The following is a 447,168-nucleotide window of genomic DNA, read 5'->3' as shown; positions in this document are numbered from 1 at the left end:
GGGAGGGGGGGGGGGGGGGGGTGACGCCCCCCCCCCCCCCCCCCGCCGCCGAACCCACCGGGAGCCGCCCCATGATCGAACTCGTCATCCAGCAGCGCCGCCGCGACCTCGGCGCGTTCGAGGTGGGCCGCGTGCTGCCCTACGCGAAGCGGCGCATGGTCGGCCCCTACATCTTCTTCGACCGCATGGGTCCCAAGGACCTTGCGCCGGGACTGCCGCGGGAAGCCGACGTGCGCCCGCATCCGCACATCGGCCTGTCGACGATCACCTATCTGTTCGACGGCGAGATCATGCACCGCGACAGCGTGGGTTCCGAGCAGGGCATCCGGCCGGGCGAGGTCAACTGGATGACCGCCGGCCGTGGCATCACGCACTCGGAACGCTTCGAACGGCTGCGCCGCGAGGGCGGTCCGATCGACGGCATCCAGGCCTGGGTGGCGCTGCCCGACGAGCGCGAGGAAATGGCGCCGGGGTTCTGGCATTACGGCAGCGAAGCGCTGCCGGTGTTCGATGGCGACGGCATCGTGGGACGCCTGATCGCGGGCCGGCTTGCGGGCGTGCAGTCACCGGTGAAGACGGACTCGCCGCAGTTCTACGTGCACTGGGAATTACGCGCCGGTGCGCGCGCGTCGCTGCCGGCCGAATACCCGGAGCGCGCGGTGTACGTCGCACGCGGCGAAGTCGAGGTGGACGGGCAGCGGGTCGAGTCCGGGGCGATGGCGGTGCTGGCGCCCGGCAAGGCGGCGACCGTCACGGCGATCAGCGATGCGGTGGTGATGGCGCTTGGCGGCGAGCCGGTGGGTCCGCGCTTCATCGACTGGAACTTCGTGTCGTCGTCGAAGGAACGCATCGAGCAGGCGCGCGAGGACTGGAAGGCGGGGCGCATGAAGTTGCCGGACCTGGATGACGGCGAGTTCATTCCGTTGCCGCCGAAGATCGGGGAGGCGCGGGAGCCTGAGCCGATGTCCTGATGTGTTTGATTGAGCGCGCTGCGGCGATGGCTGCGGCGATGGCTGCGGCGGCGGAGGGTGCGTGGGGTACTCCGCCGGCTGCCCACGTGGTGGGCTTTATGCCGGCTGCGTACCCCACGCACCCTCCGCTTTCAGCGTTGGGGCAAGCAGGGAGTAGTTGGAAGCGCGCGCCCTTTGTAGGGGAGAGGTAGGAGCCTGCGCGCTTGTGCGGCTCAGGGGGCGGGCTGGAAGGTCACCTTGGTCGACACTGCGACATCGTTGGGGATGATCGAAAGATCGCCCCAGTCGCCGGCGCCGACGCCGAAGTCCAGGCGCTTCACGGTGCCATTGCCGGCCAGGACGGGAAGGTCGCCGGGGGTCCAGGTGAAGGTGAGGGTGACCGGCTTCTTCACTCCGCGCAGTTCCAGGGTGCCGTCTGCGGCATAGCGGTTGTCGCCGAGGCTACGGAAGCCGTTGGCCGTGTAGCGCGCCTGTGCGAACTTCGCGATGTCGAAGAATTCGGCGGTCTTGAGGGTGCTGTCGCGGTCGCCGTTCTTCGTGCTTGCGCTGGCCAGCGGGATGGTGACGTCAAGCTTCGCGTCCTGCGGTGCGGCGGGGTCGAAGCTCAGCGTGCTGCTGAAGTCCGGAAACAGGCCGACGAAGGTCTGGCCCTGGTATTCGCTGGCGAAGCTCAGCGCGCCCGAGGACTGCACGTAATCGGCGGCGGTGGCGGGTGCGGCGGCGGCGAGGGCGGCCACGAGGGCGGCGACGAGTGCCGTGGAACGCGTGCGGTTGCGGAAGGTCATGTCAGTGTTCCTGTGTCTGGTCGGCAGGGGCGCGACGCAGCGCGGGCAGCATGCGCCGCAGGGTGTCGTCGCCCTGGAAGAGGTGGTGGTAGAAGGCGGCGCCGGCGTGCATCACGACCAGCAGCAGGAGCAGCCAGAAGCCGTACTCGTGGACCTGGATGGCGGTGGCGGCCAGGTCTTCGCTGCGCCCGGCGATCGCCGGCAGGTTGAACCGCTTGAACCACTGCAGCGGATAGCCCGAGGCCGAGTTGAACACCCAGCCGCTGAGCGGGATCGCGAACAGGAGTGCGTACAGCGCCCAGTGGGTGACCGAGGCGATGCGTTCCTGCCAGGTGGGCGTGCCGGGCACGGGCTTGGGCGTGCCGGCGAACAGGCGCCAGGCCAGGCGCAGCACGACCAGCGCCAGCAGGGTCAGGCCCACCGACTTGTGCAGCGCGTAGGCGTTGATCTTGGCCGGCGTCGGCGGCATGTCGACCATGGTCAGGCCGCGCCAGGCCATCCAGGCGATCAGCGCCACGATGGCCCAGTGCAGCAGCTGGCTGATCGGACCCCAGCGGTCGGCGGAATTGCGCAGTTGCATGTGTAGCTCCGTCTTATTGAAGGCGTGGCAGGTCGAACACGAGGATCTCGGCGCCATCGCCGCGCGCGATGTCCACGCGTGGCTCGTCGGCATACAGCAGAGCGTCGCCGGCCGACAGGCTCATGCCGTTGACCACCGCGGTGCCGCGCGCCACGTGCACATAGGCCAGACGGCCGGCGGCGATGTCCAGCGCCGCGTCCTCGTCGCCGTCGAACAGTCCGGCATACATGCGCACATCCTGCTGCATGCGCACGGAACCGTTGCTGCCGTCGGGGCTGGCGACCAGGCGCAGGCGGCCGCGTTTTTCGGCGTCGGGGTAGGTCTTCTGCTCGTAGCCGGGCGCGATGCCCATGGTGTCGGGGATGATCCAGATCTGCAGGAAGTGCGTGGTCCGGTCGGCTTCGTGGTTGTACTCGGAATGGGTGACGCCGGTGCCGGCGCTCATGCGCTGGACCTCGCCGGGCACGATGCTGGCGGCGTTACCCATCGAATCCTTGTGCGCCAGGCTGCCATCGAGCACGTAGCTGATGATCTCCATGTCGCTGTGGCTGTGGGTGCCGAAGCCCTGGCCGGCCGCCACCCGGTCTTCGTTGATCACGCGCAGGGGGCCCCAGTGCACGTGGCGCGGGTCGCGGTAATCTGCGAACGAGAAGCTGTGCCAGGAATCAAGCCAGCCGTGCTGGGCGTGGCCACGTTCGTTTGCGGGTCGCAGGGTGATCATCGGTGATGCTCCATCATTTTTCAGGCGGCAGCGCCGCGTTGGAGCCCAGTCTGATTGGCTTCGATTTCAGAATAAACATGATAATATAGCCATCATTGTTCTGTAATCAGAACAGTCGCGATTGATTCAGTAGCAAGGCCGGCATGCAGGAATCAAGCCGATCATTCCATAAACGTTATCATTCGTTCTGAATTCTGCTGTTTCAAATCGAAATCAGAACGATATTCTGTGCGTCCCCGGTCGACGGATCACCGTGCCGGCCTGTTCGACCCATTCCATCCATGCAGCCATCGGAGCATCCCATGATCAACCTTCTTTCCCGCGGCGCCCTTGCCGTCAGCCTGCTCGCCGCGTCGACCTACGCGTTCTGCGCCCCGGTCACCTATACCATCGACCCGACGCATACCGATGTCGTCGCGCAGTGGAACCACCTCGGTTTCTCCAACCCGATCGCGCACTTCGGCCAGGTCGAAGGCACCATCACCTATGACGCCGACAATGTCGCCGCGTCCAGCGTCGAAGTCATTCTGCCGCTGGCCGGCCTGTCATCGCACGTGCCGGCCTTCGACGACCACCTGCGCAGCGACGACTTCTTCGACGCCGCGAAGTTCCCGCAGGCGACCTTCAAGAGCACGGCCGTGGAGGCCGTGGGCGAGGGCAAGCTGAAGATCACCGGCGACCTCACCATCAAGGACATCACCAAGGCGGTGGTGCTCGACGCCACGATCAACAAGATCGACAGCCACCCGATGACCAGCCAGCCTGCCGCCGGCTTCGATGCCGTGGCCACGCTCAAGCGCACCGACTTCGGCCTGGGCATGAATGCGCCCTACGTCAGCGACGAAGTGCAGCTGCGCATCACCACCGAAGCTTCGGTGCCGAAGCAGGGCGAGTAAAGCTGCACGCACGGCCGGGGCCGCCGCAGCGCAAGGTGCGGCGGCCCTGTGCTGTCCGCGATCCGGAGGGATCAGGAAGCGGGCGGGTCGAGGTACGACGGATCGCGGGCCATCGCGTGCAGGGCAAGATCGACCGCGGGCAGTCCGTCTCGCTCGAGATCGACCTCCTCCGGGGCAAGCAGGTGCATGCGCAACGCGCCGCTGATGATGAAATGCAGGCTCCGCGCGCAGTGTTCGGCCGTCAGGTCCTCGCGCAGCTGGCCCAGCGCTTCGGCACGCTGGAACGCGGCGGTGATCCGGGCATGGGTATTGCGCATGCCTGCCTTGCGCAGCACGTTGATCGCGTCGTCTTCCGCCGGGACCTCGCAGCGCAGCTCGATCACCTCCAGGGCATTGCGCACCCGCGGGTTGTGCACGAGGTCGGCGAAGGACTGGCGCAGCATCTCGCGCAGGTCAAGCAGCGGCGTGGTGCCGTCAGGCCGCGACACGCGTTCCAGGCCGTGGAAGAAGGGCACGCTGACGCGGCTGATCACCGCGTCCAGCACCTCGGCCTTGTTCTTGAAGTGCCAGTAGACGGCGCCGCGGGTCACCCCGGCGCGGACCGCGATGGCCTCCAGGCTGGTGCGGTACAGGCCGCTCTCGCGGAAGCAGTCCTCGGCCGCGTCGAGGATGCCTTCCCGGGTCGCCTGTGCGTCCTCTTTGGTCCTGCGCGCCATTAATGCCTCCCGTACGGGGTGTCCCCCATCTACTTTGACCAACATACATCCGTGTATGTATACTACGCCGGTTCGCTTCCGATGCCCAGCGCCGACCCCGTTCATTCGAACCCCGGCGGCTGGGCTTTCCATTTTCTGGATACCACCAAGGCTGCCTTTCATGACCACGACCCTCCGCCGTGCCCGACCCTTGCTTGCCGTCCTCGCCCTCGCGCTCGCCGCCTGTGGCGGTGGGCAGGAGGGGGGCGAGCCGCCGAAGCCGGCGGTCACCGTTGCCACCCTGCAGGCCAGCCCCGTGACCATCACCCGCGAGCTGCCCGGGCGCACCAGCGCCTGGCTGGTGGCCGAAGTCCGGCCGCAGGTCAGCGGCATCGTGGCCAAGCGGCTGTTCACCGAGGGCAGCCCGGTGGAAGCCGGCCAGCCGCTGTACCAGATCGATGACGCGACCTACCGCGCCGCCGCGAACAGTGCGCGCGCGCAGCTCAAGCGCGCCGAGGCGACCGTGGTGGCGGCGCGGCTCACCGCCAGGCGCAGCGCCGAGCTGGTGGAAATCGACGCCGTCAGCCGCCAGGACAATGACAACGCGGTCGCCGCGCTCGCGCAGGCCGAGGCCGACGTTGGCGCCGCGCGCGCCGCGCTCGATGCCGCCAACGTGACGCTTGGCTTCGCACGCATCACGTCGCCGATCAGCGGCCGCATCGGCAGGTCCAGCGTCACCCAGGGCGCCCTGGTCACCGCGAACCAGCCTGCGGCGCTGGCGACGGTGCAGCAGCTCGACCCGATCTACGTCGACCTCACCCAGTCCAGTACCGAACTGCTCGACCTGCGACGCGCACTCGCCGAGGGCAGCCTGCAGAGCACCGAAGGCATGCCGGTGAACATCCAGCTCGAGGGTGGCGGCGAATACGCGCACCCGGGCAGCCTCAAGTTCTCCGAAGTGGCCGTCGACCCGAGCACGGGCAGCTACGCGCTGCGCGTTGAAGTACCCAATCCCGACTATGTGCTGATGCCCGGCATGTATGTGCGCGCGATGCTCGGCGCCGGCGTGCGCCAGGATGCGCTGCTGGTGCCGCAGCAGGGCGTGGCGCGTGACGCCAAGGGCAACACGTCGGCCATGGTGGTCAACGCCGAGGGCGTGGTCGAACTGCGCCCGGTGGTGGTCAGCCAGACCATCGGAAACCAGTGGCTGGTTGAATCCGGCCTGGCCGCAGGCGACCGCGTGGTGGTCGAGGGGCTGCAGAAGATCGCTCCGGGAGTCGAGGTGGAGGTCACTGCGGAAGCGAACACCCCGCGCCAGCCTGACGCGGCCGCGGCCGGATCCGGTGCCGCCGATGCCGCCGATCCGGCAGACGCTGCCGACGCCCCGGCAGCCCAGGAGTAAGCCCCGATGGCACGTTTCTTCATCGATCGACCCATCTTCGCGTGGGTCATCGCGATCATCATCATGCTCGCCGGCCTGCTGTCGATCTTCAGCCTGCCGGTGTCGATGTACCCCACCGTGGCCCCGCCCGCGGTCGAGATCCGCGCCACCTATCCCGGCGCGTCGGCCAAGGTGGTCGAGGACTCGGTGACTCAGATCATCGAGCAGAACATGAAGGGCCTCGACGGCCTGATGTACTTCTCCTCGCAGTCGTCGTCCAACGGCATGGCCACGATCACGGTCACGTTCGAAAGCGGGACCGATCCCGATATCGCCCAGGTGCAGGTGCAGAACAAGCTGCAGCTGGCGATGCCGCTGCTGCCGCAGGAGGTCCAGCGCCAGGGCGTGAACGTCAGCAAGACGACGTCGAGCTTCCTGCAGGTGGTCGGCTTCGTGTCCGAGGACGGCAGCATGGACAAGGTCGACATCTCCGACTACGTCAGCGCCAACATCGTCGACCCGCTCAGCCGCGTGCCCGGCGTCGGCACCATCCAGGTGTTCGGTGGCAAATACGCCATGCGCATCTGGCTGGACCCGAACAAGCTGCACACCTACGAACTCGCCATTCCCGAAGTGACCGCGGCCATCCGTTCGCAGAACGCGCAGGTCGCCATCGGCTCGCTCGGCGGTGCGCCGGCGATCGACGGCCAGCAGCTCAACGCCACCATCAACGCCCAGGACCGGCTGCAGACGCCCGAGCAGTTCAGGGACATCATCGTGCGCTCCAACCCCGATGGCTCGGCCTTGCGCCTGGGCGACATCGCGCGGGTGGAAATGGGCACCGAGATCTACGAGTTCGACTCCCGCTACAACGGCAACCAGGCCACCGGCGTCGCGATCTCGCTGTCCACGGGCGCGAACGCGCTCGACACCGCCGCGGGCGTCGAGGCGGCCATGGCCGACCTCGAAACCTATTTCCCGCCGGGCCTGAGGGCGGTCGTGCCCTTCGACACCACGCCCTTCGTGCAGGTGTCGATCAAGGGCGTGATCGTGACCCTGGTCGAGGCCATCGCGCTGGTGGTCCTGGTGATGTACCTGTTCCTGCAGAACTTCCGCGCCACCCTGATCGTGACGATCACGGTGCCGGTTGTGCTGCTGGGCACCTTCGCCGTGCTGGCCGCGCTCGGCTTCTCGGTGAACATGCTGACCATGTTCGCGATGGTGCTGGCGATCGGCCTGCTGGTCGACGACGCCATCGTGGTGGTCGAGAACGTCGAACGCATCATGAGCGAGGAAGGACTGTCGCCGGTCGAGGCCACGCGCAAGTCCATGGACCAGATCACCGGCGCCCTGGTGGGCATCGGCGTGGTGCTGTCGGCGGTGTTCGTGCCGATGGCCTTCATGTCCGGTTCGTCAGGCGTGATCTACCAGCAGTTCTCGGTCACGATCGTGTCGGCGATGGCGCTGTCGGTGTTCATCGCCATCGTGCTCACCCCGGCGCTTTGCGCGACCATGCTCAAGCCGGTCGAGCAGGGCGCGCAGCACGACGAAGGCAAGGGGCTCTTCGCCCGGTTCTTCCGCTGGTTCAACCGCAGCTTCGAGAAGACCAGCGGCAAGTACCAGAACGGCGTGCGCGGCATCCTCGGTCGCCCGTGGAAGTTCATGGCCGTGTTCGCGGTGCTGACGGTGCTGATGGGCCTGATGTTCGTGCGCCTGCCCACCGCCTTCCTGCCCGACGAGGACCAGGGCGTGCTGATGGCGATGATCCAGACGCCGGTCGGTGCCACCCAGGAGCGCACGCTGGAGTCGATCGCGAAGCTCGAGCAGCACTTCCTCGAGAACGAGACCGATGCGGTCGAGTCGGTGTTCGCGGTGCAGGGCTTCAGCTTCGCGGGCATGGGCCAGAACACCGGCATCGCCTTCATCAAGCTCAAGGACTGGAGCGAGCGCGCCAACGCCGAGCTCAGCGCCTCCGCGGTCGCCGGGCGCGGCATGGCGGCGATGAGCCAGGTCAAGGATGCCGCGATCTTCGTGTTCGCGCCCCCGGCCATGCCCGAGCTGGGCATCGCCACCGGCTACTCGTTCTATCTCCAGGACAACGGAGCCCAGGGCCACGACGCGCTGATCGCCGCCCGCAACCAGTTGCTCGGCCTCGCCGGGCAGAGCGGGATGCTGGCCAACGTGCGCCCCAATGGCCAGGAGGACACGCCCCAGCTGCGGATCGACGTGGACGTGGCCAAGGCGGGCGCACTGGGCCTGTCGCAGGACGCGATCAACGCCACCCTGGCGCCGGCCTGGGGCGGCCAGTACATCGATGACTTCATCGATCGTGGCCGCGTCAAGCGCGTCTACATCCAGGCCGATGCGCCGTTCCGCATGACGCCGGCAGACTTCAACGCGTGGTCGGTGAAGAATGCCTCCGGCGAGATGGTGCCGTTCTCGGCCTTTGGCAGCTCGGACTGGGAGTACGGTTCGCCGCGGCTGGAGCGCTACGACGGCGTGCCGTCGGTCGAGATCCAGGGCGAGGCCGCGCCGGGCGTGTCCTCGGGCGAGGCCATGGACGAGATCGAACGCCTGGCGCAGCAGTTGCCACCGGGCTTCGGCGTCGAGTGGACGGCGGTGTCCTTCCAGGAGCGCGAATCCGGCTCCCAGACCCCGCTGCTGTACGCGATGTCGCTGCTGATCATCTTCCTGTGCCTGGCCGCGCTGTACGAAAGCTGGACGGTGCCCACGGCGGTGCTGCTGGTGGCCCCGCTCGGCATCCTTGGCGCGGTGCTGGCCAACACGATCATGGGCATGCAGCGTGACGTCTACTTCCAGGTGGCGATGCTCACCACTGTCGGGTTGACCAGCAAGAACGCCATCCTGATCGTCGAGTTCGCAAAGGCCAACGTAGAGAGCGGGATGGAGGTGGTCGCCGCGACCATGCAGGCCGTCCGTGACCGCCTGCGCCCGATCATCATGACCTCGCTGGCCTTCGGCCTGGGCGTGCTGCCGCTGGCCCTGGCCACCGGCGCGGGCTCCGGCGCGCAGCGCGCGATCGGTACGGGCGTTGTCGGCGGCATGGCGGTCGGCACCCTGCTGGGCGTGTTCTTCATCCCGCTGTTCTTCGTGGTGATCCAGAAGATGTTCGGCGGCAAGGCCAAGGCCGGCGAACAGTCCGCGGCCGCAGGAGTGATCGAACATGAGTAAGCACGCGAGCCTCGCGCTGGCCCTGGCGGCGGTCCTCGTCGCCAGCGGTTGCGCCACCCTGGTGCCCGCGACGCCCGAGGCGCAGGCCGGTATCCCGGCCGCCTGGCCGATGCCCGAAGTGACGCAGGCAGGCGTGGATGCCGCCGGTGCCGAAGCCAGCGGTGCCGAAGCCGCGTTGCCGATGGCCGACATCGGCTGGCGCGACTTCTTCGCCGATCCGCGACTGGAGCAGGTCGTGGCGCTGGCGCTGGACAACAACCGCGACCTGCGCGTGGCGATCCTCAACGTCGAGCGCGCGCGGGCGCAGTACCGCATCCAGCGCGCCGACCGCCTGCCGTCGTTCGGCGCCGAGGCGATGATGGAGCGCGTTGGCGGTGACATCCCGGTCAGCGAGACCTACACCGCGGGCGTTGGCCTGGCGGCGTTCGAACTCGACCTGTTCGGCCGTGTTCGCAACCTGAGCGAGGCGGCCCTGCAGCAGTACCTGGCGACCGGGGAAGCGCAGCGTGCCGCGCAACTGTCGCTGGTGGCGGAAGTCGCGGGCGCCTGGCTGGGGCTGGCCGCGGACCAGGAGCAGCTGCAGCTGTCGGAGCAGGCGCTCGGCACCTACCTGCAGACGCTGGACCTGAGCATGAAGCGCCACGAACTGGGCGCCACCTCCGCGCTCCAGGTCGAGCAGGTGCGGACCCAGGTCGCGACCGCACGCACCGACGTCGAACGGCTGAAGGGCCAGGTCGCGCGCGACCGCAACGTCCTCAACCTGCTGGCGGGCGCGCAGCTGGACGCATCGCTGCTGCCGACCGCCGACGCCCGCGTTGTCCCGGTCACCGGCATCGCCGCTGTTCCAGCGGGCCTGGATGCGCAGGTGCTGCTGCGCCGCCCGGACGTGATCGCCGCCGAGCACCGCCTGCTTGCCGCCAACGCCAATATCGGCGCGGCGCGCGCGGCGTTCTTTCCGTCCATCAGCCTGACCGGCAGCATCGGTTCGGCCAGCGATGAACTCTCGGGCCTGTTCGACAGCGGCACGAGGGTGTGGAGCTTCATCCCGCGCATCAACCTGCCGATTTTCCAGGGCGGCCGCCTGAAAGCCGGCCTGGGCATGGCCACCGCCGACCGCGACATCGCTTTGGCCGAGTACGAGCGTGCGATCCAGTCCGGCTTCCGCGACGTGGCCGACGCGCTGGTGCAGGCCGAATCGCTGGCGAAGCAGGTCCGCGCGCAGCAAGACCTGGTCGACGCCGCCACGCGCGCGGAAGCGCTCGCGACCGCCCGCTACAAGGCGGGCGTCGACAGCCACCTGGTCCAGCTTGATGCACAGCGCACGCTCTATGCGGCGCAGCAGGCACTCGTCGCCACGCGCCTTGCGGAGCAGGCGAACCGGGTCACGCTGTATCGCGTGCTTGGCGGCGGCTGGCGTGCGGACAGCGCGTCGCTTGCCGTGGGTCCAGGCGAAGGCTGAGCTTCACTCGCTGTCTTCGGGCGGCGTAGGCGGCAGGCCGAGGTCGCTGGAAGCGGTCGTAGTCCCGGCCGCCGCGGCGTGTGCTTCGTACGCGCGCCGCAGGTCGTGCTGCAGCGCATCCGGATGCTTGACCATGGCCTTGAAGCGGGGCTCCAGCGCCTGCACCCGCGCCTGTGCCGCGGCGATGTCCCGGAACACCGACTGCCGCATCGTCGGCAACGCGTCCTCGCGCAGCGAAAGATAGTCGGCCACGCGCAGGCGCAGGGTCGACACCGCCACCTTCGCCTTGCCCTTCGGGCTCCACAGCGATGCCAGCACGGTGATCACCAGCACCGAAACGATGACCACCAGCGAGTCCCAGGTCCCGACCTCGATCACGGGCACCGGCGCGCCATCGTTGATGAAGGGCAGGTTGTTCTCGTGCAGTGCGTGCAGCACCAGCTTCACGCCGATGAAGGCGAGGATCGCCGCCAGGCCCAACGACAGGTAGACCAGGCGCTCGAGCAGTCCGCCCACCAGGAAGTACAGCTGGCGCAGGCCGAGCAGCGAGAACGCAGTGGCGCTGAACACGATGAAGACGTTCTGCGTCAGGCCGAAGATCGCCGGGATCGAGTCGAAGGCGAACAGGATGTCGGTGCCGCCGATGGCCAGCATCACCAGCAGCATCGGCGTGAGCGCGCGCCGTCCCTGGTAGGTGGTGAACAGCTTGTCGCCGTCGTAATGGGGACTGGAGTGGAACATCCGCCGCACCATGCGTACCACGATGTTAGGCCGGTCCTCGTCGTGGTCGTCGGGCGCAAGCAGGTTGCCGGCGGTCGCCAGGAGCACCAGGCCGAACAGGTAGAACACCCATGAGAAGCGCTCGATCAGCGCCGCGCCCAGCAGGATGAACACCGTGCGCGCGATCAGGGCGAAGGTGATGCCGAACAGCAGCACCTTCTGCTGGTCCTCGCGCGGGACCTTGAAGCTCGACATGATCACCAGGAACACGAAGACATTGTCGATCGACAGCGCCTTCTCGGTGATGTAGCCGGAGAAGTACTCCGCGCCCATGTCGGCGCCGCCCCAGCTCCACACCGCGACGCCGAACAGCAGCGCGATGCCGACGTACAGGGCGGACCAGATCGTGGCTTCGCGCAGGGTGGGGGCGTGCGCCTTGCGCACGTGGAAAAAGTAGTCGAACGCCAGCAGACCGATGATCAGCGCGATCGTCGCCTCCCAGACGAAAGGAGTGGTATTTGGCATCGGCATCCTTGGGCACGCAGCGGTCGGAGCATTGCACGCTCGGTGTGGCGCCTGCGTCACTCGAGGCGGCCAGTTCGTTATCCGCACGTGAAAGTCGCGCCCCGGTGCGCGCTATATTCCGCCGCCATCCCCTTGTTCCCCGGCGAACGCCTTGCATCGAAGAGAACTCCTGCTGGCGGGCCTGGCGCTGCCGGTGGCTGCGGCGCTGCCCGGCCGATCCATCGCTACCGCCACGCAGCGCGACGTGCCCTTCGACGACGACACGGTGCCGGCGCTGGCTGCGACGCTTGCCGCAAGCGCGTACCGGGCGCCGACACGCGAACTGCCCCCCGCCCTCGCCGACATCGGCTATGACCGCTACCGGGACTACCGCTACCGGCCCGAGCGGGCGCTGTGGCACGGGCAGGGCAGGGGCTTCGAGGCGCAGTTCTTCCACCGCGGTTACATGTTCCGCGAGCGCGTGGACGTGCACGTGGTCGAGGACGGGCGCAGCAAGCCGTTCGCGTACTCGCCGTCCCTGTTCCGCTTCGACCACGGCGCACCGGCACCGCCGGACGACAGCGACCTCGGCTTTGCCGGCTTCCGCCTGCATGGATGGTTGCAGGGTGGCGCCGAGGCACGGGCAGCTACGCCGCCGGACGAGATCGCCGCCTTCCTCGGCGCCAGCTACTTCCGCGCGGTCGCGCGCGGCTTGGGTTACGGGCTGTCGGCCCGTGGCCTGGCGCTGGGCAGCGGCGACCCGGGTCCCGAGGAATTCCCGGTATTCCGCGCCTTCTGGCTGGAGACGCCCGCGCCAGGCGCGACGCAGCTGGTCGTGCATGCGCTGCTGGATTCGCCCAGCGTCGCCGGTGCCTACCGTTTCGTCATCTTGCCCGGCGACGAGACCGTGTTCGAGGTCGACGCGCGCCTGTATCCGCGCGTCGAACTCGCGGTGGCCGGCATCGCGCCGTTGACCAGCATGTACGAGTTCGACGCCCACGACCGCGCGCGCATCGATGATCCGCGGCCGGCGGTGCACGATTCCGACGGCCTCGCGCTGCTGGCCGGCAGCGGCGAGCAGGCCTGGCGCCCGCTGCGCAATCCGCGCGTCGTCGAGCACAGCGGCTTCCAGGACCGCGACCCGCGCGGCTTCGGGCTGATGCAGCGCAAGCGCGGTTTCGATGACTACCAGGATCTCGAGGCGGGCTACGAGCGGCGCCCCGGCTGCTGGGTCGAGCCGATGGATGCCTGGGGCGAAGGCGAGGTCCACCTGGTCGAAATCCCGACCGACAGCGAGTACGCGGACAACATCGTCGCCTTCTGGCGCCCGCGCGCGCCGCTGGCCGCGGGGCGCGAGCACCGCTGGCGCTACCGCCTGCACTGGGCGGCGGGCCACGGCTGGAACCCGTCGCTGGCACGCGTGGTGGCCACGCGCAGTGGCGCGCTGGACCGGACTGAAGGCCGCCAGTACCTGGTCGACTTCGCGGGCGGCGCCCTGCCCGAAGGAGAAGGCAGCGTGCGCGTGCACGCATCGGACAACGTCGGTGCGCTGCGCAATGCGGTCGTCTATCGCAATCCGCAGAGCGGCGGCTGGCGCGTGGGCTTCGAGCTCGAGCCCGGCGACGCGCCTGCGGTCGAAATGCGCCTCTGGCTCGAGGGCGACCAGGGGCGCGTGTCCGAAACCTGGCTGTCGAGATGGACGCCTTGAGCGCGCATCACAGCTCCCGCGCGGGCGGCGACGTCCCGCAGATGCCGCCGCTGCCACCCGATTCACCGCTGGACATGCGCGTGCAGGCGCTCGGCCACGGCCAGGTGGCCAACCCGACACGCCCGACCACGCCGCCGAACATGGCCTGGCGCCGCTTCGCGGTGATCGGTGGCGCGGCGCTGCTGACCCTCGTCGCCACCTACCAGATGTGGTGGCTGCTGCGCGGCGATGGGATCGACCCGCTCGAAGGCACGTTGCTGGTGCTGTTCGTGGCCCTGTTCGCCTGGATCGTGCAGGCCTTCGTCGGCGCGATCGCGGGCTTCGTGCTGCTGCTGCAGCGGCGCCCCTTGCGCATGGGCATGAGTGCGCAGGGCCCGCTGCCCGTGCTGTCCACGCGCACCGCGCTGCTGATGCCGATCTACAACGAGGATCCGGAGCGCCTGATGGCAGGCCTGCAGGCGATGCACGAGTCGCTGGCGGTTGCCGGGCAGCTCGGACGTTTCGACTTCTTCGTGCTCAGCGATACCCGGAAGCCGGACATCCAGGCCGCCGAGGCCGCCGCGTTCATGGCGCTGCGCGAGCGCCTGGACCCGGATGCGCGCGTGCACTACCGCCTGCGCGAGGACAACAGCGAACGCAAGGCCGGCAACATCGCCGACTGGGTGCGGCGCTGGGGCGGCGCCTGGCCGCAGTTCCTGATCCTCGACGCCGACAGCGTGATGGACGGCGGCACGATCGTGCGCCTGGCCGCGGCGATGGAGCGCCACGACGATGTTGCGCTGATCCAGACGCTGCCGGTGATCGTCAACGGCAACACCCTGTTCGCGCGCATGCAGCAGTTCGCCGGCCGCGTGTACGGCCCCGTGATCGCCTATGGCGTGGCCTGGTGGCACGGCGCGGAGAGCAACTACTGGGGCCACAACGCGATGATCCGCACCCGCGCGTTTGCCGAGTGCGCCGGGCTGCCGCAGCTCAGCGGCGTGAAGCCCTTCGCCGGCACGGTGCTCAGCCATGATTTCGTCGAAGCCGCACTGATGCGCCGCGGCGGCTGGGCGCTGCACATGATCCCCGGTCTTGGCGGCAGCTACGAGGAAGGGCCGCCCTCGCTGACCGACATGCTGGTGCGCGACCGCCGCTGGTGCCAGGGCAACTTGCAGCACGGCGCGGTGTTGCCGGCACGCGGCCTGCACTGGGTCAGCCGATGGCACCTGCTGATTGGCATCGGCCACTACTTCACCGCGCCCATGTGGGCGATGTTGATGCTGGTAGGCGTAGCGATCCCGCTGTTGCATGCCGGGTTCTCGTGGGGCCATTTCTCGCTCGCGGGCTTCACGCCCACGGCCTACTGGCGCGAGCAGGACAGCGCACGCTTCATCGGCGTCTTCATCGTCACCATGACGATGCTGCTGGCGCCGAAGCTGATGGGCTACCTCGCCACGGTCGTCGATCCGGCGATGCGCCGCGGCTGCGGCGGCCCGCTGCGCATCGCGGCCGGCGTGCTGCTGGAAACGGTGCTCGCCGCGCTGATGGCGCCGGTGACGATGTGGGTGCAGTCGCGCGGCGTGGCGGAAGTGCTCGCGGGCAAGGACTCGGGCTGGGAGTCGCAGCGGCGCGACGATGGCACGCTTCCATTGCGCGAACTGCTGCGCCTGTATGGCGGTTTGACGCTTGCCGGCATCGTGGCCGGCGTGGCCGCCTGGATGGTGTCGCCGGCGCTTGCCGCGTGGATGTCGCCGGTGGTGCTCGGCCTGGTGCTGGCGATCCCGGTCGTCGCCCTGGGCGCGTCGCGCGCCGCGGGGCAGTGGCTGCGCCAGCGCCGCATCTTCGCCACCCCCGAAGAGCTGGCGCCGCCGCCGGTACTGGTGCGTGCTGTCGAGCTGCGCGCAGCGCGCCTGCAGACGAAGGATTGACCCGCCACCGAAGCAGGATCGTCATCGAAGCCTCCTATCGTGTGCCCCACAGCCACAGGGGGCTAAGGAATGAGGCTTCATCTCGTGGGCGCGGCGCTCGTCGCGGCCCTTGTCACCAGCGCGTGCGGACAGCAGGCGCCCTCGGTCGAGGATGCGGAAACCGGGGAGTCGTTCGTGGTGCCGAGCGAGCCCGCCGAAGCCGTGGACCTGTCGCGCCGCTCGAACGCGGAGCTGATCGAGGCCGCTGACCACGCGCTGCGCGAGGGCCGTCTGTACGCGCCGGCCGGGGACAGTGCGATCGAGTACTGGCTCGAGGCCCGGAATCGGGATCCGGATGATGCGGCGGTGGTCGCCACCGTGGTCGAGCTCCAGCCCTATCTCCTGATCGCATGCGAACAGGCGATCGCACGCAACGACCTCGTCGAAGCGCAGCGGCTGCACGGATTGATCGCGACCAGTGACCCCGAAGCGCCCGCGCTTCAACGCCTGGCCACGGGGATCACTGCGGCCCAGGCGCAGGCAGAGCGCGCGGTCGCTGCCGCGCAGGCGATCGCGGGACAGGCTGCCGCCACGCAGCGGGCCGAGGTGCCGGGTGCATCGCCTGCCACATCGACACTACCTGCTCCGCCCGTCCTCGCCACGACCGGGCAACCGCAGCCGCCATCGGCGTCCCCATCGCCGCCTGCGTCAACGCGCGAGCCGCCCAAGGCCCCGCCGCAGGCCCGGTCGACGCCCGCGCAGGAGCGCACCAGTACCGCGCCGCCGGCCGCACTTCCGCGGGCGCTGCATCAGCCACCACCGCGCTATCCGTCACTGGCGCTGAATCGCCGGATCGAGGGTGCAGTGCAGGTGGCCTTCACCATCCGTCCCGACGGCAGCGTGGAGGACGCGCGCGTGCTCAGCGCCGATCCCCCCGGCGTGTTCGACCGCTCGGCATTGGCGGCCGTGGGTGGCTACCGGTTCGAGCCGATCGGTCGGCGCATGGCGTCCACGGTCACCCTGCGCTTCAGCCTCGCCCCATAGGCCACGCGGCCGGCCCGGCGTTCGCGCCTGTGCATAATGGCGCGCCAGGCCATAGAGGGTTGCCATGTTGCTGGAGTGCATCGAACGCGAGACCGGGCCGGACCCGGCATGGAGCATCATCTGGCTGCACGGCCTCGGCGCCGACGGCAACGACTTCGTGCCGATCGTGCCCGATCTGCTGCGCCGCGACTGGCCGGCCTTGCGCTTCGTGTTCCCGCACGCACCGGTGCGCCCGGTGACGATCAACAACCGCGTGCCGATGCGCGCCTGGTACGACATCGTCGACATCGCCCTGGACACCCGCGCCGACGAGGCCGGCGTGGCGGAGTCGACGGCGCAGGTCGAGGCGCTCATCGCTCGTGAAGCCGAACGTGGCGTGCCGCGCTCGCGCGTGGTGCTGGCGGGTTTCTCGCAGGGCGGCGCGGTCACGCTGGCTGCAGGCCTGCGCAGCGCCGAGCCGCTGGCCGGGCTGGTCGCGCTGTCGACGTACATGCCTTCCGCGAACAAGGCGCGCGATGCCTTGGTCGCCGGCGCCGAAAAGCAGCCGGTGTTCATGGGCCACGGCAGCCAGGATCCGGTGGTGCCGTTCCAGGCCGGGCAGCAGAGCGCGGCCCTGCTGCGCGATCTGGGCTTCCAGGTGGACTGGCATGCCTACCCGATGCCGCACTCGGTTTGCGCCGAGGAAATCCGCGACCTCGGCGACTGGCTCTCGCAGCGGTTCGCGGCGGGCTGAGGACAATGGGCGAGCAGCGCGCCGACGAGCCGTGGCTGCCCGACCTGTGCCGGCTGCCGCGGCTTGCGGCGATGCTTGGCATCGCGCAGCTGGTGGTCGTGGTGGTGGTGCTCGTGCCCGACGCCGGCAGGTACTGGGATGTCACCCGCGTGTTGTCCACCAGCGGCTTCGCGCTGTGGCTGGCGCTGTCGGTATCCGTCCTGCTGTGCGTGTCCCGCCGCGCGCTGTCGCGGCTGCCGCGGCGGACCGGGGCCCTGGTGGCGGTCGCGCTCGCGGCCGCGGTCGCGGCGGCCGTCGCGGCCGTGGTGCACGCCCTGTTCGCCAGCGTGGGAGAGACCGGCAGCTGGCCCACGGCGATGCGTTTCGTCACCGGTTCGGCGGGCGTGGTCACGCTGATCACCGCGCTGGCGCTGCGCTACTTCTACGTCATCGACCGCTGGCAGGCGCAGCTTGCCGCGCACGCGCGCGCCGAGGCCGACGCATTGCAGGCGCGCATCCGCCCGCACTTCCTGTTCAACAGCATGAACATGATCGCCACCCTGCTCAAACGCGACCCCGACGTCGCGGAGCGCGCGGTGCTCGATCTTTCCGACCTGTTCCGCGCAGCGCTGGGCGCGGGCGAGGATGACTCCACGCTTGCCGAGGAGGTCGGCCTGGCCGAGCGCTACCTCGGCATCGAGCAGCTGCGCCTGGGCGACCGCCTGCGGCTGAAGGTGCGCAATCCGTCGCTGCCATCCGATGCGCCCGGCGTGCACGGTGCCGGACATGCGCAGCGCAGCATCGCCCATCGCCTGGGTTACGCCTTCGGTCCCCGGGCGCGCATGGCCTGCGGCTGGGACGCGGGCTACTATGCCTGCGAGCTGGAGCTGCCACTGGCGACGGGGAGGAGAACGCCATGAAGGTGGTCATCGCCGACGACGAACCGTTGGCACGCGAGCGCCTGCGCACGCTGCTGGGCGCGCACGCCGATATCGACGTGGTTGCCGAGGCCGGCGACGGCCGCACGGCGCTGCAGGCCTGCGCCGAGCACGAGCCCGACCTGGTGCTGCTGGATATCGCGATGCCCGGCATCGACGGCCTCGAGGCCGCGCGCCACCTGGCTGCCTTCGAACCACGCCCGGCCGTGGTGTTCTGCACCGCCTACGACGCCCACGCGCTGTCGGCCTTCGACGCGGCCGCGGTCGACTACCTGGTCAAGCCCGTGCGTCCCGAACGCCTCGAAGCGGCGCTCGAGCGCGTGCGCACGTTTACCGCCGGCCTCGAACGCGGGCGCGGCGAGGGCGGCCCCGGCAAGCGCCGCACCCACCTCTGCGCGCGCCTGCGTGGCAGCCTGCGCCTGATCCCGATCGAGGACGTGCACTACCTGCAGGCCGAGGAGAAGTACGTCGTGGTGCACCACGCCCGTGGCGAGGACTTGATCGAGGAGTCGCTGAAGTCGCTGGAGGAAGAGTTCGGGGACCGCTTCCTGCGCATCCACCGCAACTGCCTGGTCGCCCGGCACGAACTGGTCGAGCTGCGCCGCGACCCCGAGGGCCACGTGCATGCCATCCTCCGCCACGGCGCCCAGCCGCTGGAGGTCAGCCGCCGCTGCGTGGCGCCGTTGCGCGAGATGCTGCGCGAGCGCTGAGCGACGCAGGTCCGGCGGCGCGGGCATGGCCCGTGCGCAATCGGGGTCAGGAGCGCTCGACCACCTGCCGCGTCGCCCGCTTCAGCCCCGTCAGCAGCCGGTACGGGCTGTTCCCGCTGCGCGCCGCGACTTCTGCGACCGGGAGGCGCGCGCCCCACAGTTCGATATCGCTGCCGATGCCGGCGCCGGGGTGGTCGGTCAGGTCCACGGTCAGCATGTCCATCGAGACGCGCCCGATCAGCTCGCCCGGCTGGCCGTCGATGATCACCGGGGTGCCCGAGGTTGCGTACTGCGGATAGCCGTCGGCATAGCCGACAGCGACCACGCCCACGCGCGTCGGGCGCGAGGTGGTGAAGGCGCCCGCGTAGCCGATCGGTTCGCCCGCGGCGAGCTCGCGTACCGCGATGACCTTTGACGCCAGCGCCATCACCGCGCGCAGCGGCTCGGCCTCCGCGCACGGCGCATCGAGCATGTGCGAGCCATAGAGCATCAGGCCGGGGCGCACCCAGCCGCCGCGTGCCGCTGGCCAGGCCATCAGCGCGGCGGAGTTGGCAAGACTGGTGGTGGTGCAGGGTGGAAGCGCCGCCAGCACCGCGTCGAAGGTGGCCAGCTGCGCGGGCGTACTGGGCTGGCCAAGTTCATCGGCGCGCGAGAAGTGGCTCATCGCGACCATGTCGCCCACCCACGGCAGTGCGCGCAGGCGCCGCCATGCATCGGGATAGTCCTCGGGGGCGAGGCCCAGGCGGTGCATGCCCGAGTCGAGCTTCAGCCAGACCGGCAGCGGCTGTTGCAGCGGAAGGCGCTCGAGCACGTCCACCTGCCAGGGCGAGGCCACCACCGTCCACAGCGCATGCCGTTCGATCAGCGGCAGCTCGTCGGCGTGGAAGAAGCCTTCCAGCAGCAGGATGGGCGCGCGGATGCCGGCCTCGCGCAGCTCGATCGCCTCCTCGATGCAGGCCACGCCGAAGCCGTCGGCTTCGCCGTCGAGCGCGCGTGCGCAGGCCACGGCGCCGTGCCCGTAGGCGTCGGCCTTGACCACGGCCAGCGCCTTGCCGCCGCCGAGCGTGCGCGCGTGGCGGTAGTTGTGGCGCAGGGCGTCGAGGTCGATGGTGGCGCGCGCAGGCCGCATCAGCGCAGCCCCGTGGGCGCCGCGGGCCAGGCGCGCCCGTAGCGGGAGATGTCGAGGCCTTCGCCGTCGATCGCGGGGGTGCGGCCGTCGACCAGGTCGGCCAGGTAGCGCCCGGAGCCGCAGGCCATCGTCCAGCCCAGGGTGCCGTGGCCGGTGTTGAGCAGCAGGTTGCGGTACGTCGTGGTGCCGACCACGGGCGGGCCATCGGGCGTGGACGGGCGCAGGCCGCTCCAGAAGCTGGCGTTGGCGAGGTCGCCGCCGTCGGGATACAGGCTGCGCACCACCATCTCCAGGGTGTCGCGGCGGCGCTGCGGCAGCGACAGGTCATAGCCGCTGACTTCGGCCATGCCGCCGACACGGATGCGGTCGTCGAAGCGGGTGATCGCGACCTTGTAGCTTTCGTCGAGCACGGTCGAGTGCGGCGCCAGCTCGGGGCAAGTGATCGGGATCGTCAGCGAATAGCCCTTGAGCGGATACACCGGCAGGCGGATGCCGAGCGGCGCCAGCAGGCGCGGCGACCACGCGCCCAGGGCGAGCACATAGCGGTCGGCGGTCTCGGTCCGGCCCTGGATGCGCACGCCGGCAATGCGATCACCGTCGCCCAGCAGGGCTTCGACGTCCTGCCCGTAGCGGAACTCGACGCCTGCGGCCTCGGCCATCGCCGCGAGCCTGGTGGTGAACAGGTGGCCGTCGCCGGTTTCATCGCCCGGCAGGCGCAGCGCGCCGGTCAGTGTGTCGGCGACCCTGGCCAGCGCCGGCTCCACGCGGGCAATGCCCGTGCGGTCGAGGAGTTCGTAGGGCACGCCGTACTGGCGCAGGATCGCGATGTCCTTGGCGGCACCGTCGAGCTGCGCCTGTGTGCGGAACAGCTGCGTGGTGCCGAGCGTGCGCTCCTCGTACGCAATGCCGGTGTCGCGGCGAAGTTCCTCCAGGCAGGCACGGCTGTACTCGGCAAGCCGCACCATCCGCGCCTTGCTGATGGCATAGCGGTGGTGGGTGCAGTTGCGCAGCATCTGCCACATCCAGCGGTACTGCGCGGGGTCGGCGGTCGGCCGGATCGCCAGCGGCGCGTGCCGTGACAGCAGCCAGCCCACCGCTTTCAGCGGGATGCCCGGCGCGGGCCAGGGCGAGGCGTAGCCGGGCGAGACCTGGCCGGCATTGGCAAAGCTGGTTTCCATCGCGGGCCCGGACGCGCGGTCGATGACGACGACGTCGTGCCCCTGTTGCCGCAGATACCACGCGCTGGTCACTCCGATCACACCGGAGCCCAGGATCAGGATACGCATTGGATTGACTCGGTCGGGCGGGTCGGCCAGGGGGCGGCGTGGCCGGCGGGTTCATGGAATCCGCCAGTATATGGATCGGAATCCACGGTGGCTCGTGCGGAAGGCGATAATGGCGGCGTGAACACACTCCGCATCGCCACCCGAAAGAGCCCGCTCGCCCTCTGGCAGAGCGAACACGTCGCTGACCTGCTGCGTGAAGCCCACCCGGGGCTGCAGGTGGAGCTCGTGCCCATGTCCACCCGCGGCGACGAGGTGCTGGACCGTTCGCTGGCCGCGATCGGCGGCAAGGGACTGTTCCTGAAGGAGCTGGAGCTGGCGATGCTGCGGGGCGAGGCCGATTGCGCGGTGCATTCGCTGAAGGACGTGCCGATGGAGGTCGATGCGCCGTTCGCGCTGCCGGCCTTCCTCGCGCGCGCCGACCACGCCGATGCCTTCATCAGCAATCAGTTCGCGACCTTCGACGCGCTGCCTCCGGGCGCTTGCGTCGGCACGTCGTCGCTGCGGCGGCAGGCGCAGCTGCGCGCGCTGCGCCCGGACTTCGAGATCCGCGACCTGCGCGGCAACGTCAACACCCGGCTGGCCAAGCTCGACGCCGGCGAATACGACGCGATCATCCTGGCCTGCGCCGGACTCGAGCGGCTCGGGCTGGGCGGACGCATCCGCGCGCGCCTGGATGCGCCGGAGTGGCTGCCGGCACCGGCGCAGGGCGTCATCGCGATCGAGTGCCGTGGCGACGACGAAGGGGTGATGGCGCTGTGCCGCGTGCTCGACCACGGGCCGACGCGCATCTGCGCCGGGGCGGAGCGGGCGCTGAATCTCGCGCTGCATGGCAGCTGCCACGTGCCGGTGGCGGCGTTCGCACGGCTGGATGGCGATGCCCTGTCGCTGCAGGCGCTGGTCGGGTCGGCGAGTGACGGGCGCGCGGTGCGCGCGGAGGCCGGAGGTTCGGCGTCGGCGTCGGACGCGCTGGGGCGCGAGGTGGCCGCGAAGCTGATGGATGCTGGCGCGGGCGAGTTCCTGCCGGAGCGCTAGAAGCGGTACTTCACGTGCACCGAGCCTTCGGTGTCGGTCGCGCCGCTGCCGCCGTTGCCGGCGCTGTCATGCCGCAGCTCGAAGTTCGAATGCAGCGTCCACTGGTCCTGCAGGCGCAGGTCCAGCCCGATCACCTGGCGGGTGGTGGTGTTGAACCGGCCGGTTTCGACCAGCAGGTTCTGGGTCAGCAGGGCGCGGTTGGCGATGCTCTGGCGCAGCTCCAGCCGGCTGCGGACGATCATGCCTTCGCCGGCGGTGCCATGGTCGGCATAGGGCTGCAGGCGATAGCCCGTGCCGAACTCCAGCTTGATGTTGGTGTCGGGCGTGCGCACGGCCTCATAGCCGAAGCCCGCGGTGAAGCGCGAGTGGCTGCCGTGATTCACCCGCCAGTCGCGGCGCGAGGCCGGCGAGTACAGCGGGTAGCGTCGCGCGGCGATCGCCGGCAGGCGCATCGGCACCAGCGGGTCGACGGTACCCGGTATCGGCGGCTGCTCGATGCGCGTGAAGCGCGACGGTGCCTTCCAGCCCGCGTCCGCGCAGACCAGGCGATAACAGGGCAGGCGCAGGTCGGCGCGGCCCGAAGCCAGCGCGATCACCGCCGGCTCGCTCGGGGATTCCGGCAAGGGTTGGAGGATCACGGGCGGGGCGGCAAGGACCAGCCAGAGGGCCGCGAGCATGCGCTGTGGCTCCGAAGTAAACGGTTACATCGCCATTATCGCGGCCAATCGCCGCCGTTCCAAGACACTCGCCGCCCTGCGGTTCAGTAATAGGCGCTGACGACGTGCCGGGCCTGGGCAAAGAACAGCCAGCGCTCGGCGAACGCGCCCGCCAGCAGCCCGAGCGCGGCCAGTACGGTCGCGGCCAGGGCTGGGAGCCAGCCCAGCACCATCAGCACGCTGGCCAGCAGCGGTGCCACCACCAGCCCTGCCACCGACGCCAGCCGCAGCCGGAATGCGTGGCGGCGCGCGAGTTCGAACACCATCTCGCGGGTGACGTAGTTGGCCTCCGTATGCGGGCGCTCGAACACGCGCACCTGGCGATTGGGCAGGCCGACCGCGGCGCCGCGCGTGGCCGGCGCGGGCGCGGCGTCGATCGCGCGCCAGTACAGCCACTTCAGCACCGCCAGCACCAGGCCGAACAGCACCAGCGTCGGCAGCATTCCGGCCGGACCCTGCCCGCGCAGCATCGCCGCCATCGCCACCAGCTGCAGCGCCAGGCCGGTGAGCAGGGCGAACAGCAGGTACACCGGCACCACCAGCGGATGGCGCCAGGCCGGGATCGGCTTGAGCGAGGCGTAGATCATCGCGGTGCAGGCCACCGTCACCAGCGCCAGCACGGCCAGCAGCAGGCCCAGGCAGGCCAGCCACGCGGCGCGCGTGGCGCCGGGCTCCATCCACAGCAGCAGCACGATCGCCGCCAGTACAGGCAGCGGCGTGGCCACGGCCAGCACGCCTTCGCGCGACAGCCACGAGGTGCGCCACTGGCTGAAGGCGCGCCAGGCGCGGCCGGGCTTGCCCAGGTGCGCGAACGAACACAGCAGGCCGATGGTCGAGAGCAGCAGGCCAAGCCCCAGCCCGGCGAGCTGCACGCCCTCCAGCGCCGGCGACAGGCCGCCGCGCAGTGCCAGCAGCGCGATGGTCAGCCCCGACCAGGCGAGCAGGCCATAGCCGGCGCCGGACAGGGTGGTGAAAAAGATGACCGACAGGGCGGGATGCATGCAGTTCAGCGCCTCAGGATGCGGTTGAGCCAGTGCAGCGGCGAGGACGCGCGCGTGGGCGCGCTTTCCGTGGCCTCGCCGCCGCCGTCGCGCCGCGGCCGCGGCGGCAGGTAGCGGTTCACCGGCTGGTAGCCGAGCTCGGGCATCAGCGCGACGCCGCCGCGTTCGGCCACCAGCTTGGAGACGTCCGACTCCGGATCGCCCAGGTCGCCGAAGTGGCGCGCGCGCGTGGGGCAGGCCTGCACGCAGGCGGGCACGCGCTCGGATTCGTCGAGGTTTTCGTTGTAGATGCGGTCCACGCAGAGGGTGCATTTCTTCATCACCCCCTCGGCCGGACTGTATTCGCGTGCGCCATAGGGGCAGGCCCAGCTGCAGAGCTTGCAGCCGATGCACTTGTCCTCGTCCACCAGCACGATGCCGTCCTCGGCGCGCTTGTAGCTGGCGCCGGTGGGGCAGACGGTGACGCAGGCGGGGGTGTCGCAGTGCAGGCAGCTGCGCGGGAAGTGCAGGGTCATGGCCGGCTGCGTGGGCTCCTCGGCGACTTCGTAGCTGTGCACCCGGTTGAACCAGACCCCTTCCGGGTCCTTCCCGTACGGTCGTTCGTCGGTCAGGGGCCCGGTGATGCCGCCGGCGTTCCACTCCTTGCAGCTGGTCGCACAGGCATGGCAGCCCACGCAGGTGTCGAGGTCGATCACCAGGCCGAGCTTCTTCGTCGACGGCGGTGGCAGTGAGGTCATGGCAGTTCCCGGTGGCGCAGCTTGCCGCTGCCGAACAGCAGCAGCGCGATCGACAACACCAGGCCGAACGCGGCGCGCCAGCGTGGCGAGGGCGCGTCGAAGGCACCCAGTGATGTGGGCGACATGATCGAGGGATCGATCAGGGCCCAGGTGCTGGCCAGCGCGCCGGCGAAGCCGCCGACGAGCATCAACACGCCGATGATCCGATGCAGTGTCTTCATGGGATGAAGGGGAAGTAGCGCGGGATCAGCACCACCGCCATCGCGATGAAGATGACGTTGAGCGGCAGGCCGACCTTCACGAAGTCGCGGAAGCGGTAGCCGCCGGCGGCGTAGACCATGGTGTTGGTCTGGTAGCTGATCGGCGTGGCGAAGCTGGTGGAGGCGGCAAAGGCCACCGCGACCAGGAAGGGCTTGCTGTCCAGGCCAAGGGATTCAGCGGTGGCGATCGCGATCGGCACCACCAGCGCGGCCGAGGCGTTGTTGCTCATGATCTCGGTCAGCGCCGAGGTCATGATGTAGATCACCGCCAGCGTCGCGACCGGGCCGAAGCCGCCGACCAGGCCGATCGAGAAATCGGCGATCAGCGCCGCGGCGCCGCTGTTCTGCAGTGCGATGCCCAGCGGCAGCACGCCGGCCAGCAGCAGCACCACGCGCCAGTCGATGGCGGCGTAGGCCTCTTCGGGCTTGAGCACGCGCAGCACCAGCAGCGCACAGCAGCCGATGATCGCCGAGGCGACGATGCTCATCAGTCCGGCGGCCGCCACCGCCACCACCGCGCTCAGGATGCCCAGCGCCAGCAGCGAGCGACGGATCGAGGTGCGCGTCTGCTCGCGTTCGCCCATTACCACCAGGCCGGGGTCGGCGCGCATCAGGTCGAGCGCGCTTTCGGGCGCGTCGAGCAGCAGCACGTCGCCGACCGCCAGCGGCACGTGGTCGAGCGGCTGCCGGATCGCCAGGCGGTGCCGGTGCAGGCCCTGCACGCGGGCGTGGTAGACGTGGGCGAAGCGGACGTCGGCCAGCGAGTGGCCGACCAGGTGCGAACCCGGCGCCACCATGGCTTCCGCGTGCACGCGCTCGTCGTCCTCGTCGCCCTCGAGGTCGGTGGCGACGTGGTCGAAGGCGAGCTTGAGCTTGCGTCGCGCCTGTTCGATGTCGGGCCAGCTGCCGCGTACGAGCAGGCGGTCGCCGGCCTCGATCCCGGTGCCACGCGGCGATGGCAGGGCGGTGCGGCCGCGGAAGACCTCCAGCACCACGACGTCGCCGCTGTCGTTGGGCAGGAGTTCGGCGCCGCGCTTGCCGATCGCGCCGGACTTCTCCGGCACCAGCAGTTCGGCCACGTAGCGCCCCGCGTGGCCGCTGTCGGCCTGTTGCGGCACGCCGAGGTCGGGCAGCAGGAAGACCCGCGCCACCATCATGTAGATGGTCCCCACCACCACGAAGATGATGCCCAACTGGCTGAACTCGAAGATTGTGAAGCCGGCGTGCCCCGCCTGCCGCGCCATCGAGTCGACCAGCAGGTTGGTGGACGTGCCGATCAGCGTGCACACGCCGCCGAACTGGGCCGCGTACGACAGCGGGATCAGGAACTTCGATGGCGGCAGGTTGTTGGCCACCGCCGCGGCGATGATCAGCGGAAGGAACACCGCCACCGCGGCGGTGTTGTTGATGAAGGCCGACACCGACGCGGTCAGCAACATCATCACCAGCGCCAGCAGCCAGCCCCAGCGGATCCGCGCGATGGCTTCGCCCAGGCGGTTGAGCGACCCGCTGTGCTGCAGGCCGGCGCTGAGCACGAACATGGCGGCCACGGTCACCGTCGCCGGGCTGCTGAAGCCCGACAGGGCTTCGTCGGTGGTGACCAGGCGCAGGGTGAGCAGTGCGGCCAGGGTCAGCATCGCCACCACTTCCGGCGGCATCTTCTCGCTGACGAAGAGCGCCACAGCGCCGGCGAGCACCAGGAAGGTGAGCAGCATGTCTGGCGTCATCGCTTGCGAGCCCCGTAGCGCAGGGGGCCGCCGGGCGCGTCGCCCAGGGCAAGCGGTTCGAACTGCGGCTGCGTCAGCCTGGTTCCGTTGTCCCGGTCGCCGGCCTCGGTGCTGTCGCCGCTGTCGCCCGTCTCGCCGGTTGCACCGCCCGGCGCGCGTCGCAGGTTCACGCGCAGGTCGAACCAAGCGGCCTGGCCGGTGACCGGATCGGCATTGGCATAGTCGCCGCGCGGGGTGATGTCGGAGATCAGATGGTTGAGCAGGAAGCCCTTGCGGCCCTCCGGCGCATCGGTGTCCAGGCGCCAGGCGCCACGGCGCTTGCCGATCGCGTTCCAGGTCCACAGGGTGTCGGGCTGCACGTTGCCGGCGAACTTCGCCTGCACCGTGATCTCGCCAAGATGCGATGCCACCACCACCCAGTCTTCGTCGGCCACGCCGTGGCGGGCGCCGGTGTCGGGGTGCATGTACAGCCAGTTGCGCGCCGCGATCTGGCGCAGCCAGGCGTTCTGTGAACCCCAGGCGTGGTACATGAACATCGGTCGCTGGGTGATGGCGTGCAGCGGGAAGTCGGCTTCGTCGACCTGCGCCTGCTCGAAGGGCGTGTACCACATCGGCAGCGGGTCGAAGTACGTATCCACACGCTCGCGGTGTTCTTCGGGAGGCTGGTGCGCGCCGTGGCCCTGCGCCGCGAGCCTGAACTTCTGCAGTTGTTCCGCATACAGATGCAGCGTGATCGGCGCCGACGAGCCGATGAAGCCCAGGCCGTGCGACCACTCGAGATAGCCGCGGTTGGCCATCTTGAAATAGCGCGCATGCTCCGGCACTTCCTCGCGCCAGAAGCCGCCGTTGTCGATGTAGCGCTGCAGCTGCTCCGGGTTGGGCGCGCCCTTGCCGTGCGTGCCGCCGTCCTCGCCGCGCCAGCCGGCCAGCAGGCCGACGCCGGGCGTGCGTTCGTGGCGGACGATGTAGTCGGCGTAGTCGCGGTACTTCGGTGAGCCGTCGGCATGCACCATGCCCGGCAGCCCAAGACGCGCACCGAGATCCAGCAGCACCGACTGGAAACCTCGCACGTCGCGCGCGCGGCCGTCCTTGTCGGGCTGCGTGGCGGCATCGAACAGCGGCTGGCGGATCGCGTCGGCGGCGCCATCGGCGTCGGAGATCGGCCGATCGAGCATGCTGATCGCGTCAAAGCGCTCGAGGTAGGTGGTGTCGGGCAGCACCAGGTCGGCATAGGCGACCATTTCCGATGCATAGGCATCGGAATAGATGATGCGCGGGATCCGGTATTCGCCGTCGTCCCCCTTGTCGGTCAGCCAGGCGATGGTCTCGCGCGTGTTCATCGACGAGTTCCAGGCCATGTTGGCCATGAACATCATCAGCGTGTCGATGCGGTAGGGGTCGCCGGCGTGGGCGTTGCGCAGCAGGGTGTGCATCATCCCGTGCGCGGACAGCGGGTAGGCCCAGGAATAGGCGTGGTCGATGCGCCGCGGCTGGCCATCGGCGTCCACCAGCAGGTCTTCCGGGCCGTGCACGAAGCCCAGCGGGCCGGCATCGAGCGTGCCGTCTTCGCGGCGCGTGCGGCCGGGGCGGTTGGGCGGCGGGATCGGCTTCGGATACGGCGGCTGGTAGCGGAACGACCCCGGTGCATCCACCGCGCCGAGCAGCAGTTGCAGCACATGCAGCGCGCGGCAGGTATGGAAGCCGTTCGAATGCGCGCTGATCCCGCGCATGGCGTGCAGCGCGACGGGGCGTCCGACCATCTCGGAATGTTCGCGACCCCAGCTGTCCGTCCACGCGATGGGCAGGCTGAGGTTCGATTCGAACGCAGCCTCGGCCAGCTCGAGCGCGATGCGGCGGATGGTGTCGGCGGGAATGCCGCAGCGCTCCGCCACGGCATCGGGCGCGTACTCGGGATCGAGATAGCGTTCGGCAACGAGGTGGAAGGCCGGTACCGCGATGCGGCCGTCGGGCAGGATGTATTCGCCGACCACGGCGGGCGAAATGTCGGGAGCATCGGCGGGATGGAGCGCGCCGCCTGCCGTGGCCAGCGCATCCGCCACCCAGCATTGCGGGCGCCCTTCGCCGTCGCGCACGAACATCCCGTCTTCCGCCCCGCCCGGATCCTTCACCACCAGCCAGTGCGCATCCGCATAGCGCACCAGGTAGTCGAGGTCGATGCGGTCCATGCGCAGCAGCTCATGGATCAGCGCGAACGCGAACAGCCCGTCGGTGCCGGGCCGGATCCCGATCCATTCATCGGCGATCGCGCCGTAGCCGGTGCGCACCGGGTTCACGGCCACGACCTTGGCGCCGCGGGCCTTGAGCTTGCCCAGCCCTAGCTTGATCGGGTTGGAGTCGTGGTCTTCGGCCACGCCCCAGAGCATCAGGTAGCGGGTGTGGTCCCAGTCCGGCTCGCCGAACTCCCAGAACGAACCGCCCAGCGTGTACAGGCCGCCGGCAGCCATGTTCACCGAGCAGAAGCCGCCGTGCGCGGCGTAGTTGATGGTGCCGAACTGCTGCGCCCACCAGCCGGTGAGTGCCTGCGACTGGTCGCGGCCGGTGAAGAAGGCGAACTCGTCGGGGTTGCGCTCGCGGATCGGCGCCAGCCACCCGGTCGCGATCCCCATCGCCTCGTCCCACTCGATCTCGCGGAACTCGCCGCTGCCGCGCTCGCCCACGCGCAGCAGTGGCTTCGTCAGCCGCGCCGGGGAGTGGTGCTGCATGATCCCGCTGGCACCCTTCGCGCACAGCACGCCCTGGTTCACCGGGTGCGACGGGTTGCCCTGGATGTAACGAATGGCACCGTCGCGCAGCCAGACCTTGATGCCGCAGCGGCAGGCGCACATGTAGCAGGTGGTCGCCTTCACCTCGTCCCCGGGTGACGGCGAAAGATCCAGGACCGGCTCGTTCGGGATGTGCGCGCGCATGCCGGCCATTGTGCCCGTGTGCCGGATGCGCGGCGAGCGGGCGTCCGGACCGGCGCGCCCCGGTCAGTTTGGCGGCGCGATCACCAGGGAGGGGTCGTTGAAGCGGGAGTAGCGCATGGTCACCGTGCCGTCGCTCCCGTCCACCTGCATCTGCAGCGGCCAGCCTTCGCTGCCCACCCACAGCATCACCTCGTCGGGTCCGTCGGCGTGCACGATGCGGTACTTCGTGGCCGGCTTGCCGTCCAGCACGACCTTGCCCAGCGACTCGATGCGTGCGTTGTCCTGCGTCTCGCGGATGCGGGCCTGGTCCTGCATCGTGTCCAGGGTGCCGGCCGGCAGCGGCACGCGCATCGTGCGCCCGGCGATCTGCATGTACGCCTGGTTGCCGATGATGGTCTGCGTGGGGCCGCCCGGGATCACCATGCGGTAGCGGTCGGGCGCCACGTGCTGCAGTTCGATCCGGCCGCCGGCGCCTGCCTGCGGGGCATCGACGTGGACCACGTAGCTGCTGGCGCTGGCCAGCTTGCCGGTGGCCTTGACCACGTCGTCGCGCGGGGCGGCCGTGGCGGGGCCGATCGCGGCAGCACACAGCAGCGTGGCCAGGGTTGCGGAAATAAACGGGTGTTGCATGGTTCCGGGCTCCATCCGATGGATTGCCCCTCAATACGACAACCGGTACCGGTTCGGGACAGCGCGGCCCGGCCCGCGCCCGCAGCCGGGTGTCGGGCGGCGTCTCCTGCGGTGGCAATATGCCCATAATCCGCCCATGGACCGATACGAACGCATCCTCACGCTGCACCGCATCCTTGGCACCGCGCGCTACCCGGTCACGGTGGCCCGGCTGCAGGACGAACTCGGCTGCTCGCGCGCCACCGTCTACCGCGACGTCGCTTTCCTGCGTGACGCGCTGATGGCGCCGATCATCGGCGACGGTGAGGCCGGCATCCGCTACGACCCGGATGAAAGTGGACGTTTCGAACTGCCCGGGCTGTGGCTGAGTTCGGAGGAGCTGCACGCGCTGCTTGCCGCGCAGCAGCTGTTGTCGCGCAGCGGCGGCGGGGTGCTGTCCTCGGCGCTGGCGCCGCTGCAGTCGCGCATCGAGAAGCTGCTCAGCGAGCACGCCAGCGGCAAGCAGTGGCCGATGGAGCGCGTGCGCGTGATCCCGCACCGCACCCGGCGCCTGGACGAACATTCATTCCGCACGGTGTGCTCGGCGGTGCTTGAACGCCGCCGCCTGGTGTTCGAATACCGCGCGCGCTCGACCGACGAGAAGACCCGGCGCACGGTGTCGCCGCAGCGCATCACCCACTACCGCGACAACTGGTACCTCGATGCCTGGGACCACGAACGCGAGGGCCTGCGCAGTTTCTCGGTGGACCGTGTCGCGCAGGCGCGCTGCCTGGAAGACGCCGCGATTGACGTCGACGAGGGCGACCTCGACCGCCATCTCGGCGGCAGCTACGGCATCTTTTCCGGCGCGCCCAAGGGCGTGGCCACCATCGTCTTCAGCGCCAAGGCCGCGCGCTGGGTGGCCGACGAGCACTGGCATTCGCAACAGCAGGGGCGGCACCTGGCCGATGGGCGCTACGAGCTCAAGGTCCCGTACAGCGCTGCGCGCGAGCTGCTGATGGACGTGCTGCACTACGGCAGCGACGCCGAGATCCTCGAGCCGCAGTCGCTGCGTGAACAGGCACGGTCACTGCTGCAGCTGGCGCTGTCGAACTACGAGCGCTGACCCGCCCCGGCTCAGCGCCCGGGCGTCGGGCTGGCGGCCTGCTCGAAGCCCAGGCGGCCTTCCTGCTCCGGAAGCTGCGGCACCCGGCGCAGCTTGTCGGTGTTGACGCCATGGCTGCGGATGCGGCGCTCGAGTTCCAGGTAGGCCTCGTCCTCGACCTGTCGCGCGCGGGTCAGGATCCAGGCATGGTCACGCCCGGGTGAATCGAGCAGCATCCAGCTGCCGTCCTCCGCCACTTCCAGCATTCGAAGCCGCGTGGGCAGGACGCCATAGGTGCGCATCTTCCAGATGCGGTCACTGTGGCCATCGCGCCGGGCGATCGAGGTGTCGGACTCCACGGGTTCGGCGAAGCCCTCGCGCCAGCTGCTGGTGATATCCAGCCGGTTGCCATCGTCCATGGCCAAGCGGATCCGCGACGCCACGCGCCCGCGTTCGCCAATCCAGGGCACTCGGCCCACCACGTGCCAGTCCCCCATCAAGGCGTCCAGGGGCGGCATGGATACGTCGCGGGCGCTGTCGTCGCCTTCGCCACGCCCTCCGGCACAGGCCGCGAGCATGAGGCACAGCGCGAACGCGCAGAACGCCAGGATCGGGGGAGGGCGGGTGGCGAGTCGTCGGGAGTCCGGGGTCATCACAGGGTCCAGGGCGCCGCGGCAGACTGGCAGTGGTCCGGCGAAGGCGGCGTCATGAAGGTCGCAGTCCGTGAGATGGGGTGGTTGCAGGCTTGGGGTCGACAGTCTGGAGAACCATCATGACAGCCAACCCTACGACAGCACATGGCCCCAGGGCACGCCGCTCCACAGCAAACCGGACCACGGCACGCCGCCCGGCGACGGGCCGTTTCATGGCGCGGCCCACCAGCCTCCATCCGTCAGTCGCGAGGGCGGCAGCTCCCGACTGGCCTGCACGCGTGGTCGTCGCACTCGTATTCCTGGCCGCCATGGCCATGCTGTCGCTGCCGCCTGCCCGCGCCGCCAGCGCCACCTTCGGCTGGCTTCCCCTGTGGTTGCCGGGGCTGCCGGCGACCGCCTGGCTCGCGCTGGCCGTCGCCCGCCGCCGCGCCGGGGAGAGCTGAGCCCGACTTTCGGCCCGGGTCCGCGGCGCAGGCGCTGTGCTAGGTTTGCCGGTCAATTCGACCTGCCGGAGCCTGTTGCATGCCCAAGCTGCCCCATGCCTGCCTGTTTGCCGCGCTTGCCGTGGCCTCCTTCGGCGCGACTGCACAGGAGGACGCCAAAGTGACCGACCCGCACCAGTGGCTCGAGGACGTCGAGGGCGAAAAGCAGCTCGCCTGGGTCCGGGAGCAAAACGCGAAGGCCGAGGCCGAACTGGCCGACACGCCGGGCTTCAAGGCGCTCGAGGCCGACCTCCTCGCCATCTACGATTCCGACGACAAGATCCCCGGCGTCTACAAGCAGGGCGAGTGGTACTACAACTTCTGGAAGGACCGGAACCACGAGCGCGGCGTCTGGCGCCGGACCACGCTTGACGAGTACCGCAAGCCGCAGCCGCAGTGGGAGACCGTGATCGACCTCGACGCGCTGAACAAGGCGGAAGGCGAGAACTGGGTCTGGCATGGCGCAAATTGCCTGCGTCCCGAGTACGAGCGCTGCCTGGTCGCGCTGTCGCGCGGTGGCGCCGACGCCGACGTCACCCGTGAATTCGACCTGTCCACGAAGCAGTGGGTCGATGGCGGTTTCCTCCGCCCGGAGGCCAAGGGAGGCCTGGCGTGGATCAATCGCGACACCGTGTACGTCTACACCGATTTCGGCGACGGCACGATGACCAGCTCGGGCTACCCGCGCATCGTCAAGGAATGGACGCGGGGCACGCCGATGGACGCCGCCAGGGTGGTCTATGAGGGCCAGGCCGGCGACATGTACATCTCGGCCGGCCATGACCACACGCCAGGTTACGAGCGCGACTTCGTCAGCCGCACACTCGCCTTCTACAACGACGAGCTCTACCTGCGTAACGCGGACGGCTCGTTGACCAAGGTCGACGTGCCGAACTCGGCGCAGAAGTCGGTGCAGCGCGAATGGCTCGGCCTCGAGTTGCGCGAGTCGTGGGACGTCGGCGGCAAGACCTACAAGGCCGGTTCGCTGCTGGCGGCGAAGTTCGACGACTACATGGCCGGCAAGCGCGAGTTCCAGGTGCTGTTCGAGCCCACCGACACCAGCTCGCTGGCCGGCGCCTCGTTCACGAAGAACCACCTCGTGCTGAACGTGCTGGACGACGTCAAGAACAAGCTGACCGTGCTCACCCCCGGCGCCGACGGCTGGACCCGCAGCGAGCTCGCGGGCGTGCCGGAGTTCGGGACCGTCTCCGCAAGCGCGGTCGACAGCGACGAGTCCGACGCGCTCTGGCTGACCGTCACCGACTACCTCACCCCCACCACGCTGATGCTCGCCAGCGCCGCCCCCGGTGCGCCCGCGCCCGAGGTGCTGAAGACCCAGCCGGCGTTCTTCGACGCCTCCAAGCACGTCGTCGAGCAGCACTTCGCCACCTCGAAGGACGGCACCCGCGTGCCGTACTTCCTCGTGCATCCGAAGGGCGTCGAGCTCGACGGCAGCAATCCGACGCTGCTCTACGGTTACGGCGGCTTCGAGATCTCGCTGACCCCGGGCTACTCCGGCGGCGTCGGCAAGGGCTGGCTGGAGAAGGGTGGCACGTACGCTGTCGCCAACATCCGCGGCGGCGGCGAGTACGGTCCGCGCTGGCACCAGGCTGCGCTCAAGGCCAACCGCCACAAGGCCTACGAGGACTTCGCCGCGGTCGCGCAGGACATGATCGACCGCAAGATCACCTCGCCCGAGCACCTGGGTATCCGTGGCGGCAGCAACGGCGGCCTGCTTACGGGCAACATGCTCACGCAGTATCCGGAGCTCTTCGGTGCGGTGGTGATCCAGGTGCCGCTGCTGGACATGCAGCGCTATCACAAGCTGCTGGCCGGCGCGTCGTGGATGGCCGAGTACGGTGATCCGGACAAGCCGGAAGAGTGGGCCTTCATCAAGACCTTCTCGCCCTACCACCTGTTCGACGCGGCGAAGGACTATCCGCCGACGCTGATCCTGACCTCGACCCGCGACGACCGCGTCCACCCGGGTCACGCCCGGAAAATGCACGCGCTGATGTCGGACGCCGGCAAGGACGTGCGCTACTACGAAAACATCGAGGGCGGCCACGGCGGCGCGGCCAACAACCGCCAGGCGGCGCACATGGATGCGCTGTACCTGACCTTCCTCTGGCAACAGATCGGCCGCGACACCGACTGATCCGACCCCGGGGGCGCCGCAAGGCGCCCCCGTTGCATCCAGCCTCCCCGGACCCCATTCCATGAAGCCCATCGCACTTGCAGGCCTGTTGCTCATGACCGCCACCAGCCACGCCGCCACGCCGACGCCGCCCGACGTCGAAAAGCGCGCCCACGAAGTGCGCGCGCCGCACGGCGCCGTGCGCCAGGACGAGTACTACTGGCTGCGCGACGACACCCGCGAAGACAAGGCCATGCTGGCCTACCTCGAGGCCGAGAACGCGTACGTCGGCCAGGTGATGGCGCCGCTGAAGCCGCTCGAGGACGCGCTGTACGAAGAGTTCGTCGCCCGCATCAAGCAGGACGATGCCAGCGTGCCTTTCCGCGACAACGGCTGGTGGTACTACTCGCGCTACGAGACCGGCAAGGACTATCCCGTGCATGCGCGCCGGAAGGACGCCGATGACCTGGGCGCGGCGGAGATCATGCGCCTCAACGAGGCCGGTGTTTTCGCCGCCGAGCAGGTGCTGCTCGATGTCAACGCGATGGCCGCGGACAAGGAGTACTTCTCGGTCGGCGTGTACGAGACCAGTCCCGACAACCGCATCCTGGCCTGGGCGGACGACAGCGTCGGCCGCCGCCAGTACACCATTCGCTTCCGCAATCTCGAGACGGGCGAACTCTATCCGGAGTCGATCCCCGGCCTGTCCGCGGACATGGTCTGGGCCGACGACAACAAGACCCTCTTCTACGTCGAGAACGATCCCGAAACGCTGCTGACCGTGCGCGTGAAGAAGCACGTGCTCGGCACTCCCGTGTCCGACGACGTGCTGGTGTACGAAGAGCACGACGACAGTTTCTACATGGGCCTGTCGCGCACCCGCGACGACCGCTTCATCTGCATCGGCGTCGAGAGCACGGTATCCAGCGAGTTGCGCTGCACCCCGGCCGCGGACCCGGGTGAATTCACCGTGCTGGCCGCGCGCGAGCGCGACGTCGAATACGACGCCGATCACTTTGACGGCCGCTGGGTGATCCTTACCAACGCACCTGACGCCGAGGGCAACAAGGCGCCGAACTACCGCATCGCCACCGCGCCCACGGACGCGACTTCGCGCGCGGAGTGGAAGGAGTGGATCGCGCACCGCGACGACGTGCTGCTGGAAGGCTATGAATTGTTCGACGGCTTCACCGCCATCGCCGAGCGCTCCAACGCGCTCGAGCGCATCCGCCTGCTCAAGCCGGAGGGTGGAGAGGAGTACGTCGCCGCCGACGAACCCGCCTATTCGATGGGCCTGTCGATCAACGCCGAACCCGATACCGACTGGCTGCGCTACGGCTACACCTCGCTGACCACGCCCGGCACCACCTACGAGCTCGACGTGCGCACCGGCGAGCGCCGCCTGCTCAAGCAGCAGCCGGTGATCGGCTATGACCCGTCGAAGTACGCCACCGAGCGCACCTGGGCGACCGCCCGCGACGGCACCCGCATCCCGGTGTCGCTGGTCTACCGCAAGGGGTTCAAGAAGGACGGCACCGCGCCGCTGCTGCAGTACGCCTACGGCAGCTACGGCATGTCGATGGACCCGGGCTACAGCCTGACCACCACCAGCCTGCTCGACCGCGGCATGGTCTATGCCATCGCCCACATCCGCGGCGGCCAGGAAATGGGCCGCAAGTGGTACGACGACGGCAAGCTCCGCAACAAGGTCAACACCTTCACCGACTTCATCGACGTCACCGACCACCTGGTGGCCGAGGGCTGGGCGGCGAAGGATCGCGTGGCGGCGTATGGCGGCAGCGCCGGCGGCCTGCTGGTGGGCGCGATCGCGAACATGGCGCCGGAGAAGTACCGCCTGGTCCTGTCGCAGGTGCCGTTCGTGGACGTGGTCACGACCATGCTCGACCGCAGCATCCCGCTGACCACCAACGAGTACGACGAGTGGGGCAACCCGGAGCGCAAGGGTGACTACGACTACATGGTCACCTACTCGCCCTACGACAACCTGGAGGCGAAGGCTTATCCGGCGATGTTCATCGGCACCGGGCTGTGGGATTCGCAGGTGCAGTACTGGGAACCGGCGAAGTACGTCGCCCGGCTGCGTGACCTGAACACCTCCGACGCCACCCTCCTGTTCCGCACGAACATGGATGCCGGCCACGGCGGCAAGTCCGGCCGCTTCCGCCGCTACCGCGAACTGGCGGAGATGTACGCCTTCATGCTCGACCAACTGGGCGTGGTGGCCCCGGACGAAGTCACGGCGCGCTGACAGCTGCCGCCCATCGCGGCATCATGCCGCGATGGATGACGCTCCTCGCCACCGCTCGCGCTTCCGCTGGGCCTGGTGGCTGCTGGCCTACGTCGCGCTGGGGCTTGGCCTGCTCGGCGTGGTGCTGCCGGGCCTGCCCACCGTGCCCTTCATCCTGCTTTCGGCCTGGGCCGCGGCCCAGGGCTCCGAGCGACTCCACGCCTGGCTGCTGGCGCATCGGCACTTCGGGCCGATGATCCGCGACTGGCACGAGCACGGCGCGGTCACCCGGCGCTCCAAGCGCCTGGCCAGCGCCGCCATGGCCGCGTCGGCCGTGATCGTGCTGGCACTGGCCTGGCTGACCGGCTACCAGCGCTGGTGGGCGGTGGCCCTGCCGATCGGCTGCATGGTCGCCGTGGGTGCCTGGCTGTGGATGCGGCCGGAACCGCCGCCGCGCTAGACTGCCGGCCATGAACATCCGCGCCCTGATTCCCCTTGCCCTGCTGTCGTCCGTGCTGGTGCTGTCCGCCTGCGGCAACAAGGGTCCGCTGCTGCCGCCTCCCGCGCCGGAAGACGACGACTGGCCGGCGGAGCAGGTGGACGATGCCGATGTGCCGGATCCGGCCATGGATGCGGACGATCCGGCGCTCGAGGATGACGTCGATGCCGAGGAGATCGAGGACGGCGTGGATGGCGAAGGCGAGGACCCGGCCGTGGAGGGTTCTGGCGACGACCCCGGCGATGACGGTGATGGCGACGCCTGATCCCGTGGCGGCCTCGGCGTCTCCCGCCGGCCTGCGTTTCAGCAAGATGCACGGCGCCGGCAACGACTTCGTGGTGCTCGACCTGCGCGATGGCGCGGCGGCGCCCGATGCCGCGCTGTGCCGCCTGCTGGCCGATCGCCACCGCGGCGTCGGCTGCGACCAGATCCTGACCATCGCCGCGCCGCGCAGCGACGGTGCGATTGCGTCCTATGGCATCTGGAACGCCGACGGCTCCGCCTCGCAGCAGTGCGGCAACGGCGCACGCTGCGTCGCCGCCTGGCTGGTGCGCGATGGCACCGCCACGGGCGACGATTTCGTGCTCGACAGCCCGCTGGCCAGCCACCGCGTGCGCGCGCTGGGCGGGGCCGGCTTCGAAGTCGCCATGGGTGCCCCGGTGTTCGCGCCGGCGCGGATCCCCCTGGCCGGCTTCGACGCGCAGGCCGATGCCTACATGATCGAAGTCGGCGGACGCACGCTGCGCGTGGGCGCGGTGTCGATGGGCAATCCGCACGCGGTGCTCGAGGTCGAGGACGTCGACCACGCGCCGGTCGGCGAGCTTGGCCCCGCGCTGCAGCGGCACGCCGCGTTCCCGCAGTCGTGCAACGTCGGCTTTGCCCAGGTGCTCGACGGCGGCCACATCCGACTGCGGGTGTACGAACGCGGCGTCGGCGAAACCCTGGCCTGCGGCAGCGGCGCCTGTGCCGCGGTGGCCGTGCTGGCCCGTCGCGGGCGCGTGGATGCGACCGCCGGCGTGGACGTGGCGCTGCCCGGCGGCACGCTGCGCATTTACCATGGTGTCGACGGCGACCTGCGCATGGCGGGGCCGGCGACATTCGTCTACGAAGGGACATTCAACGCATGAACGACACCACCGAGAAGCTTGGTGCCCACGAGGTCGCGGCTTGGCTGCGCCGGCACCCGAAGTTCCTGCAGCAGTTCCCGGACCTGGCGATCAGCCTCGTGGTGCCGCGCGAAGACGGCCCTGCGGCGTCGCTGGCCAGCTACCAGCTCGAAGTGCTGCGCGACAAAAACCGCGAGCTGTCGCGACGCCTGCAGGACCTGTATGCGGTTTCGCAGGAGAACGAGCGCCTGGCCGTGCGCACGCACCAGCTGACCTTGGCGCTGATGCGTCCGGAAAGCGCCGCCGGCGTGGTCCGCGCGATGGTCGCCACGCTGGCCGAGGACTTCAGCGGTGATCTCGTGAGCGTGGTGCTGTTCAAGCCGCTGCCCGGGCTGGGCGAGGAGCAGTGGCTGCAGGTCGTCGCGCGCGACGACCGCCGCCTGCAACCCTTCGCCGACTGCATCGGCGATGGCGAACCTCTTTGCGGCCGCCTGCATCCCGACAAGCAGGCGCTGCTGTATGCGGCGCGCGTCGACGATGTCGCCTCCACCGCGCTGCTGCCGGTCGAGGGCGTGGGCCTGGTCGCGGTGGGAAGCAGTGATCCCAACCGCTTCTACCCCGGCATGGGCACGCTGTTCCTGCGCATGATGGGCGAGGCCTTCGCGGCGGCGCTGCGGCGCCACCACGACTGAGCGACGCCGGAAGCACGGACCGATCGCGATGGACGCAGGCACGCATCCCGACGTCACCGACTTCCTCGGACATCTCGAGGTCGAGCGCCGCATGTCGGCGCACACGCTCGATGCCTACCGCCGCGACCTGGCCGCATTGGACGCGTGGGCGGTGGCATCCGGGCATGGGGACCTCCTGGCGCTCGACAGCGCGGCGATGCGCGCCTTCGTCGCCGCCGAGCATCGCCGGGGGCTGGCGCCCAAGAGCCTGCAGCGCCGCCTGTCCGGCTGCCGCAGCTTCTATCACTGGCTGCTGAAGCACGGCCGCATCGTCGCCAACCCCGCCGCCGGCGTGCGCGCGCCGCGCGCGCCGCGCAAGCTGCCGCAGGTGCTGGACGTGGACGAGGCCGTGGCGCTGGTGGCGGTGCCCACCGACGTACCGCTGGGCCTGCGTGACCGCGCGCTGCTGGAACTCTTCTATTCCTCGGGCCTGCGCCTGTCCGAACTGCGCATGCTGCGCTGGGCCGACATCGACCTCGACCAGGGCCTGGTGACGGTGCTTGGCAAGGGCAATCGCCAGCGCACCGTGCCGGTGGGTTCGCACGCTTGCAAGGCGTTGGCCGAGTGGCGCGCGGACACCGGTGCCGGCCGCGAAGCGCCCGTGTTCCCGGGCCGCGGCGGCGCGCCGATCAGCGCACGGGCGGTCCAGCTGCGGCTGCGCGAGCTGGCGCGGCGGCAAGGCCTGTTCAAGCGCGTGCATCCGCACCTGCTGCGGCATTCATTTGCCAGCCATGTGCTGGAGTCGTCCGGCGACCTGCGCGGCGTGCAGGAGCTGCTGGGGCATGCCGACATCGCGACCACGCAGATCTATACGCACCTGGACTTCCAGCACCTGGCCAAGGTGTACGACGAAACGCATCCGCGCGCGAAGCGTCGCAAGGGCTGACCCGTCCCATCGGCGGACTTGCATCGGCCGCGGGCGATCCCCATCCAGTGGATTCAGCCCCCGGAGGCCGCATGGACCCCAGCCAGAACCCCCACGTTTTCCACGCCACCACCATCGTGTCGGTGCGCCGCGAGGGCCGCGTCGCCATCGCCGGCGACGGCCAGGTCACGCTCGGCCACACGGTGATGAAGGCCAACGCGCGCAAGGTGCGCCGCCTCGGCAAGGACGGCCAGATCCTGGCCGGTTTCGCCGGCGCCGCCGCCGACGCCTTCACGCTGTTCGAACTGTTTGAATCCAAGCTCGAGAAGCACGGCCAGCTCACCCGCGCCGCCGTGGAGCTTGCGAAGGACTGGCGCACCGAGCGCCGCTTCGGAAAGCTCGAGGCGCTGCTCGCGGTGGCCGACAAGGACACCTCGCTGATCATCAGCGGCACGGGGGATGTGATCGAACCCGAGGACGGGCTGGTCGCGATCGGCTCGGGCGGCCCCTACGCGCTGTCGGCCGCGCGCGCGCTGCTGGCGCATACGCAGATGGACGCGCGTTCGGTCGCCGTCGAGGCGCTCAACATCGCCGGCGACATCTGCATCTACACCAACCGCAACGTCGTGGTGGAGGAACTCTGAGCATGGCCATGAAGATCGACACCTCCCACGCCACCATGACCCCGCGCGAGATCGTGCAGGAGCTCGACCGCCACATCATCGGCCAGCAGGACGCCAAGCGCGCGGTCGCGATCGCGCTGCGCAACCGCTGGCGCCGCGCCCAGCTCGGCGACGAGCTGCGCAACGAAGTGATGCCCAAGAACATCCTGATGATCGGCCCCACCGGCGTCGGCAAGACCGAGATCGCGCGTCGCCTGGCGACGCTGGCCAACGCGCCCTTCGTGAAGGTGGAAGCCACGCGCTTCACCGAGGTCGGCTACGTCGGCAAGGACGTCGAGCAGATCATCCGCGACCTGGCCGATACCGCGGTCAAGCTCTACCGCGAGCAGGCCAAGCAGAAGATGCGCACCCAGGCCGAGGAGCGCGCGGAAGACCGCATCCTCGATGCGCTGCTGCCCAAGCGCCAGGGCCAGGCGCCGGCGTTCGGCTTCGGCCCCTCGGCGCAGTCCACCACCGTCGACATCGGCGCCGAGCCCTCGTCGCAGGAATCCGAGACCCGGCAGAAGCTGCGCCGCCAGCTGCGCAGCGGCGACCTCGACAAGCGCGAGATCGAACTCGACCTGTCCGCCGGTGGCGGCGTCGACATCATGACCCCGCCGGGCATGGAGGAGATGGGCCAGCAGCTGCGGCAGATGTTCGCCAACCTCGGCAGCGGCAAGACCCAGAAGCGCACCATGGCGATCCACGCGGCGCGCCCGCTGCTGGTCGAGGAAGAGGCCGGCAAGCTGGTGAACGAGGACGAGGTGCGCGCGGCCGCCATCGAGGCCTGCGAGCAGCACGGCATCGTCTTCATCGACGAGATCGACAAGGTCGCCAAGCGCAGCGAAGGCATGGGTGCCGACGTCAGCCGTGAAGGCGTGCAGCGCGACCTGCTGCCGCTGGTGGAAGGCTCGACGGTCAGCACCAAGTACGGCCCGGTGAAGACCGACCACATCCTTTTCATTGCCTCGGGCGCGTTCCACCTGGCCAAGCCGAGCGACCTGATCCCGGAGATGCAGGGCCGCTTCCCGATCCGCGTGGAGCTGTCGGCGCTGACGAAGCATGACTTCGTGCGCATCCTGACCGAACCCAAGGCTGCGCTGACCCGGCAGTACGTCGAGCTGATGAAGACCGAAGGGCTGGAGCTCGCGTTTTCCGACGACGCCATCGACCGGCTCGCCGAGATCGCCGCCGACGTCAACGAGCGCCAGGAGAACATCGGTGCGCGCCGCCTGCACACGGTGCTCGAGCGGCTGCTCGACAGCCTGAGCTTCGAGGCGCCCGACCGCGGCGGCAAGGTCGCCATCGATCGTGCCTACGTGGATGCGCAGCTCGGCGAGCTGGTGCAGGACCAGGACCTGAGCCGCTACATCCTCTGACCGGAGGAAGCCTCCATCCACACGCCCCCGCCCGCGGGGGCGGTGCGTGCGTTCAGCAAGCGGAGCGTGTCCGGCGGCGATGGGCTGGCAGACTGGCCGCCCCCCCGCCCGCTCCGTGAGGCCCGACATGCTTCGACCCCTGCTGATCACTGGCGCCGCACTGTCGATGCTGCTGGCTGCGCCCGCGGCGGCGCGCGACGTCTCCTGCCGCCTCGACTTCGACATGGCTGGCTGGTCGGCCTTCTACAAGACGGCATCGGGCACCGGCCGCGTGAGCTGCGACAACGGCCAGTCCATGGCCGTGCGCATCGACGCCAAGGGCGGTGGCCTGACCGTCGGCAAGTCCGAGATCCGCGGCGGACGCGGTGAGTTCTCCGGGGTCCGCGGCATCAACGAGGTGCTGGGCACCTATGTCACCGCCGAAGCGCACGCCGGCGCGGTGAAGTCGAGCAAGGCGCAGGTGATGACCAAGGGCGAGGTGTCGCTGGCCCTGGCCGGCACCGGCGAGGGCTTCGACCTGGGGGTCGCGTTCGGCGCGTTCACGATCGAGGCGCGCTGACGGGCTGACGGACTGCCGGGGGCGGGCGCCCTGTGCGGTGGCCGCAGCGGTTCGCGGACAGCGTTGCGTTCTGGCAAGGCCGCCATGCGCGGCAACACCAAGGTCGCCGCCATGCACCGTGAAGTGCCCGTCGTCTTCCTCGCGGCCATTGTCGCCGCTGTCGCATGCGTGCCCGCGGCTTCCGCATCCCCGGTGCTGGCGGTGGCCGCGAATGCGCGTGCCGTCCATGGGGAGCGCTGCAGCGACGAGCAGCGGCGGATCAATCCACGGATGGCGGCGACGGCCATCTCCGGCACCTGCGATTACCTGTGGGCGAAGGTCGAGCCGCTGGGCTGCTACCACTTCGGCCCCAGCGAAGTGAACGTGGTCTACATCGTCACGGCGCCCGGGCGTCCGCCGTTCGCGCTCACCACCTACACCCGCGGCCCGCCCTTCGCGCAGTCCACCGCGCAGCAGAACATGGGCGTCGCGCTCGACGGCGCGTTGCCGACGCGCGCCAGCCTGCGCGCGGAGCATCGTGATCCGCGGTGGATGGATCCCTGCCCGGTGTAGCGTCTTCCCGTCGCGCCGGTGCCGGTCAGCCTAAGGCGTCCTCGATCTGCTGCCACAGGCGGTCACGCACCATCAAGAAGCGGCATTTGCCTCCGCTCAGTTCCGCCCACAGCCCACCGATGCGCCGATCGTCCTCGGCGTCAGTCCAGCCTTGGGCGCCCTTGTACTCGACGACCAGGATCTTTCCGTCAGGGAGTTCGCACACGAAGTCCGGCCAGAAGCGGCCGGTGGCCTTTTGCAGGAAGAATGCACAGCCGGGCTTGTTGACCAGATTGCGCACCCAATGCCTGAGGCGCCCCTGCTGGGCAAGCTTGTCGAGCTGCACCGCGCACTCGAACTCTTCCTTGCTGTCGAAGTCGCCGATCCGTCCGTAGAAATGCTTGCGGAAGTCCCACGTACCATATGACTTCCCGTCGTAGTCGCGGTTGGGCGAGTACGCCTGCTGGTGGAACTCGAAAGCGCACGCCTCGGTAGTCGTGATGCGATCCTCGTGCCCTTCGCCGAATAGCGCCTGCTGGTAGGCCATTGATACGGCCTGCCTGCGCAGGCGCAGGATCGTGTCTTGCAGCAGGCTGCGCAGGGTGAACTTGAGCTGGTTGGCGCGCGCCAGGTTGAAGTCTTCGTACTTGAGCAGCGCCCCGAGCCACGTCGCAACGAACGCCTGCTTGCTGGCGTGGGTGACAGAGGGCTCAGGCAGGTTGCGGCACAGCCACGCGGCCAGCCGGGTTTCGTCCCAGTGCTCGGGCTCGTAGACCAAGCCAAGATCGCGCTGCAGGCCCGGCAGGAAGTTGACCTTGACCTGGCCATCGTCGCCGATGTCGATCTTGCCGCCTTCGGCGATGCGTGACGCTGCGCCCAAGGCCGTCAGGTCGCTCTTTGTCGGTGCGGCGGCGTAACCCGAAAGCTCCCACGGGTAGTCCAGTGCTTCCGGGTCGTCGAAGAGCTGCAGTTCGCCCTGCTGGCGCAAGGCCAACTGTGGCACTCGCAGGCGTTCACCGGACTCTGCGGGCGTGCGGAAGAACGCGATGGCTGTCGTGCGGCTTGCCTCGGCAGCCTGCGCGATCACCGAACGCGACGCTTCGTCCGGCGCGGCCTGCAGAACCTCCTCGGCTTCGCTTTCGGTCAGCGGCGCGGTGATGGTCAGGGTCTTTTCGGCACCGTTCCATTCGACCTTCCCCTTCACTTCCTTCGACAGGCTGGCCAGTCCCGGCCTCCGGGTCAGCACCGCCGCGACGGGAGTGAAGACCAGCCTGCTGTGTCTGCCGAAGTCAAGAGCGTCCTGCTCCCCCTTCTGGGCCGCGACAAACTGCGTGACGTCCTTGCGGTCGAAGCCCGCGCCCTGAACCAGGCCGTCGCGGAGCTCGTTGGCAACGCGCGCGAAGTCGCCGGAGCGCACGAACGCGTAAGACCGGTTCAAGGGCGTCGAATCGCGCGCTTTCGCATCCGGCTGGCGCAGCACGCGGCCAAGCAGCTGCTCCACCGCCGTTCCCGACTGTTGCGCGCTCAACCCCACAAGCACGTAGGCGAATGGACAATCCCAGCCTTCGGCCAGCGCCTTCTGGGTGAGGACGAACTTGACCGGGCAAGCCGGATCAGCGATGCCCAGCGGGTACCCCCTGTCTATCGCCTCGAGGCCGCGCTCCTCGCCGGTGGCCACGACAATCTCGCCTTCCGGGATCCGGTGATTGTCGATCAGCTCCTGCCGGACGCGAGCGACATCGAGGGTTTCCACGCCCTGGCGGCGCGGCTCGGCTTGGACGAGCACCAGCGGGCGGAGGTACGGCGCGCCACTGCGATGCTCGTCATCGGCGAGCTTTTGCAGTGCGTCGCGGCGGGCAATGGCGTCCCCCACGCACACCTGCCAGTCGGGCTCGGCCTGCAGCATCACCGGCAGCTTGATCATCTCCTCCAGCTTCAGCTCCGCGGCGCTGACGCTGTGCAGCACGTTGCTCGGCACGTCCTCCAGGTCGGGCGTGGCCGTCAGTTCCATGACGCCGCTGGGATTGAAGCGCTCGAAGGTGCCGAAGCGGATCGCGGTGCGCGCGTTGTGGGCCTCGTCTACCACGAGGAACGGGCGGCGCAGCCGGAGCACGTTTGCCAGCGAAAGCGGCGCCACGCCACGTTCATCCTTTAGGAGCGCGTCGCGCTGCGCAGGCGCCAAGTGCTCGAAATGCTGCATCAGCGCCCCGCTGGACTCATACACCTTCAGCCCCTGCATGCTCTCGCGGCTGAACGCCTGCACCGTCGATACAATCACGACCGTCGAGGCGTCCATCGTGGCGCGCGTGACGGACCTGGCCTCTTCGAGATCCATCACCGTGACCTGTCCGGCTTCGCGCAACGCAAGGTGGTACGGATGATCGAGCCTGCGCAGCGCCCTCAGCGTCTGCTCGCGGATTGCATCGCTGGGCACCAGCCATAAGATCACGCTGTGCTCGGTCTGCAACAGGTGCCTGTTGGCAAGGGCGACGCTCTTGGCCGCGAGGAAGGTCTTTCCACCGCCCGTGGGCACGCGCAGGCAGAAGTAGGGCATGTCCGTGGCGAAGCCAGGCAGCGGATTGAAGGTCTGGCCGCGCCCCCAGAGTTCCCTGGTTGCCTGGTAATACGCGGAGTCGGCGTCCCCGGTCTGGTGGCAGAGAGTGAAGTACTTCTCCACTGAATCCAGTACGCGCTGCTGGAATTCCTTGCTGGCGAAGGCCCTCACGGCGCTACGTCCAGGGAATACGGTGTCTGCTTGAACACGATGCCTTCGCGCTTCAGGCGCGGCGTGCCAAGGCGACAGGCTGCGGCATAGATGACCCGTGGCCCGTCGTGCGGGTCCAGAATGTCGAGCACCTGCGAGGTGAGCACGTTGCCGCCGTCCACGGACTGGTCCCCAAGGATGCCGTTGTAGAGCAGGTAGATGGCGCGGCCCTGGTGCACGCCGAGCAGCGGCGACTTCGACCGGGACTTGAGGCCGGTGCCGGTTTCCGAGAACCAGACGAACTCGGCCAGCTGCGCAAATCGCACGTCGTCGCGGACCTGGCCGTCGGGGGTGAACAGCGGTTCCCTGCTTAACCTGAAGAACTGGAAGTCGCCGCCCAGGCCGTCGATTTTCAGATTCTTCTTGCCACGGCGAACTTCATATCCTTCGATCACTTTCCGGAGTCTCGGTGCGATCACCTGCGTCGCATTCGTCTCATCCATTTCCACGATGATGAAGCGGAGCCCTTCGACGCCGGAAGCCAGGACGGCGTGTCCGGTGGTTCCGGATCCACCGAACACGTCCATCACCAGGTCGCCCGATGTGACGTATAGGCTGACAAGGTAGGCGATCAGCTTTCTCGGCTTGGGATAGTCGAACTTGAGCCCCATGCGCTCAAGTTCGTTCTTGTCCTTCTCGGTTGATCCGAGATTCCTGAGCAGCGTGGAAACAAAGTGAGCCTGCCGCCCCTCCCGGCGATATGTGGGAACGCCGTTCTTCGAAAGGAAGAATCGGAGTCGTGCACCGTCGTCATCGATTGGATCGCAGCCCGTACTGATGAACCTCCGGAGCTTGTTGGCGGACGACCAGCCAGAGTAGACGCGGCAGGGTTGTACCAGGGCGTGGTTGCGGACAAGCATCCGATCGAGCCGTATCGGGTAGCTTGCCTGGAACCTGCTTTTGAAGGTTCGTGCGATCCAGCCATTGTTCTCATTCGTGGCATGGATGAATTCTTCAGCACTCGTGGACGCTGGAATATCCAGCGTGTCGACTTCGCACGGAAAGCCGATCGGAAGCTCGATAGCGGAAGCTGGATTTGCGCTGCCGTTCTTGATAATCGAGTTTTCGGCGAAGTCGCGCAGGAGCTTCGAGCCTTCGTCTACCGATGGATCGACCGTTGGATTGATCCGCGGCGCGTCGGGCCTGCGTGCATACGCAAGCACATAGTCATGGACGGCCGTCACGTCTTCGGCGTTCTCGGTATTGCCTTCCGTAACGAAGATGAAGGTCTCGATATGGCACTTCGTTCCGAATATCTCGTCCAGCAGGACGCGGAGATGGCCCACTTCGTCCTCGCCGATGCTGCAGAACAGAACGCCATCGTCGCGAAGGAACTGCTTGAGCAGTGCCAGCCTGGGATACATCATGCAAAGCCATTTGTCGTGGCGGGACAGATCTTCTGCTTCAGGCCCCACCGTCTTGCCGAGCCATGCGGCAATCTCCGGACTGTTGACGTTGTCGTTGTAAGTCCAGCCCTCGTTCCCGGTGTTGTACGGCGGATCGATGTAGATGCACTTCACCTGCCCGGCGTAACGTGGCAGAAGCGCCTTGAGGGCGTGCAGGTTGTCGCCCTGGACAACGAGGTTGCCGCTGTCCGCATCCCCACAGGACAGCCCTGGCACCACCTCAAGCAGGCGGTACGGCACGTCCTTGTGGTGCTTCACCACCGCGGCCTTGCCGATCCAGTCCAGGACCGGCATCTATGTGACCCTCCAAGGGCACACCGCCCGCTGTATTCCCCTGGCCACGCGCTTCCACTGCCCAGCTGTCGTGGGGCAGGCAGTGGCGCTGGGCGCAAACGGGGTTTCGAGCGGGTGCCCGGGCATGGTCGAACGACGGCATCAAGTAATAATTGATCATGGCATAAATCAACAATTGATTGATGGACCCGTTCGCCCGCCTACCGTCGCCGGGTATGAGCAGCGAGCAGGAAAAATTCGGTCTCCGGCTCCGGGAGGCGCTGCGAGCGGCAAAGCTGCCCGAGAGTGCGGCGGAGTTGGCGCGGCTCGTGCCCCAGCACGGCGGCACGCCGGTGACCGGCGCGGCCGCGCATCGCTGGCTCATGGGGCAGTCGATTCCCCGGGCGGAAAACATGCGGGCACTGGCCGTCCTGCTGCGCGTCCGGCTCGACTGGCTCTATGGGGAGGAAGAAGGCGGCCGCAAGGTCCACGATCGCCGGGGGACATGGGAAGCCGGCGCGATGGATCAGCACGCCATCGACGCGTTCCTGGCGTTGGATGAGCGGCACCGCAAGCTGGTGAGGGAGCTAGTCGCCGCCTTGTCCGACGTGCCGAAGGGCTGAGGTCGAAATACGCCGCCGGCCCATCACTCCTCGCCGATATCCTCGTTCCACAGCCCTGGATTGGCGTCGATCCACTCGCCCATCATCGTGATGCAGCGCGGGTCGTCCAGCACCACCACTTCGGTGCCGGCCTCCCGCAGCCACTCCACGCCGCCGGCGAAGTTCACCGCTTCCCCCACCACCACCGTGCCGATGTTGAACTGCCGCACCAGGCCGCTGCAGTACCAGCAAGGCGCCAGCGTGGTGACCATGATGGTGTCGCGGTAGGAGCGCTGGCGGCCGGCCTTGCGGAAGGCGTCGGTTTCGCCGTGGATCGAAGGGTCGCCTTCCTGCACGCGGCGGTTGTGGCCGCAACCGAGCATCCGGCCGTCCTGGTGGTACAGCGCGGCGCCGATCGGGATGCCGCCCTCGGCCATGCCCTTGCGGGCCTCCGCGATGGCGGTTTCGAGCATCGCGCGTGGATCGAAGGTCTGGATCATCGTGGTTCGCCGGGCCGTGGGGTGCATCACGATACCGGCGATGCACCGCGCCCGCGATCCGTGACGGCGGTCGTGCGGCTTGTCCCCGTTGCCGGGCTGTCACAGAATCGGGCGTCACGCTCACATCGTCACGGAAGGGGGAGCCGGGATGCGACGGATCAGGACAGGGATGGCAGCGCTCGCGCTGCTGTCATGCGCGTTCACCGCGCAGGCTGAAGTACTGCAGGGTGGATTGGAGCTGCGCTGGGGCGATCCGTTCGCGCCCGGTGGCGACGAGGGTCTCGCGCCGCGATTCCAGGCGACCCTGGTACTCGACAGCGGCGAGCGCATCACGCTCGATCCGGAGCAGGCACGGCGTGGCGCCGGTGACCTGTATGCGCTCGCGAACCGCCGCGTGGCGATCGAGTTCTCACGTCCGGCCGCGGCGCACGGGCGACGCGTGATCGAGGCGATCGTGCCCGCGGACGGCATCGGCGCGCCGCGCGCCGAGCACCCCATCGCCGGCCGGTCCGATACGGTGGCGCAGGCGGTGCTGGGCTCGACGCGGTGGATCACCATCGCCTGCAAGTTCAGCGACATCACGGCGGAGCAGAAGACGGTGGACTTCTTCCGCGCCCAGTACGGCGACGCGGTCGGCCAGCTGGGGCACTACTGGCGCGAGGTGTCGTACAACAAGATCAACCTGGCCGGCAGCGGCGCGCGCGGCTGGTACACGCTGCCCAATCCGCGGTCGCACTACGTGACGTTCAACGCGGAAGAGGACAAGGACAAGGCCGACCTCGACGCGCTGTTCAACGACTGCACCGCCGCGGCCGATGCCGACGTCGACTTCCGCCAGGTGCTCGGCATCAACCTGATGTTCAACGGCGACCTCGACGGCTACGCCTGGGGCGGCGGCCGCTGCGTGACGCTGGACGGCGTGTACAACTGCTGGTCGACCACCTGGAACCCGCCGTGGTCGTTCAACAACGTCGCACCGCTCGCGCACGAGATGGGCCATGGCTACGGCCTCCCGCACTCCGACAACTCCGACGGCGACGACGATCCCTACGACAACCCCTGGGACGTCATGAGCAGCGCCTGGCACAACGCGGTGCAGGATGCGACCTACGGCACCCGGCCCAAGCACATCAACATCTACCAGCGCGACCGTCTGGGCTGGGTGGATGCCGCGCGCAAGCACACCATCGCCGCCGGCGCGCTCCCGGCGCAGGTGCGGGTCGACTACGCGAGCCTGCACGCCTCGGGCAATGCGCAGATGCTGGTCCTGCAGACGCCGGCGTCGCCGGATCCCTATCGCGGCACCATCTACACGGTGGAGGCGCGGCGTCCGCTGGGTGCCTACGAAGGCCAGCTGGCGGGCGACGCCATCATCATCCACAGCGTGGGCAGCGACTACCGGGCGATGGCGAAGAGCCAGGACGCGGACGTCCCGCCGGCGAACGTCTCCAACAACGAGGGCTCCATGTTCAAGGTCGGCGAAACCTGGCTGTCGCCGGACGGCCTGTTCTCGGTCCACGTGGAGTCGAAGACGGCCAGCGGTTTCGTGGTGGTCGCGGGCACGCCGGTGCGCACCGGCGGCAACCAGCGGCCCGCCGCGGTGCCATAATTGCCGGATGGACGACCGCGACCCCCGCCCCGACACCACCCATTTCGGCTTTCGCGACGTGCCGGTGGGCGAGAAGCAGAAGCTGGTAGGCGAGGTGTTCTCGTCGGTCGCCGGCAGCTACGACCTGATGAACGACCTGATGTCGTTCGGCATCCACCGGCTCTGGAAGCGCTATTTCACCGCCACCGCCCAGGTCGGCCGCGGCGACCGCGTGCTCGACCTCGCCGGCGGCACCGGCGACGTGGCGGCGCTGCTGCGCCAGCGCGTGGGCGACACCGGCGCGGCTTCTGACGGGTGTGTCGTGCTGGGCGACATCAATGGCGAGATGCTGCGCGTGGGCCGCGACCGCATGGTCGACCGCGGCAACGTCCGCGGCTTCAGCTACGTGCAGTGCAACGCGCAGTCGCTGCCGTTCCCGGATGCCAGCTTCGACCTGGTCACGATCGCCTTCGGCCTGCGCAACGTCACCGACAAGGACGCCGCGCTGTCGGAGATGCTGCGCGTGCTCAAGGTCGGCGGGCAGGCGCGGGTGCTGGAATTCTCGGAGGTCCCGGACTGGTTCAAGCCGGTCTACGACTTCCATTCCTTCAAGGTGCTGCCGCGGCTGGGGCAGCTGTTCGCCAGCGACGCCGGCAGCTACCAGTACCTGGCCGAGTCGATCCGCAAGCATCCGCCCCAGGCCGAACTGAAGGCGATGATGGAGGCCGCGGGCTTCGCGCGCTGCCGCTTCCGCAACCTGTCGGGCGGGATCGTCGCCATCCACGACGGTTACAAGGCCTGAGCGCAACCCGGGGGGCCGCCGGCGCGCTGGCGCCGGCCAGCGGCTAGAATCGGGGGCTGTTTCCAACCACCGGACCCCCGTCCATGACCTTGAGCCGTACCCTCCGCCTGGCCGCGTTCGCGGCCCTGCTCCTGTTCGCCGTCGCCGCGTGCAAGCGCGAGCCGACGCCCGCCGAGACGCCGGTGGCGCCCAAGCCGCAGGCCGCCGCCAGCGGCGACGACTACGACGAGCACTCCTACGCCGAGCCCGACAAGGTCGCCATCGACGACCTGGCGCTTGACCTGGCGCTCGACTTCGACGCCCGCACCATCAGCGGCACCGCCACCTACACCCTGGACTGGCGCGACGGCACGGCCACCGAGCTGGTCCTCGACACCCGCGACCTGACCATCGAGCGCGTGGAAGGCGAGGGCGAGGGCGGCACCTGGCAGCCGCTGGAGCACGCCCTGGCCGGTCGCGACGAGCTGCTCGGCAGCAAGCTCACGATCCAGGCCCCGGCGCGCAACGAACACATCCGCGTCGCCTACCGCACATCGCCGGAGGCTTCCGGGTTGCAGTGGCTCGATGCCGCGATGACCGGCGGCAAGGCCGCGCCGCTCATGTTCAGCCAGTCGCAGGCGATCCACGCGCGCTCGTGGGTGCCGCTGCAGGACACGCCGCGCGTGCGCTACACCTACAGCGCGCAGGTCACGTCGCCCGCCGACGTGATGGTGCTGATGAGCGCCGACAACGACCCGGCCGCCGTGCGCGACGGCGACTACAGCTTCAGCATGCCGCAGCGCATCCCCTCGTACCTGATGGCGATCGCGGCCGGCGACCTGGTGTTCAAGCCGATTTCCGCGCGCTCCGGCGTCTGGGCCGAGCCCGGCATGGTCGACCGCGCCGTGGCCGAGTTCGAAGACACCGAGAAGATGATCGCGACCGCGGAGTCGCTCTACGGCCCCTACCGCTGGGAGCGCTACGACCTGCTGATCCTGCCGGCGTCGTTCCCGTATGGCGGCATGGAGAACCCGCGCCTGTCCTTCATCACGCCGACCGTGATCGTGGGTGACAAGTCGCTGGTGGCCCTGGTCGCGCATGAGCTCGCGCACAGCTGGTCGGGCAACCTGGTCACCAACTCCAGCGCCAAGGACGGCTGGCTCAACGAAGGCTTCACCAGCTACGTCGAGAACCGCATCGTCGAGGCGCTGTACGGCAAGGAGCGCGCCGACATGGAGTACGTGATCTCGCGCAACGGGCTGAAGGCCGAGCTCGCCAACATGAGTCCCGAGGAGCAGGCGCTGGCCGTGCGCCCGGGCGTGGTCAAGGACCCGGATGATTCGCTGAGCGCGGTGTCCTACGACAAGGGTGCGTGGTTCCTGCAGTTCCTGGAGGAGCGCTACGGCCGCGCCGAGTTCGACGCCTTCCTGCGCGGCTATTTCGACCACTTCGCCTTCCAGTCGATCCCCACCACGCGCTTCGTGGAGTACGCGCAGGAACACCTGCTCGACAAGTATCCGGGCAAGGTCAGCCGCGAGGAGTTCGACACCTGGCTGTACGAGCCGGGCATCCCGGGCACCGCGCCGCAGGTGCTGTCGCGCAACTTCGGCGTGGTCGACAGCGCGCGCCTGGGCTGGCTGGGCAGCAACACCCTGCCGCCGCAGGTGATCACCGACGAGTGGAGCACGCAGGAGTGGGTGCATTTCCTGGAAGGGCTCCCGGAAACGCTGTCGATGGAGCGGCTCTCGCAGCTCGACACCGCCTATGGATTCACCGGCACGCCCAACGGCGAGCTTGCCCAGCGCTGGTACCCGCTCGCAGTGCGCAGTGGCTACGTGCAGGCCTATCCGGCGATCGCGGACTTCGTGCGCACGATCGGCCGTCGCAAGCTGATCATGCCGACCTACCAGGCGCTGGTGGCCACGGAAGCAGGACTCGAGTTCGCCAAGCAGCAGCTGGACGCCGCGCGCCCCGGTTACCACCCGATCACCACCGGCTCGGTGGAGCGGGTGATCGCCGAAGCGAAGCCGGTGCCGGGCAGCGGGACTCCGATCGTGCCCGCGGTGGAAGCGGCCGAGGCCGCGTCGCCTCAGGTTGACGACTCGCCGGCGATGCCGGCTGCCGACGGCGATCCGACGCGTCCGGCGCCAACCGGCCGCTGAGGTCGGACAGGCGCCGTCACCTGACGGCGCCACCACCGGACAGGGCGGCTGGAACCGCCCGGCGCCGCACCTTCATCCACCAGGAGGCCATATGAGCAAGTACCGCCCCGCGCACGCCCGACGCGGCGCACTGCTCGCGACGTCGCTTTTCGTGGCCTTGGCCGCGCTGGCCGCCTGCCAGGACCCGGCCGCACAGGCCGAAGCCCAGGCCGCGGCCCAAGCCGAAGCCAATGAAGCGGCAGCCACGCAGGCCGCTGCCGATTTCGATACAGCGTTTGCGGCGGAGAACTGGGTGCTGGCCGGCGCCCAGGGCGACGTGCTGCTTGCGCGCTGGCCGGACACGGCGGCCGCGGAGCGCATCCGCCCGCTGCACGAAGAGGTACGCGCCAAGGCGAACGCGGCCCGCGAGGCCGCGCGCCTGGAAGCACTGTGGGCCTACAACACGGAGGCCGTGAAGGGCGGCAGCCAGCTTTCGGCCGCGATCTTTTCCCGCGAGGGCGTGGACAGCGATGGCAGCGGCAAGAAGCCCGTGCGCCTGATCTTCCGCGACCATCCGTCGTGGGGTCGCAGCAGCTACCTGGTGATGCAAGCCGGCGACTTCGACTGCTACGGCGCCTGCCGCGTGTCGGTCACCGTGGATGACGCCGCGCCGGTGCGCATGGCCGCCAACCGGCCCGACACCGACGAGGCGATCGCGATGTTCATCGACGACGAGCGCGCGCTGTGGCGGATGATCGACGGCGCCACGCTGCTGACGGTCGACTACCCGGTCAAGGCGGGTGGGACCCGCAAGGTCGTGTTCGAAGTCGGCGGCCTGGACCGCTCCAGCCTCCCGGGCTGGAACTGAGCTTCAGTCGAACCAGAGCAGGGGCAGGTCGGCGTTGAGGGAGATGTTGCGGAAGTCGCCTTCCGCATGGCCGATCGCTTCGACCACGTGGCAGCCCGGGGCGAGCGCCTCGGCCCCGGCGGCGAGCCAGCTGGCGCCGATGGTCCGCGTGCTGACCGCATGCGGCTTCGGCCCGAGCGCCTGCGAATTGCGCGCCACTTCGCGGCCGTCCACGCGCAGCGACAGGCTGACGGTGCCGCCGTCGTCGTTGTCGTCGCCCTGGATGCGCGTCCTGCTGGCGAACAGCACCTCGCCGTCATGCCCCGGCGGGATGCAGGCGCTGCCGCGCGCCAGCACCACCTCGGTGCCCATGGGCGGACACTTCTCGGGGCGAAAGCCATTCGTGCCGATGCAGACATAGGCGTAGCGGCGGTAGCGGCCGCGGGTGACGTAGTCGTGCGCCGGCGCATAGCCGCGGCCGACCACCTGCATCCCGCCGGCCAGGGTCACCAGGCCGGTGCTGGCGCCGACCCGGTAGCGCACGTTGTTGGTGCTGGCCATGCGCGGCCGGTAGTAGGGCGATTCGCTTGCCACCAGCTGCACGCTGCTGCCGTGCGGCGGCGAGGGGAACAGGGCCTGGGCGAACATCGGCGCCTGCACCTCGGCGCCCACGAACAGGTCGTTGATCGACCAGGTGGCCGAGTGCAGCGGCGGTTCGCGGCCGTTGAGGAAGATGCCCCACATCGCGTCGCCGGGCTGGTCGGACGCATGGGCGCGCCCCGATGCCATCGCCACCACGGGCCCGCCGGCATTCCCCGCATCCACCGACAGCACCGGCCACCAGCCGCGTCCCGCCGGCAGCGGCTGTCCTTCGGGGGCGAAGCGCGTGTCGAACTCCAGCCAGGGCGAGTGCGATTCGAGGAACGCACTGCCGGCATGTTCCGCGGCATCGGTGAGCACCGACAGGCTGCTGCCCGCCGTGACCGTGGCCGGGGCGCCGTGCATGCGCGCGCGTAGCGCCACCCGGGCGTGGCCGGCGGGCAGGTATACGGCGGCGATCGCATTGAACGCGTGGCGATTGGGTGCCCGCGAGCCGCGCCAGTCCACCACGCTTTCGTTGGAGACGCGGCGGCCGTCCACCGTGATGTACGCGTTGGCGATGGCCTCGCCCAGCGGCGCGAGGCCGCCGTCCGCGTGCAGGTAGGCCCAGCCCGCCCGCGGGACGTCGATCGTGGCCGAAAGCAGCTCGGCGGAGCCAGGTTCGACCACCCGGTCCGTCGCGAGCACCAGGTGCCGCGACCCGGTGTCCGACGCGGAGGTCGCCGCCGCGAACGCCAGCAGCAGGACGGCCACGAGCCGACGCGGCCATGCCGTCGCGCCGGCGGTCGATCGCCGGCCGCGCACGGCTACAGCGCGTATCCGAACTGTTGCCGGAACTGCGCGGCGAACTCGGCGTAGTCGAAGCGCTGGTTCTGCGTGCCCGGATGCTCGACCTTGAGCGCGCCCATCAGGTTGCCGATGCGGCCGATGGTTTCCCAGTCGTAGCCCTTCTCGATGCCGAAGATCAGGCCGGCACGGAAGGCGTCGCCGCAGCCGGTGGGGTCGGTGATCCGACGCTCGTGCGCCGGCGCCACGTTGTAGACCTTGCCGTCGGCATGGATGCACGCGCCCTGCGGGCCGCGGGTGGCGATATAGGCCTTCACCTTGCCGGCGATCGTCTTCTCGTCCCAGCCGGTGCGCTCCTGCAGCAGGTTCGACTCGTAATCGTTCACGGTCACGTAGTCGGCCTGCTCGATGAACGCGCGCAGCTCTTCGCCGTTGAACAGCGGCATCGCCTGGCCCGGATCGAAGATGAAGGGGATCCCGGCCTCGGCGAATTCCTTCGCGTTCTGCAGCATGCCCTCGTAGCCGTCGGGGCTGACGATGCCGATGCTGACGCCCGGCACGTCGCGCACGTGGTTCTCGTAGCTGCGCATCATCGCGCCCGGGTGGAAGGCGGTGATCTGGTTGTTGTCGTGGTCGGTGGTGATGAACGCCTGCGGGGTGAACAGTTCGTCGATCACCTTGACCCGCTCGAGCGTGATCTCGTTTTCCTCGAACCACTGCCGGTAGGGGCCGAAGTCCTGGCCCACGGTGGCCATCGGGATCGGATCGCCGCCCAGCAGCTTGAGGTTGTAGGCGATGTTGCCGGCACAGCCGCCGAACTCGCGGCGCATCCGCGGCACCAGGAACGACACGTTCAGGATGTGCACCTTGTCCGGCAGGATGTGGTTCTTGAACTGGTCGGGGAACACCATGATGGTGTCGTAGGCCAGGGAACCGCAGATCAGGGCAGGCATCGGGAAGGCGCTCCGGGGCTGGTGCCGGCCCGGAAAAAGGGCGGCGTTTTCGGTTTGGTGGGGGTGCCGGAGGGCCGGCGGCGGTCCGTCCGGGCCCTCGGGGCGCGGCGGCCGCATAGGTTAGCCTCTGCACAGGGGCGGGCCAAGCACGACGCGGCTCCGGCCCCGGTTTTCCTTGCCGGCGCAGGGGGTGGTTGTTACGCTTGACGATCCGGTTTTTCCCGGGGAATTCCCCCGTTCCCCCGTTCCTTGCCCCTCCTGACGGACGCCCGCCCCCGATGTTCAAGAAGTTCCGCGGCATGTTCTCCAACGACCTGTCCATAGACCTGGGCACGGCCAATACCCTCATCTTTGTCCGCGGTCAGGGAATCGTGCTCAACGAGCCTTCGGTCGTGGCGGTGCGCCAGGACCGCAACGGCGGCATGAAGGCGGTTGCCGCCGTGGGTGCCGAGGCCAAGCAGATGCTGGGCCGCACCCCCGGCAACATCACCACCCACCGGCCGATGAAGGACGGCGTGATCGCCGACTTCACCTACACCGAGGAAATGCTCAAGTACTTCATCCGCAAGGTGCACAAGGGCCGCTTCCTGCGTCCGAGCCCGCGGGTGCTGATCTGCGTGCCGGCCGGCTCCACCCAGGTCGAGAAGCGCGCCATCAAGGATTCCGCGCTGGAAGCCGGCGCCCGCGACGTGTCGCTGATCGAAGAGCCCATGGCCGCCGCGATCGGCGCCGGCATGCCGGTCACCGAGGCCCGTGGCTCGATGGTGGTCGACATCGGCGGCGGCACCACCGAGGTCGCGGTGATCGCGCTCAACGGCATCGTGTACTCGCAGTCGGTGCGCATCGGCGGCGACCGTTTCGACGAATCGATCATCAACTTCGTGCGCCGCAACCACGGCATGCTGATCGGCGAGTCCACCGCCGAGCGCATCAAGCTCGAGGCCGGCTGCGCCTACCCGCAGGAACGCGACGTGGAGATCGAAGTCTCCGGGCGCCATCTCGCCGAGGGCGTGCCGAAGATGATCAAGATCAGCTCGCGCGAGGTGCTCGAGGCCCTGCGCGAGCCGCTGGCCGGCATCGTCAGTGCGATCCGCCAGGCGCTGGAGCTGACCCCGCCGGAGCTGTGCGCCGACGTCGCCGAGCGCGGCATCGTGCTGACCGGTGGCGGTGCGCTGCTACGCGACCTCGACCGCCTGATCAGCGAGGAGACGGGCCTGCACGTGCAGGTCGCCGAGGATCCGCTGACCTGCGTCGCGCGTGGCGGGGGGCGTGCGCTCGAGCTGCTCGACATGCACGGAAACGAATTCTTCGCCTCGGAGTGAGCTGACAACCCCCGGCCCCCACAGTGTCCAACTACGCCGGTTCCGCCACCCCCCGATCCAGTGACGTTGCCGGCACGCTTCGGCTGCTCGCCTATCTCGCGCTGTCGGTCACGCTGATCGTGCTCGACCACCGCGGTGACTGGCTGGCCCAGGCGCGCGGCCACGGCAGCGTCGCCATGCAGCCGGTGTGGTGGCTGGCGGGGCTGCCCTCGCGCCTGGGCGAGGGCCTGCGCGACGATGCCGCCACCCGTGCGCGCTTGTCGGAAGAGAACAGGCGCCTGCGCAACGAACTAATGCTCGGCGCTGCGCGCCAGGCGCGGCTGCAGGTCGAGGCCGAAGAGAACGCGCGCCTGCGCGGCCTGCTCGGCGCCGCCGAGCGCGGCGGCCAGGCCGTGCAGCTGGCGCCGATCCTCGACGTCGACCTCGACCCCACCCGCCAGCGCCTGATGCTCAATGCCGGCACCCGCAGCGGCGTGCGCCGGGGGCAGGCGGTGATCGATGCCAGCGGCCTGGTGGGGCAGGTGATCGAGGCCACGCCGACCACTGCGGTGGTGCTGCTGCTGACCGACCCCGACCACGCGGTGCCGGTGGCGGTCGCGCGCACCGGCGTGCGCCTGATCGTCTACGGCACCGGCCGGAGCGACATGCTGGAGCTGCGCAACGTGCCGCTGTCGAGCGACGTGCGCGCCGGCGACGTGCTGATCACCTCCGGCCTGGGCGGGCGCTTCCCGCCGGGCTTCCCGGTGGGCACGATCGCCTCGCTGCGTCCCAACGACAGCCGCGCCTTCCTGGTCGGCGACGTGAATGCCGCAGCCCAGCTCGACCGCGGCCGCGACGTGCTGCTGTTGCGCGACGAGCCGCAGGATCCGGTGCCAACGGATGCGGGCACGCCGGCGGATTCGCCGGGCGGAGCGGGCGGATGAGTTCACGAGGCCGTTTCTGGGTGCTCCCGGTCAGCGTGCTGCTGGCCCTGCTGCTGGGGCTGCTGCCGATGCCGGCGCTGTTGCAGCCCGTGCGCCCCTACTGGCTGGCGCTGGTGCTGGCGTACTGGGTGATCGAGGACAGCGAACGCGTGGGTCTGGGCTTCGCGTTCGCGGCGGGCCTGGTGGCGGACCTCGCCTTCGGCGGGCTGCTCGGCGAACAGGCGCTGCGCCTGGTGGTGATGACCTTCATCCTGCAGCGCTTCCGCACCCAGCTGCGCTTCTTCCCGATGCCGCAGCAGGCGCTGGCGATTGGCGGCCTGCTGCTCAACGACCGCGTGATCAGCACCATCATCCACCTGGGCCTGGGTGAACCGGTGCTGCCGCTGGCCTACTGGTGGGCGCCGCTGCCGGGCATGCTGCTGTGGCCACCCCTGTTCGTGCTGCTGGACGCGCTGCGCATGGGCCGCGGCGCACGCCGGTGATGGTCGGCGCGCGCGGCCGCCGGTTGCGCAACCCCGAGGCGGAGGCGCGGATGTTCCGCGGCCGCGCGCTGTTCGGCTTCGCGGTCGTGCTGCTGTCGCTGGCCGGGCTTGCGGGCTGGTACTTCAAGCTGCAGGTGCTCGACCACGACGACTACGCCAAGCGCTCGCAGGCCAACCGCATCAAGCCGCGGCCGGTGGTCCCCGGGCGCGGCCTGATCCTCGACCGCGAAGGCCGCATCCTGGCCGACAACATCCCGGCCTACCGCCTGGACGTGACGCCGGAGGAGGCCGGCGACATCCCGGCGCTGGTCGAGGCGCTGTCGGCCGTGGTCGAGCTCTCGCCGGAAGACATCGAACGCTTCGAGGCCACGCGCAAGTCCACGCGCTCCTTCCGGGCGATCCCGCTCAAGCTGCGCATCGACGACGAGGAAGCCGCGCGCTTCGCGGTCGAGCGCTGGCGTTTCCCCGGCGTCGAGCTCGTGCCCTACCTCAACCGCCGCTATCCCTACGGCGACCTGCTGGCGCACGTGGTCGGTTACGTCGGACGCACCGACGAGGACGACATCGCGCGCTTCGGCGAAGGCCATGCGGTGTTCACCCACACCGGACGCGCCGGCCTCGAGCGCTATTACGACGAGGCCCTGCGCGGCGTGGTCGGCTACGAGCAGGTCGAGACCAACGTCGAGGGGCGCGCCCTGGGGCGGCTCGGGCTGGTGCCGGCCACGGCGGGGGGCGACCTGAAGCTGTCGATCGACGCCGAACTGCAGCGCGCGATGGTGCTCGCATTCGGCGAGATGCACGGCTCGGCGGTGGCGGTGGATCCGGCCACCGGCCAGGTACTGGCCATGGTCAGCCTGCCCAGCTACGACCCCAACCTGTTCGTCAACGGGATCTCCACCACCGACTACCGCGCACTGATGGACGACCCGGCGCGGCCGCTGTTCAACCGCAACGTGCTCGGCGGCGGGCCGCCGGGCTCGATCGTGAAGCCCTTCGTGGCCCTGGCCGGGCTCGACAGCGGCCTGCGCACGCCGGAAAGCCAGGTGTTCTCGACGGGCGAGTTCTTCATCCCCGGGCAGAGCCGCGGCTACCGCGATGCCGGCCGCGCCGCCGGCTGGGTCGCCCTGCGCGACTCCATCTCGCGCTCGATCAACTACTACTACTACAAGCTTGCCTATGACCTGGGCATCGACCGCTTCGCGGAGTACATGCACCGCTACGGCTTCGGCGAGCCCACCGGCATCGACCTCACCGGGGAAACCTCCGGCATCGTGCCTTCCAGGGAGTGGAAGCTGCGCAACAGCCGGGAGCCCTGGTACCCGGGCGAGACCGTGATCGCCGGCATCGGCCAGGGCTACTGGGTGACCACCGCGCTGCAGATGGCGCGTGGCACCGCGGCGATCGCCAACGGCGGCGACCTGCACCCGCTGCGCCTGGTGGCGGAGCGGCGCAGCGGCTATGACGCACCCTGGCTGCCGCTCGCAGTGCCCCCCGCGCCGCGCATCACCGACAACCCGGCGCACCTGCACGCGGTGCAGGAAGGCATGGAAGCCACCATCCACGGCCGCGGCACGGCGACGGCGATGGCGCGCGGGGCGCCCTACCGCATGGCCGGCAAGACCGGCACCGCGCAGCGGATCAGCCGTCGCGGCAGCGTCAGCCTGGATCCGCGCACGCTGCCCTACCACCTGCGCCACCAGGCCCTGTTCGCCGGCTACGCGCCCGCGGAGCAGCCGACGATCGCACTGGTGGTCGTGGTGGAGCACGGCGGCTACGGCGGTGCCACGGCGGCGCCGATCGCGCGGCGCATCTTCGATGCCTGGCTGCTCGGCGAGATGCCCGAAGCGGCCTCGGCGGTCGATGGCGAGGACGGGCCGGTGGCCGATCCATTTGAAAACGTGGCATCGGCGGTCATCGGCGGTCCCGGGGCACGGGTGCTGGACGACGGCGTGGAGCTGCAGCCTTGAACATCATCCTGGGCTTCCTGCTCGAGCTGCTGCAGCGCTTCGTGCGCACCCTGGACTGGGTGCTGCTGGGCGCGCTGGTGGCGCTGATGGGCATCGGCCTGGCGGTGCTGTACAGCGCGGGTGGGCAGAATCCCGCCCTGGTCACCTCGCAGGGCGCGCGCTACGGCGTGGGCCTGGGCGTGCTGTGGCTGCTGTCGCGGGTGCCCCTGCTGCGGCTGCGCGACGCGGCGCCGGCGGTGTACCTGGTGTCGCTGCTGCCGCTGGTGGCGGTGCTGTTCGTGGGCACCGGGCGCAGCGGCGCGCACTGGCTCGACCTGGGCGTGTTCTATTTCCAGCCCGCGGAGCTGCTCAAGCTCAGCCTGCCGCTGGCGGTCGCCTGGTATCTCAACGAGCGCCCGCAGCCGCCGGGCTTCGTGACCACCGTGTTGGGCATGCTGGTGGTGGCGTTGCCCACCGGGCTCATCCTGCTGCAGCCGGACTTCGGCACGGCGATGCTGGTCGCCACCAGCGGCGTGTTCGTGCTGTTCCTCGCCGGCATGTCGTGGTGGTGGTTCGTGGCCGCGGGAGCCGCGGCGGCGGCGGTCGCGCCGGCGGCATGGGTCTGGCTGCTGCGGCCGTACCAGAAGGACCGGATCCTCACGTTCCTCGACCCGGAATCGGACCCCCTGGGCGCGGGCTGGAACATCATCCAGTCGAAGATCGCGATCGGCTCCGGCGGCCTGGGCGGGCAGGGCTGGGGGCAGGGCTCGCAGTCACACCTCAACTACGTGCCCGAGCACACCACCGACTTCATCTTCGCGGTGCTGTCGGAGGAGTTCGGCTGGTTCGGCGTGGTCACGGTGCTGGCCCTGTACCTGGTGGTGGTGGGGCGTTGCCTGTGGATCGCGGCGGCGTCGCGCGACGGCTTCGGGCGGTTGCTGGCCGGCGCCCTGGGACTTGCGCTCTTCGTCTATGTGCTGGTCAACGGCGGCATGGTCTCGGGGCTGCTGCCGGTCGTGGGCGTGCCGATGCCGCTGCTGAGCTTCGGCGGTACCGCAGCGGTGTCGCTGCTCGCGGGCATGGGCGTGGTGATGGCGGTCCACGCCGGGCGACCGGTGCGCGGGCGCTGAGCGCGGCCGCCGGCCTCAGTGGCGGCGGCCGCGCGTGCACGGTCAGCCCGCGGGCGCGGCGGGGCGCAGCGTCTCCGGCGTCACCTGGCCCGTGACGTCTCCCTTTTCGTCCAGGAAGTCGATCGAGGCGGCACCCTCCGGCGTGACTTTCAGCTGCATGCGCGGGAGGCCCTGGGCGTCACTCAGCATCAAGGTCGCGTCGCCACCGCCGTTGCGGCCCACGAACAAGCGGCCGGCGCCGTAGTGGTTTTCCTTGTTGCGGGCGGCCATGAGTGCCTTGCGCTCGTCCGCCGGCATGGCATCGAGCGTGGCCTTCTCCTGGAAATCCAGGGCGATCGAGCGATCCGGGCGATCCGAGACCTGCATCCCGGCCAGCACGCGATTGCCACCCTGGTCCAGGCCCATGATCTGCACGACCTGGTCCTGCTCGTAGCGGTCGAAGGTCAGGCTGCCGCCGGAGCGGACCTTGCCGTCGGGCCCCTTGCTGCCGGCAAAGATCAGGCCCCCGACTTCCGAGCCTTCGTCGTTGTAGAACAGCATGCCGGCCTGTGGACGGGGATGCTCGTACTCCTGGTCCTTGATGATGGCGCCCGGGAACCGCGCCGAGCTGGACAGTACGTAGCGCAGGGTGCCGTCGGGTTCGCGCAGGTTGAGCCGCTGCACGTCGAGCTCCTCGAACGTGGCGCTGTTGCCCGAGGTGGCGCCGGTCAGCAGCGCCGTGGCGACGGCGACCGTGAGCACGCCGGCATAGAGGGTGAGATAGCGTTCCGCGCGGGTCATGTCCATTCCTTCCGTTGGTTTTGGAGCCCGCAGCGTCTCCCGCTCGCATACCGCATGTATGTGCGTATCGTCATGGGGAGGAATGGCCGCACGCCGTGACCGCAAGTGGCTCCGGCGCACGCGCCGCAACCGGCGTTCAGGTGGCGCCAAGCCAAGCCCGCGGGGCTGCGTGATACGCTCCCGAAGATGCTTAAACATCCGCTGGCAATCCTCACCGCCGCCCTTGTTTCGTCCGCGCTGTTCGCCTGTGCAACCCCTGCGGCAACCCCGCCGGAAGCGGCGGACGCGACAGGACCGCAAGCCCCGATCGTGCCTGTCCCGCAGGATGCGGCGCCCGCGCTGCTGCCTGCCGTGCCACAGCCCCCGGAGCGCCCGGTCGCACCGCCGTCGGTGACCGATCCGACGATCGGCCGCGAGCAGCGCATCGCCGCCTTCGTCGACTACACCGCGACCACCTACGGCGTCGATCGCGCGCATATCCGCAGCGTGCTCGCGGGCGCGGAGCACAGGCAGTCGATCATCGACGCCATGTCGCGCCCCGCCGAGGCCGTGCGTCCCTGGCGCGACTACCGCCCGATCTTCATCAACGATGCCCGCATCAGCGGCGGCAAGGCCTTCTACGCCGAGAACCGCGAGGCGCTCGACCGCGTGGCCGCGGAGACCGGCGTGCCGGCCGAGTACATCGTCGCCATCATCGGCGTCGAGACCAGCTACGGCCGCATCACCGGCAACCATCGCGTGCTCGATGCGCTGTACACGCTGGCCTTCGGCTTCCCGAAGCGCGCGCCCTTCTTTGCCGGCGAGCTGGCGCAGCTGTTCGCGCTGGCCAAGGAAGAGCCCCAGCTCGACATCGTCGCGCTCAAGGGCAGCTATGCCGGCGCCATGGGCATGGGCCAGTTCATGCCGTCCAGCTACCGGCTGTGGGCGAAGGACGGCGACGGCGACGGCCGCCGCGACCTGCTCACCCACAAGCCCGACGTGTTCGCCTCGATCGCCAACTACTTCGTGATCCATGGCTGGGAACGCGGGGCCCCGGTGGTCGCGCGTGCCAGTCGCGACGCGGATGCCGCGGACTTCAAGCCCGATGGCCTCGATCCGGTGCATCCACTGCCGGCCCTTGCCGAGCGTGGCTACCGGCCACTGCCCGGCCAGCCGCTCGCCGAGGGCGCGACCCTGCTGTCCTTCGATGGCGCGAACGGCCCCGAGTACTGGCTCGGCTACCGCAATTTCTACGTCATCAGCCGCTACAACCGCTCGCCGATGTATTCGCTGGCCGTGCACCAGCTGGCGCAGGCGATCGCGGGGCGCGAACCGCAATGAGTCCGTGGCGCGCGAAGCCCGCGTGCTGGGCGATCGCCGCCGCGGTGCTGCTGTTGGCCGGCTGCGCAGGTGCGCCCAAGCGCGCCCCGGCGCCCACCGGCGAAGCACCTGCGACGCCCGGGCCCGCGGATGGGCCGAGGGTCTCGCCCTACGCGCCGGCGCGGGAAGATCCATCCACCCGCGGCGATTACGTGGCTGGCGGCCTGTACAAGCCCGGCGTCGCGGACACGACCCCCGACTACGTCCCCGACGTGGACGCGATCCCCGAGCCGGAGGTGGTGGCGCTGGAGCGATCGCGCCATGGCAACCGCCCGACGTACAAGGTGCTGGGCAAGTCCTACCACGTGCTTGACGACGCCGAGGGCTTCGTCGAGACCGGGCAGGCGTCCTATTACGGGCAGAAATTCCATGGCCGCCTGACCTCCAACCAGGAGGTCTACGACATGTACGCGTTCACTGCGGCACACAAGTCGCTGCCGCTGCCGAGCTTCGCGCGCGTGACCAACCTCGACAACGGCAAGTCGGTGGTCGTGCGGGTGAATGACCGCGGCCCCTTCCACGAGGGGCGGGTGGTCGATCTCAGCTATGCCGCGGCGGTGAAGATCGGCGTGCATCCGCGCGGCACCGCGCGCGTGGAGGTGCGTGCACTGAGCCCCGGCGAAAACGCGCGCCACCAGCCCGATACCCGCGTCGCCGCGATCGATCCGGCGACCGGCCTGCCGCCCGGTGTACGCGTGGCCACCGGCCGGCCGCAGCCGATGCCGCCGAGCGCGATGGATGGCCTCGTGGCGGGCTTGCCTGCCGCGCAGCCGGACGCAGCGCAGGACTGGCGCTTCGACATGCACCAGGACGGCCGCGCGATGACCGCTGACGAATTCGACGCCTGGATGAAGTCCCGCCGCGCGCGTGTTGCCACGGGTCGCGCGGGCAAGCCCGACCCCTATGGCTCGGCCGCGCCGGGTGCCGTGGCGAGCGCGGCCGCGAACGCGAACGCGAATACGCCGGCTGCGCCTTCACCAACACCCTCGGCGAGCTCCGCCCTTGCGTCCTCTTCCACCCCGGTCGCTGCAGCCCCTCCGGGCCGGACGTCAGACTCCGGTGCCGGCGTGCTCCTGCAGGTCGCGGCCTTCGGGTCCAGGGCCAATGCCGAGCGCGCGCTGGCCCTGCTCGGCAGGGCCGGCATCGCCGGCGCGCGGCTGTACGACGGCAGTGCCGCCGGCAAGCCCGTCTGGCGCCTGCGCGTCGGACCGGTGGCGCCAACCGTGGTCGCGGAACTCAGCGCCCGCGTCGCGGGTCTGGGGTTCGGTGCGCCGCACCCCGTGCGCGAGTGACTCGCGCGGTTAAAATAGCCTCTTGTCCATGCCGTCCGTACGCGGGCGGCCCGAAGTTTCCGGAGTTCCCTGCCTGATGAAAGCCCACGCCGTCCGCGTCGCGCTGTTCGCCGCTGTTTCCGTCGCCACGCTCGGCCTTGCCTTTGCCCAGGATCCCGCGCCCGCCCAGCCTGCTCCCGCGCCGGCGCCTGCACTGAGCGAAGAGCTGCCCGTGCCCAGCGCGCCCGATGTCACCGCCACCGCCTGGGTGTTGATGGATCACGCCACCGGCCAGGTGCTGGCGGGGGAGAACATCGACGAGCGCGTCGAGCCCGCGAGCATCACCAAGGTGATGACCAGCTACGTGATCGCCGCCGAGATGGCGGCTGGCAAGCTCGGCAACGACGACGATGTGATGATGAGCGTCAACGCCTGGCGCAGCGGTGGCGCCGGCACCGACGGCAGCTACAGCGGCTTCGAGGTCAACAAGACCGCCAAGCTGATCGAGATGGAAAAGGGCATGACCGTGCAGTCGGGCAACGACGCCGCGATCGCCCTGGCCGAGCACGTTGCCGGCTCCGAGGAGGCCTTCGCGGCGCTGATGAACGCCTACGCTGCGCGTATCGGCATGGAGAACACGCACTTCGTGAACTCGCATGGCCTGTCGCACCCGGAGCACTTCTCCACCGCGCGCGACCTGGCCCTGCTCGGCCGCGCGCTGGCCCGCGACTTTCCCGACCACTACGCCTACAACAAGATCAAGGAGTTCCAGGTCGGGCGCATGGACCCGCAGATGAACCGGAACGTGCTGCTGTGGCGCGACCCGAGCGTGGACGGCATCAAGACCGGCCACCACTCCGGCGCCGGCTACTGCCTGATGGCTTCGGCCAAGCGCGGCGACCAGCGCCTGATCTCGGTGGTGATGGGCTCGACCAGCGAATCCAAGCGCGCGACCGACTCCCAGGCCCTGCTCAACTGGGGCTTCCGCTTCTTCGAGACCCACGAGCTCTACGCCGCCGGCGAACCGGTGGCCACCCAGAAGATCTGGAAGGGCAAGGTCAACGAGATCGGCCTTGGCGTGGCGCAGCCGCTGCTGGTGAGCATGCAGCGCGGCCAGTACGCGAAGCTGCAGCCGAGCATGGACGTGCCGCGCACCCTGGTGGCGCCGCTCGAGCGCGGCCAGGCCGTGGGCACGGTGCGGGTGATGCTCGACGGCAAGCAGGTGGCCGAGGCGCCGCTGGTGGCGCTGGAAGAAGTGCCCGAAGCCGGCTTCTTCAAGCGCTTGTGGCACGAACTGCTGATGTGGTGGCAGTCGGTGTAGGAGGGGCTCGGCTACAGCCGCGATTGGAGAGGGGATCCGGCGGGGTCAGCGCGCGTTCGAGAGCTGGGCGGAATTGATCCAGCCGCGGTTGCCGACCTCGTCCTCCACCTCCCACATCGTTCCTTCCTTGACGCCGGTGGGATAGAGCAGCATCCCCGGATCGAGGTCGCGCACGGCGCCGCCGCTGCCGTCAGCTGACTTCAGCAGCCGGCCCGGGCGGGTCAGGGTGACCGCCTGGCTGGCATTGCCAGCCGACATCGGTCTTGCTGGCATGGCCTTCGGTCATGGCGACCTGCTCCGAGGAGCGCGCATCGGTGACGGTCAGCACCACGTCGGCCGTGCTGCGCTTGAGGTTGACCCCGCCGACCACCGCCGCCGCGTGCCGGTTGCCGAGCAGGCCGCCGACCAGGCCGCCGATGTTGGTGCCGCCGCGAAGCTCGCCCGAGGACGCCAGCGCGCGCTCGGCCTGCATCGCCTGCATGCCGGCGCCGCCAGGCGCTGGCCGGTCCACCAGTTCTGGCCGGTCGGCTCGATCACCGCGATGGTGCCCAGGGCGCGACACGGGCGGCTCCGCTGAGACGGGGGTATCCCCTGTCCATCGTCGAACGCGCTCCACCACCGCCAGGGGACGCCGATCGTTGCAATGCCCGGGCCGCGCTGTTGCGGCCACGGCGTTGGGAACCCGGCGGCGCGGCCCCATAATCGGTCGATGGAGATCAAATCCGACAATCCCGACCACGGCTTCCAGTTCCCCGGCGATTTCGAGATCACCGCCATGGGTCCGGCTTCGGCCCGGCTCGAGGTGGAGGTGCCGAACCTGCTGCGCGCAGCGGGACTGACCGTGGTCCACGAGACGCTGACCATCCGGCCTTCGAGCGGCGGCCGCTACGTGTCGGTGCGCCTGAGCTTCCGTGCCAATTCGCGCGAAGAGTACGAGAGCGCGCACGCCGCGCTGCGCGAACACCCCGAGGTGAAGTGGACGCTGTAGCCGCTCCGGGCGCACGTCCGCTGCTGGTGCGCGACCTCGGCCGGCGTGCCTACGAACCGGTGTGGCGCGCGATGCAGGCCTTCACCGACGCCCGCGATGCGGACACGCCGGACGAACTGTGGCTGGTCGAGCACGACCCGGTGTTCACGCTCGGCCAGGCCGGCAAGCCCGAACACGTGCTGGCGCCGGGCGACATCCCGGTGCTGAAGGTCGATCGCGGCGGCCAGGTGACTTACCACGGCCCCGGCCAGCTCGTGGCCTATCCACTGTTCGAACTGAAGCGGATGAAGGTCGGCGTGCGCGACTACGTCTGCAGGATCGAGCAGGCGATCATCGACACGCTGGCCGGCTGGGACATCGCCGCGCAGCGCCGGGACGGCGCGCCGGGCGTGTACGTCGACAACGGCGCCAAGATCGCCGCGCTCGGCATCCGCGTGCGCCGCGGCTGCACCTTCCACGGCCTGGCCTTCAACATCGCCATGGACCTGGAGCCGTTCCACCGCATCAACCCCTGCGGCTACGCCGGGCTGGAAGTGACCTCGGTGGTAGAATGCGGCGGTCCCGCAAGCCTCGCAGCCGCCCGCCCCGCGCTGGTCGCGGCCCTTGCCGCGCAGTTCGGTTTGTCGGCGGTGGAGGCTGCGGAAGAGAGCGCTTTTGCCACGGATTTACGCGGATGACGCGGATCAGGGGCAAAAGCCTTAGCGGCAGAGCTTCTCCGCTTTATCCGCGTTCATCCGCGTAAATCCGTGGCCAAAAAATCATGACCAACATCCCCGCCGCCAAGTCCATCCCGCTCGAAGTCGTCGCCGATGCGCCGCCGTCCCTGGTGCCGGGCGTGAAGCAAGTGGCGGGGGACAAGATCGCGCGGTCGCCGGTGCAGTTCGTGGATGCGCCGGTACTGCGCAAGCCGTCGTGGATCCGGGTCCGGATCCCGTCCAACGGCGCGGTGGCTGCGCTGAAGTCGAAGCTGCGCGAGAACCGCCTGGTCACGGTGTGCGAAGACGCCAGCTGCCCGAACATCCACGAGTGCTTCGGCCATGGCACCGCCACGTTCATGATCCTGGGCGAGGTCTGCACCCGCCGCTGCAGCTTCTGCGACGTCGCCCACGGCCGGCCGAAGCCGCCGGATGCGGACGAGCCGCGTCGCCTGGCCGAGACCGTCGCCGACATGGGCCTGAAGTACGTGGTGGTGACCTCGGTCGACCGCGACGACCTGCGCGATGGCGGTGCCCAGCACTTCGTCGACTGCATCGCGGCCATCCGCACGGCCACGCCGTCCACGAAGATCGAAATCCTGACGCCGGACTTCCGCGGCAAGGGCCGCATGGACCGCGCGCTGGAGATCCTGGCCGCCAATCCGCCGGACGTCTTCAACCACAACGTCGAAACCGTCCCGGACCTGTACCGCAACGTGCGCCCGGGCGCCGACTACCAGTGGTCGCTGACCCTGCTCAAGCGCTTCAAGGCCCAGCACCCGGACATCGCCACCAAGTCCGGGATCATGCTCGGCCTGGGCGAGACCCTGGAGCAGGTGCAGGCCACCCTGCGCGACCTGCGTGCGCACGATGTCGACATGATCACCATCGGCCAGTACCTGCAGCCAAGCGCCCACCACCACCCGGTGCTGCGCTACTGGACGCCCGAGGAGTTCAAGGCCTTCGAGGACTACGGGATGGCGCTCGGCTTCACCCACGTCGCCTCCGGGCCGCTGGTGCGCTCGTCCTACCATGCCGACCGCCAGGCCGCAGGTGCCGGCGTCGCCGGCTGAGCGCCAGCGCGCCGCTTGGCGAATTGTTCACACCCCGCCCCGTGGCCGCGGTTAGAGTGGCTTCGGGCACCATGATGCGACTTCCAGCACTGTCCGGCCCCTATCCGGAAACGGCATGGTGCGAGGACGCTGCGCCCCCCACGTGAGCACCGAGCCGAACGCATGAAAGCACGCCAAGCCCTGTCCGCCACCGCCATTGCGCTGGCCCTCGCGATGCCGCTGGCGCTCATGGCGCGCGCGGACGGAGACGCAATCCCGGCGGCACCGACCGCGGACCACGCGACCACGTCGAAGCTGGTCTACGGCCTGCTGTCCGACAGCCGTTACGCCTATCGGCCGCGTGGGCTGGACGCGACCCTGTCGCAGGACATCTTCCGTCGCTACCTGGAAGCGCTGGACGGCAACAAGCTGTTCCTGGACGCGGCCGACGTCGCACGCTTCCAGCCCTTCGAGTCGCGCATGGGTGAAGCCGTGCGCAATGGCGACACCGGGCCGGCGATGGAGATGTACGCGGTCTACAAGCAGCGCGTGGACCAGCGCGTGGAGTACGCACGCAGCCTGCTGAAGCAGGACATCTTCGATTTCGAGGGCGAGGAGCGCTGGTACTACGACCGCGAGGACGCGGCCTGGGCCGCGGACGGCGCGGAGCTCGACGAGCTGTGGAAGAAGTCTGTGCGCAACGACTGGCTGCGCCTGAAGCTTGCGGGCAAGGAGCCGTCCGAGATCCGCGCGACGCTCGACAAGCGCTACGCCAACATCTCCACCAGCGTCGCCCAGCTCAACAACGAAGACGCGTTCCAGACCTTCCTCAACGCCTACACCTCTTCAATCGACCCGCACACGGATTACTTCAACCCGCGCACCGCCGGCCTGTTCAACCAGAGCATGTCGCTGTCGCTGGAAGGCATCGGCGCGCAGCTGCAGAAGCAGGATGACGTCGTGGTGATCCGTGAGCTGATCGCCGGCGGCCCCGCCGCGAGCAGCAACAAGTTCACCCCCGGCGATCGCATCGTCGGCGTCGGCCAGGACCGGAGCGGGCCGATGGAAGACGTGATCGGCTGGCGCATCGACGACGTGGTCGAAAAGATCAAGGGCAAGGCCGGCAGCCAGGTGCGGCTGGACGTGGTGCCGGTGGAGGCGCTGCTCGACAGCGAACCCGTGCGCATCACCCTCACCCGCGCCAAGGTGCGGCTGGAAGAGCAGGCGGCCAAGTCCAAGGTGATCGACATTCCCGCAAGCCCGGTCGGCGATGCCAAGCGCATCGGCGTGATCGAGCTGCCGGCGTTCTACCAGGACTTCGAGGGCCGGCGCAGCCGCAACGGCGACTACGCCTCGGCCACTCGCGACGTCGCGCGGATCCTCGGCGAGTTCCGCGAGCAGGGCATGGACGGCATCGTGCTGGACCTGCGCAACAACGGCGGCGGCTCGCTCAACGAAGCGGTGGAGCTGACCGGCCTCTTCATCGACACCGGCCCGGTGGTGCAGGTGCGAGAGTCGGGTGGCCGGGTGAACGTCGAGGCCGACCGCAAGGCCGGGGTGTCCTGGGAGGGTCCGCTGGCGGTGCTGGTCAACCGCGGTTCGGCGTCCGCTTCCGAGATCGTCGCCGGCGCCATCCAGGACTATGGCCGCGGGCTGGTCATCGGCGAGACCACCTTCGGCAAGGGCACGGTGCAGAACCTGTTCGACCTCGACCGCTGGCCGGCCAACGAGGGCACGCGCCACGGCCAGGTCAAGATGACCATCGCCCAGTTCTTCCTGCCCGGTGGCAGCAGCACCCAGAACAAGGGCGTGGTGCCCGACATCCGTTTCCCGGCCACGGTCAACGGCAGCGAGTTCGGCGAAAGCACATACGACAACGCGCTGCCCTGGACGCGCATCTCGGCGGTGCCGCACACGCAGTACGGCAACTTCGCGCCGCTGCTCCCGCGCCTGGACGAGCTTCATGCCGGCCGCGTGGCCGCCGACCGCGAGTTCCAGTGGTGGAAGGAAGACGTGGCCGAGTTCCGCGCCGAGGCCGACAAGGACTACATCTCGCTCAACGAGGCCGAACGCCGCGCCGAGCGCGATCGCCAGGCGGCGAAGCGCACCGATCGCCAGGAAGAACGCAAGCGCCTGGGCCTGGACCTGGATCCGCTGGCCGAGCTTGCCGCGGACGACGGCCTGACCGCCAACGAGCGCGACATCGCTGCCGACACGGCGCGCGAGGAAGCCGCCGAACAGCGCCCCGACCCGCTGCTGCGCGAAACCGCCGCGATCCTTGCCGATGCGGTACGCCTGCTCAACGCCGACCGCCAGCTGTCGGCGGCGGTACTGCCGGAGTCCACGGGCCCCGGCCGCTGGGCGCGCTGAGAGCTGAAGCAAGCTGTTTGTGGGAGCAGCTTTAGCTGCGCGATAGGTCGTTGTCGGCCTGCTGCTTGAATGCCGGACGTTGATCGCAGCTGTAGCTGCTCCCACAGGGGCGAGGGTGCGGCCAAGGCCGGGCGGCGGAGTAGAATCACCGCCTCGGCCGGCGGACTCCCGTCGACCGATCTCCCTCCCACTCCAACGCCCCGGACGCCACCATGGGTGCCGCTTCGCCGTCCCTTGCTTCCACCCGCCCGCCGCCGGCCGCGATCGCGGTCGCGCTTGCGCTGTCCGCGCTCTACCTGGTCTGGGGTTCGACCTACCTCGGCATCCGCTTCGCGCTTGAAGGCGGCTATCCGCCGCTGCTGATGGCGGGCATCCGCTTCCTGGCCGCGGGCGGGCTGCTGTATGCGGTGCTGCGCGCGCGCAAGGTGCCAGCCCCGACCCGGGCGCAATGGCGCGACCTCGCGATCATGGGCACGCTGCTGCTTGGCCTCGGCAACGGCATGGTCTGCATCGCGCAGCAGACGGTGTCGTCGGGATTGGCCGCGGTGGCCGTGGCCTCGTGCCCGCTGTGGATGGGCCTGTTCGCGGCGCTGCGCGGCGAGCGCCCCTCGCGCATCGAACTTGCGGGGCTGGTGATCGGCTTCGCCGGCGTCATCTGGCTCAACGCCGGCAGCGCGCTCACGGCCTCGCCGCAGGGGCTGATCGCGCTCCTGATCGCGCCGCTGGCCTGGGCCTTCGGGTCGATCTGGAGCCGCGGCCGTGCCCTGCCGCAGCCCTTCATGACCGCGGCCTCGCAGATGCTGTGCGGCGGCGTGCTGATGCTGGTCGCGGGCTGGCTGCTCGGTGAACGCATCACCGCCATGCCGACGCTGCGCGGCACGCTGTCGCTGGGCTACCTGGCGGTGTTCGGTTCGATCCTGGCGTTCTCGGCCTATGCCTGGCTGCTGCAGAACGTGCGCGCGACGCTTGCCGGCAGCTATGCCTACGTCAACCCGCTGATCGCGGTGCTGCTGGGCGCGTGGCTGGCGGGCGAGCGCTTCGGCATCAACGACCTCGGCGCGATGGCCGTGATCCTGGTTGGCGTGGTCGCGATCACGGTCAGCGCCGGCAGGCGCAGGCGCAGCGCGCGGCAGATCGCCGCCGCGACGCCCGTGGTGGCCGCGGGGCTGGCAGTGGCCGCGGAATCCGACGGCTCCGCCACGCAGGCCACATCGACCCCGGCGCCCGCGCCCGACGCGGTCGTGCGTCGATGAGCACCAGCACCCATACCCGCGGCCTGTGGATGGCGGTGGGGGCCTTCATCATCTGGGGCCTGATGCCGCTGTACTGGCACCTGCTCAAGCACGTGCCCTCGCTACAGGTGGTGGCGCACCGGGCGCTGTGGTCGGCGGTGCTGGTGGCGGCCTACCTGACGCTCACCCGCGGCCACGGCTGGCTGCGCGCGGTGCTCTCGCAGCCGCGGCTGGCGTTGATGCTGTTCGCATCGGGCATGCTGATCGGCTTCAACTGGAGCCTGTACGTGTGGGCGGTCAACGCCGGGCACGTGGTCGAAAGCAGCCTGGGCTACTTCATCAATCCATTGCTCAACGTGGTGATCGGCGTGGTCTTCCTGCGCGAGCGGCTGGCGCCGGCGCAGTGGGTGGCCGTGGCACTCGCCGCCTGCGGCGTGCTTTGGCTGACCTTCAACTACGGCAGCTTTCCGTGGATCGCGATGGCGCTCGCGGGTTCGTTCGCGCTCTATGGCCTGATCCGCCGCCAGGCGCAGGTTGACGCGGTGGCGGGGCTGGGCGTCGAGAACCTGTACTTGCTGATTCCGGCCGCGGGCCTGCTGGCCTGGCTTGAGCTGGGCGGCGGCGGTGGTTTCACCGACCTGCGCTGGGGCCTGGGCAGCAACCTGCTGCTGGTGCTCGGCGGCGCGCTCACCGCGCTGCCGCTGATCGGCTTCGCCTACGCGGTGCGCCAGGTGTCGCTGACCACCGTCGGGCTGCTGCAGTACCTGGCGCCGACGCTGCAGCTGCTGTGCGGCGTGCTGGTGTTCGGTGAGTCCTTCGGCCGCGACCGCGCGATCGGCTTCGCGGTGATCTGGATCGGCCTGGCGGTGTTCGCCGTCGACGGCTTCATCCGTGCGCGGCGGCGGGTCGTGGCCCAGCAGGCCTGAACCGACCGCGGCTGCGAACCGCATCCGCCGTGCCTGCAGGTGCCGCTGTCGCGCGGCCCCGTGCAGGCGCGGGCGCCGCGGCCTTCAGGCCGCGCGCAGGGCGTCGGTCACCGGCATGGTGGCCGCGCGCAGGGCCGGGAACAGACCGCCAACGAAGCCAATGGCGAGCGCCCACTTCAGGCCTTCCCACAGCAGCCCTGGCGAGACCTTGAACTCGAAGGTGAGCTGGGACATGCCGCCAGCCAGGGTCGACGCGGTGTAGCCGTTGAACACCAGCCAGGCCAGCAGGCCGCCGAGCGCGCCGCCGATCGCCGCGAGCAGCATCGTTTCCAGCATCACCGCCACCACCACCGGGATGCCGCGGAAGCCGATCGCGCGCAGCGTCGCGATTTCGCGCGCACGCGAGGCGACGCTGGCAAACATGGTGTTGAGCGCGCCGAACACCGCGCCGATGGCCATGATCGAACCGACCACGATGCCGATGATGCGCAGCACCTTGGAGATGCCTTCGGACTGCGCCTGGAAGTATTCCAGCGTGGTCTGGGCCTCGACCTGCAGCCGCGGGTCGGCGGCCAGCGTGGCCTTGAAGGCGTTGAACGCCGAGGCATCGGTCAGCCGCGCGAACACCGAGGCGCGGCTGCTGCCGCGGCGATAGGTGGTGGCGACCACCTCCGCATCGGCCCACATCTCGGACGCCATCGAGTCGCCCGACTCGAACACGCCGACCACCGTCCATGACTGGTTGCCCAGGCGCACTTCGCTGCCGGGGTCCAGGCCGAGGAACTGGCGGCGCGCACCCGTGCCGACCACCAGTTCGCGCATGCCGGTCTCGAAGCGCCGGCCCTCGACCAGCTGCACGTTCGGCCGCACCGCCCAGGCCATGTCGCCGACGCCTCGCAGCTGCACGCTGCCGTCCACGCCGGCGTCGCCGCCGCGGATCGGCAGGTTGGCCGCGACCACCAGTTCGGGCGAGGCCAATGGCCGGCCCTCTGCGTCGCGGGCGATCTCCGGCGCGCGCTCGATGGTGGTGATGGCGTCGCGCGAGATCACCGACATCAGCTCGGCCGCGGAGCCGCCGCGCAGCACGATCGCCGTGGTCTCGTCGCCGCTGCTGCTGACCGTGTGCCGGTAGCCCTCGGCCATGGCCAGCAGCGCCACCAGCACGCCGACGACGCCGGCGATGCCGATGATCACCACCGACGACGAACCCAGGCGCTGCGAGAGCGTGCTGACCCCGACCCGGGTGACGGATGCTGCCTGGCGGCCGCTGCGGGTGAGCAGCATCCACAGCGCGAAGGCCACCGCGACCGCGAGCAGCGCCTGCCACGGCAGCAGGATCCAGGCCGCGAGGAACGCGACCAGCAGCAGCACCAGGCCGGTACCGCGCAGGAAGGACTTGAGCTTCTTCATGGCGTGCTCCTAGCGGCCCGCGAGGGCGTCGACGATGTTCAGGCGCATGGCGCGTATCGCCGGCAGCGCGCCCACCAGCAGGCCGATGGCCAGCATCAGCCCCAGTCCGAGCATCCAGCTTTCGACACCCACCGGCGGCAGGTTGACCATGCCGCCGCTGCCGGCGGTGGCCGCCTTGCCGATCACCGATGCAAGGCCCAGGCCGAGCGTGCCGCCGATGACCACCATCAGCATCGACTCGGCCAGCACCATCGCCAGCACGCTGGTGCTGGAAAAGCCGATCGTCTTCAGCACCGCAAGCTCCGAAGTCCGTTCGCGCACCGCCTGCGCCATCGTGTTGCCGGTCAGCAGCAGCAGGGTGAAGAACACCGCGCCCATGATCGAGCCCACGATCAGGCCGATGTCGGCCATCTGCTTGAGCTGCGAGGCCATCGCCGCCTGCTCGTTCATGGTCTTGGTCTCGTGCGGCGAGTTGGCCGAGAGTGCGTCGATCGCCTTGGCCGCCGCGTCGCTGCGGCGCACGTCGGACACGCGGCTGATGTACCAGCCGACGTCGCCGTCGACGTAGGGCGTGGACTCCTCGAAGTAGTCGTAGTGCATCAGCATCATCGCGCCGGTGAAGCCGCCGCCCTCGCCGTCCTTCGTGCGCAGCACGCCGACGATGTCGAAGGCCCAGTCCAGCGTGCCGTCGCTGTTGGGATAGATGGCCGACTGCAGCGGGACGCGCTGCCCGACCTTCCAGTCGAAGCGTTCCATCATGGTTTCACCGACCAGCATGCCGGTGCGGTTGCGCTTCCAGGCCTCGAGCTGCGCGGGTTCGACTTCGACCTCCGGATAGAGCTCGAGGTAGTTCGATGCCACGGCGAGCGTGAACAGCTGGTTGCGCGGCCCCTGGTAGGTGCCGCCGAACCAGTTGGCGTGGGTCACGGCCTCGATGTTGTCGATGGCCACGATCCGCGACTGCAGCGACAGCGGCAGGGTCTCGATGAAGGACAGCTTCGACGCGGTCTGCAAGCGCTGCGCGCCGTCGGCGTTCTGCCCGAGCTGGGCGAAGCTGGTGCGGATGCCGTCGAGCAGGCCGAACAGCAGGAACGCGGCCATGATCGAGGCCAGCGTCAGGAAGGTGCGGGTCTTGCGCCGGAACAGCGCCGCCCAGACCAGGTGGAAGTACTTCATGTCGACCTCCTCCGGTTGCCGGCGCGGCTCATGCCGCGTGCGACTGCTGTTCGACCAGCACGCCCTTGTCGAGGTGCAGGGTGTGGCTGGCGTGTTCGGCTGCCTTCGGGTCGTGCGTCACCATGACGATGGTCTTGCCGTGCTCGCGGTTGAGCTCCTGCAGCAGGCCCAGGATCTCCTCGGCCGACTGCCGGTCGAGGTCGCCGGTGGGCTCGTCGCAGATCAGCAGCGTCGGGTCGGAAACGATGGCGCGCGCGATCGCCACGCGCTGCTGCTGGCCGCCGGACAGCTCGGACGGCTTGTGCGAGGTGCGGTCGGACAGGCCCACCAGCTCCAGCGCGATCTGCGCGTTGCGCTTGCGCTGCGCGCCACCCAGCTTCGTGAGCAGCAGCGGCAGCTCCACGTTCTTCTGCGCGCTGAGCGCCGGCATCAGGTTGTAGAACTGGAACACGTAGCCGACGTTGCGGCTGCGCCAGGTCGCCAGCTGCCCGGCGCCCATGCTGTCGATGCGCTGGCCGTCGATCTCGATCTCGCCGCCGCTGGGCGCATCGAGACCGCCGATGAGGTTGAGCAGTGTGGTCTTGCCCGAACCCGACGGGCCCATCAGCGCGACGAAATCGCCGGATGCGATGTCCAGGTCCAGGCCGTGCAGCACTTCGACCTTCTCGGGGCCGCGCTGGTAGGACTTGCTGAGGTTGCGGATCGATACCAGGGTGGTCATGGGCATGCCTCGTGTTGATTGCGGGCCGCGCGGGCTGCGCGCAGTACGGGGTTATTGGGCGGTGACGCGGATCCTGTCGCCGTCTGCGAGTCCGGCGGGCGGGTCGAGCACCACGGTTTCGCCCGGGGCGATTCCGGAAAGCACGGTGCGCTGGGCGCCGCCGGTGCCGTCGGTGCTGACGCTGCGCCGCTCGGCCACGGCATCGTCGTCGCTGCCGGCCACGACGAAGACGACATCGCCGCCGTCACGCGCGGCCACGGCCGCCGCCGGCACGCGCACGCCGCGCGGCCCGTCGTCGTCGGCCGGCTCCGGCGCGCGCTCGAGGAAGCTCACGGTCACGCCCATGTCGGGTACGATCCGCGGATCCTTTTCCTTCAGCGCCACGCGCACCTTGACGGTGGCCTTGCCGCGGTCGGCGGTGGGGATGATCGCGATCACTTCCGCCGGGATCTTCCAGTCCTGGTAGGCATTGAGCGTGGCTTCGACCGGCATCTTCGGCTGCACCCTGCCGATGTAGGCCTCGCCGACGTCGACCTCGACCTCGAGCGAGTCCATGTCGACGATGGTGCCGATGCCGGTGCGGGTGAACCCGCCGCCGGCCGACAGCGGCGAGATGATCTCGCCCGGCTGCGCGGCCTTGGCGATGACCACGCCGGAGAACGGTGCGCGCACCACGGTGTTGTCGACGCCGATGTCGCTGATGCGCAGCTGCTCGCCGGCAACCTGCGCATTGCGCTGCGCGGTGGTGAGCTGGGCGCGCAGCGAATCGCGCTGCGCCACCGCCTGGTCGAACTGCGCGCGCGACACCAGCTGCTGCCCGACAAGCGATTCAAGCCGCCTGGCCTGTGCCTCCGCCTCGACCAGCTGGGCACGCACCGAGTCCGCCTGGCTGCGCGCGGCGCCGAGCTGGGCCTGGGCGAGGTCGTTTTGCGCATCGGCATCGACCGGGTCGAGCGTGGCCATGACCTGGCCTTCCTCCACTGCCATGCCTTCCTCGATCAGCACTTCGCGCACGCGGCCGGTGATTTTTGCCGAGACCGTGGCCATGCGCCGCGCGACCACGTAGCCGCTGGCGTCGAGCACCGACGTGGCGCCGCCGCCGCCGCCGGTGGCGACCGCGGTGGCGGTGCGCACCTCGACGCCGCGCTCGCCGCCCAGCAGCGCCCAGGCCAGCCCGGCAAGCAGCAGGACGGCGACGGCCACGCCGAGCGTGATCCACAGGCCGCGCCGCGAGGGCGGTGGCGTGGGCTGGCGGTCGATGCGGAGTTCGCGCAGCAGGTCTGCTTTCGTGTTCATGGAATCCCCGACGGTGGCAGGGGGCCGAGTGTGACGGCATCGGGCCCGCAGCGTCACCTGACGACTGTCATGCGCGATGCGTGATCGGCTGGACTGCACCCGGTACCCGGAGGCGTCCAGCCTGTGTGCACACCGGACGAACAGGAGTCTTTCCATGAAACGCTGGCCCCAGGTCCTTGCCGCAAGCGTCATCGCCGTCGCCGTGGCGGGCGCGGTCGTCGCCCAGGCCCAGACGCGCCCCGCAGCAGACAACGCGCACGCCGCGACGCTGCCCTCGGGCGGGCAGGGCGCCGCCTTCGCCATCGCCGACGTGCGCGTCTTCGACGGCGAACGCGTGCTGCCCGCCGCCAATGTCATCGTCCGCGACGGCCGCATCGAGGCCGTGGGCGCCGATGTCGCGATCCCCGCGGACATCGAGGTTGTCGACGGCGGCGGCAGGACCCTGCTGCCGGGCTTCATCGATGCGCATACCCATAGCTGGGGCCACGCGCAGCGCGATGCCCTGCGCTTTGGCGTCACTGCCGAGCTGGACATGTTCGGCGACTGGAACCGCATCCCGCAGCTGCGCGCGCAGCGCGAATCGCTGGACGCCGTCGACGGGGCCGACCTGTGGACCGCCGGCGCCACCGTCACCACCGAGGGCGGCCATGGCACGCAGTTCGGCATCCCGGTGCCCACGCTCGCCGCCGGTGCCGACCCCGCGCCCTTCGTTGCCGCGCGCGTGGCCGAGGGATCGGACTACATCAAGCTGATCGTCGAGGACTTCAGCACCCACTCCGAGGGACGCCGGCTGCCGACGATCACGCCGGCGCAGGTGACCGGGGCGATCGCTGCCGCGCAGGCGCACGGGCGCCTCGCCGTGGTCCACGCCGCCACGCAGGCCGATGCGCTGCACGCGGTGGCGTCGGGCGCCGACGGACTGGTGCACGTCTTCCACGACGTGGCCGCATCGCCGGAGTTCGTCGCCGCTGCGAAGGCCGCGGGCAGCTTCGTCGTGCCGACGCTGTCGGTGATCGCGGGCTTCGCCCAGGACGGCAGCGGCGCCGCGCTCGCCGATGACGCGCGCCTGTCGCCGTGGACGGACGCGGAGCAGCGCGCCACGCTCGCGGCCGCCTTCCCCGGTCCGCCGCGCCCTCAGAAGCTCGACGCGGCGCTGCGCAGCGTGGCTGCGCTGCACGCCGCCGGTGTCGACATCCTCGCCGGCACCGACGCCGGCAACCCCGGCACCGCGCACGGCATCAGCTTGCACGGCGAACTGGCGTTGCTGGTGCGCGCCGGGCTGTCGCCGGCCGACGCGCTGGCCGCCGCGACCTCCCTGCCCGCGCGCCGCTTCGCACTCGACGACCGCGGCCGCATCGCGCCCGGCCTGCGCGCCGACCTGCTGCTGGTCGAGGGCGATCCGACCGCCGACATCGAAGCCACGCGCGCCATCGTCGGCATCTGGAAGAACGGCCACGCCGTCGCCCGTCAGCGCATCGACCAGGCGTCGGCGGCGCCCGTGATCGCCGAGGGCGCCCTGGTCGCCGACTTCGAGGATGGCGGTACCGGCGTGCGCTTCGGCCACGGCTGGCAGATCACCACCGACGCCATGGCCGGCGGCACGTCGGTCGCGGAGCAGGCTTGGTCCGAGGGCGGCGCGGCCGGTTCACGCGGCGCGCTGCGGGTCACGGGCAAGATCCGCCCCGGCTTCGCCTTCCCCTGGGCCGGCACCATGTTCCATCCCGGCGCGCAGCCGATGCAGCCGGTCGACGCCTCGGCGCGCAGCGAACTGGTGTTCCAGGCGCGCGGCGACGGCCGCAGCTACCAGGCGATGCTGTTCTCCGGCCCGTCGATGCAGGCGATGCCGAGCATGCAGTCCTTCGTCGCCGGGCCGGACTGGCAGGAGGTGCGGATGCCGCTGTCGTCGTTTGCCGGCGCCGACGCGGCCACGCTGCGCGCGATCGCGATCACCGCCGGCCAGCCGGAGGGTGTGTTCGAGCTGTACATCGACCAGGTCGAGCTGCGCTGACATGGGGCATCATCGCCCCATGCGGCAAGCGGTCACTCCACCTCCGGCGTCCAAGGGCTGGCGCGCCTGGCTGTCCCCGGCGCCGGATTCGCTCATCGCGGTGACGATGCGCCAGGGCCGGCCGCCGTGGATCGAGTGGGTGCACCTGATGTGGACGGTGTGGGTGTTCATTACCCCGCTGTTCGTGCCCGGCGGCTACGACCTGCGCTGGGCGGCGTTGACCCTGCTGTCGTATCCGCTGTTCGTGCTGTTGTACGCCGGGGTGCTGCTCCGACCCGGGCGGGAGGCGCTGTACTACGCGCTGGGGATGGTCGCGCTCAGCCTGGTGCTGCTGCCCTGGTATCCCTCGGGCATGAGCTACTTCGTGTTCGGCTGCGTGATGCTTCGCGGCTGGCGCGCCGGTTCGCTGTACCGCTACCTGCTGCTGCTCGCGGTGCTCAATGCCGCGTTCGTCGGCCTCGCGCTGGCGGTCGGCTATCCCTGGCAGGCGCTCGTCTGGCTGCCACTGGTCACGGTGATCGTCGGCCTGCTGATCCACGCCGAGCAGGTCGGCCACAGCAAGGACGCCGCGCTCAGGCTCTCGCACGACGAGATCCGCCGCCTGGCCGCGCTCGCCGAGCGCGAACGCATCGGCCGCGACCTGCACGACCTGCTCGGACACACGCTGTCGCTGGTGGCGCTGAAGTCCGACCTCGCCGCACGCCTGGTGGAGCGCGATCCGGCGGCGGCGCGCAGCGAGATCGATGCCGTGAGCCGGGTCGCGCGCGACGCGCTGGCGCAGGTGCGCTCGGCGGTCAGCGGCATCCGCGCGGCCGGCATCGCCGCCGAGCTGGCATCGGCCAAGCTGCTGCTGGAATGCGATGGCGTATCGCTGCGTCACGACTGGGACGAGAGCGGATTGGCCGGTGCCCACCTGACGCAACCGGCAGAGACCACGCTGGCGCTCGTGTTGCGCGAAGCAGTGACCAACATCCAGCGCCATGCCCGTGCGCGCAGTGCCGGGATCACGCTGCGGGCGGACGCGGACGGCGTGCTGCTGCGCATCCACGACGACGGCCGCGGCGGTGCGATTGCGCCAGGCAACGGCCTGGGCGGCATGCGCGAGCGGCTCGAGGCGCTCGGAGGAAGCCTGCACGTCGTGTCAGCGCGTGGAAGCGGCACCGTGCTTGAAGCGCGGCTGCCGCTGGCCGCCGTGACGGCGATCGAACCCGTCGCGGGCGCCGACGCAGCCGCAGACGCAGACGCAGCGGCGGTGGAGGGCGTCGGATGATCCGTATCGTGCTTGCCGAGGACCAGGCCATGCTGCGCGGCGCGCTGGCTGCCCTGCTGGCGATGGAGGCCGATATCGAGGTCGTGGCCACCGCGGCAGACGGCGAGGCGGCCTGGCGCGAGCTGCAGCGGACCACGCCTGACCTGCTGGTCACCGATATCGAGATGCCCGGACTCACCGGCCTGGAACTGGCGCAGCGCATCCAGCGCCACGGGCTGGTGACGAAGGTCGTGATCGTCACCACGTTCGCGCGCGCAGGCTACCTGCGCCGCGCGCTCGACGCCGGCGTGCGGGGCTACCTGCTCAAGGACGCCCCGGCCGAAGAGCTGGCCGCGGCGCTGCGCAAGGTGCACGACGGCGGTCGTGCGATCGATCCGCAGCTCGCGCTCGAGGCCTGGTCGGAAGTCGATCCGCTCAACGAGCGCGAGCGCCAGGTGTTGCGGCTGGCCGGCGAGGGACAGTCGGCGGGCGAGATCGCCGCCGTGCTGGGCCTCTCGCAGGGCACGGTGCGCAACTATCTGTCAGAGGCGATCGGCAAGCTTGGCGTCGGCAACCGCATCGAGGCCGCACGCTTGGCCCGCCAGAAGGGCTGGCTGTAGCCGCTCCCACAAGGGCTGCTCCCACAAAGGGGGCTGCCAAGGGGGGCGGGGATCGATGCTTCGCGCCTAGGCTGCGCGGGCTTTCAACATTTCGTAGGCGGCGCGGAGGCCCAGCGCCTCGCCGCCGGCGGGGCGGCCGGGGCGATCGCTGTCGTTCCAGGCATAGGTGTCCAGGTGTGCCCAGGGCATGTCCTTGGGCACGAAACGCTCCAGGTACAGCGCGGCGGTTACGCTGCCGGCCATCTTCGAGCCGGCGTTGGCCATGTCGGCGACCTTGCTGGTCAGGTAGCGCAGGTACGGCCGCCACAGCGGCATGCGCCAGAGCGGGTCGCGCACCTGCATGCCCGCGTCCAGCCACGCCTGCGCCAGCGCATCGTCGTTGCTGAAGAGCGCAGGCAGGTCGGGGCCGAGCGCGATGCGCGCGGCGCCGGTCAGGGTGGCGAAGTCGAGGATCAGGTCCGGCGCCTGTTCGCCGGCATAGGCCAGCGCGTCGCCGAGGATCACCCGGCCTTCGGCGTCGGTGTTGTCGATTTCCACGCTCACGCCGGTGCGCGTGGCGATGACCTCGCCGGGGCGGAAGGCGTCGGGACCGATCGCGTTTTCCACCGCCGGCACCAGCAGGGTGATGCGCAGCGGCAGGCGACGGGCCATGACCAGTTCGGCCAACCCGATCGCGTGCGCGGCGCCGCCCATGTCCTTCTTCATGTTGCGCATGCCGTCGGCGGGCTTGATGTCCAGGCCGCCGGTGTCGAAGCACACGCCCTTGCCGACGATGGCGACGTGCGGATGCGAAGCGTCGCCCCACTGCAGTTCCAACAGGCGCGGCGCACGGTGTGACGCGCGGCCAACGGCGTGGATGGCGGGGAAGTTCTGCTCGAGCAGCGCATCGCCGGTGATCGCGGTGAAGGTGGCGCCGTGGGCGCCGGCGATGCCGCGCGCCACGTCTTCGAGCTCATCGGGCCCCATGTCCTGCGTGGGGGTGTTCACCAGGTCGCGTACGCGCGCGCAGGCTGCGAGGACGTCCAGCGCTTCGGCATCGGCATCGACCAGCACCAGGTGCGCAGCCAGGGGCTTCGGCGTCCGGTAGCGGTCGAAGGCATAGCTGCCCAGGCCCCAGCCGAGCTGCAGGGCGCGCAGCGCGTCGGCGGCCAGTCCGTCCGCCGGTGCCCAGGCGCCGGCAGGCAGCGTGCGCGGTGCGTGGGCGTAGCTGCAGGGATCGAGCATGTCGCCCACGCCGATGACGGCGCCGGCCGGGGTGCCGTCGCTTCCCGGCAGCGCCAGGCAGCTGCAGGGCGAGGCGTCGAAGGCGTGCGCGTCCAGCCACGCCATGACGGCTGCAGGCTGCGTCGCGCGCCAGGCATCCAGTCCGCTGCGGTCGACGATGTGCAGCGGCCGCGCGCCGGTGGAACCGGCGGCGGGAACGTAGCAATGGGGAAGGCTCATGCGGGGGTGCTCCGGATGCGTTCGCCCGAAGCGGACCGCGCCGCCTCGAGCCAGTCGGCCAGTGCGGCCAGGGAATCGAAATGAAGGTCGGGTTCGACCTCGGCGTGTTGCCACTGCACCCGGTGGCCGGCGTCATCGGCGCGATTGATCCAGCAGCTGCGCAGGCCCGCGCGCGCGGCCCCGGCCACGTCGGCCTCGGGGTGGTCGCCCACGTGCAGCACCTCGGCCGGCGGCACGCCCAGCAGCTCGCAGGCGGCGAGGAAGATCGCGGGATCGGGCTTGGCGGAACCGAAGCTGCAGGCGCTGAGCTGGGCGGTGAACAGGTGGTCCAGGCCGATGCGGGCGAGATCGGCGTTGCCATTGCTGAGCGCGGCGATGGGAAGCACGGCGCTGATGCGTTCCAGCGCGTGGATCGCGTCGGGATAGCACTCCACCTTGTTGCGCTCGGCGAAGAAGGCATCGTAGGCCGCGTCCGCCAGCGCCACGTCGCCGCCACTTTCGCGCAGGGCCGCCTCCAGGGTCAGGCGGCGCAGCGCGGACATGTCGTGGTACAGCGCCGGATGCTCGGTGGCCACGCGCTCGCGCAGCGCGCGCATTCCCTCGACCGGGAACATCTCCGCGGTCGCCGGACTGTGCCGCCGCATCCATTCGTCGAGCACGCGCTCGATGCGCACGCCGATCGGCGCAAAGGGCCAGACGGTGTCGTCGAGGTCGAGGGTGATGGCGCGGACGGCGAAGGCCATGTCGCCATTGTACGGCGCGGCTAACCGAGCAGCCGCGCCCAGCCCTGCAGGCCGTCGATGCGCGCCAGCACGCGTTTCACGCACACCAGCAGCGGCACCGCCAGCAGCAGGCCGACGATGCCCCACAGCCAGCCGAACACCAGCAGCGCCAGGATCAGGACCAGCGGCGACAGCTGCATCCGCTGCCCCAGCACCAGCGGCGTCACCAGCTGGCCTTCCAGCGTGTGCAGTCCCAGGTAGATCCCCGCCGGCATCAGCGACGGCCCGACCTCGTCCCAGCTCACGAAGCCCATCGCCAACATCAGCACCACGCCGATCGCGGGCCCCACGTAGGGCGCGAAGTTGAGCAGCATGGCGATCGTGCCCCACAGCAGCGCCTCCGGGACTTCGACCCCCAGGCCCCAGTGCAGGATCGCCGCCAGCACCAGGCCCACGGCAGCGTTGATCAGGGTGATGGTGAACACGTAGCGCGACACGTCGCGCTCGATCGACTGCATGATCTCGACCGTGATCTTCTGCCGCTGCCGGGTGGGCAGGAGCGCGATCGCGCGGCGCTGCAGGTCCTCGCCGAAGACCATGAAGAAGAAGGTGAGCAGCACCACCGCGAGCACGCCGCCCACTGCGCGCGGCGCCCGGGTGACCAGGCCGTAGGGATCATCCTGTTGCGTACGCACGACCTCGACCTTGCCGCCGCCGTCGCCGCTGGCCTGGCGCGCGATGTCCTCGGCCACGCGGCCGGCCTCGTGCACCGGCTCGACCAGCGCGCTCAGCTCCTTGCCGATCTGGCGCATCTGCCGCGGCGCTTCCTGCATCCAGTCCATGGCCGGTGCCAGCAGCTGCTGGCCGAGCAGGCCGGTGGCCGCGATGCCGCCGACCAGCACCAGCAACGCGGCGAGGAATCGCGGCACGTAGAGCCGGTGCAGCGCGCGGATCACCGGGTTGCCGATAAGGGCGAAGAACATCGCCAGGAGCACCGGCAGCACCAGGCCCTGGGCCGCCCATAGCGTGTAGCCGACGGCGAGCGTGGCCAGGACCAGCATCGCTGCGGAGGCGCGGGGGCGGGGTTCGGGCGAGGGCGGTGCCGCTGCGGCGGCGGCCTCGCCCGGTGCGTCGGGTGCGGTGTCGGCCATGGTCGGCGCCGGCGCCCTCAGCGCCGTTCGGACAGTTCCGTGGCGGCTTCCGCAGGGCGTGGCGGCGCGTCCCATGACGGGTCGGGAACGCGCCTGCGATCGGCAGCCGCAGGGATCCGGCCAGGCGGGGCGGCCTCCTCCGCGCGCGCGCGGTCTTCCGCAGGCTGCCCCACAGCAGGCTGTGCTGCCGACGCCGGCCCGCCGGTTGCCACGTCCGCGGCATCGGCCGCCACGGCCCCGGCGTCCGCGGCGGCGTCTTTCGCTTCGGATGCCGCGAACGCGGCCTGGACGCTGCCGACCAGGCCAGCCAGGCTGCCCGCCAGCTGCAGCCAGCGCGTGGGTTCGATGCCGGCCACCGCGCGCGCCGGCCGTGCCCACCCGGCGAGGAAGCCCGCGGCGAGGCCGGCCACGATCACCCGTGGCGGCGTCCATGCTTCGCGCCACGAGCCGCCCAGCACGCGCAGGTTGGCGGCCACGCGCCGCTCCTGTGCCTCGAGCATGTCTTCGGCCCGGGCCACCTTGGCCAGCAGTTCCTCGAAGCTCATGGCGGTGTCGCTCCGGCGGCGCGGGCGCTGTCGCGCAGGGTGGCCTCCGCGGCGCGCGCCGACTCCGCCGAGCCGGCCGAAGGCATCAGTTCGGACAGTTCGCCGATACCCAGGCGCGCCAGCTGGCGCCGCGTCGCCTTGAGGCGCGTGTGTTCGAAATAGTCCGTGGCCTTCTGCAGTGCGAGCCAGGCACATAGCGCACTGAGCAGCCCACAGCCGCCAAGCGACAGCCACCACGGCAATCCCACCTGGTTGCTCAGGACCACGATCAGCGCGGTCATCAGCAGCAGCCAGGCCGAGGCGCCGAACATCACCGCCGCGCCGGCGAAGACGGCGCTGCGCCCGGCGGCGCTGCGGGCCAGCGAGACATCCGCGGCCAGCAGCTCGCGCAGCGCCTTGGCGGCGTCGCCGGTTGCGCTGATCCCGGCCAGGCCGCTCTCGCGCAGTTCGCGCAGCGACTCGGCGAGGTCCGGCGGTGGCGGCTGCGACTCCACGCCGCTTACTTGTCGCCGCTGCGCGCGAGCTTGGCGATGATCCAGCCGGCCGCGAAGGCCGCGCCGAAGGATGCGATCGGGCGTTCGCGGATCAGGTCGGCGGCGCTGTCGATCAGGTCACGGCCCTTCTCCATGAGCTGGTCGACCTGCTCGCTGCCGGCACCGGCGGCCTGTTCCAGCGCGGACAGGCCGGCGATCGCGCCGTCGGCAAGGTCGGCCTTCAAGTGGGCCTTGCCCAAGCGCATTTCCTCGCCCGCGGCCGCGGCTGCACCGCGCACGGCGTCGGCGGTGTCGACGGCGGCCTGCTTCAGGTGTCCGCCGGCCTCGGACAGGTTGGACTTCATGTTGTCGGTGTGGGTGGGGCTCATTGCGGTCTCCTTGCTTGGGGGCGGGTCATTTCATCAACAGGGTGCCTTGTCCGCGGCCCCGTTGGATGTGAAGGGCCAGTTGCTCAGGTGCCTCTGACAGCGCAGCGCGCAGTGCGGACAGGTCGCCGGCGCGCGCGTTGCCGGCGCCGAGCACGATGTCGCCGGCGCGCAATCCGCTGCGCGCCGCGCGGCTGTCGCGTGCGACGTCCTCCACCAGCACGCCCGACACGCCGCTGCGCCGCAAGGCCTCGGGCAGCTCGGCGAAGCTGGCGCCCGACAGGCGTGGATCGAGCTGTTGGCCGGCCAGTACCCGCGGCTGCTCGCGCAGGGTGGCCTGCACCTGCACCGGCTTGCCGTCGCGGCGCACGTCGAGGGTGACGCGCGCGTTCGCCGGCTGCAGGCCCTGGAAGTTGCGCAGGGACTCGCCGTCGGCGATGCGCTCGCCGTTGGCGGCCACGATCACGTCGCCGGGGCGCAGGCCGGCATTGGCGCCCGCGGAATCCGCGTGGACGCGGGTCACCACCGCGCCGTGGCTCCCGGCCGCGAGCCCGAGGCTGGCGGCCAGGCGGTCGTCGAGGTCCTGGGTGTCGATCCCGAGCGTGCCGCGGCGCACTTCGCCGGTGGCAGCAAGCTGCTGCATCACGCCGCGCGCAAGGTTCGCGGGGATGGCGAAGCCCAGGCCGATGTTGCCGGCCATGCTGCCGCGCGGGTTGAAGCTGGCGGTATTGATGCCGACCAGCTCGCCGCGGAGGTTCACCAGCGCGCCGCCGGAGTTGCCCGGGTTGATGCTGGCGTCGGTCTGGATGAAGTTCTGGTAGCCCACGCCGGGCACGTTGCTGCGGCCGACCGCGGACACGATGCCCGAGGTCACCGTCTGGCCGACGCCGAACGGGTTGCCGACCGCGACCACGAAGTCCCCCACCTGCAGCGCGCTGCTGTCGGCCAGCGCGATCGCCTGCAGCGGGGCGCCGTCGGCCGGCACCGGGATCTTCATCAGCGCGAGGTCGGTGTCGCCGTCGGAACCGACGAACTCGGCGGCCAGGGTGCGGCCGTCGGACAGGGTCACCGACACCTCGTCGGCGCCCTCGATGACGTGGTGGTTGGTGAGCACGTAGCCGCGCGCGGCGTCGACGATCACGCCCGAGCCCAGCGACTCGTTGATGCGCTCCTCGGGGATGCCGGGGAACATGCGGCGGAAGAAGGGATCGTTGGCGAACGGATTGTTGATGCGCACGCGCTGCTTGGTGTGCACGCTGACCACGGCCGGCGTGACCCGGCGCAGCATCGGCGCCAGGGAAGGCAGGGCCTGGCCATCGATGGTGGCCGGCAGCGCCGCCACCATGGGCACGGCTGCGGCCGGCGCGGGCTCGGCGCGGGCCGGTACCTGCAGGCCGTCGCGGATCAAGGTTGCGGCGAATCCGCCGAAGGCGGCGGCAAGCGTCAGTGCGAGGAGGGTCCGGGTCGATTGCTTCATCGGCATGGTGCGGAAGGGAAACCCTTGCCAGTTTCGATGGAGGTCATGGAATCGCGCCTGAAACGCAGCGGTCGCGACGCGGTGCGCGCTGCGCCCGCCGGGTCCGGGGTTGCCTAACTTACCGTATCCGCATGGTGGTGATGCCGACGCTGCCGGCTTGCCGATGCCAAACGCGCGCATCTGCGGCGTGCCACGGGATCGGTTGACTTGGCTGCCGCCCGCGAGTAGCGTCAACTTTCCACTTGCCACTACATCTTGGGGTGGGCATAGTGTCATCGGCCCAAGTGGTGGGGTTTGGCCCATTCATTCCATCCGCGGCGGCGGGAGGTACTGGCGCATGCAGGATGTGACAGGGGACACGCAAAAAACGACATGAGCCACGGTGCGCGAATGCGCGCGGCGTGGCTTCGCCATCGGCGCGATCAGCCCCTCGGGGTGCGCCGGGCATGACAGGACAACGACACCCGGTTCGCACGCGGACGGGCAGGATCAAGGAGATGGAAGCAGCATGAGTACGGTTCGCCTGGAAGCTGTGAGGAACACGATGGCTGGCACCGACCAGGACATCCCGATGCAGCCGGCCTCGGTCGACATCTGGGACAAGAAATATCGCCTGAAGACCAAGCAGGGCGACGCGCTGGATGCCGACATCGACGGCACCTGCCAGCGTGTCGCGCGCGCGCTGTCCGAGGCCGAGACCACGGCCGAGAAGCGCAAGTACTGGAACGAGCGCTTCCTCTGGGCGCTGCGCCGCGGGGCGATCCCCGCCGGCCGCATCACGTCCAACGCCGGCGCGCTGGAACACAAGCCCGCCACCAGCACCATCAACTGCACCGTCAGCGGCACCATCCTCGACTCCATGGACGGCATCCTGGAGAAGGTCCACGAGGCCGGCCTGACGCTGAAGGCCGGCTGCGGCATCGGCTACGAGTTCTCGACGCTGCGCCCGCGCGGTGCCTTCGTCGCCGGCGCCGGCGCCTACACCTCGGGGCCGATGTCGTTCATGGATATCTACGACAAGATGTGCTTCACCGTGTCGTCGGCCGGCGGCCGTCGCGGCGCGCAGATGGGCACCTTCGATGTCAGCCACCCCGACGTGCGCGACTTCATCCGCGCCAAGCGCGAGGACGGGCGCCTGCGCCAGTTCAACCTGTCGCTGCTGGTCACCGACGGCTTCATCGATGCGGTGAAGTCCGACGGCGACTGGCCGCTGGTGTTCCCGATCAACGAGAAGGAGCAGGGCGACATCGATCTCGCCGATCCGGGCGCGGTGGAGTGGCGCGACTGGCCGCAGCACCAGGGCTACATCGTGCGCGACGACGGCCTGGTGGCCTGCAAGGTGTACGGCAAGGTCCGCGCGCGGCACCTGTGGGACATGATCATGGTGTCCACCTACGACTATGCCGAGCCGGGCTTCATCCTGATCGACCGCGTCAACGAGATGAACAACAACTGGTGGTGCGAGACCATCCGCGCCACCAACCCCTGCGGCGAGCAGCCGCTGCCGCCCTACGGCGCCTGCCTGCTGGGCTCGGTCAACCTGACCAAGTTCGTGCGCGACCCCTTCACCGACCAGGCCGAGTTCGACTGGGAGGAATACAAGGAAGTGGTGCGCGTGTTCACCCGCATGCTCGACAACGTGGTCGAGGTCAACGGCCTGCCGCTGCAGCAGCAACGCGATGAGATCATGCGCAAGCGCCGGCACGGCATGGGCTTCCTGGGCCTGGGTTCGACCGTGACCATGCTGAAGATGAAGTACGGCTCGAAGGAGAGCTGCGACTTCACCGACCGCGTCGCCCGCGAGATGGCCGTCGCTGGCTGGGAAACCGGGCTGACGCTGGCGCAGGAGAAGGGCCCGGCGCCGATCATGGAAGAGCGCTTCGAAGTCACCGCCGAGATGCTGCGCAAGCGCCCGGAGATGGTCGCCGACGGCTGGAAGCTCGGCCAGGAGATCCCCGGCAAGGTCCTGCACGCGCGGTATTCGCGCTACATGCAGCGCATCGCCGGCGTCGCCCCGGAACTGGTCGAACAGCTGGCGGAGACCGGCGCGCGCTTCACCCACCACAGCTCGATCGCGCCCACCGGCACCATCAGCCTGTCGCTGGCCAACAACGCCTCCAACGGCATCGAGCCGTCGTTCGCGCACCACTACAGCCGCAACGTGATCCGCGAGGGCAAGAAGTCGAAGGAAAAGGTGGACGTGTTCTCCTTCGAGCTGCTGGCCTACCGCCACCTGGTCAATGCCGGCGCGATGCCGTTCAGCGACGACCCCGCCACCCGGCTGCCGGACTACTTCATCTCCGCCGACGACATCAACCCGAAGGAGCACGTCGACGTGCAGGCCGCGGCGCAGAAATGGGTCGACTCGTCGATCTCCAAGACCGCGAACGTCCCGACCGACTACCCCTACGAGGACTTCAAGGACATCTACCTGTATGCCCACGCGCAGGGCCTGAAGGGTTGCACCACCTTCCGCTTCAACCCGGCCGCCTTCCAGGGCGTGCTGGTGAAGGAATCCGACCTTGCCGGCACCACCTACCGCTTCGAGCTCGAGGACGGGACCACGGTGGAGGCCAGGGGCAACGAGGAGATCGAGTACGACGGCGAGACCCACACCGCCGCCAACCTGTTCGACGCCCTGAAAGAGGGTTACTACGGAAAGTTCTGAGCGCGTTACATTCCGCCTGCGGGCGCCCCGCCCGCGACATGACGACGAGGCAAACACAATGAGCAACGGCAATGGGGTCGCGGCGACCCTCGGCACGGCCGCCGAGGTCGTCGCCGACAAGGCGAAGGCTGTCGGCGGTGCGGTGTCCAAGCGTGCGTCGACCGTGGTGAAGCAGGCGAAGACGGCGGCCGGCAAGGCCGAGGACGCGGTGGTGAAGTCGGCTGCGAAGGCGAAGACGGCGGTCGCCAAGCGTACCGGCACGGCCAGGAAGGCCGTGGCCAAGCGCGTTGCCGGGGCGAAGCAGTCACTGGCCGCCACCAGCGCAGGCGCCAAGGCCGAGGCGGCCGCGCTCACGCGCAAGCGCGCGGCAAAGAAGGTCGCGAAGAAGGCCGCCAGCAAGGCGGCCGCGAAGAAGGCCGTGGCGAAGAAGACCGTCGCCAGCAAGTCGGTCGCCCGCAAGGTCGCGGCAAAGAAGCCCGTCGTGAAGAAGGCGGCGGTGAAGAAGGTGACTGCCCGCAAGGCGGCCGCGAAGAAGGCGCCCGCGAAGGCGGCAGTGAAGAAGGCGCCCGCCCGCAAGGCGGCGCCGCGGAAGGCGGCATCGAAGGCCGCAGGCAAGTAATCCGCCCGGCCTCCCCCGTGCCCCGGGGGAGGCCGGGCATCCACGAACAGCAGGAAAACGCGTCATGGCCGTCAAGATCCAGAAGAAAATCACCGGTTACTCCGTCGCCACCGCCGAGAGCGGGGACAAGGCAGCGCCTGCCAAGGCCGCAGCCAGCGATGCGCAGGGCACGCCCGCGGTCCGCCCGACGGCCGAAGTCATCCACATGCACGAGCGCATCGAGCGCCCGGAAGTGCTGATCGGCAGCACGTTCAAGATCAAGTCGCCGCTGGTGGAACACGCCATGTACGTGACCATCAACGACATCGTGCTCAATGCCGGCACCGAGCACGAGCTGCGGCGCCCGTTCGAGATCTTCATCAACTCGAAGTCGATGGACCATTTCCAGTGGATCGTCGCGCTGACCCGCATCATGTCGGCGGTGTTCCGCAAGGGCGGCGACGTCACCTTCCTGATCGAGGAAATGAAGTCGGTGTTCGACCCGCGCGGCGGCTACTTCAAGGCCGGCGGCGTGTACATGCCCTCGCTGGTGGCGGAGCTCGGCGCGATCGTCGAGGAGCACCTGAAGTCGATCGGCATGCTCCACGATCCGGACATGAGCCCGGAGCGGCGCGCGCTGATCGAGGAAAAGCGCCGCGAGTACGAGGCACGCTCAAAAAAAAACGCTGATACCGACGTAGCCGCCGCCGATGCCGGTCCGGTAGGCAGCCTGTTCGCGGACCAGGGTCGCGATGGCAGCGGCGAGGACGTGGCGGTCACCGGCGATGGCACCAGTTTCCCGCCCTCGGCCACCATGTGCCACAAGTGCAGCACCAAGGCCGTGGTGGTCATGGACGGCTGCGCGACCTGCCTGAACTGCGGCTACTCCAAGTGCGGGTGAGGCGGGTGTTTCAGGCACGGACCGCCTGTGCGCCGGGAGCCAGCGCCGCGGACACCAGCCGCTCCAGGTAGTCGAAGTAGCCGCGGATGTAGCCGCCGTCGGCGCAGCCGGCGTCGAGCAGGAAGGGATTCATCAGCGTGTGGCGCAGGACCACGATGCGATCGTGGTCTTCGCTGCCTTCGTCCAGGTCGCCGGACTCGAATCCCAGCGCCTGCAGCACGCGCGCGGTGTCGACAGCGCCCATGGCCTCGGGCCGCAGCGTGGTCATCGAGCCAAAGTATTCCCCGCGCTGCGTCGCTTGCCCGGGATCGGCGCGCAGTGCCCGGTGCAGCCCGCGCATGAAGCGGTTCATGCGCGCGACGTCGTGGTTGCCGCGGGGGTTCATCGCCAGGCAGACCAGGTTGCAGTCGGGTTCGAAGGGCAGCACGGCGGTGGCCAGCGCTGCGATGCGTTCGATGAAACCCCGTGCCTCGGCCATGAACGCCTCGGCCGCGAGGATGCCCTGCGCCGGCAGGCGGCCGAAGTGTTCATGGTCCAGCGGCAGCACGCGGTGGGTGACGTAGACCGCGGCGGCGTTGGCGCCGGGCTTGGAACCCTCGGGGATGTAGCGACCGAGCTGGCGGTGGCGCTGGAAATAGCCGGTGTCCGGCGCGTCGTCGAAGACGTAGTCGGCGTCCTCGGCCAACAGCCCGATCGCGCGCTGGTCGCGGCACAGGAAGGCACCGGCGCCGTAGGGCAGGTAGCCGAGCTTGTGCGGATCGATGGTGACCGAGTCCATGCGCGGGATCGCGGCGAAGGCGGCGTGTACCTCGGGGTGCGGAAACGACTGGAACCCGGCGGCGACGTCGTCGCGCGGGCGCAGGCGGCCGTCGGGCTCGCGGAACAGCGCCGCCAGGTAGCCGCCCCAGGCGGCATCCAGATGCAGGGACAGGCCCAGGCCTCGCGCCTGCATGCGCGCGCGCGCGTCGGCCAGGCGGTCGATCGGGTCGATGGTGCCGAACTCGGTGCTGCCGAGTACGCCCACCGCCATCAGCACCGGCTCCCGCAGCCGCAGGCACGCCTGGAGTGCCTCCTCCAGCGCATCCACATCCAGGCGCATCGCCCGACCGGGGATCAGTTCCAGCTGTGCGCGCCCCAGGCCGAGCATCTTCATGCCCTTGCTCCACGAATAGTGCGCGGTGGCGGGAGCGAACACCCGCGGCGACGACAGTTCCGGGTGGCGTTCGAGGAAGCCGGCCAGGCCCAGGGTCTCGATGCGCTGCGCGTCGACACGACGCTGCCAGGCCTGGCGCTCGCGCGGCTGCAGGGCGTCGCGCCAGGCGCACCACTGCGCGAACAGCGCGGTGCCCGCGTCCGGCCCGGTGTTGAAGGCCTCCCAGTCATCGTCGGGAACCTCGGGCAGCGGCACCGCCGCCGCACGCAGCGCCACCGGGAAGGCCTTCAGCGCCAGCGCCAGGCGCAGCCCCTGGACGTTGGCCAGGGTGCCGCCCGAGGTGAGGTGGCCGAAGGCGCAGTCGTCGCGCGCGGGATCGGCCGGGTAGCCGATCATCGCCGCAAGCTGCAGCCCGGCCTTCAGTTCCAGGTCGATGGTGATCGGGGCCGCATCGGCACTGACGTTGTTGGGGTTGTAGGGGAGCGCCAGCATCTGCGCGGCCAGGCCCGGGATCAGCAGGTCGCTGACCATGTGGCCCATGTAGCGCGGGCTGTGGAAGGGCACGCTGCGCTTGAGCGCCGCCGACAGCAGGTGCAGTTCGCGGCGCAGGCGCGATTCGAAGGCGATGTAGTCGGGCCGGCGGTTGGCGCCGGTGGGGATCGCCGGGAGGTCTTCGGGATGCAGGTTGCGCCGCCAGTACACGTGGTCGCGCAGGAACTCGACCATGAGTGATTCAAGCAGCGCGTCGTTCTCGCCGTAGGGGCCGAGGAAGCAGGGATACAGGGCAGGCTGGTTCACGACGGCGGCTCGCGGCTGCGACTGGGTGTCCAGCCTGAGCGCGACGGACCGCCAGCGCCTTGAGCAGGGTCAAGCGCGGCGCGGTCCCGTCCATCCGTGCTTCGCGTAGGATTGCCGCGATGGCGCCGGGGGGCGCGGCGCGGGGAGCGCAATGGGGATCGTGAAATGTCTTGGCGTGGCGACGTTGCTGCTGGCGGCGGCGTCCGTGCCGGCGGCCGAGAAGAATGTCGCCCGGGACCCGGCGGCTGCTGCGCCCCGCGCCGACGTGATCAGCCTGGTGCTGCCGTGGCGCGAAGGCGTCGAGCTGCGCTATGCGACCGAGGACTACGACGACGACCGCGATGCCGACGGCCGCGAGCGCACGCGCGTGACCTCGATTGAAACCGTCCGCATCACCGAGGCGCGCGACGACGGGTTCCTGCAGGCATGGTCGTTCGCGGACAGCCGCTATGAGGTGCTGGAAGGCGAGCCCGATGGTGCCCACGTCATCGAGGGCATGCTCGAGTCGCTGGGCGACCTGGTGCTGGAGATCGAGCTCGACGCCGCCGGGAGTTTCGCCGGCATCCGCAATCTGTCGCTGGTCGCCGAACGCATGCGGCCGGTCATGGAGACGGCCCTGCTGGCCGGCTTCGAGGCCGGGCTGGCCTCCGCCGAAGGTGACGACGCCGCCGATGCGGACGCGCTGGCGAAGGCGCGCGCCACGGGCGCGCCCCAGGTGCAGGCGATCATCGAGCAGCTGATGGCGCCCGACATGTTGCAGATGCTGCTGTCGGAAGATGCCGTGCAGTACAACGACTTCGTGGGCGTGGAGCTCGAGGAAGGCCGCCGCTACGAGGTCGATGTCGAACTCGACCATCCCCTGGGCGAGGGCATGCTGCCCGCGCGCGTGGCCCTGGTGCTTCATGTCCACGACCGCGATTCGGACGACGTGCACCTGGAGTGGACCACGCACCTGGATCGGGAGAAGGCGGCCGAACTCGCGATCGCCGTGGCCGAGAAGATGTTCGACGCGGACATCCCGGCCGAAGCGCGCGAGCAGGTGCTGGCCGAGCTGTCGATAGTCAAAGCCGGTGCCGCGCTGTTCCGGCATTCGACGGGGGTCGTCGAGATGCTGGAGATCACGCAAACGGTGCGCGCCGGCGACGAACTCAAGGTCAAGCGCAGGCGCATGCGCCTGCTCGACGGCGACCATGACCATCAGTGGCCGGACGACGGTCCGCCAACGCCCGGCAAGGATCCCGACGCCGGCTGAAACCAGGGCCGGGCGCGATGCGCAACGCCGCCGCCGCTGCAAATCGCGCGTTGTCGCGAGGGCGACATCGCCTGCGCTAACGTGCGCCCATGCCACCGTCCCTCCCGACCCACATCCCCACGCCGCCCGTGGCGCTTGATGCCGCAGCGCTGGGCGAGCTCAGGCAGGCCTGCGACCTGCTGGAGAACCCCGGCATCGCCGCCCAGCTGGCCAATCTCGTCGGCGCGCCCCTCGAGTACGTGATGGCCAAGCGCTTGCCGGCGCCTGCGACGAAGCTCGTCAACGCGCTGGTGCGCAAGGCCCTGGAGCAGTCGCTGCGCGCGGCCATGGCGACGCTGGGCAAGGAAGCCGGGCCGCCTGCGCGCCCGCGTACCCACACCATCGTCGCCGCGGCCAGCGGCGCCGCCGGCGGCGCCTTCGGCCTCGCCGGCCTGGTGGTGGAGCTGCCGCTCACCACCACCCTGATCCTGCGCTCGATCGCCGAGATCGCGCGCGCCGAAGGCGAGCCGCTGGATGATCCGGCCACCACGCTGGGGTGCTTCGAAGTGCTGACCATGGGCGGGCGCGCCGGTGCCGACGACGGCGCCGAGTCGGGCTATTTCGCAGCCAGGGCCGTGCTCGCGCAGCAGGTGGCCGCGGCCGCCGAGTACGTGGCCGTGCACGGCCTGGTCGGCAAGGGCGGTCCACTGATCGTGCAGCTGCTGTCGGCGGTCGGGTCCAGGTTTTCGGTCAACGTCAGCCAGAAGGTGGCGCTGCAGGCGGTGCCGATCGTGGGCGCGGCCACCGGCGCCGCGCTCAACACCTTGTTCATGCGCCATTTCCAGGCCATGGCCCGCGGCCACTTCATCGTACGGCGCCTGGAGCGCAGCCATGGCGCGGACGCGGTGCGCCGGGCCTACGATGCACTCGCTGCCGCGGCCCGCAAAGGTGATCGCAACCCGCCTGCTTTCGGATAGCATTTGCCCCCTTACCAAGGGGGAATACACGATGCGCAAAGTGACCGCGGGCCTGCTGGCCCCGCTGCTGGCCCTGGCCGTCGCGCCGGCGCTCGCCGACACCGGCAAGGGCGTGACCGGCGACGAAGCCATGTCCGTGCTGCAGGCGATGGACCTGTCGCCGGAACTGCTCGAGGACAGCGTGGGTGATCCGAAGATCAAGTTCCTGGTCGACGGCCTGAACGCCTACATGAACTTCTACGACTGCGATGCCGGGCGCTGCGGCTCGTTGCAGCTCGAGATCGGGCTTGACCTGCCGAACGGCACCTCATTGCAGGTGGCCAACGTCTACAACACCCGTTACCGCTATGGCAGGGTGCTGCTGGATGACGAGATGGACCCGTTCTTCCAGTACGACTTCGAAGTGCTGCACGCGCGGCACGCCGATCACATCAAGAGCCAGGTCGAGATCTTCAGCCAGCTGCTGGGCGATTTCACGCAGGCCGTGGACTTCTGACCGGACGCGACGCATCCGGCGCCGCGAGGCTCAGGCCTGGCGCAGCGCCGGGAACTGCGCGGTCATGCGCGTTCCTTCGGCCAGGCCCCAGCGGATGGCGATGCGGCGCAGTCGCGCCTCGGTGCTGTCGCGCAGGTGCGGCGGTGACAGGCGCATGATCGCGTCGTGCCGTTCGGCCCAGGCGTTGGCATAGGCGAAGAGATCGCGGTACTTGAGCTGCAGGTCGGCCATCTCGCCTTCGAGCTCGGCAATGGCCTGCTCGAGTTCGGGTGGGCCGGGTGCATCGGAGGTGGTGCCGGGCATCGGTATCGCATCGAACGTGGTCGCCGTACTATGGCAGGTATGTGTTCAAAAACGATGAACAAGCGGGCGATCACGCGACGGGTCATGCCTTGTGCGCTCGCCCTGGCCTTGCCCCTGGTGCTGGCCGCCTGCGGCGGAGCGCCGCAGCAGCCGGAGGCCGCCGCGACGGTGACGCCGCCGCGGCTCGACTATCCGGGCAGGCACCGCATCCCGGTGCGCCTGGACATGCGCGCCACCGCCGACGGTGGTCGGGTGGTCGGGATCGCCGGCGCATGGCGCGGGCAATTCATCTTCGACGGGGGCGTTGACGTGCGCTGCGCCGTCGATGGCGGCGGCGTGGGAACGATCGAACCCGGCACCCGCCACGAGGTGCACCTGGTCTGCAGCGGCGCGGTGCGGCTGCCCGACGATGGCAGCCGCGGCTTCCGCGTTCTGGAGGACGGGCAGGAGATCGGTTCGGGCGCCGTCCTGCCCTGATCAGCCTTCGGTGGGCAGCAGCTTCAGCAGGCGGCCCTGGCCACCATCCTGGCCACCATCCTCGAGCAGCCACAGTCCCCCTTCGGGACCCTGCTCAACCGCGCGGATGCGATGGCCCATGTCGAAGCGTTCGGCTTCGCGTGCGCCGTCGCCATCGAATGCGACGCGCACCAGCGACTGCGACGACAGCCCGCCGATGAAGGCGCTGCCCTTCCACTCGGGGAACACGTCGCCGCTGTAGAACACCAGGCTCGAGGGCGAGATCACCGGCGTCCAGGTCACCGCGGGCGCAATGAATTCCGGCCGCGTGTCATGGTCGGGAATGGGGCGGCCGTCGTAGTGGTCGCCGTTGGAGACGATCGGGTAGCCGTAGTTGCCGCCGCGCTCGACGCGGTTGAATTCATCGCCGCCGGCCGGACCCATCTCCACGTCCCAGAGCTGCCCGCTGGCGTCGAAGCCGATGCCGAGCACGTTGCGGTGGCCAAGCGACCAGACTTCCGCGGCCACGCCGCCGTCGGCGGCGAAGGGATTGCCCGCGGCAGGGTGGCCGTCGTCTTCGAGGCGCAGGATCTTGCCCATGTTCGAAGCCATGTCCTGGGCCGGGTCGAACTTCTGGCGCTCGCTCGAGCTCAGCCACAGCTTGCCTTCGGCGTCGAAGGCCATGCGGTGGCCGTAGTGGCCGCGGCCGCTGACCTTGGGCACCTGGCGCCAGATGACCTCCAGGTTTTCCAGGCGGTCGCCGCCGTCCGCATCGAGCACGAGCTTCGCCCGGGCCAGTGCCGCGCCGCGGGTGTCGCCTTCGCCGGCTTCGGCGTAGCTGAGGTAGACGATGCCGTTGTCGGCGAAACCGGGGTGCGCAAGCACGTCGCCGAAGCCGCCCTGGCCACCGTAGTCGACCTCGGGCGCGCCGGCGATGTCGCGGGTGGCGCCGCTCTCGACGTCGACCAGCTTCAGCCGCCCCTTCTTCTCGGTGACGAGCAGGTGGCCGTCGGGAAGGAAGGTCATCGCCCAGGGTTCTTCGAAGGCCGCGATGACGTCGATCTCGAAGGGGCGGGCGTCGGTGCGGTCCGCAGCGGGCGCCGCGGCGGCTGCGGCTGCGTCGACGGATGGCTCCACCGTCGGGCGGGCATCGCCGCTGCAGGCGGTGGCGGCGAGGGCCAGCGCGGAGGCGGCAACCAGGGCGTGCAGTTTCATGATGTCGATCTCCGGACGGGCGGAGCGGCAGTATCGGGCAGGCCGCCGGCGCGTGCACGCGGTCATAAACGCAGGCGCGGCGGAAGTGGTTAAGGCCGCGTGCACGCGCGGATCGCGGGGTGCATGCGGTTAATGCGCGGCGGTGCAGGGTGTCGCCGCGGTCCGACACGTGTGGCCGCCACCCCTGAATCGAGCGGATGCCCCCGCATCCGCCAAGGAGAATCCCCTGATGAGCAATGCACGCACCCACCTCGCCGCCATCGCCGCCCTGGGCGCAGCGCTGGCCATGCCGCTGGCCATGGCCCAGAGCACGGTGCCCCCGGAAGTCCGCGATGCGCAGAAGGCCGCCTCGGAGCACGCCGCCTCGGAGCACGCCGCCACGGAGCACGCCGACACCGCTCATGCGCAGGACGCGACGCAGCCGGCCACGACCTCCGGCGCGCAGCCCGCTGCGCGCCAGCTTGGTTGGGCCGACGTCGATGCCGACGGCAACGGCACCATTTCGCGCGATGAGTCGGCCGCGCTGCCGGCGCTCGCCGCGGTGTTCGCCGAGGCCGATGCAGACGGCGACGGTGAGCTCACTGCCGAGGAGTACCGCGACCACGCTGCCAAGGCCGGCGGCGAGGGCTGATCGAAGGGCCGCGCCCGCCCCGGGCGCGGCCACGACATGCGCGGCGGCACCTGCCGCCGCGCTGTTTCACCGATAATCGTTCGATGGCCACTATCAGGATGGTCGGCTTCGATGCCGACGACACCCTCTGGCGCAGCCAGGACTGGTTCGACCAGGCCCAGCGCGACTTCGAGGCAATCATCGCCGGCTACGTCAACGGTGATGTCCGCACCAGCGAGCGCCTGTACGCCGTCGAGAAGGCCAATCTGGCCGTGTTCGGCTACGGCGTGAAGGGCATGGCCCTGTCGATGATCGAGGCCGCGATCGATATCACCGCGGGGCGGATCACTGCCGCCGACCTGCACCGCATCGTTGCGCTGGCCAAGGCGCTGCTGCGGCATCCGGTTGAACTGCTGCCGGGCATACGCGACGCCGTCGAAGCGGTCGCCGCCGAGGTGCCCGTGGTGCTGGTCACCAAGGGCGATCTGTTCCATCAAGAAGCCAAGGTCCGTGACTCGGGGCTGTCGGGCCTGTTCCGGCGCATCGAGATCGTCAGTGAAAAGGACGTGCCGACCTACCGCAGGTTGCTGGAGGAATTCGCGATCATGCCGGCGGAGTTCGTGATGGTGGGCAACTCGCTGCGCTCGGACATCGCGCCGGTGCTGGAGCTTGGCGGATGGGGCGTGCACGTGCCCTATCACCTCACCTGGGAACACGAGCGCGAAGCCGAGGTCACGGCCGGCAACGGCAGGCGCATGCGCACGATCGCGTCCGCGGCGGGATTGCCGGATGCGTTGCGTTCGATCCTGGCGGCCTAGTTGACGCGCAGCGTGTGCCGGTCGAGCGCCGGCGCCGGGCGAGGCCACCGGGCCTGCGTGCAGGCGCGCCCTGCGGCACAATCACGCCATGCCACGCGTCCATGCCATCGCGCTCGCGCTGCTGCTCGTCGGCCTGGTGGCGGGCTGCGCGCGCGACGGGGACCCGCAGCCCGCGCTCCCCGGCATCGACCCGGCGGGCCATGGCGCGGTCGAATGGCGCGGCAGCCTGCCCTGCGCGGACTGCGAAGCCATCGACACCAGGCTCGTGCTCGAGCGCCAGGATGGCGCGCAGCGCTACGAGCTGGTGGAGGTGTATGTTGCGGTCGAAGGCAGCGTGAGCTTCGAGGAGCGCGGCGAGTGGCAGCTCCACCACGCCCTGCTCAGCCTTGAGCCCGACACCGGCGGCCTGCGCCGCTACGCCCTGGTGCACGGCGGTGCGCTGCAGGTGCGCGACCTGCAGGGACGCACGTTCCCCGGCCGCGATGGCGACCTCCTGCAGCCACTCGGCCGGCAGCCCTGAACACGCAAGGTATCCACATGAACCATCGACTTTTCCTGCTGCTCGCCTGCCTGATCCTGCTGCTGGCGCCCGCCGCCGCGCAGGACCAGGCCGCGGCCTGGGAGCCGCGTACCGGCGACGCCGTCGTCGATGCCAGGCTGGCCGACCTCAACCGCTACGCCGCGCGCTATCCCGACGCCTTCATCGATGAGCTGGTGCGTTATTTCGATGCGCCGCGGCCGCTGCTGGAGGAGCTGCTTGGCAAGCCCGCGACGGTACCCGGCGACCTGTACTACGCCTGCGCCCTGGCGCGCGTTTCCGGGCGCCCCTGCCGGGGCGTGCTCGATGCCTGGCTCAGCGGGCACGAGGAAGGCTGGGAGGGTATCGCCCGCGATGTGGGCGTGGTGCCGGGTGACGTGCGCGCCAGGCGCCTGCGCGAGGGGATTGCGGAAAGCTATGCGCGCTGGGGGCGGCCGCTGCCCGACGGCAGCTGAGCGTCGTCGCCCGGCTTGACCTTCCAATGATGGGAAGGTCTAGGCTGTTCGCATGTTCAACGGCGACCAAGGCGAGGCCCCGCGGATGCGCGACTCCATCATCGAACTGACCGTGGAAGGCATGTCCTGCGCGTCCTGCGTGGGCCGCGTCGAGCGTGCGCTGCAGGCGGTGCCGGGGGTGTCCGCAGCCACCGTGAACCTCGCCACCGAGCGCGCCACCGTGCACGGTGCGGCCCCGGCCGACGTATTGCTTGCCGCGGTCGGCAAGGCCGGCTACACGGCGCGCGCGATCGATGTCGGCGCGCCCGCCGGCGATGACGAAGCCGCGGCCCGGCGCGAAGCCGAGCGTGTCGCGCTCGGACGCGACCTGCTGCTGGCCGTGGCGCTGGCGCTGCCGGTCTTCCTGCTCGAGATGGGTTCGCACCTGGTGCCGGCCGTGCACCACTGGGTCGGGCAGACGCTGGGCCTGCAGCGCAGCTGGATCCTGCAGTTCGCGCTGACCACGCTGGTGCTGGTGGTTCCGGGCCGGCGCTTCTACACCGCCGGCATCCCGGCGCTGCTGCGGATGGCGCCGGACATGAACTCGCTGGTGGCCGTGGGCACGCTGGCCGCCTGGGGCTATTCGGTGGTCGCCACCTTCGCGCCGCGCCTGCTGCCCGAGGGCACGGCCAACGTCTATTACGAAGCGGCGGCGGTGATCGTGGCCTTGGTCCTGCTCGGGCGCTGGCTGGAGGCGCGCGCCAAGGGCCGCACGTCGGAAGCGATCACGCGCCTGGTGGGACTGCAGCCGAAGGTCGCGCGGGTCGTGCGCGACGGCCGCGCGGTCGACATCCCGATCGGCGAGGTCGTGGATGGCGACCTGGTCGAGCTGCGGCCCGGCGAGCGCGTGCCGGTCGACGGCGAGGTCGTCGAAGGCAGTAGCTGGATCGATGAATCGATGATCACCGGTGAGCCGGTGCCCGTCGAAAAGTCCGCCGGCAGCGCCGTGGTCGGCGGCACGGTCAACCAGCAGGGCGCGCTGACCCTGCGCGCGACGGCCGTGGGCGCGCAGACGGTGCTGGCGCAGATCATCCGCCTGGTCGAGCAGGCCCAGGGCTCCAAGCTGCCGATCCAGGCGCTGGTGGACCGGGTCACGCTGTGGTTCGTGCCGGCGGTGATGGGCGCGGCGCTGCTGACCTTCATCGTGTGGATGGCTTTCGGGCCTTCACCGGCGCTGGGCTTCGCCCTGGTCAACGCCGTGGCCGTGCTGATCATCGCCTGCCCCTGCGCCATGGGCCTGGCGACGCCGACCTCGATCATGGTCGGCACCGGCCGCGGCGCCGAGCTGGGCGTGCTGTTCCGCAAGGGCGAGGCGCTGCAGCTGCTCAGGGATGCGCGCGTGGTGGCGGTGGACAAGACCGGCACGCTGACCGAGGGGCGGCCGAAGCTGACCGACCTGGACGTGTCGCAGGGCTTCGATCGTGCCGACGTGCTGCGGCTGGTGGCGGCGGTGGAGTCGCGCTCCGAGCATCCGATCGCGCGCGCCATCGTCGAGGCCGCCGAGGGCGAGGGCATCACGGTGCCGGCGCCGGCGGAGTTCACGTCCGTCACCGGCATGGGCGTGCGCGCCAGCATCGATGGCCGCCGCGTCGAGGTCGGTGCGGATCGCTACATGCGTTCGCTGGGCCTGGACGTGGATGCGTTCGACGACGTGGCCACCCGCCTGGCGGGCGAGGGCAAGTCGCCGCTGTACGCCGCCATCGACGGCCGGCTCGCCGCGATCATCGCGGTGGCCGATCCCATCAAGCGGGACACGCCCGCCGCCATCGCCGCGCTGCATGCGCTCGGCCTCAAGGTCGCCATGATCACCGGCGACAACGCACGCACCGCGCAGGCGATCGCCGCGCGCCTGGGCATCGACGAGGTGATCGCCGAAGTCCTGCCCGCGGGCAAGGTCGACGCGGTGCGCCGCCTCAAGGCCGAGCATGGTGGCGTGGCCTTCGTCGGCGACGGCATCAACGACGCCCCGGCGCTGGCCGAGGCCGACGTCGGCCTGGCCATCGGCACCGGCACCGATGTCGCGATGGAGGCCGCGGACGTTGTGCTGATGTCGGGCAGCCTGCAGGGCGTGCCCAATGCCATCGCCCTGTCGAAGGCGACCATCGGCAACATCCGCCAGAACCTGTTCTGGGCCTTCGCCTACAACACCGCGCTGATCCCGGTGGCGGCGGGCGTGCTGTATCCCGCGTTCGGGCTGCTGCTGTCGCCGATCCTCGCCGCCGGCGCGATGTCGCTGTCGAGCGTGTTCGTGCTCGGCAACGCGCTGCGCCTGCGCGGGTTCAAGCCGCCGCTGGCAAAGGACGCGGTGGCCGGGGGGCACGCATGAACATCGGCCAGGCATCCGCGGCCTCCGGCGTGTCCGCCAAGATGATCCGCTACTACGAAGACGCCGGCCTGGTCCCGCCGGCCGATCGCAGCGCGTCGGGCTACCGGATCTATGGCGATGCCGACGTGCACCGCCTGCGCTTCATCCGCCGCGCCCGCGACCTCGGCTTCCAGGTGGCCGAGATCGCCGACCTGCTCGGCCTGTGGAACGACCGCTCGCGCCGCAGCGCCGACGTGAAGCGCCTGGCGCAGGCGCACATCGCCGACCTCGAGGACCGGATCGCGAAGCTGCGGCAGATGGCCGACACCCTGCAGACCCTGAGCGACTGCTGCGCTGGCGATGGGCGCCCCGACTGCCCCATCCTCGCCGGCCTGGGCGAACCGGCCGCCCGGCCTCCGCTGTAGGAACAACTGCAGGCGCGACCGGCCGCGCCTCCGGCGATGCGGTAGGTACAAGGTGCGATGTTGGCGCCGAATTCGCCGTGCTATAGCTCCCCCGGTTGGGCTTTCGTTCCCTAGCCGATCAGGATCCGGGCCGTGACCGAACTGCAGACAGTGCCGCGGTGGGGTGTCGCAGCCGTGGCGGAACCCGTGGTCACGATGCCCCGCAGTGGCCGCTTCCGACTGTCGGGCAGCCTGACCCTCGCCATTCTCGTTTGCGGCAACGCCGGCTGCGTCCTCGGCCCGGACTATGTGCGGCCCAGCGTGGAGGTGCCGGAGGCCTGGCGCTTCGCGGCGGAGGCCGGATCCGCGTCGTCGCCGGGCGCGACGCTGGCGGACGTGCCGGCCTGGTGGCGCGGGTTTGGTGACAGTGCCCTCGACGCGCTGGTCGAGGAAGCCCTCGCCGCGAACCACGACCTGCGCATCGCCACGGCCCGGGTCGACGAGTTCGCCGCGCGCGTGGTCGCCACGCGCGCCCAGGGCCTGCCGCAGGCCGGCTACGGCGCCAGCGCCGGACGCCAGCGCGCGGGCTCCGCGGTCGGCGGCGACTACGCCGCGCTGCTGTCGGCCAGCTGGGAGCTCGACCTGTGGGGGCGCATCCGCCGCGAGGGCGAGGCCGCGCGCGCCAACCTGCTGGCGACCGAACAGGCGCGCCTCGGCGTGGCGCTGACCCTGGTGTCGGCGGTGGTCTCCGGCTACGTCACCCTGCTCGACCTCGATAAGCGCCTTGAGATCGCGCAGGCCACGCTCGAAGGCCGCAAGCACAACGTCGACGTGTTCCAGCTGCGGCTCGACGGTGGTGCGGTCTCGGATTTCGAAATGATGCAGGTGACGGCCGAGTACGAGACCGCCGTCGGCTCGATCCCGGAGCTCGAACAGGCGATCGCCCGGCAGGAGCATGCGCTGTCGATGCTGGTCGGGCGTAATCCCGGCCCGATCGCGCGCGGAGGCAGGCTGCAGGACCTGGCCGGACCACCGGTTCCGGCGGGGCTGCCCTCGGGGCTGATCGCCCGACGGCCCGACATCCTGCAGTCCGAGCAGCAGCTGATCGCCGCCAATGCGCTGGTCGGCGCCGCGCGCACGCTGTACTTCCCGAGTCTGTCGCTGACCGGTGCCGGCGGAAGCGCCAGCCGCGACCTCGACAACCTCTTCAGCGGACCCGCGCGCACCTGGTCGTTCGTGGGGCAGCTGTTCGGGCCGCTCTTCGCGGGCGGTGCCATCGATGCAGCCAACCAGCAGGCGGAAGCGCGCCGCGAGCAGGCGCTGGCGGCCTATGCGCAGACCATCCAGGGCGCCTTCCGCGATGTCGACGATGCGCTGGCCACGATCGGGGCCACGCGTGAGCAGCTCGCTTCGCTCGAACGTCGCGTGGCGGCGCTGCAGCGCGCGGTGGAGCTTGCGCGCGAGCGTTACGACAACGGCTATGCCGACTACCTCGATGTGCTGGACACCGAACGCAGCCTGTTCTCGGCGGAGCTGGCCTTGAGCACCACGCGCGGCGACGGCTATCGCTCCCTGGTCGACCTGTATCGCGCGCTGGGGGGTGACTGGATTGCGCCCGTCGCGCCGTTTCCAACAACGTGGAGCGAGCCTGCGATGGACGACATCGCCAACGCCGCGCGCCCGCCCGTGGCCGGGCATCCGCCCCGGTAACGCGACCGACGGACACGCCGATGCCGAACCCGCCCCACGCCGGACCCGTGACCGCCGCCTCCCCGGGTGACGCGACGCAGCCCAGGCCCGCGTCCCCACCGCCGCCCGCGTCCCCGCCACCGGCCGCGGCTCCGCAGCCCGATGCCACGGCGCGCAGCGCGCGGCGCGTCCGGCGGATCGTGCAGGTGACGCTGGCCGTGCTGTTCGCGCTGTTCGTCTACCACCTGTTCGCAGACCGGATCACGCCGTACACCTCGCAGGCCTCGATCGACACCTTCCTCGTGCAGATCGCGCCCGAGGTCAGCGGGCCGGTGGTCGCCGTGGGCGTGCGCGACAACCACGAGGTGGAGAAGGGGCAGGTGCTGTTCCGCATCGATCCCCTGCCATTCCAGATCGCGCTGCGCGCGGCGCAGGCCAACCTGGCCGCGGCGGAGCAGGGCGCGGATTCGTCCGCGGCCGACGTGCGCGTGGCCGATGCGCAGCTGCAGCGCCAGCGCGTCGACCTGGCCGCGAGCCAGGAGCTGGGCAAGATCGTGCTCGACCTTTCGGCCAAGCGCGCGCTGTCGGAGACCTCGGCGATCCGCGCCCGCGCCGACATCGCCAAGACCCGCGCCGAGACCAGCCGCGCGCAGGCCGAAGCCGAGCGCGCGCGCATCCGCCTCGGCGACGCCGGCAACGGCAACGTGCAGGTGCGGCAGGCCCTGGTGGCGATGGAGCAGGCCGAGCTCGAACTGCGCCACGCCACGGTGGTGGCGCCCGCCAACGGCGCGGTCACCAACCTGCGTCTCTCCGCGGGCCAGTTCGCGAGCCGCGGCCAACCGGTGATGAGTTTCGTCGCCGACGGCCCGCGCTGGGTGACCGCGGCGATGCGCGAGAACCAGCTGGGCAACATCGCCGCCGGCAACCGCGCCTACGTCGTGTTCGACGATCGGCCGGGCAGGGTGTTCGCCGCGCGCGTGGAAAGCGTCGGCTGGGGCATTGCGCAGGGCGGCGAGGCGCCGACCGGCCAGCTGCCCGAAGTGCCGGCGCCCAGCGGCTGGCTGCGCGAGCCGCAGCGCTTCCCGGTGCGCATCGTGCTGGATCCGCCTGCAGATGGCGTGCAGCCGCTGCCGCCCGGCCGCAGCGGCGCGCAGGCCAACGTGGTGGTGCTCACCCGCGAGCGTTCGCTGCTCAACCCGCTGTCGCGCGCCTGGATCTGGATGATCGCCAAGCTGAGCTACCTGCAATGAGCGCGCAGCCGGCCACTCCCAGGCCAGCCGAGCACGCCGATGCCAGGCTGCACGCGACGCTGCGCTTCGCGGTCGGGGTCACGGCCGCGTTCGTGGCCTGCGAGGCCCTGCAGTGGGCACCGTCGTTCCTCGCCCCCGTGCTCGCCGCGGTGCTGCTGGCCAACCTGCCGATGCGGCCGCCGCTGAAGCTGGCGCTGGTGCTGGTGGTGGCGATGGCGGCGGCGGCGCTGTTCGCATTCGTGATCGCCTCGCTGCTGCGCGGCACGCCCGTGGTGCTGTTCGGGCTGATTGCGCTGTGCATGTTCCTGGCGTTCCTGGCGATGCTCGGCGGCCGCCCGGCCTTGCCGTTCATGCTGCTGCTGATCTGCCTGGCGACCATTCCGGTCGTGGTGATGATCGCGCCCGCGGAGGCGGGCGCCTTCCCGGTGGCACTGGTACGGGGCATCGCGCTGGCGCTGGTGGTGATCGCCCTGGTCCACCTGCCCTGGCCGCGCTTGCCAGTACCGGTGCCAAAGCCGGCCGCGCGCGCCAGCACCGCGACGCCGCTGGCGCGCGCGCTGCTTTCGACCGCGGTGGTGATGCCGGTGATGCTGGTCTACCTGCTGTTCGGCCTGGCCGACGTGCTGCCTGTGCTGGTGGCGACGGTGATGCTGGTGGTCAATTTCGACCTGCAGTCCGGTCGCGCGCAGGCGCTGGGCATGGTGCTCGGCAACTTCGCCGGCGGCCTGCTCGGCCTTGTCCTGCACAGCCTGCTGCTGACCACGCCGAGCCTGCCGTTCCTCGCGATCCTGCTGTGCGTGGTGCTGCTGGGCTTCGGCCAGCGCATCGTCGCCGGCGGTCCGATGGGCGCCGTGGCGCTGGTCGCCTGCAATGCCATGTTGATCATTCTCGGCTCCGCGATCGCGTCGGGGCCGGGTTCGCTGTCGCTGTGGCTGGCGCGCCTGTCGCAGTTCGCGCTCGCCGGCGCCTTCGCGGTCGGGACGATGCACCTCGTCTGGTACCGCGCATTCCCGCTTCGTCCCGCACCGCCAGGATCCGTGATCCGCTGATCGGGATCCTCCACCGAGTCGCCGCAAACCCCGGAGAAGACGCCATGCATATCGATGCTAAAGCCGTTGCCTACGCTGCGCTCATGCCGGCCCTGGCGACCGCACCCACGAACCGGCAGCGTCTGTTCATGCGCTACTTCACCGCGATCCTGATCGACCTGGTCGTGCTCAACCTGTTCGTCGAATACTCGGACAAGGTGACGATCGACTCGTTCACCGTCTCGTTGCTGGCGGCGGTGCTGTTGCAGGCACTGCTGAAGCTGACAATCGCAGTCGAACATCGCGTCGCGGTGTTCTTCAACGCACGCGCCGGTGGCCTCATGCGGTTCCTGCGGTTCTTCTTCGCATGGTTGGTGCTGTTCGGGTCGAAGTTCGTGATCCTCGAGGCGCTCTCGCTGACGTTCGGCGACAGCGTCCGCTTCGACGGCAGGTTCCATGGGCTGGTGACGCTGATCGTGGTGATCGTGGTGATGCTGGTGAGCGAGGAAGCCATCGTCCGGCTCTATCGCAGCCTTGGCGTGCGGAGCCACCATGGTCATGGCGGATAGGCCGGACGAAGGCTTCCTCGCTCACTGGCATCGCCCACGGCCCAGGTCGGGACGGCAGGTGTCATTCTCCCGGATCAGGGCAGGGCGGGCCGGTTCGTCCTGCAGCGGCTCTTCGACCCACTGCCAGAACAGCTGGTAGGCGACCGCCAGCACCACGGGACCGATGAACAGGCCGATGATGCCGTTGGTGACCATCCCGCCCAGCGCGCCGACCAGGATCACCGGCATCGGCACCGCGACGCCGCGCCCCAGCAGCAGCGGCTTGAGCACGTTGTCGACGAGTCCCGCGACGAACACGTAGATCGAGAACACGATCGTCGCCACGCTGACGCCCTGGGTGACGATGACGAACACGATCACCGGCAGCGTCACCAGCGTCGCCGGGATCTGCATGATGCCCAGCAGGAGCACCGCGAGCGCCAGCAAGCCGGCGCCGGGGACGTCCATGAGCACGAAGCCGACGCCGATCAGCAGCATCTGGATGAAGGCGATGCCGACCACGCCCAGCGCCACCGCGCGGATGGTGGATGTGCAAAGTGCGGTGATCCCGGGGCCCCTGTCGGCGCCGAACACGCGCGAGGCGATCTGCACGGCGCTGCGATGGCCGTTCTGCGCGTAGGCCATGATGATGCCGGCGACGATCAGGGACGCGATGAACACCAGCAGGCCCATGCCCAGCGCCGCGAGCTTGCCAAGCAGGACCAGGCTGGTCTCCCTGAGCTGCGGCGCGAACTTCTGGGCCAGGCTGGTCAGGTCGTTTGCCGCCTGCAGCCACACGGCATGCAGGCGTCCACCGACCAGCGGCCAATCCGCGACCGACGGGGATGGCGGCGGGATATGGAAGCCGCCGTCCTTGACGACGGCGATCGCATGTTGCGCGGAACCGGCCAGCGAGATGCCCAGCAGGTAGATCGGGACCAGCAGCACGCCGAGCGCGAGCAGCACGATCACGGTGGCGGCGCGGCCATCCTTGTTGCCCAGCCTTCGCTTCAGGTTGCAGTCCAGCGGGTAGAAGGTGATCGCCAGGATCACCGCCCAGAGCAGGAGGTCGAGGAACGGACGGAAGATCCGGAAGCAGAAGACCGCCAGCGCGAACACCAGGCCGGCGCGGATGAGTACATCGAGCAGGTCGCGCGACAGCGCCTTCTCCGGCAGCGGCGAGGCGGGCATGGGGCATCTCCTACCGTTGGCCGCCCTGGTCCCGGCTGGTGACCCAGTGGATCGCGTCGAGCAAAGCCTGGTCGTCGACCGGTTTGCGCAGGAACATCCGTGCGCCCAGGTTGCGCGCCATGGAGCGCGTGTCCTCGTCGTCACGCGCGGACACGGTGATCACCGGCAGCTTCAGCTGGCGCGCCTTCAACTCCGCCTGCACCTGCATGCCGGTCATGCGCGGCATGGTGATATCGAGCAGGATGCAGGCATCCTCGCCGTCCACCACTTCGCCAAGGAACCGTTCGGCCGAGCCATAGGGGCGCGGATCCAGGCCGGCGGAGCGGAACAGCTTGGCGAAGCCCTCGCGGACGGCCTCATCGTCATCGACGATGTACACGATCACGGAGCGCCCGATGCCGGACATCTTGGCCACGTCGGAGGTCCTGTGGTCGCCGTACTGTGGCGACCTTAGCCCTGGGGCGACAGACGGAGAATGGGACCATGATCCCATCCGTTCGCGGCGCCTAGATCCCGACGCCGACCGCATCGCACAGCCGCACCAGCTGCGCGACCGACCGCACCTCCATCTTGCCCATGGCGCGGCCGCGGTGGACCTTGACGGTTTTCTCCGCGATGCCGAGATCGGCCGCGATCTGCTTGTTCAGGCGTCCTGCGATCACGTGGTCCATGACTTCGCGTTCGCGTGGCGACAGCCGGTCGAGCCGAAGGCTGATGCCGTCCAGGCGACCCTGCGCTTCGCGGGCTGTTCGATGGTCGGTGATGGCCTGCTCGATGGCCGGCACGAGCACGGCTTCATCGACGGGTTTTTCGAGGAAGTCGCGGGCACCCTGCTTCATCGCCCGCACGCCGATCGCGAGGGTCGACTGACCGGTCAGGTAGATCACCGGCAGCGTGTTGCCGTCCTCGCGCATCCGGTCGTGCAGCTCCGGCCCGGTCATCCCGGGCATGCTGACGTCCAGCAGGACACAGCCGTCGAGGTGGCCGGGCCGCTCCTCGAGGAATGCATCGGCGGTCGCATAGGCGCGCACGTCCCAGCCGATGGCGCGGAGCAGGCGCGACAAACCATCGCGCACGTCGGGATCGTCGTCGATTACGTAGACAGTGCCATGGGCGTCCATCGTCCATAAACCTGCTGGAGTCGCCATCCGCTGGCAACCGTTGCCCTGTGCGACGGGTATGCGCGCCCATGCGTCGCATTGCAAGCCGCCACGGCGGCCGGGGAGGCGCCCGTCCGATGGACGGCACCGCAGCGGCGTCCGCGCCGGCACCCGCGCAGGCGGGCACGGCCCGCTTCCGGGAGTAGACTTGGCCGCGCTCGCCAACGGGGTCGATGCCGGAATGCTGGGCTTGAGCTGGATCAACCTGGTGTGGCCCATGGTGGCGGCTGCGAGCCTCACGCTCGCGGGCATCCACCTCGTCATCTGGTGCAGGCAGAGGAGCCAGCACGCCAACGTCCTGTTCGCGCTGACCGCGGTCTCGGTCGCGCTCATCTCGATGTTCGAACTGGCGCTGATGCGCGCGCGGACGCCGGACGAGTACGGCGACCTGGTGCGCTGGGCCCATGTCCCCATCGCGGTGCTGGTCGTGGGGCTCGTCGGATTCGTGCTCGTGCACTTTCGTGCCGGAAGCATGCCCCTGGCGGTGGCGGCCTGCCTGAGCCGGATTGCATGCCTGGCGCCCAACTTCCTTTCCGGCGCGAACCTCAACTTCCACTCGATTGCGGAACTGCGGACGCTGCCCGTATGGGGCGGCGATGCCATTTCGGTGCCCGCAGGCGCGCTCCCCAGCCCGTGGATGGCGCTGGGCCATGCCAGCGTGTTGCTGCTGGTGCTGTTCATCGCCAGCGCGATCGTGCAGGTCTGGCGCCGCGGGCCCTCCCCCGATCGTCGCAGGGTGCTGGTGGTCGGCGGCGGCATGGTGCTGTTCGTCCTGTTCTCCGGCGAATGGACCTGGGCGGTGGTGCATGGCGAGGTGCGGGGTCCGCTGGCCTTCAGTCCCGCCTTCCTGTTCGTGCTGCTGGGGATGGGGTATGAGCTCGGTGGCGACTTGCTTCGGGCCGGCCAGCTGGCCAGGCACCTGGCTGCCGCCGAGCTGAGGCTGCACGAGACCCGGCGCAGGATGGACCAAGCGGTGCACGCCGCCGATGTCGGGCTCTGGAACTGGAACATGGCCGGTGGGCGCTCCTGGTTCTCGGATCACGCGCTGCGCCTGCTGGGGTGCAGCCCCGGCGAGGCCTTCGACATGGCGCGGCTGCTCGAACGCGTGCATCCCGAAGACCGCCATCGCTTCGACGATGCGCTGCGGGACGCGCTGAACGCGGATGGCGCCTACATGTGCGAGTACCGGATCCTGCTTCCCGACGACACCACGCGCTGGCTCGTGGCCCGCGGCCAGGCCGAGTCAGGCGACGGGCGCGCGGTGACGCGCATCGACGGGGTGCTGGTCGACATCACCGAGCGCAAGCACGCCGAGGAGCGGTTCCGCCTGGTCGTCGAAAAGGCACCCCTGGCCATGCTGATGACCGATCCGGAAGGCCGCATCGCGCTTGCCAACCAGCAGGCGGAAGCGCTGTTCGGCTACTCGCGCGCGGAGCTGGCCGGCATGCCGGTGGAGCGGATCGTTCCGGCGCGGTTCCGCCGCGTCCATCATGCCGATCGGACCAGGTTCATGGCCGCGCAGCGCGCCATCGGCAACGGCCGCGACATGTACGGCCTGCACAAGGACGGGGCCCGGATCCCGATCGATGTGGCGCTCAACCCGATCCCGATGGAGTCCGGCCCGTTCGTGCTGGTGTCGGTGATGGACCTGCGCGAACGGATCCGCATGGAGCGCGAGATCGCGCTGCAGCGCGACGAGCTTGCGCACCTGTCGCGGCTGGCCCTGCTGGCGGAGCTGTCGGGTTCGCTGGCGCACGAGCTCAACCAGCCGCTCACCGCGATCCTGGCCAACGCGCAGGCGGCGGTCCGCTTCCTGGCCCACGCACCGCCCAACCTCGAGGAAGTGCGCGACGCCCTTGCCAACATCGTCGACAGCGACAAGCGCGCGGGCGAGGTCATCCGCCGCCTGCGTGCGCTGCTGCGCAAGGAGCTCTCCGACTACGGAAGCCTCGACGTCAACGAAGTGGTGCTGGACGTCCTGCGCATCATCCGCAGCGACCTGTTGAACAGGAGCGTGGAGGTGGTGCTCGACCTCGCCGAGGGCATGCCGCGCGTGCACGGGGACAAGGTGCAGCTGCAGCAGGTGCTGTTGAACCTGATCATGAACGCCAGCGATGCCATGAACGACCTCGCGCATGGCCGCGAGCTTTCGGTGGTGACCGTGCTGGCGGCCGACAACCGGGTGACCGTGTCGGTCTCGGACATCGGGAAGGGCATTCCAGACGGAGACACCGAGCGCATCTTCGTGCCGTTCGTCACCAGCAAGCGCGAGGGCCTCGGCCTCGGGCTTGCGGTGTGTCGGACGATCATCAATGCCCACGCCGGCACCTTGTGGGCCACCAACAACGCGGGTCCCGGCGCAACGCTCGCCTTCAGCCTGCCCGCGAGTGACCACCCCGGATCCGATGGTGGCGCGCAGGACGGGCGTGGCCTGGGGCCGGCTCCCACCTGAGGACGCGGCCAAAGCGAGCCGCCCGCGTTTGAACCGATGCGACCAAGGGGCAATTGGGCCCGTGCGCGTTTCCTGCTTCCATGCGTCACAGACAGGTCGCCTCCCCCACACGGCGTACGTCGTCCCGCGCGCATATGGCTTGCAACGAGTCGCATCGAGGAACCGCGCCATGAAAGTATCCAAGTTCGCCTGGCTCCAGTGTTCAGCGCTGGCCCTGCTGGTGCTGGCTGGCTGCACCAGCAGCAACATCCGCGATGCGGCACCCGGCCAGGAACGCGCAGCCGCGGTGGAGGAAGAACGCAATGAGGTGCGCGCGGCAGCGCGCAGCACGTTGCAGGAGCTCTACGCCACGCAGCCGGGCGCCAGGCAGGCGGTGGAAGGCGCGGCCGGGCACGCGGTATTCAGCAACTTCGGCATGAAGATCCTGGTCGCTGGCGGTGGCTCCGGGAAGGGCATGGCCGTCGACAGGGCGGGGCGGGAAATCTTCATGCGCATGGCCGAGGTGCAGGCCGGCCTCGGCTTCGGCGTCAAGAAATTCCGGGTCGTGTGGGTGTTCGACACGCAGGCGGCGTACGACGAATTCGTCACCAAGGGCTTCGAGTTCGGAGGCCAGGCGACGCTTGCGGCGCAGGCCGGCGGACAGGGCGCCGCGTACGCCGGCGCAGTGTCGGTCTCGCCGGGCGTCTGGGTCTACCAGATCACCGACGACGGACTCGCGGCCGAGCTGACCGTGAAAGGCACCAAGTACTACCGCGACAAGGATCTCAACTAAGTCGGACAGTCAAGTCGATCGCCGCCGCACGCCAGTCCGGCGCCGATGCGTCCGCTGATCCGCCTCTTTCGGCTTGCCATCGCGGTGCTTGCACCGCAGGCATGCGCGAGCGCGTCGAGTTCCTCCGGAGCCTGTCAATGAACGCAACGATGGAAAACGAGGTCCATGCGGACGTGGGGCGACTCGCACCGCTTCCGGGAATGGTCTGGATTCCCCCGGGCAGCTATCGCATGGGGTCGGACCATCACTATCCCGAAGAAGCGCCAGCACACCAGGTCAAGGTCGACGGCTTCTGGATGGATGCGGCCCCGGTCACCAATGCCCGGTTCGGGCAGTTCGTGTCGGATACCGGCCATGTGACGTTCTGCGAAATCGCGCCCGATGCGGCCGACTACCCTGGCGCCGATCCGGCGATGCTCATCCCCGCGTCGGTGGTCTTCGTCCCGCCGACGCATCGCGTGGGACTGGAAAATCACTACCAGTGGTGGCAATTCGTGCCGGGCACGGACTGGCGACACCCCCTGGGTCCAGCGAGTTCGCTCGATGGTCGCGACAACCACCCCGTCGTGCATGTCGCGTATGCCGACATCGAGGCGTATGCGCGCTGGGCCGGCAAGCAGCTGCCGACCGAGGCCGAGTGGGAATGGGCCGCGCGCGGCGCGGGGGGCGATACCGAATTCGCATGGGGTGATGAACTGGCTCCGTGCGGAAAGCACCAGGCCAATACCTGGCAAGGCGAGTTTCCCTGGCAGAACCTCGCCGAGGACGGGCATGTCGGCACCTCGCCGGTCGGCACGTATCCAGCCAATGCCTACGGGCTGTCGGACATGATCGGCAACGTCTGGGAGTGGACCAGCGACTGGTACAGCCAGCGCCACGCCGAACCTGCAGCCAAGGCCTGCTGCATTCCAAGCAATCCGCGCGGCGGTGCACGTGACGCCAGTTTCGATCCGGCGCAGCCGCACATCCGCATCCCGCGCAAGGTGATGAAGGGCGGCTCGCACCTGTGCGCGCCGAACTACTGCCAGCGCTATCGCCCGGCCGCACGCATGTCGCAGCCGGTCGATACCTCGACGTCGCATCTTGGTTTCCGCTGCGTGGTCCGTGCCGGGCGGGGGAGCGACTAGCGATGGAAGCGCTGTTCCGCGAGCTCTCCAATGCCGTGGCGCTGGCGCTCGAGGCAGCCTCGGTGCTGATCATCGTGATCGGCGCGATGGAGTCCCTGTACCGGCTCGTGGTGCCGCTGATCGCGCGCGTGGATACGCATGGCGTGCGCCGTGCGGCGTGGCTGGTCCTGGCCCGCTGGCTGGTGCTCAGCCTGGAGTTCATGCTCGCGGCGGACATCGTGCGCAGCGCCATCGCACCCAGCTGGGACGACATCGGCCAGCTCGCTGCGATCGCGCTGATCCGCACCTTCCTCAACTACTTCCTCGAACGCGACCTGGAAGAAGCGGCGCAGCTGAAAGACGCGCCCGGCAACCCGGCGGAGGCTTCGTGAATACTCCCCATGATCCCGCAGGCGACCGCGTCAAGCCGCTGCCGGAAGCGCTGGCCAGGTCGGTGGAAGGCAAGGACAGCGGTACCGCGTCGACCCTGCTTTCGACGCACAGGACCCAGCTGTCGGAGCACCGCACCAACCTGTCGGAGCATCGCACCGGTCTGTCCGACCTGCGATCGCATCTGTCGAACGAACGCACCCACCTGTCCTACCTGCGCACCGCGATCTCGCTGATCGGCTTCGGCATCACCATCAACCGCTTCAGCGTGTTCCTGCAGGAGCAGGGCAAGGTGGCGGCCAACCAGACCGGTCCGATGCTGCGCAGCTCGGAGCACGCTGGTGCCGGGATGGTCGTCATCGGCCTGGTGCTGATCGTGTGGTCGTTGTACCGCTACTGGCACGTCAACGAGGACATCGAGAAAGCGCGATTCAGGCCGCTGCATCGCGCCGTGATCATGCTCACGGTGCTGCTGGTGCTGGCAGGCGGATTCACGGCTGCCTGGCTGTTTCTCCAACAGTAGGTCCGGGAGCTCGGTATGGACGACATGTGGATGCGCTTCGTCGAGAACATGATCGACCGGGTCAGCGGGCCGATGAAACTCAGGCTGCTCCTGCAACCGACCATGGCCGCCATCTTTGCGGTCCTGGATGGCTTGAAGGATGCGAAGTGGGACAAGCCGCCGTACTTCTGGGGGCTGCTGAAGGATCCGCAGCACCGCCGGGAGATGGAACTGGATGGCTGGAAGCACGTCGGCAAGGTTTTCATCCTGGCGCTGGTCCTGGACGTCGTCTACCAGGTGATGGTCGCGCGCTTCGTCTATCCGGGCGAGGCCGTCGTCGTCGCGATCGTCCTGGCGATCGTGCCCTATCTGATGCTGCGCGGACTGGTCAACCGCCTGGTGCGCAAGTTCGGTTGATGACCCGGAACTGCTCTTCTGTGCTCCCAAGGAGATACCCATGTCCACCCAAAAAAATGACATCCAACGCAGCATCCTGCCCATCCCGGACCTCCAGCACGTGGGTGTGACCACGTATGACGCCAAAGACCCGGACGCGAAGTATCCGAAGATCGAGCAACTGCGTCCGCCGAAGGGCGCGCCCAATGTGCTGGTCATCCTGATTGACGACGTGGGGTTTGGCGCATCGAGCGCGTTCGGCGGACCTTGCCACACGCCGGCTGCCGAGCGATTGGCGAAGAACGGACTGAAGTTCAATCGCTTTCACACCACCGCGCTCTGCTCGCCGACGCGCCAGGCGTTGCTGACCGGGCGCAACCACCATTCGGTGAGCATGGGTGGCATCTGTGAAATCGCGACCTCGGCTCCGGGCTACTCGTCAGTGCTGCCGAAGAACAAGGCGCCGCTGGCCATGACGCTCAAGCTCAACGGCTATTCGACGGCGCAGTTCGGCAAGTGCCACGAGGTGCCGGTCTGGCAGACGAGCGCGATGGGCCCCTTCGACCAATGGCCCTCCGGCGGCGGCGGGTTCGAGTACTTCTACGGCTTCATCGGCGGAGAAACCGACCAGTACTATCCAGGCCTCTATGAAGGTACGACGCCGATAAATCCGGGCAAGACACCCGAAGAGGGCTACCACTTCACCGAGGACATGACGAACAAGGCGATCGCCTGGATCCACCAGCAGAAGTCGCTGATGCCCGACAAGCCGTTCTTCATCTATTTCGCACCTGGCGCGACCCACGCGCCGCATCACGTGCCGAAGGATTGGATCGACAGGTACAAGGGAAAATTCGACGGCGGATGGGACCGGCAGCGCGAGGAGACGTTCGCGTGGCAGAAGAAGCTGGGCGTGATTCCCGCTGATGCTGTCCTCACCGAGCGGCCCGCCGAGATTCCCGCCTTCGATGAGATGCCGGAGGCGCTCAAGCCGATCCTCAGGCGCGAGATGGAGATCTATGCGGCGTTCCTCGAGCATACCGACCATCATGTTGGCCGCCTGCTCGATTCCCTGAAGGACCTGGAGATCCTCGACGACACGCTGATCTACTACATCATCGGCGACAACGGCGCTTCAGCAGAGGGGACGCCGAATGGCTGCTTCAACGAAATCGCCGTGCTCAACGGCATGGGTACGCTGGAAACGCCTGAGTTCCTGATGAGCAAGATCGACGACTTCGGCGGGCCGGAAGCCTCGAACCACTACGCGGTGGGTTGGGCGCATGCGATGAACACGCCTTTGCAATGGACCAAGCAGGTGGCGTCCCACTTCGGCGGCACCCGCAACGGCACCATCGTCCACTGGCCAAACGGTATCAAGGCCAAGGGCGAGGTCCGCACGCAGTTTCATCACGTGATCGACATCGCGCCGACGGTGCTCGAGGCGGCAGGGATACCTGCTCCGATGATCGTCAACAGCGTGCAACAAGCGCCGATCGAGGGCACCAGCATGCTGTACGCGTTCAATGACGCCAAGGCGGCGGAGCAACGCGAAACACAGTACTTCGAGATGTTCGGCAACCGGGGTATCTACCACAGGGGTTGGACCGCCGTGACCCGGCATGGCATCCCTTGGGTAGGCTTCTACGACCGTACCTTCGATCAGGATATCTGGGAGCTGTATGACACCAATACCGACTGGAGCCAGTCGAAGGACCTGGCCAAGGACAATCCGGAGAAGCTGTACGAGCTGCAGCGGCTGTTCCTGATCGAAGCGGTCAAGTACAACGTGCTCCCGCTCGACGAGCGCCTGTTCGAGCGCTTCAACCCGGACCTCGCCGGCCGGCCCCAGCTCATCAAGGGCAACACGCAGCTGCTGTATGGCGGCATGAACCGGTTGAGCGAAGGTTCGATCGTCGCTACCCACAATAAGTCGTACTCGTTGACCGCGGAGATCGAGGTGCCGAAATCCGGCGCCGAAGGCGTCATCGTCGCCATGGGCGGCATGACGGGCGGCTGGAGCTTCTACGCCAAGAACGGCAAGTTGAAGCACTCCTACAACTTCTTCGGCATCAATCAGTACTTTGCCGAGGGCACGCAGCCCATTCCTGAAGGGAAGCACCAGGTCCGCATGGAGTTCAAGTACGACGGCGGCGGCACTGCCAAGGGCGGCACCGTGTCGCTGTACGTGGACGGCAAGAAAGACGGCGAAGGCCGTGTCGACCAGACCGTGCCGATGGCGTTCGGCACAGAGACCTGCGACCTCGGCGAGGATGCCGGCGCACCCGTGTCTTCGGACTACGAGGCAACGGGCAACCGGTTCTCCGGTCAGGTCAACTGGGTGCAGATCGACTTGGAGAAGGACGATAACGACCACCTGATCTCGCCGGAGGAGCGCTTCACGCTGGCGATGGCGCGGCAGTAAGAACTGCCGGCGGTCGAGTTGATGGCCGGGAAGAACTGGATCGTGAGGACTTTTGGTGGCTGGCCGGCCCAGTGCCCGCAGGCGTGGTCATGCAGCGGCACGAAATGGGATTCAACGTCGACGCGGTGATGAACAATGTTACTGAGAGCTCCGGCCGAAGGAGGTCGTGATGAATCCTCGGAGCTGGCTCACGTTGGCGGTTGCCTGGGCCGGCCTCGCCGCAACGCCAGCTGTCCTCGCCGATGAGGGCGGCGTGAGCTTCTGGATGCCGGGGCAATTCGCCAGTTTCGTGGCGGCACCTGGCGACCCGGGTTGGTCGCTCGGCATGGTCTATTACCACGCCACTACCGATGCCGACGCCGCGCAGTCGTTTCCCCGCGGCGGGCGAATCGCCGCTGGTCTCGATGTACGAGTCGACCTGTTGCTCCTCGCGCCGACTTTCGTAGTAAAGACACCGGTCGCTGGCGGGCAGGCCGCGTTTTCCATTGCCGGGTACGTGGGACGTGTCGATGTCGAGACGACCGCCATGCTCCAGGGGCCGCTCGGCAATACGTTTACAGGCGGCTTGCGCGATTCGCTCCAGGGCGTAGGCGATCTTTATCCGTCAGCGTCGCTGAAATGGAACCATGGCAACCACAACAACATGGTCTACACGATGGCGGGTGTGCCGGTCGGATCCTATCGGGCCGATCGCCTTGCCAATCTCGGCAGCAACCACTGGTCGGTCGATGTGGGTGGTGGCTACACCTACCTGAATTCGACCAAGGGGCGCGAGTTCTCGGCCGCAGTTGGCGTGACCCACAACTGGGAGAACCCGGACACGGGCTACCAGAACGGCGTCAGCGCGCATCTGGACTGGGCGGCGTCGCAGTTCCTGTCCGAGACAACGCATGTCGGGCTGGGCGGCTACTTCTATCGACAAGTCACCGGCGACAGCGGCGCCGGGGCGGTGCTCGGCGATTTCAAGTCCCGAGTCTCAGGCATCGGGCCGCAAGTGGGGTACTTCTTCCCCTTGGGCGCACACAAAGGCTACGTCAACGCCAAAGGCATCTACGAGTTCGATGCAAGGAATCGTCCATCGGGCTGGAACGCGTGGGTGACGTTGGCCATCCCCCTCGGCCGATAGCATCCCGCTGCACCGCTCCGGCCGGCCATGTGTCCGGCCGACATCCTGGGCCTGAGCTGCATCCACGCCCATCGGCCGACACTCGAATTAGGCCCTAGGTCCAATTGAGGCCACTCTTTTCCGCGCCGCAGAATCAATGAACGCGATCAGGAAGGAATATGGCGATGTCCGACGAAAAGATGGCTCGAACTGTTTTGCCCATTCCCTCATCTCCCCGCATAGGCCTGATCACCTATGACGCGAAGGACCCGGATACAAAATTCCCGCCGATCGAGCAGTTGCGCCCGCCCAAGGGCGCGCCCAACGTGCTGGTGATCCTGATCGATGATGCAGGCTTCGGCTCCACAAGCGCGTTTGGCGGACCTTGCAACACGCCGAATGCCGAGCGCCTCGCGGCGCGGGGCCTGAAGTACAACCGCTTCCACACGACGGCGCTCTGCTCGCCGACGCGCCAGGCCCTGCTCACCGGTCGCAATCATCACTCGGTCGGCATGGGCTGCATCACCGAGGCCGCCACCGGCTCTCCTGGCTATTCATCGGTTCTGCCAAACACCATGGCTCCGCTGGCGAAGACGCTGAAGCTCAACGGCTACGCCACTGCACAGTTCGGCAAATGCCATGAAGTGCCGGTGTGGGAAACCAGCCCGGCCGGCCCGTTCACTGCGTGGCCCACGGGTGGCGGCGGGTTCGAGTACTTCTACGGCTTCATCGGTGGCGAGGCCCATCAGTGGTATCCGTCGCTCTACGAGGGCACCACGCCGATCGAGGTGAAGAAGACACCCGAAGAGGGCTATCACTTCATGGAGGACATGACCGACAAGGCGATCGGCTGGATCGGCCAACAGAAGGCGCTGATGCCTGACAAGCCGTTCTTCATCTATTTCGCGCCCGGCGCGACCCACGCGCCGCACCACGTGCCGAAGGAATGGGCCGACAAGTACAAGGGCAAGTTCGACCAGGGCTGGGACAAGCTGCGCGAAGAGACCTATGCGCGGCAGAAGAAGCTCGGCGTCATTCCCGAGGACTGTGCGCTTACCCCGCGGCACGAGCAGATCCCCGCCTGGGACACCATGCCCGAGGAGATGAAGCCCGTGCTCCGGCGCCAGATGGAGGTGTATGCAGGCTTCCTCGAATACGCCGACCATCATGTCGGCCGCCTCTTCGACACGCTCGACAAGCTGGACCTGAGCAACGACACGCTGATCTATTACATCATCGGCGACAACGGTGCGTCGGCCGAGGGTACATTGATCGGCGCCTACAATGAGATGGCCAACTTCAACGGCTTGGCAGCGCTGGAGACTCCCGAGTTCCTGATGGAACGGCTCGACAAGCTGGGCGGGCCGGAGTCTTACAACCACTATGCCGTTGGTTGGGCGCATGCGATGAACACGCCCTATCAGTGGACGAAGCAGGTCGCGTCCCACTGGGGCGGCACCCGCAACGGCACGATCGTGAGTTGGCCGACGGGGATCAAGGGCAAGGGCGAGATCCGCTCGCAGTTCCATCACGTCATCGACGTCGCCCCAACCATCCTGGAGGCGGCGGGCCTGCCGCATCCGGTGTTGGTTGACGGCATCCAGCAGGCGCCGATCGAAGGCGTCAGCATGGTGTACTCAATGAATGACGCAAAGGCCGCCGAACGCCGCGAGACCCAGTATTTCGAAATGTTCGGCAACCGCGGCATCTACCACAAGGGCTGGACGGCCGTGACGCGGCACAAGACGCCGTGGCTCCTGGTCGGCGACAAGATTCCGGCGTTCGACGACGACACGTGGGAGCTCTACGACACCAGCACGGATTGGAGCCAGTCGCGTGATCTCGCGGAGAAAAAGCCGGACAAGCTGCGCGACCTGCAGCGGCTCTGGCTGATCGAGGCGACGCGCTACAACGTACTGCCGCTCGACGATCGCGCCGCTGAACGCTTCAACTCCGACCTGGCAGGCCGCCCCGTCCTCATTCGCGGCAATACGCAGATCCTCTTCGGCGGCATGGGACGGCTTTCGGAGAACTCCGTCATCAGCATCAAGAACAAGTCGCACTCGGTGACAGCGGAGATCGATGTGCCGGATGGCGGCGCGCACGGCGTGATCATCGCGCAAGGCGGCAATATCGGTGGCTGGGCGCTTTATGCCAAAGAGGGAAAGCTCAAGTACTGCTACAACCTGATCGGCGTAAAGCACTTCTTTGCCGAGTCCGACAGTGCGATCCCGGCCGGATCCCATCAGGTCCGCATGGAGTTCGCCTATGCAGGCGGGGGACTTGGCAAGGGCGGGGCGGTCACCCTCCTTATCGACGGCAAGCAGGTAGGAAAGGGCCAGGTCGAGGCGACGGCCCCGATGGTGTTCTCGGCCGATGATGGCCTCGATGTCGGCTGTGACACCGGGGCTTCGGTTTCGCCCGACTTCGGCCCGCAGGACAACGAGTTCAACGGCACCGTCAGGGGCGTCCAGCTGGCCATCGCGGAGGCTGCGGAAGACTCCGATCACCTCGTGTCGCCGGAGGAAGCCATGCGCGTGGCGATGGCTCGGCAGTAGCGGGACTGTCTGTGCCCGGGTGATGAAGCAGGAGGGCGCGATGAGTCTCCTCGTTGTTGGCGATCAGAACAGAGCCAGGGCCGAGACCAGGTCGGCGAAGGATGGCCCCCTGCCGGCTCGGGTGTCCACGTCCTGCGCACGACGGCCGTCGCCGGCTGCCTCCCACCTCCATTCGGATGCGACCTTCATGGCCGACATGGACGCCGCCCGGGCCTCGCTGGCGATCAAGATCGCGGGCGTACTCTGAGATGGAGCGCAGGGCCGGCGAGCGACACCCGGCAGCGTCCATCGGCACCGAGGACTTCTCGCTCGTGCTGGGAGGGCCGCTGTATCGACTGCTGCTCAAGATGCGCCTCGCCCGGCCGCCGCTGAGACTCCTGCGTCGCCGCATGCTGGCGATCGTCGCGCTCGCGTGGCTGCCGCTGCTTCTGCTCAGCATCGCGGAAGGCAGCGCAGTGTCTGGCGTCACGATTCCGTTCCTGTCGGACGTCGAAGCCTATGCACGCTTCTTGGTGGCATTGCCCTTGCTGCTGTTCGCGGACGTGATCCTCCACCGGCGACTTGCCGAAGTCGTTGCACAGTTCCGGCGAAGCCAGGTCGTGTCGGCGGATGTCGTGCCGCGTTTCGAGGAGGCTGTCGCCTCGGCGGTTCGCCTGCGTGATTCCGCGCTGGTCGAGTTCGCGATCCTGGCCATCGTGTTCGTCGCGGCACCGTTGGCATGGCATTACGCCCCTGCGCTTCCGGCCAGCACCTGGTACGCCAACGTCCAGGCCGGGCGGGTCGACCTGACGCGTGCGGGCTGGTGGTTCGTGCATGCGAGCGTGCCGCTGTCGCAGTTCATGATCCTGCGCCTCTACTTCCGCCTGTACATCTGGGGACGTTTCCTGTGGCAGGTGTCGCGGCTGCCCTTGCATCTCACGCCAGCCCATCCCGACCGCGCAGGCGGGCTCGGCTTCCTGCAGGACAGCGTGGCCGGCTTCGTGCCGCTGCTGCTCGCACAAGCCATCACCGTGTCCGGATTCATTGCCAGCCGTGTGCTGTTCGACGGCCGCAACGTGCTCGACTTCCGCATCGAGCTGGTGGCCCTCGCGGTGACGCTGCTGGTGGTGGTCCTGCTGCCCTTGTCCCTGTTCACGATGCGCCTCATCGAAACGCGGCGGACGGCGCTGAGCGGCTACGGCGGACTGGCCTCCTCCTATGTGCACGAATTCGACCGCAAATGGCTTCAAGGCGAGGCGCCGCGCGACGAAGCGCTTCTTGGCAGTGCGGACATCCAATCCCTCGCCGACCTTGCGGGTAGCTACGACATCGTGCGCGGCATGCGCCCGATGCCCTTCGACACCCGCGTGGTGATCCAGGTACTGGCCGCCATCGTGCTTCCGTTCCTGCCACTGGTGTTCACGGTGTTCTCGTTGCCGGAGCTGCTGCGTCGCCTGGTCCAGGTGCTGCTGTGATGTCCGGTGGAAGCGTGCGGTTGCCGCGTTCGAATCCCTTCCGAAGGAGAGTTGCGATGAATGCACTGATGAAGACCTCACCAACCAAGGGCAGGGACCTGCGACGTGCGGCGCTCGGAACCGCGCTGTGTGTCGCCGGTCTTTCGCCCCTGGCACAAGCGGCCGACGGTGGCGGTTGGGAGTGGATGGTGGCGCCGTACGGATGGGCCGTGAGCATCGGCACCGATCTGGAGAGGGGCGTGCCGCCTGCGGGCGGCATCAGCAACGATACCGGCTTCGACGATATCGTCGACAAGATCGACGGCGCCTTCCAGCTCCACGTGGAAGGGCAGGGCGAACATCTCGGCATGTTCACGGACTTCACGTTCCTCGGCTTGGCGGACAGCAACGACCACCCCCGCTTCCACACGGAAGCCGACCTGGATACGCGCCTGTTCGAACTGGCGGCCGTATGGAGCCCTGGTGAAGGCCGCTACCGGGGATGGGACCTGTTCGCCGGCCTGCGTTACATCGACGTCGACCTGACCGTGCGGTTCGACCCGGAGAATCCGCAGTTCGAATCGACGACCTTCGACGGCGGCGATTCCTTCAGCGACCTCATGGTCGGCGCGCGCTACACGTGGGCACTTTCCGATCGCTGGGGCGTGACATTGCGCGGAGACGGTTCCTTCGGCGACACCGAGGGCACCTGGAACGCCAGTGTGGTGGGGACGTACCGGATGAAGCATGGCGCGTGGCTGTTCGGCTACCGCTACCTCTCGGCCGAATTCGAGACCGGAGACAGCTCCACCGAGATCACCTTGAACGGGCCGATGGTCGGCTACGGGTTCATGTTCTGAGCAGGAGAACGCAATGCGCAAGCTGATCCGCATCATGGTCGCCGTCGCCCTGTCCGCATGCGTGGCATCGGCATGGGCACAGAAACCAAGCGCCTATCCCGGCAAGGGACAGAGTGCCGAACAGCAGGGCCAGGACGACAGCCAGTGCCTGGCCTGGGCGAAGCAGGACACCGGCATCGATCCGACAGCCGTGGCCGGCACGCCGACCGCACCCAAGGGACCGCAGGGAGAGCGCATCCGCGGCGCGGCGCGCGGCGCCGTGCTCGGGGAGGTCGTCAGCGACGATGCCGGCACGGGCGCCGCCATCGGCGCGCTGGCAGGCGGACGCCGCGCGCGCATCAACCAGGCGACGCATGCGCAACAGGCGGAGGCGCAGCAGTCGCAACAGCTCGATACCTATTACCGCGCGTACGGCGCCTGCATGCAGGGCCGGGGCTATAGCGTCAACTAGCAGCCGTCGGGAGACCGTCATGTACGAGCCGCGCAATCGTTCGATCTTGGTGTTGGCGCTGCTGGTGGCGGCGCCGGCGGCGGCATGGGCCCAGAACGCCGACGAGCTTGCCAGGCAGTTGTCGAATCCCATCGCAAGCCTCACCAGCGTGCCGATGCAACTCAACTACGACGATGGCATCGGTCCGCTGGACGATGGCGACAAGTTCACGCTCAACGTGCAGCCGGTGATCCCGGTCACGATCGGCGAGCGCTGGAACATGATTTCGCGGACGATCCTGCCGGTCGTCTACCAGCAGGACGTGTTTCCCGGCGCAGGCAGCCAGTTCGGCCTCGGCGATACCTTGCAGAGCCTGTTCTTCTCGCCCAAAGCCTTGACCGAAGGGGGGTGGACCTGGGGCGTGGGTCCCGCGTTGCTGGTTCCGACCGCGACGGATGACCTCCTCGGCGGCGAGAAATGGGGCGCCGGTCCCACGGCGGTCGCGCTCAGGCAGACCCGATCCGGCTGGACGTACGGCGCGCTGGCGAATCATCTGTGGTCGTTCGCGGGAGACAGCGATCGAGCCGGCATCAGCGCCACCTACCTGCAGCCCTTCATGGCCAAGAGTCTGGGCAAGGGTCGCACCGTATCGGTCGCGATCGAATCCACCTACGACTGGAAGAACGCGCAGTGGACGGTGCCGCTCAACATCGGCTACAGCCAGGTCGGTCGCATCGGTCAGCAAATGGTGAGTTGGCAGGGCGGAGTTCGCTACTACATGGAGGCACCCGACACCGGGGCCGAGTGGGGCCTGCGGTTCACCTTCACGCTCCTTTATCCAAAGAAATGAGCGGGCGCCCAGGACCAGGGAGGCGGCAGTTGTGGGTGTTCCGCACCCGTCATTTCAAAGCGCTGGCAACAACGGAAGCCGTCGCGCAGGGCGCGCCTACGGCCGAGCAGCTGCAGAAGCTCGCCGAGGCAGGCTACGAATCGGACCCGAAGCGCGAATTGCCCCTTGGGGCAATTTCGTCCGGGGGGCGGAAGTGCTGGAATCGCGGTGCGCAGTGCGGGTCCGCCTTGCGCGATGCGCCCATCAACGGAGAAAACGTTCATGGCTACTTCCAATCCCTATCGCCACTGGCTACGGATCGCCATGGGTGGCCTGTTGCTGGCCGCGGCCGGCCTGATGCCCGCATCGGCCCAGGATGCCGCTGACGCCGAGGTCGATGCCGCAATCGATACCGATGAAACGGCGTCACTCGAGTTCGATTCCGTCATCTCGCCGGATGCCCAGGCGGTGCTGGACCGGATGGCCGCCACCTTCGATGGCTTGAAGCGATATGCGGTGACCGCGCACATCACCCGCGATGAAGTGTTGCCGTTCGGCTACAAACTGCAGCACAACGAATCGGCGCGCATGTGGGTGGATGCACCCACCCGGATGCGGATTGAAGTCGCGGGCGACATCAAGAATCGCACCTATGTCTACGACGGCGCGCAAGTGAGCATGTTGGTGCCCGACCTGAACGTATACGCCGAGACCGCAGCCCCAGCCACCTTGGGCGAACTCGTCCGCGTGCTGCTGGATGCCGGAGTCGAGATGCCGCTGATCGACATGCTGTACCACGGCAAAGCCGGCGACCTTACCGAAGACGTCCGGGTCGGCCTGTTGGTCGGAGACAGCGTGGTGGATGGCGTGTTGACCGACCATCTGGCGTTCCGGCAGCCCAACGTCGACTGGCAGCTGTGGGTGGAGAAAGGCGCGCAGGCACTGCCACGGAAGTTGCTCATCACCACCCGTTACGAAGTCGGTGATCCGCAGTACGAGGCGATCCTGCAGTGGGACACCAAGCCGCGCATGGACGCGAAGTCGTTCACGTTCGTGCCGCCCCCGGGCGCCACCAAGATCCCGTACAACACCAAGCTGGTCGCCGATGGAGGTGACAAATGAACATCCAGCGCACGCCGGGCAGAACGCTCGCAACGCCACGCACTACTTTGCGCACGGCCCTGCTTGCCGCGGTTTTCCTGTTCGGGACGGTGGCCATGCTCATCCCCGAGGACGCATCCGCTCGCCGCGGCGGCGGAGGTGGGGGCGGTCGCTCGATGGCGCGCAGTTCGGTGAGCGGCGCCTCCATGGGTGCGGCCAACCGGGGCGGTGCCAACCGGGGCAGTGCCAGCCGGGGTGGAGGCAGCATGTCCGCGGGCAACCGGGCCAGCGCGGGCAACCGGATGAGTGGCAGCGGCAACCGGGCCAGTACAGGCGACCGTGCCAACGCCGGCAATCGTGTCAATACCGGCGACCGTACAAATACAGGAAACCGCGTCAATACCGGCGACGTCAATATTGACCGCGGTGACGTGAACATCGATGTCGACGGTGGGTACGGCTGGGGCAACGGGGTGCGCTATCCGGTTGCTGCCGGCATCGCGGTGGGCGCCGCGGTTGGAACGGCGATCGCAGTCGGTTCGATGTACGCCGCGGTGCCGTCCGGCTGCCCGATCGTCCACACCTATGCGACGCCGTACTACTACTGTGGCGGCTATTACTACCAGCAGCAGATGCAGGGCGACGACGTCGTGTACGTGGTCGTGACGCCCTGACCGTCGGCAAAAAGGGCAGCGGCCCGGGCCATGTCGCCAGGAAACGCCACGATGCGGGTGCTGCAGGTCGCCATGCTGCTTTCGCTGGCAAGCGCCGGCGCGGCGTTCGCGCAATCCGCCCCGGTCGCGACCGCGGCCGCCGGCCATTCCTGCGGTGCGCGCATCGACGGCGATACGCGTCCCCGCATCGGCCTGGCGCTTGGCGGCGGCGGCGCGCGCGGCATCGCCCATATCAGCGTGTTGCGCGTGATCGAGGAACTGCATATCCCGATCGACTGCGTGGCCGGCACCAGCATGGGCGCGCTGGTCGGCGGGCTCTATGCATCCGGCATGTCGGTGGACGAGATGGAAGAACTGGTCGTCTCCACCGACTGGAAGCGCCTGTTCGACGACTCCCTGGCACGGCCGGAGCGGTCGTTCCGGCGCAAGCAGGATGATCGCGACGGGCTCACCACGGTCGGCGTGGGCATTGGCCGGGGCGGCATCCGGGTGTCGCCGGGCTTGCTGCAGGGCGAACGCATCCTCGCGATGTTCGAGAACGCTACGCTCGGGGTCAGCGCGGTCGACGATTTTGATCTCCTGCCGATCCCGTATCGCGCGGTGGCGACCGACCTCAACACCGGCCAGCCCGTCGTGCTCGACCATGGCAGCCTGGCGATGGCGATGCGCGCGAGCATGTCGCTGCCGGGCGTGTTCCAGCCGGTCGAGATCGATGGGCGGGTCCTGCTGGATGGCGGCCTGGTCAACCAGGTGCCGGTGGATGTCGTGCGCGCGATGGGTGCCGACGTCGTCATCGCGGTCGATGTCGGGACGCCGCTGGCGCAGCTGGACCGCGATGCGAGCCTGCTCGAGGTGGTGTCGCAGATCACCGGGATGATGACCACCGGCAATACCGGGCGGCAGCTGGCGGAGCTTCGCGAGTCGGACGTGCTGGTGCTGCCCCAGCTGGGCGACGTGGTCGCAACCGGCGACTTCACCAAGGCGCGCGAGGCGCTGGAGATCGGGGCGCAGGCCGCCGAGGCATCACGGGATGAGCTGACGGGCCTGTCGGTGCCAGCCGGGCTGCATGCCGCGTCACTGGAAGCACGTCCGCGGTTCGCTGCGGGTGCGCCGGTGGTCGAGTTCGTGCGGCTGGAGAACGAAACCGGCTATGCCGATGAACTGCTGCTGGCGCAGGTGCCGATCCCGATCGGCGAACCGCTGGACAGCGCACGGATCGAGGCCAGGCTGCTCCGGGCGTACGGCCTGGGCACGCTGTCCAGCATCACCTACGAAGTCGTGCGCGAGGATGGCCGCACGGGCGTGCTGCTGCGGGCCCGGCCCAAGCCGCATGGCCCCAACTACCTGCAGCTCGGCCTCACCCTCAATACCGACTTCGAGGGCGCGTTCGAAAGCAACCTGCGGATGGCGGTGCTGTTCTCGCCGCTCTCGCGGCTGGGCGCCGAGGGGCGCATCGCGGCCACCATCGGCAGCGAGCCGGGGCTGGAAGGCGAGTACTACCACCCCTTGGATGTGGCCAACCGCAACCTGCTGTACGCCCGGCTGGGCTACGACAACCCGAACATCCATGTGTTCAACACCGCTGGAGAGAACGTCGCCACCTATGACGTGCGCGTGGTCGGTCTCGAGCTGCGGGCGGCACGCGAGTTCGGCAATGTTGGCGCGGCGGGCATCGGGGTGCGGCGCGCGACCGGGCGGGCCACCGTCGAAGTCGGCGATCCACTGCTCGATGAGTTCGACTTCGAACAGGGCGAGCTGTTCGCCACGATCACGATCGACAGGCTCGACAGCCTGTTCTTCCCCCGCAGCGGCTACTACGGCCTGCTGGGCTACACCGTGTCCCGGGACTGGCTGGGAAGCGATGTCGAGTTCGACCAGTTCGACCTGGATGCCCTCGGCGCCAGGAGCTTCGGCAATCACGCGGTGCAGCTTGGCGCCCGGTACCACATCACTACGTCGGGCACGCTGCCGGTGCAGAGCAGGTACCGGCTGGGAGGTCGTGCGCGGCTGGCTGGCTTCAGGTTCAACGAGCTGACCGGCCAGCACTATGCGCTGCTGCTCGTGGGTTACACCTACCAGCTGGCCGAGCTCTTCGGGCGCTCCGCACAGGTGGGCGCCACGATCGAGTACGGCAATGCCTGGGAGCGCCGCGAAGACATGGCCTTCGACGACGGCATCCTCAACGCGAGCGTGTACACCGGATTCGATTCATGGCTGGGCCCGATGCTGTTCGGCGTCGGCTGGCGCGAGCATGGCGGCGGCGTGCTGTTCCTCGAGGTCGGTCGACCGTTCTGATGCGTTGCGATCTGCGTGAACCGTTGTACCGCATTACGGAAAAGGAGATGGAATCATGAAAGCCGGTTGCAGGATCATCATCGCGCTCGCGCTGGCAGGCGGAAGCTGCTTCGCGTTTGCCGTGGAACCCCGGCCCCGACCCGCGCTTGCGGAGGAGGCGACCGAGGCGCTGGAAGACATCGGAGCCGAGCTGCGCGGGCTGGACAGCTATGCGTTGGCGATGGACGTGTCCACCAGGGCTGCGGTCGGGGGCGGGAAGTACCGCGACTTCTCGGGCACCGTCCACTACTCCGTGAAGGCACCGAGCCACCTTGTCGCCAGGATCCAGGGCAAGGGAGTGGATCGCCAGGTGTTCTACGACGGCCAGACGATCACGGTCTACGCGCCCCTCCAGCGCGTGTACGCGCGCATTGAGGCGCCCGGAACAATCAGGACGTTGCTCGAGCAGGTGCGGGCAAGGAAGGGGATCGAGCTGCCGGTCGTCGACCTGTTCGCGTGGGGCGTACCGGACGGCCCGATGTCTTCGGTCACCCGGGCGAGCTACGCGGGCAGGGGCATGGTCCGTGGACGGGAATGCGAGCACTACGCCTATGCGGAGGCAGGAGTGTCATGGGAGGTGTGGGCCGACGATGACCATCTGCCGTGCAAGGTGGTGATGGTTGATGCCACGGACGCCGGGCTGCCCGGGTATCGCGCGGAGCTGAGCTGGGACACCGCGGCGCAACCGGCGGACGGGGACTTCGTGTTTGCACCCGGGGAGGGTGTCACGCAGGTCGAGTTGTCGCAGATTTCCGAAACAGATCATCCCCCGGGTGAGGGACCCTGAGGCGGAACGGAATTCATCCCCTGACCCAGGCGTCCGCCCTGTCGGCGGAAGGCGTCGTGAAGTAGGCGATCTGCGTCTTCCGGAACCCCTGTCCGACGAAGGCCAGTGCCTCGTCGCGCCAGGACGCGTCGCCCACGATCGCGATGCGTGCGATGCGGTCGCAGTACTCGATCGTGAACTGCAGGTCGTCGTCCCAGCCCTCGTCGCGCGCCCAGCCCCGGAAGCCATCGAGCACCAGCAGGAGGCGGACCTCTCCACCGCCGTCGATCAGGCGGCGCGCCAGCGCCTCGAGCATCCTCTGGTCCGCGAGCGTCATCTCGCCCGTCAGCCGGGCATGCACGACGCCCGCGTCATCCGCCTGCGTGATCTGGACGCTCACGTATCCTCCCGCCTGGGCATTGCGTCGGGCACATAGCGCGCGACGGCTTCCTCGATGCCCTTGCTCAGGGCCATCACCTTGTCGGCGTACTCGAACAGGCGCTGGTCGGCCTCGCCGCCGGGGGTCCAGGTCGGGACCTCCAGCGGCGTGCCGGTGTCGCGGTCGACCGCAACGAACACGATGACGCAATGCGTGCACAGCCGGTCGTCGCCGCCCATCGGGTCGCGCGCACGCACGCCCACGCCGAACTGCATCGATGTCCGCCCGGTGCGCACCAGCCGTGCCGAGACCGTGACGAGGTCGGTGATCCGCACCGGCGCGACGAACCTGATGCCGCCCACCGCAACAGTGACGCAGTAATGGCCGCTCCATCCGACCGCTGCGGCGAAGCCGGCCTGGTCGATCCACTTCATCACCGTTCCGCCGTGCACCTTGCCGCCGTAGTTGACGTCGGTCGGCTCGGCGAGGAATCGCAGGGTGAGGCTGTGCGGGCGCCCGCTCATGTGCAGCCCTCCGCTGGGGGAATCCGGAGTGTACGTCTGATCCGCGCCTGCGGAACCCCGCCGCCGCATGCACCCAAAGGGCAATTGTGGCGCCTTCGACGCAGGCGCACGCGTATAGCCTGAACGCTGTCCCTCCGGCCCCGGATTTGGGCCGTGTAGCCTAGCGATTGGTTGATGATCGCTGTGGGTGCAATGTTGCAAATATGCAGCCTCGCCCCTTGAAGTGTGTGAGTTGACCCGTCGCTGATGCCGAGACACCATGGGCCTGCCGTACGGTGCGAGGAACAGGGATGATGCTCGACGGATCGAAGCGACTTTTGGCAGCCATGTTGCTGCTCTTGGTAATGGGACAAGGGTGTGCCCGATCGCCGTCGCCGGAGGCGACTCCGCAAAATCCGGTGACGAGTTACGCTGCCCCGACGACTTCAACTGATTCGAACCGCGGTGGACTGGCTAACCCGCTTCCTGCCCGGTCAACCAATATTCCGACCGTTGCGGCCGCGGCGACAGGCGGGTCTGCAGCGAAAGATTGCGATGCGCTACCGCTTGTGGAGAAGGAGGCGTGCTACGCCAGCTACGACGAAGGTGAGCTGGCCGAGTGCGAGGAGGTACGTCTCTACAGTTGCGCCCCCTACGCCCGCGTGCATCGGGCAGAGGTGGAGCTCAAGCAGGTTAGTGAAGTCGTGCTACAGGAAGTGCGCGACACCTACGCCTCCTATGAGGATAACCAGCCGGGCTACGTGAAGGACGTCGAGAGCGCTTACGTAGCCGCCGACAGCGCGTGGCGTGCATACCGGGATGCGCATTGCGCGCTGGAGCCGGTCGTTCAAGGCATGTCCCGTCAGGAGGCTCCCGGACTCACCGAGGCGTGCCGCGCAAGCATGACGGAGGCGCGGGTCAAGGAACTCAAGGAGCAAAAGTCCACGCTGTTTGCGGAAGGAGCCGGCAATGACGAGCGGAAATGATGAGCGGCGGATCTACGACCCGCTAGATCGTACGACTTTCGACGCTATCGCTTACAACGCCGTTGGGCGCGCATCCGAGATCAATACCTTCCCCGCGCTGAGCCTGACACACAGTAGTGGCAACTCTGGCTGGAGCGTTGGCATCGTGCAGTGGGACTTTGGCCAACCTGGGCGTGGCGAGAAGGTGCATGAGCTGATGTCCGGCTACCAGGGATGGGCCAGTCCGGACCAGCGATTCTCACCAGCAGAGGTGAATGATCTAACCCGACGCCTGCAAACCCGCGGCCAGTCCGGCAACGCATTGAACGGCGAGGAGCAGGCGCGCCTGAACGAATACCTTCGCTCCGATTCCGGTCGCGAGTTGGTGAGCTCGCTCAACCAGGAACAGATCGACAAAAAGTGGCAAAACGTCGGTGAGCCGCTTTCCCGGATCGAATGGCTGCGCGATCTGCGTCAGGCCGATCCTGCACAGGCGACCGAAATCGTCGCGCAGGCAATGAAGCTCTACAACCAGAACGAGATACGTGGTGAGCGGCTCATCACCCATCTACAGAACAATGAACTGACTGCCGCGGAAACACGCGATTGGATCGGATCGCAAGGGATCAGTGGATTGAATCCCGCTGCACGTCAAGCGATTGTCACGGGACGCGACAACGCGATTGCAGGTGCCCGACTCATGAACGCCCTAGAGCTCGGCGAAGGACGGCTCGCGCAGGCTTGGCAGCGCGAGGTTCACGAAAGGGGTAGTCCGTCGCTTTACGAGGGGTTCAACAACAACCCTGATGTGCAATTGCTGGACGCTATGATGCGCAGCCCAGCTGCAGGGCGCACGATCCTTGATCACGTAGACAACGACCAGCCGGCACGGGGCGTCAGCATTCGTGCGGCCCGACCCAATGCTGCGCTGGAAATGTCCCGCGTTGAGCTCGAACGTCCGGCGATCTGACCGTTACCAGCCCCAATGCGGACACATTTGAGATGACCCGCGATGGTTGGAACCGGAACGGCGTCCCGATGCAGGTTCAGCAAGGTCGGGCGATAGATGCGCCCGATCACACAGATGGCCTCCGCTCGCGCCCGCTGATACCCGGAAACGAACGAAACCCTGATCAGGCGCAGGCGCAAGGCCAGCCCAAGTCTTTGCTCGACCGCTTGTACGAGGCGGCGGTCAACAAGGACGACAAGGCGATGGACGCCGAATTGATGGAATATGGCCAAAGCCTTGCAGGGCAGCAGTTTCAGCGCGAAATCGCGGGCGAGGAAAGGCTGTGGCTGGCCGAGGTTCGCCAGGCCGAGTTGCAGGCGCAGCTTGTCGAGCAGCAACGGTTGGCACAGCAGATGGAGCGCAGTGGTCCGGTAATGTCGATGTAGCTGGGGACGAGGCAATGGATCAGGAAGAAGGGAAGCTGGCCAAGCTTGGGTTCATCATCAAGCACTACGCGGATCGGAGCGAGGCGGCGGCTGCGAGGATGGAGCAGGGCGCGGCATCGCTGGAGCGCGGCGCCAGCGCCATGCTTTCCCAGGGACAGAGCTTGGCCAGCGCAGTGGTCAATGGCGTCAAAGGCCACGTTGCCGATGACATCAAGCAATGCGTGGGCCGTTCCATTGCGCCTGTGCATGAGATGCTCGGCTCTGATGCAAAGTCGATCGCGCGACTGGTCCAGGAGTTGCAAGCCGAGCGCGAAGCGATCAAGGCCGAGCGACGCAAATGGACGGTGGTCGGGATGGGTGGCTTGGCGACTTGTGCTGTACTGGCTTTCGCCGGCATTGCAGCTTGGGGAGCGTACTGGAAGAACAATGCGGCGGGCGCCAGGGCGGAGTTGGCATGGGTCGAGGCCGTCAATGATTCGGATTTCGTACCCTGCGGCGACAAGCGTGTATGCGCGAATGTGGACATGCAGGCCAAACCCATCCAGGGGAAATACAGGCCAGTCAAGCAGAGGGAGTAGCCTCGCCACGCGCGCGATGCGCATTGTTCTGCCGGCGATGTGCTGTGGGCGTGCTCGGGGGATCGTCGCGCGCGGGTGTTCGCCGTGCGCTACCCTGTCCCCTTCCCGCGTGCCCGTTCTGTTCCTGCCCTGCCTGTCGCCGTGACCACACCCGCCGTTTCGCCCTCGATCGACCCCGCCCGGCTGCGCTTGTCCGTCGCTCCGATGATGGACTGGACCGACAACCACTGCCGGGTCTTCCATCGCCTGCTTGCGCCACACGCCCGGCTGTACAGCGAAATGGTGCACGCCAACGCCGTGATCCATGGCGACCGCGCCAGGCTGCTGGCGATGGACCCGATGGAGCATCCGGTGGCGCTGCAGCTCGGCGGCAGCGAACCGCCACTGCTGGCGCAGGCAGCGCGCATCGGCGCCGACCATGGTTTCGACGAGATCAACCTCAACGTCGGCTGCCCGTCCGATCGCGTGCAGGCCGGGCGCTTCGGCGCCTGCCTGATGCGCGAACCCGCACTCGTCGCCGACAGCGTCGCGGCGATGATCGCCGCGGTCGACGTGCCGGTTACGGTGAAGTGCCGCCTCGGAGTCGACGACGATCACGAGTACGCGCGCTTCCTCGCCTTCATCGATACGGTTGCCGCCGCCGGCTGCCGGATGTTCGTGGTGCATGCGCGCAACGCCTGGCTGAAGGGCCTGTCGCCGAAGGAGAACCGCGAAGTGCCACCGCTGCGCTACGACTGGGCCTACGCCCTCAAGCGCGAGCGCCCGGAGCTGACCGTGGTCGTCAACGGCGGTATCGCAGACGCAGGCGAGGCGACGGCACACTTGGCGCACACCGACGGCGCGATGCTCGGCCGTGCCGCGTATCACGACCCCTGGCTGTTGCATCGCCTCGACGTGGCCTGGTTCGGGGGCGAGCTGTCCACGCGCGCCGACGTGCTGCGTTCGATGCGCCCCTACGTCGAAGGCCAGCTCGCGCGCGGCGCGCAGCTCAAGCACATCACCCGCCACCTGCTCGGCTTGTTCCACGGCGAGCGTGGCGGCCGCGCCTTCCGCCAGGTGTTGAGCGAGGGCGCGCACAAGCCAGGTGCCGACTGGGCGCTGGTCGAGGCCGCGATCGCCACCACCCGGGGCGACGCCCGCGTCGCTGCCTGAGGAGTCTGTTTCGATGCTGACCCGTGACACCGGCGCCTTCCTCGCGTTCGCGCGCGACTGCGCCCCCGGCTTCGGCGCGGCCACCGCGCGCGCGGCTTTCCTGGTTGCACCGGACGGCTTCGGCCGTGCCGACGAATCCGCCACCGACAACCGCTACATGGCCGATGCCGATAGCTTCGACGCGGCGCGCGCTTCCGCCGAGCACCGGGGGCTGCAGCGCGCGCTCTCGGAGATCCTGCCGACCATCTGCTTCGCAGGCGATCCGGACGCGCCCGACGCGCTGTTCCCCAACAACGTGTTCGCCACCGCGCCCGGCACCCTGGTGGTCGGCCGCATGCGCCACCCGGTGCGCCGCCGCGAGGCCGGGCGCGCGGATATCCGCGGCTTCTTCCGTGACGTCCTTGGCTATGCGGTGCGCGACCTGTCGCAGCAGCCGCATCCCTGCGAGCTGACCGGCGCGCTGGTGGTCGACCGCGCCCGCGGCCTGGGCCTGTGTGGCTTGTCCGAGCGCTGCGACGAGGAAGGCGCGCGGCTGATGCACGAGGCGCTGGGCCTGCGCGCCACGTTGATGTTCGATCTCGCGCCGGGCGAGTACCACACCAACGTCGTGCTCGCGGTGCTGGCGGGTCGCGCCGCGATCATCTGTCCGGGCGGCTTCGCCGACCCGGCCGTCAGCGATGCCATCGCGGCGTTGTACGCGCCACACGTGGTGACGCTCTCGCAGGCCGAGCAGTCCGCCTTTGCCGGGAACGCGATCAGCCTGTCGGATGACGTGGCTTGGATGAGCACGCGGGCGGCGCAGGCCCTGACGCCGTCCAGCCGCGACGCGCTGGCCCGCGCCGGCTTCGGGATCCGGACGGTTCCGCTGGAGGCGATCGAAGCCGCAGGTGGCTCGCTGCGCTGCTGCGTGGCCGAAATCTACTGATGCAGCGCCGCTGCGCCACGACAATCATGAACGGGGCCGCAGGGCACCTGGAAAAGTTAAGGGGTAATTCACCGCCACCCTCCGAGAATCATCCGGATGCTCCCGTGACCGCCGCTGTGGGAGCCCGTAACTTTCTGTATTCTCTGGAAGAATGGCTCCCATGACTGCTTGTCGCCTGTTTACCGCGCTGTGCCTGCTGGCCGCGTTCACGCACGTGGGCGTGGCGCAGGCCGACGAGGGACGTCGCCAAGGGCGCGGCGCCGGCGCGCAGGCTCCCCGGGTCGCGGAGCAGGCTCCGAGGCCCCCACAGGCAGCGCCACGGGTGCGTGCGCCGGAAGCGAGGCCGTCACGCGGCTCGCGTCAGGACGCGCTGGCGGACTCCGTCCGTCGCGTGCAGAGCCGGACCGGTGGCCAGGTACTGAGTGCCGAGCGCGTGCCTTTCGAGGGCCGTGACATCAACCGGGTGAAAGTCGTGGACGAGCGCGGGCGCGTGCGCGTCTACATGGATGATCCCGCCTCCCGACCGCGTCGCCCGCCGCGTCCTACACGCGGCGACGACGACTGAATTCGCACCCTAGACAGCAGCCCCTCCCGTCCGCGGCCCGCCGCGACGGGACATTTTGGAGATACCGATGCGCATCCTCCTGGTCGAAGACGAAGCCCCCCTGCGGGAGACCCTGGCCGCGCGCCTGAAGCGCGAAGGCTATGCCGTGGACGCGGCGCAGGACGGCGAAGAAGGCCTGTACATGGGCCGCGAGGTGCCGTTCGACGTCGGCATCATCGACCTCGGCCTGCCGAAGATGTCGGGCATGGAACTGATCAAGGCCCTGCGTGACGAAGGCAAGCAGTTCCCGGTGCTGATCCTGACCGCGCGTTCCAGCTGGCAGGACAAGGTCGACGGCCTCAAGCAAGGCGCCGACGACTATCTGGTCAAGCCTTTCCACGTCGAGGAGCTGCTGGCGCGCATCAACGCCCTGGTGCGCCGCGCCGCGGGCTGGAGCAAGCCGACGCTGGAATGCGGCGCGGTGGTGCTCGATCTCGCCGCGCAGACGGTCAGCGTCGAAGGCCAGAACGTCGACCTCACCAGCTACGAGTACAAGGTGCTCGAGTACCTGATGATGCATGCCGGCGAGCTGGTCTCGAAGGCCGACCTCACCGAGCACATCTACCAACAGGACTTCGACCGCGACTCCAACGTGCTCGAGGTCTTCATCGGCCGCCTGCGCAAGAAGCTCGATCCCGACAGCGCGCTCAAGCCGATCGAGACCGTGCGTGGCCGCGGCTACCGCTTCGCGATCCCGCGCACCAACGAAGGCTGAGTCCGGTGGGCGCGCGCGACGCGCCCGCGGGCATGCGGGGAGGCTGGCGTGGGGCAGGGGCGTGACGGAAGGACACTGGGCTGGCGACCGCGGTCGCTGCAGGCGCGCCAGCTGTTGGCCGCAAGCCTGGGCCTGCTCGCCTTCCTGGCAGCGGCCGGCTATGCCCTCGACCGCGCTTTCGTCGACGTCGCCAGCCAGCTGCAGCGCGACCGCCTGCGCAGCTATGCGACCTCCTACGCCCGCGACATCGAGTTCGACCGCGGCGGCGCCCTGATCCCGCCCTACACGCAGCCCGACGAGCGCTTCGAGCGCCCGGGCAGCGGCCTGTATGCCGAAGTGGTGCTGCCCCACGGCGGCTGGTCGTCGGAGTCCACGCGCGGGCCGCAGCTGCCGGAGTCTGACCTGCTTGAAGGCGGGACCGAGAAGTTCGAGGGCCCGATGCCGATCACCCGCAGCGACGGCACCTATGGCGAGGTGCTGCGCTACGGCAAGGGTTTCATCTGGGACATGGAACAGCGGCCCGAGGCCGAGTTCCCCTACACGATCTACATCATGGAAGACGCCGGCACCCTGCCGCAGCAGGTGCGCGTGTTCCGCGCCGCGCTGTGGGGCTACCTCGGCATCGCCGGCCTGGTGCTGCTGCTCCTGCAGGCCTTGGTGCTGCGCTGGAGCCTGCTGCCCCTGCGGCGCGTCGAGGCCGAGCTCAAACGCGTGCAGCTCGGACAGGCCAACCGCATGAGCGAACTCCATCCGCGCGAGCTCGAGCCACTGACCGAGAGCATCAACGCACTGGTCGAGAGCGAGCGCCAGAACCTCGAGCAGCAGCGCAACACCTTGGCCGACCTCGCGCACAGCCTGAAAACGCCGCTGGCGGTGCTGCGCACGCGCCTGGACAGCGATGCCAGCGAGGCCGAACTGCGCGAGGACGTGGCCACGCAGGTGCGGCGTATGAACGAACTGGTGAGCTACCAGCTCGGCCGCGGCGCGGCGGGTGGCCACCAGCTGTTCGCGGCGCCGGTCGAGGTCGAACCCTATGCCGAAGAGATCGTGCGCGGACTGGAGAAGATCTACGCCGGGCGCGGCACCGTATGCGAGTTCGACATCGACCCGGCCGCGCGCTTCCACGGCGAGCCCGGCGACCTGCAGGAACTGCTGGGCAACCTGCTGGAGAACGCCTTCAAGTGGTCGACGTCGCGCGTGCTGCTGACCGTGAAGCCGGGCGAGAGTGCACCGCGCCGGCGTCCCGGACTGCTGGTCGCGGTGGATGACGATGGCCCGGGCATTCCGACCGAGCGCATCTCCCACGTCCTGCAGCGTGGCGTGCGCGGGGACGAGCGCGTGCAGGGCCATGGCATCGGACTGTCGATCGTGCAGGACATCGTGCGCAGCTATCGCGGCGAGCTGGAAGTGGCGGAATCGCCCGAGCTGGGTGGCGCGCGCTTCGTGGTCCGGCTGCCGCCGGGACTGTAGGCGGCGGCTTCAGTCCGCGGCGAAGGGCGACGGGCCATAAAGCCGGCGCAGGTGCGCCGCCACTTCGGGTTGCGCGCGTTCGAGCAGGCCCGGGTCGCTGAAGTGGTACTCGCTGCACACCGCGAAGAATTCCTCGGGCGCCTCGGCGGCATACGGGTCCAGTGCGGTATGGCGGCCGCGCTCGACCTGTTCGACGAAGGCGTCGTAGGCCTGCTGGAAATCACGCGCCCATTCCCGCTGCCAGGCGCGTGGCAGCGGCGGCGTGCCGTCGAGCAGGCCATCAAGCGCATCGAGCTTGTGCACCATCTCGTGCACCGCCACGCAGCAGCCGTCATGGGGACTGGCGAGGTCGGCGGCGATGTCCGCCCATGACAGCACCAGCGGCCCGTGCTCCCAGGCCTCGCCGGCGAGTTCGTCCTCGCCTTCATGCATCACGCCGGCGGCATCGACGTGGCTGCGGTCGACGCGGAACGCATCGGGATAGACCAGCAGCTGCGCCCAGCCGTGCAGGCCCTCGGTGCCGAATTCCAGCAGCGGCAGGCAGCACAGCGCGGCCAGCATGGCGCGGTCGCGCGCATCAAGCGCGAGCCCGCCGAGCGGCGTGATCGTCTTGTCGTGCAGGAACTGCGCAGCCAGGGCGCGCAGGCGGTCGCGGCGCGCGGCATCCAGCGCGGTGACCCAGGGCACGTCCGCCTGGACGGCCTGCCAGATGGCTTGGTCGACGTCCGCGGGCGGGCGCCGGAACAGGCGCCGGATCACGCCATCGCCTAGCGGAACATCCCCGGCAGGAAGCTGTGCCAGCGCGGCGGCCGGGCCGCGTCGGCATCGGCGCCGCGCGGGATCACGGGCTTCTCGGATTCAGGACGCTTGCCGGTGCGCACCGGATCCGCGTCGGACGCGGCGCTGGTCGCATAGTTGGCGGAGCAGGCCGAGCCGTCGCCGCCGGTGCCCGACAGGCGCGCATCCTGGGCAGCGACCGGGAAGGCCAGGGACAGCAATGTCGCAGCGAAAGTGGCGCGGACGGACATGACAGGTGCCTGCACGGTGACCGGGTCAACCTCCGGATCATACATTGCCCCGGGGCGTGCGCACGCGCGGGCGGCCGCCCTGCTGGTCCAGGTGTGATAATCCGCCGCATGCCTGTGGACGCCACCAACGCGCCGCCTGAAGCCGCCGCTGCGGAGAGGGCGCTCTTGTTGCGCCTGGCCCGCGGGCCGGTCCCGGGCGCCACGCTGGCGCGGGAAGCCGGCCTGACGCGGGCCGCGGTCTGGAAGCGGATCGAATCGCTGCGCGCGGCCGGTGTCGCCATCGGCGCGCAGCGTGGCCGCGGCTATGTGCTGGAGGCGCCGCTGGACCTGCTCGACGCCGCGGCCATCGCGGCCGCGCTGCCCGATGCCGTGCGTGCGGGCGTGCACCGGCCCGAGGTCGCATGGAGCCTCGACTCCACCAACAGCGAGCTGCTGCGCCGACGTACGCCGCCGCACGGGGTCGCGGTGCTGCTGGCCGAACGCCAGCTCGGCGGTCGCGGCCGTCTTGGCCGTGCGTGGGCGTCGCCATTGGCGGCCAACCTCTATGTGTCGTTGGCGCGCGCCTTCGACGGCGGGCTGGCGCGCCTGGGCGGACTCGGCCTCGTGGCTGGCGTCGCCGCGGCGGAGGCCCTGCACGCACTGGGCTACGTCACGGTGCGGCTGAAGTGGCCGAACGACCTGGTGGTCGTCGGACCCGGGCCGTCGCTGCTGCAAAAGCTCGGCGGCCTGCTGGTCGAAGGCGGCGGCGAGCACGCCGGACCGGTACGCGCGGTGCTCGGCCTCGGCCTCAACGTGCGGATGCCGGCCGCGGCGGTGGCCGCGATCGACCAGCCATGGTGCGACCTGGCGTCATTGCCGCATCCGGCGCCACCGTCGCGCAACGCCATTGCCGCCATGCTGGTCGCGCACCTAGTGCCGGCGCTGGAGCAGTTCGACCACGACGGCCTGGCCCCTTTCCTGCCGCGCCACGCCGCGCTGGACGCACTGGCCGGGCGCGCGGTCGAGGTGCGCGCAGGCAGGGACGTGCATGCAGGCACGGCGCTGGGCCTGGCGGCCGATGGCGCGCTGCGCGTGGACATCGACGGCATTGAACGCCACTTCCATGCCGGCGAAGCCAGCCTGCGCGCACGGGCCGCGGCATGAGCGACTGGCTGTTCGACCTCGGTAACACCCGCCTCAAGCTGGCCGCGCTGGAGCGCGACGGCATCGGCCCGGTGTCCGCCTTCGCGCACGACGGCGCGGGCTTCGACCCGGCATGGGTGGCGGCGTTGCCGAAGGATATCGACGTTGCCTGGATCGCGAGCGTCGGTCCGGCGGCACTGCGCGCTTCCCTGCTGCAGGCGCTGGTGCCGCGCGCGGTGCGCGTGGTCGAGGTGCGTGTTGAACGCGAGATGGCCGGCGTGCGCATCGGCTACGCGGAGCCTGCGCGACTGGGCGTGGACCGCGCGCTGGCGCTGGTTGGCGCGCGCGCGCGGGTGCCGGGCTGGGCGCTGGTCGTGGGCGTGGGCACCGCGCTGACCATCGACCTGCTCGATGCCGTGGGGAACCACCACGGCGGCGCCATCGCGCCGTCGCCCACCCTGATGCGCGAAGCGCTGCATGCACGTGCGCCGCAGCTTCCTGTAGACGGCGGCACGGCCGCGGCCTTCGCCACCGATACCGTGGATGCGCTTGCGGGCGGCTGCTTCGGCGCGGCGCTTGGTTTGATCGAGCGCAGCTGCAGGGAGGCGGCTGCGCTGGCCGGCCTGCCACCGACCGTGCTGCTGCACGGTGGGGGCGCGGCAGGGCTGCTGGCACGGGTCGACGGCGCCGTGCACGCGCCTTCGCTGGTCATGGACGGCCTGGCGCGACTGGCGCGACAGCCACGCGGGCTGGAGTCCGCACGCTAGGACTCGCGGGCTAGAATCCATCCATGCCCGCACGCGCACTGCTCGTCCTCCTGGTCATGCTCAACTTCGGCGTCGCCACCTGGTGGCTGCTGCGTCCGGAACCGCCGGCGCCGGCGCCGTGGGCGCCGCCCGCGGACGTGCCGCGCCTTCAGCTGCTCGGCGAGCAGGTCGCCGTGCAGGCCGACCCGGGACCCGGGATCGCCCCGGTGGATGGCGCCGAGCCGCCCGAAGCGGGCGCGGCCGCGGCGGAGCCGCTTTCGACGCCGGATGCAGACGCGCCCGCCGCGGTGGCGCAGGACGCATCGTCCGTCGCTCCGCCGCCGTCTCCGGATGCAGGCCCTCAGGCGGCGGCCGCCGCCACGCTGCGCTGCTCAAGCTTTGGCCCTTTCCCCGACGCCGTCTCCGTGGCCGCCTCGCGCAGCGCGCTGCAGCCCCTGGGCGCCACGCGCATGCGCGTGCGCGACGTCGTCGAGGCGCCGCGCGGCTGGCGCGTGGTGATGGCGCCGCAGCCCGACCGTGCTGCCGCCGACGCATTGGCCGCCAAGATCAGGGAGGCGGGATTCGACGACCTGCTGGTGGTGCCTTCGGGTGATGAAGCCAACGGCATCGCGCTGGGGCGCTATGGCAGCGAGCCGTCGGCCCGCCGCCGTGAATCGGCGCTGCGCGCGGCCGGCTTCCCGGCGCAGGCGCAGCCGCTGGGCGATACCGTCATCCGGCACTGGCTGGACGTGGCTGCGGGCCCGGCGTTCGATGCCGCGGCCGCCCGCGCCGCCACCGCGGCGGCCCAGGTCCAGGACATCGAATGCGCCGGCGTCGTGGCGGCCGGCGCCTCGCGTTAGAATGCCGCGCGCCCTCCGTGGCGCATCGTGCCGGCATAGCTCAGCTGGTAGAGCAACCGCCTTGTAAGCGGTAGGTCGTCCGTTCGAATCGGACTGTCGGCACCACGGGAATCCCACTGTTGCCGCCGGAGGCACCCATGCCCTTTGAGTCCCAGCCTGTTTCCGTCTTCGGCGTGCCGACCGATATCGGCGCGGGGAGTCGCGGCGCATCCATGGGGCCCGAGGCGCTGCGCGTGGCGGGGCTGGTGGAAGCGCTGGTCGCGCGCGGCATCGACGCCATCGACCGCGGTGACGTCAAGGGGCCGCGCAATCCATGGCAGTCGCCGCAGGACGGCTATCGCCATCTCGATGAAGTGGTGGCATGGAACCGCGCGGTCATGGACATGACCGCCGCCGAGCTCGCCGCGGGTCGGGTGCCGGTGATGCTCGGCGGCGACCACTGCCTGGCGATGGGTTCGATCACCGCGGTCGCGCGCCACTGCAAGACCCGTGGCAAGCGCCTGCGCGTGCTGTGGCTCGACGCCCACGCCGACTTCAATACCTCCGCCATCACGCCGTCGGGCAACGTCCACGGCATGCCGGTGGCCTGCCTGTGCGGCCTGGGTCCGGACGTGCTGGTCAACCTTGGCGGCCCCGGCCCGATGATCTCGCCGTCCGACGTGCGCCAGATCGGCATCCGCTCCGTCGACGCGGCGGAGAAGCGCCTGGTGCGCGAGCACGGCCTGGACATCTACGACATGCGCTACATCGACGAAGTCGGCATGAAGCAGGTGATGGAAGAGGCGCTGGCCGGCATCGACGACGACACCCACCTCCACGTCAGCTTCGACGTCGACGTGCTCGATCCCTCCGTCGCCCCGGGCACCGGCACCCGCGTGCCCGGTGGCCTCGACTACCGCGAGGCGCAGTTGATGATGGAAATGCTCGCTGACGCCGGCGGTGCGGATTCGCTCGACGTGGTCGAAGTGAACCCGGCGCTGGACAAGCGCAACCGCACCGCGCGCCTGGCCGTCGACCTGGTGGAAAGCCTGTTCGGAAAGTCGACCCTGATGCGCGACTGAGCCTGCAGGATGAATGGAGACCCGCGCTGCGGCGGGGCCTTGCGCTGATTCAACGCGGATTTCACCTGCGGCCACGTTTCATGTCCCTGACCGCGGGCGAGATCCGCCCGTGGCACCGACCACCATTGGAGAGTCGCCATGAAGCGCATTGCAATCCTGATCCTGATCTCGATGTTCTCGGCCGGCATGCTGAGCGCCTGCAATACCGTCGCGGGTGCCGGCAAGGACGTGCAGAAGGTCGGCGAGAAGGTCGAAGACGCCGCGGACGACACCGGCGCCACCGACCCGCGCTGAACGCCTGCTCATTGAAGTGAAGGTCCACGCAACGAAATCTTGACCGCGTCACGATGCCCGCGTTGGCAGGATGGAATCCGATGCATCGCTCAGCGGTGATCGACTCCCCCAACCAACGAGGTAAGCCATGAACAAGGACATCATTTCCGGCAAGTGGACCCAGCTCAAGGGCAAGGCGCAGGCCAAGTGGGGCGACCTGACCGATGACGTCTTCGATGTTGCCGAAGGCAACGGCGAATACCTGACCGGAAAGCTGCAGGAGCAGTACGGCTGGGAGCGTGACCGCGCCGAGCGCGAGGTGCGGGACTTCGAGAAGACCCTCAACTGAGGCGTGATGCCATCTGACACGACGGGCCGGCACTTGCCGGCCCGTCGTGTTTCCGGGGCACGGCGACAAATCCGTGGCGGGGCTAAAATGGGCCGTTCCCTACTTTTCCGGCCCCTGAATGAGCCTTCGCGTCCTTACCGGCATCAAGCCCACCGGCGTTCCCCATCTTGGCAACTACGTGGGCGCCATCCGCCCCGCGGTGGTCGCGAGCGAGGCGCCGGGCGTGGAAAGCTTCTTCTTCCTCGCCGACTACCACGCCCTGATCAGCACCCAGGATCCGCTGCGCGTGCAGCGCTCGACGCTGGAGGTCGCGGCCAGCTGGATGGCCTGCGGGCTGGATCCGGAGCGGGTCGCCTTCTACCGCCAGTCCGACGTGCCGGAAACCACCGAGCTCACCTGGCTGCTGACCTGCGTGGCCGGCAAGGGCCTGCTCAACCGCGCGCATGCGTACAAGGCCGCGGTCGATCGCAACCGCGGCGAAGGCGAGGACGACGACGCCGGCGTGACCGCGGGCCTGTACATGTACCCGGTGCTGATGGCCGCCGACATCCTGCTGTTCAACGCCAACAAGGTGCCGGTGGGTCGCGACCAGGTGCAGCACATCGAAATGGCGCGCGACTTCGCGCAGCGCTTCAACCACCTCTATGGCGAACACTTCACCCTGCCCGAGGCGGCGGTGGAGGCGCAGGTGGCGACGCTGCCGGGCCTGGACGGCCGCAAGATGTCCAAGAGCTACGACAACGTGATCCCGCTGTTCGCGCCGCGCGAGCAGCTGCGCAAGCTGGTGTTCTCGATCGTCACCGACTCGCGTGCCCCAGGTGAACCGAAGGACACCGAGGGCTCATCGCTGTTCCAGCTGTACCAGGCCTTTGCCGACTCCGGTGAAACCGCGGCGATGCGCAAGGCCTACGCCGAAGGCATCGCCTGGGGCGAGGCCAAGGAGCGCCTGTTCGAACGCATCGATGCCGAACTCGCGCCGCTTCGCGAGCGCTACGAGGCGCTGGTGGCTGATCCCGCCGACATCGAGCGCGTGCTGCGCGCGGGCGGACAGCGCCTTCGCGAGCAGCAGGCCGCCCCGTTCCTGTCGCGCCTGCGCGAAGCGGTAGGCCTGCGCGACCTGGGAACGCGGACGGACGTTGGAAGCAACGCTGCCGCCGCTGCCCCGGCGCCGCCGGTGTTCAAGCAGTACCGCGAGGCCGACGGTCACTTCCACTTCAAGCTGGTCGATGGCGATGTCCTGCTGCTGCAGGGCGACGGCCATGCATCGCCGCGCGACGCGGGTCGCATCGTCGCCCGCCTGAAGTCGGGCGGGACGGCTCCGCGCGTCGACGCCTCCGGGCGCGTCTGGCTCGATGACGCGGCAGTCGGTTGGCTGGGCGAAGGCGTCGACAGCGCTGTGCTGCTGCGCGCGCTGCAGCGCTTTGCCGAGGAAGCGGCATGAATCCGCTGTTCGAGGCCAACCTCACGCTGATCCTGTTCCTGCCGTGGTTCCTGATCCTGGCCGTGTTGTTCTGGATGTACCCGCGGCAGCCGCGCGGCCTTGCGCGGCGGCTCTACGATCTCGTCGCGCTGCTGCTGTCGCTGGGCGTGTTCGTGGCGAGCCTGTACTGGCTCCAGGACATCGCCGATCCCGCACATGGGCGCATGTGGCAGCACATCCTCACCACCGCAGCCGGATACGGCGTGTTCCTGGGCGCGATGCTGGTCGCCTTCATCCTGCGTGCGCTGCTGTTCCGCACGCCGGGCGCCCCGCAGGCGTGAGCGACGGCGTCACCATCGTCGACACCGGATTTGGCGGGCGGCCGGCGTTCTGCGCCGCCTACCTGCTGGTGGAAGCGGGACGCGCAGCCTTCATCGACTGCGGCACCCTGCACAGCGTGCCGAACATGCTGGCGGCGTTGGACGCGGCCGGCCTGTCGCGCGATGCCGTCGACTACGTCATCGCCACCCACGTCCACCTCGACCACGCCGGCGGCGCGGGCGCGCTGCTGCGCGAGCTGCCTGCGGCGCGGCTGGTGGTGCATCCACGCGGCGCGCCGCACCTGGTTGATCCGGAAAAACTCATCGCCAGCGCACGCCAGGTCTACGGCGATGCGCTGTTCGAACAGGCCTACGGAGGCCTGGTGCCCGCACCGGCGGAGCGCGTGGTCGAGGCCGCCGACGGCGAGGTGCTCCAATTGGGCGGCCGGCCGCTGCTGCTGGCGCACACGCCCGGCCATGCCCTGCATCATCTTTCGGTGTGGGACGAGCGCAGCCGCGCCTGGTTCACCGGCGATGTCTTCGGCACTTCCTACCGCGAGTTCGACGTCGGCGGGCGGCCGTTCGCGATCCCGACCACCTCGCCGGTGCAGTTCGATCCGGAGCAGATGAAGGACTCCATCCGGCGCTTGCTGTCGGCGCGGCCCGAGGTTTGCCACGTCACGCATTTCGGCGCCATACGAGGCGACGTGCAGCGCGTCGGCCTGCGGCTGATCGAGCAGGTGGACGCGATGGTTGCGCTGGCGCAGTTCCTCGCCGACGCGCCCGACGGCCACGAAGCCCTGAAGCAGGCGCTCACCAGGCTCTGCGTCGACCGCGCCCGTATCCACGGCGTGGCCGAGCCCGAGCGCCTGGTGCCGGAACTGCTGGCCATGGACATCGAGCTCAACGCACAGGGCCTGGCCGTGTGGCTGGAGCGGGAACGGAAGAAGGCACGGGCGGCCGGCTAGCTGCGCGGGGCCCGACAGCAACCGGCCCGTCATCCGGTCGCGCTCAATCCCAGGCGTTGGGTTCGGCGCGCGCGCCCGGATTGTCCATCGGCACCACGCAGAAGCGCTGGCCGTCCGGCGCTTCCATCACCCACCAGCGCTTGATGAAGGCGATCCGGGTCGCGCCCAGGGCTTCAAGCCGCGCGACCTCGGCGTCGATGTCGTCGGTTTCGATGTCCAGGTGCACGCGCGAAGGATGTTCGACCTCCTGTACTTCGACGTGCAGGTTGCCGGGCGCGCCGCCGAGCTCGGCGTAGCGGCCGGTGCCGCCCGAGTCCGGGTCGGCGATGGGCAAGCCCAGGGCGCCGCTCCAGAACGCGGCGGAGGCGGCGAGGTCATCGCCGCGGGAATCGATGATGAATCCTGCAAGTCGGCTGCGGTGGGCCATGTCGGCACTCCGGGCGGGAGCGGTCGATCCTCCGCCCGGAGCGTGGGCGGCGGCAAGTGCCGCCGCCGGTACGTCAGTGCGCCAGTGCCAGGTCGTCCAGCAGGGCCTTCAGGAAGCGGGCGGCCTCGCCGCCGGTGGCGGCGCGGTGGTCGAAGGTCAGCGAGATCGGCATCCGGCGGTGCACTTCGATGCCACCGATCACCGCGACCACGTCCTGGCTCAGTTTGCCCGCGCCGACGATGGCCACGCAGGGCGGCACCACGACGGGCGTCGCGTAGCGGCCGGCGAACATGCCGAAGTTGGACAGGCTGATGGTGTAGCCCGACAGCTCGCTGGCCGGGATGCTGCGGTCCTCGACCTGCTGGCGCAGACGCTGGATGGCCGAGCGCACGCCGCCGGCATCGAGCACGTCGGCGTTGCGCAGGGCCGGCACGAACAGGCCGTCCTCGGTGTCCACGGCGATGCCGATATCCACCTGCGGATGCATGGTGCGGGTCAGGCTCTCGCCGTCGAACCAGGCGTTGAGCGCGGGCACGGCCTTGGCCGCCACGCAGATCGCACGGATCAGGCGCGCGGTGATGTCCTGCTTGCCCACCCAGCCGTGGAGGTCGGCATCGTCGACCAGGGTGGTCGGCACGACCTGGGCGTGCGCGGCGGCCATGACGCGCGCCATGTTGCGGCGCACGCCCTTGAGCTGCTCCGGCTGGCCGCTGGCGGTGACGCCCGGCGGCTGGGTGCGCATCGGCTTGCCGCTCGCGGACAGCGCGGTGCGATCGCCGGCGGCACGGCCGGCGGCTGCGCCTGCCCCTGCTCCTGTGGGAGCGGCCATGGCCGCGATCGGCGGTGCGGTATTCGCGGCTGTAGCCGCTCCCACAGAAGCCGCGGCACCCATGGGGGCGCTGCCGTCGGCGGCGGCGCGCTTCACGTCGGCCATGGTCACGGTGCCGTCGGTGCCGGTGCCGCGCACGCGGCCGAGGTCGACCTTGAGCTTGCGCGCCTGGGCCCGCACGGCGGGCATGGCGCGCACGCCGCCCACGGCCACGGCCTGCTCGCTGCGCACGGCGTCCGACGACTGCATGGCGCCGACCACGGTACCGCTGTCGCTGCGCTCGCCGCCGGCCTCGCCGCCCTCGCTGATCGCGCCGCCGTCATCGGACGCCACGACCTTGTCGTCGGGCGCCGGGTCCTGGCTGCCAACGCCGTGCCCGCCACCGCCATGGTGGTGCCCGGTGTCCTGCCCCTCGGCACGCTGCGGCTGGTCGGGATCGATCTCGAACTCGGCCAGCATCGCGCCGGTGATGACGATGTCGCCGGCGGCGCCGGCGAGCCTCAGCACCTTGCCCGAGACCGGCGAGGGCACCTCGACCACGGCCTTGGCGGTTTCCATCGACACCAGGTTCTCGTCCAGGCGGATCGTGTCGCCCACCTTGACGAACCATTCGACGATGGTGGCGTCGGGCAGGCCCTCGCCCAGGTCGGGGAGATGGAAGGTCTTCTTGTCAGCCATGGCGTCCTCGGAATCCGGTGCTCGCTGGAGCGGTTGCATGCGTGTCGCGGGCGCGTTGCGTGGTCGGTGGCGCGGCCGCATCGGTAGGTCTTGCAGCGCGCGGCCCGGGGGCCGCTCGCAGCTTGCGTGCGCGGGGTGGTGCGGGCCTCAGCCCGCGGCCATTGCCCGCTTTGCCGCCGCGACGATCTTCTCGACGCTGGGCAGGTACTTCATTTCAAGCCGGAACAGCGGGATGTGCGTGTCGTAGCCGGTGACGCGCTCGACCGGCGCCAGCAGGTCGTACATGCACTCCTCGGCCAGGCGCGCGGCGATCTCGCCGCCGAAGCCCGCGGTCTTGGGCGCCTCATGCACGATCACGCAGCGGCCGGTCTTGGCCACGGATTCGGCGATGGTGTCGAAGTCCAGCGGCGTGAGCGTGGCGACGTCGATGACCTCGGCGCTGATGCCGTCCTTTGCCAGCGCCTCGGCGGCTTCAAGCGTCTCCTTGACCTGCGCGCCCCAGGTCACCAGGGTCACATCGGTGCCATCGCGCAGCACGAAGCACACGTCCAGCGGCAGGGCCTCGCCGTCGTCGGGCACGAGTTCCTTGTACTGGCGGTAGATGCGCTTGGGCTCCATGAAGATGACCGGATCCTCTTCGCGGATCGCGGCCAGCAGCAGGCCGTAGGCGCGCGCGGGCGACGATGGCAGCACCACGCGCAGGCCCGGGACATTGGTGAACAGCGCCTCGTTGGCCTCGGAGTGGTGTTCCGGCGCGCGGATGCCGCCGCCCCACGGCACGCGCAGCACCATCGGGCAGGTCAGGCGGCCGCGGGTGCGGTAACGGAAGCGCGCGGCGTGGCAGATGATGTGGTCGAGCATCGGGTAGACGAAGCCGTCGAACTGGGCTTCCGCCACCGGCTTCATGCCCTGCGCGGCCATGCCGACGGTCAGGCCGGCGATCGTGGTCTCGTCGAGCGGGGTGTCGATCACGCGCAGGTCGCCGAACTCGGCCTGCAGGCCGGCGGTGGCGCGGAACACGCCGCCGTTGACGCCGACGTCTTCGCCCAGCACCACGACGGAGGCGTCCTGGCGCATCTCGTAGGCCAGCGCCTGCGTGATCGCTTCGATCAGGGTGATCGCGGCCGGTGCCGCGTCCTTCCCCACGGCGCTCACGAACGCTTCTCCAGCGCGATGGCGGCAGCACGCTGCGCGAGCAGGTCCTGCGGCGGGTCGGCGTAGAGGTAGTCGAACATCGCTTCCACGGGCTGCACCTTGCTCTCCAGGTAGGCGTTGATTTCCACGTCGACCATGCGGCCGCATTCCTCGACCCAGGCCTTTTCCTGCGCCTCGTCCCAGGCGCCCTGGGCGGTGAGCCAGGTGCGCAGGCGGGTCATCGGGTCGCGCGTCCAGGCGTCCTTGACCTCGGCTTCGTCGCGGTAGCGGCGGGCGTCGTCGGCGGTGGTGTGGTCGTGCAGGCGGTAGGTCATGAACTCGATCACGCTGCCGCCGCCGCCCGAGCGCGCGCGCTCCATGGCGCGGCGCATGCCCTCGAGCACGGCGAACAGGTCGTTGCCGTCCACCTGCAGGCAGTGCAGGCCGCCGGCCAGGCCCTTCTGGGCCAGGGTCTTGGCGCCGGTCTGCGCGGAGCGCGGCACGGAGATCGCCCAGCCGTTGTTGATGATGCACTGGATGAAGGGCAGGGCGTAGGCGCCGGCGGAGTTGATCGCGGCGTAGGTGTCGGTCTTCGACGAGCCGCCGTCGCCACAGCAGGTCACGGCCACGCGGTCTTCGCCGCGGAGCTTGAACGCCAGCGCCGAACCCGCGGCGTGCAGGCACTGGGTGGCGATCGGCACGCACCAGGGGAAGTCGTGCTTCGGGCCGCTGAAATCGTTGCCACGCTCGTCGCCGCCCCAGTACATCAGGACGTCGCGCGGCTTCACGCCGCGCATGAACTGCGCGCCGTACTCGCGGTAGCTGGGGGCGAACACGTCTTCGGGACGCATCGCGGCGCCGATGCCGATATGCGTGGCCTCGTGCCCCAGGCAGGCGGCGTAGGTGCCGAGCTTGCCGGTGCGCTGCAGCGCGATCGCCTTGGCGTCGAAGGTGCGCACCAGCAGCATCTGCTTGAACAGCGGCAGGATTTCAGCCGCCGAGGGCGCTTCGGGCGGCAGGTCAGCCACCAGGGTGCCGTCCGGGCCAAGGTACTGGAGGTATTCGATTTCGAAGGTCGCGACAACGCTCATGCGGGCACGTGCTCGGTCATCCACGGGAGCCGGACATGATACCCGGCCGGCATTCGCGGTTCGTTGCGCGGTGCGGCAAGCCGCGGAGGGCGCGGATTCCGGGAGCCCGCAAAAAAAGAGGTTCATCTCCCAAGTCCGGGGAAGCCGCTTCGACGAGGAGTGCCTGCTTCTTTCGCTATGCCTCACCGTGACCTGGAGGGCCCCGCCGCGGCCGGGAGGCCTTCGCGGCTCATGTCCCCCGGCATCCGCCTGGCGGCGAATGCCTCCTCCTTTACTTCCCCGCGAAGGCCTCCCGGCCACGACGGGGCTCGGCTTCGGCTGCAGATGTGCGAGATCCCGGGCTTTGCTCCCGGGCCACCGCGTACTGCTGCGAACCGGGGGCCAAGGCCCTTGAGAGCGAAGTCAAGGAGGAGGCGATGGCCGCAGGCCAGCGCCGGGGGACATGAGCGCTCAAGGGCCTTGGCACCCGGCACCCGCGCTATCGCGCCATTCCCTCAGTTGGGAGAAGAACCAAAAAGAGAGCGCGGCCTGGGCCGCGCTCCGGGTAGGGTAGGGCTATAGGCGACTCAGCGGCCGCTGATCCCCTTCACCGTCTTCGACGCCACGTTGTCCTGCGGAGCCGGGTCGTTCGCCGCGGACGCGGCGCTGGCCTCGATCCTGTAGGACGGCGGCATCATCCTGCCGCCCGTGTCGACCACGACATCGAACAGCGCCTCGTCGCCGCTGGCCAGGCTTGCGCTCTTGTCCATGGTGCAGTTGGCAAGGAACGTTGCCCGGGCGGCCACGGCGCAGGTCCAGCCCGCAGGGACCTCGATGGTCGTGCGCGCCGCCTGGCTGGTGGACGCGATCGCCACGATCGCGGCCGGCGCCGGGGCCGGGCCGGAGTTGCCGACCAGGACGGACACCACCGACGGCGACGCCTTGACGAAGGTCGCGCTGCCGCCCAACACCACCGAGAGGTCGGCGCTGGCGTCAACGGCGATGGCTGCGCTGCCGCTGTCGTTGCCCGGCTCCGGGTCTTCGGTCTGCGAGGTGGTCGCCGCGCTGAGGGTGATGGTCGAACCTGCGGCCGATATCGGCGCCGTCGCGGTGACGGTGAACGCGGCCGTGGATCCACTGGCGAGCGTGTCCGCGGTGCAGGCAGCCGTGGTCTGGCCGCCGCCCACCGTGCGCGGTTCGCAGGTCCAGCCCGTCGGGGCGCTGACCGCGAGGTCCAGCAGTTCGGCATCCACGGCGAGGCCCATGCCCGGGAACTCCGCCGCGTCGGGGCCGGCATTGGCGGCCGCGACCGCCCACGTCATGGTGCCGGCCACCGGCACCGAAGGCTGCGGCGCGGTCACCACGGCGCTCATGTCCGCGAACTGCAACGCGTTCAGCCTGAGCATCAGCACCGACGGATCGTGGTCGGACAGGCGTGCGGCGCTGTTGGCGTCGTTGCGCGCGGTCTCCGGGAAGTCGGCATTGAGGCGTGCGTGGCTGATGGTCCAGGAGTTGCCCAGAGGCGAAGTCAGCGTCGCCTGGTTCACCAGGATGTGGTCGAGCGACTGGGCGTTGTTTTCGAACACGAACGAGTAGCGCTCGGAGGGCTCGAGCACAAGCGTGGCGTTGACGAGGTCCGGTTCGACCAGGTCGGCGCCGTCGCCGTTCACCGCGGTGCTGTCGTCGTCCGAAGGCGCGCCGGTGACGGTGCCCATGATGTCCGCATAGCCGTCGTTGAACTCGAAGGCATTGAAGTCGCCCAGCACCACGATGTTGCGCGCGGGATCCGCGTCCTGCATGTCCTGCAGCATCCCGGCGAGGAACTCCGCCTGGCGCTGGCGCTTCTGGCGCACGCGGTCGCCGAGGGTGCCGGTGCCGGCCGGGTCTTCGCTGTTGACGCCGTTGAGCGAACGCTGGTGCACCGTGACCACGGTGACCGGCAGCGCGCGGCCGTCGACGAAGTTCACCACGGCATCGAGCACCAGTGGCGGACGATCGTTGAGCAGGCTGCTGGCCCCCGTGCCCTCGTAGATCCAGGCGGTGTCGGCCCCGACCTGCTCGACGGAGAGCACGTCCACGCGGGGCAGGGCGGCATCGATCTCGCCGGCCTTGACCAGGAAGCCGACGTCGATGCCGCCGACGTCGTTGCCCTCCATGAGGTAGGCGATGTAACCCGGATCCGGGTCGCCCAGGGCGACCGCGTCGGCATTGATCTTCGTGGCCAGCGCGTGCAGCGCGTTCAGGTTCTCGACTTCGCTCACGCCGATGACGTCGGGCGAGTGCATGAAGGCGCGGATGCCCAGCGAGGCCTTGTTGAGGCGGGTGGCGAAGGCATCCTGCGTCAGCACGGGTTCGCTGATGCCGGGATCGTTCACCGTGTCGAAGAAGCGCTGCAGGTTGTAGGTCGCGAACGTGGCGTGGTCCGGGCTGGGCAGCACGGAACCGCGCGGCTGGTCGAGGCCGTCGCACTGCATGTCCAGCGCGCTTTCCGGATACACGGTGTAGCGGCGGAAGGTGTAGTCCAGCGGGCCGGTGAGCGTGTCGTTGACGATGCGGCAACCGGCGGCCACGTTCGCCTGGGGCGCACCGATGGTGTCGCTGTCCACCGCGATCACTTCGGGGTTGAAATCCCAGCGCGGGATGTCGATGGCGGTGGTGCCGCTCGGGTCCGGATCGGGCACCTGGATGCCGGCTTCGCGCAGCGGACGCTCCACGCCGGCCGCGACCACGGCGAACTGGCCGTTGCTGGTGGCGGTGGCGTTGACTTCGCTGGTGTTGCCGCGGGTCGGGGCCACCACGCGCGCGTCGGGGATGGTGACGCGCATGCCCTCATAGCGCTCGAGCTGGTCGAGGTCGCCGTCGGGGAGCGTGTCCGCGGCGGCGATCACCACCGGTGCCGGCAGTGCGTGCCCGGTGGAGAGCTGGGTGACGGTCGCGAAGCTGAGCTCGGTCATCGGCAGCTGGTACGGGTCCGCGGCGGGGATGTACTCCAGCACCGTGGCCTGCACGCGCACGTGGTTGCCGACAGCCGCTTCCGGACCGGGCGCGCCGGCGGTGAAGACGAACATGCCCTCGGAGGTCGCGTCGTTGCCGTCGTCCTGGCCATCGGGCGTCTGCATGAAGAAGCCGTTGTTCTTGCGCGCGGTGACGATGCCGCTGGTGACCACCTCGGTGCCGTCGTAGGGCGAGGTGGCGCCGTCGCCCTGGATGGCCGAGATCGGCAGCACGGTGAAATCGTCGTTGACGATGGTGCCGGTGCCGACGAGTGAGCCCTCGGCCGCGCCGGTGATGCCCGACAGCACCAGGGTGAAGGTCTCGTCGGGCTCGACCGCGGTGTCGCCGATCACGGTGACCGACAGGGTCGCGGAAGTTTCGCCCGCGATGATCGAGGTGGTGCCGCTCTTGGCGAAGTAATCCTCGCCCGCGGTCGCGCTGCCGTCGGCGGTGGCGTAGTTGAACGTGACGCCGCCGGCGCCCGCCGGCCTGCTCAGGCTGACGTCGAAGAACAGCTCCGTGGTGCCCGCGTCGCCCTCGACCACGCTGGCGTTGCCGATGCCGATCACCGGGTCGCCGCTGGTGGCGCCGGCGGCCACGACGATGTCGTCGATGCCGATCCACTCGTCGCTGCCGACCGCGTCGGTGGTCATGATCCGCAGTTCGACCAGCGCCTGGTTGTCGACCGCCGCCGGCAGGGTCACCGAGACCGGCGTCTCCATGGTCTGCGCCGGCCCCGCGCTGGCGTCGGCCACGAAGGCCTCGGGCACGTTGGTGAAGTTGCCGCTGCCGCCGACGCGGTAGTGCAGCGCGACCGGCTGCACCGAATTGTCGTTGTTGCCGTCGACGTCGCGCAGCAGGTAGGACATCTGGATGCCGCTGGCACCGCGGGTGTCGAGATGGAGCTTGAGGTACGGCGCGCGCGCGCTGCCGCTGCCCTGCATGGCGACCACCGGGTTGGCGATTTCGAACTCGGCCACGCCGCCGTTGGTGATCGTGGTGTTGACCTGGTTCGCGATCACGTTGACGGTGCCGGAGGCGTCAGGCGCCAGGATCGTCTGCGGATCCACCCCGGTCCCGCCGGCCAGGCCGGCGCCGTTGTAGCCGACGATGCCCGGCACGTTCGACCAGGTGTTGTTCGCGCTGATCAGGGTGGTGTCTGTCCAGTCCTGCGCGAAGGGCAGGATCTGCGGCGTGTCGTCGGCGTGCGCGGCGCCCATGGTGGCGGTCAACGCGAAGACGAGCGCCAAGCGGTGCGGAAGCGGTTGCATATGGCGATTTCCCCAAGGTGTTCGGCGCGGCCCCCGCCGCGACTGGCCGATTGTGCCCCAAGCCTGCTGCAGGCGGGTGACAGCCCGCGCAACCCCGGGTGGGGCCGCGACTCGCCTGCTGCCCGCCCTGCGCTACCCTTCACGGATGAGCATCGAAGACAACGAACGTGCCCTCGAGGCCGGCATCCACACCGAGCTGTCCGGGCGCCTGACCTATGGCGGCTACCTGCAGCTCGACCGCCTGCTTTCGGCGCAGCAGCCGGTCTCGGACCCGCCGCACCACGACGAGATGCTGTTCATCATCCAGCACCAGGTCTCGGAGCTGTGGCTGAAGCTGCTGGTGCATGAGCTCCAGGCCGCCGTCGGGCACCTGCGCGAGGGCCGGCTGGACCGCTGCCAGAAGATCTTCGCGCGCTGCAAGGGCGTGCTGCGCCAGCTGACCGCGATGTGGTCGGTGCTGGAGACCCTCACGCCGTCCGAGTACGCGGAGTTCCGCGACCTGCTGGGGCCGTCATCGGGCTTCCAGTCGGCCCAGTACCGCACCGTGGAATTCCTGCTCGGCAACAAGAATCCCGGGATGCTGAAGGTGTTCGCCCACGACCCGGCGGCCCAGGCGATGCTGCGCAGCGCGCTGGAATCGCCCAGTCTCTACGACGAGGCGCTGCGCTACCTCGACCGGACCGGCCACGCCATTCCGGCGCGGCACCTGGAGCGCGACTGGACGCGGCCGCACGTGATGGACCCCGACCTGATGCCGGTGTTCGAGCGCATCTATCGCGACACCGCGGCGGACTGGGAGGCCTATCACCTGTGCGAGGACCTCGTGGACCTGGAGACCGAGTTCCAGCTCTGGCGCTTCCGCCACATGCGCACCGTGATGCGCATCATCGGCTTCAAGCGCGGCACCGGCGGCTCCAGCGGCGTGGGCTTCCTGAAGCAGGCGTTGGAGCTGACTTTCTTCCCGGAACTGTTCGAAGTGCGCACCCGCATCGGCGGCTCGCCCGCCGACGCCGCGTACTGAGCCCGCGAGCTGCCTGCTAGCATCCGCCCCTGATTTCGCAGGGGGATTCCCGAATGATGCAAGCAGGACCGGAGGCGGCCATCGCCCCGCGTGGTGCCATGGCACGTGCCCTCGACGCCATCGAGCGCGTCGGCAACCGTCTTCCTGATCCGGCGGTGCTGTTCCTGCTGCTGATGCTCCTGGTCTGGGGGCTGTCGTGGGCGCTGTCGGGCATCGACTTCGCCGCCATCGACCCGCGCAGCGGCGAGCCGGTCCGCATCGTCAACCAGCTCGCCGGCGAATCGCTCACCGCCTTCATGGCGAACATGGTCAGCGTGTTCCTCGGCTTCGCGCCGCTCGGCGTGGTGCTGGTGGCCATGCTCGGCCTGGGCGTGGCGGAGCACACCGGCTTCATCAACGCCGCCCTCCGCCGCGCGCTGTCGGTGACGCCCAAGCAGCTGCTGACCCCCGCCCTGGTGGCGGTGGCGGTGCTCAGCCACGTCGCGGTCGATGCCGGCTACGTGCTGGTGATCCCGCTGGGCGGCGTGATCTTCTACGCCGCCGGCCGTCATCCGCTGGCCGGCATCGCGGCGGCGTTCTGCGGCGTGTCGGGCGGATTCTCGGCGACGCTGATCGTGCCTTCGTCGCTCGATCCGCTGCTGGCGGGCTTCACCCAGGAGGCGGGGCGCATCCTCGATCCGCTGCTGGTGGTGAATCCGCTCAACAACTGGGTGTTCACCACCGCCTCGTCGCTCCTGATCATCGCCATCGGCTGGTTCGTCACCGACCGCATCGTCGAGCCGCGACTGGCACGGATGAAGGTCGATGGCGACACCAGCGAGCTGCCGACCATGGAACCGCTGACCGCCGCCGAGCGCCGTGGCCTGGGCTGGGCGCTGGCGGCGATGGCGGTGGCCGGCGTGCTCTTCGCGCTGAGCCTGTGGCCCGAGACCAGCCCCTGGCGCGCGGCGCCCGAGGTGGTCCCCGCGGGCAGCCATCCGCTGCTGGTGGCCGCGGCGCCGGTGATGCGCTCGATCGTGGCCCTGATCTTCGTGTTCTTCCTGCTGCCCGGCGTGGTCTACGGCTGCATCGCCGGCACCGTGAAAAGCCATCGCGACGTGATCGCGGCGATGACCAGGTCGATGTCCGGCATGGCCTATTACATCGTCATCGCCTTCTTCATCGCCCAGTTCCTGGCCGGATTCAACGGCTCGGGCCTGGGTACGCTGCTGGCGGTGGAGGGTGCCGACTTCCTCAAGGCCCTGGGCCTGCCGATGTGGATGACCATCATCGGCCTGATCCTGATGACGGCCATCGTCAACCTGTTCATCGGCTCGGCCTCGGCCAAGTGGGCGCTGCTGGCGCCGATCATGGTGCCGCTGATGATGCAGCTGGGCGTGTCGCCCGACCTGACCCAGGCCGCGTACCGCGTCGGCGACTCGATGACCACCATCCTGACGCCGCTGATGCCGTATTTCCCGCTGATCGTGGTGTTCTGCCAGCGCTACGTGTCTTCGGCGGGCATCGGCACGCTGGTGTCCATGATGATCCCGTATTCGGTGGCCCTGTCGGTGCTGTGGACGCTCTTCCTGCTGGCGTTCTGGGCCTTCGACATCCCGCTGGGCGTGGGCGCGAGCTACGTCTACCCGGCCGGCTGAGCCGGGAGGTCCCTGCCCCCGTGGGCGGGCCCGGTTCCCAAGGATGCCCAGTCCGGGATAAGTTCGCGCTCGAAGCGACCGGCGAAAGCGCGGCCGTGGCGCCGCCGGAGCCCGCGGGTCGGGATGGGCGGAAGTGCGATCCATCCAACGGGGAGTCACCACGATGAATTCGAACCGCGTCGAGCCCGCCGGGCCGGGCATGGAGAAGCCCGCGGGCGGCTCCGCCATTCCGGAGTTTGCCCAGGTCATGGGCCATCCGCGTCCGCTGTGGATGCTGTTCATGACCGAGTTCTGGGAGCGCTTCGCCTTCTACGGCATGCGCTGGGCGCTGGTGCTGTACATCGTGGCGCAGTTCTACAACGGCGACGCCACAGGCGAAGCGCCCGCGAGCCAGCTGTACGGTGCCTACCTGGCGCTGGTGTACGCGGCGGCGATCTTCGGCGGCTACGTCGCCGACAAGCTGATCGGCTACCAGCGCGCGATCCTGCTGGGCGCGATCTTCATGGCCGCGGGCCTGTTCCTCATCACCATGCCCAGCGAGCAGTGGCTGAAGCTCGGCCTGGCCACGGTGATCGTCGGCAACGGCCTGTTCAAGCCGATCATCTCGACCATGGTCGGCAAGCTGTACGCGAGCGATGACCAGCGTCGCGATTCCGGCTTCACCATCTTCTACATGGGCATCAACATGGGTGCGTTCATCGCGCCCATCCTCACCGGCTGGCTGGCCGAGAAGGTGTTCGGCGCCGACGGCATGCCGGCCTACAAGGTGGTGTTCATCGCGTCGGGCATCGGCATGCTGCTCAGCCTGGTGTGGTTCTGGTTCGGCCGCAGCCAGCTCAAGGGCATCGGCGCCGCGCCGGCGGATGCGCCGGGTCTCGGTCGCGTGCTGGTCGTGGCGGTCGGCGCGCTGGTCGCGATCCCGGTGTTCTACCTGCTGCTGACCATCGACGCCGGCGTGCTCAACTGGATCCTGCTGGCGCTGTTCGTGGTGCCCGCGATCATGCTGCTGGTCGAAGGCATCCGCGAGGGCTCGCGGCAGCGCGACATGGTGATCGCGATGCTGATCATCTTCGGCTTCAACGTGCTGTTCTGGATGTTCTTCGAGCAGGCCGGCAGCTCGTTCAACTTCCTGGCGCAGAACATCGTCGACCGCGACCTCAACGGCTGGATCTTCCCGGTGGGCTGGTTCCAGTCGGTGAACTCGATCGCGATCATCACCCTGGCGCCGGTCCTGGCCTGGCTGTGGGTGGCCATGGGCCGCGCGAACCCGTCGATCCCGCGCAAGTTCGGCCTCGGCCTGATCTTCAACGGCCTGGCGTTCCTGCTGCTGGTGTTCGCGCTGTCGAACCTGGTGGACCCGGCGTCGCTCAAGATCCCGTTCTGGACGCTGTTCATGGTCTATGTCATCCAGTCGGTGGGCGAGCTGTGCCTGTCGCCGATCGGCCTGTCGATGACCACCAAGCTGGCACCGGCCAAGTTGACCGGCCTGGCGATGGGCGGCTGGTTCCTGTCGATCGCGATCGGCAACAACCTGTCGGGGATCTTCGCCTCGAGCGTCAGCGGCGAGGGCGGCATGACGGTCGCCTCGGCGCAGGCGGGCTACACCTTCGGGTTCTGGGCGCTGCTTGGCGCGGGCGTGGTGCTGCTGCTGATCGCGCCGCTGATCCAGCGCCTGATGCACGGGGTGAAGTAGGCCCGACGCGCCAGGCGCAGGCTCCGGACGGCGGCCTTCGGCCGCCGTTCGCGTTCTCGACATCGCGTTCAGCTTCCATGCTGGCGCCGCAGTGCGGTAAGTTGGCGGATTCGGCCCGTCGCAACGCGGGCGTAATCCACGGAGTACCGAGTGTCCCATCCAGATCACGCTATCGAGGCGCAGAAAACCATCCTGGGTCATCCACGCGGCCTGTTCGTGCTGTTCTTCGCCGAGATGTGGGAGCGTTTCTCCTACTACGGCATGCGCGCGCTGCTGATCTTCTACCTCGTGCAGCACTGGATGTTCTCGGACTCCGACGCCTCGGTGATCTACGGCGCGTATACCGCGCTGGTCTACATCGCGCCGGTCGTGGGCGGCTACCTCGCCGACCGCTACCTGGGGCAGCGCAAGGCGGTGCTGTTCGGCGCCGTGCTGCTGACCTTCGGCCACTTCCTGATGGCCTTCGAAGGCACCGGCGGCCAGGACGCGCCGGAGATGAATATCTTCTGGCTGGCGCTGTCCTTCATCATCGTCGGCTCGGGCTTCCTGAAGGCCAACATCTCGGTGATGGTCGGCCAGCTGTACCCGCGCACTGACATCCGGCGCGACCCGGCGTACACGATCTTCTACATGGGCATCAACCTGGGCGCGATGCTCGGCTCGCTGATCGCCGGCTACCTGGGCCAGACCTATGGCTGGAAGTACGGCTTCGGCGCCGCCGGCGTCGGCATGCTGCTGGGCCTGGTGGTGTTCGTGATCGGCAAGCCGATGCTGATGGGGCGCGGCGAGCCGCGTGATCCGCAGCGGCTTGCGGCGCCGCTGTTCGGCATCCGCTTCGAGTGGCTGCTGTACGTCCTCAGCTTCCTGACCGTGGGCCTGGTGTGGTGGATGATCCAGCACCAGAAGCTGGTCGGCTTCCTGCTGGGTGGCGCGGGCCTGATCCTGGTCGGCTACGTGCTCTACAAGGCGGTGTTCTCGATGCAGCGCGAAGAGCGCAACCGGATCTTCGCCGCGATGTACCTGATCATCGGCTCGATCCTGTTCTGGGCGCTGTTCGAGCAGGCCGGCGCGTCGCTGAACCTGTTCACCGACCGCTCGGTCGACCGCAACATCCTCGGCTGGGAAGTGCCGGCGTCGATGTTCCAGTCGCTGAACTCGATCTACATCGTCTGCCTCGCGCCGCTGTTCGCGATGCTGTGGCTGTGGCTGGCCAAGCGCGGCTGGGAACCTTCGACCCCGGCCAAGTTCGCCATCGGCGTGGTGCTGGTGGGCGCGGGCTTCCTGGCCCTGGTCGCCGGCGCCAACGCGTCGACCGTGGGCGCGACCCCGGTGATCTTCATCTTCGTGATCTACCTGATCCACACCCTCGGCGAGCTGTGCCTGTCGCCGGTCGGGCTCTCGGCGATGAACCGGCTGACGCCGGCGCACATGGCCAGCCTGATCATGGGCACCTGGTTCTTCGCCTCGGCCACCGGCAACTTCGCCGCGGGCCTGATCTCGGCCGCCACCGGCGGCGAGGGCGCGGGCCCGGAGAAGGTGCTGGAGGTCTACTCCAACGTCGGCTGGCTGGCGGTGGGCGTGGGCGTGGTGATGCTGGTGATCGCACCGCTGGTGAAGAAGCTGATGCACCTCGACACCCTGCGCGACGATGACCTCGCGGGGCAGAGCGAACTCGGCGAGCCGGCCGCTGCCGGGATCGACGTCACCGAAGAGCGCCGCTGAGCGACGCCCACGCGTACTCCCGGCATGAGTGACACGCCGCGCCCTCCGGGGCGCGGCTTTTTTTGCGCGGAGTTCAGTCCAGCGTGACCCCGAGGCCCGCCGCTAGCGGGCCGAGGTGATCGCGGTAGGGCAGCCAGTCGGGCGCGCGCGGCGCCCGCAGGCCTGAGCGCACCTGCGCTGCGCTGGCGGTCGCCACGGCGCCACCGCTGCGTTCGGGCTTCAGCACCGAGGGATCGAAGGCCAGGCCGAGATGGTCGAGTACGCGACGCATCGTGGCGTCGGGGTCGCGCAGCAGGTCGTCGTGGCGGACATCGAGCAGCCTCGGGCCCAGTACCCCGCGCCAGTGCGACATCAATGCCGCGTGCGCCTGGTGCCACGCAGCAAGCTCGCGCTGGTCGTAGGACCAGCGCGCGGAGCCGCCATAGAGCATGCGCAGGTTGGAGAAGCACACGTCCATCGGCGTGCGCTCGGTATGGATGAACCGCGCCCGCGGCAGTGCGCGTGCGATGCAGCCCAGCAGCAGGGAGTTGGTGGGCAGCTTCTCCGTCCACAGGCTGCGGCCGCGCGCGCGCCATGCGTTGGCCTCGAGGAAGGCCCGGCCCAGCGCCGGCCAGTCGATCGTTTCCAGGCGCTCGAGCAGGCCGGCGTCGACCAGGCCCTGGCCGCGATGGTCCGCGGCCAGCCGCAGCGCCGCGGCAAAGCCCATGCTTTCGCCGCCCTCGGCCACCGCGGGATGGCCGCCGAGCATGCGTTCGAGCACGGTGGAACCCGAGCGGAACAGGCCGACGATGAACACGGGCAGCTGCGCGCCAGTGCCCGGGTCATGGCCCGGACCGGCCAGGAATCCCGCGTCGCAGCGGTCGCGGATAGCCTCGAGCAGGCGCAGGTCGTCGGCGACGTCGTAGCGCATGGCGGCGCGCTTGGCGCGCATGCCGCGCTCGAGTTCGGGCCAGGCGGCCTCGTGTTCGCCGAGGTCGTGCAGCTCGTCGAACAGGGAGTGGCTGAAATGGATGTCGTGCTCGCTGCCGGGCGCGACGCGTGCGCGCTCGTCGCGCAGGCGGGCGATGCGCGCCCGGGTGCCGGCCACGTCGTGCGCCCGCAGCTGCGACAGCCGGCGGTGGGCATGGGCGAAGTGCGGCGTCACGGCGATCGCCCGGTCCAGGTCCTCGCGGGCGCCGGCCATGTCGCCCAGGAACAGGCGCGTGCTGCCGCGCACGTAGCGTGCGGGGGCGTGGCCGGGTTCGCGGGCCACGGCACGGTCCAGCCACGCCAGCCCTTCTTCGTGCAGGTCCTCGGCGCCGAGCAGGTCCGCCAGCGCGACCATGTCGTCGACGCTGGCGTGATGGGCCTGCGCGGCAAGCGCGAGCGAAAGTTCTGCCAGCGCGCGGGGCTCGTGCAGGTCGCGCAGCAGCCGGGCGAGCGCCAGTGCGTGCGGCCAGGAACGCGGGCCTGCCGCGTGCGCCCGCATCGTGGCCGCGTGCATGTCGCGGTAGGCGCCAGTGCGCGCCAGGGTCTTGGCCAGTCCGATCCACGCCGCCGCATCGCCGGGCGTCGCTTCGGCCAGTCGCGCGTAGGCATCGGCGGCGCCGGCCCAGTCGCAGGCCGCGGCAAGGGCGTTGGCCTCCAGCCAGGCGCTGGCGCCGGGGAATCGGGCGTCGTCGGAACCGGTGTCTGGTCGCATCGTAGTGGTCAGTTCGCTATAGCCCGTAATGTTCGCCGAGTTTGTGCAGCATGCGCGAAAACTGCGCGCGTTCGGACTCGGTCAGCGCCGACAGCAGGTCGCGCTCGTAGCCCAGCGCCACCGGCGCGACCTGGGCATGGATCTCACGCCCGGCGTCACTGAGCTCGAGCACCGAGCGGCGGCGGTCTTCGCCGTCGACCTCGCGGTGCAGCAGGCCGCGTTCCAGCAGGCGGGCCACGGCGCGGCTGACCGCGACCTTGTCCATGGCGCTGCGCTCGGCCACGCCGACTGCGGACAGTCCCGGGAAGCGGCCGAGCACGGCGATGATCCGCCATTCGGTGACCGCGAGCCCGAAGCGCTCCTCGTAGGCCTGGGCGATTTCCTGGCTGACGACGTTGGACAACAAGCTCAGCTGGTACGGAACGAAACGCTCCAGGTCCAGGGCCGCCGCGGCGTCCGTAGAGGGGGCATGGGCATTTGGAGCGTCGGGGAGATCGGCGGGAGGGGTCATTGCTGCGCTGCGCCTTGCAACTGGTTTCATATGAAACTATAACAATGCGTCCCTCCCGTCCACTCCAGGAGCCGCCATGAGCGCCCAGACCCAGGCCAGCACGCAGCCGAACCTCGGCATGCAGGTCACCACCTTCGAAAACCCGATGGGCATCAACGGCTTCGAGTTCGTCGAATTCGCGGCGCCCGCCGGTCGTGCAGATTCAATGCGCGAGTACCTGGAGAAGCTTGGCTTCACCGCGATCGCGAAGCACCGCCAGCGCGCGATCACCCTGTTCCGCCAGGGCACGATCAACTTCCTGCTCAACGAAGAGCCGGACTCCTTCGCCTCCGATTTCGCGGCCAAGCACGGTCCGTCGGCCTGCGGCTTCGCGATCCGGTTCAAGAAGCCGATCCCCGATGTGCTCGAGCACGTGCTCGCAAACGGCGGCGAAAAGGCCGGCTTCAAGCCCGAGACCGGCGCCGTCGGCTTCCCGGCGATCAAGGGCATCGGCGACTGCATGCTGTATCTGATCGACGACGGCAGCAACGACGTCTACGCCGACTACGAGCCGCTGCCCGGCGTCGACCAGCATCCGAAGGGCTTCGGCCTGACCTTCATCGACCACCTCACGCACAACCTGTTCCTCGGGAACATGCAGAAGTGGTCGGACTACTACGAGACGCTGTTCAACTTCCGCCAGATCCGCTACTTCGACATCAAGGGCTCGAAGACCGGCCTGCTGTCGAAGGCGATGACCGCGCCCGACGGCGTGGTGCGCATCCCGCTCAACGAGTCCTCGGACGAGAAGAGCCAGATCAACGAGTACCTGCGCGACTACAAGGGCGAGGGCATCCAGCACATCGCGCTGTTCACCGACGACATCTACGAGTCGGTGGAGAAGATGCGCGAGGCGGGCATCCCGTTCCTCGATACGCCGGACACCTACTTCGACGTCGTCGACCAGCGCGTGCCCGACCACGGTGAGGACGTGGCGCGCCTGCGGAAGAACGCCATCCTCATCGATGCCGACATGGAAACCAAGAAGCGCCTGCTGCTGCAGATCTTCGGCCAGAACGCGTTCGGCCCGATCTTCTTCGAGATCATCCAGCGCAAGGGCAACGAGGGCTTCGGCGAGGGCAACTTCCAGGCCCTGTTCGAGTCGATCGAGCGCGACCAGATGCGGCGCGGCGTGCTCTAAAAGCTTTTTTGCCACGGATCTGCGCGGATGAACGCGGATCAAGCGAAATGCATTATCAAAAGCTTTTGCTCTATCCGCGCTTATCCGCGTAATCCGTGGCCAAACGCTGTTCGCTTTTCCGGGAGACAACCGTGGTCGGATACATGTCGGGGTTTGGCAACGAGTTCGCCACCGAGGCGGTGGCCGGGGCGCTGCCGGTGGGGCGCAATTCGCCCCAGCGCGTGGCGTATGGGCTGTATGCCGAACAGCTGAGCGGCACCGCGTTCACCGCGCCGCGGCACGCGAACCGGCGCAGCTGGCTGTACCGGATCCGGCCGGCGGCGATGCATGGCGAGTTCAAGCCCTGGGCGCAGCCCCGTTTCCATGAGGATTTCGGCCAAGGGCCGGTGACGCCGGACCAGCTGCGCTGGGATCCGCTGCCGATGCCCGGCGAGGGCGAGACGGTCGACTTCGTCGATGGCCTGTCCACCATGGCCGGCAACGGTGGATCCACCGTCGGCACCGGCGTCGGCATCCACATGTACGCGGCAAACGTCTCGATGCAGGGCCGTTTCTTCTACAGCGCCGACGGCGAGCTGCTGATCGTCCCGCAGCAGGGCCGGCTGCGCATCGCCACCGAACTCGGCGTGCTCGAGGTCGAGCCGCAGGAGATCGCGGTGGTCCCGCGCGGGGTGCGCTTCCGCGTCGAGCTCATCGATGGCACGGCACGCGGCTATGTGTGCGAGAACTACGGCGCCATGCTGAAGCTGCCTGACCTGGGACCGATCGGCTCCAACGGCCTGGCCAATCCGCGCGACTTCCTGACGCCGGTAGCCGCGTACGAGGACGAGGAAGGCGAGTTCGAGCTCGTCGCGAAGTTCCAGGGCCACCTGTGGCGCGCCGACATCGGCCACTCTCCGCTGGACGTGGTCGCCTGGCATGGCAACTGCGCGCCCTACAAGTACGACCTGCGGCGCTTCAACGCGATCGGCTCGATCAGCTTCGACCATCCCGATCCGTCGATCTTCCTGGTGCTGCATTCGCCCAGCGACACCGAGGGCGTGAGCAACATGGATTTCGCGATCTTCCCGCCGCGCTGGCTGGTGGCGCAGGACACGTTCCGGCCGCCGTGGTTCCACCGCAACGTGGCAAGCGAGTTCATGGGCCTGATACACGGCGCGTACGACGCCAAGGCCGAGGGCTTCGCACCGGGTGGCTGCAGCCTGCACAACTGCATGACCGGCCACGGTCCGGACGCCGCGACCTTCGAGAAGGCATCGGCCGCCGACCTGTCGAAACCCGACGTGATCGCCGACACCATGGCCTTCATGTTCGAGACCCGGGCGGTGATCCGGCCAACGACGCAGGCGATCGATGCCGCACACCGCCAGCGTGGCTACCAGGCCTGCTGGGCCGGATTGCGCAGGCATTTCAACCCGGACGGCTGATTCGCCGGCGCGGCCCGTGCCCCGCGTGTCCGCCGGCGCCTCCACGTGCGCCCACGCGGTTTTTGTGTAGCCTTGCGTCTCCCCACACGGAGACATCGCATGCGTCCTGTCCACGTCGTTGCCCTGCTCACCCTCGCCCTGGCCGCCTGCAGCGCCGAGCGCACGGCGGACGCCGGCGCCGAAGCGGCGTCGAGCGCGATCGAGGCGATCGAACCCGTGACCGAGCCTGCCGGCGCCGCGGCCGCGATTCCTGCTTCGGGCGATGCACGCATGGATGGCTACGGAAGCATCGAATTCGGCATGACCGCCGAAGAGGCGCGGACGGACTGGACCGGCAATGCGCTGGGCCCCGACGGCGGCCCCGAGGACGTCAACGCCTGCCATCACCTGAGTCCCGCGGGACAGGCGACGCCGGCCGAACTGGCCTTCATGTTCGAAAACGACCTCTTCGTGCGCTACAGCGTCGAATCCGGCGAGCTCACTGCGCCCGGCGGCGGCCGCGTCGGCATGGACGAGGCGACGCTCCAGGGCCTGTACGGCAAGCGGCTGGAGTCGACGGGCCACAAGTACGTCGAGGGCGGCAAGGTGCTGATGAGCGCCCAGGACGCCGGCAGCGTGCCGTCGCGGCTGTTCTTCGAGCTCGGCGCCGACGGTCGCGTGACCAGTTGGCGGGTCGGTCTTGCCCCCCAGATCGGCTACGTCGAAGGCTGTAGCTGAGCCCGGGATCATTGGATTCAATGGAGGCGAGCGATGGGTGAGGCGATCGGATTCACACTGTTGGGACTCCTGTTCCTTGCCCTGGGTGGCGACTCGCTGGTGAAGGGCGCCGCGGGACTTGCCGAGCGCCTTCGCATCCCGCGCTTCGCCGCCGGCCTGGGCCTGGTGGCGGTGGCGACGTCGCTCCCGGAACTCGCGGTCAATGCGCGCGCAGTCGCGTCCGGCGACAGCGCGCTGGCCTTGGGCAACGCGGTCGGCAGCAACATCGCCAACATCGGCCTGACACTCGGCGCCGCCGCGCTGGCGGCACCGCTGGTGCTGCGCTGGCGCGCCCTGTCCCCGCTGTTGCTCGTGCTGCTGCTGGCGACGGTCGCGGTGGGGGGGCTCAGTCTCGATGGCGGCCTGTCGCGCATCGAAGGCGTGGGCCTGCTGCTCGTGTTCGTGGCGGTGGTCGCTTACGCCGCCACGCGCGCCGACGACGAGTCGCCAGAGGTGCGCGCGGAAATCGACGCCTTCGCCGCGACCCGCGGCGGCCTCGGCCTGAACCTGGTGCGCGTGGCGCTGGCCACGGTGCTGCTGTGGTTCGGTGCCGGCTGGATCGTGGCCCAGGTGCCGGTGATCGGCCATGCCCTGGGCATGGACTCGCTGGTCGCGGGCCTGGTGCTGGTGGCGATCGGAACGGCGCTGCCGGAAGCCGCCGCCGCCGTGGCCGGCGCGCGGCGAGGTCAGGGTGACATCGTCGCCGGACACGTGATCGGCTCCAGCCTGTTCAACCTGCTGGTGGTGCTGGGCGGCATGGCGGCGATCGGCGGCATGGTGCCGGTGCCGGCCTCGTTCGTGCGCCTGGAACTGCCGGTGGCGTTCCTGTTCGCGTTGCTGCTGGTACCGCTGCTGCGCGGCAACACCACCATCAGCCGTGGCGAAGGCGGGTTGTTGCTCGCCGCCCTGGTCGCCTGGCTGGTGCTGGAGTTCGCGCTGCTGGCCTGAGCCGCGGCGTCAGTACCCTTCGTCGTCGCTGCCGTCCGGCCGCGGTGGCACGTGCGTGTCCTCGTCGGACTTGCCCGGCAGCTGCGGCCATTCGTCCATGCGCAGCGACAGCGCCGCCTTCGACATCAGGTGCGCACTGATCGGCGCGGTGATCAGCAGGAAGGCGATGATCAACAGCTCTCGCGGTTGCGGGTCGCTGCCCACGAACAGGTGGTAGCCGACCGACGCGGTCAGCACGCAGCCCACGCCGAGCGTGCTCGCCTTGGTTGGCGCGTGCAGGCGGCGGAAGAACTCCGACAGCTTCACCAGGCCGATGCCACCCATCAGGATGAAGAAGGTGCCCACGAGCAGCAGTGCCACCAGCAGCAGTTCCCAGAAGACGTTCATTCGACGATGTCCCTCCGCATGACGTACTTGCTCAGCACCACGGTGCTGACGAAGCCCAGCATGGCGATGATCAGGGCGGCCTCGAAATAGATGGCGGTCCGCAGGTGCATGCCCAGCAGCATCAGCTCGGCGATGGCGGTGACGTTGAGCGTGTCCAGGGCCAGGATCCGGTCGGGCACGGTCGGGCCGCGCAACAGCCGCCAGATCGCCAGCAGCATCGCGGTGCCGACCACGTACATCGATATCCCGATCGTGGTTTCGATGAGGCCGTGGCCGAACAGCTGGATGCCGACGAGTTCGGGAGTGTTCACGGGAAGATCTCCATCAGCGGGCGCTCGTAACGGCGCTTGATGTCGGCCACCAGCTGCGCCTCGTCGGCGAGGTCGAGCACGTGCACCAGCAGGTAGTGGCGGTCATCGGACAGCGCGGCGGTCACGGTGCCGGGGGTCAGGGTGATGCAGCAGGCCAAAGCGGTGATGCCGTGGATGTTGCCGATCTCCAGGGGATACCAGATGAAGCCGGAATGGATGCGGGCCTCGCGGCTCAGGACCTGCTTCGCCACCCGCACGTTGGACAGCAGGATGTCCCACAGCAGCACGACCATGAGCTTGGGCAGCGGGCGGAGGCTGCCGATGCGGGCGAACTCGCGGTCGATCCGGGTCGCGTACAGCGGGATCACCAGGCCCAGGAGGAGGGCCAGCGCCACCTGCGCCGCGTTCACCTCGGAGACCATCAGCAGCCAGAAGACCGTGATCGACAGCGTCAGCGGCAGGGATGGCAGGAGACGGCGGTAGTTCATGGCAGCCTCCTCTGCGGCATCGCGGCGCGCACCTGGTCGACGTAGGTCGCCGGTGCGAGCAGCTGTTCGGCGGTGGCGCGGGTGTAGGCCGTCACCGGGCCCGGTGCCACCGCCATCGCCACGCCGTAGGACAGCAGCAGCATGGTGGCGATGGTCTCCGGCAGGCGCAGGCGGCCGCGCGCGTTGCGCGGGCCGTCACCGGGCGGCGAGGACTGCAGGGGCGCGGGCTTCCAGAAAATGCGGGTCCCGGCGCGGGTCAGTCCCACGATCACCAGCATGCTGCTGCCCAGGATCGCCGGCCACGCCCACTGGATGTCGGCCTCGGGGATCGCCTGCAGCAGCAGGGTCTTGCCGATGAAGCCCGACAGCGGCGGCAGTCCCGCCACCGAGACTGCGCCGACCAGGAACATCACGCCGGCCATCACCCGGACGCCCGGCGCCGGGGCAAATGCCCGCAGCGCGTCGCCGGCGTCGCCGCGACCGCGGCGCACCAGGTCGGCGACCAGGAACAGGGCCGCGGCGACGAAGGTGCTGTGCATCAGGTAGTACAGGCCTGCGCCGATGGTGCCGGCCGAGCGCAGCCCGAAGGCGACGAACAGCGTGGTGGCCGAGACCAGGACCACATAGGCCACCAGCACCCGCAGCCGCGACGCCGCGAGCACGCCCAGCGTGGCCAGGGCCAGCCCGCCGACCGCGGCCGGCAGCATCCAGTCCCAGCCGTAGCCGGCCATCGCGCCCGCGCCGTCGCCGAGCATCAGCGAGCTGACGCGCAGCACCGCGTAGATGCCGACCTTGGTCATGATCGCGAACAGTGCCGCCACCGCCGCCGGGGCGCGGGTGTAGGCTTCGGGCAGCCACAGGTACAGCGGCAGCAACGCGGCCTTGGCGCAGAACACCACCAGCAGCAGGCCGATGGTGGCCTTGGCCAGCAGCAGCGAGCCCGGCGGCACCTCGGCCACGCGCACCGCGAGCTCGGCCATGTTGAGCGTGCCGAACACGCCGTACACCAGGCCAAGCGCGATCAGGAACAGGGTGGATGCGGCGATGTTGAAGGCCACGTAGTGCAGGCCCGCGCTCATGCGCACGCCACGGCCACCGGAGAGCAGCAGGCCGTAGGAGGCGATCAGCATCACTTCGAAGAACACGAACAGGTTGAAGATGTCGCCGGTCAGGAACGCGCCGTTGAGACCCATCAGCTGCAGCTGGAACAGGGCATGGAAGTGCGGCGCGCGCCGGTCCCAGCCCGAGCAGGCGTGCAGCAGGCAGGCGACGCCCAGCAGCGACGTGGTGAGCACCATCAGCGCCGCGAGCCGGTCGACCATCAGCGCGACGCCGATCCGCGCCGGCCAGTCGCCCACCAGGTAGACCAGGATGGAGCCTTCGTTCGCGCGCGCCACCAGAAGGATCGAGGCCAGCAGCGTGGCGAGCATGAACGTCCACGCCACCGAGCGCTGCACCACGGTGCCCACGCGCCGGTGCTCGACGAACAGCGACAGCGCGCCACCGAGCAGCGGCAGCAGGATCGGGAGGATGGGGAGCTGGCTCATCAGCGGTCCCCCCGGTCGTCACGCACGTCGCCGGCATCGACATGGTCGCTGTCGTTGTCGGCACGGCTGCGCATCGCCAGCACGATCATCACCGCGGTCATCGCGAACGAGATCACGATCGCGGTCAGCACCAGCGCCTGCGGCAGGGGGTCGGTGTGGTTGGCGAGCGTCGCCTCCATGCCAGGCTGCAGCACGGGCGGCTTGCCCACGACCAGGCGGCCGCTGGAGAAGATCAGCAGGTTGGTCGCGTACGACAGCAGTGTGAGCCCGAGGATCACGTCGAAGCTGCGTGCGCGCAGGATCAGGTACACGCCGGCGAAGACCAGCACGCCGATGCCGCTTGCGATCGCCATTTCCATCAAGCGGCCTCCCCGGTGATCGCGGAGCGCGTGGCGGGATCGATCGTGCCGCGGTGGGCGATCATCTTCTTGGAGGGCCTGAGGGTGCCCATCATCGACAGGATCAGCATGGTGCTTCCGAACACGACCAGGTAGACGCCCAGGTCGAAGACCGCGGCGCTGGCCAGCGGGATCGTCCCCAGCAGCGGCAGCTCGAGGTCGTAGTGGCCGCTGGACAGGAAGGGCAGGTCGAACACCATGGCCGCCGCGCCGCCGAACAGCGCCACGAGCAGGCCGAGGCCGATGGCGCGGATGTAGTCGAAGCCGAAGCGCGACTCGACCGACTCGGCACCCTGGATCACGTACTGGATCAGCAGCGGCACCGCCAGCGTCAGGCCGGCGATGAAGCCTCCGCCGGGCGCGTTGTGGCCGCGCAGGAACAGGAAGATCGACACCACGAGCGTCAGCGGGAACATCATCTGCGCAAGGTCGGCGGGTACCGGCAGCTTCACCGGTGGCCCGGGCATGATCTTCTCGGGCGCCATGCGCGCGCGGCGCAGCATGGCGTGGACGGCGAGGCCGGCGATGCCGAACACGGTGATCTCGCCCAGGGTATCGAAGCCGCGGAAGTCGACCAGGATCACGTTGACGATGTTGGTGCCCCAGGCCTCGGGCAGCGCGCGCGCGGTGATCTCGGCGGCGGTGCCGTTCATGGCCGGGCGCGTCATCATCGCCCAGGCGAGCCCCGCGGTTCCCACGCCCGCGACCAGCGCTACGGCGCCGTCGCGCAGGCGGCGCGGCAGCGAGCGCGACAGCGGCGAATCCTTGGGCAGGTAGTGCAGGCCCAGCAGCATCAGCGCGACGGTCACCAGCTCCACCAGCAGCTGCGTGAGTGCGAGGTCCGGCGCCGACAGCGCGACGAAGGTCATGCTCACCGCCAGCCCGCAGCCGCCCATGACCAGCACCGCCAGCAGCCGGTGCCGGTACAGCGCCAGGGTGCCCAGCGCGCAGGCGACCAGCATCAGCCACAGCACCCAGGCCAGGCGCACCATCGGCTGGCCGACGAAAATCGTCTCGGGGCGGGGCTCGCCCCAGTTGGCGATGAACGGCGCAGCGCCGGCGGCGATCGCCACCAGCACCAGCCACAGGATGCTGCGCTGCATGCTGCCGTTGGCGACGGTGTGGGTGAAGCGGCGGCCGAGCCGGAACAGCGCCTCGATGTTGAGGTGGAACAGCTTGCGGCCCTGCGACTGGCGCACGATGGCGTGCATGTCCAGCAGCCCGCGCAGGCCCAGGTACAGCAGCACGCCGCAGACCACTCCGCCAAGGCTCATCAGCAGCGGGGTATTGATGCCGTGCCAGACGGCAAGGCTGTAGTCGGGCAGTGCATCCCCAAGCACGCCGCGCGCCGCGGTCTGCAGCGCCGGGCCGATGGTCCACTGTGGCGCGATGCCCACGGCCACGCAGGTGACCACCAGGATCGCCACCGGCACCTGCATGAAGCGCGGTGGCTCGTGGACGTCGTCCTGGACCGCGCGCGGGCCGCGCCCGAGGAAGGTGTCGTAGACGAAGCGGAGGCTGTAGGCGACGCCGAAGGTCGCGAACAGGAACGCGGCGACCGTCACGAAGATGCGCATCGCTTCGTGGCCCTCGATCTCCAGCGCCTGGGCGAAGAACATTTCCTTGGACAGGAAGCCGTTGAGCAGCGGGATGCCGGCCATCGCCAGCGAGGCGATGATCGCCAGCGCGCTGGTATAGGGCATCAGCCGGCGCAGCCCCCCCAGGCGGCGCATGTCGCGGGTGCCGGTCTCGTGGTCGATGATGCCGGCGGCCATGAACAGCGAGGCCTTGAACGTCGCGTGGTTGAGGATGTGGAACATCGCCGCCACCACCGCCATCGGCGTCGACAGGCCGAGCAGCAGGGTGATCAGCCCGAGGTGGGAGATCGTCGAGTACGCCAGCACGCCCTTGATGTCGTGCTGGAAGATCGCGTTCCAGGCGCCCACCAGCAGGGTCAGCGCGCCCACGGTGGTCACCACGTAGAAGAACAGGTCGGTGCCCGCCAGCGCCGGGTGCAGCCGCGCGAGCAGGAACACGCCGGCCTTCACCATCGTCGCCGAGTGCAGGTAGGCCGAGACCGGGGTGGGCGCCGCCATCGCGTGCGGCAGCCAGAAGTGCACGGGGAACTGGGCGCTCTTGGTGAACGCGCCGGCCAGCACCAGGCCGAGGATCCACGGGTAGTACTCATGGGCGCGGATGGCATCGCCCGCGGCCAGCACGGCATCGAGCTCGTAGCTGCCCACGACCCTGCCGATCAACACCACGCCGCCGAGCAGCGCCAGGCCACCGGCCGCGGTGATGGTGAGCGCCATGCGCGCGCCCTCGCGGGCGTCGTCGCGGTGGAACCAGAAACCGATCAGCAGGAAGGAGCTGATCGAGGTGAGCTCCCAGAACACCACCGTGAGCAGCAGGTTGCCCGACAGCACCATGCCCAGCATGGAGCCCATGAAGAGCAGCAGGAAGCAGAAGAAGCGCCGGGTCTTTTCCTGCGGCCCGAGGTAATAGTGGGCGTACAGCACCACCAGGGCGCCGATGCCCAGCACCATCAGCGAGAACATCCAGCCCAGGCCGTCCAGGCGCAGGCTGAAGGCGAGCCCGGCCTGTGGCAGCCATTCGTGCATCGCGCGCGGGATGTCGCCGCCCATCACCGCCGGCGTCAGCCAGACCAGCACCGCAAGCGCCAGCAGCGGCGCCAGGCCCGCGAGCCAAGCGACCGCCCGGGCCGGTGCGTCGCGCAGGATCGCGAGCACCAGCGCCAGCACGAAGGGCAGGGCCAGCATCAGTTCAAGCATCTGTGTCCTTGGGTCTTGCAGGGGGACGCCGCGCTCCGCACGGCACCAGGGGATTCTAGCAGCGGTGGAAATGACCTCCGGTATCGGTGGTCGCATATCCTGAGCCGATGTATTCCATTTCCGACCCTTCGATCGCACCCCTGCGGATGCGACCGGCATGACCGCCGCGCGTGGCCGCGCGCTGCTGTTCGGCGGCAGCGGACAGGTCGGCGAAGCTGTGCTCGCGCGCCTGTTGCTCGCGGGCTGGCAGGTGGATGCGCCGTCGCGTTCGGCGCGCGCGCCGCAGCCGGGGCTGCGCTGGCTGCGCGGCGGATTCGATGCGATGCCGGCGCTGGCGCCGGACTACGACGCCATCCTCAGCTGTGGGCCGCTGGACCGGTTCGCGCAGTGGCAGGCGGCGGCCTGCGTGTCCGCGCCGCGGGTGGTGGCGTTCGGCTCGACCAGCCTTGCGGTGAAGCGTGGGTCGGCCGATGCCGGAGAGCGTGGACTCGCCGCGCGTCTCGCGGCGTCGGAGCGGGCGCTCTTCGAAACGGTGCGTTCCCGCGGTACCGACGCCATCGTCCTGCGTCCGACCCTGGTCTATGGCGCGGGCCGCGACCGGACGCTGAGCCGGATCGCGGCGATGGCGCGGGCACGCGGGCTGTTCGTGCTGCCACGCGGTGCGTCCGGCCTGCGTCAGCCGGTGCACGTCGATGACCTTGCGGCGACCGCGATCGCGGCGCTGGACGCCGAGGCTGCCGGCGGTCACGGCTACGACCTGCCCGGAGGCGAAACGCTGGCCTATCGCGACATGGTGGCGCGCGTGCTCGCGGTGCTGGAACCGCCCGCGCGGCTGGTGGAACTGCCCGCGCCGGTGTTCGCGGCGCTGGCCGCCGTGCTGCGCGCATCCGGCCGCCTGCAGGGGTTCGGCCGCGAAGCGCAGCTGCGGCTGCGGCAGGACCTGGTGTTCGACAGCGCGCCGGCCGCCGCGGCGCTGGGCCACGCGCCGCGTCCGTTCCGGCCCGATGCGACGATGTTCGGCCTCGACTGATCCGATCCGGCAGAAATCAGATGTCGCGCGCCGGCGGCAGCGGCCGCGCCTTCGCCAGCGCGCGCAGCGCGATCGCCACCACGCCTCCCAGCACCAGTGCGCCGCCGATCCACAGCTGCGGCCCGGGGCTGTCGCCCCAGACGAAGATGCCCAGCAGCACGGCCAGCAGCGGCGTCAGCATCAGCCACGGCGTGAGCTGTGCCACCGGGTGGCGTTGCAGCAGCAGGAAGTAGATGCCGTGGCCCAGCAGCGACGCCACCAGCGCCGAGTAGGACACGCCGATCCAGGCCCGGGGGCTCGCCGTCGCCAGCGCCGCAATCCCGCCCGGTTCGAACACCAGGCTGAGCGCAAGCAGCGGCAGTACCGCGATCAGCGCGCTCCAGCCCTGCTGGGTGACCATGCCGATGCCGCCCAGGCGGCGCATCAGCACCGTGCCCAGCGCCAGGAACGCGGCAGAGACCAGCATCGCCAGGATCGCCACCGGCTTCTCGATGATCGAGGGATCGAATCCGATCACCAGCACGCCGATGAAGCTGGCCGCGATCGCGGTGCCGGTGCGCCAGGCGAAGCGTTCGCCCAGCACCACCCAGGCCAGCAGCGCCGACATCGGCACGTAGCTCTGCATCACGATCGCCACCGCCGACAGCTCGCCGGCCAGGCGCAGCGCCCAGAAGCTGAGCCCGAAGTGGAACACGTTCATGCACAGCGCCACGGCGAGGAAGCGCGGCCACTGTTCACGCCGCACGGGCTTCAGGAACGGCAGCAGCACCAGCGCCACGATCGCCATCCGCAGCGCCGTGTACAGGAAGGCCGGCATCTCGAGCAGTGCGTAGGCCGAGAACAGGAAGTTGCCGGCCCAGGCCAGGCAGACGACCAGGATCAGGAAAAGGTCACGTGGGGACATGGGCCATTGTCGCCTGCGCCGCCGCGCGCCGCGCGTGCCCGGCGGCCATCGTCATGGCACGGATCGTTGCGCCGGGGCGCGGCTACCAGCGCCAGCCGAGCCGGCGGTAGAGCTTGGACAGCACCCAGGCCGGGCCGATCAGCAGGTAGACCAGGTCAGTGAGGAAGCTGGGCTTGCGCCCCTCGAGTTTGTGTCCGACGAACTGCGCGATCCAGGCGACCACGAACACGGCCACCGCGAGCCAGAGCAGCCCGCGGGTGCCGAGTTCGCCGTGCAGCCACCAGGTCAGCGCCGACAGCGCCAGGAACACCAACAGCATGCCGGTGCCCAGCAGGCGCGAGCCGCGCTGGTAGAACAGCCAGGCCGCGAACATCGGCAGCGCCGCCCAGATGCCCGGCTTGAACAGGGTGCCGGGCGCCGGGATGCACCACAGCAGCGCGATCACGCTCCACAGGATCGCCGGCACCGCGAAGACGTGGATGACCTGGTTGGTGTCGTTGCGATGGTCGTCGGAATAGCTGGAGAACCAGCGGTCGATCGGACGGTCTGCGTGGCCGGGTGTCGCCATGTGTGGAGCCCTCGACGCGTGTTGGGGCGAGCATAGGACAAACCGGGCGCCGCCGCGCCTGGCGTTCGCTCAGGCCAGCCCCAGCCGCGCGCGGACCTCGGCGGCCACGCGCGCGGTCTCGCGCAGCGGTTGCGCGTTGAAGGACAGGGCCGCGTCGTCGAGCGGGCGGATACGGCCGCGCGCAAGCAGGTCGTCGATGAAGCGGCGTGGCCGTCCGTGCACGGCGTCGGGGCGCTGCACGAAGACCGGTGCTCCGGTCGCGCAGGCTTCGGACAGCATGTTCACCGAGTCGGCCGTGCAGGCGATGCGGTCGGCCCAGGCCAGCAGGCCGGCGTAGGGGTTGGCGCCGTCGGCGTCGTCGACCCACGCCAGGGTCGGCACCTCCCGGGGCCGCGCACGCAATGCCGCGCGCACCGTGTCGGGCGTGCGCCGCGACGCGGTCACCAGCAGGCTGCCGCCGGCGCTGGCGGCCATGCCTTCGGCGCTGGCCATCAAGGCTTCGAAATCGGCGACCTCGAAGCCGGCGTGCGCGCTCGGGCCGCCGACGAGCACCGCGATTCTCGGCGTGGGCAGTGCGGCGATGTCCGGGAAGGCTTCGCGTCCACGCGCCAGCCAGGCGTCGTCGACCGGATGCAGGCTGCCGGCGAGGGTGATGACGTTGTCGCCATGCAGGCCGTCGTGCGCAGGGGCGATCACGAGGTCCCAGTGGCGTGTCGGCAGGCGCGGATCGAGCACCTGCACCACGCGCGCGCCGCACCCGCGCAGGAGGCGCGTGGCCAGCGCCGCCTGGCGCCCACAGCCCACCGCCAGCGCCGGCGGCGCGGCCAGCAGCGTCGCGAATCCGGAGCCGAACGCGTTGCGGTCGCCCGGCAGCCGCCGCGGGGCCAGCCAGCGCCAGGGCGCCTTCGGTGCCAGCACCAGTTCGCCGGGCGCCGGCGACAGCGCCGCGGCCAATGCGTTGGCCTGGCGCGCGTTGCCGGCGCGGCCGTCGCTCAGCGCCAACACGCCTGGCGCATCGCGCTGCGCGTTCAAGACCATGCGTTGCGGCCGTGGGAAGGTGGAGGCATCGCCGGGACTCTACACTGCGGACTTCTGTCATCGAACCACGAGGGATCCTGATGCCCGACGCGCTGCCTGACGCCACGCTTGCCCAGATGTTCCGCGAAGCCCGCACCCACAACGCCATCGGTGGCGAGGTCGGCGACGACACGCTGCGCGCGCTGTACGACCTGCTGAAGTTCGGCCCGACCGAGGCCAACTCCTGCCCGGCGCGTTTCGTCTTCGTGCGCTCGCCCGAGGCGAAGGCGAAGCTGGCGCCGGCGTTGAGCGACGGCAACCGCGACAAGACCCTGGCGGCGCCGGTCACGGTGATCGTGGGTTACGACATGGCCTTCTACGACAAGCTGCCAGTGCTGTTCCCGCATACGGATGCGCGCTCCTGGTTTGCCGGTGCCGAAGAGGCGCGCCTGGAGCGCGTCGGCCTGCGCGGCTCGAGCATGCAGACCGCCTACCTGATCATGGCCGCGCGCGCCCTGGGCCTGGACTGCGGCCCGATGACCGGCTTCGACAACACGATGGTCGACGAGGCCTTCTTCAAGGGCACGGCTGTGCGCTCCAACATCCTCGTGAACCTCGGCCAGGGCGATCCGGCGCAGTTGTTCCCGCGCTCGCCGCGGCTGCCGTTCGACGAGGCCGCGCGCATCGAATGAGTGCGGGACCCGGCCATGCCGCGGGCGCGCCGGCGCTGCGTCCCGCCGCCGCGCGCGGACGCTGGCACCGCGACGGCATCGAAGCGACCGAGGCGTTTTCGCGCGGCGGCGACATCGACCGCGACTGGATGGGCTGGGGCGTGCTGCGCGTGCTGTCGCGGCAATCCTGGGCGCCCGGCGCCGCCCGCGACGACGGCCGCGTGGCCAACATGGAGCGGCTGGTACTGGTGCTGGACGGCGTGCTGGACGTCGACTGCGGCGATCTCGGCCGCCACCGCCTGGAAGCGGGCGGCATGGTGTGGATGGGATCCGGCCATGGTATGGCGTCGCGGCTGGCCAATGCATCGGCCACGGCATCGCTGCAGATCCTGGAGTGCTGGCTGCAGCCGGATCGGGTGAACGCGGCGCCGGCGCTGGACGTGCGTGCCGGCGGGTTTCCGGGTGTGTCCGAGGCCGTCGCGCGTGATTCGTCGGCCGACGCGGACGCCTGGATCACGCTCGCGGCCGCCGCGGGTGCCGGGGACAGCCTGCCGCTGCGCCAGCGGGCGCGGATCATGGGCGCAGGCGTCGACGCCGGTGCCACCCTGGCCCTCCCCGCCGGCAGTGCTGGCCGCTGCTGGCTCGAGGTGCTCGATGGCGGCGTGATCGTCGACGGTGTGCGGCTTGCCGCCGGCGACGGCCTCGGCTGGCCGGTGCAGGGCCCGGGAGCGCCTGTCGCGCTGGTCGGCGCCGCCCCGACGACGGCCCGGGTGCTGCTTTTCCAGCTGCCCGCCTGACCCGGGCCAGGGGCGCGCAGGCGCGGTAAACTGTGCCTATTCCCGCAACTCCCCGGTCACGCCACGATGTCCACCGCCCAGTCGCAGCCCGCCAACGCCCAGACCCGGTACGAGGTGCGCCGCGCCGACCTGCCGCTGAGCTGCCCGCTGCCGTCGATGGCGCTGTGGAACTCGCATCCGCGCGTGTACCTGCCGATCGAGACCGAAGGTGGGCAGTCCGACTGCCCCTACTGCGGCGCCCACTTCGTCCTGGTCGACTGAGCCCGGCTCGGCCCGCCGCCGGCGCATGCTCCGGCCGCTGACCGTCCTGCAGCTGCTCCCGGCGCTGGAGTCGGGCGGCGTCGAACGTTCCACGCTGGAAGTCGCCGCAGCCCTGGTCGCGGCTGGCCACCGCGCGCTGGTGGTGTCCGCCGGTGGACGCCTGCTGCCGGCGCTGCGCGCTGCCGGCGCGGAGCACGTCGAACTCGACATCGGCCGCAAGTCACTGGCGACCCTGCGCCTGGTGGGTCCGCTGCGGCGGCTGCTGGTCGAGCAGGGCGTGGACATCGTGCACGCGCGCTCGCGGTTGCCGGCCTGGATCGGCTGGCGTGCGCTGCGCGGCCTGCCCGCCGATGCGCGTCCGCGGTTCGTCACCACGGTGCACGGTCTCAACTCGCCCTCGCGCTACAGCCAGGTCATGGCCCGCGGCGAGCGGGTGATCTGCGTGTCCGACACCGTCCGCGGACACGTGCTGCGCCACTATCCGCGGACCGCGTCCGGCCGCCTCAGGGTGATCCCGCGCGGCATCGATCCCGCTGAATTCCCGCGTGAGCCGCTGCCTGGCCGCGCCGCCCGCGCGGCTGCGGCGGCTGCAGAGCCATGCCTGGGCGGCGACGGTCCGCTCCTGCTGCTGCCCGGACGCGGCACCCGCCTGAAGGGGCACGCCGATGCGCTCGACCTGCTGGCCACGCTGCGCGCCGACGGTTGCGACGCACGCCTGTGGATGCCGGGCGCGCGTGATCCCGCGCGCGCGGCCTACGTCGCCGAGCTCGAATCGCGCGCCGTGGCGCTGGGCATCGCCGACGCCGTGGCGATCACGCCACCCACGTCCGCCATCGCCGCCGCGTATGCCGCCTGCGACCTGGTGCTGCAGCTCTCGCGCAAGCCCGAGGCCTTCGGCCGCACCGTGATCGAAGCCCTGTCCGTCGGGCGCCCGGTGCTCGGCTGGGACCACGGCGGCGTCGGCGAACTGCTGCACGAACTGCAGCCTGGGGGGGCCGTGCCCGCGTTCGACGCCGCCACGTTGCGCGCCCGTGCACAGGCACTGCTCGCGCGCGACGGATCGCTTCCGGCTACGATTCCCGCGATGGTTCCAGCCCGCTATCTGCTCCGGTCCATGCAGGACGCCACGCTTTCGGTCTATGACGAACTCCGCTGACATCGCACCGCCGGCGCCGCACGCGGCTGCGCCCGGCTGGCGCTGGGCGCCGCACTGGGTGCTGGCCTTCGTCGCGCTGTGGCCGGCCCCGGGCTATGCCGAGGGCGTCATGGTGCTTGGCGCGCTGGCGGCCCTCATCAAACTGATGGCCACGCGCTTCCGCGGCGGCGCGCAGCTGCTCAGCGGTCCGGCGTGGGCATTGACCAGCGTGCTGTTCTTCGCCTACTGGCTGCCGGAGCTGCTGTCGACGGTGGGCTCGGTCGATGCCGGGCGCGCGCTGCGCGAAGCCGCGGCCGACCTGCGCTACCTGCCCTTCCTGTGGCTGGTGGCGATCGCGGTCGCCGACGACCGCGGCCGGCGCCTGACCTTCACCGGACTGGCGGTGATCGCTGCCGTCTGGACGCTCGACGCGCTGGTCGAGGTGGCCTTCGATACCAGCCCGCTGTTCTGGGGCATCGATGTCGCCAAGCAGGCGATCAGCGGCCGGCCGATGTGCAACCTCGACGAACTGGCCGCGGCCGACCGCCTGGGCGGCGTGCTCGGTCCCTGCAACCTCAAGCTCGGCCTGGTGCTGGCCAGCCTGTCGCCGTTCGCCCTCTACGCGGCGGGACGGCGCTGGCATACGGCCGGCTGGGTGCTCGCGGCCGCGGCGATCGGCGTGGTGGTCGTGTTCGCCGGCTCGCGCGCGTCCTGGCTGACATATGCCCTGGTGCTGCTGCTGTCGGGCTGGCGGCTGCTCGGCTGGAGGCGGCTGCTGCTGGTGTTCGCCGCCGGGGTGGCGCTGCTGGTGGCGATCGGCCTGGCATCACCCGAGGTGCGCGGACGCCTGGAGCGGACCACGCATGCCCTGCAGGCCGACGAAACGGGTGTCGATGCCGCGCTGTCCGGACGCGCGCGGATCTGGGGCGCGGCGCTGTGCATGGCGCGCGAGCACCCGGTGAACGGCGTCGGCGTGCGCGGCTTCCGCGAGGCCTTCCCGGCCTGCGATCCGGAAGACGGCGCGGTGGCCGCCTGGGGCGAAGGACCGGCGCTGCACGCGCACCAGATCGTGCTCGAGGTGCTGAGCGAAACCGGCATCCTCGGCCTGCTGCTGTGGCTGGCCGGCGCGGCACTCGCGCTGCGCGCCTGGCGCTACGCGAGCGCAGCGGCGCGCGAACGGGCACGGCCGGCGATGCTGGCGCTGTTGGTGACGGTGTTCCCGCTCAACACCCATCTGGCCTTCTATTCGACCTTCTGGGGCGCGTTGACCCTGATGCTGGCCGCGCTCTACGCCGGCAGCCTGCTGGCGCGCGCGGGCCAGGGGCCCGCGGACACTGTCCCCGCCCAACCGGCTCCGCCGATGCCCTCGCCTCAGTAGGCCGAGCTGCCGTCGGGCTGCCGCTTGAAGCGGCGGTGGATCCACAGGTACTGCTCCGGTGCCGCACGCGCCATGGTTTCGATCGCGGCCATCACCTCGGCGGTGTCCGCGGTCGCATCGCGCGAGGGGTAGTCCGCGCTCGCCGGGAAAAGGCGCAGGGTGTAACCGCCATCCTCGCGCCGCGCGTGCTGGAAGAAGAGCACCGCCGCGCCAGACATGCGCGCGAGCTGGTGGGTCGAGGTCAGGCTGTGCGCGGGCTGGCCGAAGAAGGGCACGTACACGCTTTCACCGCGGCTCGGGTCCTGGTCGGGTGCGTACCAGAGCAGGCCGCCACGCTTGAGATGGCGCACGGTGCCGCGCAGGTCCTGCTTGGGGAACATCGCCGCGGCGTAACGCATGCGTCCACGGCGCACCGCCCATTCCATCGCCGGCTGCGCATGTGGCCGGTACATCCCGGCCAGCGGCGCGTAATCGCACATCAGGCGTCCGCAGACCTCCAGCGTGGTGAAGTGGCCGCTGACCACGATCACGCCGCGGCCATCTGCGCGCGCGGCGTGCATGTGCTCCAGGCCCTCGACCACGAGGCCGCGGCGCAGCGGTGCCACTGAACCCCACCATGCGCGGGCGAACTCGAACAGGCCGATGCCGATGGATGCGAAGTGGCGGCGCAGCAGCGCTTCGCGCGCAGCGGCATCGAGTTCGGGGAAGCAAAGCTCCAGGTTGCGCGCGGCCACCCGCTGGCGCGACGGCAGCACGCGCCGCAGCAGTCCGCCGATGCCGCGCCCCAGTGCACGCTGCAGCGGCCAGGGCAGGCGCGCGAGCAGCGCCATCGCACCGATTCCCAGCCAGGTCGGCCAGTGCCGCGGTCCCAGCGGCGGTTTTTCCGGATGTTCGGCCATGCAGGGATTCTACGGTGGGGGCGATGCATGCGCCCGCTGCCACGGCGGCTTCGCTATCCTTGCGGCATGGAGGCAGCCCCCCGTGACCGCGCCGTCGAACGCCTGCTGCGCGGCCTGTATTCGGCGGCGCTCTACCTGCTGGTGCCGGTCACCGTGTACCACCTGATCTGGCGCGGCTTCCGCCAGGCCGAGTACCTCGAACGCTGGGGCGAGCGCTACGCGGCCTATCGCGCGCCGCCGCTTGCGGATTGCGTCTGGGTGCACGCGGTGTCGGTGGGCGAGGTCAATGCCGCCGCGCCGCTGGTCAATGCCCTGCTCGAGCAGCGGCCCGACCTGCGCCTGCTGGTCACCACCATCACCCCGACCGGATCGGCGCGCGTGCGTGCGCTCTGGGGCGAGCGCGTCGACCATGTCTACCTGCCCTACGACCTGTCGGGTGCCGTGCGTCGCTTCCTCGACCACTTCCGCCCGCGGCTGGCGCTGGTGCTCGAGACGGAGCTCTGGCCCAACCTGCTGTTCTGCTGTCGCGACCACGGCATCCCCGCCTACCTGGTCAACGCGCGCCTGTCCGAGCGCTCGCTGCGCGGCTACCGCGCGCTGCGCCCGCTGATCGGCCGCGCGCTGCGCACGCTCACGCGCGTGGCGGCGCAGTCGGACGCCGATGGCGCGCGCTTCGTGCGCCTTGGCGCGAGCCCGGACGCGGTGTCGGTGCTGGGCAACCTGAAGTTCGACATCACCGTCGATGACGCGGCGCGCCGTACCGCGGCTGCCTTCGCGGAGCACAGCGGCGGGCGCCCGGCGTGGATCGCCGCCAGCACCCATCCCGAGGAAGAGGCCGCGGTGATCGCCATCCATCGCCGGCTGCGCGAGCGCTGGCCCGACCTGTTGCTGCTGTGGGCACCGCGCCATCCCGAGCGCTTCCGCCCCGTGGCCCAGGCCTGCGTCGAAGCCGGCTGGCGCGTGGCCACACGCAAGCTCACCCGCTGGCCGGACGGCGGCGACGATGTCTTCGTGATCGATACCCTGGGCGAGCTGGTGCACTTCTACGCCTGCGTGCAGGTCGCCTTCGTTGGCGGCAGCCTGCAGGCGGTGGGTGGGCACAACCTGCTCGAACCCGCGGCCCTGGGCGTGCCCGTGGTGACCGGCCCGCACCTGCACAACTTCGTCGACATCGCACGGCGGATGGACGAAGCCGGCGCGCTGCGCATCGGCGTCGATACCGATGCCGTGGGCAACGCGGTGGGCGAACTGCTGGGCGACGATGCCGCGCGTGCGGCGATGTCGGCCGAAGGCCTGCGCCTGGTGCAGGAGGGCCGCGGCGCGCTGGCACGGACCCTGTCGATGATCGCGCCGGAGCTGCCTCCGGCGTGACCGCGGCGGTGCTCAGCCGTTGCTGCTGGTGCCCGGCTGCGTCGGCGGCGTGGCGGCGTCGACGGTGAGCAGGCGGTTGATCTCCTGCACGTCGGCGATGCTCAGCGTGCCCGCGGCCTGGGCCAGCAGCAGGCGGTTCTGCAGGAAGTTGTAGCGCGCCAGCGCGTACTCGCGCTCCGCGTTGAACAGGTTCTGCTGGTTGATCAGGACGTCGACCACCGTGCGGGTGCCGACCTCCAGGCCGACCTGCGAGGCCTCGTGGGCGCTGCGTGCCGAAATGAGGGCCTGTCGGCGTGCTTCGATTTCGCTGACCCCGGCCACCACCGTCTGGTAGGCGTTGCGGGTGTTGCGGTCCAGCGCGCGGCGCGACTGCTCGAACTGCTGCTCGGAGATGTCGCGGCGCGACAGCGCCTGGCGGACCTGCGACTGGGTGGCGCCGCCCGCGAAGATCGGCACGGTCAGGGTGAGGCCGACGCTGTGGCCCTCACCCGTGGTCGTGCCGGCGCCGCCGCCGGTGCCGAGGTCGCCCCAGGCCGCGCCGTTGTCGTAGCCGGCGCCAAGCGTCAGCCGCGGCAGGTGGCCGGAGCGGGCGGTGGTGACGCCGTGCTCAGCGGCGCTGACGCTGTACTCGGCGGCGCGCAGCGACGGGTTGTTCTCCATGGCGGCTGCGAGCCAGCGATCGAGGCCGCCGGCTTCCGGGGCCTCGGGCTGGAAATCCTCGGGCAGCGCGCGGAGCTCGCGCACCGGGCGGCCGGTGATCTCGGCCAAGGCCTGGTAGGCGTCCTCGAGCGCGTTGCGCGCAAGGATGGCGTTGGCCCGCGCGGCGTCGTATTGGGCGCGCGCCTCGTGGACGTCGGTGATCGGCGCCAGGCCGACCTCCAGGCGCTTGTCCGCGAAGTCGTACTGCTTCTGCAGCGCGGCTTCGGCGGCTTCGGAGGCGGCCAGGGTCTCGATCGCGACCAGGACGTTGAAGTAGGCGGCCGAGGTGCGCGTGATCAGTTCGTGGTTGGCGGCGTCGAGATCGAAGCCGGCGGCGGTGTCCAGGTCGCGCTGCGCGCGCAGGTTGGAGATCGCGCCGAGGTCGAATACCGTCTGGCTGAGGTCCACGCCGACGCTGCGCCTGCGCGCGTCGCCGTCGAAGCCGGCCTCGTAGCTGCGGCTCAGCGATGCGCTGCCGTTGATCTGCGGCAGCAGCACGGCGCGGGCCTGGACGCGGCCCTCGCGGCTGATGTCGCGGTTGCTCTCCGAGATCGCCAGCAGCGGATCGCTGCTGCGCGCCAGCTCGTAGGTCTGCAGCAGGTCTTCGGCCGATGCCGCGGCGGGCACGAGGGCGAGGAGGAGTGCGAGGGCGAGGGGGCGACGGATCATCAGGGGGAGTCCTTGTAGGGGCGGGGCGATCAGAACGCGAATGCCGGGACCGGCGCCGCGCCCGCCAGGTAGGCGAGTTCGGTTTCGAACAACGATTCAATGCGCGGGCCGTTGACGTCGGCGTGCACCAGCACCGCCTCCATCGCCGGTGCGCGGCCGCGCACGATGAACATGCGGCCACCCGGACGCAGCCAGCCGAGGAAACGCTCCGGCACGGCATCCACCGCGGCGGTGACGCAGATGGCGTCGAACTGGCGACCCGGTCCCCAGGCGAAGGCATCGGCGTGCTCGACCGACACGTTGGTGGCGCCCTGCGCCAGCAGCGTGGCCTGCGCGCCGGCCGCGAGGTCGGCGTGGCGCTCGATGGTGGTCACCGAACGCGCAAGGCGGCCCAGGCAAGCGGCCAGGAAGCCGCTGCCGGTGCCGATTTCGAGCACGTCCTCGGAGCCTCCGAGCGCCAGTGCCTGCATGGCACGGCCTTCGAGCACCGGCTTCATCATCGATTCGCCATGGGCCAGCGGCAGCGCGACGTCGGCATAGGCCAGCGCGCGGTGCGCGTCGGGCGCATAGGCCTCGCGCGGCATCCGGAGGAGCACGTTGAGCACGCGGACATCCAGCACCTCCCAGGGGCGGATCTGCTGCTCGACCATGGCTTCACGGGCTTTGGCGAAATCGAGGGTCATGGTGTCGGGGCCTGGCTGATCGGGTGGACCGGCCATTTTACGGTGAATTGGCGGGTTTGGCCGTGACAGCATCGCCGCGGGCGCGGAACGGCTTGAGTGCCGGAAGTCACCGGGCCGGTCGGCGGCCGGTTCAGGGCCGCGGGCGGACGGCGTAGGCGCCGAGGAAAAGATCCACCGTGGCTTCGACATGGGCGTCGACGTCGAAGTCGGGCGGCACGTCGACACCCATCAGCAAGCGTGGGTGGACGTCGCCGCGGAGCAGGGCGAAGAACTGGCTCGCCGCGCGTGCCGTGTCGTCGACCGCCAGCTCGCCGGCGGCGGTGCGCCGCGCAAGCAGCGCCGCGAAACCGGCCTGCAGATGTCCCGCGCCGGCGTTCCAGAACAGTTCCGGCAGCGCCGAGCCCAGGCGCGTGGGCGCGCACATCAGTCGGAAGCCCGACATCGCTTCGGGGGACACCATCAGCGCATACACCGCCCGCGCGATGCCGGCCAGGCGCGGCCGCAGGGGCTGGCCCGAGGCCGGGGTGAACAGCGTCGGTGGCACCTGCTGCTGGCAGTAATGCTCCACCGCCGCGATGAAAAGCGCTTCCTTGTCGCCGAAGTGGCTGTAGACGGTGAGCTTGGAGACGCAGGCACGCGCGGCGATCTGATCCATGCTCACGCCCTCGAAGCCGTGCTCCAGGAACATGCATGCGGCGGCTTCGAGGATGGAAGCGCGCTTCGCGAGGTCCTTGGGGCGGCCTGGTGCCGGTCGCGATGCCGGCTGGCTGTCGGGAGGCATGGACATCGGCAAATACTAGACCGTAGAGTTTGGTAAATATAGCATTCGCTGCTCCGTACCGGGCCGCAGCCCACAGCTCAGGAGCAGCACCATGGCAGGCTCGCGCGGGAACCTCTGGATCGCAAGCGTGGTACTCGTGTTGGCCCTTTCCGCGTGTGGCAGCGGAGCACCCGATCGCGTGCCCGCGCGCCCGGTCCTGGTCGCACAGCCGCAGCCGGGCTCCGGCGCCGCCCACAGCTTCCCGGGCGAGATCCGCGCCCGCGAGGAACGTCCGCTGGCGTTCCGCGTCAGCGGCAAGCTGATGCGGCGCGAGGTCGACGTCGGCGACCGCGTCACGCAGGGCGCACTGCTGGCAGTGATCGATCCCGGCGATTTCGACGCCCAGGCCCGCGCCGCCGAGGCGCGGCTGTCGGCCGCGGAGGCGCAGCTCACGCGCGCGGCCGCCGACCGCGCCCGCTACGCGGCGCTGGCCGAAGGCCAACTCGTCAGCCGTTCCACGCTCGATGCCCAGGAGGCCGCGTGGCGTGCCGCCGACGGCGAGGTCCGCGCCGCCCGTGCCCAGGTCGAGGTCGCGCGCAACCAGGCCGGCTACGCCGAACTGCGCGCGCCGTCCGACGGCGTCATCGCCAGTCGCCAGGCCGAAGCCGGGCAGGTGGTGGCGGCCGGGCAGGCGGTGTTCACCCTGGCCGGCGACGACGGCCGCGAGGTGGCGATCGCGCTGCCGGAATCCGCGCTTGCGGAGTACGCCGTGGGCCAGGTGGTCGAGGTGGAGCTGTGGAACGCGCCCGGTGACCGCTTGCAGGGGCGCTTCCGCGAGATCTCGCCATCCGCGGACCCGGACACGCGCACCTACGCCGCGCGCGTGGCGCTCGACGCCGCCGAGGGCGCGCGCGTCGCGCTGGGACAAAGCGCGAAGGTGATCGCCGCGCGCGAGGGCCCTGCGCTGTCGGTGCCGCTGTCCGCGGTACAGCGGGGCGATGACGGCGCGGCGTCGGTCTGGGTGTTCGACCAGGGCCGCGTGCGCGCGGTGGCGATCGAGGCCGGGGACTTCGGCGCCGAGCGCGTGCCGGTGACGGCGGGAATCGACGCCGACGACTGGATCGTGGTTGCGGGCGGGCACCTGCTGCAGGACGGCCAGGGCGTGGCTGCAGTCGATCGCGACAACCGGCCGGTGGCACCGGACGCCCCCCGGCCCTGATCCATGAGCGCGCCTTCCCGCTTCAACCTGTCCGAATGGGCGCTGCGCAACCGCGCGCTGGTGCTGTACGTGATGCTGGTGTCGGCCCTGGTCGGTGCCTGGTCGTACAAGCAGCTGGGGCAGTCGGAGGATCCGCCCTTCACCTTCAAGGCGATGGTGGTGCGCACGATGTGGCCGGGCGCCACCGCCGACCAGGTCGCGCGCCAGGTCACCGACCGCGTCGAGCGCGCGCTGATGGAGACCGGCCGCTACGAGATGATCCGCTCCTACTCGCGGCCCGGCGAGTCGCAGGTGATCTTCATGGCGACCGACTCGCTGCCGCAGCGCGACGTGCCGGAGCTCTGGTACCAGGTGCGCAAGAAGGTCGGTGACATCCGCGCGACCCTGCCGGCGGAGGTGATCGGTCCGTTCTTCAACGATGAGTTCGGCGACACCTTCGGCAACATCTACGCGCTCACCGGCGAGGGCTTCGACTACGCCGTGCTCGAGGACTATGCCGAGCGCATCGAACTGGAGCTGCAGCGGCTGCCCGACGTCGGCAAGGTCGAGCTGATCGGCCTGCAGGACGAGAAGGTCTGGGTGGAGGCCAGCAACGCGCGCCTGGCGAACCTCGGCGTGCCGATGGCGGCGCTGCAGCAGGCGCTGGCGCAGCAGAACGCGGTCGCGCCGGCGGGCTTCGTGGAAACCGCGACCGACCGCGTGCAGCTGCGCGTGGACGGCGCCTTCCGCTCGATCGACGACATCGGCGCGCTGCCGGTGCGTACCGGCGACCGCACCCTGCGCCTGGGCGACATCGCCGAAGTGCGCCGTGGCCATGCCGATCCGGCGGCGCCGCGCATGCGCTTCATGGGCGAGGACGCGATCGGCATCGGTGTGGCGCTGCGCGACGGCGGCGACATCCTCGCCCTGGGCGACACGCTGGCAGCCGAGGCCGCCCGGCTGCAGGCCACGCTCCCGATAGGGCTCGAGCTGCGCAAAGTCTCCGACCAGCCCGCGGCCGTGCGCGAATCGGTGGGCGAGTTCGTGAAGGTGCTGGCCGAGGCGGTGGTGATCGTGCTCCTGGTCTGTTTCTTCTCGCTCGGCCTGCGCACCGGCCTGGTGGTGGCGGTGTCGATCCCGCTGGTGCTGGCGATGACCTTTGCCGCGATGCACTGGTTCGGCATCGGCCTGCACAAGGTGTCACTGGGCGCGCTGGTGCTGGCGCTGGGCCTGCTGGTGGACGACGCGATCATCGCGGTCGAGATGATGGCCATACGCATGGAGCAGGGCGACGACCGCCTGACTGCGGCCAGCTACGCCTGGTCGCACACGGCCTTCCCGATGCTCACCGGCACGCTGGTGACCGCCGCCGGCTTCCTGCCCATTGCGACCGCGGCATCGTCGGTGGGCGAATACACGCGCTCGCTGTTCCAGGTGGTGACGATCGCGCTGGTGGTGTCGTGGGTGGCGGCGGTGCTCTTTATTCCGTGGCTGGGCGACAGGATGCTGCCGGACTTTGCCAAGCCGACGCCGCCGCGTCCGGGCTCGCTTGCCGCGCGCCATCGCGCCTGGCGCCTGCGGCTTGTGGATCGCTGGCCGCAGTACGCATTCGTGCTGGCGCCGCCGGAGCTGCGTGTGCATGACCACGATCCCTACCAGCGGCCGTTCTATCGTCGCCTGCGGCGCGTGCTCGACTGGTGCCTGGTGCATCGTTGGCTGGTGATCATCGTGACCGTCGGCCTGCTGGCACTGTCGCTGCTCGCCTTCCGCTTCGTGCCGCAGCAGTTCTTCCCCGACTCGCAGCGCCTGGAGCTGATGGTCGATCTCGAGCTCGCCGAAGGCAGCTCGTTGCGTGCGACCTCCGATGCCGCCATGCGGCTGGAGGCGCTCCTGGCCGACCGGCCCGGGATCGACAACCACGTCGCCTACGTCGGCAGCGGTTCGCCGCGCTTCTACCTGCCGCTGGACCAGCAGCTGCCACAGACCAACCTCGCGCAGTTCGTGGTGCTGGCGCGCGACGTCGAGGCCCGCGAGGTGCTGCGCGACTGGCTGATCGACGACGTGGCGCCGCTGTTCCCGGAGCTGCAACTGCGCGTCACGCGGCTCGAGAACGGGCCGCCGGTGGGCTATCCGGTGCAGTTCCGCGTCTCGGGCGAGCATGCCGACCAGGCGCGTGCGATCGCGCGCGACGTTGCGGACCAGGTGCGCGCGAATCCGCACGTCGCCAACGTCAACCTCGACTGGGACGAGCCGAGCAAGGTTGTGCGCCTGGTGATCGACCAGGAGCGCGCGCGGGTGCTGGGCGTTGACTCGCAGCAGCTGGCGCGCTTCCTGTCGGCGTCGCTGTCGGGGCAGGCGGTGAGCGTGTACCGCGAGGGCAACGAGCTGATCGAGGTGCTGATGCGCGGTCCGCTGGACGAGCGCACGGGGCTGGCCGAACTGGGCAGCCTGGTCGTGCACGGTGCCGACGACAAGCCGGTGCCGCTGGCGCAGGTGGCGCGTCTGGAATACGCCTTCGAGGACGGCATCATCTGGCATCGCGACCGCCTGCCGACGGTGACCGTGCGCGCCGATGTCCGCGGCGACGCGATGCCGGCAAGCGTGGTGGCGGAGATCCTGCCGACGCTCGCGGGAATCCGCGCGGTGCTGCCGCCGGGCTACCTGCTCGAGACCGGCGGCACGATGGAGGATTCCGCGCGTGGGCAGGATTCGATCAAGGCCGGGATGCCGCTGTTCCTGTTCGCGGTGTGGACGCTCTTGATGCTGCAGTTGCGGAGCTTTTCGCGCAGTGCGCTGGTGTTCGCGACGGCGCCCTTGGGGCTGATCGGTGCGGTGCTGTTCCTGCTGGTGTTCCGGGTGCCGTTTGGCTTCGTCGCGCTGCTGGGCACGATTGCGCTGGCGGGGATGGTGATGCGCAATTCGATCATCCTGGTCGACCAGATCCAGCAGGACATCGATGCCGGGCATGCGCGCTGGGATGCGGTGGTCGATGCCACGGTGCGTCGTTTCCGGCCGATCGTGCTGACGGCGCTGGCGGCGATCCTGGCGATGGTGCCGCTGTCGCGCAGTGTGTTCTTCGGGCCGATGGCGGTGGCGATCATGGGTGGGCTGACGGTCGCCACGGTGTTGACGCTGCTGTTCGTGCCGGCGCTGTACGCGGCGTGGTTCCGGGTGCGTCGCGACGAGCCGATTCCTGCCAACCAAGGCCCCCTGTAGGAGCAGCTATAGCTGCGATCCGGTCTGGCCGGGATCTTTCGCCGGAGGCGCGCGGTACGGCAGGTTGGTGGGTACTCCGTGGGCTGTCCCGCTTCGCGGGCCTTTATGCCCACTGCGTACCCCCCAACCCGCCTCGCGGCGCCTCACCGCAGGCCGTGGGGAAAAGCAGAGCCGGCTGCACTGAGGGTGCTTGCTCCCCTTTTCGCCTTCGCTCGCGCCCTTGCCTTGCTCCTCGCCCCCGCCAGCCTGGATTCAATCCACCTCGACCAGCTCTGCGCGCGGGCCGGCGACGGGTGACACGTGGGCCTGCGCGGCGTAGCCGGAGGCGATGAAGCCGGCGACCATCGCGGGCGCAGCCGCCTCGGCTTCGGCGCGGGATGCGAACCAGGCGAAGCAACTGGGACCGCCGCCGGAGATGGAGGCGCCAAGTGCGCCGTGGTCCAGCGCCGCCTGCTTCACGGCGGCGAAGCCGGGGATCAGGGAGGCGCGCCTGGGTTCGACCAGGACGTCGCGCAGGCCTTGGGCGATCAGTGCGGCGTCGGCGCGCGCGAGTCCGGTGAGGAACAGGGCCAGGTGGGTGGAATGCGCCACGACCTGCGGCAGTGGGTACGGTTCGGCCAGTACGGCGCGGGCGTGCCGTGTCTCAAGCACCAGGTCGGGTTGCACCGCCACGCAGTGCAGCCAGTCGGGTACGTCCAATCGCAGCAGCCGGGTCTGCGTGGCCAGTGCGACGCCGCCGACCAGCATCGGGCCGACGTTGTCGCCTTGGCGGCTGTGGGTCGAGGCCCATTCGCCTTCCAGTGCGAAGGGGTAGAGCGCTTTGCGCGACAGCGGCGCGTCCAGCAGGGCGTTGGCCGCGACGAGGGCTGCTACGCAGGAGGCCGCCGAGCCGCCGAGGCCAGAACCCAGCGGGATGCCCTTGTCGAGTTCGATCGCGAAGCCGTGGGGAAGCTCCAGCGCTTCGCGCAGCGACATCAGTGCGCGTCCGGCCGTATTGGCGGCCGGCTCCAGGGGGATGCCCTCGATTCCGCGCACGCGGCCGCGCACGGCGTCCACGCGTACGACGGGTTCGTCGATCAGGTGCACGGTGGCGACATCGCGCGGCCCTTCGATCACGTGGCCGAGCAGGTCGAAGCCGACGCCGATGTTGCCCACGCTTGCGGGGGCGAAGGCGCGGGCCTGTAGCGGGTGCAGGGGCATGCGGTGATTGTCCCATCCGGCGCCCCATCCGGCAGTCCCGGTTTCGGACAGGCTCCGCGCATCCATTCATGGGTGGCTTGCGAGGGTGTGCTGCGCCGCCGCAAGCGGGGCCCGCGCTTGCGCCTAGACTGTGGCCGCGAGCGATGGCCGGAGCCTCCGGCCAGCCAGCCACGGGGGGCGCAGTGAAGCCGACCGATATCCGCGATCCCGACACCTTCCACAAGGTCGTCGATTGCCAGTGGGCCTGCCCCGCGCACACGCCGGTTCCGGAATACATCCGCCTGATCGCCGCCGGCCGGTTCGCCGACGCGTACATGGTCAACTGGGTGAGCAACGTGTTCCCGGGGATCCTCGGCCGCACCTGCGACCGTCCCTGCGAACCCGCCTGCCGTCGTGGGCGGGTCGAAGAGAACAACGGTCCGTCGTCGATGCGCGACAAGCCGCAGCCGGTGGCGATCTGCCGCCTGAAGCGCGTGGCCGCCGACCACAAGGGTGATGTCAGCGGTCGCATGCCCCGACCGGTGGCGCAGCGCAACGGGCGCCGCATCGCCTGCGTCGGTGCCGGACCTTCATCGCTGACGGTCGCCCGTGATCTCGCGCCCTTGGGCTACGACATCACGGTGTTCGAAGCCGATCCGAAGGCGGGCGGCTTCATGCGCACCCAGGTGCCGCGCTTCCGCCTGCCGGAGGAGGTAATCGACGAGGAGACGGACTACATCCTCGACATGGGCGTGGGGTTCGTTGGTGGCCGGCGCATTGATTCGATGCGCGACCTGCTCACGCAGGGCTACGACGCTGTCTTCGTCGGCAGCGGCGCGCCGCGCGGGCGCGACCTGGACCTGCCGGGCCGGAAGGAGTGCGCCGACAGCATCCGCGTCGGCCTCGACTGGCTGGCCAACGTGTACTTCGGCCACGTCACCCGCGTCGGTCGTCGCGTGCTGGTGCTGGGCGGCGGCAACACCGCCATGGACTGCTGCCGCTCGGCGCGGCGGCTGGGCGGTGACGAGGTGACGGTGGTGGTGCGCTCGGGCTTCGACGAGATGAAGGCCAGCCCCTGGGAGAAGGAAGACGCGATGCACGAGGGCATCCCGATCCTGGACTACCGCGTGCCCAAGGCCTTCGAGCACGCCAGTGGCCGGCTGACCGGCATGCGCTTCGAGCGCGTGCGCGCCGAATACGACGAGCGCGGCCGTCGCCGGCTGGTGCCGACCGGGGAGCCGGACGAGGTGATTCCCTGCGACGAGGTGCTGATCGCCGTCGGGCAGGAGAACGCGTTTCCCTGGATCGAACGCGACCTCGGCATCGACTTCGACGAGTGGGGCATGCCGGTGGTCGACACGATCACCCACCAGTCCTCGCTGCCACGGGTGCTGTTCGGTGGCGACGCGGCCTTCGGCCCGAAGAACATCATCTGGGCGGTGGCGCACGGCCACGCGGCGGCGATCTCGATTGACCGCCTGCTTGAAGGCGGGGATCCGCGCGAGCGCCCCGCGCCCGGCGTCACCCTGGCTTCGCAGAAGATGGGCATCCACGAGTGGCGCTACGACAACGCGGTGTCGCCCGACGAACGCTTCGCGGTGCCGTGGTCGGAGGCGGCGAAGAAGCTCGACAGCATGCACATCGAAGTCGAGCTCGGTTTCGACGCCGCGACCGCGTGGAAAGAGACCCAGCGCTGCCTCAACTGCGACGTGCAGACCGTGTTCACCGACGACAAGTGCATCGAGTGCGATGCCTGCGTCGACATCTGCCCGACCGACTGCATCACCTTCACCATCAACGGCGAAGAGGACGAGCTGCGCACGCGGCTGACTGCGCCGGCGCTCAACCTCGACCAGCCGCTGTACGTCTCCGGGCCGCTGAAGACGTCGCGGGTGATGGTCAAGGACGAGGATGTCTGCCTGCACTGCGGCCTGTGCGCCGAGCGCTGTCCGACCGGCGCCTGGGACATGCAGCAGTTCCTGCTGCGCGAGACGCACGCCGGCGGCGAGCCTGTTCCGGCAAGGACGGAGGCCGTGGCATGACGCCGGCGCACGCGCCGCTGCGGGCGGTCAACGACTTCGTGGTCAAGTTCGCCAACGTCAACGGGTCCGGTTCGGCTTCGGCCAACGAACTGTTCGCCAAGGCGATCCTGCGCATGGGCGTACCGGTCGGCCCGCGCAACATTTTTCCCTCCAACATCCAGGGGCTGCCGACCTGGTACGAGGTCCGGGTCAGCGAGCGCGGCTGGCTGGGCCGGCGCGGCGGCGTCGACATGATGGTGGCGATGAACCCGCAGACCTGGGACGCCGACGTCGCCGAGATCGAGCCCGGCGGCTATCTGTTCCACGACAGCAGCAAGCCGCTGCCGCGGGCGCGCTTCCGCGACGACATCACCGCCATCGGCGTGCCGCTGACCGAGATCTGCAACACGCACTACAGCGATCCGCGCCAGCGCCAGCTGTTCAAGAACATCATGTACGTGGGCGCGCTGTCGGCGCTGCTGGACATCGACACGACGGTCATCGAAACGCTGATCGGCGAGCAGTACCGGTCCAAGCCGAAGCTTCTGGCGCCGAACATCGAAGCGCTGCACCTGGGCCGCGACTGGGTGCGCGAGCACCTGCCGCATCCGATCGGCCTGCGCGTACAGCCGGCCGACGCGGTCGGCGACCGGATCTTCGTCGACGGCAACGACGCCGCGGCGCTGGGCTGCGTCTACGGCGGCGCCACGGTCTGCGCCTGGTATCCGATCACGCCTTCGTCGTCGCTGGCCGAGGGTTTCCAGAAGTACTGCCAGAAGTACCGCGTCGATGGCGAGGGCCGTGCGCGCTACGCGATGATCCAGGCCGAGGACGAGATCGCCTCGATCGGCATGGTGGTCGGTGCCGGCTGGAACGGCGCGCGTGCCTTCACCACGACGTCCGGCCCGGGCGTGTCGCTGATGAACGAGTTCATCGGCCTGGCCTACTTCGCCGAGATCCCGGTGACGATCCTCAACGTGCAGCGCGGCGGGCCGTCCACCGGCATGCCCACGCGCACCCAGCAGTCCGACGTGCTGGCCTGCGCCCATGCCTCGCACGGCGACACGAAGCACGTGCTGCTGTTCCCCGAGGACCCGCGCGAGTGCTTCGACTTCGCTGCCGCGGCGCTGGACCTGGCCGACCGGCTGCAGACGCCGGTGTTCGTGATGAGCGACCTCGACATCGGCATGAACCAGCGCCTGTGCGCGCCGTTCGCGTGGGACGACGCGCGCGTGCATGACCGCGGCAAGGTGATGACGGCGGCACAGCTGGATTCGGGCCGCGAGTTCGCGCGCTACAAGGACGTCGACGGCGACGGCATCCCGTGGCGGACCTGGCCGGGTACGCATCCCGACAAGGGCGCGTATTTCACCCGCGGCACCTCGCGCAATCCGCAGGCGCAGTACTCCGAGCGCGGGCCGGACTACATCTACAACATGCAGCGCCTGCTGCAGAAGTTCGACACCGCGAAGACGCTGGTACCGCAGCCGGTGGTGTCGCAGGCGCAGGCGCAGGTGCCTGCGCGTTATGGCGCGATCTTCTACGGCTCCACCAGCCCGGCGATGGAGGAAGCCATGGAGCAGCTGCGCGATGCCGGCGTTGCGCTGGACACGCTGCGGGTGCGCGCCTATCCGTTCCCGGACACGGTGCGGGACTTCGTCGACACCCATGCGCAGGTGTTCGTGGTCGAACAGAACCGCGACGCGCAGCTGCGCCTGCTGCTGATCGACGCCTTCGGCACCGATCCCGCGCAGCTGGTGGCGGTGCTGCACTACGACGGCACGCCGATCACCGCGCGCTTCATCACCGGTGCCATCGAAGCCCACATGCGCAAGCACGCGACGCAGGAGAAGGTGGCATGACGTATCTCGCCAAGCCCAGGCTCCACCACCCGACGCTGCCCTGCAACGCCATCGGCTTCACCCGCCGCGACTACGAGGGCAAGATCAGCACGCTGTGCGCGGGCTGCGGCCACGACTCGATCTCGGCGGCGATCATCCAGGCCTGCTGGGAGCTCGACATCCAGCCGCACCGCATCGCCAAGCTGTCGGGCATCGGCTGCAGCTCCAAGACCCCGGACTACTTCCTCGGCCAGTCGCACGGCTTCAACACCGTGCACGGGCGCATGCCTTCGGTGCTGACCGGCGCCAACCTCGCCAATCGCACGCTCACCTACCTCGGTGTGTCCGGTGACGGCGACTCGGCGTCGATCGGCATCGGCCAGTTCGTGCACGCGATCCGGCGCGGCGTCGACATGACCTACATCGTGGAGAACAACGGCGTGTACGGACTGACCAAGGGCCAGTTCTCGGCCACCGCCGACCAGGGCTCGGTGTCCAAGCGCGGCGTCGCCAATGCCGACAGCCCGATCGACCTGGTGACGATGGCGCTGCAGCTGGGCGCCAGCTACGTCGGCCGCGGGTTCTCCGGCGACAAGCAGCAGCTGGTGCCGCTGATCAAGGGCGCGCTGTCGCACCGCGGCGCCGCCTTCCTCGACGTGATCAGTCCCTGCGTCGCGTTCAACAACCATGCCGGCAGCACCAAGAGCTACGACTACGTGCGCGAGCACAACGAGGCCGTCAACCGCCTGGACGTGATGCCGTCGCGGATGGCGATCGAGGTGGAGCACGACGCCGGCACGACCATCGACGTCGCCCAGCACGACGGCCGCACGCTGCGCCTGCACAAGCTCGACGCCGGCTACGATCCCCGTGACCGGATTGCCGCCCTGAACCTGATCCACCAGGGCAATGCACGCGGCGAGGTGGTGACCGGCCTGCTGTTCGTCGATCCGGACGCTGAGGACCTGCATGGCCATCTCGGCACCGTGGAGGCGCCGCTGAACGCCCTGGGTGCGGAGGCGCTGTCGCCGGGTGCGGCGGCGTTGGAGCGGATCAACGCCTCGCTGCGCTGAATCGCGGGGGGGCGCGGGAGCGGGGCCCGGTCGCGCAGTTCGCCCAGCGGCAGTGCGCCTGACGCGTGGCCGCAGCAGCGGTCATCGCGCGGGTTGCAACAGCGCGTGCCGCAGCGCCGCGTAGTCAGGCTCCAGCCACGCCCCCTGCGCCGGGCGTGCCAGGCAGTCGGCCAGCGCCGGTGGCGGCGTCACGGGATGGCCGACCAGCGGCTCGACGATGCCCTCGAACTTGGCCGGATGGGCGGTGGCGACCACCGCCCAGTGCCCGTCCGTGCCGGCCTCGCGCAGGGTCTCGAGCAGGTGCAGGCCGGTGGCAGTGTGCGGACAGGGGACGATGCCGTGCCGTGCCGGCGCGGCGCGGATCACGGTGCGGATCGTGGCGTCGTCGACCGAGACCGCGCTGAACTGCGTGCGCAGCTCGGCGTCGTCGCGGTGCCAGTGGCGCAGGCGTTCGAAGTTGCTCGGCGCGCCCACGTCCATCGCGTTGGCCAGGGTGGCGCGGGTGGGGCGGGGGGCGTAGTCGGCGCCGGCGAAGTAGCGGGGCAGGGTGTCGTTGGCGTTGCAGGCGAGCCGGATCCGGCCGATCGGCGCGCCCATGCGCCGGGCGACGAGGGCGGCGCAGGCGTTGCCGAGGTTGCCGGTGGGCACGATCAGGTTCAGCACGTCGCCGGTGGCGGCGTGGTGGTGGCCGGCGGCGTGCACGTAGTACGCCGCCTGCGGCAGCAGCCGGCCCAGGCTGATGCTGTTGGCCGAGGCCAGCGCCGTCCGCGCGCGCAGCGCATCGTCGGACAGGGCCTGCTTGACCAGTCGCTGGCAGTCGTCGAAATCGCCGGGGACCCGGTAGGCGCGCACGTTGTCGCCCCAGCATTCGAGCCCGTGGGTCTGGCGCGGAGACACCTTGCCTTCCGGATACAGGATCACGACCTGGAAGCCGGGGCTGCGGTGGAACGCGGCCGCCACCGCCGCGCCGGTGTCGCCGGAGGTGGCGACCAGGATCGTGGTGTCCGGATCGTTGGGGCCGCGCAGTGCGGCCAGCGCCCCGGCGAGGAAGCGGGCGGCGTAATCCTTGAACGCGGCGGTCGGGCCGTGGAACAGCTCCAGCAGGTGGTCGCCGTCGCCGGCCAGGGGGCGCAGCGGAGTGTCGAACGAGAACGCCTGCGCGCAGATGCCGGCCAGGCGCCCGCGCAGCGACGAGGCGGCGAAGTAGGGCGCGAGCACCGCCTGCGCGGTGTCCGCCAGGCGCGCGCCCGGGCGCGGGTCGGCGAGCACGGGAATCCGCTCCGGCACGTACAGGCCGCCGTCGGGGGCCAGCCCGGCGACCAGCGCGACGTCGATGGGCGTCGGTGGCGTGCCGCCCCGGGTGCTGATGAAGTTCATGCGTTGTCGATGACCTCTGCACGCGCGGCCGCGACCGGGGACACGTAGGCACGGGCGTCGAAACCGGCCGCGGCGAAGCCGGCGCGCATCGCCGGCGCGGCAGCCTCGGCCCCGGCCTTCGATGCGAACCAGGCGAACGCGCTCGGTCCGCCGCCGGAGATGCTCGCGCCGAGCGCGCCGTGGTCGAGCGCCGCGGTCTTGACCCGGTCGAAACCGGGAATCATCGGCGCGCGCCGGGGCTCCACCAGCACATCGCGCAGGCCCGCGCGGATCAGGTCGGGGTCGCCCCGCTGCAGGCCGGTGAGGAACTGGGCCAGGTGGGCGCAGTGGGCGACCACCTGCTGCAGCGGATAGGGCGCGGCCAGCAGCGCGCGCGAGCGTCGGGTTTCCAGCACCTGGTCGGGGTGCACCACCACGCAGTGGAGCCAGTCGGGGACCGCCAGCGGGATCATCCGCTCGGGCGTGGCCATCACCACCCCGCCCAGCAGCATCGGCGCGACGTTGTCACCATGGCGGCTGCCGCTGGCCACGAACTCGCCGTCGAGCGCGAACGGATACAGCGCCTCGCGCGGCAGCGGCGCGTCCAGCAGCGCATTGGCGGCGACCAGCGCGGCCACGCACGAGGCGGCGGATCCGCCGAGGCCCGAGCCGAGCGCAATGCCTTTCTCCAGCTCCAGAGCGAAGCCGTGTCGAAGCCGCAGTGACCTGCACAGCGAGATCAGGGCGCCGCCGGCGGTATTGCGCGCGGCGTCCAGCGGCAGCCCGTCCACGCCCGGGGCATCACCGCGGATCGCATCGATGTGCACCACCGGCGCATCGATGCGGCGCACGACAACGACGTCGCGCGGGCCCTCGATGACGTGGCCGAGCAGGTCGAAGCCGACGCCGATGTTGCCAACGCTGGCCGGGGCGAAGGCGCGCACGGCACCGCTCACGCCTGCGGCCCCGGGTAGCGCAGGAACGGCAGGCCGGGCTGCTGGCCCAGCGCGTGCGCCACGGCCAGCACGTCGCCGAACACGCCCGCCGCGGTGACCTCCGGGCCCGCGCCCGGACCCTGCACCACGAGCGGATTGTCGGCATAGCGCGCCGTGGTGAACTGGACCAGGTTGTCGGTCAGGCGGGTGTGGCAGCAGGGATGGTCGGCCGCGAGCGCGAGCACCCCGACGCTGGCGCGCCCATCGCGTCCGAGCCGGGCGAGGTGGCGCAAGGAGCGGCCTTCGGCGCGTGCGGCCTCGAGCCGCGAAGCCATCGGCGCGTCCATCTCACCGAGCCGGGCGATGAATTCCCCCAGCGGCACCGCGCGCAACGGCGCCGGCACCAGGTTCTCCACCTCCACATCGCCCAGCGACAGCGTGCGTCCCGCTTCGCGCGCGAGGATCACCAGCTTGCGGGCCACGTCGAGCCCGGACAGGTCGTCCCGGGGATCGGGTTCGGTGTAGCCCAGCTCGCGCGCCTCGGCCACCAGAGTAGAGAACGGGCGGCTGCCGTCGTATCGGTTGAACAGCCATGCAAGGGTGCCGGACAGCGTGCCGTCGATGCCGTGCAGCTCGTCGCCGGTGTCGAGCAGGCTGCGCAGGGTCTGGATCACCGGCAGCCCGGCGCCGACCGTGGTTTCGTAGAGAAAGCGCCCACCGCCCTCACGCTGTGCGGCCCGGATCGCGGCGTAGCGCTGCCAGTCGCCGCTGCCGGCGTGCTTGTTCGGGGTGACGATATGGATGCCGGCCGCGAGCCAGTCGCGATAGTGCGCGGCGACCGCATCACTGGCGCTGCAGTCGATGATCATCGCGTGCGGCAGGTGGTCCGCGCGCACATGGCATGCGAGCGCGTCCAGGTCGGCCGGTGGGGCGGCGTCCGATCCCAGGCGGTCGGGCACGTCCCCGGGAGCGATCCGTCCCGGTTCCAGGACCATCGTGCCGCGACCGGCCACGGCGCGCAGGCGCAGGTCGATGCCCGAACGCTCGCGCAATCCCGGCAGGACCTGGGCGAGCTGCCTGAGCAGTGCCTGGCCGACCTGGCCCGGACCGATGAGGCCGACGGAGACCGTCTGCGGCGAAAGCCAGAATGCCGCGTGCGCAGCGCGCAGTCCGCGCTCGGCGTCCCCTGCGGCAATCGCGACCGACAGGTTGCGTTCGCTCGCGCCCTGGGCGATCGCGCGCACGTTCACGCGCGCCTGGGCCAGTCCGGCAAACAGGCGCGCGGCCACGCCCGGCGTGCCGACCATGCCGTCGCCGACCGCGGCCAGCACGCAGAGTCCATCGGTCACCTGCACGCCGTGGATCTGTCCGCTGGTGATCGCATCGGCGAAAGTGGCCAGAATCGCCTCGCGGCCGTGCGCGGCCTGGTCCTGCTTCACCACGCAGCAGATCGAGTGCTCGGATGATCCCTGCGAGATCATCGTCACCGACACCCTGGCCGCATGCAGCGCCGCGAACAGCCGTTCGGCCACGCCCGGGACGCCGGTCATGCCGCTGCCGGTCAGCTCCAGCACCGCCATGCCGTCGACCAGGCTCAGGCCCTTGACCGGTGAGCGCGTGGGTCGCGAGCACGCCGCGACCCGGGTGCCCGGGGCATCCGGGCGCAGGCTGTTGCGGATCAGCAGCGGGATGCCACGCGCCTGCAGGGGTGCCAGGGTGCGCGGATGCAGCACCTTGGCGCCGAAGTACGCCAGTTCGTTGGCCTCTGCATAGGACATCGAGGCCAGGCACACGGCGTCGGGCACCAGCCGGGGGTCGGCCGAGAGCACGCCATCGACGTCGGTCCAGATGGTGAGCGCCGAGGCGTCGAACAGGTCGGCGAAGAGCGCGGAAGAATGGTCGCTGCCATTGCGGCCCAGCGTCGTCGCGCGACCGTCCGCCGTGCGGGCGATGAAGCCGGTCACCACCACGTCGCCCTCGCCATGGCGGTCGCGCCATGCGTCCAGCAGCGCACGACTGGCCTGGCGGTCGGCCGCCATGCCGATCTCGTCCGCGTGCACCACGAGCACCTCGCGCGCGTCCAATCGACGCCAGCCCGCAGGCACGCCGCCCAGCGCGGCCTGCACCAGGCGCGAAGACACGATCTCGCCGAACCCGTGCACGCGGGCGATCGCGTCTTCCAGGTCGGTGTCGCCGCGGGCGATGGCGCGCAGATCGTGGGCGAGGATCGAAAAGTCGGCTTCGACCGCCGCGCGCAGGCCGTGGCGCGCCCGGGCGTCAATGGCGTCCGCGGCCTCGAGGTGGCGTTCGCGAAGCCTGGTCTGTGCGGGTCCGGGATCGCCGCCGTTGCGGGCGTCCCCGGCCATCGCGACCAGGGCGTCGGTGGTCCCCTGCATGGCCGACACCACGACCACGCGGGTGCGGGCACCGTCGTCCACGAGTGCGCCGAGCCTGCCCATGTGGGCGGCCGTGGCCAGGCTGCTTCCGCCGAACTTGTGCACGCTCAGGCGCAGGGGGACTTCGCCGGCGTCAGCGGAATCGGAGGGCGCGGGACCAGCAGGGTCGGGCGGCATCGGGAGGCTCCGGTTGGGCTCCGCGTTCGGCTCGGGCGTGGGCGTGGCGTGTCGTCCCCATCCGACTGGTACAGCGGCGTCGACACGTCGCAGCATCATTACTCGACGATGGTGCGGTGCGTCAAGCAGCGGCCCGCCGCGGTTCGAAGATGGGGCCGGATGTGCTCCAATACCGCCTGAAGCGGGGGTACCGCGCCATGGGCGCGGTTGAGACAGACCCTTCGAACCTGATGCGGTTGATACCGCCGTAGGGAAGCTTCGCGGCAAGCGGCTACCGGACCCGGTGGCGGGCTGCCGCGCCTTCGCTTCGTCCGGCACGCGGGACCGTCCCGCAGCCACCGACAGGACGATGCCGATGAACGCAGTGCCTTCCCACCTGCTGCAGCAGGCGCAGCAGCTTTCCGATTCCGTCACCCGACCGATCCCGGGTTCGCGCAAGGTCTTCGTGGAAGGCTCGAGCCCGGACCTGCGCGTCGCCATGCGCGAGATCGTGCAGACGAAGACCCCGACGCTGTTCGGTGGCGAGGACAATCCGCCGATCACCGTGTACGACACGTCCGGTCCCTACACCGATCCCGAAGCGCGCATCGACCTGGCCGCGGGGCTGCCGGCGCTGCGCGCGCGCTGGATCGAGGCGCGCGGCGATACCCATGCGTTGACGGCACTGGGTTCCGAGTTCGGACGCGCACGCGAAGGTGATCCGAAACTCGATGCGGTCCGGTTCCCGGCCCGCCCGCAGCCGCGGCGCGCGAATGCCGGTGCCAACGTCACCCAGATGCACTACGCCCGCCGCGGGATCATCACTCCGGAGATGGAGTACGTCGCCATCCGCGAGAACCAGCGCCTCGACGAATTGCGGGAGCGGCTACAGCCGCGATCCGGGGAGAACATCGCGGCCGTGGCCGCTCCCACACTGCTGGCCCAGCATCCGGGCGAAAGCTTCGGCGCCAGCATCCCGGCGCGCATCACGCCGGAATTCGTCCGCGACGAGATCGCCCGTGGCCGCGCGATCCTGCCCTGCAACATCAACCACCCCGAAAGCGAGCCGATGGTCATCGGCCGCAACTTCCTCACCAAGATCAACGCCAACATCGGCAACAGCGCGGTGTCGTCGGGCATCGCCGAAGAGGTCGAGAAGCTGGTCTGGGCGATCCGCTGGGGCGCCGACAACGTCATGGATCTCAGCACCGGCAAGCACATCCACGAAACCCGCGAGTGGATCATCCGCAACTCGCCGGTACCGATCGGCACGGTGCCGATCTACCAGGCGCTGGAAAAGGTCGACGGCCGCGCGGAAGAACTCACCTGGGAGATCTTCCGCGACACGCTCATCGAGCAGGCGGAGCAGGGCGTGGACTACTTCACCATCCACGCCGGCGTGCTGCTGCGCTACGTACCGCTCACCGCGAAGCGCGTCACCGGCATCGTCTCGCGCGGTGGCTCGATCATGGCCAAGTGGTGCCTGGCGCACCACCGCGAGAGCTTCCTGTACGAACACTTCGAGGACATCTGCGAGATCATGAAGGCCTACGACGTGGCCTTCTCGCTCGGCGACGGCCTGCGTCCGGGCTGCATCGCAGACGCCAACGACGCGGCCCAGTTCGGCGAACTGGAGACGCTTGGCGAACTCACCAGGATCGCCTGGAAGCACGACGTGCAGACCATGATCGAAGGCCCCGGCCACGTGCCGATGCAGCTGATCAAGGAAAACATGGACAAGCAGCTGGCCGAGTGCGGCGAGGCGCCGTTCTACACCCTGGGGCCGCTGACCACCGACATCGCGCCGGGCTACGACCACATCACCAGCGCCATCGGCGCGGCGATGATCGGCTGGTTCGGCACCGCCATGCTCTGCTACGTGACGCCCAAGGAGCACCTGGGCCTGCCCAACCGCCAGGACGTGCGCGACGGGATCATGGCCTACCGCATCGCCGCCCACGCCGCCGACCTCGCCAAGGGACACCCGGGCGCGCAAGTGCGCGACAACGCCCTGTCCAAGGCGCGCTTCGAATTCCGCTGGGAGGACCAGTTCCACCTCGGGCTGGATCCGGAGAAGGCGAAGGAGTTCCATGACGAGACCCTTCCCAAGGATGCCCACAAGCTCGCCCACTTCTGCTCGATGTGCGGCCCGCACTTCTGTTCGATGAAGATTACCCAGGACGTGCGCGACTATGCGGCCGGGCAGGAGCAGGCCGCGGTGGAGGCGGGTATGGCCGACAAGGCCGCGGAGTTCCGGGAGCTTGGTGGGGAGGTCTATCGGCGCGGCTGAACGGTGGGAAAAAGAAGCGCGGGAAGGGGGCGCCCCTGGGCGCCCGCATCACGTGCCGGTGGCAGCGGCCATGCTAGTTTCCGGGCAACCAAAAGGAGGTTCCACCATGGCTCGCATCGGCTCCTCGTCCCTCCGCTGGCTGCTTGCCGTCCTCCTGATGGGGTTGCTCGCCGCCTGCGTCACCGGTCCCCGCATCAGCACCGATTCCGATCCGCGCGCCGATTTCTCCGCTTACCGCACCTTCGCGTTCTACTCGCCGCTGGCGATCGAACGCGAAGGCTATGCCAGCCTGGTCAGCGGGCGCATCAAGGCCGCCGCACGCGCCGAGATGGAGGCGCGTGGCTACCGCTACAGCGAAAGCGATCCCGACCTCTGGCTCAACATCAACGCCTACATGCAGCAGCGCACCGACGTCAGCACCATTCCCGACGTCGATTACGCGTACTACTACAGCTACCGCTATCGCGGCTACGTGGCGATGCCCTACTGGCATGACCGCACCACGGTGCACCGCTACACCGAGGGCACGATGAACGTCGACCTGGTGGATGCGGAGCGCAATGCTCTGGTGTGGGAGGGGATCGCGGTCGGCCGGGTCGCGCGCAACCAGGATCCGCTGAAGCGCGACGAGGCGATCGACGCCACCATCCGCGACATCTTCGCGCAGTATCCACACCGCGCCGGGGCGCGCTGACACGCCCCGCGAGACGCAAGGGGCGGCGGCGCGGCACACTCCGCCGATGGCCAACATCCTGCGCAACCCGTTGCTCTGGCCCGCGGCCATGGCCCGGCATCCCTCGGCGCTGCTGCTCGCGGTGCAGCTGGCCAGCCTGCTGGTGTATCCGCTGGTGGACGGCCGCGACACCCGGGTGCTGTTCGGCGCGTTCACCCTGGTAGCGGTGCCGCTGGCGGTATGGGTGGTGTTCCGCAGCCACGCAGCGAACTGGTTCGCCTGGGCGCTGGCGGTACCGGCCATGGTGCTGGCGGTGGCGGCGATCGCGCTGGGGCTGCCGTCGCTCGCGGCGGCGTCGGCCGGGCTCGAGTCGATCCTGTACTTCTATGCCGCCGGCGCGCTGATCGTGTACATGCTCGAGGACCACACCGTCACCGTGGACGAGCTGTTCGCGGCGGCCGCCGCGTTCACGCTGCTGGCCTGGGCGTTCGCCTATGCCTTCCTGGTCTGCGAAGCGCTGGCGCCGGGCAGCTTCACCGGGGCGGTCGAGCCCGAGCGGCCGCGGACCTGGCTGGAACTGCTGTTCCTGAGCTTCTCGACGCTGTCGGGCACCGGGAATGGCGACGTCATGCCGCTGTCGCCCTATGCGCGGGTGCTGGTGATGCTCGAGCAGTTCGCCGGCGTGGGTTACATCGCGGCCGTGGTCTCGCGACTGATCGCGCTCAGCATCGTGCGCCAGAAGGCACGTGCGCGCGGTTGAAACCTGCGGGCGACGGCAGGCCGCCGCCCGTGCAGGCCGGACTCACTGCTGGCGGTAGCGCTCCATGGCCTCGAGCAGCAAGCGCTTGGCTTCATCGGCGTCGCCCCAGCCCTCGAGCTTCACCCACTTGCCCTTCTCCAGGTCCTTGTAGTGCTCGAAGAAGTGGCCAATGCGCTCCAGCCAGTGGCCTGACACCTGCTTGATGTCGGTGATGTGCGCGTAGCCGGCGAAGACCTTCGGTTCCGGCACCGCCAGCAGCTTCTCGTCGCTGCCGGCCTCGTCGGTCATCTTCAGCACGCCGACCGGACGGCAGCGGATCACCGAGCCCGGCACCAGCGGCAGCGGCAGGATCACCATCACGTCGGCCGGGTCGCCATCGCCGCAGACGGTGTTGGGCACATAGCCGTAGTTGCAGGGATAACGCATGGGCGTCGACAGCACGCGGTCGACGAAGATCGCCCCGGACTCCTTGTCGACCTCGTACTTGACGGGTTCGGCGTCCTTCGGGATCTCGATGATGACGTTGATCTCGTCCGGCGGGTTCTTGCCGGTGTTCACATGGTCCAGGCCCATGGTGGCTCCAGTGGTGGGGGAGACGGCGCCGATCGCCCGGGCCGCTTGGGAACCGGACATTCTACGCGCCGCTGCTGCGATGCACCAAAGCGGCGCGGGAGCGCCTGAATGGCAGGGGGCGGACCCGAGGTGGGGTACGCCCCAGCTTGGTGGGGCGCCGGCAGGGGCTTAAACAGTACGCCACCGTATCCATCCGAGAGCGCCAGGCCCATGACCGTCCAGTCCGCCCAGTTCGACCCGACCGCCGCCGCCAACCTGCAGCGCACGGCCTATTGGAACAATCCGGCGGATCCACAGGGTGGCCACCACCATGGTCCGGACGCCACCGGCAGCGACGCCCCCGCGCCCCGTTCCATCGACGTCGACGGCGGCGACAGCCGCGCCGACGCGCCGGACACCGCGGAGCAGAAGGCGGTGGCGGTCGACGGGACCGCGACCAACAGCGGCGAGCGCACCACGCGCAGCACGCCGGACGGCAAGCCGATCCTCGTCGATCCGCTGCACCGCGACGGCCAGGTCGAGATCGCCCGCGAGCGCACCAATGCGAGCGGCTATGTCAGCAGCGACCAGCTGGTGTTCACCACGGGCGCCCGCGACGACGCCATCGGCGTGAAGCAGCGCGACGACGGCACCCTGGATGTCAGCGTCAACGGTGAGAGCTACGAAGTGCGCCTGGGCCAGGGGCAGGAGCTGACCCTCCGCGCGGGCGCGGGCAACGACGTGATCGAAGTCGCGCCCAACGTCACCGTCAACATCGTGGTCGAAGGTGGCGATGGCAACGACACCATCACCACCGGCGCCGGCGACGACCGCATCGACGGCGGTGCGGGCAACGACACCATCTTCTCCGGTGCCGGCCGCGACGACATCTTCGGCAACAGCGGCGATGACGTGATCACCGGCGGCGACGGCGTCAACATCATCCATGGCGGCGACGGCAACGACGAGGTCACCGCCGGCGCGGGCACCAACTTCATCGAAGGCGGCGCGGGCGACGACGTGATCCGCGGTGGCGGCGTGAGCGACATCCTGTCCGGCGGCGTCGGCAACGACCGCATCACCGTGGGCGACGGCGCGAGCCGCGTCTATGCCGGCGCGGGCGACGATGCCATCGAGAACGCGGGCGACAAGGCCGTGGTCTATGCCGAGGTCGGCGACCTGGTCAGCGCCGCGACCAACGCCAAGCCCACCGTGGTCAATGTCGCCATCGACGCCAGCCTGGGCAGCACGATCCGGGTGGAGGGCTCCGAAGCCTTCGTGCAGCGCATCCAGTCCGAGCTCGACTTCCTCCGCGCCTCGCCCGTGGGCCACCAGATGCTGGCCGAATTCGACAAGGCCGCGGAAGTGAAGGGCAACACGGTCACCATCAAGGAGCTGGCCAACGAGCAGAACGGCTACGCCCAGACCTTCAGCCGCGACGCCGACATCCGCAACGGCCGTGCCGGCGCCGGTGGCGATGTCGACATCAGCTACAACCCGTCCTTCCACATGGACGAGTTCCCCGCCCCCGTGGTGGTGCTGTACCACGAGATGTCGCATGCCTATAACGGCGTGAACGGCACCTTCCAGCCCGGCACCTATGTCGGCCAAGGCCCTGATTCGGGCCGCGTCCCCAATGCCGAGCGCCAGGCGGTAGGCCTGGAGACCAGCGCCGCGCCCTTCGACTTCGATGGCGACCCCGCCACCCCCGCGACCACGACCAACCCCGACCATCTGACCGAGAACGGCTTCCGCGAAGAGCTGGGCCTGCCGGACCGCCCGAGCTACGCGCTCTGATCCACGCGCTGGCCGCAGCCGGGACACGCAGCCTGCGTTCACCGCGGGCTGCGTGCGTTTCGTCCATCCTGTCGTCCCGAACCTCCACAGGTGAACCATGCCGATGAGCCCGACCCCGCGAGCCGGCGCCGCCCTGGCGCTCTTGTCCGCAGCCCTGCTCGCTCCGCATGCTGTGGGTGCGCAGGCGAACACGGAGTCCACGCAGATGCACGAGGAAGACCGGGTGGCGCGCACGAGCGTCGATGGCGAAGGGGCACGGCTCGAGGTCGCGTTCGATCCGGACGGCGATGCGCTTGCCGTGCGCTACCGCATCAGCAACACCGGCCAGGCGCCGATGGCGGTGTTCGACCGTGGCGACAGGCACGCGGTGCTGGCGAAGACGCTCGTCGCGGGTGAGGTTCCAGTGCCGCGCTTCGAGGAGGCGGAGGGCGGGCTGGTCCTGTCGCATGGGGCGCGCCCGCTGCCCAGCCCGGCGCCGACGGTGCCCCCGGTGCCACTGGCATCCAGGCTTGCCTCGGGCGCCGCGCTGGACGGCGCGTTCGCGTTCGACCTGTCGCTGGCCGGCAAGGTCGACCGGGTGCGCTGGTGCCTGGGCGTGGCGGCATTCGACGATGCGCTGTTCGAGACATCCGAATCGATGGGCGATGTGGCGGTCTGGACGGCGCCATTCGAGATGGCCGAGGCGCAGCAGCTGCTGTGCACGCCGTGGTTCGACGTGGCTGCGGGCGTGTTCGAAACGTCCTGAGGATCGCCTGTCCTTCGCGCGCCGCCGGCGTGCTGGCGGGCAGTGGCCACGCGGCAGCCGTGCATACGTCGGCAATGAAAAAGCGGCCCGAAGGCCGCTTTTTCCGTCGCCTGGCCGGGACTCCCGAAGCGGAGGTCCCGGCGGAGCGTCCTTACAGCAGCGGCACCATCAGCAGCGCCACGATGTTGGTGACCTTGATCAGCGGGTTGATCGCCGGGCCGGCCGTGTCCTTGTAGGGATCGCCCACGGTGTCGCCGGTGACCGCGGCCTTGTGCGCCTCGGATCCCTTGCCGCCGTGGTGGCCTTCCTCGATGTACTTCTTGGCGTTGTCCCAGGCGCCGCCGCCGGTGCACATCGAGATCGCCAGGAACAGGCCGGTCACGATGGTGCCCATCAGCAGGCCGCCCAGCGCGTCCGCGCCCAGCGTCAGGCCGACGATGATCGGGATCGCCAGCGGCAGCAGTGAGGGGATGATCATTTCCTTGATCGCCGACTTCGTCAGCAGGTCGACCGCGCGGTCGTACTGCGGCTTGCCGGTGCCTTCCATGATGCCGGGAATCTCGCGGAACTGGCGCCGCACTTCCTCCACCACCGCACCGGCCGCCCGGCCCACGGCCTGCATCGCCAGTGCGCCGAACAGATAGGGGATCATGCCGCCGATCAGCAGGCCGATCACCACGTTCGGGTTGTCGATGGAGAAGTTCACCGCCGTGCCGGATGCCTCCAGCTTGTGCGCGTAGTCGGCAAACAGCACCAGCGCGGCCAGGCCGGCCGAGCCGATCGCATAGCCCTTGGTCACCGCCTTGGTGGTGTTGCCCACGGCGTCGAGCGCGTCGGTGGTCTCGCGGATGGCGGGATCGAGTCCGCTCATCTCGGCGATGCCGCCGGCGTTGTCGGTGATCGGGCCGTAGGCGTCGAGCGCCACGATCATGCCGGCCATCGACAGCATCGCGGTGGCGGCGATCGCCAGGCCGTAGAGCCCTGCGATCTCGTAGCAGCACCAGATCGCCGCGGCGACCGCGATCACCGGCGCCGCGGTCGACTTCATCGACACCGCGAGGCCTGCGATCACGTTGGTGCCGTGGCCGGTTTCCGAGGCTCGGGCAACCTGCTGCACCGGCGCGTACTCGGTCGCGGTGTAGTACTCGGTGATCACCACCAGCGCCGCCGTCAGCACCAGGCCGATGATCGCGCACCAGAACAGCGGCATGGCGTGCTCGGGCCCGATCATGTTGTGGGTGATGAACCAGAAGGCGATCGCCGCCAGCACGCCCGACACCGCCAGGCCCCGGTACAGCGCGTTCATGATCTTGCCGCCCGGCCGCACCTTGACGAAGAAGGTGCCGATGATCGACGCGATGATCGACGCCGCGCCCAGCACTAGCGGATAGACCACGCCCGACCAGTCGTGGGTGCCGAAGAAGATGCCCGCCACCAGCATCGACGCGATGATCGTGACCGCATAGGTCTCGAACAGGTCGGCCGCCATGCCGGCGCAATCACCCACGTTGTCGCCGACGTTGTCGGCGATCACCGCGGGGTTGCGCGGGTCGTCCTCGGGGATGCCGGCCTCGACCTTGCCCACGAGGTCTGCGCCGACATCGGCGCCCTTGGTGAAGATGCCGCCGCCCAGGCGCGCGAAGATCGAGATCAGCGACGAGCCGAAGGCCAGGCCGATCATCGGCTGCAGCGCGGCTTCCACCGCCAGCGCGTCGCGGCCGTCGCCGATCACGTACATGAAGTAGCCGGCCACGCCGAGCAGGCCAAGTCCGACCACCAGCAGCCCGGTGACCGCGCCGCCGCGGAAGCTGACCGCCAGCGCTTCGTTCAGGCCGACCGTGGCCGCCTGCGTCGTGCGCACGTTGGCGCGCACCGAGACGAACATGCCGATGAAGCCGGCCATGCCCGAGAGCACCGCGCCGATGGCAAAGCCGATCGCGGTCGGCCAGCCCAGCGCCGGCACGAAGCCGATGACCAGGAACAGCGCGACGCCGACGATGGCGATGGTGGTGTACTGGCGGCGCAGGTAGGCGCCTGCACCTTCCTGGATCGCGGCCGCGATCTGCTGCATGCGTTCATTGCCCGCGGGCTGCGCCAGGATCCAGCGTGCGGAGAAAATGCCGTAGACGATCGCCAGGCCGGCACACGCAAGTGCCAGCCACAATGCTTGTTGCTCGAGCATGAAACCCTCCCCAGGGTGTGGTCGGAGAAAAACTGACTGAAGCGCGGAGCCGCCCGACTATGGCACAGGGTCATCACGGCGTATTGCCGCGCCGCAGCGCGGGCGCGGGCGTGTCGCGATGGCCGGGGGCGGGGCGTGGAGGGTCGATTCAGCCGCGGCGTGCCAGCCTGCCTTCCCGTTCCACCGGAGTGATGCCATGCGCTTCGCCAAGTCACCGATCACCGCCGGCGTCGCCGCCATCGCCCTTGCCTGCGTGGCCGGCCCGGCTGTCGCGGCCGACCCCGCGCCCGAGGTCACGCGCCCGGCGGCCACGCCGCAGGCGGTCGGCGTCGTGCACACGCTGCGCCAGATCCCGGAGGCCTGCGCGCGCATCGAGGGTGCCTTCACCGGTGACACCGCCGAGCCTTATCGCTACGCGGTAGTGCGCACCAGCCCCAACTGCCAGCCGCGCGCGCGCTTCGTCGATGCGGCGAAGGCGCAGCCGTCGGAGGCCGGCGGCTGGATATTCAACGACGAGCTGCGCGTGCCGAGCGTCGAATGTCCCTCGCAGCAAGCGGTGGTACGGATCTGGCGCAAGCCCGTCGACCAGACCATCGAGCTCGATGGCCAGGGCCAGTCACGGATCTATGTTGGAGAGGCGAAGCAGGCGGCTGCCGCGGGCACCATCGCCGCGACCCCGATGTACGCCGCGGAGATGGGGGTCGAAGGCAAGGCCTGCGGCCGCTGATCCGTATCAGGAGTGGCGGCTCAGCCTTCCCAGGCCGGCAGCTTCTTCGCCACTTCGACGTTCTTCAGCGTCACGTACTTCGGTAGGCCGTCGCGGCCGTAGGGCGGATACGCCTCGCCGCGGATCAGCGGCTCCAGGTAGGTGCGGGCCGCGGCGGTGATGCCGTAGCCGTCGCGGCGGATGAAGCCCTTTGGCATCGTCTTTTCGCGGTTGGCGATCCGGTCCAGCGGCGCCGGTTCGATCTTCCAGCGATAGGGCGCGTCGGACGTGCGGATGATCGCCGGCATGGTCGCGTTGCGCCCCTCGAGCGCGTAGCGCACCGCGGCCTTGCCCACGGCCAGGGCCTGGTCGAGATCGGTCTTCGAAGCGATGTGGCGCGCCGAGCGCTGCAGGTAGTCGGGCAGGGTCCAGTGCACCTTGAGGTCGAGGCGGTCCTTGACCCGACCGGCCAGGTACGAGGCCACGCCGCCGAGCTGGGTATGCCCGAAGGAATCCTTGCCGCCACCGGCGTCCGCAACGAAGGTGCCGTCGGCGGTGCGGATGCCCTCGCTCGCGACCACCACGCAGTAGCCGACCCGGTCGACCACCTTCTGCACGCGGGCGAGGAAGTCGTCTTCGTCGTAGGCGCGCTCCGGGAACAAGATCAAATGCGGCGCCGCATCCGGGCCGTCGCCGGCCAGTCCCGCTGCGGCGGCGAGCCAGCCGGCATGGCGGCCCATGGCTTCGTAGACGAAGACCTTGGTGGAGGTCTCGGCCATGGCGGCGATGTCGAGCGCGGCTTCGCGCACCGACACTGCCGTGTACTTGGCCGCCGAGCCGAAACCCGGGCAGCAGTCGGTGACCACCAGGTCGTTGTCGACGGTCTTGGGCACGCCGATGCAGGTCAGCGGGTAGTCGAACTCCGCCGCGAGCTGCGACACCTTGTTCGCCGTGTCGGCCGAGTCATTGCCGCCGTTGTAGAGGAACCAGCGCACGTCATGGGCGCGCAGGACGTCGAGCAGGCGCTCGTACTTGGCGCGGTCGTCGGCGAGCGACTTGAGCTTGTAGCGGCAGGAGCCGAAGGCGCCGCCTGGGGTGTGGGCCAGGGCGCGGATCGCGGCCACGGGCTCCTTCGAGGTGTCGATCAGCTCTTCGCGCAGGGCGCCGAGGATGCCGTTGCGGCCGGCCAGCACGCGGACCTTGCGGGCGCGGGCTTCGGTGATGACCGCCGAAGCCGTGGCGTTGATCACGGCGGTGACGCCGCCGGACTGGGCGTAGAAAAGGGTACCTTTGGGCATCTTGGATCCGGGGAAAGGGGTTCAGACCTGGGGGGGGATTACGGTAAGCTGGCGCGGTCGTGGCCGCAGGCGGTGGATTCTACGCTCCGTGCCGTCCACGCCCCGAGATCAAAATGGAGCGTTCGATGCGACTGGTACTGCTTGGTGCGCCGGGTTCCGGCAAGGGGACGCAGGCCACGCGCCTGAAGGAGCACCTGCAGGTGCCGCATGTGTCGACCGGCGACCTGCTGCGGGCCGAAGTGAAGGCCGGCAGCCCCCTGGGACTGCAGGCGAAAGAGGTCATGGCCCGTGGCGAGCTCGTGTCCGACGCGATCCTGCTGGGCATGCTCGAGGACCGTTTCTCACGCGATGACGTCGCCAATGGCTTCATCCTCGATGGCTACCCGCGCAACCTCGCGCAGGCCGCGGCGCTCGACGCGCTGCTCGAGCGCATCGGCCAGCCGATGGACGCCGCCGTCCAGCTCGAAGTGGACAACGAACTGCTGATCGACCGCCTTGCCGGCCGTGCCCAGGCCGAAGGCCGCTCCGACGACAACCCCGAATCGGTTCGCAAGCGCCTGCAGGTCTACGACGACCAGACCGCGCCGGTGATCGGCTATTACCGCGATGCCGGCAGGCTCGGCGTGGTCGATGGCGTCGGCACCCTGGACGAGGTGTTCACCCGCATCCTGGCTGCCCTCGAACGGCCTTGAAGCTCCACATCCTCGGTATCGCCGGGACCTTCATGGGCGGGGTGGCGGCGCTCGCGCGCGAACTCGGCTATGGCGTCGAGGGCAGCGACCAGGCGGTGTACCCGCCCATGTCCACCCAGCTCGAGCGGCTGGGCATCGCGCTGCGACAGGGCTACGACCCGGCCAACATCTCGCCCGACTGCGACCAGGTGGTGATCGGCAACGCCCTGTCGCGCGGCAACGCCGCGGTGGAGCACGTACTCGACCACGGACTGGCCTACACGTCGGGCGCGGAGTGGCTGCGCGACAACGTGCTGCCCGGCCGCGACACCATTGCCGTCGCCGGGACGCACGGCAAGACCACTACCACCACGATCCTGGCCTGGCTGCTCGAAGCCGCGGGACGGAATCCCGGCTTCCTGATCGGCGGCGTGGCGGAGGATTTCGGGGTCTCCGCGCGGATCGGCGGAACGCCCTCCGGCGGCGTCGCGCAGTCGCCCTTCGTGGTCGAGGCGGACGAGTACGACACCGCCTTCTTCGACAAGCGTTCGAAGTTCGTGCACTACCGGCCGCTGGTGGCGGTGCTCAACAACCTCGAGTTCGACCACGCCGACATCTTTCCCGACCTCGCCGCGATCCAGCGCCAGTTCCACCATTTCGTGCGCACGGTGCCGGGACGCGGCCGGCTGGTGGTCAACGGCGAAGAGCCGCACCTGGCCGAGGTGCTGGCAATGGGCTGCTGGACGCCGGTCGTGCGCTTCGGGATCGACGCCGATCAGGGTGCGCCGCTCGACTGGCGTGCGCGGCTGCTCGCCGATGACGGCAGCGCCTTCGAAGTGCTGAAGGCCGGCGAGGTCCTCGGCGAGGTGCGTTGGCCGCTGCTTGGCCGCCACAACGTGATGAACGCGCTGGGTGCGCTGGCCGCCTGCGATGCGGTCGGTGTAGACGTCGCGTCCGTGCTGCCGGCGCTGTCCGCCTTCCGCAGCGTCAAGCGGCGCATGGAGCTGCTGGGCGAAGCCGGCGGCATCAGCGTCTACGACGATTTCGCCCACCACCCCACGGCCATCGCCACGACACTCGAAGGCCTGCGCGCCAAGGTCGGCGCGGGCGGCCGCATCGTGGTGGCGATGGAGCCGCGCAGCAATTCCATGCGGCTGGGTGCGCATGCGGCCGCGCTCGCGCCGTCGCTGTCGCTGGCCAACGCAGTGGTGTTCCTGCACCGCCCGGAACTGGAGTGGGATGCCGGTGCTGTGATCGACGCGTTGGGTGGCCAGGGTATGGCCGTGCCCGATGTCGACGCCCTGCTTGCCGCCCTGCAGGCCGGGGCGCGTGCAGGCGACCACGTGGTGTTCATGTCCAACGGCGGCTTCGACGGCGCGCCGCGACGCTTCCTGGCGCTGCTGCGCAAGGTCTGAAATCCGGCACGTCCGGTGAGATGCCGGCACCGCGCCTGCGCGTCCGGTACCGGACGCGTAAACTTCAGACGATGGTCGAGACCCGGATACTCCCGTTGTTCCCGCTTCAGGCCGTGCTGGTGCCCGGCGCGCTGCTGGGCCTGCGCGTGTTCGAACCGCGCTACCTCGACATGGTCGGCGAATGCGGCCGCAATGATGGCGGCTTCGGCATCTGCCTGATCGCCGAGGGCGGCGAGGTGGGGGAACCCGCGGTCCCGGCCGAGTTCGGCACCGAGGCGCTGATCGAGGATTTCGGCACCGACGACGACGGCCTGCTGACCCTGCGCGTGCGCGGCGCACGCCGGTTCCGCGTGGCACGCACCGCGGTGCGCGGCAACGGCCTGGTCGAGGCCGAAGTGGAGTGGCTCAGGGACGATCCGGCGAAGGCCCGCCTGCGTCCGCAGCATGCGCTGCTGGGCACCCTCCTGGAACGCATTTTCGACCAGGTCGGCCGGCCTCCGGGCGTCGAACCCGACTTCGAGGACGCGGCCTGGGTCGGCTGGCGCCTGCTCGAGCTGTTGCCGATGGCGGAAGAGCGCCGTGCGGAACTGCTCGCGGTGGATGATCCGCACGCTAGGCTCGACGGCCTGCTGGCGCTGATCGGCTAGGGGCGCGTGCCCGCAATCATCGGCGTGCGCAGCCGTAGTACCTGTACGCCAGAGGCCGGGTGCGGGTCTTCGCGCAGTTCCAGCCCTTCGAGGTCTTCGCGCAGAAGGGCATAGGCGACGTCGGTATCGGCGTCGGGCGACCACAGCCCGAACAGGTCGAAGGGCCGCGCATGCACCAGGGTCTGCACCGTGCCGATCCACAGCGGCGTGCCATCGCGTGGTTGCCGTGGCGCGCGCCACAGGCGCAGGGCGAGGACGCGGCCGTCGTCGAGCGTGCGTCGCAGGAGCAGCGCTTCGGCACTGGCGCCCAGCGTTGCCGGCAGCACCTTCTGCGCCAGTGCCGGGGTGTCGTCGTCGAGCAGGAGCAGGGTGTCGCGCCAGTCCGCCTGGGGCTGGACGTGCCAGCCCTGCGCTTCAAGGTGCAGCTCCAGCGGCGCGAGTGGGCCGGCCACCTGGACGTCCAGCGGCCAGCGACGGCTCTCGTCGCGCTCGTTTCGCTGCCAGGGTAGGGCCGCCCAGCCGTCCTGCCACCAGGTGGCGAGGTCGATGTTGGCCGGCGGCGGCGCTGGCGCGAAGCGGTCCAGCATCGGATCCACCGCGCGCGGCGCGTGCCACAGCGCCGCCAGCAGGAAGGCGCCGTAGAACAGCGCCGCCAGCGGCCGCATCCAGAACGAGCGCGCCACGTGCCGACGGTAGGCGATGCCCAGCGCCAGCAGCCAGGCGATGCCCAGGAGCATCCCGCCGACCAGGTCGGTGAGCCAGTGCGCGCCGAGATACAGCCGCGCGAAGCCCAGCACCGCGACAACCGCGCCCGACACCAGGTAGGGCCAGACCCGCTGCCGGCCAGGCAGTTCGCGCGCGATCAGCACGGCGAAGAAGCCGAAGGTGATCGTGGTCATTGTCAATCCCACCGAGGGGAAGCCGAAGCCGCTGAGCGCGGTGGGCGGACGTGGCATGTCGATCGCGGCCTCCAGGGCCGCGGTCAGCACCAGTCCGAAGGCGAGCGCTGCCAGCCAGTGCGCGGCGGCCATCCAGCGCCGGCGCCACAGCAGCCAGAGCGTGGACAGCGCCACCGGCAAACCCAGCACCACCGGATCGCCGATCGAGGCCAGGGCCGCCATCAACCGGTCGGCCAGCGGGTTGCGCAGCGCGTACATCGCGTCGTGGATGCGCAGGTCCAGCGCCAGCGGGCCGCCGCGCGCGAGCATCGTCGCCAGCAGCGTGAACCAGGCGACGCCGATGGCCAGCAAGCAGGCGGCCAGCAGGACCAGCGACGCGGATTCGGGGCGGTTGGGCGAGATCAGGGCGGCGGCGTAGCGGCCCAGGCGCGGATGGTCGCGGGTCCAGCGCAGCGCGCGTGCAAGCAGGGCGTCGGCATGGTTGGCGAACCAGCGGTAGGTGTAGAGCACCAGCGCCCAGGCCAGCGCGATCGCCGCAAGCAGCGCGCCAACCACCAGCGCCAGGCGGTCGGCCACCGCGGCCACGGCCTCGTAGGCCTCGCCCAGCAGCCAGCCGGGACCCAGGAACAGCACCGCCCACGTGATCGCGGCCACCACGCTCGCCGGCACGTACCGGCGCAGTGGCATGTGCGACATCCCGGCGATCGCGGGCACGAAGGGACGCACCGGCCCGACGTAGCGGGCGATGAAGATGCTCTTGATCTCGTTGCGACGGAACAGCACCTCGCCGCGCTCGAGCAACTGCGGGTACTTGTGGAAGGGCCAGGTGGCGCGCAGCTGCGGGCCCCAGCGGCGGCCGATCCAGTAGCTGCTGGCATCGCCGGCGAGTGCGCCGAGCGCGGCACAGGCGACGGCATACGGCCCGGAGATCTCGCCGAAGCCGATCAGCACGCCGATCGCGAAAAGCATCGGCAGCGCGGGGACCACGGCACCAAGCACGATGACGGCGTCGCAGAACGCAATGAGGAATATGGCGACGCCGGCGGCCACGGGATGGGCGCCGATCCAGGCAACGAGGCTGTCGAACCAGGCACTCACCGATGCAATTATGGCAGCCGGCACCCGGGTTGCGCCCCCTACAATGAGGACATGGATCACTCGGGTTCAGTCGAAGTCGCCGCGTTGAAGGCCGACAGCTTCGGACGCATCGCGCTGATGCGGTCCCGGAATGGCACGCCGTTCGTGCGCCGTGACCTCCGCCACGTGCCGTGGTGGCTGCGGCCGCCGGCCTGGTGGCTGGCGCGGCGCGAGGCGCGCGGGCTGCAGGCAGTGGCCGGGATGGCCGACGTGCCGCAGTTGCTGGCCTGGAACGGACGCGTGCTCGATCGCAGCTACATGGCCGGCGATGCGATGTACCAGCGTCCGCCGCGCGGCGACATCGCCTACTTCCGCCGCGCGCGCCGGCTGCTGCAGCAGCTGCACCGGCGTGGACTGGCCCACAACGATCTAGCGAAAGAAGCCAACTGGCTGGTGCTCGAGGACGGTCGCCCGGCGCTGATCGACTTCCAGCTGGCGGTGCGCGGCCGCCCGCGTTCGCGCTGGATGCGCCTGCTCGCGCGCGAGGACCTGCGCCACCTGCTCAAGCACAAGCGCACCTACTGTCCCGAAGCGATCACTCCGGTCGAACGCCGGGTGCTGCGGCGTACGTCCTGGCTGCGCGAGGTCTGGTTCGCCACGGGAAAGCCCGTCTACCGCTTCGTCACCCGCCGGATCCTGAAGTGGGAAGACAACGAGGGGCAGGGTCCGAAACCCTGAGCGCCCGTCCCGATCCACCCTCCCCAACCCCGGTGCCATCCATGACTACTCTCTCCGGCAAGACCCTCTTCATCACCGGAGCCTCCCGTGGCATCGGCCTCGCCATCGCGCTGCGTGCCGCGCGCGACGGCGCCAACGTGGCCGTCGCCGCCAAATCGGACGTCCCCAACCCGAGGCTGCCGGGCACCATCCACACCGCGGCCAAGGCCATTGCCGAAGCCGGGGGCCAGGCGCTGGCGCTCAAGTGCGACATCCGCGAGGAAGACCAGGTGCGTGCTGCGGTCGCCGCGACCGTCGACACCTTCGGCGGCATCGACATCCTGGTGAACAACGCCAGCGCCATCTGGCTGCGCGGCGCGCTTGAGACGCCGATGAAGCGCTTCGACCTGATGCAGCAGGTCAACGCCCGCGGCAGCTTCCTCTGCGCCCAGGCCTGCCTGCCCTACCTGCTCGAGGCGCCGAATCCGCACATCCTCACGCTGGCACCGCCGCCGTCGCTGGATCCGAAATGGTGGGGCCCGCACACCGGCTACACGCTGGCGAAGATGGGCATGAGCTTCGTGACCCTGGGCCTGGCCGCAGAGTTCGGGCCACGGGGCGTGGCGGTCAACGCGCTGTGGCCACGCACCATCATCGGCACCGATGCGCTGAACATGATCCCGGGCGTGGAGCCCGAGAATGGCCGCAGCCCGGAGATCGTGGCCGACGCCGCCCATGCGGTACTGGTGCGGCAAGCCGGCGGCTTCAGCGGCAACTTCCTGATCGACGAGGACGTGCTGCGCGAGGCCGGGGTGACCGATTTCGACCGCTACGCCCCCGATGCAGCGCGGCTGCTGCCCGACCTGTTCCTTGACTGAGTCCGACCGAATGCACGTCGACACCGACCCCGACGCCCTGATCGCGCTTGGCGACCGGCACTACCTGCCCGTGTACCGCCAGCGCCGCCTGGTACTGGACCGGGGCCACGGCGCCCGCGTCTGGGACACCGAAGGGCGCGAGTACATCGATTTTTCCGCCGGCATCGCCGTCTGCGGCCTGGGTCACGGGGATCCCGACCTGGTCGCGGCCCTGGTCGAGCAGGCCGGCAAGCTCTGGCACACCAGCAATGTCTTCCACAGCGAGCCGCCGCTGCGGCTGGCGCAGGAGCTGGTGGACGCCTCGCGCTTCGCCGAGCGCGTGTTCCTGTGCAATTCCGGAGCCGAGGCCAACGAGGTTGCGATCAAGCTGGTGCGCAAATGGGCCGCCGCGCAGGGCCGCGAGCCCGAGCGGCGCACCATCGTCACCTTCCGCGGCAGCTTCCACGGCCGAACCCTGGCCACCGTCACCGCCACCGCTCAACCGAAGTACCAGGCGGGTTACGAACCGCTGCCCGGCGGCTTCCGCTATGTCGACTTCAACGCGATCGAACAGCTCGAGGCTGCCATGGCCGCTGGCGATGTCGCCGCGGTCATGCTCGAGCCCGTGCAGGGCGAAGGCGGGGTGATGCCTGCCGCGCCCGGCTTCCTGCAGGCCGTGCGCGCGCTGTGCGACCGCCATGGGGCACTGCTGGTGCTGGACGAGATCCAGGCCGGCATGGGCCGCACCGGCACGCTGTTCGCGCACTGGCACGACGGCGTGGTGCCCGATGTCGTGACCCTGGCCAAGGCGCTGGGCGGGGGCTTTCCCGTGGGTGCGATGCTCGCCGGGCCGAAGGTGGCCGACGCGATGCGGTTCGGCGACCACGGCACCACGTTTGGTGGCAATCCGCTGGCGGCGGCGGTGGCGCGGGTGGCGTTGCGCAAGCTGGGTTCGGAGGGGGTTCTGGCCAACGTGGTTCGGCAGGAGGCGGCGCTGCGTACCGGCATCGCGGCGATCAATGCCGAGTACGGCGTGTTCTCGGAGGTGCGTGGCCGCGGCCTGATGCTTGGCGCCGTGCTGGAGCCCGCGTTCGCGGGCCGCGCGGGCGAGATCCTTGACCTCGCCGCCGGACGTGGCCTGCTGCTGCTTCAGGCCGGCCCCGATGTGCTGCGCTTCGTGCCCGCGCTGACCATCAATGATGACGAGGTGGCCGACGGCCTGGTGCGCCTGCGCAGGGCGCTCGCGGATTTCGCACGCTGACAGCAGCGCGCCCGCTCAAGCCAGGCCGTAGCGCCCGAGCACCCGCCGCAGCGAGCGTGCATCGCTCACCGTATCGGCGTGCAGGCCGGCGCGTCGGGCACCCTGCACGTTGGCGAACTTGTCGTCCAGGAACAGGGTGCCGCCTGTGTCCCAGCCGAGGCGCTCCAGCGCCGCGAGGAAGGTCCGGGGATCCGGCTTTCGCATTGCGAGCGAGCCGCTGGTCAGGACACGGCCTTCGAACCGGCGTGACACCGGCGCGATGATTCCGGGGATCGCGCGCTCCATCAGCGGGCCGTTGTTGGTCAATACGCCCAGCCGCAGCGCGGCATCCAGCGAGGCCACCCTGGCGAGCACATCGGCATCCGCTGCCGTGCAGGCGCGCCGCGACGCCAGCCACGCTTTCTCGTCGATCGTGCAACCCAAGGCGTCGCCAAGGCGGCCGAGGTAGGTCGCGGTATCGACCAGTCCGCTGTCGTACTCCGTTTCAAGGCCGGAGGCGAACAGCGCCTCGTGCACGTGCCCCGGGTCGCAGCCGGCGTGGCCGGCCAGCGACCCTAGCCGCAGGTGGTGTTCGTAACGCGCCAGCACGCCGTCGAAGTCGAACAGCACCTGGCGAATGCGTGGTCTCACCCGGCGGCGACCACCCGGAACGCCTCGCGCGCCGCGGCCAGCGTCGCCTCGACCACGGCGTCGTCATGGGCGCTGGAAATAAAGCCGGCCTCGTAGGCCGAGGGCGCGAGGAACACGCCGCGCTCGAGCATGGCGTGGAAGAAGCGGTTGAACGCGGCCGTGTCGCAGGCGATCGCATCGGCGTAGGTGTCGACCTTCCGGTCGGTGAAGAACAGGCCGAACATCGCGCCGACGCGGTTGGTGGTCAGCGGCACGCCGGCATCGCGCGCGGCCTGTTCCAGGCCGTCGCACAGCGTGTTGGCGGTCGCCTCGAGGCGGTCGTGGAAGCCCGGTGCCTGCACCAGCTCCAGCATCGCCAGGCCTGCGGCCATGGCCACCGGGTTTCCGCTGAGCGTGCCGGCCTGGTAGATCGGGCCTGCAGGCGCGATCTGCTCCATCAGGTCCCGGCGGCCGCCGTAGGCGCCCACCGGCATGCCGCCGCCGATGATCTTGCCAAAAGTGGTCAGGTCGGGCGTGACGCCATAGCGCGCCTGGGCGCCGCCCAGCGCCACGCGGAAGCCGGTCATGACCTCGTCGAAGATCAGCAGCGCGCCGTATCGCGTGCACAGTTCGCGCAGGTGCTGCAGGTAGCCCTCGCGCGGCGGCAGGCAATTGGCGTTGCCGACAACCGGCTCGATGATCACGGCCGCCACTTCGCTGCCGATCTCCTCGAACAGCCTGGTCGCGCCTTCGAAGTCGTTGTAGCTGATGGTCGACGTGAGTTCGCTCAGTCCGGCGGGCACGCCGGGCGAGGTCGGTACGCCCAAGGTCAGCATGCCGCTGCCGGCCTTGACCAGGAAGGAGTCGCCGTGGCCGTGGTAGCAGCCCTCGAACTTGACGATGCGCTGCCGCCCGGTGGCGCCGCGCGCCAGGCGCACGGCCGACAACGTGGCCTCGGTGCCGGAGTTCACCATGCGCACCATTTCGCAGGAGGGCGCGATGCGGGTGATGGTCTCGGCCATGGTGACCTCGGCCGGGCAGGGCGCCCCGAAGGACAGGCCGCTGCCGATGGCCGCCTGCACCGCCTCGCGCACCCGGGGATGGTTATGGCCGACGATCATCGGCCCCCAAGAGCCCACGTAGTCGATATAACGGTTGCCGTCGACGTCATGGAGGTAGGCGCCATCGGCGCGCTCGACGAAAAACGGTTCGCCGCCCACCGACTTGAACGCGCGCACCGGCGAATTGACGCCGCCGGGGATCAGCTCGCGGGCGCGGGCGAACAAGGCCTTTGACTTCTCATGCTTCATCGCAACTCGGTTCCTGTATGTCGGTGTGCCTGTGGATCGGGGGGAGGCACTAATCCCTGCCGGGCTGGAACGCCCGTTGATATGCGCGGGCCGCGGCCGCTGGGTCCGGCGCGTCGAACACGCCGCTGATCACAGCGACGAGGTCCGCGCCGGCTTCAATCACGATGCGGGCATTGTCGGGCGTGATGCCACCGATAGCCACCAGAGGCAGGCCGAAGCCCGTGGCGTTGCGCAGCAGCTCCGGCGTCGCCCGGCGGGCCAGCGGTTTTGTGGGCGAGGGGAAACAGGCGCCGAACGCGAGGTAGCTGGCGCCGGCGTTCGCCGCGGCTTCGGCCGTGGCCAGGCTGTCGTAGCAGGAGGCGCCGATGATCGCGTGGTCGCCCAGTGCCTTGCGTGCCGCGCGGAGGTCGCCATCGCTTTCCCCCAGGTGCGCGCCGTCCGCGCCGCAGGCCAGCGCCAGCCGCCAGTCATCGTTCACGAGCAGGGGCACGCCGCGCGTCCGGCACAGGGGCAGCAGGGCCGCCACCTGTTCATGTGCAAGCGCGGCGTCGGCGCGCTTGTTGCGGTATTGCAGCAGCGCGGCGTGGTCGATCACCACCGACACCCTGGCCAGCAGGCGCGCGGTGACGGTGTCGTCGGGCGTCAACAGATAGAGTCCGCGCCCGGTCGGTGGTACGCGCGTCGGTGGCGTTTTCATGTCCGGCATCGCGTGGTTTCCTGTCGACAGGCGGAGTGTGACAATGAGGGCCCGCGCATGCGCGCGCTTGCCGACGCATTATCCGATGAACGAGTCCGCCACCGCCTTGCGCACCTGGATGTGCGTCGTCTGCGGCTTCATCTATGACGAAGCCCAGGGGCTGCCCGAAGAAGGCATCGCGCCAGGGACGCGCTGGGAAGACGTGCCGGAGACCTGGACGTGCCCCGACTGCGGCGTCACCAAGGACGACTTCGAGATGATGGCGCTCTGAGGCCTGCAGCGGTGTTGGCAGGGCCCGCCGGCGCCGCGTTCAGTGAACGGGTGCCGCGATTCCCGGCCCGAGTTCCAGTTCTGCCCCGTCCTCGAGGCCCAGCCGGCGCGCTTCGCCGGCATTGAGTTCCAGCACATACAGTGCCGCCCCGCGGCTCGGGTAGGGCGGGCAGCGATCGCCCGCTGAGCACGGCGGGACGTCGCGCTGTTGCGACACCAGCCGCAACGAGGCGTCGAAGTACAGGATGTCGAGCGGGATCCGCGTGTTCTTCATCCAGTACGCCAGGCGCTCCTCCCGTTCATGGATGAAGAGCATGCCGTGGCCCTCCGCGAGCACGTCGCGGAACATCAGGCCGCGTGCGCGCGTCTCGTCGTCGACGGCCACTTCCACGCGATAGCGCTCTCCGGCGAGCTCCACCCAGCGCGCGTCGCTCGCGCAGGCGCTCGCGAGCAGGCTGGTGCAGCACAACAGTGCGGCGATGAATGGCATGCGCATGGGAGGGTCCACCCTTTACATATAGAAGGATCAGCGCCCAACAGTCTTGGAGCCGGGCGCGGCGGTCAAGTCTTTGCGCATACCCCCTTCCCAAAACGATTCGGGCACTGCACAATGCGCGCCCCGCCACGGTGCGGTCGACGCAGTCGGCGACCAGGGCGGGGAGAGGAACGAAAAATACTGCTTCACAGGGTGTTGACGTTCTTCAAAACCGCGCTAAGATGTGCGGCTCCCCAGACGGAAACGGCCTTCGGGCCACGACGGAAAGGGAGGCTGAAATCAACCCCACACAGGGTGTTGACGGAAGCGAAAGTCGCACTACAATGTGCGGCTCCCTCGGACGAAACGGTCGCTGACCGCCACCTCCGAAGGACGCTGAAGAAAACGCCCACAGGGTGTTGACGGAAGCAAAAGTCGCGCTATAATGGGCGGCTCACCCCGGCGGAAACGCCAGGGACTGCGAAGCAGGCGCTGAGGCCTCTTCCAAGATCTTTGACAGTGTGCGCAGGTGACTTGTGCGGACGTCTGGCAAGTGGATGGTTGTCCATATTGCAGACGTACGTCACAAGAGCAACAAATCAATCAAATGCAGAAATGCACGCGAGTGGTTCGAGCTCAGGTAACGACGACTGCACTCAAGAGTTTGGACTTAGGTCCATGCAATTTTAAGTGAAGAGTTTGATCCTGGCTCAGAGTGAACGCTGGCGGCAGGCCTAACACATGCAAGTCGAACGGCAGCACAGGAGAGCTTGCTCTCTGGGTGGCGAGTGGCGGACGGGTGAGGAATACATCGGAATCTGCCTATTTGTGGGGGATAACCTCGGGAAACCGGGACTAATACCGCATACGACCTACGGGTGAAAGCGGAGGACCTTCGGGCTTCGCGCAGATAGATGAGCCGATGTCGGATTAGCTAGTTGGAGGGGTAATGGCCCACCAAGGCGACGATCCGTAGCTGGTCTGAGAGGATGATCAGCCACACTGGAACTGAGACACGGTCCAGACTCCTACGGGAGGCAGCAGTGGGGAATATTGGACAATGGGCGAAAGCCTGATCCAGCCATGCCGCGTGAGTGAAGAAGGCCTTCGGGTTGTAAAGCTCTTTTGTTGGGAAAGAAAAGCAATCGGTTAATACCCGGTTGTTCTGACGGTACCCAAAGAATAAGCACCGGCTAACTTCGTGCCAGCAGCCGCGGTAATACGAAGGGTGCAAGCGTTACTCGGAATTACTGGGCGTAAAGCGTGCGTAGGTGGTTCGTTAAGTCTGATGTGAAAGCCCTGGGCTCAACCTGGGAATTGCACTGGATACTGGCGGGCTAGAGTGCGGTAGAGGATGGCGGAATTCCTGGTGTAGCAGTGAAATGCGTAGATATCAGGAGGAACATCCGTGGCGAAGGCGGCCATCTGGACCAGCACTGACACTGAGGCACGAAAGCGTGGGGAGCAAACAGGATTAGATACCCTGGTAGTCCACGCCCTAAACGATGCGAACTGGATGTTGGGGACAATTGAGTCTTCAGTATCGAAGCTAACGCGTTAAGTTCGCCGCCTGGGGAGTACGGTCGCAAGACTGAAACTCAAAGGAATTGACGGGGGCCCGCACAAGCGGTGGAGTATGTGGTTTAATTCGATGCAACGCGAAGAACCTTACCTGGCCTTGACATGTCGAGAACTTTCCAGAGATGGATTGGTGCCTTCGGGAACTCGAACACAGGTGCTGCATGGCTGTCGTCAGCTCGTGTCGTGAGATGTTGGGTTAAGTCCCGCAACGAGCGCAACCCTTGTCCTTAGTTGCCAGCACGTAATGGTGGGAACTCTAAGGAGACCGCCGGTGACAAACCGGAGGAAGGTGGGGATGACGTCAAGTCATCATGGCCCTTACGGCCAGGGCTACACACGTACTACAATGGGAAGGACAGAGGGCTGCAAACCCGCGAGGGCAAGCCAATCCCAGAAACCTTCTCTCAGTCCGGATCGGAGTCTGCAACTCGACTCCGTGAAGTCGGAATCGCTAGTAATCGCAGATCAGCATTGCTGCGGTGAATACGTTCCCGGGCCTTGTACACACCGCCCGTCACACCATGGGAGTCTGTTGCACCAGAAGCAGGTAGCTTAACCTTCGGGAGGGCGCTTGCCACGGTGTGGCCGATGACTGGGGTGAAGTCGTAACAAGGTAGCCGTATCGGAAGGTGCGGCTGGATCACCTCCTTTAGAGACTAAAGACAGCGAATTGCCTGTCAGGCGTCCGCACAAGTGACCTGCATCCAGGAGTTCCACGGCGAAAGCCGGGAACCGACCCCTTTTATACGGGGCCATAGCTCAGCTGGGAGAGCACCTGCTTTGCAAGCAGGGGGTCGTCGGTTCGATCCCGACTGGCTCCACCACGCTGGACAAACATTGGGTCTGTAGCTCAGGTGGTTAGAGCGCACCCCTGATAAGGGTGAGGCCGGTGGTTCGAGTCCTCCCAGACCCACCACCCCTGGATGATCTGCGCACACACTAAAGATTTGAATCGGATTGGCATTGTGGCCGGTTCGTGTTCTTTGAAAATTAGGGACGTAGCGAGCGTTTGAGACGAATATCCAAACGTGTCGTTGAGGCTAAGGCGGGGCCCTAGAGGCCCTACATTTGAAGTTGTCGTATCTATTCGCGACGAATAATCCCGAGGCGACTTGGGGTTATATGGTCAAGCGAATAAGCGCACACGGTGGATGCCTTGGCGGTCAGAGGCGATGAAGGACGTGGTAGCCTGCGAAAAGTGTCGGGGAGCTGGCAACAAGCTTTGATCCGGCAATGTCCGAATGGGGAAACCCACTCCGCAAGGAGTATTGCATGGTGAATACATAGCCATGCAAGGCGAACCCGGGGAACTGAAATATCTAAGTACCCGGAGGAAAAGAAATCAACCGAGATTCCCCTAGTAGCGACGAGCGAACGGGGAGCAGCCCAAAAGTTGTTCCGGTTCTAGCAAAACAGTCTGGAAAGACTGGCCATAGAAGGTGACAGCCCTGTATGCGAAAGGGCCGGAATGATGATAAGTGAGTAGGGCGGGGCACGAGAAACCCTGTCTGAACATGGGGGGACCATCCTCCAAGGCTAAATACTCCTGACCGACCGATAGTGAACCAGTACCGTGAGGGAAAGGCGAAAAGAACCCCGGTGAGGGGAGTGAAATAGACCCTGAAACCGTGTGCGTACAAGCAGTAGGAGCCCTTCGGGGTGACTGCGTACCTTTTGTATAATGGGTCAGCGACTTACTGTTCGTGGCGAGCTTAACCGTATAGGGGAGGCGAAGGGAAACCGAGTCTGATAAGGGCGCATAGTCGCGGGCAGTAGACCCGAAACCGGGTGATCTAGTCATGCCCAGGGTGAAGGTACCGTAACAGGTACTGGAGGCCCGAACCCACTCCCGTTGCAAAGGTAGGGGATGAGGTGTGATTAGGAGTGAAAAGCTAATCGAACCCGGAGATAGCTGGTTCTCCTCGAAAGCTATTTAGGTAGCGCCTCGCACGAATCTTCTTGGGGGTAGAGCACTGTTATGGCTAGGGGGTCATTGCGACTTACCAAACCATTGCAAACTCCGAATACCAAGACAGAATATGCGGGAGACACACGGCGGGTGCTAACGTTCGTCGTGAAAAGGGAAACAACCCAGACCCACAGCTAAGGTCCCAAATTCCATGCTGAGTGGAAAACCATGTGGAAAGGCACAGACAGCCAGGAGGTTGGCTTAGAAGCAGCCATCCTTTAAAGAAAGCGTAATAGCTCACTGGTCGAGTCGGTCTGCGGGGAAGATTTAACGGGGCTAAGCATGGAACCGAAGCTTGGGGTGCATCACTTTGTGATGCGCGGTAGAGGAGCGTTCCGTAAGCCGTTGAAGGTGGATTGAGAAGTCTGCTGGAGGTATCGGAAGTGCGAATGCTGACATGAGTAACGATAATGGGGGTGAAAAGCCCCCACGCCGAAAGCCCAAGGTTTCCTTGCGCAACGTTAATCGACGCAGGGTGAGTCGGCCCCTAAGGCGAGGCAGAAATGCGTAGTCGATGGGAAGCTGGTTAATATTCCAGCACCTCGCACAAGTGCGATGGAGGGACGGAGAAGGTTAGGTCTACCGGGCGTTGGTTGTCCCGGGGAAAGGCGGTAGGTTTGGGTCTTTGGCAAATCCGGGACCCTTTAAGACCGAGCACCGAGACGAGCTCATTAGAGCGAAGTGACCAATACCACGCTTCCAGGAAAAGCTCCTAAGCTTCAGCTTGTGCAGACCGTACCGTAAACCGACACAGGTGGGTAGGATGAGAATTCTCAGGCGCTTGAGAGAACTCGGGTGAAGGAACTAGGCAAAATGGTACCGTAACTTCGGGAGAAGGTACGCCCCCTTTGGTGGCCACATGCGTGGCTGAGCTGAGGGGGGCCGCAGATACCAGGCCGCTGCGACTGTTTATCAAAAACACAGGACTCTGCAAACACGAAAGTGGACGTATAGGGTCTGACGCCTGCCCGGTGCCGGAAGGTTAATTGATGGGGTCAGCCGCAAGGCGAAGCTCTTGATCGAAGCCCCGGTAAACGGCGGCCGTAACTATAACGGTCCTAAGGTAGCGAAATTCCTTGTCGGGTAAGTTCCGACCTGCACGAATGGCGTAACGATGGCGGCACTGTCTCCACCCGAGACTCAGTGAAATTGAAATCGCTGTGAAGATGCAGCGTTCCCGTGGCAAGACGGAAAGACCCCGTGAACCTTTACTATAGCTTTACACTGAACGTTGAGTTCGTCTGTGTAGGATAGGTGGGAGGCTGTGAAACTGTGGCGCTAGCTGCAGTGGAGCCATCCTTGAAATACCACCCTGTCGTGCTTGACGTTCTAACCTAGGTCCGTTATCCGGATCGGGGACCGTGTATGGTGGGTAGTTTGACTGGGGCGGTCTCCTCCCAAAGAGTAACGGAGGAGCTCGAAGGTACGCTCAGCGCGGTCGGACATCGCGCACTGTGTGCAAAGGCATAAGCGTGCTTGACTGCAAGATCGACGGATCAAGCAGGTAGGAAACTAGGACTTAGTGATCCGGTGGTTCTGTATGGAAGGGCCATCGCTCAACGGATAAAAGGTACTCCGGGGATAACAGGCTGATACCGCCCAAGAGTTCATATCGACGGCGGTGTTTGGCACCTCGATGTCGGCTCATCACATCCTGGGGCTGTAGTCGGTCCCAAGGGTATGGCTGTTCGCCATTTAAAGTGGTACGCGAGCTGGGTTCAGAACGTCGTGAGACAGTTCGGTCCCTATCTGCCATGGGCGTTGGAGATTTGAGAGGGGCTGCTCCTAGTACGAGAGGACCGGAGTGGACGAACCCCTGGTGTTCCGGTTGTCACGCCAGTGGCATTGCCGGGTAGCTACGTTCGGAAGCGATAACCGCTGAAAGCATCTAAGCGGGAAGCGCGCCTCAAGATGAGATCTCCCGGGGCACAAGCCCCCTGAAGGAACCATCAAGACTAGGTGGTTGATAGGCTGGGTGTGTAAGTACAGCAATGTATTGAGCTAACCAGTACTAATGATCCGTGAGGCTTGACCATATAACCTCAAGTGGCCTTGGACTCGACGACGCGTCGATGTTCGACCCCAAAAGTTCGCTACGTCCCTACCTTATTCGCCAACGGCGGAGCTGATTCATGGCTCCGTTCCGAGGCAAACCAACGAGAGCGTGTGCGCGTCAAGCCGGCAACGGCCCGCGACCCTCCACCCTCTCCCTGGTGACAATAGCTGCGTGGAACCACCCGATCCCATTCCGAACTCGGAAGTGAAACGCGCATGCGCCGATGGTAGTGTGCATTTAGCATGCGAGAGTAGGTCATCGCCAGGGTTTTACCCCAAAACCCCGCAGCCACGGCTGCGGGGTTTTTCTTTGTGCGTGTTCCAGCGATCTTGCGCGTCGCCCTGCCCTCGGATAACGTGGGCGACTTCCCTACGTACCGGTGATTTCCATGCGTCGTGCAACATGCATCCTGTTTACCGCAAGCTGTTTCCTGGGCCTGTCATTGAGTGCTGGAGCGGCAGAAGTGGCGCGCGTCGACGTGCAGGGAGCCACCGGCATGTGCAAGGCGGCGACCAGTGCCTTCGCGGTCGGCACCCGTTACCGTCCGCTGGCGGTGGGGAACGAGTCCTCCGCCAATGCATTCGTCACCTGCAACTGGCAGGGCGATGACCGGACGGGCAGCGTGCGCGCTGCAAAGCGCCTCTCTGTGGTCGTCAGCAACTTCCACACCGTTGCCCAGAACGTCACCTGCACCCTCGTCAACGGTCACCAGACCGGGGCCCTGGTGTACGCAAGCTATACCCCCAAGACGGTCAGCATCCCCGCCGGCGGGTTCGCCGAGCTGGCGTGGGTGCCGGGCGAGGTTGAAAACTCGAAGCCTTCGGGCATTGACCGCCCATCCTTGAGTTGCACGCTGCCGCCGCAGACTTCGCTGCAGCACACCCGTCGTGAGTACAACGAAGATGTCGGCGCCTGACGTGCGCGGGCGGCTGCCCGCATGCACCGCTGCGGTGATCGCCGCCCTGCTGCTTGCAGGGCAGGCAGGCACCGCTGCTGCCGTAGAGGTCGAGCGCTACGACTACCAGGGGGCCGCCGCAATCTGTCAGCCTGCGACCCACCAGTACGGTACCAAGCTCCGCTCGCGGCCACTGGGCCTGGTAAATGAAGGTACGACGGCCGCCTTTGTTTCATGTGCACTTGTCAGTGACCCCCGTCCTGCGGGGCGGGGAGCGATGAAGGTGCTGGTCGAAGTGGGCGCTTCAGCAAACGTGACCGGCGGTGTCAGCTGTACGTTCGTGGATGGGCTGCAGCAAGGCGCAAGCTCGGACGCGGTGTATCGCACGAAGTCGACGTTGCTGACGGGTGGCGCGCGTGGCGTGCCCCTGACATGGCAGCCGAGCGAGATTGCCGGCGCTCCGGAACATATCTTCAGGCCCGCGGTGCAGTGCTTGCTCGGCCCGAGCATGGTCCTGCACTATCTGAGCATCACCTACGACGAAGATATCGGTGGCTGAGCCTGTCGGCTGAGAGGATCGAGTCCCTCTCGGCCGTCATCGCACCAGCGGAGGCGTCCCGCCGACGATCACCACGTCGGCAGGGCGTCGCGCGAAGATCCCCACGCTGACCACGCCGGGCACTTGGTTGAGCGATTGCTCAAGCGCCACGGGGTCGGTGATGGACAGTCCGTGGATGTCGAGCACCCAGTTGCCGTTGTCGGTCACGGTGCCCTGGCGCCAGACCGGCTGACCTCCGGTCATCGCGACGATCTCGCGGGCAACCAGGCTGCGAGCCATCGGGACCACCTCGACCGGCAAGGGGAAACGCCCGAGCACGGGAACCTCTTTGGATGGGTCGATGATGCAGACGAAGGTCGCGGCTGCCTCGGCGATGATCTTCTCGCGCGTGAGCGCGGCGCCACCGCCCTTGATCAGGCGCTTGCCGGGATCGCATTCATCGGCGCCGTCGACGTACAGCGGAATGGGGCCGCAGGCGTTGAGATCCAGCACCTCGATGCCGTGGCCGCGCAGTCGCTGCGTGCTCTGCTCCGAACTCGATACGGCACCGGCGATGCGGTCGCGCATGGCGGCCAGTGCATCGATGAAGTAGGTGACCGTCGAGCCCGTGCCGACCCCCACCACCATCCCATCCTCGACGTAGTCGATGGCCTTTTCGCCAGCCAGGCGCTTTGCGTCGCTCATTTCGGCTCCATGGCCAACAGGACTTTCCACTGCGCGGCGGTCACCGGCAGCACCGACAGGCGGGTGCCCTTGCGGATCAGGGCGAAATCTTCGCCCAGCGCCGTGGAACGGCCGCGGATGGCTTCAAGCGTGACCGGTCCGGCGAGGTGCCGCACGAAGCCGACGTCGACCAGCATCCAGCGCGGTTCCTCGGGCGTCGACTTGGGATCGAAGTACTTGGACTTGCCGTCGAACTGCGTGGGATCCGGGTAGGCGCTGCTGGCCACTTCCGCGATGCCATAGATGCCAGGCACGGTACAGTTGGAGTGATAGAACAGCACCCCGTCGCCGACCTGCATGCCGTCGCGCATGAAGTTGCGCGCCTGGTAGTTGCGGACGCCCGTCCAGGGCTCGGTGCCGACGCGCTCGAGGTCGTCGATCGAAAAGTCCTCGGGCTCGGACTTCATCAGCCAGTAACGCTTTCGCTTGCCAGTGCTCATGTCGGACGCGTGAGGGTGGATTGATCGGTGCAGACCGCATCGAGCTGCACGTCCCAGTCTTCGCTGGGGAGCTCGCCTGCAACCTGCTGGAGCGCGAACGCCGCACCGACCAGCCGCGGTGGGGCCGGTTGGCGGTGGCGGAACGCGAAGCTGCGATCGTACCAGCCGCCGCCCATGCCCAGCCGGTGGCAGCGCGTGTCGAAGCCGACGAGGGGAACCACGACCAGGTCCAGCGCCGACGGCTCGAGCAGCGCGTCCGGCGCGGCGACGGGTTCAGGGATGCCGTAGCGGTTGGCTTCGACCGCTTCGCCCGCGCGCCATGGAGCGAAGCGCAGCCTGCCGTCCCCGTGCAGCACGGGCAGGCAATAGATGACGTCGCGCGGGAGCCGCAGCTGCCAGGCATGCAGCGCGATTTCCCCATCGGCAGCCCAGTAGCCGGCAACCCTGGCACCAGGCGCCAGCGGCTGGGCGAGCAGCTCGGTGGCCAGGCCACCCGCGGCACCGATGCGCGCGGCCGGCGGCACCGCACGGCGGCTTTCGCGCAGGGTCGCGCGGAGTGCGGCGCGGGCCGAGGTCATGCCGGCGCCACCGCGCGGTGCGCAGGCCTGCCGGAAAGAAGAAATACGTCCTCCACCATGTCGATGCGAGCCAAACGACCTTGAACCCGGGGTTCAAGTGGGAACGCTTGGCTGCCTTCGGGCTTTCCGCTCGTGGGCGGACATGCACGCCAGGCTTCCGTTGCGTCCCCGTGGTCGTCATTAAGGGACAAGGCGAATGTTTGTGCGCGCCGTCGGTCACGGCAGAGGACGCGTTCGCAGTATACCGCGGGGTCTCGTGTTTCGAGGGCCACCTGTCGGCCGACGTTCACCTTGCGCACGACGGCACGCGCGCGGTGCGTGCACCCATCAGGCATCGAGCAGGCCGTCGAGCTTGGCCTGCAGGGCCGACAGCGCGCCGGCCAGTTCGCGGTCGCGCCGTTCGCCGTCGCGCTTCAGTTGTTCCAGCTCGTGGGCGAGGTTCAGCGCGGCAAGCACCGCCACGCGATCGATCGCGGCCATGCGGTTCGCGCCGCGCACCTCGCGCATGCGCGTGTCCAGCAGGCGCGCGGCGGACATCAGGCCGTCAACCTCGCCGCTGCCCACGCCCACGGTGTATTCACGGTCCAGCACGCGGACGCTGACCGCCTGGGTATTGCTCACGTGTGCTGCTCCAGTGATTTCAGGCGCGCGATCATCGCTTCGACGCGGCTGCGCGCCTGCTCGTTCTTCGCGAGCAGCTGCGCGCGTTCGCCCGAGACCTGCTCATGCTGCTGGCGCAGGCTGCGATTTTCCTCCGTCAGCCGACGCGTGCGCACCGCCAGCTCGTCGAAGCGTTCGGAAAGCCTCTGCAGCTGGGCAAGCACGTCTTTGGTGTCCATTCCCGGCACGATAGGCAGGCCGGCGGGGGCGGTCAAGGCGCGCGCGCGGCGCCGGCGAGCTGGCCCACGGCAAGCTGCCGCTTGCGGATGAAGGCCATGCACGACATCGCGTCGATCGGCTGCGAGACCCAGTAGCCCTGGATCTCATCGCAGCGGTGCTGCGCCAGGAACCGCGCCTGGGCCTCGTTTTCGACGCCCTCGGCGACCACGACCAGGCCCAGTCCGTGGGCCATGGCGATCACCGTGGTGGTGATCGATGCACCTTCGCGGTCATGGCAGAGGTCGGCGATGAAGGTCTGGTCGATCTTGAGCGTGGTGATAGGCAGCCGCTTGAGGTAGGCAAGCGACGAGTAGCCGGTGCCGAAGTCGTCGATGGCCAGCGATACGCCGAGTTCGCGGAAGGCCTGCAGCTTCTGCGCGGTCTGGCTGGCATTGGCCATCAGCACGCTTTCGGTGAGTTCCAGCTCGAGCGCCTGCGGCGGAACGCCGGTGTCGTCAAGCACCCGCCGCACGACTTCGGCGAAATCGCCGCGCAGCAGCTGCAGCACCGACATGTTCACCGAGACCGTCAGGTCGGACAGCCCGTGCTCCCGCCAGCGTCGGTGGGCCAGGCAGGCTTCGCGCAGGACCCATTCACCGATCTCGAGGATCATCCCGTTCTCTTCCGCCAGCGGGATGAAGTCCGCGGGCGGGATCTCGCCGTGCTCGGGGCTGGTCCAGCGCAGCAGGGCTTCGGCGCCGGTGATGCGCGACGTCGCAAGCGACTGCCGCGGCTGGTAGACCACGCGCAGTTCACCGCGGTCGAGCGCCTTGTGCAGCGCGCCCGCCAGCGTCGCGCGCCGCCGGATCGCGGCCTCCATGCTGTCGTCGTAGCGCATCCAGGTGCGGCGGCCCGCGGCCTTGGCCTGGTACATGGCGGCATCGGCGCGCTTGAGCAGCTCCGTGGGCACCTGCGCGTGGTCGGGATACAGGCTGATGCCGATGGATGCCGACACCGACACCTCCTGGCCGTCCTCCGGCACCAGCGGCGCCTCGAAGGCCATGATGATCTCGCGTGCCACCCGCTCGGCGTCCTCGGGGACCGCCAGGTCTTCGAGGATCACCGTGAACTCGTCGCCGGCCAGCCGCGCCACGGTCTGCCCGTGGCCGACGGCCTGCTGCAGACGGGCGGCCACGGCACGCAGGATGCGGTCGCCCACGGCGTGGCCGAGCGAGTCGTTGATGTCCTTGAAGCGGTCGAGGTCGAGGAACAGCACCGCCACCCTGGAGCCCTCGCGGCGCGCGCGCACGATCGCGCGCGACAGCCGCTCTGCGAGCAGCGAGCGGTTGGGCAGGTTGGTCAGCGCGTCGAAGTTCGCCAGGTAGCGCAGCTCCTCTTCGGCACGCTTGTGGAGCGTGATGTCGCTGAGCATCAGCACGTACATGCGCTCGCCGTCGGCGTCGCTGCCAAGCACCGTCGCGGCTTCGACCGCGCACAGGAACTCCTCGCCGTTCCGCTGCCGCTGCCACATCTCGCCCGACCAGCGCCCATCGCGCGCGACGGCTTCGCGCATCGCGCGGCCGCTCGACGGGTCGTGTTCGAGGCTGTCGAGCACGCTCACGCCACGCCCGGCGACATCGGCCGCGTCGTGGCCCGTGATCCGGGCGAAGGCGGGGTTCACCGAGAGGAAGCGGAACTGCGCGTCGAGCACGGCCACGGCCTCGCTCATGCTGCGCAGGACTTCACTGGCGATGCGGTTCTCGCGCTCCACCGCGCGGCTGGTGCCGATGTCCAGGGAGGTGCCGGCCAGGCGCAGGATCGTGCCATCGGGATTGAACTCCACGGCGCGGCCGCGCGCGCGGATCCAGACCCATTCGCCGCGCGTGGACACCGGGCTGTCGGCGCGGACGCGGTGTTCGGATGCGAATTCCGATGTCTCGCCCGCGACGTGGCGGTGCATGGCATCGACCACGCCGGGCAGGTCCTCGGGGTGGATCACGGCCGCGGGGTCGGCCTGCTCAGAGCTGAAGTCGTAGCTGCGGCCCGTGTCGTGACGGGCGACCAGGTAGCGCAGGCGCGCGGTCGGGACGTGGAAGTCCCAGTAGCGCTGGCCGCTCGCCCACAGCGCCATCCGGAAGCCCAGCTCGCGATCCTGCAGGCGCGCCACCGCCCGCCGCGCGGCGCGGGCGCGCAGGGCCACGGCGATGCAGGCCGCTGCGAACAGCAGCGCCATCGCTACGGCGACCACAAAGCGCGTTTCAGCGGCCACTGGCTCGCAGGATTCCCTCACGCCTCCCCCGGCGGTCCTTGCAGTGTAGGCATGGGGCGCCGCCGGCAACAAGCCATCCGCGGCGGTACACTGCGCCGGCCCTTCGCAGCCGCTTCCGTACCCATGTCCGAATCATTGCCTTCCCTGTCCGAAGTCGAGCAGGCCTGCCGCGAATCCGAACTCGCCACGCCTGCCGCCGAACTCCATGGCGGCCTGTGCGGCTGGCTCGCCGGCGGTGGCGACGCCGCCGGCAACTGGTTGGCGCAGGTCATGGTGGACGACACCCTGCCTGCTCCGCCGGACGGCTCGGTGCTTGCACGGCTGCAGGTCGCGACCCGCGCCCAGTTCGAGGACCGCGATTTCGGCCTGGTCCTGCTTGGTCCCGGCGAAGAGGCCTCGCTGGCGGAACGCAGCGGCGCGCTGTTCGACTGGTGCCGCGGTTTCGTCGGCGCCTTCGGGCTCGCCGCCGGCGCCGACCCGCGGCTGTCGGGAGAGGGCGAGGAGGCACTCGCCGACATTGCACGCCTCGCCCGCGCCACCGCGCAGGACGAGGGCGACGAAGAAGACGAGGCCGCGCTGGCCGAGATCGAGGAGTTCGTGCGGGTCGCCGCATTGCTCCTGCACGGTGATTGCGCGCTGGCCGCGCGGCACCGCAACAGCCTGAACTGAAGGCCGCGGCATGGCCCTTGCCACTACGCTGGCCAGCTACGGGCGCCGTCGCCGCCAGCTGATGCGCATGGCCGGCGATGAAGCCATCCTCATCCTGCCCGCCGCGCCCGAGCGCGTGCGCAGTCGGGACACGTTCCATCCCTACCGGCAGGACTCCGACGTCCTGTACCTGAGCGGCTTCGAGGAGCCCGATGCCGTGCTGGTGCTGGTGCCCGGCCGCGCGCATGGCGAGTCGCTGCTGTTCTGCCGCGAACGCGACCCCGTGCGCGAGGCCTGGGATGGTCCGCGCGTCGGACCCGAAGGTGCGCCCGAAGCGCTGGGCGTCGACGACGCGTATGCGATCGACGATCTCGACGACATCCTGCCCGGCCTGCTCGAGGGCCGCCGCCGCGTGTACTACCACTTCGGCCGCGACACCGACTTCGACCTCAAGCTGATCGGCTGGCTGAACCGGGTCCGTGCGCAGGTGCGCCACGGCGCCCAGCCGCCGCACGAGTTTCTCGAACTCGGCCACCTGCTCGACGAGATGCGCCTGTTCAAGACCGCCGACGAACTGAAGCTGATGCGGCGCGCGGCCAAGGTCACGGTGCAGGCCCACCAGGCGGTGATGCGCAGCGCGCGCGCCGGCATGCGCGAGTACGAACTGCAGGCCGAACTCGAACGCGTGTTCCGCGCCGCCGGCACCGAGCCCGCCTACGGCAGCATCGTCGGCGCCGGCGCGAACGCATGCGTGCTCCACTATCGCGCCAACGATGCCGTCGCGCGCCGCGGCGACCTGGTCCTGGTCGACGCCGGCGCCGAGCACTGCGGCTACGCCGCCGACATCACCCGAACCTTTCCCGTTGACGGGCGCTTCAGCCGCGAGCAGCGCGTGCTGCACGACCTGGTGGGTGCCGCGCATGCCGCAGCGCTCGCCCAGGCACGGCCCGGCGTCCCGTACGAGGCCGGCCACGAGGCGGCGGTCGAGGTGCTGACCGAGGGCATGCTGTCGCTTGGCCTGCTCAAGGGCACGCTGCGCAAGGCGCTCGCCGACAGCGCCTACAAGCGCTTCTATCCGCACAAGACCGGGCACTGGATCGGCCTGGACGTGCACGACGTCGGTGACTATCGGATCGACGGCGAGTCGCGCCTGCTCGAGCCGGGCATGGTCTACACCATCGAGCCGGGCATCTACATCCCGCCGGGGGACACCGGCGTGGCGGCGAAGTGGCGCGGCATCGGCATCCGCACCGAGGACGACGTGGCCATCACGCGCGACGGCCACGAGGTGCTCACCGCCGGCCTGGCGCGCAGCGCGGACGAGATCGAGGCGTTCATGGCCGCCTGAGCCGCGCGACGCCCCGGGCTCAGGCCAGCGCGGTGAATTCCTCGCGCGTCAGGTTGACCGGCGCGTCGTCGGTGCACACGACGTTGTCTTCGATGCGCACGCCGCCAAACGGGCGGAAGGCGTCGATCCGATCCCAGTCGACCAGCCCTGCGTTGTCGCCGGCCGCGAGGTCCTCCATCAGCATGTCGCCGAAGTACAGGCCGGGCTCGATGGTCACCACCATGCCGGGCGCGAGTTCGCGCGTCAGGCGCAGGTAGGGATGGCCTTCGGGCTTGTCGATGGTGCCGCCGGCGTCGGAAGCGGCGAAGCCGGCGACATCGTGCACCTGCAGGCCCAGGCCGTGGCCGATGCCGTGCGGGAAGAAGCTCGAGCTCAGGCCCGTGGCCACCGCCTCTTCGGCGCCGCACTTCACGATGCCGAACTCCTTCAGCACGCCGGACAGCGCCAGGTGGGCATCGAGATGCAGTTGGCGGTAGTCGACGCCGGCGCGGACCTGGTCGCACATCGCCAGCTCGGCGCGGTCGATGGCGTCGATGAAGGCCTGGAACTCCCCGTCGCGATCGATGGCGTGGGTGCGGGTGATGTCGGCGGCGTAGCCGGCATGGCCGGCGCCGGCGTCGAGCAGGAAGCTGCGCACGGGCTTGGGCGGCAGGCGGTCGCGTTCGGTGTAGTGCAGCACCGCGCCATGCGTGTTGAGCGCGACGATGTTGCTGTAGGGCAGCTCGTTGGCGTCCTGCCCGACCGCCTGGCAGTACGCCAGGTGGATGCCGAACTCGCTGGCGCCGGCACGGAAGGCGCGTTCGGCGGCGCGATGGCCGCGCACGGCGTGCCGCGTGGCCTCGCGCATCATCGCCAGCTCGTAGGGCGTCTTGTAGGCGCGGTGGTAGTCGAGGTAATCCAGCACCGGTTGCGGATTGTTGGGCGCGAATGCGCCGTAGCGGCCCAGCGCGCTCTGCGGCTCGCCGAGGATGGCGCAGCGGGTGGCGTTGCGCGGCAGGTGCTGCAGGGCGTCGTCGGGATTGCGCACCACTTCGATGTCGAAGTGCTCGACCCAGTAGCCCGAGGGCGCATCCGGCACCACGTGCCAGTAGTCGCGCGGCTGCAGGTAGACCAGCTTCGGCCGCGCGCCCGGCGTGAACACCAGCCAGCTGCCGGGGTTGCGGACCAGCGGCGCCCAGGCCTTGAACTGCGGGTTGGCGGCGTAGGGATAGTCGCGGTCGTCGAAGACCTGGTAGTGCAGGGTGCCACTGGGCACCACCAGGTGGTCGAAGCCGCCGCGCTCCAGGGCCACCGCGGCGCGGGCGGACAGCGTTTCGATGTGGGCGGGGTAGAGGGCGGCAGCGGTCTGGGAGGTCATGGCGGCTACATGTACGGGGGAAGGCCCATTTTGCCGCATCGACCGCGATCCCGCCGAGACGCTATTCGTAGCGGCTGCCGGGCGCGTCGATCCATGAGCGCAGCGGGGCCGCCTGCTGCTCGGTGGTGCCGATGAAGCGGAATCCCGCCCAGACCTGGCCGGGCGCGCTGGCCTGGTCCATCCACAGCAGGTGCACGCCGATCTCGATGGTGGATTCACCGCCGCTTGCCGCAGGCAGGCTGAAGCGGAACTGGTACAGCGCATCGTCCACCAGCGGGGTGCCGGCCATCAGCAGCATGCCGGTCTCCGACAGGTTGCCGATGCGGCCGACCACGCGCTCGGTCATGGCATCGACCACCAGGATGGTGTCGGGTGCCTTGCGGCGGCGTGCGCGGCGGAACTCGTTGATCATGCGTGTGCGTCCCCGGTGATGGGCAGCGCGTCGCCGCGGCCGGCGAAGCTGCGCAGGGTCCGCAGCGCCGCCTGCCAGGCGCGGTCGACCAGGCGCCCGCGCTCGGCGGTGACGATGCGGGCCTGGCCGGCCACGACCATCCGCGCCAGGGAATCCAGCGAATGCTCGCCGATGCGCTGGCCGCGCTGGTTCACGAACAGCGCGTTGTCGGTCACCGGGCTGAACCAGGACATGCGCCGGCGCACCACGTCGCCCTGCTGGTTCAGGGTGAATTCGATCCAGGTGCCGAAGGGCATCACCCGCAGCTGGTCGTAGCGCGCCTGCTCCTCGGGCGTGCGCGGCGGCAGGTCGGGGCGGCGCGCGCGTTCGGCGTCTTCGCCGAGCCGGGTGCGCGCCTTGAGCTTCATCGCAAGCTCCGTGCGCGAGGCCGGATCGTCTTCGTCGCTGCGGCTGCTGGTCAGGCGCGCGGTGATGATGCCGGCCTCTTCGGCGTGGTAGCCGACCTGCGACAGGGCTGCTTCGACGTGGCTGGCCAGCGCCGGGTCGGCGATCTCCTCGCCGCGCGCGCAGGCGGTGATGATGCGCCGCGTGGCATCGAGCTGGGCCTGCCATTCCGGCGACGATTCGCCCTGGCGCAGCAGCGTCAGGGTCAGCACGTCGGCCCAGGCCTGGTTGAGCAGTGCCTTGGAGAACTTGGGGATCCGCTGGTCGCCCAACAGCTTTTCAAGGACCGTCGCCGACCGCCGCTTGGCGACCTCGAGCTTCTCCTTGCCGCGCGCGGCCTCGATGTGCCGGCGCTCGAGCATCTCGGCCTTGCGCACCTGCGCCTGCAGGTGCGCCTGCAACTTCTCGTTGCTGGTCTCGAACACCTTGCTGTCGCCGTCGTACTGGTCGACGACGTGGTTGACCGCTTGTTGCAGCGGCTCCAGGAGCTGCGGGTCGACGTCGTCCTTGTCCAGCCAGCTGGCGGCGGTTTCGGCGACGGTGTTGAGCAGTTCGCGCGCCGGGTGGGTGGCCTGGACGAAGAACGCCTGGTCCTGCAGCGCGACGCGCAGCAGGGGCAGCTGCAGGCGCCGGATCAGCGCCGCGGCCGGCGCGTCGGTCTGGATCTCGCCCTCGAGCTGGCCATACAGCAGGTGCAGCAGCTCGAAGGTGTCGTTGTCGCGCTGCGACAGGGCCGCACCCTTGCCGTGCCGCTGCCGCGCCTGCGCCAACAGCATCTGGCGCACGTCCATGAGGTTCGGCTTGGCGCCGCCGGGGCCGCTGGGCTGGCGCTGCAGCGTTCCCAGCGCATGCATCAGCTCGCCGGTCCCCAGCGTCGCCATCGGCCCTGCGCTCTTGCCGGCCTTGAGCTTGCCGATCAGCGCCCGGCGCCCGGCCAGCAACTGCTGCAGGGCGGTATAGGACGCCTGTTCGTCGCTGCCGGCGAGGGCAGTGGTGGTTTCCGCCATCCAGCCCGTGTGCGGTTGCCCGGCGCCGCCGGGCATGCCTGGAATACCGGGCTGCCGCGCGCGCGCGCCCGCTGCACCGGCGGCCGGGCCCGAACCGGAGCTGTCCCGGGCCGCCGTGTCCCCGGCGTGGTGCCCCTGGTCGGATGCACCGCTGTCCCGGCTCTCGGCCGTGGCGCCCTGTGCGCCCGCCTTGCGGCGCCCGGTGGCCTGGCCGGGTGCCGCGTTTTCCGCGGCCTCTTCGGCGGAGCTGCGAGGTGACGCGCGCAGGCGCACGGGCACGTAGGTCAGGCCTTTGAGGATCCCGGCCTGGTCCAGCGTGGCGTCCAGCTTCTCGAGCACGGGCGCGTAGTGCGCCATGACCATGCGGTCGAACAACCGGTACAGGAGTTCACGCGCCTCCGGGCCCACCTGCAGCGACCGGCAGGCGTTGCGCAGCGCGCGGCACACGGCCTGCGGTCCGAGCGGCAGGCGTTCGGCATCCATCGCGGGCGTGCCGGCCAGCACGCCGAAGCGCTGGCCGAGCAGGTGCATCGGCAGGCTGGCGCGGCCCTCCTGCCGGGTGGCGATTTCGCGCAGCAGGGTGTCCTCGTCGATCATGGAATCGTCGACCAGGCTCAGTACGCGTCCGGCGGCCGGCGTTGCACGCGACGTCGCCGGCGTGGACGTGACGGGTGGCGTGCGCAGGGTCGCCAGCCCCGCCTCGAGTTCGAGCATGAACTGCGGCACCAGGTCCGAGCGGTTGCTGCGGAAGGTGCGGAGTGCCTGCACGTAGGCGGACTCGCTGCCGGGATGGCGTGCGCGCTCGGCCAGTCGGAACAGTTCCTGCTCGTATTCGTCGAGCAGCAGTGCCAGGTAGGTATCGAGTTCCATCGACACCAGTCTCAGCGCCGCATCGAGCGCCTTGCGCACGCGCCGCGGCAGCTCAGCGGCCGCCAGGCTTCGCTGCCCGGGGCTGTCGTTTGGATGGGTCGTCAATGACATGAGTGCGTGGCTTGTTCCCCGGTGATCTTCATATCACGGGCACGGTATAACGGCCAGCACGCAGGATGTGCGCGCGACCGGCCATCGGAGTCGCGGGTTCTCGATCACGCCAGGAACAGCGAGACCACGTCGTTTCCCAGGCGCCGCCCCAGCGCGGTGGGGACCACGCGTTCGCCGTCGATGTGCAGCCAGCCGCGGGACACGGCCTCGCCCAGCTCGCGGTCGATCGCGGTCCGCGGCAGGCCGGTGCGCGCCTCGAAGTCGGCCAGCGCGAACCCCTCGTGCAGGCGCAACACGTTGAGCATGTATTCGAAGGGCAGGCGCGACGACTCGACGTCCTCGTCACCGCCCAGCGCGGCGGCGCTGCCGGCCACCGGCATCCAGGCCGTGGGGTGTTTGAGCTTCCAGCGCCGGCGCACGGTCTGCGCGGCGCCCAGGCTGATCTTGCCGTGGGCGCCGGCGCCGATGCCGAGGTAATCGCCGAAGCGCCAGTAGTTGAGGTTGTGCGCGCACTGCCGGCCGGGGCGGGCGTAGGCGCTGACTTCGTAATGCTCGAAGCCTTCCGCGGCCAGCATCTCCTGGCAGTGTTCCTGGATGTCCCAGGCCGCGTCCTCGTCGGGAATGCCGCCGGGCGGCCGCGCGGCGAACAGCGTGTTCGGCTCCAGGGTGAGCTGGTAGTGCGAGACGTGCGCGGGTTGCAGCGCGAAGGCGCGCTCGAGGTCGGTGGCGGCGCCGGCCAGGTCCTGGCCGGGCAGTGCGTACATCAGGTCGAGGTTGATGTTGTCGAAGCCCGCGTCCTGGGCGAGTTTCACAGCCGCATCCGCCTCGCTGCTGTCGTGGATGCGGCCCAGGCGCTGCAGGCAGCCGTCGTCGAAACTCTGGATGCCGAAGCTCAGGCGGTTGACGCCGGCGGCGAGGTAGCCCTCGAAGCGGCCGTGCTCGGCGGTACCGGGGTTGGTTTCGAGCGTGATCTCGCAGCCGGGCGAGAAGCGCAGCCGCGCGCTGGCCTGCTGCAGGAAGTCCTCGATCGCATCCGCCGGGAACAGCGAAGGCGTGCCGCCGCCGAAGAACACGCTGTGCACGGTGCGGCCCCAGGCCAGCGGCAGGTCGTGCTCGAGGTCCGCGATGAGCGCCCGCACGTAATCGCCGAAGGGCAGGGCGCCGCGCTGCTCGTGCGAGTTGAAGTCGCAGTACGGGCATTTGCGCACGCACCAGGGCAGGTGCACGTAGAGCGACAGCGGCGGTGGCACGAGCATGGTCAGGCGAGTTCGGGCAGGCGCGCGCGCAGCGCGGCCAGCGCGCGGCCGCGGTGGCTGACCGCGTTCTTGGTGGCGGCCGGCAGTTCGGCGGCGGTCTGGCCGCTGTCGGGATCCAGGAACACCGGGTCGTAGCCGAAGCCGCCGTCGCCCCGTGGGTCGCGCAGGATGCGGCCGCGCCAGCTGCCTTCAACCACCAGCGGGCAGGGGTCGGTGGCGTGGCGTAGCAGCACGATGCAGCAGTGGAAGCTGGCGCCGCGCGCCGCGTCGCCGACGCCGTCCAGCTCGCGCAGCAGGCGTTCGATGTTGCGCCCGGCGTCGCCACCGGGACCTGCGTAACGCGCGGAGTACAGCCCGGGCGCGCCGCCGAGGGCGTCCACGCACAGGCCGGAGTCGTCGGCCAGCGCCGGGAGCCCGGTCGCCCGTGCCGCGTGGCGCGCCTTGAGCAGGGCGTTCTCGACGAAGCTCAGGCCGGTTTCCTCGACGTCGACGACGCGGAACTCCGACTGCGCGCGCAGCCTGAACCCGTCATCGCCCAGCAGCGAATGCAATTCGGCGAGCTTGCCGGCATTGCCGCTGGCCAGCACCAGGTCCACGGCTCAGCCCGCGGCCAACGCGGCCTGCTGCGCGGCGAACAGCTCGCCGCAGCCCTTCGTGGCCAGCGCCAGCAGCGCGTCGAGTTCGTCGCGGCGGAAGGCGTGGCCCTCGGCCGTGCCCTGCAGCTCGATGAAGCCGCCGCCGTCGTTCATCACCACGTTCATGTCGGTGTCGCAGCCGCTGTCCTCGACGTAATCGAGGTCGAGCACGGGCAGGCCGCCATGGATGCCGGCCGAAACCGCCGCCACCGCGCCGTGGATCGGATCGCGCTTGAGCTCGCCGCGGCCCTGCAGCCAGCGCACCGCGTCGACCAGGGCGACGTAGGCGCCGGTGATGGCCGCGGTGCGGGTGCCGCCGTCGGCCTGCAGCACGTCGCAGTCGAGCGTGATGGTGCGTTCGCCCAGGGCGTCGCGGTCGACGCAGGCGCGCAGGCTGCGGCCGATCAGGCGCTGGATCTCGAGCGTGCGCCCGCCCTGCTTGCCGCGCGAGGCCTCGCGGTCGCTGCGGGTGTGGGTCGCGCGCGGCAGCATGCCGTACTCGGCGGTGACCCAGCCCGCGCCCTTGCCGCGCAGGAAGCCGGGGACCCGGTTCTCGACGCTGGCCGTGCACAGCACCCGGGTTTCGCCGAAGGCCACCAGCACCGAGCCCTCCGCATGGCGCGTGAATCCGCGCTCGATGCGCACCTCGCGCATCTGGTCGGGCGCACGGCCGCTGGGGCGAGGGGTCTGGGACATGTCGATTACCGCTGGAATGGCGCGCGAGTTTACCATCGGCACCCCAACCCACTGGATGCCGGCATGATCCGCAGCATGACCGCCTACGCCTCCGGCGAGCGTACGACCCCCTGGGGCACGCTTGCCTGTGAACTGCGCGCGGTCAACCACCGCTTCCTCGAGGTCGGGCTGCGCGCGCCCGACGAGCTGCGCGTGCTGGAGCCGCAGCTGCGCGAACGGGTCTCGGCGAAGGTGTCGCGCGGCAAGCTCGACCTCTCGCTGCGGCTGCGCAGCGCGGAGGGTGCGGCCTCGCTGCACGTCGACGAGGCGCTGCTTGGCCAGCTGGCAACGCTCGCGCACGATGCCGAAGGGCGCTTTCCCGGCCTGCGCACGCAGTTCGTGGATCTTCTGCAGTTCCCGGGCGTGCTGCGCTCGGCGGCGCCGGAGCCCGCGGCGCTGCAGGCCGAGGTGCTGGCCCTCCTGGACGAGGTGCTCGATGCCTTCATCGCCGCGCGCGAGCGCGAGGGCGGCAAGCTGGTCGCCGCCATGCTGGAGCGCGTCGACGGCATCGCCGCCCGCGCAGCCCAGGTGCGCGACCTCGTCCCCGTGATCCGTGCCGGCCAGCGCACCAAGCTCGAGGCGCGCCTGGCCGACCTCGCGCAGGCGGCGGACCCGGGCCGGGTCGAGCAGGAGCTGGTGCTGGCGCTGCAGAAACTCGACGTCGACGAGGAACTCGACCGCCTCGACAGCCACGTCGTCGAGATCCGGCGCGTGCTCGAGCAGCCCGAGCCCGCGGGGCGCCGCCTCGACTTCCTGTTGCAGGAGTTCAACCGCGAGGCCAACACCCTGGGCTCGAAGTCGGTCGACGCCCGCACCACCAACATCGCGGTGGAGCTGAAGGTGCTGATCGACCAGGTCCGCGAACAGGTGCAGAACATTGAGTAGCGCCGGCCGTCAGGCGCGCGGGACGCTGTTCATCGTCGCGGCGCCCTCGGGCGCCGGGAAGTCGAGCATCGTCAACGCCTGCCTGGCGCGCGACCGCAACATCAGCCTGTCGATTTCGTTCACCTCGCGGCCGCCGCGTCCCGGCGAATGCCACGGGCAGCACTATCACTTCGTCGACGATGCGCAGTTCCAGCGCATGATCGACGCCGGCGACTTCTTCGAGTACGCCCGCGTCCATGGCGACTGGAAGGGCACCGCGCGGCAGTCGGTCGAACCGCAGCTGGCCGCGGGCCGGGACGTGCTGCTGGAGATCGACTGGCAGGGCGCGCGCCAGGTGCGCGCGATGGTGGACGACGCGGTCGGCATCTTCATCCTGCCGCCGTCGCGGGAGGCGCTCGACCAGCGCATGCGCAAGCGCGGGCAGGACAGCGAGGAGGTCATGGCCCGTCGCCTGGCCGCCGCGCGCGAGGAGATGTCGCACTACGACGAGTTCGATTTCGTGATCGTCAACGACGATTTCGACACCGCCGTCGCCGAGATGTGCGCGGTGTTCACGGCCAGCCGCCTGCGCCTCGCCTCGCAGGCCCAACGCCATGCGAACCTGCTGGACGCGCTGCTGCAGGACGAATAGGGCGGGCAGTCGGGCCGCAAGTGGCTGATTCATATGGCGTTGCTTGCGAAGCGGGGGGCTTTGCCCTATCATTTCCGGTCCCTTACCCCGCATTGACGGCCCGCCGGCCGCCCGGAGATTTATGGCCCGCATCACCGTTGAGGATTGCCTCCAGGTCATCGACAACCGCTTCGAGCTCGTCATGCTGGCCGCCAAGCGCGCCCGCCAGCTCGCCAACGGCGTCGAGTCGAAGCTCGACAACAGCGAGAACGACGACAAGCCGACCGTGCTGGCGCTGCGCGAGATCGCCGCCCGTACCATCGATGCCGATTTCGTAGAAGCCGTCGAGAAGTCCGAGCGCGAGCGTCGCGAGCGCGAGGCCCTGGAGTGGGCCGCGGCCGAGGTGGTGGCCGACGACGACCTGGCCAAGGGCGACGACATCTGAACCCGGCGCGCGCCGCGAGGCGCCGCGCCGCAGCGACGGCCCCGCCCTGGCGGGGCCGTTTGCATTCCGGGGCCGGCATCCAGGGCGCGGCCTGCGTTGCCGCCCCGCGGGCGCGCGCGTAGGCTCTTCGCATGAATTCCGCCGAGCTAGCGCTGGTGCAGGTTTCCGTGCCTGGGGACGAGGACGTCCCCGGCTACATGCGTGCGCTCGAAACCGCCGCCGCTTACCTTCCGGCGGAACAGCTGCGACTCCTGCGCCGCGCATGGGCCGTGGGCGCGGCGGCGCACGAGGGACAGGTGCGCAAGTCCGGCGAGCCCTACATCACCCACCCGGTGGCGGTGGCCGGTGTGCTGGCCGAGCAGAAGGTCGACATCGAGACCCTGGTGGCGGCGGTCCTGCACGACACCATCGAGGACACGCCGCTGACCCGCGCGGCGCTGGCCAGCGAGTTCGGCGAGTCCGTGGCGGAGCTGGTCGAGGGCGTGACCAAGCTCGACAAGCTGCAGTTCGCCAGCCGTCGCGAGGCCGACGCGGAAAGCTTCCGCAAGATGATGCTGGCGATGGCACGCGACCTGCGCGTGATCCTGATCAAGCTCGCCGACCGCCTGCACAACATGCGCACGCTCGGCGCGCAGTCGGCCGAGGCGCGCGAGCGTATCGCGCGCGAGACGCTCGAGGTCTATGCGCCGATCGCGCAGCGCCTGGGCATGAACCTGATCAAGTCCGAACTCCAGGACCTGGGCTTCCGCGCGCTGTACCCGATGCGCCACCGCATCCTCGACAAGCACATCCGCGCGCAGCCGATGCTGCGCCGCGAGGCCATGGCCAAGATCGAGGCCCAGCTTGCGCAGAAGCTGACCAAGGAAGGACTCGGCTACCGCCTGGTGAGCCGGGTGAAGTCGCCCTGGAGCATCTACAACAAGATGCGCACCGAGACCAAGACCTTCGAGCAGGTGATCGACGTCTTCGGCTTCCGGATGATCGTCGGCAGGGTCGCGGACTGCTACCACGCGCTGGGCGTGGCGCACTCGGTGTACAAGCCGGTCGATGGCCGGTTCCGCGACTTCATCGCCATCCCCAAGGCGAACGGCTACCAGTCCCTGCACACGGTGCTGTTCGGGCCCTACGGCTCGCCGATCGAGGTGCAGATCCGCACCGAGGAGATGGACCTCATCGCCGAGCGCGGCATTGCCGCGCACTGGGCCTACAAGCACGGCGGCGACGGACCCAACAGCGCCCAGCAGCGCGCGCACTCCTGGATTTCCGGCCTGCTGGAGACGGAGAGCGACACCGGCTCGTCGCTGGAATTCCTGGAGAACGTCAAGGTCGACTTGTTCCCGGACGAGGTCTACCTGTTCACGCCCAAGGGCGCGATCATGTCGCTGCCGCGCAATGCCACCGCGATCGACTTCGCCTACTCGGTGCACACCGACGTCGGCAACCAGGCCGTGGCGGCGCGCGTCGACCGCAGGCTGGTGCCGCTGCGCACGCGCCTGGCCAGCGGCCAGACGGTGGAGATCGTGACCGCACGTTCCTCGCAGCCGCGGCCGCAGTGGCTGGAATTCGTGGTCACCGGCAAGGCCCGCACCGCGATCCGGCAGCAGCTCAAGCAGCTCGAGCATGAGGACGCCGTGCAGCTGGGACACCGGATGCTCGACAGCGCGCTCGAAGACCTGGACAGCTCGCTCGAGCGGCTGCCGGCGGCGCAGCTCGAGGCCTACCTCGCCGAGCACCGCTACCCGCGGCTGGAGGCGCTGCTGTCCGACGTCGCGCTGGGCAACCGGATGCCGGCTCACGTGGCGCAGTCGCTCAGCCGCAAGGATCCGGCGAGCACCCGCGCGCACCATCGCGAAGACCGCATCCTGATCACCGGCGCCGAACGCGGCGTGGTGACCTTCGCCAACTGCTGCATGCCGATCCCGGGCGACGAGATCATGGGCTACCACACCGCCGGCCGCGGCGTGATGGTGCACCGGATCGAGTGTCCCAACGTGGCCGAGTACCGCAAGTCGCCCGAGCGCTGGGTCGACATCGGCTGGGATCGCGAGGTCACCGGCGACTACAACGTCGCGCTGCGCTTCCAGGTCGAGAACCGTCCCGGCGTGCTGGCGCAGGTTGCCGCGGCGGTGGCCAAGGCCGATTCCAATATCGACGCGGTCGAATACCTGGAGCGCGACACCAACGTCGCGGTGATCCAGTTCGCGATCGAGGTCCGCGACCGGACCCACCTGGCGGACGTGATCCGCAAGGTGCGCAGGCTCGGCGTGGTCCACGGCGTGCAGCGCCAGTAGTTCGCATCGTGCGCGCCGGCGTTGGCCGCGATGGCCGCGGGCGCGGGCGGCGGTCATAATCGCCTGCCACGCATCGAAGGATCCACGCATGCCCAGGCAACCCGTCCGCACCGCCGACGCGCCCGCCGCCATCGGCCCGTATTCGCAGGCCACGCGCTGCGGCAACACCGTCTTCCTGTCCGGGCAGATTCCGCTCGATCCCGCCACCGGCGAACTTGTCGCCGGTGATCTCGCGGCCCAGGCGCGCCGCGCCTTCGACAACCTGCGCGCGGTCTGCCAGGCCGCGGGCGGCTCGATGGATGACGTCGCCCGCGTCGGCCTGTACCTCACCGACCTGTCGCAGTTCGCGGTCGTCAACACGGTGATGGCCGAGTACTTCGCCGAGCCGTATCCCGCGCGTTCGACCATCGAGGTGTCGGCGCTGCCCAAGGGCGCGCAGTTCGAGGTCGACGCGGTGATGGTCCTCGACTGAAGCAGTGGCAGCCCCCAGGCGCACGCGCGGCACGCCGGCGCCCGGACTGGCACCGGACGGCGCGACCGCACTGTCGGCGCTCGCCGGCGTGGGTCCGAGGGTCGCGGAAAAGCTGGCCGCGCGCGGGTTGGACACCCTGCAGGACCTGTGGCTCCAGCTTCCGCGTGGATATGAAGACCGCACGGCGCTGACACCGATCCGCCTGCTGCAGCCAGGCGTCGCGGCGCAGGTCGAGGGGCGGGTGGAGGCGGTGGAGCGGGGCTTCCGCTACCGCCCCTTGCTGCGGGTGGCGCTTGGCGATGATTCGCGCGCGACCCTGGTGCTGCGTTTCTTCCATTTCCGCGCCGCGCAGGCCGCGCAGTTCCAGCCCGGCGTTCGCGTGCGCGCCTATGGCACGCCACGGCCGGGGCAGCGCGGCCTCGAGATCGTGCACCCGAGCTACACGCTGCTCGACGATGAAGACGTCTCCGGTCTTGGTGATCGACTGGATCCCGTGTATCCGGCCGTCGAGGGCGTCGGCCCGGCGACCATGAAGCGCCTGATCGCGCAGGCGCTCGACCGGCTTCCCGGCGATGACGTGCTCGAGCTCCTGCCGCCGGCGCTGCTGCGCGAACACCGCCTGCCCGGGCTGCGCGAGTCGCTGCTCACCGTGCACAGGCCGCCGCGCGACGCCGACGTCGCTGCGCTGCTGGCCGGCACCCATCCCGCGCAGCGGCGGCTGGCGCTCGAGGAGCTGCTTGCCCATCACCTGAGCATGCGGCGCCAGCGCATCGCCCGCCGCGCGCACGCCGCGACGCCGCTGGCGGATGCGACTCTCGCCGGGCGCCTGCGCAAGCAGCTGCCGTTCGCGCTGACCGACGCTCAGGAGCGGGTGTTCGCCGAAGTGCATGCGGACCTCGCGCAGCCCGTGCCGATGCTGCGTCTGGTGCAGGGGGACGTCGGCTCCGGCAAGACCGTGGTCGCCGCGCTGGCGGCGCTGATGGCGGTCGCTGAAGGTCGCCAGGCCGCACTGATGGCACCCACCGAGCTGCTGGCCGAACAGCACCTGGCCAACCTGCGCGCGTGGCTCGAGCCCTTGGGCATCGAGGTCGCGTGGCTTGCGGGCAAGGTCACCGGCCGCGCGCGCAGCCGCGCGCTGTCCGATGTCGCCGATGGCAGCGCGCAGGTCGTGGTCGGCACGCATGCGCTGATGCAGCAGGGCGTGGTCTTCCATGACCTGGGGCTGGCGATCGTCGACGAGCAGCACCGCTTCGGCGTGCACCAGCGGCTGGCCCTGCGCGACAAGGGCGGCGAGGGCGGGCGCGTGCCGCACCAGTTGGTGATGACCGCGACGCCGATCCCGCGCACCCTGGCCATGGCCGCCTACGCCGACCTCGACGTGTCGGCGATCGACGAGCTGCCGCCGGGCCGCACGCCGGTGCAGACCGTGGTCATGGCGGAAGGCCGTCGCCCTGAGCTGATCGAGCGCATCCGCGCCGCGTGCGCGGAGGGGCGCCAGGCCTACTGGGTGTGCACGATCATCGACGAGTCCGACGAGGTCGTCGCGCAGGCCGCGCAGGCAACGTACGAAGGCTTGTCCACCGCGCTGCCCGAACTGCGCGTCGGCCTGGTGCACGGACGCATGAAGGCCGCGGAAAAGCAGGCCGCGATGCGCGCTTTCAAGGAGGGCGACTGCGACCTGCTGGTGGCGACCACGGTGATCGAGGTCGGCGTCGACGTGCCCAATGCCTCGCTGATGGTGATCGAGAACGCGGAGCGCCTGGGACTGGCGCAGTTGCACCAGCTGCGTGGGCGAGTGGGGCGCGGCAGCGCGGCGTCGAGCTGCGTGTTGCTTTACCAGCCGCCGCTGTCGGCGATGGCGCGTGAGCGCCTGGAGACCATGCGCGAGACCGGCGACGGTTTCGTCATCGCTGAGAAGGATCTCGAGCTGCGCGGTCCCGGCGAACTGCTGGGCACGCGGCAGACCGGGCTGGCCGCGTTCCGCGTCGCCGATCTCGCACGCGATGCCGGCATGCTGCCGCTGGTGCATGAGCTCGGCGAAGGCCTGTTGCGCGACCAGCCTGCGCTGGCCGAGCGCCTGGTGGATCGCTGGGTGGGCGGCGCCGCGCGGTACGCATCGGCCTGATCGGGGATAATCGCCCGATGGACGAACGCATTCCGCTGCTGATCGATACCGACCCGGGCGTCGACGACGCCCTGGCCCTGCTGATGGCCTTCGCCGATACGCGGCACGAGGTCGTCGGCCTGACCATCGCCGCCGGCAACGTCGGCCTGCGGCACACGGTGGCCAATGCGCTGAAGCTGTGCGAAGTGGTGGGCCGCGACGACGTGCCGGTGTTCCCGGGCTGCGACCGTCCGCTGCTGCACCCTTCGCCCGACGCCGCCAACGTGCATGGCCGCGACGGGTTCGGCGACGTCGGCCTGGCGCCGGCCGCGCGCGGTGCCGAGTCGCGCCACGCGGCCGAGGCCATCATCGAGCTTTCGCATCGCCATGCCGGGCGCTTGCTGCTGGTGACCCTGGGCCCGCTGACCAACGTCGCGCTTGCGCTGCGCCTGGATCCCACGCTGCCCACGCGAGTGGCGCGGCTGGTGGTGATGGGTGGCGCGGTGACCGCGCACGGCAACATCACGCCATCGGCGGAGTTCAACGTGTTCTTCGATCCCGAGGCCGCGCACATCGTGTTCGAGGCCTTCCCGCGCTTTGATCTGTGCGACTGGGAGGCGACGCTCGCCCACGGCTTCCTGCTGGGCGATGCGGAGCGCTGGCTGGCCGCGCCCGGGCCGGTTGCGGCGTTCTACGAAGCCGTGTCCCGCCATACCCGTCGGTGGTCGGAAGATGCGCGCGGCGAGCGCTGGCACTCGGCGGACGCGCTGGCGATGGCGATGGCCCTGCAGCCGGACGGCGTGCTCGAAGCGGCCGAGCGTCCGGTGGAGGTGGTGCTGGGTCATTCCCCGGCGCGTGGCGCGACCCTGGTGGACTGGCAGCGCCAGCCCGGGCGGCCGGACCGGGCCAGGATCCTGCTCCGGTATGACCAGGCCCGGCTGGAGGCCCTGGTGCGCGCGGCACTGACCTGAGCGCAAAGCGCAGGAAGGCTTGCGGGGTCTGGAGCTGCCCGCTATAATGCCGCTCTTTCCTTGCTCACTCTGGTGCCGCCATGAAGGCCGACATCCACCCCCAGTACCGCGACGTCGTCTTCCAGGACGTGACCTCGGACTTCAAGATCCTCACCCGTTCCACGCTCTCCAGCAAGGAGACCGTGAAGTGGGAAGACGGCAATGAATACCCGCTCGTCAAGATCGAGGTGTCCTCGGCTTCGCATCCGTTCTACACCGGCCAGAACAAGCTGATGGACACCAGCGGCCGCGTCGACAAGTTCCGCAAGCGCTACGCCAAGTAAGCGCCGTCGCAGTCCATGTCCAGATGGCCGCCGCAAGGCGGCCATCGTCGTTGCAGGCGGATGCTTTGTCCCGTGTCGCCCCACTGAAAGTGGATACGGCGGCGCACGTCGCTATGCGATAATTGCGGCATCGCGCCAGAGCCGCGATCCGCCCGATCCCCCGCTGCCCGCGCCCCCGCGCCGCGGCGCGACGCAAAGATAAGGAGTGCGACGAGTGTCCGCCAACGAGAACAAGGCCGGCGTCGAGCCGTCCATCGCCACCCTGCAGGTCGCCGGTACCTCGGTCGAGCTGCCGGTCCTGAAGCCCACCCTCGGCAACGACTGCATCGACATCGCGAAGCTGCCCAAGGCCACCGGGCGCTTCACCTACGATTCCGGCTTCACCGCCACCGCCAGCTGCAAGTCCGCCATCACCTATATCGACGGCGATGAAGGCGTGCTGCTGTATCGCGGCTACCCGATCGAGCAGCTGGCCGAACACTCGAACTTCCTCGAGGTCGCCTACCTGCTGATGAACGGCGAGCTGCCGGACAACGCCCAGATGGCCGCGTTCGACCACGACGTCACCCATCACACGATGATGCACGAGGCGTTCAAGAGCTTCATCGGCGGCTTCCGCCACGACGCCCATCCGATGGCGATGCTGGTCGGCATGCTCGGCTCGATGGCGAGCTTCTACCACAACGACCTCGACTACGACGATCCGGAGCAGCGCCGCCTGGCCGGCATCCGCCTGATCGCCAAGCTGCCGACCATAGCGGCTGCGTGCTACCGCTATTCCATGGGTTGGCCGGCGAACTATCCGCGCAACGACCTCGGCTACGTCGAGCGCTTCCTGCACATGATGTTCGAGCTGCCCAGCGGTCCGCTGGAGCTGTCGCCGGTCGCGGCGAAGGCGATGGACCTGCTCTTCATCCTGCACGCCGACCACGAGCAGAACGCGTCCACCTCGACCGTGCGCCTGGTCGGTTCCACCGGCGCCAATCCGTACGCGTGCATCGCCGCCGGCGTCGCCGCGCTGTGGGGGCCCGCGCATGGCGGTGCCAACGAGGCCGTGCTGAAGATGCTCGCCGAGATCGGCGACGTGAAGAACGTGCAGTCGGCCGTCGACCGCGCCAAGGACAAGGAGTCTGGGTTCCGCCTGATGGGCTTCGGCCACCGCGTCTACAAGAACTTCGACCCGCGCGCCCGGATCATCCGCGAGATGACCCACAAGGTGCTGGGCGAACTCGGCATCGACGACCCGATGCTCGAAGTCGCGATGCGCCTGGAAGAGGCCGCGCTGAAGGACGACTACTTCGTGCAGCGCAAGCTGTACCCGAACGTCGATTTCTACAGCGGCATCATCTACAAGGCGCTGAAGATCCCGACCGAGATGTTCACGGTGATGTTCGCCATCGCGCGCACCGCCGGCTGGGTCTCGCACTGGCTCGAGCAGCAGACCGACCCCGAGTTCAAGATCGGCCGTCCGCGGCAGATCTACACCGGCTCGGCTTCCCGCGACTACGTCGGCGTCGACAAGCGCTGAAGCTCCCTCCAGTGTCCATGATCACGCCCCGCACCCGCGGGGCGTTTTCTTTTCAACGGGAGTACTCCCATGCCGGTCCAGTGAGCGACGGATGCCATGCATGCGCATCGCTGGGTTCGGGAGATCCTGCGATGGTCCTGGCGACCGGGAGTCGAGTCAGCGGCGGAGGCCCGAGGACGCATGGTCGGATATTTCCTCCGCTGCCATGAGCTCACGCAGCTGCGCCTGCGATGCGCGCTGCATTGGCCGCTCATCGATGCCTGACAGCGGCGCCTGGCGCAATGCGTCCAGCGGCAGCACCGTCAGGTCGAAGGCGAGATCGTCGGCACTGAACAGCCACACAGGGGCGTCGTGTTCGCGGGTGCGGTCCAGGCGTACGCGGCGAACGCTCGCCTCGGCTGGAACGCCGGCGTCGGCGAGGAATCGCGCGACGTCATCGGCGTCATCGGCATACAGGTGCAGTGTCACCGGCGTGTGTGAATCAGCCGTACCGTCGAGCACGCGCCCCACCAGCCGCGGTTGGAAGCGTTCGAAGAATGCCAATGAGTGCACTGCGGCCTCGCGGCGGACGCGCAATGCGTGGGTTTGGCTGCCGCCCAGGAACAGGCGCTGGTACTCGCGCAGCGCGTCCTCGATCTCGCGGTTGCGCGGCAGCGAGGCGTCGTCGTGGATGCCGAGGCGTTCGGCCGCTTTGAGCTTGGCCTGGTGGTAGTCCCGGATCCCGCCTTCAGCCATCAGCCGGGCGGCCTCGTGAGCGAGGCGGTGCCGGCGTTCGCGTGTATGGCGCTCGGCGCGTTGTCGGGCTCTATGCATGGCGGGGCCTCCCTGCTGGCCCCGCCAAGCCTAGCGGATGCGCGCGTCAGAAGATGTCGAAGGCTTCCTCGGCCGGCATCGCGTCGTCGAAGTTATCGAAGCTCGATTCCATGCGCTCCAGGTCCTCGGCCTTGACCCACTCGGTGATCCCGCCTTCGCCGCCGGCGAGCAGCTGCCCGCTGTTGCTGACCGAGACCTTGACCATGCCGGGAGGCGGTTCGTTGGTGGCCAGCGGCATGCCGTCGAGCGCCACGCGCATGTAGTCGATCCAGATCGGCAGCGCGGACCGGCCGCCGTATTCGCGGTTGCCCAGCGAGCGGTTGTCGTCGCGACCCACCCACACCACCGTCGAAAGGCTGCCGCCGAAGCCCGAGAACCAGGCGTCGCGGTGGTCGTTGGTCGAGCCGGTCTTGCCGCCGACGTCCTCGCGCCCCAGTGCCTTGGCCTGCGTACCGGTGCCTCGTTGCACGACGTCGCGCATCATCGAAACCAGCTGGTAGGCCACCCGGGGATCGATCGCCCGCGGCGCGATCACTGCGTCGGGATCAGGCTCCGTGGCCGGTGCTTCGCTGCTGGCTTCGGCGACCACCGCGGGCGCCGCCGGGCCGAGGTTGAAGCCGTCGATGACGGTGGCGGGAACCCCGGGCGCGCCGCCGGCGCCACAGCTGCGGCAGGCCACGGCCGGGTTCTCCTTGAAGATCACCTGGCTGTCGCGGTCGCGGACCTCGTCGATGTACCAGGGCGTCACGCGGAAGCCGCCGTTGGAGAACACGCTGTAGCCGCGCGCGACGTCAAGGGGCGCGAGTGACGGCGTGCCGAGCGCGATCGACAGGTTCGGAGGCAGCTCCGATTCCTCGAAGCCCATGTGGCTGATGTAGCGGCGCGCGTAGTCGACGCCGATCGAGTCGAGCAGGCGCACCGAGACCAGGTTGCGCGAGCGCACCAGGGCCTCGCGCAGGCGCATCGGTCCGAGGAACCTGCCGTCGTCGTTCTGCGGACGCCAGTCCTGGCCCCGGCGCATGCGGAAGACCACCGGGGCATCGGGCACGATCGAGGCGGGATTGAAACCACGCTCGAACGCCGCGGCATAGATGAAGGGCTTGAAGCTCGAGCCCGGCTGGCGGCGCGCCTGGGTGGCGCGGTTGAACTTCTGGCCGGCGAAACTGAAGCCGCCGATGAGCGCACGCAGCGCACCGGTGTCGTGCTCCATCGATACCAGCGTGGCCTGCGCGCGCGGCAGCTGGTCGAGCTGCCAGGTGGGCAGGGCATCGGCCGGTGGCGGTGCGCCGTCCTTGCCCTGCGGCTCGATGCGGCGAACGCGGGTGAGGTCGCCGCGCTTCAGCAGCGCCGCCGGGTTGCGCCCGGTCCAGCGGCTGGACGCGGCATCGAGCGTGACCATGGTGCGGTCGGACAGGACCACGTCGGCGGTGCCGTTGTCGGCGCGCAGGACGACGGCCGGCAACAGGTCCGACTGCGCCGGGATGCCACGCAGGCGCGCGGCCGCGGTGGCGGCGTCCTCGTCGGCTGCCAGCTCGAAGCTCTGTTCGACCTTCGCCCAGCCGTGGCGGTGGTCGTATGCCAGCAGGCCGCTGCGCACGGCCGCTTCGGCGGCGGCCTGCTTGACCGGGTCGATGGTGGTCGTGACGTGGTATCCGCGAGTCAGCACGTCGCCGCCGTAGCGCGCGATCATTTCCTGGCGGACCATTTCGGCCACGTAGGGGGCGTAGACCTCGACGGGGCGCTCGTGAGGGCGCGCATGCATCTCGACCGTCTGTGCCGCGGTGGCCTCGGCACGGCTGATGAATCCAAGGTCCGCCATGCGCTCGAGCACGTAGTCGCGTCGGATGCGCGCACGCTCGGGGTTGGAGACCGGGTTGCCGCTGGAGGGGAACTTCGGGATCGCGGCGAGCGCCGCGACCTCGTCGAGGTCGAGCTCGGACAGCTGCTTGCCGTAGTAGAACTCCGCCGCTGCCGCGACGCCGTAGGACCGGTTGCCGAAGAAATTCTTGTTGAGATAGAGCTCGAAGATCTCGTCCTTGCTGAGCTCGCGCTCCATCTTCATCGCGAGCAGCATTTCCTCGAACTTGCGCGTGTAGCTGACCTCGGGGCTGAGGTAGAACTGCCGCGCCACCTGCTGGGTGATGGTCGAGCCGCCCGGCACGCCTTCCTTCGAACCGGTCTTGGCGATCAGCCAGATGGCGCGCGCCACGCCCTTGTAGTCGACGCCGTCGTGTTCGTAGAAGCGGTTGTCCTCGATCGCGATGAAGGCCTGCTTGATCGCCTCCGGAACCTCTGCGATGTCGACCGGGTAGCGCCGCATCTCGCCGAACAGCGCCATCAGGCGGCCGTCGTTGGCGTAGACGTACATCGGTTCCTGCAGTTCGATGTTGCGCAGGCTGTCGACTTCGGGCAGGCGCGAGGACACGACGTAGTACAGCGTGCCCGCGGCGAGCAAGCCGAGTATGGTGGCAAGGATGGCCAGCAGCAGCAGCCAGCGGAACAGACGGCGGAAACGTGACATCGATGGGGTCCTGGGCCGGGTCGGGCCTTGGCGGGCCGTGGAGAGTCGCGCAGTATATATAGGTGGGCCGGACAACCGCGGAGCGCCGGCCCAAGGGTGACGTAGAACGTCAAGACGTGACCGAACGCGCAATGCAGCACGCTTTGGGGTGCCGCTTGTTGCCATTCGGTAAAAACTCCGTTATTTAATGCGTCGGGGCACGAAGCGCACGTAAGCGCCCGTGACATGGGGAGAAAAGCGTGGGGCTCATCACAAAAAGCCAGGCACCGCTGGTCGGTGTCGATATCAGCTCGACAGCGGTAAAGCTGTTGCAGCTGTCGCGGTCGGGTGATCGCTATCGGGTCGAGCACTACGCCGTCGAGCCGTTGCCGCCGAATGCCGTGGTCGAAAAGGGCATCGTCGAGGTCGAGGCCGTCGGTGAGGCGATCCGGCGCGCGATGGCGCGCGCGGGCAGCAAGGCGAAGACCGCCGCCGCCGCGGTCGCCGGCTCGGCCGTGATCATCAAGCTGATCCCGATGCCGGCCGACCTCGACGACGAAGAGATGGAGTCGCAGGTCGAGCTCGAAGCAGTCAACTACATCCCGTACCCGATCGAGGAAGTGAACCTCGACTTCGAGGTGATGGGGCCGATGCCGGGCAACGCCGAGATGGTGCAGGTGATGCTCGCGGCCTCGCGTTCGGAGAGCGTCGAGATGCGCGCATCCGCGCTTGAGCTCGGCGGCCTCACCGCCAGGGTGATGGACGTCGAGGCCTTCGCGATCGAGAACGCCTTCGCACTGCTGGCCAATACGCTCAACGTGCCTCGCGACGGCATCGTCGCGCTGGTCGACATCGGCGCGACCATGACCACGCTGAGCATCCTGCGCAACGGCCGCAGCCTGTACACCCGCGAACAGGTGTTCGGCGGCAAGCAGCTCACCGACGAGGTGATGCGCCGCTACGGCCTGTCGTACGAAGAGGCCGGGCTCGCCAAGCGCCAGGGTGGCCTGCCCGAAAGCTACGAGATCGAAGTGCTGGAGCCCTTCAAGGAGGCGCTGGTCCAGCAGATCAGCCGCCTGCTGCAGTTCTTCTACGCCGGCAGCGAGTTCAACCGCGTCGACCAGGTGGTGCTGGCCGGGGGCTGCGCCTCCATCGCCGGGATCTCCGAGATGGTCGAAGAGCAGTTGGGCGTGCAAACCGTTGTGGCCAACCCGCTCGCGCAGATGACGCTCGGTCCGCGCGTGCAGGCCCACGCGCTGGCACAGGACGCGCCGGCCATGATGATCGCCTGCGGACTGGCGCTGAGGAGCTTCGACTGATGGCACGCATCAACCTCCTCCCGTGGCGCGCCGAGCGTCGCAAGCAGCGGCAGAAGGAATTCGGCGTCATGCTCGCGTTCGCGGCGCTCGCCGGCTTCGTGCTCTGGTTCATGGTCAACGGCTATTACAACGCCCAGATCGACGGCCAGAACACCCGTAACGCGTACCTCAAGGACCAGATCAAGCAGGTCGAGTCGCGGATCACCGAGATCGACGAGCTCGACCGCCAGAAGGCGCGCCTGCTGGCCCGCAAGGAAGTGATCGAGCAGCTGCAGGCCAACCGTTCGCAGATGGTCCACCTGTTCGACTCGCTGGTGCGCACGATCCCCGACGGCGTGGTGCTCACCTCGATCAAGCAGGTCGGCGAGAAGCTGACGCTCGAGGGCCGCTCGCAGTCCAACGCGCGCGTCAGTACCTACATGCGCAACCTCGAGGGTTCGGGCTGGATGACCAAGCCCGACCTTTCGATCATCGAAGCCCGCGACGGCGTGGCCGGCCTGCCGTATGCCTTCACCCTCGCGGTGCAGCTCGCCAACCCGAACGCGCCGAAGGACCTCGACGGCGACGGCATTCCGGATGCGGTGCCGCCGGTCGATTCCGCGCCTGCCGTAGATGCCGTGGCAGCTGGCCCCGCCGCGGCCGAGCCCGCCGCTGACGCACCCGCCGCCGGTGCCGCGCCAACCGTGGAGGACGCGCCGGCAGTTGAAGACGAGCCCGCCGTCCAGGCCGAGTCCGCCGCTGAAGAAGGAGCCGCATCGTGAGCAAGCGGAAGATGTCGCTCAAGGAGCTCGACTTCAACAACATCGGCTCGTGGCCGCGCGAGTACAAGATCGGTTTCTGCGTGATCGCGGGCCTGCTGATCTTCGGCCTGCTGTGGTGGGTCGTGACCCGCGACAAGGGCGACGAGCTCAAGGGCCTGGAGCGCACCGAGTCCGAGCTGCGCGCCGAGTTCGAGACCAAGCAGGGCCGTGCGGCCAACCTGGAGCCGCTGAAACTCCAGCTGGCGCAGATGGAGCAGCAGTTGCAGCAGATGCTGCGCCAGTTGCCCAGCCGCACCGAAATGCCCGACCTCATCGTCGACATCTCGCAGACGGCGCTGGCCACCGGCATCCAGAACGAGCTTTTCCAGCCTGGGGCGGAGACTCCGAAGGAGTTCTACGCCGAGAAGCCGATCGCGCTGCGCATGGTCGGCACCTACCACCAGTTCGGCGCCTTCGTCAGCGGCGTGGCCTCGCTGCCGCGGGTGGTGATCATGACCATGCACGACATCCAGCTGCGACCGCGTGGGGGCGACAAGGATCCGCGGGCAGGTATCCGTCCCAATGCGGCGCTCGAGCTTGCGGGAACGGTCAAGACCTACCGCTATCTGGACGAAGAAGAGGCGGCTGCGCAGGAAGCAGCGGCGGCGGCTGCCGCAGCACCCAAGGGGAAGCGCTGACATGGGCATGACATCCAACGCCGTCCGCGGCCTGGCCTGCCTGGCCGCCATTGCGGCGCTGGCCGGTTGCGGCCGGGGAATCACCAGCGAGCCCGCTGGTGCTCCGAACCTTGACGAGTGGGTGGCCAACGTGCGTGCGCGCCCGGCGCCGCCGCTCGACCCGCTGCCGGTGATGCAGCAGTTCGAAACCTTCGAGTACGCCGCGCAGGGCATGCGCGATCCGTTCAGCGCCGCCTTCACCAATGACAACGGGGGCAGTGGCCCGCGTCCGGATTCCAATCGCCGCAAGCAGACGCTGGAGCAGTTCCCGCTCGACAGCCTCGATATGGTCGGGTCCCTCGGTGCGGGCAGCAGCCTGAAGGCCCTGGTCCTGGCACCGGACAAGGTGACCTACCAGGTCAGCTCTGGCGTTTACATGGGCCAGAACGACGGCCGCGTCACCAGCGTTTCAGAAGACCGCATCGAACTCGTCGAACTCGTGCCAGACGGCGCGGGTGGCTGGCTGGAACGGCCTGCGTCGATCGCGCTCGAAGACAATTGATTAGGGGAAGCCAGATGACGTTCACCAACACGCAACGCCGTTCGTCGACCCGGCGGGCCCTGCCCCTCCGGGCAGGCGCCTGCGGTCTCCTCGCGGGCCTCGTCGCCGCCTTCGGGTCGGTCAGCGCCGCACCGAACCCGGGCGTGCCGATGGCCAGCTTCGCCCAGTCCTCCGCCGTGGCGGTCGACCCTGCCAAGCAGGTTCCGGCCGAAGTGGCCGTGACCGACATCGACTTCAAGCGCGGCGATGGCGGGGCCGGAAAGCTCGTGCTCCGCTTCGACGGCGAGGGCGCGGCCCCCGACCTGCGCACCGAGGGCGGTGCGGTCATCATCAACGTCGGCAACGCGTCACTGCCGGCATCGCTGCAGCGGCCGCTCAACGTCACCGACTTCGCCACGCCGGTGCAGCGCATCGACGCCAACCAGGGCGCCAAGGGCACCCAGATCGTGCTGAGCACGCAGGGCGCCTTCGAGCCGCTCGCGTACCAGACGGGCCGCGACTACATCGTCGAGATCGTGCCGCGCGCCGAGGCTCCGGGCCGCGCCGTGGGTGCATCGGCTGCGAACACCGTGGCAGCCACGGGCCAGACCGCCGCGGCCCAGGCCGCCGGGGGTGAGACCCGCGCGTATCGCGGCCGTCCGGTGACGTTCAACTTCCAGGATGTGCCGGTGCGCACCGTGCTGCAGCTCATCGCCGAGCTGTCGGACCTGAACATCGTCGCCAGCGACAACGTCACCGGCAACGTCACCCTGCGCCTGATCAACGTGCCGTGGGACCAGGCGCTGGACATCGTCCTGCAGGCCAAGTCGCTGGACAAGCGCCGCAGTGGCAACGTGGTCTGGGTGGCGCCGCAGGTGGAGATCGCGAAGTTCGAGCAGGACATCGCCAATGCCCGTCTGGCGCTCGAAGAGAGTGCGGAGATGTTGACGGAGTACATTCCGATTTCCTATGGCAGCGCCGAGGACATCGCCAAGCTCTTGACCGAGGAAAGCAAGAGCAGCCAAGGCAGCCAGGGTGGCCAAGGCGGACAGGGACGGCAGAGTCAGGGCTTCCTGTCGATGCGTGGCAGCCTCAGCCATGACCGCCGCACCAATACCTTGCTGGTGATCGATATCCCGCAACGTGTGGCTGAGATCAAGCGCCTGGTGTCGGAACTCGACAAGCCTGTGGACCAGGTGGTGATCGAAGCGCGGATCGTGATCGCAAACGAGTCGTTCGCGAGGGATCTGGGTGCGCGCTTCGGCGTTCGTGGCGTCAAGGATCGATTGATCAGTTCGGGTTCGATCGACGCCAACCATAATCTGATCCGATCAGCTGCAACTGCTCCGCCGGGCACGCCGCTCAGCTGGGGCAGTGAGGGCGTACTCAACAACGACTTCAGCATTCGTAACCTCAATCCCGGCTCGATTGCCTTCACCATTCTCGGCAACACCATCGATTGGGATCTGGAACTGCAGGCGCTGCAACAGGAGAACCGGGGCGAGGTGGTGTCCAATCCGCGGGTTGTCACCAGCAATCAACGTGAGGCGATCATTCGCCAAGGTCGTGAGGTGGGCTATCTCACGGTCACGGGTGGCCAGTCGAACTCCGTGCCGACCGTACAGTTCAAGGAAGCACTGCTTGAGCTGAAGGTTACTCCGACCATCACAGCCGACGGCCGCGTGTTCCTGAACCTCGCGGTCAAGAAGGACGAGATCGAGGATTACACCGAGATTATCGGTATCGGCTCAATTCCAAATCTTGCCAAGCGTGAAGTCACCACTGCAGTGCTGATCGAGGATGGTCAGACCGTCGTAATCGGCGGCGTCTATGAGTTCAGCGACCGGGACTCTCTCTCCAAGGTGCCGTTCCTGGGCGACCTGCCGATCATCGGCAACCTGTTCAAGACCAAAGGACGCGCCAAGGCCAAGGCCGAACTGCTGATCTTCGTCACTCCGCGCGTACTGCGCGTGGCGCCGCGCAGTTACTGACAGATGTCTCCAGATGCAGTGCGCGACGGGGCCTTCGGGCCCCGTCGTCGTTTCGGGACTTGCCCGCGCTGAACCATTGCGGCCGATTCGGGTCAAACTGCTCCCGACGCGTCCTGCGCCGCAACCCGGTTTCCCATGGATACGACCAGCGACGACGACGCCCGGCTCCACGGCCTCTTCACGGGCCTGCGCGAGGCGCTCTCTGCCGAAATCATCGGCCAGGCAGCCCTGGTCGAGCGCCTGCTCGTGGCCCTGCTCGCGGACGGCCACCTGCTGGTGGAGGGCGCGCCCGGACTGGCGAAGACCAGCGCCATCCGCGCCCTCGCCGCGCGCGTCGAAGCCGACTTCGCGCGGCTGCAGTTCACTCCCGACCTGCTGCCGTCCGACCTGACGGGCACCGAGGTCTGGCGTCCGCAGGACGGGCGCTTCGAGTTCCTGCCGGGCCCGATCTTCCACTCGCTGCTGCTGGCCGACGAGGTCAACCGCGCACCGGCCAAGGTGCAGTCGGCCCTGCTGGAAGCGATGGGCGAGCGCCAGGTCACCGTCGGTCGCCAGACCTATGCGCTGCCGGCGCTGTTCCTGGTGATGGCCACCCAGAACCCGATCGAACAGGAAGGCACCTTCCCGCTGCCCGAGGCGCAGCTCGACCGCTTCCTGATGCACGTGCGCGTGGGGTATCCGGAGGCGGACGCGGAGACCGCGATCCTCCGCCTGGCGCGCGAACGCGCCGCGGCCATGCTGCAGGCGCCTTCCGTTCCGGCGCAGCGCATCCCGCAGGCCGACGTGATGGCGGCGCGCAGCGCGGTGCTGGCGCTGCACATGGCGCCTGCGGTCGAGCGCTACCTGGTCGAAGTGGTGCTGGCCTCGCGTGACGCCGGGCGCTACGACGCGGAGCTGGCGCGGCGCATCGCCTGGGGTGCAAGCCCACGCGGTTCGATCGCGCTCGAGCGCTGCGCACGAGCGCACGCGTGGCTGGCCGGGCGAGATTTCGTGACGCCTGACGACGTGCGTGCGGTTGCGCCGGACGTCCTCCGCCATCGGGTGCTGCCCAGCTACGAGGCCACCGCAGAGGGCTGGGATGGCGAGCGCCTGGTGCAGGCCCTTCTGGCGCAGGTGCCTTTGCCATGATCCGCAGCTCGGCCGCCGGATCCGGAGGGCCGGGGCGGACGGCAGGCGCCTTGGAGGCGCAGGGCGGTGATCGTGCGGAGGAGGGCGGCATCGTGCCGACGCTTCCCGAGCTGATCGCGCTTCGCGGACTCGCCCATGCGCGCGGTCGCGTGCACCGCGCCGCCGGGGGCGCGCGAAGCCAGGCGCCCTCCGCGCTGCGCGGTCGCGGGATGGAATACGCCGAGTCGCGCGGGTACGCCATCGGTGACGATGCCCGCCATATCGACTGGCGGCTGACCGCGCGCAGCGGCAAGCCGCATACCAAGCTGTTCCAGGCCGAGCGCGAGCGACTGACCCTGCTCGTGGCCGACACTGCGCCCGCGCTCTATTTCGGGACCCGGGTTCGTTTCAAGTCGGTGCAGGCTGCCCGTGCCGGAGCCATTGCCGCCTGGCGCGCGGTTGCCGACGGCGATCGCATCGCTGCGCTGCGCGGCAGCGCGGCCGTGCCCCCGGTGCCTGCGGCGTCGGGCGCGCGCGGTGCGCTGCGGGTGCTCGATGCCCTCGTGCGCTGGTATGCGCAACCCCCCGAGGACGATGGCGGCCTCGAGCTCGCGCTCGACCACGCCCGGCGGCTGCTACGTCCGGGATCACGGCTGCTGGTGCTGGCGGATCCCGCGAGCGTCGCGGCCGTTCCGGCCGCGCGCTGGCCCGCGCTGACCGCCCACCACCAGGTCGTGGTGCTGTTGCTCACCGACCCGCTGGAGATGGCGCCACCGGAGGCCCTGTTGGCGTTCGCACCGGCAGGCGGCGATGCCGGTGCCCGCATCGAGCTCGACCTCGCCGCCGCGGGCCCGCGCCGTCGCTGGCGCGATGCGTTCGCAGGCCGCCTCGACGCCACGATCGCCGCACTGGCGGCGCGCGGCGTGCACGCCGTGCCTCTGTCCAGCGACGCGCCCAGCGATGCCTGGCTGGCCAGCAGCGATGCCGGGCGGCGCTGATGGGCGACGGCCTCGTCCTTCGCGATATCCACCTGTCGACGGCGCCGTCGTGGTGGCCGCCGGCCCCCGGCTGGTGGCTGCTCGCCGCGGCGATGCTGCTTGCCCTCGCTGCGCTCGTCGCCTGGCGTCTTCTTCGCGCACGCCGGCGGCGGCGCTGGCTCGCCCTGTTCGACGCCGAGGTCGATGCAGCACCGGATCCGGCCGCGGCCGTGGCCGCGATGTCGGCCCTGTTGCGTCGCGCCGCGAAGCGCCAGTACCCGGCCGCCGACCGGCTTGAAGGCCAGGCTTGGCTGGATCTGCTCGACGCGGGGCGCGATGCGCCACGCTTCGACGGTGCCCGCGGCGCGCTGCTGCTCGAGGGCCTGTTCCAGCGGGAGGTGGATGCCGCCGCGGTCGTTGACCTGCGTTACGCGGCGCGTGAACGTTTCATGGAGTGGGTGGAGGACCGCCGTTGAGCGTGCTCGCCTCAGCCATGCCGGCATTCGCCGGATTCGCCTGGCCCTGGCTGCTGCTTGCGCTGCCGCTCCCCTGGTTGCTGCGCGCGTTTTTGCCGCCCGCGCGCGATGGCGGGCTCGCCCTGCGGGTGCCGTGGACAGCGCGTCTGGCCGAGGTCGCGGCGGCACCTGGCACGCCGGCGCGCGGGCGCGGCCTGTCCTGGGCCGCCTGGCTGGGCTGGGTGCTGCTGTGCGTGGCCGCGGCGCGTCCGCTGGCCTTGGGGGAGGTGGTGCAGCCGCCCGACAGTTCGCGCGAACTCATGTTGGCCGTCGACCTCTCCGCCAGCATGGGCGAGCGCGACATGCTCGTTGGCAACGAGGTGGTGGACCGCCTGACCGCGGCCAAGGCCGTGATCGCCGACTTCGTGGCGCGTCGCCAGGGCGACCGCATCGGCCTGCTCGTGTTCGGTCGCGGTGCGTACGTGCTGGCGCCGGCCACCGCCGACCTGGACACGGTGCGCGAACAGCTGCTGGCCACCGAAGTCGCGTTGGCCGGGCGCGAAACCGCCATCGGCGACGCCATCGGCCTGGGCGTCAAGCGCCTGCAGGCGCAGCGCGAGGGCGAGCGCGTGCTGGTCCTGCTCACCGATGGCGTGAACACCGCCGGCGTGCTCGACCCGGAGAAGGCCGCGGAGATCGCGCGCGACGAAGGCGTGCGCATCCACACGATCGCGTTCGGTGGCGATGGCGAAGCGCTATCGGTGTTCGGTTTCCGCCTGCCGAGCGGTGGCGTCGAGATCGACGAAGAGGCCTTGGCGCGGATCGCGGCGATGACCGGCGGCCGCAGCTTCCGCGCCCGCGACACCGATGCGCTGGCGGGGATCTATGACGAGATCGATCGCATCGAGCCGGTCGAAGCGCCCGGCGAGCCGGTGCGTCCCCGCCTCGAACGGTATCCCTGGCCGCTGTCGCTGGCGCTGCTTTGCGCCCTGCTCGCGGCAGTGCTTTCCTGGCGGAGGATCGCGCGGTGACCTTGCCGCTCACCGAACTGCAGTTCCTGCGGCCGGCCTGGCTGATCGCACTGCTGCTCCTGCCGCTGCTCGCCTGGACCTGGCGCCAGCGCGCACGCCGGCGCAGCGCCTGGCGCACGGCGGTGGATCCCCACCTGCTGCCCCGGCTGCTCGCTTCGCGCGGCACCGGGCGCGGCATGGGCCTGGCCGGCGCGGCTGCGCTCGTCGGTCTGGCGTTGGCGATCCTCGCCCTCGCCGGACCAAGCTGGCGCAGCGTGCCGCAGCCGCTCCAGCGCGGTGGTGGCGCACTGGTGATCGCACTCGACCTGTCCAGCGCGACGCTCGCCAACGACCTGCCGCCATCACGACTGCTGCAGGCCCGCGCGAAGCTTGGCGAGCTCCTGCGCGCGCATGCGGGCGATGTCGCGCTCGTCGCCTATGCCGATGATGCGTTCGTGGTGTCGCCGGTGACCGCCGACGCCGCCAATGTCGCGGTCTTCCTTGATGCCCTTGCGCCGGAACTGATGCCGGTGGATGGCCAGGACTCGGGTCGTGCGATCGATCTCGCCCGCGACCTGCTGGCGGGTGCCGGGCACGCACGCGGCCAGATCCTGTTGCTGACCGCGGAACCGGGCCAGGGTGGCACCCGCGCGGCTGCGCGCGCCGCGGCGGATGGCTACCAGGTCTCGGTGCTGGCGATGGGCACGGATGCGGGCGCGGGCTATCGCGGGCGCGACGGTGGGATCCACCGCAGCGCGCTTGATTCCGCCGGGCTGTGGGAGCTGGCTGCTGCAGGCGGCGGGCGCGTGCATGACTGGAATGCGCCCGCCGCGCAGATCGTGGATACGCCGGGCCGCGACGCCGCGGCCACCGCAACGGGCAACACAGCCAAAGCCGGCGAGGTGCTGGAAGACGGCGGCTACTGGCTGTTGCCCCTGGCCCTGCTCCTGCTGCTGGCCGTGTTCCGTCGCGGCGGGGTGCTGGCCGCGCTGGCGCTGTGCCTGGTGTTGCCCGTGCAGCCGGCATTTGCCGTCGACGATCAGCCGCCACAGGCCAGCCCCTGGCGTCGCGCTGACCAGGCAATGCACGCGCGCAGCGTCGAGGCGGAGTCCGCCTATCGCGCGGGGGAATTCGAAGCCGCTGCGCGTGGCTTCGCCGACGTGCCCGGCGCCGACGCCGCCTACAACCGCGGCAATGCACTGGCCCGCGCCGGTCGCTACCGGGAAGCACTGGCTGCGTACGACGAGGCCCTGGCCGAGACGCCCGGCATGGCCGATGCCGCGGCCAACCGCGCCGCCGTCGAAGCGGCCATGCAGCGCCAGCAGCCACCCGCAGGCGGCGGCCGCGGCGGCGATGCCCCGCCCGATGGCGGGCAGGGCGGCGACGCCGGGCCCGATGACGGCAAGCGCGGCGAGCAGGGTCAGGGCGAGGCCGATGCGGACCCCGGTCGTGAGCCAGGCGAAGAGGCACCCGAGGACCCACCCGAAGACCCATCTCCGGATCCCGCCGATGCCGGCACCGACAGCGCGGACCCGCCTGCGGCCGACGACGCCGACGCCGACGCCCAGGCCCGCCAGCAGGCCGCCGACGAAGCGCAGCGCGAGGCGATGCAGCGCGCCCTCGACGCCGGCGCTGCGCGCGAAGGTGCGGGACAGGCCGGCGACGGCACGGAAACGCAGGTGCAGGCGGAGTCAACCGCCGCCAGGGAACGCGAGGAGGCCAACGCCGCCTGGCTGCGCCGTATCCCCGACGATCCTGGCGCCCTGCTGCGGGCGCGCTTCCGCAGCGAACACCTGCGCCGCCGCGCCGGAGAGCGCTGAACACATGGGCACGAAGATGAAATCCCGGATCCATTCCACCTGGCTTTTGCCGCTGCTGCTGTCGCTGCTGTCGCTACCAGCCCTGGTCCACGCGGAGACCCGCGCCTGGCTCGATCGCGACAGCATCGGGCTGGGCGAAACCGTCACCCTCAACATCGAGACCGACACCGGCGCACGCCCCGACTACGCACCGTTGCAGGATGGCTTCCAGATCGAACAGCGCAGCAGCCGCCAGTCGTTCGAGCAGCGCGCCGGCCAGACGGTCTCGCGCACGCTGTACGCCGTGGCGCTGCAGCCCGAGCGCGCAGGCGCGCTGACGATCCCTGCGCTTCGCGTGGGCAGCGAGCGCACCACGCCCATCACGCTCACCGTGGCCGCGGCCAGTGCCGCGTCGGTGCGCGCGCGCGGCCCGGTGTTCATCGAGGCCGAGCTCGACGATGTCGCGCCTTACGTGCAACAGGCCGTCGGACTGCGGCTGCGGCTGTACTACGTCCCGCAGCTGCTGTCCGGGCAGTTCGACCAGGCGGCACCTGACGGCGGTGCGCTGCAACGCGCGGGCAGCGACGTGCAATACACGCGGGACATTGGCGGCCGTCGCTACCAGGTGGTCGAGCGCCGCTACGTGCTGGTGCCGGAGCGCAGCGGCCGGCTCGAACTGCCTCCGGCCCGTTTCCGTGGCCGCGGCGCCGGGAGCTGGTTCGACGACCTGTTCGGCGATGGCCAGCGCACGCTCTCCGCCGAGGGCCCCCGGCTCGTGCTCGAAGTGAAGCCCGTGCCCGATGCCGCGCCGCGACCGTGGCTGCCGTTGCACGGCGTGGAACTTCGCTGGCGGGAGGCGCCCGAAGGCGTGCGCGCCGGCGATGCGGCCACGGTCGAGCTCGAGCTCGTGGCCGATGGCGCGACCGCGGCACAGCTGGAGCCGCCGATGATCACCGTCGACCAGGGCGCACAGGTCTTTCCCGAACCGGCACAGCACGACGAGATGATCGAGGATGGCCGGCCGCGCGTGCGCATGGTGCGGCGCTTCGCGGTGCTGCCGGCGCGGGAGGGCCCGCTGCGCATCGAAGGGCCGCGACTGCAGTGGTGGGACGTCAACGCCGACCGGATGCGCGAAGCGACGGTGCCCGCGTTAGAGCTCGACGTTGCCCCGGCCGTACCCGGAACCATCGCCGCGTCGCCACGTGGCGACGCGGGCCTGGTGCGCGTACCGGGCGTGCAACACGGCGTTGGTGGATGGGCGCTGGCGACGGTCGCCTTCGCCCTGCTGTGGCTGGCCACGCTGGCCTGGGCGCTGCAGTGGCGACAGCGGGCGCAGGCGGGCGACGCCGGCGCGGGTGGCGGTGACGCCGCTGCGGGGACCCCGGGCGTGCGGCGCCCGTGGCAGGGTTCAGCGCTGCGCAGGGCGCTGGATACCGGCGACCTGGGCGAGGTCGCCGCCGCACTGTGCGCACTGGCCCCCGCCGGCACCCCGGACCTCGATGCGCTCTCGCGGATGCTGTCACCCGGTCCGCAGCGCGAAGCCATCGCCGCCCTGCAGTGGGCGCGCTGGGGGCAGGGCGAAGGGGGGGCTTCGCAGGCGCGCGCGGCGGTGCGCGAAGCCTTTGCCCGCGGTCCCGACTGGCTGCCCGGGAACGGCGCCGCCGACGAGGCGCTGCCCCCGCTCTACCCCCGCTGAGCGGGTCGCGGGACGTGCTTTGCTAAGCTCCGCCGTCCACACCGTTCCGGGGAACACCGCATGACCGAGCCGACCGCGTCCACGGGGCAGCGCATGCCGCTGCACTGGAAAATCGCCATCGGCTTCGTCGCGGGCCTGCTGCTGGGCCTGTTCGTGCACTACGGCATCGGCCGCGAGGCCGGCTGGGTGCAGGGCCTGACCCAGTACGTCACGCAGCCCTTCTCGACCCTGTTCCTCAGCCTGATCTTCATGATGATCGTGCCGCTGCTGTTCTCGGCGCTGGTGGTGGGCGTGTCGGAGATGGGCGACGTGAAGTCGCTCGGGCGCATCGGCTGGAAGACCCTGGTCTGCACCGTGGTGCTCTCGGGCATCGCCGTGCTGCTGGGCCTGGTGATGGTGAACGTGTTCAAGCCCGGCGTGGGCGTCGATCCGGCGCTGGCGCAGCAACTGCTGGCCGACAGCGCCGAGCGCACCGCGGCGATCGTCCGCGACAGCGGCGCGCAGCCCACCGGCGTGCAGATGCTGCTCGACATCGTGCCGCAGAACGTGATCGGCGCCGCCGCCAACAACGCCAACATCCTCGCGCTGATGTTCTTCGCGCTGATGTTCGGCGTCGGCATCGTGATGAGCCCGGACACGGCGCCGATCCGGACGCTCCGCCGCGGCATCGAGGGCATCTTCGAGATCTCGATGACGCTGATCGGCCTGATCATCCGCCTGGCGCCGGCGGCGGTGTTCTGTTTCATGTTCAATCTCGCAGTGCTGTTCGGCTGGGACCTGCTGCTGCGCCTGGGCGCCTTCGTGCTGGTGGTGGTGGGCGCGCTGGCCGTGCACATGCTGGTGGTGTACTCGCTGGCCCTGAGGTTCGTCGGCGGCTACTCGCCAGTGAAGTTCTTCAAGGGCGTGCAGGAAGCGATGCTGATGGCGTTCTCCACGGCGTCCAGCAACGCCACCCTGCCCACCGCGCTCAAGGTCGCCGACCGCGACCTGCACCTGCCGACCAAGGTCTCGCGCTTCGTGCTGACCATCGGCGCCACCGCGAACCAGAACGGCACCGCGCTGTTCGAGGGCGTGACGGTCATCTTCCTGGCGCAGTTCTTCGGCGTCGACCTGACGCTGGGGCAGCAGTTCATGGTGATGCTGGTCTGCATCCTTGGCGGCATCGGCACCGCCGGCGTGCCCTCGGGATCGCTGCCGGTGGTGGCGCTGATCTGCGCCATGGTCGGGGTGCCGCCGGAGGGCATCGGCCTGATCCTTGGCGTGAACCACTTCCTCGACATGTGCCGGACCACGGTCAATGTCACCGGCGACCTCGGCATCGCGGCCATTGTGTCGAAGGGGGAGCTGGATGCGCCGACCGACCTCGCGCCGGACAGATCCGAAGCGGCGCTCTGAAGCGGTGGGCTCAAGCGGTGGGCTCAAGCGAGAGGCTGAAGCGAGAGGCTGAAGCGAGGGGCTGCAGCAAGGGGCTGAACGAAGGGGCTGAAACCTGTGGGAGCGGCCATGGCCGCGATCCGGGCAGCGACGATCGCGGCCATGGCCGCTCCCACAGGGGGTGCTTCTGCCAGCATCGTTTCCACCAGGCCGCTCCCATCAGGACTGCTCCCACCAGGGACTGCTCCCATCAGGACCGCTCCGGGAGACTCGGCGGGCAGGGGATGGGACAATGGCGGCTTCGCCCGCCGCCCCTGCCGCCGAGACCATGACCAGCCCCAGCCGCCGAGACCTCGCCAACGCCATCCGTTTCCTCGCCGCCGACGCGGTCCAGGCCGCCAACTCCGGGCATCCCGGCATGCCGATGGGCATGGCCGACATCGCCGAAGTGCTGTGGAACGACTACCACAGCCACAACCCGAACAACCCGAAGTGGTTCAACCGCGACCGCTTCGTGCTCTCGAACGGCCACGGCTCGATGCTGCAGTACGCGCTGCTGCACCTGGCGGGCTACGACCTGCCGATCGAAGAGCTCAGGAACTTCCGCCAGCTCGGCCACCGCACACCGGGCCATCCCGAAAACTTCGTCACCGACGGCGTCGAGACCACCACCGGGCCCTTGGGCCAAGGCTTCGCCAACGCCGTGGGCTTCGCGCTGGCCGAAAAGTTGATGGCGCAGCGCTTCAACCGTCCCGAATACGCGGTGGTCGACCACCGCACCTGGGTGTTCCTGGGCGACGGCTGCCTGATGGAAGGCATCTCGCACGAGGCCGCCTCGCTCGCCGGCACCTGGGGCTTGGGCAAGCTGGTGGCGTTCTGGGACGACAACCACATCTCCATCGACGGCGACACCGCCGGCTGGTTCACCGACGACACCCCGGCGCGCTTCGAGGCCTACGGCTGGCGCGTGATCCGCGACGTCGACGGCCATGACGCCGCTGCCATCAAGGCCGCCATCGAGCGCGCGCTGCAGCACGACGACAAGCCGGTGCTGGTCTGCTGCCGCACCACGATCGGCTTCGGCTCCCCCGCCAAGGCCGGCAAGGAGTCCTCGCACGGCGCGCCGCTGGGCAACGACGAGCTCGAGGCCACGCGCAGGGCGCTGGGCTGGGAGCATGGCCCGTTCGAGATCCCGCAGGCGATCCGCGACGGTTGGCGCGCGAACAACGCCGGCACCGTGCGCGAAGAGCAGTGGAACCGGATGTTCGACGGCTATGCGCAGCGCCATCCGGAGCTCGCCGACGAACTGACCCGCCGCTCGCATGCCGAGCTGCCCGAAGGCTTCACCGCCGCCGCGGACGCGTACATCGCCAAGCTGCAGGCCGACAGCCCCAAGGTCGCCTCGCGCAAGGCCTCGCAGATGGCGATCGAAGCCTTCGCGCCGCTGCTGCCCGAACTGGTCGGCGGTTCGGCCGACCTCGCCGGCTCCAACCTCACCCTGTGGAGCGGCAGCAAGTCCGTGACCGGGGGCGATCCCGACGCGAACTACATCTACTACGGCGTGCGCGAGTTCGCGATGACCGCGATCTCCAACGGCCTGTCGCTGCACGGCGGCTTCATCCCGTACGACGCCACCTTCCTGGTGTTCAGCGACTACGCCCGCAACGCCGTTCGCATGAGCGCGCTGATGGGCGCGCACGCGATCCATGTCTACACGCATGACTCGATCGGACTGGGCGAGGACGGCCCGACGCACCAGCCGATCGAGCACATGGCCAGCCTGCGTCACATCCCCGGCAACGATGTCTGGCGTCCCTGCGACGCGGTCGAGTCGGCGGTGTGCTGGAAGGCCGCCATCGAACGCCGCGACGGCCCCAGCTGCCTGGTGTTCTCGCGCCAGAACCTTGCGCCGCAGGCACGCGACGCCGCGCAGGTGGCCGCGATCGAGCGCGGCGGCTATGTGTTGAAAGAGTCCGTCGGCGCCCCGGAACTGATCCTGATCGCCACCGGCTCGGAAGTGGGGCTGGCGATGGACGCTGCCGCGCAGCTGGGCGATTCCGTGCGCGTGGTGTCGATGCCCTCGAGCGATGTCTTCGACCGCCAGGACAAGGCCTGGCGCGAGTCGGTGCTGCCCGATGCCTGCCGCCGCCGCGTGGCGATCGAAGCCGGTGTCAGCGACTTCTGGCGCAAGTACGTGGGCCTCGACGGCGCCGTCATCGGCATCGACCGCTTCGGCGCCAGCGCGCCGGCCGAGGTGCTGTTCCCGCACTTCGGCTTCACGGTCGAGGCCGTGGTCGCCGCCGCGCACGCGCTCTGAAGCGCGCGGAGCCCGGGACAGCCATGGCACAGCGAGAGTGGGTGGCGCGCGCCATCCACACCATCGAGGCCGACTTCAACCGCTCGGCCGACACCCATCTGATCCCGATGGAGCTGCCCGGGTATCCGGGCATCGATGTCTACCTGAAGGACGAGTCGAGCCACCCGACCGGCAGCCTCAAGCACCGGCTGGCGCGCTCGCTGTTCCTGTACGCGCTCGCCAACGGCTGGCTGCGCGAGGGCCGGCCGGTGATCGAGGCGTCGAGCGGTTCCACCGCGGTGTCCGAAGCCTACTTCGCGCGCCTGCTTGGCCTGCCCTTCATTGCCGTGATTCCGGCCTCGACCTCGCCGGAGAAGATCGCCGCGATCGAGTTCCATGGCGGTCGCTGCCACCTGGTCGACACCGCCTGCGCGCTCGACGCCGAATCGCAGCGCGTGGCGCGCGAGAGCGGCGGCCACTTCATGGACCAGTTCACCTACGCCGAGCGCGCGACGGACTGGCGCGCGAACAACAACATCGCCGAGTCGATCTACCGGCAGATGGCCGAAGAGCCGCACCCGGTGCCGGCATGGATCGTCTGCAGCCCGGGCACCGGGGGTACCGCGGCCACGCTCGGCCGCTACGCGCGCTACCGCCGCCACGCCACCCGCGTGCTGTGCGCGGATCCTGAGGAATCGGTATTCCACGACGCCTACCGCGCGGCGGTGGCGGGCGAACCGTGGCGCCAGTTCACCCATCACTGCGGTTCGCGCGTCGAGGGCATCGGCCGGCCGCGCGTGGAGGCGAGCTTCATCCCGAGCTGCATCGACGGCATGGTCAAGGTGCCCGATGCGCTGGCGCTGGCAGCGATGCGCCACGTCAGCGCGACGCTCGGGCGCCGCGTCGGTGGTTCCACCGGCACCAACTTCGTCGGCGTGCTGCACGCCGCCCGTCGCATGCGCGAAGCCGGGCAGGACGGCTCGATCGTGACCATCCTCTGCGACAGCGGCGAACGCTACGCGCACAGTTATTACGCGCCAGCCTGGTATGAGGCCAACGGCATCGACGTCGAACGGGCGGATGCGGCGATCGCCGTGGCGGTCGCGGGCGGCGAGCTCCCCGTTCTCGCACCGCTCGGCGACGCCTGACCCGCCCCGAAGGCTTCCTGTGGGAGCGGCTCTAGCCGCGACAGCCAGTTGCTGGGCATCGGCCGACATGCGGCGCTCCGTAATCGCGGCTATAGCCGCTCCCACACAAGCGCGACCGCCACGGCGACCGCCGCTCCGACTCGTGCGCGATCGCCGCTCTCGCACGAGGGCGGCGGGTACTTGACAACGGGTTTGTTTACGCTTGTAATCGATCCATGGTTTACAGGTGTAATCGATATGTCGATCAGTGATTCCGAAGCCGTGGTCATGGATGTCCTCTGGGGCGAGCATCCGCTGGCCGCCGAGGACGTGGTCGCGCGGCTGTCCGCGCGCAGCGACTGGGCCGAGCCCACCATCAAGACCCTGCTCAACCGCCTGCTGAAGAAGGGCGCCGTGCGCGCAGATCGCGATGGCCGGCGCTACCTGTATTCGCCGGTGCTCAGCCGCGACGCCTGGGTGGCGGGCCAGAGCGAAAGCGTGCTTGACCGTCTGTTCGGTGGTCGCGTCGCCCCGCTGGTGGCGCACTTCAGCGAGCGCGGGAAACTCAGCCAGGATGACATCGACGCCCTGCGGCGCCTGATCGAGGAGCTCGACGATGACCGTCGCTGAGTCCCTGCTGCGCTGGCTGGTCGACGGCAGCCTCGCGGCCACCGCCGCGGCGCTGCTGGTGCTGGCGCTGCGGCGGCCCCTGCAGCGGGCATTCGGTGCGCGCGTGGCCTACTGCGCCTGGGCGCTGGTGCCGCTGGCCCTGTTTGCAGCCGCGCTTCCGCGGCCGCAGGCGGGGCAGGTGCTCGCGCCCCAGTTGCTGGCCCTGCACCCGGGCGTGCTCGTCGTCGCAGGCTCCGACGCAGCCTCGGCAGGCGTCGCGGCCTCCGGCGTCAACTGGGTCGTGCTGATGGCCGTCGCATGGCTGCTTGGAGCCGCGTTGGCCGCGCTGCGCTTCGTGCATCGGCAGCGGCGCTTCGTCGCGGCGCTGGGGCGATTGGAACGCAATGCCGATGGCAGCTGGCGCGGCGAACGCGTGGTCGGCCCGGCGGTGGTCGGCGGCCTCCGCCCGCGCATCGTGCTGCCCGCGGATTTCGAAACCCGCCACGCGCCGGAAGAGGTCGCGCTGGTGATCGCCCACGAGCGCGCCCACCTCGCGCGCGGCGATAGCCGCGCCAATCTGGCGGCGGTTGCCCTGCGCTGCCTGCAGTGGTTCAACCCCCTGCTGCATTTCGCCGAGCGCCGCTTCCGGCTCGACCAGGAACTCGCCTGCGACGCCACCGTGCTCGCGCGCCATCCCCACGCCCGCCGCCGCTACGCGGACGCGATGTTGAACGTGCAGCTGGCCGTCCCTGGACTGCCGGTCGGTTGCCATTGGCAGTCCAGCCAATCCTTGAAGGAGCGCATCCTCATGTTGAAACAACCACAACACGGCGCCGGTCGCCGACGCGCCGGAGTCATCGTGCTGGGCGTCGTACTGGCAAGCTGCAGTTACGCCGCCTGGGCGGTCCGGCCCGTCGCCGTGCCGGAACCGCCTCCGGCCCCATCTGCACCGGAAGCCCCGCCCGCACCGCCTTCCGCGGCCCCGGCACCGCTGGCGCCACTGGCCACGCCGCCTGCGCCGCCTGTTCCCCCCGTTGCCCCCGCGTCGCCTGCACCGCTGCCAGGCGACGTGCCCGTCAATCGCACGCCACCGCCCCGGTATCCGGCAGAGGCCGCGGCGGCGAAGCAGGGCGGGCGCGTGCTGTTGAAGCTCCTTGTCGGCGCCGATGGCCGCGTCAAGGACGTCGTCGTGGAGCGCTCCGAGCCCGCGGGCGTGTTCGACGCGGTCACCGTGGAGGCCGCGAAGCAGTGGGTGTTCTCGCCAAAGCTCGTGGATGGCAAGCCGGTCGAGGGCTGGGTACGCGTGCCGGTGGACTTCGAAGCCTCGCAGGACGAGCCAGCCACGGGCCAGGGCCAGGCCAGACCTGCCGCGTCATAGGTCCTCTCGCCCGGGTGGCCACGTCTTGACTTCGTGGCTGCCCGGACGTCGGTTGCCGCGTTGCGTGCGGACCCCTTCGGGTGGCGTCGCCATCAGTCGAGTTGGTGCACGGCCTTCGCGAGCCGCTGCACTTCCCCGGGGTGATGGCTGACGTACAGCATCGGCAGCCGCACCTCGTCGCGCACCCGCTGCAGATAGGGGATCAGTTCTTCGCGACGTGCCTGGTCCAGCGCGGACAGCGGCTCGTCGAACAGCAGGATCGCCGGCTGCGAGAGCAGTGCGCGGCCGATCGCCACGCGCTGCGCCTCGCCGCCCGAGAGGTTGGCGGTGCGTCGCCGCAGCAGCGCTTCGATCCCGAGCAGGGCGACCACGGCCTCAAGCTCGAAACGCTTTGCACTGGAAGCCGCAGAGTGGCGGCCGTAAAGCAGGTTGCCGCGCACGTCGAGATGCGGGAACAGGCGCGGATCCTGGAACACATAGCCGACGCGCCGCCGATGCACGGGCAGGTCGATGCCGCGCTCGGCGTCGAACAGCACCTGGCCGTCGACTTCGATGCGACCGGCCCGCGGCTTCACCAGCCCCGCGATGGCGTTGAGCACGGTGGTCTTGCCCGCGCCCGAGGGACCGGTGAGCGCGATCACGCGGGCCGCATCCTCGATCCGCACGCGGCGTTCGAAGCGGCCGCGGCGCAGCTCGATATCGAGGCTCAGCATGCCGAAGCTCCCCGGGCCGGTGCGCCGCTCATGCGTCGCTCCCGTCGCCGCGGCGCCCGTGCTGCCGCTGCACCAGCCACTCCGAAGCCAACAGCGCCAGCAGCGAGATCGCGACCGCCACCAGCGCCAGGCGCCAGATCCCGAGTTCGCCGCCGGGCACCTGCATCAGCTCATAGATCGCGGACGAGATGGTCTGCGTTTCGCCGGGGATGTTGGATACGAAGGTGATCGTGGCGCCGAACTCGCCCAGCGCCTTGGCAAAGGCCAGCACGCCGCCGGCGACGATGCCCGGCCAGGCCAGCGGCAGGGTCACCGTGGCGAACACCCGCCAGGGTCCCGCCCCCAGCGTGGCTGCGGCCTGTTCGAGGCGGCGGTCGACGGATTCGATCGACAGCCGGATCGCACGCACCATCAGCGGGAAACCCATGATCGCGCTGGCCAGCGCCGCGCCGGTCCACTGGAACGCGAAGCGGATGCCGAGGTGCTCGGCGAGGAAGGCGCCGACCGCGCCCTGGCTGCCGAAGGCCACCAGCAGCGCATAGCCCACCACCACCGGCGGCAGCACCAGCGGCAAGTGCACCAGCGCGTCGAGCAGGGCCTTGCCCGGGAAGCGCTTGCGCGCCAGCACCCAGGCCACCGCGATGCCCACCGGCAAGCTGGCCAGCGCTGCGACGCAGGCGACCTTGAGGCTGAGCGCGATGGCGGTGAGTTCCGCGGGGCTGAAGTCGGGCATGTGGTTCGGGGTTCGCGTGGGCGTCCGGCCTCAGCGCGTGCTGAGCCCGTGGCTGCGGAAGATCGCGCGTGCGTCGCGACCCTGCAGCCACTGCAGGAAGGGAACCGCATGCAGGTGCCTGCTCGCGCTCACGCGCGCTGCCGGATACACGATGTCCGGGTGCGACCCGGCGGGAAACGTGGCCAGCACGCGCACCCTCGGCTCGGCCAGGGCGTCGCTGCCGTACACCACGCCCAGCGGAGCTTCGCCGCGCGCCACCAGCATCAAGGCCGCGCGCACGTTCTCGACGCCGGCCACGCGCGGCGCAAGCGCCTCCCACATGCCCAGTGATTCGAATGCGGCCTTCGCGTACCTGCCTGCAGGCACGCTGTCGACCATGCCCAGCGCGATGCGGCCGCGCTTGCCGAGCAGCGGCCGCAGGTCGAGGCCCGGGCGTAGCGGGACCGGCTTCAATGCGGAAGCGGCGGGGGCGACCAGCACCAAGGTATTGCCGAACAGTTCCGCGCGCGTCCCGGCATCGACCATGTCGCGCGACTGCAATTCGTCCATCCATTCCAGGTCGGCGGAGACGAACACGTCCGCCGGCGCGCCCTGTGCGATCTGCCGCGCCAGCGCAGAACTGGCGGCATACGAGACGCGCACGGGCTGCCCGGTAGCGGCTCCGTAGGCAGCCGCGGCGGCGTCCATCGACTCCTTCAGGCTGGCGGCGGCGAACACGGTGAGCGGCCTGTCGGCGGCGACGGCCTCGTCGACACCCGGGAGCAGCAGGGCCATGGCCACGAGACCGCACAGGCCGAGCATGAAGCGGCGGGAACGCGTCATCGCGCGGCCTACAGCGTGTCCAGTGGAAGTTCGAGGTAGCGCACGCCGTTGCCATGCGGCTCGGGCAGCGCGCCGGCGCGGATGTTGACCTGCACCGAAGGGATGATCAGCGCCGGCATCGCGAGCGTGGCGTCGCGCGCCTCGCGGATAGCGACGAAAGCCGCCTCGTCCACGCCTTCGTGTAGATGGATGTTGCCGCGCTTCTGTGCGCCGATGCTGGTCTCGCATGCCGGCGCGCGGCCGTCGGGGCCGTAGTCGTGGCAAACGAACACGCGGGTCTCGTCGGCCAATTCCGTGAACAACGTCTGGACCGAGCGGTACAGCGTGGCTGCGCTGCCGCCGGGGAAGTCGCAGCGCGCGCTGCCGCCATCGGGCATGAACAGCGAATCACCGGTGAACAGCGCGTCGCCGATGAGGTAGGCGCAGCTGTCGGCGGTATGGCCCGGCACCGGCAGCACGCGACAGGCGATGCCGCCGAGCGCGAAGGTTTCATCGGCGGTGAACAGGTGGTCGAACTGCGAGCCATCAATCGCGAAGCCGGGGCCCAGGTCGAAGACGTCGCGGAAGCGCGCCTGCACGTCGCGGATGCCGCTGCCGATGGCTACGGGCGCCTCGGGCCAATGCGTGGTTTTCAGCCACTGCGCGGCCGACAGGTGGTCGGCATGGGCGTGTGTCTCGAGCAGCCAGCGCACGCGATATCCGTGCGCCTTGACGCAGTCGACCAGCGCCTGGGCCGCCGTGGTGGCCGTGCGCCCGGAGGCTATGTCGAAATCCAGCACCGGGTCGATGATCGCGGCGTCGCCGCTGGCCGCGTCCGCGACCACGTAGCTCCACGTGCCGGTGCCGGCATGGTGGAACGGGTGGACGGCGGGCGTGGCGGCGCTCACGGTCGTGGGCTGGGCGGAGCGAGCGCGTAGTTGAGCAGTGCCGCGAGGCGATGGCCGGCCTCGCGAAGGCGGCGTTCGGCCAGCGGCCGGCGCTCGTCGAGGAAGGCGGTGTCGATCGCGTGCGCGCCGTCGGCGGGATAGATGTCGCCGGCTTCCACCAGTCGGCAGGACTCCAGCGCCCATTCCAGGATCGGGCGATCCGAGCCGAGGGTCGGGTCGTCGGGCAGCGGCGTCTGCATCAGCTCCGCGGCGTAGGCCTCCGCTGCCAGTTCGCGGCGCGCGAGGATGGTGCCGTCCCAGATCCGGTGCAGGTTGCTGCCCTCGCCATCCAGGTTCACCTGGTAGTCGTTGCCGCCCTTGTCGTCGCGTGGGCTGGCATGCAGCGGCTGGTGCAGGTCACCCACGAAATGCACGACGTACTTGAGCGCGGCCGCGCGCGATGCGTCTTCCGCTTGGGGATCGGCGAGCGTGCGGAACTTCAGGTTGGCCTGGGTGACGACGCAGTTGTTGCCGCGGCAGTCGCGCGGCGGTTCGAAGCCGCAGCGACCGTCGAAATTGATGTAGTGCCAGCGCGCCGTCATCCTGGCGAAATCCGGGTCTTTTTCGCGCTGCTCGTCGGCCCAGGTCGAAATGGCGGCGAGGGTCGGTTCGGGTTCGTCGGCGAGCAGGCGATCGACCTCCGCGCGGGCTTCGGGCGTGAGGTTGGCTTCGGCGATCCGGGCCACGATGCGGTGGCCTTCGGCGCTCCAGGCCAGGGCATCGCCGGCAAAGAATGCACAGGCAAGGGCGACGACGGGGAGGAAACGATGCATGGGGCGGACTCGGTTCGGGCGCATGCGGCGATTCTAGCCCGCATGCGTCCGGGGTCGCGCCGGGTGGTTCAGAAGCGCATGACGTAGGCGGCGCCGTAGACCAGCGGGTCGATCTTCGCGCTGCCGAGCTTGGCGCCGTCGAGCTTCACGTCACTGTCGATGTCCATCCAGCGCACGTCGACGCGGATCGCGCCCTTCTCGCCGACCTTGAAGTCGACGCCGGCGTGCAGCGCGACGCCGAAGGAGTCATCGAGCTCGAGCTTCGAACCCGCCAGCGCGCCGCGGGTGTCCTCGCTGAAGAAGGTGGTGTAGTTCAGGCCCACGCCGAGCAGCGGCGACACCTTGCCCTGGCCGTTGAAGTGGTACTGCAGGCTGATGGTGGGCGGCAGGTGCTTGGTGCTGCCCACGCGGCCCAGGCCGTCGATGGCGATGTCGTGCTGGAACGGCAGCGCGGCCAGCACTTCCAGGCCGAGGTTGTCGCGCAGGAAGTATTCGACGGCGATGGTCGGGCGGGTGCTGGAGCCGATGTCCAGCGGCAGGGTGCCCGCGGCGAGCTTGCCGTTGTCGGAGTCCGGGTTCACCTGGTGGGCACCGATGGCCACGGTCCAGTCGCCGGCGGACTGGGCGAAGGCGGACGGCGCGGCAAGCGCGCCGGCGATGGCCAGGGCAAGGAGGGGGAGGGTGTTGCGGGACATTGACGCACCTGTCGTGTGTTGGGGATGGCGCCATGGTGCGGTGTGCCATACGGGCCCGCATTGATCGGGATCAAGTCCGGGCCGGCCCCGTCCGGGCCTGCTAAAATGGGCGTTCTGCGTGTTCCACCCACCCTTGCCGCGGCGCGCGGCGATACGGAGTCAGCATCCCATGGCGATCAAGGTAGGCATCAACGGTTTCGGCCGCATCGGGCGCAACGTCCTGCGTTCGGCGGTGCAGAATTTCGGCAACGACATCGAGATCGTCGCCATCAACGACCTGCTGGAGCCGGACTACCTGGCCTACATGCTGAAGTACGACTCCGTGCACGGCCGCTTCGACGGCGAAGTGTCGGTCGACGGCGACACCCTGGTGGTCAACGGCAAGCGCATCCGCCTGACCCAGGAGCGCGACCCGGCCAACCTCAAGTGGGACGAGGTCGGCGCCGACGTCGTCATCGAATCCACCGGCCTGTTCCTCGACAAGGCCAGCGCGCAGAAGCACCTCGATGCCGGCGCGAAGAAGGTGATCCTGTCGGCGCCATCGAAGGACGACACGCCGATGTTCGTGTTCGGCGTGAACCACGAAAAGTATGCCGGCGAGGCCATCGTCTCCAACGCGTCCTGCACCACCAACTGCCTTGCGCCGATCGCCAAGGTGCTGCACGACAAGTGGGGCATCAAGCGCGGCCTGATGACCACCGTGCACGCCGCCACCGCCAGCCAGAAGGTGGTCGACGGCCCGTCGAACAAGGACTGGCGCGGCGGCCGCGGCATCCTCGAGAACATCATTCCGTCGAGCACCGGCGCGGCCAAGGCCGTGGGCAAGGTGATCCCGGAGCTCAACGGCAAGCTCACCGGCATGTCGTTCCGCATCCCGACCTCCGACGTCTCCGTGGTCGACCTGACCGTCGAGCTGGAAAAGGGCGCGAGCTACGAAGAGATCAAGGCCGAGATGAAGGCGCAGAGCGAGGGCGCGCTCAAGGGCATCCTCGGCTACACCGAGGACAAGGTGGTCGCCACCGATTTCCGCGGCGATACCCGCACCTCGATCTTCGACGCCGAGGCCGGTATCCAGCTCGACGACACCTTCGTCAAGCTGGTGGCCTGGTACGACAACGAGTGGGGCTATTCCACCAAGTGCCTGGAGCTGGTCCGCGTGGTGGCGGCGAAGTAAGCCCGCGGCCAGCGTGACCCGATGGAAGCCCCGCCTCGCGCGGGGCTTCCTGCTTTCGGAAGTCCCTGACGGCCGGAACGTGCCGCGGGTCGTGCATCCGAGACGCCGGCGCAGCTAATGTGCGTCCATGGCCGCGGGGAGCGGCGCGAGGAGATGCAGGAATGGAATCGATCATCTTGCTGTTCGTGCTGGTAGTGCTTGCGGTGCCGGTGCTGCTGATCGTGGTCCTGGTGGCCTTGGGCAACCTGAAACGGCGCGTCGCCGAGCTGGAATACGCGATGACGCGTCAGGAGCAGTACCGGCAGCCGGAGTCGCAGCCCCGGGCGCAGCCACAGCCGCAGCCGCGGCCTCAGCCTCCCCAGCCCCAGCCCCAGCCCCAGCCCCAGCCCCAGCCGCGCGCCGTGGACGTGGCGCAGCCGGCCCCGCCGATTCCGCCGCGGCCACCCCGCATCGAGCCGATTCCCGCCGCCGCGCGACGGACACGCGTCGCACCGGGGCCGTTCGAACGCTTCGCCACCCGCGCGCGCCGCTGGTTCACCGAGGGCAACGTGCCGGTGAAGGTGGGCGTGCTGGTGCTGCTGGCCGGGGTCGCCGCGCTGCTCAAGTACGCCAGCGACCAGGGCTGGCTGACCCTGCCCATGAGCCTGCGCCTGGCGGCCGTCGCCGCCGCGGCACTGGCCGCGCTGGTCTTTGCCTGGCGCAAGCGCGACAGCCACCGCAGCTTCGCGCTGGCGGTGCAGGGCGGTGCGATCGGCGTGCTGCTGCTGGTGGTGTACGCGGCGTTCAAGCGCTTCGACCTGCTGCCGGCCGGGCCCGCGTTCGCGGCCAGCCTGGCGCTGGTGGTGGCGCTGGGCGTGCTGGCGGTGCTGCAGGAGTCGCGCACCCTGGCCGTGTTCGGCATCCTCGCCGGCTTCATGGCGCCGATCTGGCTGTCCACCGGCAGTGGCAACCATGTGGTGCTGTTCTCCTACTACGCCCTGCTCAACGCGGCGATCTTCGCCATCGCCTGGCTGCGGCCCTGGCGCGAGCTCAACCTGCTGGGCTGGATCTTCACCTGGGGCATTGGCGTGGCCTGGGGCGTGCTGGCCTACGAGCCCGCGAAGTTCGCGAGCACGCAGCCGTTCCTGCTGCTGTTCTTTGCCTTCTACCTGCTGCTGCCGATCCTGTACGCGAACAAGCGCGCGCCGGGGCGGCGCGACGTGGTCGACGGCGGCCTGCTGTTCGGCACGCCGCTGGTGGCGTTCGCGTTGCAGGCGGTGCTGCTGGACGGCGCGCGGACGCAGCTCGCGCTGTGCGCGCTGGGGCTGGCGGCGATCTATGCGGCGCTGGCGTGGTGGCAGCGGCGGGGCCCGCACGCGGTGCTTGCCGAGGCCTACCTGCTGCTGGCGGCGGCCTTCGCTACGCTGGCGGTGCCGCTGGCGCTGTCGGCCAGTGCCACGGCGGCGGTGTTCGCGGTGGAAGGTGCCGGGCTGGCGTGGCTGGGCCTGCGTACGGGACGGTTGCTGCCACAGTGGGCCGGCGTCGGGCTGCAGCTGGTCGCCACGGTGGCCTTCTTCAACGGCTACGTGGACCTGCCGCTGGCGGAGCACGCGATCGCCAACCCGGCCTTCGCCGGCTTCATGCTGCTGGCGCTGGCGGGCTTTGCCAGCGCCTGGTGGTACCGCGCGGCCGGGTGGACGGCGGCCGCGGCGGTGTACTACTGCTGGGGTCTGGTCTGGTGGTGTTCCGGCGCGCTGAACGAGGTGGTCCAGCACGTTGCCGCAGGCCTGCGCCCGGACGCGCTGTTGGCGGTGGCTGCGGTGACCGCGCTGCTCGCGGCGGAGGTACAGCGCAGGCGCGCGGCGGCGGCGCTGGTGCTGACCGTGCTGGGCGCCTTCGTCATGGCCGCGCCGTTGGCCATGGCGCAGTTGGATGCCGACGGCCAGCCACTCGCCGCCTGGGGTGGCGTGGCCTGGCTGCTGTTCGCGGCCTGTGGCGTGCGCAGCCTCACCGGCCTGCGCAATGAGGGCGGGCAGCTGGCGGCGTGCGCGCAGTTCGTCTGGTGGTTGCTGTGGCCGCTGGTGCTGTCACTGTCGGCGTTTGAATTCGCCCGGGCACAGGCGTTGGGCAGCGGCTGGCGGCTGGCGCTCCCGGCCTTGCCCTGGCTGGCCCTGCTGGGAGTGCTGCAGCTCCGCTGGCACTGGTTGCGACAACCGCTGGGTGCTGCGTTCGACTTCATGCGTACGCCGCTGTTCGTGACCAGTCTGCTGGTGATCTGTCCAGGTTGGCTGGGCGCGCTGCGTGATGCCGGCGGCAGCGCGCCGCTGCCGTGGCTACCGCTGCTCAATCCGCTGGATATCGTCCAGCTGGCCGCGCTGGTGCTGCCCGCGTGCTGGCTGTGGTCGGCACAGGTACCGGCTTCATTCGCGCGGCGGCGGGTCGCGCTGTTGTCGGTGGCGGGCTTCCTGCTCGTCACCTGCATCACCCTGCGCACGGTGCACCACTGGGGCGGCCTGCCCTGGGGCGGAGCCTTGTGGTCGGCCAGCCTCGCGCAGACGGCGCTGACCCTGGTCTGGAGCGTGGCGGGCGTGGCGGCGTGGATCGCGGGGTCGCGGCGCGGCCAGCGTGCGTTGTGGCTGGTGGGGGCAGTGCTGATGGCGCTGGTGCTGGCCAAGCTGGTACTTGTCGACCGCCAGCACCTGGGCAACCTGCTGGGCATCGGCTCATTCATGGCCTATGGCCTGCTGTGCACCGTCGTGGGCTGGTTCGCGCCGGCGCCGCCGCGGGCGCCACCCAGCGCTAGTGAGGGCGGCGATGGGAGCGGCGGTGAAGGCGGCGCCGCGGCGTTCCGGGCGTGAGCGGGGCGTCCCGTCCGCTCAGGCCCGGGGCGATGGCCTCGGGAGTTCGCAGCCTTCGGGGCCGCAGGCCGCGCCGTCGCCGCTGACCGCCGGCGGCGCGAGCTTGCGCAGCGCTTCGGCCAGCGCTTCGGGCGGGTGCGCGCCCTGGATGCCGTGGATGCCGTCGACGACGAAGGTCGGTACCGCGCGGATGCCCATCGCCTGCGCGCGGCCCAGTGCGGCCTGCACCTCGGCGACGCCTTCGTCCGAATCCAGCATCGCGCGCACGCGCGCTTCCGGCAGGCCGCCTTCGGCGCCGGCGGCGACCAGCACCTCGGCATCGGCCAGGTTGCGGCCCTCGGCGAAGTGGGCGCGGAACAGGGCCTCGGCCACGGCCTCCACGTCGCCCTCGCGCGCGGCCAGCCACATCAGGCGGTGGCCGGGCAGGGTGGTGACGCGCACCTGGCCGCGGTCGAAGTCCATCGGCAGGCCCTCGGCGCGCGCGGTGCCCTGGGTCTGCGCCAGGATTTCCGCGGCGCGCGCTTCGCCACCGAACTTGCTGGCATAGGCCTCGCGCAAGGGGACCGGCGTGGCATCGGCGTCCGGATCCAGCATGAAGGGATGCCAGTGCACTTCGACGGCGGGCGCGTCGTCGCCCAGCAGCGCGAGGGCGCGCTGGAAGCGATGCTTGCCGATCCAGCACCAGGGGCAGACCAGGTCGGACCAGATGTCGATGCGCATGGGGCTCACCTCTTCGTCTTGCGTTCGTAAACCATGCGCGTGCCCGCCGCGCGGTCGTGCCAGGTCAGGCGGTCGCGGTCGAACCAGGCCCACCAGAAGCCCAGGCCCCCCGCGGCCACCGACAGCGTGGCCACCGCGTAGCGGCACCACAGCGTCCGCCACGGCGGCGCGGGACCATCGGCGGCGACCACGCGCAGGCGCCAGGGCCGCATGCCCAGGGTCTGCCCGCCACGTCGCCAGCTCACCGTGGCGTAGGCGCCGGTGATCGCCCAGCAGCACAGCCACAGCAGCCACTGCAGCAGGCTCCAGGGCTGGATGTTCTCGCGCGGCCCGTGGCCGGCCAAGGTGTAGCCGAGTGCGAACACGAAGCCGAGCAGGAACCACAGCGACAGCACGGGCAGCAGGTCGTACAGCATCGCCAGCAGTCGCTTGCCGATGTGCGCGCCGGGCAGTGCGTGGCCGTCGGCCGCCTGCGGGTTCGGGTGGTGTCGGGCATCCGGGTTCATCGCGACAGGATAGCCGCCGCGGCTTCCGCGCCGCTAAGCTGGCGGCGATGTCCGCGTCCACGCCCGCAGAGCGCCGAACGCGCGCCATGCGGCTGCCGCCGCCGCGCGACGCCGACGCGCGCGCCATCGATGCCTTCATCGATGCCTGGTGGGCCGAATCCGGCGCCGCCCGCCAGACCCTGGACAGCTACCGCCGCGATCTGCAGGGCTTCGCGCGCTGGCGCGACCGTGGCGACATCGTCGACGCCGATCGCGCCGGCCTGTTCGACTACCTCGCCCACCGCAGCCGCGAAGGCTATTCGCCGCGCAGCAACGCGCGCCTGCTGTCCGCGCTGCGGGCGTTCTACGGCTGGCGGCTGAGGCAGGGACTGCGCGCCGACGATCCCACGGCCCTGCTGGAGCCGCCAAAGCTGCCGCGCCTGCTGCCCAAGGCGCTCGCAGAGGGTGAGGTCGCCCGCCTGCTCGAGGCGCCCGATGTCGACGCACCCGCGGGCCTGCGCGACCGCGCCATGCTGGAGCTTATGTACGCCTGCGGCCTGCGCGTGAGCGAGCTGGTCGACCTGCCGGCCAACGGCGTCAACCTGCGCCAGGGCGTGCTGCGCGTGTCCGGCAAGGGGGGCAAGGAACGGCTGGTGCCCCTGGGCGACGAGGCCCGGCACTGGCTTGATCGCTATCTCGCTGATGCCCGCCCGGCGCTGGTCGGCGCCCGCCAGGTCCCGGTGGATGCGAAGGGTGACGCGCCGCTGTTCGTCGGTCCGGATCTCCGCGCCCCGACGCGGCAGGCGTTCTGGGCCCTGGTCAAACGCCACGCCGCCGCCGCCGGCATCGATCCCGGCAAGGTCAGTCCGCACGGCCTGCGCCACAGCTTCGCCACCCACCTGCTCAACCACGGTGCCGACCTGCGTTCGCTGCAGATGCTGCTCGGGCACAGCTCGCTGTCGACCACCCAGATCTACACCCTGGTCGCGCGCGAGCAGCTCAAGCGCCTCCACGCCCGCCACCACCCCCGAGCCTGAAAGCCGGAGCAATGGATGTCCCGGGCCGCGGGCACCTCCGCCGAAGCGCATGCGAGAATGCGCGGTCAGCCGCCGTCATGGCGGCATCGCCAAGCCGAGACCCGCGAATGAAGTCCTTGCTGCCCCTGATGCTGTGTGCCGTCAGCCTTACCGCCTGCGCCCAGGCGCCGGACGCCAGTGCACCGGGCACGCAGCAGCCCGCCCGCGCCGCGGGCCAGGGGATGGTCAGCGCCGCGGCGGGTTCGGCCGAGGAGCGCGCGATCCAGGCCCTGCACGCGATCAACCCGCGGATCGAGGTCGACCACGTCGGCGCCGCGCCGCTGCCCGGCTTCCGCGAGGCGGTGGTCGGCGGGCAGATGGTCTACATCAGCGATGACGGCCGCTATCTGCTGCAGGGCGCGCTGTTCGATGTCCACGAGAAGGTCGACCTCAGCCAGGCGGGCATGGCCGAGGTGCGCCGCCGGCTGCTGGCGACCATTCCCGCGTCCGAGCGCATCGTGTTCGCGCCCGAAGCCCCCGAATACACCGTCAGCGTGTTCACCGACGTCGAATGCGGCTACTGCCGCAAGCTCCACGAGGACATCGCGGAATACAACCGCCTCGGCATCGCCATCGAATACCTGGCCTTTCCGCGCATGGGTCCGGCGAGCGAAGACTTCAGCAAGATGGTGTCGGTGTGGTGTGCCAGCGACCGCCGCGCCGCACTGACCGCCGCCAAGGAAGGGCGCAACGTTCCGGCGAGCCAGTGCACCAGCCCGGTGGCGCGGCACTACGACATCGGTCGCCGGGTGGGCCTGACCGGCACGCCGATGATCGTCACCGCCGACGGGACCCAGATGCCCGGCTACATGCCGCCCGCCGACCTGCGCGCCGCGCTCGACCGGCTGGCCCTGGATGCGGCCGGGCCGGCAGCCAGCGCCACGCCGACCGACGCACCGACGGACGCGCCCGAACCAGACGTGGCCGCGGACGGCGCGCCGGGCGGGCGCTGAGCCGCCAGCCGCCCCGCGGCTTCGCTACAATGGCCGGCCCGTTCCACGGTCGAAACCGGACATGATCGTCCTCGAGGGCCTGCCCGCCCTGTCGCCCTTCCGGCGCGAACGTCTCCAAGCCCGCCTGCAAGCCATTGAACCCGGCATCCGCGTCACCGGGTCCTGGCACGTCTACTGGCTCGATGCCGACCCGGGCGCGATGCCCGACCGGGCGGTGCTGCATCGCATCCTGCAGGCCGCGGACGCCGTGGCGCCCGCCGAGCCCGGCGCCGCGACCCGCTTCGTTTCTCCGCGCGTGGGCACGCTCTCGCCCTGGGCCAGCAAGGCCGGCGAATTGCTGCGCGGTGCCCGCCTGCCGGTGAAGCGCGTGGAGCGCGGCACCCGCATCGACATCACCGGCTGGCCGTCCGATCCGGCGGCCGCGGCCGTCGTCGCGGGTGTCCTGCACGACCCCATGACGCAGTCGCTGCTGGCCTCGCACGATGAGGCTGCGGCGCTGTTCACCACGCCCGCGCGCGGCGCGGTCGAGGTCATTCCGCTGGATGGCCTGGAAGAAGCCAACCAGCGCCTGGGCCTGGCGCTCGCCGCCGACGAGATCGCCTACCTGCGGGAGCGCTATGGCGCGCTTGGCCGTGACCCGCACGACGTCGAACTGATGATGTTCGCGCAGGCCAACTCCGAGCACTGCAGGCACAAGATCTTCAACGCCTCCTGGACCATCGACGGCGAGGAGATGCAGGTCAACGGCGGCCCGCAGTCGCTGTTCCGGATGATCCGGCACACGCATGCGCAGACGCCGGAGCACACGCTGTCGGCCTACAGCGACAACGCCGCGGTGGTCGAAGGGTATGCCTCGCGACGCTTCCGGCCCGACCCGGAGACGGCCGTCTACCGCGCCGAGCCCGAGCGCGACGGCGCCTTCTGCATCAAGGTCGAGACCCACAACCACCCGACCGCGATCTCGCCCTTCGCGGGCGCCTCCACCGGCGCCGGCGGCGAGATCCGCGACGAGGGCGCCACCGGCCGCGGCGGCAAGCCCAAGGCCGGACTGGTCGGCTTCAGCGTTTCGCACCTGCGCATCCCGTCGCTGCCGCAGCCCTGGGAACAGCCGCGCGCGCTGAACCCGCGCATGGCGCCGGCGCTGGAGATCATGACCGACGGCCCGCTGGGCGCGGCGGCGTTCAACAACGAATTCGGCCGCCCGAACCTCACCGGCTACTTCCGCAGCTTCGAGCTGGCGGAGGGCGAGGGCCTGGTCCGTGCCTACGACAAGCCGATCATGCTCGCCGGTGGCCTTGGCGCCATCGACCGCGACCAGGTGGCCAAGCTGACGCTGTCGCCGGGTGACGCGGTGGTGGTGCTCGGCGGCCCGTCGATGCTGATCGGGCTGGGCGGCGGTGCCGCAAGCTCCGTGGCTTCGGGCGAGAGCGCCGAGGACCTCGATTTCGCCAGCGTGCAGCGCGACAACCCGGAGATGGAGCGCCGCTGCCAGGAGGTCATCGACCGCTGCGTGGCGATGGGCAAGGCCGGCAACCCGATCAAGTGGTGCCACGACGTCGGCGCCGGCGGCCTGTCCAACGCGATCCCCGAGCTGCTGCACGATTCCGGCGTGGGCGGCGTGATCGATCTCGATCGCGTGCCCAGCGACGATCCCTCGCTGTCGCCCATGCAGCTGTGGTGCAACGAGTCGCAGGAGCGCTATGTGCTGGGCGTTTCGGTGGACCGCATCGATGAATTCGCGGCGCTGTGCGAGCGCGAACGCTGCCCCTTCGCCGTGGTCGGGTATGCGACTGAAGAGGAGCACCTGGTGGTGGGCTACGGCGCATCGCCTGCATCCGTCGCGACCGGTGAGCCGCGCGACCTGCACGCCATCGACCTCCCCATGGACCTGATTTTCGGCAAGGCGCCGAAGATGCACCGCGATGCCGTCCGCCAGCAGCCGCACCGCTGGCCCCAGCTCAATGCCGTCGCGCTGGCCGCCGCCGGCCGTCCGGGCGAAGCCCTGCACGAAGCCGGCCTGCGCGTGCTTGCGCATCCGACGGTCGCCTCCAAGCAGTTCCTGGTCACGATCGGCGACCGCAGCGTCGGCGGCCTGACCGCGCGCGACCAGATGGTGGGCCCCTGGCAGCTGCCGGTGGCCGATTGCGCGATCACGCTTGCGGATTTCCACGGCCACAGCGGTGAAGCCATGGCGATCGGCGAGCGCACGCCGCTGGCCCTGATCGACGCCGCCGCCAGCGCACGCATGGCCGTGGGCGAAGCGATCACCAACCTGTGCGCCGCGCCGGTCGAGTCGCTGGCGCGCACCAAGCTCTCGGCCAACTGGATGGCCGCCGCCGGCCACCCGGGCGAAGACGCGCGCCTGTTCGACGCCGTGCACGCGGTGGGCATGGAGCTGTGCCCGGAGATCGAGCTGTCGATCCCGGTCGGCAAGGACTCACTGTCGATGCAGGCGCAGTGGCAGGCCGATGGCGTCGCCCGGAAGTCGGTGTCGCCGGTGTCGCTCGTGGTCACCGCCTTCGCGCCGGTGGCCGATGTGCGCCGGCAGCTCACCCCGCTGCTCGCGCGCCAGAGCGGCACCGAGCTGTGGCTGCTCGGCCTGGGCGCGGGCAAGCAGCGCCTGGGCGGTTCGATCCTGTCGCAGGTCCACGGCGCTTTCGGTGGCGCCTGCCCGGACCTTGATGACCCGCAGCGCCTGCGCGCCTTCTTCGAACTCATCCGCGACGCGCGCGAGGCCGGCTTGCTGCTGGCCTATCACGACCGCTCCGACGGCGGCGTTTTCGCCAGCCTCTGCGAGATGGCGTTCTGCTCGCGCGTCGGCCTCGACATCGACCTCGATACCTGGGGCGACGACCGCACCGAGAACGTGTTCCGCACGCTCTTCAATGAAGAACTGGGCGCGGTGGTGCAGATCGCAGCCGATGATCGCGTCGAGTTCGTCGACCTGGTGGAGCGCCATGGCCTGGTCGAGTGCGCGCAGCGCATCGCGCGGCCGACCACCGCGTCGTCGGTGCGCGTGCTCGCCGATGGCGAAGTGATGGCCGAGTGGGCCTGGGAAGACCTCATGGGCGCCTGGTGGTCGGTGAGCCACGCCATGCAGCGCCAGCGCGACAATCCCGACTGCGCCGACGCCGAGCGTGATGCCGCGCTGCGCTTCGATGCGCCCGGCCTGCGGCCCGAGCTCACGTTCGACCCGTCCGACGACATCGCCGCGCCCTACGTCGCCAAGGGCGCCGCACCGCGCGTGGCGGTGCTGCGCGAGCAAGGCGTCAACGGCCAGGTGGAGATGGCGGCCGCGTTCACGCTGGCCGGTTTCGAGGCGGTCGACGTGCACATGAGCGACCTGGTCGCCGGCCGCGCGACGCTCGACGACTTTGCGGGCTTTGCCGCCTGCGGCGGTTTCAGCTACGGCGACGTGCTTGGCGCCGGCCGCGGCTGGGCGACATCGATCCTCGAGCGCGAAGCACTGCGCAGCATGTTTGAACGCTTCTTCGGCCGCGGCGACAGCTTCGCCCTGGGCGTGTGCAACGGCTGCCAGATGATGTCGCAGCTCAAGGAGATCATCCCCGGCGCCACCCACTGGCCCCGGTTCCAGCGCAACCTCAGCGAGCAGTTCGAGGCGCGCCTGGGCATGCTGGAAGTGGTGGAATCACCGTCGCTGTTCCTGCGCGGCATGGCCGGCTCGCGGATCCCGGTGGTGGTTTCGCATGGCGAGGGCCGGGCGGAATTCACCGGCGACGCCGACCACGCTGCCGCCCGCGTGGCGTTGCGCTACGTCGACGGAGGCGGTCGCCCGGCGACCGCCTACCCCGCCAATCCCAACGGTTCGGACTCCGCCGTCGCCGGACTCACCAGCGACGACGGCCGGGTGACGCTGCTGATGCCGCATCCCGAACGCACCCTGGCCACGGCCAACTTCAGCTGGGCGCCGGCGGCGTGGGCAGTCGCCTCGCCCTGGCTCAGGATGTTCCGCAACGCGCGGGTGGCCGTCGGCTGAGGGCCGGTCGACCCGTCAGAGCACGCCCAGGAACTGCTGGGCCACCGCCTTGATGCCCACGCCCGGAGGAAGTGCGCAACTCATCGCGGGATAGATGAAGTTGGCGCCCTCGTTGTCTTCCACCGACCAGACGACATCGATGTCGTCGTTGGCGGCCAGGATGACGGACTTCGGCATGTAGACGGGGTCGGCCAGGTTGCTCCGCCCGTCCACCAGCGTGCAATTGACGGTAGCAGGCGCGTCCGAGGTGTTGACCAGTATCGCGCCCACGAGGTAGCTGGACTCCGCGGCTCCGAACCGCCCTTCCAGGGCGCAGGTGATGAAGGTGACCGAGTCGCCTTCGTTCTGCACTGCGAGCGGACGCTTCCGGACCACGCCGTCGAACACGGGCAGGGCGCTCTGGCAGGCGCCGGTGGCCAATGTGATGCGATCGTCTCCCACGGTGCCGGCGATTGCGGTGGCGGGCAGTGCCAGGGCGATGGTCAGGGATATCAGGGCTTTGAACATGTCGTTACCTCGGATGGGGGGCGCGAAGCATTCCGCACACTGCGGGTCAACGCGCCAGGCGGGAGCAAGCGGACAGGGCGAGGGCGCCCAGCCAGCCGGTGGCCGTGTCGCCCTGGCGTGACCTGCTAAAGTCCACGACCCACGCACGCTCGACAGATCTGCCATGAATACCGTGAGTGAGCAGGCCAGCCCGGAGCGCACCACCGACGAAGCCATCGTCACGACCCTGCTTGAAAAGGGCCGCCTGAAGGACGCCGACCTCGGCCGCGCCCGGCGCCTGCAGGACGAAACCGGCGGCAGCCTGCTGTCCCTGCTGGGCCGCCTTGGCCTGGTGTCCGAACGCGATCACGCCGAAGCCTGCGCCGCGGTGCTCGACCTCCCGCTGGTCAGCGCCAAGGACCTGCCGGAGATGCCGCCGGAAGGCACGCCGCTGACCGCGCGCTTCATGACCCAGTTCCACGTGGTGCCGGTGGCCGAGGGAGACGGCCACGTCGACGTCCTGGCCGCGGATCCGCAGGACCCTTACGCGCTCGAAGCCGTGCGCCTGGCGACCGGCAAGGACGTGCGAGCCAGCGTGGCGCTGCGCTCGGAGATTGCCGGCCTGGTCGAGCGCTGGTACGGCCAGGGCCGCAGCGCGATGGGCGCCATCATCGAGACCGCGGAAGGTGACGGCGGCGACATGGACGACGTCGAGCACCTGCGCGACCTCGCCAGCGAAGCGCCGGTGATCCGGCTGGTGAACCTGGTCATCCAGCGCGCGGTCGAGCTGCGCGCGTCCGACATCCACGTCGAGCCCTTCGAGAACCGGTTGAAAGTCCGCTACCGCGTCGATGGCGTGCTGGAAGAAGGCGAAAGCCCGCCGACCAACCTCACCGCCGCCGTGATCAGCCGCATCAAGATCATGGCCAAGCTCAACATCGCCGAGCGCCGCCTGCCGCAGGACGGCCGCATCATGCTGCGCGTACAGGGCAAGGAGCTCGACCTGCGCGTGTCCACCGTGCCCACCGCGCACGGCGAGAGCGTGGTCATGCGCCTGCTCGACCGCGAGACCGTGGTGTTCGACTTCCACCGCCTGGGCTTCACCGACGAATTCCTGCCGCGCTTCCACCAGGTGCTGCAGCAGCCGCACGGCATCCTGCTGGTCACCGGCCCCACCGGCTCGGGCAAGACCACGACGCTGTACACCGCGCTGTCCAAGCTCAACCAGCCGACGGTGAAGATCATCACCGTCGAGGACCCGGTCGAGTACCAGATCGAGGGCATCAACCAGATCCAGGCCAAGCCGCAGATCGGCCTGGACTTCGCCAATGCCCTGCGCAGCATCGTGCGCCAGGACCCGGACATCATCATGATCGGCGAGATGCGCGACCTCGAGACCGCGCGCATCGCGATCCAGTCCGCACTCACCGGCCATCTGGTGCTGTCCACGCTGCACACCAACAACGCCGCCGGCGGCATCACCCGCATGCTCGACATGGGGGTGGAGGACTACCTGCTGACCTCCACCATCAACGGCATCCTCGCCCAGCGCCTGGTGCGCAAGCTGGAACCGACCCACGCCGAGCGCTATCCGGCATCGCCGGAAGAGATCGCGAAGTTCGACCTGCGGCGCTTCCAGCCCGAAGGCGATCTCTTCCTGTACCGCCCGCGCGGCTCGGCGATCGCGCCCACCGGCTACCTCGGCCGCACCACCATCGTCGAGTTCCTGGTGATGGACGACGCCCTGCGCCGCGCGGTCATGCGCCACGCCGGCATGGGCGAGATCGAACAGCTCGCACGCGACGCCGGCATGCAGACGATGTACGAGGACGGCATCCGAAAGGCACTCGCCGGGCAGACGACGATCGAGGAAGTGCTGCGCGTCACCGAGGACGCCTGAGCATGCCGGTGTACCGCTACAAGGCGCTCAACAGCCGCGGCGAGACGCTCGACGGCCAGATGGAAGCCACCAGCGACGCCGAAGTGGTGCTGCGCCTGCAGGAGCAGGGCCACCTGCCGGTGGAGGCGAAGCTGGCCAGCGAAGGCGACGGCGAAGGCGCGCTCAAGGCGCTGTTCAAGCCCAAGGCCTTTTCGGGCGAGCGCCTGGTGCAGTTCACCCAGCAGCTGGCGACGCTGCTCGGTGCCGGCCAGCCGCTGGACCGCGCGCTGACCATCCTGCTCGACCTGCCGGAAGACGACGCCGCGCGGCGCACGATCCACGACATCCGCGACCAGGTGCGCGGCGGCACGGCGCTGTCGACCGCGCTGGAGCGCCAGCACGGGACGTTCTCGCGCCTGTACATCAACATGATCCGCGCCGGCGAGGCCGGGGGCAGCCTGCAGGACACCCTGCAGCGCCTGGCCGACTACCTGGAACGCTCGCGCGCGCTGCGCGGCCGGGTGCTGAACGCGCTCATCTACCCGGTGATCCTGGTGGTGATGGTGGGCCTGGCGCTGCTGTTCCTGCTTGGCTACGTGGTGCCGCAGTTCGGCGTGATGTACGAGAGCCTGGACGCGGAGCTGCCCTTCTTCACCAAGGTGGTGCTCGGCCTGGGCGACTTCGTGCGTGACTGGTGGTTCGTGATGTTGGCGGTCCCCGCGCTGGCCGCGCTGTGGTTCGACCGCCGCCTGCGCAATCCGGCGTTCCGCGCCCGCTTCGACGAGTGGCTGCTCGAGCGCAGGTTCGTCGGCGGCCTGGTGGCCCGGATCGAAACGGCGCGGCTGATGCGCACCCTGGGCACGCTGCTGAAGAACGGCGTGCCCCTGATCGCGGCCCTGGGCATCGGCCGCAACGTGCTGGGGAACCGCGCGCTCGCCGCCGATGTCGAAGCAGCGGGCGAGGAGGTCAAGAACGGCGTCGCGCTGTCCACCGCGCTCGCGCGCGGCAAGCGTTTCCCGCGGCTGGCGCTGCAGATGGTCCAGGTCGGCGAGGAATCGGGCGCCCTGGACACGATGCTGCTCAAGACCGCCGACACCTTCGAGGCCGAGACCGGACAGGCGCTGGACCGCATGCTGGCCGCCCTGGTCCCCGTGATCACCCTGCTGCTGGCGGTGGTGGTCATGGTGGTGATCCTGGCGGTGCTGGTGCCGATCTACGACCTCACCAATGTCATAGGCTAGGGGCCTGCCCGCGCGCCGGGCGTCCCATTCCCATCCAGAACAGGCAGGACTCCATGCACAAGCGTTCCCTTACCCGTTCCCCGCGTCCGTCCGGCCAGGGCGGCTTCAGCCTCATCGAGATCATCGTCGTGGTGGTGCTCATGGGCGGCATCGTGGCCTTTGCGGCCTCGCGCATCATCGGCGGCGGCGACCGCGCCAAGGTGCGGCTGGCCGAAGCCCAGGTGCAGACCCTGGCGGAGAAGGTCAGCCAGTTCGAGATGGACACCGGCACGCTGCCCAATGCGCTGTCGGAGCTGGTGAACTCACCCGGCGGCGTCGGCGGGTGGCTGGGCCCGTATGCCCGGTCGGCCGATCTCAACGATCCCTGGAACACGCCCTTCGAATACCGCATGCCGGGCGACAGCGGTCCCTACGACATCGTCAGCTACGGCGCCGACCGCAAGCCAGGCGGCGAAAGCGTCAACGCGGACATCCGCTACGAGTAAGAGATGCCCTGGATGAACGCCGGGCGCGGCGCGGTGGGCCGTTCCCGCGGCTTCTCACTGCTGGAAGTGTTGCTGGTGATGGTGCTGATCGCCGCCACCGGCGTGCTGGCCGCCGGCGTGGTGGGCGGCGGCTTCGCACGGATGGAGCTGCGCAGCCATGTGAGCGACATCGCGACGCAGCTGCGTTTCACGCGCGCCCGCGCGCTCGCCACCGGCGTGCCGCAGACCTTCAGCATCGACCCCGCCGGGCGCGTGTGGCAGGGCGCCGACGACAGCAGCGGCGAGGTGCCGGATTCGCTGCGCATCCACTTCACCGGCGCGCGCGAAGTGCAGCCGGCGCAGGGCGTGGGCGCGATCGTGTTCTTTGGCGATGGCGCCTCCACCGGTGGCCGGGTGCAGCTCAGCCGCGGCGAGGCGGCCTTCGACATCGATGTCGCCTGGCTGACCGGCAGCGTGAGCGTGCACCGGGCGGAGCCTGTGCGATGAGGCCGGCCGGGACCCCCTTGGCGCGCGGGCGCCAGCACGGTTACACCTTGATCGAGGTGCTGGTGGCGTTTGCCGTGCTGGCGCTCGCCCTGACCTTCCTGCTGGGCACGCTGTCGGGTGCGACGCGCCAGGTGCGCTGGTCGTCGGACGCCGGGCGCGCGGCGCTGCACGCGCAATCGCTCCTGGCCGACGTCGGCGTGGGCGAGGCGCTGCAGCCCGGGCGCGAGGAGGGCGAACTCGAGGACGGCCGCTACCGCTGGCAGCTCGAGGTCGCGCCGTACACGGATCCGCTCCTGCCCGGCAATGCCCCGCAGGATCCGTTCGCGGCCCAGCTCCTGCAGCTGCGCCTGGAACTGGCCTGGGGTGAAGGCACGCGCGCGCAGCGCCTGGTGCTGGACTCCCTGCGCCTGGTGCAGCCCGAGCCGGGGGCCGAGCCGTGAGCCGCGCCGTAAACCGCGCCCGCGCCGCCGGCTTCACCCTGATCGAAGTGTTGCTGGCCACCGCGCTGCTGGCCAGCGGCCTCGCCCTGGGCTTCGCCACCCTGCGCGCGGCCACCGCCACCGCCGAGCGTGGCGAGGCGATGGCGGCGCGCACCGAGCGCATGCGTGCGGTGGAAGGCTTCCTGCGGCGGCGGCTGGCCGCGGCGCAGGCCATTTCCTTCGCCCAGAACGAGGACACCGGCGGCGCATTGCGGTTCATCGGCGAGCCTGACCGCATCCGCTTCGTGGCGGACCTGCCGAGCTATCTCGGCCGCGGCGGCCCGCACCTGCACGACATCGCCGTGTATGGCCAGGGCAGCGAGACCGCCCTTGCGGTGTCGTTCTCGATGGTGCTGTCGGGCGAGACCATCGAGGAAGACCAGCCGCGCGCGCCGGAACCGCTGGTCGAAGGCCTGACCGGCCTGCGCATCCAGTACCGCGGACTCGACGAAGAGTCCGGGCTGAGCGATTGGCTGGACGAGTGGGACGCCTACGACACGCTGCCGCTGCAGGTGTCGATCGAGATCGAAAGCGACGACGGCGCCACCTGGCCACCGCTGATCGTGGCGTTGCCGCAGGCGGGCATCACGCCGCAGCTCGGCAGTGGGCGTTCGCGCCTTGGCCCGGCCGCGCGGCCGGGCGTCCGCCCGGGACAGCGTCCGGGGCAGCGCGGCGACGGCGGTCGCGGCCGCGGCCGCCTGACCGACCCCGAGGCACGGCGGCGATGAGGGCGCAGCGGGGCGCGGCCCTGATCCTGGTGATGTGGATGGTCGCGCTGCTGACCGCGCTGATCGGCGCCTATGCGGCCAGCGCACGCATCGAGTACATGCAGGGGCGTGGCCTGCACGGCGCGGTGGTGGCCGAGTCGGCCGCGCGTGCCGGGCTGGAGTACGCGCTGGTGCGGGTGCAGGCGCACGAGCCCGAATTCGCCTGGCTGCCCGACGGTCGTCCTTATCGCTGGACGTTCGGCGCCGCCGAGGTCGAGATCCGGATCGTCGACGAGTCGGGCAAGATCGACATCAACACCGCCGACGCAGCGCTGCTGTCGTCGCTGTTCCGGGTGCTCGGCGCCGAGGGCGATCGCGCGGACGCCATCGCGGGCGCGATCGTGGACTGGCGCGATGCCGATGATCTCACCCAGGCGTCGGGCGGCGCCGAGACTCCGCAGTACCGCCAGGCCGGCATGCCCTACGGCGCCAAGAACGCGCCGTTCGAAACGGTGGCCGAACTCGAGCAGGTGCTGGGCATGGATCGCGCGCTGTTCGAGTCGGTGGCCGGGTATTTGACCGTTTTCAGCGGCCTGCCGCAGCCCGACCAGCGTTTCGCCGGTGGCCCGGTGCTGCAGGCGCTGGGCGTTGACCCGCAGATGGCCCTGCTGCAGCGCGAAGGCGGACCGGGACTGTCGCAGGATGTCGTGGGCGGCGGCACCGGCACGTATAGTATCGACAGCCGCGCGCGGCTCGCTGATGGCCGCCAGGCCGTGCTGCGTGCGGTGGTTCGCGCGGGTGGAGGCGGGTTGCCCGGTTCGGCATACCTGCCACTGCAATGGGAAGAAGGAGCCACACCGCGCTGATGGCCGTCGTAGAAGACACCGCTGGAGCAACGCCGCGTCGCCAGGCCCTTGGTCGCCTGGGCGGTTCGCTGCGTCCGCGCATGTCCGCCTCCTGGCGCTGGTGGATGCAGGCGCTTGCGACCTGGCTGCCCCTGCGCCTGCGCGAACTGTTCGGCCTTGCCCGCGAACGCCTGCTGCTGCAGGTGGACGGCGACCGATTGCGCCTGGCCATCGACGGCAGCGGCGGCACGCGTGCGCTGGGCGACCTTCCGCTGCCGCCGGCCGACGGCGTGGGCGATCCCCTGGCCGCCTTGCTGGCGCAGCGCGTTGCCCGGCTTCCGCGCTGGCTGTTGCTGCCGGCGGGCACGGCCCTGCGCCGCACCATGCCGCTGCCGGCCGCCGCGGGTGATCGCCTGCACGAAGTGCTGGGCTTCGAAATCGAACGCCAGACACCGTTTCCCGCCGCCGACGTCGAATACGACGCGCGCCTGCTCGGCCACCGCGCCGACGGTCAGATCAACGCCGAACTGGTGGTCGTGCCGCGCCACGCGCTCGAAGCGCAACTGGCTGCGCTCGGGCCGCTGGCCACCACGCTGACCGGGGTCGACGTCGCGGCCGGCGAGGGCGAAGGCCTGGGCGTCAATCTGCTTCCCGGGGCGCGCCGCCATCGTCGCGTCGATCCCTGGATGAGCTGGAACCTGGCGCTCGGCCTGGTGGCGGTGGTCGCCATCGCCGCGGGGCTGTGGCAGGTCCTGGACAACCGCCGCGCCGCCGCCGACGCCTTCGAGGCCGAGGTCGGACAGGCCGCCACCCGTGCCCGCGGCGCGTCGACGCAGCGCCAGGCGCTGGTCGACCTGGTGGAGGGCATGGCCTTCCTGGAATCCGCGCGCGCCGCGCGGCCGACCACGGTCGAGGTGATGGACGAACTGTCGAGGCGCCTGCCCGATACGACCTATCTCGAAAAGCTTTCGATCGAGGACACGCGGATCCTGCTGATCGGCCTGAGCAACGAGGCGCCCTCGCTGGTGCAGCGCCTGGAAGGGTCGCCACTGTGGCGTTCGCCGGCGCTTGCCGGCGCCCTGCAACCCGATCCGCGCAGCGGCCGCGACCGTTTCACCCTGACCGCCGAACTGGTGGTCGCGTCGGCCCCCGCCACCCAGGACCGGGAGGCCGCCCGTGCGCGAAATCCCTGACCGCGACCGCTGGCTGGCGCTGGCGATCCTTGCCGGCGTGCTCGCCGTCGCCTACCTGGTGCTGGTGCATCCCTGGTGGACGGCGCCGATGCTCGAGGTCGGCGAGCGCATCGACGGCCTGCAGGAGCGTGACCTGCGCGTGCGCATGGAACTCGCCCAGGCGCCGCACGTGGAAGCGCGGCTGGCCGAGGTGCAGGACGTGGCCGCGCGCGTGCCGGGCTTCATGGAGGAGCGCAGCACCGAGCTCGCCACTGCCGCACTCATCGCGCGCCTGGAAACGGCCGTGCTCGAGGCCAGCCCGGGCAATCGCAGCTGCGCCATCCGCAACCGTTCGCCGATGACCGAGCCGCGCCAGGGGCGCTTCCCGCGCGCGGTGGTGCAGGTGCGCCTGCACTGCGGCAATCCGGAGCTGGCCGCGGTGCTGCACTCGCTGGAGAGCGGCTCGCCGCGCCTGTTCGTCGACAACCTCAACGTGCTCGCGCCGCGCCAGGTCTTCGGCCGGGGTGGCGTTGGCGCCCAGGGTGCCGGCCTGGACATCACCTTCGATCTGTACGGCTACCTGCGGGCGGTCCCGGCGGCACCGGCGACAGGAGGCGGCAATGCGCGCTGAGGCACCGGGCGCACGCACCTGGCTGCTCGGCGCCGTCGCGCTGTGGGCGCTGGCGACCTGGATGCTGGGCCTGTTCGGGCTCGGCGGCCGCATCGACCGCCTGCCGCCGGATCCGGCGCTGGTGCAGGCGCTGCCCGCCGTCCCGCAGCCCGTCGACGCCCGACTGGGTCCGCTGGCGCAGTACTCCGAGTTCGGCGACCGGCCGCTGTTCACCACCGACCGCCGTCCGCAGCCCTTCGTGATCAATCCCGAGGACGAGTCGGCGCCGGCCGAGTTCGAGTACGTGCTCACCAGCGTGCTGCGGACGCCGGGGCTCGAGGTCGCGATCGTGCAGCCCACCGGCGGCGGCGAGTCCGTGCGCCTCAAGGTCGGCGAGGCCGCCGAAGCGGCTCCCGGCTGGCACCTGGTGTCGCTGACGCCGCGCAGCGCCGTGTTCGACGGCCCGGCGGGACAGCGCACGCTGGAGCTGCGCGTGTTCGACGGCGTCGGCGGCGAAGCCCCCACGGTCATGGCGGTGTCCACGCCGCGGCAGGCCGGGCGTGGACAGCCCCCCCAGGGCCAGGGCGCGCCGCCGGACCAGGCTGCGCCCGAACCCGCCCGCACGGGCACCGGCGAGCGCCCCGTGGTGGTGACCACGTCCAGTTCGCCCGCGCCCACCGAGGTCGAAGTTCCCGCGCCGGGGCAGCCCGCACCGGACGCGGACGCACCCGTCGCCACGCCGGACGAGCAGGTCGATGCCATCCGCCAGCGCATCGAAGCGCGGCGGGCACGGCTGCGCGAGCAGGCCCAGCAAGGCCAGTAGCCGGCCCATGGATTCCCTAGAATGCCCAAGATGATCCCGACCACGACCCTCAAGACGGCGTTCGCCGCACTCCTCGCCACCCTGCTGGTCGCCTGCGCCTCGGTGCCGTCGCCCGAAGTGCGGCGCGATGCGCGCATGCCCGCGCCGGTGATCCAGGTCGACGGCGTCCCGCGCGCCGCGCAGGTCGCCGACGGCATCGTCGCGGAGCCGCTTGCCGAGGGCCCGCGCGCGCAGCTGCACCGTGGCGACGGCCGGGTGATCAACGAATCGCTGGCGGCCTCGCCGCCGCCCAACCTCGCCGGCACCACGGGCGAGGCCACGTTCAACTTCGAAGGCGAATCGCTGCACGCCGTGGTCAAGGTGATCCTGGGCGACATGCTCGGCCAGAACTACGTGATCGCACCGGGCGTGCAGGGCACCGTCACCCTGGCCACGCCGAAGACGGTCAGCCCGGCGCAGGCCCTGGGCCTGCTGGAGATGGTGCTGGGCTGGAACAACGCCCGCATGGTCTATGCCGACGGCCGCTACAACATCCTGCCCGCCGATGGCGCCGTCGCCAGCGGTGCGGTGCCCGCGCGCACCGGTACCGCCGCCGGCGCGCGCGGTTTCGAGACCCGCGTGGTGCCGCTGAAGTACATCTCGGCGGTGGAGATGGAGAAGGTGCTGCTGCCGTACGCGCGCCCCAACGCCATCGTCAACGTCGATGCCGGGCGCAACGTCATCACCGTGGCTGGCAGCCGGCAGGAGCTGCAGAACTACCTGCGCACGATCGAGATCTTCGACGTCGACTGGCTGTCGGGCATGTCGGTGGGCGTGTTCCCGCTGGTGGCGGGACGCGCGCCGGACGTGGTCGCGAGCCTGGAGACGGTGTTCGGCGAAGCCAGCAACTCGCCGGTGGCGGGCATGTTCCGCTTCATGCCGCTGGAGGGCGCGAACGCGGTCCTGGTGATCACCCCGCAGCCTGCCTACCTCGACCAGATCGAACAGTGGATCTCGCGCATCGACGGCGCCGGCGGCGGCGTGCAGCTGTTCTCCTACGAGCTGAAGTTCGTCACCGCCAAGGATCTCGCCGAGCGTCTGTCCGAGGTGTATGGCAGCCGCGGTGGCGGTGGCTCGGACGGCGGACGGCGCGGCGGTGCTTCGCTGATGCCAGGCCTGGAGCCCACCGAAATCAGCGACGGCGGCATGGATGGATCCAGCAGCGCGGGCATCGGCCGCGGGGCATCCTCCGGCGGGCTCGGCAGCGGCGGATCGCTGTCGCTGGGCGAGCGCCAGGGCGGCAATACCGCGGTCACGCTCGAGGTCGATGGCAACCAGGTCGGCATTTCGGCGGTCGACGAAACCAACACCCTGCTGGTGCGTTCCACCGGCCAGGCCTGGCGCTCGATCCGCGAGGTCATCGACCGCCTGGACGTGATGCCGTTGCAGGTGCACATCGAAGCTCAGGTGGTGCAGGTCACGCTGAGCGGCGACCTGGCGTATGGCGTGAGCTGGTTCCTCGAGAAGGGCATGACCGACAACGGCTTCCCGGTGTTTCCGGCGCCTGGCGCGGGCGGCCCGAGCCGCTGGAGCACGCTGGGCGGCAGCATCGGCGGCATCGGCGGTCCGGGCGCGGTCTGGAGCCTGGTGAAGAACGACGCCGCGGCGATCATCAACGCGCTCGACCAGGTCAGCGACGTGCAGATGCTGCAGACGCCGTCGGTGCTGGTGCGCAACAACTACGAGGCCACGCTCAACGTCGGCGACCGCATTCCGATCTCGTCGGTCACGGTGAACTCGGGCTTCGGCGGGGACAGCTCCTACAGCCAGGTGCAGTACCTTGACACCGGCACCATCCTGAAAGTGCGCCCGCGCGTGACCCGCGACGGCACGGTGTTCCTCGACATCGTGCAGGAAGTCAGCAGCCCGCAGGGCGAGCCGGACGACAACGGCAACGTGCGCATCAACACCAACCGACTGAAGACGAACGCAGTGGTGCAGAGCGGCGACACCGTGTTCCTCGCCGGCCTGATCGCCGACGCGACCAGCCGCGGTTCCAAGGGCCTGCCGGGCCTGAGCCGGATTCCGGTCATCGGCGGACTGTTCGGCCAGCAGACGTCGAACACCACGCGCAGCGAAATCGTGGTGCTGATCACCCCGACCCTGGTCCGCAACCAGCAGGACGCACGCGACCTCACCGACGAGTACGGCCGCCGCTTCCGCGCGCTGGAGCCGCTGCACGGGACCACCGACTGAGCATGGCCGGCAGGGAGGGCGCGGGCGTGCCCGAACTCCCGATCCTGCTGCTGCCGGTTGCGGTCGACGACGACGCGCTCGACGCCTGCCTGGCGGCGCTGGACGCCGGCACCCCGGCGGGCACGCGGATCTGGTTGGCCGACGACGCCCAGGCGGGTCCGCGCGCGCTGGCGATCATCGAACGCTGGCTTGCCAGCACACCGCTGCGCGCCGAGTACACGCGCAGGCAGCGGAGGCTGGGCGAGGTCGCCCATCTGGATGAAGCCCTGTCCGCCTGCGGCGACGCCGACGTGATCGTGCTCGCGCCCGACGCCGTGCCCGCGCCGGGCTGGGCGCGGCAGCTCGCGGCCTGCGCCGCGCGCGACGGCGCCATCGCCACCGCCACGCCCTGGAGCAACGCCGGCGAGACCGCGGCCTGGCCGGACTGCGGCGAGGTCTCGGCCCAGCCCGACAATGGCGTCCTCGCGCGCCTCGGACGCGCAGCCGAAGGCATGCCGCCGGTGCACCCTGAGCTTCCCGCCGCGATCGACCATGCCGTGTACATCCGTGGCCGCGCGCGCGCCAAGGCCGGCGGACTGGACGTGGCCAGCTACGTGTCCTGGTATGCGGCGCTGATCGACCTGTCCTTGCGAATGGCCGGATTGGGCTGGCGCAATGTGCTGTGCGAGACCGCCTTCGTGGCCCGCGGCGGCGAGGGCGGTCCCGCCGACGGCGACCTGGACGCGCTGGCGGCACGGTGGCCGGGCTGGCAACCGCGGCTCGCGGAATTCCTGATGCACGATCCTGTCAGGGACCGGCGCCAGGAACTGACGCGCCGCCTCGCCGACGTCGACCCGCCTTCGCAGCACGAGCTGTTCGCGCCGTGAACGCCGCGCCTGTCGCCGTGGTGGTGGTCACGCACGAAAGCGGGTCGAGCATCGACGCCTGCCTGTCGCGCCTGCGCGCGGCGGCCGGCGTCGCCGAAATCCGCGTCGTCGACAATGCCTCCGGCGACGGCACTCTTGCCGTCGTCCAGCGCCATGCGCTGGCCGACGCGCGCCTGCGCTTCATCGCCAACCCCGACAACCCGGGCTTCGCCACCGCCTGCAATCAGGGCGCGGCCGATAGCGCTGCGCCGTGGCTGGCCTTCGTCAATCCCGACTGCATGGTGGACGCGGATACCTTCGAACGCCTGCTGGGCCATGCGCAGGCCGTTGGCGGCGAACTGCTGCTCGGCGCCGACCTGGTGGACGAGGGTGGCGTGCGCGACGGCGCCGCGAGGCGCAACGATCCCGATTTCGCGGCCATGCTGCGCGGGCCGCTGCGTGCCGGACGCGGGCGTCCGCTGGACGTGGCGCTGGACAGTGATGCTGCGCTGCAGCCGGTGGATGCGGTGTCGGGCGCGCTGATGCTGCTGCCGCGCGCCCTGTTCGCGCGCATTGGCGGCTTCGATACCGGCTACCGCCTGCACGCCGAGGACCTCGACCTCTGCCGCCGCGTGCGCTTGGCCGGCGCGACGGTGGCGGTCGCCAACGACGTGCGCGTGCTGCACCTGCGCGGCGTGTCATCGCGCGCGCGCCCGTTCTTCGTGGAATGGCACAAGCACCGCGGCCTGTGGCGCTACTTCCGCCGCTTCGAAGCGCCTTCGCGCGGCCCGCTGGTACGTGCAGGCGTCTGGATCGCGGTGTGGGCGCACTGGCTTTCACGCCTGCCGCGCATACTGCGGGAGTCCGCACGCAACGGCGCGCCATGATCCATTCGCTGCTCGACACCGACCTCTACAAGTTCACGATGATGCAGGCGGTGCTGCACCGCTATCCCGCGGCGCACGCCAGCTACCGCTTCCGCTGCCGCACGCCCGGCGTGGACCTGGCGCGTCATATCGATGTGATCTCCGACGCCATCGACGCGCTGTGCGCGCTGCGGCTCACGGACGCCGAACTCGACTACCTGCGCGGCCTGCGCTTCATCAAGCCGGATTTCGTCGACTTCCTCGGCCTGTTCCGCCTGGACCGGAAGTACGTGCGCCTGGAGCGCTCGGACGACGAGCAGGGCGGCATCTCGCTGACCCTGTCGGGCCCCTGGCTGCATACGATCCTGTTCGAGGTGCCGCTGCTGGCGATCATCAGCGAAGCCTGGTCGGTGGGCGAGCACGGACCCGCCGACGAGGCCGAAGGCCTGCGGCGGCTGCGCGCCAAGATCGACCGCATCGACGCCGGCGTGGGCTACGAGGACTGCCGGATCACCGATTTCGGCACCCGGCGCCGCTACTCGCAGGCCTGGCAGGACAGGCTCGTGCCCGAGCTGGCGAACGGACTGGGCGCGCGCTTCGCGGGCACCAGCAACGTCGACCTCGCCCGTCGCCACGGCATGGTGCCGCAGGGCACGATGGCGCACGAATGGCTGCAGGCGCACCAGGCGCTGGGCCCGCGCCTGCGCGACTCGCAAAAGGCCGCGTTCGAGGCCTGGGCGCAGGAATACCGCGGCGACCTGGGCATCGCGCTCACCGACGTGATCGGCATGGACGCCTTCCTGCGCGACTTCGACCTGTACTTCTGCAAGCTGTTCGACGGCGTGCGCCACGACTCCGGCGACCCCATGCAGTGGGGTGAGCGCATGCTCGCGCACCTCGAAGCGCTGCGCATCGATGCGCACACCAAGACCCTGGTCTTCAGCGACGGACTCGACATCGAAGAAGTGATGCGCCTGCATGCGCATTTCCGCGGCCGCTGCCGGATGTCGTTCGGCATCGGCACCAATCTCACCAACGATGTCGGGCCGAAGCCGCTGCAGATCGTGCTGAAGATGGTGTCCTGCAACGGCCAGCCCGTGGCCAAGCTCAGCGACTCGCCGGGCAAGACCATGGTCGATGACGAAGGCTACCTGCGCTACCTGCGGCAGGTGTTCGAGGTGCCTGAACCGGGCGGTTGAGGCGACCGCTCAGGGCGCGACGACGACTTCGGCCGCCTGCGCCATGCTGCCGTCCTCGGGCGTGACCACCAGCTTGCCATTGCCGATGGACGTCACGTGCGCCGGACCGACCAGGCGCGTGCCCAGCGAGAACTCCGCCACTTGCTGCCATGCGCCGTCGACCTGGCGCAGCACGTAGCCGTTGCGATCGTAGTAGTTGGCCATGCCTTCGCAGCCTTCCATGGTGTAGAGCAGCAGCGCCTCTTCCCCGGGCGCGCCATCGAGGTCGAGCATGAACAGGCGCTCGCCTTCCGGATAGGCGCCGCAGCCGCGCTCTTCGCCTGTGGCATCGACGATGCGCCGGGCGGCGTCGCGCAGCTCCGGCGTGGCCGGGCGCGCGTCGGCGCGGACCCGCAGCAGTGCATCGCCGCTGAAATCGAAGTACTGCGTGTCTTCGGCGTCGCTGCCGGCAGTCGTTGCGACCTCGTCCGTCGCCGGTTCGGCGGGTGCGATCGCATCGCCGGTGCCGGCGATGTAATCCGTTCCCGTGCCGGGCGGCGCAACGTCCTGCGCCTCCGATGCATCCGGCGCGGTGGAAGGCGTGCACGCGGCAAGGAGTGCGGCAAGGACGGCCAGGGTCATGGACTTCATCACGGTGTTCCGGAGGCGGGTCGAAAGCCCTGTGCCGGAACCATACCTGCCGGGCGTGATGCGCGTGGCAAGCCTATGTCGTGACGCATTTGAACAGCGAAGCGTAGAAGCCGCTATTGGTGAGCGAGGTGCGCACCACGTCGCCGTCCTTTTTCACATCGACGAACTTCTCGATCTCGCCGCCACCCACGTAGTTCACGGTTTCCGGCGAGTAGTAATGCACGGTCCCCCGCGAATGCTGACCCGTCCCGCGATAGGCGTCGTGCGTCCGCGCGTATGTGAAATCCACGACGGCATAGAGATAGTAGCGTCCGGGCTTGAGGTCGGTGAACTGGAAACGGCCCTTGTCGTTGGCGAACGTGGCGATGCTGGTCTTGAGCAGCTCCTCGGACTGCAACACCGCCTCGCCGCGGCGCGCCTTCTTCCGCAGGCGGACCAGCTCTTCCAGGTACGGCGTGACCGGGAGCAGGAGGATCGGGACGTTCGATGCGCGCGTGCCGGTCCGGGTCCCGGTCCAGCAGGCAGTTCCCTGGATCGTGGAGTTGCCCGGTTCCAGCGCGTGGAGCGCCGCGGCCTTGTCAAAGCGGATGCCAGGCTCGATCACGCGCTCCTGCCGCGCGTCGGCGACGCCGGGCGATACCCTGACCTGCGCATGCGCGACGCCCACGCAGGCAGCGCACGCAGAGATGGTGGCGATTGCGAAGAGTATCCCTGCGTTCATCGGTCATCCTTGGGCTGGCAGACGCGCAGGATGCTTGTCGCCGACTGGGGTGTCAGTCGGTCCGAGGCGCGTTTGGCAGTCGGGTACTTCCGACAGCGCGTTTATCGCCAGCGATTGATATCTTCGCGCAGGGTCCTGGCGGCCGTCGCTGCAGCGCTGGCGAAATCATCCCCTTCTGCATAGAGGATGGCCCGCGAGGAACTCACGAGGACCCCATTGCCGCCGGCATCCCTGGCATGCCGCATCACGGCTTCGAGGTCGCCGCCCTGCGCACCGATGCCCGGCACCAGCAGCGGCATGTCACCCACGATCGCGCGTACCTCGCGCAGCTGCTCGGGCCACGTCGCACCGACCACCAGCGCCACGTTGCCGTTCCCGTTCCACTCCGCCGCGGCCTTCGCGGCCACGTGCTGGTACAGCGGCCGCCCATCGACCACGAGATCCTGCAGATCGCCCGCGCCCGGATTGGAGGTGCGGCAGAGCACGACCACGCCACGATCGGCGCGCGCGAGGTAGGGCTGCAGCGAGTCACCGCCCAGATAGGGATTCACGGTCACAGCATCGGCGCCGTAGCGGTCGAACGCCTCCGCCGCGTAGCGCTGCGCGGTCGAACCGATGTCGCCACGCTTGGCATCGAGGATCACCGGCACACCGGGATGCGTCGAATGGATATGCGCGATCAGCCGCTCCAGCGCGCCCTCCGCGCCCAGCGCTGCGAAGTGCGCGATCTGCGGCTTGAACGCACACGCGAACTCCGCCGTGGCATCGACGATGTCGCGGCAGAAGCCGAACACCGCGTCCGGATCACCCGCGAACTGTGCCGGAAACTTCGCCGGCTCCGGATCCAGCCCGACACAGACCAGCGACCCGGACGTGGCCCAGCGCTGGCGAAGCTGCTGCATGAAATGCATCGAAGAGCTCCTTTTGCCACGGATTTGCGCGGATGAACGCGGATAGAGCGAAAGCTTTTTTGCCACGGATTTGCGCGGATTGGCGCGGATAAGAACAGGAGCAACTCAGGCATTTCGGCACTGCCTGCGATCTTGCGCCCGGAAGCGCTCTTCGCCCCGGCCTGATCCGCGTGATCCGCGTAGATCCGTGGCAAAAACCGCTCTTTACTTCAAGGCCTTGAAGCGCAAACGCTTCGGACCCGCGTCGTCGCCCATGCGACGGCGCTTGTCTTCTTCGTATTCCCGATAGTTGCCCTGGAAGAACTCCACGTGCGAATCGCCCTCGAACGCCAGGATGTGGGTCGCGATGCGGTCCAGGAACCAGCGGTCATGGCTGATCACGAAGGTGTTGCCCGGGAACTCGAGCAGCGCGTCTTCAAGCGCGCGCAGGGTTTCGATGTCGAGGTCGTTGGACGGTTCGTCGAGCAGCAGCACGTTGCCGCCCTGCAGCAGGGTCTTGGCCATGTGCAGGCGTCCGCGCTCACCGCCCGACAGCGTGCCCACCAGCTTCTGCTGGTCCTGGCCCTTGAAGTTGAAGCGGCCGATATAGGCGCGCGACTGGATCTCGATGCCGTTGATGTTGAGGATGTCCAGGCCGCCAGCGACTTCCTGGAACACGTTGTGGTTGCCGGTCAGCGCGTCGCGGCTCTGGTCGACGTAGGCGAGCTTCACCGTCGGACCGATGTCGATCGAGCCCGAGTCCGGCTGCTCCTGCCCGGTGATCATCTTGAACAGCGTCGACTTGCCGGCGCCGTTGGGGCCGATGATGCCGACGATCGCGCCGGCCGGCACCATGAAGCTCAGGTCGTCGATCAGCAGGCGGTCGCCGAACTTCTTCGAGACGTTCTTGAACTCGATCACCTTCGCGCCCAGGCGCTCGCCCGGCGGGATGAAGATCTCGTTGGTCTCGTTGCGCTTCTGGTAATCGACGGCCTGCAGCTCATCGATGCGGGCCAGGCGCGCCTTGCCCTTGGAGCGGCCGCCCTTGGCGTTCTGCCGCGCCCATTCGAGCTCCTTCTGGATCGCCTTCTGGCGCGCCTTCTCCTGCGAATCCTCGCGCTTGAGACGATCGTCCTTCTGCATCAGCCAGTCGGTGTAGTTGCCCTTCCACGGAATGCCCCGGCCGCGGTCGAGTTCGAGGATCCACTCGGCGGCGTTGTCGAGGAAGTAGCGGTCATGCGTGACCGCCACCACGGTGCCGGTGTAGCGCGCGAGGAACTGCTCCAGCCACTCGACCGACTCGGCGTCGAGGTGGTTGGTGGGTTCGTCGAGCAGCAGCATGTCGGGCTTCTGCAGCAGCAGGCGGCACAGCGCCACGCGGCGCTTCTCGCCGCCCGACAGCTTGCCGATCACGGCGTCCCACGGCGGCAGGCGCAGCGCGTCGGCGGCCACTTCCAGCTGGTTTTCCAGCGTGTGCGCGTCGCCGGCGGCGAGGATCGCCTCCAGGCGCTCCTGCTCCTTGGCCAAGGCGTCGAAGTCCGCGCCTTCTTCGGCATAGGCGTTGTAGACCTCGTCCAGGCGCTTCTGCGCCTGCAGTACTTCGCCCACGCCTTCCTCGACGGCCTCGCGCACGGTGTGCTCCGGATCCAGCTCCGGTTCCTGCGCCAGGTAGCCGACCTTGATGCCGGCCTGCGGGCGCGCTTCGCCGCTGAAGTCGGTGTCGACGCCCGCCATGATCCGCAGCACCGTCGACTTGCCGGAGCCGTTCAGGCCGAGCAGGCCGATCTTGGCGCCCGGGAAGAACGACAGCGAGATGTCCTTGATGATCTGGCGCTTGGGCGGAACGGTCTTGCTGACGCCGTTCATGGTGTAGATGTATTGCGACATGGGGGCTCCGGTGCGACATCCGCCGCCACCCGGGCGGTGCACGGGCGGGAACGGGTGGATGGGGATGCGCCAATTATAGGGCCCGCGGCCGCCTGCCCAGTAGGGCTGTTGTTCAGGCGCGGCGAACGATAGTCGGCTTCGAGCCCACCGCCGGAGATGACCCGATGCAGCCCTTCAGGACCCTTGGACTTGCCGCCCTCGCGCTGGCGCTGGGCGTTGCCTTCGCGGCCCCGGCCGAAGCGCGGGACCACAACCGCCGCGGCCATGACCGCAGCCACTCCAGCCAGGACTGGCGCCGCGGCCACGACCGGCGGGCAGACCATCGCCGTGATCACCGCCGCGGCGACCGCAAGCATGACCGTCGCCAGGACCGCCGGTACGACCGCCGCGACACCCGCGTGGTCTACGTTCCCCGCCCGGTGGTCGTCCACCACCCGAGCGCCTACCGCGGCCCGCCGCCCTGGGCCCGCGGCCGCCACTACGGCTATGGCGGCTACGCGCCGACCTACGTGGTGAACGACTACCGCCCCTACGGCCTGCACCATCCGCCGCGCGGCCACCACTGGCGCCGCAGCGACGCCGGCGACTTCCTGCTGGTGGCCATCGCCACCGGGATCATCGCCGACGTGATCCTGGGTCGCTGAGACCCCACATCCGGCGGCCCCCCCCCCGGCCCGCCGGCGCTCCGGGAATGGGGCTTCGGATGGGCCTGAGCGTTCCGCCAGGCGGGCATCGAGCGGTCTGGGCCGGGCTACAATGCCGGTCTTCCCGGCCCCTGGAGCGAACATGTTCCCGCGCGACGCACGTATCGAAGGTTACGACCCTGAACTGGCCGCGGCGATCGCCGCAGAGAACCAGCGCCAGGAGGATCACGTCGAGCTGATCGCCAGCGAGAACTACGCCAGCCCCCGCGTCATGGAGGCCCAGGGCACCCAGCTGACCAACAAGTACGCCGAGGGCTATCCCGGCAAGCGCTATTACGGCGGCTGCGAGTTCGTCGACGTCGCCGAACAGCTGGCCATCGACCGCGTGAAGCAGCTCTTCGGAGCCGACTATGCGAACGTCCAGCCGCATTCCGGCTCGCAGGCCAACCAGGCCGTGTACCTGGCCCTGCTGCAGCCGGGCGACACCATCCTCGGCATGTCGCTGGCCCACGGCGGCCACCTGACCCACGGCGCCAAGGTCAACGTCAGCGGCAAGCTGTTCAAGGCCGTGCAGTACGGCGTGAACGACGAAGGCCTGATCGATTACGACGAAGTCGAGCGCCTGGCGGTGGAGCACAAGCCGAAGATGGTCGTGGCCGGTTTCTCCGCCTATTCCCAGGAGATCGACTGGTCGCGCTTCCGCGCCATTGCCGACAAGGTCGGCGCGTACCTGTTCGTCGACATGGCCCACGTCGCCGGCCTGGTGGCCGCGGGCGTGTACCCGAACCCGGTGCCGCACGCGCACATCGTGACCTCCACCACCCACAAGACCCTGCGCGGTCCCCGCGGTGGCATCATCGTCGCCAGCCGCAAGGCGATGGGCGAGGGCGCCGACGACATCGTCAAGAAGCTGCAGTCGATCGTGTTCCCCGGCATCCAGGGCGGCCCGCTGATGCACGTGATCGCGGCCAAGGCCGTGGCCTTCAAGGAAGCGCTGGAGCCCGAGTTCAAGGCCTACCAGCAGCAGGTGGTCAAGAACGCGCAGGCGATGGCGAAGGTGATCATCGACCGCGGCTACAAGGTCGTGTCCGGTGGCACCCAGAACCACCTGATCCTGGTCGACATGATCGGCAAGGGCGTGACCGGCAAGGCCGCCGAAGAGGCGCTGGGCCGCGCGCACATCACCGTCAACAAGAACGCCGTGCCCAACGATCCGCAGAAGCCCTTCATCACGTCGGGCCTGCGCATCGGCACCCCGGCGGTGACCACGCGCGGATACAGCGAAGCCGACTGCATCGCGCTCGCTGGCTGGATGTGCGACGTGCTCGACGCTCCGGACGACGAGGCCGTCATCGCCCGCGTGCGCGAGCAGGTGACGAAGCAGTGCAGGGACTTGCCCGTCTACGGCTGATCCCGTCCTTTCCAGGAGTCGCGTCGCCGCCCCATGCACTGCCCATTCTGCCAGCACGTGGACACCCGGGTCATCGATTCGCGCGTCAGCGACGATGGCGCGACCATCCGCCGCCGGCGCGAGTGCGAAGCCTGCGGCGAGCGCTTCTCCACGATGGAGACCATCGAGCTCAAGCTGCCGGCGATCATCAAGTCCGATGGCCGCCGCGAGCACTTCGACGCCCGCAAGCTGCGGCAGAGCTTCGACCGCGCGCTGCACAAGCGGCTGGCGTCGGAGGAGCAGATCGAGGCCGCGGTGCGCGCGGTGATCCACCAGCTGCGCATGACCACCGAGCGCGAATTGCCTTCGCGCCGGGTGGGTGAGTTCGTGATGGCCGAGCTGCGCAAGCTCGACCACGTCGCCTACGTGCGCTTCGCCTCGGTGTACCGCGCGTTCCAGGACGTGGCCGACTTCCGCGAGGAGCTCGACCGCCTGGAGCGCGACTTGCCGGGCGAAGGCCAGCTGCCCCTGCTTGGCGGGGGTGAGGTCGTTCCCTTCGATTCGCGCTCCGGCAAGGGCCGGAAGCGCTGAGCCCGGTGTACGCCGGCGAACCCGGGCGCTATCCGCGGCCGAAGGCAGGCGAGGCGCTGCGCCGCGCCCTGGTGCTGTCCAGCGTGGCCGCGCGTGCGGGGCTGGAGGCGCGCGCCGACGCGGCCGAGGCGCGCGACATGCACCCGCGCATCCTCGACTGGCTGCATGCCACCGGGCTGGAGCAGTCGCTGGAGCCTGATGAAACAACGCTGCTTGCGACCCCGCTGGGCGAGCTCGACGCTGACGTCGCGCTCGATGCCGGCTGGCGCGCCGAGGGTGCCTACGTGCTGGCCTGGGCGCTGGGGCGCCACGCGCCGCTGCCGCACGATCGCCTGGTCGACCCCGACGACATCGCCTGGCCGCTGGGGTTCCTCGACCTCCGCGCGCTGGAGCGTGAAAGCGAAGCCGAGCTGCGCGGCGAGCGCGAGATCGACACCTTCCTTGCCCGCCAGCTGGCGGTGCACTGGCGCCTGCGCGAGTACGCGCAGCGGCCGGGCCCGATGAATTTCGCCGCGGTGGTCGCCAACGGCGGCTGGGCGCGGCTGGACATCGACCAGGGCGCCCTGGTCGACGATGACCTCGCCATCGACGGCAGCCGCATCGACCGCGTCGACGACGCCCGCCTCGAGCGCTGCACCAGCATCACCGGCGAGCGCCACCGCGCGGCGAGCTGGCTTGCCGGCGCCGATCCCGTCTACTCCAACGTGGAAAACATCACCTGATGCAGGGCTATTCCGAAACCGACCACGTGATGATGGCGCGCGCGCTGCGCCTGGCCGAGCGTGGCGCTTGGACCACGCGTCCCAACCCGATGGTCGGCTGCGTGCTCGTGCGCGACGGCGAGGTGGTGGGCGAAGGCTGGCACCGGCGCCCCGGCGGGCCGCACGCCGAGGTGCTGGCGATCGAAGCCGCCGGCGACAACGCGCGCGGCGCCACCGCCTACGTGACCCTCGAGCCCTGCGCCCATACCGGCCGCACCGGCCCCTGCGCGGATGCGCTGATCGCGGCCGGCGTCTCGCGCGTGGTCGCGGCGATGCGCGACCCGTTCCCGCAGGTCGACGGCAGCGGCTTCGACCGCCTGCGCGCGGCCGGGATCGAGGTCGCGCACGGCCTGATGGATGCCCAGGCCCAAGCTCTGAATCGCGGCTACGTCTCGCGCCTGGTGCGCGGGCGGCCGTGGCTGCGCGTGAAGCTGGCGATGAGCCTCGACGGGCACACCGCGCTGGAGAGCGGGGAGTCGAAGTGGATCAGCGGCGAAGCCTCGCGTCGCGACGTCATGCGCTGGCGCGCCCGCAGCGGCGCCCTGCTGACCGGCTCCGGCACGATCATGGCCGACGACCCGCAGCTGACCGTGCGCCTGGAGGATGACGCCGAGTTCGCGCCGCCGCTGCGCGTGGTGCTCGACCCCGGCCTGGCCACCATTGCCCGTGGTCGCGTGCGCGAGGGCGATGCGCCGACCCTGTACGTGCACGCCGCCAACGCCAAGCCGCCGCGCGAATTCGGCTGCGAGCGCGTGGCCGTGCCGGCCGTCGGCAACGCGCTGGACCTCGCCGCCGTGCTGCGCCTGCTGGCCGAGCGCGGCATCAACGAGGTCCAGCTGGAGGCGGGTGCCACGCTTGCCGGTGCGTTCATGCGCGCGGGCCTGGTGGACGAAGTGCTGCTGTACATGGCGCCGGTACTGCTGGGCGCGCAGGCGCGGCCGCTGTTCGCCGGACTGCAGATCCAGGACATGACTCAGCGCATGCGGATGCGCGTGGAAGAGACCGTCAGCGTCGGTGACGACCTGCGCCTGCGCCTGGTCCCGCTGCCCCCGGTGGTCGATGCCCAAGCCGGCGCGGCGGGGTAGGGCGCCATGTTCACCGGAATCATCGAGGCCGTCGGCCGCATGGCGGGACGAGAAGCGCGCGGCGGCGACGCCCGCCTGCGCATCGCAGTGGGCGGGCTGCCCTTCGACGACGCACGGCTGGGCGAGAGCATCGCGGTCAACGGCGTCTGCCTGACCGTGGTCGCCTTCGACGGCGGCCACTTCGAGGCCGATGCCTCCAACGAAACCCTCGCCCTGACCACGCTCGGCGCGCTGGCCAAAGGCGCGCCGCTGAACCTCGAGCGCGCGATGCACCCCACCGATCGCCTCGGTGGCCACATCGTCAGCGGCCATGTCGACGGCGTCGGCCGCGTGCTCGACGTGCGCGAGGATGCGCGCGCGCAGCGCTGGCGCTTCGCCATGCCACAGGCCCTGGCGAAGTACGTCGCGCAGAAGGGGTCGATCTGCGTGGATGGCGTCAGCCTGACCGTCAATGCCGCCGAAGCCGAAGCCTTCGAGGTCGCACTGGTGCCGCATACGGTGTCCCACACCGCGTTCTCCGCGACGCGCGTGGGTGACCCGGTCAATCTCGAAGTCGACCTCATCGCGCGTTATCTCGAGCGCCTGCAAAGCGCGCCTTGAAACGCCAGGAGCCCCAACCACCGCTGTTCGTGGGAGCGGCTATAGCCGCGATCAAACCATCATGCAGAGCGATCGCGGCTATAGCCGCTCCCACAGGTGCCAGCAGCCGCTCCACAGGCGCCAGCCGCCGCTCCCACAGGCACCAGTTCGCCGCCGGCCCCAGGCCCGCACTCCGTAATCCAACCCAGGTCGCAGTCCCATGCCTTTCGCCCCCATCCCCGAACTGCTCGAAGAGCTCCGCGCCGGCCGCATGGTCGTCATCGTCGACGACGAAGACCGCGAGAACGAAGGCGACCTGATCATGGCCGCCGAGCTCGTGCGCCCGGCCGACATCAATTTCATGGTCACCCACGCCCGCGGCCTGGTCTGCCTGTCGCTGACCCGCGAACGCTGCGCGCAGCTGGGCCTGCCGCCGATGGTCCAGTCCAACACCTCGTCGCACCACACCAACTTCACGGTCAGCATCGAGGCCGCCGAGGGTGTCACCACCGGCATCTCGGCCTACGACCGCGCGCACACGATCCGCACCGCGGTGCGCCCGAACGCGGCGCCGTCCGACCTCGCCCAGCCCGGTCACATCTTTCCGCTGACCGCGCAGCCGGGCGGCGTGCTCGCGCGCGCCGGGCACACCGAGGCGGCGGCCGACCTGGCCCTGCTCGCCGGGCTGGAGCCGGCCGGCGTGCTGGTGGAAATCCTCAACCCCGACGGCACCATGGCGCGCCGCCCGGAGCTGGAAGTGTTCGCGCGCGAGCACGGGCTCAAGATGGGTTCGATCGAAGCGCTGATCCGCCATCGCCTCGAGACCGAGCACACGGTGGAGCGCGTGGACAGCCGCGACATCGAAACCGAGCACGGCCCCTTCCGCCTGCACGCCTATCACGACCGCCTCGGCCATGCGTTGCACTTCGCGCTGGTCCGCGGCGAGCCCGATGCCGATACGCCGACATTGGTGCGCGTGCAGGTGCGCAATGCGCTGGCCGACGTGCTGCGCTGGCGCCGCCCCGATTTCGGCCCCGCGGTGGGTGACGTGCTGGCCGCGATCGCCGCCGAAGGCCGCGGCGCGCTGGTGCTGCTCGACGGCGGGCAGACGCCGGATGCGCTGCTGGAGCGCCTGCGCGCGGCGGATTCGCTGCCCGCCGGCGATGCCGCGCCCCCCGACGCGCGGGGCGGTGCGCTGGTGGAATGGCGCCGCAACGGCGCCGGCAGCCAGATCCTGGCCGATATCGGCCTGGGCAAGCTGCGCGTGCTCGGCACCGCCCGCAAGCAGGTTGGCCTGGCCGGCTTCGGGCTTGAGGTCGTGGAATACCTCGAGCCCTTGGCGTAGCGCGCGGCCAACCGACACTCCCGCAAGCTTCGCCCTTCAGTCATCTTCCCCCGCCCGGCGGGGAAGAGGGTCGGACGGTCATCTGAGAACGGCTAGAATGCGGGCCTTCCCAAGGAACACGCCATGACGCATTTCGAAGGTGACCTGCGGGCGCCGCAAGGCGCGCGCTTCGCGATCATCGCCAGCCGCTGGAACCCGCGCATCGTCGACGCCCTGGTGGGCGCGGCGCGTGCCACGTTCGAGGGCAATGGCGTGGCCGCCGATGCCGTCGACGTCGTGCGCGTGCCCGGTGCCTGGGAGATCCCCATGGTCGCCGCCCGCCTCGCGCGCAGCGGCAGCCATGCCGCGATCATCGCGCTGGGCTGCGTGGTGCGCGGCGATACCCGCCACTTCGAACACGTCGCCGACAGCTGCGCCGAGGGCCTGGCGCAGGTCCAGCTCGCGCATGGCGTGCCGGTGGCCAACGGCGTGCTCGCCGTCGACGACATGGTCGACGCCGAGAATCGCGCAGGCGGCAGCCACGGCAACAAGGGCGAGGAGTGCGCGCTGGTGGCGATCGAAATGGCCAACCTGCTGGGGAAGCTGTCGTGAAGCCGCAGCGTGGCGGCGGCGGCCGCAATGCCGGCATCGACACCGTGGCGCGCTCGCGCTCGCGCCGTCGTGCGCTGCAGGCGGTGTACGCGATGCAGCTCTCGGGCGTGGACGCGCGCAACGCCATCGCCCAGTTCGCGCACGAACAGGCGCATGAAGTCGCCGACCTCGAGTACTTCGAGGACCTGGTGCGCGGCGTGGAGACCCATCGCCGCGACCTGGATGCCGCCCTGCAGCCCTTCCTCGACCGCACCATCGCCGAGGTCGACCCGATCGAGCGCGCGATGCTGCGGATCGCCGCCTACGAGCTTCGCCACCGCATCGACGTGCCCTACCGGGTGGTGATCGACGAGGCCCTGAAGACCGTCAAGCGCTTCGGTTCGGAGCACGGCCACACCTACGTCAATGGCGTGCTCGACCACGCCGCCGCCGCGTGGCGCGCGACCGAAGTGCAGGCGTCGCGCGGCTGAGCCCGCGGCCGCCACCATGGCCGAATTCACGCTGATCGACCTGATCCGCGCGCGCGCCACGCAGGCGCGCGACGACGTCGTGCTGGGCATCGGCGACGATGCCGCGCTGCTGCAGCCGCCGCCCGGCATGCAGCTGGTGGTGGCGATGGACACGCTCAACGACGGCGTGCATTTCCCCCCGGGCACGGAGGCCGCGCACGTCGGCTGGAAGGCGCTGGCGGTGAACCTGTCCGACCTCGCCGCCATGGGCGCCGAGCCCGCCTGGTGCACGCTGTCGCTGTCGCTGCCCGACGGCGATCCGGCCTGGGTAGCGGGTTTCCTCGACGGATTCCTGGCGCTCGCCGCGCTGTACGACGTCGCCCTGGTTGGTGGTGACACCACGCGCGGGCCGCTGTCGATATCGGTGACCGTGCACGGCTTCGTGGATCCCGGGCGCGCGCTGCGGCGCGACGGCGCGCGGGTGGGCGATGGCGTGTGGGTCAGCGGCACCCTGGGCGGCGCGGCGGCCGCGCTGGAACAGTGGCGCGCGGGCGATGCGATCGATCCGGCGCTGCGTGAGCGTCTGGAGCGCCCGCGTCCGCGGATCGCGCTCGGTCGTGCGCTCGGTGGCGTGGCGACCGCCTGCATCGACATCTCCGATGGCGTGTTCGCCGACCTCGGCCATGTCTGTGTCGCCAGTGGCGTGGGCGTGCGGCTGGAGGTCGATGCGCTACCCGGGCACGAAGCGCTGCGCCCGCACATGGACGAGGACGCCGCGCGCGCCCTGCAGGCCGCGGGCGGCGACGACTACGAGCTCTGCTTCACCGCACCCGGTGGCGCCGACGCCACCGTGCGCGCGGCGGCAGACGCGGCCGCGACCGGGGTCCAGGTCACGCGCGTCGGCACGGTGGTGGCGGGGCAGGGCATACATGCCCTGGATCGCGACGGCCGGCCGTGGCTGTCCGCCCGCCCGGGCCACGAGCACTTCAATCCCTGATTCTCAGGCGTCGTCGACGCGGAACGCGTCGCGATGCCAGGTGAAGTGGGGCGCTTCGGGGTCGCCGGTGGCGTCGACCACGTCGAAGCGGCAGAAGTCCTCGGCCAGCGCCGGGTGCTGCAGCAGGAACAGCTGTGCCGCGCGCACGATGCGCCGGCGCTTGCCGAAGTCGACCGATTCCGCGCCACCGCCGTAATCGGCGCTGGCGCGATAGCGCACTTCCACGAAGACCAGGGTGTCGCCGTCGCGCATCACCAGGTCGAGCTCGCCGAGCCGATAGCCGGCATTGGCCGCCACGTCACCCAGCCCGGCGCGCAGCAGGTGCGTGCGCGCCGCGGCCTCCACGCCGGCGCCGCGGCGCCGGGCTTCGCTCAACGCGCGGCGCCCGCGAGCGGCACCACGTAGCCACCGCTGAAGGTCGACCAGGCCGGCGTGCGCAGCACGTGGCCGTCGGTGCCCATGCGCAGCACGCCGCTGGCGCTGGAGACCGAAGCCTCGGGGCTGCTGGCAAGGTGGCCAAGATAGGCCGACAGCAGCCAGGCGTCGTAGCCGAAGGCGAACAGTCGCGCGGCTGGCCCGCGCGCGGTGGGCAGCGCGTCGGCCACGCCGCGCGCCGGCGGCAGGCCCGGGACGCCGGACACCGACCAGGCATCGTTGGGGAAGGCGATGCCGTCGAGCGCAGCGTCGTCTTCGGCGTTGCCCGTGCCCGACAGCAGCTGCGACGTCGCCACCCGCGGCCGTCCGGACAGGCCGGCCGCCGACACCTGGGCGGCCGCCAGCCGCGCCTGCGGGCCACGCAGCGCCATGAACACGGCGTCCACGCCGCCCTCGCGCTGCAGCGCGGCCTGCATCGGCCCGATCAGGTCGGGCGGATCGTCGCCGACCACCGCAAGCTGCTGCACCACGCTGCCGCCCAGTTCCTGCAGGCGCGCGGTGAGCGCATCGATGCTGCGTCGCGCGCTGTCGTCGCCGGAGCTCAGCACCAGCACCCTCAGCGCGCTGCGCGCGGCAAGGAAATCGGCCGCCGCCACGCCTTCATCCTCGGGGGCGAGCGCGTAGCTGGCGCTGTTCACCGGCGGCGTGCCGGCGCGGTTGAGGGCCAGCACCGGCACCGTGGCCGTGGTCTGCGCGAACACCGCATCGACCTCGTCCCGGCCCAGCGGCCCGACCACCTGGCCCGCGCCTTCGGCCACCGCGCGCTGGTAGGCCTCCACCGCGCCCCAGGCCGTGCCCCTGGTGTCGTAAAACTCCAGGTCCGGACGACGGCGATGTTCGCCGTAATAGCCGGCCAGCAGGCCGTCGCGCACGGGGCCCGCGGCGGTGGCCAGGTTGCCGGTCAGCGGCAGCAGCACGGCCAGCTTGAGCGGCGGGCGGTAGCCGTCGCGCTCGGCGGGCGGGCGGTCGCCGGCGTCGAACTGCCAGTGGCCGGCCTCGGCCGGCGCCGGCGCCGCGTCGGGCGCGTCGGCGGGGCGCGTCACCTGCACGGTCGAACAGCCGGCAAGCGCCAGCGCGGCTAGGGTGGCGGCAAGGGCCTGCTTCCAGGGATGGCGCATCAAGGCGTTCCGGCTGCGAGAATGCCCGGATTCTACCGTCACCCCCGCAAGGACACGATGCAGCCCGCCGCCGGAACCCTCCACGTCGTCGCGACGCCCATCGGCAATCTCGCCGACCTGTCGCCGCGCGCGCTGGATACGCTGCGCGCCGTCGATGCCATCTGCGCCGAAGACACGCGGCATACGCGGCACCTGCTGGCGCACTTCGGCATCGAAAAGCCGCTGCTGGCGCTGCACGAGCACAACGAGGCCGAGGTGGCCGGGCGGCTGGTCGTGCGCCTGGCCGCGGGCGACTCGCTGGCCCTGGTGTCCGACGCCGGCACGCCGCTGGTCAGCGACCCCGGTTTCCGCCTGGTTCGTGCCGCGCGCGAGGCCGGCATCCGCGTCAGCCCGGTGCCCGGCCCGAGCGCGATCATCGCCGCGCTCAGCGTGGCCGGGCTTCCCAGCGACCGCTTTGCCTTCGAAGGCTTCCTGCCTGCGAAGGCCGGCGCGCGCCGCGAGCGCCTGGCTGTGCTGGCGGGGGATACGCGCACGCTGGTGTTCTACGAGTCCTCGCACCGCATCGTCGAATCGCTGGCCGATTTCCGCGCCGTGTTCGGCGACGGCCGCCGCGCCGTGCTGGCGCGCGAGTTGACCAAGCTTTTCGAGACCGTGCTCGACGGCACGCTCGCCGACCTGCATGCCGCGGTCGAAGCGGATGCCAACCAGCGCAAGGGCGAGTTCGTGCTGCTGGTGGAAGGCGTGGGCGACGATGGTGAAGCGAAGGTGGTGCAAGGCCGGCTGCTGTACGCCAAGCTCGCCGCCCACTTGCCGCCATCGACCGCGGCAAAGCTCGCCGCGGAACTCAGTGGCGCCCCGAGGAAAGCCTTGTACGGCGGCTGACCGCGCCGACCCTTCCCCCGCCTGCGGGGAAGAAAGCGCGCGATAGGTCGGATCGCCCCGTGCGACAATGCCCACGGCGGAGTCGGCCAGACAGTCGCGTCATCGGCCCATTTCGATGGGTTGGTGCCGAGGAAAGTCCGGGCTCCACAGGGCACGGTGCCAGGTAACGCCTGGGCGGCGCGAGCCGACGGAAAGTGCAACAGAGAGCAGACCGCCGAACGGTTCTTCGGAATGCGTGGCAAGGGTGAAACGGTGCGGTAAGAGCGCACCGCGAGTCTGGCAACAGACCGGCACGGCAAACCCCACCGGGAGCAAGACCAAATAGGGACCTAATGGCGCGGCCCGCGTCGGGTCCGGGTAGGTTGCTTGAGCGTATCGGCGACGATGCGCCTAGAGGAATGACTGTCCACGACAGAACCCGGCTTATCGGCCGGCTCCGCCACCTCATTCAGATCACGAGACATCCCCCGAGTCCCCGAAAGCCCCGTCACCACGGGCTTTCCCTCGGGCACTTTGTCACTAGCCGTCCTCCGGCGCCCCTCATCGTACCCGGTTCTGCTGGGTACGCCGACGGGTACGGGGCTGGTCAGGACGCGGCGTACCCGAAACGTATCGGGTGGAACCGGGGGCAGGATTGCGAAGCCGTCGAACACAGCTTAGTCAGCGCCTCCGACGCGAGGGTTCTTGACTTAACGGGTTGTTAACGCCGGTAACAACATCTGGTGTACATTCTCTGCGCTATACAGGGGGCAGGAATGGGAAGCGTCAGGAAAGTCAAGCGCGCGGACTTAATCCGCGAAAACGCTGAACTTAAGGAAAAGTTGAAGGCTGTCCGAACTTCTCGGCTTGCGAGCAATCTAACAGTCCTCCTTAAAACCGCCATCATCTGGGGTGCCGTCGGCTACACGATCATTGAAGTTGCCAAGGCGCTCGCAGGTCAAGCGACGTATGCAGACGTGGATATTGACGTAGCGGCGCAGCTTCTTGAACTTGCGCCTCCGTGGTGGCTCCAAGTAGCAACGTTTATCGTTATGGCGATGGCGATCAGAAGCAATCGTCGATACAGAACGATTAATAGCCAATTGGTCATTCAAGTGTCGGAAAAAACGAGGTTGCTTGAACTGTCTCTCGATCCGAGCCGGACTAGCAGCGGGCTCGGGCACGATGGCGAAACGAACAAGAGGGATGACCTATGAGCACTATTTTAGTCTTCAGTGTGTCTGCGGCGTTCATCGTTCTTTGCGCGCTGATCATCTTCCGGGAGGCTCCGCGTTCCGCGATCGCGCTGGCGCGAAACGACCTTTTTAAAGCTCGGGATCAGCTCTTCCGAGTCGCGCAGTCAGGCGCTGTCGGATTCGATCATGAAGGCTATCGAGCTGCGCGTGCGCTGCTGAATGGTCTCATTCGGTATGCGCACGACCTCAGTTTGTCTCAGCTCGTGCTGACGAGAGTGCTGGCCAAGCTGCGAGGCGTCACGATTTCAACCCGTGACTGGGACTGTGCTATTGCCTCGCTGCCAGAGGATGCGAAGCCTCTGGTTCAGCACGTTCTTGATGACGCTATGCTTAGCATGCTTAGGTTGATGGTCACTAGGTCGCTGCTCCTTTCGATCGTGGCTGTTGCTTTGGGTGTTGTTCATACGATCGGAACGGCGTTGGTCAAGCTTGGCGGGCGCATAGAGAAGGCAGTGCCACAAGAGGAAAGGGCGCCCGAGACGCTCTTTGAAGATGTTCTTTCCCATTCCCCGGGATTGCGGTTCAAGAAGGCCGTCAAGCAGGAAGCCCGTGGCTATCCGACGTTCGGCAATTCGATGCTGGCAAACGCTGCCTAGCTCTCATTGACTGGATCGTTCTAGGATATTGTGATTCCTAGCAGCATTAGGGCAGAAATTTCGAGGTTTGCTCGATTCTCGGCTCGATCGCGCCACACTCAAATGAGTGCGTGACGTCCATCGTCAGTCTGGACAACTTGGCCCAGACCTTCCAGCGTCTCTAGAATTTCTGCAACCGCTCGGGGTCAGCGCCGAATCCAGCACCTGCCGGTTGAACGTCTGGCCGATGGAGTTGGTCGTGATGAGCCCGAACCGGCGCACTCGGTTGTTGCGCGCCAGCGATGCGGCATGGCTCCACCAATACATCACGAAGTCGGAGGTGTCCGGTACATCGCCCCACGCCGCGCGAAGGGCCTCCACGTAGCCATCCCCCAGCGCCAGCCGCATCCGCTTGTTGCCGATGAAGGGCGGGTTCCCGACGATGAAATCGGCGTCCGGCCATTTCGCCTTGCGAGGATTCAGGTATCGCAGGAGCGGCGCCTGCGCCGACTCATCGGGAACTTGCTCCCCGGTCACCGGCGAAGCTTTGAAGGTACGCCCATCCCAGCTGGTCATCGGCTGCCCGTCGGAGTCCAGGACTTTCACCACCTCGTCGTAGGCCAGCACGGCGTCGCGGTTCTCGATGTTCTGAAAGTCGCGCAGCACCGGCTCCGGCAGGTTCAGGTGCTTGAAGGTGCGGTAGTGCCACTGGAGGTAGCCGATCCATAGCACCAGCTCGGCGATCCGGGCGGCGCGCGGGTTCACCTCGATCCCTAGGAGCTGGTGCGGGCTCACGGTCAGGCCCTCGGCTTCCAGCGTGGCCTGCCCCAGCTTGTCCAGCTCGGCCAGCACCTCGGCCTCCAGACGCTTCATGTGGTCCAGCGTGACGTATAGGAAGTTCCCGCTGCCGCAGGCGGGGTCCAGTACTCGGATCGTGCAGAGCCGATGCTGGAAGCTCTTCAGCAGCGCCACAGCCTCGTTCCGCGCCTTGGCGCCTTTGCCCTTGGCCTTCAGCTTCGCCGCCGCTTGCACGTCCTTCCATTCGTCGCGCAGCGGCTCGATCACCGTCGGCAGCACTAGCCGCTCGACATAGGCGCGTGGCGTGTAGTGCGCGCCCAGCTTATGCCGCTCGCCCGGGGACAGGGCGCGTTCCAGCAGGGTGCCGAAGATGGCTGGCTCAACGTGGCGCCAGTCCGCTTTGGCCGCGTCGATCAACATCGCCAGCTGGGCCTTGTCCAGCGGAAGCACGTCGGCGTTCTCGAAGAGGCCGCCGTTAAAGCGCAGGACACGCGCTTCAATGGCAGCCGAGTAGTCGGTGCCCGTGGCCATGTCCCGCCACAGCGCGCGCGTCTGGTTCATCGCCTTGTCGGGCTCGCTGGCCCGGCGCAGCAGCAGGTCGCGGAAGCTATTGGGCGGCAGCAGCTCCACGTCCTCGGCGAACATGGTGAAGAGGCATCGGGACAGGAAACCGGCGACGGCCTCGGCTGGTTGGCCAGACTGCTCCAACGACTTCGCCAGCTCGGCCAACTTGTCCGAAATCTTCCGGGTGACCTTGGCCGAATAATTGGCGGGGTCCAGTGAGGTGGGATCGGTCCACAGCCGGCACAGGCGGTACTGCACCTCCGGCTTGTGCAGGTCGGCCAGTGTGATCCGGTTGCTGTTGGCATCCGGGAACGCGGTGTAGGTGGCGCCCGAACGCGAAAATTCGGCGTACAGGTCGATGGTTCGCCCGACATCGACAACGATGATGAAGGGCGGCCGGCCTTCCTCCGCCGGCAGCGAGCGGGCGTACTGCTCAGCTTGAACCCAAGCCTGCTCCAGCGTCCGGGTCTGGCCCGCGCTGTTGAGCTTCTTGCCGCTCTGCTTGGCCTCCAGCACGAAGCAGCCGCGCTTGTAGAGGTCGATGAAGCGGGCGGCCCGGCTGCCGTCGGCGAAGCTGGCGGTTACGTTCCGCTCGAAGACATAGGCATTGCCGCCGTCTGCAGTGCTGGCCGGGTTCGGCTTTGCGACGGCGAGCAGTTCGCAGAGGTCCAGCGCGAAAAGCTGGTAATTCGCCCGTTCCGTACCGTCGGCGTTTGCCCAGCGAGCAATGAAAGCGTCAACGGCGGATGGGTCGAGGGCTTCGGCTGTCATGCCGCTATCGTAGGCGATGCCAGGACACCGAGCACCCCGGGTCGAGATTGCCAGCAGCGCCGCTATCCATGCGACGCCCGCCCGGCTGGATGGCTGTCGGCCAGCCCGGGGAGGGAGGCTTCAGCGTCGGACGTTGCTGGCATGGCGTAACGCTACACGGCTCGCCGTATCGTGATCTGTAAGGAAAGTCTCACTTGCGCGTCAGTGCGAGCCCTCGTGATTCCGGGCGCCCCGCTACGCCCAACCCTGATTTAGTATCCGGCGTAGCGCCGAACACTTGGCGTAGCGGCGGGGGGCCGCGACGGAGCGCCAAGAGGGCGCGGAAGCATCACAGGGGAAAATATGAAGTCGAAGATGGCTATTCGCGCAGTCGTTGTGGCCGCGCTTCTGGCTGGGTGCAGCACTGATCAGAGCCCGAGTATCGACACGGCCGGCGCCGAGCCAGCCGCTGCGCAGCAGGACCACCCTGAGCCGGGGCAGCAGCCGGAGGCGTCCGAAGTTTCGCGCGCGCACTCCGAATGTATCGCCGCATCCGATGGCGTCACCGCCGCCATGCTCGACTGCTCCCGTGCGGAGCTGGATCGGCAGGACTCCCGGCTCAACGCGGCTTACAAGGAAGCGATGGCCGCAACTGCCGATCGGGACGGCCTGCGCGCGATCCAGCGGCAGTGGATCAAAGATCGGGACGCCGTGTGCGCTATTGAAGATGATGGCGGAACGGCCGCCACGCTCAATCACGTCGAATGTCTTGTGCAAGAGACGAAGAAGCGCGCGGATGAGCTTGGTGGCAACAAGGAACTCGACCGGCCGGTTGCGCCGATGCACGCGGACTGGTTCGAGGAAGTGTCAGAAGAATCGCCGCCGAGTGACCCCATCACAGTCAAAGTCCACAGCGAACTCGGGCCAGCACCCACTTTCCACATGGTCACCTTCCTGACCATCCAGTCCGTGGTTGATGAGGTGACCATCACCGGAACCCAGCTGAATCGCGGGAACTGTGAAACCTTCCCCTACACGAGCAAGGGCAACCTGCCCGTCACGCTGAAGTTCGGTGACGAGGTGCGCGTTGAACTCAAGCGGTGCGGCGCGCTGCTCGAAGCGAACGTCCGGACCAGTGCTGGCGCCCATGCCTTCACCTTCGATCACGTCCAAGGGTAAGTCCCATTCTGGATGCGCGCGGATGTAGCAGTCCCCACATCCTCCCCATGAGACTGGCGCTGTCATCGCGGCAAGTTCGACCGCATGAAACTCGTGGGAGTGCCCAGCGCCGCCACGAGGGTGGGCATTGGCGGCTTGCAGGTGCGCATGGCAATTCTCGGCGCCCCGCTGGGCAGGGTCGATTCTAGCGCGCCACGATGGGCTGCAGGGCAGCAAGCGGCGAAGTGGCACGGGCCGCCGCCGCCGGGGCCGCACCGCTCTTGAAGTCCTCCTTGGCGCAGTCCAGTTCTTCGAGCGCGTTCCCAGTAAGCTTGGCAATGGCCACGAGCACATAGCGTGCGTGAGCGGCCGTTTCCATTCCGCCCTGCCGCCGAGTGCGGCCTTGGCGAGGAATCCAAGGGCCAAGACCGGCATCACTGTGGCGTCCTGCTGCCGTCCGCCTCTGAACACGGTTGCTGCGGACCTCACCGGCTTAGCGACCAAAACCGACCTTTTGCACCGGTTCCTCTCTCCAAGCTTCAAGGGCAGATTGAGTCTGTCGCACGGCGCGCCGACGCCATTCCTAGCAACTTTCGAACTAAGGTTTGGGTTTCCCAAGTAGGTTTCTCTCTCCCCGAACGCCTTATTGAGTGCGGGGCTTTGCCCCGGTACGGAGCGCGCACGGCCGCCGGGGCTCATGCGCAAATCATCAGCAGTGCCCGCAACTCGGCCTCGCCCCCCCCCCATCAGGTGGAGCACGTGATGCTGCTTTCGGTATGGCGCCCGACGGTTACTGCCCAACACCGGCGACCGCCCGGTCATAAACTTCGAGCATCACCGCTTCGCGGGTCAAGTACTCGAAGCTAGGCATCCAGTTGCCGTGATCCTTGCCGCCGCCGGCGCGGCCCGATTTGTGCTCGTCCTCGGCGCACAGATCCCAGTATTCGACCCAGAAGTCGCGGACGATTTGATCGCTGGCGAAGTCCTTGCGGCAGATGTCCCGCGCGACGGCCAGGCACTTCGCCACCTGCGCCCGGCGCTTGTCGGCGCCGACATCGGGAACGACGTTTGGCACCAGCCCGCCGCGGTCCTTCGTCAGCTTCGATGCATTGAATGACTCGATAGCGTCCCGGGTCACCTCTGCGAGGCGCGCGGCGCGCTCGGCAGCCACCGCTTTCCGGTTGGCCTTGGCGTCCTTGGAGAGTCCTTCGCCATCCACACCCGGGTCAGCGGTCGTCGGCGCAGGCGATGACGACTGCTTCTGCTCTACTTTTTGTTCTTGTTCTTGTTCTTGTTCTTGTTCTTGTTCCTGTTCCTGTTCCTGATTAGCCATAGCCTTCGCCGAACTGTTCCCGGAAGCCTCTTGCAAAGCGTTCTGCGAAGCTTTGCAGGTAGGGGTCTGGCTGTCCTTCTTCGGTGCCTTTTCTTCATCGAAAGCAAGGAGATAGGACGGCCCAAGTGTGGCAACGAAGGAGCGAATGAAGTCGGTGGCCTCGCGCCTCAGGGCGCACTCAGGCAGAACGTCCAGCTCGGAGCGCCACGACACCACCACATTCGGCGACTCGGGCTTGTTGTGTTTCAGCGCGTTCGGGAGCCACACCAGTCTCGACTTGAAATCGGCTTTCGCCATGCCCTGATCGATGACTTCGCGGAAGGCTTCATTGAAGTCTTCCATATCCCAGCCCAGTTCCTCCGCCATGCCCGCGCGTCCGGCTCGGAACAGCCCGGGGATGCGGCTCGTGTGCGGGCCGGTCATCAAGTAGAGCCAGAGGCTCTGGCCCGAGGCCGGCATGGGGGACAGTGCGTGGAATTTCTCGTCTGCCCACGTGCGCACCTCCACCTTTCGGTAGCGATGCTTTGTGGTGCCGCTAGAGGCCCCGACAGTCACGAGGCCACCGCGTTGGTCGATTCGGCAATGAAAGCTTCGAGGTCAGCGACTCGATAGCGCGGGGCGCGCTTGCCCACACGCACGACGGCCGGGCCGACGCCCTTGCACCGCCAGTTGTTCAGCGTCTTGGGTGAAAGGCGGAGATAGCCCGCCGCTTCTTTGGCGCTGAGCAAGTCTTCGCCGTTGTTGGGCCCCAAGTAAGCCGAGGATCTATTCATAACAGCTGTCCATCCGGTGGTCCGCAAGCATTGCGGGTTCCCGGGGGACAGTAGGGGGTCTGATGTGTCGCTCCAACCGAAGGGAGGGGCCGCGACCAAATTTCGACCAAACAAGCCAGCGTCTCCGCCATTCCCTACGCTCCAAGTCGGGAGAACAGCATCTGGTCCGGCCTGCCAGCAACAATGGGCTATCGATGCTGTGAGATTCGGCGCCCGTCGAGATAGTCGGCCCACGCCTGCATCATCACCTTGCGTTCGGGCAGGTGAGCGGTGCGATTGTAGGCGCGTCCGAGCGGGTCTTTGACCGAGTGGGCGAGCTGATGCTCAACGACGTGCGGCGCGAAGCCCAGGACTTCATCCAGCAGGGTACGGGCCGTGGCGCGCCAGCCATGATTCGTCACGAGTTCGGCCGGCAGCTCCATGCGGCGCATGGCCGAGAGGGTCGCAACCTGACTCATGTGGCGGCCGCCACCGCGCGCGTTCGGGAAGACGTACTCGCCGCGCCCGGTGATTTCCTTCAGCCCAGTCAGAATGTCCACCGCCTGCGTCGCCAGCGGCACGATGTGCGGCGTCCCGGTCTTGCCCACGGTGTAGCGCCACTCCCCGGCATCGAGGTCGATGTCGGCCCAGCGGGCAGCGCGGAGTTCGCCGTGCCGGACGAAAACGAGCGGCGTGAGCTTCAGCGCGGCCGAGACAATCGGCGTCCCGGCGTAGCTCCACAGCGTGCGCAGAAGGTCGGGCAGCTCCGCCGGGTCGGTAGCGGCGGCGAAGTTGGTTGGCGTGGGGGCGGTCAGGGCGCCGATCAGGTGGGCCGAAGGGTCCGAGGTCGCGCGCCCGGTGGCGATGGCGTAGCGGAAGATGCGCCCGGCCATCGCCCGAAGACGCCGGGCAGTTTCGAGTTTGCCTGCGGCCTCCGGCTTTCGAAGGGCCGCCAGCAGCATGGGCGCGGTCACGTCGGCGATTGGAACGGTGCCGAGTTCGGGCTTCAGGTAATTGTCGAAGCGGTTCCGCTCCCGCTTGAACGGGTCGTCCTCGCGCTCACGGTCCCGCTTGGCGAAGTATTCCTCGGCGATGGCCCCGAAGGTGCTGGCAGCTTTCTGGGCCGTGGCCATCTTCTCGACCTTCTTCTTCAGGCCGGGGTCGATCCCCCGGATCAAGAGCCGGCTCGCGTCCTCGCGGGCCTCGCGGGCATCCTGCAGGGAGACGGTGGGGTAGGGGCCGAAGGAGAGCATGTTCTCCTTCTTGGACCCGGGGCGCTGGTAGCGCCAGCGCCAAATCTTCGAGCCGGAGGGCTGGACCAACAGGAAGAGCCCACCGAAGTCGGGCAGGCGGTAGGGCTTGGGCTGGGGCTTGGCGGTCTTGATCGCAGACAGGGTGAGCATGGGGCACTTCCTCGTTTCGGGTACGTTTTCGGGTACGCCGAGAGGTTCCGCTAGCTCAAAGTGCCTGAAACAAGGGTTTTTCCGGTTCCGTTAAGTGGCCGGCTCCGCCACCTTCCTCATAAAAAATTGCGCACGGCCCTGGGGAGAGAGAGGGGGCCGTGCGCAAGACTCACTTGGTTTGACGGGCTTTCGTGCCCTTGGCCACAGTCTCGCGCGCGGCTCCCCGGCATGCGTTGCCAAGGCTGCGCACCGGGTTTGCCGAAGTTGCTGTTTCGGCGGCGGCTTCAGCCGCCGTTGGGGCGCAGCCGCGCCACGCCGATGTCGGTCCGGTTTTCGGTCACCACCGGCAGCACGATGTGGCGGCGGTCCGCGCTGACCTGGAATCCTCCCCCCAGGAGCAGCCGCAGCCCGCGCAGCGTGGCCAGGTGCGTGACCTCGCCATCACGCAGCGAGTGCGCCTGGAGGTCTGCGACACCGGAGCCGTCACCCTTCGACTGCAGGGACCACACGGCATCGCCGACCACCTGCCACGGCTCCTCGATCGGCAGCGGCGCGTCGCGCAGCGGGCGCAGGTCGTCTTCCGAATACAGCAACACGCGGCCCTGGCTGCCGGCTTCGGCCAGCAGCAGGACCGGGCGCCCGTCCACCGCTGCGCGCTCGACCCGGAACGCCGGAAGCCGGGTCGGCTTGCCGCTGCAACCGGAGGCATCGGCGGACCGCCGGCATGTGTGCAGGTACCAGCCGGCATCGCTCCAGCCGGCGTACCAGATCGAGCGATCGTCGCTGGCGTAGATGGCGTTGCGCAGCGATGCGCTGGCCTCGGCCACGCGCTGCGACAGGCCCCGGTCGAGGTCGAATTCGTGCAGCTCGTGACGGCCCTGCACGCGCAGCACGTACAGCACGCGGCGGCCATCGGCCGACAGCACCGGTGATTCCACCAGTCCGGCCTCGTGCCGGGTGAGCCGGGTGGCCTGGTCCGCGCTGCGGTCCAGGAGCCAGAGCTGCGAGCTGCCATCGCGGTCGCTTGCGAACACCACGCGGGTGTCGTCGGCCGACATCGCGGCAGAGAAGTCGCGCCCCGAAGACGGTGCCAGCAGCCTCCTCGGGCCGCCGTCAAGCGGATGCTCGGCGAGCGCGGAACGCCAGGCCTCGATCTGGAAGGCGAGGTGCCAGTCACGGCCGGCGACATCGGGCGAGGAAGCGTCGGCGATGCCCAGCGCGGTGATGCGGCCGTCGGCCAGTTCCAGCGCATACAGCGCGCGAGGGCCTTCGTGGTTGGACGAGAACACCAGCCCCGAGCCGTCGGGCAGCCAGTCGAAGCCGTGGATCTCCGAACGCAGCGTGGTCAGCCGCGTCACCGCGCCGCCGCCGATCGCCACCGAATACAGGTCCGACGTGGGATTGGTGCTGCCACGGAAGGCGATCCGCGTGCCATCCGGCGAGAACCGCGGATAGAGATCGGCGGCGGTTTCCAGGTCTCCGTATTCGAACGGTTCCCGTGCCCAGCCCTCGCCCCGTCGCAGCAGGGTGACGCGCGTGTCCGCGGCGCTCCCGGGGATGATCGCGGAGTAGGCGATCTGGTCGGCGTCGGCCGGGTTCCAGTCCAGGTACACGACGCTGCGCGCGGGACATTCGCCGACGGTCTGCTGGCCGCCACCGTCGATGCTGGTGATCCGGATCTCGCAGCGCGTGCCGTCGTCCGCGCGCCAGACATAGGCGATTTCGCGGCCGTCGGGCGACCACGCCGGGCGCTCGGCGTGATCGCCTCCGGCCAGCGTGATCGCCTCCGTGCCGTGCATCGACTGCAGGAACAGGCCGGGTGCGTCCCCAAGCCGGTCGCGACGGCTGTAGACCAGCCAGTCACCGCCCGGGTTGAAGCGCGGATGGTCTTCGCTGCCCGGGGCGAACGTGACCCGGCGCGCCGGTCCGGCCGTAATCCCGGTGTTCGCGGCGGCCGGCGTCGGCACCTCGGCATCCCCACGCCACGGGCCGGTCGCGAACAACGCGGCGGCTGTCAGGGCTGCCGCCGCGACGCCCAAGAGCGGCAGCCAGCGTTGCACACCGGCTCGCGGTCTCGCATTGCCCGTCCGTGCATGCAGGCCGCCGGGGATCCCGTCTGCAGCGATCGCGTCCGTCGTCGGCGCTGTCGCCCCAGCCTCGACCGCGGCCGCAGTCGGAGCTGAGTCCGACAGGGGAGCTGCCACGCCTGCCGCCATCGCCTCGGCGTCCGCGCCGTGTCCGGCTGCGTCCTGCACGGGCTCGACCACCTCGGCGATGGCCAGCCATTCCACCGGCGCGATCAGGCGATAGCCGATCCGCGGGATGGTCTCGATATAGCTGGGCCGCTCGAGGTCGTCGCCGAACGCGCGGCGCAGCGCGGTGATCGCATGCCCCACCACGCCCGGCGTGACGTGCACGCTGCCCCAGACCGCGTCGAGCAGTTCGTCGCGTGAAACCGTCACGCCCGGCTCGCGGGCAAGCGCCAGCAGCACGGCCACGGCCTTGGGCTTCAGTCGCGTGGTGTTTCCGCCGGATTCCACCTGCAGCGCACCGGCGTCGACGTGGAATGCGCCGATGCGAAGTTGCTGCCGATGGAGACCGTCGCGGCTGCGGTCGTCTGCGGCTCGGGACAAGGATCACCTGTGGTCCGCGGCGGCGAACCCGCCGGGCGCAAGCGCGGGCGGGCTGCGCGGAGCGCCGCGGAGCGTCATATGGCGGCACAGTGTAGCGCCGCGTAGCTGGCGGGCAGCTTTACGGCGCCTGTTCAGGCGGCTTCGGAGAGGTCCTGCCGGAAGCGGGTCGCGGTGAGGCCGACGCACTTCTTGAACGACCGTGCGAACGCGAACCGGCTTTCATAGCCGACGCTGGCCGCGACTTCCGAGATCGCCAGGTCGCTGTTGGCGATCAGGTCCTTGGCCAGTTCCATCCGCGTCTGGATCACCAGGTCGTGCGGGGTGATCCCGAACACGTCGCGGAAGCTGCGCAGGAAGTGCGACTTCGAGTAGCGCGCCGCCGCGGCGAGGCTGTCGAGATCGCTGCCCTCGAATGGCGAGTTGAGGATCCGGTTGCGGGCACTGAGCAGCCGCTGCACGGTCTGCCGGCGGTGGCCTTCGGTGCGGCCGCTGGCGCGCGCCACCCAGCCACGGGTGGGCGCCTGGGCATCGCGCGCAGCCTGCAGGACGCCCCCCAGCACAATGTCCAGCGCCGCCCTCGGGGCAGCCTCATTGGCCTGGCGTGCGAGCGCGACCACGGCGCGCACCAGGGCGCGATCCATCGGCATGACGGAAGGAAACAGCAGCGGGCCGGGACCCCGGTGCACGCCCACGCCGCGCAGGATCGCGGTGACCGCGGGCGGCGGCAGCGCCAGGGCCACCCAGTCCGCGCCGTCACGACCCACCCCGCGCACGGCGGTGCCGGCCGGCAGGGCCAGGAACTGGCGGCGCCGCACCCGGTAGGGTCCATCCGGACTGCCCACTTCCACGCTGCCGCGCAGCACGCACCACAGCGAGGGGGCTCCCGCCGCGACCAGGACATGGCTGCCACGGGCGGAGCCGCGTACGCAATGCACGCCATCGGCGCTGGTCAGGTCGATGCCACTGCCCTGTCCGGCACGCCAGAACTTCACTTCCACCACGTCTTGCCCCCTGTCGCTGAAGTACGTGCCCAAGGCTGCGGCTCCGCGTGCCCGAAGTCGCGAAGCCGCGCGGACGTTTCGACTTCCGGCAGGACGTATCGATGACGTTTCGACGAAACCCCGCATGGGCGCTGGCCTGGAGCGCATCTGGTGGCCTCGTGGACGCGCGCCACGGTCGCGTCGCCGGCGGGTGGCGGGGCCTCTCAAAAGCTCATGAACGGCCGGTGACAAATGCCCCGGATCGGGCCGGATGGCGATTTCGGGCACGCCGAAGCGACAGCGCGAGCACCCGGGGACGGCAGCCCCTCCCTAATGTCGACCGGTCGGCTTTCTTAACGACGCTTTAACTGTTCGCACTCATCAACCAAAGATTTTTGGAGTACTCATGAAGACAAGTTTGCTGCGGGACGCCATCCGCACGTCGCTGCTCGCTGGCGCGACCCTGGCGGTCTCGCTGCCCGCGTTCGCGCAGGACGCCACGGACACTGCCTCCGCCACGACGCTTGATCGCATCGAGGTCACCGGTTCGCGTATCCGCCAGGTCGACATGGAGACGGCGCAGCCGGTGCTGACCATCAGCCGCGCCGACATCGAGGGCCAGGGCTTCCGCACGGTCGCCGACATCCTCCAGAACATGACCGCCGCCGGTTCCCCGGCGATCAGCCGCTCCGAGGCCCTCGCCTCCGGTGAAGCGGTCGGCGGCCAGTACATCGACCTGCGCAACCTCGGCGCCAACCGTACGCTGGTGCTGGTGAACGGCAAGCGCCTGGGCATCACCACCGACGGCCTGCAGGACGTGTCCTCGATCCCGTCGGTCATGGTCGACCGCATCGAGATCCTGAAGGACGGCGCGTCGTCGATCTACGGCTCCGACGCGATGGCCGGCGTGGTCAACATCATCACCCGCAAGAACTTCGACGGCGCCGAGGCCAATGCCTATTACGGCCAGTTCGGCGATGGCGACGGCGCGAAGGAAAGCTACGACTTCATCATGGGCATGTCCGGTGACCGCGGCTCGCTCACCCTTGCCGCCGAATACCACAAGGAAGACGGCGTCTGGGCCCGCGACCGCTGGTTCAGCCGTGACTCCTACCCGGGCTTCCCGCAGCACAGCCTCAGCCCGGTCGGCCAGTGGGGCAACTACAACGCCAACAGCGGCCTGATCAAGCGCAACCCCGATGGCACGCCGCAGCTTGACGACAAGGGCAAGACCATCCCGATGGATGCCGCCTGGTACGCCCCCAACCGCGGTGGCGACACCATCGGTTCGGACGCGTTCCACCCGCAGACCGACGACGACATGAGCAACGCCGCGCAGCAGATGCACGTGCTGACGCCCCTGGAGCGCCGCTCGCTGTACGTCAATGGCCAGTACGACCTGACCGACAACGTCCGCTTCTCGACCGACATCGGCTACAACAATCGCGTCGCCAACTCGCAGATCGCGGGCTACCCGGTGCAGTCGACCGCGCTCGGCGCGGCGATGTCCGCCGACAGCTACTTCAACCCGCTCGATGACGGCCGCGCCGTCGACTGGCGCCGCCGCGGCTGGGAAAACCCGCGCACCACCGAATCCGAGCTCACCACCTGGCGCTTCACGGCGGGCCTGGACGGCGCGTTCCAGGTCGGTGACCGCTACTTCGACTGGGATGCCGGCTACCTGTACAACAAGAACGAGCTGACCAAGATCAGCAACGGCAACTTCTACATCCCCAACGTCCGCAATGCCGTGGGTCCGTCGTTCATGGACGACGCCGGCAACGTGGTCTGCGGCACCCCGGGCGCAGTGATCGCCGGCTGCACGCCGTGGAACCCCTTTGCGGGCTTCGGCACCGGCGCGGTCGCCAACTCGCTCGACGACGAAGCCGTGCGCGCCTACCTGTTCAAGCAGGAGCACGCGCTGGGCGAAACCGAGACCACCAGCTACTTCGCCAACCTTGCGGGTTCCATCGTGACCCTGCCGGCCGGTGACCTCGGCTTCGCGGTGGGCTACGAGTACCGCAAGGAGCAGGGCGGTTACACCCCGGACGCGATCTCGCAGTCGGGCGACTCGACCAACCTGGCCGCCGGTCCGACCTACGGCGAGTACGACGTCGACGAGTTCTACGTCGAGCTGAACGTGCCGGTCCTGGCCGACATGGCGTTCGCGCAGGAGCTGAGCTTCAACGTCGCCAGCCGCTACTCGGACTTCAGCACCTTCGGTGACACCACCAACAACAAGTTCGGCGTGAAGTGGCGTCCGATGAACGACCTGCTGGTCCGCGGCACCTGGGCCGAGGGCTTCCGCGCGCCGACGATCTCCGACCTGTACGGCGGCGGCTCGCAGACCTTCACCACCGGCTTCCGCGATCCCTGCGACAGCGAATACGGTACCGCGGCCGGCTCGCAGCGCTGCCTGCAGGACGTGGCGGCGGACTACCGCCAGCTGCAGCAGGGCTTCACCCCGACCGACGGTCCCGCGGCGCAGACGCCGGTGCCGTTCACCAGCGGCTCCAACGCGCTGCTGTCGCCGGAAACCTCCGAGTCCAAGACGATCGGCCTGGTCTACAGCCCGTCGTACGTGGAAGGCCTGAGCCTGACGCTCGACTGGTGGAACATCACCATCGAGAACACCCTGGTGTCCGACAGCCCGAACCAGATGCTCAGCGACTGCTACATCGCGCTGATCGAGTCGCGCTGCTCGGGCTTCACTCGTGACGCGAACACCGGCATCGTCAACGACCTCACCTATGGCCTGCGCAACGCCGGCTACCAGGAGACGGAAGGCTTCGACTTCGACGTGGCCTACCGCGTGCAGACGGGTTACGGCAACTTCGGCGCGACCTGGCAGAACACCTACGTCAGCAAGAACAACCTGAAGACCACCAACGAGGCCACCACGCCGGAGTCGGTGTACGTGAGCTTCGGCGGCAACTTCCGCCTGCGCTCGAACCTGAACCTGAACTGGGAGCAGGGCGCGTACTCGGCGAACTGGGGCATGCGCTACTACTCCTCGATGAAGGAAGAGTGCTACTTCGATTCGATCTGCAACATCCCGGACTACGCGGCGCCTGACACCCAGGGCCAGAACGTCCCGATGAACCAGACCGGCTCGAACACCTTCCACGACGTCCAGTTCGCGGTGAAGACCCCGTGGAACGCGACCGTGGCGGTGGGTGCCAACAACGTGTTCAACCACTACGCGGCGCCGGCGTTCGACCAGCCGAACTCGAACTTCGCCTACTACGGCGGCTTCGACCTTGGCCGCTTCGTGTTCATGAAGTACCAGCAGCGCTTCTGATCGGCGCTGGGGTGACACCGGCCGGGGTCCCGCAAGGGGCCCCGGCTTTTTTGTGCGCGCAGGCACGGTTCAGGTGAAGACCACGTGGTGGTTCTCAAAATTTGAGACTAAACAGCAGCTTGTGGATAAAGCTTGAACAAGTCTCTGAAGTGTTGCGCAAGTCATTGACCTGCCTGATGAAAATTCCCGCTGCCAGTTGTTGACAAGGGTGTGGAGCACTCCTAAGGTGGCGTTGCGTGGGAAGACCGGGAATATCGTGGTTTTTCCTAGCAATGAAGCCCGCCGCAGACGGGTATGGAGTGGGTAGGCGCAAGTGTTGCAGGGCGAGCACGCCATCACGATCGACGACAAGGGACGGCTGGCGATTCCGACCAGCTACCGGGACATCGTCGCGTCCGAATTCGGCAATCGGCTGGTGATCACCTACAACCCCTTCGAGAAGGGCTCGCTCTACATCTACCCGTACGCCGCCTGGGAACAGGTGCGCGATGGCGTCAACAAGCTGCCCAAGGTCAAGAAGGCCCATCGCGCCCTGCAGCTGAAGCTGGTTGGTGCGGCGACGGTGGTCGAGCCCGACGGCAACGGCCGCGTCTCGATCCCGGCCAGCCACCGCAACGCCATCGGCATTGAAAAGAAGGCCGTGCTGCTGGGGATGGGCGACAAGTTCGAACTCTGGAGCGAACAGGCACATCGCACGCAGATCGAGACGCCGCTGGGCGACGACGATTTCGGCGACGAACTGGACGGGCTGCAGTTGTGACCGCGGGTGCCGCGGATGCCCGCTCCGCGCACCTTCCGGTCTTGTTCAAGCAGGTCATGGAAGGGCTGCTCGTGCGTGGGGACGGAACCTACCTGGATGGCACCTTCGGCCGCGGCGGCCACGCGCGCGGCGTGCTGGAGGCGCTTGGGAGCGGAGGCCGGCTGCTGGTCATGGACAAGGATCCCGAAGCGATCGCCGTTGCCGAACAGGAGTTCGGGGCCGATCCGCGCGTGTCGATCCGCCGCGGCAGCTTCGCCGACCTCGGCCACTGGGACGCAGTCAGCGACGGCCTGGACGGCGTGCTGTTCGACCTCGGCGTGTCCTCGCCCCAGCTCGACGTCGCCGCGCGCGGCTTCAGCTTCGGCAAGGACGGCCCGCTGGACATGCGCATGGATCCCGATTCCGGCGAAAGCGCCGCCGACTGGCTTGCGCGCGCCTCCGCCGACGAGATCGCCGACGTGCTCTGGACCTATGGCGAGGAGCGCATGAGCCGCCGCATCGCCCGCACGATCGTCGAGCGCCGCGCCCAGGCGCCGATCACGCGCACCTCCGAGCTGGCCGAGCTCATCGCCTCGGTGATGCCGCGGCCGAAGCCCGGCCGCCACGAGATCCACCCGGCCACGCGCTCCTTCCAGGGCATCCGCATCCACATCAACCGCGAACTGGCCGACCTGGAAGCCGGCCTTGAAGCTGCCCAGGCCGCCCTGCGCCCGGGCGGCCGCCTGGCGGTGATCAGCTTCCACTCGCTGGAAGACCGCATCGCCAAGCGTTTCATCGCCGCCCGCGCCAAGCCGCCGGCCGGCAACCGTCGCCTGCCCGAGGCCGCGCCCTTCGTACCCACGCTGCGCGACGTCGGCGGCGCGATCCGGGCCGGCTCCGACGAGCTGGCCGGCAATCCGCGCGCGCGCAGCGCCGTGCTGCGCGTGGCCGAAAAGCTGGAGGCGCGACCATGACCCGCTTCCTGGTCGTCGTGCTGCTGATCGCCAACGTGCTCGCCGCGATCGGCGTCGTGCACGCGCGCCACCAGCACCGCCAGCTGTTCGTGGAGCTGACCCGCCTGGTCGACGAGCGCGACGAGCTCAACATCGACTTCGGCCGCCTGCAGATCGAGCAGGCGACCTGGGCCGAGGCCAACCGCATCGACCATGTCGCGCGCATGCGCCTGGGCATGAAGTTCCCGGAAGCCGGGGACATCGTGGTGGTGCGGCCATGAAGTTCCGTCGCGACCGCAACGGCACCGTGCGCCCCCGCGGCCGCGCGCAGTTCGACCTGCGCGGCCGGCTGAAGCTGGTGGTGGGCGTTCTGGGCGTCTGCGGCGTCGTGCTGGTGGCGCGCGCGGTCGACCTGCAGCTGATCGACAACGCCTACTACCAGCAGAAGGCCGACTCGCGCTTCCTGCGTGAGATCCCGATCCCGACCTCGCGCGGCATGATCACCGACCGCAACGGGGAGCCGCTGGCGGTGTCGTCGCCGGTGGACAGCGTCTGGGGCAATCCCCAGGAGCTGCTCAAAACGCCCGAGCGCCTGCCGCAGCTGGCCGAGGCCCTGGGCGTGCCGCTGGACCATCTGGAGCGCCGCCTGGCGCAGCGTGCGGACAAGGAGTTCGTCTACCTCAAGCGCCGCATCAATCCCAGCGAAGCGCAGCAGATCCTCGCGCACAAGGTCCCGGGCGTGTTCTCGCAGCGCGAGTTTCGCCGCTTCTATCCGCAGGGCGAGGCGCTGGCGCACGTGCTCGGCTTCACCAACATCGACGATGCCGGCCAGGAAGGCGTGGAGCTCGCGTTCGACGAATGGCTGAGCGGCATCCCGGGCGCGCAGAAGGTGATCCGCGACCGCCGCGGCCGCATCGTCGAGAACGTCGACCTGGTGCGCGCCGCACAGCCGGGCAAGGACCTCACGCTCAGCATCGACCGCCGCATCCAGTACCTCGCGCACCGCGAGCTGCGCGCCACGCTGCAGCGCACCGGCGCGGTCGCGGGATCCGCCGTGGTGCTCGACATCGCCACCGGCGAGATCCTCGCCATGGCCAACCTGCCCACGTTCAATCCCAACGCGGTCACCGGCGAGCACCGCGATGCGCGCCGCAACCGTGCGGTCACCGACCTGATCGAGCCCGGTTCAACGATCAAGCCGATCACCGTGGCCGCCGGGCTCGAGGCCGGCGTGATCACCGTGAACACGATCTTCGACACCAACCCGGGCTGGATTCCCAACGGGCGCTACCGCACCACCGACCACCGCAATTTGGGCGTGCTCGACACCACGGGCGTGATCACCAAGAGCTCCAACATCGGCACCTCGATGATCGTGCAGAAGCTGGACAACCAGTACTTCCACGATTTCCTGTCGCGGCTGGGCTACGGCAAGAGCACCGGCAGCGGCTTTCCGGGCGAAGCGTCGGGCCTGCTGCAGCCGGCCGCCAGCTGGAGCGGCACCACCAAGCAGACGATGAGCTACGGCTATGGACTGTCGGCGACGCCGCTGCAGATCGCCCATTCCTACGCCACCCTCGCCAACCACGGCCGGGCGGTGCAGCCGACCCTGGTCAAGGGCCAGCATTCGGAATCGCGACAGGTGATCTCCGCCGAGATCGCCGACACCGTGCTGCGCATGATGCAGACGGTCACCGAGCCTGGTGGCACCGCCATCCAGGCGGCGATTCCCGGCTACCACGTCGCCGGCAAGACCGGCACCGCGCGCAAGGCATCCGGCGGCGGCTACTCGCGCCGCTATGTCTCCTTCTTCGCCGGCGTGGTGCCGGTGGAGAACCCGCGCTTCGCGATGGTGGTGGTGATCGACGATCCGGATCCGGCCAAGGGCATCTATGGCGGCCTGGTGTCGGCGCCGGTGTTCCAGACCACGATGGACGGCGCGCTGCGCCTGATGGACGTGCCGCCCGACGACATCGAGACCTGGCTGGCCGAGCAGGCGAAGCAGCAGGCGAAGGAACGCGCACGCAACGCGCCGCGCGTTGCGGTTGCCCCCGCGGCAGGATCCACGCGTGCCTCCGCAGGCGCAGCCGTATCCACGCCTCCGCCGTCGGGAGGTGGCCAGTGAGCCGCCAGATGGCGCTTCGCGAGCTGCTGCCGGACGTAGCCGACGTGCCGGCCGGGCTCGAAGTTTCGGGCCTGGTGCTCGACAGCCGCGCGGTGCGTCCGGGCGACGGCTTTGTCGCGATCGGCGGCTTCGGCACGCACGGCCTGCACTTCGCCGAGCGCGCGCTGGCCGACGGCGCCGCGGCGGTGATGTATGAGCCGCCTGTGCCCGCCGACGTGCCGGCGCCTCCGCCGGGCGCCATCGCAGTGCCCGGTCTGCGCGCGCGCATGGGCACCATGGCCGACGAATTCCACGGCCGCCCGTCGGCGGCGATGGCGACGGTCGCGGTCACCGGCACCAACGGCAAGACCTCCACCGTGCAGCTGCTCGCCCAGGCCTGGGAACTGCTTGGCCGCCGCGCCGCCACCATCGGCACGCTGGGCGCCGGCCTGCATGGCGACGTGCGCCCAACGGGCTTCACCACGCCGCTGGTGCTGCAAGTGCACGCGCTGCTCGCCGAGCTGCGCGACGCCGGCGCGCATGCGGTGGCGATGGAAACCAGTTCGCACGCGCTCGACCAGGGCCGCGTGGACGCGGTGCACTTCCAGGTCGGCGTGTTCACCAACCTCACCCGCGACCATCTCGATTACCACGGCGACATGGCCACCTACGGTGCCGCCAAGGAACGCCTGTTCTCGGTGCCGGGCCTGGTTGCGGCGGTGGTGAACATCGACGACGGCTTCGGCCGCGAACTCTTCGCGCGCCTGCCCGATGGCCTTCAGCGTATTGGCACGAGCGCGCGCGACGCCGATGCCGCGGCCGTCGCTGCGTCGGCCATCGTGCTCGATGGCGCGGGGATCGGGTTCGACCTGCGCGTCGGCCGCGAGTTGCATCCGGTGCGCTCGCCGCTGCTTGGCCGCTTCAACATCGAGAACCTGCTGGCCGTCGCCGGCGTGCTGCATGCGCAGGGCATCGGCGCGGCGGACATCGCCCGCGTGCTCGGCCAGCTGCAGCCCATCGCCGGTCGCATGAACCGCCTTGGCGGCCACGACGGCCAGCCGCTGGTGGTGGTCGACTATGCGCACACGCCCGACGCACTCGAGCAGGCGCTGGCGAGCGTGCGCGCGCATGCCGCCGGGCGCATCACCTGCGTCTTCGGCTGCGGCGGCGAGCGCGACCGCGGCAAGCGCCCTGAAATGGCGGCCGCGGCGGAACAGGGCGCCGATGCCGTGGTGGTCACCGACGACAATCCGCGCGGCGAAGACGGCAACGCCATCGTCGCCGACATCCTGGCCGGCTTCAGCGATCCCGCCACCGTGACCGTCGAGCGCGATCGTGCCACCGCGATCGAACGTGCTGTTGGCGCCGCCGGTCCCGGCGACATCGTGCTGGTCGCAGGCAAGGGCCACGAGCCCTACCAGGAGATCGACGGCGTGCGTCATCCCTTCGACGATCGCGACGTGGCGCAGCGCGCGCTGGGAGCGTGGGCATGAAGGCACTCGTGCTCTCGCGCATCGCCCAGGCCTGCAACGGCCGCCTGCAGGGCGCGGACCGCGAGGTCGACGCGATCGTGACCGACAGCCGCACGCTGTCGGCCGGCAGCCGTGCACCGCTGTTCGTGGCGATCGCTGGCGAGAACTTCGACGGCCACGAACACGTGGTCGCGGCGGCGTCCAAGGGCGCAGCGGCTGCCCTGGTCTCGCGCCCGCTCGATGCCGCGCTGCCGCAGGTGGTGGTCGGCGATACCGTCGAGGCCCTGGGCTCGCTGGCCGCGGCGCTGCAGGCCTTGCGCGTCGATCAGGACGTGGTCGCGATCACCGGCAGCAACGGCAAGACCAGCGTCAAGGAGCTGGTGCTTTCGATCCTGCGCCGCGTTGCCACGGTGACTGCCAGCCCCGGCAACCGCAACAACGAGATCGGCCTGCCGCTGGCGATCATCGATGCCGACGACGACGCGCGCTTCGCCGTGTACGAAATGGGCGCGGGCAAGCCCGGTGACATCGCCTACCTGGCCGCCATCGCGCGTCCGCGCGTGGCCCTGGTCAACAACATCGCGCCGGCGCACCTGGAGCGCATGGGCAGCCTGGCCAACGTCGCCGATACCAAGGCCGCGATCTACGACGCGCTGCCCGCGGACGGCACCGCGGTGATCAACGCCGACGATGCCTTCGAATCCTTCTTCGCCGAGCGCGCGCACGGCCGGCGCCTGTTGCGCTTCGGCTTTGGCGCCCGCGCCGACGTGACCGCGCGCGACATCGCCCTGCATGAGGACGGCAGCGAGTTCACCCTGGTCACGCCCGCCGGCGAGGTCGCCGTGTCGCTGTCGCTGCCCGGTCGCCACAACGTCGCCAACGCCATGGCCGCAGCCGCGCTGGCGCTCGCCTGCAATGCGCCGCTCGCGGCCATCGCCGAAGGCCTCACCGGCGCGCGTCCGGTGGAAGGCCGCCTGGTGCGCCACCGCCTGCCGGGCGGCGCGTGGCTGGTGGACGACAGCTACAACGCGAATCCCGGCTCGCTCGCCGCGGCCATCGACACCCTCGCGACATCGCGCGGTGGCGGCTGGCTGGTGCTGGGCGACATGCGCGAGCTGGGCGTGGATGCCGTCGCGCTGCACGAAGCCGCGGGACGTCGCGCCCGCGAAACCGGCGTGGTGCGGGTATTCGCGCTGGGTGAGCTCGCGGCGAAGGCGGCCGAATCGTTTGGCGCGGGCGGGGAGGTCTTCGCCACGCACGAGGAACTCGCCGCCGCGGTGCGGGCCGCCCTTGTGGGAGCGGCTACAGCCGCGATTGGCCCCGCCCTTGTGGGAGCGGCTAAAGCCGCGATTGGCGCCGCCGACATCGCGGCTGTAGCCGCTCCCACAGGGGCTGCTCCCACAGGGGCCGCTCCCACAAGGGCCGGGCCCACGGTGCTGGTCAAGGGATCGCGCGGCAGCGCGATGGATCGCGTGGTCCGCACGCTGCTGGAAGGAGTCGATACCGATGCTGCTTGAACTCACGCGCTGGCTGGAGCAGCTCGAAGGCCTGTTCGGCCTGTTCGGCTACCTCACCTTCCGCGGCATCCTCGCGGCCCTTACCGCACTCTTCCTGTCGCTGTGGTGGGGCCCCGCGGTGATCCGCAAGCTCGCCCAGTACAAGGGCGGCCAGCCGATCCGCCAGGACGGCCCGCAGACGCACTTCTCCAAGGCCGGCACGCCGACCATGGGCGGTGGCCTGATCCTGCTCACCGTGCTCGCATCGACCCTGCTCTGGGGCGACCTGCGCAACCGCTATGTCTGGGTGGTGTTGCTGGTGATGGTGGCCTTCGGCGCCATCGGCTGGTGGGACGACTGGATCAAGATCGTGAAGCGCGATCCCAACGGCATGCGCTCGCGCACGAAGTACCTGCTGCAGTCGATCTTCGGCCTCGCCGCCGGCCTGTTCCTGCTTTACACCGCCGACACCCCGGCGGCGACCACGTTCTACATCCCCTTCTTCAAGGCCGTGGCGCTGCCGCTGGCCGGTCTTTCCTTCGTGGTGATCGCCTACTTCTGGATCGTCGGCTTCTCCAACGCCGTCAACCTGACCGACGGCCTCGACGGCCTGGCGATCATGCCCACGGTGCTGGTGGCCTGCGCGCTCGGCGTGTTCGCCTATGCCTCCGGCCACGCGCAGTTCGCCGAATACCTGCAGATCCCGCGCGTGCCCGGCGCAGGCGAACTGGTGATCATCTGCGCCGCGATCGCAGGGGCAGGGCTGGGCTTCCTGTGGTTCAACACCTATCCGGCGATGGTGTTCATGGGCGACATCGGTGCGCTGGCGCTGGGCGCCGTGCTCGGCACGGTCGCGGTGATCGTGCGCCAGGAGCTGGTGCTGGTGGTGATGGGCGGCATCTTCGTCATCGAAACGCTCTCGGTGATCATCCAGGTGGCGTCGTTCAAGCTCACCGGCAAGCGCGTGTTCCGCATGGCACCGATCCACCACCACTTCGAACTGAAGGGCTGGCCGGAGCCGCGCGTGATCGTCCGCTTCTGGATCATCTCGGTGATCCTGGTCCTCGTCGGCCTCGCCACCTTGAAGGTGCGCTGATGGACCGGACCCACGACCGCAGCAGCCAGGCCGTCCGCCTCGAGTCCATCGGCGGGCACTTCGACCCGTGGATGCTCGGCGCCGTGATCGCGCTGGCGGCGCTAGGCATCGTGATGGTGGCCTCGAGCTCGATCGCGGTGGGCGAGGAGCTCGGCGTCGGCCCGTACTACTTCCTGGTCCGCCACGTGGTGTTCATGGCGCTGGGCGCGGGCCTGGCGTTCTGGGTGATGCGCACCGAACTCAAGACCATCGAGCGCTTCGACCGCGCGCTGCTGGTCGCCTGCTTCGTGGCCCTGCTGCTGGTGTTCGTGCCGGGCATCGGCCACACCGTCAACGGCGCGCAGCGCTGGATCAACCTGGGCGTGTCGAACTTCCAGGCGGTCGAGGCGGTGAAGGTGATGTACATCGTGTGGCTCGCCAGCTACCTGGTGCGCTTCCGCGACGAGGTCAACGCGACCTGGGGCGCGATGCTCAAGCCCATCGGCGTGGCCATCGTGCTGATGGTGCTGCTGGCGTTCCAGCCCGACTTCGGTTCGCTGGCGCTGCTGCTTGCGATCACCGCCGGCATGCTGGTGCTGGGCGGCGTGCACCTGCCACGCATGGCGGCGCCGGTGCTGGCGCTGCTGCCGGTGCTGGCGCTGGTGGCGATCGCCGAGCCCTACCGCATGCGCCGCCTGACGTCCTTCATGGATCCCTTCGCCGATCCCTTCAACAGCGGCTACCAGCTGGCCAACGCGCTGATGGCGGTGGGCCGCGGCGAGTTCTGGGGCGTGGGCCTGGGCGCGTCGATCCAGAAGCTCAACTACCTGCCCGAGGCGCATACCGATTTCATCCTCGCGGTGATCGCGGAGGAGCTCGGCTTCGTCGGCGTGTGCCTGGTGATCGGCCTGTACGCGCTGCTGGTTGGTCGTGCGTTCCTGGTTGGCCTGCGCTGCGTGGAGACGCGCCGCCACTTCGCCGGCTACATCGCTTTCGGCATCGCGCTGTGGCTGAGCCTGCAGGCGCTGGTGTCGATCGGCGTGAACCTCGGCCTGCTGCCCACCAAGGGCCTGACCCTGCCACTGGTGTCCTCGGGCGGGTCCAGCGTGATGATGACCTGCGTTGCCGTGGGCCTGCTGCTGCGCGTGTCCTACGAACTCGACCGCACCCAGCGCCAGGTCGCGCGCCTGCGCGGCGAAGCCGCCGCGCCCGCCGCCACTGCATCGCCGCCGCCACCGACCGCGCAGCCGGTGCCTTCGCTGGCCGCGCGCGGCACGGCGCGCCTGCGCCAGCGCATCGAACCCAGGCTCAACCCGGGAGCGCAGGCATGATCCAGCGCCTCCACGACACCCACGGCGTGGCGATGGTCGACTTCGCGCGGCGGCATTCGCGCGTGCACTTCATCGGCATCGGCGGCACCGGCATGAGCGGCATCGCCGAGGTGCTGTGCACGCTGGGCTACCAGGTGTCGGGCTCCGACACCGCCGACAGCGCGGTCACCCGTCGCCTGGCGAGCCTCGGCGCCACCGTGCACCGCGGCCACGCGGCCGCCAACGTGCTCGGCACCGACTGCGTGGTGATTTCCAGCGCCATCCAGCCCGACAACCCGGAGCTGATGGAAGCGCGCGCGCAGCGCATCCCCGTGGTGCCGCGCGCGGAGATGCTGGCCGAACTGATGCGCTTCCGCCGCGGCGTCGCCGTCGCCGGCACCCACGGCAAGACCACCACCACCTCGCTGCTCGCCAGCGTGCTGGCCGAAGGCGGGCTCGACCCGACCTTCGTGATCGGCGGCAAGCTGCTGGCCGCAGGTGCCAACGCGCGCCTGGGCGGCGGCGACTGGCTGGTGGCCGAGGCCGATGAAAGCGACGGCAGTTTCCTGCGCCTGAACCCGCTGGTGGCCATCGTCACCAACATCGACGTCGACCATCTCGAGAACTACGGCGGCGATTTCGCGCGCGTGCAGCAGGCCTTCTCCGAGTTCCTGCACCGGCTGCCGTTCTACGGCCTGGCCGTGCTGTGCATCGACGATCCCGAGGTCGCGGCCCTGGCCGGCGCCGTCTCGCGCCACGTCATGACCTATGGCTTCCACGCCGATGCCGACGTCCGCGCCGACAACGTGCGCCAGGACGGTCCGACCATGTACTTCGACCTGGTGCTGCCCGATGCCTCGGCCACGCCGATGGAGCTGGCGCTGCCTGGCCGCCACAACGTGCAGAACGCGCTGGCCGCGGCCGCCGTCGCCTGGCAGCTGGGCGTGAAGCCCGAAGCGATCCGCACGGCCTTGGCGAAGTTCGAGGGCATCGGCCGCCGCTTCAACCGCCTGGCCGAACTCACCACCGCGCGCGGCGCCACCGTGCAGCTGGTCGACGATTACGGCCACCATCCGCGCGAACTCGCCGCGGTGTTCGAAGCCGCCCGCGGCGGCTGGCCGGAGCGCCGCCTGGTGGTGGCCTTCCAGCCGCACCGCTACAGCCGCACCCGCGACCTGCTCGACGACTTCGCCGGCGTGCTGTCCGATGTCGACGCCCTGGTGCTGACCGAGGTCTATCCCGCCGGCGAGCAGCCGCTGGCCGGCGCCGATGCCCGCGCCCTGGCGCGTGCCATCCGTGCCCGCGGCCGCATCGACCCGGTCGTGGTCAACAGCCCCGGCGACCTGCGCGCGGTGCTGCCCGACATCCTCGAAGACGGCGACCTGCTGCTGGTGATGGGCGCCGGCGACATCGGCCAGGTGGCGCAGAACCTGGTGGCCGAAGGCTTCCCGCAGGAAGGGGAGGACGCATGAGCGATCGCCTGCCCCCGCTGCGCATGACCGACCCCGCCGCCTTCGGGCGCGTGGCCGTGCTCATGGGCGGCGACACCAGCGAGCGGGAAGTGTCGCTGGACTCCGGTGCCGGCGTGCTCGAGGCCCTGCGCGCGCGTGGCGTCGACGCGACCCCAGTGGACGGCGTGCCGGCGATGCTCGAGGCCCTCCAGGCCGGTCGCTTCGACCGCGTGTTCAACATCCTCCACGGCGGCGTCGGCGAGAACGGCGTGCTGCAGGGCCTGCTTGCCGCGCTGCGCGTGCCGTACACCGGCTCCGACGTGCTCGGCTGCGCGCTCACCCTCGACAAGATCCGCACCAAGCAGGTCTGGCTGTCCGAAGGGCTGCCCACGCCGCGCTACGAGCGCCTGCCCAAGGGCGCCGACCTGACTGCCGCCGCGCGGCGCCTTGGCCTGCCGGTGTTCGTGAAGCCGTCCAGCGAAGGTTCCAGCGTCGGCGTGTTCCGCGTGCTGGCCGAGACCGACCTTGCGCCCGCGGTCGAATTCGCCGCGGGCTACGACGGCGAACTGCTGATGGAGCAGATGGTGCGCGGTGACGAACTCACCGTCGGTATCCTCGGCGATGTCGCGCTGCCGTCGATCCGGATCGTTCCCGCCGGCGAGTGGTACGACTACCACGCCAAGTACGTCGCCGACGACACGCAGTACCTCTGCCCGGGGCTCGAGGGCGAGGACGAAGCCACGATCCGCGCCCTCGCGCTGCACGCATTCCGCGCCGCCGGCTGCAGCGGCTGGGGCCGCGTGGACGTGATGCGTGACCGCGAGCGCGGCCTGCAGCTGATCGAAATCAACACCGCGCCGGGCATGACCAGCCATTCGCTGGTGCCCAAGGCCGCCGGCCAGCTTGGCTGCGACTACGCCGAACTGTGCTGGCGCGTGCTGGAGCAGACGCTGTGAACGCGCTCGCCCGCATCCTCGCCTGGGCCCTGGCGGTGGCGCTGATCGCGTTGCCGGTGGTGTCGGTGCTGCAAGGCTGGATCGGCGCCGAGCGCTGGCCGCTGCGCACGCTGCGCATCAACGACAACCTGCAGCAGGTCGATCCCGATGCGGTGCGCGCGGCGGTGCTGCCCTACGCGCAGCAGGGCTTCTTCGCCGTGCGCCTGGATGATGCGCGCGAGGCCGTGGCCGTGCTGCCCTGGGTCGAGCAGGCCGAGGTCGGCAAGCGCTGGCCCGACGTGCTTGAAGTACGCGTGCAGGAACACCGTCCCTTCGCGCGCTGGGGCGACGACCACGTGTTGTCGCAGCAGGGCCGCGTGTTCCCCGCCGAGGGCATCGAGGTACCCAATGGCCTGCCGCTGCTGCACGGTCCCGACGCCCGCGCCGGCGACGTGGTCGAGCTGTACAACGACGCGCGCGAGCAGTTCGCGCCGGCCGGCTACGGCGTGCGCGCGCTGCTGCTCGACAGCCGCGGCAGCTGGGCCCTGGTCCTGTCCAACGGCACCGAGGTGGTGATCGGCAGCCACCAGGTGCGCACCCGCATGGCCCGTTTCGCACGCCAGCTGCCGCAGCTCCTGGCCCAGCGCCAGCTGCCGCTGTCGCGCGCGGACCTCCGATACACGAACGGCTTCGCCCTGACCTGGGCCGAGGAACGCAACACATGAACCGCAAAGGCGACAAGGCCCTCATCGTCGGCCTCGACATCGGCACCTCCAAGGTGGTGGCCCTGGTCGGCGAGTATTCGCCGGGCAACCCGATCGAGGTGATCGGCATCGGCAGCCACGAATCGCGCGGCCTCAAGCGCGGCGTGGTCGTCGACATCGAGTCCACCGTGCAGTCGATCCAGCGCGCGATCGAGGAGGCCGAGCTGATGGCCGGCTGCGACATCCGCTCGGTCTACGCTTCGATCTCGGGCAGCCACGTGCAGTGCAAGAACTCGCCGGGCATCGTCCCGATCCGCGACGGCGAAGTGACCTGGAGCGATCTCGACCGCGTGCTCGACGCCGCCAAGGCGGTAGCGATCCCGGCCGACCAGAAGATCCTGCATGCGATCCCGCGCGAGTACGTGCTCGACGATTCGCAGGAAGGCATCCGCAACCCGGTCGGCATGACAGGCGTGCGCCTGGAGGTGCATGCGCACCTGGTGGTCTGCGCGCAGTCGGCCGCTGCCAACATCTCCAAGTGCGTGCAGCGCTGCGACCTGCAGATCGACGACCTGGTGCTGTCCTCGCTGGCTTCCAGCACCGCGGTGCTCACCAGCGACGAGCGCGAGCTGGGCGTGGTGATGGTCGACATCGGCGCCGGCACCACCGATCTGGCGGTGTTCGTGCAGGGCGCGATCTGCCACACCTCCAGCCTGCCGATCGCCGGCGACAAGGTCACCGAGGACATCGCGCACATGCTGCGCACGCCCACGCCCGAAGCCGAGCAGATCAAGGTCCGCTACGCCTGTGCGCTGGCGCAGCTGGCGACCAGCGAAGAATCGATCCAGGTCCCGAGCGTCGGCGACCGTCCGCCGCGTCGCCTGCCGCGCCAGTCGCTGGCCCAGGCCGTGCAGGCCCGTTACGAGGAGATCTTCGAGATGGTGCAGGCCGAACTGCGCCGCTCGGGCTTTGAGCAGCACGTGCGCGCCGGCATGGTGCTCACCGGCGGCGCCGCGAAGATGGAAGGCGTGGTCGAACTGGCCGAGGAAATGCTGCAGATGCCGGTGCGCGTGGGCATCCCGCAGCACGTCACAGGCCTGGGGGAAGTGGTGAACAACCCCGTCCACGCGACCGGCGTCGGCCTGCTGCTGATGGGCAGCCAGATCGAGCATCCGCGGCGCCCGGTGCTGCCCACGGGGCGCGCCGGCAGCCTGCTCAAGAAGCTCAAGACCTGGTTCAACGGGGAGTTCTGATCATGCGCGCGCACATCCAGTACCTGGAGCGACCCCGAGCGCTTTTGTGGGAGCGGCCTTGGCCGCGATGGCAGGCAAGGCGACGACGAAAACGATTGGCAACACGCAACACCACCAACAACTAGAAAACACCAGCACCACATAACGACATCAGAGGACTACGGACATGGCGCACTTTGAACTGGTAGAAAAGATGGCTCCCAACGCCGTCATCAAGGTCATCGGCGTGGGCGGCGGCGGTGGCAACGCCGTCAACCACATGGTCAACAGCAGCGTGGACGGCGTGGAATTCATCACCGCCAACACCGACTCGCAGGCGATCAAGAACTGCGGCTCCAAGCTGCAGCTGCAGCTCGGCACCAGCGTCACCAAGGGCCTGGGCGCGGGCGCCAACCCCGAGGTCGGCCGCCAGGCCGCGCTCGAGGACCGCGACCAGATCATGGAAGCGCTGCAGGGCGCGGACATGGTCTTCATCACCGCCGGCATGGGCGGCGGCACCGGCACCGGTGCGGCACCCGTGGTGGCGCAGCTGGCCAAGGAGATGGGCATCCTGACCGTCGCCGTGGTCACCAAGCCGTTCCCGTTCGAAGGCCGCCGCCGCATGCAGGTGGCGCTGAAGGGCATCGAGGAACTGTCGGCCAACTGCGACTCGCTGATCACCATCCCCAACGAGAAGCTGATCACCGTGCTCGGCCGCAACGCCACCATGGTGCAGGCTTTCCGCGCCGCCAACGACGTGCTGCTGGGCGCCGTGCAGGGCATCGCCGACCTGATCGTGCGTCCCGGCCTGATCAACGTCGACTTCGCCGACGTGCGCACCGTGATGAGCGAGATGGGCCTGGCGATGATGGGCACCGGCACCGCCCGCGGCGACGACCGCGCGCAGGCCGCCGCCGAGTCCGCGATCCAGAACCCGCTGCTCGACGACGTCAACCTGGCCGGCGCCAACGGCATCCTGGTCAACATCACCGCCGGTCCGGACTTCACCATGGCCGAGTTCGACGAGGTCGGCCGCACCGTGGAGAACTTCGCCAGCGAAGACGCCACCATCGTCATCGGCACCGTGCTCGACCCGGACATGCAGGACGACGTGCGCGTGACCGTGGTCGCCACCGGCCTCAACCGGGCCCAGGCCCGCGGCGTGGTGCGCGATTCCGGCTACGGCCGCGACACCGCGTTCGAGCCGCAGCGCCGCCCGAACATCCAGCTGATCAACAGCGCCGGCCGCCGCGACGGCACCACCGGCATGCTGATCGAGGACGACGAGCCGCAGGCGGTGCACGCCGGTCACGGCATGGGCATGGGCCTGCGTCGCGGTTCCGCGGAAGCAGCGCCGACGACGCCGGCCGTGGCCGACTTCGGCGGCGGTGGCGATTCGGGCTACCTCGACATCCCCGCGTTCCTGCGCCGCCAGGCCGACTGATCGCAGCATCCCTCCCTCCCTCCCCCGGTGGGAGCGGCTATAGCCGCGATTGCAGCGATCGCAGCTATAGCTGCTCCCACAGGGGAGGGGGCGGTTTTTGGGGCTTCCTTCGGAAAGAGCGCTCCGTTCAGGTTCAGCGGGCCGCGTGTTAAATTGCGAACCGCTCCAATCCGCCTGCGTGCTTGATTCGCCGGGCATCCACACCCAGAGTCCGTGAATGGTCCAGCAGCGCACTATCAGGAATGTCACCCGCGCCACCGGCGTAGGGCTGCACAGCGGCGAAAAGGTGTTCATGACCCTGCGCCCGATGCCGGCCGATTCGGGCATCGTGTTCCGTCGCGTCGACGTCGAGCCGCCGGTCGAGATCCCGGCCGAGGCCACCCTGGTCACCGAAACCACGCTGTGCACGGGCCTCTCCGTCGATGGCGCCAATATCCAGACCGTCGAGCACCTGATGTCGGCGCTGGCCGGCCTTGGCATCGACAACATCATGGTGGAACTGTCCGCGGCCGAAGTGCCGATCATGGACGGCTCCTCGGGTCCGTTCGTGTTCCTGCTGCAGTCCGCCGGCATCGTCGAGCAGGACGCGCCCAAGCGCTTCATCCGCATCACGCGCCCGGTCGAGGTCCGCGACGGCGACAAGATTGCCCGCTTCGAGCCCTACGACGGCTTCCGCCTGGGCTTCACCATCGATTTCAACCATCCCGCCATCCCGACCACGCGGTCCCGCGCGGTGGTGGAGTTCTCGACCGAGAACTACATCCGCGAGGTCAGCCGCGCCCGCACCTTCGGCTTCATGCGCGACCTCGAGTACATGCGTGACCGCAACCTCGGCCTGGGCGGTTCGATGGACAACGCCATCGTGCTCGACGATTTCCGGGTGCTCAACGAGGACGGCCTGCGCTACGCCGACGAGTTCGTCCGCCACAAGATCCTCGACGCCGTCGGCGACCTGTACCTTGCCGGCCGCCCGGTCATCGGCGCCTTCGAGGGCTACAAGTCCGGCCACGCGCTCAACAACAAGCTGGTCCGCGCACTGCTTGCGCAGGCCGATGCGTGGGAAGAGGTGACCTTTCCCGAGGCCATCGCGGGCCCCGTGGTCTACGGGCAACTCCAGCCCGCCGCCTGATCGCAGGTCGCGTCAGGCATCCCCGCATCGGGGTGTCCACAAAGCCCAATCGGGGCTGTCCACTTTCACGGCTTCTTGCCGCGAGGGTCACGCTTTAATGAAATATTAACGAAAATCGAATGGGTTTCTTCGGTTTTGTTAACGTTTGGGGGTCCTGCGGCCGTTAGGATGCCCCGTCGGCGTGAAAGCGTCGGCACGAATTCAGGAGCCGTCCTTGTCGTCGCCAGTGGGCACGCGCAGGGACGCCAAGGCAGCCCGCAGCCCTTCCGGTGCGGTTGCCGACAACGGACGTGAAGCCGCCTCGACCTGCACATGCGGGAACAGCGGCTGGGTGGTCGTCCTGACCTTGAGCTCCCGGACCTCCAGCCCGTGCGAACGGGCGGCGTCCAGGAGCGCTGGAGCGGCAAGCCGGAGGCTCGCGTTCCAGAGCGGCGAATCCACCAAGTACACCAGCTTTGCGCCATCCACGTTCGCAAGCCGCGCATGCGCGGCAAGTGAAGGAGACATGTGGGGGCGCAGGGTGCGATCCAGGGCGTCGAGCCATATGGCGCGCTGGATCGGGGAGCGGCCGGAGACATCGGCCGCAAGCGCGTCGAACGCGGCGCGCAGACCTTTGGGGGAAGCCGATTTGGCATTGCCAACAGACATGAAGATGACTTTACACCGCACGCTCCAACACTCACACGAATGGCTCATGCATTACGCCCGCCTGGGCGCGAGCCGGATCACGCACGCCGGCGGTCGCAATCCGCTCGCGGTGATCGCCGCAACGCTCGTGATCGGTGCCGCGACCGGCGCCGCCGTGCAGTCGGCCGAGGTCAACGCGCTGCGCGCGGAGATCAGCAGCCAGGACGCCCAGCTTGATGACACCCGCCGCGCGGCCCAGCGCGAGGTCAACGCCCTGGCCGCCCGCCTGGGTGAACTGCAGGCCCAGGCCAACCGCCTCAATGCGCTCGGCGACCGCCTGACGCGCGTGGCCCAGCTCGGCGACGGCGAGTTCGACTTCAACAGCCCCGTGGGTGTCGGTGGGCATGGCCCGGTCGGCGACATGGCCGCGGGCGAACTCCGCGATGGCATCACCGGCGTGGACATGGAGTTCGACGCCGCAGGCGGCCAGCTCTCGGTGCTCGAGGCGCTGCTGTTCAACCGCGAACTCGACCGCAACGCGGTGCCCTCGCGTTCCCCGGTGGCCGCCAGCTACATCACGTCGGGCTTCGGCCGCCGCGCCGATCCCTTCGGCCGCGGCGCCGCCTGGCACAAGGGCATCGATTTCAACGCCAACACCGGCGACACCGTCATGGCCGTGGCCGACGGCGTGATCAGCTATTCCGGCCGCCGCTCCGGCTACGGCAACGTGGTCGAGATCGACCACGGCAACGGCTACGTCACCCGCTATGCCCACAACTCCGCCAATGTCGTCCAGGTCGGCGACCTGGTCCGCGTGGGGCAGAAGGTCGCCCGCGCCGGCAGCACCGGCCGCAGCACCGGCGCCCACGTGCATTTCGAGGTCTGGGAGAACGGCCACGTGGTGAATCCACGCAAGTTCCTGGGCGAGCACGGTTGACCCCGGTCCAGCCTTGATAGGCGGGTCCGCGACCCCCACGCTACAATGTCGCGGCCAACTGGAAAGGGCGCCCTGCGCCCTTTTCCCGTTTTTGCCTTCCACTCATCCAACCGGTCATCCAATGCTCAATCGCTTGCTCACCAGCGTCTTCGGCAGTCGCAACGAACGCATCGTCGGTCAGTTCAACAAGGTCGTCGCCAAGGTCAACGCGCTCGAGCCGCAGATGCAGGCGCTCTCCGACGCAGAGCTCCAGGCCAAGACCCCCGAGTTCAAGCAGCGCATCGCCAACGGCGAGTCGCTCGACAAGCTCCTGCCCGAAGCCTTTGCCGTCTGCCGCGAGGCCTCCGTGCGCGTGCTGGGCATGCGCCACTACGACGTGCAGCTGGTCGGCGGCATGGTGCTGCACACCGGCAAGATCGCCGAGATGCGCACCGGCGAGGGCAAGACCCTGGTCGGCACGCTCCCGACCTACCTCAACGCGCTCGAGGGCAAGGGCGTGCACGTGGTGACGGTGAACGACTACCTCGCCCGCCGCGACTCGGCCTGGATGGGCCGCCTATACAACTGGCTCGGCCTGTCGGTCGGCGTGGTCTACCCGGGCATGCCGCACGGCGACAAGAACGCCGCCTACAACTCCGACATCACCTACGGCACCAACAACGAGTTCGGCTTCGACTACCTGCGCGACAACATGGCGCTGTCGAAGGACCAGCGCTACCAGCGCGGCCTGCACTACGCGATCATCGACGAGGTCGACTCGATCCTGATCGACGAGGCGCGCACGCCGCTCATCATTTCCGGCCCCGCCGATGAAACGCCCGACCTGTACATCAAGGTCAACCGCATCGTCCCCGAGTTCACCCGCCAGGCCGATGAACAGGCCGAAGGCGACTACTGGGTCGACGAGAAGGGCAAGCAGGTGCACCTGTCCGAGGCCGGCCAGGAACTGGCCGAGACCCTGCTGCGCCGCGCCGGCATCCTTGAAGAAGACGACGGCCTGTACGACCCGCACAACATCCATGTCGTGCACCACCTCAACGCCGCCATGCGCGCGCACGCCATCTACCAGCGCGACGTCGATTACATCGTGCGCGACGGCGAAGTGGTGATCGTCGACGAGTTCACCGGCCGCACCCTCACCGGGCGCCGCTGGTCCGACGGCCTGCACCAGGCGGTCGAGGCCAAGGAAGGCGTGCCGGTCCAGCGCGAGAACCAGACGCTGGCCAGCATCACCTTCCAGAACCTGTTCCGCATGTACAACAAGCTTGCGGGCATGACCGGCACCGCCGACACCGAGGCCTTCGAGTTCCAGTCGATCTACAGCCTGGAAGTGGTGGTGATCCCCACCCACCGGGAGATGGTGCGCATCGACCATCCCGACGCCGTGTTCCTCAACCGCGCCGGCAAGTACCGCGCCGTGGTCGCCGAGCTGAAGGAAGCGCACGCGCGCAACCAGCCGGTGCTGGTGGGCACGACGTCGATCGAAGTGTCCGAGATGCTCGGCCAGCAGCTCACCGAGGCCGGCATCCACCACGAAGTGCTCAACGCCAAGCAGCACGAGCGCGAAGCGCAGATCGTGGCCCAGGCCGGCCGCCCCGGCGCGGTCACCATCGCCACCAACATGGCCGGCCGTGGTACCGACATCGTGCTTGGCGGTTCGCTTGAAGCGGAGATCGCCGAGCTCGAGGCCGAGCAGGGCAGTCCGCTGGACACAGCCACCCACGCGAAGCTCAAGGCCGCCTGGCAGGAACGCCACGACGCCGTGAAGGCCGCCGGCGGCCTGCATATCGTCGGCACCGAACGCCACGAATCGCGCCGCATCGACAACCAGCTCCGCGGCCGCTCCGGCCGCCAGGGCGACCCGGGTTCCAGCCGCTTCTACCTGTCGCTTGAAGACAACCTGATGCGCATCTTCGCCGCCGACTGGGTGCAGAAGGTGATGGCGCGGATGGGCCTGAAGGAAGACGACATCATCGAAAGCCCGCTGGTGTCGAAGCAGATCGCCAACGCCCAGCGCAAGGTCGAATCGCACAATTTCGACATCCGCAAGAACCTGCTCGACTTCGACGACGTCAACAACGACCAACGCAAGGTGATCTACGGCCAGCGCAACGAACTGCTCGAGTCCGACGACATCGCCGACCACATCGCCGGCATCCGCGGCGACGTCGTGGCCGACGTGGTCGATCGTTTCGTGCCGCCGGACTCGGTGGACGACCAGTGGGACCTGCCGGGCCTGGAAGCCACGCTCGCCGCCGACTTCGGCCTGCCGCTGGAGCTGGTGAACTGGGCCGCCGCGCAGTCCGAACTGGATGCCGAGACCATCCAGCGCCACGTGCAGGAAGCCGTGGAGCAGGCCGTGGCCGACAAGACCGCGAACATCGGCCCCGAGACCATGCGCATGCTCGAGAAGCACATCATGCTCAGCGTGCTCGACGACAACTGGAAGCAGCACCTTGCGCGCATGGACTACCTGCGCCAGGGCATCCACCTGCGCGGCTATGCGCAGAAGCAGCCCAAGCAGGAGTACAAGAAGGAAGCCTTCGAACTGTTCTCCGAGCTGCTCGACAAGGTCAAGCGCGAAGTGGTGACGATGCTTTCGCGCGTGCGCGTGCGCAGCGAAGAGGAAGTGGCCGCGCTGGAAGCGCAGGAACGCGCCCAGGCCGAGGCCCAGGCCCGCCAGCTGCAGTTCCAGCACGCCGACAGCGGCGGCTACAGCGCCGACGAAGAAGCCGCCCAGCCCGACTACCAGTACGACGGCGACCCGGCCGACCGCGCGCCCAAGGTGGGCCGCAACGAACCCTGCCCCTGCGGCAGCGGCAAGAAGTACAAGCACTGCCATGGGCAGATCGCCTGACCCCCCTCCACCTCCTCCTGTGGGAGCGGCTATAGCCGCGATTGGCCCTTCAGCCGTAGCCGCGGATCGCCGCTGTAGCGGCTCCCACAAAAGCGGCTCCCACAAAGGCGAAGGCTGGGGTCGAAGGTGAAGCTGGTCGACGTCGTCGCCGGCGTCATCACCGACGCCCGTGGCCGGATCCTGCTGGCACGACGCACGGAGGGTCGTGACCTGGCCGGCCTCTGGGAATTCCCCGGAGGCAAGCGCGAAGCGGGCGAGACACCCGAGGCCGCGCTCACGCGCGAGCTGCAGGAAGAGCTCGGCATCGACGCCCGCGTCGATGGCCACCTGATCACCGTGCCCCAAGCCTATGCCGACAAGCGCCTGCGCCTGGACGTGCGCCGCGTCTCACGCTGGACCGGCGTCCCGCGCGGCCTCGAAGGCCAGGCCCTGGCCTGGGTGCCGCCGCACAAGCTTTCCAGTTATGCCATGCCACCCGCGGACATCCCCGTGGTGGCCGCGCTGCTGCAGCCGGATCGCTATGCGATCAGCCCCTCCTGTGGGAGCGGCTATAGCCGCGATCATGACGCCTCGCCAATCGCGGCTATAGCCGCTCCCACAGTGGAGGGCAAAGCGGCGGCCGCCTGGCTCGCCGGACTTGAAGCGACCCTGGCCGCCGGCATCACCCGCATCCAGGCCCGCTTACCGGGCGTCGCGCCGGAGCTGCACCGCAGCCTGGTCGCCGGCGCTGCGGAACGCTGCCGCGCCGCGGGCGCCGAGCTGCTGGTCAACGCCGACCTTGCCCTGGCGCAGGAGCTCGGCATCGGCCTGCACCTGCGCGCCGCCCAGCTGGGGGGCCTGGCAGAGCGCCCCGCGCTGGCCGAAGGCGCGCTGCTTGCCGCCTCATGCCACCACGCTGAAGACCTGGCCCATGCCAGCCGCCTCGGCTGCGACTTCGCCGTGGTGGGCGCGGTGAAGCCCACCGCCACCCATCCCGGCCAGCCCGGAATCGGATGGGATGCCTTCGCCGGGCTGCGTGAATCCGCGAGCCTGCCGATCTATGCGATTGGCGGGTTGGACGCCGGCGACCTGGATGACGCGCGGCGCCACGGTGCCCAGGGGATTGCCGGGATCCGGAGTTTCTGGCGGGCGGTTTGAGCGTAGCCCCATGGCGGGCCGGGCAATTTCCCGACTTGTCGCAGCTGGTGGCCCTGCGCAGCATTCCCTGACCACAGACAGGGAGCCACGCCATGGATTGCCGCATGTTCCTTCAGGGATTCGCAGGACGCTCCCGGTGAGGGCCGTTCGGGACTGCGCTGCCGCCGTGCTGCTGGCGGCCCTGCTGCCGCTCCCCGGGCTGGCCTCCCCGCTGCCGCCGGTGCGTGACCTGGCAGGCGTCTATGAGGCCGTCGCCTTCTGCGGCAGCCTTCCGGCGGGCATCTCGATCGTGCCGCACGCGGATCGGCAAAAAGTCCTCGACACGCGTCGCATCGAGCTGTCCGATCTGGGCTACGCGTTCGCCATCCCGCAGATCGCCGAATCGCAGCATGCAGCGGTCTCGATCATCCGAAACGACACCTCGCGTGGCGTCAACGACCACTACATCCTGATGCAGCGCGATGGCCTCACGCCCGATGCCGCCGTGGTGATCACCGAACTCCCGGAAGACTCACGCAGCCGCGAGCGTGCCTTCGATTCGGTGCGGATCATGCAGGGGCGGAACGCTGAGCGGGCCGGGTTCGCGCTTGAGCTGACCGAAGTGCAGGGGCCGTTTGGCGAGGGTCTGGAAATGATCATTCCGCGTCGCGCCGGGTCGAACTGCTTTCCCACCGCGCATTACATCTTCAATGAACCCGACGGCGGGCCTGCCACGCTGGGCATCAGCCGCTTTGCGAAAGACGGGGACCGGTTGCTCGAGTTCACCGTGATCGTCTACGTGCCCGAGGGCGTGGACGAGGAAGGCGCGAACGCGCATGCGCGCGCGATCATGGACGGGTTCTGGCACGCGCTGGAAAGGACCCCCGGACCTGAGGCTGGCCCGGGTTGACGCCCCGTCCACCCGCACCCAGGATGGTCCGCAGCACCATAGGGACATGGAGCACTGCGATGTCGCGTTGGACACCTGTTGGATCGGGCCTGTTGCTGGCCACCCTTGCTCTGTGTATTGGCCTGCTCCAGGGGTGCGAGAAGCGGTTCGACCCGATGGAGCCGCCGCCGGGGCACGGCCCTTACACCGGCACGTTGGATGACTGGCCGCTGTGGTTTGTGCAGCACAGGTTTGCTTCCAAGTGTTACAGCGTCCAAGGCTGCACTGTCTTCTATGCTGGAAGGCACGTGGGGTCCTTGACCTCGGGCCCACGTCGTTCCGTCGAATCGCTCGGCTTCCCGCTGGAAAGGGTCCTGCGCGGAAGCCACAGTGGCATCGTGAATTTCCCTCCGCCTGCGCAGGTGGAGTGGATCGCGATGGACGGCACCCGCCTGAGCGCCACGGTGGACATGGCTGAGATCTTCAAGGATCGGCTGCTTGTCCACACCACGCCCAGGGAGGCGATCCTCGAGAACAGCTTCCTCCCGCCGCCCGACATCGTGCTGGTGGTGGATGACCGGAGGATCGACGTCTACATGCGGACCTACCTCTTCCTGAAGGAGTTGAGGGATCCCACGAATCCGCACAGCAACTTCCGGTCGGAGGTCGTGCGGGTGCATTCCCGGGAGTATTGAGGCCAGGTCGCGATCAAGGAGGATGGCATGGACCAGCACAGGATCAGTCCCGACGGGGTGCAGGCACGGGCGCTTGGCAAGGAGGAACTCGATCTGATAGACGCGGCGCGCGCCGGGATGTGGCGGGTGCGCGCACCGGTGTTCCTGGACTCCGCGGATGATCGGGTGTTCTTCGTGGCGATGGACGGGACGTCGAACAGCCGTGAAAAGGATCCCCCGGAGAACCACACGGTCGTGGCCAAGTTCGAAGAGGCGTTGGCGGCCCGCGATCATCCTGCGATTGGCACCACTTACATCGCAGGCGTGGGCACGCAGGACGGTTTTCTTGCCCGGAGTTTCGACGGCGCCAAGGCGGTCACGCTCGATGCGCGGGCGGAGAAGGCCTACTACGACCTGTGCGTGCAGGTGAAAGCGTGGCGCGACGAAAACCCGGACGCCAAGATCCACGTCGCCGGCACCGGGTTCAGCCGGGGCGCCGAATCCTTCCCTATCCTGGCGAGGATGATCCACGAGCGCGGCATCCGCGATCCGACCGGAGTCCGGCCCACGTTCAACGAGGATGGCGTCCTGACCAGCATCTCCTGGCCGGACCAACCGCTGCTGGATCCGCCGGGCAGCATCCCGACAGCCGCGTTCCTCATCGATCCCGTCGGCACCGGGCGCTATGACACCGAGCGCAAGCTCCCCGCAAGCAACGTCGGCCTCGTCCAGCTCACCAGTTGGCTCGAACCCCGCGACCACTTTTCGTCCACGCAACATGCGCCGCTTGGGCTGAGCGACCAGGGGCGTGTCGCCAATTTCGCCATCGCGGGCGCCCATTCCGACTTGGGCGGCTCGTACCACATCGATGGCGTCGGGCGGGTCGTCTACAACCTTCAGGTGGACTACTTCAGCACGGTCCTCGGCGGCTTGCAGCTCGAAAAAGTGCCCGAGGCTTCCGATCCCCGCATGTACGTCGCACACCGGTCCGAACAGCACCTGCTCGGGCTGTGGCCCGATTACGGCTACCAGGCCGTCGGCGGGCGGATCATGCATCAGAAGCTGGGCCCCTCCTGCCGGCAGGTCGCCTCGCCAGACCAGTGCCTGCGCGAGCCGGTCGACCCGCGCCTGGCCGACGGCCTGACCTACAAGCATGTTGAGGTCTCGCGCCACCCGGGCGGCACGGACGCGAAGATGGAAACGGCGATGGCGGCCCTGGACGCGATGTACAAGCGCGAACCGGGCCTGATCGACAGCGCGGTCACGCACACCCGCATTCCCATGCGCGCGCAGGCACTCGCGAGGATCAACGATTTCGACCTCGATACCGCATTCCAGCAGTTGGCGACGTCCGCAATGCGCCATGACGCGGTGGGGATGCGGGTCGCGACCAGGCTGTATGCCGCCACTCCGCTTGGGATGGTGATGCAGGCCGGCGGTGCAGCCGAGCGTCTGACCCGGATGATCACGGAGCGGCGGACGCAGGAGGAGGCGGCCGAGGCGACGTTGGAGCACGAGGGAAGCGCACCCGTGCAGCCGCACGCGCAGCCGCCGGCGATGGGCCTGTGAACGTGTCGCCCCAAGGCGTCGATCCGCGTGAGTTCGCGCTCCAGCTGGCCGTGGTGTCGGAGCGTCTGGACGAACGCAGCGCGCTGGCGGCAGAGCGGATGGAGCTGGCGAGCGTCCACCTGGAGCAACGTACGGCCGAAGCCGTGAAACACATGGCGGCCGAATGCACGCGCGTGGGCACGGCGCACCGGGCTGCCACGGAAGCCCGGGTGCGAATGCTCTGGATGCTTTCAGCCGGCTTGCTGGCAGCTACGTTGGCAGCGGCCGCCGTGGCAGCGTCTGCCGTCGGCTCCGCCCGGCGCGAGCTGGCCGCGATCCAGCGGGACCAGACGCTGACCCACGCCATCAACCAGGCCGACCTGACCCTGTGCGGTGGCCGCTTGTGTGCCCGGATCGAAGGGGAGGGCGGGGACACCGCTGCCTATCGGCCGATCGCACTGCGTTGAGGGACGATCGTGCGCCTACTGGCGGACATCCCAGTGCAGGTAGATCTGGATTCCCGCCTGCACCAGGATCCACAGCCATCCCGCGGCGGCCAGTTCGAAGCGCCTGCGGACGCTCCGCTCGGGATCACCCGCATGCCAGATCAGTATGTTGGCCAGGCACATCGAGAGGGTCAGCGTCACGATGCCCCCGCGCGTTCCCAACAGGGTGTACATCGGAGACAGCTGGACCAGGGCCAGGTAGGACAGCGCGATGGCCAGGCCGGCCAAGGCCGCAGTGAGCCGCATCGGCGTCATGGCCGACGCTGCCCGGTCGCCAGTGCGACATAGCGTTCGTGGAGCCCGGACACGGCAGCCTCGAGCGCAGCGAGCGGGCCGTCGTTGTCGATGACGTCGTCGGCGACCACCAGACGCTGCTCGCGGGTCGCCTGAGCCTTGATCATGTTCCAGGCCAGGGCTTCGTCAATCCCGTCGCGCCGCAACAGACGCTCAAGCTGCACCTGCACCGGAACGTCCACCACCAGCACGCGGTCGACCCAGGCGGCGTAGGCTTCGGGACCTGCTTCGGCAAAGAGCGGGATGGCTGCGATGGCGTACGGACCCGGCGCGGCCTCGCAGGCCGTCCGCAGCGCAGTACGCACGCGCGGGTGGATGATGTCTTCCAGGCGGCGACGGGCGACCTCGTCGGCGAACACGCGGCGGCGCATGGCCAGACGGTCCAGATTGCCGTCGGCATCCAGGGCCTCCTCGGCCCCGAAGGCCTCCACGATCTCTCCCAGACCCGGCGTGCCCGGTTCCACCACCTCGCGCGCGGCCACGTCGGCGTCGGCCACGTGGATGCCCAAGGCGCGGAAGCGGCGCTCGACCTCGGACTTGCCGGAGGCGATCCCGCCGGTCAGGGCGATGGTGTAGTCAGCCATGGAGCGAGTCTGGCAGAGCTAGAGGCCGGCGTAGGCCTTGTAGGCGCCGATGATGTGGTCGCCCCACATGAAGACGATCCAGCCGGCGACGGCCAGGAACGGCCCGAACGGGATTGGCGTCGCGCGCTCGCGGCCCTTGAGGAACAGCCACGCCCCGCCGATCAACGCGCCCACCAGCGACGAGATCAGGATGATCGGCAGCACGCCCGCCAGCCCGCACCAGGCGCCCAGCGCGGCCAGCAGCTTGAAGTCCCCGTGGCCCATGCCGTCCTTGCCGGTGAGCTGTTTGAACACCCACCACACGCTCCACAGGCTCACATAGCCCGCGATCGCGCCCAGCAGGGCCGCCTTGGGCCCGTGGTAGAGGTTCTCCACCGCCGCGATCAGCCCCAGCCACATCAGGGGCAGGGTGAGCGAGTCCGGCAGCAGCTGGGTGCGCAGGTCGATGCCCGACAACGCGATCAGGAAACAGGTGAGCAGGCAGGCGCCGAAGCCCTGCCAGCCGAAGCCGAAGGTCCACACGCAGGCCAGCAGCAGCAGCATGGTCAGCAGCTCGACCGCCGGATACTGGGCGGAAATCGGAGCCTTGCAGCTGCGGCACTTGCCGCGCAGCGCCAGCCAGCTCAGCACAGGGATGTTCTCGTACCAGCTCAGCTGGTGCCCGCAGTGCGGGCAGTGCGAGCGCTCCACCACGATGCCGGGTGGCGGCGGATCGTAAAGCTCCGGCTCGCCAAGCATCTCGCGGCTGTCGCGCTTCCACTGCCACTCCATGCGCTTTGGCAGGCGCAGGATGACCACGTTCAGGAAGCTGCCGACGAGCAGGCCGAGGCCTGCGATCAGCGGGTAGCCGATCTCGGGGTTCTGGTCCAGGAACGCCATGCCTTCCTACATCACCGTCATGGCGAGCTTGAAGATGGGCAGATACATGGCCACCACGATCGATCCGACCATGCCGCCGATGATCACCATCACGAAGGGCTCGATCAGGCTGGAGATCGTGTCGACCGCGTTGTCGACCTCTTCCTCGTAGAACTCGGCGACCTTGAACAGCATGGTGTCGAGCGCGCCGGCCTCTTCGCCGATGGCGGTCATCTGCACCACCATGTGCGGGAACAGGTTCTGTTGCTTCATGGCCACGTTGAGCGGATAGCCCACCGAGACGTCCTCGCGCATGGCGTCCACGGCCTTCTGGTACACGGTGTTGCCGGTGGCACCGGCCACGCTTTCCATGGCCTCCACCAGCGGCACGCCGGCCTTGAAGGTCACGGCCAGCGTGCGCGAGAAGCGGGCGATGGCGGAGTTGTGCAGCACTTGGCCGATGACGGGGACCTTCAGCAGCATGCGGTCCACGAAGTGCTGCAATGGCAGCGAGCGTTTGAACATGAAGAGGAACGTCGCGATGGCCGCGGCGGTCACGACCGCAATCGCCCACCACCACTGCACCATCCAGCCCGAGATGCCGAAGACCAGCGCCGTGAAGGCGGGCAGGTCGGCGCCGTAACTCACGAACTGCTCGCTGAAGATCGGCACCACGTACACCATCAGGATCGCGCAGACCAGCAGCGCTACTGCGATGATGGCGGCCGGGTAGAACAGCGCCTTCTTGATCTTGCCCTTGATGGACTCGATGTTTTCCTTGTAGTCGGCGATGGTGGCCAGCACCGTTTCCAACGCGCCGGAGGACTCACCGGCGCGCACCAGGTTGCGGTACAGCTCGTCGAACTGCACCGGGTGCTTGCTCATGGCCTCGTAGATGGACGAGCCGCCCTCGATGTCCATGCGGACGGAGTCGACCAGCTTCTTCATCCGCGGGTTCTTCTGGCCGTTGCCGATGATCTCCAGCGACATCACGATCGGTACGCCGGACTTCATCATGGTCGCGATCTGGCGGCTGAATATCGCGATGTCCTTGGGGGAGACCGGCTTGCCTGCCCCGCCGAACAGCGGCTTGGGCTTGGGCTTGACCTTGCCCGGCTGAATGCCCATCCGGCGCAGCTCGGCGCGCAGCAGATTGGCGTTCCTGGACTGCTGTTCGCCCTTCATCTTCTTGCCGCGTTTGTCGGTGCCTTCCCAGACAAACACGGGCAAGGTCACGCCGTCCCGCACCGGTTTGGCGGCTTGGCGGGCGGCGGTTTTGGCGACGGAGCGTGTCACGGCCATATCTGATCCCCTTGGTCCCCGGCCCGCGGCAGTGCCGGGGCCCCAATCCACGATGGTAGCGGGTTGCGGCCGGATGTGGAGCGGCGGCGTGTGACGCGGAGCCGGTTTCTGATAGAACCTGCGCCGCGCCCGAGCACTTCTTGCCCCCGGGCGGCACTCTGCCGCAGCCGTCGGGTCAGTCTGTCGTGACGCGGTTCAATTCGGCCAAGCTGGTGACTCCTGCCTTTACCTTCAGCAGTGCAGACCCGCGCAGGTCGCGCACGCCCGACTGGCGTGCCGCGGCGGCGATGTCCATGGCGTTGCCGCCCTCCAGCACGATGGCGGCGATCTCATCGGTCATCGGCATGACCTGGTAGATGCCGGTGCGGCCCCTGTAGCCATTGGTGCAGTCGTCGCAGCCCGCCGCTTCGTACACGGTGAAGCCGGCATGCACTTCGTCTGCGCTGAAGCCCTCGGCCAGCAGGGCGTTGTCGGGCAGGGTGACCGGCTGCTTGCACTTGTCGCACAGCCTGCGCGCCAGCCGCTGGGCGATCACCAGGGTGACGGAACTGGTGATGTTGTAGGGCGCGATGCCCATGTTCATCAGGCGGGCGATGGTCTGTGGGGCGTCGTTGGTGTGCAGGGTGGACAACACCATATGGCCGGTCTGGGCGGCCTTGATCGCGATCTCGGCGGTTTCCAGGTCGCGGATCTCGCCAACCATGATGATGTCCGGGTCCTGGCGCAGGAAGCTGCGCAGGGCGGCGGCAAAGGTCATGCCGCGGCGCTCGTTCTGCTGCACCTGATTCACGCCGGGCAGACGGATTTCCACCGGGTCTTCCACGGTGGAGATGTTGCGCACCTCGTCGTTCAAGATGCCCAGCGCGGTGTACAGGCTGACCGTCTTGCCAGAGCCGGTGGGGCCAGTCACCAGCACCATGCCGTAGGGCTTGTGGATGGCGTCTTCAAACAGCTTCTGCTGGTCAGGCTCGTAGCCCAGCTTGTCGATGCCCAAGCGGGCAGCGGCCGCATCCAGGATACGCAGCACCACCTTTTCGCCGAACAGCGTGGGCAGGGTGCTCACGCGGAAGTCGATCTGCTTGGTCCTGCTGATGTTGAGCTTGATGCGGCCGTCCTGCGGAACGCGCTTCTCGGCGATGTCCAGTTGCGCCATCACCTTCAGGCGTGCAGTGACGCGGGTATTCAGTTTGACCGGCGCCTTGGCGGTCTGCTTGAGGATGCCGTCGATGCGCAGGCGCACGCGGTAGTCGTCCTCGTAGGGTTCGAAGTGGATGTCCGAGGCACCGCGTTTGATCGCGTCGATCAGCACCTTGTTGACGAACTTGACGACCGGTGTGTCGTCCTGCTTGCCATCGGCCACGCCATCTCGCGGTTCCTCTTCCCCGGCCTCGATTTCGAGACTTTCCAGCCCTTCGCTGTCGTCCAGCGCATCCTCGAAGTTGTCGGCCGCCTGCAGCCAGAGCTCCAGCGTGCGGCGGATACGATCCTCGTCGACAAGGATCGGTTCCACCATCAGGTTGGTGTGGAACTTGATCTCGTCCAAGGCATGGGTGTTGGTGGGGTCGGCAGTGCCCACGAACAGCTTGCCGCCGCGCTTGTACAGGGGTAGCACGCCGTGCTTCTGCAGCAGATCTTCCTTGACCAGCTTGAGCGCCCCCTGCGTCCCATCCATCGTCGTCGGGTCAAACACCGGCATGCCGAACTCTGCCGAGTTGGCCGCTGCCATGTGTGCGGCCGAAACCAGCTTGTGCTCGCGCAGGTAGACGGCGATCGGCGAACGCGCTGCGGTGGCCTTGTCCAGTGCCTCGCGCGCGGTGGATTCATCCAAGGCTCCGTCCAGTACCAAGCGACGGGCGATGCCGGTGATGCCGACAAGGTTGGCGGTGTTTACAGTACTCATCTGTGATCGGCTTCCTCGAATCCTCGCAAAACTGTAGCGCAAAGGCGGCGGCCGGGGTCAGCGGTCACGCGCTGTACCTTCACCCGTCGGTGCCAGCTCCATCATGACGTCTTCGCAGCGATACAGGTCGAACATGAAGATGGGCGCAGCTGTCACCGGGTCAGAGACTTCCCACGTTCCGAGGGACGACTGGCGTTGTCTATACGGCAACACGAGATAGTCCGGCGCTTGGCCGACACCCGGGCCACAGGCGAGTCGCATGCTGTCGTCGCTGATCCGGCAGGGCTCGCCTTCCACCCGTGGAGCCGTGCCCTTTTGGCAGGCAAGGCTATCTCCGAGCAGAGGCGCAAGGCGAGCGATGCGCTCCCGACCATCAAGCGCGGTGTTGCGACTGAATGCCACCCCCGAAAGCTGTTGCGGACTGAAGTAATCGGCGCGTTGCAGTGCCAGCCAGGGGCCCACGAGGCCGACTCTGTCCCAGAACACCTGCGCGTCTTCGGGTAGTTGGACACCAAACAGGTCGCTGCGGAAGGCGTTTTCCTCAATGGCCTGCGCGAGCGCGGTCCGCGCGTCCCAGCGCACGGCGGCCACCAGGAGCAGCGGACACAGCGCAGCGATCCCCAGGAGCTGCATGCTCTTGCACGCCAGCCTGTTCCAGATCCACGTGCACAGCAGGGGCAGGCCCAGCGCCAAGATCGGGAAAATGAGCAGCCGGCGATCGAATGCGTATTGATCCAGCCGGTATTGCGCGAGTCCGAAGGCGATCAGCTCGGTGGCGACATGCCGGACCAGTAGGGCCGCGGCGCCCAATCCGAACAGCCAGCCCAGCATCCGGACCAGGCTCGGCCGCATCACGCGGGCCACGTTCGGCCACGCGGCGTAAAGAAGTGCGAACAGAAGCCAGGCCGGCTGCGTGGTCGCCCAGACCAGCAATGTGACCAGGGTCAGCAGCAGCGCGCGCTGCAAGTCCTTCGCCTGCAAGTCGCGGAACAGGAGCGCAGCCAGCGAGGCCACCGCCAACAGGTGCGCCAGCCAGTCCACGCGCCACAGCTGCAGACCGGCAGGGAGCACGAGGCTCAGCCCGTCCACCAAGACCAGGTTTGCCAGTAGCCCTATCCCTAGTCCGGCCAGTGCCGCCGCGCACCAGCCTCCGAACGGTCCCTTGAGACTGCGCCACGCATAGCCGAGGACAAGGGCATCGAATAGCAGCAACAGGAGGTTCCTGCCGCTCCACCCCGTCAGGAACAACTGCCCATTGAACGTGCGCAGTTCGGACAGCCAGACGGGATCGATCCGCCTGACCAGGCCGTCGAAGGGCTCGACGCCCGCGAACGCGAGGAGAATCAAAGGAATTGCGGCCCAGGCGGCGTGTATCCACCGCCTGTCCTGCATCACCAGCCATGGCCAGACCACCAACGCCGCGGCGATTGCCTGAAGCGGATGCAGCAGTCCGGCCAGCGCCAGGCAGGCGAGTGCGATGGCTACGCGCCCGCGTGCCAGGAAACCGATGCACAGCAGGCACAAGGCCTCGGCGACCGGACGCGCCGTCAGGAAGGGCTCGGCATAGCTGAAGATCGCCGTGACCCCGTACATCGACGGCAGACACAGCACGCCCAGCCATGCCCAGTACCGCTGTGCCGGCGGCAGCAGCGCGGACAGGCAATGCCAAGCCGTAGCCGCGAACAGCAGCAGCCCCGCAAGCCCGCCCCAGAGGAACAGTCGGGCCGGATCGATCGAATCGAAGGTCTGGGCCAGCAGCCAAGGAAACACCGTATAGCGGCCCTGTCCGCCGTGCAGGAAGAACAGGTCGTTGCCAAAGATCTCCGGCCAGCGCAGCAGCAATCCTTGGCCAAGGTAAAGCGCCGCATCGTGGTCTATGCCCCAGTTCCGATGCAGCAACAGCAGCATCGCCAGCCCCAGCATCGCGCCAGCGATGGTGTCGATGGCCCGCGGGCGGACGCCGGCGGATGCGTCAGCTGGAAGCCGGGACATTGTTCACCTCCTGCAGGTCTTCCATGACGTCCGCGCAGCGATAGAGGTGGTAGGTCGTGGCCGGCTCTTGGGTCACGGGGTCCATGATCGTCCACGAGCCGAGCGAACGCTGCGGCTGGCGGTACACGAGCACCAGGTAATCCGGCACTGGTTCTGGTCCGGGGCTGCAGGCGCGCCTCATCCCCTCGTCGCCGATATGGCAGGGCGCTTCGTTGGAGGCGCTCCAGATCTCGCAGCCCAGGTCCATTTCAATCAGGGTGCGCATTCGTTCGACCCGCACGTTGGCATCGACGGAGAGCGCACGATTGAAGACCTGCCCGGAGACTTGGTGAGGGCTGAAATAACTTGCGCGGCGTAGCACCAGCCATGGCCCGGTCAACGTGTGCTGACCCCAATAGACCTGCGCGTCTTCGGGGATGTCGACGCCGAACACGTCGCTCTGGAAGGCGGATTGCTCCAGCGCGAGGTTGACCGGCGAGCGCGCATCCCATCGCGTGGCCGCCAGCACGACCAGGGGCAGCAGCAGGAACACGATCGAGATCGTCCGCCAGGAAGCCGGCAAGCGCTTCCATGCCAGCACCGCCAGCGCGGGCAGGCCCAGGCCGATCACGGGAAAGAGAACGACCCTGCGATCGAACGCGTACAGATCGAATCGGTAGTGCGCGGCCCGGAAGACGGCCAGCTCCGAGCTCAGGTAGATCGCGAAGAGGGCGGCGATAGCCAAGCCGAACAAGACGGCCAGCGGTCTCCGCAGCCGTTCCCGGCCGGCAAGCGCCACCGGCCACGCGGCATACAAAATGGCCAGCAAGGGCCAGCTCCAAGAGGCCATCGACCGGACCAGCAAGACGGTCAGCATGAGCAGCAGCGCGCGGGACACGTCGCGCGCACCCAGGTCCCGGACCAACAGCAGTACGACTGCGCCCATGGCAAACCAGTGCGCGAGCCAGTGCACCCGCCACAGCTGCAACTGGGCAGGCAATACTAGCTGCAGGCCGTCGACCAAGGCCAGGTTTGCCAGCATGCCAAGCCCAAGGCCAGCCAGCGCCGCCGCGCACCATCTAGCAAACGGCATATCAAGGCCCCGCCACGCGTAGGCCAGCAGAAGCGCATCAAAGGCGAGGAGGTTGAGGTCCGCGCTGCGCCATGACGTCAAAAAAAGTTGTCTGGTCGCCTTGCGCAGGTTGGACACCCATTCCGGATCAAGGCGGTGCAGCAGGCCGTCGAATGGCGCGATGCCCGCCATCGCAAGCACCGTGACGGGTAGAACCGCCCACAGCGCGTGCAGCCATCGCCGGTCCTGCATGACCAGCCAGGGCCATACGACCAGGGCGGCGGCGACGGTTTGAAGCGGATGGAACGCGGCCGCCACCGTCGCGCACACAAGCGCGGCAAGCAGATGCTGGCGCGCCAGGAGGCCGATGGCCACCAGGCAGAACGCTTCCGCGAACGGGCGTGGTGTCACGAACTGCTCGCTGTAGGCGAACATGTTGCTCATGCCGTACGCGGATGGCAGGACCGCAATCCCCAACCAAGCCCAGTAGCGCTGTCCGGCGGGGAGCAGTGCATGCAGGCAGTACCAGCTTGCCGCGGCGAACAGCAGGATGGACACCAAGGCGCCGGTGGCGAATACGGCGCCCGGCGGTGCCCAGCGGATCGACTGTTCCATCAACCAAGGGAAAACCGTGTAGCGCTCCTGCCCGCCACCGTGAATGAAGGTCAAGTCACTGCCGAATATCTCAGGCCAGCGACGGACCAGTCCCTGTCCCAGGTAGAGAACTGCATCGTGGTTGATACCTGCATAGCGCTTCAGGAACAACACAACGACTATGCCGAGCAACGCGCCGGCAATTAGATCGTGGGGGCGCTTGAGGAATTGAGGCGTATGCATTGGTGAGGGTTCGGTGCGAGGAGCGATGTTTCTGATGGTTTAACGTGGCTGGGTAAAGCCCGCTGTCACCTCGTTACTTCGCTCTGATCTCTAGATGTTCTCTCATAAAGATGCATGAATCCCCCTTTTGAAACAAAGATTTGCCGATAGCTTTCTGCCAGCTGGCGATCAAGGTTCATTAGCCCCTCAGGATTCATGGGGAAGTCGCGGAATCCGTGGACGAGAACATAGTCGATGGAGCGTCCGGTCTGCTGCTCGTATGCCAATAGGTCGATCTTCGGGGACAGGGAGATGAGGGCGCTGTCTCCTCCCAAGGACGCCGCGGCGCCGATACCCCGGCGGAACTGGATGGGGTGGTCTTCCGCTTGCCCCTGGAAATTCTTGAGATCGATGGAATGGCGCTCTGAAGCGACTCCACTGCCCGCCTGGATCAGTACGTCCAGCTTTGCCGGAAAGGGCTGGCCATACACCTGGTTGTTCAGGCGTATCGCCACCAGCGTGCTGCTCTCCTTGATATAGGGTGCGGCAGAGGAAATTTCGCGGTAGTAGCCATTAAGCTCGGAGAATAACTGGACCCTCGGAACCAGCGAAAGGAGGACCAGTGCGACCCCGGCTGCGCCGGCCAGCTTCCATTGCTGTGGTTTGATTGTTGGCGGGACGAGAGCGGAAATCCAAAGCAGGAGCACCACGAATACGAGTGGCTGAAAACGCGAGGGCATCCACCGCACGATCCATTGTTGCGGCATTGCCAGATAGAGTGTGAGGAAAGCCAGAAAGCATGCGGCGAATGGGAGGCTGCGCCGGACATTTGAAGCGCTGAGTAGGAGGAGCAAAGTTGTCGCGACGAGGGCGACTGCGAACACGGCGGCGGCGATGAACTCAATGTCGTCGTACGGACTGAAAGACGTTCCGGTGAGGAGTGCTTGGATCCTGCGCAGCGCATCGAACTCAAGGTTGGCCGCGCCGGAGGAGGTTGCCGAACCGAAGCGGCCCAACAGAAAGTACAGCGAGGCAACTATGCCGGGAATACTGCCCAGTAAAGGCGGCACAGCATGTGTCAGGATTGAACGACAGCGTCCTTGTGGCTCTTTGCCGCCTTCTTCGGTGTCGTGTTGCATCTGCATGATGATGGCCGTTAGGCCGGTGACGGCAATTGCAAGTACAGACGCAGCAAACGCGAAGACATGGATGACATACGCAAACGTGGCAAGAAGTGCATGTATCAGCACTACGCGGATGTTGAACTCCGTCCGGTGGCGCCACCAGTAGCCGAACCAGGCCAAGAAGATGACGGTGCTTAAGGAGAAGTTGTAGAACCCGAATGCAAGGGGAAGAGAGATACTGCAGAAAACCAACAGCGGGAGCAGGCACAGGGACTTTCGGTTGATCCCTGCCAATGCATAGGCGGAAGCACACGCGAAGGAAACGAAATAGAGCGTGAGCCAGAGCTTCTCGGCGACGAGGGGTGGTGCAATGGCCATCAACGCGACGAGTACCGCCTGCGTCGCCAAATTAGGGTTGAGTCTGGAGTTCAGTTCGACGAGGCCGCCGTAAAAACTGTCTCCCTGTAATGCCTCGTACATGGCATAGGCCAGGTGGACGTGGGCCGGGCCATCTACGGTGGGAAAGAAGTCGAAGCCCCAGACCAGGTAGAGCTGGGCGGCAGTTGCCAATGCGCCCAATGCCCAGGCCCAGCCACGCCACGCGACTCGGTCGTCGTGCGCCGCACCGCTGCCGCTGTTCGAATCAAGCACCCTGCCACTCCCCGTTCGTCGGTTCGAAGTCTATGCCCCAGCTGCCTGACTCAGTTAACCCCGGATCGCCTTGCCGCTGGCCCGCCCGGGCCGCCAGGCCGGTCATCACTTCTCCTCGTGGTACTCATCGTCCACGTTGATCGCCCAGATTCGCGCCTTGTCCACCCCGCCCGTCGCGATCTGCCGCGCGGCCTCCCTTGCCGTCAGCATCGAGTGATCCTGGTTGTTGTAGCGGTGCATGCCGTTGCGTCCGGTCAGGAACAGGTTGGGCACTGCGTCCAGCGCGGCCTGCAGCGCATCGAATCGCTCGTAGGCCTCGCCGAAGTAACCGGGATAGGCTTTGGGTACGCGGATGACCACGGTGTCAGCCGGGGCGTCGGCCCGTGCCAGCCCGATCTCGACCATCTCGCGGTGCGCCAGCGCGCTCATGTCGGCGTCGGGAAGCGTCCACAGCGGGTCGCCTTCGCTGCAGAAGAACTCCAGTCCCAGCCATGTCATGTCCGGGTCGGCCACCATGAACGGGCTCCAGTTGTTGAACACCTGCACGCGGCCCACGTTCACGCCTGGCTCCTGGATATAGATCCAGTTGTCGTCCAGCTGGCGCTGGATGGCCGCCTTCGGATAGAGCAGGCCCACGGTGATGAAGTCGCGGTACGACAGGGCTGCGGCAATGTCGCGAACCTCGGCGGGCCAGGCGTCCGCGGACGCTGCGACAAGGTCCTTGATGGGCATCGTGGAGACGGCATGGGTACAGTCGACAGCGTGTGTGTTGCCATCGCTATCCCGATAGCCGACGGCGCGCACTTGTCCATCGCGGATGTCGACGCGGTCTACCTTGCATCCCATCAGCAGCGTTCCGCCGCGCCTGGTAAAGCGCCGCGCCGCCGTCTCCCACATCTCGCCGGGGCCGTGCTTGGGATAAAGGAAGCTTTCGATCAACGAGGTCTGTTCGGCCTGTTGGCCCCTGCCCAAGGCCTTGCGCAGTGCGTGCGCCATGGCCTTAGTGATCGACAGGCTTTTGATGCGCTGTGCGCCCCAGCTGGCGCTGATCTCGCTGCAGGGTACGCCCCACACCTTCTCGGTGTATTCCTTGAAGAACTGCAGGTACAGGCGCCGGCCGAAGCGGTTGACCATGAAGTCTTCCAGTGACGCCTCAGGCCGGATCGGGAGCAGGTGTGCCCGGACGTAGCTCAGGCCGAAGGTGAAGACCTTCCACGGTCCAAGCTTCAGCAGGCTGTCCAAGCCAAGTTTGAGCGGGTAGTCGAAGAAGCGCTTGTTAAAGTAGATACGCGACAGCCGGCTGCGGACAAGCAGCACGCCGTTATCGCTTTCACTTGCGGTAGCCGCCGGCAGGCCGGCACTGGCGCCCTGGTACCGCAGCTCCCGCGCGGCGGCCGGGTCCGAGGGCTCGGCGACCGGCATCAACGCGCGCCACCAGTCCATTACCCAGTCGGACTTCGAGAAGAACCGGTGCCCGCCGATGTCGATCCGGTTGCCGTGGTGCTCCACCGTGCGCGAGATGCCGCCAACCTGCCGGTCGGCTTCCAGGATGGTGATATCGGTGATGCCCGCGTCCTGCAGTTCCAGTGCGGCAGTCAGGCCCGCCGGGCCCGCGCCGATGATGACGACCGAGTGCCCACTCAAGCCATCTTCTCCTGCACTGGAGCGCCGCGCGGGCTGGCTGCGAACAGCAGCGATTTTCTGGCCAGGTAGTTGAAGGCGAAGGTGGCGCCCGCGGCGCCGAGTTTGACCAGTTCCGGCAGCAGTCCCAGCCGTGTTACGCCGAGCCACAACACGAATTGGGTGAGTCCCAGCCCGGCGAGGCCGATGGCGATGAAGGCCAGAAATTCCAGTGCCGGTGCATCGGCGAACGTGCGCGCCCGGAAGACCCAGCGGATGCTCAGCACATAGGCAACGATTCCGCCGGCGACGAACCCGATGGATGCAGACCACGCGAGCCCCACGTCCAGCAGACGCAGGCACGCGGACAGCGTGGCGAGGTCAACCACCAGCGCAAGCAGCGAGGCGGCGAAATAGCGCACGAGGACGAGCCGGAGGATCCGGACGGGAAGCGGTGAATTCATGGACGGTCTATCGAGGGCCCCTATCGGGATTGTGACAGATGATCTGCCTGCGGGCTGCTGCGGGGCGTTCGAACGAATATCAGCATGAGTGTCACCCCATCAAGGCGCGACGGTGCAGTTGCCCGTGTCCATGTCGCACGTGGTGATCCGGGTGCCGGGGTTTCTGGGCGTGCCCGTGATGTCTACTCCGATCGCGGTCGCGGTGATCGCCGCGCTGCAGGCTTCCAAGGGAGCGGGCTCCGGTTCCTGCTGCATGTGCAAGGTCGCGAGAGCGAAGTTGGCGTAGCTCTTCATCTCGGCCTGGCACGCACCTTCCGCTGCACGGATGCGGTAGTCGTTGTAGGCCGGCAGGGCGATGGACGCCAGGATGGCGATGATCGCAATCACGATCATCAGTTCGATTAGCGTAAAACCACGCGCGGTCCTGGACATGACGTCCCCTGTTTAGTTCCCCGAAAGTAATGACGCAAGTAGCGGGCCAATTCTGGCGCCATCTAGGCGGTGGGGATTCCTAGTGCTTGAAATGTGCTGGCTGCCGCAGTGGAGTGTCTGCTCTTTCGGGGGGAAAAAAACAAGGCCCCTCTTTTGAGGGGCCTTGTTCCGCACCGTATGGAGTCGTTGACTTAGACGGACGGGGTCATCGAGCAGGTAGCGTTATCGGCTTCACAAACGGTGGGAGCCGAGCCCGGATCTACGGGGCTGAAAGTGATGGCCGCGGAACCTTCGACGTCGCCCGAGGTCAGCGCAACACCCCCGGTGCACGCGACGTTCCGGGGGGCGTCGACGGTCATGCCCGACTGGACTGCTGCCACGGCCGAGTTCATGTAGGCCTTGGCCTCAGCCTGACAAGCACCTTCCGCCGAACGGATGCGGTAGTCGTTGTAAGCCGGCAGCGCAATGGCAGCCAGGATGGCAATGATCGCAACCACGATCATCAGTTCGATGAGGGTAAAGCCCTTCTGCATCTTCATGGTGTATCCCCTAGGAGTTGATATGGGTACTTCACGTGCAGCGATGCCGGCTTGGGTTCCGGAACCGATGCTGCCGTGCGACGCCGCACGTGCAGTGAAGTGTATGCAGAACCCGTGCCAGTTGGTGGCTTCCGGGGCCGGATGAACAGATGTGCAACCGGATTCACGGTCTCGGCTGTCACTGGCGGGAATTAGGAGACGCGTTACGTCACTTTTTACCTCGGGAAGTGACGTTGAATGTCAGTGTTTGCGCCTCTCTTGTGACGCGTATCGCGTATTCGGTTTGGGGACGTCCGTGAGATGCGCGAGCCGCAGTCGAGCCGGTATCGCGAAACTGGTCACATCTTGACGGCGGCCGGGCGAAGTGGCCGCCCATGTATGGCGTCCACCAGCATGGCTGCGTGGCCAGCTTGCGATACCAGCGGCACCACGCGGATCGCAGTGCTCTCGCGATCCACGGCCGCCAGCGCAACACCCAAAGCTTCCGCATGGGCATGGCTGCGTGCGATCAGCTCTTCAGGAGTGCGGCCGCGCTGCGCCAGCATCGGCCCCACGTGGGCGTAGTCGATGTGGTATGCGGGACGTCGCGCATAGTCGTCGGCACCGGACAGGGCCAGTCCACCTGGCGGCAGGGCGCCCACGAGGATCGGGCCCGTCCATGACAGCGCGCGCTTTGCCTCCGGGGTGCGTGCAAGGTCTGCAGGGTCGATGTCCAAGGCGCGCACCAGCTCGATGTGGTTGCCCATGCCCACGAGGTAGACGGGACGCAGGCGCGCCAGCATCGCGATGGCGTACGCCAGGAACAGCAGCTGGATCAACACGACCACGGCGATGTCCATGCGCAAGCGGCGCTTGCTGCTGCGGTAGACCAGCCACGTGAGCACAGGGCCGGCCGCCAGTACTGCGGCAAACAGCAGCACGAGGTGACGATCGATGCCGGACAGCGGAAGCAGGGCGCCGGGGTACCAGAAGAACACCGGCACCGCCAACACGGCGCCGATCGCGGCGATGCTGGCGGCAAGGTGGACCAGCGCGGCCTTGTGGCGGGCCGGATCGCGGGTTGCGGTGGATTCCATGATCAAGCTCGGCAAAAGAGTTGGCGCGCCGAGCTTAGCCGCTGGAATGTTCCATGGGGGCGCCAACGGCGGCTCAGTCGATGCCGAGCTTCTTGAGCTTGTAACGCAGCGCCCGGAACGTGATTCCCAGCGCCGCAGCGGCCTTGGTCTTGTTGTACCGGCTTTCCTGCAGCGCCTGCTGGATGGCGGCGCGTTCGATCTCTTCTATATAGGAAGGCAGGGCGCTTGACGCAGTCTCGCGCGGGTTCATCGCACCCGGCGACTGTGCGCCGCTCCCCGGCATCGGCGGCAGCCGCCCCGGCGAACTGATGTTGTTCCCACCCGGCAGGCGCAGGTCCGCGGCGGTAATGCTGTCACTGTCCGCCAGCGCCATCGCGCGCTCCAGCACGTTCTCGAGCTCGCGCACGTTGCCCGGGAACGCGTACGCCGCCAGTGCGGCCAGCGCCTCGGGCCCCAGCTTGGGCGCGCTGCGGTGCATCGCCTGCGCCAGCCGCGCGAAGATCGCGTCGGACAGGATCGGCAGGTCGCCGTCGCGGTCGCGCAGCGCCGGCACGTGCAGTTCGATCACGTTGATGCGGTAGTACAGGTCGTGCCGGAAGCTGCCGGCATTCACCAGGGCGTTCAGATCTTTGTGGGTGGCCGAGAGGATGCGCACGTCGACATCGATCTCGGTCGATGCGCCCACGGGGCGGATCTTCTTTTCCTGGATGGCGCGCAGCAGTTTGACCTGCATCGCCAGCGGCAGCTCGGCCACTTCGTCCAGGAACAGGGTGCCGCCGTCGGCGCTCTGGAACAGGCCGGGCTTGTCGGCATGGGCGCCGGTGAAGCTGCCCTTGCGGTGGCCGAAGAACTCGCTTTCCATCAGTTCGGTGGGGATCGCGCCGCAGTTGACCGGCACGAAGGGGCTGTTGGCGCGTGCGCCCTGGGCGTGGATGGTGCGCGCCACGAGTTCCTTGCCGGTGCCGGATTCGCCGCTGATGTGCACCGGCGCCTGGCTGCGCGAGACCTTGGCGATGGTTTCGCGCAGGGCGACCATCGCTGGCGAGCCGCCAAGCAGGCGGCCGGCCTCTTCGGGCTGGGCGGCGCGGCGGGCGTTGAGTTCCAGCGCCTGGCGCACAAGGCCGCGCAGCACGTTGATGTCCACCGGCTTGCTGACGAAGTCGAAGGCGCCGGCCTTCAGCGCTTCCACCGCGGCTTCGACATTGCCGTAGGCGGTGATCATCGCCACGGGGGTGTCGGGGAAGCGGGTGGTGATGTCGCTGATCAACTCCAGTCCGGAGCCGTCGGGCAGGCGCATGTCGGTCAGGCAGAGGTCGTAATGGTTGGCGGCCAGCAGTTCGCGGGCGGCGCCCAGGTTGGCGGCGGTATCGGTGCGCAGCCCCATGCGGCCCAGGGTCAGCACCAGGAGCTCACGGATGTCGTGTTCGTCGTCGACGATGAGGGCGCTGCGGGTTTCAGTCATGGTTGATCTGGGGTGGCCGGTCCGTGGTGACCAATTTTGGCACTTTTTTACTTAGTGTGACGAGTGTCAAAAAGTACAGGGGGAGGGGGATTGCTTTTGTGGGAGCGGCTATAGCCGCGATTGGCCCATTCCGGCCAGGTCCTATCGCCGCTATAGCGGCTCCCGCAAAAGCTGTTGCTCCCATAAAAGCGGAACTATGGCCGCTCCAGCATCACCGATCCGCCGCGCAGGGTGATCCGGAAGCAGGCGCCGCCGCCGGGCAGGGAGACGTATTCGAGGCGGGCATCGTTGGCGCGGCAGAGTTCGTGGGCGATATACAGGCCCAGGCCGGTGCCGTGCTCGGAGGTGGTGAAGAAGGGCCGGAACAGTTGGTGGCTGACGGCGTCGGGGATGCCGGGGCCGCGGTCGCTGATCTCGATCACCGGGTTGCCGTCGAGCAGGTCGGCATTGATGGTGATCCGCGCGGGTTCGCCGGGCTGGTGGCCGTGGCGCACGGCATTGTTGGTCAGGGAGGTCAGCACCTGCTGCAGGTGGCGGGGGTCGACCATGGCCGGTACTTCGGGCCGACGGCCGGCCTGGCGCAGGGCGGCGTTGTCTTCGGGGCAGGTCTGGCGGTAGTCGGCGATGAAGGCGCGGACCTGGCCTACAAGATCCACGTTCTCGGGCTGGGCGCGCTCGCGGCGGGCCAGGCTCAGCACGCTTTCGACGATGGTGTTGGTGCGCATGCACTGCTGGTGGACGATCTGCAGCAGGCGGCGGTCGCTGTCGCCGATGTCGCGCGATTCCTCCAGCAGCTGGGTGGCGTAGCTGATCGCGGCCAGCGGGTTGCGGATCTCGTGTGCGAGGCTGGCGGAAAAGCGGCCCATGGCGGCGAGCGTCAGGGATTCTGCGCGGCGCGAGACCAGGGCGGTGTCGTCGAGAAAGATCAGGGTGGTGTCGTCGGTCGCCAGCAGGCGGGTGAAGCGCGGCAGCACTTCATTGCCGTCATCGCCGATGGTCAGCGGGGTGTCGTCGGTGTCGCCGCTGCGGCGCCATTCGGCCACGCGCATGGCCAGCGCCGGCGACAGCTGGGGCAGGGTGCGCGGGGTTTCGCCGCGGATCTCGGCGCCGGCCTGGCCCAGCAGGATGCGGGCGGCCTCGTTGGCCATGCGGATGTGGCCGCGGCCGTCCACCATCAATACGCCCACGCGCATGCGGCGGATGATCAGTTCGTTGACCTCGGCCAGGTTGGCGGCCTCGGCGCCGCGCCTGTGCGCCAGCGTCCGGCTGTCGCGCATGTCGCGGCCAAGGAAGTTGGTCAGGGTGGCCATGGCCAGGTAGCTGACCGAGAACATCAGCACTTCGGCCAGCGGCCGTTCGCGGATGGGGCTGCCGCTGATGATGACCATCACGTACTGCGCGACCAGAGCGCCCGAGGCCAGGGCGGCGGCGGCCAGGCCCAGGTGCAGGGGCATCAGCAGGGCCGCGGCGCCGACGTTGAAGAGCAGCATCATCGCGATGCCGGGGCCGGCGTGGGGCAGGGCGTGGGTGGCCAGCGTGGCGACGGCGATGTCGATCAGGACGCCGAACACCACCTGTGCGGGCAGCGGGACCGATGCGCGCCCGGACAGCACAAGCAGCACCGCGGAGGCGATCAGGTAGGTGGCCGCGACGGCGGTGGCCAGGGCCGGATCCCGCGCGTCGCCGCCGAACACGCCCTGCAGCGGGCCGAAAACGGCCAGCGCCAACAGCGCGGCTTCAAGCGTGCGGTACAGGGCCAGCAGGTAGAGCTCGCGTCTCATGAGGCGATCGGGGGCGGCTATCGGCACGCGGGCGGGCTCCTGGGGCATCGGGGCACTATAATGGTTGGCGCTGTGTCCCACTTTCCCACGACGGACCCCACATGAACTTCCACGAGTACCAGGCGAAGCAGCTGTTTGCCGAATACGGCATTTCAGTCCCGGCCGGGCGTGTCGCCCGCACCCCCGAAGAAGCGGTTGATGCTGCCAAGGCCATTGGCGGCGACTTCTGGGTGGTCAAGGCCCAGATCCACGCGGGTGGCCGCGGCAAGGCGGGCGGCGTGAAGCTGTGCCGCACGCTCGACGACGTGCGCGAGCACGCCAAGGGCATGCTCGGCCAGAAGATGGCCACCTACCAGACCGCCGGCGTCGAGCTGCCGATCGATTCGGTGCTGGTCACCCAGGCCACCGATATCGCCAAGGAGCTGTACCTGTCGGTGCTGGTGGACCGGTCGACACAGTCGATCACCTTCATCGCGTCGAGCGAAGGCGGCATGGACATCGAGCAGGTGGCCGCCGAGACGCCGGAGAAGATCCAGTCGCTCAACGTCAACTTCATCCAGGGCCTGCAGCCCTACCAGTGCCGCGACATGGGCTTCGGCCTGGGCCTGACCGGCAAGCAGGTCAACCAGCTCTCCAAGATCATGATGGGGCTGTACAAGCTGTTCAACGAGAAGGACCTGGCGCTGGTCGAGCTCAACCCGCTGGCGATCCTCACCGACGGCACGCTAGCCGTGCTCGACGGCAAGGTCGACTCCGACGACAACGCCTCGTTCCGCCACCCGGAACTGGTCGCCCTGCGTGACATCCGCCAGGAAGACGAGACCGAGGTCAAGGCCAGCCAGCACGACCTGAACTACGTGACCATGGACGGCAACATCGGCTGCATGGTCAACGGCGCGGGCCTGGCGATGGCGACGATGGACGTGATCCAGCTCGAAGGCGGCTCGCCGGCGAACTTCCTCGACGTCGGCGGCGGCGCCACCAAGGAGCGCGTGACCGAGGCGTTCAAGCTGATCCTCTCGTCCGACGACGTGAAGGCGATCTTCGTCAACATCTTCGGCGGCATCGTGCGCTGCGACATGATCGCCGACGGCATCATCGCCGCGGTGAAGGAAGTCGACGTCAAGGTGCCGGTGATCGTGCGCCTCGAAGGCACGAACGTGGACGCCGGCAAGGAGCTGCTGAAGAACTCCGGCCTGGCGATCACCCCCGCCGACGACATCAACGACGGCGCCCGCAAGGCCGTTGAAGCCGCGAAGGCTGCCTGACCCCCATTTCCTGTGGGATACCCCATTTCCTGTGGGAGCGGCTACAGCCGCGATAAGCCTCGCCAAGAGCGATCGCAGCTATAGCTGCTCCCACAGTCAGAAGATGAAGAATCGAGGAATCCAATGAGCGTTCTCGTCAACAAGAACACCAAGGTGATCGTGCAGGGCTTCACCGGCACGCAGGGCACCTTCCACGCCGAGCAGATGCTCGAGTACGGCACCAAGGTCGTGGGCGGCGTCACGCCCGGCAAGGGCGGCACCGAACACCTGGGCCTGCCGGTCTTCAACACCGTGGCCGATGCCGTGGCCGACACCGGCGCCAATGCGTCGGTGATCTACGTGCCGCCACCGTTCGCGGCCGACGCGATTCTGGAAGCGGCCGATGCGGGTATCCAGGTGATCGTGTGCATCACCGAGGGCATCCCGGTGCTGGACATGCTGCGCGTCAAGAAGACCCTGGTCACCACCTACCCGGACACCGTGCTGGTGGGCCCGAACTGCCCCGGCATCATCACCCCGGGCGAGTGCAAGATCGGCATCATGCCGGGCCACATCCACATGCCGGGCAAGATCGCGATCGTCTCGCGCTCGGGCACGCTGACCTATGAAGCGGTCAAGCAGACCACCGACGCCGGCCTTGGCCAGTCGACGGTGATCGGCATCGGCGGCGACCCGATCAACGGCCTGAACTTCATCGATTGCCTGAAGCTGTTCCAGGACGATGCGCAGACCGAGGGCATCATCATGGTGGGCGAGATCGGCGGGTCGGCCGAGGAAGAAGCCGCCGAGTTCATCGCGCAGTACGTGACCAAGCCGGTGGTGGGCTTCATCGCCGGTGCGTCGGCCCCCAAGGGCAAGCGCATGGGCCACGCCGGCGCGATCGCGTCGGGCGGCTCGGGCACGGCCGAAGGCAAGTTCGCCGCGATGGAGAAGGCCGGTGTCACCACCGTGCGTTCGCCGGGCGACCTGGGTGCCGCGATCGCGAAGCGCCTGGCGGGCTGATCGCCTGCCCTTTGTGGGAGCGGCTATAGCCGCGATCGCCGCCATAGCGGCTCCCACAAAAGCTGTTCTGGAAGCTCCCGCAAAGCGTGTCAGAGCAACTGCGCAAAGAGTCCGAAAAAGGCCGCCTCCGGGCGGCCTTTTTCATGCCTGCGTTTGACGCGCGGCCAAATAATGCGCATGATCGATGCGCACCCGATGGGAGATCGCCATGCGCATTCGTGAGGACTACGCCGGCTACGGCAAGCGCGCCACGAACCTCAGCGTCAACGAGGGCCTGCTCGAGGCCGCCCGGGCGCTGAACATCAACCTCTCCGCGACCCTGGAGAAAGCGCTGGACGCCGAAATCCGGGCGCGCAAGCGGGAGCAGTGGCTGGATGAAAACCGCGAGGCGATCGCCGCGTACAACCAGCGCGTCGCCCGCGATGGCGTTGCCGGCGATCATGTGCGTGCGTTCAAGGCGTCGCGGGAGACATGAGCCAGTTCTGGGTCTTTACCAATGCCGACGCAGCGTCGCGGCGTTCCATACTGTGCTGGCTGAACGTCCAGAGCGATCTGATCGATACTTCCGAGTCCCGAGTGGTCGTACCCCTGATCGCGCCCGAGTCCGCGGGACCGGCCATCGGCAACCTGATGCCGATCCTGACCGTCGCCGGAAAGCCGATGGTGATGGACACGGCACAAATCACCAACGTGCCGATGCAGATGCTCGGCAGGCGGCTGGCGGACCTGTCTTCCGATCGCCTGGCCATCATCGGCGCGCTGGACTTCCTGACGCATGGGATCTGACATGACTGAAACGCTCCGCATCGCCCTGGCCCAGTTCGACTTCCCGGTCGGCGACGTTGCCGGCAACACCACGCGCATCGCGATGATGATCGCCGAGGCGCGCGACGAGTACGGCGCCGACATCGTGGTGTTCCCGGAGCTCGCGGTCAGCGGCTACCCGCCCGAGGACCTGCTGATGCGCCCGGCCTTCCTTGCCGAGTGCGAGCAGGCGCTGCGCACCATTGCCGACGCGGCCACCGGCATCGTCGCCATCGTCGGCTGGCCGGAGTCGGCCGGCAGCGTGCTCTACAACTCCGCCAGCGTGCTGCGCGAGGGCCGCATCGAGCGCACCTACCGCAAGCGCGAGCTGCCCAACTACAACGTCTTCGACGAGCGCCGCTATTTCCACGCCGATCCCGACGGCGGTTCCTGCGTGTTCCACGTCAAGGGTGTGCCGGTGGGCCTGCTGGTCTGCGAGGACCTGTGGTTCGTCGAGCCCATCGCCGACACCGTGGCGTTGGGGGCGGAGCTGGTGCTGGTGCCCAACGCATCGCCCTTCGAGCGCGGCAAGCACGCGCAGCGCGACGCGATGATCGCCGCGCTGACCCGCGACCACGGCGCCGCGATCGCCTATCTCAACGTGGTCGGGGGCCAGGACGCGCTGGTGTTCGACGGTTCCTCCGTGGTCGCCGACGGCGACGGTACGGTGCACCCGGCCGCGGCGGCCTTCACCGACCAGTGGCTGGTGGTGGACTACGACCCCGTGCGCCGCGCCTTCATGCCCACCGTGTGGATGGACGACGGCGACGAGAGCATGGACGCGCTGGCCTGGCGCGCGGTGGTGCGCGGGATCCGCGACTACTTCGGCAAGAACGGCTTCAAGCGCGCATGGCTGGGGCTGTCGGGCGGCATCGATTCGTCGATCGTGCTGGCGATGGCGGTCGAGGCGCTGGGGGCGGAAAACGTCACCGCGGTGCGCATGCCGTCGCGCTACACCGCCGGCCTGAGCAACGACCTGGCTGCCGAGCAGTGCAGGGAGCTGGGCGTGGAGATGATGACCGTGCCGATCGAGCCGGCGTTCGAAGGCCTGCTGGCGAGCCTGGGCGATGCGTTCGAAGGCCACGCGGTGGATGTCACCGAAGAGAACCTGCAGTCGCGCGCGCGCGGCGTGATCCTGATGGCGCTGTCGAACAAGCTCGGCGGGCTGGTGCTGACCACCGGCAACAAGAGCGAGTACGCGGTGGGCTACGCCACGATCTACGGCGACATGTGCGGTGCCTATGCGCCGATCAAGGACCTGTACAAGACCGAGGTCTATGGCCTGTCGAAGTGGCGCAACACGGTGGGCGGCGCGCCCGTGATCCCGCCGGCGGTGATCGCGCGACCGCCTTCCGCGGAGCTGCGCGACAACCAGCTGGACCAGGATTCACTGCCGCCCTACGACGTGCTGGATGCGATCCTGATGCGATTCGTCGACCAGGAGCAGTCGCGCGACGAGGTCTGTGCAGCGGGCTTCGACGCGGCGACCGTGGACCGCGTGGTGGCGCTGGTGCGACGCAGCGAGTGGAAGCGCCAGCAGGCCGCGCCCGGGCCCAAGATTTCCCGCCGCGCCTTCGGCCGCGAACGCCGGTATCCCATCACCAACAAGTACCCGCACTAGTCCGCGAGGGCTTTTGTAACTTTATGTGGGAGCCGCTATAGCGGCGATTGCAGCCTGGCCGCTTCCACGGGAATCGGGGTTTTTCGCGGCTATGGCCGCTCCCACGAAAATGCTACTGGATCGCGGACTTTTCGCTTGCGAAGGGGTTGAGCTTGCGGATCGTCCAGGGGTAGTCCGGCCAGTTGCCCGTCAGGTAGGGGTGGTCGGGCTCGTTGAGTTCGAGCACGCGGCGCGCATCGGCGGCCAGGGTCTGGTTGCCCAGCTCGGTGTAGGCGGCGGTCAGCACGGCGACGGCGTCGTTCTGGTATTCGCTCTGGGGATAGGTCTCGAGCAGGTAGCGCGCGCGCTCGGCCGCGGCGACCCAGGCGTCGCGGCGCATGTAGTACAGCGCGGTTTCGATCTCGTGGCGCGCGAACATGTTGCGCAGCTCGGCCATGCGGTTGGCGGCGTCGGCGGCGTAGCGGCTGTTGGGGTAGCGCTCGGTCACGATGCGCAGGTCGTTGTAGCCCTGCAGCGGCGTGGCCAGGTCGCGGCGGCTGGCGTCGAGGTTCCAGGCGCGCTGCAGGAACACCGTGTCGCGGGTGGAGTTCACCAGGCCGCGCAGGTAGTACACGTAGGCGACGTTGCGGTGCGTGGGATAGGTGCGGATGAAGCGGTCGATCGAGGACACGGCGTCATCGTGGCGGCCCATCTTGAACTGGGCATAGGCGATTTCGATCATCGCCTGCTCGGTGTACGGGCCGTAGGGATACTGCGCGACCAGGCGGCGATAGGTGTTGGTGGCGCCGCTCCAGTTGCCGCCGCGCATCAGCGCGTGGCCCTTGTCGTAGAGGACTTCGACTGCCACGCCTTCGTTGGCGTCCTCGTCCTTGAACATGTTCTTCATCCGTGCGCAGCCGGAGGCGGCGAACACGGCCAGCAACACGAGCAGCAGTGCGCTGCGGAACAGGGTGGTGCGTCGGGTCATGGTGCATCCGGGACGGGAAAGGCGTGAAGCGGGGATAATAGCAGCCAGCCCCGGCCCGCCAGCCGCCACCGACTGAACCCGAGCCGACCCCATGACCGACGACTTCCCCGCTGCCGCCGCCGAAGACGCGGACGCCGCCCCCGAGGCCCCCCGGGCTGCCCGGGTCCCCGATGCCATGGCCGGGCGCCGCTTCGACGCGGTGCTGGCGGAACTGTTCCCCGAGTTCTCGCGCTCGCGGCTGGCCACCTGGGTGAAATCCGGCGATGTCCTGCTGGACGGCGCCACCGTGCGCCCGCGCGAAGCGGTGCGCGGCGGCCAGGAGATCCTGCTGACCGCCACCCTGGAGACCCAGGTCCGCGCCGAGCCCGAGGACATCCCGCTGAGCGTGCTGTACGAGGATTCCGAGGTCCTGGTGATCGACAAGCCGGCTGGCCTGGTGGTCCACCCGGGCGCCGGCAATCCCACGGGTACCCTGGTCAACGCCCTGCTGTTCCGCGACCCCGCGTTCGCCGCGGTGCCGCGGGCCGGCGTCGTCCATCGCCTGGACAAGGACACGTCGGGCGTGATGGTGGTGGCGCGCACCCTGCAGGCGCAGACCTCGCTGGTGGCGCAGCTGTCCGCGCGCGACGTGCACCGGCAGTACCTGGCGGTGGTGGTGGGGGCGCTGGTGTCCGGGGGCACGATCAGCGCGCCGATCGACCGCCATCCGCGCGACCGCCTGCGCATGGCGGTGCGTGACGACGGCCGCGAGGCCACCACCCACTACCGGCTGCAGGAGCGTTTCCGCGCCCACACGGCGCTGGAGTGCCGGCTGGAAACCGGGCGCACGCACCAGATCCGCGTGCACATGACGCACCTGAAGCACCCCATCGTGGGCGACGCGCTCTACGGCGGCGCCGTGAAGCTGCCACGCGCGGCGCCGGACTCGCTGGTGGCGGCGCTGCGCGGCTTCCGCCGCCAGGCCCTGCATGCGCAGGTGCTGGAGTTCGTGCATCCGACCACCGGCGAGCCGGTTCGCTGCGAGGCGCCGGTGCCCGAGGACATGCTGGCGCTGATCCGCGAGCTGCGCGCCGATGCCGCTGCGCACGCCGTCACCGGGGCGGGAGTCCGCCGGTGAACGCGGGCGGTGTGGGGCGCGGCCATGGCGGCGCGGATCCGGCATCGCTGCGCCGGGCATGGATCGAGGCCGACTGGCCGGCGCCGCCCGGCGTGCGCGCGCTGGTGACGCTGCGCCGCGGCGCGGGCGCCTCGATGGTGCCCTTCGACCGTTTGAACCTGGGCAATGCGCGCGGCCAAGCCGGCGACGATCCCGTCATCGTGGCCGCGAACCGCGCCGAGCTGGTGGATCGCGCGGAGCTGCCTTCGGCGCCGCACTGGCTGCGCCAGGTGCACGGCACTGCCGTGCTGCGGGTCGACGCGCCCTTGCCGCCGGGCAACGCGACCACCGAGCGCGGACGCATGGCGGCGGAGCCGGAGGCCGATGCCGCGGTCACGGATGTCCCCGGCGCGGTGCTGGCCATCCTGACCGCCGACTGCCTGCCGGTGGTGCTGGCCGCGCGTGACGGCAGCGAGGTCGGCGCCGCGCATGCGGGGTGGCGCGGTCTGGCGGCGGGCGTGCTGGACACCACGGTGGCGGCGATGCACTCCCCGCCGCGCGATCTCGTGGCCTGGCTGGGTCCGGCCGCGGGCCCCGCTGCCTATGAAGTCGGCCCCGAGGTGCGCGATGCCTTCGTGGCCGGTGATGCAGGGGCCGATGCGGCGTTCGTGTCCACGCGCCCGGGCCACTGGCACGTCGATCTGTACGCCCTGGCGCGTCGCCGGTTGCAGGCCGCGGGCCTGGCCGCGGCGGACATCCACGGCGGCGTGCTGTGCACGATCACCGATCGCGCGCGGTTCTATTCCCACCGGCGCGACGCACGCACCGGCCGCATGGCCACGCTGGCGTGGTGCGATCCGCGTTGACCGGCAATCGATGCAGGCGGGGATTGATCCGGGCGCTGCGATAATGGCCGTTGTTTCCCCCCACAGGAATCCGACCATGACCGATACCCTGGGCGGCGCCACCGCCGCTGTCGCCGCGCGCGATCCTGCTACCGCAGGCTTCGTCTTCAACCACACCATGCTGCGCGTCAAGGACGCGCGTGCGTCGCTGGATTTCTACACCCGCGTGCTCGGCTTCAGCCTCTTGCGCAGCAACGATTTCCCGGAGGCGGCGTTCTCGCTGTACTTCCTGGCGCTGGTCGATGACCTGTCGGCGATGCCGGAGGAGCCGGAGGCGCGCCAGCACTGGATCGCCGGCCTGCAGGGCGTGCTCGAACTGACCCATAACCATGGCACCGAAGACCAGGACGGGCCGGTCTACCACGACGGCAACAGCGAGCCGCGCGGCTTCGGCCACATCTGCCTGAGCGTGCCCGACCTGCGCGCCACCTGTGCGCGCCTGGAGGCGCTGGGCGTGCCGTTCCAGAAGCGCCTGGAGGACGGGCGTATGAAGCACCTCGCTTTCATCAAGGACCCGGACGGCTACTGGATCGAACTGATCCAGCCTTCGCCGCTCGACTGACGCTTTTTTCACCACGTCGGGGCCCTGTTCCCTGGCGTCGGTCGCGTTGTCGATTGCCTGCGCCGGTGGAACGGACCGGCGCGCGAAGCCGCCCCTGAAGTGCGTGCTGCATCACTACATGACAGTACGCCCGCACCTAACATTTGCATCTGCGGAACAGGGGATCGAATTGGTTATGCACGCCACGACCACCGGCCATGCCGGAGTGGTCAGGGTCTTGATCATGGGCACGGATATGCCCACCGAGCAGGCGCTGCTGCAGCGTCTGCAATCGATGTTCGCCGCCTCCGCGCCGGATGCGTCGAACACGGCCGTTCCAGCGCCCGCGCTGGCCATCAGCGACGACCTGTCCACCTGTGATCTGCTGGTGGTGCGGGGCAGCAGCGCGATGTCACGGGTCGGCCTGCGCATGGCGGAAACCCGTCCCGGGGTGGCGTTCTGGACGCTCGACGACGATGGCAGGCTGCATGACGGCCGCAGTTCGCCGCCGGTGCCGCTGACCGACGCGGCCATCCGCGCGGTGCTTGCGGCTGGCGGAGACGGGCGCGACGAAGACATGCGTCCGATCGCACGCGTGCTGCGCGAGCGCATGGTCGCCGGCCAGGGCCTGGCCACGCTGGTGCGCGGCGGCGAGCCGCAGGCGCTGCTCGACTTCGACCGTCGCCTGGCGGTGCCGCTCGCCGGCGTCGAGGATGGCCTGGCCACGGCGCTCGCCCGGGATTTCCACCAGTTGCGCCTGGAGCCGCTGACGGCCCGCGACTTCAACAACGGCATGTCGTCCACGCCGCCGGTGCCGCTGGCGCCGCTGCTGTGGAACATCGCGCTGCAGGTCGAGGGGCCGGTGCCGCTGTTCGATCCGATGGACCGCCGCACCGTGCTTTCGCTGCGGCAATGGCCCGACTTCCGCGCGATCGCGCGCCGCCACGACCATTTCCGCCTGTGCTGCCTGCTGCTCAAGCGACCCAGCACCACGGTCGAAGCCTGCGAGCTGCTGGAGCTCGATGCGGCCACGGTCGATGGCTTCTTCAACGCCGCATACCTCAGCGGCCATGCGGATACGGGTCGGCACGAGCACGCCGTCTCGCCGCTCGCGGTGGCTGCCGCCGCTGCCCGCGCGCGCCCGCGCAAGAGCGGCGGGTCGGCACTGGCGCGGATGTGGCGCTCGGTCCGCAACAGCATGCAGGTGGGGACATGATCGAGCACAAGATCGTCATCCTGGGGTCGATGGGCGCCGGCAAGTCGACCCTGGTGCGCACGGTCGCGAACGATCGTGTCGTGGATACCGATGTCGACAACACCGATGCCGCGTCGGAAAAGCTCGCCACCACGGTGGCGATGGACTATGCCGATGTCGCGCTGCCCAACGGCGACCGCATCCGCCTGTTCGGCACCCCGGGGCAGGCACGCTTCTCCTTCATCTGGCCGATCCTGCTGGAAGGCGCGGCCGGCGCGGTCGTGCTGCTGGATGCCAGCGGCGCGGAGCCCGCCGCCGAGCTGGACCGCTACCTCGACGTGCTGGGCGAGCACGCGCCCGCGGTGCCGGTGGCGATCGGGCTGACCAAGCTGGACCTGGCCGACGCCACGGTGGCGCAGCGCCTGGCCGCGCATGTCGGCACGCGTGGCCAGGCCGTACCCCTCGTGCCGGTGGACGCGCGCGTCGCCGGCGACATCCTGATGCTGATGGACATATTGATGATCCAGATCGACACCGCGGACCTGGTGGCCACGCATGGCTGACGCATCCTTGCGCACTCCCCGGCCGTCCGACGCGCAGACCGCGCGGATCCGCGCCGAACTCGACGCCTTCGCCGACGCCGTCCCCGGGCTGCGCAATGCCGTGGTCGCCAGCGTCGACGGCTTCGCGCTTGCCGAGGCCAGCGGGCAGGGCGACAACGGCGAACGCCTGGCCGCGATGACCAGCTCGATGCTGGCGCTGGCCAAGGCGGTGACCCGCGAACTGGCGCTGGGCAGCATGGAAGTGCTGATGATCGAAGCCGACCAGGGCAAGGTCCTGATGCTTTCGATCCCGGTGCCCGCGCGCCCGCTGCTGCTGATGGCGGCCTGCAGCCAGCGCAGCGTCATCGGCAACGTGCTCTGGAGTGCGCGCGAGTGCAGCCAGAAGATCCTTTCCGCAACAACCTGACCACACCACAAGGACACCGAAATGGCCAACCTGAAGCAATCCCTTGATGAACTGATGACCCTCGACGGCGCCCAGGCCGTGTCCCTGGTCGACTACAACAGCGGCATGCTGCTCGGCGAAGCCGGCGGCGGCATCGACATGGAAGTGGCGGCGGCCGGCAATACCGAAGTGATCCGCGCCAAGCTCAAGACCGCGAACTCGCTGAAGCTCGACGACAGCATCGAGGACATCCTGATCTCGCTCGGCAAGGCGTACCACATCCTGCGCCCGGTGGCGTCCAAGCCCGGCCTGTTCTTCTACGTCGTGCTCGATCGCAGCAAGTCCAACCTCGCCCTGGCACGCCGGAAGGTGCTGGACGTGGAAGGCGCGCTGGAGCTGTAACGGTTGCGGGACACTCAGCGGGCGGCGAGCTTGCCCAGGAAATCCCGCCGCCAGGCGTGGATGTCGTAGCCCTCGATCCGGTCCATCATCGCGCGCCAGCGCTGCTGGCGTTCGGGCAGCGGCATGGCGAGGGCCTGGGCCAGTGCATCGGCGACGCCGTCGATGTCGTAGGGGTTCACCAGCAGCGCGGTGTCGAGTTCGCGCGCTGCGCCGGCGAAGCGTGACAGCAGCAGGACCCCGGGATCGGCCGGGTCCTGCGCGGCGACGTATTCCTTCGCCACCAGGTTCATGCCGTCGCGCATCGGCGTGACCACGCCGACATGGGCGGTGCGGTAGAAGCCGGTCAGCACTTCGTGCGCGAAGTTGCGGTTGACGTAGCGCACCGGCGTCCAGTCGGGCGTGGCGTGGCCGCTGTTGATGTGGCCGGCCAGCGTTTCCAGCTCGCGGCGCAGCAGCCGGTATTCCGGCACGTCGCTGCGCGAGGGCGGGGCGATCTGCAAAAAGGTGAGCTGGCCGTTCTGGTCCGGGTGCCGTTCAAGGTGGCGTTCAAAGGCGCGGAAGCGCTCGGGCAGGCCTTTGGAATAATCCAGGCGGTCGACGCCGATCGCCAGCCGGCGCCCGCTGAGGCTGTCGCGCAGGCGCCGCACCGGCAGGCGCTTCATCGCGCGCGCCGCCTGGCCGGCGATGGTGGACACGTCGATGCCGATCGGGAACGCACCGCCGTGGAACTGGCGGCCATCGGGCGTGGCCAGCACGCCGGTGCCGACCACGCCGCCGCCGCCGTACAGGCGCACGTAGTCCTGGAAGCGTTCCAGGTCGCGTTCGGTCTGGAACCCGACCAGGTCGTACGACGACAGCGCCGCGAACACTTCGCGGTGTTCGGGCAGCGCCGCCAGCAGGTCCGACGACGGCATCGGCACGTGCAGGAAGAAGCCGATGCGGTTGCCCACGCCGCGCTCGCGCAGGCGCTGCGCCAGCGGGATCAGGTGATAGTCATGGATCCAGACCAGGTCGTCCTCGCGCAGCTCCGGCGCCAGGCGATCGGCGAACAGTTCGTTGACGCGGCGGTAGCCGGCATAGGTCTCACGGGTGTAGTCCACCAGGTCCATGCGGAAATGCAGCAGCGGCCACAGCGTGCGGTTGGCGAAGCCGTTGTAGTAGTCGTCGAAATCGCGCTTGGACAGGTCCATCACCAGGTAGCGCGTATCGCCCTCGCGCTCTTCGTGCATGCCGCCTGAGGACCCGGTGACCGTGCGCCCGCTCCAGCCAAACCACAGGCCGCCGTGCTCGGCGAGCGCGGCCCGCAGCGCGACCGCAAGGCCGCCGGCCCGGGCTTCGCCGGGCAGGGAAACGCGGTTGGACACCACCACCAGGCGCGCCATCTCAGGTGGCCGCCGACCACGGGCGCGACAGGCGCATCGCGGCCATCACCACGCCGACGTGGGAATACGTCTGCGGGAAGTTGCCCCAGGCCTCGCCGTCGTCGAAGGCCATGTCCTCCGACAGCAGGCCGAGGTGGTTGCGCCGGGTCAGCAGGCTTTCGAACTGCTGCCGGGCCTCGTCGACGCGACCGATGGAGGCCAGCGCGTCGATGTACCAGAAGCTGCAGATGGTGAAGCTGGTTTCCGGGTGCCCGAAGTCGTCCGGCGCGATGTAGCGGAACAGCGAGGTGCCGCGCCGCAGCTGGCTGCCGATGGCCTCGACGGTGGCGACGAAGCGCGGGTCGTGGGCGTCGATGAAGCCGAGGTCGGCGAGCAGCAGAAGGCTGGCGTCCAGGCGCCGGCCTTCGGCGGATTCGACGAAGTGGCCGAGCTCCTCGTCCCAGGCGTGCGCGAGGATGTTCTCGCGCATGGTGTCCGCGCGCTGGCGCCAGTGCGCGGCGCGCGGTGCGATCCCCAGGTGGGCGGCGATGCGCGCCAGCCGGTCGCAGGCGGCCCAGCACATCACGCTGGAATAGGTGTGCACCTCGGCGCGGCCGCGGAATTCCCAGATGCCGGCGTCGGGCTGGTCGTACAGGGCCCAGGCGCGGTCGCCCAGCGGTTCCAGGCGGTGGAAGGCCTGCTCGTCGCCGGGACGCACCAGGCGCTGGTCGAAGAACAGCTGGGTGGCGGCCAGCACCACGCTGCCGTAGACGTCGTGCTGCTTCTGCACCCAGGCCAGGTTGCCGCGGCGCACCGGGCCCATGCCGCGGTAGCCGGCGAGTGCTGGCACGTCGTGCTCTTCGAGCTTCGCTTCGAAGGCGATGCCGTACAGCGGCTGCAGCCCGTCCTCGCCGGTGGCGAGGTTGAGCACGTAGCGCAGGTAGGACTCCATGGTCTGGGTGGCGCCGAGGCGGTTGAGCGCACGCACCACGAAGGCGGAATCGCGCAGCCAGCAGTAGCGGTAGTCCCAGTTGCGCTCGCTGCCCGGTGACTCCGGGATCGAGGTGGTCATGGCGGCGACGATGGCGCCGGTTTCCTCGTACTGACAGAGCTTGAGCGTGATCGCGCTGCGGATCACCGCGTCCTGCCATTCCAGCGGGATCGACAGGTAGCGCGACCATTCGCGCCAGTAGTCGAGCGTGAGGCGCTCGGCGTTGCGTGCGAAGCCGGGCACGGAGCTGGTGAGCGTTTCGTCGGGGCCGAGCACCAGGTGGCGCTCGCCGTCGAGCTCGAACGGCAGCGATTCACGCACCAGGCGCACGGGCACGTCGCTGGTCAGGCGCAGGGTGAAGCCGGGCAGCAGGTAGCGGATGTGGTTGCTGCCCCAGGTCTGCTCCGGCACGTCGGCGCCGTAGTTCGCCAGCGGCCGCAGCACCACGCGCACGCGCGGCCGGCCCGCGAGCGGGCGCAGCCGGCGCACCAGCATCACCGGGCGGTAGAAGCGGCCGTGCTGGCGCCAGCGCGGCATGAAATCGGTGATCTCGACCGCGCCGCCGTGGCGGTCGTGCAGCACGGTGCGCAGCACGGCGGTGTTCTTGATGTAGGCCTGCTCGGCGCTCTCGAAATCCTCGAGTTCGATGGCGTAGTCGCCGCCGCCGATCTTCGGCGAGAGCAGGGCGCAGAAGGCGGGGTCGCCGTCGAAGGCGGGGATGCAGCACCAGCTGACGCGCGCGCGGGCGTCGACCAGCGCCGCGACGCTGCCGTTGCCGATCAGGCCGAGCTCGAGGCTGGCCTGCCCTGCCGTTGTGGGAGCGGCTACAGCCGCGACGTTGCCTCCGCTCACGGCCGCGCACCGATCCAGGCGTGGACCTCGGCCGGGCCGGACAGGCCAAAGTGCGCGGCGCTTTCACGCGGCCGGCCCACCAGCACGCTGACGCCGCCGTGCGCGTTGACGGCGGCGAAGCCGGCTTCGTCGGTGATGTCATCGCCAGCGAACACCGGTCGGCGACCGGCAAAGGGTGGCTCTTCGAGGAAGGCCAGGATGGCCGCGCCCTTGTCGGCGCGCCCGCCCTTGTGCGCGGCGGGGCGCAGTTCGAGCACGTCGTTGCCGGGCTGAAGGCGGTAACCGGGCAGGCGCGGGAGGGCGGCGATGGCGAAGGCCTGCAGTTCGCTGGCGGCCTGGGGGGCGGCGCGCCAGTGCAGCGCGAGTGCTGCGCCCTTGTCTTCGACGATGGCGCCGGGATGGCGGGCGGCGACCTTTTCGGCTTCGGTGCGTACCAGGGCGAGGGCCGCGGGCGCGCGCGGGGCGCGGTGGCCGCGGCGCCCGTGCCGGCGTTCGAGTCCGTGCAGGCCGGCGGCGGGCATGACGTGCGGTGCGAGCAGGGAGTCGAGCGTGGCCAGCGAACGGCCGCTGACCAGGGCCACGGCGCCGTCCAGGCGCCTGTGCAGCGCATGCAGGGCATCGCGCAGGTGGCCGGGAACGCTGACCTCGTCCGGGCTGGGCGCGAAGTCCAGCAGGGTGCCGTCGACATCGAGGAACAGCGCGCAGCTGTCGTCGATCGGGGGCGGCGGCGGGAGCACGGGGGTCTCGACGGCCATGGCCCCATTGTGGCGCAAGCAGTGTGAGTGTTCCCGTACGGGTCCGGCTCCCCCTCTTTTGTGGGAGCCGCTATAGCGGCGATCGCGGCTATAGCCGCTCCCACAGTCGCCCCCGAGCTCCCACAGCTTGAATCAGGTGGCACCAAGCCGCATTTCCGGGGTATTGCCGGATATCCCGGTTCGATACCGAGGCCTCACCATGCGAATGGACAAGCTCACCTCGCGGTTCCAGCAGGCGCTGACCGACGCGCAGTCGCTGGCCGTGGGCCGCGACCACAACCTGATCGAACCCGCCCACGTGCTGGCGGCCCTGCTTGACGAACAGGGCGGCGGCAGCGGGCCGCTGCTGGCCCAGTCGGGCGTGAACGTGCCGTTGCTGCGCGAGCGCTTGGGGGAGATCCTCGAGCGGCTGCCCAAGGTCTCCGGCCAGGCCGGGCAGGTCTCGCTGGGCAACGACCTGGGGCGGCTGCTCAACCACACCGACAAGCTCGCGCAGCAGCGCGGCGACGCCTTCATCGCTTCCGAACTGTTCCTGCTGGCGGCGCTCGACGACGGCGGCGACGCCGGCCGTGCGCTCAAGGCCGCCGGTGCCGACAAGGTGCGCCTTGAGGCGGCGATCGAATCCATGCGCGGCGGCGACAAGGTCAACGATGCCAGCGCCGAGGAAGCGCGCCAGGCGCTGGAGAAGTACACCATCGACCTCACCGCGCGCAGCGAGATCGGCAAGCTCGATCCGGTGATCGGCCGCGACGAGGAGATCCGCCGCACCATCCAGGTGCTGCAGCGGCGCACCAAGAACAACCCCGTGCTGATCGGCGAGCCCGGCGTAGGCAAGACCGCGATCGTCGAGGGCCTGGCGCAGCGCATCGTCAACAACGAGGTGCCGGAAGGCCTGCGCGGCAAGCGCGTGCTGTCGCTCGACATGGGCGCGCTGATCGCCGGCGCCAAGTACCGCGGCGAGTTCGAGGAGCGGCTGAAGGCGGTGTTGAACGACCTGGCCAAGAACGAAGGCCAGATCATCCTCTTCATCGACGAGCTGCACACGATGGTCGGCGCCGGCAAGGCGGAGGGCTCGATGGACGCCGGCAACATGCTCAAGCCGGCGCTGGCGCGCGGCGAGCTGCACTGCATCGGCGCGACCACGCTCGACGAGTACCGAAAGTACGTGGAAAAGGACGCGGCGCTGGAGCGGCGCTTCCAGAAGGTGTTCGTGGGCGAACCTTCGGTTGAGGACACGATCGCGATCCTGCGCGGGCTGAAGGAAAAGTACGCGGTGCACCACGGCGTCGAGATCACCGACCCTGCGATCGTGGCGGCGGCGACGCTGTCGCACCGCTACATCGCCGACCGCAAGCTGCCCGACAAGGCCATCGACCTGATGGACGAGGCCGCTTCGCGCATCCGCATGGAGATCGATTCCAAGCCCGAGGAGCTCGACCGCAAGGAGCGGCGGCTGATCCAGCTGAAGATCCAGCGCGAGGCGCTGAAGAAGGAGAAGGACGCCGAGTCGAAGCAGCGCCTGGCCGATCTTGAAGCCGAAATCGCCACGCTGGAGCGCGAGTACAACGACCTGGAAGAAGTGTGGAAGGCCGAGAAGGCCACGGTGCAGGGCGCGACCAGGGTCAAGGAGCAGATCGAGGCCGCCAAGCTTGAACTCGAGGCCGCGCAGCGCCGGCAGGACTTCGCGAAGATGAGCGAGATCCAGTACGGGCGGCTGCCCGAGCTCGAGAAGCAGGCAAGCGCGGCGAAGGAGGCCGAGACCCGCGGCTTCACCCTGCTGCAGGACCGGGTGACCGCGGAGGAAATCGCCGAGGTGGTCAGTCGCTGGACCGGCATCCCGGTGAACCGGATGCTGGAGGGCGAGCGCGACAAGCTGCTGCGCATGGAAGAGCACCTGCACGCGCGCGTGGTCGGCCAGGGCGAGGCGGTGAAGGTGGTGTCGGACGCGGTGCGCCGCTCGCGCGCCGGCCTGAGCGATCCCGATCGGCCCAGCGGATCATTCCTGTTCCTGGGCCCGACCGGCGTCGGCAAGACCGAACTGTGCAAGGCGCTGGCCGAGTTCCTGTTCGACAGCGCCGACGCGATGGTGCGCATCGACATGAGCGAGTTCATGGAGAAGCACGCGGTGTCGCGGCTGGTCGGTGCGCCTCCGGGCTATGTCGGTTACGAAGAGGGTGGTTACCTGACCGAGGCCGTGCGCCGACGCCCGTACAGCGTGATCCTGCTCGACGAGGTCGAGAAGGCGCACCCCGACGTGTTCAACATCCTGCTGCAGGTGCTCGACGACGGCCGGCTCACCGATGGCCAGGGCCGCACGGTGGACTTCCGCAACACCGTGATCGTGATGACGTCCAACCTCGGCAGCCAGATGATCCAGGAGCTGGACGGCGACGGCTCGCCGGAGGCCTACACGCAGATGAAGGCCGGCGTGATGGCGGTGGTGCAGTCGCACTTCCGGCCGGAGTTCATCAACCGGCTCGACGACATCGTCGTCTTCCATCCGCTGGACAAGACGCAGATCCGGGAGATCGCGCGCATCCAGATGCGCGGGCTGGAGAAGCGGCTGGGCGAGCGCGGCATCCGCATCGAGGTCAGCGACGCGGCGTTCGCACTGCTGGGCAATGTCGGCTTCGACCCGGTGTATGGCGCAAGGCCGCTGAAGCGCGCGATCCAGCAGCAGCTGGAGAACCCGCTGGCGCAGAAGATCCTGGCCGGGGAATTCGGGCAGGGCGATACCGTCCGCGTGGAGGTCGAGGGCGGCAAGCTGACCTTCAACTGAGACCCCTGTTTCACGCAGCCCTGTGGGAGCGGCTATAGCCGCGATAGGCGGTGTCATGCGGCATCGCAGCTATAGCTGCTCCCACAAGGGCGGGAATCAGGCCCGAACCGGCCGATACGGCGGCGTCGCCATCACCATCTCCGCCAGCGAGTAGGCCAGTTCGCGCTCCGCCAGCACCGCGCCGTCGGCGCCATGTTCCAGAAGGTGCTTCACCTCGGCGTCGCTGTGCGCGCGCGCGAGCACGGTGATCGCGGGGTTCAGGGCCTTGAGCCGGGCGATCGTCTCGCCGGCTTCGAGCGCGTTGGGGATGGCGAACACGGCCATCGCGGCACGTTCGGGCGCGGATTCCAGCATCACCGGCTCCGAGGCGGCATTGCCGCGCACGGCATGCAGGCCCCGCTCGCGGGCGGCGTCGACAAGTTCGGCATCGTCCTCGATGACCACCAGGGGCACACCGCCGGCGGCGAGCAGGATCGCAAGCTGCCGGCCGACGCGGCCGTAGCCGACCACGATGGCGTGGCCCGACAGCGATTCGGGCAGGTGGTGGCTGGCGGCGTCCTCGGCGACTTCGCGGGCGGTGGCGCTGGCGGCCTCGGCATCCGCCTTCGCGTCCTGCCGCAGCAGCCAGCGGTCGACCACGCCGAACGACACCGGGTTGAGCATGATCGAGATCAGCGCGCCGGCCAGCACCAGGTCCTGTCCTTCCTCCGGCAGGATCCCGAGGGTGACGCCCAGCGCCGCGATGATGAAAGCGAACTCGCCGATCTGCGCGAGGCTGGCGGAGATCGTCAGCGCCGTCGACTTCGGGTGCCCGAAGCCGCGCACGATCAGGTAGGCCGCCGCCGACTTGCCGAACATGATGATGAAGGTGGTGGCCAGCACCAGCAGCGGCTCGCGCACCAGGATGGCGGGGTCGAACAGCATGCCGACCGAGACGAAGAACAGCACCGCGAAGGCGTCGCGCATCGGCAGCGAATCCTGCGCCGCCTTGTGGCTGAGCTCGGACTCGTTGAGCAGCATGCCGGCGAAGAACGCGCCCAGCGCGAACGACACGCCGAACAGCTCCGCTGATCCCAGCGCGATGCCCAGCGCGATCGACAGCACCGCCAGCGTGAACAACTCACGTGACCCCGTGCCCGCGGTGCGCTCCAGCATCCACGGGATCACGCGCCGCCCGACCACCAGCATCACCGCCACGAACAGCGCCACCTGCACCAGGGTCTTGCCGATGGCAACCAGCAGCGTCCCCACGCCGACCGGTTCGCCGCCCGCGCTGCCGTAGACGCTGGCGACCGCTGGCATCAGCACCAGCGCGATCACGCAGGCGAGGTCTTCGACGATCAGCCAGCCAACCGCGATCCGTCCGCGCGTGGTCTCCAGCAGGCGCCGCTGTTCCATCGCCCGCAGCAGCACCACGGTGCTGGCAGTCGCCAGAGAGAACCCGAACACGATGCCGTGCAGCGTCGGCCAGCCCAGCACCGCCGCCAGCCCCCAGCCAAGCAGGGTGGCGACGCTGATCTGCACCACCGCGCCGGGGATGGCGATGGACTTCACCGCCATCAGGTCGCGGATCGAGAAGTGCAGGCCGACGCCGAACATCAGCAGGATCACGCCGATTTCCGCCAGCTGCGGCGCCAGCGCCTGGTCGCCGACGAAGCCGGGCGTGAACGGCCCGGCGATGATGCCCGCCACCAGGTAGCCCACCAGCGGCGACAGCCGGAGCCGGTGGGCCACCAGCCCAAGCACATAGGCCAGGACGAAGCCGGCCGTGAGGATCGCGATGAGCTCGGTGTGGTGCGGCATCACGGGCTCCCGCCGGGGGGCTGGGACAGGATAGAGGCAATGTGGGAGCGGCTACAGCCGCGATACCGCGGATCCAATCGCGGCTGTAGCCGCTCCCACAGGAAAAAGGGCCCGTCCATGTGCCCTTCGATGGCTACCAGCTGTAGCCGATCTTTCCGTACACGAAGGCGCCGTTGAAGCCGAAGGGCGACAGGTTGCTGTACGGGAACTGGCCGTTGGTGGAGTTCGGGAACGTGTTCTCGTCGGGATACTCGTTGAGCAGGTTGTCCGCGCCCAGGGTGAAGGTCCAGTTGTCCCGCCTGTAGGCCGCCGAGGCATCGAGCAGCCACTTGGCGTCGTAGGTCTGGTCGTTGGCAGCGTTGGCGGGACGGGTGGTGACGCTGCCGTAGCGGGTGGTGGCCAGGGTGAAGTCCCAAGCGTCCAGAGACCAGGTGCCCGACAGCAGCAGCTTGGTGTTGGGGAAGCCGTCCTCGATCCGACCGATCTCGGTGCGGTCGATGCGCTCGAGGTTCAGGCCGGCCTGCTCCAGCTCCTCGGGGTTGGGCGCGATGCGCGTGATCTCGGTGTCCGTGTAGTTGTAGCCGCCAGTGAGGTTGAGGCTGCCGTTACCGAGATCCATGCGGTAGCTCGCCACCACGTCGATGCCCTGGGTGCGGGTATCGATGGCATTGGTGAAGTAGCGACCGCCGTTGACGCCGAAGATGCCCTGCGATTCGAGCAGCGCGCGCACGTCGCTGCCGGTCAGGTTGGACGAGAGCGCGATGCGGTCGTCGACTTCGATGTGGTACGCATCGATGGTGACGTAGAGCGCGTCCACCGGCTGCAGTACCAGGCCCAGGCTGTACGACAGCGACTCCTCGGGCTGCAGCGGATCGGCACCGAAGGCCTGCGCCACGGCGCTGGAGGCGGGGAAGGTGCGGATCTCGAACGGGTCCGCGATGCCGGCCAGGAAGATGGTGCTGACCGTCTGGAAGTACTGCTGCGCCAGCGACGGCGCGCGGAAGCCGCTGGCCACCGTGCCACGCAGGGCGACCGCGTCGGTGAACGCGTAGCGTGCGGAGAGCTTGCCGGACGCCTGGCTGCCGAAATCGTCGTAATCCTCGTAGCGCCCGGCGATGCCGCCGGAGAACTTCTCCGTGAAGTCGGCCTCGAGCCCGGCATAGACCGCGTGGCTGTCGCGCGAGTACGCGCCCGAGACTTCCGGCGCAAATCCGCCGAAGCCCTGCGCGCCGCCGGGGCGGCTGAGGTCGGGCTGCGCATAGGAGCCGTATTCGCCCGGTGACTGGTTCCACTTCTCGTTGCGGAACTCGACGCCCATCGCCAGCGTCGCCGGGTAGGCCAGGCCGAAGTCGAGCTGCCGGCTCACGTCGAAGTTGGCGATGTTCTGGGTGGTCTCCAGCGCGCCGTCGTAGAACGAGGTCGGCGAGCTCGCGCCGATGCTGGCGTTGAGGGTGTTGCGGGTGAAGAACTCGAGGTTGTTGTAACCGTGGTTGAAGCTGAGGTCCCAGCTCCAGGCCTCCCCGAACGCGCCCTTGAGGCCGGCGACGATGGCGCGGTCGCGCGAGACGTTGTTGATCTCGGGCAGGAAGCCGTCCGGGTAGATGGACGGGATGTTCTGCGAGGGGTTGCCCGGCGCGCGGAAGAACGCGAACGAGGTGATGTCGCGGTTGCTGATCGAGCCGAAGGCGTACAGCGCCAGCGTGTTGCTGATGTCGAAGCCGGCGTTGAACGAGGCCGCGGCGGCGTCGACTTCCGGGTCGCCGATGACGAAGGCCTTCTGGCCAAGCTCCGGCTGGGTCGGTCCCGGAGTACCCGCGAAGGGCCGCGCGCGGTTGGTGCGGTCCTGCTGGTTGAGCTGCGCCGACAGGTGCACGAAGCCGCGGCCGTCGGCCAGGCCCAGGCCGGTGTCGCCGGCGAGCTGGGTCTGGGCGCCATCGCCCGCCGAGTACTGGCCGTGGCTCACCGACAAGCTGCCGCCTTCGGACGCGCCCTTGAGCACCACGTTGACCACGCCGGCAATGGCGTCGGAGCCGTACTGCGCGGACGCGCCGTCGCGCAGCACTTCCACGCGTTCGATGGCGGAGATCGGGATGGTGTTGAGGTCCACCGGCGCCGAGCCGCGGCCGATGGTGCCGTTGAGGTTGAGCAGCGAGGAGGCATGGCGGCGCTTGCCGTTGACCAGCACCAGCACCTGGTCGGGTGACAGGCCGCGCAGCTGCGCGGGGCGGATGGCGCTGGTGCCGTCGGTCAGGGCCGGGCGCGGGAAGTTGAGCGAGGGCAGCGCGCGCGCCAGCGCGGTGGCAAGCTCGGTGGTGCCGGTGGCCTGCAGCGCTTCGCTGCTGATGATGTCGATCGGCGACTGCGATTCCGCCACGGTGCGGTCGGCCACGCGCGTGCCGGTGACGATGATGTTGTCGAGGCTGGTGGCGTCGCGGCGTGGCTCCTGCGCCTGGGCGGCGAGGGCGGGGACGAGCGCTGCGGACAGGGCGAGGGCAAGCGGAGACAGTCTCATCGGCGGATCCTTGCTTGGAGGGAAAGAGTCAGGCGAACACGCGCTCGCGCATCCAGCGCGTCGCGATCCATTTCTCGCCGCGGATGACCGGGGCACCTGCGTGGAATGACATCGGGTCGGTGCGCGACTGCGCATCGGTGTAGGCGAAATAGACGGCGCTGCCCTTGTGCGGCGAGATCGACAGGCCGCTGTCGGGGAAGGTGGTCTCGCCGCCGGCCTCGACGTCGGCGAGGTAGATCACCAGGCTGGACACCCGCTGCCCGCCGTTGTTGAGCAGCACCGCCTGCCCGGGTTGGTCGATGTGGAAGTAGTCGAAGTGCGCCTGGTACTCGGCGCCGACGCCGTAGCGCATGATCTGGAGGGGCTCGCCGCGCTCGGTCGGCACGCCGGTGATCCGCGCGATGCGGGCGTCAATGCGCGACACCAGCGGCGATTCTCCGCGCTTGACCGACGCCAGCTCGCTGGTGCGGCGCTGGTCGATCTCCGACCCGCCGCGCTTGGAGTCGACCACGCCGGCCCGCTTCAGCCGCGGCTGGGCCTCGGCAATCAGCGCGTCGCATTCAGCGTGGGTGAGCACGTTCTCGAACAGGACCACGTGCGGGCGCGCCGAGCGGAACGCGATCCGGACGTCGCCGTGGTCGCAGGCGATGGCGTGGCCGATATCGGCCGGGATCGCGGCCATGGGCAGGAACGGCGGCGCCTTCACGTCTCCCCTGGCGCCTGCGGCCGGCGCGACGGGTGCCTGCACCAGCCCGGTCGGCAGCGCATGCGCCACCGGGGGCTGGCCGGCGGCGGCGCGCGAAAACCCGGCTTTGAAGCCGTCGGGATCGGTGAGCACGGCGTTGTAGAGCTGGCGCACCTGGATCTCGGTGAAGCCCTGCCGCGCCATCGCCGGCAGCACCTGGTCGACCCGCGCGCCCGCGACCACCTGCGAATGGAGCCAGGCTGCGACCTGGACGCTGACCTGCATCGCCATCCGATCCTCCCCGCGTCGCGCCCCGACCGGCGCGATTCCGACGTTACCCCACGTGGGCCCGGCCGTGCAGCCCGGTAAACTGTGCGGATGATCTCTTTCCGAAATTTCGCCCTGCGGCGTGGCGAACGCCTGCTCCTGTCCGACGTCGACCTTTCACTCCATGCGGGCTGGCGCGTCGGCGTGGTCGGCCGCAACGGCACCGGCAAGTCCTCGCTGTTCGCCGCCGTGCGCGGAGAAGTCGAAGCCGACCGCGGCGACCTCGACCTGCCCACGCGCATGCGCATCGCCTCGATCGCCCAGGAAATGCCCTCGCTGCCCGACCCCGCGATCGATTTCGTGCTGGCCGGGGACGTCGCCGTGCACGCGGCGCTGCAGGCCGAGGCGAATGCCTTCGCCGCCGAGGACTGGGAGGCGGTGGCCGAGGCGCACCAGAAGCTGGAGGAAGTCGGCGGCTACGACGGCGCCGCGCGCGCGGGCAAGCTGCTGCACGGCCTGGGTTTCCCGGGCGAGGCGCAGCAGCGGCCGGTATCGAGCTTCTCCGGCGGCTGGCGCGTGCGCCTGAACCTGGCGCGCGCGCTGATGACGCCGTCCGACGTGCTGCTGCTCGACGAACCCACCAACCACCTCGACCTCGACGCCGTGCTGTGGCTGGAGCAGTGGCTGCTGAAGTACCAGGGCACCCTGCTGCTGATCTCGCACGACCGCGAGTTCCTGGACAACGTCAACACCCACACACTGCACCTGCACGGCGGCAAGGCGAAGCTCTACATCGGCAACTACACGTCCTTCGAGCGCCAGCGCGCCGAACAGCTGCGCCAGCAGCAGATCACCCACGAGAAGGTGCAGGCCGAGCGCGCCCACCTGCAGAGCTTCATCGACCGCTTCAAAGCCAGCGCCGCCAAGGCCGCGCAGGCGCAGTCGCGGGTCAAGCGGCTGGCGAAGATGGCCGACACCGAGGCGGTGCGGGCGGAGCGCGAGGTGCGGATCGATTTCCCGGCGCCGGTCCGGCTGCCGCATGCGCTGCTGCGGTTGAACCACGCCGATTGCGGCTATCCCGGCGCCGCTCCCGCAGCTGCTCCCACAGTGATCCTCCGCGACGCGAACTTCGGCCTCGAGGCTGGCGACCGCATCGGCCTCCTCGGTCCCAACGGCGCCGGCAAGTCGACGCTGGTGAAGTCGCTCGTGGGCGACCTGCCGCTGCTGACCGGCGAGCGCTACGCCCATCCGGACCTGCGCATCGGCTACTTCGCCCAGCACACGGTGGAGGCGCTGGTGGCAGGCACGTCGCCCATCGACCACCTGCGCGAGATCTCGCCCGAAGGGTCCACCCAGGACTTCCGCAACTTCATGGGCAAGTGGAGCTTCCCCGGCGACCGTGCCTTCGAGTCCATCGACGGTTTCTCCGGCGGCGAGCGCGCGCGCCTGGCGCTGGCGCTGATCGCCTGGCGCCAGCCCAACGTGCTGCTGCTCGACGAACCCACCAACCACCTCGACCTCGAAATGCGCGAGGCGCTGGCCGAGGCGCTCTCCGACTTCCCCGGCGCGATCGTGCTGGTCTCGCATGACCGCCACCTCATCGGCCTGGTGAGCGACACCTACTGGCGGGTGTCCGAAGGCGTGGTCCGGCCCTTCGATGGCGACCTCGACGATTACGCGGCGTGGCTGCGCTCGCGGCCGCAGGACGCGAAGTCCGCCGGCGCGGCGCCCGAGGCGCGGCTGGTGGCCGTCGAGCCGCCGCCACCGCCACCCCCACCGCCCAAGGCCGCGCGATCGAAGGTCAATCCCCACAAGCTGGCGCAGGCCGAAGCGCAGGTCGCGACGCTGGAATCCGGGATCGCCGACATCGATGCCAATCTCGCCGACCCGGCGTTCCACGACGGCCCCGACGCTGCCGCGCGCGCGAGCGATGCCGCGCAGCGCCGTGCCGCGCTGGTGCTGGAGCTGGCCGAGGCGGAAATCGCGCTGCTCGCCCTGTACGAGGCGTCGTAGCGCAGGATCACGGTGCTGCCGCTGCGGCGCAGGGCTATAGTCCGGAGCGTCGCCTGCCGGAGCTGGACATGACACGACCGGTCGCCTGGATCGCCGTCGCGCTGCTTGCAGCGCTGTTCGTGACCGCAGCCTCGCCAGTCGAGGCGCGGTTCCGACCTCCAGCGAACGGTCCGCTGCTGCTGGTCGGCGAAATCCATGTCGGCGGCGAGCACAGCGGCGTGCTTGAACTCCGCCTGGACGGCAAGCCGCACGCATCGATACCCGTGGGCACCGGCATCTTCGAAATCGCGATGCCGCGCGACGGCCACGCCGGCATGGTCAGTCTGGAGTTCACCGCGCCCGGGCTCCGGCTGCGCTCGCTGGTCGGCGGCCAGCAGCGCCTGGCGCGTCGCGCCGGCGCCGGCGGCCGGCTGACGGTGGACGATGAGGATGGCCTCCGGGTGTCGCCGCTGGGCACGGCCATGGCCGTCGTGGCATCCGGCCCGGACGGGCTGCCGCCGCGATCGGACGTGGCGCTGGCGGATGCGGTGCAGGCCGCGTCGCCCGGCGACATCGTGCAGGCCAGTGCCGCGATCGAACGCCTGGCCCTCGAGCCGACGCGGCTGCCCAAGGGATTCCCGGACGGCCTGGCCCTGGTCGAGGATCCCGCGGCGTTCAACATGGCGATCCAGGCCGATCCCGGCCTGGTGTCGGATCCGCAGCTCGTCCTCGACCCGTTGCCGTTCACGCCCCTGGGTGCGGGCGACGTGGGCGACGTCGTCATCTTCGCCGGCCCGCTTGCCGCGCCGGGCACGCCGATCACCGGGCCCGGGCTCGTGATCGAACGCGAAGCCGGAGGCTTCCGGCTCCACGACCAGCAGTTCGACGGTCCGCCCTACCTGGGCGGCATCAGCGCGACAGGCGTGCTGGAACTGGTGCCCGCATCGCCCGTGGCGCAGTTCGCGGGCTATCGGCACTGCGCCTCGCTCGGCCACGACACCATGTTTGTCGTCCACACCGTGCAGCAGGATGTCCGCCGCCACTGGCGTGGCGCCGATGCGTCGCTCTGGCAGCTCGGCACGGACAGCCTGTTGCGCTCACCCGAATGTCCCGAATTCAAACCGGTGGCGCTGCGCAGTGTCCGCCTGTCGGCGGCCCCGGACATGATGCGCACGCGCCTGCTCACCACGCCGCGCCGCGTCCTCGGCCGCCATTCGCTGCCGGTGTTCTGCGGGTCTCCGCTGCCGCACGGCGGGATTGCGCTCGACCCGTGTGGCCAGGCCGACCATGTATTCGCACGCGACGGCAGCGGCGTGGCCTATCCAGTAGGCGAGGCGCCGATGGCCTTCGGCTGGGAACACGACGCCCATGGGGCCATCCGGGTGGACTACGGCGACGCCAGCACCCGGTTCTGGATCATCGACCCGGGCGATCGCACGATCCAGGCGGTGGCCTACGTGGCCGCGGCCGTGGTGGTCGGCTATCCAGGCACGTCCAGCGGCCACGCCACGCTCGTGCGCGGCGGCCTGCCGGATTGACCTGCATCAACGCGTCCTTGCGCGCGCGGGTGCATGGTGGAGCTGCAACGACAGGAGAAACGCCATGTACAAGCAGATCCTGATCCCGACCGACGGTTCGGACCTTTCCCTCGCGGCCATCGACCAGGGCCTGGCCTTCGCCAGCGAAATCGGCGCGGCGGTGACGTTTTTCACCGTGACCGCGCCCATCCGCGTCTACGGCGTGACCGGCGAACAGCTGGCCGGCGGCTATGAGGAATACACCAAGGTTGCGCGGGAAGAGGGCACGCGCCGGTTGGCCGCGGCCGAGGAGCGCGCGAAGGCGGCGGGCGTGCCCTGCCAGACGCGCATGGTCGAGAGCGAGCACCCCTACCAGGCGATCATCGATGCCGCCAACGACGCCGGCTGCGACCTGATCGCGATGGCCTCGCACGGCCGCCGCGGCCTCAGCGGGCTGGTGCTGGGCAGCGAAACGCTCAAGGTGCTGACGCACTCGACCATCCCGGTGCTGGTCTACCGGATGCCCAAGGGCGCCTGAGGGCGTTGCCGGCAGCGCACGCGGCGGTTAGGGTGGCCGGATGAATACGATCCGGATGTCCGCGCTTTCCGCCGCGCTGGTGGCCCTTGCCGCCTGCACCCCTTCCACCGACCAGGCCACCACGGCCGCCGCCGCCGCCGCGCCGGCCGAGGCACTCGACGCGCCCGTGCCCGACACGGCGCCGGCAGACGCCTTCCTTGCCGCGCTCGCGACCCACTGCGGCCAGGCCTTCGCCGGGCGCATCGTCGCCAACGAACCGGCATCGCCCGAACCCGACGCCTTCGAAGGCAAGGACCTGGTGATGCACGTGCGCGGCTGCGACGACCCGACCAGCGGACTGCGCGTGCCCTTCCACGTCGGCGACGACCACTCGCGCACCTGGGTGCTCACCCGCACCGACGACGGCCTTCGCCTGAAGCACGACCACCGCCATGAAGACGGCAGCCCCGACGTGCAGACCATGTACGGCGGCGAGACCGCGGCCGCGGGCACGGCCGTGCGCCAGGAATTCCCGGTGGACGCGGAGTCGATCGAACTCTTCGGCCGCACCGGTGCCGATGTCTCGACCACCAACACCTGGGCGATGGAGATCGAGCCCGGCAGCCGCTTCCTTTATGAACTGTCGCGTCCGGGCGGCCGGATGTTCCAGGTCGAATTCGACCTGACCACGCCGGTGGCCGAACCGCCGGCGCCCTGGGGCTCTGCCGACTGACCTTGATAACTCCGGCGGACGCCACGCGCCACGCGCGTGGCGTTCACGGGCGTGCCAAGGCACTCGCCTACAATCAGCGTCATCAGCGGTTTGGTGGATGGTGCTTTTGAATCCGATCGTCAGCGTCGCACCCCTGCCGCGCCCGTGTTCCCGTCGTGCCGTGCCCGTGTCCCCCCGCCGTCGACCATCCCTGTTGAAGCGGCTGCTTCCCGCGCTGTTGGCGCTGTTCGCGATGCTGGCGTCCTTGGACGTGGCGGCGCAGGAATGGCGCTACCGTGTCCGCCCCGGCGACAACGTATGGGACCTGGCGCGCATGCACATGCGCCCCGACGTGCCGTGGCAGCAGCTGCAGGCCTTCAACGGAGTGGACGACCCCTATCGCCTGGAACCGGGCTCGGTCATGCGCTTCCCGCTGGCGTGGCTGCGCGTGCAGCCGGCCAAGGCGCGGGTGGTGGCCGTGTCCGGGGCGATTTCGGTGTATGCGGACGCGGCATCCGGCGCCGCCGTGCCGGCCACGGTGGACCAGTTGCTGGGCGCCGGCACGATGCTGCGCACCGCGTCCGACGCGAGCCTCACGCTGGAGTTCGCGGATGGTTCGCGCCTGCAACTGCTGGCTGACAGCGAACTGCACCTCGACCGCCTGAGCGCGTGGGGGCGCACCGGCATGGTCGACACGCGCTTGCGTCTGCCGCGCGGTAGGACCAGCCACGACGTCAAGCCGGGGCGTGGTCCGGGATCGCACTTTTCCGTGGAATCGCCCGGGCTGATGACCAGCGTGCGCGGCACGGGTTTCCGGGTGGCGAGCGACGGTGAAGCCAGCCGATCCGAAGTCTATCGCGGGCGCGTGGATGTCGAGGGTGGCGGCCGTCGGGTGCAGGTGGGCGCGGGGCTCGGTACGCATAGCGATGCGGGGCAGGGCCCGATCACGCCCGTCCCGCTGCTGCCCGCGCCGGACCTGGTGCGGCTGCCCGATACCGTGCAGTGGATCCCGGCGAAGCTTGCGTGGGCGCCGCTGCCCGGTGCACGCGGCTACCGGCTGCAGGCCAGTTCGCACGACGATTTCCGCACCTTGCTGCAGGACGTGAGGGTCGATGCTGCCGCCGCGCGTTTGGACGTGCAGGCGGCAGGCACCGTGCATGTGCGCGTGCGTGGCATCGACGAGCGCGGACTCGAAGGCCTGGATGCGGTGCGCGTGCTCCAGATCGCAGCCCAGCCCGGCCCGCCGTTCACGGTGAGTCCGGGCGTCGACAGCGAGGTCGCGGGCCCGCGACCGCGGCTGCGCTGGACGGCATCCGAGGGGGCCGCGAGCTATCGCGTACAGGTGGCGCGCACCGCGGACTTCAGCGATCTGCTGGTCGATCGTGAGGAGGTGACCGCCGTGGAGCTGCGCACGCCGGTTGAACTCGCGCCGGATACGTATTACTGGCGGATCGGAGCCGTGGACGCGACCGGCCGTCCCGGTCCGTTTGGGGACCCGGTGCCGTTCGCCGTGCGAGCGGCCGACGCCCCGCCCATGCCGACGGCCGATCGCGATGGAAAGATCCTGCAGGTCGGCTGGCAGAGTGCGGGCGAGGGGCAACGTTATCGCTTTCAGCTGTCGCGCAAGGCGGACTTCAGCACGCTCGCGGAGGACCACCTCGTCGATGAAAACCTCATCGCGCTGCCGGATATCGGCACCGGGACGTGGCACATGCGCGTGCAGGTCGTGGAGAGCGACGGCTATGCCCATCCGGTGGGTCCGACCCAGGCGCTCAAGGTGGGCTGCGGCGCGTGCCGCGTGCTGCTGGGTATCGCCGCCGCCGTGTTGATCGTGCTCTAGCATGCGCAGCTGGTCGCTGCAGGGCGTGTACATGCGGATCCTGGCCGGCGCTGCCGGGGCCGCGGCGGTGGCCGTGCTGACTCTCACGCCGATGACCTGGCGCGCGGATGCGTGGGTCTACGATCGACTGCAGGCCGCGTTCGCGCCGGCCGCGGATGATCGCATCCTGCTGGTGACCGTGGATGACAGGAGCCTGTCCGCGCTCGGCCGGTGGCCGTGGCCGCGCGGCGTGCATGCGGCGCTGCTCGACCGGCTGGAGCCGGCAGGCGTGCGCGGCATTGCCCTGGACCTGATGTTCGCCGAGGCCAACGCCAGCGATCCGTCGGGTGATGCGGCGCTGGCGCGCGCCATCCGTCGCAACGGCAAGGTGATCCTGCCGGTGATGGCCGAGCCCTCCGGGCCCGAGGGTCCGCTGATCGAACAGATGCCGCTGCCCCCGCTGATCGACGCGGCCGCGGCGCTGGGGCATGTCGAGGTGGCGGCCGGAAGCGATGGCGTGGTGCGCGAAGCGGCCCTGTACGCGGGACTGGGTTCCGCGCACTGGCCGGCCCTGGCCCTTGCGCTGCACGAGCTGCATGCCGGCGTGACGCCGCGTGCGGAGTTGCCCGGGTTGCGCCCCGGCGCGGATGCGCCGTCGCCGTCGCCCTACCAGTGGAGTCGCGATCACCGCGTCATGATCCCGTTCGTGTCGACGCGCGGCTTCCAGAAGGTGTCGTACATCGACGTGCTGCGCGGCGAGGTCCTGCCAGCGCTGCTGCATGATCGCTGGGTGCTGGTGGGCGTCTCGGCAACCGGCATCGCCCGCGACGTGCTGGTGCCCGGCGTCGGGGTCGGTGAGCGCATCTCCGGCCTGGAATACCACGCCAACGCCCTCAACATGCTCGAACAGGGCACGGCCGTGACCGCGCTGCAGCGACCATGGCAACTGCTGCTGGGCGCCGGCGTGCTGCTGCTGCCGCTGCTGCTCTACCGCGAGCGTGCACGCGTGCGGCGCGGGTGGGTGGTGGTGCTGCTGGCGATCTTGGCGACGTTCGCGGCCAGCACCACACTGTTGAAGTTCGGGCAAGTATGGTTCGCGCCTGCGCCGACGGTCGCGGTGTTGCTTGCCGGCTACCTGGCGCTCGTGGTCCACCAGTTCCTCCGTTCGCAGCGCCTTGCCAGTTCCGACGGCCTGACCCGGCTGGCCAACCGGCACATGTTCGATGCCACCCTGGAACGCGAACTGCGCGCGGCGCGGCGTGCGGGCCGGCCCCTGTCGCTGCTGCTGGTCGACGTCGACCACTTCAAGACCTTCAACGACTCCTACGGCCACCAGGCCGGGGACCAGGTGATGCGTCGTGTCTCGGGGGTGCTGGACGGCTGGGCGCGGCGACCGCGTGACATGGCGGCGCGGTATGGCGGCGACGAACTCGCGCTGGTGCTGCCCGAGAGTACGGCGGCGGCGGCGCTTGGCATCGCCAACAGCATCGTCGCAGACGTGCGCCGCCTGAAGGTGCCGCACGGCAAGTCGCCCACCGCCGCCATCGTGTCCGTCAGCATCGGCATTGCAACGTTCGACCCGGCGCTGCACTTGCAGGATATCGATCTGGTGGAGCGCGCGGACGCTGCGCTGTACACCGCAAAACGCGAAGGGCGCAATCGGGCGCTCTGCGCGACGGCGGCGCAGGCAGCGGCGCCGCAGGGGGAGTCGGCGCAGCCCGCATCTTGAATTCCGCGTCCGCGACCCCAGACTGCGCGATCTCAACGTCAACGAATCGATACCGTCGCCATGCCGATCTACGCGTTCCGCTGTGCCCCGTGCGGGCATGATTTCGACCGTCTGCAGAAGCTCTCGGATCCGGATCCGGACACCTGTCCGGCCTGCGGCGCGAGCGGAGGAATCGGTCGCCAGCTGACCGCGCCGGCATTCCGCCTGGCCGGCAGCGGCTGGTACGAGACCGACTTCAAGAAGGACGGCGACAAGAAGCGCAACCTCGCCGAAGGTGGTGAAGGCGCCGGGAAGCCGGACGGCGGCAGCGCCGCTGGCGGTGCGCCGGCAAAGACGGACAGTCCCGCTGCGCCGGCTACGCCCGCGGCCCCTGCTGCCGGGAAATCGGATGCCAAGCCGGCGGTGGCCAAGCCCGACGCCGGCTGAGTCGGAGCGCTGCGGCGGAGGAGGACCTGCGGCAAGCCTGCCCCCGGCTGCCATGAGGACACTTTCCTGCGCAGGCGGGAGAGGCGTCGCATGGCCCTGTTCCGGGCGTTGCTTCGATCAGACGGCTTGCACTTCTTCCGGTTCCGACGGCTCCACCTCGGGCAGCAGTTCGATCGCCGTTGGCGTGGTGCGCAGCATCAGGTGGAAGACCGATGGCGTGTCGTTGTCACGCGGGCGCAGCAGGCGGCGACCGCCGGCCACCAGTGCGGCGAGGAACAACGTCGCGGCGAAGAAGGCCGGCAGCGCCTCGGGGCCGTAACGCGTCATGGCCACGCCGGCCAGCGCCGGGCCGAACGCCGATCCGACGCCGTTGAGCAGCAGCAGGCTGCTACCCGCCGCCAGCGTCTTCTCCGGTGGCAGGTGGTCGAGCAGGTGGGCCATGCAGATCGGATAGATCGCGAACGCCAGGCCGCCGAAGCAGAACCACAGCGCATAGAGCGGCAGCCCGGACTGGCCGACGGGCAGCATCATGGCCAAGCCGACGGCCGTGGCCAGCACGCAGACCACGACCAGCGCCGTGCGGCGGTCGGTGCCATCCGATAGCCGGCCGATGGGCCACTGCAGCGCCGCGCCGCCCAGGATGGTCGCGCTGACCAGCAGCGCCACGCCGTCCAGGCCCAGTCCGAGCCGGCTCGCGAACACCGCCCCCAGTCCCCAGAAACTGCCCACTGCCATGCCCGCCAGCAGCGCGCCCAGGGCGGCGGCCGGGGCCACGCGGAACAGCTGTTTCAGCTCCAGCCGGGGCATGGGAGGCAGTTCGGGCTGCACCATGCGGCTGGCGGTCACCGGCAGCGCCGCCAGGCAGACCAGGATGGCGACCAGGTTGAACAGCACGAAGCCCGCCGCCGGCCACAGCCCGATCAGCCACTGGCCCGCCGCCAGCGCAAGCAGGCTCACCGCCATGTAGACCGCGAACACCTGGCTGCGCTGCTCCGGCGGCGCCTGCACGTTGAGCCAGCTCTCGATCACCGTGTACAGGCCGACCAGCGCGATGCCGGTCCCCAGCCGCAGCAGCGCCCAGGCCCAGGGCGAGACCAGGATCGGGTGCAGGAGCACGGTGGCCGCGCACAGGGCGGCGTAAAAGGCGAAGGCGCGGATGTGGCCGATGCGCTGGATCAGCCCGGGCGCGGCATAGGTGCCGAAGAAGAAACCCGCGAAATAGGCCGACATCACCAGGCCGAGCGTCTGGTCGTCGTAGCCCTCGATCCGCCCGCGCACCGCCAGCAGCGTGCCGAGCAGGCCGCTGCCCATCAGCAACAGGGCCACGCCCGCGAGCAGGGCGGCCAGCGGACGGACGGTGGCGATCATGCTGCGGGGGTGCGGGGAAGGGGGTGGGGCGTGCGGCGTATCGATGCCCTCATTCTAAACCCTGCGACGGACCCGCTAAAATGCGGGGTTTCCGCGCCCCTGCGCGGCTTCTCCTGGAGTTTCCATGCGCACCCACTTCTGCGGCCTGATCGACGAGTCCCTGCTCGGCCAGACCGTCACCCTCTGCGGCTGGGCCGACGTCGCCCGCGACCTCGGCGGCCTGTGCTTCATCGACCTGCGCGACCACCACGGCATCGTCCAGGTGGTGGCCGAGCCGTCGGACGTGGAGGGCAATGCCGGCGTGGTCGCCACCGCCGCGAAGGTGGGTTACGAGGACTGCCTGCGCGTGACCGGCACCGTGCGCCGCCGTGAATCGGTGAACGCGAAGATCGCGACCGGCCAGGTGGAAGTGGTCGCGACCGCGATTGAAGTGCTGAACAAGGCCGAGCCACTGCCGTTCCACCACCACGAGAATCCGGGCGAGGACATCCGCCTGAAGCACCGCTACCTGGACCTGCGCAGCCCGGAGATGCAGCGCCGCATGCGCACGCGCACGAAGCTGGTCGCCGCGCTGCGCCGCTGGCTGGACGCGCGCGACTTCCAGGACATCGAGACGCCGATCCTCACCAAGGCCACACCCGAGGGCGCGCGCGACTTCCTGGTGCCCGCGCGCATGCACGCCGGCGAGTTCTACGCGCTGCCGCAGTCGCCGCAGCTGTTCAAGCAGATCCTGATGGTGGCCGGCTTCGACCGCTACTACCAGGTCGCGCGCTGCTTCCGCGACGAGGCCCTGCGCGCCGATCGCCAGCTCGAGTTCACCCAGCTCGACATCGAGTTCGCCTGGGTGGACGAGAAGATCGTGCAGGACACGGTCGAGCAGATGATGCGCGACGTGTTCGGCGAGGTGATGGACGTCGAGCTCGGCGCCTTCCCGCGCATGACCTGGGCCGCGGCCATGCGCCGCTACGGTTCCGACAAGCCCGACCTGCGCATCGCGCTGGAACTGGTGGACGTCGACGCCCTGGTGCGCGACTCGGAGTTCAAGGTGTTCACCGACGTCGCCGGCGTCGACGGCATGCGCGTGTGCGCGCTGCGGATCCCCGGCGGCGCGGCGCTGTCGCGCAAGCAGATCGACGAATACGCCGCGCACGCCGCCAAGTACGGCGCCAAGGGCCTGGCCTACGCCAAGCTCGGCGAGGACGGCGCGGTGAACTCGCCGGTGGCGAAGTTCTTCGACGAAGCGGCGTTCGCCGCGCTGCTGGCGCACGTGGGCGCCGGCAAGGGCGACATCGTGTTCTTCGGTGCCGGCGCCTACAACACGGTCAGCGACTTCATGGGCGCGGTGCGCCTGAAGGCCGGCAAGGATTTCAACCTGGTTGACGCCGGCTGGAAGCCGCTCTGGGTCACCGACTTCCCGATGTTCGAATGGGACGACGAAGCCCAGCGCTACGTGGCCCTGCACCATCCCTTCACCGCGCCCGCGGTGGACGACGTCGACGACCTGCGCGCCAATGCCCGCACCGCCACCAGCCGCGGCTACGACATGGTGCTCAACGGCAACGAGATCGGCGGCGGTTCCATCCGCATCCACCGCCCGGCGATGCAGTCGGCGGTGTTCGAGCTGCTCGGGATCGGGGCGGAAGAGCAGGAGGCCAAGTTCGGCTTCCTGCTGGACGCGCTTCGCTACGGCGCCCCGCCGCACGGCGGCATCGCGTTTGGCATCGACCGCATCGCGGCGCTGATGGCAGGCACCGAATCCATCCGCGACGTCATCGCCTTCCCCAAGACCACCACCGCCCAGTGCCCGATGACCGGCGCGCCCTCGCCGATCGACGACGCGCAGCTGGCGGAGCTGCATATCGCGGTGCGCCCGAAGGCTGTCTAGTCCACCACCATCTGCCAGTCACCACCACCTGTGGGAGCGGCTACAGCCGCGATCGCGCTGGCGGCGCATCCCGACATCGCGGCTGTAGCCGCTCCTACAATGGCCCGCCCGCTTCTCCCGCATCACCGATCGCAGCTGTAGCTGCTCCCACAGGCAGGTACCCCGCAGGACATGACGCGATGACTCCGACCATCCGCCGTGCGACGCCCGCCGATGCCGGCGTCCTGTCGCGCCTGGCCGCGAAGACCTTCACGGAAACCTTCGGCCATCTCTACCCGCCCGAGGACCTGCAGGCCTTCCTCGACGAGGCCTACGCCGAAGACCGGCAGCGCGTGATCCTCTCGCACCCGGACTACGCCGTCTGGCTGCTGGAGGCCGCCGGCGAAGCCGTCGGCCACGCCGCCGCCGGGCCCTGCGGCCTGCCGCATCCCGATGTCGTCGCGGGCGATGGCGAACTCAAGCGCCTGTACCTGCTGGCCTCGCACCAGTCCGGCGGCTGGGGCGGCCGCATGTTCGACACCGCCATCGCGTGGCTGCAACGCGACGGCCCGCGCACCCTCTGGATCGGCGTCTGGTCGGGGAACTTCGGCGCCCAGCGCTTCTACGCGCGCCGCGGCTTCGAAGCGGTCGGCGAATACATCTTCCCCGTCGGCCGCGCCCGCGATCTCGAGTTCATTCTCCGCCGCCCGGCTGCGACGCCATCTGCCGCAGTTCCTCCCGCCTGTGGGAGCGGCTACAGCCGCGATCCCGACTCCGACGCCACCCCCGATGCCACCCGTTGAGCCACCACCGGCCGAGCGCAAAACAGCGCTGCCGACAGCCCACCGGGCCCTCCTCGTCCACGGCCTCTGGATGCCGCCGCTCGCGATGCGCCGCTTCGCATCACGGCTGCGGGCCGCCGGATACGACACCGACATCGTCGGCTACCGCAGCATCGTCGGCAGCACGGACGCAGCGGTGCGCCAGGTGCGCGACCGGCTACGCGACGGTCCCCCGACCCACGTCATCGGCCACAGCCTCGGCGGCCTCCTGGCCCTGGAGGCCCTGCGCGCCGAGCCGACGCTGCCGGTCACGCGCGTGGTCTGCCTCGGCACGCCCCTGTGCGGCAGCGCCGTGGCAAATACCCTGTCGCGCCACGCCCTGCTCGCCCTCTACCTCGGCCGCAGCGCCGCCCTGCTGCGCGCGGGCTGCACCACGCCCCCAGGCCACGTCGACGTCGCCATGATCGCCGGCAACCGCCCGCGCGGCCTCGGGGCCCTGGTGGCTCGCTTCGCCGGTCCGCACGACGGCACCGTATCGGTCGACGAAACACACGTCCCCTGGCTGTCCGACCACCTCGTGATCGACGCATCGCACAGCGGACTGCTCGTCTCCGCCGACGCCGCCCGGCAGGCGATCGGCTTCCTCCAGCACGGCCGCTTCCCACGCTGACGGAGCGTGTTTCGCTTTGGCTTTTCCCGGCGGCCTGCGTGAAAGCGCAGCAAGGCGGGCTGGTGGGTACGCAGTGGGCATAAAGACCACCACGTGGTCAGCCCACGAAGTACCCACCAGCCCGCCGCCCCGCGCGCCTACGGCGTCATCAGCGTCCAGCCCTGTCGAACGGGTAAAATCGGGCAGTCGCAATCAACTCAGGTAGCCAGGCATGGGCAGGGGTCCCTCCATCGAGTCCCGCAAGAACGCCGAAGATTCGCGTCGCGGGAAGATCTTCACCAAGCTGATCCGCGAGATCTCGGTCGCCGCGCGCGCCGGCGGTGGAGATCCCGGGGGCAACCCCCGCCTGCGCAGCGGCATCGACAAGGCACTTTCCGCGAACATGACCAAGGACGTCATCGAACGCGCCATCAAGAAAGCGACCGGCGAACTCGAAGGCATCGATTACGAAGAGATCCGCTACGAAGGCTATGCCCCCGGCGGCGTCGCCGTGATCGTCGACTGCCTGACCGACAACAAGGTCCGCACCGTGGCCGACGTGCGCCACGCCTTCGGCAAGTTCGGCGGCAACCTCGGCACCGACGGCTCTGTGGCCTTCATGTTCCGCAAGCAGGGCATCCTGCGCTTCGGCGCCGGTGCCGACGAGGATGCAGTGACCAACGCCGCGATCGAAGCCGGCGCCGACGATGTGGTGGTCTATCCCGATGACGGTGCGATCGACGTGCTGACCACACCGGAGGACTTCGCTGCCGTGCGCGACGCCATGGCCGCCGCCGGCGCACCGGCCGAGCACGCCGAGGTCACCATGCGCGCCGACAACGACGTGGCGGTGGACGGCGAGACCGCGCAGCAGGTGGTGAAATTGCTGGCCTGGCTGGAAGACATCGACGACGTGCAGGCTGTTTACTCCAACGCCGAGCTCGGCGACGACGCTTACGCGTAAGCTGGGCGACGTGACCAGGATCCTCGGCATCGACCCGGGCTCGCAGCGCACCGGCGTCGGCATCATCGACGTCGACGCCACGGGCCGCACCACGCACGTGTACCACGCGCCGCTGGACCTGCTTGCGGGAGCCGCGGCCATGCCCGGCGACCTGCCGCAGCGCCTGCGCCGGCTGCTTGACGGCCTGCGCGCGGTGCTCGACGAACACCGCCCGGACGAGGTCGCGATCGAACAGGTGTTCATGTCCAAGAACGCCGACTCCGCGCTCAAGCTCGGCCAGGCCCGCGGCGCGGCGATCTGCGCCGTGGTCATGCACGACCTGCCGGTGCACGAATACGCCGCGCGCCAGGTGAAGCTGGCGCTGGTCGGCAGCGGCGGCGCGGACAAGGCCCAGGTGCAGCACATGGTCGGCGCCATGCTCGGACTCAAGGGCCGGCTGCAGGCCGACGCCGCCGACGCCCTGGCGATCGCCATCACCCACGCCCACGTCCGCGCCAGCGCGCTGCGCCTGGGTGTCAATTCAAGAATGGCCTGGAGCCGCAGATGATCGGTCGCCTGAGGGGCCTGCTCGCGCACAAGTCGCCGCCGTGGCTCGTGCTTGACGTCAACGGCGTCGGCTACGAGCTGGAGGCGCCGATGAGCACCTTCTACGAGCTGCCGGTGCTGGGCAGGGAAATCACGCTGTTCACGCACTACGCGCAGAAGGAGGATTCGGTCTCCCTCTACGGCTTCGCGAGCGAGGCCGAGCGCCGCCTGTTCCGCGACGTGCAGCGGGTGACCGGGATCGGCGCCAAGATCGCGCTGGCGATCCTGTCGGGCGCCAGCGTGCAGGAGTTCGCCAGCCTGGTGCAGGCCGGCGACGTCACCGCGCTCACACGGATCCCCGGCATCGGCAAGAAGACCGCCGAGCGCATCGTGGTCGAACTGCGTGACCGCGCCGAAGCGATCATGGGTGGCGCGACGGCGCTGCCGAGCGCCGGCGTGCCCGCCGATCCGCTGTCGGAGGCGACCGTCGCCTTGCAGCAGCTCGGCTACAAGCCGGCGGAGGCCCAGCGCATGGCGCGCACGGCGCACGCCGAGGGCGATGCCGCCGAAACCATCATCCGAAAGGCGCTACAGTCCGCGCTTCGCTGAGACGGCGCAGTACGGAAAACCGATGTCCGCAGGTCGATCCAAGCACGCAGACGCATCGCAGGGCGGGCGTGGCCGAAGCTATGGCCATGGTCACGACCCCAGCGGCGGTGGCGGACAGTCCGGCACGGGCCACGGCAGGATCGGCCTGGCCGGCCTGGTGGTCGGCGCGATCGGCGTGGTCTTCGGCGACATCGGCACCAGCCCGCTGTACACGCTGCGCGAGGCCTTCAACCCGCACTACGGCCTGACCGCCAACCACGACACCGTGCTCGGCATCCTGTCGCTCATTTTCTGGGCGCTGACGGTGGTGGTGACCTTCAAGTACGTCACCATCATCATGCGCGCCGACAACGAAGGCGAGGGCGGCATCATGGCGCTGATGGCCCTGGCCCAGCGCAGCCTGAAGCCGGGCTCGAAGTCGGTGTACCTGGTCGGCATCCTCGGGGTCTTCGGTGCCTCGCTGTTCTTCGGCGACGGCGTGATCACGCCGGCGATCTCCGTGCTGTCCGCGGTCGAGGGCCTGGAGGTGGTCGCGCCGGGGCTCGACGACTGGATCGTTCCGATCACCGTGGTGGTGCTGGGTGTGTTGTTCGCGACCCAGCGCTTCGGCACCGAGAAGGTCGGGCGCGTGTTCGGGCCGATCACCATCCTCTGGTTCGTATCGCTCGCCGCGCTCGGCGTGCTCAACATCCTGCACGAGCCCGAGGTGCTGAAGGCGATCAACCCGCTCTGGGCGGCGCGCTTCTTCGTCGAGCACAGTTGGGGCGGGGTGTTCATCCTGGGCGCCGTGGTGCTGGCCGTGACCGGCGGTGAAGCCATCTACACCGACATGGGCCACTTCGGCGCGCGGCCGATCCGGCTGGGCTGGTACTGGTTCGTGCTGCCGGCGCTGATGCTGAACTACCTGGGGCAGGGCGCGCTGGTGCTCGAGGACCCGGCCGCGATCCGCAACCCCTTCTTCATCGGCGTGCCCGAATGGGGACGCTGGCCGATGGTAGTGCTGGCCACCGCGGCCACGGTCATCGCATCGCAAGCGGTGATCACCGGCGGCTTCTCGGTCGCGCGCCAGGCCATGCAGCTGGGCTACATCCCGCGCATGCGCATCAAGCACACCTCCAGCGAGACCATCGGCCAGATCTACATTCCGGCCATCAACTGGTCGATGGCGGTGATCGTGATCGCGCTGGTGCTGAGCTTCCGCAGCTCGTCCTCGCTGGCGGCGGCCTACGGCATCTCGGTGTCGATGACGATGCTGATCGACACCCTGCTGCTCGCGATCGTGGCCCGCGCGCTGTGGCCGAAGGCGCGGCGCTGGGTGCTGCCATGCTGCGTTGGCTTCGTGCTGATCGACCTGGCGTTCGTGGTCGCCAACGGCGCGAAGGTGCTGCAGGGTGCATGGTTCCCGCTGGTGCTGGGCATCGTGCTGTTCACGATGCTGCGGACGTGGCGGCGCGGAAAGGAGCTGCTGCGCGAAGGCGTCCAGGCGGGCGGCCTGCGCCTGGACACCTTCATCTCGGGCCTGCTGCTGGCGCCGCCGGCACGGGTGCCGGGCACCGCGATCTTCATGACGAGCGACCCGGGCGTGGTGCCACACGCGCTCATGCACAACCTCAAGCACAACAAGGTGCTGCACGAGCGCAACCTGTTCCTGACCGCGGAAACGCTGTCGGTGCCCTATGCCCCGCGCGAACGGCGGCTGGAGCTGCACGGCATCGGCGACGGCTTCTACCGGGTGACGGTGCGCTTCGGCTTCATGGAAATCCCGGACGTGCCGCTCGCGCTGATGCGCGGCTGCGACGTCGAGGGACTCGACATCGACCCGATGGACACCACGTATTTCGTCAGCCGCGAGACCGTGGTCGCGAGCCGCCACGTGGGCATGCCGGTGTGGCGCGACAAGCTGTTCGCGGTCATGCACCGCAACGCGGCGCCCGCAAACGCCTATTTCCGCATCCCGGGCAATCGCCTGGTTGAACTCGGGGCGCAGGTGGAGATCTAGCAGGCGCGCAGCACGGCGCTGTAGATCTCGCCATCGGGCTCTTGCGAAGGGGTGGCAAGCCGTGGCCGTGGCCCCATGTCATTGGCAACGACCGTCACGAGAGCGCCCATGATTCCGTACTCCCTGCTCGATCTCGCCCCCGTCTGCGAAGGCGATACGCCGGCGCAGGCCTTCGCCAACAGCCTCGACCTGGCGCGCCATGCCGAGCAGCTGGGCTATCGGCGCTTCTGGCTGGCCGAGCACCACAACATGCCCGGGATCGCCAGCGCGGCGACCGCGGTGCTGATCGGCCACATCGCCGGCGGCACCTCGACGATCCGGGTCGGCGCCGGCGGGGTGATGCTGCCCAACCACGCGCCGCTGCAGGTGGCCGAGCAGTTCGGAACGCTGGCATCGCTGTATCCCGGCCGCATCGACCTCGGCCTGGGCCGCGCGCCGGGCACCGACCAGGCCACGGTGCGCGCGCTGCGCCGCTATTACGACGGTGCCGATGCGTTCCCGCACGACGTCGGCGAGCTGCTCGGCTATTTCGCCCCCGTGCGTCCCGGGCAGAAGGTGCAGGCGGTGCCGGGCCCGGGCCTGGACGTGCCGGTGTGGCTGCTGGGATCGAGCCAGTTCAGCGCGCGCCTGGCGGCGGCGATGGGCCTGCCCTTCGCCTTCGCCTCGCATTTCGCGCCGGCGATGATGGAGCAGGCGCTGGCGCTGTACCGGCACGAGTTCCGGCCGTCGGAACGCCTTGCCGCGCCCTACGCGATGCTTGCCCTCAACGTGGTGGGTGCGGGCACCGACGCCGAGGCGCGGCGCCTGTTCACGACCATGCAACAGAGCTTCCTGCGCCTGCGCCGCGGCGACATCGGCCTGGTGCCGCCGCCGGTGGACGACATCGATGCCCATTGCACTCCGGCGGAGCGTGCGCCGGTGGACGCGGCCCTGGCCTGCTCGGTGGTCGGCGACGAAGCGACGCTGCGCGCCGGCATCGCGGACTTCATCGCGCGCCACCGTCCCGACGAGCTGATCCTCACCGCCAACATCTTCGACCACGAGGCGCGGCTGGCCTCGTTCGCGATGGCGGCGCGCGCCTGCGCGGCACAGGCGGACTGACTTCTGCAGCGATCGACGGGCGCGTTCGCGCTTGGCCTCGACTCGCCCTCACGTTACGCTACGCACAAGCAAGCCAGCCCTGCAGAAGGGGAGTTGACATGGCCTTGGAACGAGGCGAGTCGAGCAAGCGACGGGAGCTGTACCTGTTCCTGTTCATCACCGTGGTGCTGTTCCCGTTGCTGTCGGTGATGATCGTCGGCGGCTACGGGTTTGGCGTGTGGATCTGGCAGATGTTCAACGGCCCGCCAACCGCATGAGGCCGGGGAACGTCTTGGCCCCCATCGAGAACCGCTGCCCCGACCGCGGCCGCAGGGCCCTGCTGCACGGCCGCCTGCGCGCGCGCCCGTTGCTGCGTCCGCCGTGGGCGCTTGCCGAGTCCCTGTTCGTCGACGCCTGTACCGGCTGCAATGCCTGCGTGGCCGCGTGCGCGGAGTCGGTGCTGGTGGCCGGCGAGGGCGGGCTGCCCGAGTTCGACCCGGCCCGTGGCGAATGCACCTTTTGCGGCGACTGCGCATCTGCCTGCCGCGAATCGGCGTTCGGCTCGGTGACCGATGTGCCCTGGCTGCTTCGGGCCCGCGTCGGCGACGCCTGCCTCGCCGCGCGCGGCATCGTCTGTTCCAGCTGCCGCGACGCCTGCGGCGAGTCGGCGATCAGCTTCCCGCACACGCGCGCGGTCCCGGTACCGCAGGTGGATACGGACCGTTGCACCGGCTGCGGCGCCTGCGTGCAGGGCTGTCCCACGACCGCAATCAGCCTGGCGCCGCTTGCCGTGGAGATGTCCGTTGAAACCTGATGCAGCCCCCGAATGGCACCTGGCCAGCCTGGTCGTACGCCACCATCCCGAAGCGCTTCCCGCGCTCGCCGAGGCCGTCGCCAGCGCCGACGGCCTTGAACTCGCCCTGCAGGACGACACGCGCAGCGTGCTGGTGCAGGAAAGCGACGGCACCGCCGGCCTGATGGCCAACATCGACCTGCTGCAGGCCCTGCCCGGCGTGGTCACCGTGAACCTTGTCTACCACCACGTCGAGCGGTCGTCGCCGCCCGGCGATGCCCTTGCATCCGATCCACAGGAGTCCGCCGGATGAGCACCACACGCCGCGAGTTCATCCGCACCAGCGCCATCGCCAGCGCCGCCGTCGCCGCCGGACTGCCGGTGCCCGGCGGAGCCGCCGTCGAGACGCTGGCCGAGGGCGACAAGGGTCTCAAATGGAGCAAGGCGCCCTGTCGGTACTGCGGCACCGGCTGCGGCATCAACGTCGCCGTGCGCAACGGCCGCGTGGTCGCAACCCACGGCGACGTCAAGGCCGAGGTCAACCGCGGCCTCAACTGCGTCAAGGGCTACTTCCTGTCGAAGGTGATGTACGGCGCCGACCGCCTGACCACGCCGCTGCTGCGCAAGACCAACGGCGTCTACGACAAGGAAGGCGACTTCACCCCGGTCAGCTGGGACGAGGCCTTCGACGTGATGGAGGAGAAGTTCCGCGCCGTGCTCAAGGCCAAGGGCGGCGAGGGCATCGGCATGTTCGGCTCCGGCCAGTGGACGGTGTGGGAAGGGTATGCGGCCAACAAGCTGATGAAGGCCGGTTTCCGCAGCAACCACATCGATCCCAACGCGCGGCACTGCATGGCGTCCGCGGTCACGGGCTTCATGCGCACCTTCGGCATGGACGAGCCGATGGGCTGCTACGACGACATCGAGGCCGCCGACGCCTTCGTGCTCTGGGGCTCGAACATGGCCGAGATGCACCCGATCCTGTGGACCCGGGTGACCGACCGCCGGCTGTCGAACCCGCACGTCAAGGTGGCGGTGCTGTCGACCTACGAGCACCGCAGCTTCGACCTCGCCGACATCCCGATGGTGTTCAAGCCCCAGACCGACCTGGTGCTCCTGAACTACATCGCCAACCACATCATCCAGTCGGGCAAGGTCAACAAGGATTTCGTCGACAAGCACACCACCTTCAAGCGCGGCAACGACGACATCGGCTACGGCCTGCGCCCGGAGCATCCGCTGCAGATGGCGGCGAAGAACGCCGACGACGCCAATGGCGGCACGGTGATCGACTTCGACGAATTCGCGCGATTCGTCGCGCCGTACACGCTGGACAAGGCCGTGGAGATGAGCGGCGTCGAGCGCGGCTGGCTGGAGAAGCTGGCCGAGCTGTACGCCGACCCGAAGGTCAAGGTGATGTCGTTCTGGACCATGGGCTTCAACCAGCACACGCGCGGCACGTGGGCCAACAACATGGTCTACAACATCCACCTGCTGACGGGGAAGATCGCGACGCCCGGCAACAGCCCGTTTTCGCTGACCGGACAGCCCTCGGCCTGCGGCACCGCGCGCGAGGTCGGCACCTTCAGCCACCGGCTGCCGGCGGACATGGTGGTGACCAATCCCGAACACCGCGCGATGGCCGAGGACATCTGGAAGATCCCGCGCGGGATCATCAAGGAAAAGATCGGCTACCACGCGGTCGAACAGAACCGCGCGCTGAAGGACGGCCTGCTCAACGCCTACTGGGTGCAGGTCAACAACAACATGCAGGCCGGCGCCAACATCCTGGAAGAAGGCTGGCCGGGCTACCGCAATCCCGACAACTTCATCGTCGTGTCCGACGCCTATCCGACGGTCACCTGCCAGGCGGCGGACCTGGTCCTGCCCACGGCGATGTGGGTGGAGAAGGAGGGTGCCTACGGCAACGCCGAACGCCGCACGCATTTCTGGCACCAGCTGGTGGATGCGCCCGGCGAGGCGCGGTCCGACCTGTGGCAGCTGATGGAGTTCTCCAAGCGCTTCACCACCGACGAGTGCTGGCCGGAGGACATCCTGGCCGCCAACCCGGAGTTCCGCGGCAAGTCGCTGTACGACGTGCTGTACCGCAACGGCAAGGTCGACGCGTTCGGCGTGGACGAGATCGAGGAAGGCTATGCCAACGACGAGGCCGAGGCCTTCGGCTTCTATGTGCAGAAGGGCCTGTTCGAGGAGTACGCCGAGTTCGGCCGCGGCCACGCCCATGACCTGGCGCCCTTCGATCGCTACCACCAGGAACGCGGCCTGCGCTGGCCCGTCGTGGACGGCAAGGAAACCCGCTGGCGTTACCGCGAGGGCGCCGATCCCTACGTGAAGCCCGGCACCGGCTTCGAGTTCTACGGCAACCCCGACGGCAAGGCGGTGATCTGGGCGCTGCCCTACGAACCGCCGGCGGAGTCGCCCGACGACGAATACGACATGTGGCTGGTCACCGGCCGCGTGCTCGAGCACTGGCATTCGGGTTCGATGACCATGCGCGTTCCGGAGCTGTACAAGGCGGTACCCTCGGCCGTCGTGTTCATGCATCCCGACGACGCGCGCGCTCGCGGGCTCAAGCGCGGCGATGAGGTGGAAGTGGCCTCGCGCCGCGGTGCGATGCGCACCCGGGTCGAGACCCGCGGCCGCAACCGCATGCCTCGCGGCCTGATCTTCGTGCCCTGGTTCGATGCCGCCCAGTTGATCAACAAGGTCACGCTGGACGCGACCGACCCGATCTCCAAGCAGACCGACTTCAAGAAATGCGCGGCCAAGGTCGTCGCGGTGGGAGCCTGACATGCGCCATCTGCTGAAGCCTGTCCTGTGCCTCATTGCCGGCCTGGTGTTGGCGCTGCCGCTTGCCGCTTGCGGCGACCGCGATGCCGGGCCCGAGATCAAGCCGCCGGCACCGCCGATCAGCGCCCGCGGCAATCCCGCGCAGGAGCTCGACGGGATGCGCCGCCACGTGCCGGTCGACGTCGAGATCACGCCGCTGCCGATGGCACGGGTGGAGAACTTCGACCGCACCCGCGGGCGCGCCTACCCGATGCAGCCGCCGACCATCCCGCATTCGATCGATGGCTACCAGGTCGACCTCAACTCCAACCGCTGCATGCTCTGCCATGCCCGCGGCACGGCAGCGCAGTTCCAGGCGCCGCCGGTCAGCGTCACCCACTACATGGACCGCGACGACCAGTTCCTGGCCGAGGTCTCGCCGCGGCGCTACTTCTGCGTGCAGTGCCACGTGGTGCAGACCGACGCGCAGCCGCTGGTCGCCAACGGCTTCATGGACATCGATGAAGTGCTGCGCTCGGAGCGCGCGCAATGAGGCTGGTCCGGTGCGCGCGCGACATGGTGGCGGGCTTCTGGGGACAGTTCAGCCGACCGGCAAAGCACCTGAGCCTGGGCTTCCTGACGCTCGGCGGCTTCATTGCCGGGATCGTGTTCTGGGGTGGTTTCAATACCGCGCTGGAAGCGACCAATACCGAGGTCTTCTGCGTCAGCTGCCACGAGATGGACAACAACGTCTTCGAGGAGCTGAAGAGCACCATCCACTACACCAACCGCTCCGGCGTGCGCGCGACCTGCCCGGACTGCCACGTGCCGCACGACTGGACCGACAAGATGGGCCGCAAGATGCAGGCCTCGAAGGAGGTCTGGGGCAAGATCTTCCGCACCATCGACACCCGCGAGAAGTTCCTCGACAAGCGCCTGGAGCTGGCCCAGCACGAATGGGCGCGACTGAAGGCCAACGACTCGCTGGAGTGCCGCAACTGCCACGACTACGACTCGATGGACCTGACCCGCCAGGCCAGCCGCGCGGCCTTCATCCATCGCAACTACCTGGCCACGGGCGAAGCGACCTGCATCGACTGCCACAAGGGCATCGCGCACAAGCTGCCCGACATGACAGGCGTGCCGCAGGGCGTGCAGGCCGCCCAGTCCCTGCCATCCCCCCACTGACCGCGACCACCTGTGGGAGCGGCTATAGCCGCGAAGTGACAACCCGTGGGAGCGGCTATAGCCGCGATGGGAGCGGCGGCGAAGGCGATCGCGGCTCTAGCCGCTCCCACAGGTGGCGGCATGCGAACATGGGCGCATGACTGAAGACCGCATCATCGGCCCCGGCGCCACCCGCGAAGACGCCGCCATCGAGGCCTCGATCCGGCCCCAGCGGCTGGACGATTACCTGGGCCAGCAGCCGGTGCGCGAGCAGCTGTCGATCTACATCGAGGCGGCCAAGCGCCGCGGCGAGGCGATGGACCACGTGCTCATCTTCGGCCCCCCGGGCCTGGGCAAGACCACGCTCTCCCACGTCATCGCCAACGAGCTCGGCGTCAACCTGCGCACGACCTCGGGCCCGGTGATCGAGAAGGCCGGCGACCTGGCGGCGCTGCTCACCAACCTGCAGCCGCACGACGTGCTCTTCATCGACGAGATCCACCGTCTTTCGCCGGTCGTGGAAGAGGTGCTGTACCCGGCGATGGAGGACTTCCAGATCGACATCATGATCGGCGAGGGCCCGGCCGCACGCTCGATCAAGCTCGACCTGCCGCCGTTCACGCTGATCGGAGCCACCACCCGCGCGGGCCTGCTGACCGCGCCGCTACGCGACCGCTTCGGCATCGTCCAGCGGCTGGAGTTCTACAGCGCCGAAGAATTGACCCGGATCGTGCGGCGCTCGGCGCAGATCCTCGGCATCGACTGCGTACCCGAGGGCGCCGACGAGATCGCGCGCCGCGCCCGCGGCACCCCGCGCATCGCAAACCGCCTGCTGCGCCGGGTACGCGACTACGCCCAGGTGCGCGCGGAGGGCCGCATCGACAGCGACGTGGCCGCCGCGGCGATGCAGATGCTGAAGGTCGATCCGGAAGGCTTCGACGACCTCGACCGGCGCCTGCTCAACCTGATCATCGAGAACTTCGACGGCGGCCCGGTGGGCGTGGAGTCGCTGGCCGCGGCGCTGAGCGAGGAGCGCGGCACGCTCGAGGACGTGATCGAGCCCTACCTGATCCAGCAGGGTTTCCTGGTGCGCACCGCGCGCGGGCGCATGGCCACCAACAAGGCCTGGCGCCACTTGGGGCTGCAGCCGCGCGGATCCGCCGCGGACGCCCTGTTCTGAACACAACCACCCTGCATCCAGCCGCCTTGAGCACCTCGTAATGCCTTTGTTCAGCCTTCCGACCCGCGTCTACTGGGAAGATACCGACGCCGGTGGCGTGGTCTACCACGCCCGGTACGTGGCTTTTCTCGAACGCGCGCGCAGCGAATGGATGCGCAGCCTCGGCTACGGGCAGCAGGCCCTGATCGACGGGCTCGACCTGGTGTTCGCGGTTCGCGACATGCAGCTCGACTTCCGCCGGCCTGCACGCCTGGACGACGCGCTCGAGGTCACCGTGGCGCTGGCGCGCGTGCGTCGGGTCAGCCTGGAGTTCGTGCAGGAGGTCCTGCATGGCGGCGACGTGCTGGCCTCGGCGCGGGTCCGGGTGGCGGCGCTGGATACCCGCAGCTTCCGGCCGCGCGCGCTGCCCGACGTGCTGTACGGACAACTCAAATCCCTGGAATCGAACGTGGAGCAACATCGATGAGTGCAACGGCCATCCTGATGCAGGTGAGCAGCGTGGAACCCTTGCCCGAGGACGCGCCGGCGGACGCCGTCGCCCTGGCCGCCGATGCCGCGAACCAGGCCGCCGCGGCGCCGGTGACCGGCGGCGAACTCGACCTCCTGCACCTGGTCCTGCACGCATCGCTGCCGGTGCAGTTGGTGATGCTGTTGCTGTTGTTCGCCTCGATCGCCTCGTGGGTGATCATCTTCCGCAAGAAGCGCATGCTCGACCGTGCCGAGAAGGAAGCCGACCGCTTCGAGGAGCGTTTCTGGTCCGGCGCCGACCTCGGCAAGCTCTACGTCGCCGCGAGCGAGCGCAACCGCGACGTCGAAGGCCTGGAGTCGATCTTCGAGGCCGGCTTCCGCGAATACAGCCGCGGCCGCCAGCGTCGCGGCGGCGATGGCCGGGCCCAGCTCGAGGGCGCACAGCGCGGCATGCGCGTCGCCAGCTCGCGCGAACTTGACGGTCTGGAGCACAACCTCGAATTCCTCGCCAACGTCGGCTCGATCGCGCCCTACGTGGGCCTGCTGGGCACCGTGTGGGGAATCATGATCGCCTTCCAGGGCCTGGCGAACGTCAAGCAGGCCACCATCGCCAGCGTCGCTCCCGGTATTTCCGAAGCGCTGATCGCGACCGCCATGGGCCTGTTCGCGGCGATCCCGGCGGTGTGGGCCTACAACCGCTTCGCGACCAAGGTCGAGCGCGTGGCCGGCCGCTATGACGCCTTCTCCGAGGAGTTCTCCTCGATCCTGGAGCGCCAGTCCTCGGCCGGCGAGGACTGATCCATGGCCGTGCGTACCCGTCGCGGCAAGCGCCGCCAGCTGAAGAACGAGATCAACGTCGTGCCCTACATCGACGTGATGCTCGTGCTGCTGATCATCTTCATGGTGACCGCGCCGCTGATGAACCTCGGTACCGACATCAACCTCCCGGACTCCAACGCGCGTTCGCTGGAGGCCCCCGAGGATCCGCTGGTGATCAGCGTGTATGCCGATGGCGCCCTGGCGCTGATGATGGAGGGGGACAACCAGTCGGTGACGCGGAACGACCTGCTGGTCCGCCTGCGCGCGATCAACAACCAGAACCCGGGCGCGGCCGTGCTCATCAACGGCGATGGCGCCGCCAGCTACCAGCAGATCATGCGCGCGCTGGATGCGGTCAACGAAGCCGGCATCACGCGCGTCAGCCTGATCAGCAGGCCGGTCGAGGCGGGCCGCTAGATGCGCGACAGCCGCGCCGATACCGCGCAAGCCGTGGTGCTGGCCCTGCTGCTCCACATCGCGCTGATCGCGCTGATGTTCGTGGGCATGTGGTGGACGCGGAGCGCGACTCCGCCCTCGGCCGCCGGTTCGCCGATCAGCGCCGAGCTCGTGGACGCCAGCAGCCTGTCGGCGTCGATGCGGCGCAGCCTGAGCGAGCGTCCCGAGCCGTTGCCGCCCACGCCTGAACCTGCTCCCGAACCCGACCCCCAGCCCGAAGTGGTGGAAGAGGCGGCGCCCGAGCCGCAGCCGATCCCGGTGCCATTGCCGGAAGACGCGCCGATCGAGCCGCAGCCGACGCCCCAGGTGCAGGTGTCCGAGCCCGACGTGGTCGAGCAGGACGAAGCGCGTCGCGACGCCATCGCGCGCGAAACCGCCGAGCGGGAGCAGGAAGAGCGCCGCCGCCAGGAGCAGATCGACCTCACCGAGCGCAAGCGGCAGGAGGAGGCCGAGCAGAAGCGTCGCCAGACCGAACAGAAACTCGCCGACCTGCGCCGGGCGCAGGAGCAGGCGCGGCGCGAGGCGGAGGAAGCCGAGCGCCGCCTCGAAAGGATCGCGCAGAGCAGGGCAGAGGAGGCTTCCGACCAGGCCACCGGCGCGCCTCCGCCGCCGGGCAACGCCGGCACGGATGACGGCCTGTCCACCCGCTACGCGTCCGCGATCCAGGAAGCGATCCTGCGCAACTGGACCCGTCCCGACAACGTGCCGCTGGGGCAGCAGTGCCGGATGACGATCACCCAGGTGCGCGGGGGCACGGTGGTGAAGGTCGAGTTCTCGGCCTCATGCCCGTACGACGATCTTGGCCGCCGGTCGGTGGAAGCGGCGGTGCGCAAGGCCGAGCCGCTGCCCTATGCCGGCTTCGAAAGCGTGTTCAACCGCACCTTGAACCTGAATTTCAGGGCCGAGGACCGTTGACGCCCGCCCTCCGGGGGCCGCGTCGGGCGACCGGTCGCGGTTTGGGAAACCATTCATCCTTGTGAGCACCTTCACGGCCATCCTGTCACCCTTGCAGAGTCCACCCCCGGAGCCCGGTATGACCCGAATCCAACGCCGGTTGGCGACCACGCGCGCGTGGCTCATCGCCTGCCTTGCACTGCTTCTTCCGTTTGCCGCCAGCGCGCAGCAGGGCGGCCTCGAGATCGACATCGTCGGTGGCAATGCCCAGGCACTGCCGATCGCGGTGGTGCCCATGCCCTACCAGGGCAGCGGCGTGGCCCCGGAGACCGACGTGGCCCGCGTGGTGCGCGAGGACCTCGCGCGTTCCGGCCAGTTCCGTGGCCTGCCCGAGCAGGACATGGTCGAGCGGCCCACCCGCGGCGGCGAGGTCAACTACGCCACCTGGCGGATGCTCAAGCAGGAATTCCTCGTGGTCGGCCGCGTGGTCGACGCCGGGGGCGGTGCCTACCGCGTGGAGTACGAGCTGTTCGACGTTGCCAAGCAGGAGCGCATGCTCGGCGTCGCCATGACCGGTCGCGCCAACGCCATGCGCGACGTCGGCCACCAGATCGCCGACGCGATCTACGAAAAGATCCTGGGCGTGCGCGGCGCGTTCTGGACCCGCATCGCCTATGTCACCTCGACCGGCACCGGCGAGAACATCAACTACGCGCTGATGGTCGCCGACGCCGACGGCCACAACCCGCAAGTGGTGGTGCGTTCGACCGAGCCGCTGATGTCGCCCGACTGGAGCCCGGACGGCCGCAAGCTGGCCTACGTCTCCTTCGAGCACAACAGCAATTCCGCGATCTACATCCAGGACCTCGGCACCGGCGCCCGCGAGCGCGTGGCCAGCTTCCGCGGCATCAACAGTTCGCCGGCGTACTCGCCTGATGGCAGCAAGCTGGCGCTGACCCTGTCGCGCAGCGGCAGCCCCGAGATCTACGTGATGGACCTCGGCAGCAAGGCCCTGACCCAGCTGACCAGCCAGATCGGCATCGATACCGAGCCGGTGTGGAGCGCCGATGGCCGCAGCATCTACTTCACCTCCGATCGCGGCGGGCGGCCCCAGGTCTACCAGGTGCCGGCCACCGGCGGCAGCGCCACGCGGGTGACGTTCCAGGGGACGTACAACGCCAGTCCGACGGTGTCGTTCGACGACACGAAGATCGCCGTGGCACAAGGTTCAGGAAACGTATACCGTATTGCATTGCTGGACCGCAGCCTCGGGACACCGCGCTGGTCCACGTTGTCGCCGGGGTCGCTCGACGAGTCGCCGAGCTTCGCCCCGAACGCCAGCATGGTCCTGTACGCGGGCAGGGAGGGCACCAGGGGAGTCCTGTATGCCGTTTCCGCCGACGGGCGCGTCCGCCAGCGGCTGGTCCTTGCCGACGGCAACGTCCGCGAGCCGGCCTGGGGGCCCTATCGCGAACGATGACGCCGCGTGCACGGCCGATACAGCAATGTGAATTCACTGTGCCAAACCCTGCATAAGGATCGACGAGATGAATACCCCTGTTCGCGTACTGCTCACGGCTCTGCTCTGCACCGCCGCCCTTGCCTGCTCCAAGAAGGTCAAGGAAGAGGCACCGGTCGACACCACCCCGACCACCCCCACCACCACGCAGCCAGCCACGACCCCGGGCGCCTACGGCCCCGAGGACCTGGACAGCGACGCGTGCCTGCGCCAGCGCACGATCTACTTCGACTTCGACCAGGAGTCGGTGCGTCCGGAGTTCCAGGCCGCGATGGCCTGCCACGCCAAGTACCTGCGTGACCGCCCCTCGGCCCGCATCACCCTCGAAGGCCACGCCGACGAGCGCGGCAGCCGCGACTACAACCTGGGCCTCGGCGAGCGTCGCGGCAACGGCGTGTCGTCCGCGCTGCAGGCCAACGGTGGTTCGGCCGGCCAGCAGACGGTGACCAGCTACGGCGAAGAGCGCCCGACCTGCACCGCCTCGAGCGAGGATTGCTGGGCGCAGAACCGTCGCGTCGAGATCACCTACACCGCCCGCTGATCCGGCGATGTAAGCAGCACGTCGGCAGCTGGCGGGGAACCCCGCCAGCTGCCGATTGTCTTTCCAGTGTCCGAAAACCGATGCCCACGCCATGACCCGCAGCCATTTCCTGACCAGTCTCGTCTTCGCTACCGCCATGTCGGCCGCCCTGGTGGCCCCGCCGGCCGCTGCCCAGCGCGCCAGCCTGGGAGAGCGCGTGGCCGCGCTCGAGGCGCAGGCCTCGAACAACCAGGGCAACATCGACCTCCTCAACCAGATCACCGCGCTGCGCGAAGAGCTTCGCGCCCTGCGTGGCCAGGTCGAGGAGCTCCAGCAGCAGAACAGCACGCTGGAAACCACCATCCGCAACCAGTACCTCGACGCCGATGACCGCCTGAACAGGCTGGAAAGCGGCGGCGCGGTGGATCCCGGCGCCCAGGCGGCCGGCGCGGCCCCCGCGGCTGCGCCCGCAGGTGCAGCCCCGGCACCGACGCGTCCCGCGCCTGCCGAAAGCGCCCCGATCGTCTTCGGCGATGCGGGCCTGCTGGCCAACACCGCCGACGAGCGCGGCGCCTACGAAGCCGCCTTTGCCGCGCTTCGCGCCGGCCAGTACGCGGAAGCGGCCGGCCTCTTCAGCGAGTTCCTGCGCCTGTACCCCACGGGTTCCTACGCGCCCAACGCCACGTACTGGCTGGGCGAGAGCTACTACGTTACCCAGGATTACGCCGCCGCGCAGGCGCAGTTCCAGGCCATCCTCCAGCGCTGGCCCACCCACGACAAGGCGCCGGGCGCGCTGCTGAAGGTCGGCCTGTCGCAGTACGGGCAGCGCGACCTGGTCGCCGCCGAGGCCACGCTGGCCCGCGTCACCGAGCAGTACCCGGGCACCGACGCCGCCCGTACCGCCGACGACCGCCTGCGCTCGATCCAGCTCAACAGCCTGCGCTGAACCGGCGCCCGCGCAGCGGGCCGGCACGGGACGCGCGTTACAATAAACGCCATGGATACCCCCACCGTCGGGTCCGGCGCGGCGCCTGCCGCGGCCCCGGACCGGCTTCGCATCACCGAGATTTTCCTGTCGCTCCAGGGTGAGGCGCGCGACGCCGGCTGGCCGACGGTCTTCGTCCGCCTGACCGGATGCCCGCTGCGCTGCCGCTATTGCGACACGGCCTATGCCTTCCACGGCGGTGAGTGGCATGACGTCGATGCCGTCCTCGAGCAGGTGGCCGGCCACGGCGTACGCCATGTCTGCGTGACCGGCGGCGAGCCGCTGGCGCAGAAGCGCTGCATCGGCCTGCTGCGCCGGCTGTGCGACGCCGGCTACGCGGTATCGCTGGAGACGTCGGGCGCGCTGGACATCGGCGAGGTCGACCCCCGCGTCTCGCGCGTACTGGACATCAAGACACCGGGTTCCGGGGAGGACGCGCGGAACCTCTGGAGCAACATCGCGCTGCTGACGCCACACGACCAGGTGAAGTTCGTGATCTGCAGCCGGGTGGACTACGAGTGGGCGCGCGGCGTGGTAACCGAACATACGATCGCGGAGCGCTGCGACGTGCTGTTTTCGCCCAGCAAGTCCGAGATCGATGCGCGCGAGCTGGCCGACTGGATCGTGGCCGACCGGCTGCCGGTGCGCTTCCAGATGCAGCTGCACAAGATTCTCTGGAACGATGAACCGGGTCGCTGAGTGCCCGTTGACGCAATACACGCAGGAGCCAAACGCTTTGAAGAACGCAGTCGTCCTCGTCTCCGGCGGCATGGATTCCGCCGTCGTCCTGGCCATCGCGCGCGAGCAGGGGTTCTCCGTGCATGCGCTGAGCGTGGCCTACGGCCAGCGGCACACGTCCGAACTCGACGCGGCGGCGGTGCTCGCGGCGGAGGGGGGCGCGGCCGCGCACAAGGTGGTGGGCGTGGACCTGCGTGCAATCGGCGGATCGGCCCTGACCGCGGACATCGACGTGCCCGAGCCCGGCAGTGCCGGCGTGCCGGTGACCTACGTGCCGGCGCGCAACACCATCATGCTGTCGATCGCGCTGGGTTGGGCCGAGGTGCTGGGCGCGGCGGACATCTTCTGCGGCGTCAACGCGGTGGACTATTCCGGCTATCCGGACTGTCGTCCGGAGTTCATCGACGCTTTCGAGCGACTGGCCAACCTCGCGACCAAAGCCGGCGTGGACGGTGCGGGCATCCGCGTGCACGCGCCGCTGCAGCACATGTCGAAGGCGGACATTGTCCGCGAGGGCCTGCGCCTGGGCGTGGACTTCGCGCAGACGGTGTCGTGTTACAGCGCCGATGCCGAAGGCCGTGCCTGCCGGCATTGCGATGCCTGCGCGCTGCGCGCCGAAGGATTCTCGGCCGCCGGCGTGGCCGATCCCACGCGCTACGTCGACTGAGGATCGCGGCCGCCACCCTCCCCGGGCACGGGTGCCGGAGCGGAGCGGCTGGTGGTGCCGTCGCGGCGGTGGAGGCAGGCCGGCTCGTCCGTGGCTCGGCGCAGGCGGCGCAGCGGATCGATCTCCAGGCCGATGCGGAGCGAACGGCCGATGCGCGTTGCGGTCTCGAACACGTGGCGGGCCTGGGCCCGGGGCAGCACCTCGCGCGCGGTCGCGTCCCAGAGCGCGAGCCAGCGCGCGAAGTGCTGGTCGTCCACGCCCAGCGGCCGGTGCGCCGCCATCGGATTGCCGCGATAGCTCCCGGCGCGCAGCAGCACCGAGCACCAGAAGCGCACCAGCGTGTCGAGGTGATCGTTCCAGTCCTCGACGGCCGCTTCGAAGACCGGGCCCAGCAGCCAGTCGGTGCGGGCGCGGGCGTAGAAGGCGTGGACCAGCAGGCTGATGCCGGCTTCATCGGGCAGGTGTGCCAGGTCGGCGGTCACCGGGGGCTGGGAGTCGGAAGGGGCCATGCGCCCAGTATCGGCCGGTGTCGCTGCATGCAGCCTTGATCCGGGTCACGCGCTGCGGCCGTGGGTCCGCCGTGACATAATTCGCGGTCTCGTGGGGCCGTTAGCTCAGTCGGTAGAGCATCGGACTTTTAATCCGCTGGTCGATGGTTCGAATCCATCACGGCCCACCAGTCCCGGCCGCGGGCAAGGCCTCGACGTTTTCCGCCATCTTTGCGCGCTCGGCGAAGCCGAGGATCAGCGCCACCACCGCCATGGCGTACATCGCCCACAGCCTGCGCCCGCCCACCATTGCCACGAACAGCCGCATCACCGGGATGGGCTGTTCGCAGGTGTGCGCCGAGAGGCCGTTGCCGGCCCCCCGCGAAGCAGCAGGGCGTGCTGGTCCGGAGTGATGGTCAATCTACTCGAGGTCGACGAATGACGCACTGCGTCAATCCCGGACCGGAAATGTTAATATGAATGCGACTCGGCTGGCTTGCGCACCTTGATGCCAAGGTCCTCCAGCGGTTCGTGATTGTGAGTGGCTGCCGCAAAATATGTGACGCTTGGCACGCTTCATGCATGCCAAATGGGGATTTTACGTACCTGGGGCTCTTGGAACTGGAGCGGGCGGGGTGGTCTGCGCGGGCTTGCCGGTCGATGTCGACCAGCCCGGCACCGCCCCCAGGGATGAGTGCGGCCAACGTGCCGGCAAATGAATGCAGGGGTGTACGGGTGAATCTGGATCGTTCAAAGAGTGTCGCGCTGGCGCACGTGTGGGCCATGGTGTTCGTGGGCATGCTGCTGGCCTTGCTGCTGCCTGGGGCCGCCCACGCGCAGGCCACCCAGTCCGATTGCCGGCTGGCCAACCCCAATTCGCTGGGTGAGCACGTCGCGGAGATCTGCTGGTTCCAGTTCGGCAGTGTCAATCAGGACCTCGCGGGAGGCACGCCGGGAACCAACAGGGATTACGACGTTGCCCTGCCGGATGGCTCGCGAATCACGTATACCGCACGGATAACGGGTGGTACGCACGCCAACCCCGGGCTGCGGGTCCTGCAGGCACCGGCCTGGACCGGCTCGCACTTCAGCGGCACGTCCGGCTATTACACGATCCTGACGCCGAACGCGGCGGCTTTGAACACGCCGGAGAACGGGCGCGGCAATGGCGTCGTGCTCACCCTGGAGGACGTGCGCCTGTTTGCGCCCGACGGGCGTGAGATCAGGGACCTGCCGTTCCAGATCATCATGGCCGACGCCGAGCGTCTGAACACCAACGAACACATGGATTTCGGCGTTGTGTCTGGCGGCCAGCCATGGGTGTTGATGGAATGGCTCGGCGACAGCGCGAACAACAATGTGACGCGCACGACGCCACCGGCCAGCTCCGCCTGCTTGACGTCGTATGTCGACTGCGAGCGATTCACCGGCACAAGTAACGGCAATGCCAACACGGTCGTGCTGGCCGCGAATCGCGATCCGAACTCGCCTGCACCGTTCACGGTGATGGCGCAGATCCACTCGAATGCAGGACAGGGCTTCGCGATTGGCGTGCGCTGGGGCAGCGTGCGCCTGCGCAAGATGCTGCCGGAAGGCCGGATTGCGCCGCAGGACCAGTTCGCCTACCGGATCAGCAACGCGGTCGGTACCGAGGTCGCCACCGGCACCACGACCGGCGCCGCGACCACGTCGCCCTGGATCAGTGCCATGGCGATGCCGGGCAACCGGCTGATACTCGAAGAGGTGATGGCACCCGGCTCGAGCTCGGTGCTCGGCCAGTACAGTCGCTGGGTGACGTGTCAGGTCGTGGGTGGTCCCATCCTGATCGACCAGGCCTACAACCCCGCCAATCCGCCGCAGATCGTCATCGACTCGGGTCAGCCCGGCGAAAACATCGACTGCGAGATCACCAACCGCCCGGCCCAGTTCGATCTGACGGTCGGCAAGACCGTTTCGCAGGTCAATGGCCAGCCCGCGGCCTCCGGTGTCGCGGTCTCCCCTGGCGACGTCGTCACGTACCAGATCGAAGTCTCCAACATCAGCAACACCGAGACGGCGATCGTGCCAGTGGGCGCGGTGGTCGAAGGCATCCCGGCCAACACCGAGGTTGTCGCGGCAGGCAATGACTTCACCTGCTACCTCAACAGCTGCAGCAATACCGCAGAGCTGACCATCAATCCCGGCAGTTCGATGATGCTGGACTTCGTCGTCAGGGTGGATGACCCGCTGGCGGCCGGCGTCACCGAGATCGTGAACCAGGTAGCCGTCGACGGCGTGGACTGCGCGGCCGCGGGCAACAGCTGCAGCGAGATCCTGCCAATCGCGCCGTCGGTGACGGTCGCAAAGAGCGCGGACCCGGCCAGCGGCGTCCCGGTCCTGCAGGGTGCCCAGGTGTCCTACACCTTGACCGTCACGGTTGCCAACGCGCCGACCACCAGCGCCGTGGTGCTGAGCGACGCGCTGGGCGCCGGCCTGACCTTCGACAGCGTGAGCAGCCCGGGCGGCTTCAGCCACAACGGCACCAACGCGCCGATCCATGTGTTCACCCTGCCTGCGGGTGCGGCGGTCGGTTCGCACAGCGTCACCTATGTCGCGACTGTCGATGCGGATGCCGGCAACACCGTCGGCAACAGCGTGACGGCCGAAGGTGGTGGTGGCCCCGATCCGGTCTGCGTTGACTGTACGACCGAACATCCCGTGCACCGGCCTTCGCTCGAGCTGACGAAGACCGGCACGCTCTCGGCCGACGAGAGCACGATCACCTATGTGTTCTCGGTGGAGAACACGGGCAACGTGGCGCTGACCAACGTGTCGGTGAGCGACCCGCTGCTGCCCGCGCTGGACTGCCCGGTGATCGCGACCCTGGCGCCGGGTGCGACGCAGACCCTGACCTGCACGGACAACGTGTACACCGTGCAGCCGGGCGACGTGGACGCCGGCCAGGTGGAGAACACCGCGACCGCGAGCGGCCAGCCGCCGACGCCTCCGGGCGGCCCGGCGCCGGATCCGGTGACGGACGACGACACCGAAACCACGCCGCTGGCGCAGGATGCCGGCCTGGAAGTGGCGAAGTCGGTGACCTCGGCGGGTCCATATACGGAAGGCGACGTCATCACCTATCAGTTCGTGGTGACGAACACCGGCAACGTGACGCTGACCGGCGTGTCGATCACCGACCCGCTGCCGGGTCTGAGCGCGATCGCTTACGCGTGGCCAGGTGCCGATGGTGTGTTGGACGCTGGTCAGAGCGTGACTGCGACCGCGACCTATGTCGTGACCGCGGCCGACGTGAATGCCGGCAACGTGCACAACAGCGCGATCGCAGGCGGTACGCCGCCGTCGACGCCGTCGAACCCGAACCCGCCGCCGGTCGACAGCCCGCCGGACGAGGAAGACACCCCGATCACGCAGGATCCGAGCCTGGAAGTCACGAAGTCGGTGACTTCGACGGGTCCGTACACCGAAGGCGACACGATCACCTACCAGTTCACCGTGGTGAACACCGGTGACGTGACGCTGGCCAATGTGTCGGTCACCGACCCGTTGCCGGGTCTGAGTGCGATCACTTACGCGTGGCCAGGTGCCGCTGGTGTGTTGGACGTTGGTCAGAGCGTGACCGCGACCGCGACCTATGTCGTGACTGCCGCGGACGTGAACGCAGGCAACGTGCATAACAGCGCGATCGCGGGCGGCACGCCGCCGTCGACGCCGAGTAACCCCAACCCGCCGCCGGTCGACAGCCCGCCGGACGAAGAGGACACCCCGATTACGCAGGAGCCGGGCCTGTCGCTGGTGAAGTCGGCGGCATCCGCCGGTCCATACACCGAAGGCGACACGATCAGCTACCAGTTCGTCGTGACGAACACCGGTGACGTGACGCTGACCGATGTATCGGTCACCGACCCGCTGCCGGGCCTGGGCGCGATCACTTACGCGTGGCCGGGCGCCGATGGTGTGCTGGACGCTGGCCAGAGCGTGACCGCGACCGCGACCTATGTCGTGACCGCGGCCGACGTCAACGCCGGCAACGTGCACAACAGCGCGACTGCCGATGGCACGCCGCCGTCGACGCCGTCGAACCCGACCCCGCCGCCGGTGACGACGCCGCCGAGCCCGGTCGATACGCCGATCGCGCAGGATCCGAGCCTGTCGCTGGTGAAGTCGGTGACGTCTGCCGGTCCGTACAGCGAAGGCGACACGATCAGCTATCAGTTCGTCGTGACGAACACCGGCGACGTGACGCTGAGCAACGTCTCGGTCACCGACCCGCTGCCGGGCCTGAGTGCGATCAGCTATGCCTGGCCTGGCGTCGAAGGCGTCCTGTTGGTGGGCGAGACCGTCACCGCGACCGCGACCTACACGGTCACCGCGGCCGACGTGAACGCCGGCAACGTGCATAACAGCGCGATCGCGGGTGGTACGCCGCCGTCGACGCCGTCGAACCCGAACCCGCCGCCGGTCGACAGCCCGCCGGATGAGGAAGACACCCCGATCACGCAGGATCCGAGCCTGGAAGTCGCGAAGTCGGTGACTTCGACGGGTCCGTACACCGAAGGCGACACGATCACCTATCAGTTCGTCGTGACGAACTCCGGTGACGTGACGCTGGCCAATGTGTCGGTCACCGACCCGTTGCCGGGTCTGAGCGCGATCACTTACGCGTGGCCAGGTGCCGCCGGTGTGTTGGACGCTGGTCAGAGCGTGACCGCGACCGCGACCTATGTCGTGACCGCGGCCGACGTGAATGCCGGCAACGTGCACAACAGCGCGATCGCAGGCGGTACGCCGCCGTCGACGCCGTCGAACCCGAACCCGCCGCCGGTCGACAGCCCGCCGGACGAGGAAGACACCCCGATCACGCAGGATCCGAGCCTGGAAGTCGCGAAGTCGGTGACTTCGACGGGCCCGTACACCGAAGGCGACACGATCACCTATCAGTTCGTCGTGACGAACACCGGTGACGTGACGCTGGCCAACGTGTCGGTCACCGACCCGTTGCCGGGTCTGAGTGCGATCACTTATGCGTGGCCAGGTGCCGCCGGTGTGTTGGACGTTGGTCAGAGCGTGACCGCGACCGCGACTTATGTCGTGACTGCCGCGGACGTGAACGCAGGCAACGTGCATAACAGCGCGATCGCGGGCGGCACGCCGCCGGCGACGCCGTCGAACCCGAGCCCGCCGCCGGTCGACAGCCCGCCGGACGAGGAAGACACCCCGATCACCCAGGATCCGAGCCTGGAGCTGACGAAGTCCGTCACCTCGACGGGTCCGTACATGGAAGGCGACACGATCGGTTACCAGTTCGTCGTGACGAACACCGGCGACGTGACGCTGACCAACGTGTCGGTCACCGACCCGCTGCCGGGTCTGAGCGCGATCACGTACGCGTGGCCGGGTGCCGCCGGTGTGTTGGACGCTGGTCAGAGCGTGACGGCGACGGCGACCTACGTCGTGACCGCGGCCGATGTGAACGCCGGCAACGTGCACAACAGCGCGATCGCGGGCGGCACGCCGCCGGCGACGCCGTCGAATCCGAACCCGCCGCCCGTCGACAGCCCTCCGGACGAAGAGGACACCCCGATTGCCCAGGAGCCGGGCCTCGAATTCTCCAAGTCGGTGACTTCAACGGGTCCGTACACCGAAGGCGACACGATCACCTACCAGTTCGTGGTGACGAATACGGGTGACGTGACGCTGACCGGCGTGTCGGTCACCGATCCGCTGCCGGGCCTGAGCGCGATCAGCTATGCCTGGCCGGGTGCCGATGGTGTGCTGGACGCTGGTCAGAGCGTGACTGCGACGGCGACTTACACGGTCACGGCTGCGGATGTAAATGCCGGCAACGTGCACAACAGCGCGATCGCGGGCGGCACGCCGCCGTCGATGCCGTCGAACCCGAACCCGCCGCCGATCGACAGTCCTCCGGATGAAGAGGACACCCCGATCACGCAGGATCCGAGCCTGGAGTTGACGAAGTCCGTCACCTCGACGGGCCCGTACACCGAAGGCGACACGATCAGCTACCAGTTCCTGGTGGTGAACACCGGTGACGTGACGCTGACCAACGTGTCCGTGACCGACGCGTTGGTGGGCCTGAGCGCGATCAGCTATGCCTGGCCGGGCGCCGAAGGCGTCCTGCTGGTGGGCGATAGCGTCACCGCGACAGCGACCTACGTCGTGACCGCCGCCGACGTGAACGCCGGCAACGTGCACAACAGCGCGACGGCTGATGGCACCCCCCCGTCGACCCCGACGAATCCGACCCCGCCGCCGGTGACGACACCGCCGAGCCCGGTCGATACGCCGATCGCGCAGGACCCGAGCCTGTCGCTGGTGAAGTCCGTGACCTCGACGGGTCCGTACACCGAAGGCGACGTCATCAGCTACCAGTTCGTGGTGGAGAACACCGGCGACGTGACGCTGACCAACGTGTCGGTCACCGACCCGCTGCCTGGCCTGAGCGCGATTGCTTACGCCTGGCCTGGTGCCGATGGTGTGTTGCTGGTGGGTCAAAGCGTGACTGCGACGGCGACCTACGCGGTCACCGCCGCCGACGTCAACGCCGGCACCGTGCACAACAGCGCGACTGCTGATGGCACGCCGCCGTCCACGCCGACGAACCCGACCCCGCCGCCGGTGACGACACCGCCGAGCCCGGTCGATACGCCGATCGCACAGGATCCGAGCCTGTCGCTGGTGAAGTCGGTGACGTCCGCCGGTCCGTACACGGAAGGCGACGTCATCAGCTATCAGTTCGTGGTTGAGAACACCGGTGACGTGACGCTGAGCAACGTGTCGGTCACCGACCCGCTGCCTGGCCTGAGTGCCCTGGCGTATGCCTGGCCAGGTGCCGATGGTGTGTTGCTGGTGGGCGAGAGCGTGACCGCGACCGCGACCTACACGGTCACCGCGGCTGACGTCAACGCCGGCACCGTACACAACAGTGCAACTGCTGATGGCACGCCGCCGTCGACGCCGACGAACCCGACCCCGCCGCCGGTGACGACACCGCCGAGCCCGGTCGATACGCCGATCGCGCAGGACCCGAGCTTGTCCTTGGTGAAGTCGGTGACGTCTGCCGGTCCGTACACCGAAGGCGACGTGATCAGCTACCAGTTCCTGGTGGAGAACACCGGTGACGTGACGCTGACCAATGTGTCGATCACGGATCCACTGCCGGGCCTAAGCGCCATCAGCTACGCCTGGCCTGGTGCCGATGGTGTGTTGCTGGTTGGTCAGAGCGTCACCGCGGCGGCCACCTACACGGTCACCGCCGCCGACGTGAACGCCGGCACGGTGCACAACAGCGCGACTGCTGAAGGCACGCCGCCGTCGACGCCGACGAACCCGACCCCGCCGCCGGTGACGACACCGCCCAGCCCGGTCGATACGCCAATTGCGCAGGACCCGAGCCTGTCGCTGGTGAAGTCGGTGACGTCTGCCGGTCCGTACACCGAAGGCGACGTCATCAGCTACCAGTTCCTGGTTGAAAACACAGGCGACGTGACGCTGACCAATGTGTCGATCACGGATCCACTGCCGGGCCTAAGCGCCATCAGCTACGCCTGGCCTGGTGCCGATGGTGTGTTGCTGGTGGGCGAGAGCGTCACCGCGACCGCGACCTATACGGTCACCGCAGCCGACGTGAACGCCGGCAACGTGCACAACAGCGCGACTGCTGAAGGCACGCCGCCGTCGACGCCGTCGAACCCGACCCCTCCGCCGGTGACAACGCCGCCGAGCCCGGTCGATACGCCGATTGCCCAGGATCCGAGCCTGACACTGGTGAAATCCGTCACCTCGACGGGTCCGTACACCGAAGGCGACACGATCAGCTACCAGTTCCTGGTGACGAACACCGGTGACGTGACGCTGACCAACGTGTCGGTGACCGACGAACTCGTGGGCCTGAGCGCCATCAGCTATGCCTGGCCTGGTGCCGATGGCGTGTTGCTGGTGGGTGAGAGCGTGACTGCGAGCGCGACCTATGTCGTGACCGCCGCCGACGTCAACGCCGGCAACGTGCACAACATCGCGACTGCCGATGGCACGCCGCCGTCGACGCCGACGAATCCGACCCCGCCGCCGGTGACGACACCGCCGAGCCCGGTCGATACGCCAATCGCCCAGGACCCGAGCCTGACGCTGCTGAAGTCGGTGACGTCTGCCGGCCCGTATACCGAAGGCGACGTGATCAGCTACCAGTTCCTGGTAGCCAACACCGGCGACGTGACGCTGACGAGCGTGTCGGTGACCGACGAGCTGCCTGGCCTGAGCGCTCTGGCGTATGCCTGGCCTGGCGCCGAGGGCGTGCTGCTGGTGGGCGAGAGCGTGACCGCGGCCGCGACCTACGTCGTGACCCAGGCGGACGTGAACGCCGGCTCCGTGCACAACACGGCGACCGCAGCGGGTACGCCGCCTGGTCGTCCGGGCGAGCCCGGTACGCCGATCGTCTCGCCGCCTGGCGAGGCCGTGGTGGAGATCGAGAGCGGAACCGACCTGTCGATCGAGAAGGTCGTGGACAACGCGACCCCCATCATCGGGACCAACGTGGTCTTCACCCTCACGGTGCGCAATGCCGGTCCGGCCGATGCCACCGGCGTGGTCGCCACCGACGCGCTGCCCAGCGGCTACAGCTTCGTGTCCAGTGCCGGTGACGGTGCCTACGACGCGGGCACGGGGCTGTGGACCATCGGCGACCTGGCCAATGGCGGCATCGCGACCCTGTCGGTCACCGTGACCGTGAACGCCACGGGCGACTACCGCAACACGGCCAGCGTGGACGGCAACGAGACCGACCCGAATCCGGACAACAACATCGACGAGGAAACGCCGACGCCGATGCCGCGCATCGTGGCGATCGACGATCCGATGGGCACCGTGGACGCGGGCGAGACCACCCGCCCGGTACTTGGCAACGACACCGTGGGTCCCGACCCGGCGACGGTGCCGGAGGTCGTGCTGACTCCAGGTGAGCCCTCGCATCCGGGCCTGTCCATGAATCCGGACGGCTCCATCACCATCGCCGTGGATACGCCTACGGGGACCTATACCTACCCGTACACGATCTGCGACGCGGCCAATCCGACCAACTGCGATACCGCGATCGCGACCATCGATGTGGTGGGCAATCCGACGCAGCTGCGCGTGGTGAAGAGTGTCGCGGCCCGCACGGTCAACATCGGTGACCTGGTGCGCTACACGGTGACCGTGGAGAACATCGGCCTGGTGGACCTGGTCGACGGTGTGCTGGTCGATACGCCGCCGGCGGGCTTCAGCTACGTGGAAGGTTCGATGTCGGTGCGTGATGCCGATGGCGCCTTCACCCTGGCGCCCGGCCATCATCCGCTGCGGATCGGTGGCCTGGACATCGCCGCGGGTGGGGACGCCACCATCGTCTACCTGCTGCGGGTGGGTGCGGGCGTGCGCCTTGGCGTCCACGCCAACGAGGCGGTGGCCGTGGACGAAAACGGCAACCCGATCTCCAACGTGGCGACCGCGGAAGTGGTGCTTGACGGCGATCCGCTGCTCGACGACAGCCTGGTCTTCGGCACGGTCTTCGACGACCGCGACGGTGACGGCTGGCAGGATCGCGCCGACCTGGGCGGCGTGGCGGTCAGCGGTGGTTTCGCGCCGGGTGCCTACGTGGCCAACTCGACCACGATCGACAGCGGCAACGGCCCGCGACCGCTGGCCGACGCCAGCTCGCCGCTGCTGCACGGCATCCAGGTGGGGGCCATCGCGGCCCGTGCGTCGGAAGCAGATCCGGCGCCGACGACGGTGATCCGCCAGCGCCTGAGCGCGCTGGAGTTCAACGATGGCTTCGTGCTGACCAGCGACCAGGGTGTGACCGTGCGCATGGCCGCGGACGGCCAGACCAGCGTCGAGCACAGCGGTGAAGCCGCCCGCGGCCTGAACGCCGCG

Annotated in this window: 394 protein-coding genes, 4 tRNA genes, 3 rRNA genes, 2 other RNA genes, 5 pseudogenes and 1 riboswitch (1 of these 409 only partly in view); of the genes and pseudogenes, 269 read left to right on the top strand and 139 right to left on the bottom strand. The window is 69.1% G+C overall.

Features of this window, described 5'->3' with window-relative positions; translation table 11 throughout:
• The first annotated feature begins 71 nt into the window (after positions 1-71).
• Positions 72-971, top strand: coding sequence for a pirin family protein (locus tag ACW5F0_RS07505; protein WP_456999425.1), 900 nt, complete (start codon positions 72-74; stop codon positions 969-971).
• 212 nt (positions 972-1,183) lie between these two features.
• On the opposite strand, the gene ACW5F0_RS07500 is transcribed toward ACW5F0_RS07505, so the two are convergent.
• Genes ACW5F0_RS07500 through ACW5F0_RS07490 form a run of 3 tightly spaced genes read right to left on the bottom strand, consistent with a single transcriptional unit; the run spans position 1,184 to position 3,057 of the window.
• Positions 1,184-1,756, bottom strand: coding sequence for a YceI family protein (locus tag ACW5F0_RS07500; RefSeq protein ID WP_456965587.1), 573 nt, complete (start codon positions 1,754-1,756; stop codon positions 1,184-1,186).
• Position 1,757: 1 nt separating this feature from the next.
• Positions 1,758-2,336, bottom strand: a complete 579-nt coding sequence (locus tag ACW5F0_RS07495; protein WP_456965588.1) for a cytochrome b — start codon at positions 2,334-2,336, stop codon at positions 1,758-1,760.
• Between the two features lie 13 nt (positions 2,337-2,349).
• Entirely contained in the window at positions 2,350-3,057 is a 708-nt protein-coding gene (locus ACW5F0_RS07490) for a pirin family protein (protein ID WP_456965589.1), read from the bottom strand.
• 302 nt (positions 3,058-3,359) lie between these two features.
• On the opposite strand from ACW5F0_RS07490, the gene ACW5F0_RS07485 reads away from it, so the two are divergent.
• Positions 3,360-3,953: a YceI family protein gene (locus tag ACW5F0_RS07485; RefSeq protein WP_456965590.1), complete on the top strand. Its 594-nt coding sequence runs from the start codon at positions 3,360-3,362 to the stop codon at positions 3,951-3,953.
• Positions 3,954-4,024: 71 nt separating this feature from the next.
• Here ACW5F0_RS07485 and ACW5F0_RS07480 read toward each other — a convergent pair whose 3' ends face one another.
• Positions 4,025-4,669 (bottom strand): TetR family transcriptional regulator, encoded by a 645-nt coding sequence (locus ACW5F0_RS07480; protein ID WP_456965591.1) that lies wholly within the window; start codon positions 4,667-4,669, stop codon positions 4,025-4,027.
• Positions 4,670-4,829: 160 nt separating this feature from the next.
• On the opposite strand from ACW5F0_RS07480, the gene ACW5F0_RS07475 reads away from it, so the two are divergent.
• Genes ACW5F0_RS07475 through ACW5F0_RS07465 form a run of 3 tightly spaced genes read left to right on the top strand, consistent with a single transcriptional unit; the run spans position 4,830 to position 10,680 of the window.
• Positions 4,830-6,050 (top strand): efflux RND transporter periplasmic adaptor subunit, encoded by a 1,221-nt coding sequence (locus ACW5F0_RS07475; RefSeq protein ID WP_456999424.1) that lies wholly within the window; start codon positions 4,830-4,832, stop codon positions 6,048-6,050.
• A gap of 6 nt (positions 6,051-6,056) precedes the next feature.
• Complete coding sequence (locus ACW5F0_RS07470) at positions 6,057-9,221, top strand: efflux RND transporter permease subunit (RefSeq protein WP_456999423.1); 3,165 nt, start codon at positions 6,057-6,059, stop codon at positions 9,219-9,221.
• On the top strand, positions 9,214-10,680 hold the full coding sequence (locus ACW5F0_RS07465) for an efflux transporter outer membrane subunit (RefSeq protein ID WP_456965594.1): 1,467 nt from the start codon (positions 9,214-9,216) through the stop codon (positions 10,678-10,680). The genes ACW5F0_RS07470 and ACW5F0_RS07465 overlap by 8 nt, the downstream gene beginning before the upstream one ends.
• Before the next feature lie 3 nt (positions 10,681-10,683).
• On the opposite strand, the gene ACW5F0_RS07460 is transcribed toward ACW5F0_RS07465, so the two are convergent.
• Complete coding sequence (locus tag ACW5F0_RS07460) at positions 10,684-11,925, bottom strand: TerC family protein (RefSeq protein WP_456965595.1); 1,242 nt, start codon at positions 11,923-11,925, stop codon at positions 10,684-10,686.
• A 151-nt stretch (positions 11,926-12,076) separates the two neighbouring features.
• On the opposite strand from ACW5F0_RS07460, the gene ACW5F0_RS07455 reads away from it, so the two are divergent.
• The 6 genes from ACW5F0_RS07455 (at position 12,077) to ACW5F0_RS07430 (ending at position 18,905) form a co-directional block, all read left to right on the top strand.
• Positions 12,077-13,612 carry a glucan biosynthesis protein gene (locus ACW5F0_RS07455; RefSeq protein WP_456999422.1) on the top strand — a complete coding sequence of 512 codons (1,536 nt, stop codon included), beginning with the start codon at positions 12,077-12,079 and terminating at the stop codon, positions 13,610-13,612.
• A gap of 41 nt (positions 13,613-13,653) precedes the next feature.
• Complete coding sequence (mdoH, locus tag ACW5F0_RS07450; RefSeq protein ID WP_456999493.1) at positions 13,654-15,522, top strand: glucans biosynthesis glucosyltransferase MdoH; 1,869 nt, start codon at positions 13,654-13,656, stop codon at positions 15,520-15,522.
• A gap of 69 nt (positions 15,523-15,591) precedes the next feature.
• Entirely contained in the window at positions 15,592-16,545 is a 954-nt protein-coding gene (locus tag ACW5F0_RS07445; protein WP_456965598.1) for an energy transducer TonB, read from the top strand.
• A 64-nt stretch (positions 16,546-16,609) separates the two neighbouring features.
• Positions 16,610-17,278, top strand: a complete 669-nt coding sequence (locus ACW5F0_RS07440) for an alpha/beta hydrolase (RefSeq protein WP_456965599.1) — start codon at positions 16,610-16,612, stop codon at positions 17,276-17,278.
• A gap of 5 nt (positions 17,279-17,283) precedes the next feature.
• Positions 17,284-18,177 (top strand): sensor histidine kinase, encoded by an 894-nt coding sequence (locus tag ACW5F0_RS07435; protein ID WP_456965600.1) that lies wholly within the window; start codon positions 17,284-17,286, stop codon positions 18,175-18,177.
• Positions 18,174-18,905 (top strand): LytR/AlgR family response regulator transcription factor, encoded by a 732-nt coding sequence (locus ACW5F0_RS07430; protein ID WP_456999421.1) that lies wholly within the window; start codon positions 18,174-18,176, stop codon positions 18,903-18,905. Before ACW5F0_RS07435 ends, ACW5F0_RS07430 begins: the two co-directional genes overlap by 4 nt.
• 46 nt (positions 18,906-18,951) lie before the next feature.
• On the opposite strand, the gene alr is transcribed toward ACW5F0_RS07430, so the two are convergent.
• On the bottom strand, positions 18,952-20,034 hold the full coding sequence (gene alr / locus ACW5F0_RS07425; protein WP_456999420.1) for an alanine racemase: 1,083 nt from the start codon (positions 20,032-20,034) through the stop codon (positions 18,952-18,954).
• Positions 20,034-21,320: a D-amino acid dehydrogenase gene (locus tag ACW5F0_RS07420; protein WP_456999419.1), complete on the bottom strand. Its 1,287-nt coding sequence runs from the start codon at positions 21,318-21,320 to the stop codon at positions 20,034-20,036. The genes alr and ACW5F0_RS07420 overlap by 1 nt, the downstream gene beginning before the upstream one ends.
• Positions 21,321-21,437: 117 nt before the next feature.
• Here ACW5F0_RS07420 and hemC point away from each other — a divergent pair, with 117 nt between their 5' ends.
• Positions 21,438-22,352 (top strand): hydroxymethylbilane synthase, encoded by a 915-nt coding sequence (hemC, locus tag ACW5F0_RS07415; protein ID WP_456999418.1) that lies wholly within the window; start codon positions 21,438-21,440, stop codon positions 22,350-22,352.
• On the opposite strand, the gene ACW5F0_RS07410 is transcribed toward hemC, so the two are convergent.
• The 7 genes from ACW5F0_RS07410 to ACW5F0_RS07380 all read right to left on the bottom strand — a co-directional run bounded on the left by ACW5F0_RS07410 (position 22,349) and on the right by ACW5F0_RS07380 (position 30,350).
• Positions 22,349-23,029: a DUF481 domain-containing protein gene (locus ACW5F0_RS07410; RefSeq protein WP_456965605.1), complete on the bottom strand. Its 681-nt coding sequence runs from the start codon at positions 23,027-23,029 to the stop codon at positions 22,349-22,351. The two genes, hemC and ACW5F0_RS07410, sit on opposite strands and share 4 nt — an antisense overlap.
• An 83-nt stretch (positions 23,030-23,112) precedes the next feature.
• Positions 23,113-24,069, bottom strand: a complete 957-nt coding sequence (locus tag ACW5F0_RS07405; protein ID WP_456999416.1) for a dimethyl sulfoxide reductase anchor subunit family protein — start codon at positions 24,067-24,069, stop codon at positions 23,113-23,115.
• Positions 24,070-24,074: 5 nt separating this feature from the next.
• Positions 24,075-24,806 (bottom strand): 4Fe-4S dicluster domain-containing protein, encoded by a 732-nt coding sequence (locus tag ACW5F0_RS07400; protein ID WP_456965607.1) that lies wholly within the window; start codon positions 24,804-24,806, stop codon positions 24,075-24,077.
• Positions 24,803-25,027: a hypothetical protein gene (locus tag ACW5F0_RS07395; RefSeq protein ID WP_456965608.1), complete on the bottom strand. Its 225-nt coding sequence runs from the start codon at positions 25,025-25,027 to the stop codon at positions 24,803-24,805. Before ACW5F0_RS07395 ends, ACW5F0_RS07400 begins: the two co-directional genes overlap by 4 nt.
• Positions 25,024-26,793: an SLC13 family permease gene (locus ACW5F0_RS07390; protein WP_456965609.1), complete on the bottom strand. Its 1,770-nt coding sequence runs from the start codon at positions 26,791-26,793 to the stop codon at positions 25,024-25,026. The genes ACW5F0_RS07395 and ACW5F0_RS07390 overlap by 4 nt, the downstream gene beginning before the upstream one ends.
• On the bottom strand, positions 26,790-29,720 hold the full coding sequence (locus ACW5F0_RS07385; RefSeq protein ID WP_456999415.1) for a molybdopterin oxidoreductase family protein: 2,931 nt from the start codon (positions 29,718-29,720) through the stop codon (positions 26,790-26,792). The genes ACW5F0_RS07390 and ACW5F0_RS07385 overlap by 4 nt, the downstream gene beginning before the upstream one ends.
• A gap of 63 nt (positions 29,721-29,783) precedes the next feature.
• Complete coding sequence (locus tag ACW5F0_RS07380; RefSeq protein ID WP_456965611.1) at positions 29,784-30,350, bottom strand: hypothetical protein; 567 nt, start codon at positions 30,348-30,350, stop codon at positions 29,784-29,786.
• A gap of 136 nt (positions 30,351-30,486) precedes the next feature.
• On the opposite strand from ACW5F0_RS07380, the gene ACW5F0_RS07375 reads away from it, so the two are divergent.
• Entirely contained in the window at positions 30,487-31,455 is a 969-nt protein-coding gene (locus ACW5F0_RS07375) for a helix-turn-helix transcriptional regulator (RefSeq protein ID WP_456999414.1), read from the top strand.
• An 11-nt stretch (positions 31,456-31,466) separates the two neighbouring features.
• Here the strand turns inward: ACW5F0_RS07375 and ACW5F0_RS07370 are convergent, their stop codons facing one another.
• Positions 31,467-32,087 carry a lipocalin family protein gene (locus ACW5F0_RS07370; protein WP_456965613.1) on the bottom strand — a complete coding sequence of 207 codons (621 nt, stop codon included), beginning with the start codon at positions 32,085-32,087 and terminating at the stop codon, positions 31,467-31,469.
• Positions 32,088-32,365: 278 nt separating this feature from the next.
• Between ACW5F0_RS07370 and ACW5F0_RS07365 the strand changes: the two genes are divergently transcribed.
• The 12 genes from ACW5F0_RS07365 (at position 32,366) to ACW5F0_RS07310 (ending at position 43,307) form a co-directional block, all read left to right on the top strand.
• A complete protein-coding gene (locus ACW5F0_RS07365; RefSeq protein ID WP_456965614.1) occupies positions 32,366-32,530 on the top strand; it encodes a hypothetical protein in 165 nt (54 codons plus the stop codon).
• Between the two features lie 79 nt (positions 32,531-32,609).
• Positions 32,610-34,727: a prolyl oligopeptidase family serine peptidase gene (locus ACW5F0_RS07360; protein ID WP_456965615.1), complete on the top strand. Its 2,118-nt coding sequence runs from the start codon at positions 32,610-32,612 to the stop codon at positions 34,725-34,727.
• A 61-nt stretch (positions 34,728-34,788) separates the two neighbouring features.
• Positions 34,789-36,975, top strand: a complete 2,187-nt coding sequence (locus ACW5F0_RS07355) for a S9 family peptidase (protein ID WP_456999413.1) — start codon at positions 34,789-34,791, stop codon at positions 36,973-36,975.
• Between the two features lie 31 nt (positions 36,976-37,006).
• Entirely contained in the window at positions 37,007-37,414 is a 408-nt protein-coding gene (locus ACW5F0_RS07350; RefSeq protein WP_456965617.1) for a YbaN family protein, read from the top strand.
• 10 nt (positions 37,415-37,424) lie between these two features.
• Positions 37,425-37,718: an LPS translocon maturation chaperone LptM gene (gene lptM / locus ACW5F0_RS07345; RefSeq protein ID WP_456965618.1), complete on the top strand. Its 294-nt coding sequence runs from the start codon at positions 37,425-37,427 to the stop codon at positions 37,716-37,718.
• A gap of 4 nt (positions 37,719-37,722) precedes the next feature.
• Positions 37,723-38,580, top strand: a complete 858-nt coding sequence (dapF, locus tag ACW5F0_RS07340; protein ID WP_456999491.1) for a diaminopimelate epimerase — start codon at positions 37,723-37,725, stop codon at positions 38,578-38,580.
• Positions 38,577-39,251 carry a DUF484 family protein gene (locus tag ACW5F0_RS07335; RefSeq protein WP_456965619.1) on the top strand — a complete coding sequence of 225 codons (675 nt, stop codon included), beginning with the start codon at positions 38,577-38,579 and terminating at the stop codon, positions 39,249-39,251. The genes dapF and ACW5F0_RS07335 overlap by 4 nt, the downstream gene beginning before the upstream one ends.
• 28 nt (positions 39,252-39,279) lie before the next feature.
• Complete coding sequence (gene xerC, locus ACW5F0_RS07330) at positions 39,280-40,176, top strand: tyrosine recombinase XerC (protein ID WP_456965620.1); 897 nt, start codon at positions 39,280-39,282, stop codon at positions 40,174-40,176.
• Positions 40,177-40,247: 71 nt separating this feature from the next.
• Positions 40,248-40,799 (top strand): ATP-dependent protease subunit HslV, encoded by a 552-nt coding sequence (gene hslV, locus ACW5F0_RS07325; protein WP_456965621.1) that lies wholly within the window; start codon positions 40,248-40,250, stop codon positions 40,797-40,799.
• 2 nt (positions 40,800-40,801) lie between these two features.
• Positions 40,802-42,196: an ATP-dependent protease ATPase subunit HslU gene (gene hslU / locus ACW5F0_RS07320; protein ID WP_456999412.1), complete on the top strand. Its 1,395-nt coding sequence runs from the start codon at positions 40,802-40,804 to the stop codon at positions 42,194-42,196.
• A gap of 127 nt (positions 42,197-42,323) precedes the next feature.
• Entirely contained in the window at positions 42,324-42,755 is a 432-nt protein-coding gene (locus ACW5F0_RS07315; RefSeq protein WP_456965623.1) for a hypothetical protein, read from the top strand.
• An 84-nt stretch (positions 42,756-42,839) separates the two neighbouring features.
• Positions 42,840-43,307: a hypothetical protein gene (locus ACW5F0_RS07310; RefSeq protein WP_456999410.1), complete on the top strand. Its 468-nt coding sequence runs from the start codon at positions 42,840-42,842 to the stop codon at positions 43,305-43,307.
• Between the two features lie 25 nt (positions 43,308-43,332).
• Here ACW5F0_RS07310 and ACW5F0_RS07305 read toward each other — a convergent pair whose 3' ends face one another.
• Positions 43,333-46,011 carry a DEAD/DEAH box helicase gene (locus ACW5F0_RS07305; protein ID WP_456999409.1) on the bottom strand — a complete coding sequence of 893 codons (2,679 nt, stop codon included), beginning with the start codon at positions 46,009-46,011 and terminating at the stop codon, positions 43,333-43,335.
• Positions 46,008-47,750 carry a site-specific DNA-methyltransferase gene (locus tag ACW5F0_RS07300; protein ID WP_456999407.1) on the bottom strand — a complete coding sequence of 581 codons (1,743 nt, stop codon included), beginning with the start codon at positions 47,748-47,750 and terminating at the stop codon, positions 46,008-46,010. The genes ACW5F0_RS07305 and ACW5F0_RS07300 overlap by 4 nt, the downstream gene beginning before the upstream one ends.
• A gap of 182 nt (positions 47,751-47,932) precedes the next feature.
• On the opposite strand from ACW5F0_RS07300, the gene ACW5F0_RS07295 reads away from it, so the two are divergent.
• Positions 47,933-48,352 (top strand): hypothetical protein, encoded by a 420-nt coding sequence (locus tag ACW5F0_RS07295; RefSeq protein ID WP_456999406.1) that lies wholly within the window; start codon positions 47,933-47,935, stop codon positions 48,350-48,352.
• 23 nt (positions 48,353-48,375) lie between these two features.
• Here the strand turns inward: ACW5F0_RS07295 and ACW5F0_RS07290 are convergent, their stop codons facing one another.
• Entirely contained in the window at positions 48,376-48,831 is a 456-nt protein-coding gene (locus ACW5F0_RS07290) for a nucleoside deaminase (RefSeq protein ID WP_456999405.1), read from the bottom strand.
• 169 nt (positions 48,832-49,000) lie between these two features.
• On the opposite strand from ACW5F0_RS07290, the gene ACW5F0_RS07285 reads away from it, so the two are divergent.
• From ACW5F0_RS07285 to ACW5F0_RS07270, 4 genes are all read left to right on the top strand, one after another.
• Positions 49,001-50,440, top strand: a complete 1,440-nt coding sequence (locus ACW5F0_RS07285) for a hypothetical protein (RefSeq protein WP_456999404.1) — start codon at positions 49,001-49,003, stop codon at positions 50,438-50,440.
• Between the two features lie 7 nt (positions 50,441-50,447).
• A complete protein-coding gene (ubiE, locus tag ACW5F0_RS07280; RefSeq protein ID WP_456965626.1) occupies positions 50,448-51,221 on the top strand; it encodes a bifunctional demethylmenaquinone methyltransferase/2-methoxy-6-polyprenyl-1,4-benzoquinol methylase UbiE in 774 nt (257 codons plus the stop codon).
• An 83-nt stretch (positions 51,222-51,304) separates the two neighbouring features.
• Positions 51,305-53,362: a M1 family metallopeptidase gene (locus ACW5F0_RS07275; protein WP_456999403.1), complete on the top strand. Its 2,058-nt coding sequence runs from the start codon at positions 51,305-51,307 to the stop codon at positions 53,360-53,362.
• A 91-nt stretch (positions 53,363-53,453) separates the two neighbouring features.
• The gene (locus ACW5F0_RS07270) at positions 53,454-54,209 is read left to right on the top strand and encodes a hypothetical protein (protein ID WP_456999402.1); all 756 of its coding nucleotides are present in this window, start codon (positions 53,454-53,456) and stop codon (positions 54,207-54,209) included.
• A gap of 3 nt (positions 54,210-54,212) precedes the next feature.
• Here ACW5F0_RS07270 and ACW5F0_RS07265 read toward each other — a convergent pair whose 3' ends face one another.
• Together ACW5F0_RS07265 and ACW5F0_RS07260 are read right to left on the bottom strand one after the other, a co-directional pair.
• Positions 54,213-55,541, bottom strand: a complete 1,329-nt coding sequence (locus tag ACW5F0_RS07265) for a hypothetical protein (RefSeq protein WP_456999400.1) — start codon at positions 55,539-55,541, stop codon at positions 54,213-54,215.
• 53 nt (positions 55,542-55,594) lie between these two features.
• Entirely contained in the window at positions 55,595-56,527 is a 933-nt protein-coding gene (locus ACW5F0_RS07260) for a carbohydrate kinase family protein (RefSeq protein ID WP_456965630.1), read from the bottom strand.
• Between the two features lie 278 nt (positions 56,528-56,805).
• Here ACW5F0_RS07260 and ACW5F0_RS07255 point away from each other — a divergent pair, with 278 nt between their 5' ends.
• The 5 genes and pseudogenes from ACW5F0_RS07255 to rodA all read left to right on the top strand — a co-directional run bounded on the left by ACW5F0_RS07255 (position 56,806) and on the right by rodA (position 62,330).
• Complete coding sequence (locus ACW5F0_RS07255) at positions 56,806-57,849, top strand: rod shape-determining protein (protein WP_456965631.1); 1,044 nt, start codon at positions 56,806-56,808, stop codon at positions 57,847-57,849.
• Between the two features lie 23 nt (positions 57,850-57,872).
• A complete protein-coding gene (gene mreC, locus ACW5F0_RS07250) occupies positions 57,873-58,772 on the top strand; it encodes a rod shape-determining protein MreC (protein WP_456965632.1) in 900 nt (299 codons plus the stop codon).
• Positions 58,769-59,254, top strand: a complete 486-nt coding sequence (gene mreD / locus ACW5F0_RS07245; protein WP_456965633.1) for a rod shape-determining protein MreD — start codon at positions 58,769-58,771, stop codon at positions 59,252-59,254. Before mreC ends, mreD begins: the two co-directional genes overlap by 4 nt.
• Positions 59,254-61,137: pseudogene (gene mrdA / locus ACW5F0_RS07240) on the top strand (penicillin-binding protein 2); the annotation flags it as partial. The gene mreD and the pseudogene mrdA, both read left to right, overlap by 1 nt.
• 80 nt (positions 61,138-61,217) lie before the next feature.
• A complete protein-coding gene (rodA, locus tag ACW5F0_RS07235; RefSeq protein ID WP_456965634.1) occupies positions 61,218-62,330 on the top strand; it encodes a rod shape-determining protein RodA in 1,113 nt (370 codons plus the stop codon).
• 42 nt (positions 62,331-62,372) lie between these two features.
• On the opposite strand, the gene ACW5F0_RS07230 is transcribed toward rodA, so the two are convergent.
• On the bottom strand, positions 62,373-63,110 hold the full coding sequence (locus ACW5F0_RS07230) for a hypothetical protein (RefSeq protein ID WP_456965635.1): 738 nt from the start codon (positions 63,108-63,110) through the stop codon (positions 62,373-62,375).
• 186 nt (positions 63,111-63,296) lie between these two features.
• On the opposite strand from ACW5F0_RS07230, the gene mltB reads away from it, so the two are divergent.
• The 3 genes from mltB (at position 63,297) to ACW5F0_RS07215 (ending at position 67,061) form a co-directional block, all read left to right on the top strand.
• On the top strand, positions 63,297-64,430 hold the full coding sequence (gene mltB / locus ACW5F0_RS07225) for a lytic murein transglycosylase B (RefSeq protein ID WP_456965636.1): 1,134 nt from the start codon (positions 63,297-63,299) through the stop codon (positions 64,428-64,430).
• On the top strand, positions 64,427-65,761 hold the full coding sequence (locus ACW5F0_RS07220) for a septal ring lytic transglycosylase RlpA family protein (RefSeq protein WP_456999398.1): 1,335 nt from the start codon (positions 64,427-64,429) through the stop codon (positions 65,759-65,761). The genes mltB and ACW5F0_RS07220 overlap by 4 nt, the downstream gene beginning before the upstream one ends.
• Positions 65,762-65,837: 76 nt before the next feature.
• Complete coding sequence (locus ACW5F0_RS07215) at positions 65,838-67,061, top strand: D-alanyl-D-alanine carboxypeptidase family protein (RefSeq protein ID WP_456965638.1); 1,224 nt, start codon at positions 65,838-65,840, stop codon at positions 67,059-67,061.
• A gap of 45 nt (positions 67,062-67,106) precedes the next feature.
• Here the strand turns inward: ACW5F0_RS07215 and ACW5F0_RS07210 are convergent, their stop codons facing one another.
• Together ACW5F0_RS07210 and ACW5F0_RS07205 are read right to left on the bottom strand one after the other, a co-directional pair.
• Entirely contained in the window at positions 67,107-67,235 is a 129-nt protein-coding gene (locus tag ACW5F0_RS07210) for a hypothetical protein (protein WP_456999396.1), read from the bottom strand.
• 16 nt (positions 67,236-67,251) lie between these two features.
• The gene (locus tag ACW5F0_RS07205; protein WP_456965640.1) at positions 67,252-67,623 is read right to left on the bottom strand and encodes a hypothetical protein; all 372 of its coding nucleotides are present in this window, start codon (positions 67,621-67,623) and stop codon (positions 67,252-67,254) included.
• A 147-nt stretch (positions 67,624-67,770) separates the two neighbouring features.
• On the opposite strand from ACW5F0_RS07205, the gene ACW5F0_RS07200 reads away from it, so the two are divergent.
• The 6 genes and pseudogenes from ACW5F0_RS07200 (at position 67,771) to rarD (ending at position 74,324) form a co-directional block, all read left to right on the top strand.
• Entirely contained in the window at positions 67,771-68,049 is a 279-nt protein-coding gene (locus tag ACW5F0_RS07200; protein WP_456965641.1) for a DUF493 family protein, read from the top strand.
• Positions 68,037-68,726: a lipoyl(octanoyl) transferase LipB gene (gene lipB / locus ACW5F0_RS07195; protein WP_456965642.1), complete on the top strand. Its 690-nt coding sequence runs from the start codon at positions 68,037-68,039 to the stop codon at positions 68,724-68,726. Before ACW5F0_RS07200 ends, lipB begins: the two co-directional genes overlap by 13 nt.
• Positions 68,727-68,809: 83 nt before the next feature.
• On the top strand, positions 68,810-69,817 hold the full coding sequence (lipA, locus tag ACW5F0_RS07190) for a lipoyl synthase (RefSeq protein ID WP_456965643.1): 1,008 nt from the start codon (positions 68,810-68,812) through the stop codon (positions 69,815-69,817).
• A gap of 162 nt (positions 69,818-69,979) precedes the next feature.
• Positions 69,980-72,166: a carboxy terminal-processing peptidase gene (locus ACW5F0_RS07185; protein WP_456965644.1), complete on the top strand. Its 2,187-nt coding sequence runs from the start codon at positions 69,980-69,982 to the stop codon at positions 72,164-72,166.
• A 212-nt stretch (positions 72,167-72,378) separates the two neighbouring features.
• Positions 72,379-73,281, top strand: a pseudogene (yedA, locus tag ACW5F0_RS07180) (drug/metabolite exporter YedA); the annotation flags it as partial.
• Between the two features lie 134 nt (positions 73,282-73,415).
• Entirely contained in the window at positions 73,416-74,324 is a 909-nt protein-coding gene (gene rarD / locus ACW5F0_RS07175) for an EamA family transporter RarD (RefSeq protein WP_456999395.1), read from the top strand.
• 84 nt (positions 74,325-74,408) lie between these two features.
• Here the strand turns inward: rarD and ACW5F0_RS07170 are convergent, their stop codons facing one another.
• Genes ACW5F0_RS07170 through ACW5F0_RS07155 form a run of 4 tightly spaced genes read right to left on the bottom strand, consistent with a single transcriptional unit; the run spans position 74,409 to position 78,927 of the window.
• On the bottom strand, positions 74,409-75,734 hold the full coding sequence (locus ACW5F0_RS07170; RefSeq protein WP_456999394.1) for an ABC transporter permease: 1,326 nt from the start codon (positions 75,732-75,734) through the stop codon (positions 74,409-74,411).
• A gap of 9 nt (positions 75,735-75,743) precedes the next feature.
• Positions 75,744-76,910 carry an ABC transporter permease gene (locus ACW5F0_RS07165; protein ID WP_456999393.1) on the bottom strand — a complete coding sequence of 389 codons (1,167 nt, stop codon included), beginning with the start codon at positions 76,908-76,910 and terminating at the stop codon, positions 75,744-75,746.
• Between the two features lie 28 nt (positions 76,911-76,938).
• The gene (locus tag ACW5F0_RS07160; protein ID WP_456999392.1) at positions 76,939-77,631 is read right to left on the bottom strand and encodes an ABC transporter ATP-binding protein; all 693 of its coding nucleotides are present in this window, start codon (positions 77,629-77,631) and stop codon (positions 76,939-76,941) included.
• Between the two features lie 51 nt (positions 77,632-77,682).
• On the bottom strand, positions 77,683-78,927 hold the full coding sequence (locus ACW5F0_RS07155; RefSeq protein WP_456999390.1) for an efflux RND transporter periplasmic adaptor subunit: 1,245 nt from the start codon (positions 78,925-78,927) through the stop codon (positions 77,683-77,685).
• Positions 78,928-79,081: 154 nt separating this feature from the next.
• Here ACW5F0_RS07155 and ACW5F0_RS07150 point away from each other — a divergent pair, with 154 nt between their 5' ends.
• From ACW5F0_RS07150 to ACW5F0_RS07140, 3 genes are read left to right on the top strand one after another with little or no spacing between them, the layout of a single operon-like run.
• A complete protein-coding gene (locus ACW5F0_RS07150) occupies positions 79,082-80,935 on the top strand; it encodes a CIA30 family protein (protein ID WP_456965650.1) in 1,854 nt (617 codons plus the stop codon).
• Between the two features lie 19 nt (positions 80,936-80,954).
• Positions 80,955-82,205, top strand: a complete 1,251-nt coding sequence (locus tag ACW5F0_RS07145) for a sensor histidine kinase (protein WP_456965651.1) — start codon at positions 80,955-80,957, stop codon at positions 82,203-82,205.
• Complete coding sequence (locus ACW5F0_RS07140; protein WP_456965652.1) at positions 82,202-82,804, top strand: response regulator; 603 nt, start codon at positions 82,202-82,204, stop codon at positions 82,802-82,804. The genes ACW5F0_RS07145 and ACW5F0_RS07140 overlap by 4 nt, the downstream gene beginning before the upstream one ends.
• Before the next feature lie 66 nt (positions 82,805-82,870).
• On the opposite strand, the gene ACW5F0_RS07135 is transcribed toward ACW5F0_RS07140, so the two are convergent.
• Genes ACW5F0_RS07135 through ACW5F0_RS07105 form a run of 7 tightly spaced genes read right to left on the bottom strand, consistent with a single transcriptional unit; the run spans position 82,871 to position 89,001 of the window.
• Complete coding sequence (locus tag ACW5F0_RS07135; RefSeq protein WP_456999389.1) at positions 82,871-84,247, bottom strand: leucyl aminopeptidase family protein; 1,377 nt, start codon at positions 84,245-84,247, stop codon at positions 82,871-82,873.
• The gene (locus ACW5F0_RS07130; protein WP_456965654.1) at positions 84,244-84,990 is read right to left on the bottom strand and encodes an HAD family hydrolase; all 747 of its coding nucleotides are present in this window, start codon (positions 84,988-84,990) and stop codon (positions 84,244-84,246) included. The genes ACW5F0_RS07135 and ACW5F0_RS07130 overlap by 4 nt, the downstream gene beginning before the upstream one ends.
• A 20-nt stretch (positions 84,991-85,010) precedes the next feature.
• A complete protein-coding gene (locus ACW5F0_RS07125) occupies positions 85,011-86,120 on the bottom strand; it encodes an AI-2E family transporter (RefSeq protein ID WP_456965655.1) in 1,110 nt (369 codons plus the stop codon).
• 17 nt (positions 86,121-86,137) lie between these two features.
• On the bottom strand, positions 86,138-86,665 hold the full coding sequence (locus ACW5F0_RS07120) for a protein sip-5 (protein ID WP_456999387.1): 528 nt from the start codon (positions 86,663-86,665) through the stop codon (positions 86,138-86,140).
• Positions 86,662-87,159, bottom strand: a complete 498-nt coding sequence (locus tag ACW5F0_RS07115; protein WP_456999386.1) for a phage holin family protein — start codon at positions 87,157-87,159, stop codon at positions 86,662-86,664. Before ACW5F0_RS07115 ends, ACW5F0_RS07120 begins: the two co-directional genes overlap by 4 nt.
• 5 nt (positions 87,160-87,164) lie before the next feature.
• Positions 87,165-87,527, bottom strand: a complete 363-nt coding sequence (locus tag ACW5F0_RS07110; RefSeq protein ID WP_456965658.1) for a hypothetical protein — start codon at positions 87,525-87,527, stop codon at positions 87,165-87,167.
• Between the two features lie 25 nt (positions 87,528-87,552).
• Complete coding sequence (locus ACW5F0_RS07105) at positions 87,553-89,001, bottom strand: Do family serine endopeptidase (protein WP_456999384.1); 1,449 nt, start codon at positions 88,999-89,001, stop codon at positions 87,553-87,555.
• A gap of 508 nt (positions 89,002-89,509) precedes the next feature.
• Here ACW5F0_RS07105 and ACW5F0_RS07100 point away from each other — a divergent pair.
• The 3 genes from ACW5F0_RS07100 (at position 89,510) to ACW5F0_RS07090 (ending at position 93,168) form a co-directional block, all read left to right on the top strand.
• A complete protein-coding gene (locus tag ACW5F0_RS07100) occupies positions 89,510-91,669 on the top strand; it encodes an adenosylcobalamin-dependent ribonucleoside-diphosphate reductase (RefSeq protein WP_456999383.1) in 2,160 nt (719 codons plus the stop codon).
• Positions 91,670-91,727: 58 nt separating this feature from the next.
• Complete coding sequence (locus ACW5F0_RS07095) at positions 91,728-92,288, top strand: histidine biosynthesis protein HisIE (protein ID WP_456999382.1); 561 nt, start codon at positions 91,728-91,730, stop codon at positions 92,286-92,288.
• A gap of 64 nt (positions 92,289-92,352) precedes the next feature.
• Positions 92,353-93,168, top strand: a complete 816-nt coding sequence (locus tag ACW5F0_RS07090) for a TSCPD domain-containing protein (protein WP_456999381.1) — start codon at positions 92,353-92,355, stop codon at positions 93,166-93,168.
• 10 nt (positions 93,169-93,178) lie between these two features.
• Here the strand turns inward: ACW5F0_RS07090 and ACW5F0_RS07085 are convergent, their stop codons facing one another.
• Positions 93,179-95,119: a pyridoxal phosphate-dependent decarboxylase family protein gene (locus ACW5F0_RS07085; protein WP_456965663.1), complete on the bottom strand. Its 1,941-nt coding sequence runs from the start codon at positions 95,117-95,119 to the stop codon at positions 93,179-93,181.
• A 160-nt stretch (positions 95,120-95,279) separates the two neighbouring features.
• On the opposite strand from ACW5F0_RS07085, the gene ACW5F0_RS07080 reads away from it, so the two are divergent.
• From ACW5F0_RS07080 to ACW5F0_RS07070, 3 genes are all read left to right on the top strand, one after another.
• Positions 95,280-96,371 carry a hypothetical protein gene (locus ACW5F0_RS07080; RefSeq protein WP_456999380.1) on the top strand — a complete coding sequence of 364 codons (1,092 nt, stop codon included), beginning with the start codon at positions 95,280-95,282 and terminating at the stop codon, positions 96,369-96,371.
• An 89-nt stretch (positions 96,372-96,460) separates the two neighbouring features.
• A complete protein-coding gene (locus tag ACW5F0_RS07075) occupies positions 96,461-97,327 on the top strand; it encodes an EcsC family protein (protein WP_456965665.1) in 867 nt (288 codons plus the stop codon).
• 31 nt (positions 97,328-97,358) lie between these two features.
• Positions 97,359-97,823: a YbjN domain-containing protein gene (locus tag ACW5F0_RS07070; RefSeq protein ID WP_456965666.1), complete on the top strand. Its 465-nt coding sequence runs from the start codon at positions 97,359-97,361 to the stop codon at positions 97,821-97,823.
• Between the two features lie 30 nt (positions 97,824-97,853).
• Here the strand turns inward: ACW5F0_RS07070 and ACW5F0_RS07065 are convergent, their stop codons facing one another.
• Positions 97,854-98,126, bottom strand: coding sequence for a hypothetical protein (locus ACW5F0_RS07065; RefSeq protein WP_456965667.1), 273 nt, complete (start codon positions 98,124-98,126; stop codon positions 97,854-97,856).
• 54 nt (positions 98,127-98,180) lie between these two features.
• Between ACW5F0_RS07065 and ACW5F0_RS07060 the strand changes: the two genes are divergently transcribed.
• Positions 98,181-98,603 carry a hypothetical protein gene (locus ACW5F0_RS07060; protein WP_456999379.1) on the top strand — a complete coding sequence of 141 codons (423 nt, stop codon included), beginning with the start codon at positions 98,181-98,183 and terminating at the stop codon, positions 98,601-98,603.
• Here the strand turns inward: ACW5F0_RS07060 and ACW5F0_RS07055 are convergent, their stop codons facing one another.
• Positions 98,604-99,797: a PQQ-dependent sugar dehydrogenase gene (locus ACW5F0_RS07055; RefSeq protein WP_456999378.1), complete on the bottom strand. Its 1,194-nt coding sequence runs from the start codon at positions 99,795-99,797 to the stop codon at positions 98,604-98,606.
• 229 nt (positions 99,798-100,026) lie between these two features.
• Between ACW5F0_RS07055 and ACW5F0_RS07050 the strand changes: the two genes are divergently transcribed.
• From ACW5F0_RS07050 to ACW5F0_RS07005, 10 genes are all read left to right on the top strand, one after another.
• Complete coding sequence (locus tag ACW5F0_RS07050; RefSeq protein WP_456999377.1) at positions 100,027-100,428, top strand: EF-hand domain-containing protein; 402 nt, start codon at positions 100,027-100,029, stop codon at positions 100,426-100,428.
• Positions 100,429-100,511: 83 nt separating this feature from the next.
• On the top strand, positions 100,512-101,225 hold the full coding sequence (locus ACW5F0_RS07045) for an HAD family hydrolase (protein WP_456965671.1): 714 nt from the start codon (positions 100,512-100,514) through the stop codon (positions 101,223-101,225).
• Positions 101,226-101,313: 88 nt separating this feature from the next.
• Complete coding sequence (locus tag ACW5F0_RS07040) at positions 101,314-101,745, top strand: copper resistance protein NlpE N-terminal domain-containing protein (protein ID WP_456965672.1); 432 nt, start codon at positions 101,314-101,316, stop codon at positions 101,743-101,745.
• Between the two features lie 17 nt (positions 101,746-101,762).
• Complete coding sequence (locus ACW5F0_RS07035) at positions 101,763-102,218, top strand: hypothetical protein (RefSeq protein ID WP_456999376.1); 456 nt, start codon at positions 101,763-101,765, stop codon at positions 102,216-102,218.
• Positions 102,219-102,270: 52 nt separating this feature from the next.
• On the top strand, positions 102,271-104,583 hold the full coding sequence (locus ACW5F0_RS07030; RefSeq protein ID WP_456999374.1) for a heavy metal translocating P-type ATPase: 2,313 nt from the start codon (positions 102,271-102,273) through the stop codon (positions 104,581-104,583).
• Entirely contained in the window at positions 104,580-104,987 is a 408-nt protein-coding gene (cueR, locus tag ACW5F0_RS07025; RefSeq protein ID WP_456999372.1) for a Cu(I)-responsive transcriptional regulator, read from the top strand. The genes ACW5F0_RS07030 and cueR overlap by 4 nt, the downstream gene beginning before the upstream one ends.
• Positions 104,988-105,119: 132 nt before the next feature.
• The gene (locus ACW5F0_RS07020) at positions 105,120-106,676 is read left to right on the top strand and encodes an efflux transporter outer membrane subunit (protein ID WP_456999371.1); all 1,557 of its coding nucleotides are present in this window, start codon (positions 105,120-105,122) and stop codon (positions 106,674-106,676) included.
• Positions 106,677-106,696: 20 nt separating this feature from the next.
• Positions 106,697-107,905, top strand: coding sequence for an HlyD family secretion protein (locus tag ACW5F0_RS07015; RefSeq protein ID WP_456999370.1), 1,209 nt, complete (start codon positions 106,697-106,699; stop codon positions 107,903-107,905).
• Positions 107,902-108,954 carry a DUF2955 domain-containing protein gene (locus ACW5F0_RS07010; RefSeq protein ID WP_456965678.1) on the top strand — a complete coding sequence of 351 codons (1,053 nt, stop codon included), beginning with the start codon at positions 107,902-107,904 and terminating at the stop codon, positions 108,952-108,954. The genes ACW5F0_RS07015 and ACW5F0_RS07010 overlap by 4 nt, the downstream gene beginning before the upstream one ends.
• A 44-nt stretch (positions 108,955-108,998) precedes the next feature.
• On the top strand, positions 108,999-109,502 hold the full coding sequence (locus ACW5F0_RS07005; protein ID WP_456965679.1) for a hypothetical protein: 504 nt from the start codon (positions 108,999-109,001) through the stop codon (positions 109,500-109,502).
• A 21-nt stretch (positions 109,503-109,523) separates the two neighbouring features.
• Here the strand turns inward: ACW5F0_RS07005 and ACW5F0_RS07000 are convergent, their stop codons facing one another.
• The 3 genes from ACW5F0_RS07000 to ACW5F0_RS06990 form a co-directional block, all read right to left on the bottom strand.
• Positions 109,524-110,672 carry an AI-2E family transporter gene (locus ACW5F0_RS07000; RefSeq protein ID WP_456999369.1) on the bottom strand — a complete coding sequence of 383 codons (1,149 nt, stop codon included), beginning with the start codon at positions 110,670-110,672 and terminating at the stop codon, positions 109,524-109,526.
• Positions 110,673-110,682: 10 nt separating this feature from the next.
• Positions 110,683-111,078 carry a response regulator transcription factor gene (locus ACW5F0_RS06995; RefSeq protein ID WP_456965745.1) on the bottom strand — a complete coding sequence of 132 codons (396 nt, stop codon included), beginning with the start codon at positions 111,076-111,078 and terminating at the stop codon, positions 110,683-110,685.
• A gap of 100 nt (positions 111,079-111,178) precedes the next feature.
• On the bottom strand, positions 111,179-111,793 hold the full coding sequence (locus tag ACW5F0_RS06990) for a response regulator transcription factor (RefSeq protein ID WP_456999368.1): 615 nt from the start codon (positions 111,791-111,793) through the stop codon (positions 111,179-111,181).
• Positions 111,794-111,980: 187 nt separating this feature from the next.
• Here ACW5F0_RS06990 and ACW5F0_RS06985 point away from each other — a divergent pair, with 187 nt between their 5' ends.
• The 17 genes from ACW5F0_RS06985 (at position 111,981) to ACW5F0_RS06905 (ending at position 131,986) form a co-directional block, all read left to right on the top strand.
• Positions 111,981-114,284 carry a PAS domain S-box protein gene (locus ACW5F0_RS06985; RefSeq protein ID WP_456965682.1) on the top strand — a complete coding sequence of 768 codons (2,304 nt, stop codon included), beginning with the start codon at positions 111,981-111,983 and terminating at the stop codon, positions 114,282-114,284.
• A gap of 169 nt (positions 114,285-114,453) precedes the next feature.
• On the top strand, positions 114,454-115,056 hold the full coding sequence (locus ACW5F0_RS06980; RefSeq protein WP_456999367.1) for a lipid-binding SYLF domain-containing protein: 603 nt from the start codon (positions 114,454-114,456) through the stop codon (positions 115,054-115,056).
• Between the two features lie 101 nt (positions 115,057-115,157).
• Positions 115,158-116,183 (top strand): formylglycine-generating enzyme family protein, encoded by a 1,026-nt coding sequence (locus tag ACW5F0_RS06975; RefSeq protein WP_456999366.1) that lies wholly within the window; start codon positions 115,158-115,160, stop codon positions 116,181-116,183.
• Between the two features lie 2 nt (positions 116,184-116,185).
• Complete coding sequence (locus ACW5F0_RS06970; protein WP_456965687.1) at positions 116,186-116,554, top strand: DUF1622 domain-containing protein; 369 nt, start codon at positions 116,186-116,188, stop codon at positions 116,552-116,554.
• Complete coding sequence (locus ACW5F0_RS06965) at positions 116,551-117,075, top strand: YidH family protein (protein ID WP_456965688.1); 525 nt, start codon at positions 116,551-116,553, stop codon at positions 117,073-117,075. The genes ACW5F0_RS06970 and ACW5F0_RS06965 overlap by 4 nt, the downstream gene beginning before the upstream one ends.
• A 15-nt stretch (positions 117,076-117,090) precedes the next feature.
• A complete protein-coding gene (locus ACW5F0_RS06960; RefSeq protein WP_456965689.1) occupies positions 117,091-117,471 on the top strand; it encodes a hypothetical protein in 381 nt (126 codons plus the stop codon).
• A gap of 40 nt (positions 117,472-117,511) precedes the next feature.
• Positions 117,512-119,875: an arylsulfatase gene (locus tag ACW5F0_RS06955; protein ID WP_456999365.1), complete on the top strand. Its 2,364-nt coding sequence runs from the start codon at positions 117,512-117,514 to the stop codon at positions 119,873-119,875.
• 169 nt (positions 119,876-120,044) lie between these two features.
• Positions 120,045-121,001 (top strand): SphA family protein, encoded by a 957-nt coding sequence (locus ACW5F0_RS06950; RefSeq protein ID WP_456999364.1) that lies wholly within the window; start codon positions 120,045-120,047, stop codon positions 120,999-121,001.
• A 164-nt stretch (positions 121,002-121,165) separates the two neighbouring features.
• Entirely contained in the window at positions 121,166-123,538 is a 2,373-nt protein-coding gene (locus ACW5F0_RS06945) for an arylsulfatase (RefSeq protein WP_456999363.1), read from the top strand.
• A gap of 248 nt (positions 123,539-123,786) precedes the next feature.
• On the top strand, positions 123,787-124,992 hold the full coding sequence (locus ACW5F0_RS06940) for a hypothetical protein (protein ID WP_456965693.1): 1,206 nt from the start codon (positions 123,787-123,789) through the stop codon (positions 124,990-124,992).
• A 56-nt stretch (positions 124,993-125,048) separates the two neighbouring features.
• Complete coding sequence (locus ACW5F0_RS06935; protein ID WP_456965694.1) at positions 125,049-125,831, top strand: hypothetical protein; 783 nt, start codon at positions 125,049-125,051, stop codon at positions 125,829-125,831.
• A gap of 13 nt (positions 125,832-125,844) precedes the next feature.
• Positions 125,845-126,282: a hypothetical protein gene (locus ACW5F0_RS06930; RefSeq protein WP_456999362.1), complete on the top strand. Its 438-nt coding sequence runs from the start codon at positions 125,845-125,847 to the stop codon at positions 126,280-126,282.
• Positions 126,283-126,301: 19 nt separating this feature from the next.
• Positions 126,302-127,111 (top strand): transporter, encoded by an 810-nt coding sequence (locus ACW5F0_RS06925; protein ID WP_456999361.1) that lies wholly within the window; start codon positions 126,302-126,304, stop codon positions 127,109-127,111.
• Between the two features lie 207 nt (positions 127,112-127,318).
• Positions 127,319-128,212, top strand: coding sequence for a DUF2092 domain-containing protein (locus ACW5F0_RS06920; protein ID WP_456999360.1), 894 nt, complete (start codon positions 127,319-127,321; stop codon positions 128,210-128,212).
• Positions 128,209-128,865: a hypothetical protein gene (locus ACW5F0_RS06915; RefSeq protein ID WP_456999358.1), complete on the top strand. Its 657-nt coding sequence runs from the start codon at positions 128,209-128,211 to the stop codon at positions 128,863-128,865. Before ACW5F0_RS06920 ends, ACW5F0_RS06915 begins: the two co-directional genes overlap by 4 nt.
• A 30-nt stretch (positions 128,866-128,895) precedes the next feature.
• Entirely contained in the window at positions 128,896-131,160 is a 2,265-nt protein-coding gene (locus ACW5F0_RS06910; protein ID WP_456999357.1) for a patatin-like phospholipase family protein, read from the top strand.
• A 55-nt stretch (positions 131,161-131,215) separates the two neighbouring features.
• Positions 131,216-131,986, top strand: coding sequence for a DUF2092 domain-containing protein (locus tag ACW5F0_RS06905; protein WP_456965700.1), 771 nt, complete (start codon positions 131,216-131,218; stop codon positions 131,984-131,986).
• A 13-nt stretch (positions 131,987-131,999) separates the two neighbouring features.
• Here the strand turns inward: ACW5F0_RS06905 and ACW5F0_RS06900 are convergent, their stop codons facing one another.
• Together ACW5F0_RS06900 and ACW5F0_RS06895 are read right to left on the bottom strand one after the other, a co-directional pair.
• Positions 132,000-132,365, bottom strand: coding sequence for an STAS/SEC14 domain-containing protein (locus ACW5F0_RS06900; RefSeq protein ID WP_456999356.1), 366 nt, complete (start codon positions 132,363-132,365; stop codon positions 132,000-132,002).
• Positions 132,362-132,868, bottom strand: a complete 507-nt coding sequence (locus tag ACW5F0_RS06895) for an acyl-CoA thioesterase (protein WP_456999355.1) — start codon at positions 132,866-132,868, stop codon at positions 132,362-132,364. Before ACW5F0_RS06895 ends, ACW5F0_RS06900 begins: the two co-directional genes overlap by 4 nt.
• A gap of 290 nt (positions 132,869-133,158) precedes the next feature.
• Here ACW5F0_RS06895 and ACW5F0_RS06890 point away from each other — a divergent pair, with 290 nt between their 5' ends.
• From ACW5F0_RS06890 to ACW5F0_RS06850, 9 genes are all read left to right on the top strand, one after another.
• Positions 133,159-133,833: a lysozyme inhibitor LprI family protein gene (locus ACW5F0_RS06890; protein WP_456965703.1), complete on the top strand. Its 675-nt coding sequence runs from the start codon at positions 133,159-133,161 to the stop codon at positions 133,831-133,833.
• Positions 133,817-134,782, top strand: a complete 966-nt coding sequence (locus tag ACW5F0_RS06885) for a hypothetical protein (protein ID WP_456965704.1) — start codon at positions 133,817-133,819, stop codon at positions 134,780-134,782. The genes ACW5F0_RS06890 and ACW5F0_RS06885 overlap by 17 nt, the downstream gene beginning before the upstream one ends.
• Before the next feature lie 32 nt (positions 134,783-134,814).
• Positions 134,815-135,207 (top strand): hypothetical protein, encoded by a 393-nt coding sequence (locus ACW5F0_RS06880; protein WP_456999354.1) that lies wholly within the window; start codon positions 134,815-134,817, stop codon positions 135,205-135,207.
• 14 nt (positions 135,208-135,221) lie between these two features.
• Positions 135,222-135,785 (top strand): hypothetical protein, encoded by a 564-nt coding sequence (locus ACW5F0_RS06875; protein ID WP_456965706.1) that lies wholly within the window; start codon positions 135,222-135,224, stop codon positions 135,783-135,785.
• A gap of 141 nt (positions 135,786-135,926) precedes the next feature.
• On the top strand, positions 135,927-136,937 hold the full coding sequence (dusA, locus tag ACW5F0_RS06870; RefSeq protein ID WP_456999353.1) for a tRNA dihydrouridine(20/20a) synthase DusA: 1,011 nt from the start codon (positions 135,927-135,929) through the stop codon (positions 136,935-136,937).
• A gap of 13 nt (positions 136,938-136,950) precedes the next feature.
• Positions 136,951-137,862 (top strand): arginine deiminase-related protein, encoded by a 912-nt coding sequence (locus tag ACW5F0_RS06865; RefSeq protein WP_456965708.1) that lies wholly within the window; start codon positions 136,951-136,953, stop codon positions 137,860-137,862.
• Positions 137,863-138,022: 160 nt separating this feature from the next.
• The gene (locus ACW5F0_RS06860; RefSeq protein ID WP_456999352.1) at positions 138,023-138,427 is read left to right on the top strand and encodes a hypothetical protein; all 405 of its coding nucleotides are present in this window, start codon (positions 138,023-138,025) and stop codon (positions 138,425-138,427) included.
• Positions 138,428-138,494: 67 nt separating this feature from the next.
• On the top strand, positions 138,495-139,181 hold the full coding sequence (locus ACW5F0_RS06855) for a response regulator transcription factor (RefSeq protein WP_456965710.1): 687 nt from the start codon (positions 138,495-138,497) through the stop codon (positions 139,179-139,181).
• 75 nt (positions 139,182-139,256) lie between these two features.
• Positions 139,257-140,651: an ATP-binding protein gene (locus tag ACW5F0_RS06850; protein ID WP_456965746.1), complete on the top strand. Its 1,395-nt coding sequence runs from the start codon at positions 139,257-139,259 to the stop codon at positions 140,649-140,651.
• Between the two features lie 9 nt (positions 140,652-140,660).
• Here the strand turns inward: ACW5F0_RS06850 and ACW5F0_RS06845 are convergent, their stop codons facing one another.
• Both ACW5F0_RS06845 and ACW5F0_RS06840 read right to left on the bottom strand, forming a co-directional pair.
• Positions 140,661-141,452 (bottom strand): M90 family metallopeptidase, encoded by a 792-nt coding sequence (locus tag ACW5F0_RS06845; RefSeq protein ID WP_456965747.1) that lies wholly within the window; start codon positions 141,450-141,452, stop codon positions 140,661-140,663.
• Complete coding sequence (locus ACW5F0_RS06840) at positions 141,419-141,679, bottom strand: hypothetical protein (RefSeq protein ID WP_456965711.1); 261 nt, start codon at positions 141,677-141,679, stop codon at positions 141,419-141,421. Before ACW5F0_RS06840 ends, ACW5F0_RS06845 begins: the two co-directional genes overlap by 34 nt.
• Before the next feature lie 108 nt (positions 141,680-141,787).
• Between ACW5F0_RS06840 and ACW5F0_RS06835 the strand changes: the two genes are divergently transcribed.
• The 10 genes from ACW5F0_RS06835 (at position 141,788) to ACW5F0_RS06790 (ending at position 148,798) form a co-directional block, all read left to right on the top strand.
• The gene (locus ACW5F0_RS06835; protein WP_456965712.1) at positions 141,788-142,822 is read left to right on the top strand and encodes a biotin--[acetyl-CoA-carboxylase] ligase; all 1,035 of its coding nucleotides are present in this window, start codon (positions 141,788-141,790) and stop codon (positions 142,820-142,822) included.
• Positions 142,819-143,568: a type III pantothenate kinase gene (locus ACW5F0_RS06830; RefSeq protein WP_456999351.1), complete on the top strand. Its 750-nt coding sequence runs from the start codon at positions 142,819-142,821 to the stop codon at positions 143,566-143,568. The genes ACW5F0_RS06835 and ACW5F0_RS06830 overlap by 4 nt, the downstream gene beginning before the upstream one ends.
• A gap of 23 nt (positions 143,569-143,591) precedes the next feature.
• The gene (locus ACW5F0_RS06825) at positions 143,592-144,407 is read left to right on the top strand and encodes an SPOR domain-containing protein (protein ID WP_456999350.1); all 816 of its coding nucleotides are present in this window, start codon (positions 143,592-143,594) and stop codon (positions 144,405-144,407) included.
• Positions 144,408-144,436: 29 nt separating this feature from the next.
• Positions 144,437-144,512: transfer RNA gene (locus ACW5F0_RS06820), tRNA-Thr, on the top strand.
• A gap of 32 nt (positions 144,513-144,544) precedes the next feature.
• Entirely contained in the window at positions 144,545-145,468 is a 924-nt protein-coding gene (gene rocF, locus ACW5F0_RS06815) for an arginase (RefSeq protein ID WP_456999349.1), read from the top strand.
• A gap of 138 nt (positions 145,469-145,606) precedes the next feature.
• The gene (locus ACW5F0_RS06810; RefSeq protein WP_132985662.1) at positions 145,607-145,762 is read left to right on the top strand and encodes an entericidin A/B family lipoprotein; all 156 of its coding nucleotides are present in this window, start codon (positions 145,607-145,609) and stop codon (positions 145,760-145,762) included.
• Positions 145,763-145,889: 127 nt separating this feature from the next.
• Positions 145,890-146,090, top strand: a complete 201-nt coding sequence (locus ACW5F0_RS06805; protein ID WP_456965716.1) for a CsbD family protein — start codon at positions 145,890-145,892, stop codon at positions 146,088-146,090.
• Between the two features lie 118 nt (positions 146,091-146,208).
• The gene (locus ACW5F0_RS06800; RefSeq protein ID WP_456999348.1) at positions 146,209-147,531 is read left to right on the top strand and encodes a tryptophan--tRNA ligase; all 1,323 of its coding nucleotides are present in this window, start codon (positions 146,209-146,211) and stop codon (positions 147,529-147,531) included.
• Positions 147,528-147,851 carry a hypothetical protein gene (locus ACW5F0_RS06795; protein WP_456965718.1) on the top strand — a complete coding sequence of 108 codons (324 nt, stop codon included), beginning with the start codon at positions 147,528-147,530 and terminating at the stop codon, positions 147,849-147,851. The genes ACW5F0_RS06800 and ACW5F0_RS06795 overlap by 4 nt, the downstream gene beginning before the upstream one ends.
• Positions 147,848-148,798, top strand: a complete 951-nt coding sequence (locus tag ACW5F0_RS06790; RefSeq protein ID WP_456999347.1) for an MBL fold metallo-hydrolase — start codon at positions 147,848-147,850, stop codon at positions 148,796-148,798. The genes ACW5F0_RS06795 and ACW5F0_RS06790 overlap by 4 nt, the downstream gene beginning before the upstream one ends.
• Positions 148,799-148,841: 43 nt before the next feature.
• Here ACW5F0_RS06790 and ACW5F0_RS06785 read toward each other — a convergent pair whose 3' ends face one another.
• The 5 genes from ACW5F0_RS06785 to ACW5F0_RS06765 form a co-directional block, all read right to left on the bottom strand.
• Positions 148,842-149,225 carry a VOC family protein gene (locus ACW5F0_RS06785; RefSeq protein ID WP_456999346.1) on the bottom strand — a complete coding sequence of 128 codons (384 nt, stop codon included), beginning with the start codon at positions 149,223-149,225 and terminating at the stop codon, positions 148,842-148,844.
• 73 nt (positions 149,226-149,298) lie between these two features.
• Positions 149,299-150,732: a dihydrolipoamide acetyltransferase family protein gene (locus tag ACW5F0_RS06780; RefSeq protein WP_456965722.1), complete on the bottom strand. Its 1,434-nt coding sequence runs from the start codon at positions 150,730-150,732 to the stop codon at positions 149,299-149,301.
• A 147-nt stretch (positions 150,733-150,879) separates the two neighbouring features.
• Positions 150,880-151,887, bottom strand: a complete 1,008-nt coding sequence (locus ACW5F0_RS06775; protein ID WP_456999344.1) for an alpha-ketoacid dehydrogenase subunit beta — start codon at positions 151,885-151,887, stop codon at positions 150,880-150,882.
• Positions 151,884-152,957 (bottom strand): pyruvate dehydrogenase (acetyl-transferring) E1 component subunit alpha, encoded by a 1,074-nt coding sequence (pdhA, locus tag ACW5F0_RS06770; RefSeq protein ID WP_456965724.1) that lies wholly within the window; start codon positions 152,955-152,957, stop codon positions 151,884-151,886. Before pdhA ends, ACW5F0_RS06775 begins: the two co-directional genes overlap by 4 nt.
• Positions 152,958-153,523: 566 nt before the next feature.
• Positions 153,524-157,201, bottom strand: coding sequence for a Calx-beta domain-containing protein (locus ACW5F0_RS06765; protein ID WP_456999343.1), 3,678 nt, complete (start codon positions 157,199-157,201; stop codon positions 153,524-153,526).
• 145 nt (positions 157,202-157,346) lie between these two features.
• On the opposite strand from ACW5F0_RS06765, the gene ACW5F0_RS06760 reads away from it, so the two are divergent.
• The 4 genes from ACW5F0_RS06760 (at position 157,347) to ACW5F0_RS06745 (ending at position 163,274) form a co-directional block, all read left to right on the top strand.
• A complete protein-coding gene (locus ACW5F0_RS06760) occupies positions 157,347-158,222 on the top strand; it encodes a tryptophan 2,3-dioxygenase (protein WP_456999342.1) in 876 nt (291 codons plus the stop codon).
• A gap of 98 nt (positions 158,223-158,320) precedes the next feature.
• Positions 158,321-159,859, top strand: a complete 1,539-nt coding sequence (locus ACW5F0_RS06755; protein WP_456999341.1) for an AbgT family transporter — start codon at positions 158,321-158,323, stop codon at positions 159,857-159,859.
• Positions 159,860-160,058: 199 nt separating this feature from the next.
• Complete coding sequence (locus ACW5F0_RS06750) at positions 160,059-161,552, top strand: peptide MFS transporter (RefSeq protein WP_456965266.1); 1,494 nt, start codon at positions 160,059-160,061, stop codon at positions 161,550-161,552.
• A gap of 150 nt (positions 161,553-161,702) precedes the next feature.
• A complete protein-coding gene (locus ACW5F0_RS06745; protein ID WP_456964886.1) occupies positions 161,703-163,274 on the top strand; it encodes a peptide MFS transporter in 1,572 nt (523 codons plus the stop codon).
• 73 nt (positions 163,275-163,347) lie between these two features.
• On the opposite strand, the gene ACW5F0_RS06740 is transcribed toward ACW5F0_RS06745, so the two are convergent.
• Entirely contained in the window at positions 163,348-164,955 is a 1,608-nt protein-coding gene (locus ACW5F0_RS06740; protein WP_456999340.1) for a sulfotransferase, read from the bottom strand.
• A 16-nt stretch (positions 164,956-164,971) separates the two neighbouring features.
• Complete coding sequence (locus ACW5F0_RS06735; RefSeq protein WP_456964888.1) at positions 164,972-165,466, bottom strand: MarR family winged helix-turn-helix transcriptional regulator; 495 nt, start codon at positions 165,464-165,466, stop codon at positions 164,972-164,974.
• Positions 165,467-165,542: 76 nt separating this feature from the next.
• Here ACW5F0_RS06735 and hppD point away from each other — a divergent pair, with 76 nt between their 5' ends.
• From hppD to ACW5F0_RS06715, 4 genes are all read left to right on the top strand, one after another.
• Entirely contained in the window at positions 165,543-166,646 is a 1,104-nt protein-coding gene (hppD, locus tag ACW5F0_RS06730; RefSeq protein ID WP_456964889.1) for a 4-hydroxyphenylpyruvate dioxygenase, read from the top strand.
• A gap of 143 nt (positions 166,647-166,789) precedes the next feature.
• Entirely contained in the window at positions 166,790-168,073 is a 1,284-nt protein-coding gene (gene hmgA, locus ACW5F0_RS06725) for a homogentisate 1,2-dioxygenase (RefSeq protein WP_456965267.1), read from the top strand.
• Between the two features lie 99 nt (positions 168,074-168,172).
• Positions 168,173-168,790: a lectin gene (locus ACW5F0_RS06720; protein WP_456964890.1), complete on the top strand. Its 618-nt coding sequence runs from the start codon at positions 168,173-168,175 to the stop codon at positions 168,788-168,790.
• A gap of 33 nt (positions 168,791-168,823) precedes the next feature.
• The gene (locus ACW5F0_RS06715; protein WP_456964891.1) at positions 168,824-169,777 is read left to right on the top strand and encodes a sodium:calcium antiporter; all 954 of its coding nucleotides are present in this window, start codon (positions 168,824-168,826) and stop codon (positions 169,775-169,777) included.
• 9 nt (positions 169,778-169,786) lie between these two features.
• Here ACW5F0_RS06715 and ACW5F0_RS06710 read toward each other — a convergent pair whose 3' ends face one another.
• Genes ACW5F0_RS06710 through ACW5F0_RS06685 form a run of 6 tightly spaced genes read right to left on the bottom strand, consistent with a single transcriptional unit; the run spans position 169,787 to position 175,700 of the window.
• On the bottom strand, positions 169,787-170,164 hold the full coding sequence (locus ACW5F0_RS06710) for a Na+/H+ antiporter subunit G (protein WP_456964892.1): 378 nt from the start codon (positions 170,162-170,164) through the stop codon (positions 169,787-169,789).
• Positions 170,161-170,445 carry a K+/H+ antiporter subunit F gene (locus tag ACW5F0_RS06705; protein ID WP_456965268.1) on the bottom strand — a complete coding sequence of 95 codons (285 nt, stop codon included), beginning with the start codon at positions 170,443-170,445 and terminating at the stop codon, positions 170,161-170,163. The genes ACW5F0_RS06710 and ACW5F0_RS06705 overlap by 4 nt, the downstream gene beginning before the upstream one ends.
• Before the next feature lie 26 nt (positions 170,446-170,471).
• On the bottom strand, positions 170,472-170,963 hold the full coding sequence (locus ACW5F0_RS06700; protein WP_456964893.1) for a Na+/H+ antiporter subunit E: 492 nt from the start codon (positions 170,961-170,963) through the stop codon (positions 170,472-170,474).
• Positions 170,960-172,510, bottom strand: a complete 1,551-nt coding sequence (locus ACW5F0_RS06695; RefSeq protein ID WP_456964894.1) for a monovalent cation/H+ antiporter subunit D — start codon at positions 172,508-172,510, stop codon at positions 170,960-170,962. The genes ACW5F0_RS06700 and ACW5F0_RS06695 overlap by 4 nt, the downstream gene beginning before the upstream one ends.
• On the bottom strand, positions 172,510-172,869 hold the full coding sequence (locus ACW5F0_RS06690) for a Na+/H+ antiporter subunit C (protein WP_456964895.1): 360 nt from the start codon (positions 172,867-172,869) through the stop codon (positions 172,510-172,512). Before ACW5F0_RS06690 ends, ACW5F0_RS06695 begins: the two co-directional genes overlap by 1 nt.
• Positions 172,869-175,700: a monovalent cation/H+ antiporter subunit A gene (locus tag ACW5F0_RS06685; RefSeq protein ID WP_456999339.1), complete on the bottom strand. Its 2,832-nt coding sequence runs from the start codon at positions 175,698-175,700 to the stop codon at positions 172,869-172,871. Before ACW5F0_RS06685 ends, ACW5F0_RS06690 begins: the two co-directional genes overlap by 1 nt.
• 157 nt (positions 175,701-175,857) lie before the next feature.
• On the opposite strand from ACW5F0_RS06685, the gene ACW5F0_RS06680 reads away from it, so the two are divergent.
• On the top strand, positions 175,858-176,730 hold the full coding sequence (locus tag ACW5F0_RS06680; RefSeq protein ID WP_456964897.1) for an NAD-dependent epimerase/dehydratase family protein: 873 nt from the start codon (positions 175,858-175,860) through the stop codon (positions 176,728-176,730).
• A 16-nt stretch (positions 176,731-176,746) separates the two neighbouring features.
• Here ACW5F0_RS06680 and ACW5F0_RS06675 read toward each other — a convergent pair whose 3' ends face one another.
• From ACW5F0_RS06675 to ACW5F0_RS06665, 3 genes are all read right to left on the bottom strand, one after another.
• The gene (locus ACW5F0_RS06675) at positions 176,747-177,634 is read right to left on the bottom strand and encodes a DMT family transporter (RefSeq protein ID WP_456964898.1); all 888 of its coding nucleotides are present in this window, start codon (positions 177,632-177,634) and stop codon (positions 176,747-176,749) included.
• An 82-nt stretch (positions 177,635-177,716) separates the two neighbouring features.
• Positions 177,717-178,202: an Mpo1 family 2-hydroxy fatty acid dioxygenase gene (locus ACW5F0_RS06670; protein WP_456964899.1), complete on the bottom strand. Its 486-nt coding sequence runs from the start codon at positions 178,200-178,202 to the stop codon at positions 177,717-177,719.
• 69 nt (positions 178,203-178,271) lie between these two features.
• Positions 178,272-179,240, bottom strand: a complete 969-nt coding sequence (locus tag ACW5F0_RS06665; protein ID WP_456999338.1) for a mitochondrial fission ELM1 family protein — start codon at positions 179,238-179,240, stop codon at positions 178,272-178,274.
• Positions 179,241-179,320: 80 nt separating this feature from the next.
• Between ACW5F0_RS06665 and ACW5F0_RS06660 the strand changes: the two genes are divergently transcribed.
• The 5 genes from ACW5F0_RS06660 (at position 179,321) to ACW5F0_RS06640 (ending at position 183,461) form a co-directional block, all read left to right on the top strand.
• The gene (locus tag ACW5F0_RS06660) at positions 179,321-179,911 is read left to right on the top strand and encodes a malonic semialdehyde reductase (protein ID WP_456999337.1); all 591 of its coding nucleotides are present in this window, start codon (positions 179,321-179,323) and stop codon (positions 179,909-179,911) included.
• On the top strand, positions 179,908-180,687 hold the full coding sequence (locus ACW5F0_RS06655; protein ID WP_456999336.1) for a pirin family protein: 780 nt from the start codon (positions 179,908-179,910) through the stop codon (positions 180,685-180,687). Before ACW5F0_RS06660 ends, ACW5F0_RS06655 begins: the two co-directional genes overlap by 4 nt.
• A gap of 66 nt (positions 180,688-180,753) precedes the next feature.
• Positions 180,754-180,948 carry a zinc-finger domain-containing protein gene (locus ACW5F0_RS06650; protein WP_456964903.1) on the top strand — a complete coding sequence of 65 codons (195 nt, stop codon included), beginning with the start codon at positions 180,754-180,756 and terminating at the stop codon, positions 180,946-180,948.
• A gap of 25 nt (positions 180,949-180,973) precedes the next feature.
• Positions 180,974-182,104 (top strand): glycosyltransferase, encoded by a 1,131-nt coding sequence (locus ACW5F0_RS06645; RefSeq protein WP_456999334.1) that lies wholly within the window; start codon positions 180,974-180,976, stop codon positions 182,102-182,104.
• The gene (locus ACW5F0_RS06640) at positions 182,088-183,461 is read left to right on the top strand and encodes an O-antigen ligase family protein (RefSeq protein ID WP_456999332.1); all 1,374 of its coding nucleotides are present in this window, start codon (positions 182,088-182,090) and stop codon (positions 183,459-183,461) included. The genes ACW5F0_RS06645 and ACW5F0_RS06640 overlap by 17 nt, the downstream gene beginning before the upstream one ends.
• Here the strand turns inward: ACW5F0_RS06640 and lpxL are convergent.
• The gene (lpxL, locus tag ACW5F0_RS06635; RefSeq protein ID WP_456999331.1) at positions 183,455-184,360 is read right to left on the bottom strand and encodes an LpxL/LpxP family Kdo(2)-lipid IV(A) lauroyl/palmitoleoyl acyltransferase; all 906 of its coding nucleotides are present in this window, start codon (positions 184,358-184,360) and stop codon (positions 183,455-183,457) included. The two genes, ACW5F0_RS06640 and lpxL, sit on opposite strands and share 7 nt — an antisense overlap.
• A 66-nt stretch (positions 184,361-184,426) precedes the next feature.
• On the opposite strand from lpxL, the gene waaA reads away from it, so the two are divergent.
• Positions 184,427-185,731 carry a lipid IV(A) 3-deoxy-D-manno-octulosonic acid transferase gene (waaA, locus tag ACW5F0_RS06630; RefSeq protein WP_456964907.1) on the top strand — a complete coding sequence of 435 codons (1,305 nt, stop codon included), beginning with the start codon at positions 184,427-184,429 and terminating at the stop codon, positions 185,729-185,731.
• Between the two features lie 12 nt (positions 185,732-185,743).
• Here the strand turns inward: waaA and ACW5F0_RS06625 are convergent, their stop codons facing one another.
• From ACW5F0_RS06625 to ACW5F0_RS06615, 3 genes are all read right to left on the bottom strand, one after another.
• Positions 185,744-187,099 carry a TolC family outer membrane protein gene (locus tag ACW5F0_RS06625; RefSeq protein WP_456999330.1) on the bottom strand — a complete coding sequence of 452 codons (1,356 nt, stop codon included), beginning with the start codon at positions 187,097-187,099 and terminating at the stop codon, positions 185,744-185,746.
• A 29-nt stretch (positions 187,100-187,128) separates the two neighbouring features.
• The gene (locus ACW5F0_RS06620; protein WP_456999329.1) at positions 187,129-187,782 is read right to left on the bottom strand and encodes a protein-L-isoaspartate O-methyltransferase family protein; all 654 of its coding nucleotides are present in this window, start codon (positions 187,780-187,782) and stop codon (positions 187,129-187,131) included.
• A 130-nt stretch (positions 187,783-187,912) separates the two neighbouring features.
• Positions 187,913-188,569, bottom strand: coding sequence for a TetR/AcrR family transcriptional regulator (locus ACW5F0_RS06615; RefSeq protein ID WP_456964910.1), 657 nt, complete (start codon positions 188,567-188,569; stop codon positions 187,913-187,915).
• 85 nt (positions 188,570-188,654) lie between these two features.
• On the opposite strand from ACW5F0_RS06615, the gene ACW5F0_RS06610 reads away from it, so the two are divergent.
• Together ACW5F0_RS06610 and ACW5F0_RS06605 are read left to right on the top strand one after the other, a co-directional pair.
• A complete protein-coding gene (locus ACW5F0_RS06610; RefSeq protein WP_456999328.1) occupies positions 188,655-189,761 on the top strand; it encodes an efflux RND transporter periplasmic adaptor subunit in 1,107 nt (368 codons plus the stop codon).
• Between the two features lie 3 nt (positions 189,762-189,764).
• Positions 189,765-192,956, top strand: coding sequence for an efflux RND transporter permease subunit (locus ACW5F0_RS06605; protein ID WP_456999327.1), 3,192 nt, complete (start codon positions 189,765-189,767; stop codon positions 192,954-192,956).
• Between the two features lie 252 nt (positions 192,957-193,208).
• Here ACW5F0_RS06605 and ACW5F0_RS06600 read toward each other — a convergent pair whose 3' ends face one another.
• Positions 193,209-194,156: a homoserine kinase gene (locus tag ACW5F0_RS06600; RefSeq protein WP_456999326.1), complete on the bottom strand. Its 948-nt coding sequence runs from the start codon at positions 194,154-194,156 to the stop codon at positions 193,209-193,211.
• A gap of 182 nt (positions 194,157-194,338) precedes the next feature.
• On the opposite strand from ACW5F0_RS06600, the gene ACW5F0_RS06595 reads away from it, so the two are divergent.
• From ACW5F0_RS06595 to ACW5F0_RS06585, 3 genes are read left to right on the top strand one after another with little or no spacing between them, the layout of a single operon-like run.
• A complete protein-coding gene (locus tag ACW5F0_RS06595) occupies positions 194,339-196,177 on the top strand; it encodes an FAD-dependent oxidoreductase (protein WP_456999325.1) in 1,839 nt (612 codons plus the stop codon).
• A complete protein-coding gene (locus ACW5F0_RS06590; protein ID WP_456999324.1) occupies positions 196,174-198,018 on the top strand; it encodes a 2-oxoacid:acceptor oxidoreductase subunit alpha in 1,845 nt (614 codons plus the stop codon). Before ACW5F0_RS06595 ends, ACW5F0_RS06590 begins: the two co-directional genes overlap by 4 nt.
• The gene (locus ACW5F0_RS06585) at positions 198,015-199,070 is read left to right on the top strand and encodes a 2-oxoacid:ferredoxin oxidoreductase subunit beta (RefSeq protein WP_456964916.1); all 1,056 of its coding nucleotides are present in this window, start codon (positions 198,015-198,017) and stop codon (positions 199,068-199,070) included. The genes ACW5F0_RS06590 and ACW5F0_RS06585 overlap by 4 nt, the downstream gene beginning before the upstream one ends.
• An 81-nt stretch (positions 199,071-199,151) precedes the next feature.
• Here the strand turns inward: ACW5F0_RS06585 and thrC are convergent, their stop codons facing one another.
• Genes thrC through thrA form a run of 3 tightly spaced genes read right to left on the bottom strand, consistent with a single transcriptional unit; the run spans position 199,152 to position 203,934 of the window.
• Entirely contained in the window at positions 199,152-200,447 is a 1,296-nt protein-coding gene (gene thrC, locus ACW5F0_RS06580; protein ID WP_456999323.1) for a threonine synthase, read from the bottom strand.
• Positions 200,444-201,382, bottom strand: coding sequence for a homoserine kinase (locus ACW5F0_RS06575; RefSeq protein WP_456964918.1), 939 nt, complete (start codon positions 201,380-201,382; stop codon positions 200,444-200,446). The genes thrC and ACW5F0_RS06575 overlap by 4 nt, the downstream gene beginning before the upstream one ends.
• Positions 201,379-203,934: a bifunctional aspartate kinase/homoserine dehydrogenase I gene (gene thrA / locus ACW5F0_RS06570; RefSeq protein ID WP_456964919.1), complete on the bottom strand. Its 2,556-nt coding sequence runs from the start codon at positions 203,932-203,934 to the stop codon at positions 201,379-201,381. Before thrA ends, ACW5F0_RS06575 begins: the two co-directional genes overlap by 4 nt.
• A 173-nt stretch (positions 203,935-204,107) precedes the next feature.
• Positions 204,108-204,206, top strand: a riboswitch (TPP riboswitch).
• Positions 204,207-204,289: 83 nt separating this feature from the next.
• Here thrA and thiC point away from each other — a divergent pair.
• The 3 genes from thiC to ACW5F0_RS06555 all read left to right on the top strand — a co-directional run bounded on the left by thiC (position 204,290) and on the right by ACW5F0_RS06555 (position 207,636).
• On the top strand, positions 204,290-206,203 hold the full coding sequence (thiC, locus tag ACW5F0_RS06565; protein ID WP_456964920.1) for a phosphomethylpyrimidine synthase ThiC: 1,914 nt from the start codon (positions 204,290-204,292) through the stop codon (positions 206,201-206,203).
• A gap of 106 nt (positions 206,204-206,309) precedes the next feature.
• On the top strand, positions 206,310-206,897 hold the full coding sequence (locus ACW5F0_RS06560) for a DUF4136 domain-containing protein (RefSeq protein WP_456964921.1): 588 nt from the start codon (positions 206,310-206,312) through the stop codon (positions 206,895-206,897).
• A gap of 46 nt (positions 206,898-206,943) precedes the next feature.
• Positions 206,944-207,636 carry an ion channel gene (locus tag ACW5F0_RS06555; protein WP_456964922.1) on the top strand — a complete coding sequence of 231 codons (693 nt, stop codon included), beginning with the start codon at positions 206,944-206,946 and terminating at the stop codon, positions 207,634-207,636.
• Positions 207,637-207,678: 42 nt separating this feature from the next.
• Here ACW5F0_RS06555 and ppa read toward each other — a convergent pair whose 3' ends face one another.
• A complete protein-coding gene (ppa, locus tag ACW5F0_RS06550; protein WP_456965269.1) occupies positions 207,679-208,209 on the bottom strand; it encodes an inorganic diphosphatase in 531 nt (176 codons plus the stop codon).
• Between the two features lie 210 nt (positions 208,210-208,419).
• Between ppa and ACW5F0_RS06545 the strand changes: the two genes are divergently transcribed.
• Complete coding sequence (locus ACW5F0_RS06545) at positions 208,420-209,985, top strand: M91 family zinc metallopeptidase (RefSeq protein WP_456964923.1); 1,566 nt, start codon at positions 208,420-208,422, stop codon at positions 209,983-209,985.
• Between the two features lie 205 nt (positions 209,986-210,190).
• The gene (locus ACW5F0_RS06540) at positions 210,191-210,730 is read left to right on the top strand and encodes a hypothetical protein (RefSeq protein ID WP_456999322.1); all 540 of its coding nucleotides are present in this window, start codon (positions 210,191-210,193) and stop codon (positions 210,728-210,730) included.
• A gap of 151 nt (positions 210,731-210,881) precedes the next feature.
• Here ACW5F0_RS06540 and ACW5F0_RS06535 read toward each other — a convergent pair whose 3' ends face one another.
• Positions 210,882-212,912, bottom strand: coding sequence for a sodium-translocating pyrophosphatase (locus ACW5F0_RS06535; protein WP_456999321.1), 2,031 nt, complete (start codon positions 212,910-212,912; stop codon positions 210,882-210,884).
• A 196-nt stretch (positions 212,913-213,108) separates the two neighbouring features.
• Between ACW5F0_RS06535 and ACW5F0_RS06530 the strand changes: the two genes are divergently transcribed.
• Complete coding sequence (locus tag ACW5F0_RS06530) at positions 213,109-213,639, top strand: hypothetical protein (protein WP_456964926.1); 531 nt, start codon at positions 213,109-213,111, stop codon at positions 213,637-213,639.
• A 20-nt stretch (positions 213,640-213,659) separates the two neighbouring features.
• Here ACW5F0_RS06530 and ACW5F0_RS06525 read toward each other — a convergent pair whose 3' ends face one another.
• On the bottom strand, positions 213,660-214,916 hold the full coding sequence (locus tag ACW5F0_RS06525) for a 6-phosphofructokinase (protein WP_456999320.1): 1,257 nt from the start codon (positions 214,914-214,916) through the stop codon (positions 213,660-213,662).
• A 125-nt stretch (positions 214,917-215,041) separates the two neighbouring features.
• On the opposite strand from ACW5F0_RS06525, the gene ACW5F0_RS06520 reads away from it, so the two are divergent.
• The 3 genes from ACW5F0_RS06520 to ACW5F0_RS06510 all read left to right on the top strand — a co-directional run bounded on the left by ACW5F0_RS06520 (position 215,042) and on the right by ACW5F0_RS06510 (position 217,649).
• Positions 215,042-215,608: an adenylate kinase gene (locus ACW5F0_RS06520; RefSeq protein ID WP_456964928.1), complete on the top strand. Its 567-nt coding sequence runs from the start codon at positions 215,042-215,044 to the stop codon at positions 215,606-215,608.
• Entirely contained in the window at positions 215,605-217,002 is a 1,398-nt protein-coding gene (gene mpl / locus ACW5F0_RS06515) for a UDP-N-acetylmuramate:L-alanyl-gamma-D-glutamyl-meso-diaminopimelate ligase (RefSeq protein ID WP_456999319.1), read from the top strand. Before ACW5F0_RS06520 ends, mpl begins: the two co-directional genes overlap by 4 nt.
• A 71-nt stretch (positions 217,003-217,073) precedes the next feature.
• Entirely contained in the window at positions 217,074-217,649 is a 576-nt protein-coding gene (locus ACW5F0_RS06510; RefSeq protein WP_456964930.1) for an LON peptidase substrate-binding domain-containing protein, read from the top strand.
• Here the strand turns inward: ACW5F0_RS06510 and ACW5F0_RS06505 are convergent.
• Positions 217,646-219,646 carry a bifunctional DedA family/phosphatase PAP2 family protein gene (locus ACW5F0_RS06505; RefSeq protein WP_456964931.1) on the bottom strand — a complete coding sequence of 667 codons (2,001 nt, stop codon included), beginning with the start codon at positions 219,644-219,646 and terminating at the stop codon, positions 217,646-217,648. The genes ACW5F0_RS06510 and ACW5F0_RS06505 overlap by 4 nt on opposite strands.
• Positions 219,647-219,697: 51 nt before the next feature.
• Here ACW5F0_RS06505 and ACW5F0_RS06500 point away from each other — a divergent pair, with 51 nt between their 5' ends.
• From ACW5F0_RS06500 to ACW5F0_RS06490, 3 genes are read left to right on the top strand one after another with little or no spacing between them, the layout of a single operon-like run.
• Complete coding sequence (locus ACW5F0_RS06500) at positions 219,698-220,363, top strand: serine/threonine protein kinase (RefSeq protein WP_456964932.1); 666 nt, start codon at positions 219,698-219,700, stop codon at positions 220,361-220,363.
• Positions 220,364-220,404: 41 nt separating this feature from the next.
• Entirely contained in the window at positions 220,405-221,220 is an 816-nt protein-coding gene (locus ACW5F0_RS06495) for an SDR family oxidoreductase (protein WP_456964933.1), read from the top strand.
• 10 nt (positions 221,221-221,230) lie between these two features.
• On the top strand, positions 221,231-222,460 hold the full coding sequence (locus ACW5F0_RS06490) for an acetylornithine transaminase (RefSeq protein WP_456964934.1): 1,230 nt from the start codon (positions 221,231-221,233) through the stop codon (positions 222,458-222,460).
• Positions 222,461-222,475: 15 nt separating this feature from the next.
• Here the strand turns inward: ACW5F0_RS06490 and ACW5F0_RS06485 are convergent, their stop codons facing one another.
• The 3 genes from ACW5F0_RS06485 to thiE are packed head-to-tail and all read right to left on the bottom strand — an operon-like array spanning position 222,476 to position 225,076.
• Entirely contained in the window at positions 222,476-223,090 is a 615-nt protein-coding gene (locus ACW5F0_RS06485; RefSeq protein WP_456999317.1) for an HAD-IA family hydrolase, read from the bottom strand.
• Complete coding sequence (hemL, locus tag ACW5F0_RS06480) at positions 223,087-224,379, bottom strand: glutamate-1-semialdehyde 2,1-aminomutase (protein WP_456999316.1); 1,293 nt, start codon at positions 224,377-224,379, stop codon at positions 223,087-223,089. Before hemL ends, ACW5F0_RS06485 begins: the two co-directional genes overlap by 4 nt.
• 49 nt (positions 224,380-224,428) lie before the next feature.
• Positions 224,429-225,076: a thiamine phosphate synthase gene (gene thiE / locus ACW5F0_RS06475; protein ID WP_456999315.1), complete on the bottom strand. Its 648-nt coding sequence runs from the start codon at positions 225,074-225,076 to the stop codon at positions 224,429-224,431.
• A 43-nt stretch (positions 225,077-225,119) separates the two neighbouring features.
• Here thiE and ACW5F0_RS06470 point away from each other — a divergent pair, with 43 nt between their 5' ends.
• Complete coding sequence (locus ACW5F0_RS06470; RefSeq protein ID WP_456964938.1) at positions 225,120-225,347, top strand: rubredoxin; 228 nt, start codon at positions 225,120-225,122, stop codon at positions 225,345-225,347.
• Positions 225,348-225,386: 39 nt separating this feature from the next.
• Here ACW5F0_RS06470 and ACW5F0_RS06465 read toward each other — a convergent pair whose 3' ends face one another.
• On the bottom strand, positions 225,387-225,836 hold the full coding sequence (locus tag ACW5F0_RS06465; RefSeq protein WP_456965270.1) for a DUF192 domain-containing protein: 450 nt from the start codon (positions 225,834-225,836) through the stop codon (positions 225,387-225,389).
• 672 nt (positions 225,837-226,508) lie between these two features.
• Here ACW5F0_RS06465 and ACW5F0_RS06460 point away from each other — a divergent pair.
• From ACW5F0_RS06460 to ACW5F0_RS06430, 7 genes are all read left to right on the top strand, one after another.
• A 16S ribosomal RNA gene (locus ACW5F0_RS06460) occupies positions 226,509-228,053 on the top strand.
• A gap of 97 nt (positions 228,054-228,150) precedes the next feature.
• A tRNA-Ala gene (locus tag ACW5F0_RS06455) sits at positions 228,151-228,226 on the top strand.
• 15 nt (positions 228,227-228,241) lie between these two features.
• Positions 228,242-228,318: transfer RNA gene (locus ACW5F0_RS06450), tRNA-Ile, on the top strand.
• Between the two features lie 208 nt (positions 228,319-228,526).
• A 23S ribosomal RNA gene (locus ACW5F0_RS06445) occupies positions 228,527-231,407 on the top strand.
• 173 nt (positions 231,408-231,580) lie between these two features.
• Positions 231,581-231,694 (top strand): 5S ribosomal RNA (rrf, locus tag ACW5F0_RS06440).
• Together the 16S, 23S and 5S rRNA genes with 2 tRNA genes alongside form the textbook arrangement of a ribosomal RNA operon.
• Positions 231,695-231,815: 121 nt before the next feature.
• Positions 231,816-232,343 carry a hypothetical protein gene (locus tag ACW5F0_RS06435; protein ID WP_456964939.1) on the top strand — a complete coding sequence of 176 codons (528 nt, stop codon included), beginning with the start codon at positions 231,816-231,818 and terminating at the stop codon, positions 232,341-232,343.
• A complete protein-coding gene (locus tag ACW5F0_RS06430; protein ID WP_456964940.1) occupies positions 232,330-232,881 on the top strand; it encodes a hypothetical protein in 552 nt (183 codons plus the stop codon). The genes ACW5F0_RS06435 and ACW5F0_RS06430 overlap by 14 nt, the downstream gene beginning before the upstream one ends.
• 36 nt (positions 232,882-232,917) lie before the next feature.
• Here ACW5F0_RS06430 and rpiA read toward each other — a convergent pair whose 3' ends face one another.
• The 7 genes from rpiA to ACW5F0_RS06395 all read right to left on the bottom strand — a co-directional run bounded on the left by rpiA (position 232,918) and on the right by ACW5F0_RS06395 (position 237,731).
• Entirely contained in the window at positions 232,918-233,565 is a 648-nt protein-coding gene (gene rpiA, locus ACW5F0_RS06425) for a ribose-5-phosphate isomerase RpiA (protein ID WP_456964941.1), read from the bottom strand.
• The gene (locus ACW5F0_RS06420; protein ID WP_456964942.1) at positions 233,562-234,044 is read right to left on the bottom strand and encodes an EVE domain-containing protein; all 483 of its coding nucleotides are present in this window, start codon (positions 234,042-234,044) and stop codon (positions 233,562-233,564) included. The genes rpiA and ACW5F0_RS06420 overlap by 4 nt, the downstream gene beginning before the upstream one ends.
• Entirely contained in the window at positions 234,041-234,622 is a 582-nt protein-coding gene (locus ACW5F0_RS06415; protein ID WP_456999314.1) for a 5-formyltetrahydrofolate cyclo-ligase, read from the bottom strand. Before ACW5F0_RS06415 ends, ACW5F0_RS06420 begins: the two co-directional genes overlap by 4 nt.
• A 45-nt stretch (positions 234,623-234,667) precedes the next feature.
• A non-coding RNA gene (ssrS, locus tag ACW5F0_RS06410) (6S RNA) lies at positions 234,668-234,853 on the bottom strand.
• Between the two features lie 96 nt (positions 234,854-234,949).
• Positions 234,950-235,243 (bottom strand): cell division protein ZapA, encoded by a 294-nt coding sequence (locus tag ACW5F0_RS06405; protein WP_456964944.1) that lies wholly within the window; start codon positions 235,241-235,243, stop codon positions 234,950-234,952.
• Positions 235,240-235,461, bottom strand: coding sequence for a TIGR02449 family protein (locus ACW5F0_RS06400; RefSeq protein WP_456964945.1), 222 nt, complete (start codon positions 235,459-235,461; stop codon positions 235,240-235,242). The genes ACW5F0_RS06405 and ACW5F0_RS06400 overlap by 4 nt, the downstream gene beginning before the upstream one ends.
• Positions 235,462-235,493: 32 nt before the next feature.
• Entirely contained in the window at positions 235,494-237,731 is a 2,238-nt protein-coding gene (locus ACW5F0_RS06395; protein WP_456999313.1) for a putative bifunctional diguanylate cyclase/phosphodiesterase, read from the bottom strand.
• A 102-nt stretch (positions 237,732-237,833) separates the two neighbouring features.
• On the opposite strand from ACW5F0_RS06395, the gene ACW5F0_RS06390 reads away from it, so the two are divergent.
• Both ACW5F0_RS06390 and ACW5F0_RS06385 read left to right on the top strand, forming a co-directional pair.
• Positions 237,834-238,379 (top strand): UPF0149 family protein, encoded by a 546-nt coding sequence (locus tag ACW5F0_RS06390; RefSeq protein WP_456964947.1) that lies wholly within the window; start codon positions 237,834-237,836, stop codon positions 238,377-238,379.
• Positions 238,380-238,389: 10 nt separating this feature from the next.
• Positions 238,390-239,706, top strand: coding sequence for an aminopeptidase P N-terminal domain-containing protein (locus tag ACW5F0_RS06385; protein WP_456964948.1), 1,317 nt, complete (start codon positions 238,390-238,392; stop codon positions 239,704-239,706).
• Between the two features lie 19 nt (positions 239,707-239,725).
• Here the strand turns inward: ACW5F0_RS06385 and pepQ are convergent, their stop codons facing one another.
• The 6 genes from pepQ to rph form a co-directional block, all read right to left on the bottom strand.
• Positions 239,726-241,063, bottom strand: coding sequence for a Xaa-Pro dipeptidase (gene pepQ / locus ACW5F0_RS06380; protein ID WP_456964949.1), 1,338 nt, complete (start codon positions 241,061-241,063; stop codon positions 239,726-239,728).
• A gap of 61 nt (positions 241,064-241,124) precedes the next feature.
• Positions 241,125-241,475 carry a PilZ domain-containing protein gene (locus ACW5F0_RS06375; RefSeq protein ID WP_456964950.1) on the bottom strand — a complete coding sequence of 117 codons (351 nt, stop codon included), beginning with the start codon at positions 241,473-241,475 and terminating at the stop codon, positions 241,125-241,127.
• Complete coding sequence (locus tag ACW5F0_RS06370; RefSeq protein ID WP_456999312.1) at positions 241,472-243,901, bottom strand: DUF1631 domain-containing protein; 2,430 nt, start codon at positions 243,899-243,901, stop codon at positions 241,472-241,474. The genes ACW5F0_RS06375 and ACW5F0_RS06370 overlap by 4 nt, the downstream gene beginning before the upstream one ends.
• 110 nt (positions 243,902-244,011) lie before the next feature.
• The gene (gene hemW, locus ACW5F0_RS06365; RefSeq protein WP_456999490.1) at positions 244,012-245,169 is read right to left on the bottom strand and encodes a radical SAM family heme chaperone HemW; all 1,158 of its coding nucleotides are present in this window, start codon (positions 245,167-245,169) and stop codon (positions 244,012-244,014) included.
• Complete coding sequence (gene rdgB, locus ACW5F0_RS06360) at positions 245,166-245,759, bottom strand: RdgB/HAM1 family non-canonical purine NTP pyrophosphatase (protein WP_456999311.1); 594 nt, start codon at positions 245,757-245,759, stop codon at positions 245,166-245,168. Before rdgB ends, hemW begins: the two co-directional genes overlap by 4 nt.
• Before the next feature lie 3 nt (positions 245,760-245,762).
• On the bottom strand, positions 245,763-246,494 hold the full coding sequence (rph, locus tag ACW5F0_RS06355; RefSeq protein WP_456964953.1) for a ribonuclease PH: 732 nt from the start codon (positions 246,492-246,494) through the stop codon (positions 245,763-245,765).
• Positions 246,495-246,557: 63 nt separating this feature from the next.
• On the opposite strand from rph, the gene ACW5F0_RS06350 reads away from it, so the two are divergent.
• From ACW5F0_RS06350 to ACW5F0_RS06310, 9 genes are all read left to right on the top strand, one after another.
• A complete protein-coding gene (locus ACW5F0_RS06350) occupies positions 246,558-247,418 on the top strand; it encodes a YicC/YloC family endoribonuclease (protein ID WP_456964954.1) in 861 nt (286 codons plus the stop codon).
• Positions 247,411-248,049 carry a guanylate kinase gene (gene gmk / locus ACW5F0_RS06345; protein ID WP_456999310.1) on the top strand — a complete coding sequence of 213 codons (639 nt, stop codon included), beginning with the start codon at positions 247,411-247,413 and terminating at the stop codon, positions 248,047-248,049. Before ACW5F0_RS06350 ends, gmk begins: the two co-directional genes overlap by 8 nt.
• A gap of 121 nt (positions 248,050-248,170) precedes the next feature.
• Entirely contained in the window at positions 248,171-248,473 is a 303-nt protein-coding gene (gene rpoZ / locus ACW5F0_RS06340; protein ID WP_456964956.1) for a DNA-directed RNA polymerase subunit omega, read from the top strand.
• 131 nt (positions 248,474-248,604) lie between these two features.
• Positions 248,605-250,764, top strand: a complete 2,160-nt coding sequence (locus ACW5F0_RS06335; protein ID WP_456999309.1) for a RelA/SpoT family protein — start codon at positions 248,605-248,607, stop codon at positions 250,762-250,764.
• 88 nt (positions 250,765-250,852) lie between these two features.
• Complete coding sequence (locus ACW5F0_RS06330) at positions 250,853-251,236, top strand: RidA family protein (RefSeq protein ID WP_456964958.1); 384 nt, start codon at positions 250,853-250,855, stop codon at positions 251,234-251,236.
• Between the two features lie 4 nt (positions 251,237-251,240).
• Positions 251,241-253,361: an ATP-dependent DNA helicase RecG gene (gene recG / locus ACW5F0_RS06325; RefSeq protein ID WP_456999308.1), complete on the top strand. Its 2,121-nt coding sequence runs from the start codon at positions 251,241-251,243 to the stop codon at positions 253,359-253,361.
• A 17-nt stretch (positions 253,362-253,378) separates the two neighbouring features.
• Positions 253,379-254,311, top strand: coding sequence for a nucleoside hydrolase (locus ACW5F0_RS06320; RefSeq protein ID WP_456999307.1), 933 nt, complete (start codon positions 253,379-253,381; stop codon positions 254,309-254,311).
• Positions 254,312-254,391: 80 nt separating this feature from the next.
• Complete coding sequence (locus ACW5F0_RS06315; RefSeq protein WP_132985584.1) at positions 254,392-254,634, top strand: type B 50S ribosomal protein L31; 243 nt, start codon at positions 254,392-254,394, stop codon at positions 254,632-254,634.
• Positions 254,635-254,887: 253 nt separating this feature from the next.
• Positions 254,888-256,162 carry a citrate synthase gene (locus tag ACW5F0_RS06310; RefSeq protein ID WP_456965272.1) on the top strand — a complete coding sequence of 425 codons (1,275 nt, stop codon included), beginning with the start codon at positions 254,888-254,890 and terminating at the stop codon, positions 256,160-256,162.
• 156 nt (positions 256,163-256,318) lie between these two features.
• Here the strand turns inward: ACW5F0_RS06310 and ACW5F0_RS06305 are convergent, their stop codons facing one another.
• Both ACW5F0_RS06305 and ACW5F0_RS06300 read right to left on the bottom strand, forming a co-directional pair.
• Positions 256,319-256,975, bottom strand: a complete 657-nt coding sequence (locus ACW5F0_RS06305; RefSeq protein ID WP_456999305.1) for a hypothetical protein — start codon at positions 256,973-256,975, stop codon at positions 256,319-256,321.
• Positions 256,976-257,021: 46 nt separating this feature from the next.
• The gene (locus ACW5F0_RS06300) at positions 257,022-259,496 is read right to left on the bottom strand and encodes a penicillin-binding protein 1A (protein WP_456999304.1); all 2,475 of its coding nucleotides are present in this window, start codon (positions 259,494-259,496) and stop codon (positions 257,022-257,024) included.
• Positions 259,497-259,735: 239 nt separating this feature from the next.
• Here ACW5F0_RS06300 and ACW5F0_RS06295 point away from each other — a divergent pair, with 239 nt between their 5' ends.
• The 16 genes from ACW5F0_RS06295 to ACW5F0_RS06220 all read left to right on the top strand — a co-directional run bounded on the left by ACW5F0_RS06295 (position 259,736) and on the right by ACW5F0_RS06220 (position 278,571).
• Complete coding sequence (locus ACW5F0_RS06295) at positions 259,736-260,794, top strand: pilus assembly protein PilM (protein WP_456964963.1); 1,059 nt, start codon at positions 259,736-259,738, stop codon at positions 260,792-260,794.
• Complete coding sequence (locus tag ACW5F0_RS06290; RefSeq protein WP_456964964.1) at positions 260,794-261,555, top strand: PilN domain-containing protein; 762 nt, start codon at positions 260,794-260,796, stop codon at positions 261,553-261,555. Before ACW5F0_RS06295 ends, ACW5F0_RS06290 begins: the two co-directional genes overlap by 1 nt.
• An 11-nt stretch (positions 261,556-261,566) precedes the next feature.
• Entirely contained in the window at positions 261,567-262,232 is a 666-nt protein-coding gene (locus tag ACW5F0_RS06285; protein WP_456965273.1) for a type 4a pilus biogenesis protein PilO, read from the top strand.
• Positions 262,233-262,239: 7 nt separating this feature from the next.
• Entirely contained in the window at positions 262,240-262,773 is a 534-nt protein-coding gene (locus ACW5F0_RS06280; protein ID WP_456965274.1) for a pilus assembly protein PilP, read from the top strand.
• 14 nt (positions 262,774-262,787) lie between these two features.
• Complete coding sequence (locus tag ACW5F0_RS06275; protein ID WP_456964965.1) at positions 262,788-264,743, top strand: type IV pilus secretin PilQ; 1,956 nt, start codon at positions 262,788-262,790, stop codon at positions 264,741-264,743.
• Positions 264,744-264,878: 135 nt separating this feature from the next.
• Complete coding sequence (locus ACW5F0_RS06270) at positions 264,879-265,871, top strand: AAA family ATPase (protein ID WP_456964966.1); 993 nt, start codon at positions 264,879-264,881, stop codon at positions 265,869-265,871.
• 50 nt (positions 265,872-265,921) lie between these two features.
• The gene (locus ACW5F0_RS06265) at positions 265,922-266,848 is read left to right on the top strand and encodes a DUF58 domain-containing protein (protein ID WP_456999489.1); all 927 of its coding nucleotides are present in this window, start codon (positions 265,922-265,924) and stop codon (positions 266,846-266,848) included.
• Positions 266,848-267,303, top strand: a complete 456-nt coding sequence (locus ACW5F0_RS06260) for a DUF4381 family protein (protein WP_456964967.1) — start codon at positions 266,848-266,850, stop codon at positions 267,301-267,303. The genes ACW5F0_RS06265 and ACW5F0_RS06260 overlap by 1 nt, the downstream gene beginning before the upstream one ends.
• Positions 267,304-267,320: 17 nt before the next feature.
• Positions 267,321-268,313 carry a vWA domain-containing protein gene (locus ACW5F0_RS06255; protein ID WP_456999488.1) on the top strand — a complete coding sequence of 331 codons (993 nt, stop codon included), beginning with the start codon at positions 267,321-267,323 and terminating at the stop codon, positions 268,311-268,313.
• A complete protein-coding gene (locus ACW5F0_RS06250) occupies positions 268,310-270,112 on the top strand; it encodes a VWA domain-containing protein (RefSeq protein WP_456999303.1) in 1,803 nt (600 codons plus the stop codon). The genes ACW5F0_RS06255 and ACW5F0_RS06250 overlap by 4 nt, the downstream gene beginning before the upstream one ends.
• 4 nt (positions 270,113-270,116) lie before the next feature.
• Positions 270,117-271,787: a BatD family protein gene (locus tag ACW5F0_RS06245; RefSeq protein WP_456999302.1), complete on the top strand. Its 1,671-nt coding sequence runs from the start codon at positions 270,117-270,119 to the stop codon at positions 271,785-271,787.
• Positions 271,788-271,847: 60 nt separating this feature from the next.
• The gene (locus ACW5F0_RS06240) at positions 271,848-273,182 is read left to right on the top strand and encodes a dicarboxylate/amino acid:cation symporter (RefSeq protein WP_456964970.1); all 1,335 of its coding nucleotides are present in this window, start codon (positions 271,848-271,850) and stop codon (positions 273,180-273,182) included.
• Between the two features lie 307 nt (positions 273,183-273,489).
• Positions 273,490-275,478 (top strand): transketolase, encoded by a 1,989-nt coding sequence (gene tkt / locus ACW5F0_RS06235; protein WP_456965277.1) that lies wholly within the window; start codon positions 273,490-273,492, stop codon positions 275,476-275,478.
• Between the two features lie 23 nt (positions 275,479-275,501).
• Positions 275,502-276,605, top strand: a complete 1,104-nt coding sequence (locus ACW5F0_RS06230) for a PLP-dependent cysteine synthase family protein (protein WP_456964971.1) — start codon at positions 275,502-275,504, stop codon at positions 276,603-276,605.
• Between the two features lie 237 nt (positions 276,606-276,842).
• On the top strand, positions 276,843-277,214 hold the full coding sequence (locus tag ACW5F0_RS06225; protein ID WP_456999300.1) for a BlaI/MecI/CopY family transcriptional regulator: 372 nt from the start codon (positions 276,843-276,845) through the stop codon (positions 277,212-277,214).
• Positions 277,201-278,571 carry a TonB family protein gene (locus ACW5F0_RS06220; protein WP_456999299.1) on the top strand — a complete coding sequence of 457 codons (1,371 nt, stop codon included), beginning with the start codon at positions 277,201-277,203 and terminating at the stop codon, positions 278,569-278,571. Before ACW5F0_RS06225 ends, ACW5F0_RS06220 begins: the two co-directional genes overlap by 14 nt.
• A 92-nt stretch (positions 278,572-278,663) precedes the next feature.
• Here the strand turns inward: ACW5F0_RS06220 and ACW5F0_RS06215 are convergent, their stop codons facing one another.
• The 6 genes from ACW5F0_RS06215 to ACW5F0_RS06190 form a co-directional block, all read right to left on the bottom strand.
• A complete protein-coding gene (locus tag ACW5F0_RS06215; protein WP_456999298.1) occupies positions 278,664-279,284 on the bottom strand; it encodes an ATP-binding cassette domain-containing protein in 621 nt (206 codons plus the stop codon).
• Between the two features lie 28 nt (positions 279,285-279,312).
• A complete protein-coding gene (gene modB, locus ACW5F0_RS06210) occupies positions 279,313-280,017 on the bottom strand; it encodes a molybdate ABC transporter permease subunit (RefSeq protein WP_456964975.1) in 705 nt (234 codons plus the stop codon).
• A gap of 30 nt (positions 280,018-280,047) precedes the next feature.
• On the bottom strand, positions 280,048-280,839 hold the full coding sequence (gene modA, locus ACW5F0_RS06205) for a molybdate ABC transporter substrate-binding protein (RefSeq protein WP_456964976.1): 792 nt from the start codon (positions 280,837-280,839) through the stop codon (positions 280,048-280,050).
• 8 nt (positions 280,840-280,847) lie between these two features.
• Positions 280,848-281,726: an MBL fold metallo-hydrolase gene (locus tag ACW5F0_RS06200; RefSeq protein ID WP_456999297.1), complete on the bottom strand. Its 879-nt coding sequence runs from the start codon at positions 281,724-281,726 to the stop codon at positions 280,848-280,850.
• Entirely contained in the window at positions 281,723-282,538 is an 816-nt protein-coding gene (locus tag ACW5F0_RS06195; RefSeq protein ID WP_456999296.1) for a S1/P1 nuclease, read from the bottom strand. The genes ACW5F0_RS06200 and ACW5F0_RS06195 overlap by 4 nt, the downstream gene beginning before the upstream one ends.
• 68 nt (positions 282,539-282,606) lie before the next feature.
• Entirely contained in the window at positions 282,607-283,233 is a 627-nt protein-coding gene (locus tag ACW5F0_RS06190; RefSeq protein WP_456964979.1) for an OmpW/AlkL family protein, read from the bottom strand.
• A gap of 169 nt (positions 283,234-283,402) precedes the next feature.
• On the opposite strand from ACW5F0_RS06190, the gene gap reads away from it, so the two are divergent.
• Together gap and ACW5F0_RS06180 are read left to right on the top strand one after the other, a co-directional pair.
• Entirely contained in the window at positions 283,403-284,407 is a 1,005-nt protein-coding gene (gene gap / locus ACW5F0_RS06185; protein WP_456964980.1) for a type I glyceraldehyde-3-phosphate dehydrogenase, read from the top strand.
• A 161-nt stretch (positions 284,408-284,568) separates the two neighbouring features.
• Positions 284,569-287,244: a DUF2339 domain-containing protein gene (locus tag ACW5F0_RS06180; RefSeq protein ID WP_456999295.1), complete on the top strand. Its 2,676-nt coding sequence runs from the start codon at positions 284,569-284,571 to the stop codon at positions 287,242-287,244.
• Positions 287,245-287,262: 18 nt separating this feature from the next.
• Here the strand turns inward: ACW5F0_RS06180 and ACW5F0_RS06175 are convergent, their stop codons facing one another.
• On the bottom strand, positions 287,263-287,964 hold the full coding sequence (locus ACW5F0_RS06175) for a DsbA family oxidoreductase (RefSeq protein ID WP_456964982.1): 702 nt from the start codon (positions 287,962-287,964) through the stop codon (positions 287,263-287,265).
• A 5-nt stretch (positions 287,965-287,969) separates the two neighbouring features.
• Positions 287,970-288,470: an RDD family protein gene (locus ACW5F0_RS06170; RefSeq protein ID WP_456999294.1), complete on the bottom strand. Its 501-nt coding sequence runs from the start codon at positions 288,468-288,470 to the stop codon at positions 287,970-287,972.
• Positions 288,471-288,556: 86 nt separating this feature from the next.
• Here ACW5F0_RS06170 and xerD point away from each other — a divergent pair, with 86 nt between their 5' ends.
• The 3 genes and pseudogenes from xerD (at position 288,557) to purL (ending at position 294,475) form a co-directional block, all read left to right on the top strand.
• On the top strand, positions 288,557-289,486 hold the full coding sequence (gene xerD / locus ACW5F0_RS06165; RefSeq protein WP_456999293.1) for a site-specific tyrosine recombinase XerD: 930 nt from the start codon (positions 288,557-288,559) through the stop codon (positions 289,484-289,486).
• Positions 289,487-289,593: 107 nt separating this feature from the next.
• Positions 289,594-290,400: pseudogene (locus tag ACW5F0_RS06160) on the top strand (DsbC family protein); the annotation flags it as partial.
• A 139-nt stretch (positions 290,401-290,539) separates the two neighbouring features.
• Positions 290,540-294,475, top strand: coding sequence for a phosphoribosylformylglycinamidine synthase (purL, locus tag ACW5F0_RS06155; RefSeq protein ID WP_456999292.1), 3,936 nt, complete (start codon positions 290,540-290,542; stop codon positions 294,473-294,475).
• Positions 294,476-294,490: 15 nt separating this feature from the next.
• On the opposite strand, the gene ACW5F0_RS06150 is transcribed toward purL, so the two are convergent.
• Positions 294,491-294,982, bottom strand: a complete 492-nt coding sequence (locus ACW5F0_RS06150; RefSeq protein ID WP_456964986.1) for a hypothetical protein — start codon at positions 294,980-294,982, stop codon at positions 294,491-294,493.
• 163 nt (positions 294,983-295,145) lie between these two features.
• Here ACW5F0_RS06150 and gspE point away from each other — a divergent pair, with 163 nt between their 5' ends.
• The 14 genes and pseudogenes from gspE to pncB all read left to right on the top strand — a co-directional run bounded on the left by gspE (position 295,146) and on the right by pncB (position 308,833).
• Positions 295,146-296,861 (top strand): type II secretion system ATPase GspE, encoded by a 1,716-nt coding sequence (gene gspE / locus ACW5F0_RS06145; protein ID WP_456964987.1) that lies wholly within the window; start codon positions 295,146-295,148, stop codon positions 296,859-296,861.
• A 2-nt stretch (positions 296,862-296,863) separates the two neighbouring features.
• A complete protein-coding gene (gene xpsF / locus ACW5F0_RS06140; protein ID WP_456964988.1) occupies positions 296,864-298,081 on the top strand; it encodes a type II secretion system protein XpsF in 1,218 nt (405 codons plus the stop codon).
• A gap of 53 nt (positions 298,082-298,134) precedes the next feature.
• Positions 298,135-298,566, top strand: coding sequence for a type II secretion system major pseudopilin GspG (gspG, locus tag ACW5F0_RS06135; protein ID WP_456964989.1), 432 nt, complete (start codon positions 298,135-298,137; stop codon positions 298,564-298,566).
• Between the two features lie 3 nt (positions 298,567-298,569).
• Positions 298,570-299,052 carry a type II secretion system protein XpsH gene (gene xpsH, locus ACW5F0_RS06130; protein ID WP_456964990.1) on the top strand — a complete coding sequence of 161 codons (483 nt, stop codon included), beginning with the start codon at positions 298,570-298,572 and terminating at the stop codon, positions 299,050-299,052.
• Positions 299,049-299,492: a type II secretion system protein XpsI gene (xpsI, locus tag ACW5F0_RS06125; RefSeq protein WP_456964991.1), complete on the top strand. Its 444-nt coding sequence runs from the start codon at positions 299,049-299,051 to the stop codon at positions 299,490-299,492. Before xpsH ends, xpsI begins: the two co-directional genes overlap by 4 nt.
• A pseudogene (locus ACW5F0_RS06120) lies at positions 299,489-300,112 on the top strand (prepilin-type N-terminal cleavage/methylation domain-containing protein); the annotation flags it as partial. The gene xpsI and the pseudogene ACW5F0_RS06120, both read left to right, overlap by 4 nt.
• Before the next feature lie 143 nt (positions 300,113-300,255).
• Positions 300,256-301,104 carry a general secretion pathway protein GspK gene (locus ACW5F0_RS06115; RefSeq protein WP_456964992.1) on the top strand — a complete coding sequence of 283 codons (849 nt, stop codon included), beginning with the start codon at positions 300,256-300,258 and terminating at the stop codon, positions 301,102-301,104.
• On the top strand, positions 301,104-302,276 hold the full coding sequence (locus ACW5F0_RS06110) for a PilN domain-containing protein (RefSeq protein ID WP_456964993.1): 1,173 nt from the start codon (positions 301,104-301,106) through the stop codon (positions 302,274-302,276). Before ACW5F0_RS06115 ends, ACW5F0_RS06110 begins: the two co-directional genes overlap by 1 nt.
• The gene (gene gspM / locus ACW5F0_RS06105; protein WP_456964994.1) at positions 302,260-302,886 is read left to right on the top strand and encodes a type II secretion system protein GspM; all 627 of its coding nucleotides are present in this window, start codon (positions 302,260-302,262) and stop codon (positions 302,884-302,886) included. The genes ACW5F0_RS06110 and gspM overlap by 17 nt, the downstream gene beginning before the upstream one ends.
• On the top strand, positions 302,876-303,688 hold the full coding sequence (locus tag ACW5F0_RS06100) for a type II secretion system protein XpsN (protein ID WP_456964995.1): 813 nt from the start codon (positions 302,876-302,878) through the stop codon (positions 303,686-303,688). Before gspM ends, ACW5F0_RS06100 begins: the two co-directional genes overlap by 11 nt.
• Positions 303,689-303,718: 30 nt before the next feature.
• Positions 303,719-305,923: a type II secretion system secretin GspD gene (gene gspD, locus ACW5F0_RS06095; protein WP_456965278.1), complete on the top strand. Its 2,205-nt coding sequence runs from the start codon at positions 303,719-303,721 to the stop codon at positions 305,921-305,923.
• A 2-nt stretch (positions 305,924-305,925) separates the two neighbouring features.
• The gene (locus tag ACW5F0_RS06090) at positions 305,926-306,789 is read left to right on the top strand and encodes a glycosyltransferase family 2 protein (protein WP_456999291.1); all 864 of its coding nucleotides are present in this window, start codon (positions 305,926-305,928) and stop codon (positions 306,787-306,789) included.
• Entirely contained in the window at positions 306,786-307,655 is an 870-nt protein-coding gene (locus tag ACW5F0_RS06085; RefSeq protein ID WP_456964997.1) for a glycosyltransferase family 2 protein, read from the top strand. Before ACW5F0_RS06090 ends, ACW5F0_RS06085 begins: the two co-directional genes overlap by 4 nt.
• Entirely contained in the window at positions 307,652-308,833 is a 1,182-nt protein-coding gene (pncB, locus tag ACW5F0_RS06080) for a nicotinate phosphoribosyltransferase (protein ID WP_456964998.1), read from the top strand. Before ACW5F0_RS06085 ends, pncB begins: the two co-directional genes overlap by 4 nt.
• A 9-nt stretch (positions 308,834-308,842) precedes the next feature.
• Here the strand turns inward: pncB and ACW5F0_RS06075 are convergent, their stop codons facing one another.
• The 4 genes from ACW5F0_RS06075 to ettA form a co-directional block, all read right to left on the bottom strand.
• On the bottom strand, positions 308,843-309,463 hold the full coding sequence (locus tag ACW5F0_RS06075) for a hypothetical protein (RefSeq protein WP_456964999.1): 621 nt from the start codon (positions 309,461-309,463) through the stop codon (positions 308,843-308,845).
• Between the two features lie 73 nt (positions 309,464-309,536).
• Complete coding sequence (locus ACW5F0_RS06070) at positions 309,537-310,184, bottom strand: hypothetical protein (RefSeq protein WP_456999290.1); 648 nt, start codon at positions 310,182-310,184, stop codon at positions 309,537-309,539.
• A gap of 101 nt (positions 310,185-310,285) precedes the next feature.
• Positions 310,286-311,095, bottom strand: a complete 810-nt coding sequence (gene pyrF, locus ACW5F0_RS06065; RefSeq protein WP_456965001.1) for an orotidine-5'-phosphate decarboxylase — start codon at positions 311,093-311,095, stop codon at positions 310,286-310,288.
• A gap of 204 nt (positions 311,096-311,299) precedes the next feature.
• Entirely contained in the window at positions 311,300-312,961 is a 1,662-nt protein-coding gene (gene ettA, locus ACW5F0_RS06060) for an energy-dependent translational throttle protein EttA (protein ID WP_456965002.1), read from the bottom strand.
• Positions 312,962-313,125: 164 nt separating this feature from the next.
• Between ettA and ACW5F0_RS06055 the strand changes: the two genes are divergently transcribed.
• The 10 genes from ACW5F0_RS06055 to thiL all read left to right on the top strand — a co-directional run bounded on the left by ACW5F0_RS06055 (position 313,126) and on the right by thiL (position 321,393).
• A complete protein-coding gene (locus ACW5F0_RS06055; protein WP_456999289.1) occupies positions 313,126-313,605 on the top strand; it encodes an RcnB family protein in 480 nt (159 codons plus the stop codon).
• A gap of 142 nt (positions 313,606-313,747) precedes the next feature.
• Positions 313,748-315,016 carry a serine hydroxymethyltransferase gene (gene glyA / locus ACW5F0_RS06050; RefSeq protein WP_456965004.1) on the top strand — a complete coding sequence of 423 codons (1,269 nt, stop codon included), beginning with the start codon at positions 313,748-313,750 and terminating at the stop codon, positions 315,014-315,016.
• A gap of 33 nt (positions 315,017-315,049) precedes the next feature.
• Complete coding sequence (gene nrdR / locus ACW5F0_RS06045; protein ID WP_456965005.1) at positions 315,050-315,586, top strand: transcriptional regulator NrdR; 537 nt, start codon at positions 315,050-315,052, stop codon at positions 315,584-315,586.
• Between the two features lie 5 nt (positions 315,587-315,591).
• Positions 315,592-316,308, top strand: a complete 717-nt coding sequence (locus ACW5F0_RS06040) for a DUF4272 domain-containing protein (protein ID WP_456999288.1) — start codon at positions 315,592-315,594, stop codon at positions 316,306-316,308.
• The gene (ribD, locus tag ACW5F0_RS06035; protein WP_456965007.1) at positions 316,308-317,432 is read left to right on the top strand and encodes a bifunctional diaminohydroxyphosphoribosylaminopyrimidine deaminase/5-amino-6-(5-phosphoribosylamino)uracil reductase RibD; all 1,125 of its coding nucleotides are present in this window, start codon (positions 316,308-316,310) and stop codon (positions 317,430-317,432) included. The genes ACW5F0_RS06040 and ribD overlap by 1 nt, the downstream gene beginning before the upstream one ends.
• 6 nt (positions 317,433-317,438) lie before the next feature.
• Complete coding sequence (locus tag ACW5F0_RS06030; protein WP_456999286.1) at positions 317,439-318,032, top strand: riboflavin synthase; 594 nt, start codon at positions 317,439-317,441, stop codon at positions 318,030-318,032.
• Positions 318,033-318,231: 199 nt separating this feature from the next.
• Positions 318,232-319,356 carry a 3,4-dihydroxy-2-butanone-4-phosphate synthase gene (ribB, locus tag ACW5F0_RS06025; protein ID WP_456965009.1) on the top strand — a complete coding sequence of 375 codons (1,125 nt, stop codon included), beginning with the start codon at positions 318,232-318,234 and terminating at the stop codon, positions 319,354-319,356.
• A 123-nt stretch (positions 319,357-319,479) separates the two neighbouring features.
• Positions 319,480-319,947, top strand: coding sequence for a 6,7-dimethyl-8-ribityllumazine synthase (ribH, locus tag ACW5F0_RS06020; RefSeq protein ID WP_456965010.1), 468 nt, complete (start codon positions 319,480-319,482; stop codon positions 319,945-319,947).
• On the top strand, positions 319,944-320,417 hold the full coding sequence (nusB, locus tag ACW5F0_RS06015; RefSeq protein ID WP_456965011.1) for a transcription antitermination factor NusB: 474 nt from the start codon (positions 319,944-319,946) through the stop codon (positions 320,415-320,417). Before ribH ends, nusB begins: the two co-directional genes overlap by 4 nt.
• A 16-nt stretch (positions 320,418-320,433) precedes the next feature.
• Positions 320,434-321,393 (top strand): thiamine-phosphate kinase, encoded by a 960-nt coding sequence (gene thiL, locus ACW5F0_RS06010; RefSeq protein ID WP_456965012.1) that lies wholly within the window; start codon positions 320,434-320,436, stop codon positions 321,391-321,393.
• Between the two features lie 3 nt (positions 321,394-321,396).
• Here the strand turns inward: thiL and ACW5F0_RS06005 are convergent, their stop codons facing one another.
• Together ACW5F0_RS06005 and ACW5F0_RS06000 are read right to left on the bottom strand one after the other, a co-directional pair.
• Positions 321,397-321,768: a YraN family protein gene (locus ACW5F0_RS06005; RefSeq protein WP_456965013.1), complete on the bottom strand. Its 372-nt coding sequence runs from the start codon at positions 321,766-321,768 to the stop codon at positions 321,397-321,399.
• Entirely contained in the window at positions 321,765-322,946 is a 1,182-nt protein-coding gene (locus ACW5F0_RS06000) for a penicillin-binding protein activator (protein WP_456965014.1), read from the bottom strand. The genes ACW5F0_RS06005 and ACW5F0_RS06000 overlap by 4 nt, the downstream gene beginning before the upstream one ends.
• Before the next feature lie 57 nt (positions 322,947-323,003).
• Here ACW5F0_RS06000 and rsmI point away from each other — a divergent pair, with 57 nt between their 5' ends.
• The 4 genes from rsmI to ACW5F0_RS05980 all read left to right on the top strand — a co-directional run bounded on the left by rsmI (position 323,004) and on the right by ACW5F0_RS05980 (position 325,659).
• The gene (rsmI, locus tag ACW5F0_RS05995; RefSeq protein WP_456965279.1) at positions 323,004-323,828 is read left to right on the top strand and encodes a 16S rRNA (cytidine(1402)-2'-O)-methyltransferase; all 825 of its coding nucleotides are present in this window, start codon (positions 323,004-323,006) and stop codon (positions 323,826-323,828) included.
• Between the two features lie 78 nt (positions 323,829-323,906).
• Positions 323,907-324,270, top strand: an RNA gene (gene rnpB / locus ACW5F0_RS05990) — RNase P RNA component class A.
• A gap of 313 nt (positions 324,271-324,583) precedes the next feature.
• Positions 324,584-325,024: a hypothetical protein gene (locus ACW5F0_RS05985; RefSeq protein ID WP_456999285.1), complete on the top strand. Its 441-nt coding sequence runs from the start codon at positions 324,584-324,586 to the stop codon at positions 325,022-325,024.
• Positions 325,021-325,659: a hypothetical protein gene (locus tag ACW5F0_RS05980; RefSeq protein ID WP_456999284.1), complete on the top strand. Its 639-nt coding sequence runs from the start codon at positions 325,021-325,023 to the stop codon at positions 325,657-325,659. Before ACW5F0_RS05985 ends, ACW5F0_RS05980 begins: the two co-directional genes overlap by 4 nt.
• A gap of 123 nt (positions 325,660-325,782) precedes the next feature.
• Here the strand turns inward: ACW5F0_RS05980 and ACW5F0_RS05975 are convergent, their stop codons facing one another.
• On the bottom strand, positions 325,783-327,771 hold the full coding sequence (locus ACW5F0_RS05975) for a DNA methyltransferase (RefSeq protein ID WP_456999282.1): 1,989 nt from the start codon (positions 327,769-327,771) through the stop codon (positions 325,783-325,785).
• 342 nt (positions 327,772-328,113) lie between these two features.
• On the opposite strand from ACW5F0_RS05975, the gene ACW5F0_RS05970 reads away from it, so the two are divergent.
• Positions 328,114-328,929 carry a lysozyme inhibitor LprI family protein gene (locus tag ACW5F0_RS05970; protein ID WP_456999281.1) on the top strand — a complete coding sequence of 272 codons (816 nt, stop codon included), beginning with the start codon at positions 328,114-328,116 and terminating at the stop codon, positions 328,927-328,929.
• A gap of 184 nt (positions 328,930-329,113) precedes the next feature.
• Here the strand turns inward: ACW5F0_RS05970 and ACW5F0_RS05965 are convergent, their stop codons facing one another.
• From ACW5F0_RS05965 to ACW5F0_RS05940, 6 genes are all read right to left on the bottom strand, one after another.
• Entirely contained in the window at positions 329,114-329,287 is a 174-nt protein-coding gene (locus tag ACW5F0_RS05965) for a hypothetical protein (RefSeq protein ID WP_456999279.1), read from the bottom strand.
• Between the two features lie 411 nt (positions 329,288-329,698).
• Positions 329,699-330,664 carry a hypothetical protein gene (locus ACW5F0_RS05960; RefSeq protein WP_456999278.1) on the bottom strand — a complete coding sequence of 322 codons (966 nt, stop codon included), beginning with the start codon at positions 330,662-330,664 and terminating at the stop codon, positions 329,699-329,701.
• 128 nt (positions 330,665-330,792) lie between these two features.
• Positions 330,793-331,014, bottom strand: a complete 222-nt coding sequence (locus ACW5F0_RS05955; protein WP_456999277.1) for a helix-turn-helix transcriptional regulator — start codon at positions 331,012-331,014, stop codon at positions 330,793-330,795.
• Positions 331,015-331,202: 188 nt separating this feature from the next.
• Positions 331,203-332,396 carry a tyrosine-type recombinase/integrase gene (locus ACW5F0_RS05950; RefSeq protein ID WP_456999276.1) on the bottom strand — a complete coding sequence of 398 codons (1,194 nt, stop codon included), beginning with the start codon at positions 332,394-332,396 and terminating at the stop codon, positions 331,203-331,205.
• A 284-nt stretch (positions 332,397-332,680) separates the two neighbouring features.
• Positions 332,681-335,029 (bottom strand): winged helix-turn-helix domain-containing protein, encoded by a 2,349-nt coding sequence (locus tag ACW5F0_RS05945; protein WP_456999275.1) that lies wholly within the window; start codon positions 335,027-335,029, stop codon positions 332,681-332,683.
• Positions 335,030-335,160: 131 nt separating this feature from the next.
• A complete protein-coding gene (locus ACW5F0_RS05940) occupies positions 335,161-336,063 on the bottom strand; it encodes a helix-turn-helix transcriptional regulator (RefSeq protein WP_456965016.1) in 903 nt (300 codons plus the stop codon).
• A gap of 352 nt (positions 336,064-336,415) precedes the next feature.
• Between ACW5F0_RS05940 and ACW5F0_RS05935 the strand changes: the two genes are divergently transcribed.
• From ACW5F0_RS05935 to lpxC, 15 genes are all read left to right on the top strand, one after another.
• Entirely contained in the window at positions 336,416-339,310 is a 2,895-nt protein-coding gene (locus ACW5F0_RS05935; RefSeq protein ID WP_456965017.1) for a TonB-dependent receptor domain-containing protein, read from the top strand.
• A 313-nt stretch (positions 339,311-339,623) separates the two neighbouring features.
• Positions 339,624-340,070: a division/cell wall cluster transcriptional repressor MraZ gene (gene mraZ / locus ACW5F0_RS05930; protein WP_456965018.1), complete on the top strand. Its 447-nt coding sequence runs from the start codon at positions 339,624-339,626 to the stop codon at positions 340,068-340,070.
• Positions 340,067-341,023: a 16S rRNA (cytosine(1402)-N(4))-methyltransferase RsmH gene (rsmH, locus tag ACW5F0_RS05925; protein ID WP_456965019.1), complete on the top strand. Its 957-nt coding sequence runs from the start codon at positions 340,067-340,069 to the stop codon at positions 341,021-341,023. The genes mraZ and rsmH overlap by 4 nt, the downstream gene beginning before the upstream one ends.
• A complete protein-coding gene (ftsL, locus tag ACW5F0_RS05920) occupies positions 341,020-341,283 on the top strand; it encodes a cell division protein FtsL (RefSeq protein WP_456965020.1) in 264 nt (87 codons plus the stop codon). Before rsmH ends, ftsL begins: the two co-directional genes overlap by 4 nt.
• Positions 341,280-343,127, top strand: a complete 1,848-nt coding sequence (locus ACW5F0_RS05915; RefSeq protein ID WP_456965021.1) for a peptidoglycan D,D-transpeptidase FtsI family protein — start codon at positions 341,280-341,282, stop codon at positions 343,125-343,127. Before ftsL ends, ACW5F0_RS05915 begins: the two co-directional genes overlap by 4 nt.
• Positions 343,124-344,599 carry a UDP-N-acetylmuramoyl-L-alanyl-D-glutamate--2,6-diaminopimelate ligase gene (locus ACW5F0_RS05910; protein WP_456999274.1) on the top strand — a complete coding sequence of 492 codons (1,476 nt, stop codon included), beginning with the start codon at positions 343,124-343,126 and terminating at the stop codon, positions 344,597-344,599. The genes ACW5F0_RS05915 and ACW5F0_RS05910 overlap by 4 nt, the downstream gene beginning before the upstream one ends.
• Complete coding sequence (locus ACW5F0_RS05905; RefSeq protein WP_456999273.1) at positions 344,596-346,095, top strand: UDP-N-acetylmuramoyl-tripeptide--D-alanyl-D-alanine ligase; 1,500 nt, start codon at positions 344,596-344,598, stop codon at positions 346,093-346,095. Before ACW5F0_RS05910 ends, ACW5F0_RS05905 begins: the two co-directional genes overlap by 4 nt.
• Positions 346,085-347,170, top strand: a complete 1,086-nt coding sequence (gene mraY / locus ACW5F0_RS05900; protein WP_456965024.1) for a phospho-N-acetylmuramoyl-pentapeptide-transferase — start codon at positions 346,085-346,087, stop codon at positions 347,168-347,170. Before ACW5F0_RS05905 ends, mraY begins: the two co-directional genes overlap by 11 nt.
• Positions 347,170-348,480, top strand: coding sequence for a putative lipid II flippase FtsW (gene ftsW / locus ACW5F0_RS05895; RefSeq protein ID WP_456965025.1), 1,311 nt, complete (start codon positions 347,170-347,172; stop codon positions 348,478-348,480). Before mraY ends, ftsW begins: the two co-directional genes overlap by 1 nt.
• Positions 348,477-349,931 carry a UDP-N-acetylmuramate--L-alanine ligase gene (murC, locus tag ACW5F0_RS05890; RefSeq protein ID WP_456965026.1) on the top strand — a complete coding sequence of 485 codons (1,455 nt, stop codon included), beginning with the start codon at positions 348,477-348,479 and terminating at the stop codon, positions 349,929-349,931. The genes ftsW and murC overlap by 4 nt, the downstream gene beginning before the upstream one ends.
• Positions 349,928-350,866 (top strand): D-alanine--D-alanine ligase, encoded by a 939-nt coding sequence (locus ACW5F0_RS05885; protein WP_456999272.1) that lies wholly within the window; start codon positions 349,928-349,930, stop codon positions 350,864-350,866. Before murC ends, ACW5F0_RS05885 begins: the two co-directional genes overlap by 4 nt.
• Positions 350,863-351,570, top strand: coding sequence for a cell division protein FtsQ/DivIB (locus ACW5F0_RS05880; protein ID WP_456999271.1), 708 nt, complete (start codon positions 350,863-350,865; stop codon positions 351,568-351,570). Before ACW5F0_RS05885 ends, ACW5F0_RS05880 begins: the two co-directional genes overlap by 4 nt.
• Positions 351,567-352,802, top strand: a complete 1,236-nt coding sequence (gene ftsA / locus ACW5F0_RS05875; protein WP_144892558.1) for a cell division protein FtsA — start codon at positions 351,567-351,569, stop codon at positions 352,800-352,802. The genes ACW5F0_RS05880 and ftsA overlap by 4 nt, the downstream gene beginning before the upstream one ends.
• A 166-nt stretch (positions 352,803-352,968) precedes the next feature.
• Positions 352,969-354,225 carry a cell division protein FtsZ gene (gene ftsZ, locus ACW5F0_RS05870; protein WP_456965029.1) on the top strand — a complete coding sequence of 419 codons (1,257 nt, stop codon included), beginning with the start codon at positions 352,969-352,971 and terminating at the stop codon, positions 354,223-354,225.
• Between the two features lie 217 nt (positions 354,226-354,442).
• On the top strand, positions 354,443-355,354 hold the full coding sequence (gene lpxC, locus ACW5F0_RS05865; protein ID WP_456965030.1) for a UDP-3-O-acyl-N-acetylglucosamine deacetylase: 912 nt from the start codon (positions 354,443-354,445) through the stop codon (positions 355,352-355,354).
• A 201-nt stretch (positions 355,355-355,555) separates the two neighbouring features.
• On the opposite strand, the gene ACW5F0_RS05860 is transcribed toward lpxC, so the two are convergent.
• Positions 355,556-356,002, bottom strand: coding sequence for a DciA family protein (locus tag ACW5F0_RS05860; RefSeq protein ID WP_456965031.1), 447 nt, complete (start codon positions 356,000-356,002; stop codon positions 355,556-355,558).
• A 46-nt stretch (positions 356,003-356,048) separates the two neighbouring features.
• On the opposite strand from ACW5F0_RS05860, the gene ACW5F0_RS05855 reads away from it, so the two are divergent.
• The 7 genes from ACW5F0_RS05855 (at position 356,049) to ACW5F0_RS05825 (ending at position 364,469) form a co-directional block, all read left to right on the top strand.
• Positions 356,049-356,918 (top strand): M23 family metallopeptidase, encoded by an 870-nt coding sequence (locus ACW5F0_RS05855; protein ID WP_456965032.1) that lies wholly within the window; start codon positions 356,049-356,051, stop codon positions 356,916-356,918.
• Between the two features lie 121 nt (positions 356,919-357,039).
• Positions 357,040-359,775: a preprotein translocase subunit SecA gene (gene secA / locus ACW5F0_RS05850; protein WP_456965033.1), complete on the top strand. Its 2,736-nt coding sequence runs from the start codon at positions 357,040-357,042 to the stop codon at positions 359,773-359,775.
• 114 nt (positions 359,776-359,889) lie between these two features.
• On the top strand, positions 359,890-360,912 hold the full coding sequence (locus tag ACW5F0_RS05845; RefSeq protein WP_456999487.1) for a Nudix family hydrolase: 1,023 nt from the start codon (positions 359,890-359,892) through the stop codon (positions 360,910-360,912).
• Between the two features lie 166 nt (positions 360,913-361,078).
• A complete protein-coding gene (locus ACW5F0_RS05840; RefSeq protein WP_456965034.1) occupies positions 361,079-361,801 on the top strand; it encodes a hypothetical protein in 723 nt (240 codons plus the stop codon).
• 377 nt (positions 361,802-362,178) lie between these two features.
• Positions 362,179-362,475, top strand: a complete 297-nt coding sequence (locus tag ACW5F0_RS05835; RefSeq protein ID WP_456965035.1) for a hypothetical protein — start codon at positions 362,179-362,181, stop codon at positions 362,473-362,475.
• Between the two features lie 27 nt (positions 362,476-362,502).
• Positions 362,503-364,023: a phospholipase effector Tle1 domain-containing protein gene (locus ACW5F0_RS05830; RefSeq protein WP_456999270.1), complete on the top strand. Its 1,521-nt coding sequence runs from the start codon at positions 362,503-362,505 to the stop codon at positions 364,021-364,023.
• Between the two features lie 2 nt (positions 364,024-364,025).
• The gene (locus tag ACW5F0_RS05825; protein WP_456999269.1) at positions 364,026-364,469 is read left to right on the top strand and encodes a hypothetical protein; all 444 of its coding nucleotides are present in this window, start codon (positions 364,026-364,028) and stop codon (positions 364,467-364,469) included.
• Between the two features lie 15 nt (positions 364,470-364,484).
• Here the strand turns inward: ACW5F0_RS05825 and ACW5F0_RS05820 are convergent, their stop codons facing one another.
• The 15 genes and pseudogenes from ACW5F0_RS05820 to ACW5F0_RS05750 all read right to left on the bottom strand — a co-directional run bounded on the left by ACW5F0_RS05820 (position 364,485) and on the right by ACW5F0_RS05750 (position 382,454).
• Positions 364,485-364,763 (bottom strand): hypothetical protein, encoded by a 279-nt coding sequence (locus tag ACW5F0_RS05820; RefSeq protein WP_456965038.1) that lies wholly within the window; start codon positions 364,761-364,763, stop codon positions 364,485-364,487.
• Positions 364,760-365,386, bottom strand: a complete 627-nt coding sequence (coaE, locus tag ACW5F0_RS05815; protein WP_456965039.1) for a dephospho-CoA kinase — start codon at positions 365,384-365,386, stop codon at positions 364,760-364,762. Before coaE ends, ACW5F0_RS05820 begins: the two co-directional genes overlap by 4 nt.
• Before the next feature lie 18 nt (positions 365,387-365,404).
• Positions 365,405-366,265, bottom strand: a complete 861-nt coding sequence (locus ACW5F0_RS05810) for a prepilin peptidase (RefSeq protein ID WP_456999268.1) — start codon at positions 366,263-366,265, stop codon at positions 365,405-365,407.
• 6 nt (positions 366,266-366,271) lie between these two features.
• Positions 366,272-367,546, bottom strand: coding sequence for a type II secretion system F family protein (locus ACW5F0_RS05805; RefSeq protein WP_456999267.1), 1,275 nt, complete (start codon positions 367,544-367,546; stop codon positions 366,272-366,274).
• A 175-nt stretch (positions 367,547-367,721) separates the two neighbouring features.
• Complete coding sequence (gene pilB, locus ACW5F0_RS05800; protein WP_456999266.1) at positions 367,722-369,446, bottom strand: type IV-A pilus assembly ATPase PilB; 1,725 nt, start codon at positions 369,444-369,446, stop codon at positions 367,722-367,724.
• 57 nt (positions 369,447-369,503) lie between these two features.
• Positions 369,504-371,438, bottom strand: a complete 1,935-nt coding sequence (locus tag ACW5F0_RS05795; RefSeq protein ID WP_456999265.1) for a hypothetical protein — start codon at positions 371,436-371,438, stop codon at positions 369,504-369,506.
• Positions 371,419-373,326, bottom strand: a complete 1,908-nt coding sequence (locus ACW5F0_RS05790; RefSeq protein ID WP_456999264.1) for a hypothetical protein — start codon at positions 373,324-373,326, stop codon at positions 371,419-371,421. Before ACW5F0_RS05790 ends, ACW5F0_RS05795 begins: the two co-directional genes overlap by 20 nt.
• 65 nt (positions 373,327-373,391) lie before the next feature.
• The gene (locus ACW5F0_RS05785) at positions 373,392-375,080 is read right to left on the bottom strand and encodes a hypothetical protein (RefSeq protein WP_456999263.1); all 1,689 of its coding nucleotides are present in this window, start codon (positions 375,078-375,080) and stop codon (positions 373,392-373,394) included.
• 105 nt (positions 375,081-375,185) lie between these two features.
• A complete protein-coding gene (locus tag ACW5F0_RS05780; RefSeq protein WP_456999262.1) occupies positions 375,186-376,724 on the bottom strand; it encodes an NAD(P)/FAD-dependent oxidoreductase in 1,539 nt (512 codons plus the stop codon).
• Positions 376,721-377,164: a GtrA family protein gene (locus tag ACW5F0_RS05775; protein WP_456999261.1), complete on the bottom strand. Its 444-nt coding sequence runs from the start codon at positions 377,162-377,164 to the stop codon at positions 376,721-376,723. Before ACW5F0_RS05775 ends, ACW5F0_RS05780 begins: the two co-directional genes overlap by 4 nt.
• Before the next feature lie 320 nt (positions 377,165-377,484).
• Positions 377,485-377,596, bottom strand: a pseudogene (locus ACW5F0_RS05770) (prepilin-type N-terminal cleavage/methylation domain-containing protein); the annotation flags it as partial.
• A 191-nt stretch (positions 377,597-377,787) separates the two neighbouring features.
• A complete protein-coding gene (locus tag ACW5F0_RS05765) occupies positions 377,788-378,135 on the bottom strand; it encodes a prepilin-type N-terminal cleavage/methylation domain-containing protein (protein WP_456999260.1) in 348 nt (115 codons plus the stop codon).
• Positions 378,136-378,473: 338 nt separating this feature from the next.
• The gene (locus ACW5F0_RS05760; protein WP_456999259.1) at positions 378,474-379,211 is read right to left on the bottom strand and encodes a hypothetical protein; all 738 of its coding nucleotides are present in this window, start codon (positions 379,209-379,211) and stop codon (positions 378,474-378,476) included.
• Between the two features lie 73 nt (positions 379,212-379,284).
• On the bottom strand, positions 379,285-380,673 hold the full coding sequence (locus tag ACW5F0_RS05755) for a sigma 54-interacting transcriptional regulator (protein ID WP_456999258.1): 1,389 nt from the start codon (positions 380,671-380,673) through the stop codon (positions 379,285-379,287).
• A 194-nt stretch (positions 380,674-380,867) separates the two neighbouring features.
• Positions 380,868-382,454 carry a sensor histidine kinase gene (locus ACW5F0_RS05750; protein WP_456999257.1) on the bottom strand — a complete coding sequence of 529 codons (1,587 nt, stop codon included), beginning with the start codon at positions 382,452-382,454 and terminating at the stop codon, positions 380,868-380,870.
• 101 nt (positions 382,455-382,555) lie between these two features.
• Between ACW5F0_RS05750 and sucC the strand changes: the two genes are divergently transcribed.
• From sucC to ACW5F0_RS05725, 5 genes are all read left to right on the top strand, one after another.
• Positions 382,556-383,722, top strand: coding sequence for an ADP-forming succinate--CoA ligase subunit beta (gene sucC / locus ACW5F0_RS05745; protein ID WP_456965052.1), 1,167 nt, complete (start codon positions 382,556-382,558; stop codon positions 383,720-383,722).
• A gap of 123 nt (positions 383,723-383,845) precedes the next feature.
• Complete coding sequence (gene sucD, locus ACW5F0_RS05740) at positions 383,846-384,724, top strand: succinate--CoA ligase subunit alpha (protein ID WP_456999256.1); 879 nt, start codon at positions 383,846-383,848, stop codon at positions 384,722-384,724.
• A 208-nt stretch (positions 384,725-384,932) separates the two neighbouring features.
• Positions 384,933-385,199: a type II toxin-antitoxin system CcdA family antitoxin gene (locus ACW5F0_RS05735; protein WP_456965054.1), complete on the top strand. Its 267-nt coding sequence runs from the start codon at positions 384,933-384,935 to the stop codon at positions 385,197-385,199.
• Positions 385,196-385,510 carry a CcdB family protein gene (locus ACW5F0_RS05730; protein WP_456999254.1) on the top strand — a complete coding sequence of 105 codons (315 nt, stop codon included), beginning with the start codon at positions 385,196-385,198 and terminating at the stop codon, positions 385,508-385,510. The genes ACW5F0_RS05735 and ACW5F0_RS05730 overlap by 4 nt, the downstream gene beginning before the upstream one ends.
• A gap of 1 nt (position 385,511) precedes the next feature.
• Positions 385,512-387,149 carry an NAD+ synthase gene (locus ACW5F0_RS05725; protein ID WP_456999253.1) on the top strand — a complete coding sequence of 546 codons (1,638 nt, stop codon included), beginning with the start codon at positions 385,512-385,514 and terminating at the stop codon, positions 387,147-387,149.
• Positions 387,150-387,261: 112 nt separating this feature from the next.
• Here ACW5F0_RS05725 and ACW5F0_RS05720 read toward each other — a convergent pair whose 3' ends face one another.
• Complete coding sequence (locus tag ACW5F0_RS05720; protein WP_456965057.1) at positions 387,262-388,116, bottom strand: outer membrane protein assembly factor BamD; 855 nt, start codon at positions 388,114-388,116, stop codon at positions 387,262-387,264.
• Positions 388,117-388,207: 91 nt separating this feature from the next.
• On the opposite strand from ACW5F0_RS05720, the gene rluD reads away from it, so the two are divergent.
• From rluD to ACW5F0_RS05685, 7 genes are all read left to right on the top strand, one after another.
• Complete coding sequence (gene rluD, locus ACW5F0_RS05715) at positions 388,208-389,233, top strand: 23S rRNA pseudouridine(1911/1915/1917) synthase RluD (protein ID WP_456965058.1); 1,026 nt, start codon at positions 388,208-388,210, stop codon at positions 389,231-389,233.
• Between the two features lie 47 nt (positions 389,234-389,280).
• Positions 389,281-390,078 carry a peptidoglycan editing factor PgeF gene (gene pgeF, locus ACW5F0_RS05710; protein ID WP_456999486.1) on the top strand — a complete coding sequence of 266 codons (798 nt, stop codon included), beginning with the start codon at positions 389,281-389,283 and terminating at the stop codon, positions 390,076-390,078.
• A 76-nt stretch (positions 390,079-390,154) separates the two neighbouring features.
• A complete protein-coding gene (gene gloA / locus ACW5F0_RS05705; protein WP_456999252.1) occupies positions 390,155-390,679 on the top strand; it encodes a lactoylglutathione lyase in 525 nt (174 codons plus the stop codon).
• A gap of 175 nt (positions 390,680-390,854) precedes the next feature.
• Complete coding sequence (locus ACW5F0_RS05700; RefSeq protein ID WP_456999251.1) at positions 390,855-391,874, top strand: hypothetical protein; 1,020 nt, start codon at positions 390,855-390,857, stop codon at positions 391,872-391,874.
• Positions 391,871-392,416, top strand: coding sequence for a GTP-binding protein (locus tag ACW5F0_RS05695; protein WP_456965061.1), 546 nt, complete (start codon positions 391,871-391,873; stop codon positions 392,414-392,416). The genes ACW5F0_RS05700 and ACW5F0_RS05695 overlap by 4 nt, the downstream gene beginning before the upstream one ends.
• Positions 392,409-392,822, top strand: coding sequence for a roadblock/LC7 domain-containing protein (locus tag ACW5F0_RS05690; RefSeq protein WP_456965062.1), 414 nt, complete (start codon positions 392,409-392,411; stop codon positions 392,820-392,822). The genes ACW5F0_RS05695 and ACW5F0_RS05690 overlap by 8 nt, the downstream gene beginning before the upstream one ends.
• A gap of 21 nt (positions 392,823-392,843) precedes the next feature.
• On the top strand, positions 392,844-393,203 hold the full coding sequence (locus tag ACW5F0_RS05685) for a hypothetical protein (protein ID WP_456965063.1): 360 nt from the start codon (positions 392,844-392,846) through the stop codon (positions 393,201-393,203).
• A gap of 14 nt (positions 393,204-393,217) precedes the next feature.
• Here ACW5F0_RS05685 and otsA read toward each other — a convergent pair whose 3' ends face one another.
• Genes otsA through otsB form a run of 3 tightly spaced genes read right to left on the bottom strand, consistent with a single transcriptional unit; the run spans position 393,218 to position 397,162 of the window.
• Positions 393,218-394,585 carry an alpha,alpha-trehalose-phosphate synthase (UDP-forming) gene (otsA, locus tag ACW5F0_RS05680; RefSeq protein ID WP_456965064.1) on the bottom strand — a complete coding sequence of 456 codons (1,368 nt, stop codon included), beginning with the start codon at positions 394,583-394,585 and terminating at the stop codon, positions 393,218-393,220.
• 1 nt (position 394,586) lies between these two features.
• Positions 394,587-396,407, bottom strand: coding sequence for a glycoside hydrolase family 15 protein (locus tag ACW5F0_RS05675; RefSeq protein WP_456999250.1), 1,821 nt, complete (start codon positions 396,405-396,407; stop codon positions 394,587-394,589).
• Entirely contained in the window at positions 396,404-397,162 is a 759-nt protein-coding gene (otsB, locus tag ACW5F0_RS05670) for a trehalose-phosphatase (protein ID WP_456965066.1), read from the bottom strand. Before otsB ends, ACW5F0_RS05675 begins: the two co-directional genes overlap by 4 nt.
• 199 nt (positions 397,163-397,361) lie before the next feature.
• Here otsB and clpB point away from each other — a divergent pair, with 199 nt between their 5' ends.
• Positions 397,362-399,941 (top strand): ATP-dependent chaperone ClpB, encoded by a 2,580-nt coding sequence (gene clpB / locus ACW5F0_RS05665; protein ID WP_456999249.1) that lies wholly within the window; start codon positions 397,362-397,364, stop codon positions 399,939-399,941.
• 96 nt (positions 399,942-400,037) lie between these two features.
• On the opposite strand, the gene ybaL is transcribed toward clpB, so the two are convergent.
• The 3 genes from ybaL to ACW5F0_RS05650 all read right to left on the bottom strand — a co-directional run bounded on the left by ybaL (position 400,038) and on the right by ACW5F0_RS05650 (position 405,232).
• Positions 400,038-401,744 carry a YbaL family putative K(+) efflux transporter gene (gene ybaL, locus ACW5F0_RS05660; RefSeq protein WP_456965068.1) on the bottom strand — a complete coding sequence of 569 codons (1,707 nt, stop codon included), beginning with the start codon at positions 401,742-401,744 and terminating at the stop codon, positions 400,038-400,040.
• A 133-nt stretch (positions 401,745-401,877) separates the two neighbouring features.
• Positions 401,878-404,256 carry a TonB-dependent receptor plug domain-containing protein gene (locus ACW5F0_RS05655; RefSeq protein WP_456965069.1) on the bottom strand — a complete coding sequence of 793 codons (2,379 nt, stop codon included), beginning with the start codon at positions 404,254-404,256 and terminating at the stop codon, positions 401,878-401,880.
• Between the two features lie 28 nt (positions 404,257-404,284).
• Positions 404,285-405,232, bottom strand: coding sequence for a 2OG-Fe(II) oxygenase (locus ACW5F0_RS05650; RefSeq protein WP_456999247.1), 948 nt, complete (start codon positions 405,230-405,232; stop codon positions 404,285-404,287).
• A gap of 87 nt (positions 405,233-405,319) precedes the next feature.
• On the opposite strand from ACW5F0_RS05650, the gene ACW5F0_RS05645 reads away from it, so the two are divergent.
• From ACW5F0_RS05645 to ACW5F0_RS05615, 7 genes are all read left to right on the top strand, one after another.
• Positions 405,320-407,221 carry an ABC-F family ATP-binding cassette domain-containing protein gene (locus ACW5F0_RS05645; RefSeq protein ID WP_456999246.1) on the top strand — a complete coding sequence of 634 codons (1,902 nt, stop codon included), beginning with the start codon at positions 405,320-405,322 and terminating at the stop codon, positions 407,219-407,221.
• A gap of 68 nt (positions 407,222-407,289) precedes the next feature.
• Complete coding sequence (locus ACW5F0_RS05640; RefSeq protein WP_456965072.1) at positions 407,290-408,738, top strand: hypothetical protein; 1,449 nt, start codon at positions 407,290-407,292, stop codon at positions 408,736-408,738.
• A gap of 64 nt (positions 408,739-408,802) precedes the next feature.
• Complete coding sequence (locus ACW5F0_RS05635; RefSeq protein WP_456965073.1) at positions 408,803-409,255, top strand: universal stress protein; 453 nt, start codon at positions 408,803-408,805, stop codon at positions 409,253-409,255.
• Positions 409,256-409,310: 55 nt separating this feature from the next.
• Positions 409,311-409,967 (top strand): hypothetical protein, encoded by a 657-nt coding sequence (locus ACW5F0_RS05630; protein ID WP_456999245.1) that lies wholly within the window; start codon positions 409,311-409,313, stop codon positions 409,965-409,967.
• A 193-nt stretch (positions 409,968-410,160) separates the two neighbouring features.
• A complete protein-coding gene (locus ACW5F0_RS05625; RefSeq protein WP_456999244.1) occupies positions 410,161-411,786 on the top strand; it encodes a FecR domain-containing protein in 1,626 nt (541 codons plus the stop codon).
• Between the two features lies 1 nt (position 411,787).
• Positions 411,788-413,494: a CHASE2 domain-containing protein gene (locus ACW5F0_RS05620; RefSeq protein ID WP_456999242.1), complete on the top strand. Its 1,707-nt coding sequence runs from the start codon at positions 411,788-411,790 to the stop codon at positions 413,492-413,494.
• Positions 413,495-413,554: 60 nt separating this feature from the next.
• A complete protein-coding gene (locus tag ACW5F0_RS05615; protein WP_456965077.1) occupies positions 413,555-413,920 on the top strand; it encodes an FmdB family zinc ribbon protein in 366 nt (121 codons plus the stop codon).
• A 117-nt stretch (positions 413,921-414,037) separates the two neighbouring features.
• Here ACW5F0_RS05615 and ACW5F0_RS05610 read toward each other — a convergent pair whose 3' ends face one another.
• Positions 414,038-415,288: an MFS transporter gene (locus ACW5F0_RS05610; protein WP_456999241.1), complete on the bottom strand. Its 1,251-nt coding sequence runs from the start codon at positions 415,286-415,288 to the stop codon at positions 414,038-414,040.
• A 124-nt stretch (positions 415,289-415,412) separates the two neighbouring features.
• Here ACW5F0_RS05610 and aspS point away from each other — a divergent pair, with 124 nt between their 5' ends.
• From aspS to queC, 24 genes are all read left to right on the top strand, one after another.
• Positions 415,413-417,173 carry an aspartate--tRNA ligase gene (gene aspS, locus ACW5F0_RS05605; RefSeq protein ID WP_456965079.1) on the top strand — a complete coding sequence of 587 codons (1,761 nt, stop codon included), beginning with the start codon at positions 415,413-415,415 and terminating at the stop codon, positions 417,171-417,173.
• Between the two features lie 179 nt (positions 417,174-417,352).
• Positions 417,353-417,955, top strand: a complete 603-nt coding sequence (locus tag ACW5F0_RS05600) for an N-acetyltransferase family protein (protein ID WP_456965080.1) — start codon at positions 417,353-417,355, stop codon at positions 417,953-417,955.
• A 70-nt stretch (positions 417,956-418,025) separates the two neighbouring features.
• A complete protein-coding gene (locus tag ACW5F0_RS05595) occupies positions 418,026-418,604 on the top strand; it encodes an alpha/beta fold hydrolase (RefSeq protein WP_456999240.1) in 579 nt (192 codons plus the stop codon).
• Between the two features lie 211 nt (positions 418,605-418,815).
• A complete protein-coding gene (locus tag ACW5F0_RS05590) occupies positions 418,816-419,547 on the top strand; it encodes a YebC/PmpR family DNA-binding transcriptional regulator (RefSeq protein ID WP_456965082.1) in 732 nt (243 codons plus the stop codon).
• Between the two features lie 10 nt (positions 419,548-419,557).
• The gene (gene ruvC / locus ACW5F0_RS05585; protein WP_456965083.1) at positions 419,558-420,094 is read left to right on the top strand and encodes a crossover junction endodeoxyribonuclease RuvC; all 537 of its coding nucleotides are present in this window, start codon (positions 419,558-419,560) and stop codon (positions 420,092-420,094) included.
• Positions 420,091-420,681 (top strand): Holliday junction branch migration protein RuvA, encoded by a 591-nt coding sequence (ruvA, locus tag ACW5F0_RS05580; protein ID WP_456965084.1) that lies wholly within the window; start codon positions 420,091-420,093, stop codon positions 420,679-420,681. Before ruvC ends, ruvA begins: the two co-directional genes overlap by 4 nt.
• A 22-nt stretch (positions 420,682-420,703) precedes the next feature.
• Entirely contained in the window at positions 420,704-422,680 is a 1,977-nt protein-coding gene (locus ACW5F0_RS05575) for a potassium transporter Kup (RefSeq protein ID WP_456965085.1), read from the top strand.
• Positions 422,681-422,788: 108 nt separating this feature from the next.
• A complete protein-coding gene (locus ACW5F0_RS05570) occupies positions 422,789-423,781 on the top strand; it encodes an LLM class flavin-dependent oxidoreductase (protein ID WP_456965086.1) in 993 nt (330 codons plus the stop codon).
• Between the two features lie 98 nt (positions 423,782-423,879).
• Positions 423,880-424,038 carry a periplasmic nitrate reductase, NapE protein gene (gene napE / locus ACW5F0_RS05565; protein WP_456965087.1) on the top strand — a complete coding sequence of 53 codons (159 nt, stop codon included), beginning with the start codon at positions 423,880-423,882 and terminating at the stop codon, positions 424,036-424,038.
• A gap of 14 nt (positions 424,039-424,052) precedes the next feature.
• Positions 424,053-424,574, top strand: a complete 522-nt coding sequence (napF, locus tag ACW5F0_RS05560; protein WP_456965088.1) for a ferredoxin-type protein NapF — start codon at positions 424,053-424,055, stop codon at positions 424,572-424,574.
• A complete protein-coding gene (locus ACW5F0_RS05555; RefSeq protein ID WP_456965089.1) occupies positions 424,564-424,866 on the top strand; it encodes a chaperone NapD in 303 nt (100 codons plus the stop codon). The genes napF and ACW5F0_RS05555 overlap by 11 nt, the downstream gene beginning before the upstream one ends.
• Entirely contained in the window at positions 424,863-427,364 is a 2,502-nt protein-coding gene (gene napA / locus ACW5F0_RS05550; protein WP_456965090.1) for a periplasmic nitrate reductase subunit alpha, read from the top strand. Before ACW5F0_RS05555 ends, napA begins: the two co-directional genes overlap by 4 nt.
• 1 nt (position 427,365) lies before the next feature.
• Positions 427,366-427,896 carry a nitrate reductase cytochrome c-type subunit gene (locus ACW5F0_RS05545; RefSeq protein ID WP_456965091.1) on the top strand — a complete coding sequence of 177 codons (531 nt, stop codon included), beginning with the start codon at positions 427,366-427,368 and terminating at the stop codon, positions 427,894-427,896.
• Positions 427,893-428,531: a cytochrome c3 family protein gene (locus ACW5F0_RS05540; RefSeq protein WP_456965092.1), complete on the top strand. Its 639-nt coding sequence runs from the start codon at positions 427,893-427,895 to the stop codon at positions 428,529-428,531. The genes ACW5F0_RS05545 and ACW5F0_RS05540 overlap by 4 nt, the downstream gene beginning before the upstream one ends.
• 136 nt (positions 428,532-428,667) lie before the next feature.
• Positions 428,668-429,690, top strand: a complete 1,023-nt coding sequence (ruvB, locus tag ACW5F0_RS05535) for a Holliday junction branch migration DNA helicase RuvB (RefSeq protein ID WP_456965094.1) — start codon at positions 428,668-428,670, stop codon at positions 429,688-429,690.
• Positions 429,691-429,730: 40 nt separating this feature from the next.
• Positions 429,731-430,156 (top strand): tol-pal system-associated acyl-CoA thioesterase, encoded by a 426-nt coding sequence (gene ybgC, locus ACW5F0_RS05530; protein ID WP_456965095.1) that lies wholly within the window; start codon positions 429,731-429,733, stop codon positions 430,154-430,156.
• Positions 430,153-430,956, top strand: a complete 804-nt coding sequence (gene tolQ, locus ACW5F0_RS05525; RefSeq protein WP_456999239.1) for a protein TolQ — start codon at positions 430,153-430,155, stop codon at positions 430,954-430,956. Before ybgC ends, tolQ begins: the two co-directional genes overlap by 4 nt.
• 3 nt (positions 430,957-430,959) lie before the next feature.
• Complete coding sequence (tolR, locus tag ACW5F0_RS05520; protein WP_456999238.1) at positions 430,960-431,394, top strand: protein TolR; 435 nt, start codon at positions 430,960-430,962, stop codon at positions 431,392-431,394.
• On the top strand, positions 431,395-432,348 hold the full coding sequence (locus tag ACW5F0_RS05515; RefSeq protein WP_456999237.1) for a TonB C-terminal domain-containing protein: 954 nt from the start codon (positions 431,395-431,397) through the stop codon (positions 432,346-432,348). It begins immediately after the preceding gene.
• A 118-nt stretch (positions 432,349-432,466) separates the two neighbouring features.
• Positions 432,467-433,807, top strand: coding sequence for a Tol-Pal system beta propeller repeat protein TolB (tolB, locus tag ACW5F0_RS05510; RefSeq protein ID WP_456965099.1), 1,341 nt, complete (start codon positions 432,467-432,469; stop codon positions 433,805-433,807).
• Positions 433,808-433,874: 67 nt separating this feature from the next.
• Positions 433,875-434,387: a peptidoglycan-associated lipoprotein Pal gene (pal, locus tag ACW5F0_RS05505; protein ID WP_456965100.1), complete on the top strand. Its 513-nt coding sequence runs from the start codon at positions 433,875-433,877 to the stop codon at positions 434,385-434,387.
• A gap of 91 nt (positions 434,388-434,478) precedes the next feature.
• Positions 434,479-435,312: a tol-pal system protein YbgF gene (ybgF, locus tag ACW5F0_RS05500; RefSeq protein WP_456999236.1), complete on the top strand. Its 834-nt coding sequence runs from the start codon at positions 434,479-434,481 to the stop codon at positions 435,310-435,312.
• 51 nt (positions 435,313-435,363) lie between these two features.
• Positions 435,364-436,050 carry a 7-carboxy-7-deazaguanine synthase QueE gene (queE, locus tag ACW5F0_RS05495; protein ID WP_456965102.1) on the top strand — a complete coding sequence of 229 codons (687 nt, stop codon included), beginning with the start codon at positions 435,364-435,366 and terminating at the stop codon, positions 436,048-436,050.
• Positions 436,051-436,087: 37 nt separating this feature from the next.
• Entirely contained in the window at positions 436,088-436,756 is a 669-nt protein-coding gene (queC, locus tag ACW5F0_RS05490) for a 7-cyano-7-deazaguanine synthase QueC (RefSeq protein ID WP_456965104.1), read from the top strand.
• On the opposite strand, the gene ACW5F0_RS05485 is transcribed toward queC, so the two are convergent.
• On the bottom strand, positions 436,744-437,265 hold the full coding sequence (locus ACW5F0_RS05485) for a group III truncated hemoglobin (RefSeq protein WP_456999234.1): 522 nt from the start codon (positions 437,263-437,265) through the stop codon (positions 436,744-436,746). The genes queC and ACW5F0_RS05485 overlap by 13 nt on opposite strands.
• Positions 437,266-437,359: 94 nt before the next feature.
• Between ACW5F0_RS05485 and ACW5F0_RS05480 the strand changes: the two genes are divergently transcribed.
• A tRNA-Lys gene (locus ACW5F0_RS05480) sits at positions 437,360-437,435 on the top strand.
• Here ACW5F0_RS05480 and ACW5F0_RS05475 read toward each other — a convergent pair.
• The gene (locus ACW5F0_RS05475) at positions 437,423-437,575 is read right to left on the bottom strand and encodes a hypothetical protein (protein WP_456999232.1); all 153 of its coding nucleotides are present in this window, start codon (positions 437,573-437,575) and stop codon (positions 437,423-437,425) included. The genes ACW5F0_RS05480 and ACW5F0_RS05475 overlap by 13 nt on opposite strands.
• 404 nt (positions 437,576-437,979) lie before the next feature.
• On the opposite strand from ACW5F0_RS05475, the gene ACW5F0_RS05470 reads away from it, so the two are divergent.
• Positions 437,980-447,168, top strand: the 5' portion of a protein-coding gene (locus ACW5F0_RS05470; protein ID WP_456999231.1) for a DUF7507 domain-containing protein. 942 nt of this gene lie beyond the right edge of the window; 9,189 of the gene's 10,131 nt are visible here — the first part of the coding sequence; it begins with the start codon at positions 437,980-437,982; its stop codon lies beyond the right edge, outside the window.

Source organism: Luteimonas sp. A534 (genome assembly GCF_054072805.1).
Note: the sequence above shows the minus strand (reverse complement) of the source record. Positions and strands in the feature narration are given on the sequence as shown.

What these genes read in the sequence shown, in the direction of transcription:
- hslV (WP_456965621.1), top strand. Translation starts at nt 40,248, where the DNA reads ATGGACCCCAGCCAGAACCCCCACGTTTTCCACGCCACCACCATCGTG.
- ACW5F0_RS05700 (WP_456999251.1), top strand. Translation starts at nt 390,855, where the DNA reads ATGCACGCCACGACCACCGGCCATGCCGGAGTGGTCAGGGTCTTGATC.
- ACW5F0_RS07395 (WP_456965608.1), bottom strand. Translation starts at nt 25,027, where the DNA reads ATGAAGACACTGCATCGGATCATCGGCGTGTTGATGCTCGTCGGCGGC.
- ACW5F0_RS07035 (WP_456999376.1), top strand. Translation starts at nt 101,763, where the DNA reads ATGAACCATCGACTTTTCCTGCTGCTCGCCTGCCTGATCCTGCTGCTG.
- ACW5F0_RS06545 (WP_456964923.1), top strand. Translation starts at nt 208,420, where the DNA reads ATGACCGTCCAGTCCGCCCAGTTCGACCCGACCGCCGCCGCCAACCTG.
- ACW5F0_RS05620 (WP_456999242.1), top strand. Translation starts at nt 411,788, where the DNA reads ATGCGCAGCTGGTCGCTGCAGGGCGTGTACATGCGGATCCTGGCCGGC.
- ACW5F0_RS05820 (WP_456965038.1), bottom strand. Translation starts at nt 364,763, where the DNA reads ATGACGCCGATGCGGCTCACTGCGGCCTTGGCCGGCCTGGCCATCGCG.
- waaA (WP_456964907.1), top strand. Translation starts at nt 184,427, where the DNA reads ATGGAGGCAGCCCCCCGTGACCGCGCCGTCGAACGCCTGCTGCGCGGC.
- ACW5F0_RS05830 (WP_456999270.1), top strand. Translation starts at nt 362,503, where the DNA reads ATGGACCAGCACAGGATCAGTCCCGACGGGGTGCAGGCACGGGCGCTT.
- ACW5F0_RS07370 (WP_456965613.1), bottom strand. Translation starts at nt 32,087, where the DNA reads ATGACCCCGGACTCCCGACGACTCGCCACCCGCCCTCCCCCGATCCTG.
- ACW5F0_RS07300 (WP_456999407.1), bottom strand. Translation starts at nt 47,750, where the DNA reads ATGCCGGTCCTGGACTGGATCGGCAAGGCCGCGGTGGTGAAGCACCAC.
- ACW5F0_RS06335 (WP_456999309.1), top strand. Translation starts at nt 248,605, where the DNA reads ATGAATTCCGCCGAGCTAGCGCTGGTGCAGGTTTCCGTGCCTGGGGAC.
- ACW5F0_RS07030 (WP_456999374.1), top strand. Translation starts at nt 102,271, where the DNA reads ATGTTCAACGGCGACCAAGGCGAGGCCCCGCGGATGCGCGACTCCATC.
- ACW5F0_RS07065 (WP_456965667.1), bottom strand. Translation starts at nt 98,126, where the DNA reads ATGCCCGGCACCACCTCCGATGCACCCGGCCCACCCGAACTCGAGCAG.
- mltB (WP_456965636.1), top strand. Translation starts at nt 63,297, where the DNA reads ATGCTTAAACATCCGCTGGCAATCCTCACCGCCGCCCTTGTTTCGTCC.
- ACW5F0_RS06290 (WP_456964964.1), top strand. Translation starts at nt 260,794, where the DNA reads ATGGCACGCATCAACCTCCTCCCGTGGCGCGCCGAGCGTCGCAAGCAG.
- ACW5F0_RS07310 (WP_456999410.1), top strand. Translation starts at nt 42,840, where the DNA reads ATGCGCGGCAACACCAAGGTCGCCGCCATGCACCGTGAAGTGCCCGTC.
- ACW5F0_RS06215 (WP_456999298.1), bottom strand. Translation starts at nt 279,284, where the DNA reads ATGCTGAGCCTCGATATCGAGCTGCGCCGCGGCCGCTTCGAACGCCGC.
- rarD (WP_456999395.1), top strand. Translation starts at nt 73,416, where the DNA reads ATGAGCACCAGCACCCATACCCGCGGCCTGTGGATGGCGGTGGGGGCC.
- ACW5F0_RS06695 (WP_456964894.1), bottom strand. Translation starts at nt 172,510, where the DNA reads ATGAGCCAGCTCCCCATCCTCCCGATCCTGCTGCCGCTGCTCGGTGGC.
- ACW5F0_RS06915 (WP_456999358.1), top strand. Translation starts at nt 128,209, where the DNA reads ATGAACATCCAGCGCACGCCGGGCAGAACGCTCGCAACGCCACGCACT.
- ACW5F0_RS06495 (WP_456964933.1), top strand. Translation starts at nt 220,405, where the DNA reads ATGACTACTCTCTCCGGCAAGACCCTCTTCATCACCGGAGCCTCCCGT.
- ACW5F0_RS05970 (WP_456999281.1), top strand. Translation starts at nt 328,114, where the DNA reads ATGAAGTCGAAGATGGCTATTCGCGCAGTCGTTGTGGCCGCGCTTCTG.
- ACW5F0_RS07275 (WP_456999403.1), top strand. Translation starts at nt 51,305, where the DNA reads ATGACCTTGAGCCGTACCCTCCGCCTGGCCGCGTTCGCGGCCCTGCTC.
- ACW5F0_RS06955 (WP_456999365.1), top strand. Translation starts at nt 117,512, where the DNA reads ATGTCCACCCAAAAAAATGACATCCAACGCAGCATCCTGCCCATCCCG.
- ACW5F0_RS06700 (WP_456964893.1), bottom strand. Translation starts at nt 170,963, where the DNA reads ATGAACTACCGCCGTCTCCTGCCATCCCTGCCGCTGACGCTGTCGATC.
- ACW5F0_RS07165 (WP_456999393.1), bottom strand. Translation starts at nt 76,910, where the DNA reads ATGAAGTACTTCCACCTGGTCTGGGCGGCGCTGTTCCGGCGCAAGACC.
- ACW5F0_RS07145 (WP_456965651.1), top strand. Translation starts at nt 80,955, where the DNA reads ATGCGGCAAGCGGTCACTCCACCTCCGGCGTCCAAGGGCTGGCGCGCC.
- ACW5F0_RS06465 (WP_456965270.1), bottom strand. Translation starts at nt 225,836, where the DNA reads ATGCCATTCATCGCCGCACTGTTGTGCTGCACCAGCCTGCTCGCGAGC.
- ACW5F0_RS06935 (WP_456965694.1), top strand. Translation starts at nt 125,049, where the DNA reads ATGAATGCACTGATGAAGACCTCACCAACCAAGGGCAGGGACCTGCGA.
- ACW5F0_RS07430 (WP_456999421.1), top strand. Translation starts at nt 18,174, where the DNA reads ATGAAGGTGGTCATCGCCGACGACGAACCGTTGGCACGCGAGCGCCTG.
- ACW5F0_RS07150 (WP_456965650.1), top strand. Translation starts at nt 79,082, where the DNA reads ATGAAACGCTGGCCCCAGGTCCTTGCCGCAAGCGTCATCGCCGTCGCC.
- ACW5F0_RS07295 (WP_456999406.1), top strand. Translation starts at nt 47,933, where the DNA reads ATGGACCCGTTCGCCCGCCTACCGTCGCCGGGTATGAGCAGCGAGCAG.
- ACW5F0_RS06300 (WP_456999304.1), bottom strand. Translation starts at nt 259,496, where the DNA reads ATGTCACGTTTCCGCCGTCTGTTCCGCTGGCTGCTGCTGCTGGCCATC.
- ftsW (WP_456965025.1), top strand. Translation starts at nt 347,170, where the DNA reads ATGGACCGGACCCACGACCGCAGCAGCCAGGCCGTCCGCCTCGAGTCC.
- ACW5F0_RS06535 (WP_456999321.1), bottom strand. Translation starts at nt 212,912, where the DNA reads ATGCTCGAGCAACAAGCATTGTGGCTGGCACTTGCGTGTGCCGGCCTG.
- ACW5F0_RS06655 (WP_456999336.1), top strand. Translation starts at nt 179,908, where the DNA reads ATGAGTGCGGGACCCGGCCATGCCGCGGGCGCGCCGGCGCTGCGTCCC.
- ACW5F0_RS06605 (WP_456999327.1), top strand. Translation starts at nt 189,765, where the DNA reads ATGAGCGCGCCTTCCCGCTTCAACCTGTCCGAATGGGCGCTGCGCAAC.
- ACW5F0_RS06540 (WP_456999322.1), top strand. Translation starts at nt 210,191, where the DNA reads ATGCACGAGGAAGACCGGGTGGCGCGCACGAGCGTCGATGGCGAAGGG.
- ACW5F0_RS05515 (WP_456999237.1), top strand. Translation starts at nt 431,395, where the DNA reads ATGCGCGACAGCCGCGCCGATACCGCGCAAGCCGTGGTGCTGGCCCTG.
- ACW5F0_RS06690 (WP_456964895.1), bottom strand. Translation starts at nt 172,869, where the DNA reads ATGGAAATGGCGATCGCAAGCGGCATCGGCGTGCTGGTCTTCGCCGGC.
- ACW5F0_RS06110 (WP_456964993.1), top strand. Translation starts at nt 301,104, where the DNA reads ATGGCCGTCGTAGAAGACACCGCTGGAGCAACGCCGCGTCGCCAGGCC.
- ppa (WP_456965269.1), bottom strand. Translation starts at nt 208,209, where the DNA reads ATGGGCCTGGACCATGTGAACACCGGCAAGAACCCGCCGGACGAGATC.
- ACW5F0_RS07410 (WP_456965605.1), bottom strand. Translation starts at nt 23,029, where the DNA reads ATGCTCGCGGCCCTCTGGCTGGTCCTTGCCGCCCCGCCCGTGATCCTC.
- ACW5F0_RS06555 (WP_456964922.1), top strand. Translation starts at nt 206,944, where the DNA reads ATGGCCAACATCCTGCGCAACCCGTTGCTCTGGCCCGCGGCCATGGCC.
- ACW5F0_RS06090 (WP_456999291.1), top strand. Translation starts at nt 305,926, where the DNA reads ATGGCCGGCAGGGAGGGCGCGGGCGTGCCCGAACTCCCGATCCTGCTG.
- ACW5F0_RS06785 (WP_456999346.1), bottom strand. Translation starts at nt 149,225, where the DNA reads ATGGCCCACCGCAGCCGACTTGCAGGATTCATCATCGATTCCCGCGGC.
- ACW5F0_RS07055 (WP_456999378.1), bottom strand. Translation starts at nt 99,797, where the DNA reads ATGAAACTGCACGCCCTGGTTGCCGCCTCCGCGCTGGCCCTCGCCGCC.
- ACW5F0_RS07160 (WP_456999392.1), bottom strand. Translation starts at nt 77,631, where the DNA reads ATGACCACCCTGGTATCGATCCGCAACCTCAGCAAGTCCTACCAGCGC.
- pncB (WP_456964998.1), top strand. Translation starts at nt 307,652, where the DNA reads ATGATCCATTCGCTGCTCGACACCGACCTCTACAAGTTCACGATGATG.
- ACW5F0_RS05855 (WP_456965032.1), top strand. Translation starts at nt 356,049, where the DNA reads ATGCATTACGCCCGCCTGGGCGCGAGCCGGATCACGCACGCCGGCGGT.
- ACW5F0_RS06070 (WP_456999290.1), bottom strand. Translation starts at nt 310,184, where the DNA reads ATGAACGCAGGGATACTCTTCGCAATCGCCACCATCTCTGCGTGCGCT.
- ACW5F0_RS06765 (WP_456999343.1), bottom strand. Translation starts at nt 157,201, where the DNA reads ATGCAACCGCTTCCGCACCGCTTGGCGCTCGTCTTCGCGTTGACCGCC.
- ACW5F0_RS07070 (WP_456965666.1), top strand. Translation starts at nt 97,359, where the DNA reads ATGCGCAAAGTGACCGCGGGCCTGCTGGCCCCGCTGCTGGCCCTGGCC.
- ACW5F0_RS05630 (WP_456999245.1), top strand. Translation starts at nt 409,311, where the DNA reads ATGTCCGCGCTTTCCGCCGCGCTGGTGGCCCTTGCCGCCTGCACCCCT.
- lpxL (WP_456999331.1), bottom strand. Translation starts at nt 184,360, where the DNA reads ATGGCCGAACATCCGGAAAAACCGCCGCTGGGACCGCGGCACTGGCCG.
- ACW5F0_RS06560 (WP_456964921.1), top strand. Translation starts at nt 206,310, where the DNA reads ATGGCTCGCATCGGCTCCTCGTCCCTCCGCTGGCTGCTTGCCGTCCTC.
- gspG (WP_456964989.1), top strand. Translation starts at nt 298,135, where the DNA reads ATGCACAAGCGTTCCCTTACCCGTTCCCCGCGTCCGTCCGGCCAGGGC.
- ACW5F0_RS05755 (WP_456999258.1), bottom strand. Translation starts at nt 380,673, where the DNA reads ATGACTGAAACCCGCAGCGCCCTCATCGTCGACGACGAACACGACATC.
- ACW5F0_RS05805 (WP_456999267.1), bottom strand. Translation starts at nt 367,546, where the DNA reads ATGGCCGTGACACGCTCCGTCGCCAAAACCGCCGCCCGCCAAGCCGCC.
- pal (WP_456965100.1), top strand. Translation starts at nt 433,875, where the DNA reads ATGAATACCCCTGTTCGCGTACTGCTCACGGCTCTGCTCTGCACCGCC.
- ACW5F0_RS06330 (WP_456964958.1), top strand. Translation starts at nt 250,853, where the DNA reads ATGCCCAGGCAACCCGTCCGCACCGCCGACGCGCCCGCCGCCATCGGC.
- ACW5F0_RS07095 (WP_456999382.1), top strand. Translation starts at nt 91,728, where the DNA reads ATGAGCAACGGCAATGGGGTCGCGGCGACCCTCGGCACGGCCGCCGAG.
- ACW5F0_RS06470 (WP_456964938.1), top strand. Translation starts at nt 225,120, where the DNA reads ATGAGGGCCCGCGCATGCGCGCGCTTGCCGACGCATTATCCGATGAAC.
- ybgF (WP_456999236.1), top strand. Translation starts at nt 434,479, where the DNA reads ATGACCCGCAGCCATTTCCTGACCAGTCTCGTCTTCGCTACCGCCATG.
- ACW5F0_RS05960 (WP_456999278.1), bottom strand. Translation starts at nt 330,664, where the DNA reads ATGACCGGCCCGCACACGAGCCGCATCCCCGGGCTGTTCCGAGCCGGA.
- ACW5F0_RS06585 (WP_456964916.1), top strand. Translation starts at nt 198,015, where the DNA reads ATGACGTATCTCGCCAAGCCCAGGCTCCACCACCCGACGCTGCCCTGC.
- ACW5F0_RS06865 (WP_456965708.1), top strand. Translation starts at nt 136,951, where the DNA reads ATGCTGACCCGTGACACCGGCGCCTTCCTCGCGTTCGCGCGCGACTGC.
- purL (WP_456999292.1), top strand. Translation starts at nt 290,540, where the DNA reads ATGATCGTCCTCGAGGGCCTGCCCGCCCTGTCGCCCTTCCGGCGCGAA.
- ACW5F0_RS07015 (WP_456999370.1), top strand. Translation starts at nt 106,697, where the DNA reads ATGCCGAACCCGCCCCACGCCGGACCCGTGACCGCCGCCTCCCCGGGT.
- ftsA (WP_144892558.1), top strand. Translation starts at nt 351,567, where the DNA reads ATGAACCGCAAAGGCGACAAGGCCCTCATCGTCGGCCTCGACATCGGC.
- ftsZ (WP_456965029.1), top strand. Translation starts at nt 352,969, where the DNA reads ATGGCGCACTTTGAACTGGTAGAAAAGATGGCTCCCAACGCCGTCATC.
- ACW5F0_RS07360 (WP_456965615.1), top strand. Translation starts at nt 32,610, where the DNA reads ATGCCCAAGCTGCCCCATGCCTGCCTGTTTGCCGCGCTTGCCGTGGCC.
- alr (WP_456999420.1), bottom strand. Translation starts at nt 20,034, where the DNA reads ATGCGGCCTGCGCGCGCCACCATCGACCTCGACGCCCTGCGCCACAAC.
- ACW5F0_RS06680 (WP_456964897.1), top strand. Translation starts at nt 175,858, where the DNA reads ATGACCGCCGCGCGTGGCCGCGCGCTGCTGTTCGGCGGCAGCGGACAG.
- tolQ (WP_456999239.1), top strand. Translation starts at nt 430,153, where the DNA reads ATGAGTGCAACGGCCATCCTGATGCAGGTGAGCAGCGTGGAACCCTTG.
- ACW5F0_RS07405 (WP_456999416.1), bottom strand. Translation starts at nt 24,069, where the DNA reads ATGCATCCCGCCCTGTCGGTCATCTTTTTCACCACCCTGTCCGGCGCC.
- ACW5F0_RS06970 (WP_456965687.1), top strand. Translation starts at nt 116,186, where the DNA reads ATGGAAGCGCTGTTCCGCGAGCTCTCCAATGCCGTGGCGCTGGCGCTC.
- ACW5F0_RS06600 (WP_456999326.1), bottom strand. Translation starts at nt 194,156, where the DNA reads ATGCCCCTGCACCCGCTACAGGCCCGCGCCTTCGCCCCCGCAAGCGTG.
- secA (WP_456965033.1), top strand. Translation starts at nt 357,040, where the DNA reads ATGCTCAATCGCTTGCTCACCAGCGTCTTCGGCAGTCGCAACGAACGC.
- napE (WP_456965087.1), top strand. Translation starts at nt 423,880, where the DNA reads ATGGCCTTGGAACGAGGCGAGTCGAGCAAGCGACGGGAGCTGTACCTG.
- ACW5F0_RS06240 (WP_456964970.1), top strand. Translation starts at nt 271,848, where the DNA reads ATGACCGAGCCGACCGCGTCCACGGGGCAGCGCATGCCGCTGCACTGG.
- ACW5F0_RS06420 (WP_456964942.1), bottom strand. Translation starts at nt 234,044, where the DNA reads ATGAGCACTGGCAAGCGAAAGCGTTACTGGCTGATGAAGTCCGAGCCC.
- ACW5F0_RS07475 (WP_456999424.1), top strand. Translation starts at nt 4,830, where the DNA reads ATGACCACGACCCTCCGCCGTGCCCGACCCTTGCTTGCCGTCCTCGCC.
- ACW5F0_RS07170 (WP_456999394.1), bottom strand. Translation starts at nt 75,734, where the DNA reads ATGAAGAAGCTCAAGTCCTTCCTGCGCGGTACCGGCCTGGTGCTGCTG.
- ACW5F0_RS07120 (WP_456999387.1), bottom strand. Translation starts at nt 86,665, where the DNA reads ATGAGCTTCGAGGAACTGCTGGCCAAGGTGGCCCGGGCCGAAGACATG.
- rluD (WP_456965058.1), top strand. Translation starts at nt 388,208, where the DNA reads ATGACCGACGACTTCCCCGCTGCCGCCGCCGAAGACGCGGACGCCGCC.
- ACW5F0_RS07490 (WP_456965589.1), bottom strand. Translation starts at nt 3,057, where the DNA reads ATGATCACCCTGCGACCCGCAAACGAACGTGGCCACGCCCAGCACGGC.
- ACW5F0_RS07390 (WP_456965609.1), bottom strand. Translation starts at nt 26,793, where the DNA reads ATGACGCCAGACATGCTGCTCACCTTCCTGGTGCTCGCCGGCGCTGTG.
- ACW5F0_RS06795 (WP_456965718.1), top strand. Translation starts at nt 147,528, where the DNA reads ATGAATCCGCTGTTCGAGGCCAACCTCACGCTGATCCTGTTCCTGCCG.
- ACW5F0_RS07185 (WP_456965644.1), top strand. Translation starts at nt 69,980, where the DNA reads ATGAAAGCACGCCAAGCCCTGTCCGCCACCGCCATTGCGCTGGCCCTC.
- ACW5F0_RS07285 (WP_456999404.1), top strand. Translation starts at nt 49,001, where the DNA reads ATGGCAGCGCTCGCGCTGCTGTCATGCGCGTTCACCGCGCAGGCTGAA.
- glyA (WP_456965004.1), top strand. Translation starts at nt 313,748, where the DNA reads ATGTTCCCGCGCGACGCACGTATCGAAGGTTACGACCCTGAACTGGCC.
- ACW5F0_RS07230 (WP_456965635.1), bottom strand. Translation starts at nt 63,110, where the DNA reads ATGACCCGCGCGGAACGCTATCTCACCCTCTATGCCGGCGTGCTCACG.
- ACW5F0_RS06625 (WP_456999330.1), bottom strand. Translation starts at nt 187,099, where the DNA reads ATGATCCGTCGCCCCCTCGCCCTCGCACTCCTCCTCGCCCTCGTGCCC.
- ACW5F0_RS06840 (WP_456965711.1), bottom strand. Translation starts at nt 141,679, where the DNA reads ATGTCCGTCCGCGCCACTTTCGCTGCGACATTGCTGTCCCTGGCCTTC.
- ACW5F0_RS07215 (WP_456965638.1), top strand. Translation starts at nt 65,838, where the DNA reads ATGAAAGCCCACGCCGTCCGCGTCGCGCTGTTCGCCGCTGTTTCCGTC.
- pepQ (WP_456964949.1), bottom strand. Translation starts at nt 241,063, where the DNA reads ATGACCTCCCAGACCGCTGCCGCCCTCTACCCCGCCCACATCGAAACG.
- ACW5F0_RS06590 (WP_456999324.1), top strand. Translation starts at nt 196,174, where the DNA reads ATGACGCCGGCGCACGCGCCGCTGCGGGCGGTCAACGACTTCGTGGTC.
- ACW5F0_RS07125 (WP_456965655.1), bottom strand. Translation starts at nt 86,120, where the DNA reads ATGGCCGACACCGCACCCGACGCACCGGGCGAGGCCGCCGCCGCAGCG.
- otsA (WP_456965064.1), bottom strand. Translation starts at nt 394,585, where the DNA reads ATGGCGCGCCTGGTGGTGGTGTCCAACCGCGTTTCCCTGCCCGGCGAA.
- ACW5F0_RS07045 (WP_456965671.1), top strand. Translation starts at nt 100,512, where the DNA reads ATGGCCACTATCAGGATGGTCGGCTTCGATGCCGACGACACCCTCTGG.
- ACW5F0_RS07465 (WP_456965594.1), top strand. Translation starts at nt 9,214, where the DNA reads ATGAGTAAGCACGCGAGCCTCGCGCTGGCCCTGGCGGCGGTCCTCGTC.
- ACW5F0_RS06220 (WP_456999299.1), top strand. Translation starts at nt 277,201, where the DNA reads ATGACCGTCGCTGAGTCCCTGCTGCGCTGGCTGGTCGACGGCAGCCTC.
- ACW5F0_RS07480 (WP_456965591.1), bottom strand. Translation starts at nt 4,669, where the DNA reads ATGGCGCGCAGGACCAAAGAGGACGCACAGGCGACCCGGGAAGGCATC.
- ACW5F0_RS06660 (WP_456999337.1), top strand. Translation starts at nt 179,321, where the DNA reads ATGCCCGACGCGCTGCCTGACGCCACGCTTGCCCAGATGTTCCGCGAA.
- ACW5F0_RS07385 (WP_456999415.1), bottom strand. Translation starts at nt 29,720, where the DNA reads ATGCGCGCGCACATCCCGAACGAGCCGGTCCTGGATCTTTCGCCGTCA.
- ACW5F0_RS06390 (WP_456964947.1), top strand. Translation starts at nt 237,834, where the DNA reads ATGTCCGAATCATTGCCTTCCCTGTCCGAAGTCGAGCAGGCCTGCCGC.
- ACW5F0_RS06975 (WP_456999366.1), top strand. Translation starts at nt 115,158, where the DNA reads ATGCGCGAGCGCGTCGAGTTCCTCCGGAGCCTGTCAATGAACGCAACG.
- ACW5F0_RS07000 (WP_456999369.1), bottom strand. Translation starts at nt 110,672, where the DNA reads ATGCCCGCCTCGCCGCTGCCGGAGAAGGCGCTGTCGCGCGACCTGCTC.
- ACW5F0_RS07485 (WP_456965590.1), top strand. Translation starts at nt 3,360, where the DNA reads ATGATCAACCTTCTTTCCCGCGGCGCCCTTGCCGTCAGCCTGCTCGCC.
- mdoH (WP_456999493.1), top strand. Translation starts at nt 13,654, where the DNA reads ATGCCGCCGCTGCCACCCGATTCACCGCTGGACATGCGCGTGCAGGCG.
- ACW5F0_RS05950 (WP_456999276.1), bottom strand. Translation starts at nt 332,396, where the DNA reads ATGCTCACCCTGTCTGCGATCAAGACCGCCAAGCCCCAGCCCAAGCCC.
- ACW5F0_RS06255 (WP_456999488.1), top strand. Translation starts at nt 267,321, where the DNA reads ATGCCGGCATTCGCCGGATTCGCCTGGCCCTGGCTGCTGCTTGCGCTG.
- ACW5F0_RS06960 (WP_456965689.1), top strand. Translation starts at nt 117,091, where the DNA reads ATGGACGACATGTGGATGCGCTTCGTCGAGAACATGATCGACCGGGTC.
- queE (WP_456965102.1), top strand. Translation starts at nt 435,364, where the DNA reads ATGGATACCCCCACCGTCGGGTCCGGCGCGGCGCCTGCCGCGGCCCCG.
- ACW5F0_RS06905 (WP_456965700.1), top strand. Translation starts at nt 131,216, where the DNA reads ATGAAAGCCGGTTGCAGGATCATCATCGCGCTCGCGCTGGCAGGCGGA.
- lptM (WP_456965618.1), top strand. Translation starts at nt 37,425, where the DNA reads ATGAACATCCGCGCCCTGATTCCCCTTGCCCTGCTGTCGTCCGTGCTG.
- ACW5F0_RS05725 (WP_456999253.1), top strand. Translation starts at nt 385,512, where the DNA reads ATGACTGAAACGCTCCGCATCGCCCTGGCCCAGTTCGACTTCCCGGTC.
- ACW5F0_RS05695 (WP_456965061.1), top strand. Translation starts at nt 391,871, where the DNA reads ATGATCGAGCACAAGATCGTCATCCTGGGGTCGATGGGCGCCGGCAAG.
- ACW5F0_RS05915 (WP_456965021.1), top strand. Translation starts at nt 341,280, where the DNA reads ATGAAGTTCCGTCGCGACCGCAACGGCACCGTGCGCCCCCGCGGCCGC.
- ACW5F0_RS06435 (WP_456964939.1), top strand. Translation starts at nt 231,816, where the DNA reads ATGCGTCGTGCAACATGCATCCTGTTTACCGCAAGCTGTTTCCTGGGC.
- hppD (WP_456964889.1), top strand. Translation starts at nt 165,543, where the DNA reads ATGAGCGCCCAGACCCAGGCCAGCACGCAGCCGAACCTCGGCATGCAG.
- ACW5F0_RS07375 (WP_456999414.1), top strand. Translation starts at nt 30,487, where the DNA reads ATGGACCGATACGAACGCATCCTCACGCTGCACCGCATCCTTGGCACC.
- xpsF (WP_456964988.1), top strand. Translation starts at nt 296,864, where the DNA reads ATGCCGGTGTACCGCTACAAGGCGCTCAACAGCCGCGGCGAGACGCTC.
- ubiE (WP_456965626.1), top strand. Translation starts at nt 50,448, where the DNA reads ATGGACGACCGCGACCCCCGCCCCGACACCACCCATTTCGGCTTTCGC.
- thiC (WP_456964920.1), top strand. Translation starts at nt 204,290, where the DNA reads ATGAACGCAGTGCCTTCCCACCTGCTGCAGCAGGCGCAGCAGCTTTCC.
- ACW5F0_RS07060 (WP_456999379.1), top strand. Translation starts at nt 98,181, where the DNA reads ATGAACAAGCGGGCGATCACGCGACGGGTCATGCCTTGTGCGCTCGCC.
- ybaL (WP_456965068.1), bottom strand. Translation starts at nt 401,744, where the DNA reads ATGCCGCACCACACCGAGCTCATCGCGATCCTCACGGCCGGCTTCGTC.
- ACW5F0_RS07290 (WP_456999405.1), bottom strand. Translation starts at nt 48,831, where the DNA reads ATGATCCAGACCTTCGATCCACGCGCGATGCTCGAAACCGCCATCGCG.
- ACW5F0_RS06430 (WP_456964940.1), top strand. Translation starts at nt 232,330, where the DNA reads ATGTCGGCGCCTGACGTGCGCGGGCGGCTGCCCGCATGCACCGCTGCG.
- sucD (WP_456999256.1), top strand. Translation starts at nt 383,846, where the DNA reads ATGAGCGTTCTCGTCAACAAGAACACCAAGGTGATCGTGCAGGGCTTC.
- xpsH (WP_456964990.1), top strand. Translation starts at nt 298,570, where the DNA reads ATGCCCTGGATGAACGCCGGGCGCGGCGCGGTGGGCCGTTCCCGCGGC.
- ACW5F0_RS06620 (WP_456999329.1), bottom strand. Translation starts at nt 187,782, where the DNA reads ATGACCCTCGATTTCGCCAAAGCCCGTGAAGCCATGGTCGAGCAGCAG.
- ACW5F0_RS07460 (WP_456965595.1), bottom strand. Translation starts at nt 11,925, where the DNA reads ATGCCAAATACCACTCCTTTCGTCTGGGAGGCGACGATCGCGCTGATC.
- ACW5F0_RS06610 (WP_456999328.1), top strand. Translation starts at nt 188,655, where the DNA reads ATGGCAGGCTCGCGCGGGAACCTCTGGATCGCAAGCGTGGTACTCGTG.
- otsB (WP_456965066.1), bottom strand. Translation starts at nt 397,162, where the DNA reads ATGGCCGTCGAGACCCCCGTGCTCCCGCCGCCGCCCCCGATCGACGAC.
- lpxC (WP_456965030.1), top strand. Translation starts at nt 354,443, where the DNA reads ATGGTCCAGCAGCGCACTATCAGGAATGTCACCCGCGCCACCGGCGTA.
- ACW5F0_RS06650 (WP_456964903.1), top strand. Translation starts at nt 180,754, where the DNA reads ATGTCCACCGCCCAGTCGCAGCCCGCCAACGCCCAGACCCGGTACGAG.
- ACW5F0_RS05720 (WP_456965057.1), bottom strand. Translation starts at nt 388,116, where the DNA reads ATGACCCGACGCACCACCCTGTTCCGCAGCGCACTGCTGCTCGTGTTG.
- ACW5F0_RS06950 (WP_456999364.1), top strand. Translation starts at nt 120,045, where the DNA reads ATGAATCCTCGGAGCTGGCTCACGTTGGCGGTTGCCTGGGCCGGCCTC.
- ribH (WP_456965010.1), top strand. Translation starts at nt 319,480, where the DNA reads ATGACGCATTTCGAAGGTGACCTGCGGGCGCCGCAAGGCGCGCGCTTC.
- ACW5F0_RS07075 (WP_456965665.1), top strand. Translation starts at nt 96,461, where the DNA reads ATGCCACCGTCCCTCCCGACCCACATCCCCACGCCGCCCGTGGCGCTT.
- ACW5F0_RS06910 (WP_456999357.1), top strand. Translation starts at nt 128,896, where the DNA reads ATGTCGCCAGGAAACGCCACGATGCGGGTGCTGCAGGTCGCCATGCTG.
- ACW5F0_RS06890 (WP_456965703.1), top strand. Translation starts at nt 133,159, where the DNA reads ATGATGCTCGACGGATCGAAGCGACTTTTGGCAGCCATGTTGCTGCTC.
- ribB (WP_456965009.1), top strand. Translation starts at nt 318,232, where the DNA reads ATGCCTTTCGCCCCCATCCCCGAACTGCTCGAAGAGCTCCGCGCCGGC.
- ACW5F0_RS06855 (WP_456965710.1), top strand. Translation starts at nt 138,495, where the DNA reads ATGCGCATCCTCCTGGTCGAAGACGAAGCCCCCCTGCGGGAGACCCTG.
- modA (WP_456964976.1), bottom strand. Translation starts at nt 280,839, where the DNA reads ATGACGCGTTCCCGCCGCTTCATGCTCGGCCTGTGCGGTCTCGTGGCC.
- modB (WP_456964975.1), bottom strand. Translation starts at nt 280,017, where the DNA reads ATGCCCGACTTCAGCCCCGCGGAACTCACCGCCATCGCGCTCAGCCTC.
- ACW5F0_RS07500 (WP_456965587.1), bottom strand. Translation starts at nt 1,756, where the DNA reads ATGACCTTCCGCAACCGCACGCGTTCCACGGCACTCGTCGCCGCCCTC.
- nrdR (WP_456965005.1), top strand. Translation starts at nt 315,050, where the DNA reads ATGCACTGCCCATTCTGCCAGCACGTGGACACCCGGGTCATCGATTCG.
- ACW5F0_RS05570 (WP_456965086.1), top strand. Translation starts at nt 422,789, where the DNA reads ATGATTCCGTACTCCCTGCTCGATCTCGCCCCCGTCTGCGAAGGCGAT.
- ACW5F0_RS06875 (WP_456965706.1), top strand. Translation starts at nt 135,222, where the DNA reads ATGGATCAGGAAGAAGGGAAGCTGGCCAAGCTTGGGTTCATCATCAAG.
- ACW5F0_RS05935 (WP_456965017.1), top strand. Translation starts at nt 336,416, where the DNA reads ATGAAGACAAGTTTGCTGCGGGACGCCATCCGCACGTCGCTGCTCGCT.
- ACW5F0_RS06000 (WP_456965014.1), bottom strand. Translation starts at nt 322,946, where the DNA reads ATGCGCCATCCCTGGAAGCAGGCCCTTGCCGCCACCCTAGCCGCGCTG.
- ACW5F0_RS06385 (WP_456964948.1), top strand. Translation starts at nt 238,390, where the DNA reads ATGGCCCTTGCCACTACGCTGGCCAGCTACGGGCGCCGTCGCCGCCAG.
- ACW5F0_RS06640 (WP_456999332.1), top strand. Translation starts at nt 182,088, where the DNA reads ATGACGAACTCCGCTGACATCGCACCGCCGGCGCCGCACGCGGCTGCG.
- ACW5F0_RS07420 (WP_456999419.1), bottom strand. Translation starts at nt 21,320, where the DNA reads ATGCGTATCCTGATCCTGGGCTCCGGTGTGATCGGAGTGACCAGCGCG.
- ACW5F0_RS07400 (WP_456965607.1), bottom strand. Translation starts at nt 24,806, where the DNA reads ATGACCTCACTGCCACCGCCGTCGACGAAGAAGCTCGGCCTGGTGATC.
- ACW5F0_RS06930 (WP_456999362.1), top strand. Translation starts at nt 125,845, where the DNA reads ATGCGCAAGCTGATCCGCATCATGGTCGCCGTCGCCCTGTCCGCATGC.
- ACW5F0_RS05645 (WP_456999246.1), top strand. Translation starts at nt 405,320, where the DNA reads ATGATCTCTTTCCGAAATTTCGCCCTGCGGCGTGGCGAACGCCTGCTC.
- ACW5F0_RS05860 (WP_456965031.1), bottom strand. Translation starts at nt 356,002, where the DNA reads ATGTCTGTTGGCAATGCCAAATCGGCTTCCCCCAAAGGTCTGCGCGCC.
- ACW5F0_RS05765 (WP_456999260.1), bottom strand. Translation starts at nt 378,135, where the DNA reads ATGAAGATGCAGAAGGGCTTTACCCTCATCGAACTGATGATCGTGGTT.
- coaE (WP_456965039.1), bottom strand. Translation starts at nt 365,386, where the DNA reads ATGGCTGACTACACCATCGCCCTGACCGGCGGGATCGCCTCCGGCAAG.
- tkt (WP_456965277.1), top strand. Translation starts at nt 273,490, where the DNA reads ATGACCAGCCCCAGCCGCCGAGACCTCGCCAACGCCATCCGTTTCCTC.
- ACW5F0_RS05905 (WP_456999273.1), top strand. Translation starts at nt 344,596, where the DNA reads ATGAAGGCACTCGTGCTCTCGCGCATCGCCCAGGCCTGCAACGGCCGC.
- ACW5F0_RS06675 (WP_456964898.1), bottom strand. Translation starts at nt 177,634, where the DNA reads ATGTCCCCACGTGACCTTTTCCTGATCCTGGTCGTCTGCCTGGCCTGG.
- ACW5F0_RS06735 (WP_456964888.1), bottom strand. Translation starts at nt 165,466, where the DNA reads ATGACCCCTCCCGCCGATCTCCCCGACGCTCCAAATGCCCATGCCCCC.
- ACW5F0_RS07090 (WP_456999381.1), top strand. Translation starts at nt 92,353, where the DNA reads ATGGCCGTCAAGATCCAGAAGAAAATCACCGGTTACTCCGTCGCCACC.
- xerD (WP_456999293.1), top strand. Translation starts at nt 288,557, where the DNA reads ATGCGGCTGCCGCCGCCGCGCGACGCCGACGCGCGCGCCATCGATGCC.
- ACW5F0_RS06665 (WP_456999338.1), bottom strand. Translation starts at nt 179,240, where the DNA reads ATGGTCTTGAACGCGCAGCGCGATGCGCCAGGCGTGTTGGCGCTGAGC.
- ACW5F0_RS06995 (WP_456965745.1), bottom strand. Translation starts at nt 111,078, where the DNA reads ATGTCCGGCATCGGGCGCTCCGTGATCGTGTACATCGTCGATGACGAT.
- ACW5F0_RS05650 (WP_456999247.1), bottom strand. Translation starts at nt 405,232, where the DNA reads ATGGCGATGCAGGTCAGCGTCCAGGTCGCAGCCTGGCTCCATTCGCAG.
- ACW5F0_RS05600 (WP_456965080.1), top strand. Translation starts at nt 417,353, where the DNA reads ATGACTCCGACCATCCGCCGTGCGACGCCCGCCGATGCCGGCGTCCTG.
- sucC (WP_456965052.1), top strand. Translation starts at nt 382,556, where the DNA reads ATGAACTTCCACGAGTACCAGGCGAAGCAGCTGTTTGCCGAATACGGC.
- ACW5F0_RS05730 (WP_456999254.1), top strand. Translation starts at nt 385,196, where the DNA reads ATGAGCCAGTTCTGGGTCTTTACCAATGCCGACGCAGCGTCGCGGCGT.
- ACW5F0_RS06375 (WP_456964950.1), bottom strand. Translation starts at nt 241,475, where the DNA reads ATGATCAACGAGTTCCGCCGCGCACGCCGCCGCAAGGCACCCGACACC.
- ACW5F0_RS06645 (WP_456999334.1), top strand. Translation starts at nt 180,974, where the DNA reads ATGCTCCGGCCGCTGACCGTCCTGCAGCTGCTCCCGGCGCTGGAGTCG.
- ACW5F0_RS07505 (WP_456999425.1), top strand. Translation starts at nt 72, where the DNA reads ATGATCGAACTCGTCATCCAGCAGCGCCGCCGCGACCTCGGCGCGTTC.
- ACW5F0_RS07140 (WP_456965652.1), top strand. Translation starts at nt 82,202, where the DNA reads ATGATCCGTATCGTGCTTGCCGAGGACCAGGCCATGCTGCGCGGCGCG.
- ACW5F0_RS05485 (WP_456999234.1), bottom strand. Translation starts at nt 437,265, where the DNA reads ATGGCCCCTTCCGACTCCCAGCCCCCGGTGACCGCCGACCTGGCACAC.
- ACW5F0_RS06810 (WP_132985662.1), top strand. Translation starts at nt 145,607, where the DNA reads ATGAAGCGCATTGCAATCCTGATCCTGATCTCGATGTTCTCGGCCGGC.
- rocF (WP_456999349.1), top strand. Translation starts at nt 144,545, where the DNA reads ATGCCCTTTGAGTCCCAGCCTGTTTCCGTCTTCGGCGTGCCGACCGAT.
- ACW5F0_RS07435 (WP_456965600.1), top strand. Translation starts at nt 17,284, where the DNA reads ATGGGCGAGCAGCGCGCCGACGAGCCGTGGCTGCCCGACCTGTGCCGG.
- ACW5F0_RS07270 (WP_456999402.1), top strand. Translation starts at nt 53,454, where the DNA reads ATGAGCAAGTACCGCCCCGCGCACGCCCGACGCGGCGCACTGCTCGCG.
- ACW5F0_RS06305 (WP_456999305.1), bottom strand. Translation starts at nt 256,975, where the DNA reads ATGCATAGAGCCCGACAACGCGCCGAGCGCCATACACGCGAACGCCGG.
- ACW5F0_RS06760 (WP_456999342.1), top strand. Translation starts at nt 157,347, where the DNA reads ATGAGCATCGAAGACAACGAACGTGCCCTCGAGGCCGGCATCCACACC.
- rpiA (WP_456964941.1), bottom strand. Translation starts at nt 233,565, where the DNA reads ATGAGCGACGCAAAGCGCCTGGCTGGCGAAAAGGCCATCGACTACGTC.
- ACW5F0_RS05685 (WP_456965063.1), top strand. Translation starts at nt 392,844, where the DNA reads ATGGCCAACCTGAAGCAATCCCTTGATGAACTGATGACCCTCGACGGC.
- ACW5F0_RS07350 (WP_456965617.1), top strand. Translation starts at nt 37,007, where the DNA reads ATGGATGACGCTCCTCGCCACCGCTCGCGCTTCCGCTGGGCCTGGTGG.
- ACW5F0_RS05975 (WP_456999282.1), bottom strand. Translation starts at nt 327,771, where the DNA reads ATGACAGCCGAAGCCCTCGACCCATCCGCCGTTGACGCTTTCATTGCT.
- gspD (WP_456965278.1), top strand. Translation starts at nt 303,719, where the DNA reads ATGATCCCGACCACGACCCTCAAGACGGCGTTCGCCGCACTCCTCGCC.
- ACW5F0_RS05615 (WP_456965077.1), top strand. Translation starts at nt 413,555, where the DNA reads ATGCCGATCTACGCGTTCCGCTGTGCCCCGTGCGGGCATGATTTCGAC.
- ACW5F0_RS05965 (WP_456999279.1), bottom strand. Translation starts at nt 329,287, where the DNA reads ATGGAAACGGCCGCTCACGCACGCTATGTGCTCGTGGCCATTGCCAAG.
- ACW5F0_RS06980 (WP_456999367.1), top strand. Translation starts at nt 114,454, where the DNA reads ATGAAAGTATCCAAGTTCGCCTGGCTCCAGTGTTCAGCGCTGGCCCTG.
- ACW5F0_RS05690 (WP_456965062.1), top strand. Translation starts at nt 392,409, where the DNA reads ATGGCTGACGCATCCTTGCGCACTCCCCGGCCGTCCGACGCGCAGACC.
- ACW5F0_RS05955 (WP_456999277.1), bottom strand. Translation starts at nt 331,014, where the DNA reads ATGAATAGATCCTCGGCTTACTTGGGGCCCAACAACGGCGAAGACTTG.
- ACW5F0_RS06270 (WP_456964966.1), top strand. Translation starts at nt 264,879, where the DNA reads ATGGATACGACCAGCGACGACGACGCCCGGCTCCACGGCCTCTTCACG.
- ACW5F0_RS05590 (WP_456965082.1), top strand. Translation starts at nt 418,816, where the DNA reads ATGGGCAGGGGTCCCTCCATCGAGTCCCGCAAGAACGCCGAAGATTCG.
- ettA (WP_456965002.1), bottom strand. Translation starts at nt 312,961, where the DNA reads ATGTCGCAATACATCTACACCATGAACGGCGTCAGCAAGACCGTTCCG.
- ACW5F0_RS06805 (WP_456965716.1), top strand. Translation starts at nt 145,890, where the DNA reads ATGAACAAGGACATCATTTCCGGCAAGTGGACCCAGCTCAAGGGCAAG.
- ACW5F0_RS06830 (WP_456999351.1), top strand. Translation starts at nt 142,819, where the DNA reads ATGAGCGACTGGCTGTTCGACCTCGGTAACACCCGCCTCAAGCTGGCC.
- ACW5F0_RS06925 (WP_456999361.1), top strand. Translation starts at nt 126,302, where the DNA reads ATGTACGAGCCGCGCAATCGTTCGATCTTGGTGTTGGCGCTGCTGGTG.
- ACW5F0_RS05885 (WP_456999272.1), top strand. Translation starts at nt 349,928, where the DNA reads ATGAGCGATCGCCTGCCCCCGCTGCGCATGACCGACCCCGCCGCCTTC.
- murC (WP_456965026.1), top strand. Translation starts at nt 348,477, where the DNA reads ATGATCCAGCGCCTCCACGACACCCACGGCGTGGCGATGGTCGACTTC.
- hemL (WP_456999316.1), bottom strand. Translation starts at nt 224,379, where the DNA reads ATGAAGCATGAGAAGTCAAAGGCCTTGTTCGCCCGCGCCCGCGAGCTG.
- ACW5F0_RS05635 (WP_456965073.1), top strand. Translation starts at nt 408,803, where the DNA reads ATGTACAAGCAGATCCTGATCCCGACCGACGGTTCGGACCTTTCCCTC.
- ACW5F0_RS06100 (WP_456964995.1), top strand. Translation starts at nt 302,876, where the DNA reads ATGCGCGCTGAGGCACCGGGCGCACGCACCTGGCTGCTCGGCGCCGTC.
- ACW5F0_RS06825 (WP_456999350.1), top strand. Translation starts at nt 143,592, where the DNA reads ATGCCCGCACGCGCACTGCTCGTCCTCCTGGTCATGCTCAACTTCGGC.
- ACW5F0_RS06895 (WP_456999355.1), bottom strand. Translation starts at nt 132,868, where the DNA reads ATGAGCGGGCGCCCGCACAGCCTCACCCTGCGATTCCTCGCCGAGCCG.
- ACW5F0_RS06530 (WP_456964926.1), top strand. Translation starts at nt 213,109, where the DNA reads ATGCGCTTCGCCAAGTCACCGATCACCGCCGGCGTCGCCGCCATCGCC.
- ACW5F0_RS06320 (WP_456999307.1), top strand. Translation starts at nt 253,379, where the DNA reads ATGGACGAACGCATTCCGCTGCTGATCGATACCGACCCGGGCGTCGAC.
- lipA (WP_456965643.1), top strand. Translation starts at nt 68,810, where the DNA reads ATGACCAACATCCCCGCCGCCAAGTCCATCCCGCTCGAAGTCGTCGCC.
- ACW5F0_RS06755 (WP_456999341.1), top strand. Translation starts at nt 158,321, where the DNA reads ATGGCACGTGCCCTCGACGCCATCGAGCGCGTCGGCAACCGTCTTCCT.
- ACW5F0_RS05735 (WP_456965054.1), top strand. Translation starts at nt 384,933, where the DNA reads ATGCGCATTCGTGAGGACTACGCCGGCTACGGCAAGCGCGCCACGAAC.
- ACW5F0_RS05760 (WP_456999259.1), bottom strand. Translation starts at nt 379,211, where the DNA reads ATGGAATCCACCGCAACCCGCGATCCGGCCCGCCACAAGGCCGCGCTG.
- ACW5F0_RS06520 (WP_456964928.1), top strand. Translation starts at nt 215,042, where the DNA reads ATGCGACTGGTACTGCTTGGTGCGCCGGGTTCCGGCAAGGGGACGCAG.
- ACW5F0_RS05980 (WP_456999284.1), top strand. Translation starts at nt 325,021, where the DNA reads ATGAGCACTATTTTAGTCTTCAGTGTGTCTGCGGCGTTCATCGTTCTT.
- ACW5F0_RS06685 (WP_456999339.1), bottom strand. Translation starts at nt 175,700, where the DNA reads ATGCTTGAACTGATGCTGGCCCTGCCCTTCGTGCTGGCGCTGGTGCTC.
- ACW5F0_RS05790 (WP_456999264.1), bottom strand. Translation starts at nt 373,326, where the DNA reads ATGCATACGCCTCAATTCCTCAAGCGCCCCCACGATCTAATTGCCGGC.
- thiL (WP_456965012.1), top strand. Translation starts at nt 320,434, where the DNA reads ATGGCCGAATTCACGCTGATCGACCTGATCCGCGCGCGCGCCACGCAG.
- xpsI (WP_456964991.1), top strand. Translation starts at nt 299,049, where the DNA reads ATGAGGCCGGCCGGGACCCCCTTGGCGCGCGGGCGCCAGCACGGTTAC.
- ACW5F0_RS07380 (WP_456965611.1), bottom strand. Translation starts at nt 30,350, where the DNA reads ATGCAACACCCGTTTATTTCCGCAACCCTGGCCACGCTGCTGTGTGCT.
- hmgA (WP_456965267.1), top strand. Translation starts at nt 166,790, where the DNA reads ATGTCGGGGTTTGGCAACGAGTTCGCCACCGAGGCGGTGGCCGGGGCG.
- ACW5F0_RS06885 (WP_456965704.1), top strand. Translation starts at nt 133,817, where the DNA reads ATGACGAGCGGAAATGATGAGCGGCGGATCTACGACCCGCTAGATCGT.
- ACW5F0_RS05750 (WP_456999257.1), bottom strand. Translation starts at nt 382,454, where the DNA reads ATGAGACGCGAGCTCTACCTGCTGGCCCTGTACCGCACGCTTGAAGCC.
- thrC (WP_456999323.1), bottom strand. Translation starts at nt 200,447, where the DNA reads ATGAACTTCATCAGCACCCGGGGCGGCACGCCACCGACGCCCATCGAC.
- ACW5F0_RS06245 (WP_456999302.1), top strand. Translation starts at nt 270,117, where the DNA reads ATGGGCACGAAGATGAAATCCCGGATCCATTCCACCTGGCTTTTGCCG.
- ACW5F0_RS06315 (WP_132985584.1), top strand. Translation starts at nt 254,392, where the DNA reads ATGAAGGCCGACATCCACCCCCAGTACCGCGACGTCGTCTTCCAGGAC.
- ACW5F0_RS07130 (WP_456965654.1), bottom strand. Translation starts at nt 84,990, where the DNA reads ATGGCCTTCGCCGTCCGCGCCATCACCCTCGACCTCGACGACACCGTC.
- ACW5F0_RS06400 (WP_456964945.1), bottom strand. Translation starts at nt 235,461, where the DNA reads ATGGACACCAAAGACGTGCTTGCCCAGCTGCAGAGGCTTTCCGAACGC.
- tolR (WP_456999238.1), top strand. Translation starts at nt 430,960, where the DNA reads ATGGCCGTGCGTACCCGTCGCGGCAAGCGCCGCCAGCTGAAGAACGAG.
- ACW5F0_RS07010 (WP_456965678.1), top strand. Translation starts at nt 107,902, where the DNA reads ATGAGCGCGCAGCCGGCCACTCCCAGGCCAGCCGAGCACGCCGATGCC.
- rph (WP_456964953.1), bottom strand. Translation starts at nt 246,494, where the DNA reads ATGTCCCAGACCCCTCGCCCCAGCGGCCGTGCGCCCGACCAGATGCGC.
- ACW5F0_RS06860 (WP_456999352.1), top strand. Translation starts at nt 138,023, where the DNA reads ATGACTGCTTGTCGCCTGTTTACCGCGCTGTGCCTGCTGGCCGCGTTC.
- ACW5F0_RS06055 (WP_456999289.1), top strand. Translation starts at nt 313,126, where the DNA reads ATGCAGCCCTTCAGGACCCTTGGACTTGCCGCCCTCGCGCTGGCGCTG.
- ACW5F0_RS06075 (WP_456964999.1), bottom strand. Translation starts at nt 309,463, where the DNA reads ATGAAGTCCATGACCCTGGCCGTCCTTGCCGCACTCCTTGCCGCGTGC.
- napA (WP_456965090.1), top strand. Translation starts at nt 424,863, where the DNA reads ATGAGCACCACACGCCGCGAGTTCATCCGCACCAGCGCCATCGCCAGC.
- ybgC (WP_456965095.1), top strand. Translation starts at nt 429,731, where the DNA reads ATGCCTTTGTTCAGCCTTCCGACCCGCGTCTACTGGGAAGATACCGAC.
- ACW5F0_RS06510 (WP_456964930.1), top strand. Translation starts at nt 217,074, where the DNA reads ATGGTCGAGACCCGGATACTCCCGTTGTTCCCGCTTCAGGCCGTGCTG.
- ACW5F0_RS07155 (WP_456999390.1), bottom strand. Translation starts at nt 78,927, where the DNA reads ATGAACACGAAAGCAGACCTGCTGCGCGAACTCCGCATCGACCGCCAG.
- ACW5F0_RS07050 (WP_456999377.1), top strand. Translation starts at nt 100,027, where the DNA reads ATGAGCAATGCACGCACCCACCTCGCCGCCATCGCCGCCCTGGGCGCA.
- ACW5F0_RS06030 (WP_456999286.1), top strand. Translation starts at nt 317,439, where the DNA reads ATGTTCACCGGAATCATCGAGGCCGTCGGCCGCATGGCGGGACGAGAA.
- ACW5F0_RS06710 (WP_456964892.1), bottom strand. Translation starts at nt 170,164, where the DNA reads ATGAACGTCTTCTGGGAACTGCTGCTGGTGGCACTGCTGCTCGTGGGC.
- ACW5F0_RS06115 (WP_456964992.1), top strand. Translation starts at nt 300,256, where the DNA reads ATGAGGGCGCAGCGGGGCGCGGCCCTGATCCTGGTGATGTGGATGGTC.
- ACW5F0_RS06190 (WP_456964979.1), bottom strand. Translation starts at nt 283,233, where the DNA reads ATGTCCCGCAACACCCTCCCCCTCCTTGCCCTGGCCATCGCCGGCGCG.
- ACW5F0_RS06780 (WP_456965722.1), bottom strand. Translation starts at nt 150,732, where the DNA reads ATGGCTGACAAGAAGACCTTCCATCTCCCCGACCTGGGCGAGGGCCTG.
- gap (WP_456964980.1), top strand. Translation starts at nt 283,403, where the DNA reads ATGGCGATCAAGGTAGGCATCAACGGTTTCGGCCGCATCGGGCGCAAC.
- ACW5F0_RS06280 (WP_456965274.1), top strand. Translation starts at nt 262,240, where the DNA reads ATGACATCCAACGCCGTCCGCGGCCTGGCCTGCCTGGCCGCCATTGCG.
- ACW5F0_RS05775 (WP_456999261.1), bottom strand. Translation starts at nt 377,164, where the DNA reads ATGAATTCACCGCTTCCCGTCCGGATCCTCCGGCTCGTCCTCGTGCGC.
- ACW5F0_RS07315 (WP_456965623.1), top strand. Translation starts at nt 42,324, where the DNA reads ATGCTTCGACCCCTGCTGATCACTGGCGCCGCACTGTCGATGCTGCTG.
- ACW5F0_RS07470 (WP_456999423.1), top strand. Translation starts at nt 6,057, where the DNA reads ATGGCACGTTTCTTCATCGATCGACCCATCTTCGCGTGGGTCATCGCG.
- rpoZ (WP_456964956.1), top strand. Translation starts at nt 248,171, where the DNA reads ATGGCCCGCATCACCGTTGAGGATTGCCTCCAGGTCATCGACAACCGC.
- ACW5F0_RS07440 (WP_456965599.1), top strand. Translation starts at nt 16,610, where the DNA reads ATGTTGCTGGAGTGCATCGAACGCGAGACCGGGCCGGACCCGGCATGG.
- ACW5F0_RS07135 (WP_456999389.1), bottom strand. Translation starts at nt 84,247, where the DNA reads ATGAGCCTTCCCCATTGCTACGTTCCCGCCGCCGGTTCCACCGGCGCG.
- ruvA (WP_456965084.1), top strand. Translation starts at nt 420,091, where the DNA reads ATGATCGGTCGCCTGAGGGGCCTGCTCGCGCACAAGTCGCCGCCGTGG.
- ACW5F0_RS07335 (WP_456965619.1), top strand. Translation starts at nt 38,577, where the DNA reads ATGAACGACACCACCGAGAAGCTTGGTGCCCACGAGGTCGCGGCTTGG.
- ACW5F0_RS06275 (WP_456964965.1), top strand. Translation starts at nt 262,788, where the DNA reads ATGACGTTCACCAACACGCAACGCCGTTCGTCGACCCGGCGGGCCCTG.
- ACW5F0_RS07200 (WP_456965641.1), top strand. Translation starts at nt 67,771, where the DNA reads ATGGAGATCAAATCCGACAATCCCGACCACGGCTTCCAGTTCCCCGGC.
- ACW5F0_RS06525 (WP_456999320.1), bottom strand. Translation starts at nt 214,916, where the DNA reads ATGCCCAAAGGTACCCTTTTCTACGCCCAGTCCGGCGGCGTCACCGCC.
- ACW5F0_RS05610 (WP_456999241.1), bottom strand. Translation starts at nt 415,288, where the DNA reads ATGATCGCCACCGTCCGTCCGCTGGCCGCCCTGCTCGCGGGCGTGGCC.
- ACW5F0_RS07445 (WP_456965598.1), top strand. Translation starts at nt 15,592, where the DNA reads ATGAGGCTTCATCTCGTGGGCGCGGCGCTCGTCGCGGCCCTTGTCACC.
- ACW5F0_RS06720 (WP_456964890.1), top strand. Translation starts at nt 168,173, where the DNA reads ATGCGTCCTGTCCACGTCGTTGCCCTGCTCACCCTCGCCCTGGCCGCC.
- pilB (WP_456999266.1), bottom strand. Translation starts at nt 369,446, where the DNA reads ATGAGTACTGTAAACACCGCCAACCTTGTCGGCATCACCGGCATCGCC.
- ACW5F0_RS06415 (WP_456999314.1), bottom strand. Translation starts at nt 234,622, where the DNA reads ATGACCTCGGCCCGCGCCGCACTCCGCGCGACCCTGCGCGAAAGCCGC.
- clpB (WP_456999249.1), top strand. Translation starts at nt 397,362, where the DNA reads ATGCGAATGGACAAGCTCACCTCGCGGTTCCAGCAGGCGCTGACCGAC.
- pyrF (WP_456965001.1), bottom strand. Translation starts at nt 311,095, where the DNA reads ATGCATTTCATGCAGCAGCTTCGCCAGCGCTGGGCCACGTCCGGGTCG.
- xerC (WP_456965620.1), top strand. Translation starts at nt 39,280, where the DNA reads ATGGACGCAGGCACGCATCCCGACGTCACCGACTTCCTCGGACATCTC.
- ACW5F0_RS07110 (WP_456965658.1), bottom strand. Translation starts at nt 87,527, where the DNA reads ATGAGCCCCACCCACACCGACAACATGAAGTCCAACCTGTCCGAGGCC.
- cueR (WP_456999372.1), top strand. Translation starts at nt 104,580, where the DNA reads ATGAACATCGGCCAGGCATCCGCGGCCTCCGGCGTGTCCGCCAAGATG.
- ACW5F0_RS05545 (WP_456965091.1), top strand. Translation starts at nt 427,366, where the DNA reads ATGCGCCATCTGCTGAAGCCTGTCCTGTGCCTCATTGCCGGCCTGGTG.
- ACW5F0_RS07005 (WP_456965679.1), top strand. Translation starts at nt 108,999, where the DNA reads ATGCATATCGATGCTAAAGCCGTTGCCTACGCTGCGCTCATGCCGGCC.
- ACW5F0_RS06990 (WP_456999368.1), bottom strand. Translation starts at nt 111,793, where the DNA reads ATGGACGCCCATGGCACTGTCTACGTAATCGACGACGATCCCGACGTG.
- ACW5F0_RS06170 (WP_456999294.1), bottom strand. Translation starts at nt 288,470, where the DNA reads ATGAACCCGGATGCCCGACACCACCCGAACCCGCAGGCGGCCGACGGC.
- hslU (WP_456999412.1), top strand. Translation starts at nt 40,802, where the DNA reads ATGGCCATGAAGATCGACACCTCCCACGCCACCATGACCCCGCGCGAG.
- ACW5F0_RS06615 (WP_456964910.1), bottom strand. Translation starts at nt 188,569, where the DNA reads ATGTCCATGCCTCCCGACAGCCAGCCGGCATCGCGACCGGCACCAGGC.
- ACW5F0_RS07255 (WP_456965631.1), top strand. Translation starts at nt 56,806, where the DNA reads ATGTTCAAGAAGTTCCGCGGCATGTTCTCCAACGACCTGTCCATAGAC.
- ACW5F0_RS05595 (WP_456999240.1), top strand. Translation starts at nt 418,026, where the DNA reads ATGCCGCCGCTCGCGATGCGCCGCTTCGCATCACGGCTGCGGGCCGCC.
- ACW5F0_RS06225 (WP_456999300.1), top strand. Translation starts at nt 276,843, where the DNA reads ATGTCGATCAGTGATTCCGAAGCCGTGGTCATGGATGTCCTCTGGGGC.
- ACW5F0_RS05795 (WP_456999265.1), bottom strand. Translation starts at nt 371,438, where the DNA reads ATGTCCCGGCTTCCAGCTGACGCATCCGCCGGCGTCCGCCCGCGGGCC.
- ACW5F0_RS07100 (WP_456999383.1), top strand. Translation starts at nt 89,510, where the DNA reads ATGAGTACGGTTCGCCTGGAAGCTGTGAGGAACACGATGGCTGGCACC.
- ACW5F0_RS05810 (WP_456999268.1), bottom strand. Translation starts at nt 366,265, where the DNA reads ATGGCGTTCCTGGACCAGAACCCCGAGATCGGCTACCCGCTGATCGCA.
- ACW5F0_RS06945 (WP_456999363.1), top strand. Translation starts at nt 121,166, where the DNA reads ATGTCCGACGAAAAGATGGCTCGAACTGTTTTGCCCATTCCCTCATCT.
- ACW5F0_RS06750 (WP_456965266.1), top strand. Translation starts at nt 160,059, where the DNA reads ATGGAGAAGCCCGCGGGCGGCTCCGCCATTCCGGAGTTTGCCCAGGTC.
- ftsL (WP_456965020.1), top strand. Translation starts at nt 341,020, where the DNA reads ATGACCCGCTTCCTGGTCGTCGTGCTGCTGATCGCCAACGTGCTCGCC.
- ACW5F0_RS05985 (WP_456999285.1), top strand. Translation starts at nt 324,584, where the DNA reads ATGGGAAGCGTCAGGAAAGTCAAGCGCGCGGACTTAATCCGCGAAAAC.
- ACW5F0_RS05575 (WP_456965085.1), top strand. Translation starts at nt 420,704, where the DNA reads ATGTCCGCAGGTCGATCCAAGCACGCAGACGCATCGCAGGGCGGGCGT.
- ACW5F0_RS06880 (WP_456999354.1), top strand. Translation starts at nt 134,815, where the DNA reads ATGACCCGCGATGGTTGGAACCGGAACGGCGTCCCGATGCAGGTTCAG.
- ACW5F0_RS07495 (WP_456965588.1), bottom strand. Translation starts at nt 2,336, where the DNA reads ATGCAACTGCGCAATTCCGCCGACCGCTGGGGTCCGATCAGCCAGCTG.
- ACW5F0_RS06670 (WP_456964899.1), bottom strand. Translation starts at nt 178,202, where the DNA reads ATGGCGACACCCGGCCACGCAGACCGTCCGATCGACCGCTGGTTCTCC.
- ACW5F0_RS07355 (WP_456999413.1), top strand. Translation starts at nt 34,789, where the DNA reads ATGAAGCCCATCGCACTTGCAGGCCTGTTGCTCATGACCGCCACCAGC.
- mreD (WP_456965633.1), top strand. Translation starts at nt 58,769, where the DNA reads ATGAGTTCACGAGGCCGTTTCTGGGTGCTCCCGGTCAGCGTGCTGCTG.
- ACW5F0_RS06740 (WP_456999340.1), bottom strand. Translation starts at nt 164,955, where the DNA reads ATGCGACCAGACACCGGTTCCGACGACGCCCGATTCCCCGGCGCCAGC.
- ACW5F0_RS07040 (WP_456965672.1), top strand. Translation starts at nt 101,314, where the DNA reads ATGCCACGCGTCCATGCCATCGCGCTCGCGCTGCTGCTCGTCGGCCTG.
- ACW5F0_RS06490 (WP_456964934.1), top strand. Translation starts at nt 221,231, where the DNA reads ATGCACGTCGACACCGACCCCGACGCCCTGATCGCGCTTGGCGACCGG.
- ACW5F0_RS06180 (WP_456999295.1), top strand. Translation starts at nt 284,569, where the DNA reads ATGGAATCGATCATCTTGCTGTTCGTGCTGGTAGTGCTTGCGGTGCCG.
- ribD (WP_456965007.1), top strand. Translation starts at nt 316,308, where the DNA reads ATGCAGGGCTATTCCGAAACCGACCACGTGATGATGGCGCGCGCGCTG.
- ACW5F0_RS06800 (WP_456999348.1), top strand. Translation starts at nt 146,209, where the DNA reads ATGAGCCTTCGCGTCCTTACCGGCATCAAGCCCACCGGCGTTCCCCAT.
- gloA (WP_456999252.1), top strand. Translation starts at nt 390,155, where the DNA reads ATGACCGATACCCTGGGCGGCGCCACCGCCGCTGTCGCCGCGCGCGAT.
- ACW5F0_RS05540 (WP_456965092.1), top strand. Translation starts at nt 427,893, where the DNA reads ATGAGGCTGGTCCGGTGCGCGCGCGACATGGTGGCGGGCTTCTGGGGA.
- thiE (WP_456999315.1), bottom strand. Translation starts at nt 225,076, where the DNA reads ATGAAAACGCCACCGACGCGCGTACCACCGACCGGGCGCGGACTCTAT.
- aspS (WP_456965079.1), top strand. Translation starts at nt 415,413, where the DNA reads ATGCGCACCCACTTCTGCGGCCTGATCGACGAGTCCCTGCTCGGCCAG.
- pdhA (WP_456965724.1), bottom strand. Translation starts at nt 152,957, where the DNA reads ATGAGCGTTGTCGCGACCTTCGAAATCGAATACCTCCAGTACCTTGGC.
- ACW5F0_RS06500 (WP_456964932.1), top strand. Translation starts at nt 219,698, where the DNA reads ATGGATCACTCGGGTTCAGTCGAAGTCGCCGCGTTGAAGGCCGACAGC.
- ACW5F0_RS06230 (WP_456964971.1), top strand. Translation starts at nt 275,502, where the DNA reads ATGGCACAGCGAGAGTGGGTGGCGCGCGCCATCCACACCATCGAGGCC.
- ruvB (WP_456965094.1), top strand. Translation starts at nt 428,668, where the DNA reads ATGACTGAAGACCGCATCATCGGCCCCGGCGCCACCCGCGAAGACGCC.
- ACW5F0_RS06195 (WP_456999296.1), bottom strand. Translation starts at nt 282,538, where the DNA reads ATGCATCGTTTCCTCCCCGTCGTCGCCCTTGCCTGTGCATTCTTTGCC.
- ACW5F0_RS06715 (WP_456964891.1), top strand. Translation starts at nt 168,824, where the DNA reads ATGGGTGAGGCGATCGGATTCACACTGTTGGGACTCCTGTTCCTTGCC.
- ACW5F0_RS06835 (WP_456965712.1), top strand. Translation starts at nt 141,788, where the DNA reads ATGCCTGTGGACGCCACCAACGCGCCGCCTGAAGCCGCCGCTGCGGAG.
- ACW5F0_RS06940 (WP_456965693.1), top strand. Translation starts at nt 123,787, where the DNA reads ATGGAGCGCAGGGCCGGCGAGCGACACCCGGCAGCGTCCATCGGCACC.
- ACW5F0_RS07260 (WP_456965630.1), bottom strand. Translation starts at nt 56,527, where the DNA reads ATGCCTGCCCTGATCTGCGGTTCCCTGGCCTACGACACCATCATGGTG.
- tolB (WP_456965099.1), top strand. Translation starts at nt 432,467, where the DNA reads ATGACCCGAATCCAACGCCGGTTGGCGACCACGCGCGCGTGGCTCATC.
- ACW5F0_RS06350 (WP_456964954.1), top strand. Translation starts at nt 246,558, where the DNA reads ATGATCCGCAGCATGACCGCCTACGCCTCCGGCGAGCGTACGACCCCC.
- ACW5F0_RS05640 (WP_456965072.1), top strand. Translation starts at nt 407,290, where the DNA reads ATGACACGACCGGTCGCCTGGATCGCCGTCGCGCTGCTTGCAGCGCTG.
- ACW5F0_RS07220 (WP_456999398.1), top strand. Translation starts at nt 64,427, where the DNA reads ATGAGTCCGTGGCGCGCGAAGCCCGCGTGCTGGGCGATCGCCGCCGCG.
- gspE (WP_456964987.1), top strand. Translation starts at nt 295,146, where the DNA reads ATGAATACCGTGAGTGAGCAGGCCAGCCCGGAGCGCACCACCGACGAA.
- thrA (WP_456964919.1), bottom strand. Translation starts at nt 203,934, where the DNA reads ATGCCGCCCGACCCTGCTGGTCCCGCGCCCTCCGATTCCGCTGACGCC.
- ACW5F0_RS06175 (WP_456964982.1), bottom strand. Translation starts at nt 287,964, where the DNA reads ATGCGCATCGACATCTGGTCCGACCTGGTCTGCCCCTGGTGCTGGATC.
- ACW5F0_RS07105 (WP_456999384.1), bottom strand. Translation starts at nt 89,001, where the DNA reads ATGAAGCAATCGACCCGGACCCTCCTCGCACTGACGCTTGCCGCCGCC.
- ACW5F0_RS05655 (WP_456965069.1), bottom strand. Translation starts at nt 404,256, where the DNA reads ATGAGACTGTCTCCGCTTGCCCTCGCCCTGTCCGCAGCGCTCGTCCCC.
- ACW5F0_RS06260 (WP_456964967.1), top strand. Translation starts at nt 266,848, where the DNA reads ATGGGCGACGGCCTCGTCCTTCGCGATATCCACCTGTCGACGGCGCCG.
- rsmI (WP_456965279.1), top strand. Translation starts at nt 323,004, where the DNA reads ATGCAGCCCGCCGCCGGAACCCTCCACGTCGTCGCGACGCCCATCGGC.
- mraY (WP_456965024.1), top strand. Translation starts at nt 346,085, where the DNA reads ATGCTGCTTGAACTCACGCGCTGGCTGGAGCAGCTCGAAGGCCTGTTC.
- ACW5F0_RS06285 (WP_456965273.1), top strand. Translation starts at nt 261,567, where the DNA reads ATGTCGCTCAAGGAGCTCGACTTCAACAACATCGGCTCGTGGCCGCGC.
- ACW5F0_RS06150 (WP_456964986.1), bottom strand. Translation starts at nt 294,982, where the DNA reads ATGTTCAAAGCCCTGATATCCCTGACCATCGCCCTGGCACTGCCCGCC.